The organism is Citrobacter portucalensis (genome assembly GCF_023374935.1).
Classification (GTDB): Bacteria; Pseudomonadota; Gammaproteobacteria; order Enterobacterales; family Enterobacteriaceae; genus Citrobacter; species Citrobacter portucalensis.
Genome location: NZ_CP092466.1, coordinates 2,303,968 through 2,765,340, shown reverse-complemented (window position 1 = coordinate 2,765,340; position 461,373 = coordinate 2,303,968). Strand labels below are relative to the sequence as shown.

General features: G+C 50.8%; 428 protein-coding genes, 2 tRNA genes, 1 other RNA gene, 7 pseudogenes and 1 other annotated feature (2 of these 439 cut by a window edge). Of the genes and pseudogenes, 205 read left to right on the top strand and 233 right to left on the bottom strand.

Going from position 1 to position 461,373, the window contains the following annotated elements; genetic code table 11:
• On the bottom strand, positions 1–820 hold the 5' portion of the coding sequence (gene nemA, locus LY264_RS13435; RefSeq protein ID WP_032943320.1) for an alkene reductase. 278 nt of this gene lie to the left of the window's left edge; the window shows 820 of its 1,098 coding nt (coding positions 1–820); the start codon lies at positions 818–820; the stop codon falls past the left edge of the window.
• A 54-nt stretch (positions 821–874) separates the two neighbouring features.
• A complete protein-coding gene (locus LY264_RS13430) occupies positions 875–1,474 on the bottom strand; it encodes a TetR/AcrR family transcriptional regulator (protein ID WP_048226611.1) in 600 nt (199 codons plus the stop codon).
• Between the two features lie 101 nt (positions 1,475–1,575).
• On the opposite strand from LY264_RS13430, the gene LY264_RS13425 reads away from it, so the two are divergent.
• From LY264_RS13425 to sodC, 3 genes are all read left to right on the top strand, one after another.
• Positions 1,576–1,815, top strand: coding sequence for a DUF1289 domain-containing protein (locus LY264_RS13425; RefSeq protein WP_003832768.1), 240 nt, complete (start codon positions 1,576–1,578; stop codon positions 1,813–1,815).
• A gap of 49 nt (positions 1,816–1,864) precedes the next feature.
• Positions 1,865–2,761: an aldo/keto reductase gene (locus LY264_RS13420; RefSeq protein ID WP_048214269.1), complete on the top strand. Its 897-nt coding sequence runs from the start codon at positions 1,865–1,867 to the stop codon at positions 2,759–2,761.
• A gap of 81 nt (positions 2,762–2,842) precedes the next feature.
• Entirely contained in the window at positions 2,843–3,367 is a 525-nt protein-coding gene (sodC, locus tag LY264_RS13415; RefSeq protein WP_048214268.1) for a superoxide dismutase [Cu-Zn] SodC, read from the top strand.
• On the opposite strand, the pseudogene LY264_RS13410 reads toward sodC, so the two are convergent.
• The 3 genes and pseudogenes from LY264_RS13410 to LY264_RS13400 all read right to left on the bottom strand — a co-directional run bounded on the left by LY264_RS13410 (position 3,343) and on the right by LY264_RS13400 (position 6,482).
• A pseudogene (locus tag LY264_RS13410) lies at positions 3,343–5,383 on the bottom strand (FUSC family protein). The gene sodC and the pseudogene LY264_RS13410 overlap by 25 nt on opposite strands.
• Complete coding sequence (locus LY264_RS13405; RefSeq protein WP_048214266.1) at positions 5,380–6,243, bottom strand: efflux RND transporter periplasmic adaptor subunit; 864 nt, start codon at positions 6,241–6,243, stop codon at positions 5,380–5,382. Before LY264_RS13405 ends, LY264_RS13410 begins: the two are co-directional and overlap by 4 nt.
• 2 nt (positions 6,244–6,245) lie before the next feature.
• Positions 6,246–6,482, bottom strand: a complete 237-nt coding sequence (locus tag LY264_RS13400; protein ID WP_003029180.1) for a DUF1656 domain-containing protein — start codon at positions 6,480–6,482, stop codon at positions 6,246–6,248.
• 192 nt (positions 6,483–6,674) lie between these two features.
• Here LY264_RS13400 and slyA point away from each other — a divergent pair, with 192 nt between their 5' ends.
• Positions 6,675–7,115, top strand: a complete 441-nt coding sequence (gene slyA / locus LY264_RS13395) for a transcriptional regulator SlyA (RefSeq protein ID WP_008784672.1) — start codon at positions 6,675–6,677, stop codon at positions 7,113–7,115.
• A 46-nt stretch (positions 7,116–7,161) separates the two neighbouring features.
• Here slyA and slyB read toward each other — a convergent pair whose 3' ends face one another.
• Positions 7,162–7,629: an outer membrane lipoprotein SlyB gene (gene slyB / locus LY264_RS13390; protein WP_003029175.1), complete on the bottom strand. Its 468-nt coding sequence runs from the start codon at positions 7,627–7,629 to the stop codon at positions 7,162–7,164.
• A 274-nt stretch (positions 7,630–7,903) separates the two neighbouring features.
• On the opposite strand from slyB, the gene anmK reads away from it, so the two are divergent.
• From anmK to pdxY, 5 genes are all read left to right on the top strand, one after another.
• The gene (gene anmK, locus LY264_RS13385) at positions 7,904–9,025 is read left to right on the top strand and encodes an anhydro-N-acetylmuramic acid kinase (protein WP_048226609.1); all 1,122 of its coding nucleotides are present in this window, start codon (positions 7,904–7,906) and stop codon (positions 9,023–9,025) included.
• An 87-nt stretch (positions 9,026–9,112) separates the two neighbouring features.
• Positions 9,113–9,442 carry a C-type lysozyme inhibitor gene (gene mliC, locus LY264_RS13380; protein ID WP_122984011.1) on the top strand — a complete coding sequence of 110 codons (330 nt, stop codon included), beginning with the start codon at positions 9,113–9,115 and terminating at the stop codon, positions 9,440–9,442.
• Between the two features lie 59 nt (positions 9,443–9,501).
• Positions 9,502–10,158, top strand: a complete 657-nt coding sequence (gene pdxH / locus LY264_RS13375) for a pyridoxamine 5'-phosphate oxidase (protein ID WP_003029169.1) — start codon at positions 9,502–9,504, stop codon at positions 10,156–10,158.
• 126 nt (positions 10,159–10,284) lie between these two features.
• Positions 10,285–11,559 (top strand): tyrosine--tRNA ligase, encoded by a 1,275-nt coding sequence (gene tyrS / locus LY264_RS13370; protein WP_048226605.1) that lies wholly within the window; start codon positions 10,285–10,287, stop codon positions 11,557–11,559.
• A gap of 64 nt (positions 11,560–11,623) precedes the next feature.
• Positions 11,624–12,484 carry a pyridoxal kinase PdxY gene (gene pdxY, locus LY264_RS13365; RefSeq protein WP_048226603.1) on the top strand — a complete coding sequence of 287 codons (861 nt, stop codon included), beginning with the start codon at positions 11,624–11,626 and terminating at the stop codon, positions 12,482–12,484.
• An 83-nt stretch (positions 12,485–12,567) separates the two neighbouring features.
• Here pdxY and gstA read toward each other — a convergent pair whose 3' ends face one another.
• The 12 genes from gstA to blr form a co-directional block, all read right to left on the bottom strand.
• Positions 12,568–13,173 carry a glutathione transferase GstA gene (gstA, locus tag LY264_RS13360; protein ID WP_003832787.1) on the bottom strand — a complete coding sequence of 202 codons (606 nt, stop codon included), beginning with the start codon at positions 13,171–13,173 and terminating at the stop codon, positions 12,568–12,570.
• A 104-nt stretch (positions 13,174–13,277) separates the two neighbouring features.
• On the bottom strand, positions 13,278–14,783 hold the full coding sequence (gene dtpA, locus LY264_RS13355; RefSeq protein ID WP_020996425.1) for a dipeptide/tripeptide permease DtpA: 1,506 nt from the start codon (positions 14,781–14,783) through the stop codon (positions 13,278–13,280).
• A 613-nt stretch (positions 14,784–15,396) separates the two neighbouring features.
• Positions 15,397–16,032 carry an endonuclease III gene (nth, locus tag LY264_RS13350; protein WP_048226601.1) on the bottom strand — a complete coding sequence of 212 codons (636 nt, stop codon included), beginning with the start codon at positions 16,030–16,032 and terminating at the stop codon, positions 15,397–15,399.
• Entirely contained in the window at positions 16,032–16,724 is a 693-nt protein-coding gene (locus tag LY264_RS13345) for an electron transport complex subunit E (RefSeq protein WP_008784678.1), read from the bottom strand. The genes nth and LY264_RS13345 overlap by 1 nt, the downstream gene beginning before the upstream one ends.
• Positions 16,725–16,726: 2 nt before the next feature.
• Complete coding sequence (gene rsxG / locus LY264_RS13340; RefSeq protein WP_048226599.1) at positions 16,727–17,347, bottom strand: electron transport complex subunit RsxG; 621 nt, start codon at positions 17,345–17,347, stop codon at positions 16,727–16,729.
• 9 nt (positions 17,348–17,356) lie between these two features.
• Positions 17,357–18,409, bottom strand: a complete 1,053-nt coding sequence (gene rsxD / locus LY264_RS13335; RefSeq protein WP_008784680.1) for an electron transport complex subunit RsxD — start codon at positions 18,407–18,409, stop codon at positions 17,357–17,359.
• Positions 18,410–20,527: an electron transport complex subunit RsxC gene (rsxC, locus tag LY264_RS13330; protein WP_048226597.1), complete on the bottom strand. Its 2,118-nt coding sequence runs from the start codon at positions 20,525–20,527 to the stop codon at positions 18,410–18,412. It lies immediately after the preceding gene.
• The gene (rsxB, locus tag LY264_RS13325) at positions 20,520–21,098 is read right to left on the bottom strand and encodes an electron transport complex subunit RsxB (protein ID WP_032943340.1); all 579 of its coding nucleotides are present in this window, start codon (positions 21,096–21,098) and stop codon (positions 20,520–20,522) included. Before rsxB ends, rsxC begins: the two co-directional genes overlap by 8 nt.
• On the bottom strand, positions 21,098–21,679 hold the full coding sequence (rsxA, locus tag LY264_RS13320; protein WP_003029144.1) for an electron transport complex subunit RsxA: 582 nt from the start codon (positions 21,677–21,679) through the stop codon (positions 21,098–21,100). Before rsxA ends, rsxB begins: the two co-directional genes overlap by 1 nt.
• A 75-nt stretch (positions 21,680–21,754) precedes the next feature.
• The gene (locus LY264_RS13315; RefSeq protein WP_020996422.1) at positions 21,755–22,195 is read right to left on the bottom strand and encodes a DUF2569 domain-containing protein; all 441 of its coding nucleotides are present in this window, start codon (positions 22,193–22,195) and stop codon (positions 21,755–21,757) included.
• A 91-nt stretch (positions 22,196–22,286) separates the two neighbouring features.
• On the bottom strand, positions 22,287–22,502 hold the full coding sequence (ydgT, locus tag LY264_RS13310; RefSeq protein WP_008784684.1) for a transcription modulator YdgT: 216 nt from the start codon (positions 22,500–22,502) through the stop codon (positions 22,287–22,289).
• Between the two features lie 291 nt (positions 22,503–22,793).
• The gene (blr, locus tag LY264_RS13305; RefSeq protein ID WP_003029134.1) at positions 22,794–22,919 is read right to left on the bottom strand and encodes a division septum protein Blr; all 126 of its coding nucleotides are present in this window, start codon (positions 22,917–22,919) and stop codon (positions 22,794–22,796) included.
• Positions 22,920–23,160: 241 nt separating this feature from the next.
• Here blr and LY264_RS13300 point away from each other — a divergent pair, with 241 nt between their 5' ends.
• A complete protein-coding gene (locus tag LY264_RS13300) occupies positions 23,161–24,201 on the top strand; it encodes an oxidoreductase (protein ID WP_048226595.1) in 1,041 nt (346 codons plus the stop codon).
• A gap of 104 nt (positions 24,202–24,305) precedes the next feature.
• On the opposite strand, the gene add is transcribed toward LY264_RS13300, so the two are convergent.
• Complete coding sequence (add, locus tag LY264_RS13295) at positions 24,306–25,307, bottom strand: adenosine deaminase (protein WP_048214260.1); 1,002 nt, start codon at positions 25,305–25,307, stop codon at positions 24,306–24,308.
• Between the two features lie 444 nt (positions 25,308–25,751).
• On the opposite strand from add, the gene LY264_RS13290 reads away from it, so the two are divergent.
• Positions 25,752–26,168, top strand: a complete 417-nt coding sequence (locus LY264_RS13290) for a hypothetical protein (protein ID WP_048214259.1) — start codon at positions 25,752–25,754, stop codon at positions 26,166–26,168.
• 44 nt (positions 26,169–26,212) lie between these two features.
• Here LY264_RS13290 and LY264_RS13285 read toward each other — a convergent pair whose 3' ends face one another.
• From LY264_RS13285 to malX, 3 genes are all read right to left on the bottom strand, one after another.
• Positions 26,213–27,127, bottom strand: a complete 915-nt coding sequence (locus LY264_RS13285; protein WP_240498920.1) for a GGDEF domain-containing protein — start codon at positions 27,125–27,127, stop codon at positions 26,213–26,215.
• A gap of 375 nt (positions 27,128–27,502) precedes the next feature.
• Complete coding sequence (locus LY264_RS13280; RefSeq protein ID WP_048226593.1) at positions 27,503–28,675, bottom strand: MalY/PatB family protein; 1,173 nt, start codon at positions 28,673–28,675, stop codon at positions 27,503–27,505.
• Between the two features lie 10 nt (positions 28,676–28,685).
• A complete protein-coding gene (gene malX, locus LY264_RS13275; RefSeq protein ID WP_048226592.1) occupies positions 28,686–30,278 on the bottom strand; it encodes a maltose/glucose-specific PTS transporter subunit IIBC in 1,593 nt (530 codons plus the stop codon).
• 169 nt (positions 30,279–30,447) lie between these two features.
• Here malX and LY264_RS13270 point away from each other — a divergent pair, with 169 nt between their 5' ends.
• Positions 30,448–31,476 carry a Mal regulon transcriptional regulator MalI gene (locus tag LY264_RS13270; RefSeq protein WP_048226587.1) on the top strand — a complete coding sequence of 343 codons (1,029 nt, stop codon included), beginning with the start codon at positions 30,448–30,450 and terminating at the stop codon, positions 31,474–31,476.
• Between the two features lie 47 nt (positions 31,477–31,523).
• Here the strand turns inward: LY264_RS13270 and LY264_RS13265 are convergent, their stop codons facing one another.
• On the bottom strand, positions 31,524–33,032 hold the full coding sequence (locus LY264_RS13265) for a YdgA family protein (protein WP_048227032.1): 1,509 nt from the start codon (positions 33,030–33,032) through the stop codon (positions 31,524–31,526).
• Positions 33,033–33,138: 106 nt separating this feature from the next.
• Positions 33,139–34,314: a mannose-6-phosphate isomerase gene (gene manA / locus LY264_RS13260; protein ID WP_008784694.1), complete on the bottom strand. Its 1,176-nt coding sequence runs from the start codon at positions 34,312–34,314 to the stop codon at positions 33,139–33,141.
• Between the two features lie 262 nt (positions 34,315–34,576).
• Here manA and fumB point away from each other — a divergent pair, with 262 nt between their 5' ends.
• Entirely contained in the window at positions 34,577–36,223 is a 1,647-nt protein-coding gene (gene fumB, locus LY264_RS13255) for a class I fumarate hydratase (RefSeq protein WP_048226585.1), read from the top strand.
• A 141-nt stretch (positions 36,224–36,364) separates the two neighbouring features.
• Entirely contained in the window at positions 36,365–37,768 is a 1,404-nt protein-coding gene (fumC, locus tag LY264_RS13250) for a class II fumarate hydratase (protein ID WP_048226583.1), read from the top strand.
• On the opposite strand, the gene tus is transcribed toward fumC, so the two are convergent.
• From tus to LY264_RS13235, 3 genes are all read right to left on the bottom strand, one after another.
• Positions 37,765–38,694, bottom strand: a complete 930-nt coding sequence (gene tus, locus LY264_RS13245; RefSeq protein ID WP_048226580.1) for a DNA replication terminus site-binding protein — start codon at positions 38,692–38,694, stop codon at positions 37,765–37,767. The two genes, fumC and tus, sit on opposite strands and share 4 nt — an antisense overlap.
• 73 nt (positions 38,695–38,767) lie before the next feature.
• Positions 38,768–40,069, bottom strand: coding sequence for a two-component system sensor histidine kinase RstB (gene rstB / locus LY264_RS13240; protein WP_032943359.1), 1,302 nt, complete (start codon positions 40,067–40,069; stop codon positions 38,768–38,770).
• 231 nt (positions 40,070–40,300) lie between these two features.
• Positions 40,301–40,819 (bottom strand): hypothetical protein, encoded by a 519-nt coding sequence (locus LY264_RS13235; protein WP_048214250.1) that lies wholly within the window; start codon positions 40,817–40,819, stop codon positions 40,301–40,303.
• A 234-nt stretch (positions 40,820–41,053) separates the two neighbouring features.
• Here LY264_RS13235 and LY264_RS13230 point away from each other — a divergent pair, with 234 nt between their 5' ends.
• Entirely contained in the window at positions 41,054–41,398 is a 345-nt protein-coding gene (locus tag LY264_RS13230; protein ID WP_008784700.1) for a DUF1294 domain-containing protein, read from the top strand.
• 26 nt (positions 41,399–41,424) lie between these two features.
• On the opposite strand, the gene LY264_RS13225 is transcribed toward LY264_RS13230, so the two are convergent.
• Positions 41,425–42,216 carry an MBL fold metallo-hydrolase gene (locus LY264_RS13225; protein ID WP_032943363.1) on the bottom strand — a complete coding sequence of 264 codons (792 nt, stop codon included), beginning with the start codon at positions 42,214–42,216 and terminating at the stop codon, positions 41,425–41,427.
• Between the two features lie 189 nt (positions 42,217–42,405).
• Here LY264_RS13225 and LY264_RS13220 point away from each other — a divergent pair, with 189 nt between their 5' ends.
• Both LY264_RS13220 and LY264_RS13215 read left to right on the top strand, forming a co-directional pair.
• Positions 42,406–43,248 carry an aminoglycoside phosphotransferase family protein gene (locus LY264_RS13220; RefSeq protein WP_071692389.1) on the top strand — a complete coding sequence of 281 codons (843 nt, stop codon included), beginning with the start codon at positions 42,406–42,408 and terminating at the stop codon, positions 43,246–43,248.
• Between the two features lie 120 nt (positions 43,249–43,368).
• Positions 43,369–44,397, top strand: a complete 1,029-nt coding sequence (locus tag LY264_RS13215; protein ID WP_048226577.1) for a HoxN/HupN/NixA family nickel/cobalt transporter — start codon at positions 43,369–43,371, stop codon at positions 44,395–44,397.
• 52 nt (positions 44,398–44,449) lie between these two features.
• Here the strand turns inward: LY264_RS13215 and LY264_RS13210 are convergent, their stop codons facing one another.
• Positions 44,450–45,790: an L-cystine transporter gene (locus LY264_RS13210; protein ID WP_048226575.1), complete on the bottom strand. Its 1,341-nt coding sequence runs from the start codon at positions 45,788–45,790 to the stop codon at positions 44,450–44,452.
• 246 nt (positions 45,791–46,036) lie between these two features.
• Positions 46,037–46,780, bottom strand: coding sequence for a two-component system response regulator RstA (gene rstA / locus LY264_RS13205; protein ID WP_048226573.1), 744 nt, complete (start codon positions 46,778–46,780; stop codon positions 46,037–46,039).
• Between the two features lie 117 nt (positions 46,781–46,897).
• Here rstA and LY264_RS13200 point away from each other — a divergent pair, with 117 nt between their 5' ends.
• Positions 46,898–47,233 (top strand): GlpM family protein, encoded by a 336-nt coding sequence (locus LY264_RS13200; protein ID WP_003832844.1) that lies wholly within the window; start codon positions 46,898–46,900, stop codon positions 47,231–47,233.
• Here LY264_RS13200 and folM read toward each other — a convergent pair.
• From folM to ydgH, 3 genes are all read right to left on the bottom strand, one after another.
• Entirely contained in the window at positions 47,230–47,952 is a 723-nt protein-coding gene (gene folM / locus LY264_RS13195) for a dihydromonapterin reductase (RefSeq protein WP_020996413.1), read from the bottom strand. The two genes, LY264_RS13200 and folM, sit on opposite strands and share 4 nt — an antisense overlap.
• 36 nt (positions 47,953–47,988) lie before the next feature.
• On the bottom strand, positions 47,989–49,371 hold the full coding sequence (locus LY264_RS13190) for an amino acid permease (RefSeq protein ID WP_048226570.1): 1,383 nt from the start codon (positions 49,369–49,371) through the stop codon (positions 47,989–47,991).
• A gap of 245 nt (positions 49,372–49,616) precedes the next feature.
• Positions 49,617–50,561 carry a DUF1471 family protein YdgH gene (gene ydgH, locus LY264_RS13185; RefSeq protein ID WP_071692390.1) on the bottom strand — a complete coding sequence of 315 codons (945 nt, stop codon included), beginning with the start codon at positions 50,559–50,561 and terminating at the stop codon, positions 49,617–49,619.
• Between the two features lie 525 nt (positions 50,562–51,086).
• On the opposite strand from ydgH, the gene pntA reads away from it, so the two are divergent.
• A complete protein-coding gene (gene pntA, locus LY264_RS13180; RefSeq protein WP_048226565.1) occupies positions 51,087–52,616 on the top strand; it encodes a Re/Si-specific NAD(P)(+) transhydrogenase subunit alpha in 1,530 nt (509 codons plus the stop codon).
• Between the two features lie 10 nt (positions 52,617–52,626).
• Positions 52,627–54,015, top strand: coding sequence for a Re/Si-specific NAD(P)(+) transhydrogenase subunit beta (pntB, locus tag LY264_RS13175; protein ID WP_003832859.1), 1,389 nt, complete (start codon positions 52,627–52,629; stop codon positions 54,013–54,015).
• Between the two features lie 41 nt (positions 54,016–54,056).
• Here pntB and LY264_RS13170 read toward each other — a convergent pair whose 3' ends face one another.
• Positions 54,057–54,908 (bottom strand): aldo/keto reductase, encoded by an 852-nt coding sequence (locus LY264_RS13170; protein WP_048226563.1) that lies wholly within the window; start codon positions 54,906–54,908, stop codon positions 54,057–54,059.
• 262 nt (positions 54,909–55,170) lie between these two features.
• Here LY264_RS13170 and LY264_RS13165 point away from each other — a divergent pair, with 262 nt between their 5' ends.
• On the top strand, positions 55,171–56,367 hold the full coding sequence (locus tag LY264_RS13165) for a multidrug effflux MFS transporter (RefSeq protein ID WP_048226561.1): 1,197 nt from the start codon (positions 55,171–55,173) through the stop codon (positions 56,365–56,367).
• Positions 56,368–56,398: 31 nt separating this feature from the next.
• Here LY264_RS13165 and LY264_RS13160 read toward each other — a convergent pair whose 3' ends face one another.
• Entirely contained in the window at positions 56,399–57,433 is a 1,035-nt protein-coding gene (locus LY264_RS13160) for an AI-2E family transporter (protein WP_048226559.1), read from the bottom strand.
• Positions 57,434–57,571: 138 nt separating this feature from the next.
• Here LY264_RS13160 and LY264_RS25995 point away from each other — a divergent pair, with 138 nt between their 5' ends.
• The 3 genes from LY264_RS25995 to mdtI all read left to right on the top strand — a co-directional run bounded on the left by LY264_RS25995 (position 57,572) and on the right by mdtI (position 58,531).
• A complete protein-coding gene (locus LY264_RS25995; protein ID WP_087050578.1) occupies positions 57,572–57,742 on the top strand; it encodes a protein YdgV in 171 nt (56 codons plus the stop codon).
• Between the two features lie 107 nt (positions 57,743–57,849).
• A complete protein-coding gene (mdtJ, locus tag LY264_RS13155; protein WP_165612493.1) occupies positions 57,850–58,215 on the top strand; it encodes a multidrug/spermidine efflux SMR transporter subunit MdtJ in 366 nt (121 codons plus the stop codon).
• Positions 58,202–58,531: a multidrug/spermidine efflux SMR transporter subunit MdtI gene (gene mdtI / locus LY264_RS13150; RefSeq protein ID WP_003832870.1), complete on the top strand. Its 330-nt coding sequence runs from the start codon at positions 58,202–58,204 to the stop codon at positions 58,529–58,531. Before mdtJ ends, mdtI begins: the two co-directional genes overlap by 14 nt.
• Before the next feature lie 34 nt (positions 58,532–58,565).
• Here the strand turns inward: mdtI and LY264_RS13145 are convergent, their stop codons facing one another.
• The 6 genes from LY264_RS13145 to msrP form a co-directional block, all read right to left on the bottom strand.
• Positions 58,566–59,387, bottom strand: coding sequence for a trypsin-like serine peptidase (locus LY264_RS13145; protein ID WP_048226556.1), 822 nt, complete (start codon positions 59,385–59,387; stop codon positions 58,566–58,568).
• A gap of 100 nt (positions 59,388–59,487) precedes the next feature.
• Positions 59,488–59,571 (bottom strand): small membrane protein YdgU, encoded by an 84-nt coding sequence (gene ydgU, locus LY264_RS26070; protein WP_049259791.1) that lies wholly within the window; start codon positions 59,569–59,571, stop codon positions 59,488–59,490.
• Between the two features lie 86 nt (positions 59,572–59,657).
• Positions 59,658–60,053 carry an acid resistance repetitive basic protein Asr gene (gene asr, locus LY264_RS13140; protein ID WP_048214236.1) on the bottom strand — a complete coding sequence of 132 codons (396 nt, stop codon included), beginning with the start codon at positions 60,051–60,053 and terminating at the stop codon, positions 59,658–59,660.
• 137 nt (positions 60,054–60,190) lie between these two features.
• On the bottom strand, positions 60,191–61,678 hold the full coding sequence (locus tag LY264_RS13135; protein WP_048226553.1) for a carboxypeptidase M32: 1,488 nt from the start codon (positions 61,676–61,678) through the stop codon (positions 60,191–60,193).
• Positions 61,679–61,725: 47 nt separating this feature from the next.
• Entirely contained in the window at positions 61,726–62,352 is a 627-nt protein-coding gene (gene msrQ / locus LY264_RS13130) for a protein-methionine-sulfoxide reductase heme-binding subunit MsrQ (protein ID WP_048226551.1), read from the bottom strand.
• Positions 62,353–63,357 (bottom strand): protein-methionine-sulfoxide reductase catalytic subunit MsrP, encoded by a 1,005-nt coding sequence (gene msrP, locus LY264_RS13125; RefSeq protein ID WP_032943379.1) that lies wholly within the window; start codon positions 63,355–63,357, stop codon positions 62,353–62,355.
• Between the two features lie 189 nt (positions 63,358–63,546).
• Here msrP and LY264_RS13120 point away from each other — a divergent pair, with 189 nt between their 5' ends.
• The 3 genes from LY264_RS13120 to LY264_RS13110 all read left to right on the top strand — a co-directional run bounded on the left by LY264_RS13120 (position 63,547) and on the right by LY264_RS13110 (position 66,586).
• A complete protein-coding gene (locus LY264_RS13120; protein WP_008784719.1) occupies positions 63,547–64,269 on the top strand; it encodes a response regulator transcription factor in 723 nt (240 codons plus the stop codon).
• Entirely contained in the window at positions 64,266–65,756 is a 1,491-nt protein-coding gene (locus tag LY264_RS13115; protein ID WP_048226549.1) for a sensor histidine kinase, read from the top strand. Before LY264_RS13120 ends, LY264_RS13115 begins: the two co-directional genes overlap by 4 nt.
• A gap of 143 nt (positions 65,757–65,899) precedes the next feature.
• Positions 65,900–66,586 (top strand): CPBP family intramembrane glutamic endopeptidase, encoded by a 687-nt coding sequence (locus LY264_RS13110; RefSeq protein ID WP_048226545.1) that lies wholly within the window; start codon positions 65,900–65,902, stop codon positions 66,584–66,586.
• A 33-nt stretch (positions 66,587–66,619) separates the two neighbouring features.
• Here LY264_RS13110 and LY264_RS13105 read toward each other — a convergent pair whose 3' ends face one another.
• Positions 66,620–67,873, bottom strand: coding sequence for an MFS transporter (locus LY264_RS13105; RefSeq protein ID WP_071692392.1), 1,254 nt, complete (start codon positions 67,871–67,873; stop codon positions 66,620–66,622).
• A gap of 107 nt (positions 67,874–67,980) precedes the next feature.
• Here LY264_RS13105 and LY264_RS13100 point away from each other — a divergent pair, with 107 nt between their 5' ends.
• The 3 genes from LY264_RS13100 to bioD all read left to right on the top strand — a co-directional run bounded on the left by LY264_RS13100 (position 67,981) and on the right by bioD (position 71,050).
• Positions 67,981–68,880, top strand: a complete 900-nt coding sequence (locus LY264_RS13100; RefSeq protein ID WP_048226544.1) for a LysR family transcriptional regulator — start codon at positions 67,981–67,983, stop codon at positions 68,878–68,880.
• Positions 68,881–69,008: 128 nt separating this feature from the next.
• The gene (gene mlc / locus LY264_RS13095; RefSeq protein WP_048226542.1) at positions 69,009–70,229 is read left to right on the top strand and encodes a sugar metabolism global transcriptional regulator Mlc; all 1,221 of its coding nucleotides are present in this window, start codon (positions 69,009–69,011) and stop codon (positions 70,227–70,229) included.
• Between the two features lie 125 nt (positions 70,230–70,354).
• The gene (gene bioD / locus LY264_RS13090; RefSeq protein ID WP_020996409.1) at positions 70,355–71,050 is read left to right on the top strand and encodes a dethiobiotin synthase; all 696 of its coding nucleotides are present in this window, start codon (positions 70,355–70,357) and stop codon (positions 71,048–71,050) included.
• On the opposite strand, the gene clcB is transcribed toward bioD, so the two are convergent.
• From clcB to LY264_RS13060, 6 genes are all read right to left on the bottom strand, one after another.
• A complete protein-coding gene (gene clcB / locus LY264_RS13085) occupies positions 71,006–72,295 on the bottom strand; it encodes a voltage-gated ClC-type chloride channel ClcB (RefSeq protein WP_048216317.1) in 1,290 nt (429 codons plus the stop codon). The genes bioD and clcB overlap by 45 nt on opposite strands.
• Positions 72,296–72,414: 119 nt before the next feature.
• Positions 72,415–73,029: a Tat proofreading chaperone DmsD gene (gene dmsD / locus LY264_RS13080; protein WP_048226540.1), complete on the bottom strand. Its 615-nt coding sequence runs from the start codon at positions 73,027–73,029 to the stop codon at positions 72,415–72,417.
• A 42-nt stretch (positions 73,030–73,071) separates the two neighbouring features.
• Positions 73,072–73,926, bottom strand: coding sequence for a dimethyl sulfoxide reductase anchor subunit family protein (locus LY264_RS13075; RefSeq protein WP_048226538.1), 855 nt, complete (start codon positions 73,924–73,926; stop codon positions 73,072–73,074).
• Position 73,927: 1 nt separating this feature from the next.
• Positions 73,928–74,545 carry a dimethylsulfoxide reductase iron-sulfur subunit DmsB gene (gene dmsB / locus LY264_RS13070; RefSeq protein ID WP_008784727.1) on the bottom strand — a complete coding sequence of 206 codons (618 nt, stop codon included), beginning with the start codon at positions 74,543–74,545 and terminating at the stop codon, positions 73,928–73,930.
• Positions 74,546–74,555: 10 nt separating this feature from the next.
• Complete coding sequence (ynfE, locus tag LY264_RS13065; RefSeq protein ID WP_071692393.1) at positions 74,556–76,994, bottom strand: selenate/tellurate reductase subunit YnfE; 2,439 nt, start codon at positions 76,992–76,994, stop codon at positions 74,556–74,558.
• Positions 76,995–77,142: 148 nt separating this feature from the next.
• Positions 77,143–77,451 carry a DUF1161 domain-containing protein gene (locus LY264_RS13060; RefSeq protein WP_008784729.1) on the bottom strand — a complete coding sequence of 103 codons (309 nt, stop codon included), beginning with the start codon at positions 77,449–77,451 and terminating at the stop codon, positions 77,143–77,145.
• 102 nt (positions 77,452–77,553) lie between these two features.
• Between LY264_RS13060 and LY264_RS13055 the strand changes: the two genes are divergently transcribed.
• On the top strand, positions 77,554–78,264 hold the full coding sequence (locus tag LY264_RS13055; protein ID WP_081365290.1) for a YnfC family lipoprotein: 711 nt from the start codon (positions 77,554–77,556) through the stop codon (positions 78,262–78,264).
• 6 nt (positions 78,265–78,270) lie between these two features.
• On the opposite strand, the gene speG is transcribed toward LY264_RS13055, so the two are convergent.
• Both speG and LY264_RS13045 read right to left on the bottom strand, forming a co-directional pair.
• Positions 78,271–78,831, bottom strand: a complete 561-nt coding sequence (gene speG / locus LY264_RS13050) for a spermidine N1-acetyltransferase (RefSeq protein WP_008784731.1) — start codon at positions 78,829–78,831, stop codon at positions 78,271–78,273.
• Positions 78,832–78,866: 35 nt separating this feature from the next.
• Positions 78,867–79,208, bottom strand: a complete 342-nt coding sequence (locus LY264_RS13045) for a DUF1283 family protein (protein ID WP_003032382.1) — start codon at positions 79,206–79,208, stop codon at positions 78,867–78,869.
• Between the two features lie 153 nt (positions 79,209–79,361).
• On the opposite strand from LY264_RS13045, the gene LY264_RS13040 reads away from it, so the two are divergent.
• From LY264_RS13040 to LY264_RS13025, 4 genes are all read left to right on the top strand, one after another.
• Positions 79,362–79,688 (top strand): YnfA family protein, encoded by a 327-nt coding sequence (locus LY264_RS13040; RefSeq protein ID WP_008784733.1) that lies wholly within the window; start codon positions 79,362–79,364, stop codon positions 79,686–79,688.
• Positions 79,689–79,795: 107 nt separating this feature from the next.
• Positions 79,796–81,010 (top strand): starvation-sensing protein RspA, encoded by a 1,215-nt coding sequence (gene rspA, locus LY264_RS13035; protein WP_003832907.1) that lies wholly within the window; start codon positions 79,796–79,798, stop codon positions 81,008–81,010.
• Positions 81,011–81,070: 60 nt separating this feature from the next.
• Positions 81,071–82,405: an MFS transporter gene (locus LY264_RS13030; protein WP_051642672.1), complete on the top strand. Its 1,335-nt coding sequence runs from the start codon at positions 81,071–81,073 to the stop codon at positions 82,403–82,405.
• Positions 82,406–82,566: 161 nt separating this feature from the next.
• Positions 82,567–84,033 (top strand): mannitol dehydrogenase family protein, encoded by a 1,467-nt coding sequence (locus LY264_RS13025; protein ID WP_048226531.1) that lies wholly within the window; start codon positions 82,567–82,569, stop codon positions 84,031–84,033.
• Positions 84,034–84,107: 74 nt separating this feature from the next.
• Here the strand turns inward: LY264_RS13025 and ydfZ are convergent, their stop codons facing one another.
• The 3 genes from ydfZ to ydfG form a co-directional block, all read right to left on the bottom strand.
• The gene (gene ydfZ, locus LY264_RS13020) at positions 84,108–84,311 is read right to left on the bottom strand and encodes a putative selenium delivery protein YdfZ (RefSeq protein WP_003032393.1); all 204 of its coding nucleotides are present in this window, start codon (positions 84,309–84,311) and stop codon (positions 84,108–84,110) included.
• 191 nt (positions 84,312–84,502) lie between these two features.
• Positions 84,503–85,189, bottom strand: coding sequence for a GntR family transcriptional regulator (locus LY264_RS13015; RefSeq protein WP_003032396.1), 687 nt, complete (start codon positions 85,187–85,189; stop codon positions 84,503–84,505).
• Positions 85,190–85,275: 86 nt separating this feature from the next.
• A complete protein-coding gene (gene ydfG / locus LY264_RS13010) occupies positions 85,276–86,022 on the bottom strand; it encodes a bifunctional NADP-dependent 3-hydroxy acid dehydrogenase/3-hydroxypropionate dehydrogenase YdfG (RefSeq protein ID WP_048214214.1) in 747 nt (248 codons plus the stop codon).
• A 137-nt stretch (positions 86,023–86,159) separates the two neighbouring features.
• Between ydfG and dcp the strand changes: the two genes are divergently transcribed.
• The 3 genes from dcp to LY264_RS12995 all read left to right on the top strand — a co-directional run bounded on the left by dcp (position 86,160) and on the right by LY264_RS12995 (position 89,766).
• Positions 86,160–88,205: a peptidyl-dipeptidase Dcp gene (dcp, locus tag LY264_RS13005; RefSeq protein WP_048226530.1), complete on the top strand. Its 2,046-nt coding sequence runs from the start codon at positions 86,160–86,162 to the stop codon at positions 88,203–88,205.
• A 218-nt stretch (positions 88,206–88,423) separates the two neighbouring features.
• On the top strand, positions 88,424–88,684 hold the full coding sequence (locus tag LY264_RS13000) for a hypothetical protein (RefSeq protein ID WP_020996405.1): 261 nt from the start codon (positions 88,424–88,426) through the stop codon (positions 88,682–88,684).
• Between the two features lie 155 nt (positions 88,685–88,839).
• On the top strand, positions 88,840–89,766 hold the full coding sequence (locus LY264_RS12995) for a diguanylate cyclase (RefSeq protein WP_071692394.1): 927 nt from the start codon (positions 88,840–88,842) through the stop codon (positions 89,764–89,766).
• A 285-nt stretch (positions 89,767–90,051) separates the two neighbouring features.
• Here the strand turns inward: LY264_RS12995 and mgtS are convergent, their stop codons facing one another.
• Positions 90,052–90,147 carry a protein MgtS gene (mgtS, locus tag LY264_RS12990; protein WP_003032406.1) on the bottom strand — a complete coding sequence of 32 codons (96 nt, stop codon included), beginning with the start codon at positions 90,145–90,147 and terminating at the stop codon, positions 90,052–90,054.
• 486 nt (positions 90,148–90,633) lie between these two features.
• On the opposite strand from mgtS, the gene urtA reads away from it, so the two are divergent.
• The 5 genes from urtA to urtE are packed head-to-tail and all read left to right on the top strand — an operon-like array spanning position 90,634 to position 96,101.
• Positions 90,634–91,905, top strand: coding sequence for an urea ABC transporter substrate-binding protein (gene urtA, locus LY264_RS12985; RefSeq protein ID WP_048226526.1), 1,272 nt, complete (start codon positions 90,634–90,636; stop codon positions 91,903–91,905).
• A 43-nt stretch (positions 91,906–91,948) separates the two neighbouring features.
• Complete coding sequence (gene urtB, locus LY264_RS12980; RefSeq protein ID WP_071692395.1) at positions 91,949–93,523, top strand: urea ABC transporter permease subunit UrtB; 1,575 nt, start codon at positions 91,949–91,951, stop codon at positions 93,521–93,523.
• Entirely contained in the window at positions 93,523–94,596 is a 1,074-nt protein-coding gene (gene urtC / locus LY264_RS12975; protein ID WP_048214208.1) for an urea ABC transporter permease subunit UrtC, read from the top strand. Before urtB ends, urtC begins: the two co-directional genes overlap by 1 nt.
• The gene (gene urtD / locus LY264_RS12970; RefSeq protein WP_008784743.1) at positions 94,596–95,393 is read left to right on the top strand and encodes an urea ABC transporter ATP-binding protein UrtD; all 798 of its coding nucleotides are present in this window, start codon (positions 94,596–94,598) and stop codon (positions 95,391–95,393) included. Before urtC ends, urtD begins: the two co-directional genes overlap by 1 nt.
• A gap of 9 nt (positions 95,394–95,402) precedes the next feature.
• Positions 95,403–96,101: an urea ABC transporter ATP-binding subunit UrtE gene (gene urtE, locus LY264_RS12965; protein WP_048226522.1), complete on the top strand. Its 699-nt coding sequence runs from the start codon at positions 95,403–95,405 to the stop codon at positions 96,099–96,101.
• 40 nt (positions 96,102–96,141) lie between these two features.
• Here urtE and ydeE read toward each other — a convergent pair whose 3' ends face one another.
• Positions 96,142–97,329 (bottom strand): efflux MFS transporter YdeE, encoded by a 1,188-nt coding sequence (ydeE, locus tag LY264_RS12960; RefSeq protein WP_008784745.1) that lies wholly within the window; start codon positions 97,327–97,329, stop codon positions 96,142–96,144.
• 198 nt (positions 97,330–97,527) lie between these two features.
• On the opposite strand from ydeE, the gene eamA reads away from it, so the two are divergent.
• Positions 97,528–98,427: an O-acetylserine/cysteine exporter gene (gene eamA / locus LY264_RS12955; RefSeq protein WP_008784746.1), complete on the top strand. Its 900-nt coding sequence runs from the start codon at positions 97,528–97,530 to the stop codon at positions 98,425–98,427.
• A 30-nt stretch (positions 98,428–98,457) separates the two neighbouring features.
• On the opposite strand, the gene marB is transcribed toward eamA, so the two are convergent.
• The 3 genes from marB to marR are packed head-to-tail and all read right to left on the bottom strand — an operon-like array spanning position 98,458 to position 99,543.
• Complete coding sequence (gene marB, locus LY264_RS12950; RefSeq protein WP_048226519.1) at positions 98,458–98,676, bottom strand: multiple antibiotic resistance protein MarB; 219 nt, start codon at positions 98,674–98,676, stop codon at positions 98,458–98,460.
• 30 nt (positions 98,677–98,706) lie between these two features.
• Entirely contained in the window at positions 98,707–99,090 is a 384-nt protein-coding gene (gene marA / locus LY264_RS12945; protein WP_003032424.1) for an MDR efflux pump AcrAB transcriptional activator MarA, read from the bottom strand.
• 18 nt (positions 99,091–99,108) lie between these two features.
• Positions 99,109–99,543 carry a multiple antibiotic resistance transcriptional regulator MarR gene (gene marR, locus LY264_RS12940; RefSeq protein WP_003832935.1) on the bottom strand — a complete coding sequence of 145 codons (435 nt, stop codon included), beginning with the start codon at positions 99,541–99,543 and terminating at the stop codon, positions 99,109–99,111.
• A 257-nt stretch (positions 99,544–99,800) separates the two neighbouring features.
• Here marR and LY264_RS12935 point away from each other — a divergent pair, with 257 nt between their 5' ends.
• Positions 99,801–100,466, top strand: a complete 666-nt coding sequence (locus LY264_RS12935) for a MarC family NAAT transporter (RefSeq protein WP_003832936.1) — start codon at positions 99,801–99,803, stop codon at positions 100,464–100,466.
• Positions 100,467–100,509: 43 nt separating this feature from the next.
• Here LY264_RS12935 and LY264_RS12930 read toward each other — a convergent pair whose 3' ends face one another.
• On the bottom strand, positions 100,510–101,706 hold the full coding sequence (locus tag LY264_RS12930; RefSeq protein WP_008784749.1) for a sugar transporter: 1,197 nt from the start codon (positions 101,704–101,706) through the stop codon (positions 100,510–100,512).
• 222 nt (positions 101,707–101,928) lie between these two features.
• The gene (gene ptrR, locus LY264_RS12925) at positions 101,929–102,804 is read right to left on the bottom strand and encodes a putrescine utilization regulator PtrR (protein ID WP_003032431.1); all 876 of its coding nucleotides are present in this window, start codon (positions 102,802–102,804) and stop codon (positions 101,929–101,931) included.
• Positions 102,805–102,906: 102 nt separating this feature from the next.
• On the opposite strand from ptrR, the gene sad reads away from it, so the two are divergent.
• The 7 genes from sad (at position 102,907) to LY264_RS12890 (ending at position 110,620) form a co-directional block, all read left to right on the top strand.
• Positions 102,907–104,295: a succinate-semialdehyde dehydrogenase gene (gene sad, locus LY264_RS12920; RefSeq protein ID WP_048226517.1), complete on the top strand. Its 1,389-nt coding sequence runs from the start codon at positions 102,907–102,909 to the stop codon at positions 104,293–104,295.
• A 103-nt stretch (positions 104,296–104,398) separates the two neighbouring features.
• Positions 104,399–105,976: a methyl-accepting chemotaxis protein gene (locus LY264_RS12915; protein ID WP_048226515.1), complete on the top strand. Its 1,578-nt coding sequence runs from the start codon at positions 104,399–104,401 to the stop codon at positions 105,974–105,976.
• 62 nt (positions 105,977–106,038) lie between these two features.
• Complete coding sequence (glsB, locus tag LY264_RS12910) at positions 106,039–106,965, top strand: glutaminase B (RefSeq protein WP_003832944.1); 927 nt, start codon at positions 106,039–106,041, stop codon at positions 106,963–106,965.
• Positions 106,965–107,324: a DUF4186 domain-containing protein gene (locus LY264_RS12905; protein ID WP_008784753.1), complete on the top strand. Its 360-nt coding sequence runs from the start codon at positions 106,965–106,967 to the stop codon at positions 107,322–107,324. The genes glsB and LY264_RS12905 overlap by 1 nt, the downstream gene beginning before the upstream one ends.
• Before the next feature lie 80 nt (positions 107,325–107,404).
• The gene (locus tag LY264_RS12900; protein ID WP_048226513.1) at positions 107,405–107,932 is read left to right on the top strand and encodes a GNAT family N-acetyltransferase; all 528 of its coding nucleotides are present in this window, start codon (positions 107,405–107,407) and stop codon (positions 107,930–107,932) included.
• A 106-nt stretch (positions 107,933–108,038) separates the two neighbouring features.
• Entirely contained in the window at positions 108,039–109,490 is a 1,452-nt protein-coding gene (locus tag LY264_RS12895; RefSeq protein ID WP_032943427.1) for a tagaturonate reductase, read from the top strand.
• A 215-nt stretch (positions 109,491–109,705) separates the two neighbouring features.
• Positions 109,706–110,620 (top strand): bestrophin family protein, encoded by a 915-nt coding sequence (locus LY264_RS12890; RefSeq protein ID WP_032943428.1) that lies wholly within the window; start codon positions 109,706–109,708, stop codon positions 110,618–110,620.
• Here the strand turns inward: LY264_RS12890 and LY264_RS12885 are convergent.
• Both LY264_RS12885 and tam read right to left on the bottom strand, forming a co-directional pair.
• Positions 110,617–110,994, bottom strand: a complete 378-nt coding sequence (locus LY264_RS12885; protein ID WP_048226511.1) for a GFA family protein — start codon at positions 110,992–110,994, stop codon at positions 110,617–110,619. The genes LY264_RS12890 and LY264_RS12885 overlap by 4 nt on opposite strands.
• Before the next feature lie 131 nt (positions 110,995–111,125).
• Positions 111,126–111,884: a trans-aconitate 2-methyltransferase gene (tam, locus tag LY264_RS12880; protein WP_048226509.1), complete on the bottom strand. Its 759-nt coding sequence runs from the start codon at positions 111,882–111,884 to the stop codon at positions 111,126–111,128.
• A gap of 110 nt (positions 111,885–111,994) precedes the next feature.
• On the opposite strand from tam, the gene LY264_RS12875 reads away from it, so the two are divergent.
• Complete coding sequence (locus tag LY264_RS12875) at positions 111,995–112,516, top strand: GNAT family N-acetyltransferase (RefSeq protein ID WP_048226507.1); 522 nt, start codon at positions 111,995–111,997, stop codon at positions 112,514–112,516.
• Positions 112,517–112,865: 349 nt separating this feature from the next.
• Here LY264_RS12875 and LY264_RS12870 read toward each other — a convergent pair whose 3' ends face one another.
• The 3 genes from LY264_RS12870 to LY264_RS12860 form a co-directional block, all read right to left on the bottom strand.
• A complete protein-coding gene (locus LY264_RS12870; RefSeq protein ID WP_048214201.1) occupies positions 112,866–113,348 on the bottom strand; it encodes a GNAT family N-acetyltransferase in 483 nt (160 codons plus the stop codon).
• Positions 113,336–113,602: a type II toxin-antitoxin system TacA family antitoxin gene (locus LY264_RS12865; RefSeq protein ID WP_008784769.1), complete on the bottom strand. Its 267-nt coding sequence runs from the start codon at positions 113,600–113,602 to the stop codon at positions 113,336–113,338. The genes LY264_RS12870 and LY264_RS12865 overlap by 13 nt, the downstream gene beginning before the upstream one ends.
• Before the next feature lie 153 nt (positions 113,603–113,755).
• Positions 113,756–115,738, bottom strand: a complete 1,983-nt coding sequence (locus LY264_RS12860; protein WP_071692396.1) for an alkyl/aryl-sulfatase — start codon at positions 115,736–115,738, stop codon at positions 113,756–113,758.
• 243 nt (positions 115,739–115,981) lie between these two features.
• Here LY264_RS12860 and LY264_RS12855 point away from each other — a divergent pair, with 243 nt between their 5' ends.
• A complete protein-coding gene (locus tag LY264_RS12855) occupies positions 115,982–116,368 on the top strand; it encodes a hypothetical protein (protein WP_048226505.1) in 387 nt (128 codons plus the stop codon).
• 116 nt (positions 116,369–116,484) lie between these two features.
• Here LY264_RS12855 and LY264_RS12850 read toward each other — a convergent pair whose 3' ends face one another.
• Complete coding sequence (locus LY264_RS12850) at positions 116,485–117,114, bottom strand: winged helix-turn-helix transcriptional regulator (protein WP_071692397.1); 630 nt, start codon at positions 117,112–117,114, stop codon at positions 116,485–116,487.
• A gap of 237 nt (positions 117,115–117,351) precedes the next feature.
• Positions 117,352–118,528, bottom strand: a pseudogene (locus LY264_RS12845) (OmpP1/FadL family transporter).
• 632 nt (positions 118,529–119,160) lie between these two features.
• On the opposite strand from LY264_RS12845, the gene LY264_RS12840 reads away from it, so the two are divergent.
• The 5 genes from LY264_RS12840 to LY264_RS12820 all read left to right on the top strand — a co-directional run bounded on the left by LY264_RS12840 (position 119,161) and on the right by LY264_RS12820 (position 129,374).
• A complete protein-coding gene (locus tag LY264_RS12840) occupies positions 119,161–124,494 on the top strand; it encodes a peroxidase family protein (RefSeq protein WP_071692398.1) in 5,334 nt (1,777 codons plus the stop codon).
• 10 nt (positions 124,495–124,504) lie between these two features.
• Entirely contained in the window at positions 124,505–126,244 is a 1,740-nt protein-coding gene (locus LY264_RS12835) for a type I secretion system permease/ATPase (protein WP_048226501.1), read from the top strand.
• On the top strand, positions 126,244–127,572 hold the full coding sequence (locus LY264_RS12830; protein ID WP_171845945.1) for an HlyD family type I secretion periplasmic adaptor subunit: 1,329 nt from the start codon (positions 126,244–126,246) through the stop codon (positions 127,570–127,572). The genes LY264_RS12835 and LY264_RS12830 overlap by 1 nt, the downstream gene beginning before the upstream one ends.
• Positions 127,573–127,706: 134 nt before the next feature.
• Positions 127,707–127,994 carry a VF530 family protein gene (locus LY264_RS12825; protein ID WP_048214196.1) on the top strand — a complete coding sequence of 96 codons (288 nt, stop codon included), beginning with the start codon at positions 127,707–127,709 and terminating at the stop codon, positions 127,992–127,994.
• Positions 127,995–128,006: 12 nt separating this feature from the next.
• Positions 128,007–129,374, top strand: a complete 1,368-nt coding sequence (locus LY264_RS12820; RefSeq protein ID WP_032943455.1) for a glycoside hydrolase family 10-like protein — start codon at positions 128,007–128,009, stop codon at positions 129,372–129,374.
• A gap of 96 nt (positions 129,375–129,470) precedes the next feature.
• Here the strand turns inward: LY264_RS12820 and LY264_RS12815 are convergent, their stop codons facing one another.
• From LY264_RS12815 to hdeB, 4 genes are all read right to left on the bottom strand, one after another.
• Complete coding sequence (locus LY264_RS12815; RefSeq protein WP_048226499.1) at positions 129,471–130,742, bottom strand: type II toxin-antitoxin system HipA family toxin; 1,272 nt, start codon at positions 130,740–130,742, stop codon at positions 129,471–129,473.
• Positions 130,735–131,049, bottom strand: coding sequence for a helix-turn-helix domain-containing protein (locus LY264_RS12810; RefSeq protein ID WP_048226497.1), 315 nt, complete (start codon positions 131,047–131,049; stop codon positions 130,735–130,737). The genes LY264_RS12815 and LY264_RS12810 overlap by 8 nt, the downstream gene beginning before the upstream one ends.
• Positions 131,050–131,225: 176 nt before the next feature.
• Positions 131,226–133,172, bottom strand: coding sequence for a methyl-accepting chemotaxis protein (locus LY264_RS12805; RefSeq protein ID WP_048226495.1), 1,947 nt, complete (start codon positions 133,170–133,172; stop codon positions 131,226–131,228).
• Positions 133,173–133,327: 155 nt separating this feature from the next.
• Positions 133,328–133,657 carry an acid-activated periplasmic chaperone HdeB gene (gene hdeB, locus LY264_RS12800; protein ID WP_003019999.1) on the bottom strand — a complete coding sequence of 110 codons (330 nt, stop codon included), beginning with the start codon at positions 133,655–133,657 and terminating at the stop codon, positions 133,328–133,330.
• 401 nt (positions 133,658–134,058) lie between these two features.
• Between hdeB and LY264_RS12795 the strand changes: the two genes are divergently transcribed.
• From LY264_RS12795 to LY264_RS12765, 7 genes are read left to right on the top strand one after another with little or no spacing between them, the layout of a single operon-like run.
• Positions 134,059–134,925: a MurR/RpiR family transcriptional regulator gene (locus LY264_RS12795; RefSeq protein WP_048226494.1), complete on the top strand. Its 867-nt coding sequence runs from the start codon at positions 134,059–134,061 to the stop codon at positions 134,923–134,925.
• A gap of 14 nt (positions 134,926–134,939) precedes the next feature.
• Positions 134,940–135,527: a D-alanyl-D-alanine dipeptidase gene (ddpX, locus tag LY264_RS12790; RefSeq protein ID WP_003832991.1), complete on the top strand. Its 588-nt coding sequence runs from the start codon at positions 134,940–134,942 to the stop codon at positions 135,525–135,527.
• A gap of 15 nt (positions 135,528–135,542) precedes the next feature.
• A complete protein-coding gene (locus LY264_RS12785) occupies positions 135,543–137,105 on the top strand; it encodes an ABC transporter substrate-binding protein (protein WP_048226492.1) in 1,563 nt (520 codons plus the stop codon).
• A 44-nt stretch (positions 137,106–137,149) separates the two neighbouring features.
• A complete protein-coding gene (locus tag LY264_RS12780; protein ID WP_008784784.1) occupies positions 137,150–138,172 on the top strand; it encodes an ABC transporter permease in 1,023 nt (340 codons plus the stop codon).
• Complete coding sequence (gene ddpC / locus LY264_RS12775) at positions 138,169–139,065, top strand: D,D-dipeptide ABC transporter permease (RefSeq protein WP_048226490.1); 897 nt, start codon at positions 138,169–138,171, stop codon at positions 139,063–139,065. The genes LY264_RS12780 and ddpC overlap by 4 nt, the downstream gene beginning before the upstream one ends.
• Entirely contained in the window at positions 139,062–140,048 is a 987-nt protein-coding gene (locus LY264_RS12770) for an ABC transporter ATP-binding protein (protein WP_048226489.1), read from the top strand. Before ddpC ends, LY264_RS12770 begins: the two co-directional genes overlap by 4 nt.
• The gene (locus tag LY264_RS12765) at positions 140,041–140,976 is read left to right on the top strand and encodes an ABC transporter ATP-binding protein (RefSeq protein ID WP_048226487.1); all 936 of its coding nucleotides are present in this window, start codon (positions 140,041–140,043) and stop codon (positions 140,974–140,976) included. Before LY264_RS12770 ends, LY264_RS12765 begins: the two co-directional genes overlap by 8 nt.
• Positions 140,977–140,995: 19 nt before the next feature.
• Here the strand turns inward: LY264_RS12765 and LY264_RS12760 are convergent, their stop codons facing one another.
• Positions 140,996–141,886 carry a LysR family transcriptional regulator gene (locus LY264_RS12760; protein WP_003020016.1) on the bottom strand — a complete coding sequence of 297 codons (891 nt, stop codon included), beginning with the start codon at positions 141,884–141,886 and terminating at the stop codon, positions 140,996–140,998.
• Positions 141,887–142,028: 142 nt separating this feature from the next.
• Here LY264_RS12760 and LY264_RS12755 point away from each other — a divergent pair, with 142 nt between their 5' ends.
• From LY264_RS12755 to LY264_RS12730, 6 genes are read left to right on the top strand one after another with little or no spacing between them, the layout of a single operon-like run.
• Positions 142,029–142,736 (top strand): CoA transferase subunit A, encoded by a 708-nt coding sequence (locus LY264_RS12755; RefSeq protein ID WP_003020020.1) that lies wholly within the window; start codon positions 142,029–142,031, stop codon positions 142,734–142,736.
• Between the two features lies 1 nt (position 142,737).
• On the top strand, positions 142,738–143,394 hold the full coding sequence (locus LY264_RS12750; protein ID WP_032943469.1) for a CoA transferase subunit B: 657 nt from the start codon (positions 142,738–142,740) through the stop codon (positions 143,392–143,394).
• A 10-nt stretch (positions 143,395–143,404) separates the two neighbouring features.
• Positions 143,405–144,610: an acetyl-CoA C-acetyltransferase gene (locus LY264_RS12745; protein WP_008784790.1), complete on the top strand. Its 1,206-nt coding sequence runs from the start codon at positions 143,405–143,407 to the stop codon at positions 144,608–144,610.
• Positions 144,600–145,523: a 3-hydroxyacyl-CoA dehydrogenase family protein gene (locus LY264_RS12740; protein WP_048214185.1), complete on the top strand. Its 924-nt coding sequence runs from the start codon at positions 144,600–144,602 to the stop codon at positions 145,521–145,523. The genes LY264_RS12745 and LY264_RS12740 overlap by 11 nt, the downstream gene beginning before the upstream one ends.
• 43 nt (positions 145,524–145,566) lie before the next feature.
• Positions 145,567–146,961, top strand: a complete 1,395-nt coding sequence (locus LY264_RS12735) for a GntP family permease (protein ID WP_196776256.1) — start codon at positions 145,567–145,569, stop codon at positions 146,959–146,961.
• A gap of 11 nt (positions 146,962–146,972) precedes the next feature.
• Positions 146,973–147,743 (top strand): 3-hydroxybutyrate dehydrogenase, encoded by a 771-nt coding sequence (locus LY264_RS12730; RefSeq protein WP_048226485.1) that lies wholly within the window; start codon positions 146,973–146,975, stop codon positions 147,741–147,743.
• A gap of 84 nt (positions 147,744–147,827) precedes the next feature.
• Here LY264_RS12730 and osmC read toward each other — a convergent pair whose 3' ends face one another.
• Positions 147,828–148,259, bottom strand: a complete 432-nt coding sequence (osmC, locus tag LY264_RS12725) for a peroxiredoxin OsmC (RefSeq protein WP_003833007.1) — start codon at positions 148,257–148,259, stop codon at positions 147,828–147,830.
• Positions 148,260–148,486: 227 nt separating this feature from the next.
• On the opposite strand from osmC, the gene sra reads away from it, so the two are divergent.
• Positions 148,487–148,627 carry a stationary-phase-induced ribosome-associated protein gene (gene sra / locus LY264_RS12720; RefSeq protein WP_003833009.1) on the top strand — a complete coding sequence of 47 codons (141 nt, stop codon included), beginning with the start codon at positions 148,487–148,489 and terminating at the stop codon, positions 148,625–148,627.
• Between the two features lie 179 nt (positions 148,628–148,806).
• On the top strand, positions 148,807–150,504 hold the full coding sequence (gene maeA / locus LY264_RS12715; RefSeq protein WP_003833011.1) for a malate dehydrogenase: 1,698 nt from the start codon (positions 148,807–148,809) through the stop codon (positions 150,502–150,504).
• A 69-nt stretch (positions 150,505–150,573) separates the two neighbouring features.
• Here maeA and LY264_RS12710 read toward each other — a convergent pair whose 3' ends face one another.
• Positions 150,574–151,476 carry an endonuclease/exonuclease/phosphatase family protein gene (locus LY264_RS12710; RefSeq protein ID WP_071692399.1) on the bottom strand — a complete coding sequence of 301 codons (903 nt, stop codon included), beginning with the start codon at positions 151,474–151,476 and terminating at the stop codon, positions 150,574–150,576.
• A 466-nt stretch (positions 151,477–151,942) separates the two neighbouring features.
• On the opposite strand from LY264_RS12710, the gene LY264_RS12705 reads away from it, so the two are divergent.
• The 3 genes from LY264_RS12705 to LY264_RS12695 all read left to right on the top strand — a co-directional run bounded on the left by LY264_RS12705 (position 151,943) and on the right by LY264_RS12695 (position 154,441).
• Positions 151,943–153,658, top strand: coding sequence for an ABC-F family ATP-binding cassette domain-containing protein (locus LY264_RS12705; protein ID WP_008784796.1), 1,716 nt, complete (start codon positions 151,943–151,945; stop codon positions 153,656–153,658).
• Positions 153,659–153,878: 220 nt separating this feature from the next.
• Positions 153,879–154,157, top strand: coding sequence for a type II toxin-antitoxin system RelE/ParE family toxin (locus LY264_RS12700; protein ID WP_003833016.1), 279 nt, complete (start codon positions 153,879–153,881; stop codon positions 154,155–154,157).
• Positions 154,157–154,441 (top strand): HigA family addiction module antitoxin, encoded by a 285-nt coding sequence (locus tag LY264_RS12695; protein ID WP_003833018.1) that lies wholly within the window; start codon positions 154,157–154,159, stop codon positions 154,439–154,441. Before LY264_RS12700 ends, LY264_RS12695 begins: the two co-directional genes overlap by 1 nt.
• A gap of 41 nt (positions 154,442–154,482) precedes the next feature.
• Here LY264_RS12695 and LY264_RS12690 read toward each other — a convergent pair.
• From LY264_RS12690 to fdnG, 4 genes and pseudogenes are all read right to left on the bottom strand, one after another.
• Positions 154,483–155,083, bottom strand: a pseudogene (locus LY264_RS12690) (inorganic diphosphatase); the annotation flags it as partial.
• A gap of 129 nt (positions 155,084–155,212) precedes the next feature.
• Positions 155,213–155,869, bottom strand: coding sequence for a formate dehydrogenase-N subunit gamma (fdnI, locus tag LY264_RS12685; RefSeq protein ID WP_003020054.1), 657 nt, complete (start codon positions 155,867–155,869; stop codon positions 155,213–155,215).
• On the bottom strand, positions 155,862–156,746 hold the full coding sequence (gene fdnH, locus LY264_RS12680) for a formate dehydrogenase N subunit beta (protein WP_003833024.1): 885 nt from the start codon (positions 156,744–156,746) through the stop codon (positions 155,862–155,864). The genes fdnI and fdnH overlap by 8 nt, the downstream gene beginning before the upstream one ends.
• A 13-nt stretch (positions 156,747–156,759) precedes the next feature.
• Positions 156,760–159,807, bottom strand: a complete 3,048-nt coding sequence (fdnG, locus tag LY264_RS12675) for a formate dehydrogenase-N subunit alpha (RefSeq protein WP_122984012.1) — start codon at positions 159,805–159,807, stop codon at positions 156,760–156,762.
• A gap of 288 nt (positions 159,808–160,095) precedes the next feature.
• Here fdnG and yddG point away from each other — a divergent pair, with 288 nt between their 5' ends.
• The 3 genes from yddG to LY264_RS12660 all read left to right on the top strand — a co-directional run bounded on the left by yddG (position 160,096) and on the right by LY264_RS12660 (position 163,047).
• Positions 160,096–160,977, top strand: a complete 882-nt coding sequence (gene yddG, locus LY264_RS12670; RefSeq protein ID WP_071692401.1) for an aromatic amino acid efflux DMT transporter YddG — start codon at positions 160,096–160,098, stop codon at positions 160,975–160,977.
• Between the two features lie 460 nt (positions 160,978–161,437).
• Entirely contained in the window at positions 161,438–162,523 is a 1,086-nt protein-coding gene (ompD, locus tag LY264_RS12665) for a porin OmpD (RefSeq protein WP_048214180.1), read from the top strand.
• Positions 162,524–162,666: 143 nt separating this feature from the next.
• Entirely contained in the window at positions 162,667–163,047 is a 381-nt protein-coding gene (locus tag LY264_RS12660) for a GFA family protein (protein ID WP_088732456.1), read from the top strand.
• Positions 163,048–163,050: 3 nt separating this feature from the next.
• On the opposite strand, the gene LY264_RS12655 is transcribed toward LY264_RS12660, so the two are convergent.
• The gene (locus LY264_RS12655) at positions 163,051–164,535 is read right to left on the bottom strand and encodes an MFS transporter (RefSeq protein WP_048227613.1); all 1,485 of its coding nucleotides are present in this window, start codon (positions 164,533–164,535) and stop codon (positions 163,051–163,053) included.
• 117 nt (positions 164,536–164,652) lie between these two features.
• On the opposite strand from LY264_RS12655, the gene LY264_RS12650 reads away from it, so the two are divergent.
• From LY264_RS12650 to LY264_RS12620, 7 genes are all read left to right on the top strand, one after another.
• Positions 164,653–165,231 carry a TetR family transcriptional regulator gene (locus LY264_RS12650; protein WP_048227612.1) on the top strand — a complete coding sequence of 193 codons (579 nt, stop codon included), beginning with the start codon at positions 164,653–164,655 and terminating at the stop codon, positions 165,229–165,231.
• Positions 165,232–165,443: 212 nt separating this feature from the next.
• The gene (locus LY264_RS12645) at positions 165,444–166,829 is read left to right on the top strand and encodes a NarK family nitrate/nitrite MFS transporter (RefSeq protein ID WP_048227611.1); all 1,386 of its coding nucleotides are present in this window, start codon (positions 165,444–165,446) and stop codon (positions 166,827–166,829) included.
• Positions 166,830–166,925: 96 nt separating this feature from the next.
• Positions 166,926–170,666 (top strand): nitrate reductase subunit alpha, encoded by a 3,741-nt coding sequence (locus tag LY264_RS12640; RefSeq protein ID WP_048227610.1) that lies wholly within the window; start codon positions 166,926–166,928, stop codon positions 170,664–170,666.
• Positions 170,663–172,207, top strand: a complete 1,545-nt coding sequence (gene narH / locus LY264_RS12635; RefSeq protein WP_008784807.1) for a nitrate reductase subunit beta — start codon at positions 170,663–170,665, stop codon at positions 172,205–172,207. Before LY264_RS12640 ends, narH (LY264_RS12635) begins: the two co-directional genes overlap by 4 nt.
• Positions 172,207–172,902 (top strand): nitrate reductase molybdenum cofactor assembly chaperone, encoded by a 696-nt coding sequence (gene narW, locus LY264_RS12630; RefSeq protein WP_048227609.1) that lies wholly within the window; start codon positions 172,207–172,209, stop codon positions 172,900–172,902. The genes narH (LY264_RS12635) and narW overlap by 1 nt, the downstream gene beginning before the upstream one ends.
• A complete protein-coding gene (gene narI / locus LY264_RS12625) occupies positions 172,899–173,579 on the top strand; it encodes a respiratory nitrate reductase subunit gamma (RefSeq protein ID WP_003833047.1) in 681 nt (226 codons plus the stop codon). The genes narW and narI (LY264_RS12625) overlap by 4 nt, the downstream gene beginning before the upstream one ends.
• A 99-nt stretch (positions 173,580–173,678) precedes the next feature.
• The gene (locus LY264_RS12620; protein ID WP_048227608.1) at positions 173,679–174,572 is read left to right on the top strand and encodes a PhzF family isomerase; all 894 of its coding nucleotides are present in this window, start codon (positions 173,679–173,681) and stop codon (positions 174,570–174,572) included.
• A gap of 58 nt (positions 174,573–174,630) precedes the next feature.
• Here LY264_RS12620 and nhoA read toward each other — a convergent pair whose 3' ends face one another.
• Complete coding sequence (gene nhoA, locus LY264_RS12615) at positions 174,631–175,476, bottom strand: N-hydroxyarylamine O-acetyltransferase (protein ID WP_048227607.1); 846 nt, start codon at positions 175,474–175,476, stop codon at positions 174,631–174,633.
• A 157-nt stretch (positions 175,477–175,633) separates the two neighbouring features.
• Between nhoA and LY264_RS12610 the strand changes: the two genes are divergently transcribed.
• Together LY264_RS12610 and LY264_RS12605 are read left to right on the top strand one after the other, a co-directional pair.
• Entirely contained in the window at positions 175,634–176,206 is a 573-nt protein-coding gene (locus tag LY264_RS12610) for a flavin reductase family protein (protein ID WP_048227606.1), read from the top strand.
• 214 nt (positions 176,207–176,420) lie between these two features.
• The gene (locus LY264_RS12605; RefSeq protein WP_071692402.1) at positions 176,421–178,397 is read left to right on the top strand and encodes an alkyl/aryl-sulfatase; all 1,977 of its coding nucleotides are present in this window, start codon (positions 176,421–176,423) and stop codon (positions 178,395–178,397) included.
• Positions 178,398–178,434: 37 nt separating this feature from the next.
• Here the strand turns inward: LY264_RS12605 and pptA are convergent, their stop codons facing one another.
• Together pptA and LY264_RS12595 are read right to left on the bottom strand one after the other, a co-directional pair.
• Positions 178,435–178,662, bottom strand: a complete 228-nt coding sequence (gene pptA, locus LY264_RS12600) for a tautomerase PptA (RefSeq protein ID WP_048227604.1) — start codon at positions 178,660–178,662, stop codon at positions 178,435–178,437.
• 39 nt (positions 178,663–178,701) lie between these two features.
• Positions 178,702–179,319: a glutathione S-transferase family protein gene (locus tag LY264_RS12595; protein WP_048227603.1), complete on the bottom strand. Its 618-nt coding sequence runs from the start codon at positions 179,317–179,319 to the stop codon at positions 178,702–178,704.
• A 112-nt stretch (positions 179,320–179,431) separates the two neighbouring features.
• Between LY264_RS12595 and LY264_RS12590 the strand changes: the two genes are divergently transcribed.
• Both LY264_RS12590 and LY264_RS12585 read left to right on the top strand, forming a co-directional pair.
• A complete protein-coding gene (locus tag LY264_RS12590) occupies positions 179,432–180,361 on the top strand; it encodes a LysR family transcriptional regulator (RefSeq protein WP_048227602.1) in 930 nt (309 codons plus the stop codon).
• Positions 180,362–180,450: 89 nt separating this feature from the next.
• Positions 180,451–181,440, top strand: a complete 990-nt coding sequence (locus tag LY264_RS12585; RefSeq protein WP_048227601.1) for a zinc-dependent alcohol dehydrogenase family protein — start codon at positions 180,451–180,453, stop codon at positions 181,438–181,440.
• A gap of 35 nt (positions 181,441–181,475) precedes the next feature.
• On the opposite strand, the gene LY264_RS12580 is transcribed toward LY264_RS12585, so the two are convergent.
• From LY264_RS12580 to LY264_RS12555, 6 genes and pseudogenes are all read right to left on the bottom strand, one after another.
• Positions 181,476–182,249, bottom strand: a complete 774-nt coding sequence (locus tag LY264_RS12580) for an amino acid ABC transporter ATP-binding protein (RefSeq protein WP_048227600.1) — start codon at positions 182,247–182,249, stop codon at positions 181,476–181,478.
• Positions 182,233–183,159, bottom strand: a complete 927-nt coding sequence (locus LY264_RS12575; protein WP_249457338.1) for an amino acid ABC transporter permease — start codon at positions 183,157–183,159, stop codon at positions 182,233–182,235. The genes LY264_RS12580 and LY264_RS12575 overlap by 17 nt, the downstream gene beginning before the upstream one ends.
• Before the next feature lie 9 nt (positions 183,160–183,168).
• A complete protein-coding gene (locus LY264_RS12570; protein WP_003833076.1) occupies positions 183,169–183,678 on the bottom strand; it encodes a GNAT family N-acetyltransferase in 510 nt (169 codons plus the stop codon).
• A gap of 10 nt (positions 183,679–183,688) precedes the next feature.
• A pseudogene (locus LY264_RS12565) lies at positions 183,689–185,947 on the bottom strand (NtaA/DmoA family FMN-dependent monooxygenase).
• 25 nt (positions 185,948–185,972) lie between these two features.
• Entirely contained in the window at positions 185,973–187,094 is a 1,122-nt protein-coding gene (locus tag LY264_RS12560) for an amidohydrolase (protein WP_048227597.1), read from the bottom strand.
• Complete coding sequence (locus LY264_RS12555; protein ID WP_048227596.1) at positions 187,094–188,092, bottom strand: LLM class flavin-dependent oxidoreductase; 999 nt, start codon at positions 188,090–188,092, stop codon at positions 187,094–187,096. The genes LY264_RS12560 and LY264_RS12555 overlap by 1 nt, the downstream gene beginning before the upstream one ends.
• A gap of 515 nt (positions 188,093–188,607) precedes the next feature.
• Between LY264_RS12555 and LY264_RS12550 the strand changes: the two genes are divergently transcribed.
• Positions 188,608–190,149, top strand: coding sequence for a methyl-accepting chemotaxis protein (locus tag LY264_RS12550; protein WP_048227595.1), 1,542 nt, complete (start codon positions 188,608–188,610; stop codon positions 190,147–190,149).
• A 281-nt stretch (positions 190,150–190,430) separates the two neighbouring features.
• Positions 190,431–191,873, top strand: coding sequence for an L-asparagine permease (ansP, locus tag LY264_RS12545; RefSeq protein WP_003833088.1), 1,443 nt, complete (start codon positions 190,431–190,433; stop codon positions 191,871–191,873).
• A 41-nt stretch (positions 191,874–191,914) separates the two neighbouring features.
• Here ansP and LY264_RS12540 read toward each other — a convergent pair whose 3' ends face one another.
• From LY264_RS12540 to LY264_RS12525, 4 genes are all read right to left on the bottom strand, one after another.
• On the bottom strand, positions 191,915–192,136 hold the full coding sequence (locus tag LY264_RS12540) for a YgdI/YgdR family lipoprotein (protein WP_003020157.1): 222 nt from the start codon (positions 192,134–192,136) through the stop codon (positions 191,915–191,917).
• Positions 192,137–192,272: 136 nt separating this feature from the next.
• Positions 192,273–193,334, bottom strand: coding sequence for a 7-bladed beta-propeller protein YncE (gene yncE / locus LY264_RS12535; RefSeq protein ID WP_048227594.1), 1,062 nt, complete (start codon positions 193,332–193,334; stop codon positions 192,273–192,275).
• A gap of 252 nt (positions 193,335–193,586) precedes the next feature.
• Positions 193,587–194,621 carry an NADP-dependent oxidoreductase gene (locus tag LY264_RS12530; RefSeq protein WP_048227593.1) on the bottom strand — a complete coding sequence of 345 codons (1,035 nt, stop codon included), beginning with the start codon at positions 194,619–194,621 and terminating at the stop codon, positions 193,587–193,589.
• 58 nt (positions 194,622–194,679) lie between these two features.
• Positions 194,680–195,255, bottom strand: coding sequence for a helix-turn-helix domain-containing protein (locus LY264_RS12525; protein ID WP_048214159.1), 576 nt, complete (start codon positions 195,253–195,255; stop codon positions 194,680–194,682).
• 37 nt (positions 195,256–195,292) lie between these two features.
• Between LY264_RS12525 and LY264_RS12520 the strand changes: the two genes are divergently transcribed.
• Both LY264_RS12520 and LY264_RS12515 read left to right on the top strand, forming a co-directional pair.
• Positions 195,293–195,811: a GNAT family N-acetyltransferase gene (locus tag LY264_RS12520; RefSeq protein WP_048214158.1), complete on the top strand. Its 519-nt coding sequence runs from the start codon at positions 195,293–195,295 to the stop codon at positions 195,809–195,811.
• Positions 195,808–196,257, top strand: a complete 450-nt coding sequence (locus LY264_RS12515) for a DMT family transporter (protein ID WP_048227592.1) — start codon at positions 195,808–195,810, stop codon at positions 196,255–196,257. Before LY264_RS12520 ends, LY264_RS12515 begins: the two co-directional genes overlap by 4 nt.
• A gap of 64 nt (positions 196,258–196,321) precedes the next feature.
• Here LY264_RS12515 and LY264_RS12510 read toward each other — a convergent pair whose 3' ends face one another.
• The gene (locus LY264_RS12510; RefSeq protein WP_003020183.1) at positions 196,322–196,555 is read right to left on the bottom strand and encodes a YdcY family protein; all 234 of its coding nucleotides are present in this window, start codon (positions 196,553–196,555) and stop codon (positions 196,322–196,324) included.
• 17 nt (positions 196,556–196,572) lie between these two features.
• The gene (locus LY264_RS12505; protein ID WP_048227591.1) at positions 196,573–198,171 is read right to left on the bottom strand and encodes an ABC transporter substrate-binding protein; all 1,599 of its coding nucleotides are present in this window, start codon (positions 198,169–198,171) and stop codon (positions 196,573–196,575) included.
• Between the two features lie 282 nt (positions 198,172–198,453).
• Here LY264_RS12505 and LY264_RS12500 point away from each other — a divergent pair, with 282 nt between their 5' ends.
• From LY264_RS12500 to LY264_RS12490, 3 genes are read left to right on the top strand one after another with little or no spacing between them, the layout of a single operon-like run.
• The gene (locus LY264_RS12500) at positions 198,454–199,761 is read left to right on the top strand and encodes an SrfA family protein (RefSeq protein WP_048227590.1); all 1,308 of its coding nucleotides are present in this window, start codon (positions 198,454–198,456) and stop codon (positions 199,759–199,761) included.
• Between the two features lie 4 nt (positions 199,762–199,765).
• Positions 199,766–202,747 carry a virulence factor SrfB gene (locus LY264_RS12495; protein ID WP_048227589.1) on the top strand — a complete coding sequence of 994 codons (2,982 nt, stop codon included), beginning with the start codon at positions 199,766–199,768 and terminating at the stop codon, positions 202,745–202,747.
• Positions 202,744–204,906 carry a virulence factor SrfC family protein gene (locus LY264_RS12490; protein WP_048227588.1) on the top strand — a complete coding sequence of 721 codons (2,163 nt, stop codon included), beginning with the start codon at positions 202,744–202,746 and terminating at the stop codon, positions 204,904–204,906. The genes LY264_RS12495 and LY264_RS12490 overlap by 4 nt, the downstream gene beginning before the upstream one ends.
• 19 nt (positions 204,907–204,925) lie before the next feature.
• Here the strand turns inward: LY264_RS12490 and LY264_RS12485 are convergent, their stop codons facing one another.
• Complete coding sequence (locus LY264_RS12485) at positions 204,926–205,099, bottom strand: GhoT/OrtT family toxin (protein WP_003020198.1); 174 nt, start codon at positions 205,097–205,099, stop codon at positions 204,926–204,928.
• Positions 205,100–205,291: 192 nt separating this feature from the next.
• On the opposite strand from LY264_RS12485, the gene yncL reads away from it, so the two are divergent.
• Positions 205,292–205,387 carry a stress response membrane protein YncL gene (gene yncL / locus LY264_RS12480; RefSeq protein ID WP_071524268.1) on the top strand — a complete coding sequence of 32 codons (96 nt, stop codon included), beginning with the start codon at positions 205,292–205,294 and terminating at the stop codon, positions 205,385–205,387.
• Positions 205,388–205,506: 119 nt separating this feature from the next.
• Here the strand turns inward: yncL and LY264_RS12475 are convergent, their stop codons facing one another.
• Positions 205,507–206,286 (bottom strand): AraC family transcriptional regulator, encoded by a 780-nt coding sequence (locus tag LY264_RS12475; protein WP_048227587.1) that lies wholly within the window; start codon positions 206,284–206,286, stop codon positions 205,507–205,509.
• 101 nt (positions 206,287–206,387) lie between these two features.
• Between LY264_RS12475 and LY264_RS12470 the strand changes: the two genes are divergently transcribed.
• Positions 206,388–207,515, top strand: a complete 1,128-nt coding sequence (locus tag LY264_RS12470) for a multidrug effflux MFS transporter (RefSeq protein WP_048227586.1) — start codon at positions 206,388–206,390, stop codon at positions 207,513–207,515.
• Between the two features lie 193 nt (positions 207,516–207,708).
• Here LY264_RS12470 and patD read toward each other — a convergent pair whose 3' ends face one another.
• The 7 genes and pseudogenes from patD to LY264_RS12435 form a co-directional block, all read right to left on the bottom strand.
• The gene (patD, locus tag LY264_RS12465) at positions 207,709–209,136 is read right to left on the bottom strand and encodes an aminobutyraldehyde dehydrogenase (RefSeq protein ID WP_048227585.1); all 1,428 of its coding nucleotides are present in this window, start codon (positions 209,134–209,136) and stop codon (positions 207,709–207,711) included.
• A 21-nt stretch (positions 209,137–209,157) separates the two neighbouring features.
• The gene (locus LY264_RS12460; protein ID WP_003020204.1) at positions 209,158–209,964 is read right to left on the bottom strand and encodes an ABC transporter permease; all 807 of its coding nucleotides are present in this window, start codon (positions 209,962–209,964) and stop codon (positions 209,158–209,160) included.
• Positions 209,954–210,898, bottom strand: coding sequence for an ABC transporter permease (locus LY264_RS12455; RefSeq protein ID WP_008784840.1), 945 nt, complete (start codon positions 210,896–210,898; stop codon positions 209,954–209,956). The genes LY264_RS12460 and LY264_RS12455 overlap by 11 nt, the downstream gene beginning before the upstream one ends.
• On the bottom strand, positions 210,899–211,915 hold the full coding sequence (locus LY264_RS12450; RefSeq protein WP_048227584.1) for an ABC transporter ATP-binding protein: 1,017 nt from the start codon (positions 211,913–211,915) through the stop codon (positions 210,899–210,901). It lies immediately after the preceding gene.
• 16 nt (positions 211,916–211,931) lie between these two features.
• Positions 211,932–213,077: a putative ABC transporter substrate-binding protein YdcS gene (gene ydcS, locus LY264_RS12445; RefSeq protein ID WP_048227583.1), complete on the bottom strand. Its 1,146-nt coding sequence runs from the start codon at positions 213,075–213,077 to the stop codon at positions 211,932–211,934.
• A gap of 327 nt (positions 213,078–213,404) precedes the next feature.
• Positions 213,405–214,814, bottom strand: coding sequence for an aminotransferase-like domain-containing protein (locus LY264_RS12440; protein ID WP_048227582.1), 1,410 nt, complete (start codon positions 214,812–214,814; stop codon positions 213,405–213,407).
• Positions 214,815–214,906: 92 nt separating this feature from the next.
• Positions 214,907–215,176: pseudogene (locus LY264_RS12435) on the bottom strand (type II toxin-antitoxin system HicB family antitoxin); the annotation flags it as partial.
• Between the two features lie 346 nt (positions 215,177–215,522).
• Between LY264_RS12435 and LY264_RS12430 the strand changes: the two are divergent.
• A complete protein-coding gene (locus LY264_RS12430; protein ID WP_128316890.1) occupies positions 215,523–215,738 on the top strand; it encodes a hypothetical protein in 216 nt (71 codons plus the stop codon).
• A 4-nt stretch (positions 215,739–215,742) separates the two neighbouring features.
• Here LY264_RS12430 and LY264_RS12425 read toward each other — a convergent pair whose 3' ends face one another.
• Positions 215,743–216,393, bottom strand: coding sequence for a hypothetical protein (locus LY264_RS12425; protein ID WP_053069304.1), 651 nt, complete (start codon positions 216,391–216,393; stop codon positions 215,743–215,745).
• A gap of 558 nt (positions 216,394–216,951) precedes the next feature.
• Between LY264_RS12425 and LY264_RS12420 the strand changes: the two genes are divergently transcribed.
• The 4 genes from LY264_RS12420 to LY264_RS12405 all read left to right on the top strand — a co-directional run bounded on the left by LY264_RS12420 (position 216,952) and on the right by LY264_RS12405 (position 219,910).
• Positions 216,952–218,355: a cytochrome ubiquinol oxidase subunit I gene (locus tag LY264_RS12420; protein ID WP_048227580.1), complete on the top strand. Its 1,404-nt coding sequence runs from the start codon at positions 216,952–216,954 to the stop codon at positions 218,353–218,355.
• The gene (cydB, locus tag LY264_RS12415) at positions 218,355–219,365 is read left to right on the top strand and encodes a cytochrome d ubiquinol oxidase subunit II (protein WP_048214147.1); all 1,011 of its coding nucleotides are present in this window, start codon (positions 218,355–218,357) and stop codon (positions 219,363–219,365) included. The genes LY264_RS12420 and cydB overlap by 1 nt, the downstream gene beginning before the upstream one ends.
• Complete coding sequence (locus LY264_RS12410; protein ID WP_003020230.1) at positions 219,365–219,490, top strand: DUF2474 domain-containing protein; 126 nt, start codon at positions 219,365–219,367, stop codon at positions 219,488–219,490. Before cydB ends, LY264_RS12410 begins: the two co-directional genes overlap by 1 nt.
• Positions 219,491–219,679: 189 nt before the next feature.
• On the top strand, positions 219,680–219,910 hold the full coding sequence (locus tag LY264_RS12405) for a DUF2554 family protein (RefSeq protein ID WP_003020233.1): 231 nt from the start codon (positions 219,680–219,682) through the stop codon (positions 219,908–219,910).
• A gap of 3 nt (positions 219,911–219,913) precedes the next feature.
• On the opposite strand, the gene rlhA is transcribed toward LY264_RS12405, so the two are convergent.
• Together rlhA and LY264_RS12395 are read right to left on the bottom strand one after the other, a co-directional pair.
• Positions 219,914–221,875: a 23S rRNA 5-hydroxycytidine C2501 synthase gene (gene rlhA, locus LY264_RS12400; RefSeq protein WP_048227579.1), complete on the bottom strand. Its 1,962-nt coding sequence runs from the start codon at positions 221,873–221,875 to the stop codon at positions 219,914–219,916.
• Between the two features lie 79 nt (positions 221,876–221,954).
• The gene (locus tag LY264_RS12395) at positions 221,955–222,491 is read right to left on the bottom strand and encodes a helix-turn-helix domain-containing protein (protein ID WP_048227578.1); all 537 of its coding nucleotides are present in this window, start codon (positions 222,489–222,491) and stop codon (positions 221,955–221,957) included.
• A 105-nt stretch (positions 222,492–222,596) separates the two neighbouring features.
• On the opposite strand from LY264_RS12395, the gene LY264_RS12390 reads away from it, so the two are divergent.
• Positions 222,597–223,763, top strand: coding sequence for a benzoate/H(+) symporter BenE family transporter (locus LY264_RS12390; protein ID WP_071692404.1), 1,167 nt, complete (start codon positions 222,597–222,599; stop codon positions 223,761–223,763).
• Here LY264_RS12390 and LY264_RS12385 read toward each other — a convergent pair.
• On the bottom strand, positions 223,746–224,615 hold the full coding sequence (locus LY264_RS12385; RefSeq protein ID WP_048214144.1) for an AraC family transcriptional regulator: 870 nt from the start codon (positions 224,613–224,615) through the stop codon (positions 223,746–223,748). The two genes, LY264_RS12390 and LY264_RS12385, sit on opposite strands and share 18 nt — an antisense overlap.
• Positions 224,616–224,799: 184 nt before the next feature.
• On the opposite strand from LY264_RS12385, the gene LY264_RS12380 reads away from it, so the two are divergent.
• Positions 224,800–225,708: a DMT family transporter gene (locus LY264_RS12380; protein ID WP_048227576.1), complete on the top strand. Its 909-nt coding sequence runs from the start codon at positions 224,800–224,802 to the stop codon at positions 225,706–225,708.
• A 37-nt stretch (positions 225,709–225,745) separates the two neighbouring features.
• Here LY264_RS12380 and LY264_RS12375 read toward each other — a convergent pair whose 3' ends face one another.
• From LY264_RS12375 to tehA, 3 genes are all read right to left on the bottom strand, one after another.
• Positions 225,746–226,420, bottom strand: coding sequence for a DUF3313 domain-containing protein (locus tag LY264_RS12375; RefSeq protein ID WP_048227575.1), 675 nt, complete (start codon positions 226,418–226,420; stop codon positions 225,746–225,748).
• Positions 226,421–226,575: 155 nt separating this feature from the next.
• Positions 226,576–227,172 (bottom strand): tellurite resistance methyltransferase TehB, encoded by a 597-nt coding sequence (gene tehB, locus LY264_RS12370; RefSeq protein WP_048227574.1) that lies wholly within the window; start codon positions 227,170–227,172, stop codon positions 226,576–226,578.
• Positions 227,172–228,173 (bottom strand): dicarboxylate transporter/tellurite-resistance protein TehA, encoded by a 1,002-nt coding sequence (gene tehA, locus LY264_RS12365; protein ID WP_008784854.1) that lies wholly within the window; start codon positions 228,171–228,173, stop codon positions 227,172–227,174. Before tehA ends, tehB begins: the two co-directional genes overlap by 1 nt.
• A gap of 113 nt (positions 228,174–228,286) precedes the next feature.
• On the opposite strand from tehA, the gene ydcK reads away from it, so the two are divergent.
• Positions 228,287–229,267: a YdcK family protein gene (gene ydcK, locus LY264_RS12360; RefSeq protein WP_032943537.1), complete on the top strand. Its 981-nt coding sequence runs from the start codon at positions 228,287–228,289 to the stop codon at positions 229,265–229,267.
• Here the strand turns inward: ydcK and rimL are convergent.
• Entirely contained in the window at positions 229,259–229,804 is a 546-nt protein-coding gene (gene rimL, locus LY264_RS12355; protein ID WP_048227573.1) for a 50S ribosomal protein L7/L12-serine acetyltransferase, read from the bottom strand. The genes ydcK and rimL overlap by 9 nt on opposite strands.
• 218 nt (positions 229,805–230,022) lie before the next feature.
• Between rimL and alr the strand changes: the two genes are divergently transcribed.
• Positions 230,023–231,249, top strand: a complete 1,227-nt coding sequence (gene alr / locus LY264_RS12350; protein ID WP_003833167.1) for an alanine racemase — start codon at positions 230,023–230,025, stop codon at positions 231,247–231,249.
• A gap of 66 nt (positions 231,250–231,315) precedes the next feature.
• Here the strand turns inward: alr and LY264_RS12345 are convergent, their stop codons facing one another.
• The 4 genes from LY264_RS12345 to LY264_RS12330 form a co-directional block, all read right to left on the bottom strand.
• Positions 231,316–231,540, bottom strand: a complete 225-nt coding sequence (locus LY264_RS12345; RefSeq protein ID WP_003833168.1) for an HP1242/YdcH family protein — start codon at positions 231,538–231,540, stop codon at positions 231,316–231,318.
• A 167-nt stretch (positions 231,541–231,707) separates the two neighbouring features.
• The gene (locus LY264_RS12340) at positions 231,708–233,363 is read right to left on the bottom strand and encodes a glucan biosynthesis protein D (RefSeq protein ID WP_048227572.1); all 1,656 of its coding nucleotides are present in this window, start codon (positions 233,361–233,363) and stop codon (positions 231,708–231,710) included.
• A 193-nt stretch (positions 233,364–233,556) separates the two neighbouring features.
• Positions 233,557–234,900, bottom strand: coding sequence for a 2-oxoadipate dioxygenase/decarboxylase HglS (hglS, locus tag LY264_RS12335; protein WP_071692405.1), 1,344 nt, complete (start codon positions 234,898–234,900; stop codon positions 233,557–233,559).
• A gap of 120 nt (positions 234,901–235,020) precedes the next feature.
• Complete coding sequence (locus LY264_RS12330) at positions 235,021–235,923, bottom strand: manganese-dependent inorganic pyrophosphatase (RefSeq protein ID WP_048227571.1); 903 nt, start codon at positions 235,921–235,923, stop codon at positions 235,021–235,023.
• 231 nt (positions 235,924–236,154) lie between these two features.
• On the opposite strand from LY264_RS12330, the gene pcaQ reads away from it, so the two are divergent.
• Complete coding sequence (pcaQ, locus tag LY264_RS12325; protein WP_003020288.1) at positions 236,155–237,078, top strand: pca operon transcription factor PcaQ; 924 nt, start codon at positions 236,155–236,157, stop codon at positions 237,076–237,078.
• 39 nt (positions 237,079–237,117) lie between these two features.
• On the opposite strand, the gene LY264_RS12320 is transcribed toward pcaQ, so the two are convergent.
• From LY264_RS12320 to LY264_RS12310, 3 genes are all read right to left on the bottom strand, one after another.
• Positions 237,118–238,806, bottom strand: a complete 1,689-nt coding sequence (locus LY264_RS12320; RefSeq protein WP_048214135.1) for a methyl-accepting chemotaxis protein — start codon at positions 238,804–238,806, stop codon at positions 237,118–237,120.
• A gap of 169 nt (positions 238,807–238,975) precedes the next feature.
• On the bottom strand, positions 238,976–240,094 hold the full coding sequence (locus LY264_RS12315; protein WP_048227570.1) for an S-(hydroxymethyl)glutathione dehydrogenase/class III alcohol dehydrogenase: 1,119 nt from the start codon (positions 240,092–240,094) through the stop codon (positions 238,976–238,978).
• 32 nt (positions 240,095–240,126) lie between these two features.
• Positions 240,127–240,402, bottom strand: a complete 276-nt coding sequence (locus LY264_RS12310) for a metal/formaldehyde-sensitive transcriptional repressor (RefSeq protein WP_003833178.1) — start codon at positions 240,400–240,402, stop codon at positions 240,127–240,129.
• Between the two features lie 336 nt (positions 240,403–240,738).
• On the opposite strand from LY264_RS12310, the gene LY264_RS12305 reads away from it, so the two are divergent.
• Complete coding sequence (locus tag LY264_RS12305; protein ID WP_081365287.1) at positions 240,739–241,236, top strand: DUF3828 domain-containing protein; 498 nt, start codon at positions 240,739–240,741, stop codon at positions 241,234–241,236.
• 490 nt (positions 241,237–241,726) lie between these two features.
• Here the strand turns inward: LY264_RS12305 and LY264_RS12300 are convergent, their stop codons facing one another.
• From LY264_RS12300 to LY264_RS12285, 4 genes are all read right to left on the bottom strand, one after another.
• Positions 241,727–242,515, bottom strand: a complete 789-nt coding sequence (locus LY264_RS12300; RefSeq protein WP_053069303.1) for a hypothetical protein — start codon at positions 242,513–242,515, stop codon at positions 241,727–241,729.
• Between the two features lie 185 nt (positions 242,516–242,700).
• Positions 242,701–243,747, bottom strand: coding sequence for a porin OmpA (gene ompA / locus LY264_RS12295; RefSeq protein ID WP_048227567.1), 1,047 nt, complete (start codon positions 243,745–243,747; stop codon positions 242,701–242,703).
• 149 nt (positions 243,748–243,896) lie between these two features.
• Positions 243,897–245,165, bottom strand: coding sequence for a Y-family DNA polymerase (locus tag LY264_RS12290; RefSeq protein ID WP_048227566.1), 1,269 nt, complete (start codon positions 245,163–245,165; stop codon positions 243,897–243,899).
• Between the two features lie 2 nt (positions 245,166–245,167).
• Entirely contained in the window at positions 245,168–245,587 is a 420-nt protein-coding gene (locus LY264_RS12285; RefSeq protein ID WP_003833182.1) for a translesion error-prone DNA polymerase V autoproteolytic subunit, read from the bottom strand.
• A gap of 260 nt (positions 245,588–245,847) precedes the next feature.
• Here LY264_RS12285 and LY264_RS12280 point away from each other — a divergent pair, with 260 nt between their 5' ends.
• Positions 245,848–246,774, top strand: coding sequence for a DMT family transporter (locus tag LY264_RS12280; protein WP_048227565.1), 927 nt, complete (start codon positions 245,848–245,850; stop codon positions 246,772–246,774).
• A 38-nt stretch (positions 246,775–246,812) separates the two neighbouring features.
• Here the strand turns inward: LY264_RS12280 and cybB are convergent, their stop codons facing one another.
• Positions 246,813–247,343: a cytochrome b561 gene (gene cybB / locus LY264_RS12275; RefSeq protein WP_008784870.1), complete on the bottom strand. Its 531-nt coding sequence runs from the start codon at positions 247,341–247,343 to the stop codon at positions 246,813–246,815.
• 189 nt (positions 247,344–247,532) lie between these two features.
• On the opposite strand from cybB, the gene gap reads away from it, so the two are divergent.
• Positions 247,533–248,534 carry a type I glyceraldehyde-3-phosphate dehydrogenase gene (gene gap / locus LY264_RS12270; protein ID WP_071692406.1) on the top strand — a complete coding sequence of 334 codons (1,002 nt, stop codon included), beginning with the start codon at positions 247,533–247,535 and terminating at the stop codon, positions 248,532–248,534.
• 126 nt (positions 248,535–248,660) lie between these two features.
• A complete protein-coding gene (locus LY264_RS12265) occupies positions 248,661–249,587 on the top strand; it encodes an alpha/beta hydrolase (RefSeq protein WP_048214132.1) in 927 nt (308 codons plus the stop codon).
• A gap of 41 nt (positions 249,588–249,628) precedes the next feature.
• Here the strand turns inward: LY264_RS12265 and aldA are convergent, their stop codons facing one another.
• The 3 genes from aldA to hrpA form a co-directional block, all read right to left on the bottom strand.
• Complete coding sequence (gene aldA / locus LY264_RS12260) at positions 249,629–251,068, bottom strand: aldehyde dehydrogenase (protein WP_048227564.1); 1,440 nt, start codon at positions 251,066–251,068, stop codon at positions 249,629–249,631.
• A gap of 199 nt (positions 251,069–251,267) precedes the next feature.
• Complete coding sequence (locus LY264_RS12255) at positions 251,268–252,065, bottom strand: YdcF family protein (RefSeq protein ID WP_171846022.1); 798 nt, start codon at positions 252,063–252,065, stop codon at positions 251,268–251,270.
• Positions 252,066–252,144: 79 nt separating this feature from the next.
• Positions 252,145–256,047, bottom strand: a complete 3,903-nt coding sequence (hrpA, locus tag LY264_RS12250; RefSeq protein WP_048227562.1) for an ATP-dependent RNA helicase HrpA — start codon at positions 256,045–256,047, stop codon at positions 252,145–252,147.
• Positions 256,048–256,248: 201 nt separating this feature from the next.
• Here hrpA and azoR point away from each other — a divergent pair, with 201 nt between their 5' ends.
• Positions 256,249–256,854 (top strand): FMN-dependent NADH-azoreductase, encoded by a 606-nt coding sequence (gene azoR / locus LY264_RS12245; RefSeq protein WP_003020341.1) that lies wholly within the window; start codon positions 256,249–256,251, stop codon positions 256,852–256,854.
• Positions 256,855–256,897: 43 nt separating this feature from the next.
• Here azoR and LY264_RS12240 read toward each other — a convergent pair whose 3' ends face one another.
• The 4 genes from LY264_RS12240 to LY264_RS12225 all read right to left on the bottom strand — a co-directional run bounded on the left by LY264_RS12240 (position 256,898) and on the right by LY264_RS12225 (position 260,375).
• Positions 256,898–257,089 carry a hypothetical protein gene (locus LY264_RS12240; RefSeq protein ID WP_048216308.1) on the bottom strand — a complete coding sequence of 64 codons (192 nt, stop codon included), beginning with the start codon at positions 257,087–257,089 and terminating at the stop codon, positions 256,898–256,900.
• 124 nt (positions 257,090–257,213) lie between these two features.
• Positions 257,214–257,540 carry a YdbL family probable chaperone protein gene (locus LY264_RS12235; RefSeq protein WP_048227561.1) on the bottom strand — a complete coding sequence of 109 codons (327 nt, stop codon included), beginning with the start codon at positions 257,538–257,540 and terminating at the stop codon, positions 257,214–257,216.
• A 7-nt stretch (positions 257,541–257,547) separates the two neighbouring features.
• The gene (locus LY264_RS12230; RefSeq protein ID WP_008784882.1) at positions 257,548–257,739 is read right to left on the bottom strand and encodes a YnbE family lipoprotein; all 192 of its coding nucleotides are present in this window, start codon (positions 257,737–257,739) and stop codon (positions 257,548–257,550) included.
• The gene (locus LY264_RS12225) at positions 257,736–260,375 is read right to left on the bottom strand and encodes a YdbH family protein (protein WP_048227560.1); all 2,640 of its coding nucleotides are present in this window, start codon (positions 260,373–260,375) and stop codon (positions 257,736–257,738) included. Before LY264_RS12225 ends, LY264_RS12230 begins: the two co-directional genes overlap by 4 nt.
• A gap of 616 nt (positions 260,376–260,991) precedes the next feature.
• Here LY264_RS12225 and LY264_RS12220 point away from each other — a divergent pair.
• Complete coding sequence (locus LY264_RS12220; RefSeq protein ID WP_003833196.1) at positions 260,992–261,981, top strand: 2-hydroxyacid dehydrogenase; 990 nt, start codon at positions 260,992–260,994, stop codon at positions 261,979–261,981.
• Positions 261,982–262,093: 112 nt separating this feature from the next.
• On the top strand, positions 262,094–262,513 hold the full coding sequence (hslJ, locus tag LY264_RS12215) for a heat shock protein HslJ (protein ID WP_048216300.1): 420 nt from the start codon (positions 262,094–262,096) through the stop codon (positions 262,511–262,513).
• 13 nt (positions 262,514–262,526) lie between these two features.
• On the opposite strand, the gene LY264_RS12210 is transcribed toward hslJ, so the two are convergent.
• Positions 262,527–262,793, bottom strand: a complete 267-nt coding sequence (locus LY264_RS12210; RefSeq protein ID WP_003833199.1) for a putative hemolysin — start codon at positions 262,791–262,793, stop codon at positions 262,527–262,529.
• Positions 262,794–263,067: 274 nt separating this feature from the next.
• Between LY264_RS12210 and nifJ the strand changes: the two genes are divergently transcribed.
• The 5 genes from nifJ to LY264_RS12185 all read left to right on the top strand — a co-directional run bounded on the left by nifJ (position 263,068) and on the right by LY264_RS12185 (position 269,375).
• Positions 263,068–266,592 (top strand): pyruvate:ferredoxin (flavodoxin) oxidoreductase, encoded by a 3,525-nt coding sequence (nifJ, locus tag LY264_RS12205; RefSeq protein ID WP_071692407.1) that lies wholly within the window; start codon positions 263,068–263,070, stop codon positions 266,590–266,592.
• Positions 266,593–266,959: 367 nt separating this feature from the next.
• The gene (ompC, locus tag LY264_RS12200) at positions 266,960–268,114 is read left to right on the top strand and encodes a porin OmpC (RefSeq protein ID WP_016150305.1); all 1,155 of its coding nucleotides are present in this window, start codon (positions 266,960–266,962) and stop codon (positions 268,112–268,114) included.
• A gap of 147 nt (positions 268,115–268,261) precedes the next feature.
• On the top strand, positions 268,262–268,474 hold the full coding sequence (locus LY264_RS12195) for a KTSC domain-containing protein (protein WP_003833205.1): 213 nt from the start codon (positions 268,262–268,264) through the stop codon (positions 268,472–268,474).
• A gap of 81 nt (positions 268,475–268,555) precedes the next feature.
• Positions 268,556–268,990, top strand: coding sequence for a universal stress protein UspF (gene uspF, locus LY264_RS12190; protein ID WP_003833207.1), 435 nt, complete (start codon positions 268,556–268,558; stop codon positions 268,988–268,990).
• A 163-nt stretch (positions 268,991–269,153) separates the two neighbouring features.
• Complete coding sequence (locus LY264_RS12185; RefSeq protein WP_128317125.1) at positions 269,154–269,375, top strand: hypothetical protein; 222 nt, start codon at positions 269,154–269,156, stop codon at positions 269,373–269,375.
• 104 nt (positions 269,376–269,479) lie between these two features.
• Here the strand turns inward: LY264_RS12185 and LY264_RS12180 are convergent, their stop codons facing one another.
• The gene (locus tag LY264_RS12180; RefSeq protein WP_165612486.1) at positions 269,480–269,641 is read right to left on the bottom strand and encodes a hypothetical protein; all 162 of its coding nucleotides are present in this window, start codon (positions 269,639–269,641) and stop codon (positions 269,480–269,482) included.
• A gap of 407 nt (positions 269,642–270,048) precedes the next feature.
• Here LY264_RS12180 and LY264_RS12175 point away from each other — a divergent pair, with 407 nt between their 5' ends.
• The 3 genes and pseudogenes from LY264_RS12175 (at position 270,049) to ttcA (ending at position 271,861) form a co-directional block, all read left to right on the top strand.
• Positions 270,049–270,291, top strand: a complete 243-nt coding sequence (locus LY264_RS12175) for a DinI family protein (RefSeq protein WP_048223925.1) — start codon at positions 270,049–270,051, stop codon at positions 270,289–270,291.
• Positions 270,292–270,612: 321 nt separating this feature from the next.
• Positions 270,613–270,876, top strand: a pseudogene (locus LY264_RS12170) (tyrosine-type recombinase/integrase); the annotation flags it as partial.
• A 49-nt stretch (positions 270,877–270,925) separates the two neighbouring features.
• Positions 270,926–271,861, top strand: coding sequence for a tRNA 2-thiocytidine(32) synthetase TtcA (ttcA, locus tag LY264_RS12165; protein WP_048223931.1), 936 nt, complete (start codon positions 270,926–270,928; stop codon positions 271,859–271,861).
• A gap of 78 nt (positions 271,862–271,939) precedes the next feature.
• Here ttcA and dbpA read toward each other — a convergent pair whose 3' ends face one another.
• The 4 genes from dbpA to LY264_RS12150 all read right to left on the bottom strand — a co-directional run bounded on the left by dbpA (position 271,940) and on the right by LY264_RS12150 (position 276,032).
• Positions 271,940–273,313 (bottom strand): ATP-dependent RNA helicase DbpA, encoded by a 1,374-nt coding sequence (gene dbpA / locus LY264_RS12160; RefSeq protein WP_048223933.1) that lies wholly within the window; start codon positions 273,311–273,313, stop codon positions 271,940–271,942.
• 28 nt (positions 273,314–273,341) lie between these two features.
• The gene (gene ynaL, locus LY264_RS25920; RefSeq protein ID WP_095533097.1) at positions 273,342–273,509 is read right to left on the bottom strand and encodes a proline-rich small protein YnaL; all 168 of its coding nucleotides are present in this window, start codon (positions 273,507–273,509) and stop codon (positions 273,342–273,344) included.
• A 275-nt stretch (positions 273,510–273,784) separates the two neighbouring features.
• Complete coding sequence (zntB, locus tag LY264_RS12155) at positions 273,785–274,768, bottom strand: zinc transporter ZntB (RefSeq protein ID WP_032943570.1); 984 nt, start codon at positions 274,766–274,768, stop codon at positions 273,785–273,787.
• A gap of 154 nt (positions 274,769–274,922) precedes the next feature.
• Positions 274,923–276,032, bottom strand: coding sequence for a methyl-accepting chemotaxis protein (locus LY264_RS12150; protein WP_071692408.1), 1,110 nt, complete (start codon positions 276,030–276,032; stop codon positions 274,923–274,925).
• Between the two features lie 411 nt (positions 276,033–276,443).
• Here LY264_RS12150 and LY264_RS12145 point away from each other — a divergent pair, with 411 nt between their 5' ends.
• Together LY264_RS12145 and LY264_RS12140 are read left to right on the top strand one after the other, a co-directional pair.
• Complete coding sequence (locus LY264_RS12145) at positions 276,444–278,558, top strand: putative bifunctional diguanylate cyclase/phosphodiesterase (RefSeq protein WP_048223936.1); 2,115 nt, start codon at positions 276,444–276,446, stop codon at positions 278,556–278,558.
• A gap of 67 nt (positions 278,559–278,625) precedes the next feature.
• Entirely contained in the window at positions 278,626–279,858 is a 1,233-nt protein-coding gene (locus LY264_RS12140; RefSeq protein ID WP_008784893.1) for a GGDEF domain-containing protein, read from the top strand.
• A 12-nt stretch (positions 279,859–279,870) separates the two neighbouring features.
• Here the strand turns inward: LY264_RS12140 and smrA are convergent, their stop codons facing one another.
• Positions 279,871–280,434 (bottom strand): DNA endonuclease SmrA, encoded by a 564-nt coding sequence (gene smrA, locus LY264_RS12135; RefSeq protein WP_048216290.1) that lies wholly within the window; start codon positions 280,432–280,434, stop codon positions 279,871–279,873.
• Positions 280,435–280,659: 225 nt separating this feature from the next.
• Between smrA and ogt the strand changes: the two genes are divergently transcribed.
• From ogt to uspE, 4 genes are all read left to right on the top strand, one after another.
• Positions 280,660–281,175 (top strand): methylated-DNA--[protein]-cysteine S-methyltransferase, encoded by a 516-nt coding sequence (gene ogt, locus LY264_RS12130; protein WP_008784895.1) that lies wholly within the window; start codon positions 280,660–280,662, stop codon positions 281,173–281,175.
• 194 nt (positions 281,176–281,369) lie between these two features.
• Positions 281,370–282,122 carry a fumarate/nitrate reduction transcriptional regulator Fnr gene (gene fnr, locus LY264_RS12125; RefSeq protein WP_003020397.1) on the top strand — a complete coding sequence of 251 codons (753 nt, stop codon included), beginning with the start codon at positions 281,370–281,372 and terminating at the stop codon, positions 282,120–282,122.
• Positions 282,123–282,268: 146 nt separating this feature from the next.
• A complete protein-coding gene (locus tag LY264_RS12120) occupies positions 282,269–283,084 on the top strand; it encodes an APH(3')-I family aminoglycoside O-phosphotransferase (protein WP_048223939.1) in 816 nt (271 codons plus the stop codon).
• 206 nt (positions 283,085–283,290) lie between these two features.
• The gene (gene uspE / locus LY264_RS12115) at positions 283,291–284,241 is read left to right on the top strand and encodes a universal stress protein UspE (protein WP_003833229.1); all 951 of its coding nucleotides are present in this window, start codon (positions 283,291–283,293) and stop codon (positions 284,239–284,241) included.
• Positions 284,242–284,289: 48 nt separating this feature from the next.
• On the opposite strand, the gene LY264_RS12110 is transcribed toward uspE, so the two are convergent.
• Positions 284,290–284,550: a DUF2534 family protein gene (locus tag LY264_RS12110; protein WP_003020403.1), complete on the bottom strand. Its 261-nt coding sequence runs from the start codon at positions 284,548–284,550 to the stop codon at positions 284,290–284,292.
• A 244-nt stretch (positions 284,551–284,794) separates the two neighbouring features.
• Here LY264_RS12110 and LY264_RS12105 point away from each other — a divergent pair, with 244 nt between their 5' ends.
• Positions 284,795–285,826, top strand: coding sequence for a mechanosensitive ion channel family protein (locus LY264_RS12105; protein ID WP_003843943.1), 1,032 nt, complete (start codon positions 284,795–284,797; stop codon positions 285,824–285,826).
• Positions 285,827–285,864: 38 nt separating this feature from the next.
• Here the strand turns inward: LY264_RS12105 and LY264_RS12100 are convergent, their stop codons facing one another.
• The 4 genes from LY264_RS12100 to LY264_RS12085 form a co-directional block, all read right to left on the bottom strand.
• On the bottom strand, positions 285,865–286,917 hold the full coding sequence (locus LY264_RS12100; RefSeq protein WP_048223942.1) for an NAD(P)-dependent alcohol dehydrogenase: 1,053 nt from the start codon (positions 286,915–286,917) through the stop codon (positions 285,865–285,867).
• Between the two features lie 43 nt (positions 286,918–286,960).
• On the bottom strand, positions 286,961–287,368 hold the full coding sequence (locus tag LY264_RS12095; RefSeq protein WP_048223945.1) for a cupin domain-containing protein: 408 nt from the start codon (positions 287,366–287,368) through the stop codon (positions 286,961–286,963).
• 32 nt (positions 287,369–287,400) lie between these two features.
• Complete coding sequence (locus LY264_RS12090) at positions 287,401–288,030, bottom strand: carboxymuconolactone decarboxylase family protein (protein WP_048223947.1); 630 nt, start codon at positions 288,028–288,030, stop codon at positions 287,401–287,403.
• Between the two features lie 172 nt (positions 288,031–288,202).
• Positions 288,203–288,586 carry a VOC family protein gene (locus LY264_RS12085; protein ID WP_048223950.1) on the bottom strand — a complete coding sequence of 128 codons (384 nt, stop codon included), beginning with the start codon at positions 288,584–288,586 and terminating at the stop codon, positions 288,203–288,205.
• A 120-nt stretch (positions 288,587–288,706) separates the two neighbouring features.
• On the opposite strand from LY264_RS12085, the gene LY264_RS12080 reads away from it, so the two are divergent.
• Positions 288,707–289,477, top strand: a complete 771-nt coding sequence (locus LY264_RS12080) for a DeoR/GlpR family DNA-binding transcription regulator (protein ID WP_008784903.1) — start codon at positions 288,707–288,709, stop codon at positions 289,475–289,477.
• On the opposite strand, the gene LY264_RS12075 is transcribed toward LY264_RS12080, so the two are convergent.
• Both LY264_RS12075 and LY264_RS12070 read right to left on the bottom strand, forming a co-directional pair.
• Complete coding sequence (locus tag LY264_RS12075) at positions 289,474–289,758, bottom strand: Rho-binding antiterminator (protein WP_048223955.1); 285 nt, start codon at positions 289,756–289,758, stop codon at positions 289,474–289,476. The genes LY264_RS12080 and LY264_RS12075 overlap by 4 nt on opposite strands.
• Before the next feature lie 66 nt (positions 289,759–289,824).
• Positions 289,825–290,055 carry a glutaredoxin family protein gene (locus LY264_RS12070; protein WP_008784905.1) on the bottom strand — a complete coding sequence of 77 codons (231 nt, stop codon included), beginning with the start codon at positions 290,053–290,055 and terminating at the stop codon, positions 289,825–289,827.
• A 114-nt stretch (positions 290,056–290,169) separates the two neighbouring features.
• Between LY264_RS12070 and LY264_RS12065 the strand changes: the two genes are divergently transcribed.
• Entirely contained in the window at positions 290,170–290,733 is a 564-nt protein-coding gene (locus LY264_RS12065) for a MarR family winged helix-turn-helix transcriptional regulator (protein ID WP_048223957.1), read from the top strand.
• Between the two features lie 37 nt (positions 290,734–290,770).
• Here the strand turns inward: LY264_RS12065 and mppA are convergent, their stop codons facing one another.
• Positions 290,771–292,384 (bottom strand): murein tripeptide ABC transporter substrate-binding protein MppA, encoded by a 1,614-nt coding sequence (gene mppA / locus LY264_RS12060; RefSeq protein WP_008784907.1) that lies wholly within the window; start codon positions 292,382–292,384, stop codon positions 290,771–290,773.
• Positions 292,385–292,568: 184 nt separating this feature from the next.
• Between mppA and mpaA the strand changes: the two genes are divergently transcribed.
• Positions 292,569–293,297, top strand: a complete 729-nt coding sequence (gene mpaA / locus LY264_RS12055; RefSeq protein ID WP_048223961.1) for a murein tripeptide amidase MpaA — start codon at positions 292,569–292,571, stop codon at positions 293,295–293,297.
• On the opposite strand, the gene ycjG is transcribed toward mpaA, so the two are convergent.
• Positions 293,272–294,237 (bottom strand): L-Ala-D/L-Glu epimerase, encoded by a 966-nt coding sequence (ycjG, locus tag LY264_RS12050; protein WP_048223963.1) that lies wholly within the window; start codon positions 294,235–294,237, stop codon positions 293,272–293,274. The two genes, mpaA and ycjG, sit on opposite strands and share 26 nt — an antisense overlap.
• Before the next feature lie 115 nt (positions 294,238–294,352).
• Here ycjG and tpx point away from each other — a divergent pair, with 115 nt between their 5' ends.
• Complete coding sequence (gene tpx, locus LY264_RS12045; RefSeq protein WP_003020437.1) at positions 294,353–294,859, top strand: thiol peroxidase; 507 nt, start codon at positions 294,353–294,355, stop codon at positions 294,857–294,859.
• A gap of 53 nt (positions 294,860–294,912) precedes the next feature.
• Here tpx and tyrR read toward each other — a convergent pair whose 3' ends face one another.
• The 4 genes from tyrR to pspE form a co-directional block, all read right to left on the bottom strand.
• Positions 294,913–296,457 (bottom strand): transcriptional regulator TyrR, encoded by a 1,545-nt coding sequence (gene tyrR / locus LY264_RS12040; protein WP_008784910.1) that lies wholly within the window; start codon positions 296,455–296,457, stop codon positions 294,913–294,915.
• A gap of 147 nt (positions 296,458–296,604) precedes the next feature.
• Positions 296,605–297,666, bottom strand: a complete 1,062-nt coding sequence (locus tag LY264_RS12035) for a YcjF family protein (RefSeq protein WP_048223965.1) — start codon at positions 297,664–297,666, stop codon at positions 296,605–296,607.
• On the bottom strand, positions 297,663–299,060 hold the full coding sequence (locus LY264_RS12030) for a YcjX family GTP-binding protein (RefSeq protein ID WP_032944430.1): 1,398 nt from the start codon (positions 299,058–299,060) through the stop codon (positions 297,663–297,665). The genes LY264_RS12035 and LY264_RS12030 overlap by 4 nt, the downstream gene beginning before the upstream one ends.
• Before the next feature lie 142 nt (positions 299,061–299,202).
• Positions 299,203–299,520: a thiosulfate sulfurtransferase PspE gene (gene pspE, locus LY264_RS12025; RefSeq protein WP_048216281.1), complete on the bottom strand. Its 318-nt coding sequence runs from the start codon at positions 299,518–299,520 to the stop codon at positions 299,203–299,205.
• A 228-nt stretch (positions 299,521–299,748) separates the two neighbouring features.
• Here pspE and LY264_RS12020 point away from each other — a divergent pair, with 228 nt between their 5' ends.
• Positions 299,749–300,759 carry a LacI family DNA-binding transcriptional regulator gene (locus LY264_RS12020; protein WP_048216280.1) on the top strand — a complete coding sequence of 337 codons (1,011 nt, stop codon included), beginning with the start codon at positions 299,749–299,751 and terminating at the stop codon, positions 300,757–300,759.
• Positions 300,760–300,791: 32 nt separating this feature from the next.
• Here the strand turns inward: LY264_RS12020 and LY264_RS12015 are convergent, their stop codons facing one another.
• The 15 genes from LY264_RS12015 to pspA all read right to left on the bottom strand — a co-directional run bounded on the left by LY264_RS12015 (position 300,792) and on the right by pspA (position 315,202).
• Positions 300,792–301,697 carry an OmpG family monomeric porin gene (locus LY264_RS12015; protein ID WP_048216279.1) on the bottom strand — a complete coding sequence of 302 codons (906 nt, stop codon included), beginning with the start codon at positions 301,695–301,697 and terminating at the stop codon, positions 300,792–300,794.
• A gap of 68 nt (positions 301,698–301,765) precedes the next feature.
• Positions 301,766–302,848, bottom strand: a complete 1,083-nt coding sequence (locus LY264_RS12010) for an ABC transporter ATP-binding protein (protein WP_048223967.1) — start codon at positions 302,846–302,848, stop codon at positions 301,766–301,768.
• Positions 302,849–302,858: 10 nt separating this feature from the next.
• Positions 302,859–303,527, bottom strand: coding sequence for a beta-phosphoglucomutase (gene pgmB / locus LY264_RS12005; RefSeq protein ID WP_048223972.1), 669 nt, complete (start codon positions 303,525–303,527; stop codon positions 302,859–302,861).
• Positions 303,524–305,800, bottom strand: coding sequence for a glycoside hydrolase family 65 protein (locus LY264_RS12000; RefSeq protein WP_131820867.1), 2,277 nt, complete (start codon positions 305,798–305,800; stop codon positions 303,524–303,526). Before LY264_RS12000 ends, pgmB begins: the two co-directional genes overlap by 4 nt.
• The gene (locus LY264_RS11995) at positions 305,797–306,852 is read right to left on the bottom strand and encodes a D-glucoside 3-dehydrogenase (protein ID WP_048216276.1); all 1,056 of its coding nucleotides are present in this window, start codon (positions 306,850–306,852) and stop codon (positions 305,797–305,799) included. The genes LY264_RS12000 and LY264_RS11995 overlap by 4 nt, the downstream gene beginning before the upstream one ends.
• 10 nt (positions 306,853–306,862) lie before the next feature.
• Positions 306,863–307,651, bottom strand: a complete 789-nt coding sequence (locus tag LY264_RS11990) for a 3-dehydro-D-guloside 4-epimerase (protein ID WP_048216275.1) — start codon at positions 307,649–307,651, stop codon at positions 306,863–306,865.
• 16 nt (positions 307,652–307,667) lie between these two features.
• Positions 307,668–308,720, bottom strand: a complete 1,053-nt coding sequence (locus tag LY264_RS11985; protein WP_048223975.1) for a D-guloside 3-dehydrogenase — start codon at positions 308,718–308,720, stop codon at positions 307,668–307,670.
• A 27-nt stretch (positions 308,721–308,747) separates the two neighbouring features.
• Complete coding sequence (locus tag LY264_RS11980) at positions 308,748–309,590, bottom strand: carbohydrate ABC transporter permease (protein ID WP_003020474.1); 843 nt, start codon at positions 309,588–309,590, stop codon at positions 308,748–308,750.
• Complete coding sequence (locus tag LY264_RS11975; RefSeq protein ID WP_003840754.1) at positions 309,577–310,458, bottom strand: carbohydrate ABC transporter permease; 882 nt, start codon at positions 310,456–310,458, stop codon at positions 309,577–309,579. The genes LY264_RS11980 and LY264_RS11975 overlap by 14 nt, the downstream gene beginning before the upstream one ends.
• A gap of 20 nt (positions 310,459–310,478) precedes the next feature.
• Positions 310,479–311,771, bottom strand: a complete 1,293-nt coding sequence (locus tag LY264_RS11970) for an ABC transporter substrate-binding protein (protein WP_048223977.1) — start codon at positions 311,769–311,771, stop codon at positions 310,479–310,481.
• 16 nt (positions 311,772–311,787) lie between these two features.
• Positions 311,788–313,494, bottom strand: a complete 1,707-nt coding sequence (locus tag LY264_RS11965) for a sugar phosphorylase (RefSeq protein ID WP_071692410.1) — start codon at positions 313,492–313,494, stop codon at positions 311,788–311,790.
• Positions 313,495–313,657: 163 nt separating this feature from the next.
• Positions 313,658–313,888: a phage shock protein PspD gene (gene pspD / locus LY264_RS11960; RefSeq protein WP_003833267.1), complete on the bottom strand. Its 231-nt coding sequence runs from the start codon at positions 313,886–313,888 to the stop codon at positions 313,658–313,660.
• Positions 313,889–313,896: 8 nt separating this feature from the next.
• Positions 313,897–314,256 carry an envelope stress response membrane protein PspC gene (gene pspC / locus LY264_RS11955; RefSeq protein WP_040093158.1) on the bottom strand — a complete coding sequence of 120 codons (360 nt, stop codon included), beginning with the start codon at positions 314,254–314,256 and terminating at the stop codon, positions 313,897–313,899.
• Positions 314,256–314,480: an envelope stress response membrane protein PspB gene (pspB, locus tag LY264_RS11950; protein ID WP_003020509.1), complete on the bottom strand. Its 225-nt coding sequence runs from the start codon at positions 314,478–314,480 to the stop codon at positions 314,256–314,258. Before pspB ends, pspC begins: the two co-directional genes overlap by 1 nt.
• A 53-nt stretch (positions 314,481–314,533) precedes the next feature.
• Complete coding sequence (pspA, locus tag LY264_RS11945) at positions 314,534–315,202, bottom strand: phage shock protein PspA (protein WP_003020532.1); 669 nt, start codon at positions 315,200–315,202, stop codon at positions 314,534–314,536.
• Positions 315,203–315,357: 155 nt separating this feature from the next.
• On the opposite strand from pspA, the gene pspF reads away from it, so the two are divergent.
• Both pspF and LY264_RS11935 read left to right on the top strand, forming a co-directional pair.
• Positions 315,358–316,347, top strand: a complete 990-nt coding sequence (gene pspF, locus LY264_RS11940) for a phage shock protein operon transcriptional activator (protein WP_165612488.1) — start codon at positions 315,358–315,360, stop codon at positions 316,345–316,347.
• Positions 316,348–316,441: 94 nt separating this feature from the next.
• On the top strand, positions 316,442–317,086 hold the full coding sequence (locus LY264_RS11935) for a quinolone resistance pentapeptide repeat protein QnrB6 (RefSeq protein ID WP_001749994.1): 645 nt from the start codon (positions 316,442–316,444) through the stop codon (positions 317,084–317,086).
• A gap of 91 nt (positions 317,087–317,177) precedes the next feature.
• Here the strand turns inward: LY264_RS11935 and LY264_RS11930 are convergent, their stop codons facing one another.
• Entirely contained in the window at positions 317,178–318,086 is a 909-nt protein-coding gene (locus LY264_RS11930; RefSeq protein ID WP_071692411.1) for an SDR family oxidoreductase, read from the bottom strand.
• 248 nt (positions 318,087–318,334) lie between these two features.
• Here LY264_RS11930 and LY264_RS11925 point away from each other — a divergent pair, with 248 nt between their 5' ends.
• The 6 genes from LY264_RS11925 (at position 318,335) to sapF (ending at position 324,348) form a co-directional block, all read left to right on the top strand.
• The gene (locus tag LY264_RS11925; RefSeq protein ID WP_008784920.1) at positions 318,335–318,727 is read left to right on the top strand and encodes a YdeI family stress tolerance OB fold protein; all 393 of its coding nucleotides are present in this window, start codon (positions 318,335–318,337) and stop codon (positions 318,725–318,727) included.
• A 338-nt stretch (positions 318,728–319,065) separates the two neighbouring features.
• Entirely contained in the window at positions 319,066–320,709 is a 1,644-nt protein-coding gene (gene sapA, locus LY264_RS11920; RefSeq protein WP_048223989.1) for an ABC transporter substrate-binding protein SapA, read from the top strand.
• Positions 320,706–321,671, top strand: a complete 966-nt coding sequence (gene sapB / locus LY264_RS11915; RefSeq protein WP_003020545.1) for a peptide ABC transporter permease SapB — start codon at positions 320,706–320,708, stop codon at positions 321,669–321,671. The genes sapA and sapB overlap by 4 nt, the downstream gene beginning before the upstream one ends.
• Positions 321,658–322,548 (top strand): peptide ABC transporter permease SapC, encoded by an 891-nt coding sequence (gene sapC, locus LY264_RS11910; protein WP_048223991.1) that lies wholly within the window; start codon positions 321,658–321,660, stop codon positions 322,546–322,548. Before sapB ends, sapC begins: the two co-directional genes overlap by 14 nt.
• The gene (gene sapD, locus LY264_RS11905) at positions 322,548–323,540 is read left to right on the top strand and encodes a peptide ABC transporter ATP-binding protein SapD (protein WP_003020556.1); all 993 of its coding nucleotides are present in this window, start codon (positions 322,548–322,550) and stop codon (positions 323,538–323,540) included. Before sapC ends, sapD begins: the two co-directional genes overlap by 1 nt.
• Position 323,541: 1 nt before the next feature.
• Complete coding sequence (sapF, locus tag LY264_RS11900; RefSeq protein ID WP_003020558.1) at positions 323,542–324,348, top strand: peptide ABC transporter ATP-binding protein SapF; 807 nt, start codon at positions 323,542–323,544, stop codon at positions 324,346–324,348.
• A gap of 38 nt (positions 324,349–324,386) precedes the next feature.
• On the opposite strand, the gene LY264_RS11895 is transcribed toward sapF, so the two are convergent.
• Complete coding sequence (locus LY264_RS11895; protein ID WP_032943595.1) at positions 324,387–325,079, bottom strand: EAL domain-containing protein; 693 nt, start codon at positions 325,077–325,079, stop codon at positions 324,387–324,389.
• A 442-nt stretch (positions 325,080–325,521) separates the two neighbouring features.
• On the opposite strand from LY264_RS11895, the gene fabI reads away from it, so the two are divergent.
• From fabI to osmB, 7 genes are all read left to right on the top strand, one after another.
• Positions 325,522–326,310 carry an enoyl-ACP reductase FabI gene (gene fabI / locus LY264_RS11890; protein WP_171846020.1) on the top strand — a complete coding sequence of 263 codons (789 nt, stop codon included), beginning with the start codon at positions 325,522–325,524 and terminating at the stop codon, positions 326,308–326,310.
• Positions 326,311–326,523: 213 nt separating this feature from the next.
• Positions 326,524–327,669, top strand: a complete 1,146-nt coding sequence (locus LY264_RS11885; protein ID WP_048223993.1) for a carboxymuconolactone decarboxylase family protein — start codon at positions 326,524–326,526, stop codon at positions 327,667–327,669.
• Positions 327,670–327,758: 89 nt separating this feature from the next.
• A complete protein-coding gene (locus LY264_RS11880) occupies positions 327,759–329,693 on the top strand; it encodes an exoribonuclease II (protein ID WP_048223996.1) in 1,935 nt (644 codons plus the stop codon).
• A 265-nt stretch (positions 329,694–329,958) separates the two neighbouring features.
• Positions 329,959–331,950: a cyclic di-GMP phosphodiesterase gene (pdeR, locus tag LY264_RS11875; RefSeq protein WP_048216266.1), complete on the top strand. Its 1,992-nt coding sequence runs from the start codon at positions 329,959–329,961 to the stop codon at positions 331,948–331,950.
• Between the two features lie 183 nt (positions 331,951–332,133).
• Entirely contained in the window at positions 332,134–332,316 is a 183-nt protein-coding gene (locus tag LY264_RS11870) for a YciZ family protein (RefSeq protein WP_048223997.1), read from the top strand.
• A 95-nt stretch (positions 332,317–332,411) separates the two neighbouring features.
• A complete protein-coding gene (gene yciT, locus LY264_RS11865) occupies positions 332,412–333,164 on the top strand; it encodes a DNA-binding transcriptional regulator YciT (protein WP_003020580.1) in 753 nt (250 codons plus the stop codon).
• 268 nt (positions 333,165–333,432) lie between these two features.
• Positions 333,433–333,651, top strand: coding sequence for an osmotically-inducible lipoprotein OsmB (osmB, locus tag LY264_RS11860; RefSeq protein ID WP_003020583.1), 219 nt, complete (start codon positions 333,433–333,435; stop codon positions 333,649–333,651).
• Positions 333,652–333,740: 89 nt separating this feature from the next.
• Here the strand turns inward: osmB and yciH are convergent, their stop codons facing one another.
• From yciH to pgpB, 5 genes are all read right to left on the bottom strand, one after another.
• Positions 333,741–334,067: a stress response translation initiation inhibitor YciH gene (yciH, locus tag LY264_RS11855; protein ID WP_048224000.1), complete on the bottom strand. Its 327-nt coding sequence runs from the start codon at positions 334,065–334,067 to the stop codon at positions 333,741–333,743.
• Positions 334,068–334,805 (bottom strand): orotidine-5'-phosphate decarboxylase, encoded by a 738-nt coding sequence (gene pyrF / locus LY264_RS11850; protein WP_122984017.1) that lies wholly within the window; start codon positions 334,803–334,805, stop codon positions 334,068–334,070.
• A 190-nt stretch (positions 334,806–334,995) separates the two neighbouring features.
• Positions 334,996–336,165 (bottom strand): lipopolysaccharide assembly protein LapB, encoded by a 1,170-nt coding sequence (gene lapB, locus LY264_RS11845; RefSeq protein WP_003833317.1) that lies wholly within the window; start codon positions 336,163–336,165, stop codon positions 334,996–334,998.
• Between the two features lie 6 nt (positions 336,166–336,171).
• Entirely contained in the window at positions 336,172–336,480 is a 309-nt protein-coding gene (locus tag LY264_RS11840; protein ID WP_003020595.1) for a LapA family protein, read from the bottom strand.
• A 149-nt stretch (positions 336,481–336,629) separates the two neighbouring features.
• Positions 336,630–337,394, bottom strand: a complete 765-nt coding sequence (gene pgpB, locus LY264_RS11835) for a phosphatidylglycerophosphatase B (protein WP_032943604.1) — start codon at positions 337,392–337,394, stop codon at positions 336,630–336,632.
• Between the two features lie 201 nt (positions 337,395–337,595).
• Between pgpB and ribA the strand changes: the two genes are divergently transcribed.
• Complete coding sequence (ribA, locus tag LY264_RS11830; RefSeq protein ID WP_003020601.1) at positions 337,596–338,186, top strand: GTP cyclohydrolase II; 591 nt, start codon at positions 337,596–337,598, stop codon at positions 338,184–338,186.
• A 49-nt stretch (positions 338,187–338,235) separates the two neighbouring features.
• On the opposite strand, the gene acnA is transcribed toward ribA, so the two are convergent.
• The 5 genes from acnA to topA form a co-directional block, all read right to left on the bottom strand.
• The gene (acnA, locus tag LY264_RS11825; RefSeq protein WP_048224006.1) at positions 338,236–340,911 is read right to left on the bottom strand and encodes an aconitate hydratase AcnA; all 2,676 of its coding nucleotides are present in this window, start codon (positions 340,909–340,911) and stop codon (positions 338,236–338,238) included.
• A gap of 308 nt (positions 340,912–341,219) precedes the next feature.
• Positions 341,220–341,390 (bottom strand): hypothetical protein, encoded by a 171-nt coding sequence (locus LY264_RS11820; protein WP_165612489.1) that lies wholly within the window; start codon positions 341,388–341,390, stop codon positions 341,220–341,222.
• A gap of 2 nt (positions 341,391–341,392) precedes the next feature.
• A complete protein-coding gene (locus LY264_RS11815) occupies positions 341,393–341,533 on the bottom strand; it encodes a YmiA family putative membrane protein (protein WP_213732144.1) in 141 nt (46 codons plus the stop codon).
• A 322-nt stretch (positions 341,534–341,855) separates the two neighbouring features.
• On the bottom strand, positions 341,856–342,830 hold the full coding sequence (cysB, locus tag LY264_RS11810; protein WP_003020610.1) for an HTH-type transcriptional regulator CysB: 975 nt from the start codon (positions 342,828–342,830) through the stop codon (positions 341,856–341,858).
• 208 nt (positions 342,831–343,038) lie between these two features.
• Positions 343,039–345,636 carry a type I DNA topoisomerase gene (gene topA / locus LY264_RS11805; RefSeq protein WP_048224009.1) on the bottom strand — a complete coding sequence of 866 codons (2,598 nt, stop codon included), beginning with the start codon at positions 345,634–345,636 and terminating at the stop codon, positions 343,039–343,041.
• A 398-nt stretch (positions 345,637–346,034) separates the two neighbouring features.
• Between topA and LY264_RS11800 the strand changes: the two genes are divergently transcribed.
• A complete protein-coding gene (locus LY264_RS11800) occupies positions 346,035–346,286 on the top strand; it encodes a YciN family protein (RefSeq protein ID WP_003020616.1) in 252 nt (83 codons plus the stop codon).
• Between the two features lie 108 nt (positions 346,287–346,394).
• Here the strand turns inward: LY264_RS11800 and sohB are convergent, their stop codons facing one another.
• Positions 346,395–347,441: a protease SohB gene (sohB, locus tag LY264_RS11795; protein WP_032934465.1), complete on the bottom strand. Its 1,047-nt coding sequence runs from the start codon at positions 347,439–347,441 to the stop codon at positions 346,395–346,397.
• Between the two features lie 221 nt (positions 347,442–347,662).
• Here sohB and LY264_RS11790 point away from each other — a divergent pair, with 221 nt between their 5' ends.
• Both LY264_RS11790 and cobO read left to right on the top strand, forming a co-directional pair.
• Entirely contained in the window at positions 347,663–348,424 is a 762-nt protein-coding gene (locus LY264_RS11790) for a YciK family oxidoreductase (protein WP_048216262.1), read from the top strand.
• A complete protein-coding gene (gene cobO, locus LY264_RS11785; protein ID WP_003833333.1) occupies positions 348,421–349,011 on the top strand; it encodes a cob(I)yrinic acid a,c-diamide adenosyltransferase in 591 nt (196 codons plus the stop codon). Before LY264_RS11790 ends, cobO begins: the two co-directional genes overlap by 4 nt.
• 83 nt (positions 349,012–349,094) lie before the next feature.
• Here cobO and rluB read toward each other — a convergent pair whose 3' ends face one another.
• The 3 genes from rluB to rnm all read right to left on the bottom strand — a co-directional run bounded on the left by rluB (position 349,095) and on the right by rnm (position 351,566).
• Positions 349,095–349,970: a 23S rRNA pseudouridine(2605) synthase RluB gene (rluB, locus tag LY264_RS11780; RefSeq protein WP_003020625.1), complete on the bottom strand. Its 876-nt coding sequence runs from the start codon at positions 349,968–349,970 to the stop codon at positions 349,095–349,097.
• Positions 349,971–350,070: 100 nt separating this feature from the next.
• Complete coding sequence (locus LY264_RS11775) at positions 350,071–350,691, bottom strand: L-threonylcarbamoyladenylate synthase (protein WP_003833336.1); 621 nt, start codon at positions 350,689–350,691, stop codon at positions 350,071–350,073.
• Complete coding sequence (gene rnm / locus LY264_RS11770) at positions 350,688–351,566, bottom strand: RNase RNM (RefSeq protein ID WP_048224013.1); 879 nt, start codon at positions 351,564–351,566, stop codon at positions 350,688–350,690. Before rnm ends, LY264_RS11775 begins: the two co-directional genes overlap by 4 nt.
• Before the next feature lie 135 nt (positions 351,567–351,701).
• On the opposite strand from rnm, the gene trpL reads away from it, so the two are divergent.
• The 6 genes from trpL (at position 351,702) to trpA (ending at position 358,370) form a co-directional block, all read left to right on the top strand.
• Positions 351,702–351,746 carry a trp operon leader peptide gene (gene trpL, locus LY264_RS11765; RefSeq protein ID WP_012905981.1) on the top strand — a complete coding sequence of 15 codons (45 nt, stop codon included), beginning with the start codon at positions 351,702–351,704 and terminating at the stop codon, positions 351,744–351,746.
• Positions 351,723–351,817 (top strand) — a sequence feature (Trp leader region). (Overlaps the previous gene by 24 nt.)
• Before the next feature lie 23 nt (positions 351,818–351,840).
• On the top strand, positions 351,841–353,403 hold the full coding sequence (gene trpE, locus LY264_RS11760) for an anthranilate synthase component I (protein WP_048224015.1): 1,563 nt from the start codon (positions 351,841–351,843) through the stop codon (positions 353,401–353,403).
• The gene (gene trpD / locus LY264_RS11755) at positions 353,403–354,998 is read left to right on the top strand and encodes a bifunctional anthranilate synthase glutamate amidotransferase component TrpG/anthranilate phosphoribosyltransferase TrpD (protein WP_003020639.1); all 1,596 of its coding nucleotides are present in this window, start codon (positions 353,403–353,405) and stop codon (positions 354,996–354,998) included. The genes trpE and trpD overlap by 1 nt, the downstream gene beginning before the upstream one ends.
• Before the next feature lie 3 nt (positions 354,999–355,001).
• Positions 355,002–356,360, top strand: coding sequence for a bifunctional indole-3-glycerol-phosphate synthase TrpC/phosphoribosylanthranilate isomerase TrpF (gene trpCF, locus LY264_RS11750; RefSeq protein WP_048225768.1), 1,359 nt, complete (start codon positions 355,002–355,004; stop codon positions 356,358–356,360).
• Between the two features lie 10 nt (positions 356,361–356,370).
• Positions 356,371–357,564: a tryptophan synthase subunit beta gene (gene trpB / locus LY264_RS11745; protein WP_003020645.1), complete on the top strand. Its 1,194-nt coding sequence runs from the start codon at positions 356,371–356,373 to the stop codon at positions 357,562–357,564.
• Positions 357,564–358,370 carry a tryptophan synthase subunit alpha gene (gene trpA / locus LY264_RS11740; RefSeq protein ID WP_048224017.1) on the top strand — a complete coding sequence of 269 codons (807 nt, stop codon included), beginning with the start codon at positions 357,564–357,566 and terminating at the stop codon, positions 358,368–358,370. The genes trpB and trpA overlap by 1 nt, the downstream gene beginning before the upstream one ends.
• 32 nt (positions 358,371–358,402) lie before the next feature.
• Here the strand turns inward: trpA and LY264_RS11735 are convergent, their stop codons facing one another.
• The 4 genes from LY264_RS11735 to ompW all read right to left on the bottom strand — a co-directional run bounded on the left by LY264_RS11735 (position 358,403) and on the right by ompW (position 362,728).
• The gene (locus LY264_RS11735; RefSeq protein WP_048224020.1) at positions 358,403–359,875 is read right to left on the bottom strand and encodes a GGDEF domain-containing protein; all 1,473 of its coding nucleotides are present in this window, start codon (positions 359,873–359,875) and stop codon (positions 358,403–358,405) included.
• Between the two features lie 186 nt (positions 359,876–360,061).
• A complete protein-coding gene (locus tag LY264_RS11730) occupies positions 360,062–360,337 on the bottom strand; it encodes a hypothetical protein (RefSeq protein ID WP_048224021.1) in 276 nt (91 codons plus the stop codon).
• A 602-nt stretch (positions 360,338–360,939) separates the two neighbouring features.
• Positions 360,940–361,656: a YebC/PmpR family DNA-binding transcriptional regulator gene (locus LY264_RS11725; RefSeq protein ID WP_003020658.1), complete on the bottom strand. Its 717-nt coding sequence runs from the start codon at positions 361,654–361,656 to the stop codon at positions 360,940–360,942.
• 433 nt (positions 361,657–362,089) lie between these two features.
• Positions 362,090–362,728 (bottom strand): outer membrane protein OmpW, encoded by a 639-nt coding sequence (gene ompW / locus LY264_RS11720; RefSeq protein WP_003833354.1) that lies wholly within the window; start codon positions 362,726–362,728, stop codon positions 362,090–362,092.
• Positions 362,729–363,020: 292 nt separating this feature from the next.
• Here ompW and LY264_RS11715 point away from each other — a divergent pair.
• The 4 genes and pseudogenes from LY264_RS11715 to yciA all read left to right on the top strand — a co-directional run.
• Positions 363,021–363,098 (top strand): annotated as a pseudogene (locus LY264_RS11715) (YkgJ family cysteine cluster protein); the annotation flags it as partial.
• Positions 363,099–363,126: 28 nt separating this feature from the next.
• Positions 363,127–363,870, top strand: a complete 744-nt coding sequence (locus tag LY264_RS11710) for a YciC family protein (RefSeq protein ID WP_003020663.1) — start codon at positions 363,127–363,129, stop codon at positions 363,868–363,870.
• A gap of 54 nt (positions 363,871–363,924) precedes the next feature.
• The gene (locus LY264_RS11705) at positions 363,925–364,464 is read left to right on the top strand and encodes a septation protein A (RefSeq protein ID WP_048224024.1); all 540 of its coding nucleotides are present in this window, start codon (positions 363,925–363,927) and stop codon (positions 364,462–364,464) included.
• Positions 364,465–364,629: 165 nt separating this feature from the next.
• Positions 364,630–365,031, top strand: coding sequence for an acyl-CoA thioester hydrolase YciA (gene yciA / locus LY264_RS11700; protein WP_008784945.1), 402 nt, complete (start codon positions 364,630–364,632; stop codon positions 365,029–365,031).
• Positions 365,032–365,095: 64 nt separating this feature from the next.
• Here the strand turns inward: yciA and tonB are convergent, their stop codons facing one another.
• Positions 365,096–365,824, bottom strand: coding sequence for a TonB system transport protein TonB (tonB, locus tag LY264_RS11695; RefSeq protein WP_171846019.1), 729 nt, complete (start codon positions 365,822–365,824; stop codon positions 365,096–365,098).
• 215 nt (positions 365,825–366,039) lie between these two features.
• Between tonB and LY264_RS11690 the strand changes: the two genes are divergently transcribed.
• Together LY264_RS11690 and LY264_RS11685 are read left to right on the top strand one after the other, a co-directional pair.
• The gene (locus tag LY264_RS11690) at positions 366,040–366,336 is read left to right on the top strand and encodes a YciI family protein (RefSeq protein WP_003020675.1); all 297 of its coding nucleotides are present in this window, start codon (positions 366,040–366,042) and stop codon (positions 366,334–366,336) included.
• 295 nt (positions 366,337–366,631) lie between these two features.
• On the top strand, positions 366,632–368,641 hold the full coding sequence (locus tag LY264_RS11685) for an acyltransferase family protein (protein ID WP_048224027.1): 2,010 nt from the start codon (positions 366,632–366,634) through the stop codon (positions 368,639–368,641).
• A 277-nt stretch (positions 368,642–368,918) separates the two neighbouring features.
• On the opposite strand, the gene LY264_RS11680 is transcribed toward LY264_RS11685, so the two are convergent.
• The gene (locus tag LY264_RS11680) at positions 368,919–369,533 is read right to left on the bottom strand and encodes a serine acetyltransferase (RefSeq protein ID WP_048216256.1); all 615 of its coding nucleotides are present in this window, start codon (positions 369,531–369,533) and stop codon (positions 368,919–368,921) included.
• Between the two features lie 236 nt (positions 369,534–369,769).
• Positions 369,770–369,943: a YciY family protein gene (locus LY264_RS11675; protein WP_122984013.1), complete on the bottom strand. Its 174-nt coding sequence runs from the start codon at positions 369,941–369,943 to the stop codon at positions 369,770–369,772.
• Between the two features lie 142 nt (positions 369,944–370,085).
• Between LY264_RS11675 and cls the strand changes: the two genes are divergently transcribed.
• Positions 370,086–371,546, top strand: a complete 1,461-nt coding sequence (gene cls, locus LY264_RS11670; RefSeq protein WP_003020687.1) for a cardiolipin synthase — start codon at positions 370,086–370,088, stop codon at positions 371,544–371,546.
• A gap of 34 nt (positions 371,547–371,580) precedes the next feature.
• Positions 371,581–371,910 (top strand): HI1450 family dsDNA-mimic protein, encoded by a 330-nt coding sequence (locus LY264_RS11665; protein ID WP_003020691.1) that lies wholly within the window; start codon positions 371,581–371,583, stop codon positions 371,908–371,910.
• A gap of 37 nt (positions 371,911–371,947) precedes the next feature.
• Here the strand turns inward: LY264_RS11665 and LY264_RS11660 are convergent, their stop codons facing one another.
• The 7 genes from LY264_RS11660 to ychE all read right to left on the bottom strand — a co-directional run bounded on the left by LY264_RS11660 (position 371,948) and on the right by ychE (position 379,982).
• A complete protein-coding gene (locus LY264_RS11660) occupies positions 371,948–372,784 on the bottom strand; it encodes an ion transporter (RefSeq protein ID WP_048224029.1) in 837 nt (278 codons plus the stop codon).
• Positions 372,785–372,829: 45 nt separating this feature from the next.
• Entirely contained in the window at positions 372,830–373,834 is a 1,005-nt protein-coding gene (gene oppF, locus LY264_RS11655) for a murein tripeptide/oligopeptide ABC transporter ATP-binding protein OppF (protein ID WP_008784949.1), read from the bottom strand.
• Positions 373,831–374,844: a murein tripeptide/oligopeptide ABC transporter ATP-binding protein OppD gene (oppD, locus tag LY264_RS11650; protein WP_003833364.1), complete on the bottom strand. Its 1,014-nt coding sequence runs from the start codon at positions 374,842–374,844 to the stop codon at positions 373,831–373,833. The genes oppF and oppD overlap by 4 nt, the downstream gene beginning before the upstream one ends.
• An 11-nt stretch (positions 374,845–374,855) precedes the next feature.
• The gene (gene oppC / locus LY264_RS11645; RefSeq protein ID WP_003020701.1) at positions 374,856–375,764 is read right to left on the bottom strand and encodes an oligopeptide ABC transporter permease OppC; all 909 of its coding nucleotides are present in this window, start codon (positions 375,762–375,764) and stop codon (positions 374,856–374,858) included.
• A gap of 14 nt (positions 375,765–375,778) precedes the next feature.
• Positions 375,779–376,699 carry an oligopeptide ABC transporter permease OppB gene (oppB, locus tag LY264_RS11640; RefSeq protein ID WP_003020708.1) on the bottom strand — a complete coding sequence of 307 codons (921 nt, stop codon included), beginning with the start codon at positions 376,697–376,699 and terminating at the stop codon, positions 375,779–375,781.
• A gap of 232 nt (positions 376,700–376,931) precedes the next feature.
• Positions 376,932–378,563, bottom strand: coding sequence for an oligopeptide ABC transporter substrate-binding protein OppA (oppA, locus tag LY264_RS11635; RefSeq protein WP_048216252.1), 1,632 nt, complete (start codon positions 378,561–378,563; stop codon positions 376,932–376,934).
• 771 nt (positions 378,564–379,334) lie between these two features.
• Positions 379,335–379,982: an NAAT family transporter YchE gene (ychE, locus tag LY264_RS11630; RefSeq protein WP_003020714.1), complete on the bottom strand. Its 648-nt coding sequence runs from the start codon at positions 379,980–379,982 to the stop codon at positions 379,335–379,337.
• Positions 379,983–380,469: 487 nt separating this feature from the next.
• On the opposite strand from ychE, the gene adhE reads away from it, so the two are divergent.
• Positions 380,470–383,148 carry a bifunctional acetaldehyde-CoA/alcohol dehydrogenase gene (gene adhE / locus LY264_RS11625; RefSeq protein WP_008784953.1) on the top strand — a complete coding sequence of 893 codons (2,679 nt, stop codon included), beginning with the start codon at positions 380,470–380,472 and terminating at the stop codon, positions 383,146–383,148.
• A 237-nt stretch (positions 383,149–383,385) separates the two neighbouring features.
• Here adhE and tdk read toward each other — a convergent pair whose 3' ends face one another.
• Positions 383,386–384,003: a thymidine kinase gene (tdk, locus tag LY264_RS11620; protein ID WP_008784954.1), complete on the bottom strand. Its 618-nt coding sequence runs from the start codon at positions 384,001–384,003 to the stop codon at positions 383,386–383,388.
• 610 nt (positions 384,004–384,613) lie between these two features.
• Here tdk and hns point away from each other — a divergent pair.
• The gene (hns, locus tag LY264_RS11615; RefSeq protein ID WP_003020723.1) at positions 384,614–385,027 is read left to right on the top strand and encodes a histone-like nucleoid-structuring protein H-NS; all 414 of its coding nucleotides are present in this window, start codon (positions 384,614–384,616) and stop codon (positions 385,025–385,027) included.
• 136 nt (positions 385,028–385,163) lie between these two features.
• Here hns and galU read toward each other — a convergent pair whose 3' ends face one another.
• From galU to rssA, 3 genes are all read right to left on the bottom strand, one after another.
• Positions 385,164–386,072: a UTP--glucose-1-phosphate uridylyltransferase GalU gene (gene galU, locus LY264_RS11610; RefSeq protein WP_003020727.1), complete on the bottom strand. Its 909-nt coding sequence runs from the start codon at positions 386,070–386,072 to the stop codon at positions 385,164–385,166.
• Between the two features lie 204 nt (positions 386,073–386,276).
• Positions 386,277–387,290, bottom strand: coding sequence for a two-component system response regulator RssB (rssB, locus tag LY264_RS11605; RefSeq protein WP_032943688.1), 1,014 nt, complete (start codon positions 387,288–387,290; stop codon positions 386,277–386,279).
• Positions 387,291–387,380: 90 nt separating this feature from the next.
• Positions 387,381–388,292 carry a patatin-like phospholipase RssA gene (rssA, locus tag LY264_RS11600; protein ID WP_008784956.1) on the bottom strand — a complete coding sequence of 304 codons (912 nt, stop codon included), beginning with the start codon at positions 388,290–388,292 and terminating at the stop codon, positions 387,381–387,383.
• Positions 388,293–388,403: 111 nt separating this feature from the next.
• On the opposite strand from rssA, the gene LY264_RS11595 reads away from it, so the two are divergent.
• The 5 genes from LY264_RS11595 (at position 388,404) to LY264_RS11575 (ending at position 390,294) form a co-directional block, all read left to right on the top strand.
• Positions 388,404–388,859 carry a YchJ family protein gene (locus LY264_RS11595; RefSeq protein ID WP_008784957.1) on the top strand — a complete coding sequence of 152 codons (456 nt, stop codon included), beginning with the start codon at positions 388,404–388,406 and terminating at the stop codon, positions 388,857–388,859.
• A 55-nt stretch (positions 388,860–388,914) separates the two neighbouring features.
• The gene (purU, locus tag LY264_RS11590; RefSeq protein ID WP_048224038.1) at positions 388,915–389,757 is read left to right on the top strand and encodes a formyltetrahydrofolate deformylase; all 843 of its coding nucleotides are present in this window, start codon (positions 388,915–388,917) and stop codon (positions 389,755–389,757) included.
• A 156-nt stretch (positions 389,758–389,913) separates the two neighbouring features.
• Positions 389,914–389,998 (top strand) — tRNA-Tyr (locus tag LY264_RS11585).
• A gap of 36 nt (positions 389,999–390,034) precedes the next feature.
• A tRNA-Tyr gene (locus LY264_RS11580) sits at positions 390,035–390,119 on the top strand.
• 44 nt (positions 390,120–390,163) lie between these two features.
• Positions 390,164–390,294, top strand: a non-coding RNA gene (locus tag LY264_RS11575) — RtT sRNA.
• Positions 390,295–390,533: 239 nt separating this feature from the next.
• On the opposite strand, the gene narI (LY264_RS11570) is transcribed toward LY264_RS11575, so the two are convergent.
• From narI (LY264_RS11570) to LY264_RS11550, 5 genes are all read right to left on the bottom strand, one after another.
• Positions 390,534–391,211, bottom strand: a complete 678-nt coding sequence (narI, locus tag LY264_RS11570) for a respiratory nitrate reductase subunit gamma (RefSeq protein WP_003833386.1) — start codon at positions 391,209–391,211, stop codon at positions 390,534–390,536.
• Positions 391,211–391,921, bottom strand: a complete 711-nt coding sequence (narJ, locus tag LY264_RS11565) for a nitrate reductase molybdenum cofactor assembly chaperone (protein WP_003833387.1) — start codon at positions 391,919–391,921, stop codon at positions 391,211–391,213. The genes narI (LY264_RS11570) and narJ overlap by 1 nt, the downstream gene beginning before the upstream one ends.
• The gene (gene narH, locus LY264_RS11560; RefSeq protein WP_003833388.1) at positions 391,918–393,456 is read right to left on the bottom strand and encodes a nitrate reductase subunit beta; all 1,539 of its coding nucleotides are present in this window, start codon (positions 393,454–393,456) and stop codon (positions 391,918–391,920) included. The genes narJ and narH (LY264_RS11560) overlap by 4 nt, the downstream gene beginning before the upstream one ends.
• A complete protein-coding gene (locus tag LY264_RS11555; protein ID WP_048224041.1) occupies positions 393,453–397,196 on the bottom strand; it encodes a nitrate reductase subunit alpha in 3,744 nt (1,247 codons plus the stop codon). Before LY264_RS11555 ends, narH (LY264_RS11560) begins: the two co-directional genes overlap by 4 nt.
• 395 nt (positions 397,197–397,591) lie before the next feature.
• Positions 397,592–398,983, bottom strand: coding sequence for a NarK family nitrate/nitrite MFS transporter (locus LY264_RS11550; protein ID WP_003833390.1), 1,392 nt, complete (start codon positions 398,981–398,983; stop codon positions 397,592–397,594).
• 340 nt (positions 398,984–399,323) lie between these two features.
• Here LY264_RS11550 and narX point away from each other — a divergent pair, with 340 nt between their 5' ends.
• Both narX and narL read left to right on the top strand, forming a co-directional pair.
• Positions 399,324–401,120: a nitrate/nitrite two-component system sensor histidine kinase NarX gene (gene narX, locus LY264_RS11545; RefSeq protein ID WP_003833391.1), complete on the top strand. Its 1,797-nt coding sequence runs from the start codon at positions 399,324–399,326 to the stop codon at positions 401,118–401,120.
• Positions 401,113–401,763, top strand: a complete 651-nt coding sequence (narL, locus tag LY264_RS11540) for a two-component system response regulator NarL (protein WP_003833392.1) — start codon at positions 401,113–401,115, stop codon at positions 401,761–401,763. The genes narX and narL overlap by 8 nt, the downstream gene beginning before the upstream one ends.
• 21 nt (positions 401,764–401,784) lie before the next feature.
• Here narL and LY264_RS11535 read toward each other — a convergent pair whose 3' ends face one another.
• Complete coding sequence (locus LY264_RS11535) at positions 401,785–403,170, bottom strand: YchO/YchP family invasin (RefSeq protein WP_071692413.1); 1,386 nt, start codon at positions 403,168–403,170, stop codon at positions 401,785–401,787.
• Between the two features lie 218 nt (positions 403,171–403,388).
• Here LY264_RS11535 and LY264_RS11530 point away from each other — a divergent pair, with 218 nt between their 5' ends.
• Complete coding sequence (locus LY264_RS11530) at positions 403,389–403,742, top strand: DsrE/DsrF/TusD sulfur relay family protein (protein ID WP_048224044.1); 354 nt, start codon at positions 403,389–403,391, stop codon at positions 403,740–403,742.
• A gap of 261 nt (positions 403,743–404,003) precedes the next feature.
• Positions 404,004–404,249 (top strand): DUF1883 domain-containing protein, encoded by a 246-nt coding sequence (locus LY264_RS11525; protein ID WP_038641131.1) that lies wholly within the window; start codon positions 404,004–404,006, stop codon positions 404,247–404,249.
• A gap of 54 nt (positions 404,250–404,303) precedes the next feature.
• Here the strand turns inward: LY264_RS11525 and LY264_RS11520 are convergent, their stop codons facing one another.
• Together LY264_RS11520 and chaB are read right to left on the bottom strand one after the other, a co-directional pair.
• Positions 404,304–404,999: a gamma-glutamylcyclotransferase gene (locus LY264_RS11520; RefSeq protein WP_016156738.1), complete on the bottom strand. Its 696-nt coding sequence runs from the start codon at positions 404,997–404,999 to the stop codon at positions 404,304–404,306.
• Positions 405,000–405,195: 196 nt separating this feature from the next.
• Positions 405,196–405,426, bottom strand: coding sequence for a putative cation transport regulator ChaB (gene chaB, locus LY264_RS11515; RefSeq protein ID WP_008784971.1), 231 nt, complete (start codon positions 405,424–405,426; stop codon positions 405,196–405,198).
• A gap of 400 nt (positions 405,427–405,826) precedes the next feature.
• Between chaB and chaA the strand changes: the two genes are divergently transcribed.
• Positions 405,827–406,927, top strand: coding sequence for a sodium-potassium/proton antiporter ChaA (gene chaA, locus LY264_RS11510; RefSeq protein ID WP_048216245.1), 1,101 nt, complete (start codon positions 405,827–405,829; stop codon positions 406,925–406,927).
• 54 nt (positions 406,928–406,981) lie between these two features.
• Here chaA and LY264_RS11505 read toward each other — a convergent pair whose 3' ends face one another.
• Together LY264_RS11505 and LY264_RS11500 are read right to left on the bottom strand one after the other, a co-directional pair.
• On the bottom strand, positions 406,982–408,673 hold the full coding sequence (locus tag LY264_RS11505) for an amidohydrolase (protein WP_053069273.1): 1,692 nt from the start codon (positions 408,671–408,673) through the stop codon (positions 406,982–406,984).
• A 28-nt stretch (positions 408,674–408,701) separates the two neighbouring features.
• Positions 408,702–409,292 carry a TetR/AcrR family transcriptional regulator gene (locus LY264_RS11500; protein ID WP_048224046.1) on the bottom strand — a complete coding sequence of 197 codons (591 nt, stop codon included), beginning with the start codon at positions 409,290–409,292 and terminating at the stop codon, positions 408,702–408,704.
• A gap of 72 nt (positions 409,293–409,364) precedes the next feature.
• Between LY264_RS11500 and bdcA the strand changes: the two genes are divergently transcribed.
• On the top strand, positions 409,365–410,078 hold the full coding sequence (gene bdcA, locus LY264_RS11495; RefSeq protein WP_048216243.1) for an SDR family oxidoreductase: 714 nt from the start codon (positions 409,365–409,367) through the stop codon (positions 410,076–410,078).
• Positions 410,079–410,145: 67 nt separating this feature from the next.
• Here bdcA and kdsA read toward each other — a convergent pair whose 3' ends face one another.
• Genes kdsA through hemA form a run of 6 tightly spaced genes read right to left on the bottom strand, consistent with a single transcriptional unit; the run spans position 410,146 to position 415,450 of the window.
• Positions 410,146–411,000 carry a 3-deoxy-8-phosphooctulonate synthase gene (gene kdsA, locus LY264_RS11490; protein WP_003020772.1) on the bottom strand — a complete coding sequence of 285 codons (855 nt, stop codon included), beginning with the start codon at positions 410,998–411,000 and terminating at the stop codon, positions 410,146–410,148.
• A 35-nt stretch (positions 411,001–411,035) separates the two neighbouring features.
• Positions 411,036–411,845, bottom strand: a complete 810-nt coding sequence (gene sirB1, locus LY264_RS11485; RefSeq protein ID WP_008784975.1) for an invasion regulator SirB1 — start codon at positions 411,843–411,845, stop codon at positions 411,036–411,038.
• Positions 411,846–411,847: 2 nt separating this feature from the next.
• Entirely contained in the window at positions 411,848–412,240 is a 393-nt protein-coding gene (gene sirB2 / locus LY264_RS11480) for an invasion regulator SirB2 (RefSeq protein ID WP_048224049.1), read from the bottom strand.
• Positions 412,237–413,070: a peptide chain release factor N(5)-glutamine methyltransferase gene (gene prmC, locus LY264_RS11475; protein WP_048224052.1), complete on the bottom strand. Its 834-nt coding sequence runs from the start codon at positions 413,068–413,070 to the stop codon at positions 412,237–412,239. The genes sirB2 and prmC overlap by 4 nt, the downstream gene beginning before the upstream one ends.
• The gene (gene prfA / locus LY264_RS11470; protein ID WP_003020786.1) at positions 413,070–414,152 is read right to left on the bottom strand and encodes a peptide chain release factor 1; all 1,083 of its coding nucleotides are present in this window, start codon (positions 414,150–414,152) and stop codon (positions 413,070–413,072) included. Before prfA ends, prmC begins: the two co-directional genes overlap by 1 nt.
• Positions 414,153–414,193: 41 nt before the next feature.
• Positions 414,194–415,450 (bottom strand): glutamyl-tRNA reductase, encoded by a 1,257-nt coding sequence (hemA, locus tag LY264_RS11465; RefSeq protein WP_003833420.1) that lies wholly within the window; start codon positions 415,448–415,450, stop codon positions 414,194–414,196.
• A 211-nt stretch (positions 415,451–415,661) separates the two neighbouring features.
• Between hemA and lolB the strand changes: the two genes are divergently transcribed.
• The 4 genes from lolB to dauA all read left to right on the top strand — a co-directional run bounded on the left by lolB (position 415,662) and on the right by dauA (position 420,157).
• Positions 415,662–416,285, top strand: a complete 624-nt coding sequence (lolB, locus tag LY264_RS11460) for a lipoprotein insertase outer membrane protein LolB (protein WP_003833422.1) — start codon at positions 415,662–415,664, stop codon at positions 416,283–416,285.
• Positions 416,282–417,133, top strand: coding sequence for a 4-(cytidine 5'-diphospho)-2-C-methyl-D-erythritol kinase (gene ispE / locus LY264_RS11455; RefSeq protein ID WP_008784980.1), 852 nt, complete (start codon positions 416,282–416,284; stop codon positions 417,131–417,133). Before lolB ends, ispE begins: the two co-directional genes overlap by 4 nt.
• Positions 417,134–417,402: 269 nt before the next feature.
• Positions 417,403–418,350, top strand: a complete 948-nt coding sequence (gene prs, locus LY264_RS11450) for a ribose-phosphate diphosphokinase (RefSeq protein ID WP_001518537.1) — start codon at positions 417,403–417,405, stop codon at positions 418,348–418,350.
• Between the two features lie 151 nt (positions 418,351–418,501).
• Positions 418,502–420,157, top strand: a complete 1,656-nt coding sequence (dauA, locus tag LY264_RS11445; RefSeq protein ID WP_003833472.1) for a C4-dicarboxylic acid transporter DauA — start codon at positions 418,502–418,504, stop codon at positions 420,155–420,157.
• Between the two features lie 97 nt (positions 420,158–420,254).
• Here the strand turns inward: dauA and LY264_RS11440 are convergent, their stop codons facing one another.
• The gene (locus LY264_RS11440; protein ID WP_048224054.1) at positions 420,255–421,718 is read right to left on the bottom strand and encodes a pyridoxal phosphate-dependent decarboxylase family protein; all 1,464 of its coding nucleotides are present in this window, start codon (positions 421,716–421,718) and stop codon (positions 420,255–420,257) included.
• A 15-nt stretch (positions 421,719–421,733) separates the two neighbouring features.
• Complete coding sequence (locus LY264_RS11435) at positions 421,734–423,119, bottom strand: diaminobutyrate--2-oxoglutarate transaminase (RefSeq protein WP_008784983.1); 1,386 nt, start codon at positions 423,117–423,119, stop codon at positions 421,734–421,736.
• A 608-nt stretch (positions 423,120–423,727) separates the two neighbouring features.
• Here LY264_RS11435 and lysC point away from each other — a divergent pair.
• Entirely contained in the window at positions 423,728–425,089 is a 1,362-nt protein-coding gene (gene lysC, locus LY264_RS11430; RefSeq protein ID WP_048224056.1) for a lysine-sensitive aspartokinase 3, read from the top strand.
• Between the two features lie 126 nt (positions 425,090–425,215).
• On the opposite strand, the gene ychH is transcribed toward lysC, so the two are convergent.
• Positions 425,216–425,497 carry a stress-induced protein YchH gene (gene ychH, locus LY264_RS11425; RefSeq protein WP_003833480.1) on the bottom strand — a complete coding sequence of 94 codons (282 nt, stop codon included), beginning with the start codon at positions 425,495–425,497 and terminating at the stop codon, positions 425,216–425,218.
• 274 nt (positions 425,498–425,771) lie between these two features.
• On the opposite strand from ychH, the gene pth reads away from it, so the two are divergent.
• Positions 425,772–426,356, top strand: a complete 585-nt coding sequence (pth, locus tag LY264_RS11420) for an aminoacyl-tRNA hydrolase (protein WP_003020814.1) — start codon at positions 425,772–425,774, stop codon at positions 426,354–426,356.
• A gap of 115 nt (positions 426,357–426,471) precedes the next feature.
• The gene (gene ychF, locus LY264_RS11415; RefSeq protein WP_003020818.1) at positions 426,472–427,566 is read left to right on the top strand and encodes a redox-regulated ATPase YchF; all 1,095 of its coding nucleotides are present in this window, start codon (positions 426,472–426,474) and stop codon (positions 427,564–427,566) included.
• Between the two features lie 172 nt (positions 427,567–427,738).
• Here ychF and LY264_RS11410 read toward each other — a convergent pair whose 3' ends face one another.
• The 4 genes from LY264_RS11410 to LY264_RS11395 are packed head-to-tail and all read right to left on the bottom strand — an operon-like array spanning position 427,739 to position 431,676.
• Positions 427,739–428,005 (bottom strand): YkgJ family cysteine cluster protein, encoded by a 267-nt coding sequence (locus LY264_RS11410; RefSeq protein WP_048224059.1) that lies wholly within the window; start codon positions 428,003–428,005, stop codon positions 427,739–427,741.
• Positions 428,002–429,573, bottom strand: a complete 1,572-nt coding sequence (locus tag LY264_RS11405) for an ATP--cob(I)alamin adenosyltransferase (protein WP_048224062.1) — start codon at positions 429,571–429,573, stop codon at positions 428,002–428,004. The genes LY264_RS11410 and LY264_RS11405 overlap by 4 nt, the downstream gene beginning before the upstream one ends.
• A 46-nt stretch (positions 429,574–429,619) precedes the next feature.
• Positions 429,620–430,717, bottom strand: coding sequence for a hypothetical protein (locus tag LY264_RS11400; RefSeq protein ID WP_048216231.1), 1,098 nt, complete (start codon positions 430,715–430,717; stop codon positions 429,620–429,622).
• Positions 430,718–430,755: 38 nt separating this feature from the next.
• Positions 430,756–431,676, bottom strand: coding sequence for a helix-turn-helix transcriptional regulator (locus LY264_RS11395; RefSeq protein WP_048216230.1), 921 nt, complete (start codon positions 431,674–431,676; stop codon positions 430,756–430,758).
• 529 nt (positions 431,677–432,205) lie between these two features.
• On the opposite strand from LY264_RS11395, the gene LY264_RS11390 reads away from it, so the two are divergent.
• On the top strand, positions 432,206–432,817 hold the full coding sequence (locus LY264_RS11390; RefSeq protein WP_048216229.1) for a GntR family transcriptional regulator: 612 nt from the start codon (positions 432,206–432,208) through the stop codon (positions 432,815–432,817).
• 53 nt (positions 432,818–432,870) lie between these two features.
• Here the strand turns inward: LY264_RS11390 and fucO are convergent, their stop codons facing one another.
• The 7 genes from fucO to LY264_RS11355 form a co-directional block, all read right to left on the bottom strand.
• Entirely contained in the window at positions 432,871–434,022 is a 1,152-nt protein-coding gene (gene fucO, locus LY264_RS11385; RefSeq protein ID WP_048224064.1) for a lactaldehyde reductase, read from the bottom strand.
• Positions 434,023–434,101: 79 nt separating this feature from the next.
• On the bottom strand, positions 434,102–434,998 hold the full coding sequence (locus LY264_RS11380) for a dihydrodipicolinate synthase family protein (protein ID WP_048224068.1): 897 nt from the start codon (positions 434,996–434,998) through the stop codon (positions 434,102–434,104).
• A 29-nt stretch (positions 434,999–435,027) separates the two neighbouring features.
• Positions 435,028–436,128: a mandelate racemase/muconate lactonizing enzyme family protein gene (locus LY264_RS11375; protein ID WP_048224071.1), complete on the bottom strand. Its 1,101-nt coding sequence runs from the start codon at positions 436,126–436,128 to the stop codon at positions 435,028–435,030.
• Positions 436,129–436,175: 47 nt separating this feature from the next.
• Positions 436,176–437,171 carry an aldo/keto reductase gene (locus LY264_RS11370; RefSeq protein ID WP_048224073.1) on the bottom strand — a complete coding sequence of 332 codons (996 nt, stop codon included), beginning with the start codon at positions 437,169–437,171 and terminating at the stop codon, positions 436,176–436,178.
• Between the two features lie 28 nt (positions 437,172–437,199).
• Positions 437,200–438,579 carry a PTS transporter subunit IIC gene (locus LY264_RS11365; protein ID WP_171846015.1) on the bottom strand — a complete coding sequence of 460 codons (1,380 nt, stop codon included), beginning with the start codon at positions 438,577–438,579 and terminating at the stop codon, positions 437,200–437,202.
• A gap of 13 nt (positions 438,580–438,592) precedes the next feature.
• Positions 438,593–439,447 (bottom strand): amidohydrolase family protein, encoded by an 855-nt coding sequence (locus LY264_RS11360; RefSeq protein ID WP_053069275.1) that lies wholly within the window; start codon positions 439,445–439,447, stop codon positions 438,593–438,595.
• Between the two features lie 523 nt (positions 439,448–439,970).
• On the bottom strand, positions 439,971–440,966 hold the full coding sequence (locus LY264_RS11355; protein WP_048216224.1) for a LacI family DNA-binding transcriptional regulator: 996 nt from the start codon (positions 440,964–440,966) through the stop codon (positions 439,971–439,973).
• Between the two features lie 174 nt (positions 440,967–441,140).
• Between LY264_RS11355 and LY264_RS11350 the strand changes: the two genes are divergently transcribed.
• From LY264_RS11350 to LY264_RS11340, 3 genes are all read left to right on the top strand, one after another.
• Positions 441,141–442,577, top strand: a complete 1,437-nt coding sequence (locus LY264_RS11350) for a glycoside hydrolase family 32 protein (protein ID WP_048224076.1) — start codon at positions 441,141–441,143, stop codon at positions 442,575–442,577.
• A gap of 30 nt (positions 442,578–442,607) precedes the next feature.
• Complete coding sequence (locus LY264_RS11345) at positions 442,608–443,555, top strand: aminoimidazole riboside kinase (protein WP_048224079.1); 948 nt, start codon at positions 442,608–442,610, stop codon at positions 443,553–443,555.
• 65 nt (positions 443,556–443,620) lie between these two features.
• A complete protein-coding gene (locus LY264_RS11340; RefSeq protein WP_048224082.1) occupies positions 443,621–444,880 on the top strand; it encodes an MFS transporter in 1,260 nt (419 codons plus the stop codon).
• Between the two features lie 76 nt (positions 444,881–444,956).
• Here LY264_RS11340 and LY264_RS11335 read toward each other — a convergent pair whose 3' ends face one another.
• The 4 genes from LY264_RS11335 to ycgZ all read right to left on the bottom strand — a co-directional run bounded on the left by LY264_RS11335 (position 444,957) and on the right by ycgZ (position 446,492).
• Complete coding sequence (locus LY264_RS11335; RefSeq protein WP_048224085.1) at positions 444,957–445,508, bottom strand: LuxR C-terminal-related transcriptional regulator; 552 nt, start codon at positions 445,506–445,508, stop codon at positions 444,957–444,959.
• Positions 445,509–445,641: 133 nt separating this feature from the next.
• A complete protein-coding gene (locus LY264_RS11330; RefSeq protein ID WP_008784990.1) occupies positions 445,642–445,908 on the bottom strand; it encodes a biofilm development regulator YmgB/AriR family protein in 267 nt (88 codons plus the stop codon).
• Positions 445,909–445,942: 34 nt separating this feature from the next.
• Positions 445,943–446,215: a hypothetical protein gene (locus LY264_RS11325; RefSeq protein ID WP_008784991.1), complete on the bottom strand. Its 273-nt coding sequence runs from the start codon at positions 446,213–446,215 to the stop codon at positions 445,943–445,945.
• Between the two features lie 40 nt (positions 446,216–446,255).
• Positions 446,256–446,492, bottom strand: a complete 237-nt coding sequence (ycgZ, locus tag LY264_RS11320; RefSeq protein WP_071692416.1) for a regulatory protein YcgZ — start codon at positions 446,490–446,492, stop codon at positions 446,256–446,258.
• A gap of 318 nt (positions 446,493–446,810) precedes the next feature.
• Here ycgZ and LY264_RS11315 point away from each other — a divergent pair, with 318 nt between their 5' ends.
• The 11 genes from LY264_RS11315 to dhaL form a co-directional block, all read left to right on the top strand.
• A complete protein-coding gene (locus tag LY264_RS11315) occupies positions 446,811–448,040 on the top strand; it encodes a diguanylate phosphodiesterase (RefSeq protein ID WP_048224091.1) in 1,230 nt (409 codons plus the stop codon).
• A 203-nt stretch (positions 448,041–448,243) separates the two neighbouring features.
• Entirely contained in the window at positions 448,244–448,975 is a 732-nt protein-coding gene (locus LY264_RS11310; protein WP_008784993.1) for a MerR family transcriptional regulator, read from the top strand.
• Between the two features lie 309 nt (positions 448,976–449,284).
• Positions 449,285–449,815 carry a Csu type fimbrial protein gene (locus tag LY264_RS11305; RefSeq protein WP_003833507.1) on the top strand — a complete coding sequence of 177 codons (531 nt, stop codon included), beginning with the start codon at positions 449,285–449,287 and terminating at the stop codon, positions 449,813–449,815.
• 14 nt (positions 449,816–449,829) lie between these two features.
• Positions 449,830–450,552 (top strand): fimbrial biogenesis chaperone, encoded by a 723-nt coding sequence (locus LY264_RS11300; protein ID WP_048224094.1) that lies wholly within the window; start codon positions 449,830–449,832, stop codon positions 450,550–450,552.
• Positions 450,553–450,607: 55 nt separating this feature from the next.
• Entirely contained in the window at positions 450,608–452,893 is a 2,286-nt protein-coding gene (locus LY264_RS11295) for a fimbria/pilus outer membrane usher protein (RefSeq protein ID WP_048224096.1), read from the top strand.
• A 13-nt stretch (positions 452,894–452,906) separates the two neighbouring features.
• A complete protein-coding gene (locus tag LY264_RS11290; RefSeq protein ID WP_048224098.1) occupies positions 452,907–453,875 on the top strand; it encodes a Csu type fimbrial protein in 969 nt (322 codons plus the stop codon).
• Between the two features lie 322 nt (positions 453,876–454,197).
• On the top strand, positions 454,198–455,472 hold the full coding sequence (locus LY264_RS11285; RefSeq protein ID WP_020996616.1) for a Glu/Leu/Phe/Val family dehydrogenase: 1,275 nt from the start codon (positions 454,198–454,200) through the stop codon (positions 455,470–455,472).
• Positions 455,473–455,868: 396 nt separating this feature from the next.
• A complete protein-coding gene (locus LY264_RS11280; protein ID WP_131820868.1) occupies positions 455,869–457,728 on the top strand; it encodes an STY4199 family HEPN domain-containing protein in 1,860 nt (619 codons plus the stop codon).
• A 38-nt stretch (positions 457,729–457,766) separates the two neighbouring features.
• Entirely contained in the window at positions 457,767–459,878 is a 2,112-nt protein-coding gene (locus tag LY264_RS11275) for a hypothetical protein (protein ID WP_048224104.1), read from the top strand.
• A 275-nt stretch (positions 459,879–460,153) separates the two neighbouring features.
• A complete protein-coding gene (gene dhaK / locus LY264_RS11270; RefSeq protein ID WP_008784998.1) occupies positions 460,154–461,224 on the top strand; it encodes a dihydroxyacetone kinase subunit DhaK in 1,071 nt (356 codons plus the stop codon).
• Positions 461,225–461,235: 11 nt separating this feature from the next.
• Positions 461,236–461,373, top strand: the start of a protein-coding gene (dhaL, locus tag LY264_RS11265) for a dihydroxyacetone kinase subunit DhaL (protein ID WP_020996617.1). Its footprint extends 495 nt past the window's final position; 138 of the gene's 633 nt are visible here — the first part of the coding sequence; its start codon is at positions 461,236–461,238; the stop codon falls past the right edge of the window.

The window sequence follows — 461,373 nt, the reverse complement described above, 5'->3', positions numbered from 1 at the left end:
GCTCAGACATGTGCAGGTAAGCGATTCCACGCTTGCCCAATTGTTCAATCAGATACAGCGCATCGGCTTCTTCGTTCGGACCATTGTCTACGTTCTGGAAAGTGCCAATCGGGGAGACGCGAATACCAATGCGATCGGCACCCCATTCTTTAATACCGGCATCAACCACTTCCAGCACCAGACGCGCACGATTTTCGACGCTGCCACCGTATTGATCGGTACGCTGGTTAGACGTTGGCGACAGGAACTGGTGCAGCAGGTAGCCGTGGGCAGAGTGCAGTTCAACCATATCGAAACCCGCTTCGCGCGCATTTGCTATCGCCTGACGGAAGTCATTAACGATGCCCGGAATCTCTTCAGTTTCCAGCGCGCGTGGCATTGAGGTATCGGCACGCGTTGCCAGGCCGTTTTCATCGCGCAGCGAGGTGCGGGTTCCAGCGCTAATCGCAGAAGGTGCAACTGGAGCTTGACCGTTTGGCTGCAGACTGGCGTGAGAGATGCGTCCAGTGTGCCACAACTGGACAGCAATATGACCTTGCTCAGCGTGTACGGCAGCAGTGATTTTCTTCCATGCGGCAATTTGCGCTTCGCTATGTAAGCCGGGTGCTCCGGCATAGCCTTTCGCCTGTGCGGAAATCTGCGTCGCTTCGCTGATGATAAGCCCCGCGCTGGCGCGTTGACGGTAATACTCGGCCATCAGCGGAGTAGGGATGTCGCCAGGCTCAATACTGCGCAGACGCGTCAGTGGCGCCATAAATACGCGGTTTGCTGCCGTAATAGCACCCACTTTCAGTGGGGAAAACAGTTTTTCAGATGACATGTGGCACTCCTGAATAGACCGGTCGTCTAGTAATAAAGAAAATAAAAACGCCTGTTAAACGGCAGGCGTTGTGATGATGTTTTTAACGTGCGCCAGCGCGTTTTCCAGCGGAGTGGCGCTACGAGAAATCTTGGCCTGCAGGTTTGCGCCAAGCCACAGCGCATACAGTACCTGCGCCTGCTGTAACGACTCGCCAACAAAGGACAGACAATGGCTGGCCTGACCTTTCTCCAGCGCCTGCGCTAACAGCACAATAATGTGCCGCGCGCCTTTATCCATCGCAGTGCGCATATCTTCTGACAGATCGCACACTTCGGCAGACAGTTTTACTGTTAAACAGCCGCTAATAATGCCGTGCTGACTAAACTGATTCAGGGTTTCCTGATAGTAGGCCAGAATGCGGTCGCGATAGTTTCCCGCTCCCGTATCAAAGTGCGTAGCCAGTCGCCGATGATAGGCCGCATAGTGGCGTTCCAGCATCGCGACACCGAACGCTTCTTTAGAGCGAAAATAATGATAAAACGAACCTTTGGGTACTTCAGCGGTTTTCAGTAGTTCGCTTAAACCCATGCCGGTGAAGCCGCGCTGCATACACAGCAGTTCGCCAGTCGCCAGCAGATGTTCGCGTGTATCGTGTTCAGTGATTTTGTTCATGAAAAGGAGTGTAATAGACCAGTCGGTCTAATGCAATAGCGCTTGCGAGAAATTCAGTTAACGTCTTCAATAAGTATATCAATCTTATTAAAGGAGGGGATGTGGCCGAACAGCTGGAGTTTTTCCCCGTCCAGAGCCCATGCCGTGGAATATGTCAGTCTGACGAACGCGGCTTTTGTCGTGGCTGTTTTCGCAGTCGGGATGAGCGTTTTAACTGGCAAAAGATGAGCGATACCCAAAAGCAGGAAGTGCTGCGGCTTTGTCGTCAGCGCCTGATGCGTAAATTACGTGCAAATAAAGCCAATCCTTCGGAAGAACCGCAACAACCTTCACTCTTTTAAAAGCGTAATTGCGTATACTCGAGGCACATTCACTTAAAAGGAAGCTGCTATGGTTCAGCGTATTACTATTGCGCCGCAAGGCCCGGAATTTTCTCGCTTTGTGATGGGGTACTGGCGCCTGATGGACTGGAATATGTCCGCGCGCCAGCTAGTCAGCTTTATTGAAGAGCATCTGGATCTTGGCGTGACCACCGTCGATCACGCCGATATTTACGGTGGATACCAGTGTGAAGCGGCGTTTGGTGAGGCAATGAAACTGGCTCCGCATTTGCGTGAAAAAATGCAGATTGTGACTAAATGCGGGATCGCGACGACGGCGCGCGCGGAAAATGCGCTGGGCCACTACATCACCGACAGTGCACATATTATTGCCAGTGCGGAAGAGTCGCTGAAGCTGCTGGCGACCGATCATATTGATCTGCTGCTGATCCACCGTCCCGATCCGCTTATGGATGCTGACGATGTCGCCGACGCTTTTAAAAAATTGCACCATAGTGGCAAAGTGCGTCACTTTGGCGTCTCCAACTTCACCCCGGCACAGTTCTCATTGCTGCAATCGCGTCTGCCGTTTACTCTGGCGACCAACCAGGTAGAAATTTCACCAGTACATCAGCCGCTCCTGTTGGATGGTACTTTAGATCAACTGCAACAGCTGCGCATTCGCCCGATGGCCTGGTCCTGTCTCGGCGGTGGTCGCCTGTTTAATGATGATGCTTTCCAGCCTTTACGTAATGAGCTTGCTGTGATCGCTGAAGAGTTGAATGCGCAATCTATTGAGCAGGTGGTATACGCCTGGATTTTACGTCTGCCGTCTCAGCCGCTGCCGATTATTGGCTCAGGAAAAATAGAGCGCGTACGTGCTGCCATTGAGTCTGAGTCGCTGAACATGTCTCGCCAGCAATGGTTCCGCATTCGTAAAGCGGCGCTGGGTTACGACGTACCCTAATCGCGTTTTTGGCGCATCTCCGTTCAAAATTGTGTCACTGGTTTACACTTAACAATCAGACACCTTTTGGACGGAGGTCTTATGAAGCGTTTGAGTTTGGCCATCATCACTCTACTCGCCTGTGCAGGTGCGCAGGCTGCCAGTGAAGAAAAAGTGACGATGAATCTGGTCACGTCGCAAGGCGTCGGCCAGGCGATTGGTACGGTCACTATTGCTGAAACCGCAAAGGGGCTGGAGTTTACGCCCGATCTGAAAGCGTTGCCGCCAGGTGAACATGGCTTCCATGTGCATATGAACGGCAGCTGCCAACCCGCGATTAAAGAAGGGAAAGCCTCAGCCGCAGAATCGGCTGGTGGCCATTATGATCCGCATCAAACCGGCAAACATGAAGGCCCGGAAGGTGCAGGTCATATGGGCGACCTGCCGCTATTGGTGGTGAATAACGACGGTAACGCCACAACGCCGGTCGTTGCGCCGCGGCTTAAAACGCTCGATGAGGTTAAAGGTAAGGCGCTGATGATCCATGTGGGCGGCGATAATATGTCCGATCAACCGAAACCGCTTGGCGGTGGCGGAGCGCGCTACGCCTGTGGTGTTATCAAATAATCAACGACTGAGAGTGCCCGGCGGCGGCGCCTGTTCGAGTTGTGAAAGCGAGCAGTGTAGCCGCCAGACCAGTGCCGACAGTTCCTGCGCAGCGGGTTGATGATGGTGGGCAAGCGTATCGCAGATGCGCTGTAGCTCATTCAGCGTGGCATTAAGTGGTCGTTGCTGGACGCCACGTTCGCTCATGACATCGCGCAGCAGCGAGATACACACGTCCCTGACGCGAGCCAGCGGATCGGAACGCGCCTCCCAGGTGCGCAGTTGCCACACCACGTGCGAGCAGTTCAGCAATACGACCCCCCAACGTAGTAACCAGCGTCGCGCCAGCGCATCCTGACTGTTGCTGAGCTGGCTGACGTGATGATAGGTCAGCGATTCAAATTCGTTTTCACTCAGTGATGGATGTCGGCTGAGCTGATCGACAAAATCCCGGCGCAGGGCGCGAATATGGCGGCGACTTTTCCGTGCATCCGATCCGGGCCGCAGAATGGCGAAGGCCAGCCATGACAGCGCCACGCCGGTGATTTTCGCCATATTGTCATTCAGGAAATCAGCAAAATCATATACCGGCGGATTGGTCACCGCGATAAACGAACCCATAAATACAATCAGCTGCCCCCAAAGACCTGCCAGGGCAGGCATTTGTAGCTTCAACAGTTGCATGGTGGTGAGTAGTGGGAAGAGAAAGAGAATAAACTGCCAGAGGTCGGAAATTTGCACCATCAGGCCAAACTTAACCACAAAGCTAAATAGCGACAGTAGAACCAGCGTACGCATCAGCAAAGAAAGCGACTTGAACGGTGTGGCAACGGCGGAATACAGCACACTGCTGATCGCGGCGAGCGTGAGTGCGCCAGAGCCTGATTCCCATTGTGCACCAATGCTCCATGCGCCGATAAGCATCAAAGTGCAGAACGTACGCAACCCGCTCCAGATAGCTTCCGCATTATCGGTATGACGGGCAAGTCCCGGCGTGCGGGCGATATTAATACGCTCGGCGGTAACACCATTTTCCAGTAAATGCAGATAATGACTGCTGCGCAGGTAGAGCCGACAAAAATAACGCAGTCGTTGCCAGAAGGCGACGTGTCGATAGTCGCGGGCATCGACGGGCCGCAGCGGGGCAATAATACATGCGACGGTGTAGCTATTCGCATTGGATTTTATTAGTTCGCTGAGCAACTGCTCGATGATTTCCCGGGTGTTGGACGGGGGATTAGGCCAGTTCAGCAGCATCCTGCGCAGACTGGAAATCACGCTGGTCATCCGTAACTGCTGGTGCAACAGCGAATTGAGCAAAGCATTCTGGCGACGAAAGCGGTAATGACTCCAGAATGCCTGAATACGCAGCAGGTTCATGGTCAGAATCTGCCCGATAACACCTTCATGGGCTGTGCGAATGGCATCCGTGGTTTCTGGTTGCCAGAGTAGACTGGCATGTTCCAGTAAACGTGAATGCATGTTTTTCAATGCAGTCAGTAACGTGGTGCCATCGGAGGTGCTGGGCAGGATCATCATCATCACGCCGCCACACAGGATACCGACGATGACTTCACACACGCGTGCCTGCGCGATATCCCATAACTGCGTAATTTCCACGGTATTGACCATGGGAAACGCAATGATCGCCGCCGTATAACCCGCCAGTTGAAAGGCGTAGGCAACGTTATTGGTGAAGTGCGCGCATGCCCAGGTACAAAAACCGATCCACACTGACATGCTCAGCAAAAACAGCCACGGCTCATTGAGAGTATGACCGGCAATAATCAATGCGGCGGTGGCTCCCAGTAGGCTACCCGCCACGCGACCCAGACTTTTGCTGATAACCCCGCCAACGGTGGGAAAACTAACCACCGCCGCCGAGGTCATCGCCCAGTAGGGCTCGTCCAGATTCAGATAATAAGCAAAAGTTAACGCCAGACACATCGCAATGGTGTTACGCAGCGCATAACGCCACTGTGCCGCTGTGGCTTTAAACCACGGCAAATTGCCTGGTGTCAGGCGGGGCAGTTTCATTTACGCTGGCCGATGGATACGCTGCAGGTTGTACCTGACACAAGCGTGACCTCCCGCGGCAAGGCGTCGAATTCGATGCGTACCGGGACACGCTGCGCCAGACGCACCCACGGCACGTTGGGTTTGATGTCGGGAATCAGGCCGGAATCACTTTCCACACTTTGATCGTAGATGGCACGGCCAATACTGGAAACGTGACCCTGTAACTTTATATTGCCGCTGTAGAGCGTAATCGTCGCCGGTGCGCCTTCTCGAATATGGCGCAATTTGGTTTCTTCAAAATACCCCATCACATAAAAAGAGTGACTGTCGACAAGGGCAAACAGGGGCTTACCGGTTGAGGCGTAATCACCGGTACGGGTAGACAGGTTTGTGACCCAGCCCGCCACGGGGGATTTGACCACCGTTTGCGTCAGTTGCCACTGGGCCTGACGCAGACTGGCTTCTGCTGCTTCAACGCTTGCCTGCATGGCTTTCACGTTGAGATTTGCGGTATCCAGATCCTCGGCTGAGATGTAATTTTGCGATAAATGACGGCGGCGGTTGGCTTCGTTATTGGCTTTCGCCAGGTCAGACTGCGCTTTTGCCAGTTGCGCTTGCGCATTCAGTTCAGCAATGTGAAATGGCGTCTTGTCGATAATAAAAAGGACATCGCCTTTATTCACAAACTGGTTATCTTTTACATAGAGTTCGCTAATGCTGCCTGACACCTGCGGCGTGATGCTGACCTGCTCAGCGCGTACTTTGCCATCACGTGTCCAGGGCGACTGCATATAGTAATTCCACATCCACCATCCGGCGAAAACTGCGATTGCAGCGACTATAATAGTGGAGAAGTATTTAACGGTTTTAAGCGACATAATCACCACGCTATCAGCATAACAAAGGCCAGACATACGCAAAGCGTAAAGAGTGACAGATCCATTAGCAGGGGATGCCAGATTTCGCCGGAGTAAATCCAGTCGCGCAGCAGGCGATGAACAACCAGCCAGAGAATAAATCCTGCTACAATCGCCTTGAAAACAGGAGGAAAGTAGACAGATGCGCCGATCATTAAATCTTGTAGGGGCAATCCTGTTGCATTAAACATAAACTTCACGGGCAAAATCCTTGGCGGAAGAGAGCATTGCTATAGGTTTAGCAAAAAAGGGACAATGAGTCTCCGTAACGCATAATGTCTGAAAAAATGTCAGCCGGTAAGCAAATTTGGCAATACATTTGTTTTGGGAATACAAATGCTGCACACTATTCTAAAATCAGCACAATAACTTAGCAAGCTAATTATAAGGAGATGAAATTGGAATCGCCATTAGGTTCTGATCTGGCACGGTTGGTGCGCATTTGGCGTGCTCTGATTGACCATCGCCTGAAACCTCTGGAGTTGACGCAGACGCATTGGGTTACGCTGCACAACATTCATCAGTTGCCGCCGGATCAATCGCAGATTCAGTTGGCTAAAGCGATTGGCATCGAGCAGCCTTCGTTGGTACGTACGCTTGACCAGTTGGAAGAAAAGGGACTCATTTCACGACAGACTTGCGCCAGCGATCGTCGAGCTAAGAGAATTAAACTGACAGAGAAGGCTGAGCCGCTGATCGCTGATATGGAAGCGGTGATCAACAAAACACGTGGAGAAATTCTGGAAGGGATTTCAGCTGAGGAAATTGATCTGCTGATTAAGCTGGTTGCTAAACTCGAACACAATATTATTGAACTGCAGTCACAAGGTTGAAACGATAAGTTACGTGTGGCCAGAGCCTGACCACACGTGAATTCGATTAGCGTGGAGACACGGTAACCTGGCTGCCGTTGTTAGCCATAACAACGCGCTGGCCGGCTGAAAACTTGGTCGCACCCTGTTTCTGAACCACCATGATGGTATTACCATCATCCTTACGGATTTCCAGTTCCACACCCTGGGTTTTATTCATCGCACCTTGTACGCCCTGACCCGCTACGCCACCGGCAACTGCGCCTGCAGCCGTCGCTAATGAACGACCCGTACCGCCGCCGACGGTGTTACCAAGGAACCCGCCGAGTACCGCACCACCAATAGCACCAATCACGTTTGCGTCATCGCCACCCTGGATTTGCACCGGACGAACATGAACAATCGTACCGTAGGTAACGTTCTGAACTTGTTTCGCTTCGGATGCGGTATATACGTCGCCTGAAAGGCTGTCATTGTTAACGCAACCCGCTAAAGATACGCCCATTAATGAAACAATCAGCACACGTTTAATCATTTACAAATCTCCTTTGTCACCACGAAACGCTAATAAAGCACCCTTCATGGCTAAATTATATGGCATTTGTGAGCCTGAGGTCACATGTTCTACTGGAACAATATGAAAATCTTAACCGAAATCGGATCAACCGAGTATAAACGAATCATTCATGTAATTGATGTAATTAAACGATCATTGTAATGATTAGCCACCAAAAATCATTAAGGAAGCATGGCATTAGTCGACACTTTATGGTTGAGTGTCAAGGCTAATTTGCTTAAAAGGATGACCTATGAAATCGGGCCGTTTTATCGGTGTAATGTCTGGAACCAGCCTTGATGGCGTCGATGTTGTGCTGGCGACAATAGATGAAACGATGGTTGCGCAGCAGGCGAGTCTGACCTGGCCCATCCCCATTCATGTTAAACAAGCGATTCTGGATATCTGCCAGGGGCAGCAGCTTACACTTTCTCAGTTTGGTCAGTTAGATGCACAGCTCGGTTATCTATTTGCTGAGGCGGTGAATGCGCTGTTGGCGCAAGAAAAATTGAAACCGCAGGATATCGTTGCGATTGGTTGCCACGGGCAAACTGTGTGGCATGAACCGAACGGTGCTGCGCCGCACACGCTGCAAATTGGTGATAACAACCAGATTGTCGCGCGTACCGGGATAACCGTAGTCGGCGATTTTCGTCGACGTGATATCGCCCTTGGCGGGCAGGGTGCACCGCTCGTTCCCGCGTTTCATCAGGCACTGCTGGCACATCCAACGGAACGGCGAATGGTGTTAAACATCGGCGGGATTGCCAATCTGTCTCTGCTTATTCCGCAACAACCCGTTCGCGGATACGACACTGGGCCGGGCAATATGCTGATGGATGCATGGATCTGGCGGCAATGTGGCCAGCCCTACGACAAAGATGCGCAGTGGGCTATTTCAGGAACGGTGATCCTGCCGTTGCTACAAAATATGCTTAACGATCCTTATTTTTCCGCGTCTGCGCCGAAAAGCACCGGCCGTGAGTATTTTAATTACGGCTGGATAGAGCGTCATCTGGCGCAGTTTCCGGGAATTAGCCCACGAGATGTGCAGGCGACGCTTGCCGAACTGACGGCAGTAACCATTTCAGAGCAGGTCTTATTAAGCGGCGGCTGTGATCGACTCATGGTATGTGGTGGTGGCAGTCGTAATCCGCTGCTGATGATGCGTCTGGCGGCATTATTACCGGGTACAGAGGTTACCTCTACCGATGAAGCCGGGATCAGCGGTGATGATATGGAAGCATTAGCCTTTGCCTGGCTGGCGTGGCGAACGCTGGCCGGATTACCGGGAAATTTACCTTCTGTGACGGGGGCGTCAGAGCCGAGTGTTTTAGGGGCAATTTATCCTGCCAATCCACGAACTCAGAGTTAACTGAAATTATTCAGCGCGGTATGCCGGTAAACTAAGGATATTAGGGAGGGTGCCATTACCCTCCAGGACCAGGAAAGTCTTCAGGATATGGCTATGAAAAAACTGTTGTTAGTGTGTCTGTCCGTACTGCTTAGCGGTTGTAGTGTGTACAACCAGTTTGTCGAGCGTATGCAAACGGATACGCTTGAATACCGCTGCGACGAAAAACCGCTGACGGTGAAGCTGAACAATACCCGCCAGACGGCAAGCTTTGTTTATGATAATCAGCTATTGAACCTCAAACAGGGCGTGTCGGCATCAGGTGCACGTTATACCGATGGTATCTACGTATTTTGGTCTAAAGGCGACGAGGCAACGGTCTATAAACGAGACAGAATAGTGCTAAATAACTGTCAGTTACAGAACCCGAAGCGTTGAGATTTTCACCTGGGCGGCGCACAATAGCGTCACCCACTGACAATCCGTAGCCCAACATCATGTCTGATAACGACGAATTGCAGCAAATCGCGCATCTGCGCCGTGAATACACGAAAGGCGGTCTTCGCCGCCGCGATCTTCCCGCCGAACCCCTTGCGCTGTTTGAGCGCTGGCTGGGGCAAGCCTGTGATGCCAAACTGGCCGATCCCACCGCAATGGTCGTTGCGACCGTCGATGAAAATGGTCAGCCGTATCAGCGTATCGTGTTACTCAAGCATTATGATGACAAAGGGCTGGTGTTCTATACCAACCTTGGTAGCCGTAAGGCGCATCAGATCGAGAAAAATCCACGCATCAGCCTTTTATTTCCCTGGCATACGCTGGAACGGCAGGTGATGGTGATCGGCAAGGCAGAGCGTCTTTCCACACTCGAAGTGGTGAAATACTTCCACAGTCGCCCACGCGATAGTCAGATTGGCGCCTGGGTCTCAAAACAATCCAGTCGGATCTCCGCGCGCGGTATTCTCGAAAGCAAATTCCTCGAACTGAAGCAGAAGTTTCAGCAAGGGGAAGTTCCTCTGCCCAGTTTCTGGGGCGGCTTTCGCGTGAGTATTGAACAAATGGAGTTCTGGCAGGGCGGTGAAAACCGTCTGCACGATCGTTTTTTATACCAACGCGAAGATAACGCGTGGAAAATTGATCGCCTGGCCCCCTAAAGATGCAAATTTCTTGTTTTAAGCGCTGGTGCTGATCAATCCGGCGCTTTATTCTATGTTTCTTTCGCATCAGGCGAAAAGTCGTGTACCGGCAAAGGTGCAGTCGTTTTATACATGGAGATTTTGATGGCAAGCAGTAACTTGATTAAACAATTGCAAGAGCGGGGGCTGGTGGCCCAGGTGACGGACGAGGAAGCGTTAGCAGAGCGACTGGCGCAAGGCCCGATCGCGCTCTATTGCGGCTTCGATCCTACCGCTGACAGCTTGCATTTGGGGCATCTGGTTCCATTGTTATGCCTGAAACGCTTCCAGCAGGCAGGCCATAAGCCTGTTGCACTGGTAGGTGGCGCAACCGGTCTGATTGGTGACCCGAGCTTTAAAGCCGCCGAGCGTAAACTGAATACCGAAGACACCGTGCAGGAGTGGGTGGATAAAATCCGCAAACAGGTTGCACCGTTCCTCGATTTCGACTGTGGCGACAACTCGGCGATTGCTGCGAACAACTACGACTGGTTTGGCGGTATGAATGTACTGACTTTCCTGCGTGATATCGGCAAACACTTCTCCGTTAACCAGATGATCAACAAAGAAGCGGTTAAGCAGCGTCTGAACCGTGACGATCAGGGGATCTCCTTTACCGAGTTTTCTTACAACCTGCTGCAGGGTTATGACTTTGCCTGCCTGAACAAACTGCACGGCGTGGCACTGCAGATTGGTGGTTCTGACCAGTGGGGTAACATTACTTCGGGTATCGATTTAACCCGTCGTTTGCACCAGAATCAGGTGTTTGGTCTGACCGTTCCGCTGATCACTAAAGCTGATGGCACCAAATTCGGTAAGACGGAAGGCGGCGCAGTGTGGCTGGATCCGAAGAAAACCAGTCCGTACAAATTCTACCAGTTCTGGATCAACACCGCCGATGCGGACGTTTATCGCTTCCTGAAATTCTTCACTTTCATGGACATTGAAGAAATCAATGCGCTGGAAGAAGAAGATAAAAACAGCGGTAAAGCGCCGCGTGCCCAGTATGTTCTGGCCGAACAGGTTACGCGTCTGGTTCACGGTGAAGAAGGTCTGATCGCGGCAAAACGCATTACCGAAAGCTTGTTCAACGGCAATCTCAGCGATTTGAGTGAAGCAGATTTCGAACAGCTGGCGCAGGATGGCGTGCCGATGATCGAGATGGACAAAGGTGCCGATTTGATGCAGGCGCTGGTGGACTCCGAGCTGCAACCTTCTCGCGGTCAGGCACGTAAGACCATTGCGTCAAACGCGGTAACCATCAACGGTGAGAAGCAGTCTGATCCGGAATATTTCTTCCAGGATAGTGATATCCTGTTCGGGCGCTATACCTTACTGCGTCGTGGCAAGAAGAACTATTGTCTGATTTGCTGGAAGTAAGATTGAGTTAGCAGGGGCGTGGGAAACTACGCCCCTTTATTTTTTCAGGGTTGTGGTAAGTAAAATGAAGAATATCCTCGCCATCCAGTCCCACGTTGTTTTTGGTCATGCGGGCAACAGTGCAGCAGAATTTCCGATGCGTCGTCTTGGCGCAAATGTCTGGCCGCTGAATACCGTTCAGTTTTCAAACCACACGCAGTATGGCAAATGGACCGGTTGCGTTATGCCGCCGAGCCACCTGACTGAAATTGTTCAGGGCATTGCTGATATTGATAAACTCCAGACCTGTGACGCAGTACTGAGCGGCTATCTTGGCTCAGCAGAACAGGGCGAGCATATTTTGAGTATTGTTTGCAAAGTAAAAGCGGCAAACCCGCAGGCAAAATACTTTTGTGATCCGGTGATGGGACACCCTGAAAAGGGGTGTATTGTCGCACCCGGAGTGGCGGAATTTCATGTACGCCATGCGCTCCCGGCTAGTGACATTATTGCCCCGAATCTGGTTGAGCTCGAAATTCTGTGCGAGCATGCGGTGAACAATGTCGACGAGGCTGTTGCAGCAGCGCGTGAACTGATCGCTCAGGGACCTGACATTGTACTGGTGAAGCATCTGGCACGCGCAGGTATCAGCACCGACCGTTTCGAGATGCTGCTGGTCACCGCTGAACAGGCGTGGCATATCAGTCGTCCGTTAGTCGATTTTGGCGCACGTCAACCGGTTGGTGTGGGTGATGTGACGAGTGGCTTGTTGCTGGTAAAACTGCTGCAGGGCGCATCTTTACAGCAGGCGCTTGAGCATGTGACTGCGGCGGTGTACGAAGTGATGATTGCCACTAAAAATATGCACGAGTATGAGCTGCAGGTTGTGGCCGCGCAGGACCGTATCGCCAAGCCTGAACACTACTTTAGCGCAACGCAGCTGTAATCGATGCCCGATGGCGCTCACGCTTATCGGGCATATTTTTAGCTGTAGGCCGGGTATGTGCAAGTGCCACCCGGCAACAACAATTAATTTAACCCTTCTGCTTTCAGCGCTGCGGCAACCGCCGGGCGTTCAGCCATTCGCGCCATATAGGCGTCAATATTACTTAATCCTGCCATATTCAGCTTAACCGCATAGGCCCAACGCAGTACGGTAAACAGATATGCATCGGCGATGCTGAAGCGCGGGCCGCAGATCCATTGGTTATCTTTCAGCGAGTCGTTCACATACTGCATTTTTTTCTCCAGCAGCGCGCGAACGGTTGGCTTGAAGTCTTCCGGCGTATCGGGACGGAACAGTGGCGTAAAGCCTTTATGCAGTTCAGTCGCAATGTAGTTAAGCCATTCGATGGTTTTGTAACGGGAGAGGCTGCTGGTAGGGGCAAGGAGCTGGCGGTCTGGCACACTGTCCGCCAGGTATTGCATGATGGCAACACCTTCGGTAAGTAGCGTACCGTCATCCAGCAGCAGTGCGGGAACTTGCCCTTTTGGGTTTACCGCGAAAAAATCATCGCCATTTTCCAGACGTTTCTTCATCAGATCAACACCATCCAGCGTGAAATCTTTACCGCTCTCACGAAGTGTGATGTGGGAAGCGAGAGAACAAGCGCCCGGTTTGTAGAACAGTTTCATCGGTAACTCCTTTTGGCTGAGGTATATCGTATGGTAGTGCTACCTCAGGCAAAAAAAAAGCCGCTAACAACAGTTAGCGGCCTGAAAATGAGTTTCCCTGAGAATTACGCTGTCGCGGCCTTAGAGGCTTTCTCATTGACGTCATCGTCCTGAGTCATACGGTTCAGTTTCGGAGCCGTCAGCAGCATCAGAACAGCGATAACAGCCGTTGCAACACCAATCTGCAGGAACACACGACCGTAGACTTCAAGGGACATCAGCGGGTCAGTCACGTTCTCTGGTACAGCCATCATGTTAGCGACGTAGCCACCGATGATGTTTGCACCGGCAGTGGTCAGGAACCAGCTACCCATGATGAAGCCCATCAGGCGCTGCGGAACCAACTGTGCCACCATTGCCAGACCCAGACCGGAGATCATCAGCTCACCGATACTTTGCAGACCGTAGCAGATAATCAACCAGTTAACGGAAACGATGCCCGCATCGGTAGCGAATTTCGCGCCCAGCGGCAGGATCAGGAATGCACCGGAACACAGCACCATACCAATCGCAAACTTGGTCGGCATCGGCAGGGTATCGCCCATTTTGTTATAGATAGCGGCGAGGATTGGGCTACCAATGATGATCCAGAACGGGTTCAGTGCCTGGTACTGTTCAGGTTCGAAAGCAATGCCAAGAATAGAGTGCTCAACGTTACGAATCGCAAAGAAGTTCAGTGAGGTCGGCATCTGGCTGTACAGCACGAAGAAGATAATCGCTTCCAGCATCAGGATGAAGGCGACGATCATTTTACGACGCGCAGCACCGTGCATGGTGAAGGCTTCTTTACCGAAGATGAACACGATACCCAGCGCAATGACGCCCAGAACCATACGAGCGATCTGCTGGTTGTGCAGCAACCAGGTTGCAATCGCGATCAGTACCACAACACCAGCAATGGTCAGCAGCAGGTTACGGAAGTTGATCGGTTCAAAGTCCGGTTTAGAACCGTACTGTTTAACCCAACGCTGGCAGAATGCGAAGTTAACAACGGTAATCAGCATACCCACGACGCTCAGAGCGAACGCGGTGCTCCAGCCGTAACGCGCAGCTAACCATGGCGTTGCCAGCATAGAGAAGAATGAACCGATGTTGACGGACATGTAGTACATGGTAAATGCACCATCAAGACGCGGGTCATCTTTGGCATAGCAGGTAGAGAGCAGGGAGGATGGGTTTGCTTTAAACAGGCCGTTACCGACCGCGATGGCCGCCATGCCCATATAAACGATACCCGCATCGTGGCCTGACCATGCTACCAGCGCATAACCGATGGCCAGCACAACGGCACCCAGCATAATGACACGTTTTGTTCCCAGAACTTTATCACCTAACCAGCCGCCAATGGCAACCAGACCGTACACCAGAGCGCTAAAGGACGAGAAAAGGGTGATGGAATCCGCTTCTGACATACCCAGCTGTTTAACCAGGTAGACGGCCATAATCCCTTGCAGGCCGTAATAACCAAAACGTTCCCACAGCTCAATAGAGAAAATGAGATAGAACGCTTTTGGTTGTTTGAAGGCGTTTAAACTTACGCTTTCTGTTGGTTTATTGTTTGCAGTAGACACTTTTACCTCTTTTTTTACATCCCATATCAACGGGGGTGTTCAGGTACGTGATGAGTCAAGTTCATCCGTCCGATTGTTATAGTGGGAGGGGAAACGGCAAGTAATGTTCACTATCTTGACCCTTCAGACAAGTGGTTTGTAATAATCTGTTACATATATCATGACTGGTGAAATCGTCGGTGCTGTGAAATGTTATCTAGCGTTAAATTTCTTCATTTCTAAAATGGCAGATTTTTACACTGTTTAATCACCGCCAGAACCGCAATGTGGCGATATGTTCTGCTATTTAAGGTTGAATCCAGTGATATAGGCCATTATCTGAAAAATAGGCAGTGTAATGTTTTGTTTAGAAACTGTGCAGTTGGGTCATCTAATTGTCACCTTAACTAAAAAATAAAAATTTATTAACATTGTGTTGGCTGGATGATCTGGATCACGTATAGATAGAAATTTCTTTTGCTAAAAAAACGATTAACCTGCTCAGGTGTTAATTAACAAGAATATTGCATTAGATATGAGCAATTGGATGGCATCATTGTCGGGAAAATAAACGCTGGGGAGTGCATAACTAATCGTTATGTATGTAAGGGGCGAGGAGGATGCCCCGGCAGCATTAGATATCGACTTTCTCTTTGAATTCGCAGAGATCTTCAATAATACAGGAACCACAGCGCGGCTTTCTGGCGATGCAGGTGTAGCGGCCATGAAGAATTAACCAGTGATGGCAATCGACTTTAAATTCACTGGGTACGACTTTCAGCAGCTTCTCTTCAACCTGCTCGACGTTTTTACCCGGGGCGAATTGCGTGCGATTACAGACGCGAAAAATGTGGGTATCTACGGCGATAGTGGGCCAGCCAAAGGCGGTATTTAACACTACATTAGCCGTCTTTCGCCCAACTCCAGGGAGAGCTTCTAACGCAGCACGGTCTTCAGGCACTTCACCATTATGTTGCTCCAGCAGAATGCGGCAGGTTTTAATTACGTTTTCCGCTTTGCTGTTAAACAAACCGATTGTCTTGATGTAGGACTTAACACCTTCAACACCGAGCTCCAGCATCGCAGCAGGCGTATTGGCGACGGGGTATAGCTTAGCCGTCGCTTTATTGACGCTGACATCGGTCGCTTGTGCGGAGAGCAAGACCGAAATCAACAGTTCAAACGGCGATGCAAAATTAAGCTCGGTTGTCGGATGCGGGTTGTTATCCCGCAGGCGCGTCAGTATTTCCAGACGTTTTGCTTTGTTCATTACGCATTCCCTGTTTCACCCGCGGGACTGTCCACGACAGCCGCCTCGGCACGACGTTTCTTCATTTTCTCATCAATCAGATACTTCACCGCCAGCATCAGACCCAGGCCAATAAACGCGCCCGGTGGCAGCATGGCCAGCAGAAACGGCGTATCAGTATGGAAGATCTCAACGCGCAAGACTTTGGCCCAGCTACCCAATAAACCGTCTGCACCATCAAACAGTGTACCGTTACCAATTATTTCACGCAGCGAGCCCAGAACAAACATGGCACCTGTTGCGCCCATGCCGATGGAGAAACCATCAAGTGCGGATAGCGCAGGGCCCTTTTTGGCGGCGAATGCCTCTGCACGACCAACAACAATACAGTTGGTCACAATCAGCGGGATGAAGATGCCCAGAGACTGATACAGGCCGAAGGCGTAGGCATTGATCAACATCTGTACCGCACTCACCACGGAGGCGATAATCATGACATAAATCGGAATACGAATTTCTGGCGGTGTCCAGCGGCGAAGGGCTGAAATTGTCAGGTTGGTCAGCGTCAGGACGAGCGTAGTCGCAAGTCCAAGCCCCAGCGCGTTCGTGGCGGTAGAGGTGACGGCCAACAGCGGACACATCCCGAGTAGTTGCACAAGCGCGGAGTTATTTTTCCATAACCCCTGGACAATCACGTCTTTAATTTCGCTCATGGTTATTCTCCACAGGCGCTAAGTTGAGGGAGTTGCGTAGGCAGCGTCTGCGCATACAGGCCGGCACGTTTAACCGCGTTAACCACCGCACGAGGTGTAATGGTTGCGCCAGTAAACTGGTCAAAGTCGCCGCCATCTTTTTTCACTGCCCAGTGAGAGGTGTTATCCGCAGAAATTGTTTTACCGCTAAAATGGGTGATCCAGTCGGACAGTCGCAGTTCGATTTTATCGCCCAGCCCAGGCGTTTCATGGTGTTCGGTAACACGCGTACCCAACACGGTACCCGTGAAATCGACACCCACCAGCAGTTGAATCGCCCCGGAATAACCATCTGGCGCCGTAGCTTCAAGAATCGCAGCAACAGGACGATCGTCCTGGCGGGCAATATATACACGGTGCGTACCTTTGCCTAACGCCGGCGCATTGACCAGATAACAACTTTCAGACAAGTTATTATTGTAGCGATCGCCAGGCAGAACCTGATCGAACAGCGTTTTTTGCTGTATCGCGGCCTGTTCATCAATGGTTGACTTGGTTAATTGATTGATTGCTGCGGTTAACCCCGTTGAGCCCGCAGCAAACAGCGCCAGTGTAATACCGTGTTTACGAATCGTTTTCAGCATATCTAGTCCTTAGCGATGTCCGTACACGCGAGGGCGGGTGTAATAATCAATCAGGGGAACCGTGATATTTGCCAGCAACACGGCAAAAGCCACGCCATCAGGATAACCACCAAAACTGCGTATCAACCACACCAACAGGCCCGCAAGCGCGCCAAAAATCAGACGACCACGGTTGGTTGTTGATGCTGTAACGGGATCGGTAAGAATAAAGAACGCACCTAACATCGTCGCACCGGAAAGCAAGTGCAACTGAGGTGATGCCAGTGAATCTGGCGAAAAAATCCAACCTAAAGTGGCGCAAACAGCGAGCGACAGCAGGAAGCTAACCGGGATATGCCAGCGAATCGCTTTTTGCCATAACAGCACGATACCACCAACCAGCCAGGCAAGGTTCACCCACTGCCAGCCAGCGCCTGCCAGCATGCCGCTGTAGATCGGGTATTGCATCACCTGCTCAACGGTACGTCCGGCATGCAAGGATGTCTTAAAGGTATCAAGAGGTGTTGCCTGACTGATACCATCGATACCCATACGCAGCGAATTCATATCCCCTCCGCTGGCGGTATGCCCGTTAAAGATAACGTTCAGGGCGTCAAAGAAACCAGGCACCGTGGCCGCAATTTCATGCGGCGGCAACCAACTGGTCATCTGTACCGGAAATGAGATGAGCAGCACGACATAGCCAATCATGGCAGGGTTAAACGGGTTCTGCCCGAGCCCGCCATACAGCTGTTTCGCAATGATAACCGCAAATACCGTGCCTAATACCACCATCCACCATGGCGCGAGGGGCGGAATACTGACGGCCAAAAGCAACCCAGTGAGTAACGCAGAGTTGTCTTTTAAAATTGCCACAATGGGTTGTTTACGCAGTTTAAGCACACCCGCTTCGGCAGCAATAGCGCTGATGGCAGCGAGAACGATCTGGAACAACGTGCCCCAGCCGAAGAACCACAGCTGAGCGGCAATCCCCGGCAATGCAGCAAGTAACACCAGCATCATGATACGCGACGTCTGGCGCTGGTTATGGGTATAAGGGGAGCTTGCTATTCTGAATACCATTTATTCCTCGTTTACAACCTGCTGCTGTGCGGCTTTCTTTGCCTGAGCGCGTGCGATGGCGGCCGCGACGGCGGCTTTACGTGGATCAACCGGCTCGGCTGTTTCGGCTACCGCCTGCTGCTCTAGCTTGCGGGCTTTGGCGCGGGCGATTGCCGCTTCGACGGCAGCTTTACGCGGATCAATCGGTTCGACTGTTTCTGTTACCGCTTCTTGTTTAAGTTTGCGGGCTTTGGCGCGAGCGATTGCCGCTTCCACGGCAGCTTTACGCGGATCAACGGGCTCGGTTGTTTCTGTTACCGCCTGCTGCTCGAGCTTGCGAGTTTTGGCGCGGGCGATTGCCGCTTCCACGGCAGCCTTACGCGGATCAACCGGTTCGGCCGTTTCTGTTACCGCTTCTTGCTCAAGCTTGCGGGCTTTGGCGCGGGCAATTGCCGCTTCCACGGCAGCTTTACGCGGGTCTGTACCCGTGCTGCTGCCTTCACTTTGCGGCGGGTTTTCCTTACGGGAAGCACGAGCTTGCGCCTTACGCGCCTCGCGTGCGGCAATCACGGCGCTATTGTCAGGTTTTTTACCTGCCTGAATGACCACCGGTTGCAGCGCCTGAGCCTGCTTTTCTTTTACGCGAGCCAGCGCGGCGGCAATGGCATCATGATCTTTGGCCGCCGGCTGAGCAGCGGCGCTCTTATGGCGTTCAAGACGTGCTGCTTTTTCACGTTCAAGGCGCGCCTGTCGGGCTTCAAACCGAGCTTTTGCTTCTGCGGCGCGCTTTTCTTCCTGACTAATGGCGTAAATCTCGGCTTTTTCCTGACGGAAATACTGTACCAGTGGAATATTGCTTGGGCATACCCAGGCGCAGGCACCGCATTCAATACAGTCGGCGATATTGTGGGCCGTCGCTTTGTCGTGCTGTTGCCCTTTACTGAACCAGTAAAGCTGTTGTGGCAGGAGATCGGCCGGACAGGCATCGGCGCATGCGCTACAGCGAATGCAGCCTTTCTCTTCTGGCGTTTCACCCATTTCACTGGCAGAGGGGGCCAGAAGACAGTTGGTTATCTTCACCACCGGGACATCCAGCCACGGCAGCGTAAAGCCCATCAGCGGCCCGCCCATAATCACCATCTGGTCGGCGGAAGGGCAGAAGCCCGCATCGTTGAGCAGATGACGAACCGGCGTACCTAAACGCGCCCAGACGTTGCCCGGACGACTGACTGCTTCACCGGTTAGCGTCACGACACGTTCGGTGATCGGCTCTCCGTCGATTACTGCACGTTTAATTGCATAGGCGGTTCCGACGTTTTGCATCAATACGCCGATATCAGAGGAGCGTCCGCCGTGGGGAACCTGCTTGCCGGTCAGGATTTGTGTTAACTGCTTGGCCCCGCCGGACGGGTACTTGGTGGGGATCACGCGTAGGCTAATGTCGTGTGAATCAGCCAGCACCGCGCGCAGCATAGATATTGCCTGCGGTTTGTTATCTTCGATACCCAGGAGGATCTCGCGTGGCTGAAGAATGTGCGCCAGGATGCGGATACCTTCGACGACCTGAGCGGCACAGTCCTGCATCAGGCGGTCATCTGCCGTAATGTACGGCTCGCATTCGGCGGCGTTAATGATCAGCGTTTCAATTTTATCTCCGCCGCCCTGCAGTTTAACGCCGGTGGGAAAACCTGCGCCACCCAGCCCGGCGACGCCGTACTGATGAATACGCGCAATCAGCTCTTCCCGGCTGTGGGAGCGATAATCGGTCCAGCCGTCTCGCTCAATCCAGCGATCTTCGCCATCGGCGTCTATGATGACGCTCAACTCAGCCAGTGCCGAAGGATGCGCGGTGGAGTGCGGGGCAATGGCAACAACGGTGCCTGATGTTGGCGCATGGACTGGAAGCATTTTGCCTCGTCCGCGGGTTAAGGGCTGACCACGCAGCACGGTGTCACCCACGTTTACGCACAGTTCACCCTCCGCACCAATATGTTGTTTCAGCGGAATAACGAAACGCGGCGCCAGCGGAACCTGTCGCAACGGCGTTCCGTTTGACTGGGTTTTCATTTCTGGTGGATGAATGCCGCCATCAAAGTCCCAGATTTTATTTTTTCTGAATGCAGAGAATAACTTAAACATGTTGTTCCACGGGAATGATGCGCACAGGGATGGTGTTTAAATCCCATTTCCAGCTATCGGGTGTCTCGGCTACCGGGCGTAATTCAATACATTGCGTCGGGCACGGGTCAACGCACAGGTTGCATCCAGTGCAGAGATCGCTCATTACCGTGTGCATGGCGCGGGTCGCGCCCACGATGGCATCGACCGGGCAGGCCTGAATACACTTAGTGCACCCAATACAGTTGTTTTCATCAATGACCGCCAGCATTCGCACCGGCGTAACGTCTTGTTCATCGCCATCAATAGGCTGCGGATCGACATTCAGCAGGGCGGCAATTTTTAACATCACCGCTTCGCCGCCGGGGGCGCAACGGTTAATTTTTTCACCCTGAGAGCCGATCGCCTCAGCATAAGGATGACAGCCCGGATAGCCGCACTGGCCACACTGGCTTTGCGGGAGAATTTCATCAATTTTCTCCACGACCGGATCATCTTCAACGGCAAAACGTCGTGAGGCGTACCCCAAAATAGCGCCGAACGCCAGACCCAGTAGACTCACTGCGGCAACGGCAATCCAGATAGCATTCATTACAACTTCACCAAACCACTAAAGCCCATAAAGGCCAATGACATTAAACCAGCGGTAATCAGCGCAATCGCATTGCCGCGAAACGGCGCTGGGACGTCCGCCACGGCGAGGCGTTCGCGGATCGCGGCGAACAGTACCATCACCAGCGAGAAGCCGACGGCGGCGGAAAAACCGTATAGCGCCGACTGTAAAAAGTTATGGCCGAGGTTGATGTTCAGTAGCGCCACACCTAACACTGCGCAGTTAGTGGTGATCAGCGGTAGGAAGATCCCCAGCAGGCGGTACAGCGCAGGGCTGGTTTTGCGCACAACCATTTCGGTAAACTGCACGACGACGGCGATAACCAGAATAAAAGCCAGCGTGCGCAGATAGATGAGATTGAGCGGAATTAGGATCCAGGTATCAATCAGCCAAGCGCAGATGGATGCCAGTGTCATGACAAACGTCGTGGCAAGGCCCATACCCATTGCGGTTTCCAGTTTTTTGGAAACGCCCATAAACGGGCAAAGGCCCAGAAACTTCACCAGTACAAAGTTATTGACCAGTACAGTTCCGACAAACAGCAGCAGGTAATCAGTCATTTTTCGGCCTGAAATAAAAAGCCGCCTATTATCTGACAATCTTCAACAGGCGACAACAGGTTAACTGTAGGGTTATTACGGGTTCACAAACGTCGATTTAACGCGCTGCGATCGTTTGAAGTAGGGCACCAACAGTGCTGCAGCCAGTAATGGGAACAGCAGTTGGCGCACGGCAAAAGCGTCTGGGACGGGTGAAAACGCAAACGCTTTAATCGCCAGCAACACGGAGATCAGCAGCCACAGAATGTAATGCTTAGGCACACAGGCTCTGCGTTTGAAAAACGCAATCGTCAGCCACAGTGTGTAATACCACATGGCGATCGCGGTAATAAAGGAGACGCCCCATAACAGCAAATTGGCCGTACTTTGCTCACCCAGCGTTTTGAAGGTTTGCGGTGTAGCCAGCGCAGTGACATAAAGTAATAACGCCAGCGAAGCGCTCAACAACGCGACTAACAGCCAGGCCAGTGGCCCAAGTAGCCAGCCTCCGATACGTTGTGCCGGTGTTGTAGTCATCTCTTCTCCAGGTTTACGCGCGCAATCAATCATGCCATTCATTTTGGGGCAATTATTATAAAGCTTTTAACGTTGAGCGCTACTTTCTTCTTTATTGCACGTAATGCCAGACTGATTTAGGTACCTGACCAACATCAAACAGACGACCTCCGGAGATAAGCTCCGCACGGCGATGGTCTGCGGCCCGGTACATATTGATAATGTCGTTATCGTCGGTGAGCGTGTAGTTAAGATGGTCGAACAGTTTTTCCAGACTTTCGAGCGAACTGATTTTGCGGAATTTTAATAAGTAATCCTGAACGGTCATAAATGCAGATCCATATTAATAAAATAATACCAACGGAGTAGAAAATATAAAAATAAACAACGAGCACAGGTAAAAGCGCATTTACGTGCAAATGTAAGAAGAGTGTTCATACCTGTGAAAAATCAGGCGCTATGCGCGTCTTGAGCAAGGGTAACGCGCTTAGCGATCGCTGGCAATATGCAGCGGAGCGGGACGCGGCGTAATTCGCTTTTTTTGACAGAAAGCGATCTTTTACCGGCAGACCCTGCAACTACCAATGTTAATTGCCGGGCAATAAAAGGCTGCTGATGCTTATTTCTTCTGCACTGCCGCAACGGGCTCTGGTGGCTGGTAATTGTCAATATGATTGGCAACACCCAGCAGGATCACGGAGACGGCGAGAACAATCCAACCTGTTAATTCAATAAGACGATTCATTACTGATGACATTTGCTTTGATTTATCCATAAACACAGGCTGCAAATGTTACTAATCTCTCATTAATACAGCAAGATGATTGGGAACGTTTTCTACCTCTTTTTCGCTGCAAGTTAAGCATAAGTGGCATATGTTTGACTTAAGTTAAAAAACAACCTTTGTAGCGCAAAGGTTATTAAACTATTGAGACGTTGCAAGGTATGGTGTGAAATAGGTCAGTCCTGAATTGAGAGGCAATAACATGAGTGACAACATCCGCGTTGGGCTAATTGGCTACGGTTATGCCAGCAAAACCTTCCATGCCCCACTGATTGTGGGCACGCCGGGTCTGGAACTGGCTGCAGTGTCCAGTAGTGATGAAGCAAAAGTGAAAGCAGACTGGCCTACGGTGGCGGTTGTTGCTGAGCCTAAGCATCTTTTTAACGATCCAAATATCGACCTGATTGTGATCCCCACGCCAAACGACACGCACTTTCCGTTAGCGAAAGCAGCGTTGGAAGCGGGCAAACATGTGGTTGTTGATAAGCCCTTTACCGTGACACTGTCACAAGCACGTGAGTTGGATGCGCTGGCACGTAGCCTGGGGCGTGTGTTGTCTGTATTCCATAACCGTCGCTGGGACAGTGATTTTCTGACGCTGAAAGCTCTGCTGGCGGATGGTGTTTTGGGTGAGGTAGCGTATTTCGAATCCCATTTCGATCGTTTCCGCCCACAGGTTCGTGACCGTTGGCGTGAACAGGGCGGTCCGGGAAGCGGTATCTGGTACGATTTAGCACCGCATCTTTTGGATCAGGCGATTAATCTGTTTGGTTTGCCCGTCAGCCTGACGGTAGACCTGGCCCAGTTGCGTCCGGGCGCGCAGGCGACGGATTACTTCCATGCCATCCTGACGTATCCGCAGCGTCGTGTGATCCTGCATGGCACCATGCTTGCTGCTGCAGAATCGGCCCGTTATATTGTGCACGGATCGCGTGGCAGCTATGTGAAGTATGGCCTTGACCCACAGGAAGAGCGTCTGAAAAATGGCGAGCGCCTGCCTCAGGAAGACTGGGGATATGATATGCGCGATGGCATATTGACCCGATTAGAAGGCGAAGAGCAGGTTGAAGAAACCTGGCTAACCGTACCGGGCAACTATCCGGCGTATTATGCTGGCATTCGTGATGCGCTAAACGGCAACGGTGAAAACCCGGTACCGGCGAGACAGGCTATCCAAATTATGGAGCTGATTGAGCTGGGTATAGAATCTGCGAAACATCGTTCGACGCTGTGCCTTGCCTGATTAGGTAAATGGCGCAAGGCGATACCTTCCTGGCATCGTATCCGGCCTACAATGAAAACCAACGTAGGCCGGATAAGCGTTAGCGCCATCCGGCACTTTACCTGTTACGCTGCGGAGACTTTCTCGCGCAAGGCTCGTTTTTCTTCGTTACTCAGGAATGCCATTTCCAGACCGTTGATTTGGGCCTGACGGATCTGTTCGCGCGTTAGGCCTGCAGCTGGTGCGGCAATGGTGTACTCGTGAATAATATCCACACCCTGAACAGCCGGGTCGTCCGTATTCAAACTGGCGATAACGCCATGCTCAAGGAACGTTTTCAGCGGATGGTTCGCTAGTGAGGCAACGGTGCTGGTCTGAATGTTTGATGTCAGGCAGGATTCGATGCCGATACGATGCTCGGCGAGGTAATCCATCAACGCACGATCTTCAACGGCTTTAACGCCGTGACCAATACGCTCAGCGCCTAGCTCTTTAATGGCCTGCCAGATGCTTTCTGGTCCCGCGGCTTCGCCCGCATGCACGGTAATACGCCAGCCGGCGTCGCGTGCCTGGTTGAAGTGAGACAGGAACAGGCTGCCCGGGAACCCCAGTTCGTCACCGGCCAGATCCAGTGCCGTAATATGGTCTCGGTGGGCTAACAGCGCATCCAGTTCCTGCAGACAGGCGGCTTCGCCGAAAGTACGACTCATAATGCCAATTAAGCGAGCTTCGACGCCAAAGGTCTTGCAACCCTCGCGTACGCCTGCGATGACGGCTTCAACCACACCTGCAACCGGGAGCTGATGCGCCATCGCCATGTAGCCAGGGGAAAAACGCAGTTCAACATAGTGCAGACCGTTACGTGCTGCATCCTCAATATTCTCAAACGCTACGCGACGACACGCATCCAGCGAGGCCAGTACCTTTACGCCCCAGTCGAGCTTGGATAAAAAGCTCACTAAATCTGGCTCAGTTGATGTGACTTGCACATGAGGGATCAGCGTTTCCAACGTTTGTGCCGGAAGCGTTAAGTTGAACTGACGACCCAGATCCAGGATCGTTTGTGCACGGATGTTACCATCAAGGTGGCGATGGACGTCGGTCAGGGGGAGGGAAGTATCAATCATGGTCGCACTCGTGTATTTAGGTAAAGTGCAGGCCATTATACAACAGAAAAATGTTCCTCTAAAAACTTTAAAAAAAGCAGTGCAGAGTTCGGGGTTATGGGGAAGCAAGTATCGCCAAATTGTTGACCATGCTGTTAGCGCACCAACAGAGTAGTGTTCCGACTCCCTGATCCTTGAGACCGTATCACGATGCTTATGCCTTGCGGTGGTAAGACGGGCGTAAAATAAGCAATAACGCATTTCCTGCAGCATGTGTGTAATAAGAGGATTTCATTTTTTAAGATTATTTACCTCGTTTTTATTTAATTACTACCTGTCAGTGTTATTTTATTCAGATATTTATTGAGTAACATTGCTAATAGCGAAAAATGGACACTTTCCAGTTTATGAATGTGCTGCGAAGTATGTTATAAAAACACAATAACGACTGAGGGTATTAATAAAGTGAAAAGTGTAAAGCTAATTGTCAGTACAATGTTCTGTGGAAGTTTGCTGCTGGCAACTGCGCCTGCGCATGCGGCGTATAAAGCGGATGAAACGCATGTAATCCAGTTTAAGAAAGGTACAAGTGGTGCAGATATCAAGGGGACAATTACGGGTGATAAAACAAAAGATTATACGTTTGTCGCCAAAAAAGGGCAGACCATGCAAGCAGTTCTGAAAAGCGCCTGGCCTCATCCTTTCATGAGTATTATTGCACCGGGCGAACAATTCATTTTTGATGGCATGATGAGTGGTGATACTTATAAAAATACGCTGCCTGCCAGCGGTAAATATACCATCAGAATATATCAAAAAGGCGCGGCGAAGGATGAGGGGAAAACCAACGCATTCCAGCTGCACATGAAAATTACCAACTGATCATGAGGAAAAGATCGCCCAGGTGGTGATCTTTTCCTTTGCTATTAAACTTCTCCGCCAATACGCGCCACGATGTCGTTACGCCGACTCAGTCGCTGCATAATTTCTGACAGTTTAATTATCACTCTGTCACCCTGCAAATGTCCCCAGGTGTCATTGACCGACTTAAAGAAATCAATGTCGCAAAAGACAATGCTCAGGGGTTTATGGGTCGCTGTCATTTTAATCTCATTGCTGAGTGCGTTATAAAAATAGCCACGGTTGAAAAGTCGGGTCATCGGGTCGCGGACTGAATTTTCATAGGATAATTCATAGGCCTGACGTGAGGCTTTGTAGCGCTTGAAAATATCAGACATGAGCACGATCATCACGGCCATTGCGCTAAGGCACTCCAGGCCTCTGGCGAGATACCATCCAGCGGAGTCTATATGCGTATACTTCAGCATAATGATGACACTTAACAGATTGCTCAGGGCAACCAGTGACATACTTACCCAAAACTGTGTTTTTAGCCGGGTTAATTTTGCCCCTAACAACATAATGCTGGTCCACAATATGATCAGGATATAAATAAAACTCCCACGCCAGGGGCGCAACCATTCGAATGTATCTGTATCAACTAACTGAAAGGCGATTGGCGTAACGCGAATGGAATAGAGGGTAGCCATTACCAGGTGCACTACGCTCCACACGTAAGTTGCATAAATTATTGTTTTGCTGCATTTTCCTTTTTTATGCTTGAATCTGTACAGATAATATGTAGCAAAAAACAACCCCGTAATTAACATATTTCTCATAAAATATAAAACAGCAATGTCGTTGTAGATAACACCGGGGAGGCCGTTTTTATAAAAATAAATATAGAGGGCAAGAAATAAAAAAAGACCCGAGCAATAGAATGCGCAGGCCAGGGGTAAAAGATATTTTTTGCGCCGATAACTCATGTAATTCATCGTCATAAAGCACCCCGTCTGAATGTGCAATACACCAGCAAAGGTTGCAATAACCGGGTAAAAAGAGAGGCTATAACGCTGATTACTAAAAGGGATATACCAAAGAAAAATGGATGTCGTTAGGGACAGGAGTAAAAATAAAGTTAAATTTTTTTTGTGAATGTTTATTTGTGTTGTATTCATGATTTTTATGTATATAAAACAGCGCTATATTTCGGCTATCTTCTCAGCTTTGTATTTTGTCTTTTTGATTTTTATTGCTGTTGATTTTGACTGGCAGGAAAAGTCAGGGAGGAATTGGTATTAAAAAAAACGATAAAAAACAGATTTGTTTTTTTATATAAGGAGTTGCGCAATGAGTTCTTCATTGCGCAAGACTATTTAACGTATTGTGCGGATGGCGTTAATCAACCCCTTAACGCCTTTTTCAAGTTTGGAACGTGGACATCCGGCATTGAGGCGCACAAAACCGCGTCCTTCTTCTCCGTATGTGTATCCTGGCATGATGGCGACTTTCTGCTGATGGATGAGTGCTTCCTGCAGTGCGTGGTCATCAAGGTTGAGTGGACGCAAGTCAATCCATGCCAGATAGGTAGATTGCGGAACCTGCCAGTTCAGTTCGGGGAATGCGTCATTCAGTTCGTGCGCGATGTAATGCAGGTTACTGGCAAGATAATCCCGCAGCGCATCAAGCCAGCTAGCGCCCTGTTGGTAGGCTGCGATATGTGCGCTAAGCGCGAGCACTGCAGGTGAGGAAAGACCATCCCGACCCTTTAACGCACTGAGGTAATCGTTGCGACTCTGCTCATCCTCAATAATCCCGTAAGCCCCGGTTAATGCCGGAATATTAAAGCTCTTTGAACCGGAGGTGAACAGCGCCCAACTGTCGCGCGCGACGTTACTCCACGGGATGTGCGGCTGGTCTGCCCATACCATATCCATATGGATCTCATCAGAAATGACTTTTACACCGTGGCGCTGACACAGTTCCGCCATGGTTTCCAGTTCATCGCGCGTCCATACCTTACCGGTTGGGTTGTGCGGGCTGCAAAGCAGGAGAATTTTGCTTTCAGGCCGGGACAGCGCTTTTTCTAGTGCAACCATGTCGCAAAACCAACCGTCAGCGCGTTTTTCAAGTCCGACAGCGCATACCTGACGCTGATTACCTTCAATCGCTTTGTAAAACGCGTCGTAAGCCGGCGTATGAATAACCACCGCATCACCCGCAGAAGACCATTGGCGGATCAGCTCCGATACCATATAGATGACCGAGGGGCCATAAACCAGCGACTGAGGATTGATTTGGGTATTATGACGCGATAGAAACCAGTGGCTAATCGCCGCCAGAAATTCATCATTTTTCCAGCGACTGTAACCCAACACGCCATGTGACAGGCGCTGAGCCAGCGCCTCCAGAATGCAGGGGGCGGTGGCAAAATCCATATCGGAGATGGTGAACGGCAGCAGGTCGGCTGAACCAAAACGGTCGGCAACGTAATCCCACTGGGTACACCAGGTACCATGCCTGTCCACAACTTTTGAAAAATCAAACATATTGTTGTCCTTAAGCCTGTACGGTGTTCATCAGAACTGCGATCTCGTCTTTCACTGACTGGACCTGCGGACCAATAACAACCTGAAGATTATGCTGATTGAGTTGCACTACGCCAATGGCGCGATTGTCCTTCAGTGCCTGTACGTTCACAAGCGACATATCCTTCACTGACAAGCGCAGACGGGTAATGCAGTTATCAAGGCTGACAATGTTTTCCGCACCGCCCAGCGCCGCCAGAATGGCAGGGACGTTGTAACCGGATTTACCCGGTGCTCCCGCCATGACTTTTTCGATATTGCTGGCAATTTCGACGTCCCGACCCGGGGTCTTGAGATTGAAGCGTGTGATGGCGAAACGGAAGATCACGTAGTACACCGCGAACCAGATTGCAGCCACGACAGGGACCAGATACCACTTGGTAGAGAGCCCGTGCAGAATGCCGAATACCACAAAGTCAATCAGGTTACCGTCCGTGTTACCGATGGTGACGCCTAACACAGCCATCACGGTGAAACCAAGACCGGTCAGCAGGGCGTGGATTACATACAAAACAGGGGCAACGAACAGGAATAAGAACTCGAGTGGTTCGGTTGTACCGCCGATCACGCAGGCAATGAGACCAGAAATTAACAGCCCTTTAATTTTATGACGATTTTCAGGGCGAGCACAGTGGTACATAGCGAGCGCTGCCCCCGGCAAACCGCCGAGGAACGCCGGCATTTTACCCTGCGACAGGAAGCGGGTTGCGCTTTCAGAGAAACCTTGTGTTGTCGGGCAGCTCAGTTGAGCCTGGAAAATAGTCAGTGCGCCGCTCACGCTGTGACCGCAGACTTCCTGCGTGCCGCCAGCTTCGGTGAAGCGAATGAGCGCCACCAGAATATGATGCAGACCAAACGGCAGCAGCAGACGTTCACCGGTACCAAACAGCATTGGACCAAATTCGCCCGCGCTGTTGATGATGTGGCCGAGCCCGTTAATGCCCATGGCGAAAACCGGCCAAACCAGGGGAATGACCAGGCCGACCAGTCCCATCACCACCGAAGAGATAATTGGTACAAAGCGGGTACCGCCGAAGAACGCCAGTGCATCCGGCAGGCGAATGTTGTGGAAACGTTCATGCAGCATCCAGACGATGATCCCGGCAATAACAGCGCCGAGGATCCCGGTGTCGATCGACTGGATCCCCAGGATATTCTGCACGTTGTTGGCCTTCAGGATCGCGGCATCGGTGGTAGGCAAGATACCTTTCGCGGTTAACCAGAAGTTGACGGCAAGGTTCATCACCGCATAACCAACAAAACCGGCAAATGCCGCTACGCCTTTGTTCTCGCGGGCCAGGCCGAGAGGTATGGCAATACAGAACATCACCGGTAAGAAGCTAAACGCAAATGAGCCTACTTTGCTCATCCAGGTAAAAATAGCCTGCAGTACCGGATTACCCAATGCCGGAATCAGCGTTAAGACATCATGACTACTTAACGAGCTGCCGATCCCTAACATGATCCCGCAGAATGAGAGCAGAGCCACGGGCAGCATAAAGGTTTTGCCCAACTGCTGGAAAAATTCCCATAACGTAATTTTTGGTGTGGTTCTCGTCGTCATCAAACGACTCCTCGTAAAAGCTAGCTGACTAATGATGGCGAGAAGATAAAACGTTTTACCTAATTTTAGTGCGGTATAAATCACATTATCGAACGATAATAGGGCGTATAAATATAAGTGATTGATAAAACGTTTTATCCGTCACGTTATCAGGGAGTTTTCCGTTTTTATGGCTATAGCCAAAAAAATAACCATCCATGATGTTGCGCTGGCCGCGGGCGTTTCGGTTAGTACCGTCTCATTGGTGCTCAGTGGAAAAGGCCGTATTTCATCCGCGACCGGCGAACGGGTGAATGCCGCTATTGAGCAACTGGGGTTTGTGCGTAATCGCCAGGCATCAGCGCTGCGTGGCGGCCAGAGCGGGGTAATTGGTTTGATCGTGCGCGACCTTTCCACCCCGTTTTACGCCGAGTTGACAGCGGGTCTGACGGAAGCATTAGAAGCGCAGGGGCGCATGGTTTTTTTATTACATGGTGGCAGAGATGGCGAACAGCTGGCGCAGCGTTTCGCTATGCTGCTTAATCAAGGGGTTGATGGTGTGGTGATCGCCGGGGCTGCCGGCAGTAGCGACGACCTTCAACAACTGGCCGCCGATAAGGGGATTCCGGTAGTGTTTGCGTCTCGGGCCAGCTACCTGGATGACGTTGACACCGTCAGGCCTGACAACATGCAGGCAGCGCAATTGCTGGTTGAACATCTGATACGCCATGGGCATCAGCGCATCGCGTGGTTGGGGGGGCAGAGTTCTTCATTGACCCGTGCAGAGCGTGTCGGCGGCTATTGTACGACATTGCTAAAGTATGGTTTACCGTTTCATAGCGACTGGGTGCTGGAGTGCTCATCCAGCCAAAAGCAGGCCGCAGAGGAGGTGACTGCGCTGTTACGTCGTAACCCAACGATCAGCGCAGTGGTGTGCTACAACGAAACCATAGCCGTTGGCGCCTGGTTTGGCCTGATGAGAGCAGGGCGTCAGAGTGGTGAAATTGGCGTAGATCGCTACTTCGAACAGCAGATCTCGTTAGCCGGGTTTGCCGATGTAGCGGAAAATGCACTGGACGATATCCCCATTATTTGGGCCTGCACGCCCGCGCGTGAAATGGGTTATACCCTTGCTGAGCGCATGCTACAGCGCATTGGGCACGATGATGGTCATTCACGTAACTTAACGCTTTCCGCCCGGCTGGTGGTGGCAAAATAAAAAAGGCCCGATAAACACACGGTTATCGGGCCTGTTGTCACGCGTATTTACTGTTGCGGAATAGCCGGGACATCCGGCTCGCCGAGAGAAGGCATACCGAACATACCAACAAACTCATCCAGCGACATTTTTTGTCCGTTTAACGTAACCTGGCCGTTTGCATATTGCAGGCTGGAGCCGATGACGTTGTCCTGCATCGTTGTAATACGGAACATCTGACCCATTGCCGCCAGGCCATTCACCTGTTGCTTCGCCAGATCGGCCGCTTGCTCCTGCTGATAGCCTTCAATTTTGGCAATCTGCGTCATGAACTCAGTCGCCATATCAACCGGAATCGTCAGCTTAGCATCCAGTGATTTGACCGAACGATCCACTTCCTGAGCCAGCGTTTGTGGTTCCTCAGTATTTGCTGTCGGATCTTTTAGCAGCAGTGACAGATTAAATGCGGTTTCACCTTTTGCATTTTTCCAGCTCAGCGGGGCAATGGTGATAGCCGGCTCGCCTTTCATCAGAATCGGCAGCGCATTGAAGAAGGCTTCAGTGACTTTTTGCTGATAAAGCTCAGGATTTTGTACCACATCAATCTGCGCCATCAGTGCCTTGGTTTGGGCACTATATTGCTGACTGAACTGGTGTAGTGCTTCACCGTCAATCTGGCCAACTTTCAGCGTCAGTTTACCGCTACCCATATCCTGACCCTGCAATTTCAGACTGTTCAGCGTGTAATCCAACTGGCTGTTGACAGTTTTACCGTCGTTGATCAGATCGGATTTACCATCAATACCCATGCCTTCCAGAACCGCCAACTCTTTACCTTCGACGGAAATCGACAGTTTATCGAGTGACAATTTCTGGTCGCCGATGCGCTCACCAAAGCTGGCAATACTGCTGGAACCCTCAGTTTTCAGGTTATTGAAAGTCATTTGTACTTTCTGGTCATACTCGTTGACCGCATTGACCACACCGCTTTGCGCATTGCCTGTCAGCGAGACAGCATTACCTTCTTTGTCTGCTGTAAACTGGAATTCCCCGCCGCTGAAGGCTACTTTTTCGTCGCCTTTCTCATAGTTCAGTGGTTTGAGGGAGAGATCGGAACGGGTATCGCCGCTGTAGCTGATACGGGAGTTAATGACAAATGGCGACTCACCTTTGGCAATATCAAACAGCGGTTTGGTAACGTCGTTATTGACCAGTGTCGTTTTCACGGAGGCCATAGCCGGGACCAGATTCAGTGATTTCAGTTGCGCCAGCGGGAATGGACCGTGATCGACGGTTTCATTCAGGACGATACTTTGCCCCGGTTTTAGCCAGGAATCTGCCTGCCCGGCGATTGGTTTCACCACCAATTGCAGTTGGCTATTGAACACCCCGCGCTGGTAGTTTTGATAATTCAGTTCAATGCCCGCCTCAGGGGAGAAACGTTTTAACTGATCGTTTGCCTGTGTCACCATCTCGGCGAGATGCGTTTCAAGTTTCTTACCTGTGTACCAGGCGCCGCCCGTCCAGACGATACCCAGCGCAACCACCACACCCGCAGCTACCAGCGATTTTTTCATTTCGATATCCATAAAATAAAACCAGGCGTTTGAAGACGCCTGGAGGAGTGACATGTCTTTAACTCACTACAGCTTAGCAAGAGTTGTTAAAAATATCAGTATCTTGCTATAGCTTGTTATAAACCCGGGCTAAACGACCTGCGCCACTGATGTTAACCGGCGATTCATTCGCGCCAATAAAGGCCGATTCACCCGGTCGCAGAACCAGACGTTGCTCGCCTTTGCTCAGCACGGCTTCACCCTCGATGCAGAACAAAATGGCCGCACTTTGCTGGCTGATATCTGCGCCACTGGTAGTAAGCTCATGCAGGGAGAACGCAAAATCGTCAACCGGGATCGGGAAGTCCAGTTCGCCATCAGATTCAACCGGCGTGGTCAGTAACTGGTTTGCTGGCTTGGCGACAAACTTCACGTTGGCGACCAGTTCCGGGATATCAATATATTTTGGCGTCAGTCCGGCGCGCAGCACGTTGTCCGAGTTAGCCATCACCTCAAGCGCCACACCTTGCAGGTAAGCGTGCGGGGTTTCGGCAAATAAGAACATAGCCTCGCCTGGATTGAGTTTCACCACATTGAGCAGCAGCGGGGAGAAAAGCCCACTGTCGTTCGGGTAGACGTCAGCGATCAGACGGATGGTTTGCCAGGGTTCACCCTGCTGGCTGTTCAGCGCCGATTTCAGGATCGCTAACGCATGGGATTTCTCCTCATCCTGCATATTCAACAAGCTGGCGAAAAGATAGCTCAGACGTTCCGCACTCGGTTCTTCCAGGAAATGTGCAATAGCTGGATGTGCGGCGGAAACGGGTTGTAACAATGCAACAATGTCAGAGAACTCGCGGAATGCGTTCATCGCCAGGAAAGGCGTCAAAGCAAATACCAGTTCTGGTTTGTGGTTAGGATCTTTGTAGTTGCGCTCGGCGGCATCCATCGGGATCCCCGCGGCGTTTTCTTTGGCAAATCCAATTTCAGAATTGTGTTTGTTAGGATGAACCTGGATCGAAAGCGGTTGAGCAGCGCAGAGTACTTTAAACAGGAAGGGCAGTTCACCAAAACGTTGCGCTACGGCTTCGCCTAGCAGTGCGGATTTATCGTGCTCGATAACGTCGCGCAGAGCAACCGTCTGACCGTCAGCGCCCAGAACCTGCGAACTGCTTTTCGGATGCGCGCCCATCCACAACTCAGCCATCGGTTGCTGAGTGGGGTTGGCAATGCCATAGAGTTCCGTTAACGCCGTTTTACTTCCCCAGGCGTAGTTCTGCACTGAGTTGATGAGTTTTTGCATTATCAAGCCCTGTTTCAATGTTGAATTTTCTACGGCTATTAAACCAAGAAACCCTGAGGGAAGTAACCTGCACATGTAAAAAGTCGTACTTGTCTCAGTTTTTGTTAAAAAAATGTGTAGGATATGGTGACTCGCTTTTAATACCCTGAGTAATTCCGGTTGCAGAAAGCTCTTCCTTCTACAACCGGATCTGCGGCAGGGAAGCAGGGCAATGGAACATCTGCCCAGAGAATAACCAGACCGAGCAGTAAGTGAGAGCACAATGTCAAACAAACCCTTTCATTATCAGCATCCTTTCCCCCTCAAAAAGGATGATACCGAATACTATCTGCTGACCAGCGACTATGTCTCTGTTGCCGAATTTGAAGGGCAAGAGATTGTTAAAGTTGCACCGCAAGCCTTAACCCTGCTGGCTCGTCAGGCCTTTCATGATGCGTCGTTTATGCTTCGTCCCGCACATCAACAGCAGGTAGCTGATATTCTGCGCGACCCGGAGGCCAGCGAAAACGACAAATATGTGGCCCTGCAATTCCTGCGTAACTCTGACATCGCGGCAAAAGGCATTTTGCCGACCTGTCAGGACACCGGAACTGCGATTATCGTGGGTAAAAAAGGTCAGCGTGTCTGGACCGGTGGGGGCGATGAGGAGGCGCTGGCACGAGGCGTCTATAACACCTACATCGAAGACAACCTGCGCTATTCACAAAACGCAGCGCTGGATATGTATAAAGAGGTGAACACCGGTACCAACCTGCCAGCACAAATCGATTTGTATACCGTCGACGGAGATGAATACAAATTCCTGTGTATTGCCAAAGGTGGTGGTTCGGCGAACAAAACCTATCTGTACCAGGAAACCAAAGCGCTGCTAACACCGGGCAAATTAAAAAATTACCTGGTTGAGAAAATGCGTACGTTGGGCACTGCGGCTTGTCCGCCGTATCATATCGCGTTCGTAATCGGTGGAACATCGGCAGAAGCCACGCTGAAAACGGTCAAACTGGCTTCTGCAAAATACTACGACGAACTGCCGACAGAAGGTAACGAACATGGTCAGGCATTCCGCGATGTAGAGCTGGAAAAAGAGCTGCTGATTGAGGCGCAGAATTTGGGGCTTGGCGCGCAGTTTGGTGGGAAATACTTCGCGCATGATATCCGCGTGATCCGCCTGCCGCGTCACGGCGCGTCGTGTCCGGTTGGTATGGGTGTTTCTTGCTCAGCCGATCGAAATATTAAAGCCAAGATCAACCGTGAAGGTATCTGGATCGAAAAACTGGAACATAATCCTGGCAAATTTATACCGGAAGAGCTGCGCCAGGCGGGAGAGGGCGAAGCGGTACGCGTTGACCTCAATCGTCCGATGAAAGAGATTCTGGCTCAGCTTTCCCAGTATCCGGTTTCCACGCGTCTGTCGCTCAACGGTACAATTATCGTTGGCCGTGATATTGCGCATGCGAAACTGAAAGAACGTCTGGATAACGGTGAAAGTTTGCCGCAGTATGTTAAAGATCACCCGATCTATTACGCAGGTCCGGCAAAAACGCCGGAAGGTTATGCCTCTGGTTCGCTGGGTCCAACCACTGCCGGACGTATGGACTCGTATGTTGACCAGCTTCAGGCCGCTGGTGGGAGCATGATTATGCTGGCGAAAGGCAATCGCAGCCAGCAGGTGACCGATGCTTGCCATAAACATGGCGGCTTCTATTTGGGCAGTATTGGCGGCCCCGCCGCGGTGCTGGCTCAGGGCAGTATCAGGAGCCTGGAGTGCGTGGAATACCCGGAACTCGGGATGGAAGCCATCTGGAAAATTGAAGTAGAAGATTTCCCGGCATTTATCCTGGTAGATGACAAAGGCAACGATTTCTTCAAGCAAATTCAGACGTCGCAGTGCGCACGCTGCGTTAAGTAACGTCAGCCGCCCTTCGGGGCGGTTTTTTTTACCGCACGAACCACCAAACGACAGTTTTATCCTCGTTAATACTCATAAGACCAATGCAAATGGGCAATGTCGAAACATAACCTAATCAACTGTTAATGTAAGGAGCAGGTAATGGTAACGGTACGCCGCGAGAATGATTCAATGGGGGCGATTGATGTTCCTGCCGATAAGCTTTGGGGCGCGCAAACCCAACGTTCGCTGGAGCATTTTCGTATCTCTACGGAGAAAATGCCGGTCTCGCTGATCCATGCGCTGGCGCTGACGAAACGCGCCGCGGCAAAGGTTAACCAGGATCTGGGGCTGCTGGCGGAGGATAAAGCCAGGGCTATTATGCAGGCTGCAGATGAGGTGTTGGCAGATAAACACCGCGATGAGTTTCCGCTGGCCATCTGGCAAACCGGCTCAGGCACGCAAAGCAATATGAACATGAACGAGGTGCTTGCAAACCGGGCCAGCGAATTGCTGGGCGGCGTGCGGGGGATGGAGCGAAAAGTACACCCCAACGATGATGTCAATAAAAGCCAAAGCTCGAACGATGTCTTCCCGACCGCAATGCACGTTGCCGCACTGCTGGCGCTGCGTAAATCTTTGATCCCAAAATTAAATGTGTTGACTAAAACGCTCAGTGATAAGTCCCACGCTTTCGCCGATATCGTTAAAATTGGTCGTACACATCTGCAAGATGCAACTCCACTTACGCTTGGCCAGGAGATTTCCGGCTGGGTAGCAATGCTTGAACATAACCTCAGACACATTGAAAACAGTTTACCGCATGTAGCAGAACTGGCGTTGGGGGGAACCGCGGTAGGTACCGGACTGAACACTCATCCCGAATACGCCCGCCGGGTCGCGGATGAACTGCGGGTCATTACCTGCGCGCCGTTCGTTACCGCTCCGAATAAATTTGAAGCGCTGGCCACCTGCGATGCCCTGGTTCATGCCCACGGAGCGCTAAAAGGGCTGGCAGCGTCGCTGATGAAAATCGCCAACGATGTACGCTGGCTGGCATCTGGCCCGCGCTGTGGTATTGGCGAAATTTCAATTCCGGAAAATGAACCGGGCAGCTCGATCATGCCGGGTAAAGTCAATCCTACCCAGTGTGAAGCGCTGACCATGTTGTGCTGCCAGGTGATGGGTAACGATGTCGCCATCAATATGGGCGGGGCGTCAGGTAACTTTGAGCTCAACGTCTATCGACCGATGGTCATCCACAACTTCCTGCAGTCGGTACGCCTGCTGGCGGACGGTATGGAAAGCTTCAATGAACATTGCGCGACGGGAATCGAGCCCAACCGTGAACGAATAGGTCAACTGCTCAATGAGTCGCTGATGCTGGTGACCGCGCTCAACACCCATATCGGTTACGATAAAGCGGCTGAAATTGCCAAAAAAGCGCATAAAGAAGGGCTGACGCTAAAAGCCTCCGCTCTGGCGCTGGGATATCTAACCGAAGCGGAGTTCGACAGCTGGGTACGTCCGGGGCTGATGGTTGGCAGCATGCGGCCAGGCAGTTAATCCGCAACGTACAGGTGCAGCCGGGGAATAATCAATCTCAACGGCTGCGCCTGAGGTTTAAAGCGATGCTGAACGTTATCGGCATCGTAATTCAGTAACTCGCCGATTTCCGGTACGGTCATACCGTTGTCGTTATTAAGCAAAGCAATCAGTGGCGTCGGGCAGGCATATTGCACCTGTTTTTGCTCTCCTTTGTACCAGACGCGGGCAATAGGCTGCACTTTTACCGGCCTTTTAATTTTCAGGCGGGCCTGCTGCGGTAAGGCGGCGATATCCTGATATTCGCGTTCAAGCTTCGCCTGCCATTCTTCACGTGTCCAGGGATGTACGCTGCGCGGTGAGGTCAGGCTTTTTTCCAGTTGCTGCAGTACTTCATCGCGTTTCAGGTTTTTAATAATGTGCTTGTTAGCCCAGCCGAATCGCAGGGTGGCAGGATCTCTGACAACGGTGAGCGTGCGATAGGCATTCAGTGTAATCAGCCCCGGCAGGTGGCGATGCACCCATTCGAAACGTGCTGCCGGCGCCAGCCCTGATTCTACTGTAACAATGCGCTCGAAGGTGGTTTTTAACTGGTTTATACGCTGGATTTGTTCTTCCAGAGCACATTGCCCCGCATTATCAACCTGGTAGCACAATACACCCGGTAGGCGGACGGCCGCTTTGCTGCTGCGGTTTTCGGACTGCTGCTGAATAAACAGGTGACGGTAATGGCGCAGTGCCAGCGCTTCAGCCTCTTTGCCTAAATGCTGCTTAACATCAATGCTCTGCATAGGGGCATGCTCTGCCTCTTTGACCACTTCCGGTAACGAGAATACGCGGGCAATAAGCAGCGTCTGCTGCAACAGGTTTTCGTTCAGAAGCGCCAGTTCTTGTTCCATCTGGCGAAAGGTGCCGTTCAGGCGGTCAACGAGATCGTAACGGGCCATAGATTTACCATTTTAGTTACAACATACTTTTTTATAGCACAACATCCACCACCTGGCCACCGAGCAGAATAGGTCAGGCAGCCGAAATTTCAGGAATGTTATGCCAGACGGGCCAACGGAAAGTAAACCGGGCGCCGCCAAGTTCACTTTTATCACAGACGACCGTCCCTCCCATAGCCAACGCTATTGAGTGGACGATGGCTAACCCAAGCCCACAACCCCCGGTCGCCCGATCACGGCTGGGATCAAGGCGTACAAACGGTTCAAAAATCTGTTCGCGAGCGTCTGGTGCAATGCCGGGGCCGTCGTCTTCCACTACCAGCGTGGCTTGATTGCCGTTCAGCAGCAGACTGGCTTGCACTGTAGACTGGCAATAGCGCAGGGCATTGTTCAGCAAATTATCCAGGACCCGCTCCATCAGGCGCATATCCAACGCGCCGTAGTCGCCAGTTTCGAGATGACGTAAGTGCACCTCACGGTCAGGATTCACGCTTTGCACATCCTCCAGATGGGTGGTTAACCAAGCAGGCAAGTCCGGTACACTGAGCTTCAGTTCATTTTGCGGGCGATCCAGGCGGGCGTAGGTCAGTAACTCTTCGATCAACGCTTCCAGTTGGCCAATATCACGATTCAGAGCCTGAGATTCCTGCTCGGTGAGGTTATCACTCATTTCCAGCCGGTAACGTAAACGTACCAGCGGGGTACGAAGCTCATGGGCAATACCATCGATGAGCTGTTTTTTACTGGCGATCAGCGCATTGATATTGTCGGCCATTTGGTTAAACGCTACGCCCAGGCGCTCAAAGCTGGAACCGCTGTCAAAATGAAGGCGTTCACTCAGATGACCTTCACCAAAACGTTGTGCGGCGGATTCGAGTCTGAGCATTTCCTGCCAGTGCGGGCGCATCCAGATCAGTACCGGGAAGGCCAGTGAGATAGCAATAAACGCCATCAGCGCGATGTCCAGCAAGCGCATTTGATGAAGAAAGTAGAGGTAGGGAACCGGGCCGACAGCCAGCACGTAATGGCTGCGAGGAATGCGTTGAATAAAGGTATATTGATCGTCAAGTGCCACAATATCGCCTTCGCGCAAACGCTGCATGGTTGGGGCATCCAGTGTGTATTTATTCAGCGGTTCAACGCGCAGGTCAAATGAGAGGTTTAAATCCATCTCCTTCAGCGTCTTACCCCAGTCGCGTGGCGGGATTTCACGTAGTTCACTGCGCATCAGGTACAACGAGCTTTTCATCAAATCGTCGAGCGACTGTCTGCCTGCGCGTTCTGCGGTGAATTTGTATACCAGACCGACCAACAGGGTCATCACCAAAAAGCAGACAAACAGCAGGAGGTAAAACTGCACAAACAGTTTCTTCATAAAAAATCACCGAACGCTCAATAAGTTAGCGAGTGCACGTGTCCCTCAGGGAAAAAAGTGGGCACAGCGGTATCCGCCGATGCGTGGGTTCAGAAAGGTTCTCCGATCACCATCCGGCGTGCTTGTCCACGCAGAGTACACTGTATATCTCTTTTCTGCATTCTTATGGCTCCTACGGGCGCGGAATGACCTTTCGCTGGATCACGCATTGCTTTCTACGCTGTAAGTTAATCAAAATCGGGATGGGGTTGTTCTGGCGTATGTCACGACCGCACCTAAAAGGTTACTTCGTTTCTCAACGTAGATGGTGTTGTTATATTCGTAGTTCCCTTCGGGATAGCAAATTCTGATGTTAGTCCCGAGATCCGGATCGTCAACATCAGCCCCCGAACAGCTTTTAGAACTTCCTGTAGCATAGACGTATGTGGCGGTATAGGACGAGGGGACACCCGGAATGAACCAGGTTATCGCCATAACCATGATCACTGAAAACAGCACCATGGCAATGCTGATGCCACCAAATAATTTCAGATAGGTTTGGAAGGGACTTTTTTTCATTATCCCATTACCTACCAAAAATAAGGTAATTAACAATGACACTGCCAGAGAAATAAGCATGAGGTATTTGGATGTGAGCGGGTAGAGAAATGTCACTCTGTATATCGTTACCTTCCACCAATAAAAGAGAAAAATTGCGCCGAGAGATGAGACGGTAACAAAAAACAAATATGGATATGAGTATTTTCTCATCCTTGTGGCTCCAGAACAATTTCTCCATTTGGGTTTAATAAATTACCATTTGTTTTGAATAATGAAAACGGTTCTCTTGTTTGAATTGTTAGGTACGCCGCAGACCAGAGAATTTGCGCTATCTTTGGGGATATAGGCATAATAAAAAAATGGATATTCTCACCCGTGGCAGGGATGACTGACCTTGCGTATAATGCGTGCCTATACTTCCTGAAAAGTGCTGTGGCTGAAAATATGAATCTCAATCGCTGCTGTTATTCGCTACTCATTTTCGCAGCGGTCGGCTGCATTTTCACCGCTTATCCTCTTGTTATATGGTTTCTACTCGCCAACGTTTTGACGTTGCTGTTATACGGCGTGGACAAAATGGCGGCACGCAAGGACTGGCGCAGAGTGCCGGAATCCACATTGCTGGTGTTTGGCGTTGTGGGCGGGTGGGGCGGCGCGATAGCGGGTCAACAAATCTTTCGCCATAAAACACAAAAGCAGCCTTTCAAAACCTACTTCATTATCAGTGTGATAGTCAGTATTTCTGTGATGGGCGTGATTTATAAGCTATATCCATTTTTACTTTCCTGAGCATGGTTGGTGAATAAACTGCCGGTTTATTTGAGGCAGGAAATATATTTTTCACCTGAACGGCGCACAATTTCATCGGCATTTTGCGTAATATCTTTACCTTCAAATGCGCCGTAAAGTTGCTTAAATTTCACTGTTCTCAGGCGTTGGATGATGTCGCTGACGGTGGCGGCTGGCAACGGTAGCATATTGGGGTAGCTCCACATAAATGAGACTGCATGGGCACCTGGTGTAACTTGAACGATGTCGCCAGAAAGCACGACGCCTTCGTCACGCGCCCAGTGCAGGACGCAGCCGCCAGCAAAGTGCCCGCCGAGACGTATCATCGTGACGTCACGGGTTAACTCAATGGTGTCGCCATCCCAGAATCTAATCCACGGGCTGTCGCGCATTACCCACCTTCTGTCGCTGGCATGAAGGTAAATCGGCGCGTTAAATTCCGCAGCCCAGTCCTGCATGGTGGTGTAGTAATGAGGATGCGAAATCGCGATAGCCTTAAGGCCGCCAAGGGACGTTATTAGCGTTTTTGTGGCATCGTCGAGCGTGGCAATGCAGTCCCACAGAATATTTCCTTCTGGGGTACGCACAAGAAACGCGCGCTGATCAATTGCAAAATCAGGAACGGTGCGGATGCTGAGGAGAGTACTGTCGTGTTGCTTCCACTTATTTGTATGCGATGCACACAGGGTGTCAAAATCGATCCATTTCTGCCCGCTTGTGGGGACATATTGACGTTCATCCAGGCAGATATCGCAATGTTCCGGATGGGCGCCAGTTACCTCATAGGATGTTCCACAGGTTTTGCATAACGTGATCATCGTGTCCTCCTCATATACCGAACACAGTCAGCATGGCACACAGATACACAAGGATGTGCCTGTTAGTGCTCTACCCGATAAGTCAGTGATGATGGAAGTGGGGGTTGTGGCTCAACCAAAAGAAAACAGGAATAATGCCGACACGGATCCTTTTGATTACCATCTTCCAGAGAAAAATGAGGATATTGTTTGGAAAATCGTCTGTTCAACACCTGGCTCAACCGTTGGGGGCTCACTCCAGATGGTGAACCGTTTGAAACTCACACATCGCAGCTTTTACCTGTGGTGGTGGTCAAGAACGGTCAGAAAGCCATACTTAAGATCACCGACGATGATAGCGAACGGATCGGCTGTGAACTCATGGTCTGGTGGAACGGAAATGGCGCAGCGAAAGTACTTGCTCATGCAGCAGGGGCGATTCTGCTGGAACATGCGACAGGGACAGGTTCTTTAGCGGACATGTCCTGGACTGGCAACGATGCGCAGGCCTGTCGCATTATTTGCCATGCTGCCAGTAGACTCCATCTCTCCCGAAATGCGTCTACGCCTGCGTTAACACCTCTGCACCATTGGTTTCGCGATCTGGCGCCTGCCGCGAAAAAGCATGGCGGTATCCTGACGCGTTGTGATTCGGTGGCAAACGTACTGCTATCTTCACCCCATGATGAAGTCGTATTACATGGCGATCTACACCACGGCAATATTCTTGATTTCGGAACGAGAGGATGGCTGGCTATCGATCCCAAAGGGCTGGTGGGCGAGCGTGGCTTTGATTATGCCAATATCTTTACTAACCCCGATCTTGCCGAACCTACCAGATCTGTCGCCATTCTGCCGGAAAGATTCACGCAACGAGTCAACATTGTGTCTGAAATCGCCCGCATTGAACGGCAGCGTTTGCTGATGTGGATTGTTGCCTGGTGTGGGTTGTCGTCCGTCTGGTTTCTGCAAGAGGGTGACAGCGCAACGGTACCTCTGCGTATTGCGGAGCTAGCGATAGCGGAACTTGCTTCAGGTGGTTATCAACTTTGATCTACGACACTGGGTTAGTAATTCTTAAGAGTTATCATTAGCCTGGTAAACGTTGTATTAATCAATCAATGAACGGCGGTATGGTGTGTTGTTTAGCTCAAATTTAGCTGGCGGGAAACAATGAACGCATTGTTTTCATTATTAAAAAAACGCCCGAATATTCTTTTGTTGATGGTCTTACTCATCGGGGCAAACATCGTGGCGTGGCTGTGGGCTTTCACCGCGTTTAGCAACAACACGTCATTACTGGCGCTGAGTCTAATCGCGTGGTGCTATGGTTTGCGCCATGCCGTAGATGCCGATCATATCGCCGCGATAGACAGCGTTACGCGTAAACTCATGCAGCAGAAAAAACGTGCCCTGACGACGGGGGCCTGGTTTTCTCTGGGACACTCCACCATTGTGGTGCTGGCGAGCATTGGCATTGCGCTGACTACCAGCGTGTTTAAGCAACATATGGCATGGCTTCAGAATGTCGGCGGTCTGATAGGAACGACGGTCTCTGCCGTATTTTTGCTGATTCTGGCTACCATTAATCTCATTATTTTCTGCCAGGTCTGGAAGGCATTCCGATATCTTAAACGCACCGGTACTTACGATGGCACCACGGAAGACATTACAGTTTCAGGTCCTCTGAACTGGCTTTTCCGTTCAGCGTTTCGGCTGGTAGGTAAAGACTGGCATATGTATTTTGTCGGCTTTCTGTTTGGTCTGGGTTTTGATACCGCTACTGAAATTTCTCTGCTGGGAATTTCTGCTTCAAGCGCGTCCAGCGGCATGTCGGTTTGGTCAATTCTCGTGTTCCCGGCGCTGTTTACCTGCGGTATGGCGTTAATTGATTGTCTCGACAGTATTCTGATGGTTGAGGCCTACGGATGGGCGTTCAATAAGCCGCAACGCAAGCTCTATTACAATATGACCATTACCGGGACTTCCGTGATTGTTGCGCTCTTTATCGGCGGACTGGAGGCGCTGGGGCTTCTCTCTGACGCGTTTTCGCTACAGGGCGGTTTGTGGGATACCGTCAGCGATTTGAGTGACCATATGGGGAATGTCGGATTTGCGATTATTGGCGTCTTTATCGGCTGCTGGATTATCTCCGCCGTAAACTACCGTTGGAAAAAATACGACGGACTGACGTTTAGTTGACACAAAAGAAAGCCTTCCAGGAACAGGAAGGCTTTGATCTTTTTAGGACTGACTAACTCGCGTTCACGGGGTGTGGTTTTTCAGCACTCTTTTTCAGGAGCCTGTTAGCCAGCACGCCAGACATCATCGAACCGTTCACGTTTAATGCCGTTCTGGCCATATCGACGACAGGCTCGATAGCAATGAAAATCCCCACCAGCGCGACCGGGAAGTTCAGCGTTGAAAGGACGATCAGCGCAGCAAATGTTCCGCCACCGCCTACACCCGCTACCCCAATAGAACCCAGCGCAATCGCAGGTAGCATGGCGAGCAAAAAATGTACTGATAGCGGATCAATCCCAATTGTTGGAGCAATCATCGCCACCATAATAGCCGGATAGATCCCGGCACAGCCGTTTTGACCCATGCTGGAGCCGAATGAAGCTGCAATATTAGCAATGGTGTTTTGCACGCCAAATTTTTCTTGTGCGGAAATAGCCAGTGGAATAGATGCTGCACTGCTGCGTGAAACAAATGCAAAGGTTAAAACTGGCCAGACAGTTTTAAAATAGTGAACGGGATTATTACCGCTCAGAACCAGTATCAGTGCGTGGACGATAAACATCATCAGAATCGCAAGGTAACAGGCAGCAATAAAGCCTAACAGACTGGCAAATTGTTCAAATCGATACGCGGAAAATACGCCTGCCATTAATGCCATCACACCATAAGGGGTGAGGGCAATAACGATACGCACCATTTTCATCACCCAAATCTGGATAGCGTTAATGCCAGCACTTAATTTTTCACCTTCTTGCGGGGCGTCTTGTTTGACCTTTAATAATGCCACGCCGGCAAGCAGGGTGAAGATAACAATGCCAATGACAGAAACGCTTCTGGCTCCTGTTAGATCGAGGAAGATATTCGTTGGGATCAGAGATGTAACTAGTTTAGGTAGTGAAATGGCGGCAGTTTTACTCACATCGTCTGCCGTCAGTGTGGACTGCATATGAACAAATGCACTGGCGTCCAGACCTAATACATGCGCAGTCAACAGCCCAATAAAACCGGCAATCATTACCAGACAGAGCATGCATCCGACGATGGTTAACGACATTTTCCCAATGCCAGCGCTGTTTTCGAGCTTATTAATGGCTGAGAGAATAGAGATGAAAATCAGCGGAACCGCAACCAGCTTCAGTAAATTAACATAACCGTTGCCGATAACATTATACCAGTCGATAACTGTTTTACTTTCGTCAGCAGCAATGAGATGCAGGGATAAGCCGATAATGGCACCCATAAAAATAGCGATGAAGACGCTTTTTGAAAGAGAGTGACTTTTTTGGTTGATTCTAAAAATTGCCCATGAACAAACCAAAAAGAACGCGATATACGCGAGCGTTACGAACATATTGTAGCCTCTTGCCTCATTCAGCACCTGAAATGCCGGAAAGAGTTTTGTTAGTGCGAAAAAAACCTATGAACCATAAGGGTTCAGGACCGCGACGGATTATAGGGAGGGGGGAGGGCTACAGCCACACAAAAAGTGTGGAACGGCGTCGGATGGTGTTTGTATGCCTGTTCTGTAGACGATTTTACGTGACGGTGTAACGTATTGTGAACAATCCAGCCGACCAATGAGATCGGCCCGGTAACATTACTTCTGTGGCGCGTCGTCCCAGGCGTGCGGTGCGAACAGATAACCTTTGTTGCGTACCGTTTTGATTCGATAGGGTTCAGTCGCGTTATCAAGCAGTTTTTTGCGTAACCGGGAAATCGCGACATCGACGCTGCGGTCCATGCCGTCATAACTTACGCCACGCAGGTTCTTTAGCAATGCATCACGGTCCATAATCTGCCCGGCATGGGTTGCCAGCTCCCACAGTAATTCAAAATCAGCGGTGGAAAGAGAGATTTGCTCGCCGCCGAGCAGCACGGAGCGGTTGGTGGGATCGATAGTGAGTGTGCCAAAACGCAGCGTTGTGTGCGGTGTGATGGTTGCCGCCTGAATGCCTTTAGACTGGACTGAGTGTTCATTCTGGCGCAGGTGCAGGCGCAGGCGAGCCAGCAGCACAGCGGGCGGTGTTGTCTTCAGGATATAATCACAGGCACCCATTTCCAGCGCCAGGATATGGTTCATGTCGCTGTCCAGCGAGGTGAGCAGGACAATCGGGCCTTGCCATCGCCCGCGTAAATCGCGGCAGATAGTCATCCCGTCTTTTCCCGGCAGCATGATATCTAATAACACCAGATCGGGTTGAACTTGCAGAATTTTCTCCTCGGCCAAATCACCACGAGGTTCAAGGATAACCTCAATATCATGCCGGGCCAGATAGGCTGCAATCAGTGAACCAACTTCGGGATCATCTTCAACAAATACGATGGTGTTCATATCATTCATTTTGAATATAAAACGCCAACATACACCGCCCAGGTTTTTCCTTCCATTAATCTTTTCTAAACAAGAACGCTTCCGTTATGCTAGGGGCTGATGTTATTGGTGTGTTAAGGCAGAGTGATGGGACTCGTTATAAAAGCGGCGCTCGGTGCGCTGGTGGTGGTGTTGATTGGTTTGCTGGCGAAAACAAAGAATTACTATATTGCTGGATTAATTCCACTGTTCCCGACGTTTGCGTTGATTGCCCACTATATCGTGGCCAGTGAACGAGGGATCGAGGCGTTACGTACAACCATTGTATTCAGCATGTGGTCGATTATTCCCTATTTTGTCTACCTTGTTTCACTGTGGTATTTCACCGGGTTTATGCGCTTACCCGTCGCGCTCGGCGGTGCAGTAGTGTGCTGGAGCCTGAGCGCGTGGTTGCTGATCTTTTGTTGGATCAAACTGCACTAACGCAGATGACGCCCGCCATCAAGGGCGAAACTACGTCCGGTGACAAAACAACTGGTTAGGAGATAGTCAATTAAATCAATGACCTCTTTTTCACCTGGCGCGGTTTTCATCAGTGATTTGTTCAGTGCCTGCTGGCGATACTCTGCATCGTCACCCTCGTTAAACAGGATAAGCGAGGGGGCAATCGCGTTCACTTTCACCTCCGGTGCCAGTTTGCGCGCGAACGAGCGGGTCATATTATCCAGCGCCGCTTTGCTGGCAGCATAAGCAATGTGCTTGTCGCTGCCACGCTCAACAACATAGTCCGTGAAATGGATAATGTCGCTGGCTGCGTGCCCATGACCGCGTAGCAATCCTTCCAGCGCGTGGTTGAGCAGGTAGGGCGTATTGACGTGGATCTGCATCATGCGTGACAGTACTTCGCTAAGCGGTGTGCCCGGTTTTTCGGCGACCCAGGCGCTGGCATTATGCACAATGGCGCGCAAGCCATCCGTCTGTGCTTTGACCTCATCAGCAAAGGCCAGCACACCTTCATCCGTGGAAAAGTCAGCCGGGATACAAATCGCCCCCGCTTCTCGCAGGCCGTCAATGGCAGGATAGTGAGTACGGTAGCTGACAATAACTGGCTGTTTTTGGTTCAGAAAGTGCCATGCGACGGCGAGGCCGATACGACGACCACCTCCGGTGATAAGAATTGGCAAAGGGTTTTTTTTACCCATCGTAATCTCCATATGTCGCGAACGATGGGTATAACGTTACCCCATCAGCATCCAGGTAGCCGGCACAGCAGCAACAAGCAGCAGGCCGATCAGCGCCATTTCCTGGCGTTTTAATACGTTTTCATGCGTGTGCGTTTTACGGGCATAAAGGAAGACCAACAGTCCTGGCGCATACAACACCACAGACAGCAGTAGGTGCATCGGACCTGACGCATACAATAACCATATGCCATAAAGACTCGCGCCGATACCGACAGCCTTATGAATCGGACGGGTGGCAATTTTTAACAGAAATGCGCCGACCAGCAAATAGGGCACCAGAATCATCTCTGAGGCGATAGTCAGTAACGTATTGTAGTCGGAACCTGTGAGCCAGATCAGCACAAGGCAGATTTGTACACAGATGTTGGTTAGCCACAGCGATGCCGATGGCGCTCCCTGTGCATTCTGTCGTGCAAAAATACGCGGAAATGCTTTGTGCGTGGAGGCGAGGAACGGCACTTCCGCCGCCATAATCGTCCAGCTTAAATAGGCACCGCATACGGAAACAATCAGACCCGCGGCAATAATAATTTCGCCCCATGGCCCCATCATTTTAACCATCAGACCGGCCATTGATGGATTGCGGATCTCCGCCAGTTCTGGCCGCGCGACAACGCCGAGAGATAGCAGGGTGACTAACAGGTAAACGCCCAGTGCGGCGAGTACAGCCAGCAACGTGGCGCGACCTACATCGCGTTTATTTCTGGCGCGGGCAGATACCACCACCGCGCCTTCCACACCGATGAAAACCCACAGGGTGATGAGCATGGTGTTTTTGACCTGCTCCCAGACAGGCACGCCTAATGCGACGCCGGTGAAATCGAGAGTAAAGGTGTCGAGCTTAAACAGCATGAACGCCAGCACGATAAACAGGCCCAGCGGCAGTAGTTTTGCCAGAGTAGCGACCAGGTTAATGCTGGCCGCGGTTTGTACTCCCCGCAGCACCAGAAAATGGACTACCCATAACAGTACCGATGCGCCGACAATCGACTGCCAGGTATTACCGTCGCCAAACAGACGTAATTCTGGTGTGTCGGTAAAGAAACTGAGCGCAGAGAAGACGATGACCAGATACGAAACGTTAGCGATAACAGCGCACAGCCAGTATCCCCACGCAGAGCAGAAGCCAATCAACTCGCCGAAACCTTCACGTGCATAGGTGAAGATACCGCCGTCCAGTTCAGGACGGATACGCGTCAGGATCAGCATGGCAAAGGCGAGCAAAAGAATACCCGCACCGGTAATCGCCCAACCAATCAGTAATGCAGCCGGGCTGGCTACTGCCGCCATATTTTGTGGCAGGCTGAAAACGCCAGCGCCGAGCATTGAGCTTAAAACCAGCGCGGTCAGTGCGCTCAGACCCAATTTCTTTTCCATTTGTATCCAGTTACAAAAACGAGAGTGAGAGAATAATTATTTTGGCAAACCGCATAAAAATGGTGAAAGCCACTAAGGCGCGGGATTTTACGGAGAGAAGAGAACGCATGCAATGGGGATAGAGAGATTTGTGACTAATAGTGTGAAAAGTTGTCTTAATAGTGCTGTTTTTGTTTTGTCTGGAAACAGAACTGCGCGAAATTATCAGGTCTACAAGGACTGTAGACCTGATAAGGCATTGGGTATTACTTATACAGATCGGCGCTGATTGTCACGTTGTTACCACGTTCTGACCACTGGCGGGTAATGTGATAGTACTTCGCGCCTTTCTTCGCTGCGCGTTTTGCTACCTGATAAGAGACTTCCGTCATGTTGCCGTAGTTACCGGTGAACTTGATGCTTTCGAACGGTACCATCATGGCGGCGGTCGCTTTGTTCAGCTCTTCAACCTTGGTTCCGTCCGGCAGCGTGACAGTGTAACGTCCGCCTTTGGTGGATTGCGTTTCGAAGAAGCGGCCAACTTCAGCACTCGGAGAAGCGGTAGTTGCTACGCCCGGGATCTCAACTTTCTTCGCGGCTTCGCCACCTGCTGCTAATGCGGCACGACCAGCATCTGAATCTGCTGGGATCGCATCAGGGCTTTGTACAATGCGTTTTTTAGCATCAGCTTTATAGATGAATGCAGTAATACGCTGGTTGCCGCCCTGGTTGGCATCGACCTGACGCACGATATAGAAGGAGTAAGCACCTTTCTCTTTCGCTGCTTTGGTGATGGCATCGTTTACTTCAGGCTGGCTACGGTAGAAACCTTGCACTGTAACGGTGTCGTAAGGTTCTATCAGAACGGCCTGATCTTTTGGCAATTCCATAACGCCGTTAATGACACGGTTTTTTGACGCTTCCGCTTTTTCAGCGTCGGCTTTATAGACGTCGGCAACAACGCGCCAGTTACCGCCGCTGCCAAAATCTGAGGTATCAACAACATAAAAGGAGGCTGCACCGTCTTTATCTGCACGGCGCGAAACGGCAGCAACCGCATCACCGATAGCATTAAAACGACCGGTGACCACAATGCGGTCATAGGGTTTCAGGGCAGCCGCTTGCTCCGGCGTCAATTCTGTCGCTGCATTTACAGAAAAAGCAGTCGCAGAAATTAGTGCGGACGCCAGGAGAGTGTTCTTAAGCTTCATAAAAATAATCCTTCGCCTTGCGCAAACCAGGTACTGGTATTGTTATTGACTAGAAACGTCGCTGATTATTGCATTTAAATTGTGTCAGTGTCTGCGTCATTTTTCACTCATCGTGTCACGTTAGGTAACAACAGCGATAACATTTTGTGATATGCCGAAAATTTCGGCGTTTGGTGACCAAAACTGATAAAGCAGTTGAATTCCATAAGTTAATTTAATGTTAATTAATTGTTTTTAGCAGGTGGGTAATCATGTTTTGCCGCTTCGCTTGAGCGAATTATCAGCCTTTGTGGGCTATTTTTAGGGCATTTTATCTGTCTGAGGTTCGATTCATCTCTATTTCGCGAATTTCATAATAAATACTGTTTTTTGGCGCTAGATCACAGGCGTCATTTTCAGTAGGTTATACAGAGTTTGTTACTGTTTTATTTTATTGAGGTAACACTGACCTCTCTCGAGAGTGCGCGCATGCCTCGTGCGAACATTGATAAACCATCATCATAATTACAGATGGAAGGGAACATTATGCGAATTGGCATACCAAGAGAACGGTTAACCAATGAAACCCGCGTAGCAGCCACGCCGAAGACCGTTGAGCAGCTGTTTAAACTGGGTTTCAGCGTCGCGGTTGAAAGCGGTGCAGGTCAACTGGCGAGTTTTGACGATAAAGCGTTTGTACAAGCAGGCGCAGAGATTGTTGATGGAAATGCAGTCTGGCAGTCAGAGATCATCCTGAAGGTCAATGCGCCGGAGGAGGCGGAAATTCCGTTACTCAATCCGGGCACGACGCTGGTGAGTTTTCTTTGGCCCGCGCAAAACCCTGAACTGTTGCAAAAGCTTGCAGAGCGCAACGTGACAGTTATGGCGATGGACTCTGTGCCGCGTATTTCGCGTGCGCAGTCGCTGGATGCCTTAAGCTCGATGGCGAACATCGCCGGGTATCGCGCTATTGTTGAAGCTGCACATGAATTCGGTCGCTTCTTCACCGGCCAGATCACCGCCGCAGGCAAGGTTCCACCTGCCAAGGTCATGGTGATTGGTGCGGGTGTGGCAGGTCTTGCGGCGATCGGTGCGGCAAACAGCCTGGGTGCTATTGTGCGCGCTTTTGATACCCGTCCGGAAGTGAAGGAACAAGTGCAGAGTATGGGCGCAGAGTTCCTTGAACTGGACTTTAAAGAAGAAGCGGGCAGCGGCGATGGCTATGCCAAAGTGATGTCCGAAGCGTTCATCAAAGCCGAAATGGAACTCTTCGCTGCGCAGGCGAAAGACGTCGACATTATCGTTACCACTGCGCTGATCCCGGGCAAACCGGCCCCGAAACTGATCACCCGTGAAATGGTCGATTCGATGAAAGCGGGCAGCGTGATTGTCGATCTTGCCGCGCAAAACGGTGGTAACTGCGAATATACCGTGCCTAATCAGGTGACCACCACCGAGAACGGTGTGAAGGTTATCGGTTATACCGATCTGCCTGGCCGTCTGCCAACGCAATCTTCCCAATTGTACGGCACGAACCTCGTCAACCTGCTCAAACTGTTGTGCAAAGAGAAAGACGGCAATATCACTGTCGATTTTGACGACGTGGTTGTGCGTGGTGTCACGGTAGTTCGAGATGGTGAAATAACCTGGCCTGCGCCGCCTATCCAGGTTTCTGCTCAGCCGCAGGCTGCGCCAAAAGCCGCACCTGCGCCGAAAGAAGAGAAAAAACCTGTCTCTCCGTGGCGCAAATATGCGCTGATGGCGCTGGTAGTGATTTTGTTTGGCTGGCTCGCCGACGTCGCACCGAAAGAGTTCCTTGGTCACTTTACGGTGTTCGCGCTTTCCTGCGTGGTGGGTTACTACGTGGTCTGGAATGTGTCACATGCGTTGCATACTCCGCTGATGTCTGTAACTAACGCCATCTCGGGGATTATCGTGGTTGGGGCGTTATTGCAAATTGGCCAGGGTGGCTGGGTGAGTTTCCTGAGCTTTATCGCGGTGCTTATTGCCAGCATTAATATTTTCGGTGGCTTCACCGTGACTCAGCGCATGCTGAAAATGTTCCGGAAAAACTAAGGGGTAACATATGTCTGGAGGATTAGTTACAGCTGCATACATTGTTGCCGCGATCCTGTTTATTTTTAGTCTGGCGGGGCTTTCGAAACACGAAACCTCTCAGCAGGGTAACAACTACGGTATCGCCGGGATGGCGATTGCGCTGATTGCTACGATTTTTGGTCCGGATACCGGCAACGTTGCGTGGATCCTGGTAGCGATGATCATCGGCGGCGCGATTGGTATTCGTCTGGCGAAGAAAGTCGAAATGACCGAGATGCCGGAGCTGGTGGCGATTCTGCACAGCTTCGTCGGTCTGGCTGCGGTACTGGTGGGTTTCAACAGCTACCTGTATCACGATACGGGCCTGGAGCCGATTCTGGTGAACATTCACCTGACGGAAGTGTTCCTGGGTATCTTCATCGGTGCGGTGACCTTTACCGGTTCTGTGGTGGCTTTTGGCAAACTGCGCGGCAAGATCTCCTCTAAACCGCTGATGCTGCCGAATCGTCACAAGATGAATCTCGCGGCGCTGGTCGTTTCTTTCCTGCTGCTGGTGGTGTTTGTTCGTACCGAAAGCGTGGGCCTGCAGGTTCTGGCGCTGCTGGTGATGACCATTATTGCACTGGCTTTTGGCTGGCATCTGGTGGCGTCCATCGGCGGTGCGGATATGCCGGTTGTCGTTTCAATGCTTAACTCCTATTCAGGTTGGGCGGCGGCAGCGGCGGGCTTTATGCTCAGCAACGATCTGCTGATCGTTACCGGTGCGCTGGTCGGTTCTTCTGGTGCGATCCTGTCTTACATTATGTGTAAGGCGATGAACCGTTCATTTTTCAGCGTTATTGCGGGTGGCTTTGGTTCTGACGGTTCTTCTACCGGGTCTGATGAAGAAGTGGGTGAACATCGTGAGATTACTGCGGAAGACACAGCAGAAATGCTGAAGAACTCGCACTCCGTGATCATCACCCCGGGCTACGGCATGGCAGTGGCTCAGGCACAGTATCCGGTCGCGGAAATTACTGAGAAACTGCGCGCGCGCGGCATCAAAGTGCGTTTTGGTATTCACCCGGTAGCAGGGCGCTTGCCAGGTCATATGAACGTGCTGCTGGCGGAAGCCAAAGTCCCTTATGACATCGTGCTGGAAATGGATGAGATCAACGATGATTTCGCCGATACCGATACCGTGCTGGTCATTGGTGCCAACGACACGGTAAACCCGGCAGCGCAGGATGACCCGCGCAGCCCGATCGCCGGCATGCCGGTGTTGGAAGTGTGGAAAGCGCAGAACGTAATTGTGTTCAAACGTTCAATGAACACCGGCTATGCAGGTGTGCAGAACCCGCTGTTCTTTAAAGATAACACCCATATGCTGTTTGGCGATGCCAAAGCCAGCGTGGATGCGATCCTGAAAGCGCTGTAATTGCCAGTAAAAGTAAGACGGCCTCTGCGGAGGCCGTTTTTTTAAACATCCAGTTTACGCTGGGTGATCCATTCCACACGAGCCGGATCGCGATGCGAGAAGAACGCACTGGTTCCGCTGTCCATCGCGGCAATTTGCGTCATCTCTTCCGCCGTTAGGGCAAAGTCCAGCACCTGAATATTCTCGGCCATCCGCGTTTTACGCACGGTTTTCGCCAGCGAAATAATCCCACGTTGATAAATCCAACGCAGCACGACTTGACCAACGCTTTTGCCATATTTTTCACCAATAGCCGCTAAGACTGGGTTCTGAAACAGGTCATTGCGTCCTTCAGCGAACGGTGCCCAGGCTTGCGGTTGAATATTCCGGCTCTGCATCCAGGCCACGGCATGCGGCTGCTGATGAAAAGGATTCACCTCAATCTGGTTAACGGCTGGAATAATGCGATTGAAAGCGATTAAATCCGCCAGACGATCCGGATGAAAGTTACTCACGCCAATCGCGCGGATTTTCCCTTCTTCATATAATTCTTCCATCGCGCGCCAGGCACCGTGTACATCGCCATAGGGCTGATGAATCAAATAAAGGTCAATATAATCCAGTTGAAGCCGTTGCAGAGAACGTGCGAATTGCGCCTTTGCGCCTGCATAGTTGGTATCCTGTAACCACAGTTTGGTAGTCACAAAAAGCGCCTCGCGGGGGACTCCGCTTTGCTTAAGAGCATTGCCGACCTGAGTTTCATTCTGGTAGGAGGCAGCGGTATCAATCAGGCGATATCCTGTATCAATGGCATCCCGTACGGCTTGCTCACATTCGCAGGCATCAGTCATTTGATAAACGCCAAATCCGAGCAGGGGCATCTCAACACCGTTATTCAGAACTGTTGTATTCATTGGGTTCTCCTGAGCATCATCGTTGCATTGGCTGCAGATTAGCAAATCTGTGTTGATACGATTAGTCTGTGAAATTCGCATGGACCTATGAGTAGAATTCATTTCTGAATGGTAATTGTTGGAACTCAGTCACAAAATATGACGCATATGATTTCACCATTCATGATCTCAGTTCATAAACTCATGCGGTTTAAACCGTCTAATCACGGCAATACGTTGTCTATATACTGCGACCTGACTTTTTAGAACATGACAGGGCACTATGCGTACACGTGAACATGCCTCACCGGTAACTACCGCAAGCCAGACCGGTCTTACTTTTATTCTGATCCTCAGTGGCCTGATGGCCTTTACATCGCTTTCTACCGATATTTATCTTCCAGCAATGCCGACGATGGCCAAGGATTTACATGGCAATGTTGAGCTGACGATTACTGGTTTCTTAATTGGTTTTACTATCGCACAGTTGATTTGGGGGCCGATTAGCGATCATATGGGGCGGCGTAAGCCGCTGTTTATCGGCATGGTGCTATTTATCATTGGTTCCGCAGGGTGTGCGCTGTCTACAAGTATCACGCAAATTGTTTTCTGGCGGGTGTTTCAGGCGCTTGGAGCCTGTACCGGGCCTATGCTGGCGCGAGCGATGATCCGCGATCTCTTTGCACGTACTCGTGCGGCGCAAATGCTCTCGACCCTGGTGTTGGTGATGGCGATTGCGCCAATCGCCGGGCCATTGATTGGCGGGCAAATTATTCGCCTGAGCACCTGGCACTCTATTTTTTGGCTGCTGGTGGTGATTGGTGCGCTGATGTTTATCTCCTTAAACTGGCTGCCCGAAACATTGCCGGAAGAGAAGCGGGTGAAAGCCTCTTTAGCTGGTGCATTTCGTAACTACCGTTCGTTGTTAACCAATGGGCGTTTTATGCGCTATACCCTGAGCCTGACGTTTTATTACGTCGGTGCGTACGCGTTTATTACCGGGTCACCGTTTGTTTATATTAGCTATTACCATGTTGATCCACAGCATTACGGCTGGTTGTTTGCGCTAAACATTGTCGGCGTTATGGCGATGAGCGTGGTAAATCGTCGTCTGGTGCAGCGCCACTCTCTGGAACAACTACTGAAGTATGCGACGATGCTGGCGGCGCTGGCCGCAGTGGCGCTCGCACTGCTGGTTAAGCTGGAGTCAGGCGGAATTGTTGCCATTATCGTTTCCATTTTTCTGCTGTTCTCGATGAATGGCATTATTGCCGCGACGTCGACTGCCGCGGCGTTGGACGCGGTACCGAACATTGCGGGTTCAGCTTCGGCGCTGATTGGCGCGTTGCAATACGGCAGCGGTATTATCTCATCGTTGCTGCTGGCCGCCTTCAGTGATGGTACGCCCTGGACCATGGCGTGGATAATAGCGCTATTTACGCTGTTAAGCGCCGTTTTGGCTTTCCGCGTGAAACGATAAAGGAAATGCTCCGTAATGGCGGGGCGAAAACTCATTCTTTATTCAGATCGCTAAGCAGTACGGCAATGCTTTGACCGCCGTTGGTTTGTTCAAGCGCGATTTTCACGATGATGGTTAGCGGCACAGAAAGCAGCATCCCAACGGGACCGAGCAACCAGCCCCAGAAGATCAATGACAGAAATACCACCAGCGTAGACAGCCCCAGCCCGCGGCCCATGATCCGAGGTTCGAGGATATTCCCGAATACCAGGTTGATGACCAGATAGCCTGCCAAAACCACCAGCGCATCGTAAAGGCCGCTGAATGCCAGCACCTGAGCAATAGGGGGAATGGCTGCCAATACCGAACCAATATTAGGGATGTAGTTCAGGGCGAAGGCCAGTAATCCCCAGACAAAGGCGAAGCGCACATCCAATGCAGCAAGCATGCCCCAGGCGACCAACCCGGTCACAATGCTGATTGCCGTTTTAAGCACCAGATAGTGGGAGACGCTGTCGATGGCGCGTTGAATCGCCGCCATACCTTCAATGGGGCGACTCATCATTTGTTTGAGTTTGTTGGGCAGTTGCGGTACTTCCAGTAGCATAAAAACTACAGTCAGTAGCAGTAAAAATATCGATGACATAGCATTTGAAAGCTGCGCCAGTAAATTGGTCACCAGCGTCATTGCCGCGTTCGGATCGATATATTTGACGAGCTCGTCCACGGAAACGCCGATCCCTGCGCGTTGTAGCCATGGTTCAAGATTTTTTAGTGGGATAACCAGTGAAGAGCGATATTGCGGTAGCGTTCGCGCAAGTTCATTTAAGGATGTACCTAAATACGCCAACAGCAGCACCATTAACATTACAATAATAACGATAAGCAATGACACCGCAATTACGCGCGGTATGCGAAGCTTGGCCATCCGCTGCACCACGGGATTGAGCACAACGGCTATAAATAACGCCAGAATAAAGGGGACGATGATATCTGCGGCAAAGCGAATACCGCTCAGGATGATAACCAGCATGCCCAGCATAATGACTATTTTTAGACCGTTAAGCGTGATGATCGGTTTCGCCATGTGTATTCCCGCATTTTTCATTTTTGAATCTGCATAATAATGTGATTTGCGTCGAGCCGTTATAACAAAAATCAAACGGGGCAGGTAAAGAAGTGAAAAGACTTTGAGTTCGTCTTGAAGCTATGATACAAATCATCTGTGTTTAACTACCGAGGACAATTATCATCCGCGATGATGAGAAGCAACACTGCGGATAATTGTAATATTATGGACAATATGTTCAGGATGTTTTTGCGTTTACCTACACTTCTTCGTACCTCCTCCACTTTCTTGCTTGCGGGTGAGCAACACTGGCGCAACGCGCTTTAGTCCCTTCTTCTGCCTGAGCTGGCGCTGTGCGCTGAGCTAACTAATTTTATTTTTTGGTTTACTGCATGCAGTAGGCCTAAAGGACTATATTCTCAAGCAGGAGAAGCATCATGTTTTACTGGATATTATTAGGTCTGGCCATCACGGCTGAAATTACTGGTACGCTGTCAATGAAATGGGCAAGCGTTGGCCATGGTAATTCAGGCTTTATTTTAATGCTGGTAATGATCGCCTTATCATATATTTTCCTTAGTTTTGCTGTTAAAAAAATTGCCCTTGGTGTGGCCTATGCCTTGTGGGAAGGTATCGGTATTTTATTTATTACGCTGTTTAGTGTGTTGTTATTTGATGAAACCTTGTCCACGATGAAAGTGGCTGGACTGGTCTCGCTGGTATTAGGCATTGTGCTGATCAAGTCTGGTACTCGAAAACCTGCCAAAACGAGCAAAGAGGTGACCCATGCAGCAGTTTGAGTGGGTTCATGGTGCCTGGCTTGGCATGGCCATCGTGCTGGAAATAGTCGCTAACGTCTTTTTGAAGTTTTCTGATGGATTTCGCCGCAAGATTTATGGCGTGCTGTCGCTGGCTGCCGTGTTAGCGGCCTTTAGCGCGCTGTCGCAGGCGGTAAAGGGTATTGACCTTTCTGTTGCCTACGCTTTGTGGGGCGGGTTTGGGATTGCCGCGACGTTAGCGGCTGGTTGGGTGTTGTTTGGTCAGCGCCTGAATAATAAAGGCTGGATTGGCGTGGCGCTGCTGCTGGCCGGAATGGTGATGATTAAACTTGCCTGATATCCGTGCTGCCCGTTAATGCGGGCAGCATATGTTACTCCTGCGCCAACTCTTCCAGCTTATCGCGAAAACCGGTCACGGATATGGCGCGATTATCGGCTCGCCAGCGATCTTTTGCCGCCGGAGCGGAGCTTTGTACGCCAATCAACTGCCAGCCTGAATCTGTCTTAAGCATCAATGGTGAACCGCTGTCGCCCGGTAGCGTGTCGCACTGGTGCGACAAGACGGTATTCTGCGCCCAGCCGGTCACCACACAATCCTGATGGGTGTACAAATCGTCCAGATGATCTTCCGGATAGCCCGACTGTGTGACTTTGCGATCGGCGCTTTTCAGCGCCGCGGTTAACGCCGCTTTATCACCTTCAAATAATGGTAGGGGCGTGATTCCGGAAGGCGGGTAACGCAGCACCACCAGACCAAAATCCCACGGGGCTGCTGATGGCGGCACAATCCAGCCATCGCCATCGGCTTTCAAACGCTTACCGAGTGAGGGATCAACCCGTCCTTCGATTCCATGGATTTCATAGCGCCAGACACCCTTTTTCGACACAAAGCGTAACGCGACGGCTTTATCCGGTTTGCCTTTCGGTGGAGCGAGCAAGCAGTGTCCGGCAGTCAGGGCCAGATGCGGTGAAATGAGCGTGGCGGTACACAGATTACCACTGGCGGTTTCCAGTTGTCCGATAGCGTCCCACGGTGATTGCGTTGGGTCCGTTACTTTCGTGCGATCGTCATGACCAAAAAACAGCGTTTTTATGTTTTCTGCTTCAGCGGTGGTCGTTGCTGGCTGATCCGCATGCGCAACAACAGGAAAAAAACAAATTGAGCCCAGTAATACAGCAATGGTTTTATGCATATCACACTCTGGTGGGGAATTATGATTATAAACAGCAAACCCTCAGTTAATACTATAGACGGGACGGCGAGAAAGTGGGAGTAAAATCAGATAACTACACTCAGGAAAGATAAAAATGCATGGCAATGAGGGCGCAAATTATCAGAGTAATAAGAATGAACTCAAAGCGGTAATGTGACACCATTTTACCCTCCGAATGGCGGCGCTACATCAGGTCGATCTAGCGCCGTATGCTATGGCGTGGGGGACGCCATAGTAACTACAAATGCGTTATGCTGCAGGTTGAGCTGCTGGTTTAGCGGTGTCGTGTTTTACGGCTTTTTTGGTGTGTTTTTTAGCGGCCTGAGCTTTCTGCTCTGGTGCTTTTTGTTCTGCTGCTGGCTTGGTTGCTGCTTTTTTGGTGTGTTTTTTAGCAGCCTGAGCTTTCTGCTCTGGCGCTTTTTGTTCTACAGCCGGTTTAGTGGTGGATTTTTTAGCGTGTTTCTTGGCAGCCTGCGCTTTCTGCGGCGCTGCTTTGTGCTGTTTTTTATGATGCGTGGTTTTTGCCGGCGCTGCTTTGGTGGTTGCAGCAGCAGTCGGAGCGGTAGTAGCAGTTGTTTCAGCAGCAAAAGCAGCAGAAGACAGACCCATAGCAGCGGCAACAACCAGAGCTAATACTTTTTTCATTCTCATACCCTCGATTTGGTTTTTCATTCAACCCCACTGCGGGGCCGTTGAAATAACTATATCGCTGTAAACACAGGGCTTCCGTGAGTCATTGGTTTCGGCGTGTAACGATATGTACAATGACTCACGGTATGAGATTACAAATAGCGGGATTCCAGATGAGAACGGAAATAACGGCTGCTGAGCGGCTCCCCGGTCGCCTGGGTAATAAGCTGTTCAGTAGTAAAGCGGCTGCCATGCTGCCAGATGTTCTGACGTAACCACTCAAACAGAGCACCGAACTCACCTTGGGCAATAGACTGATTCAAATCAGGCAATGCGCGGTTAGCGGCACTGAACAACTGCGCTGCATACATGGCGCCTAATGTATAGGAAGGGAAGTAGCCAAAGCCGCCGTCAGTCCAGTGAATATCCTGCATACAACCGTTACGGTAGTTTCCGATCGTTGACAGCCCCAACCAGGCCTGCATTTTCTCGTTCCACAATGCAGGGATATCATCCACTTCAATATCGCCATTAATAAGCGCACGTTCGATTTCATAACGCAGGATCACGTGAGCGGGATAGCTTACCTCGTCAGCATCAACACGGATAAACCCGGGTTTAACCTGCTGGTTCCAGGCGATGAAATTGCTTTCTTCAAACGCTGCCTGATTGCCAAAGTGGCGCGTTACAGCCGGAATTAACCGCATCAGAAAGGCTTTACTGCGTCCCAGCTGCATCTCAAAGAACAGACTCTGGGACTCATGAATGGCGGTTGAGCGTGCCAGAGCAATAGGTTGCCCAGACCAGCTGCGTGGCAGGTTTTGCTCATAGCGCGCATGACCGGTTTCATGGATCACGCCAAACAGTGCGCTGAGTAATTCGTTTTCATCATAGCGGGTGGTAATGCGAACATCTTCTGGTACGCCGCCACAGAAAGGATGTGCACTGATATCCAGCCGACCAGCGGTAAAGTCGAAACCTAGCTGTGCCATTGTTTCAAGACCCAGCTCTCGCTGTACAGCTGATGGGAAGGGACCTACCGGGGCGATGAGCGACTGCTGAGACTGCTTTGCCACCACCTTGTTTAGCAGATCGGGCAGCCAACTTTTAACGTCTGCGAAAAGGACATCCAACTGAGCGCTGGTCATTCCTGGTTCAAAGATGTCCAGTAGCGCGTCATACGGCGAACAACCTTTTGCTTCTGCGCGCAGTCGGGCTTCTTCGCGGCTATACTTCACAACCTCTTTCAGGTTTTCGGAAAATCCTTCCCAGTCATTAGCTGGTCGCTGGCTACGCCAGGCATGCTCACAGCGGCTTCCCGCAAGTGATTTTGCTTCTACCAACGATTCGGGCAACAAGGATGCCTGGTGATGCAATCGAGACATTTCGCGCAGGTTCGCCTGTTCTACATCGTTGAGAGCTTCCTGTTGCGCTGCGGCAATCCACGTTGCCACTTTCGGGTCAGTTAACAGTTGGTGCTCAAGCACGCTCAGCTCGGCCAACGCTTCGGCTCGGGCTTTACTGCCTCCTGGCGGCATCATGGTAAACATGTCCCAACTGGCGATTGCCGAGAGGTGGGAGAAGCGAGAGAGCCGCTGGAACGTGCGGGTGAGCTGATGGTAATTATCATTGTTACTCATTTTTTGTTCTCGTTCTGTTTAGGTGTGGTTAAGAAGTTTACCGTGATTCACTCACTTTTCATAAACACACCTTTGTACCCGGTTTTCCGTAACAGTTTTTTATAGCGAAAAGCCAGCAGAACCACAAAACAGATGGCGTAGATAATAGGGAGCGGTGATAACACTTTTACCGACCACAGATAATGCAGCGGTAGCAAAATGGCGGCCAGGTAGACGTAGTTGTGCAATGTTTGCCAGCGTTTGTCCATTTTACGCTGAGCGGCTTGTGTCGAGGTCAACGTCAACAGGAATAAGATAATCCAACCGGCCATACCCAGCATTAGCCATGGGCGTGAAACCAGTTCACGACCCAACAATCCCAGGTTTTGTATACCCAGTTCCAGCAGAGCATAGCTGGTTATATGCAGTGTGGCCCATGCAAAGCACCATAAACCTAACAACCGCCGGGTACGAAACAACAAAGGCTGCTTTGCATAGCGCGCAAGCGGCGATACCAGCAGGGTAACCAGCAAAAACTTCAGCGCGGTAATGCCCGTAAAGTGCTGGATATCTTTTCCCGGGTCGGCACCCAATCCGCCATGCTGCGCGGCCCAGAAGAGCCATAGCAGGGGTAAAAAACCGGCGAGATGCAGCAGCACTTTCAGGCCGGTTATCTGTTTTGTAGTCAACCTCACTTAAAAATACTCCCGAAGATCCATGCCCTGATATAACGATGCCACCTCATCGGCATAACCATTAAAAGGTAACGTGGGCTGTCGCTGTACATCGAGAATGCCACCCGAACCGATAAAACGCTCAGTAGCCTGAGACCAGCGAGGGTGATCAACCTGCGGATTTACGTTGGCGTAAAATCCGTATTCATTCGGTGCTGACATATTCCAGGTCGTCGGTGGCTGCTCACGCGTCAGCTTGATACTGACTATCGATTTAATGCCCTTGAAGCCGTATTTCCAGGGTACGGTCAGGCGTATCGGCGCCCCGTTTTGCGGCGGCAATGCTTTGCCATATACGCCTACGGTGAGAAGTGTGAGCGGGTGCATAGCCTCATCCAAACGAAGACCTTCGACATAGGGATATTTCAACCCACCGCCAATAAAGCGGTCTTTCTGACCCGGCATTTCATCAGGGGCGTAGCGTGTTTCAAAAGCGACGTATCTGGCGTGACTAGTTGGCTCAACCAGCGCCAGTAATTTATGCAACGGAAAACCCACCCACGGCACAACCATCGACCAGGCCTCAACGCAACGCATCCGATAAATACGCTCTTCTAATGGAAAGCGTGTGGTCAGCGCATCATGATCCAAGGTTAAAGGTTTGTTGACCTCACCGCTGATGGTTAACGTCCAGGGATCGGTTTTCAGGCTACCGGCATTGGCGGCAGGATCGGCTTTATCCAGACCAAATTCGTAGAAATTGTTGTAGCCCGTCACCTTGTCTTCTGGCGTCAGTGACAGGCTGTTTTGCCAGCGTTCGGGCTTTGTGAACTCAAGCGCTTTGCCTGCGGGTGCGGGTGGACGATCGTTGCCTTTAAACCAATCCAGCAAATTAGCCTGTGTAGGGGAGGACAGCGTGGCCGCAGCCGCACCTATCCCTAGAGCTTTGAGGATCTGTCGTCGTTGCATAAAAAATACTGACTCGGCTGTAACATCTGCTTCCCGAAGTGGACGTTTTTTTAGCATGACTTTTCCTTCTTATTTTCATGTTAAGGAAAACAAAGCGACGTTTCCCTGTTGATGTCTGACGTGTCTGTAACGACATACTGCTCGCATGCGTATCCCTGGATCCTCACGAAAAGTTAAAAATTTTGTGATAACTTCCGCCCCTTGCCTGAGGTAAGCTTTCAGCACGACGAGAGGGGGATGACACTGATGGCAGGCGCGAAAAAGATATTTTTGGTTGAAGATGACAGCGATATTGCCTCACTTTTGCAGCTTAGCCTAAAGGATGAGGGTTACGAGATTGTTCATGAGGCAGACGGAGCTCGTGCGCTTGAACAACTGGAGAAACACGTCTGGGATGCCGTTATCCTCGATCTGATGCTGCCGGGTGTCGACGGGCTGGAGATTTGTCGTCGCATTCGCCAAATGAGTTTTTATTTGCCCGTCATTATCATCAGCGCCCGCACCAGCGAAACGCACCGTGTATTGGGGCTGGAAATGGGTGCCGATGATTATCTGGCCAAACCTTTCTCGGTGCTGGAGTTGATGGCCCGGGTAAAGGCATTGTTTCGTCGTCAGGAAGCGATGAGTCAGAACCTACGTATGGAGGCGGGGATTATCACCGTTCATGGCGTAGAGATTGACCCATTAGCCCGGGAAGTCCGGCTGCATGGTAAATCCCTCGATTTAACGCCGCGCGAATTCGATCTGCTCTATTTTTTCGCCCGTCATCCAGGCGAGGTCTTTTCGCGTCAGGCGCTGTTAGATCAGGTGTGGGGCTACCAGCATGAAGGGTATGAGCATACGGTGAACAGTCATATTAATCGCCTGCGGACCAAAATTGAAAAGGATGCTGCGGAGCCGGAAATTATTCTCACGGTTTGGGGACGAGGCTATAAGCTTGCTGCGGTTAACGCGGAGCATCAGCCATGATTTATCGCCTGTCGCTGAGCCAGCGTCTGACCCTCGTCTTTACCGCCATTATGCTGATTTGTGCGGTTACCGTCAGTGTTGTCCAGATCCGCAGCAGTAAACAGTATGGCGACGCCATGGTGCAAAGGCTCTCGCTGGAGCTGGCGAGCAAGATTGTCAAAAGTGAGTCGCTTATTGATACCAGCGGGCAGATTAATCGCCAGGCGTTAAAAGGATTGTTTAATCACCTGATGACGCTCAACCCCAGCGTGGAGCTGTATCTGATTTCACCGTCAGGTGAAATACTTGCTGATGCCGCACCGCCGGGGCATATCCAGCGGCAGAAAATTAGCGTACAGCCGATACAGGATTTCCTTAACTCAGCTGCGTTGCCCGTCTATGGCAACGATCCGCGTAGCAGCCAGCAAAAGGTATTCAGCGCCGCGCCAGTTTTATATAACGGTGAGCTACATGGCTATTTGTACATTATTCTGCAGGGCGAAGATCTGAATATGCTGGCGAATACCGCCTGGCAAAAAACGCTCTGGAATACCGTTGCCTGGACGTTAATACTGGTTTTATTAGCCGGTGGAATTGCAGGTTTTCTGGTGTGGCGATGGGTGACTAATCCAGTAAAAAGGCTAACCGGACAGGTGGTAAAACTGGAGAAGGACAGCATTGCCGTCATCAAACAATTGGCACAAAAAAATCCCGAACCGGTACCGGAGAATGAAATAGCGCTGCTGAACAATGCGTTTATCGAGTTAGCGCAGAAAATTGCCCAGCAGTGGGATTTATTAGCAGACAGCGATCGTCAGCGCAGAGAGTTTATTGCCAATATTTCGCACGATTTACGCACGCCGTTGACTTCGCTGTTGGGGTATCTGGAAATGCTGTCGCTGAAAGCCGATACGATGACGCCTGAGGAAAACCGGCATTATCTTAGCATCGCGCTGCGCCAGGGGCATAAAGTTCGCCATCTGTCACAACAGCTGTTTGAGCTGGCAAGGCTGGAGCATGGCGGTATAAAACCGCAGCGTGAACGTTTTGCTATTGGTGAATTGATCCAGGACGTGGCACAGAAATTTGATCTCCCTGTTGCCACGCGTCATTTGCAGTTGCACCTTGACGTAACGGGGCCGTTACCGCTGGTGAATGCCGATTTATCGATGATAGAAAGAGTCGTGACGAATTTGCTGGATAACGCTATCCGTCATACGCCTGACGGAGGCGAAGTGCGGCTAAAAGTCTGGCGTGATGAAGACCGTTTGTTAGCCGAAGTGCAGGACAGCGGGCCAGGGGTAGAAGAAGCTGTGCGAGAAGTATTGTTTCAGCGCCCGACCGCGTTAATTCCCCATGAGCAGCGGGCCGAGCGCGGCGGCCTGGGCTTACTGATCGTGCGTAGAATGCTCGAACTGCATGGAGGAGATATACATCTGGTTAGCTCAACGGCAGGGGCCTGCTTCCGTTTCTCGTTGCCGCTGGCGGATTCTCCTCTGAGTAGTTGACGGTGAAGTTCCGGAGTAAAGAGGGTTTTGGTATTGTACTCATGGGCATTGCGTAAAAGTTGGTAGGTTGTCAGTGATAATGAGAATTTTTATCATGCATAGGTAATTCATCAACTTATCTTCGATGAGCGCAAGGAGATCGTATGTCACAGGATGCCGACAACCTGTATATCGCCAGGACTAAAGCAGTTGCTGGCTGCTTTTCAATGTTTTTACTGATGTTTGGCCTCACGTTTACCCCGTTGTTTTTCCCCGCGAGTCAGGACCTGCTTGCCAAAGGGTTACTTTTTCCGCTGCTGTTTGCGCTGGAATTTATTGTGCTGGTTCCGCTGTATTATTTCTTCTTTAGAAAAAGAGAGGGACTGGGCAAAGGCATTTTCAACGCCAGGTGGTTTGCCATTTTGTTCGCGGGGCTGCTGTTTATTCAGCTTATCCTGCCATTGATTTTGGGTCTCAGACAAACCGAAGCGTGGGTGACCAGCCAAATATCCTTAAGTAGTTATGCGTTGTGGTTATCTACGTTGACCCTGATATTTATCGCGCCAGTTTATGAAGAAATTGTTTTCAGAGGCTGTTTATTCAACGCGTTACAGTACTGGTTCAATAATAAAACCTGGCTGTCGTCAGTGGTGGTATCGGTCATTTTTGCCATCATGCATACGCAGTATGTGGATCTACGCACGTTGCTGATGTTGTTTCTTGTGTCGCAGGTGTTGATCCTGGCCAGACTGAAAAGCAATGGTCTGTTGATGCCAATTTTGCTGCATATAGTGATGAACGGGACAGTTGTTGCTCTGCAGATGGCGGCTCAGACGTTACAGCCAGGGTGATGAAGGTGATGCCCGGAACCCGGGCATCGCGGATTATACGTGCAGACGATGGTGCAAACGCGCACCGACCAGCAACGCCAGCACCAGCATCAGGGCGATAAATCCGCCCACGCCGTTCCAGCCATAGCTGTGCCAGAACACACCGCCCAGCGTACCGGCAATACTGGATCCCAGATAATAGCTGAACAGATACAGGGAAGAAGCCTGGCCTTTAGCGCGTTTTGCTCGTGGTCCAATCCAACTGCTTGCTACGGAGTGCGCGGCAAAGAACCCGGCTGAAAAGAGCAGCATCCCGGCGAAGATCAGCCATAGCGATGTGAACAGAGTCATCAAAAGTCCAACCAACATCACGCCTGTTGAAAAGAGCATTACCGGGCCACGGCCATAACGAGTGGTCATAGAACCCGCCTTTGGCGAACTCCAGGTCCCGGTCAGATACGCCACAGATAACAAACCTACAACCGCCTGGCTGAGCTCCCACGGGGAGAGCATCAGGCGGTAGCCGATGTAATTAAACAGCGTGACAAACGATCCCATCAGTAAAAAACCTTCCGCAAACAGCAGCGGCAAACCTTTGTCGCGCCAGTGCAAGCGGAAGTTGATAAACAACGTTTTCGGGCGCAGCGACGTAGGTCTGAAATGACGGGATTCCGGTAAGATTTTCCAGAACATCAGTGCAGAGGCAAGGGCAAAACAGCCGATCGCCGCCAGCGCGATACGCCAGTTAAAAAAGTCGGTAAACACACCGCTGATCAAGCGACCACTCATACCGCCAATCGAGTTACCGCTGATATACAAGCCCATTGAGAAGGCGACGAAACTGGGATGAATTTCTTCACTCAGATAGGTCATCCCTACCGCCGCGACGCCGCTCAGTGAAAGTCCTATCAGAGCACGCATGATTAAAATACCGTGCCAGCTGGTCATCATCGTTGAAAGCAGCGTACAACAAGAGGCGAGCAGCAGCGCGGTAACCATCACCGGCTTGCGGCCAAAAGCATCTGAAAGTGGGCCGGTAAACAGTAACCCTATCGCCAGCATCGCCGTCGAGATGGAAAGCGAGATACTGCTGCTAGCGGGAGAGACCCCAAACTCGTGCGAGAGCACTGGTAGTATGGGTTGTACGCAATAGAGGAGGGCAAAAGTCGCCAGTCCGGCGGAAAACAGCGCCAGCGTGACGCGCATAAATGGGGATGTTCCGCGTTTGATAAATCCATCCGGCGGGGTAACTATCTGTTCATCAACATCGCTTGTTGGCGCGGTATCGACAGTTGTTGTACGGCTCACTTGAAATCCTTGCTCATTCAATTACGTCTACAGGACCAGCCTTAAGAGTATGAAAATCACAATATTCTGTCTAATATATTAATAATCTCAAATAATATTTTAAAAATATGAATATCGAACTGCGTCATTTACGTTACTTTGTGGCCGTTGCCGAAGAGTTGCATTTTGGTCGGGCGGCGGCGCGGTTAAACATTTCGCAACCGCCGCTAAGTCAGCAGATCCAGATCCTTGAACAGCAGGTTGGTGCCCGGTTACTTGCCCGAACTAACCGTAGCGTGGCACTGACCTCTGCCGGAAAGCAGTTTCTGGCGGACAGTCGGCAGATCCTCGGGCTGGTTAATGAAGCCGCCGCCAGGGCTGAGCGTTTGCATCTGGGAGAAGCAGGGGAATTGCGTATCGGCTTTACGTCGTCCGCGCCGTTTATCAAAGCGGTTTCAGATACGTTATCTATGTTTCGCCAAAGCTACCCGGCAGTGCATATGCAAACCCGCGAAATGAACACGCGTGAGCAAATTGCTCCGCTCAATGAAGGAACGCTGGATTTGGGGCTTCTGCGCAATACGCAGCTTCCGGAAACGCTGGAGCGTGAAATCATTCTGCATGAACCACTGATGGCAATGATCCCACGTGCGCATCCGTTGGCCCAAAAACCCGTGGTCACGTTGGCCGAACTGGCGAATGAGCCATTTGTCTTTTTTGACCCCCATGTGGGGACAGGGTTGTATGACGATATTCTGGGCCTGATGCGTCGCTATGGACTGAAGCCGACGATTGCACAGGAGGTTGGCGAGGCGATGACTATCATTGGGCTGGTGGCCGCAGGATTAGGGGTTTCTATACTTCCTGCTTCTTTTAAACGGGTACAACTGTATGAAATGTGTTGGATCCCGATAGCGGAAGAAGATGCTGTCTCGGAAATGTGGTTAGTGTGGCCAAAGCATCATGAGCAAAGTCACGCCGCGCAACGCTTTCGCGAGCAGCTTCTGGTGGCCGTTCAGAGCGGTTAATTTAGTTTAAAAATGGGTGAAAATGTGCAGTAAATCACAAGGCTAAGTAAAAAGTTGACGGAAGCCATTGAAGTGCTTCACCATAGCCCGCAGATTATTTCGGAGCGCGAAAATAAAGGGAGTAAGTGGTGGTTGCTGATAGTCAGCCTGGGCATATCGATCAAATTAAGCAGACCAATGCGGGTGCGGTTTATCGCCTGATTGATCAGCTGGGTCCGGTATCGCGTATTGATCTCTCCCGCCTGGCACAATTGGCGCCTGCCAGTATTACCAAAATTGTCCGCGAAATGCTCGAAGCGCATTTGGTGCAAGAGCTGGAAATCAAGGAAGCGGGTAGCCGTGGTCGTCCGGCCGTTGGGCTGGTTGTCGAAACGGAGGCCTGGCACTACTTATCCATTCGTATCAGTCGTGGCGAGATTTTTCTGGCGCTACGCGATCTGAGCAGCAAGCTGGTGGTTGAAGATTGCCTTGAAATGGCGCTGGTCAGCGAAATACCGTTGCTGGATCGCGTGATAACCCAGGTCGATCAGTTTTTCATCCGCCACCAGCAAAAGCTGGAGCGCTTAACCTCCATCGCCATCACCTTACCCGGTATTATTGATACTGAAAACGGTATCGTTCATCGCATGCCATTTTACGAAGATGTCAAAGAGATGCCGTTGGGCGAAGCGCTTGAGAACCATACCGGCGTGCCGGTGTATATTCAGCACGATATTAGCGCCTGGACGATGGCCGAGGCGCTTTTTGGCGCATCGCGCGGTGCGCGCGACGTCATTCAGGTGGTGATCGATCATAACGTGGGTGCAGGGGTGATCACTGACGGGCATTTGCTGCATGCAGGCAGCAGTAGCCTGGTGGAGATTGGCCATACGCAGGTCGATCCCTACGGTAAACGCTGCTATTGCGGCAACCATGGTTGTCTGGAAACAATCGCCAGCGTCGACAGCGTGCTCGAATTGGCGCAGGTGCGCCTGAAGCAGTCAATGAGTTCTTCTCTACATGGGCAACCGTTAACGGTAGACGCGCTGTGTCTGGCGGCCATGCAGGGTGATTTATTGGCGAAAGATATCATTAGCGGCGTTGGGACCCACGTCGGTCGAATTCTTGCCATCATGGTGAATTTGTTCAACCCGCAAAAGATATTGATTGGCTCTCCGCTCAGCAAAGCGGCAGATATCTTGTTCCCTACCATTGCGGACAGCATTCGTCAGCAGGCGCTTCCGGCTTACAGTCAGCATATAGTCGTTGAAAGCACCCAGTTTACCAATCAGGGGACGATGGCGGGGGCGGCGCTCGTGAAGGACGCGATGTATAACGGTTCTTTGTTGATTCGTCTATTACAGGGTTAACATTTTTTAACTGTTGTACGAAAAATTGCGCTATCTCAAGCTGATCCTGGTCGTCATACCTTAGACTTTCTCCACTGTTTTATTTTCCTGACTTATATTTTCAAAGCATAACGGTGGAGTTAGTGATGCTGAAGCGTTTCTTTATTACAGGTACAGACACTTCTGTTGGGAAGACCGTGGTTTCCCGCGCATTACTACAAGCGTTAGCGTCAGGGGGTAAAAGCGTTGCGGGTTACAAACCTGTAGCCAAAGGCAGCAAAGAGACGCCCGAAGGTCTGCGCAACAAAGATGCACTGGTACTGCAAAGTGTGTCATCTATCGAGCTGCCTTATGAGGCGATTAACCCAATTGCGTTGAGCGAAGATGAAAGTAGCGTGGCGCATAGTGGTCCGGTCAATTACACCCTGTTATCCAACGGTCTCGCAAGCCTCAGCGAAAAAGTCGATCACGTTGTCGTGGAAGGCACCGGAGGCTGGCGGAGCTTGATGAACGATCTGCGTCCGTTATCGGAGTGGGTGGTGCAGGAACAACTGCCGGTGCTGATGGTAGTGGGTATCCAGGAAGGCTGTATTAATCATGCGATCCTCACCGCGCAGGCGATAGCCAGCGACGGACTGCCGTTGATTGGCTGGGTTGCGAATCGCATTAACCCTGGGCTGGCGCATTATGCGGAAATCATTGATGTGCTGGGTAAAAAATTACCTGCACCGCTGATCGGTGAACTGCCTTATCTGCCTCGTGCAGAGCAGCGTGAGTTGTCGCAGTACATCCGCCTTTCAATGCTCGGCAGCGTGCTGTCGGTAGATAGAGTCGTGGCGTAACGTACGCGACAGTACCGATGCCAGGACACAGGCGATCAGTAATCCGGGGAGCAGGCGATACTCCCCGGTCATTTCACAAACCATCAACGTCGACATTATTGGTGCATGCGTGGTAGCCGCCAGCAGCGTGGCCATCCCCGTTAATCCCAGCAAAATGGCAATTTCATCCGAGCCCGGAAGCCATAATCCCCATACCTGACCCAGCAACATGCCCACCGACAAGCCGACAAACAGCGTTGGCGTAAACACGCCACCCGGAGCACCGGATCCACTGCTGGCAAGCACCGCCAGTAATTTGCAGATAAAAATCCCGCCAACCACGGCCAGCAGCGGTGGTGAAAGTAAATATGACTGCACCACGCTGTAGCCATTACCCCAGACCGTAGGCGTGAGCAATGAAAGCAGGCCAACGATCAACCCGCCAAGCGCCAGTTGCCACGGTGGCGAGAGTTTTAAGCGCAAAAATACATTATGGCTGGCGGTCATCAACCACATGAAGAGCGGTCCGCAGATGCCAGCAGCCAGACCGGTGCTGACAATCATAACGTATTCCAGAGCATGTAATTCCCGCGACAGGTGCACGGTATACAGCAGCGCATTGCTGCCGCTAAGCAGATTGGTGGTGAGTAATGCGACTACGGCGGACACCACTACCGGCCCCAGTGAGGCGAGGATCAGTGTGCCAAACAATACTTCGGCAATAAATAAACTGCCCGCCAGCGGGGCATGATAGGCTCCAGCCATACCTGCAGCGGCGCCGCAGGCAATCCATAACTTCCATTCTGTACGCGGGGTAAAGCGTTGAGCAAAGCAGGAGGCTGCCAGGGCCGCCAGTAAAATCATGGCACCTTCACGTCCGATGGCGCTCCCGCTGGCAACGACCAGTAACGATGCCAGCGATTTCACCAGGCTTGCACTGACGTCAAATTGTCCGTCGGTTTGCAGGGCTTCCATATAATCAGTGGGAGCCTGCGGACGTAAACGGTTAAATTTTTGCCAGCCCCACAGTAGTAATCCAGCCGCCAGACCGCCGAGTGCAGGTGTCAGCATACGCCTTAAGGGCGAAAGGTTTGTCGCTGCGTTGACCAGACTCCCTGTGTTGTTGCTCAGAAACAACCATTCGAGAAGTAGCATGGCATGACGAAATCCTGCGACGGCCAGCGCAGCAAGGACGCCAATCAACGCGGCGATCAGCAGGCGGCGGAACATGGCACGCAGGTCAGGGTAAGCATGTAAATGATGCATGAGTGGCCAGACTGGAAAATTCAGACGCTCTATTTTGCGGCTATTAGGTAACAGAAGCAAAAGCTCAGCGTGCGCAACAGGATGCACCACAGGCAGGACGCATCCTACCTGTGACGAAACTAACGGAACAAAGGCTTATCGGCTACCGGGATCAGTAACTGTGATTGCCACTGTGCCAGCGTCAGACGCGCCAGTTCACCCAGCGCCTGGTAGAACGGATGGTCGGCTTTTTCGATAAACACATTAAGGAAGCGCGATGACCATGGGAACAGATGCCAGGCCAGCAGTTGCTCGCACTCGGTGTGGCGTTCGTTCTCGGCAAGCCAGGCCGTCAGCAACAGCAGCGAACCAAAGTGATCTTCTGGCTCATTTTGCTGCATGGCAAACTGGATGCCGTTGTCCCGCATCCACTGGCGTAATGCCAGCGTGGAGTCGCCAAACAACACGTTTTCACGATCCAGCCAGACGGATCCCCATGGCGGAGAAGGGAGCGCATAAGGCCCAACAAACAGACGTTGCCAGGCCTGCGGGAGAGACTCATCGGCATCAGCCTGAAACTGATCGACTAACGGCGAAAGCGTTGTCTTTTCAAGCGGCCACTGCGACTGCCAGCCATCGGTTCTTAATGCACTGACCAGTGCCGAAGCTTCCGCACTGTCTGGGGCATAATAAAACAGCGCGCCGAGCACACGCGCTGCAGTAGAAAAGTTGTCTCGTTGTGAAAAATGGGTCATGCAAACAATCCTGAACAGTGCGGGTTGCCCCGCACCCGAAAGTTAACCTGCAACAGCCATTCCGACTGTCATATGTAAACCGTAAAACAATCCGCGGCCAATGATTTCACCGACAAGCACCAGAATTAACCCGAGCGCCAACCCGCCAACGGACGGTCGTTTGCGACGGATCAACGGACATATCCAGCAACCCAGACCCGCAGCCAACAGCAGCACACGCCAGACCTGTAAACTGCCGTAGTCGGGAACCAGCGCGCTGGCGGATTGTACCGAACTGTGGATCTCGCCGAGTGACAGTCCCTGCAGCACAATAACGGCCACCGTAACCAGCAGAGCCAATACGCTGATACCGGCGAATCTGACGACGTTAAAAGAAACACCTGCAGCACGCAGCAGCAGAGCGGCAAATAGCGGTCCACTGAGCAGCATCGTCATGAAAAACGCCAGTGTAGTATAGCCGTTATACCAGGTTGGGACGGTGTCTATCTGGTAGACGTTGGTCATCGCAAAGACAAATACCAGGCCCAGCAACATGCTCAATAGCATCCAGATTTTACCTAACGCTGCGGGCATTTTACCGAGAAACGCCACCAGCCACCACAGGCCACCGACGGCGAAAAACAGCGAACCGCTGGCGATTTCGTTACTTAGCGCCGATGCGCCAATTTTGTTCAGCGAGTTAAACGCGCGCAGCGGCGAACCTAAATGCATAACCGAGGCGAGAAAGGCGATGCCCATTACCAGCCAGAGAAAAAACATACTGCGAACGATACGTTGTTTTGCCAGCTCGTCTTTAGCTGTCAGCCAGCCGCAACCACTGACGATCAGCGCCCCGGCTACGCACTGGCCCAGCACCGTAAACAGTACCAGCGGCCATTCATGCCATCCATTTCCCATATTACACCTCCTTTGGATTAGCCAGAAAACCCGTGGTATCCCCGGTCGGGCGGCAATTGGCGTTTGGTTTGATCACAATATTTGGTTTGGTGAAGTGCGCACCCGGCAGCGGGGCGACGGCAGCCAGTTCACCATGTTTTTTGCGCAGTTCGTCGATGGGGCCAAAATCCAGCGCACGCAGCGGACAGGACTCGACGCAGATGGGCTTTTTGCCGTCTGCCACGCGATCATGGCAGCCATCACACTTGGTCATATGTCCTTTCGCAGCATTGTACTGTGGCGCACCGTACGGGCAGGCCATATGACAGTAGCGACAGCCAATGCATACGTCTTCATCGACCACCACAAAACCATCCTCACGCTTATGCATCGCACCACTTGGACAAACCTTGGTGCAGGCCGGATCCTCGCAGTGGTTACAGGAGATGGAGAGATAGTAGGCAAAAACGTTCTGGTGCCAGACGCCGTTGTCTTCCTGCCAGTCACCACCTGCATATTCGTAAATCCGCCGGAAACTGACGTCAGGAGTGAGGTCTTTGTAGTCTTTGCAGGCCAGTTCGCAGGTTTTGCACCCGGTGCAACGACTGGAATCAATAAAAAATCCATACTGAGTTGTCATGGGTTAGTCCTTAAACCTTCTCGATCTCGACCAGATTAGTGTGCTGTGGGTTGCCTTTTGCCAGCGGTGAAGGGCGCTGTGTTGTCAGCGTATTGACGCAGGCGCCATGGTCAATTTTGTCGCCGGCCATATCGGCATCGTGCCATGCACCCTGGCCCATTGCGCTGACGCCAGGCAGGATCCGTGGCGTCACTTTGGCCGGAATACGAACTTCCCCGCGGTCGTTAAAGACCCGCACCATATCGCCATTTGCAATACCACGCTTTTGGGCATCGACGGGGTTGATCCACACTTCCTGACGACAGGACGCCTGCAGAACATCGATATTGCCGTAGCTGGAGTGCGTACGGGATTTGTAATGAAAGCCAAACAACTGCAGCGGAAATGCGCTGCGTTTAGGATCGTCCCACCCTTCAAACGTGGAGGCGTAGACGGGAAGTGGACTAATTACTTCATCATTCTGCAACTCCCAGGTGTTGGCAATTTTCGCCAGCCGGCTGGAGTAAATTTCAATCTTTCCAGACGGTGTTTTGAGTGGATTGGCCTGCGGATCGTCGCGGAATTTTTTATAAGCGACAAAATGCCCGTTAGGATCTTTGCGTTTATAGATCCCCATTTTTTTCAGCTCGTCATAAGAAGGGAGCGCGGGGTCCTTGGCCAGCATTTTTGCATACAGATACTGGAGCCACTGTTCCTGAGTACGGCCTTCCGTAAACCGTTGATAGATATCATTGCCAAGGCGTTTGGCGACTTCGCTCATTATCCAGTAGATCGGTTTGCGTTCGAACTTCGGTGACGTCGCGGGTTGAATAAAAATGAGGTATCCCATGTTGCCCGCATAGTCGTTAGGAATGATGTCTTCCTGTTCGACGGTCATTAGGTCCGGCAGCAGGATATCGGCATATTTCGCCGAGGAGGTCATGAAGTTTTCGATGACCACTATCATTTCGCATTTCGTATCATCCTGAAGGATCTCATGCGTTTTATTGATATCTGAGTGCTGATTAGTAATGGTGTTGCCCGCGTAGTTCCAGATAAATTTAATCGGTACATCGAGCTTATCTTTACCGCGCACTCCATCGCGGGTTGCGGTCATTTCCGGACCCCGGGCGATGGCGTCGGTCCAGCTAAAGCAGGATATCTGGGTCTTGATGGGATTATCCGGCAGCGGCATGCGTTCAATCGTGATGGTGTAGGTTGATTCTCGTGCACCGCTATTGCCGCCGTTGATGCCAACGTTGCCGGTCAGGATTGGCAGCATCGCGATCGCGCGCGAAGTCAGTTCGCCGTTAGCTTGACGTTGTGGATCCCAACCCTGACAAATATACGCCGGTTTTGTACTACCGATTTCCCGTGCCAGTTTAATGATGCGCTCGGCCGGGATCCCTGTGACATGCGAGGCCCATTGGGGCGTTTTAGCGACACTGTCATCGCCATTGCCAAGTATATAGGCCTTGTAATGTCCGTTAGCGGGGGCGTCAGCGGGTAGGGTTTTCTCGTCATAACCGACGCAATATGTGTCGAGGAATGCCTGGTCGACCAGATCTTCGTTAATCAGGACCCAGGCGATTCCCGCCACCAGTGCGGCATCGGTTCCCGGACGAATAGGGATCCACTCATCTTCACGACCCGCAGCGGTATCGGTATAACGCGGGTCGATGACGATCATGCGGGCGTTAGAACGCTCCCGGGCCTGCTCAAGGAAGTATGTTATGCCACCGCCGCTCATGCGCGTTTCGGCAGGGTTATTGCCGAACATCACCACCAGCTTCGTGTTTTCAATGTCAGAGGTACTGTTGCCGTCATTTGAGCCGTAGGTGTAAGGCATTGCCGCCGCGATTTGTGCGGTACTGTATGTGCCGTAATGGCTCAGGAATCCGCCATAGCAGTTCATCAATCGAGCGACCAGCGAGGCATAAGGGGAGGATCGAGTAATATTGCCGCCGACAATGCCAGAGGTGTAGTTGATATACACGGCCTCATTACCGTATTTCTGTACGGTATTTTTTAAACTGGTGCTGATGGTATCCAGCGCTTCCTGCCAGGTTATGCGTTCGAATTTGCCCTCACCGCGTTTGCCCACGCGCTTCATAGGATAATTGAGGCGGTCCGGATGATTGATCCGTCGACGGATTGAGCGTCCACGCAAACAGGCACGCACCTGGTGCTGACCATAAATATCGTCTCCGGTCGTATCAGACTCCACCCATACGACCTCGTCATCTTTGACGTGGAGTTGCAGGGCACAACGACTGCCGCAGTTCACGGAACAAGCGCCCCAAACCACTTTCTCTTCAGCCGGTTGCATTGCCTGTTGTACCGCAGCAGCTGCGGTGCGCATCCCAAAAGGTAACGATAACCCGCCAGCGGCAAACGCCAACGAACCTATAGCCGAGGATTTCACTAACATCCTGCGGCTAATGCCTCCATATTGCTCAGTATCAGACATAACTCACTCCATTATAGTTATCGCTATATATTAATCTCTACAGCGAAATTAATAGCATGCTAATAATAGAGTAAGTTTACCCATTTATGAGTATGGCATCTTAATGCATATCAAACTGGAGTAACCCTCCGCGTACGGAGGGTATGATTTATTGCGGTTCGGCGACGTGCCCGTCCTGTGCAGGCGAGCTGTTGGCAGGGGCGTTTCCACTGTTAGTCCGGGTGTAGAGAATTTTGTGCGTATCGTTTGCACAATGTCCTACCACCAGTGAATCAGGTTGATCGGCCTGATCGTTGGGGACAATGTTCAGCGTAAAGCTGGACTCTGCGACGCCATTATTGATGATGCGCTGCTCGATATCGCTTTTCACGCGTTCACATGACGCAGGTGCCGCCAGAACCTGTGGGGATGCAACTGCCAGTAAGATCGCGGCAATTCCTGTTACGTATTTCATCATCAGCTCCTTTATGATCGACATAGACTAAGATTAGCATTTCTGGTGTAAATAACTGTATTTGCTAATATGATTGAGAATTATCTTCTTATCCCGGTGAAAAATGTGAAGAAACAGACCCTGTTAGGTTTCCTGTGTGTCGTGCTGGTTGGGTGTGATAACGCCAAAGGGCTGGTTTCCTTTACGCCGGAAATGGCCAGTTTTTCCAATGAATTTGATTTCGATCCGCTGCGCGGGCCGGTGAAAGATTTCAGTCAGACGCTGCTCAACGACAAAGGTGAGGTCACTAAGCGCGTTGCTGGTACCCTGTCACAGGAAGGGTGTTTCGATACACTTGAACTGCACGATATCGAAAACAATACCGGTATGGCGCTGGTCCTGGATGCTAACTACTATCGGGATGCCGAAACGCTGGAAAAAAAGATCCGCTTACAAGGTAAATGCCAGCTAGCGGAACTGCCTGCTGCCGGTGTGGTGTGGGATACCGACGATAACGGCTTTGTCGTTTCCGCCACGGGGAAAGAGATGAAGGTGCAGTATCGATATGATGCCGAAGGCTACCCGCTGGGCAAAACAACCGTCAGTAAGGACAGCACTTTGCAGGTTGATGCTAAACCGTCGGTTGACCCATTGAAGAAGTTAGATTACACCGCGGTGAGCATGCTCAACAATCATCCGTTAGGCAATGTCAAACAAACGTGCAAATACGATGAATACGCAAATCCGATCAACTGCCAGCTTGTTATCGTTGATGAGAGCGTGAAGCCGGCAGTTGAACATCATTACTCGATTGAAAACACGATCGACTACTACTAGTCGTGTTTACTGAGCGGTCGGCGGCAGCAGATTAGGGCCTGCCGTTTTGTGCTCTGCCAGATACTGCTGCTGGAAGATACACATACGAATCGTGTTGCGGTATTGGCCGTTGATAAAGAACTCATGGATCAGCTCGCCTTCCACCATAAAACCGAGTTTACGGTAGATGTGGATAGCCTTTTCGTTCTCTTTATCGACGATCAGATACAGCTTATAGAGGTTGAGCACGGTAAAGCCATAGTCCATTGCCAGCTTTGCTGCCCGTGAGGCCAGACCCTTCCCCTGATATTCCGGCGAAATAATAATCTGGAATTCGGCCCGGCGGTGTACATGGTTAATTTCAACCAATTCCACCAGCCCGGCTTTTTCACCGTCGCACTCCACCACGAAGCGGCGTTCGCTTTGGTCGTGGATGTGTTTGTCATACAGGTCTGACAGCTCAACAAACGCTTCGTAAGGCTCTTCGAACCAGTAGCGCATTACGCTGGCATTATTATCAAGCTGATGGACGAATCGTAAATCTTCACGCTCCAGCGGGCGCAACTTAACACTGAGGGCGCTAGTCATATCGTATCCTTTCAATATCCTTCAAAGTGCAATGATTATGGGGCAACGGTGCGGCCAGTACGGCGGTCGAGGCAGCGCAGGGTGTTAGGTTCCCAGTACGCATTAATATTAGCGCTCTGCTCGCACTTATCACGGCTATCAAAGGCCGTATCGGCTTTGTCCCACTCTTTCTCTGCACGTTTATTGACTTTCTGGCGAAGCTGACGCGTATCGTTCCATTGTTCCTTTTCCATTGCGGCTTGTTGACGACTTTGCGCACTATCTCCGGATTCAATGACCAGTTTACTGGTTTCAGCAAATGCGGAAGAGGTGTACACAGCCGCAGCCAGCGTCAGCATAGCCGTCAGGCACAGGCGTTTGGTCAGTGTAATTTTCATGGTGAATTCCTTTTATGGGAAAGGGTAAAAACGATAAAACAGGGTTAAATTCTACACTATTCCAGTTTGCGGGCATACCCACCCGGTGGATATGGATACGCTAACGAGATTCTGTCGTATCATGGTTAAACCGAAGGTAACTGAATAACATCAATGCTTAAGACCACATTTCTTTTTTTCATCACCGCGTTATGCGAAATTATTGGCTGCTTTTTACCCTGGCTTTGGCTTAAGCGAGGAGCTACAGCCTGGTTGCTGATACCCGCCGGGGTGTCACTGGCTTTATTCGTCTGGTTGCTGACACTGCATCCGGCAGCCAGCGGGCGTGTATACGCAGCCTATGGCGGTGTTTACGTGGTGACCGCGCTGCTATGGCTACGTATTGTCGATGGTGTAAAACTCAGTTTATATGACTGGTCTGGCGCGCTGGTGGCGTTGTGCGGCATGCTGATCATTGTGGCTGGATGGGGGCGCGCATAGCGCCTTTTTTGTGATCAAACAGCGTTTTTTTGATTTTTATACTTGTATGGTAGTAGCTCAGTTGAGTAAATTTCCTGCATCACAAGAACAGATGTAGGGAATAAGAAATGAAGATTGTTGGGGCTGAAGTGTTTGTCACCTGTCCTGGGCGTAATTTTGTAACGTTGAAAATTACGACAGAAGATGGGATCACCGGGCTGGGAGATGCCACGTTAAATGGACGCGAGCTGTCCGTGGCGTCCTATCTGAAAGATCACGTGTGTCCGCAGCTTATTGGTCGCGATGCGCATCGTATTGAGGACATCTGGCAGTTTTTCTACAAAGGTGCGTACTGGCGTCGTGGTCCGGTCACCATGTCGGCGATTTCCGCCGTGGATATGGCTCTCTGGGATATCAAAGCGAAAGCGGCGAATATGCCGTTGTACCAGTTGCTCGGCGGTGCTTCTCGTGAAGGGGTTATGGTCTACTGCCACACCACAGGCCATACCGTTGATGACGTACTCGAAGATTATGCACGTCATAAAGAAATGGGCTTTAAAGCCATTCGTGTGCAATGCGGCGTACCGGGTATGAAAACCACTTACGGTATGTCTAAGGGCAAAGGACTGGCCTATGAACCCGCCACCAAAGGGCAATGGCCGGAAGAACAGTTGTGGTCAACGGAGAAATACCTGGATTTCACGCCAAAACTGTTTGCCGCCGTGCGTGACAAGTTTGGTTTCAACGAACATCTTTTACACGATATGCACCACCGTCTGACGCCAATTGAAGCAGCCCGTTTTGGCAAAAGCATTGAACAGTACCGTTTGTTCTGGATGGAAGATCCAACACCAGCTGAAAACCAGGAGTGCTTCCGCCTGATCCGCCAGCATACCGTCACGCCGATTGCGGTAGGGGAAGTGTTCAACAGCATCTGGGACTGTAAACAGCTTATTGAAGAACAACTGATCGACTATATCCGCACCACCATCACCCATGCGGGTGGTATCACCGGTATGCGCCGGATTGCTGATTTCGCGTCGCTGTATCAGGTTCGTACCGGTTCACATGGACCTTCCGATCTGTCGCCTGTGTGCATGGCCGCCGCGCTGCATTTTGATCTGTGGGTGCCGAACTTCGGCGTACAGGAATATATGGGCTATTCCGAGCAAATGCTGGAAGTGTTCCCACATAACTGGACCTTTGATAACGGCTATATGCATCCAGGAGACAAACCTGGTCTTGGGATCGAGTTTGACGAAAAACTGGCGGCGAAATATCCGTATGACCCTGCATATCTGCCCGTTGCTCGCCTGGAAGATGGCACGCTGTGGAACTGGTAAATATAAATTTTACGTACGAAAGATGTTGATTAACCCAATACCCTACAGAAGGTTAAACTTATGGTTAGTTCAGTCGATATTAAAAATAACGTAGATAATAAGCCTATTATTCGTCGAGTGGCTTCAGCATCCGCAATTGGTACTGCTGCTGAGTATTATGATTTTTTTGCATACGGGACAGCAGCTGTACTCTTTTTTGGTCATCTATTTTTCCCGAGTGACGATCCGTTAATAAGTACTCTCGCTGCTTTTGCAACCTATGCTGTTGGTTTCCTCGCAAGACCATTAGGAGGAATCGTCTTTGGGCATATTGGCGATAAGGTTGGGCGTAAAAAAGCACTGGTTATTACTATATTAATTGTTGGTTTGGGGACGTTCTGTATAGGGTTATTACCTACTTATGAGAAAATAGGTGTCTGGGCTCCAGCTTTACTTATTTTTATTCGTGTATTACAGGGATTTGGTGTTGGAGGTGAGCAAGCCGGTGCAGTACTGATGACGGCTGAATATTCTGAACCCAAACATCGTGGATTTTTTTCCAGTTGGGTTCAAATCGGTGCGCCGGTTGGTTTCCTCCTGCCGTTAGCGCTCTTTGCGCTATTAAATGCTACACTTTCTCCAGAGGCAATGATGGATTACGGGTGGCGTATACCGTTTCTGTTGAGTCTGTTACTGGTTATTGTTGGACTGTTTATCCGCTTAAAAATTGATGAATCACCTGTCTTTGCTCAGATTAGGGAGACAAAAGCAGAAGAATCACGTCCATTAGTTGAAGTTATCCGCGATTTTCCAGGCATTGTTGTCAAGGGGGTCTGCGCGAAACTGATTGAAGCTTGCACATTTGCAATGTTCACAGTGATTGTTTTGGCTTACGGTAAGGCAAACAATCTTGATGCTAATATTTTGATGGAGACAATGATCGTTGCGGTCATAATAGAAATAATTGCAATACCGTTGATGGGGTCGCTATGCGATAAAATTGGACGTAAACCAGTCTATATTATCGGTGCGCTGCTGCAGGTCGTGATGATTATTCCTTTCTTCCTTGCGATTAATCAGGATAGTTTTTGGCTTACACAAATAGTAATGATCCTGGTGCTGAGTGTTGGGCATAGTATGTGTTATGCACCTCAGGCTTCTTATTTTCCGGAGCTTTTCCCAACTCATATTCGCTGTAGCGGAATAGCTTTAATTTGGCAACTGGGGTCGCTAATAGGCAGTGGCATTCTTGGCTTGGTAGCAGTAAAAATTCTGCAAGTAACAGGTGGACATTACTATGGACTTGCAACCTATGTGATTGTACTTGGAGTTATCTCAATTATTGGTTTGTTGATGATGCCGGAAACCGCTCCGCAAAGACTTAAGCGTGAATACCAGCAGTGGCAGAAACATTAATATCCTTTGGCGGCAGTATGCCGCCAAATTCACTGACTTTGGTATATAACTCAACAAATGATGTCATACCAATCATAAAAAGCTTAATGCAAATCAAAACATACAACCATACAGGCGTTACTCTGGAACAGTCCTGATTTCATTTATAAGTAGGCCATACCATGCAAAACAAGCTTTTAGCGGCAAAGGCTGCACTTCCTGACTACGATCGTACAAAACTGGTTTCGCGTATTGTTCATCTGGGGTTTGGCGCGTTTCACCGCGCACATCAGGGTGTTTACGCTGACATTCTGGCCGCCGATCACGGCAGTGACTGGGGCTACTGCGAAGTGAACCTGATTGGCGGCGAGCAGCAGATTTTCGATCTGAAACAGCAAGATAATCTGTATACCGTTGCAGAGATGTCTGCTGATGCCTGGACTGCGAGAGTCGTGGGCGTGGTGAAAAATGCATTGCATGCGCAGGTTGATGGTCTGGAAAGCGTACTGGCAGCGATGTGTGAACCGCAGGTTGCGATCGTTTCCCTGACCATCACCGAGAAAGGATACTGCCATTCTCCGGCGACCGGCCAACTGATGTTAGACAACCCAATGATTGCAGCCGATCTGCAAAACCCCAAACAGCCTAAAACTGCGCCGGGCGTGGTGGTTGAAGCTCTGGCGCGTCGCAAAGCTGCGGGTTTAGCCGCCTTTACCGTGATGTCCTGCGATAACATGCCAGAAAACGGTCATGTGATGCGCAATGTTGTCACTGCATATGCCCGAGCGGTGGATATGGAACTGGCCGCGTGGATCGAACAACATGTGACCTTCCCATCAACAATGGTTGACCGCATTGTCCCAGCGGTTACGCAGGAGACACTAGACAAAATTGAACATATCACCGGTGTACGCGACCCGGCAGGCGTGGCATGCGAACCGTTCCGCCAGTGGGTAATTGAAGATAACTTTGTTGCCGGCCGTCCTGAATGGGAAAAGGCCGGGGCGGAACTGGTGGCTGATGTCATTCCGTTTGAAGAGATGAAACTGCGTATGCTCAACGGCAGCCACTCTTTCCTTGCGTATCTTGGGTATCTGGCGGGATATCAACACATTAACGATTGCATGGGCGATGAAAACTATCGTCTTGCTGCACGTGCGCTGATGTTGCAGGAACAAGCACCTACGCTGAAAGTAAAAGGTGTTGACCTACAGCGTTACGCCGATCTGTTAATTGAACGCTACAGCAATCCGGCGCTGCGTCATCGTACCTGGCAGATCGCCATGGACGGTAGCCAAAAACTGCCGCAGCGTATGCTTGATTCCATTCGTTGGCACATTGTGCACGGTAGTGACTTTGCGCTGCTGGCACTGGGTGTCGCTGGTTGGATGCGTTACGTCGGTGGTGTGGATGAACAGGGCCAGGCGATTGAAATTAGCGATCCACTGTTGCCGGTGATCCAGAATGCAGTGCGTAGCAGTAACGAGGGCGAAGAGCGCGTTCAGGCGCTGCTGGCAATCGATGCTATTTTTGGTCACGAACTGCCACAGGTTGAACTGTTCAACCGTCAGGTCACACAAGCGTATCTTACTTTACTGGCTGAAGGGGCGAAGGCGACGGTTGCGAAGTATGCAGCAAAACTGAAATAACGAAGATTATGCTCTATGTCGCCATCTGGCTTGCAACGGCCAGATGGCGCTGTGTTTTCTGGCATTCACACCAATTAGTTCATGCCTAAACGAATCAGCTCGAGGGGGGCGTATTTGCCTTCACATCCTTCGATTTCCACTGTTTTCCCGCGGCGAATCTGCTCAGCGGTCAGGCCATCGGTATCTATCGCTGTAATGCGGCCTGTGAGTCCGGTGTCGCTGATCATGACGCGGCTGCCAGTGGTGATTGCGTTACGGTTACGATCGTATGTTTTCATGGTGTTTTCTCCTTTCCAACTTACCGTCAAAGCCCGTGGGCTTTTAGTCCCACGTAACGGGCGCAATATAAATACGCTTCTCGTTAATGATTTTTTTTGTTTTCGATCAAAATCACAGCTTTTTTTATGCAGTTATGCAGGAGAGGGGAAAACGCAGGAGAAACTCACCCCGGAGTGAGGTGAGCGTAGTATTAATCTTCGCTGAACCAGTCGCTATTTTCCTGACGAATAAGCTGAACGGACTCACCAATTTCCTGAAGATGGAGCATCATTGCGCGCTCGACCGCATCGCCATCATGCTTCTCAAGGGCGGCAAAGATATCGTGATGCTGGCGTAGCAGCATTTCAGGAGGGGAAATATGATCCAGGCTCATATAACGAACGCGGTCAATTGTAGCCTTTATATTCTCAACGGTATCCCAGGCGAGTTGGCACTCGGCGATTAAAGCCAGTTTCTGATGAAACTCATCATCAAGCTGGAAGAAATCATTAATCTGTTTTCGGTCAATTGCGATGCGCTGCTGATGCAAATTCTGTTCAAGCTGATAGCACTGTTGATCGTTGATCAGCGATGCGGCACGGCGTACCACGGCACATTCAATTGCCTGGCGAACAAAACAGCCGTTTTGCACCTGCGACAGCGAAATTTTATTCACGTAGCTGCCACGCTGTGGGCGGATCTGAATCAGACCGTTCTCGGCCAGTTTGATGAATGCTTCTCGTACCGGCTGGCGTGACACATTAAAACGTACGGAAACCTCTTTCTCCGACAGCGGTGTACCGGGTGCAATCAGACAATGCACGATATCACGGCGAAGAATACGGTAAATCTGTTGATTTACTGGCTGTGTAGGGTTGAGCTGCGTTTCTACGGTCATTCATTCTTACTTTTTAGAGAGTTAACCCGGATATTTTATCACTTCTTTCAGGCTATCTATACCCGGCGCAAGGCCGGGCAGAGAAATTAGCTCCGGTGGATACTCAGCCCGGCAAAAGACTGTGTGACAGGCATCATTTCAAGGGTGTTGATATTGACATGAGCCGGTAAAGAAGCCACCCACCATACCGCTTCTGTAACATCTTGCGGAGTCAGCGCCGTGGTATTTTCGTAGGCTTTTTCAGCTTTGGCGTCATCACCTTTAAAACGGACATTTGAGAACTCCGTACCGCCAACCAGACCCGGCTCGATGTCGGTAACGCGAATTGCAGTGCCGTGTAAATCAGTACGTAAATTCAAGCTAAACTGGCGAACAAACGCTTTGGTCGCACCGTAGACGTTACCGCCAGCGTATGGCCAACTGCCCGCGGTAGAACCGATATTGATAATATGACCGCGGTTGCGTTCAACCATGCCTGGCAGAACGGCACGGGTCATATAAACCAGCCCTTTGTTGTTGGTGTCGATCATATTCTCCCAGTCTTCAATGCTGGCCTTGTGAGCAGGTTCAAGGCCCAGCGCCAGACCCGCGTTGTTGACCAGAACATCAATACTGCGCCATTCAGCAGGAAGGGCGTCCAGCATCTCTTCAATCGATGCACGATTACGTACGTCCAGCTGCGCGGTATAGAGGCGGTCACCCAATTCCTCTTTCAGTTCCTGCAGGCGCTCCTGGCGGCGTCCGGTGGCAATAACTTTATGCCCATTCTCAATAAAACGACGCGTAATACACTCACCAAAACCTGCGGTTGCTCCGGTTACTAAAACGATCATCTCACTGTTCCTCAACGCTTTTTATGTAGTACTACCATAGCACGTCATTTCCGTTCAGAGCTATTCCTGCGTAACGCGATTGCGGTTGATTCCTGGGAAGTCTACTCTGGTAAACAAATCGTTTTCAGGAGTGAAAGATGTCGTTAACGAATCCTTTTTTACGTCACAGCACGTTGCCGTACCAGGCACCGCAGTTTGATCAGATAGAGGTGCAGCACTATCGCCCAGCGTTCGATGAAGGCGTGCGGCAAAAACGTGCAGAGATCGAGGCGATTGTGCAAAACCCGCAGGCCCCTGATTTTGCCAATACGTTGCTGGCGCTTGAACAAAGCGGCACGCTGCTCACACGTGTAACCAGCATTTTCTTCGCGATGACGGCGGCACACACCAACGATGAACTACAGCGCCTTGACGAAGAGTTTTCCGCAGAACTGGCGAGCCTTGCCAATGATATTTATCTCAATGGCGCGCTTTTTTCGCGCGTTGAAGCGGTCTGGCAACAGCGAGGTTCGCTGGGGCTGGATAACGAATCATTACGCTTGCTGGAAGTCATCCACCAGCGTTTTGTATTAGCCGGCGCGCGTCTGAATGAGGTCGATAAAGCGAACCTTAAAGCGCTCAATACAGAGTCCGCCACGTTGACCAGCCAGTTTAATCAACGGCTGCTGGCGGCGAACAAGTCCGGTGCTCTGGTGGTGGATGATGCACGTTACCTGGACGGACTTAGCGCAGAGGAAATTGCTGTTGCCGCCGAAGCTGCAAAGGAGAAAGGGCTTGCAGCGCGTTGGGTTATCCCGCTATTGAACACGACTCAGCAACCGGCGCTTGCGGCGTTACGCGATCGCCAGACCCGTGAGAATCTGTTCAACCGCGCATGGACGAGAGCAGAAAACAATGACGCTAACGATACTCGGGCGATTATTCAGCGACTGGTCGAGATCCGGATGCAGCAGGCGAAACTACTCGGTTTTGCCAATTACGCTGCATGGAAAATTGCCGATCAGATGGCAAAAACACCAGAAGTGGCACTGAATTTCATGCGGGCTATTGTTCCCGCTGCGCGAGCCAGGGCATTGGATGAACAGGCCGAAATCCAGAATGTTATCAATCACGAACAGGGGAAATTTAACGTCGAGGCCTGGGACTGGGCATTTTATGCCGAGCAGGTTCGTCGTGAGAAATATGCTCTTGATGAGGCGCAGCTCAAACCTTACTTTGCCCTTGATACGGTGCTGAACGAGGGCGTTTTCTGGACAGCTAATCAACTCTTTGGCATAAAATTTATAGAACGGTTCGACATTCCTGTTTATCACCCGGATGTTCGGGTATGGGAAATATTCGATCACGATGGCGTAGGGCTGGCGTTATTTTACGGCGATTTCTTTGCCCGGGAATCGAAAAGCGGTGGTGCCTGGATGGGCAATTTTGTTGAGCAATCGCAACTCAATGAAACCCGGCCGGTTATTTACAACGTGTGTAATTATCAAAAACCGGCAAAGGGTCAGCCTGCATTGTTATTGTGGGATGATGTTATTACGTTATTTCATGAGTTTGGGCACACGTTGCACGGCCTGTTCGCCACTCAGCGTTATGCCACGCTTTCAGGGACCAACACTCCGCGTGATTTTGTTGAGTTTCCTTCGCAGATCAACGAACACTGGGCGAGTCATCCGCAGGTCTTTGCTCATTTTGCTCGTCATGTTGATACCGGGGAGCAAATGCCGCAGGCGTTGCGGGATAAGATGCAGCGGGCCAGCCTGTTCAACAAAGGTTACGACATGACCGAACTGCTCAGTGCCGCATTGCTGGATATGCGTTGGCACAGTCTGGAAAAGAGCGCGTTATCTCTTTCGGTCGATCAATTTGAACAGCAGGCGCTGGCGGCTGAAGGTTTGGATCTCAAGGCCGTGCCGCCTCGTTATCGCAGCAGCTATTTTGCCCATATCTTCGGCGGCGGCTATGCCGCAGGGTATTATGCCTATTTGTGGACGCAAATGCTGGCCGATGACGGCTATCAGTGGTTTGTAGAGCAGGGCGGATTAACTCGTGAAAACGGGCAAAAGTTCCGTGAAGATATTTTGTCCCGCGGTAACAGTACTGATTTAACTGAACTTTACCGCCAGTGGAGTGGGCGCGATCCCCGAATGGAGCCGATGCTGGAGCATCGAGGTTTGAGCGTCTAAGAGATTATTAGCCAGAATATTGAGCCGGGCGTGATGCCCGGTTTTTTATTATTTTAAAAGATGGCAATTTTTATGGTTTTATATGAAAGCTGACAATAATAGTTATCAACAAATGATGATGAAATATATTCAGGAATGCTGGTTTAATAATGATGATGCCTTTGAATGTTTGATAAGATTAGCGTTCATGTACGGGCAGGTTTCTCAGGTAATTGTTAATGAAAATAGGGGTTCTAATAGCTGTGCTTGTTATGTCCGGATGTGCAGATAGTACAATTGTGCAATCCAGTGTCACTCCGTTTACGCCACATGTTTCACGCTCAAATGCTGAAATTATCGCACGGTATAAAGAAGCGCGTGAATCCGGGTTTTCCCATGGTTCTGCGTATCAATATGCCAGAGGCGACAAAACCTACACATCCGATCAATTAGAGGTGATTGGGCTTAATGAAATGCTGAATGAACCGTTATTGGTTTGACCGCTTTAGTGACAACGCTATGCCACAACAGATGGTATAGCGTAATATCCTGTTAATTATGATTTATTAATTACTATTAAAAAATTTACATAAATTTTCTTTTTTATCGTTAAGATAATTCCATCAGAAACGCTCGAACAGGGAGGGAGAACGTGATGATGAGAAATACGAAGGAAATAGATGCAATTTTGATTGAGTTGAACAAGTCCATTGATGCCCACTACAAATGGTTAGTGACAATGTTCCGCTGCGTGGTGTCTTCAGATGTTACACAGCCGGATATTATGGGTGAAAACTCGCATTTTGTTTGTCGATTTGGACAGTGGCTTAATAATCAATCACGGTACAATGAGGATGATTGTAGTTACGTAAGCAAGATAATCGCCACCCACGAAAAGATGCATTTATCAGGCAAGAAATTGCTAATGGCTATCGTGGAGAATCGTAGCCATTCATGGCATTTCGACAGCTTCCAGGATGCGCTGCTGGCATTTACCTCATCTGTAATGGACTACAAAATATATTTATTGAGTATCCGCAGTAATATCGACGCATTAACAGGTTTACCTGGCAGAAGAATGCTCGATGAGTCTTTTGATCGGCAGTTGCTCGACGCCGAACCGCTTAATCTTTATATATTTTTGTTAGATATCGATCGTTTTAAATACGTTAACGATACCTACGGCCATTTGGTGGGTGACGTGGTATTGCGGGCTCTGGCATCAAATTTATTGTCATGGACGCGATATGATGAGGCGGCGTACCGTTACGGTGGAGAAGAGTTCATTATCATCATCAGAACAAAAACGGACGAGCAGGCATGCCAGGCGGGTTTGCGACTTTGTCGTCTGATTGGTCAGAAAAAAATTCCCTACGCTGAGGGAGAGATCGGTATCACGGTGACGGCAGGCATAACCCGGGTTCAACAGGGTGAAACGCTGGATACCGTGCTTGGTCGGGCCGACAGGGCGATGTATCAGGGGAAACAGACCGGCAGGAATCGCTGCATGTTTATGGATGAAAATGAGCAAATTGCGTTGGTGGGCACCAATGACGGAACCTCGTATCCCCTCAGTGCGTGAGTTTTCGAAAAACGCTTTGAGGTAGTTGCGTTTCGTTTAACTTTCATTGGGGTTGTCGATGATAGGTTAGCTGACTATCCGTTATCTTCGCAGGGAATTGCCAGATAGCGTATAAAAGCAAAACACAAATCTATCCATGCAAGCATTTACCGCTGGTTTATCCGGCGGTTTTTTTTATCTGTAAATCAGGAAAAAGGCACAGCGAGTGCGATTCAGGTAAAAAAAATGGCCCCTTGTGCAGCTACGCAACAAGGGGCCGGGTCGGTGCAGGACTATCTCCGTTCATCAATCATCCCATCTGTGGCTAAAATACGCGGCCAGGAAACCGGAAAATAAAATAATTCCCAGAACAGCCATAAAAATATTCATATTACCCAGCATAGTAAATGCTCCTTTATCTGTGAGTTTCCTCTCTTACCTTAAGTTCACCTCGCTTATGACTATAGTAGCAATTCAATCTTAAACAAAGGCTGAACTGTGTGATTATTTCGACTGAAAAGTAAATTTTTGACATGATCACGTCGAATAAAATAAATAATAGTGACGAGACACATTTATCTGCGCACAAACAACCCTGTTTTTAAACCCTGAGACGCTGTTATGACGGTGTGCTGCTGATACAGATTGTTGCACGTTTATAATGCAGAGTTGTCTCATGGTGGTTCAATTTTTCGTTTGATTAATCCTTTGGGCGGGGAAATGTAATACTGATTTATGTGCGTCAGATGCTAATTTATTGATTTTATATGAGGTTTTAATATCTGGCATCGTTTTTGCCTTATCACTTCTGAACACCCTTAATTTGCACCGTTTTGTCTGCCCGGCTGCACCGGAGCTTTCAGCAAGTCTAATTTCAGGAGTGAAACTATGCAGCGTCGTACATTTTTAAAAGCTTTTGCACTTTCTGCCTCTGTTGTCGCAATGGGCGTGAGTTTTAGCGTTCAGGCAGCCGACACCATTAAGGTTGGCATCATGCATTCGTTATCCGGCACGATGGCCATATCCGAAACGCCGCTAAAAGATGTGGCCTTGATGACCATCGATGAAATAAATGCTCAGGGCGGTGTGTTGGGTAAAAAGCTGGAACCGGTGGTGGTTGACCCGGCCTCGAACTGGCCGTTATTTGCTGAAAAAGCAAGACAACTGCTGAGTCAGGACAAGGTGGCGGCAGTTTTCGGCTGCTGGACATCGGTGTCGCGTAAATCGGTTCTACCGGTATTTGAAGAGTTAAACGGTCTGCTGTTTTACCCGGTGCAATATGAAGGTGAGGAGATGTCGCCTAACGTCTTCTATACCGGCGCAGCTCCCAATCAGCAGGCGATCCCTGCGGTTGAGTATCTGATGAGTGAGGACGGCGGTAGCGCGAAACGCTTCTTCCTGCTGGGCACGGATTATGTTTATCCGCGCACGACCAACAAAATTTTACGCGCCTTTTTGCACTCAAAAGGGGTCGCCGATAAAGACATCGAAGAGGTGTACACTCCATTCGGACACAGCGATTACCAGACCATTGTCGCCAGTATTAAAAAATTCGCCGCAGGGGGAAAAACGGCGGTGGTATCAACCATCAATGGGGATTCTAACGTACCGTTCTATAAAGAGTTAGCGAATCAGGGGCTGAAAGCCACCGATGTACCGGTGGTGGCTTTTTCCGTGGGTGAGGAGGAGCTACGCGGTATTGATACCAAACCGCTGGTGGGCAACCTTGCCGCCTGGAACTACTTTGAGTCCGTCGATAATGCGGCCAACAAAAAGTTTGTCGCTGATTACCGGGCGTATGCCAAAGCGCACAAATTACCGAATGCTGATTCGGTGGTGACGAACGACCCAATGGAAGCCACATATGTTGGCCTGCATATGTGGGCGCAGGCGGTAGAAAAAGCCGGAACTACCGATGTGGATAAAGTTCGTGCTGCTATGGCCGGGCAATCCTTCGCTGCGCCATCAGGTTTTGCCCTGACCATGGATGCGACCAACCATCACCTGCATAAACCCGTCATGATTGGCGAGATTGAAGGCAACGGGCAGTTTAACGTGGTGTGGCAAACCGACGAGCCAGTCCGCGCCCAGCCGTGGAGTCCGTACATCGCTGGTAATGATAAAAAATCTGAACAGCCTGTGAAAACCGCCAGCAACTGATCTAACGCCCTCCTGCGGGAGGGTAATGCTTTGGAGAACGCTCATGAAAGCTATGCGCTTTATTCGTGGTGTGTTGTTGCTGATGTGGTTTTTGCCGTGGATAGCCCAGGCCGCAGATGCTGATACCTTTACCGCCGCCAACCGTGCTCAGCAGGCCGCCTTGCTTGAACAATGGGCGGTGAATCCCGACGTTCAGCGCATCCCGCTGCTCAGTGCGCTACGAGATGAGAACCTGCTGACCGATAACACGAAAAATGCCTTCATCATGAACGGCTCGCACGTACAGCCGTTAGGAACAGCGACAGCCCCAAACGGCGAGCTAAAAAAAATTCGCCTGACTAACCGCCTGCGTAATCTGGTAGCCGGAGCGTTGGCTGTCCATCAGCTTTTGAGTGACAGTGTCACGGTAAGGGTAAAGGCAGCTCGTACATTACAGCGTGAGGCGCAGCCGGGCATGCTGCCGTTTTTACAGCAACGACTGGCTCAGGAGTCAGATGGTGATGTGAAATCCGCACTCGCTATTGCACTGGCAAATCTGCAACTGAGCAGCACCTCGCCGGAGGTCAGGCTTCAGGCAATCGAACTATTAGGGGCGTCAAATGATCCTGAAACTCAGGCGCGCCTGCAGCCATTCACCCGGGCTGAACATGAACCCGATGCCCGAGTGCGTGCTGCCGCTGACGAAAGTCTGAATTCCATCTCGCATCGCATGAAGGTTGGGGATCTTCTAGGGCAAGCTTTCATGGGACTGTCACTGGGTTCTATTTTGCTGCTGGCAGCATTAGGGCTGGCCATCACCTATGGATTACTCGGCGTCATCAATATGGCGCATGGCGAGATGTTAATGCTCGGGGCGTACTGTACCTGGATGGTGCAACAGCTGATGGGGCAGTTTTTCCCGCACGGGTTAGCCTGGTATCCGGTTATTGCACTTCCGGTCGCCTTTTTGCTGACTGCGGCAGTAGGAATGCTGCTCGAGCGTGGGGTGATACGCCATTTATATGGCCGTCCGCTTGAAACGCTACTGGCGACCTGGGGTATCAGCCTGATGCTCATCCAGTTGGTGCGTATGACTTTCGGTGCGCAAAACCTGGAAGTCGCCAATCCCGCATGGCTTTCCGGCGGCATTCAGGTTTATGCCAATCTGATATTGCCGTGGAACCGAATAGTGGTGCTTGGCTTTGCCATGCTGGTGCTGTTCTTCACTTGGCTGCTGTTGAACAAAACGCGCCTCGGGCTGCGCGTGCGTGCCGTGACGCAAAATCGCAATATGGCGGCCTGCTGCGGCGTACCTACCGGACGAGTCGATATGCTGGCCTTTGGCCTTGGTTCAGGAATTGCCGGACTGGGAGGCGTGGCGCTCTCGCAACTAGGTAACGTAGGACCGGAGCTGGGGCAAAGCTACATTATCGATTCGTTTTTGGTGGTGGTACTGGGCGGCGTTGGACAGCTTGCCGGGAGCGTGGCTGCGGCATTTGGGCTGGGGATCTTCAATAAAATTCTGGAGCCTCAGGTGGGGGCGGTTCTCGGCAAAATCATGATCCTGGTGTTGATCATTCTGTTTATTCAGAAACGACCTCAGGGACTGTTCGCGCTGAAAGGGAGGGTTATTGACTGATGACGATGCCAATGACAATAACGCTGGCGCGTAAAGCGCCGCGTACAACACGCGTGCTGGGTCTGGGCTTACTGCTGGCGTTGATTATTCTGCCGTTTCTTGCGCTGTTACCTGCGGAGCATCCGCTGGCCATATCGGTGTGGACGTTGACGCTGGCCGGGAAAATTCTCTGCTATGCCATTGTGGCCGTTGCGCTGGATCTGGTGTGGGGTTATGCCGGAATGCTCTCGCTGGGACACGGTATTTTCTTCGCGCTGGGGGGCTATGCGATGGGAATGTACCTGATGCGCCAGGCTTCCGGCGAAGGATTACCGGCCTTTATGTCGTTCCTGTCGTGGAGCGAGCTGCCCTGGTTTTGGTGGGGGACGCAACATTTTCTCTGGGCGATGCTGCTGGTTGTTCTGGTGCCGGGCTTGCTGGCGCTGGTATTTGGTTGGTTTGCCTTCCGTTCAAAAATCAAAGGTGTCTATTTCTCCATCATGACCCAGGCCCTGACTTTCGCCGGAATGCTGCTGTTTTTCCGCAATGAAACCGGCTTTGGTGGAAATAACGGTTTTACCGGTTTTACCACCATTCTGGGGTTTCCGGTGACCGCGACGTCCACCAGGATCGCGCTGTTTCTGGCGACAGTTATGCTGCTGGTGCTGGCAATATGGCTGGGACTTGCGCTGGGCCGCAGTAAGTTTGGTCGTATTCTGACAGCCGTGCGCGATGCCGAGAACCGTTTGATGTTCTGTGGTTACGATCCGAAAGGTTTCAAGTTACTGGTGTGGACGCTTTCCGCTGTACTGTGCGGCCTGGCCGGGGCGCTTTATGTCCCGCAGGTAGGGATTATCAACCCCAGCGAAATGTCGCCGACCAACTCGATTGAAGCGGCGATTTGGGTTGCTCTCGGCGGACGTGGAACCCTGATCGGCCCGGTATTTGGCGCTGTACTGGTGAACGGTGCTAAAAGCCTGTTTACCGTCATTATGCCGGAATACTGGCAGCTGTTTCTTGGCCTGATCTTTATTGGCGTTACGCTTTTTTTACCTCGTGGTGTGATTGGCCTGTTTCGCAAAGGAGACAAATAATGCAGCCGGATGAAGGACTTTTTACTCGCCAGATGCCGGGCGATCGGTTTCGCGAACAAACGGACCCGGTACTCCAACTGGAAAAAATTAACGTTAATTTCGACGGATTCCAGGCGTTAACGGATCTCTCGCTCAATATTGGCGTCGGGGAGCTGCGCTGTATTATTGGCCCCAACGGCGCCGGGAAGACGACGTTAATGGATGTCATAACTGGTAAAACCAGACCGCAAAGTGGTCGTGCGATATACGATCAGTCGACCGATTTAACAACGCTGGATCCCATTGCCATCGCGCGTCAGGGGATTGGACGGAAATTTCAAAAGCCCACGGTATTTGAAGCATTAACGGTGGAAGAGAACCTGGAGCTGGCGCTGAAAAATGATAAATCTGTCTGGGGGGCTCTACGGGCACGACTCTCAGGCGAACAACGGGATCGTATTGATGAAGTACTGGCGCTGTTGCGGCTGGGTAATGAGCGGGCCCGCCGCGCCGGTCTGCTTTCGCATGGGCAAAAACAGTTTCTCGAAATTGGCATGCTGCTGGTGCAGGAGCCGCATTTACTGCTACTGGATGAGCCCGCGGCGGGGATGACGGATGCGGAAACGGAATACACGGCGGAGCTGTTTCGCCAGCTTGCCGGAAAGCACTCTCTGATGGTTGTTGAGCACGATATGGGATTTGTTGAAACCATTGCCGATCGCGTCACAGTATTACATCAGGGACGTGTCCTCGCTCAGGGGAGTCTTCGCGATGTGCAGGCCAACGAGCAGGTTATTGAAGTCTATCTCGGGCGTTAAGGAGTTCATATGCTGCAGGTGAAAGAACTGAATCAATATTATGGTGGCAGCCATATTCTGCGCGGGGTGAGCTTTGAAGCGCGTATCGGTGAGGTGACATGCCTGCTGGGGCGTAACGGCGTGGGGAAAACAACACTACTAAAGTGTCTGATGGGACTTATTCCGGCCCGTAGCGGAAGCGTGCTCTGGCAGGATAAAAATGTCACTCACTGGAAACCGCATCAGCGGGTCAGGGCCGGTGTGGCGTATGTCCCACAGGGACGTGATATTTTTCCGCGTTTGACGGTCGAAGAGAATCTGCTGCTCGGTCTTTCCCGTTTTTCAGCACCGGAGGCCCGACAAGTGCCGGATGATATTTACGCGCTCTTTCCGGTTTTACAGGAGATGAAGCATCGGCGTGGCGGAGATTTGTCCGGCGGGCAACAGCAGCAACTGGCCATTGGACGAGCGCTGGCAAGTCGCCCACAGTTGTTGATTCTTGATGAGCCAACGGAAGGGATCCAGCCGTCGGTGATTAAAGAGATTGGTCAGGTGATTTCTCAACTGGCGCACCGGGGGGATATGGCTATTTTGCTGGTGGAGCAGTTCTACGATTTTGCGCAGCAGCTGGCCGACAAATACCTGCTCATGTCGCGGGGCAGCATTATTCAAAGCGGCGATGGTAAAAATATGGAGGCCGAGGGCGTTCGGGGACTGGTTGCAATCTGAGGTATGCGACAGAGCGGCTTCGGCTCTGTCGCTATACTCATCAGCAGACCACCGTTTGCCCCCAGGGCCTGGCGCGCATGCCTTTTATCATGAGCGCCCAGGCAAGAACGATCGCCACTATCAGCGCGACAAACAGCGACCATGGCGGCAATGTGGTTAAAATGACGCCGCTGACTAATGGGTTAACCGCTGCGCCAAGCCAGCCCAACGACTGGGCGGAAAAATAGCTGGCTTTCATGCCTGCTGGCGCGATGTTGTCGATAAGCATGTATTCACCCGGCGCGTAAATGACTTCGCCGATAGTGAAAAAGGCAGCAGAAATTCCCCATAACAACAGGCTGTTGCCGGAGAAAGCGAAACCGACCAGGCCAACGACAAAGAAGACTGTACCCACTGTCATCAGCGGGCGGATATTCGTGGCGGTGAGCCTGCGGCCAAGCGCGTATTGCAGTGATACTACGATGGCGGCGTTAACGGGCAGGACGACTGCTACCACTTTCTCGGCAAAATCGCCATCGGCGACCACCATAACGTATTGCGAAATACAGGACGCAAAAGCACCGCCAACAAACGATGCCAGAAAGGCCGATAACGTAAACCAAAATAATGCCCGGTCGCGCAGGAGTACCGAAGGGGACCATACCGCGGCGTTTAAACCTTCTGATGGTGCAGTCGAACGTTTTACCCAGGTCTGGATAAACACCAATGGTAATGCTGAACAGGCGGCAGCCAGCCAGAAAGGCAGGTTAATGCTTTGCATCACCAGCAGCGTGCCCAGCGGTGGACCAACGGTCCAGCCAATATTCAGCACGGTATAGTTGAGCGAGAAAATTTTAGTCTTGTTGGTGGCAGACAGATTATCGGCAAACCAGGCCTTCAGCACCGTGGCGAAGACGGAGTAGGCACAGTTGATCAGGGCAAAAAGCAAAACCACTACCACCACGTTATGCACCAGTGGGATTGCAATAAAGCCGGAAGCAAAGCCACAAATTGCCAGCAGCATATAGCGTTTTTTATCGAACTTGTCGGCCAGAATACCAAAGCCAAGGCTGAACACCACGCCAATGGTCAGCGCGACCGTCATCGCATAGCCGATCAGGTCAACGCTCAGATGATACTGCCGACTGAGGTAAATCGTCATAAATGGCAGAGTGGCGCCACGGCCAATTGTTAATAACAAAGATGACGCGAGTAACGCGAGAGTGGACCTTCTCAAGGAGATATTCATTTGCCTGCCCGACAATGCATGTTGTTATGTTTTTTTTAGATATAAGAAACAAATAGCATGTCAAAACTGTGATGTACACTCAATAAGTTGTCCGAAAATGCCTTGCGTGGCCTACCTGAAATAATGATCTGTTACGGCACAACTATTTCCGTTACTTTAACTTGTTTACAAAAATTTAATATTTGCAGGGGCGGTGGTATGTCGCGTAAAGACGGGTTGTTAGCGTTACTGGTTGTCGTGGTTTGGGGACTGAACTTTGTCGTTATTAAAGTGGGTCTGCACAATATGCCACCGCTAATGTTGGCGGGATTACGTTTTTTACTGGTTGCGTTTCCGGCAATACTCTTTGTTGCCAGGCCGAAAATCCCACTTTCGCTGTTGCTCGGCTATGGCCTGACCATCAGTTTTGGGCAGTTCGCATTTCTCTTTAGCGCTATCAAATTCGGTATGCCTGCAGGGTTAGCTTCTCTGGTATTGCAGGCTCAGGCGTTTTTTACCATTGTTCTGGGCGCATTTGCTTTCGGTGAGCGCCTGCAGGGTAAACAATTGGTAGGGATTGCGCTGGCGGTATTTGGCGTGCTGGTACTGATTGAGGCCAGTCTGAACGGTCAGCATGTTGGCATGCTCGGTTTTATGCTGACGCTGGCGGCGGCGCTAAGCTGGGCCTGCGGTAATATCTTTAACAAAAAAATCATGCAGCATACCTCGCGCCCAGCCGTTATGTCGTTGGTGGTATGGAGCGCCTTAATTCCCATTGTTCCGTTCTTCCTGGCATCATTGCTTCTGGATGGTCCAACGCAAATGACCCACAGTCTGGTGGAGATAGATATGACCACCATTCTTTCACTGGTTTATCTGGCGTTTGTGGCGACCATTGTGGGTTACGGTATCTGGGGTTCGTTACTCGGACGCTATGAAACCTGGCGTGTCGCGCCGTTGTCGCTGTTGGTGCCGGTCGTTGGACTGGCAAGCGCCGCCGTGCTGCTGGATGAAACGCTGACCGGATTGCAACTGCTCGGTGCGCTACTGATCATGGCAGGGTTGTATATCAATGTGTTTGGCTTTCGGTTGCGTAAGGTTGCGTCGGTGAGGGGCTAAAAAAAGCCCCGCAGTGGCGGGGCTATATAATTACAGGTTGCGCATATTGTAATAAGGCACACCTAATTCGTCGGACTTGTCGCTGCCTGCACCCATATGATTAAAATCGAACGGGGACTGATCGTGCGCAGGGGGCATAATCATCGCGTCGCGACTGTTCTGGGTGGCAGGTTGCGCGGTCTGTTCCGCCATGCTCTGGCCCGAAACAACAAACATCAGGGCCAGCATTGCATAAGACAGAAGTTTCATGATTTCCTCGGTTACGTCGTTAACTGGCGATTAGCAATTACATTGATTGAGTGGAAGCAAATAGCGTGATTCGCCGTGCATATTCGTCATACGGTACTTATGCGGCGGAACATCAAAATAGTTTTTGAATGTCCGGGTCAGCGTCTGCTGAGACTCAAAACCGTAACGCTCTGCCAGATAAAGAATGGGCTCGTTACTCTCTTTTAATTTTTGCGCTATTTCAGTCATTTTACGGCTGCGAATGTATTGACCCAGTGAATGACCGGTTTCTTTTTTAAACATCCGTTGCAGGTGCCATTTGGAGTAACCTGAACGCTCAGACACTTTTTCCAGCGAGAGCGGCGATTCAAGGTTATTTTCGATCCAGTCCAAAATGCTATGAATAGTGATTGTGTCAGTATTGCGTCTGGACATCGTCATACCTCTTTCTGTTTACGGCAGGATTCTCTTAAGCAAGTGCTCAAGTGTGGCTACTTCATCCGCCGTTAAGTTTTTTGTTAGTTCCTGGTGCAGGTCTTGCCCTACTAATTGATGACACTGCTCGCAAATTGCTGCGCCATGCTCAGTGAGTTTCACCAGCACGCCACGCTTGTCATGTGGATTCGGAAGCCTTTCGATCCAGCCTTTACAGGCCAGTCTGTCCAGCATCCGCGTCAGGGCGCCAAGGTCGACAGACAGCACTTTTTTCAATTCGACAGGGGTGATGCACACCGCGCAACGGATGGAGCAGAGCACCTTGAACTGCGATGCCGTGATATCCAGCGGTGACAGATAGTCGTTTAACAAACGATCTTTTTTCTGATTAACCATATAGATCAAACGACCCAGTGGGATGATTTCGTTAAACAGATCACTGGTGTTTTTCACAATGGTTGCCCTGGCAAGTAGTTAGTCACGGCTGATATTATTGCTTAGGCAAATATAAGTCAAACGAATGGATCGGCAAATGCCACGTTTTGCTAAATCATCAGACTCAACATCCGATGAGTGAAATTTTAACGATCTGATAATTATGGTTTATACGCGTGGATGAAAAATGAATCCTTACACCACGAAAATGGCTTATCTCGCGGATTTCACCGTATACTTGCCGTTGACGATTAACGCACAGGAAAGATGACATTATGATGGACTTGTTTAAAGCGATAGGACTGGGGCTAGTAGTCCTGTTACCGTTGGCAAACCCGTTAACCACCGTAGCGTTGTTCCTTGGCCTTGCCGGCAATATGAACAGCGCAGAGCGTAACCGTCAGTCACTCATGGCGTCCGTTTACGTGTTTGCCATCATGATGGTGGCGTACTATGCCGGGCAACTGGTGATGAATACCTTCGGGATTTCGATTCCCGGACTACGTATTGCGGGTGGGTTAATCGTTGCGTTTATCGGCTTCCGGATGCTGTTTCCGCAGCAGAAGGCGCATGATTCTCCGGAAGCGAGAAGCAAGTCAGAAGAGCTGGAAGACGAGCCGACTGCCAATATCGCCTTTGTACCGCTGGCTATGCCAAGCACTGCCGGTCCGGGGACGATTGCGATGATCATCAGTTCCGCGTCAACCGTGCGTCATGGTTCCGAATTTCCGGACTGGGTGATCATGGTCGCACCGCCGATTATTTTTGCGGTTGTTGGGATTATCCTGTGGGGCTGTTTGCGCAGTTCCGGGGGGATCATGCGCCTGGTCGGCAAAGGTGGTATCGAAGCGATTTCTCGTTTGATGGGCTTCTTACTGGTGTGTATGGGCGTGCAGTTTATTATTAACGGCGTGCTGGAAATTATTAAAACCTACGCTTAGAACACTGTGCCCGGTAATCGTTAATGTCTACCGGGCACATTTTTCACGAATGCTGAGGCTGTTCTTCCAGCGATACCGGCCATTTACGAAAGATAATCACCGACCATATCAACGCCACCACGGCAGGCACTGCGCCGACGTAACCAATCGTAGACATCGACCAGTGCAAACTCACCTGATTGCCTACCAGCGCACCAGCGCCAATACCGATATTAAAGATACCTGAGAACAGCGCCATTGCGACGTCAGTGGCATCCGGAGCAAGCGCCAGCACTTTCACCTGCATACCCAGACCTATCAGCATGATGGCGACGCCCCAGAAAATACTCAGGACAGCAAGGTGCATTTCGCTGTCAGCAGCCGGAAGTAACAGCACCAGGCATACCGTCAACAGGGCAATGGCACTGCTAATCAGCACGGATGCATGCAGATTCCCCAGCTTACCGAAAATGACGCTACCGACAATTCCCGCGCCACCCAGAACCAGCAATAGCACGGTAGCAAAGTTTGCGCTCAGGCCCGCGACGGTCTGCACAAACGGCTCGATATAGCTGTAGGCCGTGTAATGTGCGGTGACCACAATCACCGTCAGTAGATACAGACTCATCAATGCCGGACGATGAAATAACACCGGCAGGCTTTTTAAAGAGCCGGAGTGCTCACTGGGTAGTTTGGGCAGGAGCTTAATCAGGCAAAGCAGGGTAACTAACGCCCCCATACCGATGGCGAAGAAGGTCGTGCGCCAGCCAAAATACTGACCGACGATACGCCCGATTGGCAGGCCAAGCACCATCGCCAGCGCGGTGCCGGTGGCAATCAGGCTGAGAGCCTGTGCACGTTTACCGGCAGGGGCCAGGCGGATCGCCAGCGATGCGGTAATCGACCAGAAAATAGCGTGCGCAAAAGCAATACCAATACGGCTAATTACCAGCACGGTAAAATTCCATGCCAGGAAAGAGAGCACATGGCTGGCGATAAACACAACAAACAGACAGATCAGCAGTTTTCGGCGCTCCACCTGACTGGTAAGTAACATAAAAGGGAGCGACATCAGGGCGACAACCCAGGCGTAGATCGTCAGCATGATCCCGACCTGAGCGGTCTGCATATTGAAGCTTTGTGCGATGTCGGACAGCAAGCCGACAGGGACAAACTCGGTGGTATTGAAAATAAAACCGGCAATGGCAAGCGTAACTACCCGTAGCCACGCGACCTTGCGGGAAACAGTGTCTGTTGTCATATCAAATAAGAGGATTAGCTGCGAAAAGGTAAGGCCACGATCTTAAAACGTTTGCTGGCGAAAATACAATCATTTTGTGATGTGGATCTCATTTCATTGGCAGGGCGTCACAATGTGCTGCCGAACATTCCTCGGATTTTTAAGTATTTCAATAATAATGAAATTCCGGGCGTATGACTTCACCCGGATTAACAGGTATTCATGTTCTGTGAGGAGCGCCAGTTATTCCGGGCTCTGTGATAACTGAGGGTTCAACACCTCAATAAACGCTTCCAGCTGACGTGTCATTGCACCTCTGCGCCAGACCAACCATGTATTCAGCCAGCGCCAGTTCTCGCTTAGCGGCCAGGCGTTGACCTGATGATGCCCTGGCATACTCTCCAGCATCGAACGCGGGATCAGTGCGATACCCGCGCCGGCAATGACGCAGGCCAGCATGCCATGATATGACTCCATTTCATGAATGGTGCCGGGCATGGCGCGATCGGCATGAAACCAGCTTTCAAAATGGCGGCGATAGGAACAGTTGGCGCGAAAGGCGTAAATACTGCAACCGTTGACGTCGCTGGCCCGCTGAATGGGGGGATGACCGTTAGGCGTGACAATCATCATCTCTTCGCGGTAGACCGGCATTCCTTCAAGTCCCGGATGGGTAATTGGGCCATCGACAAAGGCAGCGTTCAATGTACCGTCGAGCACGCCGTCCAGCATTGTGCCTGAAGGACCTGTCGCCAACGCGAACTGAATTTTGGGGTAACGCTGGTTATATTCAGCCAGCGTGGCGGGGATGCGTACTGCTGCTGTACTTTCAAGCGAGCCGAGAGAGAAGAGTCCTTGTGGCTCATCCCCGGCGACGACCATCCTGGCTTCCTCAACCAGTGCCAGGATCCGCTGGCTGTAGCGCAAAAAGTTGTGCCCGGATGGGGAAAGCCGCAGGCGCTGGTTTTCACGAATAAACAGATCAACGCCCAGGTCGGCTTCAAGCTGACGTATACGGGTGGTGAGATTGGATGGCACGCGATGCACCTTCGCGGCGGCCTGCGTAATACTGCCAGTCTCCGCGACGGCATTGAACATTTCCAGCTGCGTCAGATCCATAATCTTCTCTATTCGTGAATGGTATGGTTAATATTATTCATTTTTCAGAAAGAGTAAATATGCTCATGATATAACCATACCCTGCGATAAAGAGAGGCACTTATGACTATCACAGCAGCAACACATGCGATTTCCATTGACCCTGCCAGCGGTGAAAGGCTGACGGCGACGCCGTGGGCCAGCGCGGAAGAGATTGATCATGCGCTGAACCTTGCCGCGAATGGCTATAGCGAATGGAAACATACTTCCGTTGAGCACCGTGCGCAAACGCTGCGCCAGATCGGGCAAGCTCTGCGCCATCGTGCGGAAGAGATGGCGGAGTGTATCTCACGTGAAATGGGTAAACCCATTAAGCAGGCGCGTGCTGAAGTCGCCAAGTCAGCTGCATTGTGTGACTGGTACGCCGAGCATGGACCGGCGATGCTCAATCCGGAACCTACGCTGGTGGAGAATAATCAGGCGGTGATTGAATATCGTCCGGTAGGAACCATTCTGGCGATCATGCCGTGGAACTTCCCGCTCTGGCAGGTAATGCGAGGTGCCGTCCCGATACTGTTGGCCGGAAATGGCTACTTGTTAAAGCATGCGCCTAACGTAACCGGCTGTGCTGCAATTATTGCGCAGGTTTTCGCTGATGCTGGTGTACCCGCGGGGGTTTACGGTTGGGTTAATGCCGATAACGCTGGGGTCAGTCAGATGATCAATGACCCGCGTATTACGGCGGTAACGGTGACAGGCAGTGTACGTGCTGGGGCGGCGATTGGCGCCCAGGCGGGTGCCGCGCTGAAAAAATGTGTGCTTGAACTGGGCGGCTCCGATCCGTTTATTGTCCTCAATGATGCTGACCTTGATCTTGCCGTTAAGGCGGCGGTCGCTGGGCGTTATCAGAATACCGGGCAGGTTTGTGCGGCAGCCAAGCGCTTTATTATCGAAGAAGGGATTGCGGCAGAATTTACTTCACGCTTTGTGGCCGCTGCGAGCGCGCTCAAAATGGGCGATCCGCTGAACGAAGAAAACGATCTGGGGCCGATGGCGCGATTTGATCTGCGTGATGAGCTGCACCAGCAGGTAGAAGCTACCCTTGCCGAAGGGGCACGGTTACTTCTCGGCGGGGAAAAAATTGCTGGTCAGGGCAATTACTATGCCGTGACGGTACTGGGCGATGTCACTCCAGAGATGACGGCGTTCCGCCAGGAGCTGTTTGGCCCGGTTGCGGCAATTACCGTGGCGAAGAATGCTGAACATGCCTTAGCGCTGGCGAATGACAGTGATTTCGGCTTATCCGCCACGGTGTTCACTGCGGATGAAGCGCTGGCGCAGAAGATGGCGTCACGCCTGGAGTGTGGTGGCGTATTTATCAATGGTTACAGTGCCAGCGATGCCCGCGTTGCGTTTGGTGGTGTGAAGAAAAGTGGCTTTGGCCGCGAACTTTCGCACTTTGGCCTGCATGAGTTTTGTAACGTGCAGACCGTCTGGAAAAACCGCCTTTGATGGTGTGGGTGCCTCCGCTGGGGGCACCTGTCTTATTTCTGCAATTTTTCTGTCATTTACTCTCCGTACACTCGCGGCTAACGCTTTGATACAGAAGAGTAATATGAACATAACGCAAATTTTCCATCGTATAATACCCCGTCAGTTCGGTCTGTTAACCGGCATTTTTTGCATTATTGCGCTGTTCTCTGTTTTGCAGGTCGTGTCCTCCTTGATGCTCTCGGCCTCAGTCAGCGACGCACAGCATAATGAAAGGCGTAATCAACTCGCGCTTTTGCAGCAGGCAAAGGTCGATGAAGCGCGGGTGGCGTTATTATCTGCCAGCGATTTACTTAACCGTGCGGGGATTTATTTTATGCAGGATGCCGCCACCGGTTCGGACGGGAGTTGGCGGCCGTTAATGGAAGAGGCGTACCGGGCACTGGCGCAGTCAAAAAGTGCATGGGATGCCTGGCGGGATATGAAGCCGCAGTCGGATCAGGAACTAACTGAGAGCTATCAGCGTTTTTATAGCGGTATTCAGGAGCAGGCGGATGGGCTGATGCAGTCAGGTTCCATTGATGCGTTTTTTGCCGTACCCGTGCAGGCCTTTCAGACAGACTTTAACGCTAATTACGCGCGCTTTCAGCAGGACAGTGGGCGACATGCGGAAGCTGGGCGTCAGCAGCTGTTGACCAGTCTTGAGCGTTTACAGAATCTATTTTTGTTTATTCCTCTGGTGCTGGTGGGTATCGCCTTTCTGGTCTGGCGTAGTATGTTCCGTTGGGTGATTATGCCGCTGCGACGGCTGATCGATCATATCGATATTTTAGCGGCGGGGGATCTTTCTCGGCCAGCCCCGCAGGTGAGTCAGTTTAATCGGGAAGTGACGCAATTAAATTCGCGTATTGCTGCAATGCAGCAGGGGCTCTGCGCGCTGGTGCGGCAGGTGAATGATGCCACCACCGCAATGGTAGGAAATATCAACGAACTTGCGCAGAACAATAAACAGCTATACCAGCAGTCGGCAAAACAAAGTGAAGAGTTGAGCACTGTGACATCGCATATTTCGGTTCTGGAAACGCATGTTGAGGATAACAGTGGCTTTGCTGAACTGGCGAATCAACGCGCAGTGCAGGCGCGTGATATTGCGGCAGGTGGAGACCGAATGATGGCGACGGTAAATGCGTCAATGCAGGCGATTGTGACTCGCTCGTCTGAAATGCGAGGGATTACAACGCTTATCGACAACATTGCATTTCAGACAAATATCCTGGCTCTCAACGCCGCAATCGAGGCAGCACATGCCGGGGAGCAAGGGCGCGGGTTTGCCGTGGTTGCGAAAGAAGTTGGGCTGCTGGCGCGAAAAAGCGGTCAGTCTACGCAAAACATTCAGACACTGATTAAACACTCGTTACAGGGGATTGAAGAGGGCTTTCACGCGGTTAACGGACTGGATAAGAATTTGCAGCAGGTTATCGCACTGGTGGAAAACCTCGGCGCGTTACTGAACGATATTTCGACTGCAACGTTAAATCAGGGGAACAGTATTCACCAGTTAACCCGTCAGCTTCATGTCCTGAACGGCGAAGCCCGACAAACCAGTGATCTGGTGAATGCTGCATCTGATTCTTCCTTACAGCTTCACCATGAATCTAACCAGCTTATGCAGGCCGTGGCCAGATTCCGCCTTCCGGCCTGACGTTGCGTATTCAGCTCTGTTATACTCGCAGGCCTTTCATACCTGCGAGCAAGGAGCATGTTGTGGCCAGGGCCATGGACAATTCAATTTTAGAGACCATTGTGCAGCAGGTTCGTCCGCTGATTGGTCAGGGTAAAGTCGCTGATTACATTCCGGCATTAGCCTCCGTCGACGGTTCAAAACTGGGTATTGCTATCTGTACCGTTGATGGACAGCACTATCAGGCGGGAGATGCGCAAGAACGTTTTTCTATTCAGTCGATTTCAAAGGTGCTCAGTCTGGTCGTGGCGATGCGTCACTATCAGGAAGAGGAGATCTGGCAGCGTGTCGGCAAAGATCCTTCCGGTCATCCTTTTAACTCCCTGGTGCAGCTGGAAATGGAGCAGGGTATCCCTCGCAATCCCTTTATTAATGCCGGGGCGCTGGTGGTTTGCGATATGCTGCAAGGGCGTCTAAGCGCACCGCGTCAACGGATGCTGGAAGTGGTGCGGGCATTAAGCGGCGTGTCGGATATCGCCTATGATGCGACGGTCGCGCGATCGGAGTTTGAGCACTCGGCGCGTAACGCCGCTATTGCATGGTTGATGAAATCCTTCGGCAATTTTCACCATGACGTGCCCACCGTTTTGCAGAACTATTTTCACTACTGCGCGCTGAAAATGAGCTGTGTGGAACTGGCGCGGACTTTTGTCTTTTTGGCAAATCAAGGGCATGCCTTTCATCTTGCGGAGCCTGTGGTCACTCCGATGCAGGCCCGGCAGATCAATGCGCTGATGGCGACCAGTGGCATGTATCAGAACGCAGGGGAATTTGCCTGGCGGGTCGGGCTTCCGGCGAAATCTGGTGTGGGTGGCGGCATCGTGGCGATCGTGCCACACGAGATGGCGATTGCTGTCTGGAGTCCGGAACTGGATCCGGCGGGAAATTCACTGGCCGGTATCGCCGTGCTGGAGCAATTAACACAACAGCTGGGGCGCTCGGTTTACTGATGAAAACGCTCGATCCTCTTTTTGCCCGGCTGGCGAAATCAACGTTTCGCTCGCGGTTTCGTCTTGGTCAGAAAGAAAGGCAGTATTGTCTGGATAAAGGGGCGCCAGTTATCGAACAACATGCTGCGGATTTTATAGCTAAACGACTGGCACCTGCGTTTCCCGCCAATGATGGAAAACAGACTCCTATGCGTGGTCACCCGGTATTTATTGCTCAACATGCTACGGCGACGTGCTGTCGAGGGTGTCTGGCGAAATGGCATGATATACCTCAGGGTGTAGCGCTAAACGATGAACAGCAACGTTACGTTGTCACGGTTATTTACCACTGGTTAGTGCTCCAAATGAACAAGCCATAGATAACATTATCCTATGATATCCCCCCTTGTGTTGTGTAATTGTTAAAAGCAGTATGAAGGGGTCAATCTAAGGAGAAACCATGGCTTCCGGCAAACCCTGCTTTGTGCTGAGCGCGGCACAGATTCTGTCGCTAATCGACGAGCTCAGCGATGTTCTTGAACAGTGCGTCAATGACGGCGCCTCCATCAGTTTTATGCTGCCCTTTAATCGCGAAAAATCAGAGCCTTTCTGGATGAAGGTCGCGCAAAGTGTTTCTCGCGGTGAACGGATCGTTCTTGGTACGCAGAATGCGCAGGGGGTGCTTGTCGGTACCGTCCAACTCATTATCGATCAACCCGAAAATCAACCTCATCGTGCTGATGTCGCCAAACTGCTGGTTCACCCCTCAGCGCGACGCGATGGCCTGGCCCGTGAATTGATGAACGAACTGGAAAGTTGCGCGCGTCAACAAGGTAAAACGCTGCTGGTGCTTGATACGGCGACGGGCAGTGGTGCGGAGTTGTTCTACCACAATTGTGGGTGGAAAAAGGTAGGGGTGATACCTGACTATGCCCAAATGCCCGATGGGATGCTGACCGGAACCACACTTTTCTATAAAACGCTCTAATTTGTCGCCGGGGATTGATCAAAACAGGGTTTCAATGTATTAAAGTTTGCTAACCTATTGGACCAATTCAATCAGGTTGTATGACTAATCATAAAGGGAACCCATTGTGCAAACACTAAATCGTCGCGATTTCCCCGGTGCTCAGTATCCTGAACGCATTATTCAGTTTGGTGAAGGAAACTTCCTGCGCGCCTTTGTAGACTGGCAGGTAGATCTGCTGAACGAACATACCGATCTGAACGCTGGTGTGGTCATTGTTCGTCCTATCGAAAGTTCCTTCCCGCCATCGCTGAGTACGCAGGATGGCCTCTATACCACTATCATTCGTGGTTTGAATGAGAAGGGCGAGGCCGTCAGTGATGCCCGTCTAATTCGTTCAGTTAACCGTGAAATCAGCGTCTATAGCGAATACGATGAGTTCCTGAAGCTGGCGCATAATCCTGATATGCGTTTTGTGTTCTCTAACACCACGGAAGCAGGTATCAGTTACCACGCGGGCGATAAGTTTGACGACGCGCCAGCAGTTAGTTATCCGGCTAAACTGACGCGTCTGCTGTTCGAACGATTCAGCTATTTTAACGGCGCATTGGATAAAGGCTGGATTATCATCCCTTGCGAACTGATTGATTATAACGGTGATGCGCTGCGTGAACTGGTTCTGCGCTACGCTCAGGAATGGGCGCTGCCGGAAGCGTTTATTCAGTGGTTGGATCAAGCCAACGCATTTTGTTCCACGCTGGTGGACCGCATTGTTACCGGTTATCCGCGTGACGAAGTAGCGCAACTTGAAGCTGAGCTTGGCTATCATGATGCATTCCTGGATACGGCTGAACACTTCTATCTGTTTGTCATTCAGGGGCCAAAGTCATTAGCCGCCGAACTACGTCTGGATAAGTATCCGCTGAATGTCCTGATCGTGGATGACATCAAACCGTACAAAGAGCGCAAAGTGGCGATTCTCAACGGTGCTCACACCGCGCTGGTCCCTGTTGCCTGGCAGGCAGGGTTGGACACCGTGGGCGAGGCGATGAATGACGCTGAGATTTGTGCTTTCGTGGAGAAAGCGATCTATGAAGAGATCATTCCGGTACTGGATTTACCACGTGATGAGTTAGCTTCTTTCGCCAGCGCGGTAACCGGTCGATTCTGCAACCCGTATATAAAACATCAGCTGCTGTCTATTGCCCTGAATGGCATGACCAAGTTCCGCACCCGTATATTGCCGCAACTGCTGGCAGGGCAACAGGCCAGCGGTAAGCTGCCGGCGCGTTTGACGTTTGCACTTGCCGCGTTAATTGCTTTTTATCGTGGAGAGCGCAACGGTGAGTCTTATCCGGTTCAGGATGATGCGCACTGGATAGAACGTTTTCAACAGCTGTGGTCCCAGCATCGCGATCGCCAGATAAGTACCGAAGCGTTGGTCAAATCTGTACTGGGTGTCAAAGAACACTGGGAACAAGATCTGACGCAGGTTTCTGGACTGGTGGAACAGGTCTCTGCCGATCTGGATACCATTCTGGCAAAAGGTATGCGTGAAGCCGTTAAGCCACTGTGCTAAGACGACTACCGATAACCCGGCTCAGGCCGGGTTTTTTCTGGATATACATTAGTTACAACATACTATGTGGTTTATATCATAAACCCGGTCTGTGACTTAGGTGCGGCTTCATTTTAAGCAGGGCCAAAGTTGTTGGGATAATGTTGCGATTAACTTGCAACATTGATCGCTATCGCGTCTAATGTGACGGATTTCACATTTTCCCGAAGATAACCATGATCGTTCGTCCCCAACAACACTGGCTGCGCCTGATATTCGTCTGGCATGGTTCCGTATTATCTAAAATATTTTCACGACTGCTGCTGAACTTCCTGCTCTCCATCGCCGTTATCATCATGTTGCCCTGGTATACGATGTTGGGTATCAAATTTACCCTGGCACCGTTCAGTATTCTGGGCGTGGCGATTGCTATCTTTTTAGGTTTTCGCAATAACGCCTGCTATTCACGTTATGTCGAAGCCCGACACCTGTGGGGGCAGTTGATGATTGCTTCCCGGTCACTACTTCGCGAGGTGAAAACCACCTTACCGGATGACGCCGAACTGGGGCAGTTTGTTCGTCTGCAAATCGCATTTGCCCACTGTTTACGCATGACATTACGTCGAAACCCACAGGCAGAGCCGTTGGCGAAATATCTCAGCGAGAAAGATCTGCAGACGGTATTTGCCGCACAATCGCCAGCAAACCGCATTTTGTTGCTGATGGGGGAGTGGTTGGCCGTGCGCAGACGTGATGGGCAGCTGTCCGATATATTATTTCATAGTTTAAACAACAGATTAAATGATATGTCGGCAGTACTGGCAGGTTGTGAGCGAATCGCGAATACACCCGTTCCGTTTGCTTATACTTTGATCCTTCATCGCACTGTTTATCTGTTTTGTATCATGCTGCCATTCGCGTTGGTGGTGGATCTTCACTACATGACGCCGTTTATTTCAGTGCTGATTTCCTATACTTTTATCTCGCTTGATGCGCTTGCGGAAGAGCTTGAAGATCCGTTTGGTACTGAGAACAATGACCTGCCGCTGGATGCGATTTGCAATGCAATCGAAATCGATTTACTGCAAATGAACGATGAAACCAATGTGCCAGCAAAACATATGCCGGATAAACATTACCAACTAACTTAGTTTTGTTCTGTTTCCCACCATGCTGGCCGCATATCAGAAAACGAATGAAACTCCGGCGCCAGATCTTCATCATTAGGATCGTCAAAAGCGCCGGCTAAAAGCGCAATGACCGGAGCGTCATCGATGGCGCCCACGGAACTACCGCACTGAGGGCAAAAAGCCCGACTGGTGGTTTCAGATGAGCGCCAGGTTGTCGGTTTTCCGGCTTTTCCCGTCCATTCTACATTTTCTGCATCAAACTCAATCCAGACGACGGTCGGGGCCCCCGTATGTTTCCGGCATATATCGCATGAGCAGGTATGGGAATTATTAGGACTGCTGGCAGTGAAGCGGATCGAGCCACACAGGCACCCACCAATGTAGACTTTAGACATAACAACTCCCGTCAGAAACATGTGGCAAAACACTAGCAGATGCCAGACATAGCCACTAGATCCTTATGATAAAAAGGCGAGGGCGCGCATACTCGGTAGCCCAGTCCTGTGATCTGTCTGATGATAAACGCTTAACTATTGCGTCTGGCAACAATAAACAACCGCGGAAATGCCAGCAAAATATTGCCGTTTTCCTGCAACGGATATTGATCCTGAAGCAGTTCATGGTAGCGAGCCAGGTAATGACGCTGCTCGCTTTCGCTCAAATCCTGCAACCAGGGGCGTAGTCCCGTTGAGCTTACCCAGTCGATAATCGCCTGATGCGAATCCATAATGTGATAATACGTTGTACGCCAGATATCCACATCACAACCCGCTTCGGTCAAAATATCATAGTAGGCGTGAACGCCAGGAAGCGGAGCACGCCCCCGGTCGGGGTAATCTTGTTCATAAGCCACTTCGCGCATCAGTACATGCGTGGGCTCCAGCCAGTTATCCGGCATTTGCACGGCCAGAACACCGTTGTGACTCAGTTGTGAGACCAAATGTGGGAATAATTCATAGTGATCGGGCACCCACTGTAACGACGCATTTGCATAAAGCAGATCCACGGGATGCTCGGGCTGAAACTGGCTAATATCCGCTTCGATAAAATAGCAGTCAGGTAATGCGTTGCGCGCTTCATTCAGCATAGCAGGTGAAGAATCGACACCTGTTGTCTTTGCCGTGGGCCAGCGCTGATGCAGCAATGCCGTACTGTTTCCCGGACCACAACCAAGATCAACAACTGAGCGGACATTTTCTAACGCCACACGGCTGAGTAATTCTGCTGCGGGTCTTGAACGTTCAGTTGCATATTGCAGATAAAGCGAAGGGTTCCAGTCGGCCATGTATAAATCTCCAGTATGAGAGGAAAAGTCGGAAAAGGACGTTATAAGACCTTGCCGATGAGCCACTTATTTTAGAAGATTATATGAAAATGAATGATAAGGGCAGGAATATGCTGGAAACATCAAGGTTGATATTACGACAGTGGGAGGCTAAAGACCGAGCCCCTTTTGCTGCACTCAATGCCGATTCTGACGTGATGCGTTTTTTCCCCGCGCCGCTACAGAAAGCTGAAAGCGATAACCTGGCCGATAGATTTAGTGAAGGTATTGCAGAACGCGGCTGGGGATTTTGGGCCGTAGAGCTAAAAGAAACACACCAGTTTGTGGGCTGTGTGGGGTTGCATCCACAACCTGATAAATTTCATTTTTCACCCTGTACCGAAATTGGCTGGCGGCTTGCTAAAGCATACTGGCACCAGGGGCTGGCGTTAGAAGCCGCGCAAGCGAGTCTTGCATTTGCTTTTGACGTACTGGCGCTAAATGAAGTCGTTTCATTTACTTCTGTGCTGAATAAACCGTCAGAGAATCTGATGATACGACTTGGTATGAATAAAACAGAAGAGTTTACGCATCCCGCGTTGCCGCCAGATCATCGATTGGCACAACATGTTCTGTATCGTCTTTGCCGATAATTAATCAGTCTATTTGTGGTTTGCCAGTGTGAACTACAGTTATCAGTTCTAATGTTCAGTGAAGTGAGAGTCGCGGTGGAATTGTAGAAGACATAAAACAGCTATTTGCATAACCAGCTGCAGTCGAGAGCCATCATCCAGAACTGTTAGCGCTGTTGAGGTAACTGCGCTTGAAAGGGTTTTGAGGCGTCATTATTGAGCAGCACAATGATGACCATAAAACATCAGATTCAGCCTCTATCTACCTTAGTTCGCATAATGTATATTATGTTAAATACAATTTGATACGTACTCAGTTGAGTCCCCATGTGGCCCGCGTTTGGCCATTGACCTCCTCTGCTCATTACAATCATGAAAGCCCAAGGAACAGAGTTCGCTCCTGCAGTTGAGATGCTTTGAATCCGTGGTGAAGATAAAAACGTTTAGCTTCGTCTGTGAGCACATGCACCATAACGGCACGCACGCCAATATTTTCTGCCACTTTGTAACACCGCAGTACCGCATCGTGAAGCAGATCGGCCCCTAACCCTTTTCCACGAACAGAAAGATCTACGGCCAATCTGGCAAGGATAATTACGGGGATTGGATCTGGCATGTTACGCCGAAGATTGCCTGTTGCTTCTGTGTGGTTGACGCTACCAGTGGCCAGTGAATAAAAGCCAGCGACTTGTCGCGTGTCTGTTTTGCAGACAACAAACGTCCTGGTTGCACCGAGAGCCTGATTTTTCAACCCTTTTTGCTTTAACCAATCATCTAGAACAATTTCTCCGCTGACAAATTCCGCCAATTGATGAATGTGAGTTAGTGGCTCAGGTGCGGTTACAAATCCCACTGTGGTTTCCTTGCCAGTAGCTTCCTGATAGCGGGATCTTCGGCAACCGGAGCATCAAGCATCTCGATAAACTCAGCGTATTGTTCATCATTAAAATTAAACACTCGGCGATCGAGAATGACGTTCTCTGCCGCCTGGCAGGCCATTTCCAGAATAAAGTCTGTACGCGATTTATGTAGAATCTCTGCGGCCGCATCAATAAGTGCGCGTTGGGATTCTTTAGCTCTAAGGTTGAGCTGGACATCTGATTTCATTATTAAGCCTCTTGTATAGCAATTGCTTTACAAGCATACCATAAGGCTTATGTATAGCAACTGCTATACAGTCTCGTACAACTCAATACTCTGATAAGCAACAATAAAAAACCCGCCAGTGCTGGCGGGTTATGGCATAGTTTGTCTCTACAATTAAGGCGTTACCATGTTAAACCAGAAATCAAAGCTATCTAAATACCCGAGGAACTCATCAAGCTTGGCATGATTGCCGGAAATTTGTACATCACCCTTCTCTTCTGCCTGTTTCAGCGATTCTTCCTTGAGAATGATTTTGTTCAACGTTGCACGGTTAAGTGTAATGGAGGCATCAGCGTTGCTGGCCTGTGCATCAGCGCTATGGTTAAGAACACCGTTTTCCAGTTCCAGTTTGTATTTACCGCCGTCAGCACCTAAATCGACGTTGAAGACTGCCTGCGCATTTGCCGCTTTTTCTCCGTTAATATGTACCGCGAGATAATCAAAGAACATCTCCGGCGACATGGCCTTAACGGTATCCGGGCTGGCGGTATTTGGCGTCGCGCCTTTTACCACACCGTTGCGTAATTCTTGTGCACCTGTCAGATAAAAATTACGCCATGGACCGGACTCAGCCTGGTAACCCATTTGTTCAAGGGCATCGGCTTCCAGATTACGGGCTTCTTTATTGCTCGGATCAGCAAAGACGATATTGTTAGTGACTTGCGCCACCCAACGGTAATTGCCCTGGGCGTAATCCGTTTTCGCTTTTTGCATGATTGCATCAGCGCCGCCCATATAATCGACATATTTCTTCGCGGCATCAACGGGCGGTAATTCATTCAGTGTTGCCGGATTACCGTTGAACCAGCCGAGGTAAAAGACATACGTTGCTTTCACATCATGGCTGACAGAACCATAGTATCCACGGCTGGCCCATGATTTTTCCAGACCAGACGGCAGTTTGAAGTTAGCGGCGATTTCGTCACGGGTCAGCCCCTGGTTAGCCATACGCAGCGTCTGATCGTTGATGTAACGGTACATATCACGCTGACTTTTCATTAACTTCACCACATTTTCATTACCCCAGGTCGGCCAGTGATGCTGAGCAATAATAATGTTTGCCTTTCCACCCCAGCGGCCAATAACGTCATTGATATATTTTGACCATGCCAGCGGATCGCGGATCTTCGCGCCACGTAATGAATAAGTGTTATGTAGCGTATGGGTGACATCCTCTGCAGCTTCGATCATTCCCTTCTCTTCTACATACCACAGCATTTCAGAAGGTGCTTCCGATCCCGGTGCCATCATGAAGTCATAGGTTAGACCGTCGATAACTTCTTTCTGCCCGGTGTGGGTAATATAGTTAGTGGGTTCAATCAGCGTCACCGTACCGGCGGAGGTTGTCGTCCCCAGACCCGCACCGACCTGACCTTTTGCATCCGGTTTCAGCAGATTGCCGTACATGTAACTGGCTCGGCGACTCATGGCGTTACCTGCCATAATATTTTCAGATACAGCTTCCTTCATAAAACCAGCCGGTGCATATACCTTCACTTTTCCGGATTTCACATCAGCGTCATCAATCACGCCGCGGACGCCACCGTAGTGATCAACATGGCTGTGTGTATAAATGACGGCAACAACGGGTCTTTTACCGCGATTCTTATAATAAAGGTCCATTCCTACTTTCGCGGTTTCTGCCGAGACAAGCGGATCAATGACCGTAATGCCCTCTTTCCCTTCCATAATTGTCATATTCGAGAGATCAAGATTACGGATTTGATACACGCCATCAGTGACCTGGAACAAGCCGCCAATATTGATCAACTGCGACTGACGCCACAGGCTTGGATTAACCGTGTCGGGGGCTTTTTCGCCCTCTTTGATAAAGGCATATTGCTGAGGGTCCCAAACAACATTTCCCTGCTTACCTTTAATCAATTCACTGGGAAGCGGAGCAATAAAACCTTTATGAGCGTTCATAAAATCGGTTTTATCAGTGAATGGCAATTGACCATATAAGGCGTCATTCGCACTTTTGGTCTGAGCAGTCGCATCTTTTGCCCCTTCCTGTGCCAATACAGGTAGTGATATTAATGATGTTGAACACACGCCAGCTAATGCCAGATAACTCACTAGTTTATTAAGTTTCATAAATCCTCACTAATAATATATTAGAAACCCTGCTGCTCCGATTGTTGAGAAGCTTCCGTAATACTGTGTTTATCAGGTTTCTATGATCTAATGCTCGTAGGCTAACATGATCTTATGAAACAATATAATGCAATGACATTTAATTTTAAATTTCATTTTGTTTTTATTTAAACAAAATAGCTGTAGACACCTGACTGTATAAAAAGATAATGGCTGGCATCCATTGTCTTTAGAACACTATATATGCGCACTCTCTATCTACTTCTCATCACTGGGATACTTTCTGGCTGTAATACTTCTCCCCCAGAGAAAGTTGTTAAAATAAATAAAATGGTGATCCCTGTTGTTCAGGCACAACCCGAGTCAAAATCAAGTAGTGACTCGGCATCCCTGTCCTTATACCAGGATAATAAACAGCAAATTGAAAACGTCGTGAGTTCGTTAAAAAATGAATATCTTCATGAGGTTAAGCCAAGAGAGATGTTTGACGTTCATAGCCAGGCATACCAGGTTTATGCTTCTTTAACCAAGCTCGAACAAATGCAGCAAATGAACAATTTTTATTATAAGGAGCATAATCAAACAGGACTGTTAGGCATTAATCAGTCCGTGAACTCTCTTATTGAATAACAAGAAATCCTCCTCAGAGAATGATGAGGAGGATTTCTTGCGATTGATATATAGCATGCCACTACAATAGAATATTAAATTTAGAAAATCGATTTGTAACTTGTTTGTGGGTTTATTTAAAAGCGCTCAGGTAATTTATTGATGGAAGTAAGATACCCTCCGCGTTCAAAATCAATATACCCTCCTTTTTTTAACGCAGATACAACATTTAAAACACTGCTGCGCGATAAGTGGGTCCGATCCTGAATATAATCCAAAATAGAAACTCGCTCGCGCGTCTCTTCCGGCAACAAAATCATCTCTTCGAGGTGGTTACGTATCACTGAATAAGTACGCTGCTGTACGACTAAATCATCACGATAAAAGAGATAACCCGTATGATATGAAAGCACTGCCGCCGCATCTTCCCACAAGCCTTGTTGATGAAAGAGTTCTCGTGCTTTATCGGCATCAACGCGTAATAAGGTTGATTCAGCTTCAGCGCGCAATAAATGGCCGTGTACCGGTTGGATCATTTCGGCAATACCGAACAGATGGGGTTCATAGACGGTCACGATTAACAGACCATCAGAAGAACGTAAAATGGACAGCTCCCCTTGCAAAAAAAGGTAGAGTTGAGGCTTATTCTTGTATTTCCACATGATACGCCGCCGCGGCACAACCTTCATCTTTTCTGCAATCGGTTCAAGTGCTTGCATTAAACGTTGTATGCTTTGTTCTGGGCGTACCGGAGGTGAAATTTGCATAATCAAACCTGTATTATTTAGATTGAAAACAATATGCTTTTACCTATATTCCATGAAGGTAGTACAGATTCATATTAAAACCATAAATTGCTCAATAATAAAAGTACAAATTTATTTTTATTTAAACAAGCATGAGTGATAAGACCACCAGCAGATGGTCACCAGACACCGCCGGATAGATAATCTGCTATGGTGACTATTAACAATTCGTGAGATATTTAATCGGGAATAACGGCGCTAGAATTGATAGCTGTAGTTGACGCTGGCAAACCATAACCACGGGTTCTTATATTGGCCTGCAAAGATATCAGATTTGACGTTGGACGACTGCATGTGCAAATACTCAACGGCAACGCCAATATTGCTGGCTGGCGTAATCTGGTACTGTGCACCGGTGGCAAGTCGCCATTCATCGCCGGTTGGCATCGAAAGCGCTACATCACTTTGCGATTTGTACGGTGAACTGTCATATGCAATACCGGCATTAATGCGCCACTGCTCATCGGGATGATATTGCACGCCCAGCGCTGTATGCCATGTATCTTTCAGACGATTATCACGATCGCTTTGCTGACCATTTATTGTAATCTGCGGGCTGCCAAACTGACTCCAGTCCTGCCAGCCAAGATCGCCCATCACTGACCACTGCCTGTTGATATCGTGAACCAGACTAAACATCACCTGCTGCGGAGCACGGACCTGTGTGGAGATCGGCAGATCATATCCAATATTAGGTATATTGGGAAAACGCGCTGTCCCGTCTATATTAAAATGATAATCAGTCTTGCTGGTCCAGGTTACACCCGCCCGAGTATTGTCAGTTATGTCCATTAATAACCCAAGGTGGTAATTCATCGCCCAGTCATGATCGCTTTGTTTCTCATCGTGGCCATTGACATCTCTGCTTAGCGACAGAAAACCATAGTTTAGCCCTGCAGCTGCGCCAACCGACACCTTATCATTTAGTTTCCATGCAACGGCGGGACTCAGCGTCATCGCAACCATGGTACTTTGTTTAATTAACTGATCCCCTGCCCAGTTGCCGAAGTCGATACCTAACCCATAGTTGCCGTACAAACCCAAACCGGCAGAAACGGTATCACTCAGCCGTTGTGTATAAAACATGCTGGCATTGGGGAAAAGCGTCATTACATTACCGGGGCTTTGTCTGCCATCTGTCGTATTATTCAGCGTATAGGGAATATCTCCGCCCATCGCCTGTAATCCTCCGGTGACCATATGGTCAGGTAAACGAGTCATCCCCGCAGGGCGTAGAGGCATCCTGAGCACGAGCGGCCTGCCCTGCACCAGCCAGTGCGGTATCCTCCGTTCCGATTTCATAGAAATAGAGCGCACTGGCGTGACCGACCGATGAAAAGATCATCCCGGAGAGAAAAATTATATTTTTTTTCATTGTATTACCTGTTTGGAGAGGTCGTTCTTTACTAAACGTAGGGTCAGCTATCACACGGTATTGATTTATGCTAATAGCATAATCAGGCATCAGGAATGATGTCGTGTTAAATTTTATCCAATATTAAATTTTATAATTCAACACAACGACATCTTAAAATTCGACTTAATGAGAACTCTTCTTAATAAGTGATTTGACATAAATTCTAATGTAAAGAAATGAAAATTTAATCTTTTCATAAAAAAGTATGAGTGAAGTCGCCAACGGAAAAACCATAGTTATGATCATCACATAACTGTAATATGCGGTTTAAAAAGTAAAACCTTTACAGCCTTGAGGAGACCTTGTCTTCTCAAAACTTCGTGTCTCAAATATGTCTTTGATTTCAATGGGACACGATGATCATTAACCTCTAAAACCTAATGTATAAGTGAGGTGAATATCTTATTGTGCTAACTAATCCTCAGGAGAATAACGCTAATCTGGTCATGGATACATCATTTTTAAAATATGGACTTTTAATCATGCAATAACAATCAGGTATCTGATACGACTCATTCTTCTGTCATTTTTTGTAAGCGGAAGAAAAGAGTGATGATAGCTAATACAGGTAAAGATAGGGGTAATGACTTATGGCCTCACAATATGACTTTACTGTCACCCTGCACGATCTTGCTTTTATTCTTAAGCAGATCAAAATATCCGAAGCGGCAACTAACCCAGATGGTAGCGTTAATGCTGAATTGCTTAGAGAATTAGTTTCCAGCCCGCTATTACCTTATGGACTTCGCACGGTAGATGGTTCATGGAATAATCTTCTACCGGGTCAGGAGTTATATGGCTCTGCCGACCAGACAATGCCGAGATTAACCGCGTTAAACTGGCAAGATGCGGACCAAATGACCAGTTATATCCAAATTGGTGGCACCGTTATTGATGCCGACCCACGTATTATTAGTAACTTAATTTCCGATCAAACGGCATCTAACCCAGCCGCACTGGAGGTATTTAACGCGTTAAAAGATGCTCCCGGCGGGGGGACTATTACAGGAGACGGAGAAACGTTATCCATTCCTAACCAGTCTCCCGATATCGGTCTCTCCCCTGCTTTCAACGGCTGGATGACCTTCTTTGGCCAGTTTTTTGACCACGGTCTGGATTTGATTCCCAAAGGAGGCAACGGTATCGTTTTCATTCCGCTACAGCCGGATGACCCTTTATATGTTGAAGGGTCGTCGACAAACTTTATGCTATTAACCCGGGCAACGGTGGATGAAAACCGAGAGACAGTAAACCTGACTACCCCCTTCATCGACCAAAACCAAACCTACACCTCCCATCCTTCACATCAGATTTTCATCCGCGAATACGTCATTATTGATGGGAAACCTGAGCCTACCGGGAATTTATTAGGCGGTGCGAACGGTGGACTGGCGACCTGGGCCGACGTTAAAAACCAGGCTGAAACTCTGCTTGGCATTAAACTCACCGATCAGGATGTGTTTAATGTTCCCCTGCTGGCTACGGATCGCTATGGTAATTTGATTTTAAGTGAAAATGGAAAGGTACAGATTGTTACCACCGGGGGACTGGTTGAAGCCAACGGCGGTCTGTTGCCTGAGGGAACATTCCGCACCGGCCATGCGTTTCTTGATGATATTGCGCATACTGCCGCGCCAAAAGCGGGTCTGCTGGCAGATGATGACACTGCTATTGGGGGCGAAGGAGCGCAACCGGCAGGAACCTATGATAACGAACTGCTCGATCGTCACTTTATTACCGGTGACGGGCGTGGGAACGAAAATATAGGTTTAACCGCGGTGCACGCCGTTTTTCACAGCGAGCATAACCGTCTGGTTGAGCAATATAAAACAACACTGCTGGAAACCGGTGATATCGACCTCATTAATCAGTGGTTGATGCCCAATCATCAAATCACGGAATTACCTGCCGATACCAGTACGCTGGTATGGAACGGTGAGTACCTATTCCAGGCAGGTCGTTTCTCCACGGAAATGCAATATCAGCACCTCGTATTCGAGGAGTTTGCCCGTACCGTACAACCCGCCGTCGATCCGTTTGTTTTCTCCAACACGGCGGATATAAACCCGATGATCTTTGCCGAGTTTGCGCATGTGGTTTACCGTTTCGGGCATTCAATGCTGACAGAAACCGTGGCGCGCACCGACATTGATATGCAAAGCGGCGATATTGACCTGATTTCAGCATTCCTGAATCCGGTAGCATTTAATCAAATCAACGGGGCCACCGTCACGGACGATCAGGCTATTGGCGCAATTGTGCGTGGTATGACGCGTCAGGTGGGTAACGAAATTGATGAATTTATTACCGATGCTCTGCGTAATAATCTCATCGGCCTGCCCCTCGATTTAGGCGCGCTTAATATAGCCCGTGGCCGTGACACCGCAATGCCGACGCTGAACCAGGCCCGCGAGCAGTTTTTTGCATTAAGCGGTGACAGTCAACTGAAGCCTTATACCAGTTGGGCTGACTTCACTACCTACCTGAAAAATCCCTCTTCAATCATTAACTTTATGGCCGCCTATGGTCAGCATGAGCTGATCCTCAATGCCACCAGCCTTGAAGGTAAGCGTGCAGCGGTAAACTTCCTGTTGTTTGGTGATGCTAACAATGCCCCGCCTGCGGATGCGATGGATTTCTTTAACAGTACCGGAGCGTGGGCAACCAAAGAGACCGGCCTGAATATGGTCGATTTCTGGATTGGCGGGCTGGCAGAGCGCAAAAATGAATTTGGCGGCATGCTCGGCTCAACCTTCAACTTCGTCTTTGAAACACAAATGGAAATGCTTCAGGACGGCGATCGTTTCTACTATCTGAGCCGCGTTCAGGGGCTGAACTTACTCAATGAACTGGAGGCCAACTCGTTTTCCGCGCTGGTAATGCGTAACAGCGATCTTGGCGATGAGGGATCCTCCCACCTGCCCGCAAATCTGTTCCAGACACCGGACCATATTTTTGAAGTGAACCGCGTGCTGCAAACGGAAATCGACCCGAAATGGGGAAATCCACTGAAGGATCTGCTCTCGCCGTTGTTGGTGCGTCGTGACCCAGGTGCGGATGTTGACGGCGATAGTTTTGCCGATGGTGGGTATCTGAAATATACCGGCGATGGGCATGTGGTGCTTGGAGGGACGGCAGGCAATGATACGTTAATCGGCGGTAAAGGGATCGACAGTCTGTGGGGTGATGGCGGAGATGACCGACTGGACGGCGGCGACGAAGCAGACGTGGTCCATGGTGGTGACGGTGATGACATTATTACCGATACCGGTACGCCTGTAGGTGATGCGGACTTCCTGCACGGTGATGCCGGACATGACGTTATCTTCTCCGGTAACGGAAACGATCTGGTCTTTGGTGGCAGCGGTAGCGACTTCGTGGTGGTCGGCGAAGATGCACAGGAGGTCTTCTCGGGTCAGGATAACGACTTTGCGCTTGGCGGCTCGGGTGGTGATTTCCTGATGGGCAACGAAGGCGATGACTGGCTGGAAGGTGGCGACGGGTTTGACACGCTGGCGGGTGACAACTCTGAGTTGTTCTTCAACAGTACCATTATCGGTCACGATGTTCTTAACGGTCAGGGTAACGACACCGACTACGATGGCGAAGCCGGTGACGACATCATGGTTCAGGGCGCGGGGATCCAGCGCAATAATGGCATGGCCGGTTTCGACTGGGCTATCCATAAAGGCGACCCAAATGGCGCTAACTCTGACCTTGGGATCCCTATTTTTGTCAACCAGCAGGAGTTTATTCTACGCGACCGTTTTGATCTTGTTGAAGGGCTGTCGGGCTGGAAATACGACGATATCCTGACCGGGACAGAACAGCCGATAGGTACTGCGCCTGTTCAGGGCGTTCCCCTCTCTAACAACCTGACCCAGGAAGGTGCGGACCGGATCACCGGTTTACAGGCTATTCTCGGCGTAGAGCGTTCTACAAATCCGGACGCGGTGCTCCTGAACCCTGATGATGGTAGCGATATTTTACTCGGCGGTGGCGGTAGCGACCGCATTATGGGTAAAGCCGGTAACGATATCATTGATGGTGATGCGTGGCTCAACGTGCGTATTGCCGTTACGGGTATGGCGGGACTCACCAGCGCCGAAGGAATGGCCGAACTGAAATCGTACATGCTGGCCGGCACGCTGAAACCGAATCAGCTGTCGATTGTGCGAGAAATCCTGCATGAAGGTAACGGCACGGAAACTGACGTCGCGGTGTACCGTGATGTTAGCAGCAACTATGTCTTTACCCGTATGGCGGACGGTAGCCTGCGCGTCGATCACGCCACGCCGGATGCCGCGCTGAACCTGAATGATGGCATCGATCGTCTGTTGAACATCGAAAAACTGGAGTTTGGCGATGGGAAGCAGCTGTGGGTGACGGCGCAGCAAGCGACGGGCGATCTTACCATCAGCAATCCTAACCCTTCGGTGGGCGACCTGCTGCGCGTCAACGTGGCGAACTTGCTGGATGGTAACGGCCTGGCGGCGGATGTGGCCATTACCATGACCTGGCAGGCATTCGTCAACGGCCAATGGCGAGATCAGGCAACCGGCGTTGAGTTCAGAGTGCCAGGCGCTATTCAGGGCGCACCGCTGCGTGTGGTAGCCAGTTTTAACGACCGCATGGGTGACGCTGAAACCCTGGTGTCGGCACAAACTCAGGCGATCCTACCGCGAAATCAGGCCACGACTGGTGTGCCGGTAATTAACGACCTCACCCCAACTGAAAGCCTGACGCTGACCGCGGTGGTTTCAGGCATTGCTGACGCCGATGGTCTGAGCGGCGGTAATTTCACTTATCAATGGAGAATGAGTTCGCCAACCGGATTCGTCAACATTAACGGTGCGACTTCCGCCACCTATACGCCGGGTCAGGCTATGGTTGGCAGAACGTTGCAGGTGGTCGTTACCGTCGTCGACGATGAAGGCAACCCCCCTGTTGTCCTGACGTCGACCACCACCCAGCCCGTGGGCGATCTGATTGTGGGTACCAACGGGGCTAACACCCTCGTCGGTACTGCCTGGAGCGATATCCTACGCGGTGAAGGCGGTAATGACACCTTACTCGGCGGAGCAGGTGACGATCTGCTCATTGGCGGTGCGGGAAACGACAACCTCTCTGGTCAGGCGGGGCAAGATATTCTGCAAGGTGATGCCGGTAATGACACGCTTGATGGCGGGCTTGGTGCCGACAGTATGACCGGCGGCACGGGCGATGATACCTACATTGTTGATGATTTCGGTGATGTAGTTATCGAAGGTGTGAATGGCGGCACGGACGTTGTCCGAACCAACCTCAGCAGCTACGACCTCACCGATAACGTGGAAGAACTGGTATTTACCGGCAGCGGTAGTTTTATCGGTACCGGTAATGCCATTGCGAACACCATTACGGGAGGGACCGGTAACGACTATCTGTTCGGCATGGGCGGTAACGACCAGTTGTTTGGTGGTATCGGGAATGACTTCCTCGATGGCGGAGATGGCGCTGATAACCTGCAAGGCGGAGTTGGTAACGACGTCATGATTGGCGGTGCGGGCGCGGATACCCTCTCCGGCGGTAGCGGGGACGATATTCTCAATGGTCAGGAAGGTAACGACATTCTGGACGGTGGTGCCGGGAGCGATATCTTCGCTTTTGGCGCCAACTTTGGGCAGGACCGAATTACCGGTTTTGACAGTAACCCCAACGGCGGGCAGGACTTCCTTGATCTCGTCTTGTTAGGTATCAACGCGGGTAATTTTGCCAGCAGCGTGTCTATCAACGGAAACAATGGCAACACCATTGTGACTATCGGTACAGATACCATCACATTGGTGGGCGTCAATTCGACCACCGTGAATATTGGTGACTTTTATCTGGAAATGCCCACCACCCTTGCCAGCAACAATGGCAATAGTTCATTGATCGTATAAGGAGAAGACTATGTCGCGCCAGCATACGCCAACAGAACTGAATGATGCATTAAAAGGAACGAAACCCACTTTTCTGATGCTGCTGTTTTTTAGTTGTGTGATTAATATGCTTATGCTGGCGCCGGCAATTTATATGCTACAAGTATACGACCGCGTGCTGGTGAGTAAAAATACCACCACGCTGTTAATGTTGACCTTATTGATTGTCGGCTTGTACATCGTTATTGCCATGATTGAATCTGCCCGCGCGCAGGTTATGGTCAGGCTTGGCAACAGGCTTGATATAAAGCTAAGCCAGTTGGTCTTTAACGCAGCCTTTAAAAGAAAGATGGTTACCGGCGATAACAACCCGGCGCAATCTTTAGCCGAACTGGATCAGGTTCGTCAGTTTCTTTCCGGGAATAGTCTATTCGCCTTACTGGATATTCCCTGGACGCCAATATATCTGTTCATCGCCTTTTTGGTCCATCCCCTGCTGGGATACCTTTCTCTCGGCGGAATAACGTTATTATTTATTCTGACGCTGGTATCTGAAATCTCTACCAAACGCCCGATTCAGCAAGCGCACGCCTTAACCATTAACAATGCCAGCAAACTGAATAAACAGCTGCAAAACGCTGATGCCATTGAGGCGATGGGTATGCTCTCGACCCTGAAGTCCAACTGGCAGGAGCAACATAACAAAGTGCTGGCGCTACAAACGCAGATTGCTGACAAAACGGCCGGGTTGAGCAGCCTCAGCCGCTTTGTGCGGGTGTTGCTGCAATCTATTGCGCTGGGTGCCGGGGCTTTACTGGTGATCGGCGGCCATATTACTCCGGGCTTGATGATCGCCGCCTCGATCATTCTTGGCCGCGTCCTCAACCCGGTAGAACAAGTTATTGGCAGCTGGAAGCAGTTCGTGCAGTTTCGTAGCGCGTGGCATCAGCTCTCAACCTTGCTGAAGGAGTATCCGGCACCGAAAGAGGTACTGACCCTGCCGCGTCCGAACGGCAACATCAGCGTTGAAGGCGTTTTTGCTGCGGCTCCCGGTCAGTCTTCCCCACTATTGCGTAATATCTCATTCCAGTTGGAGCAAGGCGAAGTCCTGGGGATTATCGGTCCCTCTGCCTCAGGGAAGACATCGCTGGCCAAGGTTTTGGTTGGCGTCTGGAAGCCGTTATCAGGAAAGGTCAGATTAGACGGGGCGGATATTTGTCAGTGGGATAAAGCACTGCTGGGTCCGTCCATTGGCTATCTGCCGCAGGATGTGGAACTGTTTGACGGTACCATCGCGCAAAACATTGCCCGCTTCTCGCAGAATGACAGTGAGCTTATCGTCGCCGCCGCATTACTGGCAGGCGTTCATGAGATGATCCTGCGCTTGCCGCAAGGTTATGACACGCTGTTGGGCGCAGGCGGATACCAGCTCTCCGGCGGGCAGCGGCAGCGCATTGGACTGGCACGCGCCGTGTATAACAATCCTGCGTTCATCGTGCTTGATGAACCGAATGCTAATCTTGACGACGCGGGCGAATTTGCACTCGTTAAAGCCATCAATACCCTTCGTACACAGGGACAAACTACCGTCATTATCTCACACCGCCCGACGCTGCTCGGCGTGGTCAATAAGGTTTTGCTGCTTAACGATGGCGCCATACAGGAGTTTGGTACCCGCGATCAGGTTTTTGCCCATTTGCGTCAGGCCAACGTACTGAAACCGGTGGCTACGCCTTCTCCATCCACTACTGAACAGCAACGTGAGGCCTGATGATGAAAAAGAATCCCCACAATACGGCATCTGCTGGCGTAGATACCAATATCTGGTCGCCGATTATCCGGGGCGTGATCGTCATTGTGCTTGGTGTCGGTAGTTTTATCCTCTGGGCGGTGCAAGCTCCGTTAGATGCGGGCGTGGTCGCTGATGGTACTGTAACCGTATCGAGTAACCGCAAAACCATTCAGCATCTGAGCGGCGGTCGGGTAACGGATATCTTTATCAAAGAAGGCGACTTCGTGAAGAAAAATCAGGTTCTCGTCCGGTTGGATAAAATGCAGCTCGAAATGCGTTTTAGCGCGTTAAATGCCCAGTATATTTCTGCAAAAAGTATCGAAGATCGTCTGTTGGCAGAACGCGATGGCCTGGAAGCGATCCGCTTTAATACGACGCTGACGCAGCAATTCTCTGGCAATAAACGGCTGACAGAAGTCAGAAATCTGCAGGCCAAGCTTTTCGATACGCGTCGCAAAACGATTCAGGACGAACTGTCGATGATTGAGGAGACGCTCGATGGTCTGGTTGGGCAAACGGATAATCTCAATAAAATAAAAGGCTATCGCGACCACCAGTTTTCTCTGATTAACCGGGAGTTGGGGGCTATTCGCGCGTTGAGCGAAAAGAATTATTACCCCAAAGCGCAATTACTGGTGCTGGAGCGCGAGGCGGCTGAAATATCTGGCAGCGTTTCAGAAGATATTCTTAACATTGCCAAACTGAAATCGCAGCAAAACGAATTAAAAATTAAAGCCTACCAGGTGCGTCATCAATATTTACGTGAAGTTGAGTCTGAACTGACGGAAAACCAAAAAGAAGTGGCAATGCTGGAGGATGAACTGGTGTCCACCCGTCACGAGCTGGATAACACCGAGATCCGCTCACCGATTAACGGTATCGTGCTGGATGTTAAAGTCAGTACCGTGGGCGGTGTCATTCAACCCGGCGAACATCTTATGGATATTGTCGCCGCCGGACAACCGATGCAAATTGATGCCAAAATACCCGTGCATGCCATTGATAAACTGGTCCCCGGCTTAACCGTTGATGTGCTTTTCCCTGCCCTTAACCATGCCCTGTTGCCGTCGGTTCCGGCCAGGGTTCTGACTATCTCGGCGGACCGCTTAATTGATGAAGCCACTCAGCAGCCTTACTACCTTGCGGAAGTACAGGTTTCAGCAGAGGGCGCGCGTTTGCTGGGCGATTACAAAATTAAAGCGGGAATGCCTGCCAGCGTGACGATCAAGACCGGTGAGCGAACCCTGATGAGTTACCTGTTTAAACCGTTGATTGCCCGTCTGGAACTGGCTTTTAAAGAGTATTGAGCCATCCATTGCCGGTATGGCGTACGGCTTGTCGCGCCATACCGCTTTCTGCCGTTGCTGGCAGCTTTGCTTTCTTGTAACCTTCTTCCCGTCTCACTACTGACAAAATCTGGAACCACTGAACTGGACTTCATATGAATGCTCATATTTCTAAAGACCCTTTACATGGCGTAACGCTTGAAATGCAGGTCAATGCCCTGGTTGAACGTTATGGTTGGGGTGAACTGGCGCAACGCATTAATATCAACTGCTTTAAAAATGAACCGAGCGTTAAATCCAGTCTGAAGTTTCTGCGCCGTACGCCGTGGGCGCGGGCAGAAGTTGAAGCGCTGTACCTTGATTCGCTGCATGACCTGGCCTCAAACAACACCCCCGAACCGGCCTTCGATCCCTGGGCTAACAGCCGCAATAAAAAGAAATAAGAGCAAAATCAGATGGCAGCATCCGGTTTCTTTTCAGGAAATTATCAGAAAAAACTGGCGAAGATTCTCGCCCGTTCTCGTGCCAGACTACCGCTGACCAACATGAAATGGTTTGCTGTACTCGTAGGCAGTATGTTGTTACTGGGCAGCTGTTCTTCACAACCGCCCGGTCCCAAAACCACTCCGCTACCTCCGGTGAGCAAACCACAGCAGAGCAAGGAGCCAGTGCGCGGGATCTGGCTGGCGACAGTTTCACGTCTAGACTGGCCACCTATCTCATCCGTGAACATCAGTTCGCCTGCCGTACGCATCAGCCTGCAGCAAAAAGCGCTGACGGATAAGCTGGACAACCTGAAACGGCTTGGTATTAACACCGTTTTTTTCCAGGTTAAGCCCGATGGGACCGCATTGTGGAAGTCAAAGATTCTACCGTGGTCAGATACCCTGACCGGTACGATTGGCCAGGATCCGGGTTACGATCCGCTGCAGTTTATGCTCGATGAAGCGCATAAACGCGGAATGAAAGTTCATGCCTGGCTTAACCCCTACCGTGTTTCCGTGAACACCAAACCTTCGACGGTCACTGAATTAAACAGCACGCTGTCACAGACGCCGTCCAGCGTATACGTCCTGCATCGGGACTGGATCCGCACTGCGGGCGAGCGTTTTGTGTTAGACCCCGGTATTCCCGACGTGCGCGACTGGATCACCAGCATCGTGGCGGAAGTGGTTGAGAATTACCCGGTTGATGGCGTGCAGTTTGATGATTACTTCTATACCGAATCTCCCGGCTCTGCGCTCAACGACAGCCAGACCTTCAGAAGATACGGCCAGGGATTCGCTTCCAAGGCTGACTGGCGTCGCGATAACACGCAACGGCTGATTGCCCAGGTATCGCGGACCATCAAGAAACTCAAGCCTGAGGTTGAATTCGGCGTCAGTCCTGCGGGCGTGTGGCGCAACCGTTCGCACGATCCAGCGGGCTCCGACACGCGCGGCGCGGCAGCGTATGATGAGTCGTATGCAGACACCCGCCGTTGGGTGCAACTAGGTTTGCTGGATTACATTGCACCGCAACTCTACTGGCCTTTTGCCCGCGACGCAGCGCGTTACGATGTACTGGCAAAATGGTGGGCAGATGTCGTGAAATCAACCAACACCCGCCTCTACATTGGTGTAGCGCTGTATAAAGTTGGTGAACCATCGAGAAAAGAGCCAGACTGGACGGTAAAAGGCGGTGTGCCGGAACTGAAAAAGCAGCTCGATTTAAACGAATCCGAACCGTACATCAACGGCACGATCCTGTTTCGCGAAGATTATCTTAATCAACCTCAAACGCAGGAAGCCGTGACCTATATTCGTAATCGTTGGGGACGTTAATAGTTGTCCTCTGGTCAGTTTAGCGAGGAAATGTAGCGGGGAAACATTGCCCCGCTCAGCTTTAATTTTCCGGGAAGTGTTGCGGCCGTATCTGCGTCACCGGGACATTAGCCGGCGGACATTATCATTAATTTGTTTCTGTATCGTATTCAGCGTAGATAGCGTTATCTGATCGGGGTATTTGTCCCTGGCGATAGCGCTCAATGCCGTGGCAAAGTGACAGACTTTTTCGATTATGCCGTTCACATGGTCAGCAGATAACTCAGCTTCCTGAACGCCAAGCGACTGAAGGTGCTTTCTTTCGATATCCAGCGCCTCTCCCAGCACGTCCATTTGGTGATACCCGCCAGGCCCTTCGCACCAGGTGACATCGTAAGCCGGAGCCAGAGCCCAGTTTCCATCGGCTGACATTAAATAGGCAAAATTCTTCGGATGATCGTCGCGATTGTTAAAAGCCACGTTGAAAACCACACGTTCAAACGCTTTTGCCTTTTCTCTGACATCATTGGTACAAATCTGCGTGGCGCGCAGAAAATCCCGGTAGTCTAAAGCGCCGGGTATCTGGTAATTTGCCCCGGTAAGTGCAGCCAGGCTCTGCATAGGAATTCGTGTCGACTGGTCACGGTCGAAACGGCGAGTGGCAAATGCCGCCTGTCCGCCGGGCAGATTGAAATACGCCGTATCAGGCGTGGTTATCCCACATTGGCGCAAGCATTCAGCATAAACCGCTTCGATGGCACATACCTCAGCATGCTCATGCCTGGCGGGAAATTTAATCAGCCAACTTTCGCTCCCGGGTAGCGGCACCGTGGTGAATTTTGACGTGACAGTGTCACGATAAAGTAGCGCCTTAGGCCTTGCTCCCTGTGGCGAACCGCCCATCTGGAGCAGTTTTTGCAAAAATTCCCCGCCTTCGCCGCTCAGGACTTCCTGAACCTCAGCGGCCAGTTGTTCGAGAGGAACATCCTCTTTTGACAGCATCTCGACATCTGACTGAACGGGCTGGAATGTCATGGCGCCCATCGCGTTGTTGCCGACCCAGGTTAAACGCTCTAATGGACCTATGCGTGCTGCGTTGAGTCCGCGGCGTTTAAATAGTCGGTCCATCAACAGCATGCCCCAGCCGTCAGGTAGCGAATCATAAACCGGTCCGGGTAATCCCAACTGATGAGCCGGGAAATCCCTGCGCAAACGGGGACCGTTCAGCGGTAACCTCAGACGGGACAGCTCCAGGCCCCTACGTAAGGCGTCTTCACTGTATTCAAAGGCGATCAACGGACGTCCGGTCAGGGCTGTGGAAGACACCAGTTTGCCCCACAGCCATTTCTCACCCCAGCCTTCATAGAAGACATCAACTTGCTCAGGCATCAGAATTTTTCCTTTTGATCCGCTGACGTGCCGCGCTCTTTTCGTAACGCAAAATATCATCGAGACTATCAATCCTGGGTTTGAATAACCCCTCCAGTGCATCGCCATAGCCTAACACCATTGCGACTTTGACCAGATTCTCAAATCCTACATTCTTACCTGTTTCCAGATTTGAAACGGTATTCACACCGACACCTGAACGCGCGGCAACATCAGCTTGCGTCATTTGCCGCGCGAGTCGTTCTTTACGCAATCTGTCGCAAAGCAGTTTGACGATATCAGCTGCAGTATTTAGCGTTAAATCCATAATATTGGCTCTTATTGGGATAAAAACGACTTTACACACAATATTATAGAGTTAAGTGGGGAATGATTCAAAGTCTTATAAGACACAATAAAAAGGAGTTAAACCGGAAAATCTTGCTTAAGGACCATTATACTGGAGTTATCCGGGCACATTGTATGTACCCGGATATGGTGTGGTTATCCGGCAACAGAAGGCTCAGGTAATCTGAAGGAAGAGACCAGCAACGCCAGTTGTTCCGCCTCCTCTTTCAGCGCCTGCGTCCGTGCTGCGGCATCATCAATTAATGAGGCGTTTTGCTGAACGGTGCTGTCCATTTCGGTAACGGCCAGCGTAACTTCGGAAACGCCCTTACGTTGTTCTTCACCCGCAACGCGTATTTCCCCCATCAACTGGCGCACCTGACGCACATTGTTGACCAGTTCTCCCAGACGCTCACCGGCATTGTGAATTTGCTGACTTCCGCTACCAACATGAGAAACGGATTCATCAATCAACGTTTTAATTTCCTGGGCGGCGGTGGCACTGCGCTGAGCCAGCGTGCGCACTTCGGAGGCCACGACGGCAAACCCTCTGCCTGCATCGCCCGCTCTGGCGGCTTCAACCGCGGCATTCAGGGCGAGAATATTGGTCTGGAACGCAATGCTGTCGATGACCGCGACAATTTCCACCATTCTGCCGGATGAGGCGCTGACGTTATCCATTGTTGAGATCACGCCCTGCATCACATCGCCGCAGCGGTTGGCCGTTTGCGCGGTGCTATCGGATAGCTCATCCGCCAGTTGTGTATTACTGGCGTTTTGATGAACGGTCGCATTTAACTGTTCCATAGCCGCCGAACTCTCTTCCAGCGCAGCGGCCTGCTGCGTTACGCGAGATGAAAGCTCCATATTACTGTCAGCCAGGCTAACGGCGTTATTCGCTACCACTGTGCTACTGCTTCTGACGGTGATCAGGATGGCCGAGATTTTATCGACGAACAGATTAAACGCCTCGGCGATAGCCGAAATCTCGTCTTTGCCACGAACATCCAGACGACGGGTAAGATCGCCTTCTCCCTGCGCGATGTCATCAAGTGCCTGACGGGTATCATCAAGACGTGAAATCAGTCGACGAACCACCAGCCATGATCCCACCAGCAACAGCGTCATGATAGGGATCAATACTTCCAGAACGTCCTGCATCATCACTTTGGCAAGACCGACAATACGAGATTCCGGGGTTGCAAGTCCTACGACCCAGCCGGTATCTGGCATCGGGAACAGCATTACCTGTGACGCTGTATTCAGGATGTTGTCGTTTGCCAGCGTGATAGTCTTCACCCCATCTGTCGGGCGCAAAGATTTCAGACCGTTTTGCACCGGGATAAGCCACTGCGCGCTTTGCGCCAGATCGTTAATAGTTTTATGTTTGGCCAGGTCGGCCTGCGGGAAATAGAGAATTTGTCCCTGCTTGTCTACCACAAACGCGTAACCGCCGGTGCTGTTGCCCTGCTGCTGCATGAAAGTGGCGACGTTATCCAGACGGATATCGGTGGTAGCGACACCGGCAAACTTGCCCGCCTGTTGATAAGGCACGCTGCATGTCACCATGTTGACGCCTGAACTGGCATCCTGGTAAACGTCAGACCATAAACAGCTGTTTTGTGAATGGCCTTTGGCCAGTTGATACCAGCTTTCATTGTGGTATCCACTCGATCCTTCGACGTTATAATCATTGGAATACACCAGCTTTCCTTCAGCATTACGCGCCCAGAAAAAGCTTCTTTTCTCCACACCTGCGGTGAAGGCGTCTGGTTCTGGCCAGATGCCGCCGCCGGTAATAATCGAGTCTTTACCCTCACCAATCAGATGCGGAACAACGCTTTGGTACAGAGATTCATCGTTAGGCAACACTTCAGCCAGTCGCGACAGGCTGACGGTCTCACCTTCAATTCGGGACAATACGGTACTCAACTGACGGGTTAAACCTTGCCCTGTTTCTTCGATCAGGGCGGTGTTGATTTCAACGACGCGCGGCTGACCGCGCCAGAGCATAATCACCACGATAACAAGGGTCGTTACTGCAAGCAGCAGAATGCCGCCGATGGTTAAACGCGTTGAAATACGAGTAGGATACCAGGCCATACAAACTCCTTCTGCAAAAGGCTAACTTTTATCCAGTATCGGCACAGGCGTTTATATCTTTATAAAGTTTTCTTAAGTATTGCAAAACAAATAAGTGACAGCGTCACAAATAACAAAACCCAGCACTTTGGCTGGGTTTTAATAACGTCTTAATCTTATTTAGATAATTCTTTTTTGATTTCGTCTTTTATTTTACTTAATTCACTCTGCGGATGCTTCTTACAAAGTTCGACGGTCAGAGGAACTGCGGTCGTAACGGTTTCGTTATAGTCGACGTAGTCACCACCTTTGAAGTCTTCGTCTTCATTGAGCACCCAGAAGGCCACCGGAGCCATAGTTTGTGGGTTCAAATCAATAAACTCCTGGCAGTTCATGCCTTTTGGAGTCACTTCAGTTTTAGCGTTATCTGTTGCTGCATTGACGCTGACACTGGTTAACAGCGCTGCGACCAGAATACCTGCTGTAGAAAGGGAGAATTTATTCATTGTAGTACTCCATTTATAATATAAATAATATCTACACTTGCGCTTAACACCGTTAATGTAGCTCGCGAAAAATAATACCCCTACCATCATAAGAATAAAGATTGGGGTTATTGATATGGCTGAAATTTATATTTCCCATTACTGATTCTTATGTCTGAGGGATAAATGTTGCCCACAATGTGATCGTTCCGACGAAATCAGCAGATTCATACCCTGCTTCCTCTGCCGTTGCACCAAAACTGAACTACGCTGCACAAATGTTGATCATTGGTTAATGAGTATCGGTTTATTTTTAACAAAAACAGCCGACGTGCCGCTGTTACGCACATGGCACGCGTCCTGCATTGTTAATTCGCTAACAGAAATACGGTATCTGACAGGCAACTAACAGCGAGAAGGTAATGACAGCCAAACCAGAGTTATTTACCCGCATAGAGCAAACCTTTAGCCAGCTGACGCCCAGCGAAAAGCGCGTGGCCGGGTGGCTGTTAGCCCATGCTGTGCAGATCCCATTTGAAACCGCGGATGGCATCGCCAAAGCAACCGGAACCAGTGGCATTACCGTCGGACGTTATCTGCGTAAACTGGGCTTTCGTAACCTGGAGGATGCCAAAGCCAGTCTGCGTGAGCTTCCCGTTGTTCCGTATCAGCCCTGGGGAATGAATGAACGACTGGACTCCTGGCACCAGCAACAAAGCCTGCCGGATCGGGCACAGCAGTCGCTGTTGCTGGAGATCGACGCTATTACCCACGTCTACCAGCTCGCACAAGGCGAAACGTTTTTACGCATTGCACAGCAGTTGGCGCATGCGGAAGCCGTATACATCCTCGGGATCCAGTCCACCCGCGGGATCGCCAACGCCTTTTTTAGTCACCTGGAATACCTGCGACCTAAAGTCAGCTACTCCGAAGGCCTGTCCGGCAGTTGGGTTGAGTCGCTGAACTCGGGATTCAGCCAGCCTTACGTGGTTATTACCGATATGCGCGCCTACTCCGCTATTTCGCGACAATATTGCCGTGTCGCCACAGAGCGCTGCATTCCGCTGGCGCTCATTACCGATGTGTGGTGCCCATGGGCCAGGGATTATTCCATTGATTTACTTCAGGTAAAAACTGACACCGGGCATTTCTGGGACTCACTGGCACCGGTGAGCTGTCTGTTCAACTTATTACTTTCTGCGGTGGTGGCGCAACTGGGTGACACCCTCGCAGGACGCCTGCAAACCAATCGCCAGTTACAACAACAATTTGGTCAATTCGAACAATAAACAGGAAACGTGCTATGTCAGAACTCCCAGAACTGGTCGATCTGTCGGTGATATTTCCGTCGCTGCATATCGATCTTAAATACGCTACTGCCGACAACATTACCGGCGCACCAATCTACCGGGAAGCGCGTTGTCTGTTGCACACTGAGGCGGTTACCGCGCTGGCTAAAAGCATCAGTATTGCGCAACTGGCCGGCCTGCAGCTTGTGGTGTACGACGCGTATCGCCCCCAGCAGGCGCAGGCGATACTGTGGAATGCCTGTCCCGACCCACAGTATGTTGTCGATGTCGCGATTGGTTCCAATCACAGTCGGGGTACGGCCATTGACGTCACGTTGATGGACGATCGCGGCCATCTCCTTGATATGGGGGCCGGTTTTGATGAAATGCACGACCGTTCCCATGCATGGCATCCGTCTGTTCCTCCGGCAGCGCAGCGTAACCGCCTGCTGCTCAATGCCATTATGTTTGGCGGTGGTTTTGTCGGTATCAACAGCGAGTGGTGGCATTTTGAATTACCTGATGCCGCCCGTTACCCGCTGCTTGACGATCAAATAGATTGTTACACTGTCACGCCAATAACAACACAACATCCCCTTTAATTCTGGAGCCTGGTTATGAAGACTACACCTGCGTTAAACGCGTTTTTCCGCCCCGCTCTGATAGCCGTTGCGTTAGCATTTGCCCTGCCCGCCTCACAGGCTGCCGTTCCCAAAGATATGTTGGTGATTGGTAAAGCCGCCGATCCGCAGACGCTCGACCCCGCCGTGACCATCGATAACAATGACTGGACGGTCACCTATCCTTCCTACCAGCGGTTGGTTCAATACAAAACCGACGGAGGTAAAGGCTCCACGGAAGTTGAAGGTGATTTAGCCAGCGGCTGGAAAGCCTCTGACGATCAGAAAGAGTGGACGTTTACCCTGAAAAACGATGCCAAATTCGCCGACGGAACGCCGGTAACGGCAGATGCGGTAAAGCAATCCTTTGAACGTTTGCTCAAGATTGGTCAGGGACCTGCGGAGGCTTTCCCAAAAGATCTGAAGGTCGACGTCATTGATAACAACACGGTGAAATTTACCCTCAGCCAGCCGTTTGCCCCGTTTCTGTATACGCTGGCAAATGACGGTGCCTCAATCATTAACCCGGCCATCTTAAAAGAGCATGCCGCAGACGATGCCCGCGGATTCCTGGCGCAGAACACGGCTGGCTCTGGTCCCTTCATGCTGAAGAGCTGGCAAAAGGGACAACAACTGGTGCTGGTGCCTAACCCGCATTATCCCGGTACAAAACCGACATTTAAGCGTGTCTCAGTCAAAATCATTGGTGAAAGCGCCTCCCGTCGCCTGCAATTGTCGCGTGGCGATATCGACATTGCCGATGCGCTGCCTGTTGACCAGCTTGCCGCTTTGAAACAGGAAGGCAAAGTGAACGTGGCGGATTATCCCTCGCTGCGCGTGACCTATCTGTATCTCAACAACAGTAAAGCCCCGCTCAATCAGGTGGATTTACGCCGTGCCATCTCGTGGGCCACTGATTATAAAGGCATGGTTAACGGGATCCTGAGCGGCAATGGAAAGCAAATGCGTGGCCCGATCCCTGAAGGCATGTGGGGTTTTGACGATAAGGCCATGCAGTACAGCTTCGATGAAGCCAAAGCCAAAGCCGCGTGGGACAAAGTTGCTAGCAAACCTGAAAGCCTGAGCTTCCTGTACTCTGATAATGACCCTAACTGGGAACCTATCGCGCTCGCCACCCAGGCAAGCCTTGGCAAACTGGGTATTAAGGTGAAACTGGAAAAACTGGCAAACGCCACCATGCGCGACCGCGTGGGCAAAGGCGATTACGACATTGCCATTGGCAACTGGAGTCCGGATTTTGCCGACCCGTACATGTTTATGAACTACTGGTTTGAGTCAGATAAGAAGGGTTTGCCCGGTAACCGTTCGTTCTATGAAAACGGTGAGGTCGATAAGCTGCTGCGCAGCGCGCTGGCCACAACCGATCAGGTGGCCAGAACCAATGACTACCAGCAGGCTCAAACCATCGTGATTGATGAAGCAGCCTACGTCTATTTATTCCAGAAAAACTATCAGCTGGCGATGAATAAAGACGTCAAAGGATTTGTATTCAACCCCATGCTGGAACAGGTCTTCAATATCTCCACCATGAGTAAATAAGCCACGTTTATGCGGAGCCGCTCTGGCTCCGCAAGGGGAAGCTAATGACGTTCTGGAGTATTTTACGCCAGCGATGCTGGGGACTTATTCTGGTGGTTATCGGTGTTTGCGTAATCACCTTTATTATTTCACACCTGATACCTGGCGACCCCGCGCGGCTGCTGGCGGGTGACCGTGCCAGCGATGAAATTGTCGAAAATATTCGCCAACAGCTGGGGCTGAATCAACCGCTGTATGTCCAGTTTTTTCGCTATGTCAGCGATATTTTTCACGGCGATTTAGGCATATCCATTCGCACCGGACGTCCGGTACTGGATGAGCTGCGCATTTTCTTCCCCGCGACCCTTGAATTGGCTTTCTGCTCTTTGTTGCTGGCGCTGGTGATAGGTATCCCGCTGGGTATTTTGTCTGCGGTCTGGCGTAACCGCTGGCTTGATCACCTTGTTCGTCTAATGGCAATTACCGGTATCTCCACGCCTGCATTCTGGCTGGGGCTGGGGGTTATCGTGCTGTTTTACGGTCATCTGCAAATTTTACCCGGCGGTGGGCGTTTAGACGACTGGCTGGATCCACCAGCTCACGTCACCGGTTTCTACCTGATTGATGCTCTGCTGGAAGGCAACGGCGAAGTCTTTTTCAATGCGCTTCAGCACCTGATTTTGCCATCGCTGACATTGGCTTTTGTACATCTTGGGATCGTTGCCCGTCAGATTCGTTCCGCCATGCTGGAGCAACTGAGTGAAGATTACATACGTACCGCCCGCGCCAGCGGGCTCCCGGGCTGGTACATCGTGCTGTGCTATGCATTGCCTAACGCACTTATCCCATCAATCACCGTCCTGGGCCTGGCGCTGGGCGATCTGCTATACGGTGCGGTATTGACCGAAACGGTCTTTGCCTGGCCTGGCATGGGCGCCTGGGTGGTGACCTCAATTCAGGCACTCGACTTCCCAGCGGTAATGGGATTTGCGGTGGTGGTCTCGTTCGCCTATGTGCTGGTCAACCTGGTGGTGGATTTACTTTATCTGTGGGTAGACCCTCGAATTGGACGTGGAGGTGCTGAATGATGCTCACACAAGAAACACCGACCACCCCTCAGACAGCACGTCGCCGCACGGACTGGGCCAAACTGTTCTGGATGATGAAAAGTAGCCCGCTGACTCTGGTTGGCGGGGTCATCATCGTATTGATACTGCTGCTGATGGTGCTGTCGCCGTGGATAACACCCCACGATCCGAATGCCATCAATTTGAGTGCGCGCCTGCTGCCCCCGTCAGCCGCTCACTGGTTTGGAACCGATGAAGTCGGTCGCGATCTGTTCAGCCGCGTTCTGGTAGGAAGTCAGCAATCTGTCGTTGCGGGTCTGGTGGTAGTGGGTATCGCCGGGGGATTGGGCTCACTGCTGGGTTGCTTGTCGGGTGTCATGGGTGGGCGTGCCGACGCGATAATTATGCGGATGATGGACATTATGCTGTCCATTCCTTCGCTGGTGTTGACGATGGCGTTAGCCGCCGCGCTGGGCCCCAGCCTGTTTAACGCCATGCTGGCGATTGCAATCGTCCGTATCCCTTTCTATGTACGCCTCGCCCGTGGTCAGACGTTAGTGGTACGCCAGTTTACTTTTGTACAGGCTGCCCGGACCTACGGCGCTTCACGCTGGCATCTGATTAGCTGGCACATTTTACGCAATTCTCTGCCGCCGCTCATTGTGCAGGCATCACTGGATATCGGCAGCGCGATCCTGATGGCCGCCACGCTCGGGTTTATCGGTCTGGGCGCCCAGCAGCCCAGCGCTGAATGGGGGGCGATGGTCGCAATTGGCCGCAATTACGTGCTTGATCAGTGGTGGTATTGTGCTTTTCCCGGCGCCGCCATTCTGATTACCGCCGTGGGCTTTAATCTCTTTGGCGATGGTATTCGCGATCTGCTGGATCCGAAAGCCGGAGGAAAACAGTCATGACACAACCCGTACTGGAAATCGAAGATTTGCATCTGAGTTTCCCCGGCTATCAAGCTGACGTGCATGCGCTGAACCATGTATCGCTGCATATCAACCGCGGAGAAATCGTTGGCGTGGTGGGTGAATCCGGTTCCGGTAAGTCCGTGACCGCCATGCTCACCATGCGTCTGCTACCGGAGGGAAGCTATCGTATTCACCAGGGACGCGTTTCGCTGCTGGGTGAAGATGTGCTCAACGCCAGTGAGAAACAAATGCGCCAATGGCGCGGCGCACGCGTCGCGATGATCTTTCAGGAGCCCATGACGGCACTTAATCCGACCCGGCGTATTGGCCAGCAAATGGTGGAGGTAATCCGCCATCATCAGGCGTTAAGCCGCACGGATGCCCGCCAGAAAGCCGTCGCTCTACTCGAAGAGATGCAAATCCCGGATGCGCCGGAGGTCATGAAACGTTTTCCGTTTGAGCTTTCGGGCGGGATGCGCCAACGCGTGATGATTGCGCTGGCCTTTTCGTGCGAGCCGGAGCTTATCATTGCCGATGAACCGACCACCGCACTGGACGTCACGGTGCAACTGCAGGTGCTGCGTTTGCTGAAGTTAAAAGCGCGCGCCAGTGGAACAGCCGTGTTATTTATCAGCCATGATATGGCGGTGGTTTCACAGTTATGCGACCGGTTGTATGTCATGTATGCCGGGAGTGTGATTGAGAGTGGCCCGACGCAAACCGTTATTCAACGCCCGACTCACCCCTATTCCATCGGCTTGCTGAAATGTGCACCGGAACACGGCGAACCGCGCGCATTGCTGCCCGCCATTCCCGGCACCGTGCCGAACCTAACCTGCTTACCTGCCGGATGCGCGTTTCGCGACCGCTGCTTTGCCGCTGGTCCTCGTTGTGAAGAAACGCCGGCGTTAAGTAGTCAGGGAGGTGCAGATCAACAATCTGCCTGCTGGTATCCGCAACTGGAGACAACACATGTCTGATTTTTTACTGGCGCTGCAGGATGTTCATGTCAACTTTCCTGCGCGTAAAAACTGGCTTGGCAAGGTTACGGAACGGGTGCATGCGCTCAACGGTCTGGATTTACAGATTCGCCAGGGTGAAACGCTGGGGATTGTTGGCGAATCCGGCTGTGGAAAAAGTACGCTGGCGCAACTGTTGATGGGCATGTTGAAACCCAGTCAGGGAAGCTATTCTCGCCGTGGTGATAAGCAGCATAACGGTATGCAAATGGTCTTTCAGGACCCTCTTTCATCACTGGATCCGCGCTTACCGGTGTGGCGGATAATTACCGAACCGGTGTGGATCCAAAAACGGAGCCCGGAGCGTGAACGACGCATTCTTGCCGAGGATTTGGCACGACAGGTGGGGATTCGTCCTGAATATCTCGACCGCTTGCCGCACGCGTTTTCCGGTGGACAGCGCCAACGTATTGCTATTGCCCGGGCGCTATCGTCAGAGCCGGATGTTATCGTCCTCGATGAGCCCACTTCAGCGCTGGATATCTCCGTGCAGGCGCAAATCCTCAACCTGCTGGTGTCGCTACAGGCGCGCAGAAACCTGACCTACGTATTGATATCGCATAACGTGTCGGTGGTCCGCCATATGAGCGACCGTGTGGCGGTGATGTACCTCGGGCAAATTGTTGAGCTGGGTGATGCCCAACAGGTTCTCACTCATCCCGCCCATCCGTACACACGATTATTACTGGACTCGGTCCCTAAAACGGGCGCACCGCTGGCGGAAGATTTGGTGTTACGTAAAACCGAGCTACCGGGAAACCGAACGTTGCCCCAGGGCTGCTTTTTCCGTGACAGATGTCCATTGGCAACCCAAGGTTGTGAGAAGAAACAGGCATTGCTGAAGAGTGATACCGGATGTGACGTTCGCTGCTGGCGGGCGGTTACATGACCTGAGCCGTTGAGAAAAGTCAGGTGCGATACGCCTTTTTCAGTGAATCCACCAGCACCTCGGAAGCGGTAGATAATTTATGATGCGCCGAACGCAAAACCCCGATCCGACGCTGGATCACCGGCGTATCCAGATCGATACAGGTTGCGCCTAACTCTGTCATTTGCGTGCGGCATAGTGCAGGTACGGCGCTACCGCCCAGACCGTTAGCCACCAGACGGCCAACGGTCACCAGTTGATGGCTCTCCAGTGCTACTTCCAGCGTATGTCCGCTTTGCACCAGTTGTTCTTCCAGCATCAGCCGCACGGCGGACGGGCGTTGCAGGGTGATAAAATCCAGCGTCAGCAGTTCGCGCCACGCAATACGATCCCTGTCTGCCAGCCGACAGGTTGGCGGCACAATTGCGATAAAACGATCCACGCCGAGCGGCGTGAAATGCAGATGTCCCGAATAGTCCGGCTCGAAGGCTATGCCCATCTCGACCCGGCCTTCACTGACCATTTCAATCACGTGTTCATTGATCACATCGTGAACCGTTACGTTGATACCGGAATAAGAATCACGAAATGTTTTCAGTACCGATGGCAGGACGTTAGCGGCAAATGAGGGCATGGCGGCGATCGATATTTTACCGCGCTGCAGCGTAAAGCGCTGGCGCATGGCTTCTTCCGTATTCTCCCAGTCCGCCAGCAGCTGTCGCCCCATATTCAGCAGCGTTTCTCCCTCCTGCGTCAGGGTCACTTTGCGAGTTGTTCTTAACAGTAACGCCCCGCCCAGCGAATCTTCCAGTCCTTTAATCGCCAGGCTTAACGCGGGTTGCGACATATTCAGTCTTTCGCTGGCATGAGCAAAATTCAGAGTGTGAGCTACCGCTAAAAACGCGCGTAACTGTTTGATGCTCATTCCCATTTCGCATTCCTTTAACTTGTTGAATACCTTTAATTAACATTAAATTGATAAAAAAACCCAATGAGTGAGTCACAAATTTAAAATTAACAAATCATTTTTCACCCCCAATGATGTCGGCAAGGACAACTGGGGAGGCAAGTGTATGGCTGGACTGGATAAACGTGTTGCCACTTATCAAGAGGCGCTGGAAGGACTGACCGACAACATGACGCTGCTGGCGGGCGGTTTTGGTTTATGTGGGATCCCTGAAAACCTGATTACCGAAGTACGCCGTCGTGAGGTTCAGGGACTTACCGTTGTATCAAACAACTGTGGCGTGGATGGCTTTGGCCTTGGCGTGCTGCTGGAAACGCGTCAGGTGCGCAAAGTGGTCGCGTCCTATGTGGGGGAAAACGCCCTGTTTGAGAAACAGGTGCTTAGCGGCGAACTGGAAGCCATCCTGACGCCACAGGGTACGCTGGCAGAGCAGTTGCGCGCGGGCGGCGCGGGGATCCCGGCATTTTTTACCGCGACCGGATATGGAACCCCCGTGGCGGAAGGGAAAGAGGTTCGCGAGTTTGCCGGACGCCCTTACATCCTTGAGCAGGCGATAACCGGTGATTTTGCGTTGGTTAAAGGCTGGAAAGCCGACTGGTACGGCAACGTCATCTATCGCCACACCGCACAGAATTTTAATCCGCTGATGGCCGCCGCCGGGCGCATTACCGTCGTGGAAGTCGAAGAAATTGTCCCTCCCGGAGAACTGGACCCTGCTGCGATTCACACTCCCGGAATTTTCGTTAACCGCATTATTCAGGGGCAGTTTGAAAAACGTATTGAACAACGCACCCTGCGCCAGAAAGGAGCCTGACATGTTAACGCGTGAACAAATGGCGATGCGCGTCGCCCGCGAGCTGCGCGACGGATATTACGTCAACCTTGGGATCGGCATTCCCACGCTGGTGGCAAATTACATCCCTGATGGCATGGATGTGATGCTGCAATCAGAAAACGGTTTGCTGGGTATGGGCCCGTTTCCCACAGAAGACGAAATTGATGCCGACATGATCAACGCCGGGAAACAGACTGTGACGGCGCGTAAAGGCGCGGCGATTTTCGACTCGGCGCAATCCTTCGCCATGATCCGCGGCGGCCACGTTGATCTGACGGTGCTCGGTGCGTTTGAAGTCGATGTTAACGGCAATATCGCCTCATGGATGATCCCCGGAAAAATGGTGAAAGGCATGGGCGGCGCGATGGATCTGGTTGCCGGAGCCGACAATATCATTGTGGTAATGACCCATGCTTCCAAAAGCGGTGAGTCCAAACTGCTTCCCGCCTGCACCCTGCCGCTGACCGGCGTGGCCTGCATCAAACGTGTGCTTACCGACCTGGCTCTGCTGGAAATTGCCGACGGTGCGTTCATTCTGCGTGAACGCGCACCGGGCATTAGCGTGGATGAGATTGTCGCCAGAACCGCAGGCAAGCTGATCGTTCCCGAAACTGTCCCCGAAATGCACTTTAGCTGAGGAGCTGACCATGCAGGATGTTGTCATTGTCGCGGCGACGCGCACCCCGATTGGCAGTTTTCATGGCGCGCTGGCACCACTTTCCGCGGTTGAGCTTGGTTCAGTGGTGATCCGTTCGCTGCTGGAAAAAACGGCTGTGGCGCCTGAGCAAATTGATGAGGTGATTTTAGGTCAGGTTCTGACTGCGGGCTGCGGTCAGAATCCGGCCAGACAAACGGCGTTACGGGCAGGACTGCCGGTCACCACGCCCGCGTTAACCATCAACTTGGTGTGTGGTTCGGGTCTGAAGGCGGTGCATCAGGCGGTACAGGCGATTCGCTGTGGCGATGCGCAAATCGTGATTGCCGGGGGCCAGGAGAGCATGAGCAATGCGCCCTATTATCTCGACGGCGCGCGGGCCGGTCTGCGGTTGGGTCATGCCAGTATGAAAGACAGCGTGGTACATGACGGCCTGTGGGATGCGTTCAACGACTATCACATGGGTATTACTGCCGAAAATCTGGCGGATAAGTTCGTAATCAGTCGTGAGCAGCAGGACGCTTTTGCCCTGCACTCCCAGCAAAAAGCTGCCGCCGCCATTGAAGCGGGTCGTTTTAACGCGGAAATCACGCCGGTCAGCGTCCCACAGGGCAAAAAGCCGCCACGTGTGGTGGACCGTGACGAACAACCTCGCCCGGATACTCAGGCCGACAAGCTGGCGCAACTTAAACCGGCGTTTCGTCCGGGTAACGGCACGGTGACCGCCGGAAATGCATCATCCATCAATGATGGTGCCGCCGCGGTGATGTTGATGAGCGCCGCCAAAGCGGCGGAACTCAATCTGCCAGTGCTTGCCCAGGTGGCGGGCTACGCGGTTTCTGGCGTCGATCCCGCCATTATGGGCATTGGGCCGGTAGAAGCGTCACTCCAGTGCCTGAAGCGTGCTGGCTGGACGCTAAATGACGTGGATCTTATCGAAGCCAACGAAGCCTTTGCTGCGCAAGCGCTGGCGGTTGGCGAATCCCTGAACTGGGACAGCAACCGGGTAAACGTGAACGGCGGTGCGATTGCGCTGGGGCACCCGATTGGCGCATCAGGTTGCCGAATTTTGGTAACACTGCTGCACGAAATGGCTCGCAGCAATGCAGCTAAAGGGCTGGCTACGCTGTGCGTAGGTGGCGGTCAAGGTGTGGCGCTGGCGGTAGAACGTCCGCAGGGGGTAGCTCATGCAAAGTAAGCCTATCTGCATTCTGGGCGCGGGGTTAATGGGTGTCGGCATTGCTACCCACTTCGCCCGTTTTGGTTACGATGTCTGGTTATACGATACCGATAGCAGCCGAATTGCAGAAATAAGCGGAGTTGCTGGCGGTATCCTGGATGAGCTGATTGTCACTGATCAATTTGCAATTGGTGAAAAAGCGACGGTCGTGGCTCGCCTGCACGGCACAACCTCGCTACAGGATATTGCCGCATGCCGGTTACTGATTGAAGCGATCCCGGAGCGGCTCGAACTCAAACACGCACTGTATGCGCAACTGGAAGAGCTGATCGCGCCGGAGGCCGTTATTGCCAGTAATACCAGCGGCCTGCCGCCGGATGCGCTGGCAGAAAAACTCGCCCATCCCGAACGGTTGCTGATCGCCCATTTCTGGCACCCGCCACATTTTATTCCGCTGGTCGAAATTGTACCTGGCACCGCAACGAAGCCGGAGTATCTCCATGAATTGCAACAACAACTGATCGCGATGCAACTTGAGGCGGTGGTGCTCGACCGCGCCGCCCCAGGGTTTGTTGGCAATCGACTGCAGTTTGCTCTGCTGCGCGAAGCGCTACATATCGTTAAAAGCGGCATCGCCAGCGCAGAAGTGGTTGATCAGGTGATGCGCGCCTCGCTCGGACGTCGCTATGCAATGGTCGGTCCGCTGGAGGCTGCTGATATGACCGGACTTTCTACGGTGCAGGACATTTGTCGGCATCTGCTTCCGGAACTGGCAACCGGCAGCGACATGATGTCGCTGGTCGCTGACAAGGTTGCCAACGGTGATACCGGGTTGCGCAGCGGCCAGGGATTTTATCGCTGGGATGATTCGCGCAAGGAATACATCCAGCAACGCAGGGAGCATCAACTGCGCTTTGCCCTGAAACCGTAACTTCTCTTTCTGTACCCCACTATAACAATGATATTGAGGAGTCATGATGAGTGTATTAATCGCCCTGGCAGCGTTGGGCCTGCTGATGCTGGCAGCCTATCGCGGATATAGCGTTATCCTGTTTGCCCCCATCGCGGCATTAGGTGCTGTATTACTCACTGAACCCAGCGCCGTCGGCCCTGCTTTCACCGGCCTGTTTATGGAAAAAATGGTCGGTTTTGTGAAGCTTTACTTCCCGGTGTTCTTGCTGGGGGCAGTGTTTGGCAAGTTAATCGAGTTATCTGGGTTTTCACGTTCCATTGTTGCCGCCGCTATCAACATTCTCGGCCGTCGCCATGCCATTCCGGTTATTGTGCTGGTATGTGCGCTGTTGACCTACGGCGGCGTATCGCTGTTCGTCGTGGCGTTTGCGGTGTATCCGTTCGCGGCCGAACTGTTCCGTCAGAGCAATATCCCGAAGCGGCTGATCCCGGCAACCGTTGCGCTGGGCGCGTTCTCCTTCACCATGGATGCCCTGCCAGGCACACCGCAGATCCAGAACATTATTCCGACCAGTTTCTTCGGTACCAACGCCTGGGCCGCGCCGTGGCTGGGTCTGATAGGTTCCGTGTTTATCATCGTTGTTGGTCTGGTTTATCTCGAACGTCAGCGTCGTAAAGCGCAGGCAAAGAATGAAGGCTATGGGACTGAACTGTTAAACGAGCCGGAAACGCCGGATAACATTAATCTGCCGAACCCGATCATCGCGATCTCTCCGCTGATCCTGGTTGGGGTATTTAACCTGCTGTTTACCCGCTGGATCCCGCAATGGTATGGCGCCACGCATCAACTGGAGCTTCCGGGTCTCGCCAAGCCGATTACCACCGAAGTCGGTAAAATCACCGCTATCTGGGCAGTGGAAGCGGCGCTGATTTCTGGGATCCTGCTGGTGGTGCTCTTCGGCTACCGCAACATTAAAGGTCGCCTGGCGGAAGGCAGCAGAACGGCGGTTGGCGGCGCGATCCTCGCGGCGATGAACACCGCGTCAGAGTACGGTTTTGGCGCAGTGATCGCCGCCCTGCCAGGTTTCCTTGTACTGTCAAAAGCACTGGCGGCTATTCCTGACCCGCTGCTCAATGAAGCTATCAGTATCACTACGCTCGCCGGGATCACCGGTTCGGCGTCTGGCGGGATGAGTATTGCCCTTGCCGCCATGTCTGACACCTTTATCGCGGCCGCTCACGCTGCCAATATCCCACTTGAAGTCTTTCACCGCGTGGCGTCTATGGCCAGCGGCGGTATGGACACCCTGCCGCATAACGGCGCAGTCATTACCTTATTAGCTATCACCGGTCTCAGCCACCGTCAGGCGTATGGCGGAATTTTTGCTATTACCGTCATTAAAAGTCTGGCCGTACTGTTTGTCATCGGCGTCTTCTACACCACCGGAATTGTTTAAGGAGAATCATCATGAACTTAACGGGAAAAACCGCCCTGGTTACCGGCTCGACCAGCGGTATCGGATTAGGTATCGCACAGGTGCTGGCGCAATCGGGCGCCACCCTGATCCTCAACGGGTTTGGTGATGTGGATGCCGCCAAAGACGCTGTTGCGCAATATGGCAAAACGCCAGGTTATCATGGTGCGGATCTGAGCAATGAAGCGCAAATTGCCGACATGATGCGCTATGCCGAGAGCGAATTCGGCGGTGTTGATATTCTGGTCAACAACGCGGGGATCCAGCATGTATCCCCGGTGGAAACCTTCCCGGTTGATAAATGGAACGCAATTATCGCCATTAATCTCTCTTCCGTTTTTCACACCACGCGTCTGGCGCTTCCTGGTATGCGCGCGCGAAACTGGGGGCGCATCATTAATATCGCTTCTGTTCACGGCCTGGTGGCCTCAAAAGAGAAATCTGCCTACGTAGCGGCGAAGCACGGCGTGGTGGGATTCACCAAGACCATCGCACTGGAAACCGCGCAGACGGGTGTAACCTGCAATGCGCTGTGTCCCGGCTGGGTGCTCACGCCGCTGGTCCAGCAGCAGATCGATAAGCGTATTGCCGAAGGCGCAGAGCCTGAGGCTGCGCGTGACGCCCTGCTGGCGGAAAAGCAGCCGTCGCGCGAATTCGTCACGCCGGAACAGTTAGGTGAGCTGGCACTATTTCTGTGTTCAAACGGTGCGGCGCAGGTGCGCGGCGTGGCGTGGAATATGGATGGCGGTTGGGTAGCGCAATAACATCATCAGGTGCCGGATAAGACTGACTTACATCCGGCGCAATCGTAGGCCGGATAAGACGCAGTCGCATCCGGCACGCCACGATTAAGACTTCAGCTGATAATCCAGCGTAATTTCCGCGTTCAGTACCTGCGATACCGGGCATCCGGCTTTTGCTTTCTGGATGATGCCGTCAAACGTGGCGGCGTCTATCCCCGGCACGCTCACCTGGCTATGCAACGCGACTTTAGTGATCGCAAACCCGGCATCTACTTTATCCAGAGAAACATCGGCAGTGGTATCAATGGCATCTGGGGTAAACCCCGCTTCACCCAGCATCAGCGAAAGTGCCATCGAGAAGCAGGCTGCATGGGCCGCGCCAATCAACTCTTCAGGATTGGTGCCTTTCTCACCTTCAAATCGTGTATTAAACCCATACGGTTGCTGATTCAACACGCCACTTTCGGTCGACACAGTGCCTTTGCCGCGCTTAATGTCGCCTTCCCAGTGTGCCTGACCTTTCTTATGGATAGTCATTACCGCTCTCCTGTGTTGTCGTCGGAGTTACTAGTATAGGACGGCTGAGAAAAAGCATGTTACATACGGGATAGTTCTCATTTGCCGCTTAAGCATTGACCTTTCAGATAAAATGACCGACCATCCAGAAAGCCGTTATGTTGAACATCGGCTTTATATCAGGTTGTATTTCGTCCGTTCTCATACGGGCTCGCCCTTGAAACCAGTAACAGGATTAAGGAGTTAGAATGAAATCGAACCGTCAGGCCCGTCATATTCTCGGACTGGACCACAAAATCTCAAATCAACGTAAAATCGTGACCGAAGGTGACAAAACCAACGTGGTCAATAATCCTACTGGAAGAAAGCGCCGCACTGACGGCAAGTAGCCTTTCGCACGTCTGACTGAGTAACGAGATAAACACCATTGCAACCGCAGTGGTGTTTTTGCTTATAAAACCCCTTAACCCATTCACAATGCTTTATACTTCGCCCGTTTCCCTGGCGGACAGGCTACATACGATCATAAAGAGCGCCAGGGACGGTTATTCAAAAAAGAGTGAGTGACATGGAAAACGAAACCAAAAAATTGCGTTCCCTTTACATCCCCTACGCTGGCCCGGTACTGCTGGAATTCCCTTTACTGAATAAAGGGAGCGCCTTCAGTGTGGAAGAACGCCGTAACTTCAACCTGCTGGGGTTACTGCCGGAAGTGGTCGAGACGATTGAGGAACAGGCTGAACGCGCCTGGATCCAATATCAGGGATTCAAAACCGAAATCGACAAACATATTTACCTGCGCAACATCCAGGACACCAACGAAACCCTGTTTTACCGGCTGGTGCATAATCACCTGGATGAGATGATGCCAGTTATCTATACCCCAACGGTCGGCGCGGCCTGTGAGCGTTTCTCTGAGATTTATCGTCGTGCGCGCGGCGTGTTTATCTCATATCAGAACCGCCACAATATGGACGATATCCTGCAAAACGTCCCTAACCACAATATCAAGGTCATCGTTGTCACCGATGGCGAACGTATTTTAGGTCTTGGCGATCAGGGGATCGGCGGGATGGGTATTCCAATCGGTAAACTGTCGCTGTATACCGCATGTGGCGGAATTAGCCCGGCCTACACTCTTCCGGTGGTACTGGACGTGGGGACCAACAACCAGCAACTGCTGAACGATCCGCTGTATATGGGCTGGCGCAATCCACGTATCACTGATGATGAATACTACGAATTCGTTGATGAATTCATCCAGGCCGTGAAGCATCGCTGGCCGGACGTGCTGTTGCAGTTTGAAGATTTCGCACAGAAAAACGCTATGCCACTGCTGACCCGTTATCGCGATGAAATTTGCTCGTTTAACGACGATATTCAGGGCACCGCGGCGGTTACCGTCGGTACGCTGATTGCGGCTAGCCGCGCGGCCGGTAGCCAGTTGAGCGAACAGAACATCGTCTTCCTCGGTGCTGGTTCAGCCGGTTGCGGGATCGCCGAGCAGATCATTGCGCAGATCCAGCGTGAAGGTTTAAGCGAAGAAGCGGCGCGTCAACGTGTATTCATGGTCGATCGCTTCGGCCTGTTAACAGACAAAATGCCGAACCTGCTCTCCTTCCAGACCAAACTGGTGCAAAAACGCGAAAATCTCCAGCACTGGGATACCCAAGAAGATGTCCTGTCGTTGCTCGATGTGGTGCGCAACGTTAAGCCGGATATCCTGATTGGCGTTTCCGGACAAACCGGCCTGTTTACCGAAGAGATCATCCGCGAAATGCACAAGCATTGTCCGCGTCCGATCGTCATGCCGTTGTCTAACCCCACTTCCCGTGTTGAAGCTACGCCACAGGATATTATCGCCTGGACCGAAGGTAACGCGCTGGTTGCGACCGGTAGTCCGTTCGCACCGGTACTGTGGAAAGATAAAATTTACCCAATCGCCCAGTGTAACAACGCCTATATCTTCCCGGGTATCGGCCTGGGTGTGATTGCGTCTGGCGCGTCGCGCATCACTGATGAAATGCTGATGTCGGCGAGTGAAACGCTGGCACAGTATTCACCGCTGGTGCTCAACGGTGAAGGACTGGTGCTACCGGAACTGAAAGATATTCAGACCGTTTCTCGCGCCATTGCCTTTGCCGTAGGTAAAATGGCTCAGCAGCAAGGCGTGGCGGTGAAAACCTCCGCCGAAGCGCTGCAACAGGCGATTGACGATAATTTCTGGCAGGCGGAATATCGCGACTACCGTCGTACTTCTATCTGACGCTTTGCCCGGCGGCAAACTGCTGCCGGGCAATTTTAAGCGTTCGATGAACAATAGGCTGTATGCGGATTACTGCTCTGAAAGTTCAAGCTCTGCAATTACCGGCAGGTGGTCGCTCGCCGTAGACCACGTAAATTCGGGTGAATTATGTGGGATCTGCAGATTTTTGACGTTCCACTTTTGCCCTTTAAATGTGAAAATATGGTCTATATCAATCGCAGGGTTAACGGCTGGCCAACTGCGCGTGTCAATTCCCTCTTTCGTCACTTCATTGAAAAAGTAACGTATTTCTTTAAGGGGTTGTTCATCCCGGGTTGAATTGAAATCTCCCGCCAGGATTTTAATTGAAGATGCGATATCCGGGAAATCTGTTGTTGCGTCACCAATGCTAATATCTAACAGGTAACGCGCCTGCTCAGTTCGCATGGTCGGATCTTTTTGCCAGTCTAGGTGAGTTACCATGATGATCGGTGCGGAATCAAAGCCGGGAACATCAATCTGCGCCAGTAATGCCACACGTTGTTCTGCATCACCCGACGGTAATTTCACGACCTGCGAATGCAGTATTTTATATTTGGAAAGAAGACCTAAGCCGTATTCACCGCCGTCAAAGTCGATAGCTTTTCCAAAGACATAATGCAGTTTATTGGCATCAGCGATTTTTTTGAGTTGATCAATCTTCTGGCTACGTCCTGTTTTATTATCAACCTCAGGAACCGCAATAATATCGGCATTTATTCTTTCAATCGCCGAATTAAGTGCAGTAAAATCCGTTACATCAGCAGAGGCTTCATTTTTACCAATGTTATAGGTGGCTATCTTTAAATGAGGTTTTTGTTGCGTGTAAATTTTGTCGGGAACCCCACCTTTTTGAACTTTAAGTATCTCATTACCCGCAAGTTTTTCACTTGCCTGTGCATTTGAAAATAAACATCCCAGCGCAATCATCGTTAATGTAATTGTTTTTTTCATGTTATCTATTCTCCAAATAATAAAATAGTGTGCAGAGGATACTGGAGAATGTAGATCGTTGTTGTGATCCTTAACCCATACTTTTGACGCGAAGAAAATTAACTTTCGCATGAATAATCTACGTTCATTTCTTCTGAATCAAGGTAACTGTTCCCGTATCAGTGCTTACGGTTCCAATGCTGCCGGGCGTGCAAAGCTTGCGCGACTGCGTAACTTGCGATTACACTTTCGCTACCGATCAACATTCTGAAAAACAAAAGGAGGATACTTATGCTGTACTGTGAACGTTTTATCGTTTCACATGCTTTTGGCGATCGCCAGTGCTCAAGCGTTATCGGTATCGTGCTGCGATAACTTCTGCTTGAGCGAAGCTAACTTCTAAATCCCCTTCTCTCGGGCTTACCGGGTTATCGTCAGCGATGTTTGACGAGGCGTTTTCACGCCTGTAACTCTTGAGTAAGCAACAATGAGCACATTACTAACCGCACAATCCTTACACGTTGATACGGCATTCGGCACGCTATTCGACGATCTTTCCTTTACCCTGAAAAAAGGCGACCGCATCGGGCTTATCGGTTACAACGGCTGTGGCAAAAGCACGCTGTTAAAACTGCTCGACGGCACGATCTCGCCCACCAGTGGGGCAATCGCGCAGGCGAATCACTGCCATCTCGCTCGTGTGGAACAACATCTACCTGACGATATACTGCCGCTTACGCTACAGGAAGCCGTTCTCGCTCAACTTCCCGAGCATGAACGCGCAGCTCAGCAGTGGCGAGTTGAAGCACTGCTTGCCGAAATGGGTTTTACGCCAGAGAATTTATCTCTGACTGCGCAAACGTTGAGCGGTGGCCAGCACACGCGCTTGCTATTAGCGCGGGCGCTGATGCGTAATCCTGACCTGCTGCTGCTGGATGAACCGGGTAACCACCTGGATTTGCCAACATTACTGTGGCTGGAGCAGTTCTTACAGAACTGGTCTGGCAGTTTTGTGGTGGTTTCCCACGACCCGCAGCTGCTGGACGCGGTGACTCACGGAACCTGGATCTTGCGCGATCGCACCCTGCATGCCTTCGATCTACCCTGTAGCGCGGCGCGTCAGGCTCTGGCAGAAAGAGATGTCAGCGATGCTCTGCGCCACAAGGCTGAGCAAAAAGAGATAGACCGGGTGACTGCCAGCGCCAAACGGCTGGCAACCTGGGGGCGGGTCTACGACAACGAAGATCTCTCTCGCAAGGCCAAGCAGATGGAAAAACAGGTACAGCGCCTGAAAGAGGTGCAAACAGAAGTGACGTCAGGAAGTCAGTGGACACTAACATTGCAGGGTGATGCCCTGCGTGCAGATCGTTTGCTGGAGATGACCAATCTGTCTGTAGCCCCTGCTCCCGGTGCAGATACACTGTTTTCCATTGCCGGTATCCGGTTAAAAAGCGGCGATCGCGTGGCGATTGTTGGGCGTAACGGTTGCGGGAAATCATCGCTATTAAGGCTTATCTGGCAACAGTTTCAGTCACAGCTGGCATCGCCTTCACTGGTGTTACACCCGCGCGTTACCCTGGGTTATTACGACCAGACGCTGCATCAGCTTGCCGATAACGATTCATTGTTTGACGCGCTGGAAGCGTTTGCCCCGCAGCCAGAGATTCGCAAGATGGCGTTGATTAGCGCGGGATTTCCGTGGGTTCGTCATGCGCAGCGAGTCAGCACGTTAAGCGGCGGTGAGCGCTCCCGGTTACTGTTTGTTGGGTTGACGCTTGCGCGCTACAGTCTGCTGATGCTCGATGAACCGACCAACCATCTGGATATGGAAGGCAAAGAGGCGCTGGCAGAAACGCTACAAAGCTATAACGGCGGCGTGTTGCTGGTCAGTCACGACCGGCAGCTTATCAGCCAAAGCTGCAACCGGTTCTGGTTAATCGACAATGGCGAACTCAGTGAATGGCACGATCTGGAGGCGGTCAATGCGCGTATTCGGGAAACGTCCGCGGAGATAACCGTTCCCAAAACGGTGGCCGAAGAGAAAACTGAAATAAGCGGTGACAGCGATAGATTGCTGGAACAACTTCTCGATCTTGAGCAGCGTCTGGCCGACGATCTCGCCCGCAAGCCGAAACATCAAAAACCGTTGTTACAGGCGCAATGGCGCAAGGAGATTGAACGTCTGAACGCACAACTTGAGTAATCTTTATTGCCGGATGGCGCAAGCTTATCCGGCCTACATCAGCAAAATGCGCGTGTAGGCCAGGCATCCGGCAATTCTTGCGTGACGCTTTCCAGTTATTCCCCTTCTCCCTTTTTCTTTTTGCACATTCGCCGCACAATTTTAAATATCGCAATCTTGGTGTTGCGTTGAACGGAACATTGATGGTAGTGTTCCTCTTGAAGGAACAAGGATGATACGGATGATCATGAACTTCAGGCACAAGGGATTGCGCGATTTGTTTCTTCATGGACGAACATCAGGCGTTATGGCGAAACATGTCCGACGATTACGACACAGACTTGCCGTTATTGATGCGGCAAGCAAGGTTACAGATATCAATATGCCCGGTTATAAGCTACATCCTCTGGTGGGGGAACGCGACGGCATATGGGCAATTTCTGTTTCAGGTAACTGGCGTATTACGTTTGAATTCGTCAATGGCGACGCGTACATACTGGATTACGAGGACTATCATTGATGAAGATGGCAAATCATCCCCGTCCTGGGGATATCATTCAGGAAGCGCTGGAAGAACTCAATGTCAGCCTGCGCGAGTTTGCCAGAGCTATGGAGATTGCACCGTCAACGGCAAGTCGACTATTAACCGGGAAAGCGGCTCTGACGCCTGAGATGGCGATTAAACTCTCCGTAGTGATTGGCAGTTCACCCGAAATGTGGTTAAACCTGCAAAATACCTGGAGTCTGGCAGAGGCCCAAAAAAGCGTGGATATTTCACGTCTGCGTAAGCTGGCGGTACAGTGATATAAATGCCGGATAAACTTTTGTCATCCGGCATACCATTTATTGCTGCGGTTTTTTCTCTTTCCAGGCATCCCAGGCCTGTTTGATCTCTTGCTTTGCCGTAGCGGCGTCATTGAAACCGTTTAATTCGACCTTCTTGCGCCCTTCCGGCAGATCTTTGTACACGCGGAAGAAAGATTCCAGACGTTGAACTTCAATCTTGGGCAGATCGCTTAACTCTTTGATGTCGTCATAAGTGGGGTCAATTTTACTGGCCGGAACGGCGACAATTTTGTCGTCCTTTTCACCGCCGTCGATCATCTTCAGTACGCCAATAGCGCGCAGCTTAATCAACGTTCCCGGAGCAAGCGGCGCACGGGTATAAAAAATGACGTCCAGCGGGTCACCGTCACCGGCTAAAGACTGGGTGAGTGAACCGTAGTTGGCGGGATAGGCAACCGGCATTGACTGGAAGCGATCGGCAACGATAAAACCGGTTTTGGCGTCGGTTTCATATTTAATCATTCCACCTGCCGGAATTTCGGTTACGGCATAAAACTCTTCCGGGTTGTTCTCCGGCTGAGGAAATTCGAGGATGTTCTGCGCCTGAGCTGAAGCACAAAGAAACACGCTGACTGCGAGTAATTTTTTCACCAGATGCATTGTCTTTTAACTCTTCTATTATTGGAAAGACAACACCTTACGTTCAACAGATGACAGAAACATGACGTTTTTTTGGCAAAAAAATGGCGCTACCGATGTAGCGCCATTGCGTAGAGGGAACATCAGGGATTAGTTAACCCCCTCCTCGCTCTCTTTTTTCGCTTCTTGCCTTTCAACTTCGCGATACCAACGTGGGTGATGTTTCTTCGCCCAGCGACGGCTCACTTTCCCTTCAACCATGCCTTTAATCGATCCTTTCACCCAGAATGCCATATACATATGGATGAGGATGGCGTGCATCAGAATAATCCCCGCCGCCGCATGGATCAGCAGGCTATAGCGCACGACCTGCATCGGGAAGAACTGCGCAAAGTACGGACGCCAGATAATGATACCGGTAATCAGCAGCACGAAAATCATGCTCATAATCGACCAGAACATCATTTTCTGCCCGGCGTTGTATTTGCCCACATCTGCCACTTTGTGTTCATTGCCTTTCAGTACTTCCACAATGTTTTTCAGCCACGGAATATCTTTCTTATCCGGGATGTTGTGGTGCACAAAGCGTACAAACATGAACATCAGCGCCACGAAGATCAGTATGCCGAAGAACGGGTGCAAAATGCGTCCCATCTGCGGCGTACCGAAGGTTTGCGTCAGCCATTGCAGAGTCGGGAAGAAAAATGAAATCCCCGACAGCGCTACCAGGAAGAAGCAGATCACCACCGTCCAGTGACAGGCGCGGTCGATAAACTTCGTGCGCACAATCATTTTCGACTTACTCATGATGATCCTCCTCGTCGTCGTCCACTTCCTTATTCGGACCAATACCAATGTAGTGGTAAATCAGTCCGGCGAAGGTGGCGATAAATCCGGCAGCGGCCAGCGGCTTCAGCGCCCCTTTCCACAGATTGATAGAGGTATCTATCTGCGGGTCTTTTGGCAGACCGTGATACAGTTCAGGCTGGTTGGCATGATGCAGAACGTACATGACGTGCGTGCCGCCCACACCTTCAGGGTTGTAGAGACCGGCATGTTCAAAACCGCGAGCTTTTAGTTTTGCCACACGCTGTTCGCCCATTTCCAGCATTTCCTGCTTGGTGCCGAAATGTATTGCCCCGGTCGGACACGTTTTCACGCAGGCAGGTTCCTGCCCGACGCTGACGCGGTCCACACACAGCGTACATTTATACACCCGGTTATCCTCTTTATTGAGGCGCGGAATATTAAATGGACACCCGGCAATACAGTAGCCGCAGCCAATGCAGTGCTCTGACTGGAAATCGACAATCCCGTTGGCGTACTGGATGATGGCCCCGGCAGACGGGCACGCCTTCAGGCAGCCCGGATCTTCACAGTGCATACAGCCGTCTTTACGAATCAACCACTCCAGCTTGCCGTTCTGTTCGGTTTCGGTAAATCTCATCACCGTCCAGGACTTGGCGCTGAGATCGGCGGGGTTGTCATAAACCCCGACGCAGTGGCCAACTTCATCGCGGATATCGTTCCACTCTGAGCATGCCACCTGACAGGCCTTACAGCCTATACAGGTGGAAACGTCGATCAGCTTCGCGACTTCTGCTTTGTAATCACGGGCCTGAGGCGGCGGCGTGATGGAGTTTGTTGCGGACCGTTTGATGATGTCCTGCGTTTCCATAGACATATGTTCGCCTCCCTTACGCCTTCTCGATGTTAACTAAAAACGCTTTGTATTCCGGCGTTTGCGAGTTTGCATCACCGACATTCGGCGTCAGGGTGTTGGCGATAAAGCCTTTACGCGCGACTCCTTCAAAGCCCCAGTGGATTGGGATCCCAACCGTTTCTACCTGCTGACCGTTGACGTTCAGGGTACGCAGACGACGAGTGACCACGGCAACTGCGCGAATAAATCCACGTTTGCTGCTGACTTTCACGTGATCGCCGTTGTTGATCCCCTTCGCTGCCGCCAGCGTTTCGCTGATTTCCACAAACTGCTCTGGCTGGGCAATCGCATTCAACAATGCGTGCTTGGTCCAGGTATGGAAATGTTCGGTCAGACGATAGGTCGTCCCGACGTACGGGAAGTCCTGTTTCGTGCCCATACGGAGTTTATCCGCTTCGTACAGACGCGCTGCCGGGTTGGAGATCACATTCGGGTGCAGCGGGTTAGTGCCCAGCGGCGTTTCCATCGGCTCGTAGTGTTCCGGGAACGGACCTTCCGCCATCTTATCGATAGCAAACAGACGCCCCAGCCCTTCCGGCTGCATGATAAACGGATTGGTGCCACTGCCCGGTGCTGCGGTATTGAAGTCAGGGATATCGTTACCCGTCCACTTCGTACCGTTCCACTGGATAAGCATGCGTTTTGGATCCCACGGTTTACCCTGCGGATCCGCCGAAGCGCGGTTATACAGCACGCGACGGTTCAGCGGCCATGCCCAGGCCCAGCCCAACGTATTACCGAGGCCTGACGGGTCGGCGTTATCGCGATTGGCCATCTGGTTGCCCTGCTCGGTCCAGCTGCCGGTATAAATCCAGCAGGATGATGACGTAGAACCATCATCGCGCAGCAGCGCAAAGCTGTTGAGCAACTGACCTTTCTTCGCAACCAGCACGCCGTTGGCATCATAGAGATCTTCCAGCGCATAGCCGTTGTTCTCTTTCGCCACTTCTTCGGAGTGCGGTTCGTCCGGCTGTTTATAGTTCCAGCTCATTTTCAGAACGGGTTCTACAGCTTTACCGCCTTCAGTGCGATACATGTCGCGCAGACGGTGGTAAATACCGGCAAGGATTTCGCCGTCGTTGCGGGCTTCGCCAGGGGCATCCTGACCTTTCCAGTGCCACTGCAGCCAGCGGCCGGAGTTGGCGATGGAACCGTCTTCTTCTGCAAAGCAGGTAGAAGGCAAACGGAAGACTTCGGTCTGAATCGACGCCGGGTCAACGTCGTTTGATTCACCGTGGTTCTGCCAGAACGTTGAGGTTTCGGTCACCAGCGGATCGATAACCACCAGATACTTTAGTTTGCTGAGGCTCTGCACCACTTTGTTTTTGTCCGGGAAGGACGCAACAGGGTTAAAGCCCTGACAGATGTAGCCGGTGACTTTCCCGCTATCCATCATGTTGAAGTATTTAATGACGTCGTAGGACTGATCCCACTTCGGCAGCCACTCAAAGCCCCAGTCATTTTCTTTCTGCGCTGCATTGCCGTAGAAAGATTTCATCAGGCTGACGAAGAACTTCGGATAGTTGCCCCAGTAGTTAACCTGATCGGCCAATGTCGCTTTTGGCGTGTTTGCGGCCAGATAGGTTTGCAGGTCTGTCTGTTTCTCTGACGGCAGCGTCAGGTAGCCCGGCAGGCTGGTAGAGAGCAGACCTAAGTCGGTTAGCCCTTGAATGTTGGAGTGACCGCGCAAGGCGTTGACACCGCCACCTGCCATCCCCATGTTGCCGAGCAGCAACTGGATCATCGCCATGGTGCGGATGTTCTGTGCCCCGACGGTATGCTGAGTCCAACCCAGCGCGTACAGGAACGTGGTGGTGCGATCGGCTGCACTGGTGGAAGCCAGCACTTCGCAGACTTTCAGGAAGTCTTCTTTCGGCGTACCACAAATGTTTTCCACCACATCCGGCGTGTAGCGGCAAACGTGCTGTTTTAGCAGGTTCCAGACACAGCGAGGATGGCTTAACGTTTCATCGCGTTTCGCGTAGCCGTTTTCATCGAACTGGTAGTTCCAGGACGATTTATCGTATTGGCGTTTTTTCGCGTCATACCCGCTGAACAGACCGTCTTCAAAAGCATAGTCATCCCGCACCAGCAGGCTGGCATTGGTGTAATGCTTAACGTATTCAGCGTTAATTTTGTAGTTTTCAATCAGGTACAGCAAGACGCCGGACAGGAACGTAATGTCCGTGCCGGAACGAATTGGCGCATAGATATCCGCCACCGAAGCTGTACGTGTAAAACGAGGGTCAACAACAATCAGCGTGGCATCATTGTTGTTTTTGGCTTCCATCGCCCAGCGGAATCCCACTGGATGTGCTTCAGCGGCGTTACCGCCCATCACCATCACGACGTTAGCGTTTTTAATATCAACCCAGTGGTTGGTCATCGCACCGCGACCAAATGTTGGAGCAAGACTTGCTACCGTTGGTCCGTGTCAGACGCGCGCCTGGTTGTCTACTGCCAGCATGCCGAGTGAGCGCACAAATTTTTGCGTCAGCATACCGGTTTCATTACTTGCCGCAGATGCACACAGCATCCCGGTTGAAAGCCAGCGGTTTACCGTTACGCCCTGCTCATTCTTCTCAATAAAGTTGGCGTCACGGTCAGTTTTCATCAGCTTCGCGATACGGGTGAATGCTTCATCCCAGCTGATACGCTGCCATTTGTCGGAACCTGGTGCACGGTATTCCGGGTAACGCAGACGGTTTTCACTGTGCACGTAATCCAGTAATCCTGCGCCCTTAGGGCATAATGCCCCACGGCTCACCGGATGATCCGGATCCCCTTCAATATGGTAAATCGACTCTTTGGCGTTTTTTGCTCCATCTCCCAGGCTATACATTAATAGCCCGCAACCTACGGAACAGTATGTGCAGGTGTTTCGGATCTCTTTGGCGCGTAACAGCTTATAGTTTCGCGCCTGAGCCAGTGCCATTTTGGGTGCAAAACCCAAAGCGGCTACTGTTGTTCCCGCCATACCGCCCGCGCAGATTTTAAAAAATTGTCTGCGGCTGACGTCCATTGCTTTCCTCTTTTTTGCAGGGGTTCGTACAGGACATCTCTCAAATCGCGCCAGCGCGGCATAATTGAAAGATGACATGTACAACTTCGCGACGAAACTATCAGCTATATCCATATTTTTTTTGCGTCAAATCAATAACGAAACGGTTCCGCTACTAAATAGTGCACTTTGTTTAACCTTTGTACCCATAAGGGGGTAGGTGAAAGGTAATTAGTTAGCGCGCTACGGTGTAAAAGTGCTATAAATTTCAGCTTGAATTTTTGCCAGCACCATGGACAGACAATCAGAATGACAAAACAAAAAGCGACGTTAATTGGGCTCATTGCCATCGTGCTGTGGAGCACGATGGTCGGGCTAATGCGTGGGGTAAGTGAAGGACTGGGTCCTGCGGGTGGCGCAGCAATGATTTTTTCGTTAAGTGGCCTGTTGCTGATTTTTACCGTTGGCTTTCCGAATATCAGAAAAATTCCTGTGCGTTATTTAATCGCGGGTAGCGTGCTTTTTGTTACCTATGAAATATGTTTAGCGCTGGCTCTCGGTTATGCGGCTACTCGTCACCAGGCTATTGAAGTCGGTATGGTCAATTATCTCTGGCCGAGTCTGACGATATTGTTTGCTATTTTATTTAATGGTCAAAAAACAACCTGGCTGGTAATCCCTGGATTAATTATCGCATTGACCGGGGTTTGTTGGGTATTGGGTGGTGAAAATGGCCTTAATCCTGGTGAAATTATAAACAACGTTGCCAGCAGCCCGCTTAGCTATTTCCTCGCCTTTCTTGGCGCATTTATCTGGGCAACGTATTGCACGGTGACCAATAAATACGCAAAAGGCTTTAACGGCATCACCGTGTTCGTTTTACTAACAGCCGCTAGTTTGTGGATTTACTATTTTATGACTCCGCAACCAGAAATGATTTTCAGCACTTCGGTAACTATTAAAATGTTCTCAGCGGCATTAACGTTAGGATTTGCCTATGCAGCGTGGAATATTGGCATTTTGCATGGCAACGTGACCATCATGGCCGTAGGTTCCTATTTTACCCCCGTGCTCTCTTCCGCACTGGCTGCTGTGTTACTCAGTGCACCGCTTTCGCTATCTTTCTGGCAGGGCGCACTAATGGTCTGCGCGGGATCGCTACTTTGCTGGCTGGCAACTCGCCGCGCCTGAAAAAAAACCGGGTTTTGTCGCGCAAATCTAAAACCCGGCTACACTGTAATTAAATTAATGAATAATAAATGTTCATTCCACTTGCGGGTTGTGTTTATATTTGTTTAATTAAATGTTAAATAATTGGTAATTGATTAACTCCCGAAAATATTTCATATTTACCTATAATCCTCAGCATGCATATATTACACATGCGTGACTAACGCCATTTAAACCATAGTTGCCATAATAGTCCCCTGCGTAAATATACCCATTCAGATTTGTCACATATAAAGATTAATACAATCAGCTATATTATGTAGATCTGGATCACACAACTTCAAATATTTCGCAATATTATGAAACTTATTATTGAACTTATACCACTGCGTCATTTAAAAATAGTTTGCCATTGACGAACCCCTTCGTTTAGCAATGGTTTAGGAAACACACCAAGAAAAAATTATAAGGATTATTTAGAATGAAACTTAAATTAGTTGCAGTGGCAGTGACTAGCCTGTTGGCGGCAGGTGCGGTAAACGCAGCTGAGGTATATAACAAAGACGCAAACAAACTGGATATCTACGGTAAAGTTCACGCTCAGCATTACTTCTCTGACGACAACGGCAGCGATGGCGACAAAACCTACGCGCGTCTGGGCTTCAAAGGCGAAACTCAGATCAATGACCAGCTGGTTGGTTTTGGTCAGTGGGAATATGAATTCAAAGGTAACCGTACTGAATCCACCGGTGGTTCCAACAGCGACAAAACTCGTCTGGCATTCGCTGGTCTGAAATTCGCTGAATACGGTTCTTTCGACTACGGTCGTAACTACGGCGTAGCATACGACATCGGCGCATGGACCGACGTCCTGCCTGAGTTCGGTGGTGATACCTGGACCCAGACTGACGTATTCATGACTGGCCGTACTACTGGCGTTGCAACCTACCGTAACACCGACTTCTTCGGTCTGGTTGAAGGTCTGAACTTTGCTGCTCAGTACCAGGGCAAAAATGACCGTGACAACCTGAAAGAAGCTAACGGTGACGGCTTCGGTCTGTCTACTACTTATGAGTACGAAGGCTTCGGCGTAGGTGCTACCTATGCGAAATCTGACCGTACCGACAAACAGTCTGTAGGTAACGGCGGTTTCATGGCTTCCGGTAAAAACGCTGAAGTATGGGCTGCTGGTCTGAAATATGATGCGAACAACATCTACCTGGCAACCACCTACTCCGAAACCCGCAACATGACCACCTATGGTGGCTCCGGTGTTACTGGTATTGCAGATAAAGCACAGAACTTTGAAGCTGTTGCTCAGTACCAGTTCGACTTCGGTCTGCGTCCGTCCATCGCTTACCTGAAATCCAAAGGTAAAGACATCAACGGTTACGGCGACCAGGATCTGGTTGAATACGTAGACCTGGGTGCTACTTACTACTTCAACAAAAATATGTCCACCTTCGTTGATTACAAAATCAACCTGCTGGATGACAACAACTTCACCAATGCAGCGAAAGTGTCAACTGACAACATCGTGGCTGTTGGTCTGAACTACCAGTTCTAATTTTGTTGTAGTCTGAATACAAAGCCAGTCCTTCAAGGGCTGGCTTTTTCTCTTAATGTAGACTCGGTCATAAGGAGTATGCCGTGCAGACATTCACTGGTCGTTGTCTTTGCGGACAGAGTCATTTTACCGTTGACGTCGAAATGCTGGATGTCTATGCCTGCCACTGTACGCTGTGTCAGAAATGGTCAGGCGGCATCGCCATGTATCTGGAAGCCAGCGCTCACCCGCTGATGTCGCCAGAATCGGCAGAACCTTCGCACTTTCCTTCTTCAAACCGTGGTGAACGGTTCTTCTGTTCCGGCTGCGGATGCCCACTGTGGTTTACGTTGACGGACAGCGATCGCTACTTTATTCCGTGGACACTTCTGGAACTTAATGAGGTAGATCGCCGCCGCCTGATATTAGCGGCAGAGATCTATACGGAAACACAGCCTGCGTTCTGGAGATTGACGGGGCAATACGCTCGACTGAGTGGGAAAGAAGTCGAAGAGATGGATTACCCCTGTCATTTAGCTCACTAGTTATTAACGTTGTACCTTTGCCAGACTGAACCACATTCCTATCGCTAATATGATAAGCATGCTGCCGGCGCTGCTTAAGGCCACGCTATGTGACCAGGTAAACGCTTCTCTGGCAGCCGTCAGCAATGCCTCACTCAGTGACGACGGGAGCGAGTGCGCCAGTTGTACCGCCTCCCCCATTGACGATGAGGCACGTTCTACTTCCTGCGGATTCAGTCCGGCTGGCGGCAGAATCGATGCAGAAAAGCTGCGGCTCAGCAGTAAGCCAAAGATAGCGATCCCAAGTCCTGCCCCCAGTTCATAAGCCATTGTCTCGATGGCGCCAGCGGCCGCGGCTTTTTCCGCCGGCGCTGCTGCCATGATGGCCGCCGTTGAAGCCAGGAGCGCACTGGCGGCGCTGAAGCCAAGCAAAGCCATCAACATCCAGGCTTGTACCTGTTGGCTACTGAAATCCGTCATCGCCAGGCCGTAAAAACTTACGGCGCTCAGTGCCATGCCCGCTGTTGCGACACAACGTAATCCAAGGCGTGAAACCAACATACCGGCAATAGGTCCGCTGAAACCACTTGCCAGCATCACCGGCAGCATGAACAATCCAGCCTGATACGGTGTTAAACCGTGAACAAACTGTAGTTCCTGAGCCATCAGCAACTCAAAACCCACCAGCGTAATCATCGCGGTCATCGCCATCACTACACCGCTCAAGATAATGCGATGCGTGAACAGACGCATATCAATCATCGGGCGAGCTGCCGCAAGCTGGATACGGACAAACTGCCACAACAGTAAAGCGCCGGTTAACAGCGTCAGGGCGATGGCAACGGTCGCCGTATGCCCTTTCAGCGCGGTTTTAGCGCTGTAAACCAACAGCAGAATGGCAACAATCAGCATTATCGCATGACCAAAATTTAACGATTGATCGCGACGTCCAGCCTGGCGCGGCACTAAGCGTGCGGTTAAAGCCATTACCACCAGGACAATCGGCACATTAATTAAGAATACGGACCCCCAGTAGAAGTGCTCCAGCAGCATCCCGCCAACCAGTGGGCCAAACGCCGCACCGCCGGAACCGACCGCCGCCCAGACGCCGAGCGCCATATTTCGATGCCGTTGCTCAGAGAACGTGGCGCGAATACCCGCCAGCGTTGCCGGAACAATCATCGCCGCGCCAATCGCCAATACCGCCCGGGTGGCAATCAGCCAGCTTGCGCTATGAGCAAAAGCGGCCGCCAGCGATGCGAGACCAAATAATCCACCGCCTAACAGCAGCAGACGTTTAAAGCCGATGCGATCGCCCAGCGCACCCATTGGCAATACCATTCCGGCCATTACCAGGGAATAAATATCAATGATCCACAGCAGCTCGTTACCACTGGCACCCAGCGTCATACTCAGCGTGGGCGCGGCAACGTGCAGCACCGTTGCATCAATCGCAACAGGGATGTAGACCAGCACAATAATGACTAACGTTAACCACTGACGAAACATAAAACTCCCTAACGAAACCAAAACTGGACACATGTCCAGCTTTAGCGATCCTACGGAAAATTGAACATATGTCCAACTTTTTGTTAGACTGCGATCTATACGGGTACAGGAGGAATGATGAGCTATCTAAATCGGGATGAACGTCGGGAAGTGATTCTGCAAGCAGCAATGCATGTCGCACTTGAAGAAGGATTTTCCGCCATGACGGTTCGACGCATTGCTGCAGAAGCTCACGTCGCGACGGGCCAGCTACATCACCATTTCGCCTCTGCCGGCGAACTCAAATCCCAGGCATTTGTGCGCCTTATCCGCACTCTACTTGATGCCGAACTGGTCAGCGAAGACGCCAGTTTCCGTGAGCGACTGCATGCGATGCTAGGCAGTGAAGATGGTGGTCTGGAACCCTATATTAAGCTATGGCGTGAAGCACAGGTTGTTGCGGGTAAAGATCCGGAAATTAAAAGCGCCTACCTGTTGACCATGCGAATGTGGCACGAAGAAACCGCCAACATCATTACACAAGGACAGAAAGCCGGTGAGTTCTCATCCGCGCCTGATGCCGCCGACGTCGCATGGCGCTTAATCGCATTAGTCTGCGGCCTGGATGGTATGTACATATTAGGTATTGAGGAAATGGCCGATCCTGCATTCGATCGTCATCTTGATCGTATGATAACGCAGGAGTTATTTATTTGATGTAATAGATGGATTAACAATACATCTTTTATGTTTACAATTAGTAACACTTAAGCAACGTGTAATTCTCCCATCACGCCGCGTTATTGCGCTTTTTTATCTATTCTTTCAGTCAATATTCCTAAAACTTTTCAATAGTTTCTAAAAAGAAGCCGCGCGGCGCTGCATGCGTTTATTTCTTTTTCATGAACGGCATGTGCATGGAGAATAATATGTCATCATCAAATGAGAAAAATAATCGTTATCTTTTAACTGACTGGAAACCAGAGAACCCCGGCTTTTGGGAAAATAAAGGCAAGCACATTGCGCGCAGAAACCTCTGGATATCAGTGAGTTGCCTGCTTCTTGCGTTTTGCGTTTGGATGCTGTTCAGTGCCGTAGCCGTCAATCTGAATAAAATTGGTTTTAATTTCACCACCGACCAACTGTTTTTATTAACGGCATTGCCATCTCTTTCTGGTGCAATATTACGCGTACCCTACTCCTTTATGGTACCTATATTTGGTGGTCGTCGCTGGACCATTTTTAGCACGATTATTCTGGTTATTCCCTGCGTCTGGCTCGGATTTGCCGTGCAAAATACCGCTACTCCGTTTGGAGTATTTATAATCATTGCGCTGATGTGCGGATTTGCAGGCGCTAACTTTGCCTCCAGCATGGGCAATATCAGCTTTTTCTTCCCCAAAGCGAAGCAAGGCAGCGCGTTAGGCGTTAACGGTGGTCTCGGCAACCTCGGCGTCAGCGTGATGCAGTTGATTGCGCCACTGGTGATCTTTCTGCCCATATTTACCTTTTTGGGCGTACAGGGCGTACCGCAAGCTGACGGCTCGTTATTGTCGCTGGCCAATGCAGCATGGATATGGGTGCCGTTACTGCTGATAGCCACCGTGGCAGCAGGCATGGGAATGAACGACATTGCCAGCTCGAAGGCTTCAATTGCTTCCCAGTTACCAGTACTTAAACGTTTTCACCTGTGGTTATTAAGTCTGCTTTATCTCGCCACCTTCGGTTCATTTATCGGTTTTTCGGCAGGCTTTGCCATGCTGGCGAAAACCCAGTTCCCCGACGTGAATATCCTGCAACTGGCGTTCTTCGGCCCCTTCATCGGCGCGCTTGCACGATCGGCGGGCGGCGTTATCTCTGACAAGTTTGGTGGTGTGCGTGTCACCTTAATTAACTTCATCTTTATGGCACTGTTCAGCGCCCTGCTGTTTCTTACTCTGCCGGGTTCAGGTGAAGGAAACTTTGTCGCCTTCTATCTGGTGTTTATGGGGCTGTTCCTGACCGCGGGGCTGGGAAGCGGATCGACCTTCCAGATGATTGCGGTGATCTTTCGCAAAATCACAATTTATCGGGTGAAGCTGCATGGTGGTACCGAAGAACAGGCTCAGCGGGAAGCGGTAACCGATACCGCAGCCGCCCTGGGATTTATTTCCGCTATTGGCGCAGTGGGGGGCTTCTTCATTCCTAAAGCGTTTGGCTCATCGCTGGCGTTGACCGGCTCGCCGGTGGGTGCCATGAAAATATTCCTCGTGTTTTACATCGTCTGCGTGCTGGTGACCTGGTTGGTCTATGGCCGTAAATCACAAAAAAAATAACAAAATGGATACCGCAGGATCGGACATTTAGGTAGGTCGGATCAGGCCTGGAGTTCGATTCACCGTCGGCAATATTATCGAAGCAGGAGTTATGTCATGAGTAAACTGTTAGACCGCTTTCGCTACTTTAAACAAAAGGGCGATACGTTTGCCGAGGGGCATGGGCAAGTGATGCACACCAACCGGGACTGGGAAGACAGCTATCGTCAGCGCTGGCAGTTCGACAAAATTGTGCGTTCTACCCACGGCGTTAACTGTACCGGCTCATGCAGCTGGAAGATCTACGTTAAAAACGGGCTGGTGACCTGGGAAACGCAGCAAACCGACTACCCGCGTACCCGTCCTGACCTGCCAAATCATGAGCCCCGTGGCTGCCCACGCGGCGCCAGTTACTCGTGGTATCTCTATAGCGCTAACCGCCTGAAATATCCGCTGGTGCGTAAACGCTTAATCGAATTGTGGCGCGACGCCCTCTCCCGCCAGCCCGATCCGGTGCTGGCCTGGGAATCCATTATGAACGACCCGCAAAAATGCCAGAGCTACAAGCAGGTACGCGGGCGCGGTGGATTTATCCGTTCGAACTGGAAAGAGCTTAATCAGCTGATTGCTGCCGCCAACGTCTGGACGGTGAAAACCTACGGCCCGGATCGCGTGGTCGGTTTCTCCCCGATCCCTGCGATGTCGATGGTTTCCTATGCCGCCGGCACACGCTATCTTTCGCTAATCGGCGGAACCTGTCTGAGTTTCTATGACTGGTACTGCGACTTACCGCCCGCGTCACCGATGACCTGGGGCGAGCAGACCGACGTTCCTGAATCCGCCGACTGGTATAACTCCAGCTATATCATCGCCTGGGGCTCTAACGTGCCGCAGACCCGTACCCCGGATGCGCACTTTTTCACAGAAGTACGCTACAAAGGCACCAAGACGATTGCCATTACGCCGGATTACTCGGAAGTCGCCAAACTGTGCGATCAGTGGCTGGCCCCTAAACAAGGGACCGACAGCGCGCTGGCAATGGCGATGGGCCACGTCATTCTGAAAGAGTTCCACCTCGACAATCCCAGCGATTATTTCCTCAATTACTGTCGCCGCTATACCGACATGCCGATGCTGGTTTTACTGGATGCCCGCGAAGATGGCAGCTACGTGCCTGGACGTATGATGCGCGCCTCAGACCTTGTCGATGGTCTCGGCGAAAGCAACAATCCAGAGTGGAAAACCGTGGCCTTTAACAGTGAAGGTGAGCTGGTCGTGCCGAACGGCTCCATCGGCTTTCGCTGGGGTGAAACAGGCAAATGGAACCTCGAGTCGTTGGCCGCTGGGGCAGAAACAGAACTTTCCCTCTCGTTGCTGGGTCAGCATGATGAAGTGGCTGGGGTAGCATTCCCCTACTTTGGCGGCAACGAAAACCCACATTTTCGCAGTGTAAAACAAGAACCAGTGCTGATCCGTCAACTGCCGGTAAAACATCTTACCCTCGCTGACGGTAGCCGTTGCCCGGTAGTGAGCGTCTATGATCTGGTGCTGGCGAATTATGGCCTGGACCGTGGTCTGGATGACGTTCATAGCGCGCAAGATTACAGCGAAGTGAAAGCCTACACCCCGGCCTGGGGCGAGCAAATTACCGGTGTGCCACGCCGTCATATCGAACAAATCGCCCGTGAGTTTGCTGATACGGCGCACAAAACGCATGGCCGTTCGATGATCATTCTCGGGGCTGGCGTCAACCACTGGTATCACATGGATATGAACTACCGAGGCATGATTAACATCCTGGTGTTCTGTGGCTGCGTGGGACAAAGCGGCGGCGGCTGGGCGCACTATGTGGGTCAGGAGAAACTGCGACCGCAAACCGGTTGGTTGCCGCTGGCCTTTGCGCTGGACTGGAACCGACCACCGCGTCAGATGAACAGCACTTCGTTTTTCTATAACCACTCCAGCCAGTGGCGTTATGAAAAACTCACCGCGCAGGAACTCCTCTCTCCGCTGGCCGACGCGTCGAAGTTTAGCGGACATTTGATTGACTTTAACGTGCGGGCTGAAAGGATGGGCTGGCTGCCGTCTGCGCCGCAGCTTAACCTCAACCCTTTGACTGTTAAAGCAAAAGCCGAACAAGCAGGGCTATCTCCTGCGCAATACACCGCACAGGCGCTGAAGTCAGGTGATATTCGTTTTGCCTGCGAACAGCCAGATAACGGCAAAAACCATCCGCGCAACCTCTTCGTCTGGCGCTCTAACCTGCTCGGCTCCTCCGGTAAAGGGCATGAATACATGCTCAAATATTTGCTGGGTACCGAAAGCGGGATCCAGGGGGAAGCGCTCGGTTCAAGCGAGGGTATTAAACCTGAAGAGGTTGAATGGCAGTCGGCGGCGATAGAGGGCAAGCTCGATCTGCTGGTCACGCTCGATTTCCGTATGTCCAGTACCTGTTTGTTCTCCGATATCGTTCTGCCAACCGCTACCTGGTATGAAAAAGACGATATGAATACCTCGGATATGCATCCGTTTATTCACCCGTTGTCTGCGGCGGTTGACCCGGCATGGGAATCGAAGAGCGACTGGGAAATTTATAAAGGCATCGCCAAAGTATTTTCTGAGGTTTGCGTCGGACACCTTGGACAAGAAACGGATGTGGTATTGCAACCGCTGCAACACGACTCTCCGGCAGAGCTGGCGCAGCCGTTTGACATTCAGGACTGGCGCAAAGGCGAATGCGATCTCCTCCCGGGCAAAACGGCACCGAATATCGCCGTTGTGGAGCGTGACTACCCCGCCACCTACGAACGCTTTACTTCACTTGGCCCGCTCATGGACAAACTCGGTAACGGCGGGAAAGGCATTGCGTGGAATACCCAGGCGGAAGTCGATTTCCTCGGCAAGCTGAACTACACCAAGCGCGAAGGCCCGGCAAAAGGCCGACCGCTGATTGACACCGCGCTGGATGCCTCTGAGGTGATCCTCGCCCTGGCACCGGAAACAAACGGTCAGGTGGCGGTGAAAGCCTGGGAAGCGCTGGGGGCGATGACCGGACGCGACCATACGCATCTGGCGTTGAACAAAGAAGACGAGAAGATCCGTTTTCGCGATATCCAGGCGCAGCCGCGCAAAATCATCTCCAGCCCCACCTGGTCCGGGTTGGAAAGTGAACATGTTTCCTATAACGCAGGCTATACCAACGTCCACGAGCTGATCCCATGGCGTACCCTGTCCGGTCGCCAGCAGCTGTATCAGGATCATGCGTGGATGCGAGCGTTTGGTGAAAGTCTGGTGGCGTATCGTCCACCTATCGATACCCGCAGCGTCAGTGAAATGCGCGAGGTTCCGCCTAACGGCTTCCCGGAAAAAGCGCTCAACTTCCTGACGCCGCACCAGAAATGGGGGATCCATTCCACCTATAGCGAAAACCTGTTGATGCTGACGCTGTCGCGCGGCGGACCGATTGTCTGGATCAGTGAAACCGATGCCAAAGAGCTGGGCATTGAGGATAACGACTGGATCGAAGCCTTCAACGCCAACGGTGCGCTCACCGCGCGTGCAGTGGTGAGTCAACGCGTGCCACCGGGAATGACCATGATGTATCACGCTCAGGAGCGAATCATGAATATCCCTGGCTCAGAAGTGACCGGGATGCGCGGCGGGATCCATAACTCGGTGACCCGCGTCTGCCCGAAACCCACGCACATGATAGGTGGCTATGCGCAGCTGGCATACAGCTTCAACTATTACGGTACGGTCGGCTCTAACCGCGATGAGTTCATCATGATTAGAAAAATGAAAAATATTAACTGGCTGGATGATGAAGGTCGCGATCAGGTACAGGAGGCGAAAAAATGAAAATACGCTCACAGGTAGGCATGGTTCTTAATCTGGATAAGTGCATCGGCTGCCACACCTGCTCCGTCACCTGTAAAAACGTCTGGACCGGGCGTGAAGGGATGGAATATGCGTGGTTTAACAACGTCGAGACTAAACCGGGGATTGGCTATCCAAAGAACTGGGAAGATCAGGAAGAATGGCAAGGCGGCTGGGTTCGCGATGTTAACGGCAAAATAAGACCGCGTCTGGGCGGTAAGATGGGCGTGATCACCAAAATTTTCGCCAACCCGGTGATCCCGCAAATCGATGATTACTATGAACCGTTTACCTACGATTATCAGCATCTGCATAGCGCGCCGGAAAGCAAGAATCAGCCCACCGCGCGTCCGCGTTCGCTGATCGATGGTAAACGGATGGACAAGATTATCTGGGGTCCAAACTGGGAAGAGTTGCTTGGCGGCGAATTTTCAAAGCGTGCCCGCGATCGTAACTTCGAGAAGATGCAAAAGGAGATGTACGGCCAGTTCGAAAACACCTTCATGATGTATTTACCGCGCCTGTGCGAGCACTGTCTGAACCCAAGCTGTGTCGCCACCTGCCCGAGCGGTGCCATCTATAAGCGTGAAGAAGACGGCATTGTGCTGATCGACCAGGACAAATGTCGCGGCTGGCGCTTGTGTATCAGCGGCTGTCCGTACAAGAAAATCTATTTTAACTGGAAGAGCGGTAAGTCAGAGAAGTGCATTTTCTGTTACCCGCGTATTGAGTCCGGCCAGCCGACGGTATGTTCGGAAACCTGCGTTGGACGTATCCGTTATCTCGGCGTATTGCTGTACGACGCCGACCGCATCGAAGAAGCGGCCAGCACCGAGCATGAGACCGATCTCTATGAGCGTCAGTGCGATGTATTCCTCAATCCGCACGATCCGGCGGTTATTGAAGAGGCGTTAAAACAAGGTATTCCGCACAACGTCATCGAAGCGGCCCAACGTTCGCCAGTCTACAAAATGGCGATGGACTGGAAGCTGGCGCTGCCGCTGCACCCGGAATATCGCACCCTGCCGATGGTCTGGTATGTACCGCCATTGTCACCGATTCAGTCGGTCGCCGACGCGGGCGGACTGCCGCACAATGGCAACATTTTGCCGGCGGTTGAGTCGCTGCGAATTCCGGTTCAGTACCTCGCCAACATGCTCAGTGCGGGTGATACCGGTCCGGTGCTGCGCGCGCTGAAACGTATGATGGCCATGCGCCACTATATGCGTGCGCAAACAGTGGAAGGCGTGACGGACACCCGCGCGATAGAGGAAGTAGGTTTGACCGTTGAGCAGGTTGAAGAGATGTATCGCTATCTGGCCATCGCCAACTATGAGGACCGCTTTGTGATCCCGACCAGCCACCGTGAAATGGCGCGCGATGCCTTCCCGGAGAAAAACGGCTGCGGATTTACTTTCGGTGACGGCTGCCATGGCTCAGATACCAAATTCAACCTGTTTAACAGTAGCCGTATTGATGCCATCGACATCACCGAAGTGCGCGATAAAGCGGAGGGTGAATAATGCAAATCCTGAAGGTTATCGGCCTGCTGATGGAATATCCCGACGAGCTGCTGTGGGAGTGTAAAGACGACGCGCTGGCGCTTGTGGCCAGCGATGCCCCCATGCTTACCGAATTTAGCCAGGGATTGCTCAATGCGCCACTGCTGGATAAACAAGCGGAATGGTGCGAAATCTTTGACCGGGGCCGGGCCACCTCTCTGCTGCTGTTTGAGCACGTGCACGCCGAGTCCCGTGACCGGGGTCAGGCGATGGTTGATCTGCTGGCGCAGTATGAAAAGGTCGGGCTACAGCTCGACTGCCGCGAACTACCGGATCACCTGCCGTTGTATCTGGAGTATTTGAGCGTGTTGCCGGAGGACCAGGCCAAAGAAGGACTGCAGAACGTTGCCCCGATTCTGGCTCTGTTGGGCGGGCGCTTAAAACAGCGCGATACGCCGTGGTATCAACTGTTTGACGCCCTGCTGCTGCTTGCCGGAAGCCCTCTTTCAAGTGACAGTGTCACTAAGCAGGTTGGTGCTGAAACCCGCGATGATACTTGTCAGGCGCTGGATGCGGTGTGGGAAGAGGAACAGGTGAAGTTTATCGAGGATAACGCCACCGCCTGCGACAGTTCACCGTTACAAAACTATCAACGACGCTTTAGCCAGGACGTTGCGCCGCAGTATGTCGACGTCAGCGCGGGAGGCCCGAAATGATACAGTACCTGAACGTCTTTTTTTACGATATCTACCCGTACCTGTGCGGTACGGTATTTATCCTCGGCAGTTGGCTACGCTATGACTACGGGCAATACACCTGGCGCGCCTCTTCCAGCCAGATGCTGGACAAACGCGGCATGGTGCTGTGGTCAAACCTGTTCCACATCGGCATTCTGGGGATCTTTTTCGGTCACCTGTTCGGCATGCTAACGCCGCACTGGATGTATGCCTGGTTCCTGCCGATTGCGGTGAAACAACAGATGGCGATGATTGCCGGTGGGCTTTGTGGCGTACTGACGCTGGTTGGTGGCGCAGGTTTGCTGGTGCGGCGTCTGACCAACCCGCGCATTCGTGCAACGTCTTCCACCGCTGATATTCTGATCCTTTGCGTTCTGCTGATTCAGTGTATCCTCGGCTTAACCACCATCCCGTTCTCCGCACAGCATCCTGACGGCAGTGAAATGCTGAAACTGGTTGGTTGGGCGCAGTCAGTGGTGACCTTCCAGGGCGGCGCATCTGCACATCTGGATGGCGTGGCGTTGATTTTCCGTGTGCACCTGGTTCTGGGGATGACTATCTTTCTGCTATTCCCGTTCACCCGTCTGGTCCACGTATGGAGTGCGCCGTTTGAGTACTTCACTCGCCGCTATCAGATAGTGCGTTCCCGCCGATAATTGAACTCTGATGCCCGGTAGCGCTTGCGCTTACCGGGCCTGCATCGCTATCCCGCTTTTTGTACGTTATGATGCTTCTCCATTTCAGGGAGAACACTAATGAAACCACAGGTTTACCACGTCGATGCCTTTACCCCGGTCCCTTTTCGCGGCAACTCAGCAGGTGTGGTTTTACATGCTGATGGACTGAGTGACGCGCAGATGCAGCTCATCGCTCGCGAGCTGCGTCATTCAGAAACCGCATTTCTGCTGACCAGTGACGACAGCGATGTTCGCATCCGCTATTTCACCCCGACGGTCGAAGTTCCTATCTGTGGGCATGCTACCGTCGCAGCGCATTATGTGCGGGCCAAGGTGCTGGGTCTGGGCAACTGCACGGTCTGGCAAACCTCGCTGGCCGGACGTCATCGGGTGGATATTGACGCTACCGGGAACGACTATCGCATTAGCCTTGAGCAAGGTGAACCGGGTTTTGAACCTCCGCTGGAGGGTGCTGTTCGTACTGCGATTCTCGATGCGCTGCACCTGAGCGAAGACGATATGCTGGCAGGCTTACCCATTCAGGTTGCCACGACCGGACATTCGAAAGTGATGATTCCACTGAAACCCGAGGTGGACCTTGACGCCCTTTCCCCTGATTTACCGGCTTTGACCGCCATCAGCCAGCAAATTGGCTGTAACGGCTTTTTCCCTTTTCAAATCCGCGAGGGCGAAAACGCCACTGATGGCCGCATGTTTTCACCTGCTATTGGTATTGTGGAAGACCCGGTTACCGGCAATGCCAACGGTCCAATGGGCGCGTGGCTGGTCCACCATGGGCTGATGGCGCATGATGGGAAAACGTTACGTGTTCAGGGGCATCAGGGCCGTGCGCTCGGGCGCGACGGGATTGTTGATGTGACGGTAACTATCCGTGAAAACCAGCCGGAAAAAGTCACCATTACCGGTTCGGCGGTGATCCTGTTTCACGCAGAATGGGCGATAGATTTTTAATTGTTCCCGTAGGCCGGATAAGGCGATGACGCCGCATCCGGCATTAATTCCGATGCCCCTATTTCCCCGCCTCCGGATGCGTATCAAACGCCGCCATTACCGTCGCTAACTCATCTTCGGTAAACCCATGCTTCACGTCATCCACACCCAGTCCAAATCGTTCTTGCAACAACGCATACAAACTGGCGACGTCAGGCAAATTAATCTGCTCTACCGCATGTCCATCCTGATAATGGGTAAAGTGAAAATTGGTTAACGTTAATTTCCCGCCGTCGGGCAGATGACGGCACATCAGCAGATGATGGCGAAAATGTGATTGCGGCCAGTGTGCGGACCAGAAGTTGCCCATCAGATAATCGCTCTGATGCTGCACGACCAGATCGAAACGATACATTGACTGCCAGTGTTCGTGATGACGGAACTGGAGGATCCAATCTTCACCTTCCTGAATCAGCCGATATTCGCCGTGTGGCGTCTTCTGCTCAGTGTTGGCCTGCAGACGAATTGGTGCTGTCAGCGTTTGCCCGCCGAAGCCAACGTCGGCGATCCACAACTCTCCCTGCAACTCAACCAGCAACAAGCGATGCGTGCGCGGCGGCAGGCTTGACGGGTTTGCCAGCACCACACGACCGAGCAGACTGCGTACGTTAAAACCGATTTCGCGTAACGCGCGCTCAAACACGCCGTTCTGTTCAAAGCAATAACCGCCACGACGCGCCGTTACCAGCTTCTCTTCCAGCGACAAATCGTCAAGCTGCATCTCTCTTGGTAGTAATACATCCAGGTTTTCAAATGGAATCGCGCTGTTGTGCAGTAGATGTAGCGCTTGCAAGGTTTCAATGTTGACGTTGGCCGAACCTGACCAGCCAATACGGGCAAAATATGCGGTTAAAAAAGGCGTCATAGGGAGTTCCTGTTCGATTAATGCAGTACTTATAACGTATTTTTCGTTTTACGCTGTCGATTTTGTGCGTTGTTCATTCCTGTGAGGCGACAAAATCGCTAATACCGTTAATATCTATGTTTATTGTGGTGTGTTATCTCTCAGCCAAGGAGCATCCATGAGCCATTTTCGTCCGATCGAATTAAAACATGCCAGTCGGCTACTCAATCACGGCCCAACGATTTTGATAACCAGCCGGGATGAGCATACCGAGCGGCGAAATGTGATGGCTGCGGCATGGTCAATGCCCGTGGAATTTGAGCCGCCGCGGATAGCAATTGTTGTTGATAAGACCGCCTGGTCGCGCGAACTCATTGAACGTAGCGGTAAATTCGGCATCGTTATTCCGGGCGTTGCCGCCGTCAACTGGACCTGGGCAGTCGGCAGCGTTTCCGGTCGCGTGGAAGATAAATTCAACTGTTATGGCATTCCCGTGGTACACGGGCCGGTACTGGGTTTACCGCTGATAGAAGCGAAATGCCTGGCATGGATGGAGTGTCGCCTGTTGCCAGCCACGGCGGCACAGGAAAAGTATGACACCCTGTTTGGGGAAGTGGTCTCCGCTGCCGCTGATGAGCGAGCCTTCGTGGAGGGACGCTGGCAGTTTGATGATGGCAAGCTCAATACTATGCATCACCTTGGGGCCGGAACGTTTGTCTCCAGCGGGAAACGCATTATCGCAGGTGAATGATAGTATGCTAACGGATGGCAGTTCTGCTCTGTCATCCGCAATTTTTTCTTAAAACTTCTGAAAAACCAGTTAGATAAATTACTCACCCTTCCTTGCTGAATCATTCATGTGAATTATAGTTAATGTTGCACTAACTCAAATACCTAATCAAAACGCTATCCTTCAAAGCAGCATCCCCCCAACTGTACTTTTGAAGTGTCAGAGAGGTTTTACGATGCAACTTAATAGAATCGCACAAAGTTTTATACTTGCTGGGTTACTCACATCGTTTTCTGTTCCCCTTATGGCGGCTGAAGCCCCCAAAAACGCTACAGCCGCCACGCAACAAGCCAACAACGCGCTTTACAATCAACTGCCCTTCTCCGATAACACCGACTTTACCGACGCCCACAAAGGCTTTATCGCTCCACTCCCGCAGGAAGTGATCAAAGGCGAACAGGGAAATGTTATCTGGAATCCGCAGCAATACGCGTTTATCAAAGAAGGCGATAAAGCCCCGGATACTGTAAACCCGAGCCTGTGGCGTCAATCTCAGTTGATCAACATCAGCGGGCTGTTTGAAGTAACGGATGGTGTTTACCAGATTCGTAACCTCGATCTTTCGAACATGACCATCATTGAAGGGAAAGAAGGCATCACCGTTGTTGACCCGCTGGTCTCGGCAGAAACGGCCAAAGTCGGAATGGATCTTTACTTTAAAAACCGCGGTCAAAAACCGGTTGTCGCGGTAATTTATACCCACAGCCACGTTGACCATTACGGCGGCGTACGCGGTGTTGTCGATGAAGCCGACGTTAAAGCAGGCAAAGTGAAAGTTTATGCGCCAGCTGGCTTTATGGAGGCCGCGGTCGCTGAGAATATCATGGCCGGTAACGTCATGAGCCGCCGCGCGAGCTACATGTACGGCAACCTACTCAAACCTGATGCCAAAGGCCAGGTCGGCGCGGGACTGGGAACCACGACCTCCGCGGGAACCGTTACCCTGATTGCGCCAACAAATATCATAGAGAAAGATGGACAAAAAGAGGTCATCGACGGCCTGACCTATGACTTCATGCTGGCCCCGGGTTCCGAAGCACCGTCGGAGATGCTGTGGTACATCGAAGAGAAGAAACTGATTGAATCCGCTGAAGATGTTACCCACACCCTGCACAACACCTACTCCCTGCGCGGGGCCAAAATTCGTGAGCCGCTGCCGTGGTCCAAATACATCAACGAAGCGATTGTGCGCTGGGGTGATAAAGCCGAAGTGCTGATGGCGCAGCACCACTGGCCAACCTGGGGTAATGACAAAGTGGTCAGCCTGCTGAAAAGCCAGCGCGACCTGTATCGTTACATCAACGACCAGACGCTACGCATGGCTAACGAAGGCCTGACCCGCGATGAAATCGCTGCCAACTTTAAGCTGCCGGACTCACTGGCACATACCTGGGCTAACCGCGGTTACTATGGTTCCGTGAGCCATGACGTAAAAGCGACCTATGTGCTGTATCTCGGCTGGTTTGACGGCAACCCGGCAACGCTGGATGAGCTGCCGCCGGAAGAGTCTGCGAAGAAATTTGTCGACTACATGGGCGGTGCGGACGCCATTTTGCAGAAAGCAAAAGCCGACTATGACCAGGGTAACTACCGCTGGGTGGCACAGGTGGTAAGCAAAGTGGTGTTTGCCGATCCGAATAACCAGGCCGCACGTAATCTGGAAGCAGATGCGCTTGAGCAACTGGGTTATCAGGCTGAGTCCGGCCCGTGGCGTAACTTCTACCTGACCGGCGCGCAAGAGCTGCGTAACGGCGTGGTCAAAGGCCCAACCCCGAATACCGCCAGCCCGGATACCGTTCGTGCTATGACGCCGGAAATGTTCTTCGATTATCTGGCGGTGCATATTAACGGACAAAAAGCGGGCGATGCGAAGTCGGTGTTTAACATCGATCTTGGTAGCGACGGCGGTAAATACAAGCTTGAGCTGGAGAATGGCGTACTGAACCATACCGCCAATACCGAAGCGAAAGATGCCGACGCCACTGTCACGCTAAATCGCGACACGCTGAACAAAATCATCCTCAAGGAAGTGACGCTGAAACAGGCACAAGACAGCGGTGATGTGAAGATAACCGGTGACGGCGCCAAGCTTGATGCCATGCTCGGTTATATGGATAAGTTCGAATTCTGGTTCAACATCGTTACACCATAAACACAACGAAAACGGGCGGAAATCCGCCCGTTTTTTCTTACATGCTGTAGCCAGGTTTTTTAATCAACCTTGCCATCTGCGGCGCAATTTCCGCATCCCACACACCCTGCCACGCCTCTGGCTCAACTTCATTGAGCGCCACGCTGACTGAACTGTCTTTGCTTTGCAAATGACGAATAATAACCTCGGTAATATCCGCCGCCAGGGCGGTTTTTTGTTCGTCAGTAAGAGCGCGAGGAAAACATTTAATATCAACGTGCGGCATAGCAGATTCCTTATTGTTTTGGTCAGAAAGTGTGTTTTCTCAAATAATCTTATTGCTTTTCAGTACGGTACGCAGCCTCGGATGCTGACAAACCGCATCGGCGATGGCGCTAATATTCGGCGTGTTGTCCTGAAACCAGTCATGCCCTGGTCCCCAGGTGCGCATAACGGCAATGTAAATGTCCAGCAGTGTTAGCTGATCCCCCAATGCGTACGGCTCGGCGCTTAGCTGGTTGTTCAGCCACATATAGAGGGATTTACGGTACTCAATACAGTTCTTTTTCAACTGCGCCGGGGCGTCCGGTACCCATCGGTCAGGATAATCGGCATAGGTAAACGTGGGATAGACATTTGCCATCAACCATATCAGCAGACGCTGAAACTGCTGGCGTTCGGCGTGTCCAACGGGTGGTGAAAGTTCAGGGCGACGATCGAGGATCATCAGCGCGATCGCCGCCGTTTCCGTCATCACGCTGCCATTTTCCAGTACCAGCGTGGGCACCTGGCATAGCGGATTCATTGTTTTAAGCAACTCCCGCGAAGGACCATCGCTGTCAAAACCTTCCACATCAATAAAGCTGTAAGGGATCCCCGCCAGTGTGAGCATCACTTCACTGATGGCCGATCCCCAGCCCGGTACCCCATAGACCTTAATCATGCTGCAACCCCCAACGTTAAAACACTAAGTGTAGAGCAGCATTCAACAACCTATGCAGGCATGATTATTACTATCATAATAACAATGGTCGAATACCGGGGGAGAATAAGCAATGCGTTCCAGTATGTTTGAATATATGACCATTTTTATACAGGTTGTTGAGCAAGGTGGATTTGCCAGAGCCGCAGATGTGTTACACCTGCACCGCCCTGCGGTCACCAAAGCTATCCAACATCTTGAAGACGATCTGGGGGCAAAGTTGCTTAACCGCACGACTCGTAAAGTGAGTCTGACAGAAGAAGGTGATGCTTTTTACCAACGCACAAAAATACTGCTCAGTGACGTTGATGACATTATGGCTTCTTTCTCGCCAACTCGCCCGCCACGCGGAAAACTCAGGGTTAATGCACCTCTGTCGCTGGCGCACTCCGTGTTAGTTCCTGCGCTGAAAGATTTCCAGTCGCGGTATCCTGACATCGAGATGGTGCTCACCTCCACCGACCGTAGAATCGATATGCTTGCCGAAGGTATCGACTGCATGATCCGTATCGGCGAGTTACAAGACTCTTCCCTGATATCCAGGCGACTCGGTGAAGTAAAGATGGTGACCTGTGCGTCACCGGATTATTTGCAACAACATGGCGTACCGCAGACGCCAGAGGATTTATCCCGACACCAGGCACTTAACTTTTTCAGCGAGCGTCACCGCGAAGCGCTGGAGTGGACCTTCGTCAATAAAGGTAAAACCGAATCGTTCACCCCCGCAGGGCGGATAAGCGTTGATAACTCCGATATTCTGTTGACCGGCTGCTTATCTGGACTCGGCATTATACGTGGCGTTCATGCTGTCCTTGCCCCCTATCTTCAGTCAGGCCAGCTTGTTGAGGTGCTGGCCGATTATACCGGAGAATCAAAACCAGTTTCGGTGCTTTACCCGGACAGACGTCATCTCGCCCCTCGGGTTCGGGTATTCATTGACTGGTTATGCGAACTTTTTAGCCAACAAAAACCACGGATTCAGGGATTATTACAAAATAAGTAATAGTGAAGTTCCGCAACAGTGGTTTTTCACTCTCATCTGAGTCGTTAAATTGTGCAGACCCAATACAGAACAATTTACTGAGGTCTGCTATGTCTAAGGTCGTAGTTTTTAATCAAATTGGTGGCGCTGAAGTCCTGAAGATTCAGGAGGTGCAGGTTTGCGCGCCTGATGCAAATGAGGTTCAGATCCGCGTGCGGGCTATTGGTATCAACCGTGCGGAAGTTATGTACCGCACCGGACAGTATATTTACCAACCTAATTTCCCGGCGCGACTGGGTTATGAAGCTGCCGGAATCATTGAATCAGTGGGAGACAACGTACGTGAGTTTGCACCTGGCGATTACGTTAGCGTCATCCCGGCATTCAGCTTTCATCAATATGGAATGTATGGTGAAGTCGTTAATGCCCCCGCTCACGCGGTCGTAAAGCATCCACAAAACCTAAGCTTTACCGAGGCTGCTGCCAGCTGGATGATGTATGTGACAGCTTTCGGTGCGCTGGTTGAATATGCGGATATTAAGCCCGGTGATAACGTGCTGATCAATGCTGCTTCCAGCAGCGTCGGACTGGCGGCAATTCAGATTGCTAACATGCGGGGAGCAAAACCGATTGCGATGACACGGACCAGTGAGAAACGTGATCAGCTGCTGCAACTGGGCGCGGCAGAGGTTATTGCAAGCCAGGAGCAGGATCTGGTGACCGAGATTCAGCGGATTACTGAGGGTAAAGGAACCCGCGTGGTGTTCGATCCGGTCGGTGGCCCAGCGGTGGCAAGAATTGCCCAAGTGATGCCAGCCGGTGGGATCTTTTTCCAGTATGGTTCGCTTGATTCACGTGACCTTTCTATCCCGGTCATTGAGATACTCGGTCGCCATCTGACCTTCCGCGGCTATGAGATTTTCGAAATCACCACGGACGCAGAAAAACTTGCGCGGGCGAAACGGTTTATCTTTGAAGGATTGCAGTCTGGCCAGCTCAAGCCGCTGATTGATAAAACCTTTGCCTTTGATGATATCGTCGAGGCACATCAATACATGGAAGCCAACGGCCAGGTAGGCAAAATCGTCGTCACTGTATAACCCCTGTGCGGCACAGCCTTGTGCCGCAATATGTCTCAAAGCACTTTCGACAAAAACTGCTGAGTGCGCGTGTGGCGTGGATGATTCAGCACCTGCTCGCTGCTGCCCTGCTCGACGATTTTGCCATCGACCATGAACACCACCTGATCCGCCACTTCCCGGGCGAAGCCAATCTCGTGTGTTACCACAACCAGCGTGGTTCCTGACTTCGCCAGCGCTTTAATGACATCCAGTACTTCACCGACCAGTTCAGGATCCAGTGCAGATGTAGGCTCATCAAACAGCATGACGCGTGGATTTAGCGCCAGCGCACGGGCAATAGCGATACGCTGCTGCTGACCTCCGGATAAGTGACGCGACCAGGCATCGGCTTTATTCCGTAACCCTACCGCATCAAGCAGAGTTAATGCCCGCTCGGTGGCGGCTTTACGCGTTGCCAGTCCATGCGCAATGGGCGCTTCAATCAGATTCTCCAGAACCGTTAAGTGCGGGAACAGATTAAAGTTCTGGAACACATAGCCGACGTTAACGCGCTGGTGCAAAATTTCCGCCTCTTTCAGCTCATACAGCTTGTCTCCCTGCCGACGATAGCCAATGTAATCGCCATCGATTTGAATAAACCCCTCATCGACGCGTTCCAGATGGTTGATGGTCCGCAGGAGTGTGGATTTCCCTGAACCGGACGGGCCAAGAATAACCGTTACCGTACCGGGAGGGATCTCCAGCGACACATTATCCAGCGCTTTGTGGCGACCAAAGTATTTGCTGACGCCGGTAATAGAAATATGACCTTCAGGCGAGTGGGACATGGACGGCCTCCTGCTGTGGACGTTGACGACTGCGTTTTTCTGCACGCGTCACCCGGGTTGTGTTGATCGCTGAACGTCGTTCGCTGCGTGCCAACGCACGTTCAACCAGGTGCTGAATTAACGACAGGACGCTGGTGATCACCAGATACCACACCGCACCCACCATCAGCAGCGGGATCACTTCCTGCGTGCGGTTATATATCATCTGGATGGTGTAGAACAGCTCCGGCATTGCCAGCACATATACCATCGCCGTCCCTTTCGCCAGGCTGATGATTTCATTGAATCCAGCAGGCAAAATGGTGCGCAGCGCCTGCGGCAGAATAATCCGCAGCGTACGTCGCCCTGCCGGTAAGCCCAGTGCTGCCGCTGCCTCGTACTGACCGTGATCGACCCCTAAAAATCCACCCCGAATAATTTCAGCGGTATAGGCGCTTTGCACCAGCGTCAGGCCAACCACCGCAGTGGAAAACTGACCGAGTACATTGATGGTCTCAAAACCTCCCCACTGAATGGGAGTAAACGGAATACCAATCGTCAACGTGTCGTACAGATAGGAGAAGTTGTACAAAACGATCAGCACCACAATCAGCGGTAACGAACGAAACAGCCAGATGTATCCCCATGCCAGACCGTTCAACAGCCAGGAAGATGAAAGCCGCGCCAACGCCAGCAGACCGCCGATGACAATACTCAACAGCGTCCCGATCAGCGTCAGTAACAGCGTTTGCCCGAGGCCGGACAAGATAACCGGATCAAAGAACCAGCGGACAAACACGCTCCATTCCCAGCGCGGATTAAACGCCACGGACTGGAGAATTACCGCAAGGGCAAATAAGGCAATGACCGCGCCTACGGTACGCATGGGATAACGTGCCGGTACGACTCTAATGCTATCTGTCGTTTTCATTTTCTCTCCTCAGGCGATTCTGGCCTGACCGGCAATAGTCAGCAGTTTGGTAAAGCGCAGCCGTCCATCAAACGGCGGCAGACTGTACTCTTCGGGATCGCGCGTCGTATCAAATTGCGGATCGTAGCCCTGGCTTAAATAAAGTCTGACGGCCTCCGGCTGGCGAAATCCCGTGGTCAGATAAATCCGGCTGTAGCCTGCGAGCAGCGCTCTACGTTCCAGTTCCTGCACCACGCGCGCCGCCAGCCCCTGCTGACGCAGGCTGCTTTTTGTCCAGATACGCTTAATCTCGGCGGTGTCCTTGTCGTAAGGTTTGTAAGCCCCGGTGGCGATAATTTCGCCGCGGCGCTCCAGTACCACAAAAAGTCCCTGCGGTGCCAGATACCATTCGGTCAGTTCCACTTCAGCGTCGCGAGAAAAGTAATCGCCATAGCGGGCGGCATATTCACCGAACAGACCGTTCAAAATGGGCTGCAGCTCGCTGGCTTCCGGTGAGAGCACGCGAAATTGATCGCTCACGATGACCTCCTTAGTCGCCTAAACCGGCCGGGTTGATTTCAGATTGTGGAATGCGTTCCACCCCTTCTCCCCAGCGATTCAGCACCTTGTCATAGTCGCCGTTGCCAATCACGCCGTTGAGGGCGGTTTGTACCGGCAGAACCAGGCCGCTGTCTTTTTTCAGCGTCACAGCGATATGTGCCGCTTTTGGCCAACCGCCATCAACGCTACCCACTAATTGCGTTTTACCGTTGAGTGCAGCTTTCCACGCGCCGATTACATTAGGACCGAAGTAGGCATCGGCGCGGCCCGACTGTAGGGCCAGGGTTTGCGCGGCATCATCTTTGGTATACACCGGCGTAAACGGCTGTAACCCTTTCTTCACGTTCTCATCGTTCCAGGCCAACAGAATGGCTTCCTGGTTAGTCCCCGAACCGACGATAATGCGTAGTCCTGCGATATCTTCCGCCTGCTCGATTTTCTTCAGCTTGCTACCGGTTTTGACATAAAAGCCAAGAGAGTCCTTCCGATACGTCGCGAAATCGAATTTTTCTTTGCGTGCTTTGGTGACGGTAATATTGCTGATCGCGGCATCGTATTTGCCGGAAGTGACGCCCAGCGGCCAGTCTTCCCATGACGTAGGTACAACGTTGAGTTCCAGTCCCAGACTGTCAGCCACCAGACGCGCGATGTCCGCCTCGCTGCCGATCAACGTCTTATTGTCATCGGCAAAAACGGTCAGCGGCGGCTGGCTGAGCCCGGCAATCGCCACGGTGAATTTGCCCGGTACGGCCAGGTGCAGGTTTGCGGGCAACTGCGCGATCGCCTGCGGGTTTTTTGCTGTATTGATTGGCGCTTTATTGGCTTCCAGGCTTACGCCGGTGCCGTTAATCGTCACCTCATTTGCCCAAACGGTCGCGCTGAAAGCCAGTGACAGCGCGAGAAATACTGATTTTTTCTGCATAGCGTTTTTCTCTTATTGTGTGAATTGATTTGCAGGTGTCGCTAATCCCAGGCTTGCGCGCAGGGTCGTACCGGGATATTCATGGCGGAACAGGCCGCGCGCCTGAAGCACAGGGACAACCTGTTCGACAAAACGCGGGAAGGTATCCGGCGTGCCACCTTGGATGATAAAACCGTCTGCGGCTTTTTCGTCGAACCACTGCTGCAGGCCGTCGGCAACCTGTTGTGGCGTGCCGCTGAAACGCGGACGTGGACTGGCCGCTTCCAGAGCAACCTGACGAAGTGTTAAACCACGCTCGCGTGCGTTGCGCTTGATCTCATCAGTCGTACTGCGAAAGCTGTTTTGTCCGAGAGAGCCCAGATCCGGGAACGGTGCGTCCAGCGGATATTGGGCAAAATCATGATGTTCAAAGTAGCGGCCAAGATAGTTCAGCGCGTCAGTAACGGAGACCAGCGCAGCGGTAGTCTGATACTGCTGCTCAACGTCCTCTGCGCTGTCGCCAACAATAACGCTGACGCCCTGGAATATATGCAGTTGATCGGGATGTCGTCCGGCGACTTCCAGCTGGCTTTTTACATCCTGATAGAACGCTTTAGCCTCTGCCAGCGACTCCTGATGGGTAAAAATGGCATCAGCGTGCTGCGCCGCTAATTTCTTGCCATCTGCTGAAGCTCCCGCCTGAAATATAATCGGACGGCCTTGTGGTGTACGCCCAATATTTAATGGCCCAGCGACCTGGAAATAATCTCCATGATGGTTAAGCGTATGCAGCTTTTGCGGATTAAAAAATTCTCCACTTGTTTTATTACGGGTGAAAGCATCTTCTTCCCAGGAATCCCACAGCCCTTTCACTACCTGTAAATATTCATCGGCAATACGATAACGCTGGGCATGCTCTGGATGCTGAGCGCGAGAATAGTTTTTTGCCGATCCTTCCAGAGGCGACGTCACCACGTTCCAACCCGCGCGTCCCTCGCTGAGATGGTCCAGGCTAGCGAACTGCCGTGCGGTCGTAAACGGCTCGCTGTATGATGTGGACACCGTGCCAACCAGCCCCAGATTCTGGGTGATACTGGCCAAAGCGGATAATACTGTCAGCGGCTCAAAACGATTTAAAAAGTGCGGGATTGATTTTTCATTAATATACAGACCATCGGCGACAAAAATAAAATCCAGCTTCCCTTTTTCCGCAATAAGCGCCGTCTCTTTGACAAAATCAAAATTAATACTGGCATCAGCCTGAGCCACCGGATGGCGCCATGCGGACATATTTCCCGATGCGCCATGTAGAATAGTGCCGAGCCGTAGTTGCCGATTTTCAGCCATAATAACCCCTACCCAACAGGTAAACTTAAAGGTGTGCGAATGCCGTTTTTGCTAACTGCGCAAAGTAGTGCGCGGCAGGTTCAATTAAACGCTCGTCCGGATTAAATCCCGGGTGATGTAATCCGTATTCACTGGCGCTGCCAATACTGACAAATGCGCCAGGTGTATTTTGCAGGTAGACGGCAAAATCCTCCCCGCCCATATGCAGGTCGGCATGGTGGGTGGTATAGCCTGACTGTTTCGCCACCGCGGTGGCAATATCGGCCCAACGATCATCATTTACCAACGCGGTTGGTCCCGCATGCCAGATTACGTCGATTTGTGCGCCAAAGGCGTGGGCAAATCCGGCGGCAATGTCATTAACCCGAGCCTTAACCTGCTGCTGTACCTGGGTTCGGTGCGTTCTGAGTGTCCCTTCCAGCTCAACGGACTCCGGCAGAACGTTCCATGTGTTTCCTCCCTGAATACGGGTCACGCTGAGCACCACCGAATCCAGCGTGTTAACGTCGCGACTGGCAACGCTTTGCAGCACCGTTACCAGTTGGCTGGCGAGCAGGATGGCATCCTTACCTTCATGCGGACGCGCCGCATGTGCGCCCTTGCCATTAATGCGCAGCACGAAGCGATCGACATTGGCATAAAATGCGCCGCCGCGTGTGGCAAATTCGCCCACCGGCAAACCGGGCTCATTGTGCATACCGAAAATAGCCGCTACGTTTTGCAGCGCACCGGCGCGGATCAACGTTTTTGCGCCGCCGAAACTCTCTTCAGCTGGCTGGAACAAAATACGTACTCGCCCCGGTAAGGTTATTTCCTGCTGTTTTAGCAGCAGTGCTGCACCAAGCATGACGCTGGTATGGACGTCATGCCCGCAGGCATGCATCACGCCCGGCGTGAGGGAGCGAAACGGAACGTCGGCGCTTTCTTCTATCGGTAGAGCGTCGATATCCGCCCGCAGCGCGATGACATCTTCTCCCTGACCAATTTCCGCGACCAGACCGGTTTTCAGCTCGAACGGCAGAATGTCGACGTCCGCAGCGTGCAACCAGGCGTGAATGCGCGCCGTGGTTGCTTCCTCCTGCAGGGAAAGCTCCGGATGCTGATGTAGTTCACGACGCCAGTCGATAAGCGTTGAGCCGAGAGTCATCAGAGCACCTCCACGGCGTTATGGGCTTGCGCCAACAAACGCAGCGATGTCAGACGCGCATGCCCTTGCGCCACTGGCGTGTCGATAATGAACTCGTCAATGCCAAATTGCGTATGCAGAGAATTAAGCTTTGCCATCACCTCCTGAGCGGTGCCATGTAGCAACGCCTGCTCACGACGCGCGATTTTGCGTGGTGGGCTGCCAGACTGAGCGGCAAACGCCAGCGCCTGTTCTTCGCTGGCTACCGTGACACGTTGACCATCTTCCAGCTCCACGCCCCAGATTTGTACGTTTTCCGCCAGTTGCGCAGCGGTGTCGTAACTGTCAGCCACAATTACCTGCACGGCGACTATCGTCGGGCGTGCACTGTTTCTCTGCCAGAAGGACAAAACGTCATGCAATAACGCTTTGTCACCATTGAGGTGCGCTGCGAAGATGAAATCCCAGTCGGATTGCGCTGCTAACTGCGCGCTTTGCACACTGGCTCCCAGTACAAACTTTTCCGGTGAAATCGGTGGAATTGGCGTCGGGAATACCGTTTCCCCGCTTTCCGTTCCGCTCAGCGCCAGCCAATCGTTAAGCAAAGAAAGCTGGTCGGCAAAACTGCCTTTTTCTGCCTGATGCAGCCCATGCTGTAACGCCTGGGTCGACAGCGGTAAGCCGCCAGGGGCTTTCCCTACGCCGAGATCGACACGTCCAGGAGCCAGCGATGCCAGAAGATTGAAGTTTTCCGCCACTTTGTACGGGCTGTAATGTTGCAGCATTACGCCGCCGGAACCTACGCGGATATGCTGGGTTTGCCCGAGGATCCAGGCGATCACCAGCTCCGGCGATGGGCTGGCCAGCTGTGCCGTATTATGGTGTTCCGCGATCCAGAAACGATGGTACCCCCACTCTTCTGCCAGTTGCGCCAGGCGCAACGTACGGGAAAGCGCGGTCGCGGCAGTTTCACCTTCCCCGATGGGGCTTTTATCCAGAATACTCAGGCGATATGACATGTTACGAGCCTATGTTTGTTAACATGTCTTTATTATTAATTTATCAAATAGCCATACTGAAACATTTAATTCACATTTGCTCAGCTAAAAAGTAGATAACAACCCCTGTCGCTGCCAGGGTTAAAATTTGGATCGCCCAGTACAGGTCGTAACGCTTAACTGAAAAATACCCGCAATTAATAGCCTACAAAATATAATAGGGTCGTTGGCATCACGGTAATAACATCAAAATCATTTGATGCCAGTTTTCTTTTTACGAAAAGGTTTTTTAACGTGATTTACGTTAAGTCAGTTTAAACGACTTGTGACGTTATACGCTTGTATTAATTGTTTCACTTTTATGACGCAGGATGAATGATTTACATAGAAATTTTTATTTTAACTACTTCCACAGAATTGATGATTAGTAGAGAATGCAACGTTTCTTATTAAAACGGTTTAAAACAGATTTTAATATCCCCCGATTTTATTGCGGGGATTTTTGTATGGATTATACATAGCACCATGGGACCTCTATGAAAAGTAACATGCCCGTTACACAAATTGAGCACGCACTTAACGATAAAGCGACGCTGCTTTCTACGACGGATAAAGAAAGTCATATTACCTACGCCAACTCCGCGTTTATTGATGCCAGCGGATTTAACGAACAGCAGTTAATGGGCGAACCACATAATATTATTCGCCATCCCGATATGCCTCCCGCGGCGTTCGCCGATATGTGGTACACGCTACAGCAGGGAGACAGCTGGACGGGGATGGTGAAAAACCGTCGACAAAATGGCGACCATTACTGGGTTCGCGCCAACGTTACGCCGGTCTGGCACAATGAAAAACTCACCGGCTACATCTCGGTGCGTACCGTTCCTTCGCGCGATGAAATAACTCAAAGCGAAAGCTTATATCAAAAAATTAATAATCAGCAGCTTAAAGGGTTTCGTCTTTTTAAAGGTATTTTCATTCGTCGCGGAATATTGTCATGGGCATCAATGTTTAAATGGCTGAGCATTAGCCAGCGCGTCAATTATTCTTTAGGGGTAATCGCCCTGCTCTCTGTGCTATTTCTCTTCACTCCTGTTAATCCATTTATTCAGGCGGGAGGGTTATTGTTCTTATTTCTGATGCTTGCTATTTACCTTAAGTATCAAATTTGTCAGCCAGTTAATACGCTACTGACGCAAATGAAGAAAGTGGTATCCGGGAGAAAACCTGATAACTGTCATTTAAATCGGGTGGATGAGATCGGAATGCTGATGCGTCTGGTTAATCAGTCCGGGCTTAATCTGAGTTCCCTGGTCGATGATGTCAGTACGCAAATATCCGGTATTCGCGCCATCAGTCAACGGGTATCAAAAGAAGGTACGGCGCTGCACAAGCGTTCAGAAGAAACCTCCGCCGACCTGCAACAAACCGCTGCCGCCATTGAAGAAATTGGTAGCGCGGTACAGCAAACTGCTGAGACTGCGGCTCATACTATGACCATGGCCGATAAAACCAGCGCCAATGCGGCAGAAGGCGGCGATATTATGAAACAAACTATCGCCATGATGCAGGCGATATCGCGTGACAACGGGCAGATAGTCGACATCATCGGCGTTATCGACAGCATTGCTTTTCAGACTAATATTCTGGCGCTCAATGCCGCGGTTGAAGCCGCGCGAGCCGGGGAGTCCGGGCGTGGTTTTGCCGTTGTGGCGGCAGAGGTCCGTAATCTGGCGCAGCACTCAGCGTCCGCGGCAAAAGAGATCAAACAGCTGATTGAGAAGAATGTCGCTAACGTTAACAGCGGCGTCAAAATGGTGGAGCAAACGGAAACGCATCTCACTGGGATGATTGGCGATGTCTTACAGATGTCGATGATGATCAAAGATATTAGTCTGGCGACGCGTGAGCAAACCCAGGCGCTGGATCTGATTAACGATTCGATTTCACGCGTTGGCACCATGACAAACAATAACGCTGAGATGGTGGAGCGTGTCACCGATGCTACCGCCGATCTGACTCAACGTTCATCGCGCTTACAGCAGGCCGTTCAGGTCTTTGGCGTATCAGCATAACCTTACGGCGCTTATCGGGTGAATGTCTCGATAAGCGCACACCTCTCCACGTATTTACGCCCTTCTCTTTTATTGGCTGAATCGAGGCCACACCGCGCCAGTGCTGGCTGTACAAAAATGCTGAATTCTTGTTATCGGGGCTTTGCGGAACCGAACAATTGAATGTAGGATGCTCGGCCGGCAGTTTTCCCCCGTAACACAATGAAGGGTAAGGCTGTTTTTCGCCGCAGCAGGTGCGGCAAAAAGGATTTTGTATTTTTGTCAGGTCAACAGGAAAAGTAATGAACACAAACAACACGCAAGCCGCGGAACAACATGCGGCGAAACGACGCTGGTTGAATGCCCACGAAGAGGGGTATCACAAAGCGATGGGGAATCGACAGGTACAAATGATCGCCATTGGCGGCGCAATTGGTACCGGGTTGTTTTTAGGGGCTGGCGCACGCTTGCAAATGGCGGGTCCTGCTTTGGCGCTGGTCTATCTGGTGTGCGGTATTTTTTCGTTCTTTATACTGCGCGCGCTTGGTGAACTGGTTTTACATCGCCCTTCCAGCGGCAGCTTTGTCTCCTACGCCCGTGAATTTTTAGGTGAGAAAGCCGCCTATGTGGCTGGCTGGATGTACTTCATCAACTGGGCGATGACCGGTATTGTCGATATCACCGCGGTGGCGTTGTATATGCATTACTGGGGCGCATTTGGTGATGTACCGCAGTGGGTGTTCGCCCTCGGCGCGCTGGCCATTGTTGGCACCATGAACATGATCGGCGTGAAGTGGTTCGCGGAGATGGAGTTTTGGTTTGCGCTGGTCAAAGTGCTGGCGATTGTGATTTTCCTGGTGGTGGGTACCGTCTTTTTAGGTACTGGAAAGCCGCTGGATGGTAACGCCACCGGTTTTCACCTGATCACCGACAACGGTGGATTCTTCCCACATGGTCTGCTTCCAGCGCTGGTACTGGTTCAGGGGGTAGTTTTTGCGTTTGCCTCCATTGAACTGGTGGGCACCGCTGCTGGAGAATGCAAAGATCCGCAAACCATGGTGCCGAAAGCGATCAATAGCGTTATCTGGCGTATTGGACTGTTCTATGTGGGTTCGGTTGTGCTGCTGGTTCTGTTACTGCCGTGGAACGCCTATCAGGCGGGGCAAAGCCCGTTTGTTACCTTCTTCTCCAAACTGGGCGTGCCGTATATCGGCAGTATCATGAATATTGTGGTGCTCACCGCGGCGCTTTCCAGCCTTAACTCTGGGCTGTACTGCACCGGGCGTATTTTACGTTCCATGTCGATGGGCGGATCGGCGCCTAAATTCATGGCTAAAATGAGCCGTCAGCAGGTACCCTGGGCGGGGATCCTCGCCACGCTGGTCGTGTATGTTGTTGGGGTATTTCTGAACTATCTGGTACCGTCGCAGGTGTTTGAGATCGTGTTGAACTTCGCGTCGTTGGGCATTATTGCATCGTGGGGATTTATCATGGTCTGTCAGATGCGTCTGCGCCGGGCCATAAAAGAAGGTAAAACGGCTGACGTCAGTTTTAAGCTGCCGGGCGCACCGTTTACCTCGTGGCTCACGCTGCTGTTCTTGCTGAGCGTGCTGGTGCTGATGGCGTTTGACTATCCAAACGGTACCTATACCATCGCCTCATTACCGCTGATTGCCATCCTGCTGGTTGCAGGCTGGTTCGGCGTGCGTAAACGCGTCGCGGAAATCCACCGCACCGCGCCATAACGGCAAAAGGCCTGACAGGTTACCCCTTCAGGCCTTCTTTTTTAGTTCGCTTCAATCAACTGCGCTACGTCGTTACTGTTAATTTCCCGCGCATTCCCATCCTGATCGGTATAGCTGGTCATTCCCGTGTCTTTATCCAGTTTTGGTTTACCCTGGGTGGTGATGGTTTGTCCACTTTTGGTCGTCATGACGTAATCGGTGGTACACCCTGCCAGGGTAAACAGCATTACGCCTGCACACAGACAGATAAATGGCTTTTTCATGGTATTCCCGTGTTATTCAGTTAGCCGTTGAGGGCGTAGTGTAAGTCCCTGAAGTGGGTCGGGCTACTGGCGGGGTGTAACGAGGCGTATCGTGGGGTTTAGAGAAATGACAGGAGGGGTTTCCCCCTCCCGTTATTTACAGCGCAATACGAATAACATCGTCCGGCTGGGTGGCTTCCTGCTCGCGGGTAGACTTCTGTTTCACGCTGACATACAGGGTCTTACCATCGGCAGAGAGCGCCAGGCTGTTCGGGAATGTTGGGGTCTCGAACGTTTTAACGACTTTATAGCTTTTCGCGTCGATCACGCTCACTTTTCCGGCCTGACGATGGGTCACGTAGGCTTCGTTACGCACTGGGTTAAACAGCACGGCCAGGGATTCCGGCGCAGCGACTTTTGCCAGTACGTTACCATTACGGGTGTCGATGACCAGCACTTCCGCCGCTTTAGAGTCGGTGACAAAGGCGCGGTTGCCCGCTGTGTCCAGGCTCAGGTTGATAAAGAAATGCTCTTTCCCGTCATCCAGCAGTTTTTTGCGGCTGAGAATTTTGTTAGTGGCGGCGTCAATGGTAATGAATTCACCGTCGGCATTGGCGGTGTACAGGCGTTTAGCCTTGCTGTCGACAGCCAGAGCGGTGCTCATTTTGCCGGTATTCTGGATGGTGTCCTTCAGCTTGATCGTCTCACCGTCCACCACCCAAATCACGCTCTCTTTACCAATACCGCTAATGTATACCGTGTTGGTGGCATCATCGGCGACCAGCTCACGCGGCTGCAGCGGGCGAACGTCTTCAGAACGTTTACGCGCATCCAGCACCAGACGTCCTTTCACCGCACCGGTTTTGGCATCCATCGCCGTAACCGCGCTGTTTACCGTGTTGCCGAACCACAGCGTTTGCGTGGCGTTATTGATGGTGGCACCAAATGGTTTGAGATCGTTATGAATCACCTGGGTCACTTCGAGGGTGACCGGGTCAAGACGATAAACCACCCCGCCGGTATCCAGTTTGCGGCTCTGTGAGGTCGCCAGCCACAGCGCGTTCTCTTGCTGGCTGTACGCCATTTCATAGGCGCCTTTGCCGACGGCTTTGCGCAGCAGTTCTTCTGCAGCCTGCGTAGTAAAAGATGATGCAACGAGCAGTGAACCTAACAGTAAAGAACCACGCAGACGCGGCGAAAACAGATGACGTAAAGACATGACGACTCCCTTTGATAAATTCGTTTGTTACTGCTTCACATAGCTTCAATGAGCAAAATCATGGTTCTGCCTTTTTAAGAATGAGAATAGTAATCATTATTTATCTCAATGTGGAGTGTTTATTCGCTTTCGGGTAGTAACCTTCTTATTTTCTCCATGAATACCAGATAACGACATTGGCATTTTACCAGGCCTACATTTTGTACGAAGCAGGCCTGGTTACAGGCATTCACCGTCTTCCACCTTTACGCATCAATCCTCAGCAAGACGAATCACTACCTTGCCGAAGTTTTTGCCGGTCAGCAGACCGATAAAGGTTTGTGGCGCATTTTCCAGACCGTCGGTCACCTGCTCGCGGTAGTGGATTTTGCCCTCTTTAACCCAGCGCCCCATCTCCCGCTGAAACTCATGAATACGGTGTCCATAATCCTGACCAATGATAAAACCCTGCATGCGGATACGCTTTTTCAGCAGCGTTGCCATTAACAGCGGTAATCTGTCAGGTCCGGCCGGAAGCGACGTTGCGTTATAACCGCTGACCAGGCCACAAAGCGGAATCCGCGCTGAGGTATTGAGCAATGGCAGAACGGCATCAAATACTTTTCCACCGACGTTTTCGTAATAAATATCAATACCCTGCGGGCAGGCTTTTGCCAGTTGTTGCGCAAAATCTTGTGCGTGGTGATCGAGACAGACATCAAAACCCAAGACCTCGGTGGCATGTCGGCATTTCTCTGCCCCACCCGCCACACCGATCACCCGACAACCCTTAAGCTTACCGATCTGCCCGACCGTTGCGCCAACCGGCCCGGTTGCGGCAGCTACCACCAGCGTTTCCCCGGCTTTTGGCTGACCGATATCCAGCAGGCCCATATAAGCGGTAAACCCCGGCATACCCATAACTCCCAGCGCCCAGGAGGGATGCTCGGGATGATCGCCAAGCTTCACCAGCCCGTTACCGTCGGAGATGTCATAGTCCTGCCAACCGCTGTAGCTCAATACCCATTCGCCTGGCTGGTAGTCCGGATGGTGGGATGACACCACGCGACTTACGGTACCCCCCACCATAACACCACCAATCTCTACTGGTGGTGAGTAAGATGGCTCATCGCTCATGCGGCCACGCATGTAGGGATCAAGGGAAAGATAAACGGTGCGCAACAACACCTGGCCTTCGCCCGGTGTTGCGACTTCATCTTCTTCAAGACGGAAGTTCTCTGGGACTGGCGCGCCATGTGGGCGGGAAGCCAGTACCCAACGACGGTTACGATTAGTCTGTTGACCCATGATGTGCTCCTCTGCTTTTGGCATGAATCCATCAATAGTAGCAGCCCGTTCCTGCTATTTAGCTGACGACGTGATTTAACCGCACAACCAGGTAAACGCAGGGTTGCGCGGCTTCATTGATAAACCGACAGTCATTCGGCGGGCCAAGTTCCAGGCAATCACCTGCCTGCATTTCATGGCGTACGTCCCCTTCGACAAAGACTAATTCTCCCTGCTGTAACCAGATAAGTTGTCTGGCCTGCACATAGGAAGAGGCTGGCATCGGGATATCACTTCCGGCGGGTAATTCGATCTGCACCAGATCGATAGGCAGATCGCTGCGCGGTGAAACATGGCGGCGCAGATAGTGGCTTTGCGGGTCGTGCCAGACAGGCTGATCGACGAAGCGCAGCAGCTTGCCCTCTTGCATTTCAGCCCGCGCAATCAGGGTAGACATGCTAATGCCAAACGCGCCGGAAAGCCTGCCCAGCAGCGTAGCCGTTGGACTACTCTCGCCGCGTTCTATTTTATGGATCATGGCCCGCGACACACCCGCGCGCTCGGCAAGTTCCGTGAGTGACCAACCGCGAGATTCCCGCTCGATGCGAATTCTTGCACTGATCCGTTGATTTATGCTGTCTTCAATAGTATTCATATTGTAATACTATAGTGAACAAGCCCTGAGGTTCAACATGTCAATTCGATTTGCCAGCAAAGAAGACTGCGCCGCCATTGCAGAAATCTACAACCATGCGGTACTGCATACGGCGGCTATCTGGAACGATCAAACGGTCGATGCCGAAAACCGTATTTCCTGGTATGAAGCCCGCCAATTGATGGGGTATCCGGTGCTGGTGAGTGAAGAGAATGGCGTTGTTACAGGATACGCCTCCTTTGGCGACTGGCGTAACTTTGATGGCTTCCGTCATACCGTTGAACATTCGGTGTATGTTCATCCTGAACATCAGGGAAAAGGGCTAGGACGGGCACTGCTCAGCAGACTGATAGACGAAGCCCGCGCATGCGGCAAGCATGTGATGGTGGCAGGTATTGAGTCTCAGAATCAGGCATCACTGCATCTGCACAGCTTGCTGGGTTTTAAAACCACCGCGCAAATGCCGCAGGTTGGCACCAAGTTTGGCCGTTGGCTGGATCTGACCTTCATGCAGTTACAGCTAGACGATCGCCGCGATCCGGATGCCTGTAGATGAACCAGACGCTGACCCTCTCCTTTCTGATTGCCGCAGGTATTGGTCTGGTGGTGCAAAATACCTTGATGGTACGCATCACCCAGACGTCCTCGACGATCCTTATCGCCATGTTGCTTAACTCGCTGGTCGGGATCGTGCTGTTTGTCAGCATACTGTGGTTTAAGCAAGGAGCTGCGGGATTTGGAGAACTGGTTTCCAGCGTGCGCTGGTGGACGCTCATCCCCGGATTGCTTGGATCGTTCTTTGTTTTTGCCAGTATCAGTGGGTACCAAAATGTGGGGGCCGCTACCACTATCGCGGTGCTGGTGGCTAGCCAGTTAATCGGCGGACTGGTGCTGGATATTCTACGTAGTCACGGCGTGCCGCTGCGGGCGTTGGTAGGTCCGGTCTGTGGCGCGGTGCTGTTGGTCATCGGGGCGTGGCTGGTGGCGAGACGTTCATTTTAATTGCCTGATGGCGCTTCGCTTATCAGACCTACAGAACGTGCCTGTAGGTCGGATAAGGGAAATATCAGAGGATTGTGCCGCCTTTGGTCAACTGTTCGCGACGGGCTTCCATATCTTCTTTATGCTGACGGCCATGATGTGCGATAGCCGTACGCAAACGCTGTTGCTGGGTATAGCGGTCTTCCCGGCTCAACGCGACATCATCGCTGAGCTCAATCAGCAATTCATTCATATGCGTAATGACGCTCTCTTCAATGGCGGCATCAACACGTGCGCTGACCTCATCCAGATGCGACATAACCTCTCCTTAACTCATTAATTTAATTTTGCTTTTGAAAAATCACTGCCCATCAGGCTGACGCTGTATCCGCTGACGTTGCTGCGCGTAGCGTAGAACGTTTTACCGTTTGCCAGAGCTATCCACGGAGCCTGCTGGTAGAAAATCTCTTGCGATTGCTGGTAAAGCGCGGCGCGCTCTTCCGGTTTACTCACCAGCTTCGCCTTTTGAACCAACGAATTATACTCTTTATCGCACCAGCGCGCGGCGTTAGATCCGGTTTTTATGCTGTCGCAGCCCAGCAGCACATCGGCGAAGTTATCCGGATCGCCGTTGTCTGACATCCAGCCAAACAACGCGGTGTCATGCTCACCTTTACGCATTCCGGAGAGATATTCCCCCCACTCGTACGACACAATTTTCGCCTTCACGCCCACCTTTGCCCAGTCGCTCTGGATCATCTCAGCAATCCGTCGGGAGTTCGGGTTGTAAGGGCGCTGAACCGGCATTGACCACAGCGTCGCTTCAAAGCCGTTTTCCAGCCCCGCCTGCTTCAGCAGATCTTTTGCCTTTTGCGGGTCGTAAGCGTAATCCTGCAGATCTTTATTGAAGCCCATCATATTCGGCGGAATCGGCGATTTTGCCACCGTACCGGAACCTAAAAAGACGGCGTTAATAATGGCCTTTTTATCGGTCGCGTAGTTTAGCGCCTGACGCACCAGTACGTTATCAAACGGTTTTTTCTCGGTATTAAACGCCAGATATCCGACGTTCAGCGCTTCAACCGAATGCAGCGTCAAATCTTTATTCTTTTTAATCTCGTCAAACTGTACGGGGGCTGGCGCCGGGATTATCTGGCACTCATTGGTTTGCAGTTTTGCCAGCCGCGTCTGGACGTTTGGCGTGATTGAGAAGATCAGGTGCTTCGTTGGAACGGCGCCATCCCAGTAGTTAGGGTTGGCAAGATAGCGGATTTGCGAGTCCTGCTTGTACTGTTGCAACACGTAAGGACCGGTGCCAATCGGCCAGTTATCGACGTTTTCCGGGGTGCCTTTTTTCAGCATCGCGTCGGCATATTCCGCAGAAAGGATGGAGGCAAAATCCATACCCCAGTCGGCAAGAAACGCGGCATTAGGTTCATTGAGGACAAACTGAACGTGATAATCATCGACCTTCTTCACTTCTTTAATCAGTTTATCCAGACCAACATCGTTAAAGTATTCGTAGCTTCCCTGAGAAACCTTGTGATACGGATGATCGGCATCTTTCTGCCGTAATACCGAGAAAATCACGTCATCTGCGTTGAAGTCGCGAGTCGGTTTAAAGAATTTATTACTGTTGAATTTCACGCCCTGACGCAGGGTAAACGTATAAGTCTTACCGTCCGGGGAAATCGTCCAGTCCGTTGCCAGAGACGGTATCGGGGTATTCTTTACCGGATCAAAGTTGATGAGTCGGTTGTAGAGCACCTGTGAACTGGCCACAAATGAAGGACCTGAACTGGCGATTTGCGGGTTAAATGACTCCGGAGATGCTTCAGAGCAATAGATGATGGTGTCAGTATTGGCCGCGAACGCAGCGCCTGACGGTAAGACAGCGCTGAGAGCCAGCGCGAGTAACGTTTTCCTTGCAATCATGGTTATAAGCCTTCTTATTTTATTATTAACAGGGATATCAGAGCATAGCTGACAAAAACTGACCAATAACAAATCACTATCAGGTTATTCTAATCCGGTGTATTTCGCTGAATAATTCATCACTCCAAGCGAATTAATTTCCCTTAAGTCTTTTTCAAAACGTCAAGATTTTTCCCGGCACTCTATGCCATGAAAATTAACCCCTTTTTGCCTCTCTTTCGCCGTTTGCTCGTTTTTATAAAACGTAAAGTAGATACGTGAAGAAGTCTAAGGGGTAACAACGTGGCAAAAACTCTCTTGCGCAGCGGCAATTTGGATGACTATCAGGCCGTGGGCGGCGGTGGTCAGGCCGTGTTTGATTCAGCATTGCAAATTCGTGAAACGCTTCGTCTGCGTAAACAGCAGGCGATGGTGGATTGTCTGGCGATCCCACAAATTAACGACAACGGCGATCGGGTTGACTGGTATTCCCCGATAGAAGGGAAAGCCGTGGCGTGGAAAGCCGCTGATGAAGAAGCACGTTTTCGTGCGCTGCGCTATCTGGGTAGCATGCTGGAAAATGCGGCGACCCTGAGCCGTAAAAGCCTGCAATCGGGGAAAACCTCCCTACAGCTGTTTGGCTCACTGCTCGAAAAAGCCATCCAGTTTCCCGGTGAAAATCACGTGTTTCTGGTTGATGGTAAACCCGTTATTACATTCTGGGGCTTCGTCAATCTGAATGAAAATCCCCGCGACGATGTGCTCGACTGCCTGCGCATTGCCGATGTTCCTCCTGTGGTTACCGTAGCAGAGCCAGAACAGGAAGAAGAAATCGCACCGGAAATTACCTTTGCCGAGGCCGATGTCCCCTTACTGACGCCGGTCGTTGATCAGCCAAAACCGGCTGAACCTGAACCTCAATCCCCGGTTATTGTTAACGAACCTGAAGTCACTGCGTCGCCGGTACAGGAGAAGCCCATACGCCGCCTGCCGCTGTGGAGCCTCCCCGTTGCCGCAGTGATTATTGCAGCCATCGTTGGGCCGCTGCTGTGGAAGCAACAGACCACCCAGCCCGTACCCGCAGTAGCCGCTATTGAAGTCGCTAAGGTTGATATGGCATCGCTGCCAGCACTGACATCTGTACTGCCCCTGCATCGTGCTGAAGTGACTCCAGCTGCGAAGAAAGAGAAACCTGTCGAAGGACCGGTGGTGATTGCCGCAATTCCAAAAGATGCGCTGGTGATGGATGCCAACCAGATGAAGGCAGGAACGACGCGTTTTCTCAACGGTAACTGGCGCGTCATGGTCGATGTTAAAGATCCGGTGAGCGGCAAAGCGCCGTCGCTGCGCTATCAGATCCAGGCCAATAAAGGCACTGCGCGCGTGGTGCATGGTGACAATATTGTTTGTCGTGCCGAGATTTTCTCTGGTTTGCACCAGTCGGGTGAATTAATGATTAAGAGTCGCGGCAATGCCCGTTGTACCGACGGTTCACGTTATCCGATGCCTGAAATTACCTGTAAAGCGGGAACCAATGACGTCGCCGCCTGTACCGCGCGTTATGACGATCACGCGGAAATCCCTCTGACGATCAAAAAGATAGGTGCCTGATTTTATGTTGGTGAATTTGTGTGATTACAAACAGAGCGTGACGCTCATCGCCAATAGCGGTGTGCAATTCCTGGATTTCGGCCTCACGCCTCAGGAATCTGCGCACCACGGACGCTTTGTGCGCAAAACGGCAAACGGTCCGCTACTGAGACTAGACTTCGATCTGACATCAGGACGCTATACCCTACCGGGCAGCACCGGCGCGCAACCCGAAGTGGTGAAGCCGGAAAGCACTCAGACGCTGCACTATTCGCTGGACGTGCTCGACAGCGTCTGGCTGCCGCTGCCGTTTTTGCGCTTTAACCCGCCGCGTACGTTTGTTGAAGGTCCGGATAACTGGGCACGCGTGCAGGTGCGAAAGCTGCCGCAGCCGGACAGCGCGGGCAACACCCACCGTGTTACCGTAGCGCTGGACAGCCAGCTTACTGAAAATGGCCCTGCGGCGTTAACCCCCAACGAAAATGATCTGCTTAACGGTACACGGTTTGCGCTGGCCTGGCATGACAACGAAATTGCTGATTTCCTTGACCAGACCTGGATTGACGGCTGGTTGCGCGAATCTTTTATGCACCATGTCACCCAACATGAGAACCGCTCAGAACAAGAGATCCAGCAGGCGCTGCGTAACTTTGAATACCAGGCGCACTGGCTGAATGTGCTGACCCTGTTAGGTGAGCAGCTTTCCGTCCCGGAAGTGAAACTGGTTACGCACACCCTTAGCACCCCCGCCATTCCCGTCGATCTTATTTTGGATATCGGTAATACCCATACCTGTGGTGTCCTGATTGAAGATCACGGGGATGCCAATGACGGGCTGCGTCAGACCGCTGAATTGCAGGTCCGTTCGTTAAGCGAGCCGCAGTTCCTCAACGATCCGCTATTCACCAGTCGGCTGGAGTTTTCCGAAGCGCGCTTTGGTAAGCAGCACTTTTCCGTTGAGAGCGGACGTGATGACGCCTTTATCTGGCCGTCGATTGTGCGTGTGGGTGATGAAGCCCGTAAGCTGGCGATGCAGCGTATGGGCACCGAGGGCAACAGTGGGATCTCAAGCCCGCGCCGCTATCTGTGGGATGAAACGCCGGTGTTACATGACTGGCGCTTTAGCCAGATGAATGGCAAAACCCAGCGCGAACCGCTGGCTACCGCCTTCCCGCTGATGAACCTGATGAACGATGACGGGCAACCGCTGTTCAGCCTGCCGCAGGACGATCGTCTGCCAGTGTTCTCACCACAATACAGCCGCAGCACGCTGATGACACATATGCTGTGCGAAATACTGGCCCAGGCGCTGGGGCAAATTAACAGCGTAGCGACGCGTTTGCGCCTCGGATTCCCGGCGTCTCCTCGTCAGTTGCGGACGCTGATCCTGACCCTGCCGTCGGCGATGCCCAAACAGGAGCGCGAGATTTTCCGCCTGCGCATGTTTGAAGCTATTGCCCTGGTCTGGAAAGCGATGGGCTGGCACCCGCAGGATGAAGACTTCACCACCCGTAAGCAGCAGGAAAAGAGTGTGGTTCCCGTACCTGAAATTCAGATGGAATGGGATGAAGCCAGTTGCGGGCAACTGGTGTGGCTGTATAACGAGGCTATCTCACACTACGATGGCCACACCGAATCGTTCTTTAACGCCCTTGCCCGCCCGGACCGTTTGCCGGAGCCTGGTGAGACTAGAGGTCGAGCACTGCGCGTGGCATCGATCGATATTGGCGGCGGGACAACGGATATGGCTGTCGTTCATTACCAGCTTGATGACGGCGTTGGCGCGAATGTCAAAATTACCCCGCATCTGCTGTTCCGTGAAGGTTTTAAAGTTGCGGGCGATGACATGCTGCTGGACGTGATTCAGCGCTGCGTGTTGCCTGCGCTGCAAACCCGCTTACAACTGGCTGGCGTGACCGACGCCGCCGCATTGCTGGCCACGCTGTTTGGCGATTCCGGGCGCATTGACACCCAGGCGATTTTGCGTCAACAAACGGCGTTGCAGCTCTTTATGCCGCTTGGTCATGCGGTCCTCTCTGCCTGGGAACAAAGCGATATTAACGATCCGGTCGCCGGGCTACATGCCACCTTTGGCGAACTCCTGAGTCAACAACCCACGCGCAACGTGATGAACTACATCCAACAGGCTATCGACCATGCGTTGCCAGCAGGGTCGCCAGCGTTTGATGTTCTGAGCGTGCCGTTACAGGTACAGTTCAGGCAGTTACAAGAAGCACTGTTAGCAGGTCAATTTACCCTGACTTCCCCGCTGCACGCGGTTTGTGAGGCCATTTCACACTATCGCTGCGATATTTTATTAGTGACCGGCAGGCCCGCCTGTTTACCGGGTGTACAGGCGTTGATCCGCCATCTGCAACCTGTTCCGGTTAATCGTATGATCTGGATGGATAACTACCGCGTGCATGAGTGGTATCCGTTCAGCCAGCAAGGGCGAATTGGTAATCCTAAATCCACCGCTGCTGTAGGCGCTATGCTGTGCAGCCTGGCGCTGGATTTGCGTTTGCCACGATTTAACTTTAAAGCTGCCGATATCGGCGCTTACTCGACCGTACGCTTTCTCGGTGTGCTGGATAATACGGTCAATACCCTGCGCGATGAGAACATCTGGTATCACGATATTGATCTGGATAAACCTGGGGCGAAGCTGGATGCCCGGTTGCATTTCCCGTTACGTGGCAACGTGACGTTAGGATTCCGGCAACTGGCAAACAGCCGCTGGCCTGCCACGCCGCTGTATACGCTCAGCATAAACTCTGCCGAACTGGCAAAAACTATCGCCGGAGATGGCGTGTTGAATGTTCGGCTGCAGCTACGCGGCGGCAGCAAAGAAAGTGGCCCGGAATTCTTCATCCTGAGTGATGCCTGGTTACAGGATGGCACCCCCGTTGCCGCCAATGCCTTAACGTTAAAACTGAATACGCTGGCAGACCGTCGCCATAGCGGAAGCCATTACTGGATTGATAGCGGGAGCGTGTACCTGAAATGAGTAAGATGTTAAATACCGCGCAGGCCGCCATCGAGTGGGTGGTAGATACCCGTCAACGTGCGGCGCGTCTTGATGATGAAGCGGATGCCCTGCTGGCACAGCTTACGCTAGCCGCAGTGAGTGAATCTGCGCTGAAGACGACCTTTTCATCGCAAGGATGTATAGGGTTATACGGACACTCACAATCGGCAAAAGCACATCTGCTGGCGGCATTGTGCTGCAATGCCACTGGCAAAGTGAATATTGTTACCCCGGATCGCAGCTTTGATTATTTCTCGCATATTAATCCGGGCCATGCACCAACCAATATGGCGATCCGTTTTACGCGCGATGAAAATCCGCATGATAACGAATGGCCGTTGCGTCTGCGATTACTCAGTGAAGCCGAACTGGTACAGCTATTTATCGCCCAGTTCAGCGCGCTCCCGGACAACCGACAGGTCGAGAAATCGATTATTGAGGCGCGCCTGGAAAAATGGCAAACGCTGCGTCAGCGTCACCCGGTGCCGGGCATTACCGCACATGATGTTGCGGCAATTGGTCGTTTCTGGCGCTCCTGCGTACCGGCAAACCAGCAGCAAATTGACGATGCACTATGGTATCAGTTTGCCACGTTGCTGCCCGCACTGGACCTGACTACCCGGGCAAACGCCTGGGCGTTACTGTGGGGAGAACAACCAGAGCTGACGCAGCAGTGGCTGGCGCTGGCGCACACGTTGCAACAAACCGGACACGCGCAAGAATTAGCGGCCCCGCTGAGCCTGCTGGTTGATCATTTTGGTTTACCTGCCGAAAGTTTCCTGACCCAGGTGGCATTGTCCAGCAATAATGAGGCGCAAAGCGATGTGGTGGTTCATCCGATTGAAAATCATCAGTTGCTCAATGCGGTCAGTCTTTCTTTGTCGTCACTGGCGCTGCTCACGCGCGAGCTGGTCCTGACGGTTGAAGACGCGGTGCTGGAGAATGTCGATCTGCTCGATATCCCCCTCGCCCCGGATGCTCATCCTCATCCACTGTGGCAGGCAAAATTAGGCTGGATGCTGGAACATTATCGCCAGCACCTGCAACCAGATGTGCTCTTAATCTGCAACGCGGTCTCTGCCCGCGCCCAGACGCCCGCCATCACCCGCAAGCTGTTGGGCTGGGTCAACGATACCCAACCTGTTCATGATGCCGCATTACCGGGCGTGGTTTGGGCCATTACCCCGCAGGATGCGCGTTTTAGTACCCAGCAAAACCTTGATGAATCCGTGCAGCAATTAATGGGCAAGCCCGGGCTGCATTGGGGTACGTTGCAGGCGCTGGATAAACATAGCTTACAACGTCTTGTCGAATGGCTGACTCAGGCAACCTCACCACAGCAGCGCCAGGCCAGGTTGACTTCTCTACGCGAGCAGCATCAACAGCGCATCCGCGAAACTCTGAAAAGCTGGATTAATCCCGCTCAAGCTGAATCGGATAGCCACGAGTCGGTGATCCGCCAGTTACAGGCGCAAGCGGCAAAACATGGCGAACTGCTGGATGGTTTACTCCCGCCGATGCACATTTTTGAGTCGCTGCTGCGTATTCAGCAACCGCGCGAGGAGCAGGTAAGCGGTTTATTTAATGAAGAGATTGACCTGTTTGCCGAGGTGCGTGACACACTACACTCGCCGGAAAGTCAGGAGACCGGATATCAGGCACACAAAATGTGGATTAACCACGTGCGCCAGTGGTGTCGCGATGAAAATAATGCCCGCCGTTTACGACTCGATCCCCGTACGTTAAGGCAGGTTGCCGACATTCTCGTCACCACCAGCTATCGCCTGGAGATGCCACAACGCTTACAGCGCATTATGCAGCGCGAAAATGTCTGTGCCGCGCAGTTACACGCCGATATTGGTGATTTTATTACCTGGCTTGGATTTGCCGACGTTGCTGAGGAACAGCGCCCTGCCAGCAGGATCCAAAAAGGATCGGCTATTTTTAGCGCGCCGAAGCAATCGCCGATGCTACGCCTGACGAAGCTGGATGAACAACCCTCGCATGGTGCAAGCCGTTACGTTTACGACTGGCTGGTTGCCTTGTACACCCGTGCGAATGAGAATGCGGGATATCAGCACCCACAGGATGTCTCTGAAACCGACAAAAAACGATTAGATGCCCTGCTTTTCTCCTGAAACGGCGAATACGCCGTCATCAGAAAAGAGAAAACATCAGCGCAACGGGAAAACTCATCGGCCAGGTCGCCCCGACTAATACCGCGCTAAGAAAGCGGATCCGCTTTTTATCGCGGGAAAGAAACCAGGTGATGATTGCCGTGATGACGGCCATCACCGCATAAAAAACCAACATTTTTTGGTATAGGGACATTTAAGGCATCCTGGCCAGAAGGGAAAATCGCGCGCAATATGCTCTTTTTCATGACTCACATCAAGTTTTATTAATTAATTTAAGAAAAACGGCTGTAAAACAACCCATTTTCATTATGTTCAGAATTCGTACTATTGCGGATAGTTATAAGCCGTACTATACCCATAAGGGTTAAAACGAAAGGTGGCAAAAATGAATGTTTCCAGTAAAACTGTGGTGCTGATAAATATATTTGCTGCTGTAGGACTTTTCAGTCTGATATCCGCAAGGTTCGGCTGGTTTGCTTGATGTAACTCTTCTTGATTAATTGCAGCGTCCGCTGGCAGAGAGGATCTTCTCTCTGCCATCAGTAAACGATCTTCCCACTCTGCTATCACCAGGTAAATTATCCTTAATATGTAATACCCCTAATCCTTCTGCGGCATTATATTGCCCGAATATCGGCCTGGTGTTGTACCAGTATGCTGATGAAAGAACGCAATAAAAGCACTGTCGCTGACAAACTCCAGATATTGCGCGACCTGGCTGATATGGCCTCCGTCAGCCAACATCTCCATGGCTTTTAACAGCCTAAATTGCTGCCGCCAGTCCTGATAATTCATCCCGGTATCCCTGATAAATATTCGACTGATCGTCCTCTCGCATGCCCCAACCTGTCGGGACAATTGATTCAGTCGTGGTGGCAATTCCCCCATGCGTAATCCCTTGAGCCACACGTTAAGCCGCGGATCTGAGGGATACTGCAATGTCCAGTTTTCACTGCGGGCGGCACGCATTTCCTCACAAAAAACGGTAATGAGGCTGGACTGCTGTGTGGCAGGCATTTCCCATGGCCAGAAGGCCATACGTTCTATCACTTCAAAAAAAAGCGGATTAACTTCGACTATCTGCAGCGGTAACTCAGATAACGGCAATGCGGTAGAAAAGTACAAAGAGCGATAAGCCATCACACCACGCATTATGGCGCGATGTACCGTGCCTGCCGGGATCCAAACCGCACGGCGTGGCGGTAGCAGACACAGGGCCTGCTCCAGTTCAATCGTAATACTTCCCGCTGCCGAAAAAAGTAGCTGATGACGAAGATGACTGTGCCGCCCGGAATCATGTACGCCCATATCGGCAGCAATACCGATTACCGGTTTATCAAAGCTATCCGCATCAAAAGCATCATCAGGGGCAATTTTCATTATCTGTCTGATATTTGATATTTAAAGTCCTGGTAATGGTAATACGACATACTCCTTTCAACAATAATGCCCGCCTGTTTTCTGTCTCTCTGGATATTGCTATGAACACACTTCGTCGCCCATCGCTGTGGCTTCTTACGCTACTGATTATGTTTCCACAACTGGTGGAAACCATTTACAGCCCGGCATTGCCGGGTATCGCTACCTCTTTTCACGTAAGCAGTGAGCGCGCGGCTCAAACACTCTCCGTTTATTTTGTTGCCTTTGCCGTCGGCGTAGCGATGTGGGGTTGGCTAAGTGACTGCATCGGACGACGTTGGGCGATGCTGGCAGGGCTAATCTGCTATGGAACAGGTTGCGCATTGGCCGTTGTTGCCACCGACTTCAGCGTTTTGCTGCTGGCGCGGATGATCTCCGCCGTCGGTGCGGCTGCGGGGTCGGTCGTGGTACAGACCATGCTAAGGGACAGTTATGAATCAACTGCGCTATCCCGCGTCTTTTCCGTGATGGGGGCCGCGCTGGCATTGAGTCCGGTTTTTGGCCTGCTAAGCGGAGGTTGGTTAGTGAGTCTGTACGGCCATACCGGTGTCTTTGTTGCCCTTGTGCTGTTGGCGTTGCTACTGCTAATACTGACAGCGACCATGCTGCCAGAAACCCGGCCCGAACATACGCTCAGCCCGAAGCTTGCCGCGCTATTTTCCCGCATGATGCGGGACAGTGAGTTGCGGAAAAACGCCATGCTGGTTGCCCTGCTGAACACCATGCTGTTTAGCTATTACAGCCTGGCACCGTTTCTTTTTGGGCAATTAGGATGGAGCTCCAGAGCCTTTGGCTGGACGGGGTTGCTACTTGCGTTTGCTTCTCTGTCAGGTAGCCTGCTGAACCGAAGACTGTTAACGACAGGTCTGACGCCGGAGCGACTGGTACGTTATGCCTGTGTGCTGGCAGCGTTGTCAGGTCTCGTCGCGTGGTGTTTACAGCACTCCGCGTGGATCCTGATTCCGGTGTTCGGCGTGGTGATTGCCTATGGTATCGCCATTCCCAATGTGCTGAGTCAGGCGCTGCGTCACTACCGTGAACAGGCCGGAGCCGCCGGTGCTTTGTTCGGATTAAGCTATTACCTATTACTTGGGATGATGCTGGGTTTAGCAGGCATGGTGCAGCAACTGGGGCTGGTTCTGAGCGTCTGTGCCCTACTCGCCTGGCTTTGCAGCCTGGGCCGCAGATAAACCCGATGGCGATCCTGAAAGCACAAAGCCCCGGCTATATGCTGGGGCTTTGTTGTATCAATTAGCCTGACCTCGCGGATATTTCCAACTTACCGCCGTCCGATGGCGACGAGGCCAGTGGCGCGAATAGTATAGACACACGTATGCCAATATTTAGCTATCCGTGCCCCATTCGCCGATCGCGCTTAAGATATTACTCATGCTTGATCATAACATGGCGAATAACCGTGTAATCCTCCAGCCCATAAACCGACATATCCTTTCCATAGCCGGACTGTTTTTGCCCACCGTGCGGCATCTCGCTAACCAGCGTGAAATGGGTATTGACCCAGGTGCAACCATATTGCAGGCGAGCGCTAAAGCGATGCGCTCGCCCAACATCCCGGGTCCAGACGGAGGATGCCAGGCCGTATTTCGAATCGTTGGCCCATGCCAGCACCTGATCTTCATCATCAAATACGGTCACGCTGACCACCGGACCGAAAACTTCCCGCTGTACGATGGCATCGTCCTGCTTCGCCCCAGCAAGCAGCGTCGGGGCAAAATAGTAGCCTGAACCATCCACTTTTTTACCGCCGGTGATGACCTTAATATGGCCCAACGCTTTAGCCTCATCGACCGCTTTAGTCACGCGATCGAGATGAGCCTGCGAGCTCACTGGTCCCAGCTCGGTCGATTCATCATTCGGCGGACCGATTTTCAGGCTGGCAACGGCGGCGCCAAGTTTTTCGACCAGTGCATCATAAATGCCTTTCTGGGCATAGATTCGGCAAGCGGCGGTGCAGTCCTGCCCGGCGTTGTAATAACCAAAAGTCCGCACGCCGCTCACCACTGCATCCAGATCGGCATCATCAAAAATGATCACCGGAGCTTTTCCGCCCAGTTCCATATGCGTACGCTTAATTGACGGCGCGGTGTGCTGAATAATGTGTTCGCCGGTTGCAATGGAGCCGGTCAGCGAAACCATACGCACTTTTTCATGACCGGTCAGCGGATCGCCCACCGTTTTACCGCGACCAAACAGCACGTTAATCACACCAGCCGGATAAATGTCTTTGGCGAATTCGGCTAATTTAAGCGCTGTCAGCGGAGTAATTTCTGACGGTTTAATCACCACGCAGTTCCCCGCCGCCAACGCTGGAGCCAGCTTCCACGCCGCCATCATCAGCGGATAGTTCCACGGCGCAATAGAAGCCACCACACCCAGCGGATCACGGCGAATCATCGAGGTATGCCCTTCCAGATATTCACCGGCCGCCTGTCCTTGCAGGGTACGCGCCGCACCGGCAAAGAAGCGGAAAACATCGACAATAGCGGGAATTTCATCGTTGAGAACACAGTGCAGCGGTTTACCGCAGTTAAGTGATTCCAGCTCAGCGAAGGTTTGCGCGTTATCAGCAATAGCATCCGCCAGTTTCAGCAGCAGTTCAGAGCGGACTTTCGGCGTGGTTTGCCCCCAGGTGGCAAACGCGGCGTCTGCCGCACGTACAGCGGCATCAACCTGCATGGCTGACGCCTCAGCAATCTCCAGAATGAGTTCACCAGTGGCAGGGTTATAGACTGGCTGCTTTTCACCTTCACCGTTGACCAGCCCGCCATTAATCAGTAATTGATGTTGCATAGCAATTTCCCATATCGTCGTTTATTTACCGTTTCCGGCGAGAGTGTCGCCTTCACGCGTTAGCCACCAGGCCCCTAAAATTGGCAGTGTTGTCACCAGCATTACCAGCAATGCCACAACGTTGGTGACAGGCACATCCCGTGGACGGCCCAATTGATTGAGCAACCACAGAGGAAGTGTTCTTTCATGTCCGGCGGTGAACGTTGTCACGATGATTTCATCAAACGACAAGGCAAACGCCAGCATCCCCCCCGCCAGAAGTGCCGATGCCAGATTTGGCAGCACGACATAACGAAAGGTTTGCCAGCCATTGGCGCCAAGATCCATAGACGCTTCGACCAGACTCCATGAGGTACGGCGAAAACGCGCCACAACGTTGTTAAACACCACCACCACACAAAACGTCGCATGGCCCACTACGATCGTGAGAAAACCCGGTTCCAGGTTGATGGTTTTAAACGCCGTCAACAGCGCAAGGCCGGTAATAATGCCCGGCAGCGCGATCGGCAACAGTAGCAACAGCGATATTGCACTTTTGCCAAAAAAGTCCCTACGCCACAGCGCGGCCGCGGCCAGCGTCCCCAGAACAAGGGCAATAGCTGTCGACAACGCTGCGATCTTAAGTGACAACGTCACAGATTCCAGGATATCGCTACGCTGCGCAGCAACGCTAAACCACTTCAGCGTTAATCCCTGGGGTGGAAAACTAAAAGCAGCCTCCTCAGTATTAAAAGCATAGGTGGCGATGATGAGGATGGGAAAGTGCAGGAAAATAACCCCGCCCCATGCCGCCAGTTTGAGTAGCCAGGGTGCGCGTTCAGAGTGCATCGAAAGCTCCCAGACGCTTCACGAACGCCAGATACAGTGCGATTAACACAATCGGCACCAGAGTAAATGCCGCCGCCATCGGCATATTGCCGATCGCCCCTTGTTGCGAATACACCATGTTGCCGATGAAATAACCCGGCGGTCCCACCAGTTGCGGCACAATAAAGTCACCCAACGTCAGAGAGAAGGTAAAGATCGAACCCGCTGCAATACCCGGTATCGCCAATGGAAGCACCACATAGCGGAAGGTTTGACGCGGACGCGCGCCCAAATCAGCAGAAGCCTGTAACAGCGACGGCGGAAGTCTCTCCAGCGCGGCCTGTACCGGCAGGATCATAAACGGCAGCCAGATATAGACGAACACCAGGAAACGCCCTAACCCTGAAGTCGACAGCGTATTGCCGCCTACCGCAGGCAATGTCAGGAACGAAAGCAGCAACGGCTCCAGCCCAAGGTGGGTTAAAAACCACTGCGCCACGCCGTCTTTGGCCAACAGCAGCGTCCACGCATAGGCTTTAACGATGTAGCTGGCCCACATTGGCAACATTACGGCAATGTAAAAAAAAGCCTTCATTTTGCCGCTGGTATAGCGAGCCATATACCACGCCATCGGAAACGCCAGAATCGCGCTGGCGATGGTGACCGCTACCGCCATCGTCAGAGTGCGCAAAATGATGTCGTAGTTAGCGGGATTAAACAGCGCCTGCAAATTCGCCAGCGTCAGGTCTGGTGTGACCGACATGGTGAAATCGTCGAAGGTATAAAAACCTTGCCACAACAGCGTCAGTAATGAGCCAAAGTAGACGATGCCAAACCACATCAGCGGTCCGAGGAGCAGCAAAAACAACCCCAGCCCCGGATTACGCCAGAAGTAACCGGAGATCCGGTTCAGGCTTGTCGACTGTGGAGGCGAATGTAAGACGTTCATAGCCATTCACCTCTCCTCAACCAGCGGAACCATCACGTCGCGGGACCACGATGCCATCACTTGCTGACCCGGCGACAACGTTGACGGTAGCATTTCTCCCGTCAGGTTAGCCTGGATAACCAGCAGTTTTTCCCCTCCGGCGAGTTTCAGCTCAAACCGTGTCGCCGCGCCCTGGTATTGCACCGCCTGGATTATCCCCGGAGCCTGGACTTCTCCTCCCGCATCATTTAAGCGAATGTGTTCCGGACGCAGAGAGAACATCCCCTGTAGCCCGCAAACGTTCGCCGACATCGTCGCATCGAAGACATTTGACGTCCCGACGAAACTTGCCACAAACGGCGTACGTGGACGCATATACAGTTCACGCGGAGAATCTACCTGTTCAATGCGACCGTTATTAAACACCGCCACACGATCGGACATCGACAGGGCTTCACCCTGATCGTGAGTAACAAAAATGAACGTGATGCCAAGAGATTGCTGTAATTTTTTCAGTTCCAGCTGCATCTGTTCACGCAATTTAAGATCCAATGCCCCGAGCGGCTCATCCAACAGCAGGACGCGCGGCTCATTGACCAGTGCCCGGGCAATCGCCACGCGCTGACGTTGCCCACCGGAAAGCTGCGACGGTTTACGCTCATGCACAAAGCCGAGTGCGACCTTATCCAGCGCTTCACGTGCTTTCGCGTGGCGCTGTTTTTTATCGATGCCTTTGACCATCAGCCCGTAGGCGACGTTGTCGAGAATCGACATGTGCGGGAACAACGCATAATCCTGAAATACCGTATTGACGTCCCGTTCCCAGGGCGGTAATTCGCTGGCCTGCTTACCAAAAATGGTAATTGCGCCGCCTGACAGTTGCTCAAACCCGGCAATCAGGCGCAGACAGGTGGTCTTGCCGGAGCCGGATGGCCCCAGCATAGAGAAAAACTCACCGTCGTTAATCGCAATACTCACCCCATCTACTGCACGAACATCCCCATACAAACGCGAGACGTTATGAAACTCCACTGCGTACGTCATAAAACCCCCAGCGGAATTAACGACCGCCCATAATGGCGATGTAATCCTGCGTCCAGCGACTGTAAGGAACGAATTTTCCACCTTCGGCAATCGGCGTTTTCCAGAAGGCAATTTTGTCAAAGTAGCTATAGCCGTTGGTTTCACAACCCTTTTCACCCAGTAACGTGCTGGCTTTACAACCTTCAGGCACCACTGGCAGAGAACCAAACCAGGCCGCTACATCGCCCTGTACTTTCGGGGTTAATGACCAGTTCATCCATTTGTAAGCACAAACCGGGTGCTTCGCTTCACTGTGCAGCATGGTGGTATCAGCCCATCCGGTAACCCCTTCTTTTGGGAAGACCGTTGCAATTGGCTGACCTTCGCCTTTCAAGGCGTTAGCCTGATAAGGCCAGGCGCTTGACGCTACCACGCCTTCGTTTTTGAAATCGCTCATTTGCACGGTGGTATCGTGCCAATAGCGATGGATCAGCGCGTGCTGATCGCTCAGGACTTTGATCACCGCCTGATACTGTTTTTCAGTGAGCTGATAGGGATCGGTAATACCCAACTGCGGCTGAGTGGCTTTAACGAATAACGCGGCATCGGCAATATAGATCGGGCCATCGTAGGCCTGAACGCGCCCTTTATTGCTTTTCCCATCCTCAAGTTTTTGCTCAACAAACACCACGCTCCAGCTATCCGGCGGCGTTGGGAAAATTTTAGTGTTATACATCAGCAGGTTTGGTCCCCACTGGTACGGTGTGCCGTAAACTTTTCCGCCAACGTTAAACCATTCGCCTTTTACCACGCGTGGATCGATGGTTTTCCAGTTAGGGATCAGCGCGGTATTAATTGGCTGAACGCGTTTTCCCATAATCAGGCGCAGTGAGGCATCACCAGAAGCGGTAACCAGGTCGTAGCCGCCTTTTGCCATCAGGCTGACCATTTCATCAGATGTGGCTGCCGTTTTTACATTAACCGCGCAGCCAGTATCTTTCTCAAACTGTGAGACCCAGTCATATTGTTTATCGGTTTGCCCACGTTCGATATAACCCGGCCAGGCAATAATATCCAGGCGGCCTTCCGGTTTATCTAATGATGTGGGGGGTTCGGCTGCCTGCGCAGTCATCAGCGTCATACTGAGTGCGCACAGGCTACTGAGGGCAAACTGCTTGCTCATAACGTCTTACTCCTGTCTAAAAAATATTGAGCGGCAGCCTTGCCGTAAATATATGTCCTTTTCTAAAAATAGTCGGGGTGTTGTAAGCGTTCCTGCTGGCGCAAGGAAATTTAATCAGGTTGTGAGCTAACGCTCATTACGCTACAGACTCTGACCTGGGGGTAATCTTCTGGAGTATAGACAAGGAGTTAGACGCAGAGGTGGCAATAGTATTAACTATTGATATTTTGTATGGACGCACCCGATATTAATAATACCGTGGTTCAGCATTCACTATTTCGAAAATAAGAACACGCTATTCATTTATATTGAATAGCGCGTTATGGTTTATTTCATCATTTCACGAATTAATTTACCAAGCTGTTTTACGGCCTGCTCTTCGCGATCTCCCCAGTGCCATGCAGTATTAAAACGAAAAAAACGTGTCCAGCTTCCCGAGGTCGAGAACATTTTCCCCGGCGCAATACTGATGTGATGTGCCAGCGCATGGGTACTGAGCACACCGGCATCAAGCGGTTCCGGCAGCTCCAGCCACAGAAAATAACCGCTGTCGTTGTGGTGAATTTTGACTTCCGCCGGAAGATGACGCAGCAGCGTTTGCCAGGCCTGTTGTTTGCGTTCCGCCAGTTGCCGACGCAAGCGCCGTAAATGCGCGTCATAGCGCCGGGTTGAAAGATAATCAACAAGGGCAAGCTGCATAGGCGAACTGGTAGATAAGGTGCTCATTAGCTGGAGTCGCTGAATACGCCGGGCATGTTTCCCTGCTGCTACCCAGCCAATACGAAATCCTGGCACCAGGCACTTGGAAAAAGACGAACAATGCAGAACGCTGTCGGCGCGATCCCAGGCTTTGGCAGGCAACGGTTTTTCGCGGCCAAAGTACAACTCGCTGTAAACATCATCTTCAATCAGCATTACGTGGTATTTTTCCAGCAAGACGACCAGACGCGCCTTTTTTTCTGCGCTGAGCGTAAACCCCAGTGGATTTTGGCTGTTGGTCATTAGCCAGCAGGCTTTTACCGGGTACTCCTGCAATGCCTGCTCCAACGCAGCAAGATCGATCCCCTCGTTAACGTCGGTGGCTACCGACAGCGCTTTCAGACGTAATCGCTCCAGGGCCTGCAACGCCCCGTAAAAACAGGGGTTTTCGACAATCACCCAGTCACCCGGCTCGGTGACCGCCTGTAGGCTCAGATTAAGGGCTTCCAGCGCGCCGGTGGTGATGACGATTTCGTCAGGTGAAATGGTCATCCCCTGTTGAGCATAGCGACGGGCAATGGCATGACGCAGGTCAGCATTCCCCGGCGGCAGGTTTTCAATCACGCTCATGGCGGTGGCGGTTTTACTCACCTGCGCCAACGAGCGGTTCAACTGCTGAAGTGGAAACAGACGCGGGTCGGGGAATGCGGAGGCAAAGGGCATCACTGACGCATCCCGGCTGGCCTGCAACATATCAAAAATGTAGGTATTGATATCCACTGCTTCATCGCGCATGACCTGCACCTGTGGCGCAGCAAGTTCACGTTCGGGGCGCGCGGCGACATAATAACCAGACTGCGGTCGGGCAATAATCCGCCCCTGGCTTTCCAGCAACTGATATGCGTGTCCGACGGTCATAAAACTCATTCCGCTGCTGACCACCTGCTCACGCAAGGATGGCAAGCGATCGCCTGGCTGCCATACGCCAGACGCAATTTGATCGCGAATTTGCTCTGCCAGTCGCTGGTACTTTTTCATTTTTCGTCCTGATTACCGGTGTCGGTGACAACCACTGTGTATATCAGTTTACATAATCAGGGTATTTTATTTAACTGTTATAGTTAACAGTTTTACAACATCGTTAATGACAGTTCTTTGCCTACGGCGCGCACAGCTATCTGCACTGCATCAATTTTTGTCGCGAGATTTAAATCGAATAAGCGAGTAATTTCCTGCTTAGACCTGCCGATCCTGTTTGCCAACTCCTGCTGGATGATATTGGATTCAAGAAAGGCATTTAACAACAGAACCTTAGACGCAACGCTCAGTGGTATTTCCACATAGTCAGTTTCAGTACCTACTGCAGAAGGTAAAGGAATCGGTTCGTTATCGTCGAAGTGACCAATGCGGCTTGCGCAGCCTGCGCCATTTGACACCATAGGGATTCCTACCGGAGTTTTTGCTTTCTATAACGTAACCTGCTTTCGCTTTTGTGGTTTTCGCAGTAACCGGAACAAAGCAACTGCAATTTCTTCAAATCCCACAGGGAGTATTTAACGACACACCGAAAGTGAGAGGTTGCCGATGGAGTTTGCGGAAAAATATCCACAGATAACCAGAGAGTTACCAGCATGAAAATTCAATTAATTGGCTAAATGAATTTGTTACATCTAATTATTTACTCATTAGTTTCGATTCAGTACACTGTCAGATGAAAATGTCTGGCAACCGATAAGAGATTAGTAAATGAAACAAGTATTATCTTTCTTAATCTGGGTTGGGATCGCTTTAGCAGCATTCTTAGCAATAACATCAACATTATCAAATTTAATACTAATGTTTAGTGTTTATCCAGACTCCATTGCGGACAAATATGCTTACATGTTTATATTTGGACGTTGGACATTTACGGCAACAATGATTCTTACTAGCTGGTTGCTTTACCGCTTAACAAAAAATTGATGAGCTACATCCCCTTGAAAAAATACTCTACCGCCTGTTTGAATAAAGCAGGATTTTCTTTTGATAATCTGGTTGCTTTCTCAAATGGCTCAACCCGCTCCTGAATAGCAAAATAGAGAAGATCTAAATCTCCCAAGTCCTTAAGCTTCCGGTAAACTTCATAGTTTGATATTTTTAGGTATCTCGAAGCATGTATAGCACTTGATACTCCACCACCAATCATTAACAATGTGCTGACCGACATACTAAAAGCAATAGACACGGTGATCCGTGAAGAGATTAAGGCTCCAATTTTTAAACCAGAAAGTTCACCGAAAGTATAACTACCCAATGTAGAAGCTACAGTGTCTTTTGCTACATTTGTTACGATATCAGATAAATTAACGTGCTGCATGAAACCATCAATGAATACATTGACCGCTTTTTCCACAATGTTAATATTTTTCGTTGATGTTGCCCGCTTCACTAGTCCCGCAATCCTCATATTATCATCCATATTTTGCCGCCTGTCATCGGTATGGATAAAATCGGATGCGAGAGAATACAAGTCTACAGGAAAGTGAATCAAGCCTTTAATGTATGCAACCAGCATCCCTTCATTTTCTAAATTCAGAGCTGAGAGCATTTCCTTTGCCAAATCTTTTGCGTATCCCATCCCTTAAGGTCCATGGGGTATTATTTTAAACACAATCATAGAGATCATCTTATGTACATTCCATAATTAGACAGCTCGTGACTGTCCATTTTAAGAATAATGCTCACCAGCGATAAAAATTCCAGGCAGGTACCGGCGGTTCCGCTGTTGGTCGCGGATCACCATGTTCATTTCAGTCTGATTGACACGATAACCGGATGTCACCCGAAGCTCAGTGATGCCATTCGCCCTCTTTCCCTCACTACACCGTCATGAGAACTCAACCGTATGAATGCCGTCGTCGCTATGCCAGCTAGCTGGCGGTAATGCAAGGACAACGCGGCACGCAGGACTGCTGGGTCATAAATCGGCCAAAATGACCGAGAAATATCACGATGAAAGGAATGACAGTTGGGTGATTCTGGCAATTTAATTTTAGCCATTATTGGGGAGGAGTTTTGGGGAAGGCCCATAACAGTCGGGTAACTGTTATGGTTAAAAAGAACTGTTCTGTTTCTGCCTTCCATTGCTCCTCAGACTTAGAATTGCGCTAAATCAATTTTGCCTGCGGAGTTAAGCATGTTCGGTCTTGACGCGTTTCACCTGGCAAGGATCCAGTTCGCGTTTACGGTATCCTTTCACATCATCTTTCCGGCTATTACTATCGGGCTCGCCAGTTATCTGGCTGTGCTGGAAGGGCTATGGCTAAAAACGAAAAATCCCACCTGGCGATCGCTTTACCATTTCTGGTCGAAAATATTCGCCGTAAACTTTGGTATGGGTGTAGTTTCCGGGCTGGTGATGGCTTATCAGTTCGGCACCAACTGGAGTGGTTTTTCCGAGTTCGCCGGGAGTATCACTGGGCCGTTACTGACCTATGAAGTATTAACCGCCTTCTTCCTCGAAGCTGGTTTCCTTGGGGTGATGTTGTTTGGCTGGAATCGGGTTGGTCCAGGACTTCATTTCTTTGCCACCTGCATGGTCGCACTGGGTACCATTATTTCAACCTTCTGGATCCTCGCCTCCAACAGCTGGATGCAGACACCGCAAGGCTATGAAATAGTTAACGGCCAGGTCGTTCCCGTCGACTGGTTCGCCGTTATTTTCAATCCTTCGTTCCCCTATCGTCTGCTGCATATGTCGGTTGCCGCCTTCCTGAGCAGCGCGTTGTTTGTTGCCGCCTCTGGGGCATGGCATTTGCTGCGCGGGAATAACACACCAGCAATTCGAGCGATGTTTTCGATGGCGCTGTGGATGACATTAATCGTCGCTCCATTGCAGGCCTTGATTGGCGATATGCACGGTTTGAATACGCTGAAGCATCAGCCGGCAAAAATTGCTGCGATTGAAGGACACTGGGAAAATCGCCCCGGTGAACCGACTCCGCTGCTGCTGTTCGGCTGGCCGGATATGGAGCAGGAACGCACCCGCTATGGGCTGGAAATCCCGGCGCTGGGCAGTCTGATCCTGACCCATAGCCTAGACAAACAGGTTCCGGCCCTAAAAGAGTTTCCTAAAGAAGACAGGCCCAACTCCACCATGGTGTTCTGGTCGTTTCGCATAATGGCCGGGCTAGGCATGCTGATGATCCTGTTGGGCGCGTTTGCCCTGTGGTTGCGCTATAAGCAGCGTTTATACGCCTCGCGCCCTTTTCTGCGCTTTGCCTTATGGATGGGCCCCTCCGGTCTGATTGCCATCCTTGCCGGTTGGGTGACCACTGAAGTTGGCCGTCAGCCTTGGGTGGTTTACGGTCTGCAACGTACGGCGGATGCGGTTTCTGCACATGGCGATTTACATATGAGCATCAGCCTGCTGTCCTTCTTTGTGGTGTACAGCTCAGTGTTTGGCGTGGGTTACAGCTACATGATCCGCCTGATCCGTAAAGGGCCACAGGAAGATGACCCGACCATTCCGCCAACAGGCACGCCTGCCCGGCCGCTTTCAGCCGCCGTCCTCGATTCTCAACTGGAGGCACATCGCTAATGGGTATCGATTTATCAGTTATCTGGTTTGTGATTATCGTCTTCGCCACGCTGATGTATATCGTGATGGACGGTTTTGATCTCGGGATTGGCATTTTATTCCCAGCGATTCAGGACGCTGACGACCGCGACGTTATGGTCAACAGCGTCGCCCCGGTATGGGACGGCAATGAAACCTGGCTGGTGTTGGGCGGAGCCGGATTATTCGGCGCTTTCCCCCTGGCCTATGCGGTGATTGTCGATGCGCTGACGATCCCGTTGACCCTGATGCTAATCGGCCTGATTTTTCGCGGCGTCGCGTTCGAGTTTCGCTTCAAAGCCACACCGGCTCACCGACCATTCTGGGATAAAGCCTTTCTCGGCGGTTCAATCCTCGCGACATTCACGCAAGGTGTCGTGGTGGGTGCCGTACTCAACGGATTTTCCGTTACCGGACGCAGCTACAGCGGCGGTCCTTTCGACTGGTTGACCCCGTTCACGTTGTTCTGCGGTGTTGGTCTGGTCGTGGCTTACGCCCTGCTGGGGGCGACATGGCTGGTGATGAAAAGCGAAAATCCGTTGCAGGATAAAATGCGCAGTGTGGCCAAACAACTGCTGCTGGCAATGTTGGTTGTGATTGCCATTATCAGCCTGTGGACACCACTGGCACATAGCGCGATTGCCGAGCGTTGGTTTAGCCTGCCCAACCTGTGGTTCCTGATGCCGGTTCCGCTGCTGGTTGCGCTTATCAGTCTCTGGCTGTGGCGTTCGCTGGGGCAACATAACTGCCATACACTGCCTTTTGTATTAACGCTGGGGCTGATTTTTCTCGGGTTTAGCGGGCTGGGGATCAGTATCTGGCCACATATCATTCCACCGTCTATTACGCTATGGCAGGCGGCGGCTCCGGCACAAAGTCAGGGCTTTATGTTGGTTGGCGCACTGCTGATTATCCCGATAATCCTGGTGTACACCTTCTGGAGCTACTACGTTTTCCGCGGGAAAGTTCAACATGGTGAGGGGTATCATTGATGCAACAAACAATCTGGAAACGCCTGATGTGGCTGGTGATCCTCTGGGGCGGCAGCGTGCTGGCCCTGGCCGCCGTTGGTATGTTCTTTCGTCTCCTGATGACAGCCGCCGGATTCAAGTCCTGATACTCTCCTTGCAAACAACCGGGCAGCACTGTATTGCCCGGTTGTGACAAATCCCAACACTGGCTAAACAAATATGTAAAAAACATCGAAATGGCAAAACAGAGATTGTCATTAACCCGATTAAAATATTGAATAGTCACCAGGCGAAATTATCGCCAATTCCGCAGCTAACGTACCAGAGGGTGCATGATGTTTAAGAAAGGGTTAACGGTGTTATTGCTGGCCAGCGCGCTTTTTTCCGGTCAACTTTTCGCTACTAATCAGGGACATGAATATCTTCAGGTGCAGGATGCCGATCACTTACTACGACACACGGCCGACAGCGATGAGCTGCGAGTGACGGCGGAAGAATCCGCCGCCGATCTTCGTGAACACCATCACTGGCAAAAATCACGCAAACCCGATACACATCTGAGCTAACGATTAACCTTTGCGCTTCGGCAGTGTCTTCATCAGTTCTTCTGGACTGACCGAAGCCACGACGCTGCCCGGCAACGGCATCTTCAGAATGTGGTGCTTCATCTTGCCGATTACGTGCATTTCGCACGGTCGGCAATCAAATTTCAGCGTCAGGACTTCATCGCCGTTAACCAGTTGCATCGGTGTTGCTTTCCAGCTTTTGATGTTACCTTTCGCCTGTTTCGGACACAGGTTAAAGGCGAAACGCAGGCAATGTTTGGTGATCATCACCGGCACTTCGCCCTTTTCTTCATGTGCTTCATAGGCTGCATCAATCAACTGAACGCCATAACGGTGATAAAACTCACGCGCTTTTTGGTTGTAGACGTTAGCCAGGAAACTCAAGTGCGTTTGTGGATAAACCGGTGCTGGCTGAGATACCGGTTTGCGGCTACCGCGCTGATAGCTTTGCAGGCGCGCTGCATCCAGCATATCAACGGCTTCACGCCGGAACTGATTTAGTTGACCGTTTGGCACAAACAGTGCGCCCGGCAGATTCACCTGAATATTACGGGCGTAGTACATCGTCTGACCAAGTTTTGCCAGTCCGTCCTGTAGGTTACTCAACGCTTTTTCCGCATTGTTCGCTTCCTCAAACTGGCCGTCCAACGTATGGGTGATACTCACGCCCTCTTCACTGGTGAGCGTCAGAATCAACTGCTCCTGCCAGCCGCCGAGCTCAATATCGATCGCAACACGGCGTTCGCTGGAAGTTTTTGTTAACGCTTGCTGCCAGTTATGATCGAGGTTGCGATTCAGCGGATGATGCGGACGCACTTTGTGCAGGTCGGCGGGCATTTCATTCGGCCATACCCGATAACGATTGTTCCCCGTTTTTTCCACGGTGTTGGCGCGAAATCCAACAACCTCACGTTTGATTAACACGTTCAGGCCATCCCCGTTTGCCAGCGGTTCAGTCACCTCAACATCGAGATGATCTTTCGCCACCTTCAGGACTTCGCCGACCGGCAAACCGATAAATTTTGGTGAGTCGAATGCGCCAATATCCCCTTTACGGGCATTCACAAAATAATCGGTACTGCCGCGATGGAAGGTTTTCTCTGTGGATGGGGTAAAGAAATGTTCGGTACGTCCCGCTGATGAACGGGCCAGATCGCCGCGTTCTTCAATGATGGCGTCGAGCATCTGGCGATAATGCGCGGTAATATTCTTCACATAACTCATGTCCTTATAGCGCCCTTCAATTTTGAAGGAACGCACACCTGCGTCAATCAACGCGCCCAGGTTGGCGGTCTGATCGTTATCTTTCATCGACAACAGATGTTTTTCATAGGACACCACGCGTCCCTGATCGTCTTTCAGGGTATACGGCAGACGGCAAGCCTGGGAACAGTCGCCGCGGTTAGCGCTGCGTCCGGTTTGCGCATGTGAAATATAACACTGCCCTGAATAGGCAACGCACAGCGCACCGTGAATGAAAAACTCAATGGTCGCATCAGTAGCCTGATGGATAGCGCTAATCTGCTCAAGGCTCAGTTCGCGCGCCAGCACAATCTGGGTGAATCCCACATCGGATAGAAATTTCGCCTTCTCAACGCTGCGAATATCGCACTGGGTGCTGGCGTGCAGTTCAATCGGGGGAATATCCAGTTCAAGAATCCCCATATCCTGCACGATCAGGGCATCAACGCCGGTCTGATACAGATCGGTAATTAACCGTTGTGCGGGCTCCAGCTCATCATCATGCAAGATCGTGTTTAGCGTCACAAAGATTTTTGCCCCGTAACGATGGGCAAAAGGCACTAATTCGGCAATATCTTTCAGGCTATTACTGGCGTTATGACGCGCGCCAAAACCTGGTCCACCAATGTAAACGGCGTCTGCGCCGTGCAAAATGGCTTCGCGCGCAATGGCGGTATCCCGAGCCGGGCTTAACAATTCAAGGTGATGAGGCTGCTGGCGCATACAGTTGTTACCATCCACAAGCGGTAAAAATGGCGGTTATTGTAGTCACAAGCGCGGCGTTTCGAAATAGTTTTCCCGATTAACCACGTGGGTAATGGATCAGCGAGTGAAAATGAACCGTTTGCTCGCTACTGTTACGGTAGCTATGTGCCGTATCTCCGGCGAAACGGACACCCTCACCGGATTTTAAGGTGCGCCACTGCCCCTCAATACACATATCCAGCAGACCACTAATCACCACTACATGCTCAATTACGCCGGTTTCATGCGGAGTAGATTCACTGAGCGCGCCGGGTGCCAGCAGTATCGAAAAATGATCGAAGCACAGTTGCGGATCCCACGGGAACAACGGTGTGACAACCATCGCCTGCTGCTGGGGATCGAATGTTAGCGTGCCGTCTGACTCTGGTGGTGAAATAAACGTTGAAAACGGGACGTTCAGTCCAGTGGCAATTTTCCACAATGTCGCCACCGTTGGACTGGATTCGTTGCGCTCAATCTGCCCCAGCATCGCTTTTGAGACGCCAGTTTCCTCCGCCAGACGCGAAAGGCTCCATTCACGCTGGTGACGTAGCGTCTTGAGCGTTGTGGCCAGATAGTGGGTTAAGTTGTCCATTTTTCTCCTTCGTCGCTCTCCTTTCTCGGGGCTACAGCTTAGCACTTGTACGCTATAACGCACAGTGCTACAGTGACTGACCGTTATAACGCACGCGGAGTTGCTATGCGCACATTTTCCATCTCCTTGCCTACAGTTTTGTCGGGTTTTGTGGCTGTCCTGGTCGGCTACGCCAGTTCAGCGGCCATTATCTGGCAAGCGGCGCTCGCCGCAGGTGCGACGACCGGACAAATCGCAGGCTGGATGACCGCACTGGGGCTAGCAATGGGGGTCAGTACGCTGGCGCTGACATTGTGGTATCGCGCCCCTGTACTCACCGCATGGTCAACGCCCGGTGCCGCGCTGCTGGTGACGGGCCTGCACGGTGTATCGATTCAGGATGCTATCGGTGTTTTTATCGTAGCTAATGCATTGATTGTGCTGTGCGGTATAACCGGGCTGTTTGCCCGCCTGATGAAAATTATTCCCCACTCGCTGGCATCGGCCATGCTGGCCGGGATCTTGCTGCGTTTTGGTTTGCAGGCGTTCAATAGCCTGAACAGTGAGCTTATCTTGTGCGGCAGCATGCTGCTGGCGTGGTTAGTACTAAAAGTGATTGCCCCAAGGTATACCGTAATCGCCGCAATGTTGGTAGGTATAGCCATCGCCCTGGTTAAAGGTGACATTGTCACCGATAGTGTTAATCTGTCACCGGTATTGCCAGCGTTTATTGCCCCACACTTTTCATTAGCCCACAGTATCAGTATTGCGCTACCGCTGTTTCTGGTCACTATGGCTTCGCAAAATGCCCCCGGTATTGCGACCATGAAAGCATCTGGATATTCGTTACCCGTTTCACCCCTGATTGTTTTTACGGGTCTGCTGGCACTGCTATTTTCGCCGTTTGGCGTCTATTCCATCTGCATCGCCGCCATAACCGCAGCAATTTGCCAAAGCCCCGAAGCCCATCCAGATGCAAATCGACGCTGGCTCGCCGCAGCGGCAGCGGGTGTCTTTTACATTCTGGCTGGGGTGTTTGGCGGTTCGGTCACAGGACTGATGGCAGCCCTGCCCGTAAGCTGGATCCAGATGCTTGCTGGTCTGGCATTACTCGGCACGATTAGCGGTAGTTTATTTCAAGCCTTACATAATGAAGCAGAACGCGATGCGGCCATCGTCACTTTTCTGGTTACGGCCAGTGGTCTGACGGTATTTGGTGTTGGGTCTGCATTCTGGGGGCTGGTCGTCGGCGGTATCTGCTACTCAGTGTTGACGTTATTTCGCCGCGCGTAGCTGCGTTGGCGTTTTACCCGTCACTTGTTTAAACCGGTTACTGAAATGGCTCGCCGAACTGAACCCACAGGCCATTGCAATATCCGACAAGCTGCGTGATGAACAACAGACCAGTTGCTGCGCCAGCGCCATACGGCGTTGCATGACGTACTGATGAGGCGCCATATTCATCGACTGGCGAAACATTCTGGCAAAATGGAATTCACTTAGCGCTGCTTCACCTGCCAGATCGCTCAACGTTATGGGATACGCCAGATGTGCTTCAATATAGGCCAGCACGTTGCGCAATGTGGCAGGCGCAAGCCCTCCGGTGACAACGGGAAGTCGCCATTGCACATTGCTGTAATGCTGGATCAGATGCGTTAACAGTAGTGAAGATGCCGCGCTAAGCGTGAGGTGATTGGCCGGTTGCTGCCAGTCGTTACCAAGCAAAAACTGACGGTAAACCGCCGTGATCCCCGGGTCACTGCCAAACGTATGCTCGTCCAGCGTGAAGCTATAGGGGCTTTTGTCCCAGACTTTTTCACCCACTTCGCGCAAATGGGCGTCTGTACAATAGAGATGAACAAAGGAAAGATCGTCACGAATATCCCAACTGGACTCACTCTCCTTCGGCATCAGGCAAAAACGGTCTGGTCCCCCGCCATTCTTCCAGCCTCCCGCCGTCTTGTGGTAACTCTCGTAACCATCTGCGATGTATAAACTGAGCGTATGATGATCGCAATACTGGGTGATGGTATCGCGTTTGTTCGACCAGGCCGCCAGTTGGATCCCTGAATGTAACGCAACCGATTCATGCAGCACGGCATTATGTTTGCGCAAGTTTTCAAAGGCACCGTAGGGCTGAGACATACCATCACATTCAAAATAAGTTAGCAGGCTTTCAGTCTATATCAGCTACATATCGTTAACAGCTGCCTTTTCACTATTACGCTAAAAAAAGCGCAAGATTTTGCAAGTCCACCGCAAGTCGATGAAAGTCTCCTGCATTCCGTCGTGACACAGTGTAAGTCTGAATGAATAAAGAGAGAGTCGTATGAACGCACTGTTGTACTGCCTGGTGGTGGTTATTTGGGGAACGACATGGATTGCGATTTATTTGCAGCAAGGTCCGGTTTCTGCACCGGTTTCTATCTTTTGGCGCTTCGCCGTTGCCAGCTCGGTGATGATAGTGATCCTGTTGCTAAGCGGTAAATTACGCAAACTGTCTGGTCGCGATCATCTGTTTTGTCTGTTACAGGGCGGATGCGTTTTTTGCTTTAACTTCTGGTGTTTTTATACGGCTGCGGCGTGGATTAATACCGGCCTGGAGTCGGTGATTTTCTCAATGGCCGTCCTGTTCAATGCAGTCAATAGCTTCATCTTTTTTGGTCAAAAACCACCGCTGCGCTTCTATATTGCAGCGGGTCTGGGACTGACGGGCATCGTGACTCTGTTCTGGCAGGATTTGCTCAACAGCGGGATTAATCATTCACTGTTACTGGGCATCGGTTTGAGTGCTCTGGGAACCTTCGGCTTCTCACTGGGTAATATGATCAGTCTGCGTCACCAGAAAAAAGGGTTGGAAGTACTGACAACCAACAGTTGGGCCATGCTGTACGGCACATTGCTGATCGCGGCCATTGCTCTGGTGCGCGGCGACAACTTCACGCCACAGTGGACATTCAGCTATCTTAGCGCGCTGTTATATCTTGCTATTTTCGGCTCAGTGATTGCCTTTGGCGCTTATTTCACGCTGGTAGGTCGCATTGGTCCCAGTAAGGCGGCATACAGCACGCTGCTGTTCCCGCTGGTGGCGCTGACGCTGTCAACATTGTATGAAGGATACATCTGGCAAGTTAATGCAATTGCCGGATTGGTGTTGATCTTACTGGGAAATCTGGTGATGTTTGCCCGACCGGAAGCGCTGATGGGTAAACTACTCTATCGTCGTCGTGTGGCATAAAATAACGCACCATCCTGAGATGGTGCGTTCATCATTTTTATTGTGGTTTTTGGTTCACATCAAACATGGAGGCATCGGTTGCCATGTCATCAACAACTTTCTTCAACGTTTCGAACGCCATCGGCGTGCTTTCGTTGTTCAGGTCTTTACCTTCACCCTTACGTACAACTTTAATCACCGGTTTATTGGTCGCTGCATCAATCAACTCACCCTCGAAATAGAGGTTGGTATCCATGGTACGGTGACCCGTCGCCATTTGCGTTCCCGCAACGAGCAGTGCAACCGGGACCACTTCATAGAACTGCAGTCCTTCTTTGCTGGTCGCTACACCGGTAATCGCCCCGCGGAAAATCAGGCTACGCGGTCCAGGGGTCGTAACCAGAGGCTTACGTTTGCTGATGGCGGATTTCAACTGTGTATTGGTATAGGTCAGTAATTGATCAAGAACCTGCTGCCCTACCTGCGTAGTAGGTTTCGGAACCGGATAATACGTTACCGGGTTATACACGATGTTGTCATATTTGGATTCGTTGTAGCTCGGGTCAACCCAACGGAGTACCGTTTGTCCCGAGGCTGATTTTGTTTCCTTCAGATCAGAGTAATTTTTTAAAAACCCAGAATATTTATCCGGCTCGGTCACTTTTGACGCACAGCCGGATAATGCCAACAAGCCAGTAAGCGCTGCAACTTTAAATAAAGTTTGAGTACGCATGAAACGATCCCTTTAGTTTTCGCAATGATGCCTAAAAAGGATAGCAAAACAGTTTCATTTTGGATGTACTAAAAATGGTAAGCACCGCACAATTTTATCTCTGCGCTCAGCACAAAAAATGCTGAACGCAGAAAGAGTTAACCCAGACGCGAGGTTCAGGCAGTTTTGCGTGCCAGCATGGTGGCAAAGCGCAGTTTAATTCGATTACCGTTTTCATCTGTACGATGAAGTTCACCTACGTCTTCGTTATATTTCAGCAGATCCCACCCACTGTAATAGTTGCGTAATTCTCCGGTTTTAAACGCGAACGGAAAACCAACTGTGCACGGAAAATCATCAGTATCCATCGCTGCGACGATTAAGTTATATCCACCCGGTTTAGTACAACGTTGCATATTCTCAATAAGGCCAGGGATCGTTTTGGCTTCAAGGAACATCAGTACAACGGTAGAAAGAATAAAATCGTATTCACCCTCAAAACGCAACGCATTAAGGTCAGCGACCTTCGCGTTCAGGTTGGTCAGCCCCTCAGCCGCTTTGATGCGCTCAAGGTTAGCGATGCTCATGGGGTTTTTATCCCATGCGGTAACGTCATAGCCGTTTGCCGCCAGGTACAGGCTGTTTCGGCCGTTACCGCAGCCCAGATCTAACGTTTTACCTGGTGCAACCACTTTTGCCGCTTCAACGACATCGGAATGCGTACGGGTTAAATCATATTTTTCAGTAAAGTAGTTTTCGTCGCAAAGGGTCATTATTTATCCTCAGATTTCAGTAATGCAGCACGCTCCGTGCGGATGAGCAGTTTCCCCTGCATCAGCAATGCAAACGTACGTATCAGTAATAATGCAATGATAAAATTGGTAAAAATAAACAGTGGGATAGACAGAGTATGAAAAAATCCTGATTCACTGCCGTGTCCAAGATGCAATCCCGTTGTCGCCAGGGCCGACACGCCAAACGAGAAGCTCCAGAAAGACGCATTAAACGGCTGTGACAAATACCACGGCATAAGGCGTAGCATGAACAGAAGTTGCAGCAAACCATAGCCGAACAACATTTTGGCTAACGTATCCCCCTCGCCACCGTTGACGCTAAGCCAGGCGCTACAGGCGACCAGCGCGGGTGCCAACTGAATACCAAGTGAAGTCCGTAAAACCGTCGGCAGCTCGCCGCAGCTTCGTAAACGTTGCAGAATCACTGGCTCCAGGCTGAGCCATGAAAATACCCCGGCGCCCAAAAACACCAATCCGGCATCGTTGAACCCAAGTGCACCACAGGCCATGGCGCTGATAAAGTTATTGGCAACGGTTGGCAGATACAGACCCGGCGTGGTGGCCTCTTCCGGATGCTCCCCACGCCACAGCCCTGCCGTTTGCCAGGCTGCGTATGCCAGCTGTATGACCACGCCAATACTGAATAACCCAATCGCCAGCGGTCGATACCACGGAACAAATCCAATCGCGACCAGCATCGTGGTGGCCGGAAACAGACTGACAAAGCTACTCATCACCGGATGACGAATTTCCGCCAGTACGCTATGCGGAAAACGCAGTAAACGGCTCAGAAAGGCCAGCGTCAGCAATCCCCAGATGACCATTGCAAGGATGACTAAGCCATCACCAATCCAGTGGCTCACCGGCCACACCTGGCTGGCGTAACGCCACGCAAATCCCATCCCAATTGTACCCAGTACCATGCCAAAATAACCGGCCGGAAGATTGAGGACCCGTTCACTCTGTTTGTTCTTACTCATTTTGTTTATTTTTTAAAGTATATTTGAAATGCATTTTATGGAATATCTGCCGGTTTAGCCAGTACAGAAAACTTTGCTACGTTTAACTAAGGTGCGCAACATGGAAATGAGCTATGACCAAATACCGTCTAAGCGATGAATCTCGCTCCTTTAGTTACCTGGATAATGGCAATAAAAAAAGTGTATTACTACGCCAAATCATCGCACTCATTGATTTTAATGATGTTAGATCCGGTACGCTCGGTGGCTGGATTGATGATGAAAGCGTTCTGTCGCAAAGCGGTAATTGCTGGATATACGATGAGAATGCGCTCGCGTTTTGCGGCGCGACGATAACCGGAGACGCCCGTATTACACAGGCAAGCGTGGTCAGAGATGGAGCGCAGATTGGTGATGCCGTCTGGATTGACCGAGCAGAAATCAGCCATAACGCGCAAATACGTGACAACGTCACCATTCAGGATTCTGTTGTTCGCGGTGAGTGCCTCATCTGCGGTGATGCACGCATTGTGTGTGACTCTGAAATCATTGCAGCCAGAGGGTTAACCCGTGAAAGCGACCAGCTCCTGCAAATTTACGAGCGGGCGGCAGTCAGCAATTCACGCGTGGTGCATCAGGCGCAAATCTATGGCGATGCGATGATCAATTATGCCTTTATAGAACATAGGGCTGAAGTTTTTGATTTTGCACGGATAGAAGGCAACGAAGAGAATAATGTCTGGATCTGCGATTGCGCCAAAGTCTATGGGCATGCACGCGTCATCGCCGGAACGGATGAAGACGCCATTCCTACCCTGCGCTACAGCTCGCAGGTGGCGGAACACGCGGTGGTTGAAGGTAACTGCGTGCTGAAACACCACGTGCTGGTTGGGGGGCATGCGCAATTACGTGGCGGACCGCTCCAGCTTGACGGTCACATCCTGATTGAAGGCTATGCCTGTATTCTGGGTGAAGTGCTGATCGAGCATCATATTGAGATAACCGATCAGGCCCAAGTTGAAGCCTTTGATGGCGATGCGATCCATCTGCGCGGGCCAAAAGTGATCAACGGCGAACAACGTATCACGCGCACCCCTATCGCCGGTTTATTCTGAAGAGCCATCAATGATGCGGGCGTAGAGATTCACGTCATGGTAATCGCCATTAAGGAACTCCGCCTGTTGCATACATCCTTCCAGTCGGAAGCCATTGCGCAGTGCAACCTGGTTGCTCTTGACGTTATCTACACGACAATTAATCACGAAGCGGCGAATCTCCTGGCGCTGCGCATAATGATGAATCATTGCCTGTAGCGCCTGAGACAGAATGCCTTTGCCCTGGTGCTCTTCACCCAGCCAATAACCAATATAAGCGGCTTTGTTCAGCGGCTCTATCTGGTTAAACGAGATAACGCCAGCCACCTCCCCTTGTTCGAAAATAAGGAACATTTTGGCGTAGCCGCGCTGGTGCAACATCATATTCCCCTGCACGTTCTTACGCGTGTCGTCCTCAGATTCGACAAACTGCGGCCAGTTCAGTGACTGTTGGAGCCAGGTTTTATTTTTAAGCACCAACTGATGCAGAAGGGTGACGTGGTGTTCTTCTACCGCCCGCAGTTCCAGCGCGTCACTAACGATAATTATTTCTGACATGTTTATCTCCTTTGCGATCGTAAACGGGGCATTTCTGACTGGCAGTAGCCGATATTACTCTGTTTAGAGCCGGGGATGTCTTATTTTTATGCTGTAACAGCAATCACTTAGAAAGAATCTCTGGCGTGGAACCCGTTACTCTGGTGATCCGGGTATCCCCTCATGGATAGACCGTAATGATGACAATAACACTTTCATTCTATTGCTAAGGAGCAAGCATGGCAGCACCTTTGGGTCGTTTAGCACTTATTCCGCTTTTACTGATTACCGCCTGTCACCAACCTGTTTCTACCACGCAAGCGGGCCCCGTTCCCTTTGCCGTCAATAAGCAACAGGTCGTGGATAATACCACGCTGGAAATTTCCCGTAGCGCGCTGGAATATAACATTCATAAAGTTCAGCAACTGCTGGGAGATAAAACCCGGATGTGCGCCATTCTTAAAGGCGACGCGTATGGCCACGATCTCTCACTGGTAACACCGGTGATGATGCAAAACGGCGTACAATGTATTGGCATCGCCAGCAACGAGGAGATTAGTACCGTTCGCCAGTCAGGCTATACATCGCAGCTCATGCGCGTGCGTAACGCGACGGAAAAAGAGATGCGCCAGGCGGCGGATTTCGATACCGAAGAGCTTATCGGTAATCTGGATATGGCTAAGCGTCTAAGTGCAATCGCTCAAGAGAAAGGTAAAACTATTCGTATCCATCTTGCGCTGAACTCTGGCGGTATGTCGCGTAACGGTCTGGAAGTCAGTACCGCTGCAGGTCTGGAAGAAGCACGCGCTATTTCCGCATTACCCGGCCTGAAAATTGTCGGCATCATGTCGCATTTCCCGGAAGAAGATGCGGCAGTGGTAAAACGCGATCTGGCCCGTTTCAATACGCAATCAGCCCAGGTACTGAAAATTACCGGGCTTAAGCGCGAAGATGTCACCCTGCATGTCGCGAATACGTTCGCTACCCTGACCGTTCCAGAATCCTGGCTCGACATGGTGCGTGTTGGCGGTATTTTCTATGGCGATACCATCGCCAGCACCGAATACAAACGCGTCATGACGTTTAAATCTGCCATCGCGTCGGTAAACCATTACCCCAAAGGAAACACCGTCGGATATGACAGAACCTATACCCTTAAACGTGATTCCGTTCTGGCCAATATCCCGACAGGTTATGCCGATGGTTATCGCCGTGTGTTCAGTAATGCGGGACACGTGCTGATCCGCGGCCAGCGGGTTCCGGTACTGGGTAAAACATCCATGAATACCGTGATCGTCGATGTAACCGATTTGCCGCAGGTTGCATCCGGTGATGAAGTGGTGCTGTTCGGTAAACAGGGAAATGCGCAGGTTAGTGCAGAAGAAGTCGAAGAAATTAGCGGCGCGTTGTTCACTGAAATGTCGATCCTCTGGGGGGCGACGAACAAACGCGTGATGGTCGATTAACACCTAAAACAGGAAGGGCTTCCGTTTCTCGCAGGAAGCCCTTTTACACAGCAAGCGCCGTTCTACTTAGCTCTCACTGACACTCTCTTTTTGCAATATTTTGAGCAGATCTTCCTTCAGGTGGAGTTTCTGTTTCTTAAGACGAACAATGTCCAAACTATACCCCCGACCATCCGAACCTTCCAGTCTGGAGATCTCATGATCAAGGCTGTTGTGTTTTTCGAATAAGGACAGAAAGCGAGGGTTCTCGGATTTCAGTCGGGAAATAAGGTCTCTGTATTCTGGAAACATACTTTCTCCCTGTTAGTGGACAAGAACGTGTATAAGAAATACACACCCACAGAGTACCCATTTGCCATACAGAAAAATGCGAACAGGATCGAGTAAATAGTGTACAGAGTCGTTATGAGGATGAATGCAGATATGGCTCCCCATCAGGAGAGCCGTAAAGGGCGTGATTAACGCATCTCGCGGTCGTCAACGTACTGACGTTTATCCGGCGCTGGCGGGAAGTACTGATACAGCCAGGTTTCGCTGATGGCGTCACCCTGACAACGCAGGAACATACGCATATCTACCGGTTCGGTTGAGTCAGAGGTCGGATACCAGTCAAACTGAATGCGATAACCATCGATAGGCTCCACGTAGAGGATCTCAATCTGTTTCGCTTCACCGCTGGAGAGCGTAATCACCGGTTCAATGCCTTTCGGCGCAGCCGCTTTTAGATCGCCACCAACGAAGTCAACGGCAAAACGACGCGCCCATTTTTCTGGGTAATGCTCGCCCGGTGCCCATCCTTCCGGGAAACCGCCCATGCCTGTCCGGGTCGCCATCACGCGAGCCAGCGGTGAACGCACCGGCGGTTGAGCGCTCCAGTACAGGCGATATTTGAATTCCAGCTCATCGCCGGCTTTGATCTTCTTGTCCGGCTGCCAGAAGCAGACAACGTTATCCAGCGTTTCGCCGGTCGTCGGGATCTCCATCAGACCGATGGTCCCCTTGCCCCACTGGTTGCGCGGTTCGACCCACAGGCTTGGGCGCTTGTTATACCAGCCCATGATGTCCTGATAATGGGAGAAGTCGCGATCGAGTTGCAGCAAGCCAAACCCTTTCGGGTTGTTATCGGTATAGGCGTTGAACTGCAGCTTTTGCGGGTTATTCAGCGGACGGCAGATCCACTCACCATTGCCCCGCCACATCGCCAGACGATCGGAGTCATGGATTTGCGGGTGAATAGTGTCGCACATCCGACGCTCATTGTTGCCGCAGCTGAACATGCTGGTCATCGGCGCAATGCCGAGCTGCTTGATGTCTTTGCGCGCATAGATGTGGTTTTGTACATCTATAATCACCTGCGTTTTCTCGCAGTGGATCACGAACTTGAATGCGCCGGTTACGCTTGAGCTGTCGAGAAGCGCATACACGGTAAAGGAGGTTGCGCCCGGTTTAACCGTTTCAAACCAGAAAGAGGTGAAATCAGGAAACTCTTCTTTGCTGTCGGTGTAGGTATCTACCGCCAGACCACGGGCCGATAAACCGTACTGATAGGTGTCATCCACGGCGCGGAAATAGCTGGCGCCCAGGAAAGAAACGACATCGCGGCGGGCCAGTTCTGGCGCTTTAAACACGCGGAATCCAGCGAATCCGAGGTCAGTCTGCCCTTCCAATTGTTTGGTATCCACACCCGCGTCGTTGTATTTAAACAGTTCCGGACGGAAGTGAATTTCACGCGCCATATGCGTACTACCATCAACCGAGAACATGCGTACACGGCGACGGAAGCCCATTCCCACGTGGAAGAACTGCGCATCAAGCTGACGATTTTCAACATTGTTCCACAGAGACTGCTCTGCGTCATATTGAATGCTGTTGTAGGCCTGCGGCGTCAGTTTCGCCAGCGTTTCCGGTAACGCGCGCGGTGCGCCGCCCCAGGGCTTCTGTGCTAAGTCATGGGCCATCGATTGCAGAACGGAAAAATCAAAACGTACGGTTTTTCCGTCTGCAATGTCAGACTCTGCCGCAAAGGCGGCGCGGGAAAAGAGTGATGCAATACCACTGGTTCCGCACACGGCGGCCATTGCCATTGAACCTTTAATAAATCGTCTGCGATTCATGCCTGAAAGTGAGTCCTTCTGGTCGTGTAAATGGTCCCGCGCCGGTCAAAATCAGCGGCAAGAGAGTGCACATTTCTGACCGCTCACTCTAGACAAAATTCATTAATAATCCAATTGTTGGTCGCCGATTATCTGTACAAAATCGAAAATATTTTATGTCGATGGGAACAGACCGAATCCCATGTAAATTCCGTTAAAGTAAACCACACCGACGTTTACTTCGCTCTTGAGCCTCCTGATACAGCGCAAACTCATCATAAACCGCGCAACCCAGCGCCTGTTCAAACGCGTCGCGGCTGGAATTTCCGTGGCTGCGAGCCTGTGTTTCATTACCCAAATTGGACTGGAAAATTCCTGCGGCGCTCACCGGTAAAAAATCTTCGTAGGTGATGGGTTGCGCAACCAGCCAGCCCCGTTCAATAAGCGGCTGTGGATCGTCATCCGGGCGAATCGCCTGCCGATGCGCTTCACCCGATGGCGTCAGACGATAGCGGAACCAGGCTAGCCCCTGCTGGCGCAGCAGGAATTCGCTGTCCGGGAAGGCCTTGAATACTTCCTGAAGGTGTAGCTGGTGCGTCAGATTGTCTTTCCCCGTTCCCGCTTTATTCAGCAATTCGTCGTACAACGCTCTGCCTTTCGGCGTCAGGGCCACGCCGCGCTGTTCGATTTCACCAAAACGTGCCGTGTGAGTGCCGCGCATTTCACCGGCAAACAACACCGGTTCTTCCAGCGCTTTGAAACTGGTCTGACGCAATAAAATGGGCACCTCGCGGCGCGGCGGTCCTTCAATCAGTATTTTCGGTTCAATGCCGCATTCCGGCATCATCGACTGCACCCGGTCAATATCCAGCGTTCGCGGTGTCAGATGGTTGATATGACAACCGGGGAAGCACACTACATCAGCAATCAGCCGGTGTTCGTTATGTAATGCGTGATAGGTCTCTTCATCGACCGTGGCGTGCTGATGCCAGCGGAATGTTTCCAGCGCTTCATGCACAAATTCTTGCGCCTGTTCAGATGTAAAACTGCCCTGCGCATCAAATTCATCCAGTAGTTCGTGGCAACGGCGAGTGAAAATATCGCGTTTCGCGAGGATCTCAGCGGCTTTTTGCCGCAGCGCGGCGTTTTCGATTAGTTCGAGCCGTAATAACGAGGTGAATACCCGAAACGGGTTGCGCGATAGCGAGGCATCGTCGATGGGACGAAAGGCTGTAGAATGTACGGGGACGCCCGCCTGGGAGAGATCGTAATAACTCACCGGATACATGCCCATAACGGCAAACATCCGGCGCAGCGTAGAAAGCTCCTGCGCGGTACCCACTCGAATGGCGCCATGACGCTCAACGTTTAGCCGGGCCAGTTCATCCGCATTCGCCAGTTTTTCATGCAGCGTCGGATTATTTTCCAGTACCGCCAGATTCACATCAGCGACAAGTTCCAGCAACGTGCCGTACTGCGGGACTTCCTGCTGGTACATTGCTGACATTGCCTGCGAAAATTGTTCCCGAATATCATCTGCCGTGATGGTGTTCGCCATAATGTCATGCCTCCAGTGAATATTACCTGGAGTGTAGAAAACGCCGCTGACTCCGGTGGGAAGAATTTACAAAGTGTGACCCCGCGTAAACTTCCCACCCATACAAACGATGAACAGTACCTACTGGCGTGGTTTCAAATGACTTTCCAGCCAGGGCAGCATCTGTTTTTTACGGCTAAGCATACCTTCTACCTTGCAAGGCTGCGGGATGTCTGAAAGTTCTGCTCCAGCAAACCATAAGCTGGTATCACCCAGATTGATGTCAGTGAGCATCAGCACGACTAACGCAGCGTTCTTTTCTTCTGCATAGCGCGCCATTTCCTGACGGAGATCGTCCAGCACCGCATCCACCTGTTGCAGCGCATACAGTTCAAGCTGCGCTACACAAACTGAATGCCCATGGATGGTGAAGGTTTTAATGTCTTTCTGCAGAAGCTCGCGGGCGCTCATCCCTTCCACGCTTGTTTTGGCTGACAGCAGGTCGCGACTGAAAGCGTCAAGATCCACTCCGGTTTTTTGGGCCAGCGCATCAACCGCCTGGCGATCGTCAGTGGTCGTCGTTGGTGAACGAAGCGTGACAGTGTCACTCAATACGGCGCCGAGCAGTAAAACAGCCTCAGCGGAAGATAACTGGTTGCGTTCATCCTCCATCATCAGTTGCCACAGCAGGGTTGCGCTACTGCCGACGGGCTTCACCCACACTTCCGGTGGCAGACGGGTGACTAACCCACCAAGTCGGTGATGATCGATAATTCCCACCACGTTACTTTCTGTTAACGATTCCGGTCCCTGGGCCGGCTCGGTGAAATCGACCAGCCAGACATCACGATCGGTCAGTTCAAACGTCAACCGTTCAGGCATCGTCAGCCCCGCATGCTCAAAGATAAACTGCGTTTCGCGGTTAGGCTCGCCCAAACGCCATGCCGTCGCCTGCTGGCCACGTAAACTAAGCCAACGCGCCGTCATTGCGGCGGTGCAGATGGCATCGCTATCGGGATTAAGGTGCCCTATTACATGTATCATTCATCAGTGCCTTGTGAAGTGAAATCGTTCAAAAGTAAACAATCACCAAAGTATAACGACTGAACATACTCCCTTCCATGATCCCACCACCCAGCAATGCTGTACAAAACATAAGCAAAATAAATCAGTTGTAAGTAAAACATGATAAATGTTAATAATATTTTGCTATCAGGTTATCAAAAACAAACAACTTTACTTGTCACCGATACGGCTCTGTTTTTAACATCGCTTATGGAAAAAAATGTTCTGTTCAATCAGCGCATTCGCTTGCGCCACCTTCATACTTTTGTCGCCGTTGCACAGCAGGGAACGTTGGGGCGCGCGGCTGAGACCCTTAACCTGAGCCAACCGGCTCTCTCCAAAACGCTAAATGAACTGGAGCAACTGACCGGTACCCGTCTCTTTGAGCGTGGCCGCCTTGGCGCGCAGTTAACGCTGCCCGGAGAACAGTTTCTTACCCACGCGGTAAGAGTGCTGGATGCGCTCAACACCGCCGGACAAGCGTTAAATCAGCGCGAAGAATCGCAGACTGATGTCGTACGGATCGGGGCCTTACCCACCGCGGCACTGGGCATTCTGCCTGCGGTAATTGGTCCTTTCCACAAGCAGCAAATGGAGACCACGCTACAGGTCGCCACCATGAGCAATCCGATGATTCTGGCAGGTTTAAAATCCGGGGAAATCGATCTTGGCATTGGTCGCATGGCCGATCCGGAATTAATGGTCGGTCTGAACTATGAATTGTTGTTTCTGGAATCACTTAAACTGGTCGTGCGCCCTAACCATCCGCTGTTGCAGGAAACCATCACGTTAAGTCGGGTAATGGAGTGGCCGGTGGTGGTTTCGCCAAAAGGAACCGCACCTCGCCAGCACGCAGAAGCATTGTTGCAAAGTCAGGGTTGTAAAATGCCGCCAGGCTGCATTGAAACGCTGTCAGCATCGCTTTCCCGCCAGCTGACAGTTGATTACGACTATGTGTGGTTTGTCCCTTCAGGTGCGGTTAGAGAGGATTTACGCCAGGCGACGCTGGTGTCGTTGCCGATACCTACCCATGGTGCGGGTGAACCCATCGGTATTCTTACCCGTGTCGATGTGCAACTCTCTCAGGCCGCGCAGATCCTCATCGCCGCAATACGCAAAACCGTACCGTTTTGATGCCAAATATAAGGGACCATCAGGTCCCTTAATTTATTGTTAAAACGTTTCCCAGTTATCGCCACTGGCCGTTGCCGTCTGCGGACGCGAATGGTCAGGCGTAGTGGTTACGGGAGGGCGTTTAATTGCACTCGTTCCCGTTAAGCGAAATGTACCTACGGCTTCCGTTAAGCGCGCCGCCTGCTCTTCGAGAGAGGCCGCCGCAGCCGATGCTTCTTCAACCAGCGAGGCATTTTGCTGCGTCACCTTATCCATTTCTGATATCGCCTGGCTCACCTGTACGATACCTCGGCTCTGCTCATCAGAAGCCGCCGCGATTTCCAGCATGATATCGGTCACGCGTTTTACCGCATCGACAATATCCGTCATCGTATTGCCCGCCGCGACGACTTCTCCGGAGCCCTGGTCAATCAGTCGGACCGATTCGCTGATCAATCCTTCAATCTCTTTTGCCGCCTGAGCGCTGCGGCTTGCCAGCGTACGGACCTCACTAGCGACCACGGCAAATCCACGCCCCTGCTCTCCTGCCCGCGCCGCCTCAACCGCCGCGTTCAGCGCCAGGATATTGGTCTGGAAAGCAATGCTATTAATCACGGCTGTGATTTCGGAGATTTTCTTCGAACTCGTTGAGATATTGCCCATGGTTTTCACCACGCCAGAAACCATCTGACCGCCCCGACTGGCCTTACCGGACGCATCTTCTGCCAGCTTGCTTGCGTGATGCGCGTTGTCGGCGTTTTGCTTCACCGTGGCGGTCAGCTCTTCCATGCTGGCTGCCGTTTGTTCAATCGCTGCGGCCTGTTGTTCAGTACGTGAAGACAAATCGGTATTACCCGCCGAAATCTCACTGGTACCGCGGTATATTTCTTCCGCACCCTGACGTACCGTACCCACCGTTTTCCCCAACGATCGTTGCATTGTCTGCAGATGGCGGCTCAGGCGACCAATTTCGCTGCGCCCGGTCGGTTCATCTTGCATGGTCAGATCGCCCGCGGAAATTTGCTCAATACGCTTGGCCGCGCGTAACAGAGGATGAATGACCGTGCGGCGCAGAACAATGAACGTCATTACGGTCAGCGCCAGCGCAAGAACGAATGCACCCAGCATAAAAGCCATGCCGAGCTGTGTACGCTGGTGCGCCTGTTCGCTTAACTGGTTCGCCCTTGCGGTACGAATGTCGATCGCTTTTAACAACACCTTGTTGTAAGCAGAGTCCAGCGGTCTGGCCTGTTCATTTTCATGGTTGATGATCGCTTCAAACATGCCGTTTTTAGCGTACTTCAACATAGGCTGTAAGCCGTCGATATAGGCTTTGAAGCTGGCGCTCAGTTCAGCATCTAACGCTTCATCGGCAGACGTTTTTACCGCGCGTGACATATAAGCATTGAAACCGTCCTGCGACTGCTTGATCCGTTTTTCGGCCTCGGCAATATTGGCCTTCATGTCATCCATTTCGGCAATACGGCTCGCCGCGCCGGCGTGGATCATGTTGATACGTGCGGTACGTAAATGGTTAGAGCTGTTAGATAACCCCATCCTGACCTGAATCTCATCGGTCACGTCGCGCTGATCGCGATCGGCCTGCATAAGAAAATAGCTTGCCAGTCCGGAACTTAAGGCGAACAGCAGAAGGATGCCACCGAGAATGGAGGAAAACAGCGGAACCAGCCGGATTTGATGCAGAAAGCCCAGTTTATGCTGGGCCTGCATCGATGTAGTGTTGTCCATGACCGTCGACTCTCTTGTAGGGTTTATGCGTGAAAACACGCCCGTTAGATAGTCATCGGCAATCCGGGAAGTTTACTTACCGTGAAAAGCGCCGGATTCGTCACACTTTCACAACATAATTCTAAAAAATTCAGGAAAGTGCCAGCGGTTAAATCCGCTGGCCAATGAATCAGTTATCGCCAAAGTGGATAACGGTACGGATGGACTTACCCTGATGCATTAAATCGAACGCTTCGTTAATCTGCTCCAGCGGTAAACGGTGGGTAATAAAGGGATCCAACTGAATTTTCCCACTCATTGCTTCTTCAACCATGCCAGGAAGTTGAGTACGCCCTTTCACGCCGCCAAACGCGGAACCGCGCCAGACGCGCCCGGTAACCAGTTGGAACGGACGCGTTTTGATCTCTTGCCCTGCTCCCGCCACGCCAATGATGATGCTTTCGCCCCATCCTTTATGGCAACATTCCAGTGCCGCGCGCATCACGTTAACGTTGCCGATACATTCAAAGCTAAAATCCACGCCACCATCGGTCAGCTCAACGATCACATCCTGAATCGGTTTGTCGTAATCCTTCGGGTTGATGAAATCAGTCGCGCCCATTTCACCTGCCAGCTTAAATTTTTCCGGATTGGTATCAACGGCCAGAATACGCCCGGCTTTCGCCTGCACCGCGCCCTGAATTACCGCCAGACCAATACCGCCCAGACCAAATACGGCGACGGTGTCGCCTTCTTTCACTTTTGCGGTGTTATGGACTGCTCCGATACCGGTGGTCACGCCACAACCCAGCAGACACACTTTGTCCAGCGGGGCCTGCGGGTTAACCTTCGCCAGAGAGATCTCCGCGCAAACGGTGTATTCGCTGAAGGTGCTGGTGCCCATATAGTGATAAATCGCCTCACCGTTATACGAGAAGCGCGTTGTGCCATCCGGCATCAGACCTTTGCCCTGGGTCGCACGTACGGCCTGGCACAAGTTGGTTTTACCCGATTTACAGAACTTACACTCGCCGCACTCTGCGGTGTACAGCGGGATCACATGATCGCCCGGTTTCAGACTGGTGACGCCTTCGCCTACTTCAACCACAATGCCGCCACCTTCATGGCCAAGTACCGCCGGGAATACGCCTTCCGGATCGTCGCCAGAGAGCGTAAAGGCGTCGGTGTGGCACACGCCGGTATGGGTAATTTTAACCAGCACTTCACCTTTCTTTGGCGGTGCGACGTCGATTTCGACAATTTTTAACGGTTGGCCGGGGCCGAATGCAACTGCTGCACGTGATTTCATTTGTCTCTTCCCATTATTGCGAGGTGATGATGTTATTTTAGATAAGCACGCAGAAGATGGCCGATTTCAGCCATACGCACGGCACGCTGGTCTGGCGTAGTTTCCCCACTGACCAGCTCGTCTTTCAGATGGATCTCAACCATTTCGCCCATCAGGCCATTTGATGCACCGCGCACAGCGGCTATTTGCTGCAGTATAGCCAGGCATGGTTCGCCGGACTCCAGTGCGCGCTCAAGCGCATCAACCTGACCGCGAATACGGCGTACACGGGTAAGAATGCGTTTTTTATCTTCGGGTGAATGCGGCATACGCCCTCCAAATACTATAGGGGGGTATACTATCAGATTTGTTATTTGATTGTAAAATATATGATTTATTTAATATCAGTAGCTTAGATTAAGCTGTTATCGGATATATGCGGACACCCGTTTACTATCGCCTGTGCAGGCAAACGGACCCCCGGTTTATATCCATAGCGCTATGTGGGTATGAATGACTGTCGCCAGTTCCCGCTGGCGGCGGTCAACCACCTTCTAATAGTCACTACGCTGCGATGGAGCTGGGTGCTGATTACTGGCAATAAAAAAATGCCCGAGGGCGGCTGATTTTGATGTATAACTGTTTAGCTAATTGGTTGATGATTAGTGTCTAATATCATTTCCCAAATATTGAAATTCGGCACAATTGATATGAAATTATTAATATTTACCAGCCTATTAATCTGCACTTCCGCGTTCGCGACTGTTTCCCCTACTGGTCCAGAGGCAGCAGCATTGAAATTTAATCACTGGTATATTGCACAATTGTTAAAAGAGAAAAATCCTTTAACGGATTACGCTGGACTTAAACCTTATGTCACTACCAGCACGATTGCCGCATTGAAAAAATCTAATGCGGCTGACCCCAATACCGAAGACGTACCGGACTCTGATATGTTTATCAAAGCCCAGGATTATAGTGAAGACTGGCGGCAGATCGAGATTGTGTCGTCAGATTATGATCCCGTGTGTATGCAAGTTTATGTGTCGTTTGGAACGAATAAAGCACATACCGTTATCGACTGTATGGTGCAGGAAGGCGGGGCCTGGAAAGTTCAATCTGTAGCCAGACAGGATATCTTGCCGAACATCAGACTAAAGTAATCTATGTAAAGCCCGTTAATTCGTACGGGCTTCATTCCCCTTAATTATTTTTTCGTTGCGCTATAAGCTTGCGCAAATCGATACCAAACCGTTTTTTAATACCCCGAAGATAACTTCCTTCAGCCCCTTATAACCGAGCATACCCAACACAAACACGATCTCATTGTGTGTAAATGTGACCTCGCCAACTTGCGGGATAGTGAACGTTACGTTTGGGAGGTGAGCTGCTGCAAACATCATGATCACTGCCCCGATCAGGACGTCACCGCAACATTCACGGAACTTTCCACCCCAATGAAAAAACCGAACGATAACGCCCAGGGCAACCAGGATTACTAATTTATGGTTCACCGCAGCAGATTTATCAATACCTCATCACAGGCCATCGCGAGGGAACGGATATTATTCAGCATTTCAAGGAGTACGGCAGCAGAGAAACGCAGCATCACAAGTTTGTATTACTGCCAGGACTAAAAAAATTGTTTTTTTATCACATTAATTTGAACAACACCCTGATTGGCTTTAACTGTGTCAGATTCCCCCAAAGATTATGTAAATTAATAATGCCTGCCTGAGCCAGTATTGCCAGGGTGATCATCAATGTGGACGCGGTAATCACAAGCATCAAACGACTAATATTTTTCTGGATCCTGATCTGCTGCTTTTCCCGTTTATCTTCAGATTCCCATGAAACAATTGTTGAAATAGCCTTGCCTTGTATATAATATTTTTCATTACTAAATCTGACATCCTCTGTAATTACAAGTGACTGGAGCAGCAGAAAGACCTTCCTCCTGAAATCTTCATTCTTGATATGTTTATACCAAAGCGTCCCGTACAATAGATCAATAACCTCATCACATGTCACTCCAGTGTGAGTTTTCTCTGGCGATTGATGTACATATTCGTTCACCAGCATCTGTAGCAACATTATACGATCAAGTCCATTCAACGCCTTGTTACTGGCGAATGAAGAAAAGAGATTGCTTTTTGCTCTCGTCAGAGCATTTTTTGCATAAGCAATACGCGTAAAATAATTTATTGCAAAAAGAAAAATCGAATCAAACCTTAACGGACCTTGCTTTCTCCAATGAATAATCTCAACATTCATTTTTTCAATATCATTGAGTGGAAGGTTTATTTTCTCCATATAGGCGTGCTGCTCAGCATGCCATTTTTCAAGCACAACATTTTTGCCTCTTAGATTCACAAGCTGATATTTTTCTTGTTTTACATCCGAAAAATAAACACCATAGTAATTATATACTTGATCATCCACATGATTTTTCAGAGTAAACCGTGGCAGAAAATAACGCCATAATCTACCTTTAGCTCTCGAAACTAAGGATTCTATGAACATAATTACGCTCTAACATCTTTAATTTGTCACAGTTAATGATAGTTCACTGTGCGAATAAAAAAGCCCTCCCCATTCAATAATGAGGAGGGCTTTTGTACACCGATTTAGTGCTTATCAGTGATCTCAACAACGACATGGCGATCTGGAGCAAGACAATTGATCAGCTGCTGTCCGGTCTGCCCATCACAACTGGATCCCGTGACAGAATCACTCGAACCATATCCTTGTGCAGTAATGTTTGCAGCCGGCATACCTAATGCGACTAATTCATCGGCGACAGCCTGCGCGCGTTGGGCCGACAGTTGCTGGTTATAATCTGCGGCTCCGGTGCGATCGCTATAGCCAATAACAACGGTCGCTTTATCTTTTGCCGGTTGCAGACCGGGGTTTCGGTATAGCTGCGCAATCGCCGCTTTCCCTTCTGGGGTTAGTGCTGCTGAATCATAACCAAACATCACATCAGATTTTAAGTTAAAACGCTGAGGTTCAGGCGCAGGAGTGGCGGCAACTGCCGGAGCAGGCGTAACCTCCGCGTCGTCATGCTGGCCAAAGCGATATGACAACCCAGCGGTAACGGAACTAACATCGCTTGATACGCCAATCTGGTTTTCATTACCCACGTTGCTCACCCATTGGTATTCCACGCGACCAGCCCAGTTCTTGTTAAAGGCATATTCCGTACCGACAGCCACAACCGGACGCACACCGGTATCAAAGCGGTTATTGCCTTTAATATCTGACTCCGCGCGATATCCCATTGCCCCTGCACGACCGTAGAGATCCCAATTATCTGTCAGACCATAACTTGCCTTCAGAGATAATTGCAGGCCCTGACTTTTCATTTGAGAACCAGATGCGCCATTTTTACCGTTGAATTGCATGTTGCCTAAATAGTCATAACCGCCTTCAACTGCCAGCCATGGAGTAATCTGATAGCCTGTAAATACACCACCACCGACGTTATCGCTATCAAAACCAACATCACCATATTTATTACCATTAGCCCCCGTTTGCTGGCTTGCGCTGGTATCAAAGTAATGCGACCAACCAAATTTCCCACCAGCATACCAGGTTCCCGCATCCGCTGCGGCAAATGCCGTAGTCGCGGTCAGCGCATTTGCAATAATGAGTGTAATAAGCGTCTTTTTCATAAATTTCCTATTATAGACTTGCCGTTTGTCAGTTAGTTATCTGTTAGTCGGCGCTACAATAAAATTTTTAATGGCGGCTGATAATCGTTTTTTTATTTATTTCTGGACAGTTTTAGAATCGCTCTTAAGACTTATTTACGATAACCACCCTACCCAACCCGCAGTAAATCACTGTATCTCGTTGTATAACGCGGTGAGAGCATATCTCGCTTCATCGCCCACGGTTGTTGTATACCTTGTCCGGCAAAATAGAGCGTTCCTTTACCTTTATCAGCATTGAGCGTATCCAGAACGGCCATCAGCTTATCGCTGTTATGCCGTGGGGCGTTGTCATCAAACAAATTCAACTGCGCAACGCCAGAACTAAAAAAATCGCCCAGCATGACCCCTGCTTTTTGATAACGCAGCCCCTCCCGCCATATTGCGTCCAGGCTACGTGTGGCCGCCCTTATAATTTCCCGACTATCCTGGGTTGGTGTCAGCAGTTTTATCGATGCGCTGTTACCGTAATACGGTTCATTCAGGGAAAATGGGCTGGTTTTGATAAACGTAGAGATAAACCGGCAGAACTGGTGCTCTCTGCGTAATTTTTCCGCAGCACGTGCAGCATAGGTACAAATAGCCTCTCTCATCGCATTGTAATCCGTGAGTTTTTCACCAAACGATCTTGAACAAATGATCTCCTGCTTAACTGGCGCAAACTCTTCCAACGCCAGGCACGGTTCACCGCGCAATTCCCGCACAGTGCGCTCAAGCACAACGTTGAAATGTTTGCGGATAAAGCGAATATCGGTATCCGCCAGGTCGCAGACCGTTTTAATGCCCATAGCGTCCAGTTTTTTACTGATACGGCGTCCGACACCCCAGACTTCATCAACCGGGAGCGCAGCCATCAGCTTACGCTGACGCTCAATATTCGAGAGATCCACCACCCCGTCAGTCTGTTCCTGCCACTTTTTGGCAGCATGGTTCGCCAGCTTGGCCAGGGTTTTGGTCTGGGCGATACCGACCCCAACCGTGAGGCGCGTTTTCTGTAAAATGGTTTCTCTGATTTCACGACCAAAATCTGTAAGATCCCTGCAGTTTCGCACGCCAGTTAAATCACAAAAGGCTTCATCGATACTGTACATTTCCACGCGCGGAGACAGCTCCTCCAGAATCGACATTACCCTGCTGCTCATATCCGCATACAGCTCGTAGTTCGAACTAAAGCAGAACACGCCGCAGCGCCTGAACAGATCTTTCTGTTTGAAGTATGGTGCTCCCATATTGACGCCAAGCGCCTTCGCTTCCGCGCTGCTGGAAATGACGCAGCCATCATTATTTGAAAGAACAACAACGGGTTTACCTTTCAGGTCCGGTCGGAATGCCGATTCACAACTGGCATAAAACGAATTAACATCCACCAGCGCAAACATGATCAGCCCGCGGATTTAATGATAAATGTCACCACGCCAAATATATCCAGCGTGTCCTCGCTGCCGATCATGATCGGTGCGTAGGCGCTGTTCTCTGGCTTCAACATCACCACCGGATGCAATTGCAGGCGCTTAACGGTGAATTCGCCTTCAATAGCAGCAATCACAATGTCTCCGTGGGCCGCTTTTCTGGCACTGTCGACTACCAACAAGTCGCCAGCACCGATCCCTGCCCCCATCATGGAGTCGCCAGACGATTTTACAAAATAGGTTGCGCTGGGATGCTGCACCAACAGGTCGTTAAGATCGATACGTTTCTCAACGTAATCCTGCGCCGGAGAAGGAAAACCGCAGGGCACGAGATCGCTAAATAGCGGGAAGTGTTTGATTTCGGGATGTTCAACTGGCTGGAAAAACAACATAATAATCTGCCTCTCATATGACTGTATTTATATACAGTAGTTTTAATGAGGACAGTGATCAAGTGACAGACGTGGCGAACTGAGCGTTGTTTAACCATCTTGCCGGTAAGCGTTTATGCTATCTGGAAAAATAATTTTCGGTTTTATTCCACAGAAGAAAGTACAAATTTTCGCGACATGTACTCAGCCGGAATGATAACGACTACGGCGCCCTGAAAGCGCGTATAGTGGCGTACTAAAATCATTAAAACGGACACATTATGACCACCGCAGGGAAAAGTCATCCGCTGGCCATTGGCGGCCTCATCACCTTAACGCTCATCTGGAGCTACAGCTGGATCGCGATGAAACAGGTCACGCACTACATCGGCGCGTTCGACTTCACCGCACTACGCTGTTCTTTTGGCGCATTATTGTTATTCATCGTTCTGTTACTGCGTGGCCGAGGAATGCGCCCGACACCTTTCGGCTATACGTTAGCGATCGCCTTGCTACAAACATGCGGCATGGTTGGATTATCACAATGGGCGCTAGTCAGCGGCGGTGCAGGTAAAGTAGCCATACTGAGTTATACCATGCCATTCTGGGTGGTGATTATGGCCGCCATTTTCCTCGGTGAACGCATGCGGCGTTTACAGTATTTCGCCATTGCCGTGGCAGCAGCGGGATTATTGCTGGTTTTACAGCCATGGCAACTGAACTTTGCCTCAATGCAGAGCGCGCTACTGGCGATCCTTTCTGGGATCAGTTGGGGGGCCAGCGCGATTGTCACCAAGCGAATGTATACCCGCCATCCGAATATCGATCTGTTAGCGTTGACCGCATGGCAGATGCTGTATGCCGCGCTGGTGATGAGCCTGGTGGCCTGGCTGGTTCCACAGCGAGCTCCAGACTGGCAACCTGTCGTTTTCTGGGCATTGGCTTATAGCGCCGTGCTGGCGACGGCGCTGGCATGGAGTTTATGGCTGTTTGTGTTGCGTAACTTACCAGCCAGTATTGCCAGCTTAAGTACGCTGGCGGTACCTGTCTGTGGCGTTCTGTTTTCCTGGTGGTTGCTGGGTGAAGAGCCTGGCGTTGTTGAAGGCTGCGGTATTGTGCTGATTGTTGTTGCGCTGGCTATCGTCAGCCTGAAAAAACGCGTCTCCCAGGTTCAAAGCGTACGAAAAGCACCACCCTGCGAAAATTAATCGGCTAAAAAAATGCCCCGCATTTGCGGGGCATTACCTCAGGAGCGTTTACGCGGCATCATGCGCAACAGCGTATTATCCTTCCAGAAATAGTGATGCATCAGGGCGGCAACGGCATGCAGACCAATAACAAAATAACCCAGGTTTGCCAGCGTCACGTGCCAGGACTTCAGCATATCCACTAAATCAAAGTTAGCCTCTGCCGCATGCGGCATAACTATGCCGAATGCAATCCACGGATTACCCCGGTTGTACATCATCACCAGCCCAATAATAGGCAGCACAATAAACAACAGATAGATAACCAGATGCCCCAGATGCGCCATGCCGGTCATCATTGGCTTTGGTTTTGGCACAATCGGCGGTGCCGGATATTTCAGCCTGACCAGCAGACGCGCCACCATCAGCGTTAATATCGTGATACCACAGGATACGTGCACCATGTTGAATAAGGGACGATAGCTGCGCGGGAAAAATCCGCGAAACTCCATGGCGCTATAGGCCACAATAACTAACAAAAAGACCAGCCAGTGAATACCGATTTGCAGGCCAGAATACTTATTCCCCATAACACTTCCTGAATAAAAACAATAATGCGTCAACATAACGGGCTTTTGTTAAAAATTCATTAACTTTTGTTCACCCATTTTCAGTCGCTTACGCTTAACCGCAAGAACCGCTATTGCCGAGGATGCCTGTCTGGACTAAGCCTGGTAAGGAAAATATGTCGTACCGCCTCATCCTGACAGGAGAAAACCATGAGTAAAATTGGCATTAACGGTTTTGGTCGTATCGGCCGTCTGGTATTGCGTCGGCTACTGGAAGTCAAAAGCAACGTGGAGGTTGTGGCCATTAATGACCTCACCTCGCCCAAAATTCTCGCCTATCTGTTAAAGCACGATTCAAACTACGGCCCGTTTCCCTGGAGCATCGACTTTACCGAAGACGCGCTGATTGTCGACGGTAAAAAAATCACGGTTTACGCAGAAAAAGAGGCCAAAAATATCCCGTGGAAAACCACTGGCGCTGAGATAATCATCGAATGCACCGGTTTTTATACCTCGACAGAAAAAGCCAACGCGCACCTGGATGCAGGTGCCAAAAAAGTGCTGATATCCGCCCCGGCTGGCGACATGAAGACCATTGTCTTTAACGTCAACGACGACACAATGGATGCGAACGATCGGATTATCTCGGTCGCATCGTGCACCACCAACTGCCTGGCACCGATGGCGAAAGCGCTGCACGATAGCTTCGGTATTCAGCTTGGCACTATGACCACCATCCACGCCTACACGGGAACGCAGTCGCTGGTTGATGGTCCACGCGGGAAAGATCTGCGCGCCTCGCGGGCAGCAGCAGAGAACATCATTCCCCATACCACTGGTGCCGCCAAGGCCATTGGTCTGGTTATTCCGGCGTTGAGCGGAAAATTAAAAGGCCATGCCCAGCGTGTTCCGGTGAAAACAGGATCTGTCACGGAACTGGTATCGATATTGGGGAAAAAAGTCACTGCTGAAGAGGTCAACAACGCGCTGAAAAAAGCCACGCAAAATAATGAGTCGTTTGGTTATACCGACGAGGAAATCGTCTCGTCAGATGTCATTGGCTCGCATTTCGGTTCGGTATTTGATGCAACACAAACCGAGATTACCGAAGTGGGCGATCTGCAACTGGTAAAAACCGTCGCCTGGTACGATAACGAATACGGTTTTGTCACCCAGCTTATTCGTACGCTGGATAAATTTATCAAGCTCTAATGTTCTGGCGGAGGCCTGCCTCCGCCCTCTTTCATTTCCCGCGAATTCAATACGTTGTGAGTCTCTCCCCGTTTTCAATTCACTGACTGTGCTATAGCTAACCTTTGCCACTGAGGGAGCATAGTAATGGAAGCACTGAGTCGTGAAACGTTAGAAAACATGATGGAGCAAGCCGTTGCCCACGCAACCACCGTCTCATTCTGGCCGCAGAGTGAAGCCCCCGGAGCAAAAAACAGCGATGCGGTCTTTACGCCAGAACCCCGACATACAGGAACATCTCAGTATGATCGTGCTGTCACCGGTATTCGCGCCCCGGAAATTACCGTTTATGCCCCCGAAAAACCTAACGGCGTAGGGATCCTTGTTACACCGGGAGGTTCTTACCGTCGCGTGGTGATGGATAAAGAAGGCAGCGTACTGGCACCATTCTTTAACGCCCGCGGTTATACCCTGTTTGTGATGACCTACCGCATGCCGGGTGATGGCCATGAGGAAGGTGCAAACGCGCCGCTGGCCGATGCCCAGCGCGCCATGCGCTACATTCGCGCCAACGCCCATGAATGGAAAATTAACCCTGATCGTATCGGTGTGTTGGGCTTCTCTTCCGGTGGTCACGTAGCCGCCAGTCTGGGAACCCGGTTTGCCGAACCGGTTTATACACCGATTGATAGCATAGACGAGCAACCAACGCGTCCTGCGTTCATGGCGTTGGTCTACCCGGTGATTACTCTGCGTGAAGACATCGGCCACCCGGGCTCTCGTCTTGAGCTGGTTGGCGCTACGCCCGAAAAGGAAGATCTGCGCCACTATTCTCTGGAAGAGCGAGTGGATAACACGACACCGCCGACATTCCTGCTACACGCCATCGACGATCCGGCGGTGAAAGTAGAAAACAGCCTGGTTTTCTTTAATTCGCTACGTGGGCTGGGCGTTCCGGTCGAAATGCATCTGTTTGAACGCGGTAAGCACGGATTTGGTATTCGCGATGCGCAAGGGTTACCGCTGGCCATCTGGCCGGAAATGATGATGAACTGGATCGCCACCAAAGTGTGAGAATTGCGCCGGGTGGCGTACAGGCTCACCCGGCGAAAAACTTAAGACTGCAAATACACTACCTGTGTTTGCAGGTATTCATTCAGACCGTGTTTACCATCTGCCCCGCCAATCCCGGACTTGCGCCAGCCAGCGTGGAAGCCCTGCATCGCCTCGAAGTTTTCGCGATTAATATAGGTTTCGCCAAACTTCAGCCCCTTAATCGCCTTCATTGCCGTATTCAGATTCTGCGTATAGATCGATGAGGTCAGTCCGTAGTCGCTGTCATTGGCCATCGTCAACGCCTGTTCCAGCGTATCAAATGCCACCACCGGCAGCACCGGACCAAACGTCTCCTCGTGCATAATCGCCATATCCTGGCGCACGTCTAACAGTAATGTCGGCGGATAGTAATAACCTTTACCAGCAACGGCTTTACCACCCAGCACCACACGGGCGCCTTCCTGCACCGCTCGCTCGACTTTTTGCTCTACACGCGCCAGCGCAGCGGCATTAATCAGCGGCCCCATCGCAATGTCATTGCGTTCGGCCGGATTGCCAAACTGCACGGCTTTCATCGCCTCACCCAGACGATTAACGAACTGGTCATAGATACCTTTCTGAACGTATACGCGCTCGGCACAGTTGCATACCTGTCCGGTATTGATCACCCGCGAGTCAACAATAGCCTTCACCGCCAGCTCAAGGTCAGCATCGTCCATCACGATAGCCGGGGCCTTGCCACCCAACTCCAGACAAACTTTGGTGATGTTTTTGGCCGCTGCGGCCATAATTTTCTCACCCGCACCGACGCTACCGGTCATGCTCACCATGGCGACCTTCGGGTTTCCGGCCAGCTCCTGCCCGACCGTTTCACCGCGTCCCAGCACCAGGTTAAAGACTCCGCGCGGTAAACCAATGTCATCAACAATTTTGGCAAAGGCGATGGCGTTATTCGGTGTGAATTCACTCGGCTTAATGACGATGGTATTTCCCGTCAGCAAGGCGGGAGCCAGTTTGCGGGCAATCAGGAAAAACGGGAAGTTCCACGGCAGAATGCCCGTCGTCACGCCCAGTGCACGCTTAAACAGCAATATATTCTCACCTGGGCGATCGCTTTGCAGGATCTCGCCTTCATAGCGACGCGCCCACTCCGCCATGTAATCGATATAATCAGCGGTAAACGCGACTTCAACGTCAGCCAGTTGTTGAATTTTTCCACCTTCCGCCACAATCAATGCGCTGATTTCATCGGCTCGCTGGCGGATACCTGTAGAAATTTTGCGTAACCAGTTTGCCCGCTCAATGGCAGGCAACGCTTCCCATTGCGGCTGAGCGCGATCCGCGGCATCGATCGCTTTACGCGCATCTTCGGCACGCCCATCGGGAATACGCGAGATAATCTCTTCCGTGGCCGGATTGACGACATCAATCCAGGCGTCATCGTGCCAGGTCACAAACTGCCCATCGATATACATAGGATGTTGTACGGGTACTGACATGCGGCTCTCCTGTGATTGATTTGTTTTTAACAAGTAAAACTATTGTTAATTAATATCAATCATGCATGACGCATTATCGCTGGAGTGGCGGTTCTGTGAACTGCTTCATAAAAGCGTCTGGAAAAGTAAGAATAAAGAGAAAAACCAGGTGGGATTTCTGCCCGTTTGCCGTAAAACGCCGACAAACGGGCAGCAAGAATTACAGAGAACGGCTCTCCAGTAAGTCGGTCAGCGCGGTATCATTTTTTAGCTGCTGCCAGGCTTGCTCGACGTCCTGGGGTATATCAACATGTACGATAAAATCGTGTCCACAGGGCCCGTAGCCAGTTGCATCATCACGCAGACGCGGAAGTTCACCGGTAATGAGAGAAAGGTAGCGTTCTACCGACCACAGACCTTCTGCGGCAGGCACAAAATCCACGCCGTTGTGCTGCTGAGACAGTTCAGGGATGAAACCAGGGAAACTCAACCAGCGCGGCGCATGCGGCTCATCGCGGGTGACGCGCTGAAACGTGGCCATTGTGCGGCGTTGCATAGTGGGATCCTGCACCACTATGACGGTATGAATACTTTCTGCCGCCTGATTTAGTAATGCACAGCTAAACCGGGCATTCTCACCGCAGTTTGTCGACTGATCTTCCACCCAAATTTTCTCACCCGGAATTTGCCAGAACTGGTGAGCAATATCGGCAAGGATCGCCGCTTCCGCGCGTCCGGTAGTACGAATGATGTTATAACGCGGATGCTGGGCAATCGCATCATACAGAAAGCGCGTGGAATGACCGATACCACCGCTAATCAGCAAGGGAACCTGTTGCTCTTTCGCGATCCGACAGGCGGCGTCGATGGTAGGAATAACCGCGTTTCCTGCCAGAATCACGCAATCTGACTGAACGGTGATATTCCCCGTAAAATCATTCTGCGCCAGCCATCGCCCTACGGTATTGATAGCCGCAAGGGTGGTTGCGGAAAGTGTCGGAAACTGACTCATATTGATGACTCCTGGTGTTTATCTTTACCGGGTACAGATGCCGGGTGGCGGCTACACCTCATCCGGCCTACGGCCCTGCACCGATTTATCCCGAAATCTGCTCCATCGCCTGCAGAATACGTTTATCGGAGATCGGATACGGCGTACCAAGCTGCTGGGCAAAATAGCTGACGCGCAGCTCTTCTATCATCCAGCGGATCTCTTTGACATCGGCATCTTGACGGCGCGCGGGAGGCAGTTTATTGAACCACTGCTGCCAGGCCTGCTGCACACTGTCCACTTTCAGCATCTGTGCACGGTCACGGTGCGGATCGATAGCCAGTTTTTCCAGACGTTTTTCAATAGCCTGCAAATAACGCAACGTATCGCCCAAGCGTTTGAAACCATTGCCGGTAACAAACCCGCGATACACCAGTCCGCCCATTTGCGATTTGATATCCGCGAGACCCAGCGCCATGGTCATATCCACGCGCCCTTTCAGACGTTTATTGATATTAAACACTGCGGTCAGGATCTGTTCGACCTGCTTCGCAATCTCCACCACCGTATCGTTCAGTTCAGCCCGCACTTTCTCATGCAGCGCGGTAAAGCCTTCTTCAGTCCACACCGGGCCACCGTTGGCGTCAATTAACTGATCCACACCGCAGGAGATACAGTCGTCAATCAAATCCAGAACTTTACCGTATGGGTTAAAGTACAGCCCCAGCTTGGCTTTATTGGGCAGCTTCTCATGCAAATATTTGATTGGCGAAGGAATATTCAGCAGCAACAGGCGGCGTAAACCGCACCACATCGCCTGCTGTTGTTCCAACGGATTATCAAACAGTTTGATGGCAACGCTGTCACGCTCATCGACCAGCGCCGGCCACGCTTTCACCTTATAGTTACCGCGTTTTTGTTCGTAACTTTCCGGAAGTTGACCGAAGCTCCAGATGTGCAACCCACTCTGTTCGATGCCGTCATCAGCCACCGCAGACAATGTTTCCTGAACTTTACCCTTCAGCGCATCCTTCAAATCTTGCAGCGAACGTCCTTCCTGTAGCTTCTTATTTTTATCATCCACCACCCGGAAGGTGATTTTTAGGTGATCGGGCACCTGATCCCAGTGCCAGTCTTCACGGTCAACGGTAACGCCGGTCATGCGGCGCAGTTCACGCTCCAGCGAGTCCAGCAGCGGCAGTTCCAGCGGTGTGACGCGGCCTAAAAACGCTTCCGCATAGTTCGGCGCGGGCACAAAGTTGCGTCGTACCGGTTTTGGTAACGACTTAATCAGGGCGATCACCAGTTCGCGGCGCAGCCCCGGGATTTGCCATTCAAAACCGCTCTCTTCGATCTGATTAAGCAGCGGGAGTGGAATATGTACGGTCACACCGTCCGCATCGGCTCCAGGTTCGAACTGGTAGCTCAGGCGCAGCTTAAGGTTACCCTGATGCCAGAAGTTCGGATAATCCAGCTTACTGATTTTCTCCGCGCCCTCTTTGATGAGCATGCTCTTTTCAAAGTTGAGCAGATCCGGCGTTTCACGGCTGACCTTTTTCCACCAGCTATCAAAGTGACGAGCAGAAACCACGTCATGGCTGATGCGTTGGTCGTAAAACTCAAACAGCGTCTCATCATCGACCAGAATGTCGCGACGGCGTGATTTGTGCTCTAACTCTTCCACTTCAGCCCGTAACTTCAGATTGTCACGGAAAAACGCATGGCGCGTTTGCCAGTCACCTTCCACCAGCGCATGACGAATGAACAGTTCACGCGACAACGCGGGATCGATCTGGCTGTAATTTACCTTACGGGCCGCAACAATCGGTAAGCCGTAGACAGTGACTTTTTCTGTCGCCATCACAGCACCCTGCGCGCGTTCCCAGTGCGGTTCACTGTATGAACGTTTGATCAGATGCTGGGCTACCGGTTCCACCCATTCGGGATCGATACGCGCGGCAATACGTCCCCACAGGCGGCTGGTTTCCACCAGCTCCGCGACCATCGTCCACTTCGGCGGTTTTTTGAATAAACCTGAACCCGGGAAGATCGAGAAGCGAGCGTTACGCGCCCCGGTAAACTCCTGTTTATCGGTATCTTTCATCCCGATGTGCGACAGTAAACCGGTCAGCAACGCGACGTGGATCTCCCGATATTCAGCGGGTTCGCTGTTGACCGGAATACCCAACTCTTTCACCACCTGGCGCAGTTGCGTGTAGATATCCTGCCACTCGCGCACGCGCAGGTAGTTCAGAAAATCAAGTTTGCACTGGCGACGGAACTGGTTTGACGACAGCGCTTTTTGCTGCTCGCCGAGATAGTTCCACAGGTTCACAAATGCAAGAAAATCAGACTCTTTGTCGTGGAAACGGCGATGCTTCTCATCGGATACCTGCTGCTTGTCCATTGGACGCTCGCGCGGATCCTGAATGGACAGCGCTGAGGTAATGATCATCGCTTCGCGCACACAACCATGTTTTTGCGCTTCCAGCACCATTCGCGCCAGCCGTGGGTCTACCGGAAGTTGCGACAGCTGACGGCCCAACGGCGTTAACTTGTATGCGGTTGCCTGTTCGTCGGTGGTTATCGCCCCCAACTCTTCGAGCAGGCGCACACCGTCCTGAATATTGCGCTTATCCGGCGCTTCAACAAACGGGAACGCCGCGATATCGCCCAGCCCCAACGCGGTCATCTGCAAAATAACGGATGCCAGGTTGGTACGCAGGATCTCCGGGTCGGTAAACTCCGGGCGCGACAGGAAATCGTCTTCGGAATACAGACGAATACAGATCCCTTCCGAAACACGACCGCAGCGACCTTTACGCTGGTTAGCAGAGGCCTGCGACACCGGTTCAATCGGCAAGCGCTGAACTTTGGTGCGGTAACTGTAACGGCTGATACGCGCGGTGCCCGGGTCAATTACGTATTTGATTCCCGGAACGGTCAGCGACGTTTCCGCCACGTTGGTCGCCAGCACGATACGGCGACCGCTGTGCGACTGGAACACGCGGTTCTGTTCGCTGTTTGAAAGACGCGCATACAGCGGTAGCACTTCGGTATGGCGCAAATCCAGCTTATTCAGCGCATCGGCGGTATCGCGAATTTCACGTTCGCCGCTCATGAAGATCAGAATGTCGCCTGGCCCTTCACGCCCCAGTTCATCTACGGCATCAAAAATTGCCTGCAGCTGGTCACGCTCAGTGTCATCTGCATCTTCAACAATTGGACGATAGCGCACTTCCACCGGATACGTTCGGCCGGAGACTTCGATAATCGGCGCGTTATTGAAATGCTTTGAAAAACGTTCAGGATCGATGGTCGCCGAAGTGATGATAATTTTTAGATCCGGGCGACGCGGTAGAAGTTCTTTCAGATAGCCGAGCAGAAAATCGATATTCAGACTGCGTTCATGCGCTTCATCGATGATGATGGTGTCGTACTGCATTAGCAGCCGATCCTGTTGGATTTCTGCCAGCAGGATACCGTCCGTCATCAGCTTGACCATGGTGTTATCACTGACATGATCGCTGAAACGTACCTTATAACCGATACAGCCGCCCGGCTCGGTCTGCAGCTCTTCCGCAATACGGTTCGCCACGGTGCGCGCCGCCAGACGACGCGGCTGGGTATGGCCTATCAGCCCTTTTACCCCGCGCCCCAGTTCCATACATATTTTGGGTAACTGGGTGGTTTTCCCCGAACCGGTCTCACCGGCGACAATCACCACCTGATGGTCGCGAATAGCCTCCAGAATATCCTGTTTTTTCTGGCTGACGGGCAGGTTTTCCGGGTAGCGGATTTCCGGACGCGCAGCTTCACGCAGCACAACTTTACCGGCTGCCAGTTCAATCTCTTTCGCCATCTCCTGGTAAATGGCCTGTTGTGCATCAGGATTTTTAACCTTCTTCACACCGTGCAGGCGGCGGGCAAAACGCTGTCTGTCACGCAGCATCAGTGAGTCCAGCTGTTGCTGCAACATGTTGAAGGTTAATTTTTGTTGTTCTGTCATAGCGTTAAAAGGCAGTGCTCTGCCGGGTTAAATCTCTTTTAGATGATGGGTATAGAGTACCACATCGGCGCTTTTCATGTGTTGTTCAATAATTTCGAACATAGGATTCGATATATTGCGCTATCACTGCGACAGGATTGTGAATAAAGTGTCAACAAGCAACGGGGCACTACCCCTTCAAACACATAAAAGGAAACACCCATGAGCAAGGTATTAGTTCTTAAATCCAGTATTCTGGCAGGGTACTCTCAGTCTGGTCAGTTGTCTGATTATTTTGTTGAACAGTGGCGTGAAAAGCACTCTGCTGATGAAATCACTGTCCGCGACCTGGCTGCAAATCCAGTACCGGTACTGGATGGCGAACTGGTGGGTGCGATGCGCCCGAGCGATACACCGCTGACGCCGCGTCAGCAAGAAGCGCTGGCGCTGTCCGATGAGCTGATTGCTGAGCTGAAAGCGCATGATGTGATTGTTATCGCCGCGCCGATGTACAACTTCAACATCCCAACGCAGCTGAAAAACTACTTTGACCTGATTGCCCGTGCAGGTGTGACTTTCCGTTATACCGAGAAAGGCCCGGAAGGTCTGGTGACAGGTAAACGCGCGGTGGTGCTGACCAGCCGTGGTGGTATCCATAAAGACACACCAACCGACCTGATCACGCCGTACCTGAACGTATTCCTGGGCTTTATCGGCATCACCGACGTGAATGTCGTCTTTGCTGAAGGTATTGCTTACGGCCCGGAAGTGGCGTCTAAAGCACAGTCCGATGCGAAAGCCGCTATCGACAGCGTGGTAGCTGCCTGATAATTCCCCCTCTCACCATCCGGTGGGAGGGTTTCTCCGACACTTACTTCTTTCCCTGCATTTGTATCTGTTTGCCGTGAATGCGATTGATATCACGCCAGATGGTTGCATAATCCCTGCATTTCGCCAGATTCTCTTCCCAACAATGAAGCAAAAACTGTTCCGGTTCCGCGACATCCCGGCTTAACAGCTTGAATACCCAACGATTCCAGACATACCACTTGAAAAGCCACATGATTTCACCCTACGACGCGACCGGTGTTGGACTATACCAGCATCCATTTTATGCCGTGTGGCAACTATTGCGATGTCGATGAATAATCCAGCGTCGTGTCCCTCTGGCAGTGTGAAAAAGCGATTTACTCTTTTCTCAGCCACTTACCATTTATACCCTGCACATACTCCCCCGGTTTAGCGCGAGCAACCAGCTTTTGCCCGGCCATTTTTGCCACTTCATCTGGCGGAATATTATTGCTCTCAGCCAGTTGCTGATAGCTGGCGTTGCGCGCTTTATTAATCTCACTCACCAGCGCCTGCGTTTCGGCATCGGTTTTCAATGCAACCAGATAGCCATTGAGCGTTTCCCCTACTCGCCCCTGAGTTCTGGCTTCATTCAGGGTCAATGCCCACGCATTGCTGCTGAGTAAACTCAGGACGACCAGCGCCACTGCAAACTGTTTTCTCATCATGACCTCAGAACAAATCGCTGCGCGATTTCAATAAACTTTCGACGTCTTTATCAACTTTGATATGGATCTCATGCTCGATTTTGACGTTCATATTAATGGTGATGGGCTCTTTTGGCGCAGCCACTTCGATTCTGGGAGTACATCCTACCAGCAGAGATGAAGTCAGCAGACCTAGCATGGCAGCTATCGTTTTCATTGTTGTTCCTCACATTCCTTGCCTTCCGGGCAATGGGTTTCCGGCAGCGCTGCATTTTGTTCAAGCCATGCCTGTAAATTGTCGCCAAAACGCAAACTGCGCCATAGCGTAAAGACGTTTTCCTCGTGGGTATAATTCAAATTAACCGTACCTACTTTGCCATCTACCCGACTATTGCCAGTCACGGTTGACTGCATGGTTAAGACACCGAGGTTATCCAGATTTATTTTCGTCCACGAATGGCTTATTTCCATATAACGCAGCCAGTTAATGGCCGCCCCCGCCGCCATGTTATCTTTGACGACCGCATCCGCTGTGTCCTTATCAATACGCAACGTCATCGGCCCTGGATTAGTCAACCAGCCGTCTTTAATGATCCATTTTTCGTTGTCCAGCCATAATGGCAACGCACCACTGACCGGGCCAGACATGGCGAACTGTTTGGGGTTAACCGCACTGATAAGCTCGCTGGAAGAGATATTCTGCACCCGCAATAAGGCCGGGTCGTGCTGCGGCATCCGCAGTTGCTGCATGATGATTTTGCCACCCAGCAGGTCGGCACTGACATCGCTCAACAGTAACGGGTTGTTTTCACTCCAGGGGTACGCCCCCTGCAGATCGGCGGCGATATTCTTCACCGTCACCTGATTCACCACTTCCGCAATACGCAGTGAAATAGGTCCACGCGTACCCAGTTGCCATGCGCCTTCACTAAACCGGAAAGGCAATACAAAATCGACACCGTTGATTTGGTTATCGGGCATCCAGGCGCTACCGCCTTTTAACACCCCATGACCGCCTGCTTCAAAGCCCTGCTCCGGGGCTGCCGAAAATGCGACCTGCGCATACAGATCACCTTCACGTAGCTTCATTTTCCAGTCAGGTGGAACCAGAGGTTGGAATACGGTGAGCGATTGTTTTGGCCACCAGGCCTGTCCGCGCAGGCGGATACCGTCCCAACGACCATTCAGCTGTACGGGCCCAATCGCCCCAGCGTGAAGCTGGCCTTTGAACTGGAAAATTGTCGGATCGCTACCTTCCACACTGAACTTCAGCGTCGATGGTGGTAACACGCTTCCCCCGGTGAAGGTGGTGTTCCCTGCGTCCAGCGACAGCGCGCCGCTAAATGTCGGTTTGGTTGCATCCCGCACCCAAACTATCGGTTCGTCCATCACCAGACGCGGATTTTCCACCTTCATCGTGCCGTATTGCAGATGATCAAATCCGGTAGAAAGATCAAATAGCTTCAGGGTGTTGTCATGCCATTCTCCCTTACCCGCTACGTCCCAACGGGCATGCATCGGCGTAAAGCTGCCTTCCCCCCAATATCGCCACTGCCAACGACCGGCATCAGGAAGAAAATCATTTGCCAGGCCATCCAGATGCAGTTCAAAGCCCCCCATCTGGTTTTCATGCGCACGTAAAATAGCCTGCAGACGCCCATCCACACCACGTTGCGTGACTTTTACGCCTGCCAGCGGCCAGCGAATCTCGTCAATATCCAGCGAATCAATTACCCGCCCACGTGAGCGCAGCAGCGCTCCGGGCTCAAAAGCCAATTGTGGATCGTTCAGACTTCCGGTAAGTCTGGCGGGCAATTTCGCGTAGAAGATCAGATCGCCCTGTTTCGCTTCACCGGTCAACTGTAGCGGCATCTCGCTACTATCCATGCCAAGCTTACCCGGCCCCAGCGTTAATACGGCATTTCCTTTACCGGCGTCGCCATGCGTCAGAACGTTCAGACGCCCGCTCACCACCGCGTTTTCCAGTCCGGCCTGCCAGTTTTCAACTTTTATGCCCAACCGCCCGCTTAACGGGAATCCCTGATAAGGCCAGTTCCAGCGTCCGTCGCTGATGGTCAGTTGCTGGCGTGTTATTTCCCACGGAAGGTCCAGCAGCGGATCGGCATTATCACGCGCCATGACAATCAGTTGTCCGCTGTTTTCTTGCCACTCCAGTTCGGCGTCCACAAGCGTAGGCTCTTGCGGCAGACTTAACGTCGCAACCGCATGACCGCTTACCGGTAGCCCATCGGGAACCAGTGGCATAGTAAATTCACCGACCAATTTTACCGGCGGCTGGCCTTCAAATGCCGCAACATCCAGCTCAGTTACCGTGAGGTTTTGCCCGTGCAAACGCCCCTGGAATTTAACTTTTTCACCCTGGTAACGCAGCTGTTGAGTGGTGGGAGTGAGCGAGAGTGACAGTTTTCCCTGCCATTCCTGCCATGGAGAAAGAATAAGTTTGTCGATGTTAATCCAGGTATTGGGCAGCATTGACTGCCATTCAGCCAGCGTTTTAGGCGCTGCCGGCGATGGCTCTGCCTGCGGCAATTTGGCCAGGCAAGCTGAATCCAACTCAATGGTCCCGACATTGAGCAACCAGCGGCTGGGGTGAGACAGATCCGCCTGAGTGATGCGTGCTAGCGGGCAATCTTCAACCAGATAGCGGAGTTCAGGTATATGCAACCCATGCCGTGTCAGCCGCGGGCTTTCATCCAGCGCGATGCGTGTTCCAACGGGTAACCAGATACCCACCAACGTAGGCACCCACAGGCCAAGCGTCATCACTAGCGTCAGCGGCACGAGAATCAATAATAAGAGGAGTGCCAGAACGGCTTTATATTTACCCTTCATGGGTAGTTAATATCCTGATTTAGCAAAAATTTAAGCCGGTTTAGGCCTGTATTGTGGCATGTTTAACTGGATATGCCCACATTAAGGATAGATAACCGATTTCTAGGCACGCTGTTACACGTGCCGTCTGGGATATTAAGATTCAGACTCAATGAGGCCTAAGTTGTCCATCGCTATGTTTAGGTCCGATACGACCTGCTTCTATCAGAATTTCCTCAATGAGTTCTTCGAGGCACTCCCTACCATGATGATCGCAGACCAGATGTACCTGCCGGGAAATCTCATCAGGTTTCATACCATCGCATAATGCCGCCTTGAGCATTAGGGTGGCCCATCGTTTTGCTTCAGAGTGAGTCAGCATAACCCCTCCCGATAATTGCTACCTGTATAAGCGTAGCTGCCCGGATGTGATTCGGCTGGCTTTTTACCTGCCGCGATATTCGGGGGTTGAGTTGGATAGAAAAATATCCAGTTGTTGAAATTGTGTAACCTGCCCACACTAACAACAGATGCGCTGACATTATTCATTACGCCTATGACTATCAATAACTTTTTAGATTTTGTAAAATAATTTGAATTGGATTAATGTGACGTCAAAATCACTGGAGAAAGTCTTATGAAACTCGCCATCTATAGTACAAAACAGTACGACAAGAAGTATCTGCAGCAGGTTAACGAGGCTTTTGGTTTTGAACTTGAATTCTTTGACTTTCTGTTGACGGAAAAAACAGCGAAAACCGCCCATGGCTGTGAAGCTGTGTGCATTTTCGTCAACGACGATGGCAGCCGCCCCGTTCTGGAAGAACTGAAAAAGCATGGCGTGAAATACATTGCGCTGCGTTGTGCCGGGTTCAATAACGTCGATCTCGACGCAGCAAAAGAGCTGGGTCTGCAGGTGGTTCGTGTTCCAGCTTATTCACCAGAGGCCGTCGCTGAGCATGCGATTGGCATGATGATGACGCTGAATCGCCGTATTCACCGCGCTTATCAGCGTACCCGTGATGCCAACTTCTCTCTTGAGGGGCTGACCGGTTTTACTATGTATGGCAAAACCGCTGGGGTGATCGGTACCGGTAAAATCGGTATCGCTGCGCTGCGGATCCTGAAAGGTTTTGGTATGCGTCTGCTGGCGTTCGATCCTTATCCGAGCGCTGCTGCTCTGGAGTTAGGCGTTGAATATGTCGATCTTAAAACGCTGTTTGCAGAGTCAGATGTCATCTCTCTGCACTGCCCGTTAACACCGGAGAATTATCATTTGCTCAATCACGAAGCCTTTGAGCAAATGAAAAACGGCGTGATGGTCATTAATACCAGTCGTGGTGCATTGATCGACTCACAAGCCGCTATCGATGCGCTGAAAAACCAGAAAATTGGTTCTCTGGGTATGGACGTGTATGAGAACGAACGCGACCTGTTCTTTGAAGATAAATCTAATGATGTCATTCAGGATGATGTATTCCGTCGTCTGTCAGCCTGCCATAACGTGCTGTTTACCGGTCATCAGGCATTCCTGACCGCAGAAGCGTTAACCAGCATTTCTGAGACCACGCTGCAGAATCTGGCCCAAATCTCTAAAGGCGAGACCTGTCCAAACGCCCTCTTCTAATACCTGTGCTCCCCTGGCGTCAGGGGAGCATTTTCAGACAATCACCGATGATAAAACATTCAGTATCATTATTATATTGAATGTATTCCCGTCACAAACGTAGAGAAATTTAATGAAGAAAGTTGTCACGTTGATTGCGCTCAGCATGCTGATGGCTGGCTGTGTGAGCAATGGAAAAGTTTCCGTCAATCGCGAACAGTTGCAGCATCACCGCTTCGTTTTGCAAAGCGTGAATGGTAAAGCCGTCACCGCCACCAACAACCCACCTGAGTTAAGTTTTGGCGAAAACATGACGGTATCAGGAAAGATGTGTAATCAATTCCACGGCCAGGGCAAGCTGTCCGACGGTGAGTTGAAGGTAAAAGATATGGCGATGACGCGTATGATGTGCGCCGATCCACAGCTTAACGCGCTCGACGGGATCGTCAGCGAAATGTTTAAGCAAGGCGCACAGGTCGATCTGACTGCTGACCAGTTAACGCTGGCGACAGCAGAACAAACGCTGACGTATAAACTCGCGGATTTAATGTAGGAAACGTGGTGGCTTAATAGCTCCCACAACTTCCGGCGGCAAGCGACTGCTCACTACAGCGTTTGCCGTTGGGTAGCGCACACATCCCGATAGCAGAACCATCCAGTTGACGAGCAACAGAGAGCGAACCGCCAATCATGGCGCAATTAGCTTCTCCTGAACTGGACATTGCTGCCTTCATGCCCGGTGCGACATGCGCGGCGGTTGCCTGCTGAACAGGTTCGCTGCTACAAGCCGATAATAATAACGCGGCACATCCTACCCAAAACGCTGCGCGCATCTTACTCCCCTCTGAATATTAACCAAACGACACAGCCATAAATAATAGGCAGCGGAAACACCGCCGTCGAGAGGCAAAATACGCATTTATGCGTACTGTTTACATTTTCTGGCAATTTTTTGCCTGCTCCTTTGATCAAACCATTCATTCTGTTTATTCCAGGGACACAAAAGCGAAAATCTGTCTTTAGCGCTTTTGCTAAAATAGAAAGATAACTACAGGACTCGCCGCTGTTACGCGTGTCCCTCTTTTTGCGCAATGTAAGGGTGTCAGTATGATCACAATTGACGGTAATGGTGCGGTTGCTTCAGTCGCATTTCGTACCAGCGAGGTTATCGCCATCTACCCGATTACGCCCAGTTCGACGATGGCTGAACAGGCAGATGCCTGGGCCGGGAACGGGCTTAAGAACGTGTGGGGGGATACCCCTCGCGTCGTAGAAATGCAGTCAGAAGGCGGCGCGATCGCAACCGTTCATGGCGCGTTGCAGACCGGTGCGCTCTCTACGTCGTTTACCTCATCGCAGGGCCTGTTGCTGATGATCCCAACGCTGTACAAACTGGCCGGTCAGTTGACCCCGTTTGTACTGCACGTTGCGGCTCGTACAATTGCAACTCACGCATTATCGATCTTTGGCGATCATTCCGACGTGATGGCGGTGCGCCAGACAGGATGTGCGATGCTGTGTGCCAGCAGCGTTCAGGAGGCACAGGACTTTGCGCTGATTTCGCAAATTGCCACCCTGAAAAGCCGGGTTCCGTTTATTCATTTCTTTGATGGTTTCCGTACATCCCATGAAATCAATAAAATTGTGCCACTGGCCGACGACACGATCCTCGGATTGATGCCGCAGACGGAAATCGATGCTCATCGCGCTCGGGCGCTTAATCCTGAGCATCCGGTTATTCGCGGTACGTCTGCGAACCCGGACACCTATTTCCAGTCACGCGAGGCAACAAACCCGTGGTACAACGCGGTTTACGATCATGTAGAACAGGCGATGAACGATTTCGCCGCAGCGACAGGTCGCCAGTACCAGCCATTTGAATATTACGGCCATCCTCAGGCTGAGCGCGTCATTATCTTAATGGGCTCGGCGATTGGAACCTGCGAAGAAGTCGTTGAAGAACTGCTGGCGCATGGCGAGAAAGTCGGCGTTCTGAAAGTGCGTCTGTTCCGTCCATTCTCTGCCAGACATTTACTGCGCGCGCTGCCGGAAACCGTACGCAGCATCGCCGTTCTTGATCGCACCAAAGAACCAGGCGCACAGGCAGAACCGTTGTATCTGGACGTAATGACCGCGTTAGCAGAAGCCTTTAACTGTGGCGAGCGAGAAACGCTGCCGCGCGTGATTGGCGGACGTTATGGCCTTTCTTCCAAAGAGTTCGGTCCAGACTGCGTGATGGCAGTCTTTAATGAGCTGAGCAGCGCGAAGCCGAAACCTCGCTTTACGGTCGGTATCTATGATGATGTCACCAACTTGTCGCTACCGTTACCGGAAAACACCCTGCCCGGTACGGCTAAGCTCGAAGCGCTGTTTTACGGGCTGGGCAGCGACGGTAGCGTGTCAGCCACCAAAAACAATATCAAAATTATTGGTAACTCGACGCCATGGTATGCGCAAGGTTATTTCGTCTACGACTCGAAAAAAGCAGGCGGTCTGACAGTCTCCCACCTGCGCGTTAGCGAGCAGCCTATTCGATCAGCGTATCTGGTTTCACAAGCCGATTTTGTTGGCTGTCACCAGCTGCAATTTATCGATAAGTATCAGATGGCCGAGCGCCTGAAACCAGGCGGTATCTTCCTGCTTAATACGCCATACAGTGTGGATGAAGTCTGGGGTCGTCTGCCACAGGAAGTTCAGGCGGTACTGAATCAGAAGAAAGCCCGTTTCTACGTGATTAATGCGGCCAAAATCGCCCGCGAATGCGGTCTGGCAGCGCGTATTAACACCGTTATGCAAATGGCCTTCTTCCATTTGACGCAAATCTTACCCGGCGACAGCGCGTTGGCTGAATTGCAGGGGGCGATTGCGAAAAGTTACAGCAGTAAAGGACAGGACCTGGTTGAACGTAACTGGCAGGCTCTGGCCCTGGCGCGCGAATCCGTCGCCGAAGTAGCACTCCAGCCGGTTGATCCGCACAGCGCAAACCGCCCACCGGTGGTTTCTGATGCCGCACCTGATTTCGTGAAAACCGTCACCGCGGCAATGCTCGCCGGTCTGGGTGATGCCCTCCCCGTATCCGCGCTGCCGCCAGACGGTACCTGGCCAATGGGCACCACGCGTTGGGAAAAACGCAATATCGCCGAAGAGATCCCCATCTGGAAGGAAGAACTGTGTACCCAGTGTAACCACTGCGTTGCCGCTTGCCCGCACTCGGCAATCCGCGCCAAAGTGGTTTCACCTGAAGCGATGGAAAACGCCCCTGCCAGTCTGCATTCTTTGGATGTGAAATCACGCGATATGCGCGGTCAGAAGTATGTCCTGCAGGTTGCACCAGAGGATTGCACTGGCTGTAATCTGTGTGTCGAAGTTTGCCCGGCAAAAGATCGCCAAAACCCGGAAATCAAGGCCATCAATATGATGTCGCGCCTTGAGCATGTTGAAGAAGAAAAAGTTAACTATGACTTCTTCCTCAATCTGCCGGAGATCGACCGCAGCAAGCTTGAACGCATTGATATCCGTACCTCGCAGTTAATCACTCCGCTGTTTGAATATTCCGGCGCCTGTTCTGGTTGTGGTGAAACACCGTATATCAAACTGCTTACGCAGCTGTATGGCGACCGCATGCTGATCGCTAACGCGACCGGCTGTTCATCGATTTATGGCGGTAACCTCCCTTCAACGCCGTATACGACCGATGTCAATGGTCGTGGACCTGCGTGGGCAAACTCTCTGTTCGAAGATAACGCCGAGTTTGGTCTGGGCTTCCGCCTGACGGTGGATCAACACCGTGTGCGCGTCATGCGTTTGCTGGAGCAGTTTGCGGATAATATTCCGTCTGAACTGAATGACGCCCTGCATGCTGAAGCGACGCCAGAAGTACGCCGTGAGCAAGTTGCTGCGCTGCGCCAGCATCTGAAAGATGTCGAAGGTGCACAGCAACTGTTAACCGATGCCGACGCGCTGGTCGAGAAGTCCATCTGGCTGATTGGCGGCGACGGCTGGGCTTATGATATTGGTTTTGGCGGACTGGATCACGTCCTGAGTCTGACCGAGAACGTCAATATTCTGGTGCTGGATACCCAGTGTTACTCCAACACGGGTGGACAAGCGTCGAAAGCCACACCGCTTGGGGCGGTTACCAAGTTTGGTGAGCATGGCAAGCGCAAGGCTCGCAAAGATCTTGGCGTCAGCATGATGATGTACGGGCATGTTTATGTCGCACAGATTTCTCTGGGCGCCCAGTTGAATCAGACGGTCAAAGCTATCCAGGAAGCTGAATCCTACCCCGGCCCGTCGCTGATTATCGCGTATAGCCCATGTGAGGAGCATGGCTATGATCTCGCGCTAAGCCACGATCAGATGCGTCAACTCACGGCTACCGGATTCTGGCCGCTGTACCGCTTTGACCCACGCCGAGCAGACGAAGGTAAGCTGCCGCTGGCGCTCGACTCGCGCCCACCGTCAGATGCGCTGGCCGAAACATTGCTTAACGAGCAGCGTTTCCGCCGCCTGAACGCCCAACAGCCAGAAGTTGCAGAACAGCTGTGGAAGGATGCGACGGCTGATTTGCAAAAACGCTACGACTTCCTGGCCCAACTGGCAGGCAAAGCGGAAAAGAGCGGTACCGAATAATACGATTTTCTCAGTATTAGCCCGGAACCAAAAAAAAAGCCCGAACAGTTGTTCGGGCTTGTCAATTTATTCGCTGGCTAATTAATAAGTGTCATCAATATACCAACGAAAAATAAAACGTGACAACAAAGGCATATAACACGCGCAGAATAGCCCAACAAAATTCAATTGTATAATTTTTATTTTATATATATTTTCATTAACTCATTCATGTCAACTATCACTATTTCCGTAGAATTATTTGTTTAAGGTTTTACTTAAGACGTAACAATTCATATTTATCTCTTTACGGAACTTCTCCTTTAGCATGCTTTTACTCCCTACATGGGTAGTCACAGGTTAATAAAAAAACTAAAGGATTATTTCAATGAACAGAAAAGTACTGGCTCTCGTAATTCCTGCCCTGCTGGCTGCAGGCGCTGCTCACGCTGCTGAAGTTTATAATAAAGACGGTAACAAATTAGATCTCTACGGCAAAGTAGACGGCCTGCATTATTTCTCTGACGACGCTAACAGCGATGGCGATCAGACTTATATGCGTATGGGCTTCAAAGGCGAAACACAGGTTAATGATATGATCACCGGTTATGGCCAGTGGGAATATCAGGTTCAGGCCAACGGCACCGAAGGTGATAAAGGCGACTCCTGGACTCGTCTGGCATTCGCAGGTATTAAAGTCGGCGACTACGGTTCATTCGACTACGGCCGTAACTACGGCGTAATGTACGACGTTGAAGGCTGGACCGATATGCTGCCAGAATTCGGTGGCGACTCTTACACCAAAGCTGACAACTTCATGACCGGTCGTGCAAACGGTGTTGCAACCTACCGTAACACCGACTTCTTTGGTCTGGTTGACGGTCTGAACGTTGCACTGCAGTACCAGGGTGCGAACGAAAATCAGTCACCAGAGCAAGAAGGCACCAATAACGGTGGCGACGATCGTAACATGAAGAACTCTAACGGTGACGGCTTCGGTATCTCCTCTACCTACGATCTGGGTATGGGCGTAAGCTTCGGTGCGGCATACACCTCTTCTGACCGTACTAATGAGCAGGTAAACCACTCTACCGCAGGTGGTGATAAGGCTGACGCATGGACTGCTGGTCTGAAATACGACGCGAACAATATCTACCTGGCAACCATGTACTCTGAAACCCGCAATATGACCCCGTATGGTGGTTCTGACGGTAGTGATAATACTATTGCCAACAAAACTCAGAACTTTGAAGTAACTGCACAATACCAGTTCGACTTCGGTCTGCGTCCGGAAGTTTCTTTCCTGATGTCTAAAGGTAAGGATCTGACTATGCCAGGTACTGCTGCAAGCCCAGCAGGAACAAGCGGCGACAAAGATCTGGTTAAATATGCTTCCGTAGGCGCTACTTACTACTTCAACAAAAACTTCTCCACCTATGTTGATTACAAAATCAACCTGCTGGACGAAGACGACAGCTTCTACACTCGCAATGACATCTCTACCGATGACACTGTAGCACTGGGTATGGTTTACCAGTTCTAAGTTCGTCAGCCCGCTGGCAACGGCGGGCTATCCTTATTTTCTGTGTAACTCTGTTTTATCTCATTCAAAACATTATATCTGTTGCGTTAAAACACATCTCTGATAGATGATATCTTGCATTAAGGTCTGTAGTAGAGGATACCTGCAATGAATCATCATCCTGTAAAATCATCCCGTATTGCATCCGTCGGCTATGACGAATCCTCTTGCACGCTAGAAATTCGCTTTCACCAGTTGGCTACGCTGCAATATCAGCAGGTCCCTGCCCGTATTTTTCGTGATTTCCTGATCGTGGTCTCTAAAGGCCGATTTTACGATGGGGTAATAAAAGGCAAATTTCCTGAAATCAAAATAAAGTGATGCCAAAATGTGATCGTTGTCATTGTACATAAAGTGCCATTACGCGGTAAGCTTTAGGTGGATACTTAAACAGGAGGTTTTATGAACAGAACGATTCTTGTACCCATCGATATTTCAGACTCAGAATTAACTCAACGCGTTATTGCCCATGTTGAAGCAGAAGCAAAGATCGACGATGCACAGGTTCATTTTTTGACCGTCATTCCGTCATTGCCCTATTACGCTTCCCTGGGACTGGCCTACTCGGCAGAGTTACCGGCCATGGACGATCTGAAAGCCGAAGCGAAATCTCAACTGGAAGAGATTATCAAGAAGTTCAATATCCCAACGGACAGAGTGCACGTTCATGTCGCAGAAGGTGCGCCGAAAGACAAGATTCTGGAGATCGCTAAAAAATTACCGGCTGATATGGTCATTATTGCCTCACACAGACCTGACATCACCACCTACCTGCTGGGCTCTAACGCCGCGGCGGTAGTGCGTCACGCGGAGTGTTCGGTACTGGTAGTCCGCTAAGCTGTCTGGCCCGCACATCGTTGCGGGCTTTTTGTTTCTACGCCTTATCCCCCACGATTCCTGTCCTAAATGTGCTGACATTTTTCCCGCCAGAACATTCAGCACGTTGCCGCAAAAGGCAAACTTACTTGTTCCTTTATTAAGCGCCTGTAGTTTCAGTTTTATGAAATTTGATAATGATCCACTTGTGCAAGCAACCTACGCCCCTAATGCGACAAAATCTACAGTTTTTGCCGCAGGTGGAAAACCAGATAGTGAGATAAATATTCCGGAAATCAATGGGACTTGCATCAACTACACCTTAAGAAAAGATGCAGAGACAATGTCTTTTTATGTGGCATTCGATAAGAATGGGAATAAAAAACATTTTGGCTATATCTCCTGACAACAGGCGAGAGATAGGGGAATATTTAGCCAATAAGGAAGATTAGAATACCATTCCTCTTATATCAACTAAGATAATAGAGGAATAGATTAATTGCTTATAAATTAGTATCCTGCAGCCTTATTTGCTGCTTTTATGCGCTTATTTCTTGCGTCTTTTTCATTTTTGTCTTTAGCTTGCATTATCCCACTGGCGGCATCCAACCAATCATTTGTTGTGCATCCTGACAATGCCATGCTCAACATTAGTGCTAACACACACTTCATTTTAACTCCATCATTTATTTTTTGTACAAATAACGTCCGTGTAATACTTAATGTATTTAACGATTATGCAGACAATTTAACAAATAACCCCAATCCTGGCAAGGCGTCATTTAAACAACCCGTTAAGCGATGAGGGTATCATTACCATTTTTTAAATGAGGATAATCAAAAAGAATAAATCGGTCCGCAAAAAGATATATTACATAATGGACCCTATGTTTCTACGCATCTATCCTACATGACTATCCTAAATGACAGTTCGATGCACAGATAATATCGATGGTACGGCTCTCGCTTTCCTGCGTTGATGTATCGCTACGTCGCGACAACATTACGTCCTCTCTTGAAACCCAGGTAAAAACAGAGTATAAATACTGTATATAAACCCAGCAAATGAGCGATAAGCAATGTTCGTGGAACTCGTTTATGATAAAAGGAATTTTGATGGTCTGCCCGGCGCAAAAGATATTATTCTGGGCGAGTTGACCAAGAGGGTTCATCGGATCTTCCCCGATGCTGAAGTTCGGGTTAAACCGATGATGACACTTCCGGCGATCAACACTGACGCCAGCAAGCATGAAAAAGAACAGGTAAGCCGAACGGTTCAAGAAATGTTTGAAGAGGCTGATATGTGGCTGGTTTCAGATTAAGCACCTTGAACCGTCATATTGCTTAAGTACCATCCGCTGTGACTGGCAATCATTCTATACTCGCACTATCGGACGTTTGCCGGTCGGCCGCAGCCATGCTCTTGCATACGGCATGGTTGCGGCAGTTCGCCACACCCTGCGTTTTTCGCTCCCTGACATTGCTCGTTGATAGTTCAGAACTGAATTATCTGTCGGTAAGTTGCTCCACAATTTTCTTCAGCGCTTCAATATCTGCTTTCAGCTGATTAATTGCTTCCTGTCCGGGGCCATGTACCTTTATTCAATCATGCTGTTCGTAGTTTATTCTGGTCTGGTCACGAAGAGCAAAAATCTTACTACTCTATGAGTAACATCGGTGCCAGATAGAACTCAGCTGTAAAACGTGCTGGTATTCGTCGCCGTAATCCGTACCATACGCGGCATACTTTTGCCTGCTGGCAGTAATCGGCTGGAGCGAACCCATCATTTATAGCTAATCAGATGGGGCATGAAAACGCGCAAATAGTGTACGACGTCTACAGTACATGGATTGAAGAAATGAATGACGATCGGGTTGCAATGTTGAATAACCAACTAGCCCTGTGATTGAAGTTTGCCCATTATATGCCCCTTTTGGTTTTTGAGAACGGTAAGAATGCAAGATAATCAACAAGTTACAAAGAAAGAACAATACAACCTGAACAAACTGCAAAAACGTCTGCGTCGTAACGTGGGCGAAGCCATTGCCGATTTCAATATGATCGAAGACGGCGATCGCATTATGGTGTGCCTTTCCGGCGGGAAAGACAGCTATACCATGCTGGAGATCCTGCGTAATTTGCAGCAAAGCGCCCCGATCAGTTTTTCCTTAGTTGCGGTTAACCTCGATCAAAAACAACCCGGTTTCCCGGAGCACATTCTGCCAGAGTATCTTGAACAGCTGGGCGTTGAGTACAAGATTGTCGAAGAAAACACTTACGGGATCGTCAAAGACAAAATCCCAGAAGGCAAAACGACCTGCTCGCTCTGCTCTCGCCTGCGTCGCGGCATTCTGTACCGTACGGCAACCGAGTTAGGTGCCACCAAGATTGCGCTCGGCCACCATCGCGACGACATCCTGCAAACGCTGTTTTTAAACATGTTCTACGGCGGGAAAATGAAAGGCATGCCGCCGAAGCTGATGAGTGATGACGGTAAGCACATCGTGATCCGCCCGCTGGCTTACTGCCGTGAGAAAGATATCGAGCGTTTCTCCGAGGCGAAAGGTTTCCCGATTATTCCGTGCAATCTGTGCGGCTCACAGCCTAACCTGCAGCGTCAGGTCATTGCCGACATGCTTCGTGACTGGGACAAACGCTATCCAGGCCGCATTGAAACCATGTTCAGCGCAATGCAAAACGTTGTACCTTCACATCTGAGCGATATCAATCTGTTCGATTTTAAAGGCATTAAGCACGGCTCAGAGGTTGTGAACGGCGGTGATTTAGCGTTCGATCGTGAAGAGATCCCGCTGCAGCCTGCGGGCTGGCAGCCAGAAGAAGATGATGCTCAACTGGATGAATTACGCCTGAACGTGGTGGAAGTGAAGTAAGCGTCTGTCAGGCCTACAACGTGCATAAGCGCCTGTAGGCCTGATAAGCGGAGCGCCATCAGGCGCCCCAACGGGTAGTTATTTCAATAACCGGACCCGGCAAGTCTTGCCTTTAATCTTACCGTTTTGTAATTGCTTCCACGCCTTGTGCGCTATGTTCTGGCGGACGGCGACATAGACGTGTGCCGGATGAACAGTAATTTTGCCGATATCAGCGCCATCCAGGCCAATGTCACCGGTCAGAGCCCCCAGAACATCGCCAGGACGCATTTTCGCTTTTTTACCGCCATCAATGCATAACGTCGCCATCTCTGCTTCCAGCGGCAGGATTGAGCCGTTAACTGGCGCAGTTAGCCAATTCAGCTTCAGTTGCAGCATTTCAGAAAGGATGTTGGCACGCTGCGCTTCTTCCGGCGCACAGAAGCTAATCGCCAGACCGCTGTTGCCGGCACGCGCGGTACGTCCGATACGATGGACGTGGACTTCCGGATCCCACGCCAGTTCGAAGTTAACTACCAGCTCAAGTGATTTGATATCCAGGCCACGTGCGGCCACATCGGTTGCGACCAGGACGCGCGCGCTACCGTTGGCAAAACGAACCAGCGTCTGATCGCGATCGCGCTGTTCCAGGTCGCCATGTAATGACAGTGCGCTTTGCCCTGCCGCATTCAGTGCATCGCAAACGGCCTGACAATCTTTTTTGGTGTTACAAAAAACCACACACGATGCGGGTTGATGCTGGCTGAGTAGCTTTTGCAGCAGCGGAATTTTTCCGTGGCTGGAGGTTTCGAAAAACTGCTGTTCAATCGCCGGTAACGCATCGACCGTATCAATTTCAATCGTTAATGGATTTTGCTGTACCCGGCCACTGATAGCAGCAATGGCTTCCGGCCAGGTTGCGGAAAACAGCAAAGTCTGACGTGACGCAGGCGCAAAGCGAATGACATCATCAATCGCATCGCTAAAGCCCATATCCAGCATGCGGTCGGCTTCATCCATAACCAGCGTATTCAGGGCATCCAGAGAAACGGTGCCTTTTTGCAGGTGGTCAAGTAAACGACCCGGTGTGGCAACAATAATATGTGGTGCATGTTGCAGGGAGTCACGCTGTGCGCCAAAGGGTTGCCCACCGCACAACGTTAAGATCTTGGTGTTTGGCAGGAAGCGCGCTAAACGACGCAGTTCACCCGCCACCTGGTCGGCAAGCTCGCGCGTTGGGCACAGCACCAGAGACTGCGTCTGAAACAGCGCGGCATCAATATGCTGTAATAGCCCAAGACCAAAAGCAGCCGTTTTGCCACTGCCGGTTTTAGCCTGCACGCGAACATCTTTACCTGCCAGGATTGCCGGTAACGCAGCAGCCTGAACAGGCGTCATTTCAAGATAGCCCAGCTCGTTAAGATTCTCGAGTTGAGCAGCAGGTAAAACATTCAGGGTTGAAAAAGCGGTCACAATTTAATCTCGCGGTAAAAACTCACATTCAGCAGGCGCGTATCCTCGCAGATCTGTGCCCGTGATGCGACAATTTAATCGGTTCTTCATCCGGCGGCGGATCCGGCATGGGCTGCGGACGAGGTATGGGATCGGGAATGGGAACCGGATCGGTCGGTAGCGAATCAGTGTTCGACGTTGCAATCAGACAGGTCATATACCCCTCCAGTCATTCAGGTTGACTCTTTTAGGGTAGACGCTGATTTCCTGCGGGCAAAAAAAAGCCGACTAATCTAAGTCGGCGTCGTACGAATCAATTGTGCTATGCAGTAATTCAAAAAAGGAAGTAAGACAATATGGAGCGCAACGCCCATCGCTTGACGTTGCATTCACCTGCGAGAGAGATATTGCCCCGAATAGGTAGATGGTTTATTGACTTCGCTCAAAAATCAGGACGTTTTCATGCGCAAAAGCCACTAAAAAACGTTGTTGTTACAACCATTTACTACGGTGCAACCATAAAGTAACACCACCAATCAGGACCACTAACAGAATACAAAAAAGTGAGAAACCAAACTGCCAACCACCGCCGGGGATACCGCCGAGGTTAACGCCGAAAAGCCCAGTTAAAAATGTGCTGGGAAGAAAAACCATTGCCATCAATGACATTGTATACGTTCGGCGAGCCAGAGACTCCTGCATCACCTGCGCAATTTCATCCGCCATAATACCGGTCCGGGCAATACAGGCGTCTATTTCATCCAGCCCTCTCCCCAGCCTGTCAGCGATATCCTGCATCCGTCTCCGATGGTCGTCGGTCATCCAGGGTAAACGTTCACTCGCCAGACGGGCATAGACATCACGCTGTGGTGCCATATAACGGCGCATCACAATTAGCTGCTTACGCAGTAAAGCCAAAAAACCACGCGGTGGGATCTGCTGATCGAGCAGGTTATCTTCCAGATCAATAATCTTGTCGTGCAGCTGTTCGATAAATTCGCTGGCATGGTCGGTTAGCGCATCACACACATCCACCAGCCAACTGCCACAATCAGCCGGTCCTGTCCCTTCCTGGAGATCGCTGACCACATCATCCAGTGCCAGCACTTTGCGCTGGCGGGTTGAGACAATCAGACGTTCATCCATATATAAGCGCATCGCCACAAGTTGGTCAGGACGCTCGTCGGTGCTGCCGTTAATACAGCGCAGTGTAATCAGCGTACCTTCCCCGACTCTACTGACGCGTGGGCGTGTACTTTCGCCTGCCAGCGCATCACGCACATTGTTGGGAAGAAGAGGTGTTGTCGCCAACCATTGGGCGCTTTCAGGATGGGTATAATTAAGATGTAGCCAGCAGGGATGCTGACTATCGATAACATCGTTATCTTCCAAGGGTTTCACCCCACCCCGGCCATCCAACAGCCAGGCAAACACGGCATCCGGCACATTAACATCCGTTCCCTTAATGGCTTCCACAGCGCCTCCACAAACATTCAGCTTTTTTCGTTAGTCTAGCTGTCAGAATATGTTAAGCAATATCTCATTGTCCCATTGTGCTGAAATGATTCATAAAAATATCTGATAATACAAAAAGCGCCGACGATTGCGACGCTTGCATCGAGATGTCCGGTTAAGCCCGCTGCCATCTCGCTGACTCAAGAGCGTTACTTAAGCGAAATTTATGTGTTCGCGACTGGAGATCAATCACCTGGTTTTTCAGGATACCTGAGGAATCAGAAAGCTCATCAACCATAATGGCATTACTTTGGGTTACATTCTCCAGTTCGGCCAGTGCATGAGTAATTCTGATAATTCCTTTCTCCTGCTCCTGTGTAGTGGTTAATATCTCGCCCATCAGTTGGTTTAATTGACCGGCACCACCGACAATATCATGCATATTTTTTTCTGCTTCACGCACAATAGCTGCACCTTGCTGAACATTTTGATGGGTTTGCGCAATCAGCTGCTTAATATTCTTAGCAGCATCCGCACTTCGGTGTGCAAGCATTCTGACCTCACCGGCCACCACGGAAAAACCTTTGCCATGTTCACCGGCCCTCGCCGCTTCCACGGCAGCATTCAATGCCAGAATATTTGTCTGGAATGCGATACCATCAATTAGCGTAATAATTTCCGTCATCTGCTGTGCACATTCGGTGATTGAACGCATATTTGTCGCAACCTGCACCATTAATTCGCCACCCTGAATGGCGCATTGCGTGGCAACTGTTGCCTGGACGCTGGCGATTTGCGTGTTGTCAGCATTATTTCGCGTATTAACGGCTATCTCATCCATATTAGCAGCCGTCTGCATCAATGCTCCGGATTGTTGTTCCGTTTTCACTGAAAGCTCGGCGCTGCGTTCCGCAAGCTGTTCAGAGAGCGCCATCGCCGTTTGCGAGGATGTTCTGATCTCATTAACGAGTGTTGAAATATTACTCGATAAACTATTGATGCCCGGTATTAGTCTACCTGCACAATTATTACCAAACTCTGGAATACTGATCGCCAGATTCCCAGACGTCACTTCCTCAATGCTCCTTTTTACCGTATTGATCGGCATGACCAGGTATTTCGTCATATACCACCATAAGCATAATATAGAAATAAGGCTTACCACATTCGTACCAATTATAATTTCCGACGTGGCCGAGAAAATCATCTCAACAATATTGAGAGCAACCGCCGAAATGAGCAGAAATAAAATAATGAAGGTTCTGACGCTAATATCATTTAACATTTTAGTCCTGTGCACAAAGAAATCATGTAGATATTATTTTTTATAGCACCTGCAATGCAGAATGCCATTGCTCTGCGACGAAAGCTGAATTTTCAATGAGAGCCTGCAATCCTTTTACTTAAGGCAAGAAATTGCACCTTTTATTTCTGTTAGTTCAGTGTTTTATTCCATCAAATGGCTGTAATGGCGCCAGGCATCAGGTTATTGTGATGACAAGCACATGGAGAGCATAAAACGCACAGAACTATAAATTTGGTGAATGTTTATATAAGTAATGACTCGCTATTTTCACTATTTTCCTGTTTCCTCTAATACCAGTGTAAAAACATAAGAACATTCCCGGTGTTATCATGTTAACTGGACAAAACCTGCTAGATTTATTACCACGGCTTTTTTTCGATAGGTAGTATGATGTTGAACGTGTCGTGGGACCCTGTATTGATTGGGATTTCCTTTGTTGTCGCGTTTATTGCCTCTTTTATTGCTCTCGATAGTGCGGGCAAGGTGGCAATCTCCAACCGACGACAATCTACCTTCTGGCGGCTGTCTGGCGGGGCTACGCTAGGGATGGGTATTTGGTCAATGCATTTTATCGGTATGCTGGCCATGAAGATGAGTATGCCGATCAATTACCATTTTTCGCTCACGGCATTTTCTTTCTTTATTGCGCTCATTTCTGCAACTCTCGCCATTAATATCGCCATTTCCGGTAATACGCTTTCAACAAAACGATTAGTCGTAGCCACAGGAATATTAAGCGCCGGTGTCGTCACCATGCACTACGTTGGCATGTATGCCATCATTGAGCATGTTGCCATCCTATGGAGTCATTCGCTGATACTGCTCTCAGTGATGATTGCCATCGTTGCATCTGGTGTGGGTTTGTGGCTGGCGTTTCATTTACGCCAAAATACCCGTCGAGCCCTGATCAATCGGCTTGTCGCCGCCTTTATTATGGCGCTGGCGATTGCCTCTATGCATTACACCGGGATGGGAGCGGCAACATTCACCCATTTTGGACACTCTGTACACAATGGGCTCAGCACGCTGGAACTCTCTGTCTGGGTCTGCGCCGTCACGCTGGTTATTTTGGGTATCATGCTGGTGGTGTCGATGGTGGATTCGCAACTGCGTACCTCCCGGCTGGCAGACAACTTACATCAACTTAATTGCCAGCTTGAGCATCAGGTCCACTTCGACGCACTGACCGGACTTGCCAATCGCACACAGATAGATGCCTGCTTACAGGCCTGTCTGCAGCATTCCAAACTGGATCAGCATCAATTTGCTCTGGTATTCATCGACCTCGATCGCTTCAAAGTCGTTAACGATACCTGGGGACATCACATCGGCGATCAGTTGCTGATCGCCAGTACGCAGCGAATCTACAGCTGCCTTGATGACACCATGACGCTGGCGAGGCTGGGGGGAGATGAGTTTATTCTTCTGGTTCCTGACTGCAATAAAGAGGATATCACCGCTCTGCTGACCCGGATTGCCGCTGCGATTGGCGATCCTTTCACGCTTTTTGGGTACACCATTCGGGTTTCGTTAAGTGCGGGAAGCAGTATTTATCCTGAGCATGGTTCCACGTTGCATGAGTTAAAAGTAAAGGCTGATATGGCGATGTATCATGTCAAACAGGCTGGCAGAAACGGTTGGGCTATTTATAGCCCAGAAATGGAAGCTATCGCCGATACACCGCCGACATTTTTACAGGAACTGTCACAAGCTCTGGAACACGATCAATTTGAGCTTTGGTACCAACCCAAATACACCGCCGGAGATCATTCCCTGACCGGTTTTGAAGCGTTATTACGCTGGCATCACCCGGAACGCGGCATGCTGTTACCCGCAGAGTTTCTGCCTGCGCTGGAAGAAACAGGGCTTATCATTCCGGTCGGGAAATGGGTTATCCAGCAGGCATGCCAGCAGTTACATCAATGGAAGTTACAGGGCCATGCGGAATGGACCCTCGCCGTTAATCTTTCCCCTTCCCAGTTTGAACAACATGACATCGTTGATGTGGTTTGCAGCGCCCTTGCACAATATCAACTGTCACCTGCATATCTCACGCTGGAATTGACTGAAAGTACAGCACTTAAAAATTTAAAACGTAGCGCTGAAGTCTTAAATGCATTTTCAGCTTTAGGGATCACCGTTTCTATTGATGATTTCGGTACCGGTTATTCAAATATATTGATGTTGAAGTCTCTTCCGGCACGGGAATTAAAAATTGACAGAGTATTTGTTAAAGATATCAGCGAGAACAGCAAAAATACAAAGATTGTGTCTACTATTATTGACATAGCCCACTCCATGAATATGCAAGTGGTGGCTGAAGGAATAGAGACCCAGGAGCAGGAAATACTCCTGACCCAGATGGGATGTGGTGTGCTGCAAGGTTTCTTGTTTGCAAAACCGTTGCCTGCGCATCAGATCCATGAATTGATTCCAACGGAAAGCAACATTAAGCAGCAGCGAATCGTACAGTCTTTGTCTCCTCAACAATCAATAACATTATGAGACTGTAATATAAAAAACAGATGCCATTAAACGGGCAACACAGCAGATAAAGATAACGGGATTATCGATGAGCACAACCGAGCTGCATTCACTGGATTTATTAACCCTGCCGGTGTGGATTGTTTCGCCGCATACCGAAGAACTGGTGTTCGCTAATACCGTTGCACGGGAACTGATGCAGGCCCCCTGCTTTTCTCTACTCCGCAAGGGCATATTTTCAACTCATGCCCAGAATGATTTAACCATGTATCTCAGCGATTTGAGAAATCATCACGACATTGTAGAAATCCTTACGGTTTGCCGCGAAGGTGAAGACGTCGCGATGGCCAGCCGCCTGTCCATCCGCTCTCTGCCGGAATCAGGTGACGTCATTCTTTTCGAAGGCATTGAAACACCGACTTCGCAAGGTCTGAAAGCGAGTCGTTCAGCGAATTATCAGCGAAAAAAACAGGGATTTTACGCGCGTTTTTTCCAGACCAACTCGGCCCCAATGTTGCTTATCGATCCGTCCCGTGATGGGCTGATCGTTGATGCAAATCTCAGTGCGCTAAATTTTTATGGCTATAGCCATGATACGATGTGCCAGAAACATACATGGGAAATCAATACGCTGGGCCGTCATATACTCCCGGTGATGCATGAAATCGCCCATCTTCCCGGTGGCCATAAGCCTTTGCATTTTGTGCATAAACTGGCAGACGGCACATCCCGGCACGTACAAACCTACGCCGGGCCAATCGAAATCTACGGTAATAAGCTCATGTTGTGCATTATTCATGATATTACCGAGCAAAAACGGCTGGAACAGGAGCTTGAGCGTGCGGCCCTGCGTGACGCCTTAACGGGATTGCTTAACCGCCGTCATTTTTATCAGGTAACCGAGCCGGAACAGACCCACGCGATGTCATTGACACAGGATTACAGCCTGCTGTTGATCGACACCGATCGCTTTAAAAGCATTAACGATCTTTTTGGTCATTTAAAAGGTGATGAGGTACTTTGCGCTCTGGCCCGCACACTTGAATCCTGTGCAAGAAAGGACGATCTGATTTTTCGCTGGGGAGGTGAAGAATTTGTGCTGCTGCTGCCGCGAACCTCGTTAGATATTGCCCTCAATCTCGCAGAAGTGATACGGGCGACAGTGGCCAAAGTGACTCTCCCTGGCCTTCCCCGCTTTACCGTCAGCATTGGCGTAGCTCGGCACGAAACAAATGAAAGCATCGATGAGTTATTCAAACGCGTTGACGACGCGTTGTACAAAGCCAAGAACGAAGGCAGGAACAGAGTGCTGGCCGCCTGATGTTTACGTCGTTCAGCGACTGCGTTTAGCGTGACGCTCCCAGTTGTCCTGTTTTGCCTGTGCGGTTTTACGCAATGCCACATAACATGCCCCGCTGCCGCCGTGATGCGGCAGTGCGGCGCAGTATGCTTGCACGTCGTCAAATTCCGTCAACCAGCGCGCCACGTAGCTGCGAACAATATTGGCATGGGAGTTATCGTCACGTCCCTTGCCGTGTATCACCAACACGTTACGCAACCCTTCCTGCTGCGCCTGCAGAATAAAGCTAAAGAGCATCTGGCGACATGTTTCAACAGGTTGGCGAATAAGATTAAGGCTCGCCTGCTGCGGGTATTTTCCGTTTCGCAGCTTGTCAGTCACGCCGTTCTGTAAACCTTCGCGACGAAACTCGAGCGGCACATTCAACGGGACAATATCGAGAAATCCCGTCGAGAGAAAATTATCCAGTTGAAGCGTATCAATACGCGCCGGAGTGCGAAGATTGCGCATGGGCTGCCAGTGCACATCGGCATGTTTTTTCAGCGGTTGAACATCCCCCATAGCGTCAAGAAACAGCGATGCATCATCAAGGTTCATGTTTCATCCTCCAGCGTATTGCGACGAGCATTATCATAACCGCGCACTATTATACCGACAACTATACCGGTAACGGTTTACGGTTATTTCCAATAATTAACCGGACCCTCCGCGCTGAACCGACCTACTCACGACAAATTGATATCCGTTTTTAGGGGTATAGCTGCGACGGTCACTGGCGTGATAATGTTTAGCCTCGCCTGAATGCTGTAATGAGAGAAACGGATGCTTAACTTACTGGAAGACACCATCGACACGCCGCTGGGCCCGCTGTGGGTTATTTGTGATGAGCAATTTCGCCTGCGCGCAGTGGAATGGGATCAGCACAGCGATCGCATGGAACAATTGCTTGATATTCATTACCGTACAGAAGGTTATCAGCGCATTACCGCCAAAAATCCTGGTGGATTAAGCGACAAACTCTCTGAGTATTTTGCCGGAAACCTCAGCATAATTGACACGCTGGAAACGGCAACCGCTGGGACGCCTTTCCAGCGTGAAGTCTGGCAAGCATTACGCACTATCCCCTGCGGGCAGGTCATGCATTATGGTCAGTTGGCCGAACAGTTGGGGCGCCCCGGCGCTGCAAGAGCCGTCGGCGCAGCTAATGGCTCCAATCCAGTAAGCATTGTGGTCCCCTGTCATCGCGTCATTGGACGTAACGGCACCATGACCGGATATGCCGGCGGTGTACAACGAAAAGAGTGGTTATTGCGCCACGAAGGTTATTTGCTACTCTAGATTCCAGGCAATTAATGCCTTATTCATCACACTTCCGCATAATGCGACCCCAGATTAAGTGTGGCTAATCAAGCAGATACAAACATTCGCTCCAGTTATGCCTGAATTATTCTCTATTGGGAGTAGCTCAGGCTTACGTGCTCACCAAAAAGATGTTAAAATTGACAAATATCAATTACGGCTTGAGCAGACCTATGATCCCGGAAAAGCGAATTATACGGCGCATTCAGTCTGGCGGTTGTGCTATCCATTGCCAGGATTGCAGCATCAGCCAGCTTTGCATCCCGTTCACACTTAACGAGCATGAGCTTGACCAGCTCGATAACATCATCGAGCGCAAAAAGCCTATCCAAAAAGGGCAGACGCTCTTTAAAGCAGGTGATGAGCTTAAATCACTCTACGCTATCCGCTCCGGAACGATAAAAAGCTATACCATTACCGAACAAGGCGATGAGCAAATTACCGGTTTCCATCTGGCGGGTGACCTGGTAGGTTTTGACGCCATTGGCAGCGGCCATCACCCGAGCTTTGCTCAGGCGCTGGAAACCTCGATGGTATGCGAAATTCCTTTCGAAACCCTTGATGACCTGTCCGGTAAGATGCCGAACCTGCGTCAGCAGATGATGCGTCTGATGAGTGGCGAAATCAAAGGCGACCAGGATATGATCCTGTTGCTGTCGAAGAAAAACGCTGAAGAGCGCCTGGCGGCCTTTATCTACAATCTGTCTCGTCGCTTCGCCCAGCGTGGATTCTCGCCTCGTGAATTCCGCCTGACCATGACCCGTGGCGACATCGGTAACTACCTCGGTCTGACGGTTGAAACCATCAGCCGCCTGCTGGGTCGTTTCCAGAAAAGTGGCATGCTGGCGGTGAAAGGCAAATACATCACTATTGAGAACAGCGACGCGCTGGCGGTTCTTGCCGGCCACACGCGTAACGTTGCGTAATCTTTCCGCAAGCCTCTCTGTTATCCTTCTGTCAAATCGCTAAATTTTCCCGATTTATTGATCTGGCAGGAGGTTATTCCCTGTTTTAATAATCAACTTGTAATGTGTGCACCCGCCGTTTATCCATACTCAGACAAAGGAATGTTATGAATCATATTCACAGGGAAAGCACCTGCGCGCGTTTGCAATTAAACTCAAGCCTGGACCATGAGCTTGATGGCTATAAATGGGCACGTGACCATGTCGGTCAATCTGGTGCTGCCATCTACCGACTTTACGACAAAGTGGATGCCCCTGAATTATATCTGAAGCAAGGTAACGGTAGCGTTGCCAATGATATTACGGATGAAATGGTCAGGCTCATCTGGTTGAAAGATTACATCCCTCTGCCAAACGTTAAGCATTTTTCCCGAACGCCTGACGTAGCATTGCTACTCACCACGGCAATACCAGGGAAAACTGCCTTCCAGATGTTAGAAGAGCACCCTGATATGAGTAATGATATTGTTGATGCTTTGGCGACATTTTTGCGTCGGTTACATGCCATTCCAGTAAATAGCTGCCCCTTTAACAGCAATCACCAATTTCGTCTCACACTGGCACAAAACCGGATGAAAAATAATCTTGTTGATGCCGAAGATTTTGATGATGAACGCAATGGCTGGTCTGTTGAACAGGTCTGGGAAAAGATGCACACCCTTTTGCCCTTCTCATCTGTTCCTGTTGTTACTCACGGTGACTTTTCACTGGATAACATTATTTTTTGTAATGATGAAATAGTGGGGTGTCTTGATGTGGGACGAGTTGGCATCGCCGATCAATACCAGGATCTCGCTATTCTCTGGAACTGCCTCGGTGAATTTTCACATTCACTGCAAAACAGGCTTTTTCAACAATATGGCATTCCTCAACCCGACGAGAAAAAATTGCAGTTTCACTTGATGCTTGATGAGTTTTTTTAAATTTACAGCGCATTACTGCCAAAGCGAGCGGAAGAGTCGGTGCACTACAGGCTGAGAAAAATTGTTTAAATTGAGCGGGATGTAGATAAAAGCTGGAGATTTCCCCAATTTATTGATCTGGCTAGAGGTTCTCCCCTGTTTCAAACCACATTATTGGGTTACTCTTTTAGTTACAAACTGCGATGACAGTTGTAAGGAGACCCTGTATGGCTATGTATAAAAATATGCTGGTCGTCATCGACCCTAACCAGGACGATCAACCAGCATTACGGCGAGCTGTTTATTTGCATCAACGGATTGGTGGCAAAATTAAAGCCTTTTTGCCGATCTATGACTTTTCCTATGAAATGACTACCCTGCTGTCGCCTGATGAGCGTACGGCAATGCGTCAGGGGGTCATCAGCCAGCGAACTGCATGGATACGTGAACAAGCGAAATACTACATCGAAGCAGGGATCCCTCTGGAGATTAAAGTGGTCTGGCATAACCGACCCTTTGAAGCCATCATCCAGGAAGTCATCAGTGCCAGGCATGATCTGGTCCTCAAGATGGCGCACCAACACGACCGCCTCGAAGCCGTAATATTTACGCCAACCGACTGGCATTTATTGCGTAAATGTCCAAGTCCGGTATGGATGGTGAAAGACCAGCCATGGCCTGAAGGGGGTAAAGCACTGGTTGCCGTAAACCTCGCCAGTGAAGAGGCTTATCACAACGCGCTCAATGAAAAACTGGTCAAGGAGACGCTACAGCTTGCAGAACAGGTTAACCATACCGAAGTGCATCTGGTAGGCGCCTACCCTGTCACTCCAATCAACATCGCGATTGAACTGCCTGAATTTGATCCCAGCGTTTATAACGACGCAATCCGTGGACAGCATCTGCTGGCCATGAAGGCGCTACGCCAGAAATTCAGTATTGATGAGAAAGTGACGCACGTTGAAAAAGGCTTACCTGAAGAGGTCATTCCTGATTTAGCCGAGCACTTGCAGGCGGGTATTGTGGTATTGGGGACCGTCGGACGTACCGGTATTTCTGCTGCGTTTCTTGGTAATACCGCGGAACAGGTTATCGATCATCTACGCTGTGACCTGCTGGTCATCAAGCCGGATGAATATCAGACGCCAGTTGAACTGGACGACGAAGAAGACGATTAACCACACAATAAAATGCCGGATGGCGATATCATCCGGCATTTTAAACGCCTAGTGTTGCTCCTCACCACCGAGGAAATAGATACCAAGCGGGATAGCCAACAGAATCGTAAACACCATGCTGTAGACACAAATCATTGCAGATTGAATGGCATACATTGAAGCGGTCCAGTCGGATAGCGGAATGTCATACTGTTCAATAACGCCACCGATCGTCGCTCGCGTCACGACCGACGCTGCGATAATAAACACTCCAAGCAGGCACAACAGAAACTTCCGTCCCTTCGCTGTTTTCAGCTTAGCCATGATCATAGTACTGTCCTTTTGCAGATGAAAACCTTGTTACTTTGCGCTAACAATACCATGACATCAACTGACTGTCTGCTACATAAACCGCATACAGGGTTGACGTCAGCGTTATTTCGCTGAGAATAGCGCTGATTGCATTATTTATCTCTCCTTTTGATTAATGATCTGACCGCCTTAACTGAGTAAAATATCTGGGGATTAGGATGTCAGATGATATTTAGCTAACACGGAGTTGCCAGGAAGAATCATGATCGCTGAACTGTTTATGAATAATGCGTTTAATTTGACGGTAATTCTTAGCTGCTGTGCCGCGCTGGTCCTGATGAGCGTCTGGTATCATCGTGGGGAGCGTCGCTGCAAAGGATTCATATTTCATGCCGCACAATTTTTTGTCTATGCCATTATCATTGGGACGTTTGGCAGCATTGCTAATAACGTTATCGAAAGTTACAGCCTGAAATTTATCTCCCCCAGTGTGGTCGACTTTATCTGCACCTCGTTGATTGCGTTGATCCTGACCATCAAACTTTTTCTGGTGATTAATCAGTTTGAAAAGACGCAGATTAATAAAGGCAGAGATATCACCAGCGCGAGGATCCTGTCGCGTATCATCAAGATTACCATCGTGGTTGCCATCATTTTACTGTATGGCGAACACTTCGGTATGAGCTTATCCGGCCTGTTAACCTTTGGCGGTATTGGCGGTATAGCAGTGGGTATGGCGGGGAAAGATATTCTGAGCAACTTTTTCTCAGGCATTATGCTCTATTTCGACAGACCGTTTAGCATAGGCGATTGGATCCGCTCCCCGGACCGCAATATTGAAGGCACGGTGGCAGAAATTGGCTGGCGAATGACTAAAATAAACACCTTCGACCATCGTCCATTGTATGTGCCAAACTCGATTTTCTCCTCCATCAGCGTAGAAAACCCAGGGCGCATGACCAACCGGCGAATTAAAACGGTGATCGGGTTACGATATGAGGATGCCGATAAAGTCGGTGCCGTTGTCGAGTCGGTCAGAGAAATGCTGCAAAACCATCCTGGAATAGACCAGAAACAAACTCTGTTGGTCTATTTTAATGAATTTGCCGATTCATCGTTGAATATCATGGTGTATTGCTTCACGAAAACCACCGTCTGGAAGGAATGGCTCGCGGTACAGCAAGACGTTTATTTAAAGATTATCACGATAGTCCAGGCAAACGGTGCCGACTTTGCATTCCCCAGCCAGACGCTGTATATGGATAATCCTGAAGCATCGCCATCGACACACTAACAAAAGAAAAGACGCGGAAATCCGCGTCTTTTTCGTACTTATTTCAATGAGGCAATATCAATTACAAAGCGGTATTTCACATCGCTTTTCAACATCCGCTGCCAGGCACGATTAATATCCTGAATATCGATCACTTCAACATCGGCGGTAATACCATGCTGACCGCAAAAATCCATCATCTCCTGCGTTTCGGCAATACCGCCGATAACTGAACCCGCCACGGATCTACGCCCAAGGATCAGGGGAACCGTATTCAGCAACGGATCCAACGCACCAAGATAACCAACCAGCACCAGCGTACCGCTTAGCGCCAGGGTTGGGATATAAGGGTTCAGGTCATGAACGTAGGGCACAGTATCGATAATCAGATCAAACTGATTCGCTGTCGCTTTCATCTGTTCACTGTCAGTGGAAAGCACAACGTGACTGGCACCCAAACGTCTGGCATCAGCTTCTTTGCCCGGTGAACGCGTAAACAGCGTAACTTCCGCGCCCAGCGCATTTGCAAATTTGATTGCCATATGCCCGAGTCCACCCAGACCGACAACCGCGACTTTACTGCCCTCACCTACCTGCCAGTGGCGCAGTGGCGACCATGTTGTGATCCCGGCGCAAAGCAGCGGCGCCGCACCGCGTAAATCGATCCCTTCAGGGACCTTCACCACAAACTTTTCGGTAACGACAATTTTGTCAGAATAGCCGCCGAAAGTAGGCAGGCCGTCATGACGGTCGATATCGTTATACGTTAGCGTGTTACCTTCTTCGCAATACTGCTCTAGCCCCTGCTCGCAGGCGCTACAGTGTTGACACGAATCAACCATGCAGCCGACCCCTGCGAGATCGCCCACTTTGAATTTTGTTACCGACTTACCAACATGCACCACGCGGCCAATGATCTCATGCCCTGGTACCATCGGATATTTAGCGCCGCCCCAATCGTTGTAGGCGTTGTGAATATCCGAGTGGCATACACCGCTGTATAAAATATCGATAACCACATCATCTTCACGCGGATCGCGACGAACAAAATTATGGGGGACTAAATCTTCTTTCACCGCCAGAGCAGCATAACCCTTCACATTCATGACCATTGAGATCTCCTCAGGGATTAGGAGTTACCAGAACCAGCATAGTTCAGGGCAGCAGGTTGTACTCAGCGTCGCTAACCGGTTCCAGCCATTCGTTCGACGCGCCAGGAGCCGGGATTTCCACGGCGATATGAACAAACCAACTATCACGCGCAGCACCGTGCCAGTGTTTCATTCCCGCCGGAATGTGCACGACATCGCCGGTTTTCAGCTCACGTGCCGGTTTATTCCACTCCTGATACCAGCCTCTGCCACCGGTCACCAGCAATATTTGTCCACCCTCATGATGAACATGCCAGAAGTTACGACAACCCGGTTCAAATGCGACATTGCCAATTACCACGCCTTCCATGGAGAGCATGGTCAGATAGCTGTCGCCAGTGAAATACTTCGCATACGCTTCATTTTTCTCTCCACGTGGAAAGACGCTGTTACCATCAAATTGTTCGTTCATAGTGACTCCAGTATGGATAATGTCCGCGGTGTTCATGCCAGACATTCATCAAGAACCGTACAGGCATTTTCCCCAATCCCGGCTCCACAGTGCTGTTCGAGTATCGTAATAAACTCACTGAGTTGCTCAGGGATGATCCCGATGTTAAGGCATATCGAAAAATGGCTTTTCAACTGGCTGTTAACGCCGCCCAGAACGGCCAGCGCCGAAACGGTCGCCCATTCACGGTCCTGCCAGTCAAGTACATCTCGCTGAAAAATATCGCCAAACAGATGTGCTTTAAGCCAGACATCAATAGCGGGTGCAAAGTCAAACAGCGGACCGCTTACAGGCTGTCCAACCAGTTGCGTCTGAGTTAGGCTCCCAGCCTGAACACTGTTCCAGTCTGCAGGTGGCGGCGTGGCCGTTCTACCTTCGTCGTCTGAAAGCCCTTTCTCGCTTCGACTTTTCACCACCGACATAAAGCAGGACAGACCGTTCAGGCTGCGAGGGAAACCGCAGTATGCGTAGAGCTGTAGCAGGATCTCTTTTACTTCACTGAGCGTGAGTCCCGCATCCAGTCCGGCGTTGAGCGCGACATCCAGCTTTTCCATCTGTCCTGTGGCAGTGAATGCCGCAATGGGGATGATTGCCTGTTGTCTGGCATCCAGTTGGTATTGCATATTCGACTCTCCAAAACGGTGGCAACATTGCACCACCGGGGGCTGAAAACAGTAAAATTATAGAGACTCGACATGTCGGTGATTAGAGAGGAAAAGAAGGACAAACTTATGAGCTGTGCTCATCAATAATAAGCAGCAGGTACTCTTTATTTGCAGGTAACTGAATGAAGAGTTACGCCACAATCTCGATTAAATTGCCGTCAGGATCTTTTATCACCGCTTCGTAATAACCATCGCCAGTAGTGCGCGGACCTGAGACTAATATCCCCTGTTCCTGCGCTTGCAATGCAATGGCATCAACATTTTCATTGCCGCCAACAGAAATGGCGAGGTGTACCCATCCGCAACGATTATTGTCAGATTGCTGCCCGATAAGACCCGGTTTGGTCATTAACTCAATCGCAATTTCCTCGCCAATTTTGACAAAATAAGATTCAAAACCAGGATTGGTTTTACTGCGGTATTTCTCGTTGATCTTGCCGTCAAAAAACGAGACCCAGAAGCGAGCTTGCTGCTCGAGATCCTGTGTCCATAACGCCATATGCGCAATCTTCATAGCGAACCTCTTCCCGTTGTATCCAGAATAGTACGGCCCCTGTAAGGGATGTTGACATCGTTAATCATAATGCACGATCATGCACTCTATTGCTCGATGTTTATTTCACCTGGAGTATCTATGCTCGATTACGCCGCATTCCCGGAACAGCGCCAGGCGCTTATCTTTCAGATCCTGCAAGAAAACGGCAGGGTCATTTGTTCTGAACTCGCTAACCGATTAGGCGTTTCTGAACATACAATTCGTCGTGATTTGCATGAATTGAGCAAAGATGGCGTGTGTAAAAAAGTTTATGGTGGCGCGGTCATTACACTCCCTGAATCCGAAGACATCGACGTACGCAAGAGTATTAATGTAGCCAAAAAGAGCAACATCGCGCAGAGATGTGCCCGACTGGTCAAATCTGGAAGCTGTATTTTTATCGACACGGGTAGCACCAATCTGGCAATGGCAGAAGCTCTGCCCGCCGAACTGGCATTAACCGTGGTGACAAATTCACCGGAGATTGCCGCCGTTTTGCTAAAAAAACCGCTGTTTGAAGTCATTATGCTGGGTGGCGTGGTGCAGAGATCTTCAGGTGGGTGCGTGGGAGCTTCCGCCATCGCGCAAGTGCAGGACATTTTATTCGATCAGGGATTTATTGGCGGCTGCGCGATGTCGCCTGAATCCGGCTTAACGGGATTTGATTATGCGGATTGTGAGTTCAAAAAAGCGGTGATTAAACAATGTAATGAAACTATCGTCGCGCTAACGGCTGAAAAAATCCCAGCCGTCGCCCGATATGTCGTTACCGAAAGCAGCAATATCGATGTGATTGTTGTAGAGGACAACATCAGCAAAGAGTACGCCACAGCGTTCCAGGCGCACGACATTCGAATTTATACAGTCTAACCGCGGTAGGCTCGCTGAAAACTAACTGTGCTAAACGTCGCTCCGGGCGTCAGCGCGGTGATCGCTGACAGACAATCCAGACGGATTTTTTGCTGGTTTTCAGATTGCTCCACTACCAGAAATTCTTCTTTTTCCACGGTGGTACACGTCGTCAGCGCTTTAGCATCAAAACATGTGCCATCCGTTAGTTCAATGTGCAACCAATAGTGGTACATGCAGGCGATTTCCAGATAATCATGAAGATCGCAATCTATCGGGTGATACTCTTCGGCCGTTTTCATCACACTACCTTCCCCAACGTCTTGTATATTCGGGAAATCGCCAACGCAACTTCCCGAACTTTCCAGCTATTTCAACGCTTCAATGGGAGCGCCGAAATTAATATGCAGCACATTGCCGTCAATCACCAGCGCCGGAACAGATTTCACGCCAGCCACTTCAGCCTCAGCAACCCGATCAGGTTGCTCTCCCAGATGAACCACATCGATTTCAACATCCGCAGACAAATGCTGCAGAAGTGTCTGTTCTGCGGAAACACAAACCGGGCAACCTGCATGATAGAAACGAGCTTTAGTCATGATACATCTCCTTTAAATTATAGTATCGATTCGATACTATAATTCATGCTACGCTGCTTTTACCCTTTGTCAATATAGTTTTTAATCGATACTATATACCGAGGAGGATTTGTTATGCCCGACATGTCACTTTTCGACGTACTTGACCGGCTTTCCAGCCTGACAAGGATGTGGTTTCGCCAGCATCCTTTACTGGCGGATCTCCAGCCAGTGCAACTTAGCGCGTTAATGTATCTGGCCCGTTGCAACCGTTATTCCAATACGCCGCTTGGCGTAACGGACTACCTTGGGCTCACCAAAGGTACCGTGTCACAATCGCTGAAGCTTTTGGAAAACAAAGGGTTGATTGTTCGTAAGCCGGATCACCGTGATAAACGTAGCGTCCATCTACACTTAAGTGAGTCGGCCAATACCTTACTGGAAGCCCTGCTGCCCCCCACGTTTTTAGTGGAGGGTGAATCGGCAATGGGTGAACGGGCGATCGTGCTCAGAGAGCTGCTGTTAGAACTGTTACGTGGGATCCAGAGGACCAACAATGTACCTGGCTTTGGTCTTTGCCATAGCTGTCGGTTCCACCAAAAAATTGATGGTCAGGGATTTTGTAATCTGACGAAAGAGAGATTGAGTGAAGAAGATTCATTGCTGATTTGCCGGGAGCATCAGCCGCCGGAAACATAAAATGGCTGGTGCAAAATCACACCAGCCATTATCTCTGTTAGTGTTTAACGATATACATTGTGCGGCTATAGGCCACATCTTCAGGGTTAGTAATCGGATACCCTTTCAGCCACGGTTTAATTAAACGCCCGTTGGTATACTGATAAATCGGTGCAATAGGTGCCTGTTCCATCAGAATTTTCTCCGCGGCGTTATAATCTGCATTGCGCGCTTTCTCTGTATTCTCCAGAGTTGCCTGGGTCAACACTTTGTCGTACGCCGGATCATTAAAGCGGGAGATATTGCCCGTATGGGTCGATGTTAATAGCGACAAGAACGTAGATGGCTCATTGTAGTCACCCACCCATGAGGCGCGGATCACATCAAAATTACCGGTATTACGGCTGTCGATATACGTTTTCCATTCCTGATTCTGCAGTTTTACGTCAACACCGAGGTTCTTCTTCCACATAGAAGCCACTGCGATAGCAATCTTCTGATGATTTTCTGAGGTGTTGTACAGCAGCGTCAGTTTAAGCGGTTTCTGTGGGCCATAGCCCGCCGCACGCAGCAGCGTTTTTGCCTGCGCGTTCAGTTCTTCCTGACTCATTTGCTCAAACGGTGAAGGTTCCGGCACAAATCCTGCCGTTACATCCGGCGTAAAATGCCATGCCGGCTTCTCACCTGTACCCAATACCTTCTCCGCCATCAGACGACGATCGATAGTCATGCTGAGTGCCAGCCGCACACGTGAATCGGCGGTCGGTCCCTTCTGGGTATTGAAAGCATAATAATAAGTACCAAGCTGCGGCGGGGTGTAAACCTGACCCGGGATATCCTTCAACAGTTTCTGGTACATATTTTTCGGGAAGGATTCCGTGATATCAATATCACCAGCAAGATAGCGCTTGGTGGCAGCTGATTCCTGGTTGATCGGCAGGAAGGTGACTTTTTGCAACACTGTTTTGGCGTTATCCCAATAATGCGTGTTCGGCACCACTTCCAGTTTTTCGTTCACGACGCGATCTTTGAGCACATAGGCGCCGTTACCAATAAGATTGCCTGGTTTGGTCCACTCTTTGCCGCTCTCAACGTTAGCTTTTTGTACCGGATAGAATGCAAAACTCGCTGTCAGATTGGCAAACCAGGGCAGCGGTTTATCCAGTTGAACTTTCAATGTTCGTGCATCGACAGCACTAACGCCAAGTTTATCAGGCGTGGCTTTGCCATCGATAATAGCCTGAGCATTATTAATACCCGCCAGCGCAGCAAACCAGGCAAACGGCGACAGCGTTTTTGGGTCAACCAGACGCTGCCAGCTATAGACAAAATCCTGCGCCGTTACCGGCGTACCATCGGCCCATTGCGCATTGTCACGCAGCGTAAACGTCCAGATGCGGTTATCGTTACTCTTCCACTGGGTAGCGACGCCAGGCACGATCTCACCCTTCTCATTCTGGTTGACCAGCCCTTCAAATAGATCACGAATAACCTGTATTTCAGGCAGCCCGACGGCTTTTGCCGGATCAAGCGACGCCGGTTCGTCTTTTATATGACGCACCAGTTCTTGTTTCTCTGCCAGTACCGTTCCGCTGGGAACATCAGCAGCCCAGGATAAAGAAATGCTGCTAACCAACAACGCACAACAGGTTACTGAAACAGAATGCTGCATAAGATACCCTCAATTCCGGCTACTAAGTGAATGTGTAATTATTTGTATCGCCAGCAGGAAATGCAATTAACTTCCGACAAGAAAGTGATATTACACCTGAAAAGATAAGTGTGTGAAAACGATTTGATTATCCATACATTTTGCACAACACTGCGAGTAACAATCCAAGCATTCAGAGATGACTATGACCGTTACCCGTCCCCGTGCCGAGCGCGGCGCATTCCCACCTGGAACCGAACATTACGGACGTTCCTTGTTAGGCGCACCGCTAATCTGGTTTCCTGCACTGGCGGCCGATCGTGAAAGCGGCCTGATACTGGCGGGAACGCACGGCGACGAAAACTCCTCTATCGTTACCCTTTCCTGCGCATTGCGTACGCTTACCCCTTCCCTGCGTCGCCACCATGTGGTGCTGGCCGTAAACCCTGACGGTTGCCAGCTTGGACTGCGCGCAAATGCGAACGGCGTCGATCTGAACCGTAACTTTCCCGCCGCAAACTGGAAAGCGGGCGAAACGGTGTACCGCTGGAACAGTAGCGCAGAAGAGCGTGATGTGGTGTTGTTGACCGGCGAAAGTCCGGGTTCGGAACCAGAAACCCAGGCGTTGTGTCAGCTTATTCACCGAATTCATCCCGCCTGGGTAGTCTCTTTTCACGATCCACTGGCCTGTATTGAAGATCCCAGAAGCAGCGAGCTGGGTTCGTGGCTGGCACAGTCGTTTGAATTGCCTCTGGTCACCAGCGTAGGTTATGAAACGCCCGGCTCTTTTGGGAGCTGGTGCGCAGACCTGAATTTACACTGCATAACCGCCGAATTTCCGCCCATTTCATCGGATGAAGCGAGCGAAAAATACCTGCTGGCCATGTCCAATCTGCTGCGCTGGCACCCTAGGGATGGAGCTGCCCGGTCGTAAAATGTAGGGCTGGCTCCGCATCGCTGGCCAGCCACGTAGGGCCATCAAGATCGGCAAAGTTAACCTGCGGCGTAAGCGGTAACGCCGCACCAATAGCCCGGGAGGTACACAGCATGCAGCCCAGCATCAGCGCAAATCCCTGCTCGCGGGCTTCCGTTGCCAGCGCCAGTGCTTCCGTCAGACCGCCTGTTTTGTCCAGTTTGATATTGACCATTTCATAGCGTCCGTGCAGCGCTTTCAGGCTACTGCGAGTGTGGCAACTTTCATCTGCGCAGATGGGCAGCGGATGCACAAAATTCTCCAGCGCGGCATCATCCTGGGCCGGCAGCGGCTGCTCCAGCATCGCCACCCCTAAATCAGCCAGAAGCTGACAGCGTGCCGCAAGGCCTTCTGCCCGCCAGGATTCGTTGGCGTCGACAATAATCGTGGCGTCAGGAACAGCCGCACGAATGGCAACCATCCGCTCACTAATTAAGCGAGCATCCAGTTTAACTTTCAGCAGTTTTGCGCCATTTCCCCACAGCGCAGCCGCGCTCGCAGCCATTTGTTCCGGCGAGCCAATCACTACGGTTTGCGCCGTCGTCACCACTTCCGCCAGTTCACTTCCCACCAATTCCGCCAACGACTTCTGCTGTTGACGCGCACTCAGATCCCACAACGCACAATCTACGGCATTTCGCGCAGCTCCTGCTGGCAGCAGTTTTTGCAGCTCTTCGCGCGTCAGTCCGTTTTCCAGTTGTGGCGCAATGCTCATTATTTGCGCCAGGACAGAGGCATCGCTTTCACCGTAGCGTGGGTACGGTGTGCACTCGCCAATACCTGTGACGCCATTTTCTGTCAATTCGACGACAACCACATGCGCTTCGGTCCTGCTCCCACGGGCGATGACAAAGGGAGTGTGCAGCGGCCAGGCTTCCTCATATACCTTAACTGTTCTCATTTGTTTTCCTTAATGCAGTCCCTGAAGCGGATATCCGCAAATAGCGTTTGCCGTGTTAACTGTTGATGGCATAAACTAGCCTCGACGTTAACTATATGTAAACAGGAAGATAACCATGTCACAAACCGTTCATTTCCAGGGCAACCCGGTTGCAGTTGCCGGCTCCATTCCTCAGGCTGGAAGCAAAGCTCAGGCTTTTACCCTTGTGGCTAAAGACCTGTCTGACGTTACGCTGGGCCAGTTTGCAGGCAAGCGCAAAGTGCTGAATATTTTCCCAAGCATCGATACCGGCGTTTGCGCGGCATCGGTACGTAAGTTTAACCAACTGGCGACAGAAATCGACAATACCGTCGTACTGTGTATTTCGGCCGACCTGCCATTCGCCCACTCTCGTTTTTGCGGCGCGGAAGGTCTGAGCAACGTTATCACGCTGTCCACCCTGCGCAACGCAGAATTCCTGAAAAACTACGGTGTTGAAATCGCTGAAGGCCCGCTGAAAGGTCTGGCCGCACGTGCCGTAGTTGTTATCGATGAAAATGACAACGTCGTCTTCAGCCAACTGGTCAATGAAATCACCAACGAACCAGACTACACAGCGGCGCTGGACGTACTGAAAGCGTAAGCTGCGTTTGCATACAAAAATGCCTCCGCATGGAGGCATTTTCATTTACGACATTACTCTTCGCTTTTTTTCTGTTGGCTCAGGCCGTATTCGCGCAATTTATTGGCAATCGCGGTATGCGAAACGCCGAGGCGCTTGGCCAGCTTGCGCGTGCTGGGATAATTCATATACAGCTGCGTCAGCACTGAGCGTTCAAAGCGGCTGGTAATTTCATCCAGCGACCCTTCCATTACCTCTTCTCCGACCGCAACCGTTGCCGCGTCGTAATCCGGCAGCAAAATATCCTGTGGCCGCAGCTCATAGCCTTCAAGCTGGGTCAGCGCCCGGTAGATAGCGTTTTTAAGCTGACGCACGTTACCCGGCCAACCGTAACGGGTTAACACCGTGCTGAGATCGGCGGACAGCTTCGGACGCGGCACGCCCTGTTCATCGGCAAAACGCGCCACAAACAGTTCGGTAAGCGGCATAATATCTTGTGGGCAATCGCGCAGCGGCGGCAGGTTTAGCGTCAGTACATTCAGACGATAATAGAGATCCTCACGGAAAAGTCCTTTCTGCACCAGCTCCACAAGGTTCTTTTGCGTCGCGCAAATCACACGGACATCAACATGAACTTCGTGATCTTCTCCCACGCGACGGAACGTGCCGTCATTGAGAAAACGCAGCAATTTGGTCTGCATACGCGGCGACATTTCGCCAATTTCATCTAACAGAACCGAACCGCCATTCGCCTGCTCAAAGAACCCTTTTTTGCCTTCCGGCGCATGGCCAAACAGCTCGCTTTCAACCGCATCTTCAGGGATTGACGCACAGTTCAGCGCCAGATACGGTTTCGACGCACGCGGGCTTGCCAGATGACAGGCATGGGCAAAAAGATCTTTGCCGGTGCCGGTATTACCAGTAATCAGCAGCGGTGCGCTCAGCGTCGCCAGCTTGCGCGCTTGTTCTACGACGTGTTTCATTTTGGCGCTGACGGCAATAATCTGGCTAAACGCGCTGAGATCCTGCGTTGTCATATTTTGCAGCTGACGTCCCATTCGGATGGTGGAGCGCAACATCACCACCGCGCCGGTCAGCATCTGCTCCTGATTTTCGCCCTGCAAATGGACAGGCGTAATTTCCATCAGGAAATTCTGCCCGTTAATCACGACATGTTCGCTATGGGAATCCTGCGGATTGCTTTCCAGCCAGCGCTGGAAGTTAAACCCATTGATTAACTGGGCTGCGGTATGGTTGCGCATCCGCTCCTGGGTGTGCGCAAAAAGTTGACAGCTCGCAGGGTTCGCCATCTCAACTTTGCTTTTCATATCAAGAGAAAGGACCGGTTCTGGCAACGCTTCAAGCAGAGCACTCAGCGCCAGATGTTCACGTTCGGAAGGCATCCAGGGTACGGTACGCACATCCGTAACCCCTGAAATACGGCGGATTTCAGCCATCAGACTGCTGAAGTTGGTGAACTCCAGCTCCGCAAAATTAAGGTAAATTCGCCCGATGGGGTCAATCTCAATACCGCGTAAATCAATGCTTCTCAGCACCAGTAAATCGAGCAATTCGCGGGTCAGACCAAGACGGTCTTCACAAAAGACTTCCAAACGCATAGGAACCTTCACCTGGACAAGGGATTATGTGTTAAATGATAAGACAGTATTTGGTTTGCAGGAAGAACTCTGTCAACAAATATTGACAGCGCGCTGGAAAATTAGGCGCCGGGGCGTAAAGTTATACGATCGGCGCCTGTTTTATAGCTAACTTTCGCGCGGAGATTTGTTCTTTTGTAAGGTCTCTTTCACCTGACCAATCAGTTGACGGCGAAAATCGCCCAGTCGTGGCTTATCATCATCGATCCACGGCAGCGGTCGGCAAAGCTCCATAGCTTTAATGCCCAGACGCGCCGTTAATAACCCCGCGCCAATGCCCTGTGCGGCACGCGTTGATAAGCGGGCGGCTAAATCCTGCGACATCCAGTCCATCCCTACTTCCCGCACCAGCTCACTGGCCCCGGCAAAAGCGATATTCAACAACACCAGGCGGAACAGGCGCAGACGGCTGTAATAACCAAGTTCAATGCCATACAGCGATGCAATGCGATTAATCAGGCGCAGATTGCGCCAGGCGATAAACGCCATATCCACCAGTGCCAGCGGGCTGACGGCAATCATCAGCGTGGACTCTGCCGCTGAACGACTGATCTCACGCCGGGCTTGCGCATCCAGCACCGGCTGCACCAGATGGGCATACAGGCTGACCACTTCGCGATCGTTCTGCGTTTCATGAATTGAGGCATACCAACGCTGTAGAGCCGGATGCGACTGATCGATACCCGCCTGCAGCGCCAGTTTTTCACAAAATGCACGACCTTTTCCGGTTCCATGGCTGTGGAGCAAGTCTCGCGCTTCATCACGTTCGTGCGCGCGCTGACGCAATCGCCACAATCTGCGCCACTCGGTCGCCACCGATCCGACACCTGCGCCGATAATCAATGCGCCTGCGGCACATCCTCCCAGCGCGACCCAGTCCTGAGTCTGCCAGGCGTTCATGGTCCACTGCACACCCTGAGCAACAACGCTCACGCCAAACAGCGCCAGCCCGCCCATCACCATCTTGCGCCACAGACTGCGTTTGGGGCGTAAGGCCGCATCAATGACGGCCTCCGCCTGACCTTCGTCTTCCAGGGGTTCATCCACTTTCGCCGGAGAAAAAGTCTGCGCCTCCGTTTCGTTGAACATTTGCTGCGCTTTAAACGCCGTGTTTTGTTCCACGTCCAGCGGACCTGAGAAGTCGATACGCGGTTTTAACGGCTCGCTCATCGCAATTTATCTCCTATTAAAAACTCCAGCGCGGCATCGAGGCGGATATGTGGTAAGGGTTTATCGACATCCATAACCTGCGGGCGAAATGCTTCAAACTGAAATCCCTGGCGGTCCCAGAACGCCTGTCCTGGCAGTCGCGCGGGCACTTCACCAGGATAAACGGTCAGCGGTTCGCCATCGCTCAGACGATTACCACGCAGCGCCGGGATCTTTTCACCTTTCACATCGATCAAGCCGCTGGTGGTTGCCTGCACCGATGCCAGCCCCAGACAATCCATGCTGATACCTTCGAACGCCGCGTTTTGCCATGCGTCCTGGATCAGCTGCTGCAATAACGACACCATATTGGCGTGCTGATCGACTGTGACGTGGTCGGCTTTGGTGGCGGCAAACAGCAGCTTGTCGATCACTGGAGAAAATAACCGACGAAACAGCGTACGCTGCCCGTAATGGAAGCTTTGCATCAACTGGGTAAGCGCCAGGCGCATGTCGTTGAACGCCTGTGGCCCGCTGTTGAGCGGCTGCAGGCAATCGACCAGCACAATCTGGCGGTCAAAGCGCAGGAAGTGATTCTTATAAAACCCTTTGACGACCTTTTCGCAGTAATAATTGAATCTTTCGCGCAACATGCCCGCGTTGGTGTGTTTGTCAGCCTGCGCCAGCTTTGATTCACCCCAGGCATCGACATCCGGCCACGGGAAGAATTGCAGCGCAGGCGCGCCCGCCATATCTCCGGGCAGGACAAAACGGCCCGGTTGAATAAAATGTAGGCCCTGCTGTTTACACTGATGCAGATACTCCGTCCAGGCGGCAGCAATTTCCGCCAGACGGTTTTCATCAGCAGGCGCCAACGGATCCAGCCCCTGGCATAACTGCCGCCATTTTGCCGACCATTCGCCCCGCTGCCCCTGCAATAATCCGGTCATTTGCCGCGACCAGCTCAGATAATCCTGGGCAAGCATCGGTAAATCGAGCAGCCACTCCCCCGGATAATCGACGATCTCCAGGTACAGCGTGGAGGTGTCTTTAAAGTGGCGCAGTAAAGAGTCATTGGATTTATAGCGCAGCGCCAGACGTATTTCACTCACGCCACGCGTAGGGGTCGGCCAGGTCGGCGGAGAACCGTACAGCTGTGCCAGTCCCTCATCATAGGTAAAGCGCGGAATGCCAAAATCGCGTTGAGGAACCCGTTTCACGCCAAGCAGACGCTCTTCGCGCACGCAACTGAGCAACGGCAAGCGCGCACCGGCATGAATATTGAGTAACTGGTTTACCATCGCGGTGATAAACGCCGTCTTACCGCTGCGGCTAAGTCCAGTAACAGCCAGGCGTAAATGCCGGTCTACCCCGCGATTAACCAGCGAATTGAGTTCATTTTTAAGTCGCTTCATCGCCATCCCGTTTTGCTGAAGGAACCGAAGAAATTATAACAAACAGGAAGTAAAGATAGGGGCCAATTCTTACTTATCAACTACCTGTGCTGTTTCAGGCGGCATTATTCTTACCGCCTGTAGCAGAATGAATGCGGGCGGTTTATTTATTCTCTACTTTAGGAAGCGCTATCTGATTGATGCCACCTTCATTCGTCACCTGCGTATAGCCCATTTCAGTTAACATATCCTTCGCCTGCCCCGATTGACGCCCGGAGTTGCAGTACAGCTTCACGGTGTCGTTCTTATCAGGCACTTCAGCTGCGATACGCGTCTTCATCTCTTTCAACGGAATGTTGACGGCCCCCTGAATATGCTGCTGTTGGTACTGTTCAGGAATGCGAACATCAATCCAGTGTTCAACTGCATAAACCGGCATGCCGATGACCAGTGCCAACGCTAATACGCCTTTTTTCAACATAATATCTTCCCGACTGATTGTTGGATTTAACCACCACACTATACGCCTGTTCTTAAGAAAATATTGCGACCGCATTATCACCGCCTGCAGGCGCGGACGATTGTTCCTCAGGTTACCCATGTTGCAGTTAGCCTTTTGATTTTTCTAACCGCATTCCGAGATTGTTGTCATTCGTCAATTAACTCCATAATATGTCCGCCATTGACTCTCGGACGGAGCTTGGGATCTATGTCTCCTACCATTTATGATATTGCACGAGCCGCTGGCGTATCAAAATCCACGGTATCGCGCGTGCTTAATAAGCAAACCAACATCTCGCCGGAAGCGCTTGAAAAGGTGCTGCGCGCAATTGATGAGTTACAGTATCAACCTAATAAACTTGCTCGCGCGCTGACCTCTTCCGGGTTTGATGCAATAATGGTGATATCTACCCGTTCTGCAAAAACAACTGCCGGTAATCCGTTTTTCTCTGAAGTGTTGCATGCAATTACTGCCAAGGCTGAAGAAGTCGGTTTTGATGTCATATTGCAGACGTCGCGAAGCACCGAAGATGATTTACAAAAATGTGAGAGCAAAATTAAGCAGAAGTTGATCAAAGGGATCATTATGCTGAGCTCTCCTGCCGATGAATCATTTTTTGCTAGTCTGGATAAATACAACGTACCGGTTGTGGTTATTGGGAAAGTTGAAGGTGACTACGCCAATGTCTATTCTGTAGACACCGATAATTATCGCGACAGTATTACGCTGACAAATGCGCTGATTGAGAGTGGCCACCGTAATATAGCCTGTTTGCATGCACCGCTTGACGTCCATGTTTCTATCGACCGCGTTAACGGTTATAAAGCCAGCCTTCAGGCACATAACATTAAAATGCGCGATGAGTGGGTTATTGACGGCGGGTATACTCATGAAACCGCCCTGCTTGCTTCTCGAAAATTACTGAGCCAGCAGCCGCTACCCGATGCCGTATTTGCGACAGACAGCTTAAAGTTAATGAGCTTATATCGCGTGGCGGCCGAGAAAAACATTGACATCCCACAACAACTTGCCGTTGTAGGCTATAGTAATGAGCTACTTTCTTTTATGCTCACACCAGTTCCTGGTGGAATTGATGTACCTACTCAGCAGTTGGGTGAACAAAGTTGTAATTTATTATTTAATCTGATTGCAGGTGAGAAAGGATTACAGAATATAACTGTAAGCACGCAAATATCTTTGGCCGACTCACTGGTGTAAAAACAGGGGCATAATAATGCCCCTGTTCTTTTTTAGAATGCGTAGTTCACGCCTATACCAGCATAATGGAACCTGTCGCTTTCGCCTTCGTCATGATCTTCCCATTCATAAGCATACTCCAGAGACATTGATAAACCGTTCTGGAAATCATACGCATACAGTAAACCGAGACGATTGAAATCATGGCCTTCGCGTTCAGGATCATCCTGCCAGTCCCAGTTTGACCAGCGATCAAGCCCCAGGCGGGTATACGGCGTCAGGGTTGTATTGCCGAAGGACAGAGGCAAATAAGCACGAATTTCCTGGGTTGAGAACTCACCATTATTACGCGAATCTGCCAGATTAAAGCCGCGTTCAAGGTAATAGTTCACAGTTAACCCTACTGTTTCGTTAAACGTATAATTCAACCCGCTCTCACTTTCGACGCGGCTATCAGAGTAGCCGGTGGTGCTCAAATCATTAACGAATTGATACATCGCAAACCAGCCGCTAAAGCGCAGGTCATCGGTAAGTTTAACATCCCAATCTGGCTGCACTTTCCAGCGCTGCATATTAGCTGTGTCTTTTCCGGGTTCATTCACATAGTGATAACCGTAATTACGGAAGCCACCTGTCAAGCCGAAATTAACATTCTCGCTTTCGAGGAATTGATAGCGGACTTCCAGTTCAGGTCGGTCAAACCACGTACCGCGCTTACCCTCGCTGTAATCAACCGGCCCTTCCTGGTAATAGGCCAGCGATATTTTCCACGGCCCATTGGACGCATTAAAATAGACGGACGGCTCAGCCAGTCCATCCATATCTTCGCCCTGACCTTCAACGTTTTCTATTTCGTACATAGCACCTATATTAAAGTGCCAGTCATTCTTTTCAGCAGCCTGCGCGCAGGCCATTCCTGCGCTCATAATAAGCGCAGTAGCGGACAGTAGGGTTTTCATTATTATTCCTTGTTAAAATACTCGCAAAAATGCCCCAAGGCGTGGGGGACTATTATCCCCCCGGAGTTTTATTGAATAGCTACTTCAGTTTCAGCATCAAAGAAATGGCATTTCGCCATATCAAAATGAATAGTGATATTTTCTCCTGCGTGATAATCATTCACTGCCCCAGCACGGACCACTAACTCATGCCCCCCAACAATGGTATAAAGCATAAATTCAGCGCCAGTTAATTCTGCAACGCTAATTTTTGCCGACACACTATTTTTATTATTAACCTGCGGATGTATATCTTCAGGACGAATTCCCAGCGTGACCGCCTGATGTTCATAACCCTGTAGTTTTAATTGTGCTAATTTATTTTCTGGAATCGTTAATTTCAGTGTTTCAGTAACAAACTTATCACCGTCAATCGCGCCACGAATAAAGTTCATGGCCGGTGAGCCAATAAATCCTGCGACAAACATATTTGCTGGGTGGTTATAAACTGTTTTCGGCGCACCAACCTGCTGAACAATGCCATCCTTCATAATCACAATACGCGTCGCCATGGTCATGGCTTCGGTTTGATCATGGGTAACATATATCATGGTTGTATTGAGTTTCTGATGCAGCTTGCTGATTTCTGCCCGCATCTGTACGCGAAGTTTGGCATCGAGGTTCGATAAGGGTTCATCCATCAGGAAGACCCCTGCCTCACGAACAATCGCACGCCCCAGTGCCACACGTTGACGCTGACCACCGGATAACGCACCCGGTTTACGTTGCAGATAATCGCGCAGGCCAAGGATTTGCGCCGCCCAGTTGACACGCTCCTCAATCACGGCAGGGGGAATTTTCTGCATTTTCAGGCCAAACGCCATGTTGTCATAGACTGTCATGTGTGGGTACAACGCGTAGTTCTGAAAAACCATCGCAATGTTGCGCGATTTCGCCGGCACATCGTTCATCCGTTTACCGTCAATCAGCAGATCGCCGCCGCTGATCTCTTCCAGGCCGGCGATCATGCGCAACGTCGTTGACTTCCCGCAACCGGAAGGCCCAACAAAAACAATAAACTCTTTGTCTTCGATTTCCAGATTGAAGTCTTTAACGACGTGTACCTGGTTGTCGTAAATTTTTTGAATGTGTTGCAACGAAAGCTGTGCCATGTTGAATCCTTTACTTGTCGTGTTGCCAGAGAGCCGATAAGCACGGCCACGTCAGAAATTCGGTTGAAGGAAATTGCAGGCTTGCCCCGTTCAGCCCCGTACCGATGCCGACAGAAAGCATGCCGCAGGCGTTGATTGCATCAATTCCTGCTTGTGCATCTTCTATGCCAATGCACTGTTGCGGGTCAACGCCAAGCCCCGCACAGGCCGCCAGAAAAATCTCCGGATCCGGTTTTGAATGGGTAATCAGCGCCGCATCCGCACAAAAGTCAAAACAAGCGCTAAGATCAAGCGCCTGTAAAATAGTGGGCGCATTGAGCGACACGGAGGCCAGCCCCACTGGAATCCGCTCTTCCCGCAGCGTCATCAGCAGCTCACGTATTCCCGGCAGTACCGAGTTCACCGTCAACTGGCGCAAAGAATGGACATACAGCCTGTTTTTTCTCTCGGCCAATTGTGCGCAAACTTCAGGTGTAAATTCCCCCGCTTTCCCGCCATATTGCAAAATACGCTGTAGCGATTCGCCGCGACTAATCCCTTTCAGGCTGTCATTAAATGTTTCGTCAATCGCAATTCCTATTTCACCGGCTACCTGCCGCCAGGCGAGAAAATGCAGATGAGCAGTGTCGGTAATCACGCCATCTAAATCAAAAATGATGGCCTGTGGTTTGAGGATCATTCATCGCCCCTTCTAGTGGTAGCGGTCCCATAGGTGGGCGAAATAATGGCGTCATAGCAGATTACGGCCTCCCCCTGCACGGAGATTTTTTCGCCATTAATCCAAAGGATAATTTGCTCAGCACTGCGAATACGGATTTCGGCAGCGTTGATAGTTATCTGCATAGTGGAACCCTGCCAGCGCAGTGGGAAAGACAGTGTTTGCCAATGTTCCGGTAATGCAGGGGCAAGATGTAACTCCCCATGGCGAATATTCACTCCGGCAAATCCCTGGATAGCGCCCAGCCAGATTGCGCCCGTTGCCGCCGCATGAATACCATCATCGCAGCTGTGCGGGTCATCCCCGAGATCGATAAGCGAACCTTCGCGCCAGAACCGATACCCCTGAGCCGAATCACCGCAACGCGCAGCTACAATCCCATGAATCGCCTTACTCAAAGAGGAGTCGTGAATCGTGCGTGGCTCGTAATAACGCAGGTTAGCCAGACATATTTGCGGGCTAAATTGCTCCGGCAGCATGTAAGTCAGCATCACGACATCGGCCTGTTTGAGAATTTGCATCTCGTTGACTTCTGCACGGGAGTAATCGAGCAAAATCGTCTGCTTGCCCGCTTTCGCTTTGTAACTGGACAGATCGATAACCGGTTTGCTCAGGAAGGTGTCATCCTGAGGTAACACACCATCGGACAACGCTTCCGGACGCCAGAGATGGCGTAAAAAATGCTCAGCACGATGAATAAAGATCTCATCGTTACAGCCCAGGCGACGCGCAAAACCGAGCGCCTGCTCTACGTTGTACCAGGCCATGTAGTTGGTGAACGCATTGTTGTTCACATGCTCAGTGTATTCATCCGGACCAATCACATCGTGGATCTCTAAACGATCGTTGACCATGACAGCCCTGCTTATCCAGAACTTCGCTGTTTCCAGAAGCAGCGTTATACCTTCACGAGACATAAAGTTCATATCCCCGGAGGCATGCCAGTAATTGATCACCGCCCAGGCAATATCCGCCACGAGATGATGCTCAGCCTGGGCGGAGGCCACTTTCTGCCGCAGTCCGGTACGGATGTTGATCGCCGCGAATTCAGGCGTCTCCTCCTCACCGCTGCGCGCGCTCTCCCAGGGAAACAGCGCCCCCTGCCAACCGTTGCGGCGGGCTTTCTCACGCGCGCCCGACAAATTATGCCAGCGGTAACGCAATAAACCTCTTGCGGTTTTCGGCTCGGTGAAGAGATGGAACGGTAACAGAAAGACCTCGGTATCCCAGAAAACGTGGCCTTTATACCCTTCTCCCGTCAGACCTTTCGCCGCAATACTGCTGCGCTCATCGTGATCTGGCGTCATTACACGCAAATGATAGAGCGCATAATCCAGCGCTCGCTGATCGCTCATATCATTACTGGTGACCTGAACACGATGGCTTTGCCACCAGGCATGCCAGTTAGCGGTCGATTCCGCCAGCAGTGCGTCATATCCCTGCTGGGCGCACGCTTCCAGATTACGCAGCGACTGGCGTCCCCAGGTTTCCAGCGACAGGCTGCGCTCGCTCGCCCAGTCGATCCAGCTAATTTTCGTCAGCGTAACGCGTTGTCCAGTTTTCGCCTGCACGCTATTGTGTTGTAACAACCGACGTTCTTTCGCGGTGAAGCAGCGCTGCGCCGTACCGTCTACGTCGCAAAACGTCGTGATCGCGATATCGTTGCGATTGTCCTGGGTGGTGTAAATGCCTTGCAGCAGATGCTGACCAAATACCCGGACCTGCGTTTCATCCAGATGCTGACGTCCATGATTGGTGATCGTGGCATCAATCCCGGTTGAGATGCCAATGCTCGCATCACCATCCAGCGGGGTAACGGCAACTTCCATAGCAAACAGCGGCAGTTTTTGCGCCGAGACAAACCGCCGACTCTCAATAGCGAAACGTGCGCCGCCGGGCGCTCGCCAGACCAGGGTACGGCGTAATTCTCCGCTGGCAAAATCCAGTTCACGATACCAGCGCTCAATCACGCCGCTGGTTAGTGAGAAAATCTCGCCATTAAGCGCGATCTCCACGCCCACCACATCAGGCAGATTAACCAGTTCATTAATTTCACCTTTCCCCGCCCGGTGATACAGTCCCGCCAGATACATGCCGCGAGTTTGTAAGGTGTAGGCTTCTTCGTGGCTGGCGCGAATCCCCATATAGCCGTTGCCAAGCGTCATCAGCGACGCATATTTGTTGAGGCTGTGTGGGCAAAAAGCCGGTTCGGTTAGCATTACTGGCTTCGTCATAAGTCTACATATGTTCCTGTTTCAGCCGATTCATACAGTGCGGCAACCAGTTGTTGAATAACGACGCCCTGCTCTGCGTCTGCAATAGCGACAGGCTCGCCCTGAACGTGATTCACGAAGGCCTCCATGCTGCGAAAATGACGATTGTCATCGGCTATTTCGCGCTGGAACAGCACATCCAGCGTCCCGTCACGATCGGTATAGACCTGCGCCGGAAATAAGGTCGCCCCGGCAAGATCGCCACAGAAATTGACGTTCATAATCGATTGTTCAGGAATATTCAGCGCGAAAGAGGTCTCAAGGCGCAGGATCCCGCCGTTATGAAATTCGATCGTGCCGAACAGAGAATCCTCAACGGTGTACGTCGCGGGATCCCATTCCCCAAACTGGCCGCTGTTCTTACGCGTACCAATACGTTGATAGCTATGCGCGTTAACGCGCTTTACCGCCGGGAAGCCCAACACATACATCGCGGCATCAAGCATATGGATACCGATATCAATCAGCGGCCCGCCGCCCTGCAGTTCCTTGTTGGTAAAAACACCCCAGCCGGGTACGCCGCAGCGGCGCAAGGCGCGGACATTAGTGACATAGATTTCACCCAACACGCCGCTCATTACCTGTTCGCGAAGCAGTTGTGTATCCAGTGCGAAACGATGATGAAAATCATAAGCCAGTACCTTCCCCATACGCCGCGCCGTTTGACACATCTCCAGCGCCTCGTCTGGCGTCATTGCCGGAGGCTTCTCGCACATCACATGACAGCCGGCGTTCAGCGCCAACATGGTGTGTTCGTAATGAAAACGATTGGGCGAACAGATGCTGACGATATCTGGCTTAGCCTCGCGTAACATCGTCTGAGGATCGTCCCAAACCTGCGGATTACCGTATTTCTCTGCCAGCACCTGCGCCTGTGACAGGCGGCTGTCACAGACAGCCACCAGTTCCAGATCGTTGCGGGTGCAGTAGTACGAAGCATGAACTTTATCCGCTACCTGCCCGGCGCCGATAATGGCGACACGTAGCGGAGCGCTTGTCAGTGCACTTTTCACGGAAATCCTCTTAGCAGGTACGCAGCCAGGCCAGCGACTGACGGTATGCTTCCGGCAGGTTCTCCGCCCGTACGCGCCCTTCATACACTACATAGCCCTGATAATTATCTTCACGCAGTTGGTCAAAAAGCGCAGAGAAATCCAGCGTACCGCTCCCCGGCTGATAACGATGGTTATCCGCAATATGCACGTGTCCCAACAGATCGCGATTGTCATGCAGCGCCTGTGCCATATCATCTTCTTCGATATTCATATGGTAAAAATCACCAATGATTTGCACATGCTTCAGGTTGTTTTCCACGATATAGCGGCGAGCATCCGCCAGGGTGTTGATCATATGATCCTGATAGCGGTTGAGCGGCTCGAGATACACCACCGTCCCCGTACGCTCGGCAACTTTATCGAGATAAATCAATGAATCACTGACGGCTTTGCGATCGCCTTCCAGACTACGCGGAGAGGTCATCGGCGGTAGGCGGAAGGTAAACATGCCCCAGGCGGCAGGGACAATAATGCCTTGCCCGCCTACTTCGGACAGCGCTTCGAGAATGCGGGTAATCTGCTGTAAACCATTCAAACGACGTTCTTCGATAAAATCACCGATCCAACCGTCATACCCCCCGCAGGCGGTGGTAACAGGCAGACCCGTTTCTTTGATCGCCGCTTTCACTTCCTCAAGATTGTTGACCAGCAATTTGCCGTCAATTTCAAAACCATCAAAACCCATCTCTTTGATGTAACGGAATTTCTCGAGAATATTTTCCGGGAAAAAAGCCTGATTCTGTGTTCCGATTTTCATTTTCTGTATTCCTTAATTAAAACGTCACGCCCATTTTGATGCTCTGTTCCGGATGGCGATCGACATACTGCATATAGCTTTCCGGGCTGCTGGCGAAGGTGACTACCGGGTCGATAAGCTCTTCACAGTTCAGATAACCGTTCATCAACAGTTCCCAGCAGGTCTCCTCAATGCGCTTGCGGCTCCAGCGCGGATAATCTGGATTTGGTTCACTGCAGGCCCGGGAGAAGACTATTTTGGCGTTGTTGAAGTGCGCTTCACGGCCCAGGTTAAACCCTTCAGCAAAAGGTTTTGCGAAGGCGACATAGGAGATGGTTCCGCCATAAGCCAGACCGCGTAGCGCCGATTGCAGCGCATCCGCATAGCCGCTGGTTTCGATAATCACATCCGCGCCCTGTTTGCCGGTCAGCTTTTTAATTTCCATGCCCACATCGGTGCCAATCGGATCCAGACAGAAATCAGCCCCATGGCGACGCGCGATATCACAACGATGGGCAATCGGATCCACGCCTATAACCACTGATGCACCCGCTTTCTTAGCCAGTTGTACGGCGATCTGGCCAATTGCCCCTAACCCGATGATGACAACAAAGTCGCCGACGCGCACATTGGCATCGCGCACACCGCTCATGGCGAACTGTGCTGGGTCATAGCACACGGCATTTTTCCACGAACTACCTTCTGGCATTTTGCGCAGTTTGTAGTTGTTTACGGCGTTAAAGATTACCGTTTCTGCCAGTGGGCCGTAGCCGCACACAGAATCGCCGACGGCGTAATCGGTCACATCGCTACCACACTCAATGACATCGCCCACCACCATGTTGCCAAGCTGGAACTTACCGAACTCAATTCCGCGCGGTGCCCCTTCCGGACGCGGCATAAACATTTGCCATTCGCCGTTAAAATCTTCATCAATAAACGGACTGGCAGCGCGAAAATCGACCACTTCGGTGCCATGTTTCGGTGCGCCAAAACGTACGCGGACTTTCACTTCATTGGCGGATACCGCTCTGTCTTCATATTCCACCAGCGCTGCAACACGCGGTTCGGTGGCAACTAACTTCTTCATTTACAACTCCTTAATTAAACTGGCCGCTTAGCCTTTCACGCCGCCTGCGGTCAAACCACTTTTAATAAAACGTTCGGAAAGCGCATACATAATGACAACCGGCAATGCGGTGACTAACGACGCGGCCATCATGCGTCCCCAGATATAGTCAGGCGTACTGAACAGCGCGTTCAGACCGACCGGTAAGGTAAAATTGCTGGCGCTGGAGAGGAAAATCGAGGCGAACAGATAGTCATTCCACGCAACCATAAAGCAGTACACAAAGACTGAAACCAGACCGGACATGGCCAACGGCACGGTGATGCGAAAGATAATTTGCAGACGATTTAAACCATCCATCATCGCGGCCTCTTCTATCTCATCCGGAATGGTGTCGAAGTAGCTTTTCAGCATAAACACGGCTGTCGGCAGCGTTTGTGTCACCATGGTGATAATCAACGCCATTTCGGTGTCATAAATGCCGAGGGCCGTAATGATTTTGAAAAGCGGCACCACCAGCAAAATCCCCGAAAACATGTACACCGTGTAAAAACTGGCATTGATGGTCATCCGTCCCTTAAAACGCAGACGGGAAAGCGCATACGCCCCGAGCACGCCGAGAAACACCGCCACCACCGATGACGTGACCGATACCACCAGGCTATTACGGAAGTAGTCAACAAACGGGAAGATCATCGGGTTAAAAATGTCGATGTAATGTTCCAGCGTCCATTGCTGAGGTAACAGCGTGGGATGCAGCGAGATCGCCTCTTTTGCGCTTTTGAATGAGGTCATCAGCATCACAAAAAACGGAAATAACGTGATGCCCAGGAAGACAATTAATCCACAGTAAAAGCCGATGCGGCCAAGCGTGCGTTTATTTGTTGCCATTGAGGTTCACCCGTTTTCTGGTCAGCAGGATAACAGCGAAAATGATGACGAAGAGGACGACAGAAATAGCGGCCGCTTTGCCTAAGTCATTAAATGCAAACGCTGTTTTATAGAGATAGACCCCGAGAATATCGACTTTAGTGGTCAGCAGATAAACATCGGCGAACATATAGAACATCCAGATCGTACGCAGCGTGACTACGGTCGCCAGCACCGGCATGATCGCTGGCAGCGTGACGATACGAAACCGTTGCCAGGCGTTTGCGCCGTCCATTTCTGCCGCCTCATACAACGATTTATCAATGGTCTGTAAAATCGCCAGAAACGAGATAAAGGCATACGGGAAGTAGCGCCAGATGGCGAACAACACGACCAGCGCGAAGCTGCTACCGGGATTGTCGAACCACAGCGGCGCCTGATCGTAGAGATGCAACAGATCCACGCCGAGGTAGTTCACAATGCCGTAGCCATTGTTGAACATGTATTTCCAGGCAAACACCAGCGAAATTGATGGCGTTACGTAAGAGAGGATCACCAGTGAGCGCGCCGTTTTCCGCAGACGAAACTCACGGTTAAAAAACATCGCCACTCCCAGCCCCAGTACCGTGCTCCCTGCTACAACCAGCGCGGTATACCAGACCGTCATCCACAGCGAATGCCAGAATCCGGGATCGGATAAGATACGGATATAGTTGCTCAGCCCGACAAACGTAGACTCAATTTGCGGATTAAGCGGCAAACGCATAAAGCTGATTTCGATGTTAGATATCATCGGCCACGCCACTAAACCGCCCAATAACAGCAAGCTGGGCGCCAGCAGCAGCATGGCAAATGGCATATCCGATCGACCTGAAAAGAACTTATTCATCACGGCTTTCCATTTCCCCATTAGCGCTGTTCAACAAGGTCATCCAGTTTGGTCTGGCTGGCCTTCATCGTCGTTGAAAGATCAGCTTTTCCTACCGTGACGTTGTGCACCATGGTACTCACGATGCCGGAGCCGGTTACGTCGCCCATGCGGGTAAAGTTCTTATCACCGACGGCGCCAAAGACCTGAATATTTGGCAGTTCGGCAATCAGTTGATTGGGTAATTCACCCAGCGCTTTGATAACGGCGTTATCTTTCCACGTCGAAGTATTCACCACCGCTTTGTTGACCGGCAGCGCCGCCCCTGGCGACATCATGACCCAGTCCGCAATGTTGTCTGCCTGCTCCATAAAGGTGACAAATTTCTGTGCCGCTTCTGTTTCTTCGGTTTTTTGACCTGCGGTAATGGTTAGCGACGTCAGCATGCCGTAAACAGCGGAATCTTTTTCCGTCGGCACCATAAAGCCAACATTTTTAGGATCGCCCTCTTTGATCACCGCCGGGAGGATATAGGTGGAATAAATCGCCATTGGCGCCGTGCCGTTCATGAAAGCATCTTTGACTTCCATGATGTCGTTCGAGCCAGGCATGGTGTTCATGGCAAGTTGGCGGTAATACTGCAACGCCTGCGCCATTTCAGGTGTGTCGAGCGTAATCTTTCCCTGCGCATCAAAAACGTTGGCCTGGTTAGAGAGCGCGAACTGGGAGAATGACTGTTCGGTCAGAACGCTTTCTGCCGTAGGTAGCGCAATGCCGTATTTCTTACTGCCAGGATTGTTGAGCTTCTGCGCCACGTTCAGCAATTGCTGCCAGTCTTTTGGCTCTTCCAGTCCCGCTTTTGCCAGCACATCTTTGCGGTACCAGATCCCGCCAATCCAGGCGCTGACCGGAACTCCGGTCCATGCACTACCGTCTTCAGTGCGTACAATACGCAGGATGCCATCATAAAAAGTACCCTCACCTACGCCGTTGATGACCTGCGCTACCGCTTTACGGTCGATGAGGGACTCTTTGTCCATAACTTTCGCGTAGTCATGGCTGGTTTCAATGATTTCAGGCAGAGAACCACTGCGCGCCAGGGTGATGACCTTGGTGTTGTAAGCATCTTCTTCCACAGGGACCTGTTTGACGCTGATGCCCGGGTTTTCTTTTTCAAAACGCTCAATCAGTTTTGCGATAACCGCTTGCCGCTCCTGCTCAACAGAAGAGTGCATAAATTCAATCGCGACAGAGGACTTTTTATCATCCTTACACCCGGAAACCAGAGCGCAGGAAACCAGTGCTGAAATCAGCACAATTTTAGCTTTAAGCATGAAATGTTCCTTTTTATTACTTAACCCACATGACCTGCCAGGCGTACAACGTTAATTCCTTACCTGAAATAGTTTTACCGCTAATCAAATCAACTCCATTTTCAATGTCAATACGAATGGTTTGAGTATGACCGCTGACATTAAATAATCCGATAACTTGCTCACCTGTTTCCGCCATACGTTTAATTTGCATTACGGCCGGTGTAATACTGCTAATTTGAAAATCACTATCAGGATGAAATGCTTTATTATTGCGACGTATTACAATTAGTCGGGATAACTCATGATAAATAGCGTGACGCAAACTGGTTTCATCTTTCAGCTCCGTTTCTATTTGTCTTACCTGATATTTTTTGCGGTTAATCGCACGGTTATAACCGAACGTCTCAACACCTTTATAATCATTGCGTGACCCAAGGATGCTTTGAATGTAAACCGCCGGCACGCCTGGAAAACTCAGCAAAATGGCATGAGCGAGAATAAAGCGAGAAAACCGTTCGGCATCGCTACAATTACCAGGCGTTAGCGCATCCATATATGTCACGTTAATTTCATACGGACTGCGACTGCCATCAGGGTTATTTTTCCAGTTAACCAGCGCGCCTTCCTGTTGTAGTTCCGTCACCAGCCGCATGATCTCGTCTTCAGGCAACAAACCGCGTAATGGGTTGAGACCAATGCCGTCATGCGATGCGAGAAAATTAAACCAGGTCGTCTCACCAGACGGCAGCTGCAGTGATTGCGCCCACTGGCACAATATCGACGTATCCTGGCGTTGTACCGCATGCAGCACCAGCGGCGGCAGCGAGAACTGGTACACCATATGCGCTTCATCATGGCCATTACCGTAGTAGGACACGTTATCCTTATGCGGGACGTTGGTTTCGGTAATAATCGCCGTACCAGGCGCCGCGCAGTCAGCAATAGCGCGTAATAGTTTGATAAGCTGATGCGTTTTTTCCAGGTGAATACAGGTTGTCCCTGGCTCTTTCCACATAAAACCAACCGCATCCAGGCGGACATAATCAGCGCCCTGCTCCAGGTAACTCAGTAGTACATCGATCATCGCCAGTAATACTAATGGATTGGCATAGTTGAGATCGATCTGGTCGTCGCTGAACGTCGTCCAGAGATGACGTACTGTATTATCTTTCAACGTAAAAGGTGTCAGTAACGGTAATGCGCGTGGACGTGTGACGTTGCTCAGGTCCGTATCAGGATCCATTGCAATAAAGAAATTTTCATAACCGTCAAGCTGTTGCAAATAATTATTAAACCACTCGCTTTTAGCTGACATATGGTTACAAACAAAATCAAACATCAGTCGACTGGATTCACCTAATTCCTTAATATCATTCCAGTCACCGGTTTCTTTGGCAACCTGATGGTAATTAATCACGGAAAAACCATCATCCGATGACCACGGATAAAATGGCAGCAGATGCACATGAGAAAATGTCGACTTAAGCCATTCATTATAAAACTGATTAAACGTCGGTAGCGGTTTTTTACCAGCCCCGTGGAATTGATCGGCGTAGGTAATAAGCACCACATCGCCCTCGTCCCAATGCGCTTTACGGATTTTTTTAATTAACCCCTGTGATTTCTCTAAACGTGCAAACAGCGCTTCATAGTGGCATGAAGTAAATGTATGACCATAAACTTCTGTCAGGCATTTTTGGATTTTTTGGTTCACCTTCGATTCTCGTGGTAGCGGTCCCATGAATCAAGAGACTACTCTGCGGGAAATAAGCTGTCAATCAGCCAAGGTGGTCTTGAGGGGGGTAAAAAAAGAATTTTGGCAGCCAAAAATCGTATTTGTGAGCTGCCGCAAATTAACTGAGGGAATGTTGATTAATTGTTGCTTGCTTTTGCTGATTCAAATATCAGGGTTGATTACCTGAATAACGTTTCGACAATTTTGCCGCAGCCCGACTCAACACCGGTTCCAGAACCAACGCCAGCAGCATTTTTAGCGGGCGTCGGGCGACGGACTTCACCGCCCACCCTGCTACACCCGCCGGGCCGTAGCGCAGCGCGGTCAGAAGCACCAGCTTACCTGCTATTTTAAAGCCCGGCTTAACCCTTTGCCCGGCACGTTGCCAGCGATTGTTCATTTCTGTCCTCACAATTGACGGAAGCGACTACGTAAGGAAAAAGTATCGGACGTCACATAACGTTCCATTTCACGTAAACGCTTTTCACTTGCCGCCAGCTCGCGATCGACGGCATCCAACAGCTCACCGCTTGATGGCTGCTGTTCGCCGGAAACCACGTTGTCCGGCATCGGATCCAACACAAACGTCAGCACGATGTAGGCGACAAAGGTGAAAAAGGCCAGACCAAAAAAGATGGACAGTACCACCAGGATCCGCACCAGTTTCACAGGCACATCGAGATAATGCGCAATACCCGCGCAAACCCCTTTCACCATGCCCTGCTGCGGTATACGCCACAGTTTTTTATTCAGATTAACGCCTCCCATTAGCGGTCCCTCCAGTTTGGATGTTCAGCATCAAGAATGTCTTCCAGCGCCTGAATGCGCTCGCGCATCCGCTGTGCGTCATCGTTGAGTTCGACCAGACGTTGCTGTTCACTTTGCGACAGTTCACCACGACTGGAACGGTTGCTGTAATGCAGCCAGAGCCAAATCGGTAAAACGAACAACACAAAGATGGTTAACGGGATGGCCAGAAATAGCGCGCTCATGAGTACTCCTTACAGGTGATGAGCGGCGGCGCGTTCGGCGCCGCCAGATGTTATTATTGCTTGTCTTGCTGCATTTTGGCTTTAAGTTGCGCCAGCTGCTCGCTGATTTCATCATCTGCTTTCAGGTCAGCAAATTGCTGATCCAGAGACTTCTGTTTACCGAAGTTATGGCTTTCAGCCTCGGCTTCCATCTGATCGATACGACGCTCGAAAGATTCAAAACGCGCCATCGCTTCATCAAGTTTACCGCTGTCCAGTTGACGACGAACATCACGCGAAGAACTCGCTGCCTGATGACGCAGCATCAGCGCCTGCTGACGAGCACGGGTTTCACTGAGTTTATTTTCCAGCTCACCGATCTCTTTTTTCATACGCGCCAGCGTATCGTCAACCAGTGTCACCTCATGCTCCAGAGAGGCAATTAAATCGGTCAGTTTCTGCTTTTCAATTAACGCAGAACGCGCCAAATCTTCTTTCTCTTTACGCAGCGCAAGTTCTGCTTTTTCCTGCCACTCTGCCTGTTGCGCGCTGGCCTGTTCAATACGGCGAGATAATTGTTTCTTTTCTGCCAGCGCACGCGCTGAGTTGGAACGTACCTCAACCAGCGTGTCTTCCATTTCCTGGATCATCAACCGCACCAGCTTCTGCGGATCTTCAGCCTTTTCCAGCAACGCGTTAATGTTGGCGTTCACGATGTCGGCAAAACGAGAAAAAATACCCATAATGTAATCCTCACTTACTGTTCTGATATCGGGCAATGCCCTGCTGTTTTCGTAATGCACGGGGCGTGCCAACTTTTTATCTAATTGATTCTAATAATTATATCTAATTTTACCTGTTGCGAAAATTAGGGTAAATTGGTGAATAACACTAACAAATGGTGAATTTCATCATGGCAGGATACAAAGATAATCTTCTGGGCGAAGCGAACAGCTTTATTGAAGTGCTGGAGCAGGTTTCTCATCTCGCGCCGCTGGATAAACCAGTACTGGTTATAGGTGAGCGCGGGACCGGGAAAGAACTTATCGCCAACCGCCTGCACTACCTCTCCACCCGCTGGCAAGGCCCGTTTATTTCGCTTAACTGCGCGGCGCTAAACGAAAATTTGCTTGATTCCGAACTGTTTGGTCACGAAGCGGGTGCCTTTACCGGCGCGCAAAAACGCCATCCAGGACGTTTCGAACGCGCCGACGGCGGTACGCTGTTTCTCGATGAACTGGCAACTGCCCCGATGTTGGTACAGGAAAAATTGCTGCGCGTTATTGAATATGGCGAGCTGGAGCGCGTAGGTGGTAGCCAACCATTACAGGTTAACGTACGACTTGTTTGTGCGACCAATGCCGACTTACCTCGCATGGTTAGCGAAGGCACTTTCCGCGCGGACCTGCTGGATCGCCTGGCCTTTGACGTGGTGCAACTCCCACCGTTACGCGAGCGTCAAAGTGACATTATGTTAATGGCCGAACATTTTGCCATTCAGATGTGCCGCGAGATCGGATTACCTCTGTTTCCGGGTTTTAGTGCCGAGGCCAGAGAAACGCTCCTCCACCACCGTTGGCCGGGCAATATTCGTGAACTGAAAAACGTCGTGGAGCGATCCGTTTACCGGCATGGAACCAGTGATTACCCGCTGGATGAGATAATCATTGACCCCTTCCGCCGCCACACTACGCAGCCGCAGGCGCCGGAAACTAAACCGATGTCTGTAGGGTTACCGCTGGATCTGCGTGAATTCCAGCAGCAGCAAGAGAAAGACTTTCTACAAACCAGCTTACAGCAGGCAAAATTTAACCAGAAAAAAGCCGCTGAATTACTGGGGCTGACTTACCATCAGCTTCGCGCTTTGCTGAAAAAACACCAGATTTAACGCACATTTGCAGATGTCATATTGGCGGATTTGACGCATAACCCCATCAGGGTTTACCATGACGCCATTACTGTATAAAAAAACAGGTACAAATATGGCTCTGGCACTCGTTGGCGAAAAAATTGACAGAAACCGTTTCACCGGTGAGAAAATTGAAAATAGTACATTTTTTAACTGTGATTTTTCAGGTGCCGACCTGAGCGGCACTGAATTTATCGGCTGTCAGTTCTATGATCGTGAAAGCCAGAAAGGGTGCAATTTTAGTCGTGCGATGCTGAAAGATGCCATTTTTAAAAGCTGTGATTTATCCATGGCGGATTTTCGCAATGCCAGTGCGCTGGGCATTGAAATTCGCCACTGCCGCGCACAAGGCGCAGATTTCCGCGGCGCAAGCTTTATGAATATGATCACCACGCGCACCTGGTTTTGTAGCGCATATATCACGAATACCAATCTAAGCTACGCCAATTTTTCGAAAGTCGTGTTGGAAAAGTGTGAGCTGTGGGAAAACCGTTGGATGGGTGCCCAGGTACTGGGCGCGACGTTCAGTGGTTCAGATCTCTCCGGCGGCGAGTTTTCGACTTTCGACTGGCGAGCAGCGAACTTCACACATTGCGATCTGACCAATTCGGAGTTGGGTGACTTAGATATTCGGGGCGTTGATTTACAAGGCGTTAAGCTGGACAACTACCAGGCGTCGTTGCTCATGGAGCGGCTTGGCATCGCGGTGATTGGTTAGCATTCACGGAGCGGTAAGTACCGCTCCCGCCCTTATACAATAGTGTCCGCCCTTGCCTTAAAAGTCACTTTCGACGCACAGAGCGTAAACGTTAGAGGGTTCCGGTCCCCCCATCAGAACACCAGACCTGACCAGACGTATAGCTGTTCTCCCGAGCGGCCAGGGTGACATAAAGCGACGCGATTTCCACCGGTTGACCAGGGCGTCCCAGCGGCGCATTTGCCCCAAATTTCTCCACCTTTTCCTGCGGTTGACCACCACAGCACTGCAGTACAGTCCAGTATGGACCCGGCGCGACGGCATTGACACGGATCCCTTTCGGGGCCAGCTGTTTCGCCAGCGATTTAGTAAATGCCACGATAGCTGCTTTAGTCTGAGCATAATCAAGCAAGATTTCACTTGGCTCATAAGCCTGTACGGAGGAGGTATTAATTATCACGCTGTCTGGTGAAAGATGGGGTATGGCCGCTTTGGTGATCCAAAACATAGCGTAAACATTGGTTTTGAATGTTGCGTCGAAGTCTTCTGTGGTGAGTTCCTCAATTGACTCACAAAATTGCTGACGACCCGCATTATTGACGAGGATATCCAACCCTCCCAGTCCTTTTACCGCCTGTGTAACCAGATGACCGCAAAAAGCCTCATCACGGATATCTCCGGGGATGGCCAAAACATTTCTGCCTGCTTTTTTTATCAGATCGACCACTTCACGCGCATCGTCTTCTTCTTCAGGTAAATAGTTAATCGCAACATCAGCGCCTTCACGAGCATAGGCAATAGCAACAGCACGACCAATCCCTGAATCCCCACCGGTAATTAATACCTTGCGCCCATTCAGGCGACCGCTTCCCTGATAGCTGTCTTCTCCATGATCGGGGCGCGGTTGCATTTTCCCCGCCAGCCCGGGAAAGGGCTGCTGCTGCTGTTGAAAAGGCGGCGCCGGAAAACGCGCAGAATTGGTTTTATTGATGGTCTTTTTTTCCTTGTTTAAGCCAGCCATTCAATTACCTCTCATTATTTATCACAAAGACTAATAAGCGTAGACCAAAATGAATGGCATGACCTATATTATCCAGCTGCACTTAATTTTCTCGGAATATTACCCTCCCTACTTTCCTCTACCGTTGCGCTTATATCCCCACTAACGTTAGATTTAATTTAAACAATATTATTTGAGACTTATCCAGTTCGCAGTGTTAATAAATAGCAACCACACTTAACATCTCAATCTGGGCAAAAGGAGAACGTATGAAATTATCCATAACGCCATTATTATGTTGTTTTTTATTGTCGCCAGCGCTTGCTGATGATAACGGCGGGTTGAAAAATGATACAGCTCCACCGCCAGCCCACGCTCTGGATGAAGGTTATCGTGGGACTGAAGATGCAAGAATCATGACTGTCGAACAGGCCAAAACGATGCATGACGGTGCGACCATTTCTCTGCGAGGTAATCTCATCGAGGATCAAGACGGAGACAAATTTGTCTTTCGTGATAAAACCGGCAGTATCCTGACTTTAATTCCACACGCGGTTTTCGATGGTCGAACGGTTAAACCCGATCAAATGATCAGTATTAACGGTAGCCTCGACGCTAAAATGCAACCACCAGTAGTACGCGTAAATAAGATCCAGAAGTAACGCAATAACCGGGAAGAAAGCCGCTCTTCCCGGTCGATTTTCTTTATTCCCACGATTTTGCGAATGCTCTCTTCTGCCCGTCATGGTCATTTCCTCCCTCTTTCCCCTCACATTTTTCTTTCTACCCGCGAATCACGCGTTTATAGCAAGTCAGATGGGCCATGAAAATGCTAAGATAGTTAACAGAGTAGATTCAAAGTGGATAGCGGGTATAAATTTTGACCATGTCGCGGTGTTGAACTCGCGCTTATCGAGCCTGTTACTCCCAAAAACAAACGGTAATGGCAAATGTCATTAAGTATTAGTAAGATAGCCTCTTTATATAATCCATTAAAATTATGCGCCTGGTTTTATCATCTCTGATCGTGATGGCTGGATTTCTGAGTGGTCAGGCTGCTGCTGCGCCTGAGCAACCTCCGCACGCTGATATTCGTGACAGTGGGTTTGTCTATTGCGTCAGCGGGCAGGTCAATACGTTCAACCCACAAAAAACGAGCAGCGGTCTCATCGTCGACACGTTAGCGGCCCAATTGTATGACCGACTGCTTGATGTAGATCCCTACACCTATCGGCTGGTGCCTGAGCTGGCTGAAAGCTGGGAGGTGCTGGATAACGGCGCAACCTACCGCTTCCATCTGCGTCGTGACGTTCAGTTTCAGAAGACTGCCTGGTTCACCCCCACCCGCAAACTAAATGCAGACGATGTGGTGTTTACCTTCCAGCGCATCTTTGATCGCCACCATCCGTGGCACAATGTGAACGGCAGCAGTTTCCCCTACTTCGACAGCCTGCAGTTTGCCGATAACGTCCAAAGTGTGCGCAAACTGGACAACAACACCGTTGAATTCCGCTTAACGCAACCGGATGCCTCCTTTATGTGGCACCTTGCCACACACTATGCCTCCGTAATGTCGGCCGAATATGCCGCTAACCTGGCAAAACAGGATCGCCAGGAGTTGCTCGACAGACAACCCGTCGGCACAGGCCCGTACCAGCTTTCGGAGAATCGTGCTGGCCAATATATTCGGTTGCAGCGACATGAAAAATTCTGGCGTGGTACCCCCCTGATGCCGCAGGTCGTAGTGGATCTCGGCTCTGGTGGAACCGGACGATTATCTAAATTACTCACTGGCGAGTGCGACGTCCTGGCCTGGCCTGCCGCCAGCCAGCTCAGCATATTGCGTGATGACCCTCGCCTGCGTCTGACGCTGCGCCCGGGGATGAACATTGCCTATCTGGCGTTCAACACCAATAAACCGCCGTTGAATAACCCTGCCGTGCGGCATGCGCTGGCGCTAGCGATCAACAACCAGCGCTTAATGCAGTCTATCTACTACGGGACGGCAGAAACCGCGGCATCTATTTTGCCTCGCGCCTCGTGGGCTTATGATAACGAAGCTAAAATTACAGAATACAACCCGGCAAAATCGCGCGAGCAGCTAAAAGCGCTGGGTTTGGAGAATCTGACGTTACAACTTTGGGTCCCTACCAGCTCTCAAGCCTGGAACCCCAGTCCGCTGAAAACTGCCGAGCTGATTCAGGCAGATATGGCTCAGGTGGGTGTGAAAGTGAAGATCATCCCGGTAGAAGGTCGTTTTCAGGAGGCGAGATTAATGGATATGAACCATGATCTGACGTTATCCGGCTGGGCGACGGACAGTAACGATCCTGACAGTTTTTTCCGGCCGTTGCTCAGCTGTGCCGCCATCAATTCGCAGACCAACTTTGCCCACTGGTGTAATCCGCAGTTTGACAGCATTCTTCGCAAGGCCCTCTCTTCGCAGCAGCTTTCATCGCGAATTGATGCCTATGACGAAGCGCAAAATATTCTTGCACAAGAGTTACCGATTCTGCCGTTGGCCTCTTCACTACGTCTGCAGGCTTATCGTTACGACATCAAAGGGTTGGTGCTCAGTCCATTCGGTAATGCCTCTTTTGCCGGCGTTTCCAGGGAAAAGAAAGATGAGGTGAAAAAACCATGATTATCTTCACCTTGCGTCGATTTTTATTGCTATTGGTAACCCTGTTCTTCCTGACCTTTATTGGCTTCAGCCTGAGCTACTTCACGCCTCATGCGCCGTTACAGGGTGCATCGCTTTGGAACGCCTGGGTATTCTGGTTCAATGGTCTCATTCACTGGGATTTCGGCGTATCCAGTATCAACGGTCAGTTAATCTCAGAGCAGTTGAAAGAGGTGTTCCCGGCCACAATGGAACTGTGCATTCTTGCCTTTGGTTTTGCACTAATGGTTGGGATCCCCGTTGGTATGCTGGCCGGTATCACGCGGAACAAATGGCAGGACCGCTGCATCAGCGCATTGGCTCTGATGGGATTTTCTATCCCCGTTTTTTGGCTGGCGCTGCTGCTGACATTGCTCTTCTCGCTGACCCTCGGCTGGTTACCCGTTTCCGGGCGTTTTGATCTTCTCTACGAGGTGAAACCCGTTACCGGTTTTGCCATTATTGATGCGTGGATCTCCGACTCGCCGTGGCGCGATGAAATGCTGGTCAGCGCTATCCGTCATATGGTGCTCCCGGTGCTGACACTCTCCGTTGCGCCCACCACCGAAGTCATCCGCCTGATGCGTATCAGCACCATTGAGGTCTTTGATCAGAACTACGTCAAAGCGGCGGCCACGCGCGGTTTGTCACGATTAACGATTCTGCGTCGTCACGTCCTGCACAATGCCCTTCCGCCGGTGATCCCGCGTCTGGGCTTACAGTTTTCCACCATGCTGACATTGGCGATGATCACCGAGATGGTCTTTAGCTGGCCAGGTCTTGGTCGTTGGCTGATTAACGCGATTCGCCAGCAGGATTACGCGGCGATTTCAGCGGGCGTGATGGTGATTGGTTCACTGGTTATCATCGTTAACGTCATCTCTGATATTCTGGGTGCTATGGCTAACCCTCTGAAACATAAGGAATGGTATGCCTTACGATAGCGTCTATAGCGAAAAACGCCCGCCAGGTACGTTGCGCACCGCATGGCGCAATTTCTATGGTGATGCGACTGCGATGATTGGCCTGTACGGCTGTGCGGGACTGGCTATTCTGTGTATTTTTGGTGGTTGGTTTGCCCCTTACGGCATCGATCAGCAATTTCTCGGCTATCAGCTTTTACCGCCGTCATGGTCGCGCTATGGCGAAGTCTCATTCTTCCTCGGGACTGACGATCTGGGACGTGACGTTTTAAGTCGTCTGCTCAGCGGCGCGGCCCCGACCGTTGGCGGCGCGTTTGTCGTTACTCTTGCCGCCACGCTGTGTGGCCTGGTATTGGGCGTAGTTGCCGGTGCGACGCACGGCTTGCGCTCTGCGGTGCTGAACCACATTCTGGACACCCTGCTGTCGATCCCTTCTCTGCTGCTGGCGATTATTGTGGTGGCCTTTGCCGGGCCGCATCTGACACACGCCATGTTTGCCGTCTGGCTGGCGCTGCTGCCGCGCATGGTGCGCTCCGTTTACAGCATGGTGCATGACGAGCTGGAGAAAGAGTACGTCATTGCCGCTCGCCTGGACGGTGCAACCACACTGAATATTCTGTGGTTCGCCGTTCTGCCCAATATTACCGCTGGCCTTATTACTGAAATCACCCGCGCACTGTCGATGGCGATTCTGGATATCGCCGCGCTGGGTTTTCTCGACCTTGGCGCACAGCTGCCGTCCCCGGAATGGGGTGCCATGCTCGGCGACGCGCTGGAGCTGATTTATGTCGCACCGTGGACGGTGATGCTGCCAGGCGCGTCAATTATGATAAGCGTGTTGCTGGTTAACCTACTGGGTGACGGCGTGCGCCGCGCAATTATTGCGGGGGTGGAGTAATGCCATTACTGGATATCCGCAACCTGACCATTGAATTCAGAACCGGTGACGACTGGGTTAAGGCTGTTGATCGTGTCAGCATGACCTTGAATGAGGGTGAAATCCGCGGGCTGGTCGGTGAATCTGGATCAGGCAAAAGTCTGATCGCTAAGGCCATTTGCGGGGTTGCTAAAGATAACTGGCGCGTAACCGCAGACCGTATGCGTTTTGATGATATCGATCTGCTACGCCTTTCGGCGCGTGAACGACGCAAATTGGTCGGTCATAACGTCTCCATGATCTTTCAGGAGCCGCAGTCATGTCTCGATCCGTCCGAGCGTATCGGACGTCAACTGATGCAAAATATTCCGGCATGGACCTACAAAGGTCGCTGGTGGCAGCGCATCGGTTGGCGCAAACGCCGTGCGATTGAACTCTTGCACCGCGTCGGGATAAAAGACCATAAAGACGCCATGCGCAGCTTTCCATATGAGCTGACCGATGGCGAATGTCAGAAGGTCATGATCGCTATCGCATTAGCGAATCAGCCGCGTTTGCTGATTGCCGATGAACCAACGAACGCGATGGAGCCAACCACCCAGGCGCAAATTTTCCGTCTGCTAACCCGTCTGAATCAAAACAGCAATACTACCATTTTGTTGATAAGCCATGACCTGCAAATGCTCAGCCAGTGGGCTGACAAAATCAACGTGATGTACTGCGGACAAACGGTCGAAACCGCGCCAAGTAAAGATTTGGTGACAATTCCGCATCATCCTTATACTCAAGCGTTGATTCGCGCTATTCCGGATTTTGGTAGCGCGATGCCGCACAAAAGCCGCCTGAATACCATGCCAGGAGCTATTCCATTGCTGGAACAATTACCCATCGGCTGCCGTCTGGGGCCACGCTGTCCTTATGCACAACGCGAATGTATTGAAACTCCAAGACTGACCGGAGCAAAAAATCATCTCTACGCCTGTCATTTCCCGCTGAACATGGAGAGAGAGTGAGATGGTAGAAACCCTGCTCGAAGTTCGTAATCTGAGCAAAACCTTTCGCTACCGGACAGGTTTATTTCGCCGCCAGACCGTTGAGGCCGTTAAGCCCCTGAGTTTCACCCTGCGTGAACGTCAGACGCTCGCCGTCATTGGTGAAAACGGTTCGGGGAAATCTACGCTGGCTAAAATGTTGGCGGGTATGATTGAACCCACCAGCGGTGAGCTGCTGATTGACGATCATCCGTTAAAATATGGCGATTATTCATTTCGTAGTCAGCGGATCCGTATGATTTTCCAGGATCCGTCAACATCGCTTAATCCGCGGCAACGTATCTCGCAAATCCTCGATTTTCCGCTACGTCTGAATACCGACCTCGAGCCTGAGCAGCGTCGTAAACAGATCGTGGAGACCATGCGCATGGTCGGGCTGCTGCCCGATCACGTAAGCTATTACCCACATATGTTGGCCCCAGGGCAAAAACAGCGTCTGGGCCTTGCCCGTGCGCTCATTTTACGCCCCAAAGTCATTATCGCCGACGAAGCCCTGGCCTCTCTGGACATGTCGATGCGTTCGCAGCTCATCAATCTGATGCTGGAATTGCAGGAAAAACAGGGGATTTCGTATATCTATGTGACCCAACATATTGGCATGATGAAGCACATCAGCGATCAGGTATTAGTCATGCACCAGGGCGAAGTGGTAGAACGCGGCAGTACAGCGGATGTTCTGGCGTCCCCGCTTCATGAGCTTACCCGCCGCCTGATTGCAGGTCATTTCGGCGAAGCGCTTACCGCTGATGCCTGGCGAAAAGATCGTTAGCAAACGGCTGCCCTCCTCAACCGGGGGGCAATCTGCCATCAGTGACACAACGTAGGTAAGAGCAGCGTATCAACTTCAGTAAACGCGACTGACGGGTAAAGGGCACCACCCTGCATTGCCCAGACACCTGCGGTACTGGCCTCGTCGATAAGTCGTACTGTTTCTACTCCCTTCACCACAACACGGTCGCAATATTCCCTGATATTTTTGATAAGCACCGGGAACATCGGTTTTTCTACCTGTTCCAGGAAGAAACCGCGATCCAGTTTCACAACGTCAAAATGACCGCAAACCAGCGGACTGGCCCCTACGCTGCCAGAGCCAAGATCGCCCAACCACAATGCGTTTGGGCCGTCGCGAAGTGAATTAATCAGCAGATTATTCAGGCACACGGTATTCGACAGAAAACGTTCTGAAAGTTCCAGTGCAATAAATGGTAGAGCATGTAAGGCCGACTTGATGGCTGGATCACCAATCGCCAGCAGCGCCATTTCGTCAATGAGGTTCAGGGTGCAAATAAGGCTGTTGCGCTCAAACCAGTCACGCTTTTCGGCAATTAGTCGAATTTGCTCGAGCATGAAATTACGCTTTTGTTCGCTATCCCACGCTGAAATGATGAAATCTGGATGCAACGGGTGAACCGTATCTGAAGTAAACCGGGCATTAATCTCTACACCCAGTAATTTATCTGTTGTGTCTCTCATCGGTTCCGCGATGAAATGATAGTGCATAAGACCACTCCAATTGATCATAACATCCTGATAATGCACTTCTAATCACAATCAATCAATAATATCGATCAATGAATCGATATTGATCGATAAAAACAATATATCATAACAAGCTGAATATTGTCATATTTTTTGTTTTAAGAAAGTTCCTACCTTGCTATGTTTATTAACATCAGCTAGCAATGAAATAATACCATTTCAATGCCTTTGAAACCTCGTATTTTCTCTGATTCACCGACGTTAGATGCCTGAACGAAGCATAAGCGGAGGGGGATGATATACTCCTCACATGTAATGAAGTGACAGGTCACGTGAGGCGGATAACCATTCTCCAGGGAAAAAGCGTGGGATATAATTTCAGGCCAATTTCGAGTGTGTTTAATGTGTCAATCATAACTCATTGATTGATAAAAGATAAGTGTTAACCAAAAGGATTAAAGCCATGGGTTTTTTATCAGGTAAGCGCATTCTGGTGACAGGCCTTGCCAGTAAATTGTCTATCGCATGGGGAATCGCTCAGGCGATGCATCGCGAAGGTGCCGAACTGGCGTTCACCTACCAGAACGACAAGCTGAAAGGTCGTGTGGAAGAATTTGCAGCGCAGTTAGGCTCCAACATTGTTTTGCAGTGTGATGTAGCTGAAGATGCCAGCATTGACGCCATGTTTGCTGAACTGAGCAAAGCCTGGCCGAAATTCGACGGTTTCGTACACTCCATCGGCTTCGCACCTGCTGACCAACTGGATGGCGATTATGTGAACGCAGTTACCCGCGAAGGATTTAAAATTGCGCATGACATTAGTGCTTATAGCTTTGTTGCGATGGCAAAAGCACTTCGTTCCATGCTAAACCCTGGTTCTGCGCTACTGACGTTGTCCTATCTGGGCGCAGAGCGTGCAATCCCTAACTATAACGTGATGGGCCTGGCGAAAGCCTCATTGGAAGCAAACGTTCGTTATATGGCTAACGCAATGGGGCCTGAAGGCGTACGCGTAAACGCAATTTCCGCAGGTCCAATCCGCACCCTCGCCGCTTCCGGTATCAAAGATTTCCGTAAAATGCTGGCCCATTGCGAAGCTGTTACGCCGATTCGCCGCACTGTTACCATTGAAGATGTGGGCAACTCTGCGGCATTCCTGTGTTCCGATCTTTCTGCCGGTATCTCTGGTGAAGTCGTACACGTTGACGGTGGTTTCAGCATCGCTGCAATGAATGAACTAGAACTGAAATAATCTTCCACTCTTTCTGGGCGGCCCACTGTCGCCCATGATGCTCGTTTTTAATTCCCCTCTACCCTGTCCCATATATGCTTTTCTGATATTTATTATCACGTAACAATCTTTCATCCCCTCTTCTGCTTACGTCAGGATATTGCAGCGCAAACGATCCGGCGTAGTGGTATGACGACGTGTCCGGGTCGCCACTTTTTAGACCAAGGACCGCCCATGGAACAACGCCGAATTGAAGGCAAAAGCCACTGGTATCATGAGACGCAATCCAGCATGTATCCACAAGATGTTCTGCCGCTGGTGCCGGAAGCCGCTCATGTCGACGACTGCTTTTTACTGGATCTGGCGATATCTGATGACGCCCTTTTACCTTTTCAATCTTGGTTAATCCCTGCCCGTAAACTTGCACAGATCCTCTTCCCGACCCACGTAAATCTGAGTCAGATGCACACATTCAGTGCCTATGAACGGATGAGTACGGCGTTAACCGTCGCTCAGGTATATGGCGTCCAGCGATTATGTAATCACTATGCCGCGCGTCTAACACCGCTTCCTGGGCCGGACTCCTCGCGGGAAAGTAACCATCGACTGGCGCAAATCACCCAATATGCTCGTCAACTTGCCAGCTCTCCAGCCGTGATAGGCGCGCGCGATCGCCAGCATCTGGATGCAGTCGGGCTAACCACCAGCGATAGCATTCTGATGAATCAAATTATCGGATTCGTCGGTTTTCAGGCCCGTATCGTGGCCCTGTTTCAGGCCTGGTGTGGACATCCGGTGCGCCGAATTCCGGGTCTCGATATACAACAATTCGCTCACGCTGCGCCATTTAATGCAACAAACACAACCTGGCACGCTGCGCCATTCCCGATAGAAAAACATCTTAATCATGATGAGTTGATAGACAGACGTTATCCCGAGGAACTGCAAGCGTTACTGCCATTACTGATACATTCCCCCGTCATTTTGGATTTACTCGGGTCACTCATTTCCAGCACGCAACATAGCGGAATACCAGTGCAGGCATTTTCATTGGCGACGCTGATGACTTCACGGATTAATGGCAGCGTGGCCTGTTTTAATGAACATGCGTATTCAGCTCATGAATTAACCGAGGCCATTACCTTTCTTCGTCAGGATGAACGTGAATTACAACGTTGGGAACAACGACATCCGGTTGAGCGCGTCACCCTACAGGCGGTACAATGGCTGACCCGGGCGCCCGACCGCTTTAGCACCGCACTGTTAACGCCTTTGTTCGATCAGGGAATCTCTTCAGAGCAGGCCATTAACCTGCTAGCCTGGAGTGGATTGTGCGGATGGTTGAATCGCTTGAAAATCGCGCTGGGCGACACTGATTAACCGATCCACTTACTGAAAGAGCGCTTGCTGCCACTGGCAGAATCGCGTAAAACTGTCAGCCGCTCTTTTAGCCACGAAAATAGACAATTATGCTTCAGGACAACCCGCTGCTAGCGCAGCTTAAACAGCAACTACATTCCCAGACGCCACGTGCTGAAGGGGTGGTAAAAGCCACGGAAAAAGGCTTTGGCTTCCTGGAAGTCGATGCACAAAAAAGCTATTTCATTCCACCGCCGCAGATGAAAAAAGTGATGCATGGCGACCGTATTGTTGCGGTTATCCATACAGAAAAAGATCGTGAGTCTGCTGAGCCGGAAGAACTGATCGAACCCTTCCTGACGCGCTTCGTGGGTAAAGTTCAGGGCAAAAATGACCGTCTGTCCATTGTGCCGGATCATCCGTTACTGAAAGATGCTATTCCTTGTCGTGCAGCCCGCGGCGTTGAACATGAATTTAAAGAAGGCAACTGGGCTGTTGCAGAAATGCGCCGCCATCCGCTGAAAGGCGATCGCACCTTCTACGCCGAGTTAACCCAATTTATCACTTTTGCTGATGACCACTTTGTCCCGTGGTGGGTCACACTGGCACGCCATAATCTGGAAAAAGAAGCCCCAGACGGTGTAGCAACCGAAATGCTGGACGAAGGCCTGGTTCGTGAAGATTTAACCGCCCTCAATTTCGTCACCATCGACAGCGCCAGCACCGAAGATATGGACGATGCGCTGTATGCTGAAGAACAAGCTGACGGCACGCTACAATTAACCGTCGCCATTGCCGACCCAACAGCCTGGATTGCAGAAGGCAGCAAGCTGGATAAAACGGCAAAAATTCGCGCGTTCACCAATTATTTACCGGGGTTCAATATCCCGATGTTACCACGTGAATTGTCTGACGATCTCTGCTCTCTGCGCGCGAACGAAGTGCGCCCGGTTTTAGCTTGTCGTATGAGCATTACCGCCGATGGCACGATTGAAGACAACATCACCTTCTTCGCCGCAACCATCGAGTCAAAAGCGAAGCTGGCCTATGACAATGTTTCCGACTGGCTGGAAGGTACTGGCGAGTGGCAACCAGAAAACGACGCGATTGCGGAACAAATCCGTCTGCTACACCGTATTTGCCTGAGCCGAGGAGAGTGGCGTCATAACCACGCGCTGGTCTTTAAAGATCGCCCGGATTACCGTTTCGTTCTCGGTGAAAAAGGTGAAGTACTGGACATCGTCGCTGAGCCACGCCGCATCGCAAACCGTATCGTGGAAGAATCCATGATTGCGGCAAATATTTGCGCCGCCCGTGTGCTTCGCGACAAGCTGGGCTTCGGTATTTATAACGTCCATATGGGATTCGACCCGGCCAACGCCGACGCTCTGGCCTCGCTGCTGAAAACCCACGGTATGCACGTCGATGCCGAAGAAGTACTAACACTGGAAGGTTTCTGCAAACTGCGCCGCGAACTAGATGCTCAGCCATCCGGTTTCCTCGACAGCCGAATTCGCCGCTTCCAGTCTTACGCTGAAATTAGTATTGAGCCAGGTCCACACTTTGGGCTGGGTCTGGAGGCATATGCCACCTGGACTTCCCCAATCCGTAAGTACGGCGATATGATCAACCACCGTCTGCTTAAGGCTGTCATCAAAGGCGAAACCGTCGCTCGACCTCAGGATGATACCACTGTGCAAATGGCGGAACGTCGTCGCCTGAACCGGATGGCTGAGCGTGACGTGGGTGACTGGCTATACGCCCGTTTTCTGAGTGATAAAGCCGGAACCGACACCCGCTTTGCGGCCGAGATCATCGACGTCAGCCGCGGCGGCATGCGCGTACGTTTGGTTGATAATGGCGCTGTTGCCTTTATTCCTGCGCCCTTCCTGCACGCCGTGCGTGACGAACTGGTCTGCAGCCAGGAAAGTGGTACCGTACAAATCAAAGGTGAAGTGGTTTACAAAGTCACAGATGTGATTGACGTAACTATCGCCGAAGTTCGCATGGAAACCCGCAGCGTTATCGCACGTCCCGCTATGTAAAATGTCGTAATCCAGCGACCTTTCTCATTTTGTGAAAGGTCGTTTTCTTTTTTCCGCCCAAATTCCCACCAGGCACTACACTTCTTTCAATCGGTCAAAATTATTTTTTTACTATTTTCAGTTCCGTTTGCTTTGCTTTTTACGGATTCTGGATTACACATAAATATATAAAAAAAACAATACGTTCAGCCATAATCACCCTGAATGAATCATGGCTACCCTTACTTTTGAGGCTCTATGCGCTTTAAACGGGATAGTACACATCATGAAAGACGTCCGGGAGCTGGTTACGTTGTATAGCTATGTGGGCACTCATAACCCCTACTGGCGTTTGTCAGAGGATTGCAACATCCTGCATTTCTCTATTGATGAAACAGCAGAAGCTGAGCAGACCATCGAATTATCACCCGAGCAGGCCGACCGCATTCGCGAGATGACGGTGATTACGTCAAGTCTGTTAATGACGTTACCCATTGAAGATGACGACATATCTGTGCATCTGGTCGGTCGAAAAATCAATAAACGCGAATGGGCCGGTAGCGCATCCGCCTGGGATGACACCCCTTCCGTCGCCCGCGACCTGGCTCACGGGCTCTCTTTTGCCGAACAGGTCGTTTCTGAAGCCAATTCCGTTATTGTCATTCTTGACCGCATGGGCAACATTCAGCGTTTTAATCGCCTGTGTGAAGAGTACACCGGCCTCAAAGAACGTGAAGTTATTGGCCAAAGTGTATTCACATTATTTATGAGTCGACGTGAAGCCGCAGCCTCCAGACGCAACATCGAGGTCTTTTTTCGCGAAGGTAACTCATATGAGGTCGAACGATGGGTGAAGACCTGCAAAGGTCAGCGCCTGTTTCTTTTTCGCAATAAGTTTGTACATAACGGTAGCGGCAAGAACGAAATATTTCTGATCTGTTCCGGCACCGATATCACTGAAGAACGTCGCGCGCAGGAACGCCTGCGGATGTTGGCTAATACCGACTCCATCACCGGATTACCGAACCGCAACGCCATTCATGAGCTGATAAGCGATGCGATTGAGAACGCAGGTGATACTCAGGTTGGGATTGTATATCTCGATCTGGATAACTTCAAAAAGGTGAACGATGCCTACGGGCACATGTTTGGCGATCAGCTGTTGCAGAGCGTGTCGCTGGCAATTCTCAGTTGTCTTGACGACAACCAGCTATTGGCTCGGTTTGGCGGTGATGAATTTATCGTCCTTGCCACCGAAACGTCCCAGAGCACTCTGGAAGCTACCGCATCGCGCATTCTGACACGCCTGCGTCAACCCTTTCGCATTGGCCTGATTGAAGTCTATACCGGCTGCTCTATTGGTATTTCCCTCGCTCCACAGCATGGTCAGGACTGCGAGAGCGTCATTCGTAACGCCGATACGGCCATGTACACCGCGAAAGAAGGCGGCCGCGGACAGTTTTGTGTTTTCTCTCCGGAAATGAATCAGCGGGTATTTGAATACCTGTGGCTGGATACTAACCTGCGCAAGGCGCTGGAAAACGATCAACTGGTTATCCATTATCAGCCAAAGATAACCTGGCGAGGCGAAGTGCGCAGCCTGGAGGCGCTGGTACGCTGGCAGTCTCCGGAACGCGGCCTCATTCCACCACTGGAATTTATCTCCTACGCCGAAGAATCAGGGCTTATTGTTCCGCTGGGTCGCTGGGTTATTCTGGACGTTGTGCGTCAGGTCGCAAAATGGCGCGCCAAGGGAATCAATCTGCGCGTGGCGGTAAACGTTTCTGCCCGCCAGCTCGCCGATCAGACGCTATTTACCGATCTCAAACAGGTGCTTCATGAACTCGACTTTGAATATTGCCCCATTGATGTCGAGTTAACGGAAAGCAGTTTGATTGAAAATGAGCAGTTGGCACTGTCCGTCATTCAGCAGTTTAGCCAGTTGGGGGCGCAAATCCATTTGGATGATTTTGGTACCGGATATTCGTCACTGTCTCAACTGGCCCGCTTCCCGCTTGATGCAATTAAATTGGATCAAACCTTTGTCAGGGATGTACACAAACAACCTATTTCGCAGTCGCTGGTACGTGCCATTGTTGCGGTCGCACAAGCACTCAATCTGCAGGTCATCGCCGAAGGTGTTGAAAGCGCGAAAGAGGATGCCTTTTTAACCAAAAATGGCGTCAACGAACGTCAGGGTTTTTTGTTTGCCAAACCAATGCCAGCGGCTGCATTTGAACGTTGGTATCGACGACATCTGAATAAAAAAACGCGCTAACGCAGTGGGATCAAACGTTGTTAATAGCCATAAATGGACATAACGTAACGATCCTATCTGCATGTAATCACGGAATATATAATATTCTTCTATCATTGATAGTTAATACTATTTTTCCCTTCTCTTTTGCCATGAAATTCTGCATCATGAAATTCAAACTCGATTGCCATTAGGATGATAACCATGTCTGATATCGACGCTCAGCGTCTGGCCGAACGCATTGATACCGTGCTGGATATCCTCGTTGCAGGTGATTACCACTCAGCCATCCACAATCTCGAAATTCTGAAGGCTGAGCTGCTAGACACGGCCAAAGAAGATGCCGAGTCTTTGCCCAAAAATCACAAGGCTCCCTGGGAGATCTGATGACATTAACCCTTTAATGTCGCTGCTATCAGCAAACTGCATATGAGGCAGTTTCCGTTTAATTTCCGATACGATATCGCAATAAAATTAATATTATGAATTCCCGACAACAATCTATTTTGCAGATGGTGACTGATAAAGGTCAGATGAGCGTTGCCGAACTGGCAAAAATCACCGGTGTCTCAGAAGTGACGATTCGACAGGATCTGAACACACTGGAGAAACAGAGCTATTTACGCCGTGCGCACGGTTTTGCTGTTTCATTGAACAGTGATGATGTGGAAACGCGCATGATGACTAATTTTACGCTGAAGCGTGAGCTGGCCGAATTTGCCGCATCTTTGGTAAGCCCTGGCGAGTCCGTATTCATTGAAAACGGCAGCAGCAATGCGCTCTTGGCCAGAACGCTGGCGGAGCAAAAAGATGTCACCATCATTACCGTCAGCAGCTATATAGCCCATCTGCTGAAAGAAACCCCCTGCGAAGTGATTCTCCTTGGCGGCATCTATCAGAAAAAAAGCGAAAGCATGGTGGGGCCCTTAACTCGCCAGTTCATCCAGCAGGTACACTTCAGCAAGGCCTTTATCGGCATTGATGGCTGGCAGGCTGACACCGGCTTCACCGGACGCGACATGATGCGTTCTGATGTGGTTAACGCGGTGCTGGAAAAAGGTGCAGAAGTTATTGTACTTACTGACAGCTCAAAATTCGAAGCCATTCACCCTTACACGCTGGGTCCATTAGAGCGATTCAGCCGCGTAGTCACGGATTCCAGACTCAGCGCCAGCGTACAAATGCAGCTCGAGCATTCAGGATTAACCGTCAATATCATTGATGCGCACGCATAAAATCTTCAGCAGATGATTTGTCAGTCGGCAAATCATCTCCTCTCTGAGAGTTATCTGACAGTCCAATTAAGACTTTTTACCTGTCGTTAACAGGATTAAGTCGTAAAATTAATGTTAGCGATATAACAGGAACGAACCTCCAATCTCAGGATAGTGTTTGTCATGCCTTCGCTAAACGGTTTCACGGAAATATCTTCGTTAGCCTAAATTTAGCGCTATTCTTAAAGAAAACTGGATTCCGTGAATCAATAATTCAGGAGAAAGTATTATGTTAGTAACGAGCAAAAAAATGACCGCTGCCATTTTGGCGATTACTCTGGCAATGTCGCTGAGTGCCTGCTCTAACTGGTCCAAACGTGACCGTAACACCGCAATTGGTGCTGGTGCTGGTGCAATCGGTGGTGCAGTCCTGACTGACGGCAGCACGCTGGGCACGCTGGGTGGTGCTGCAGTAGGTGGTATTATTGGCCACCAGGTGGGTAAATAATTTACGGTTAAACGGCTCGATATAATAATACGTTTACTTTTTCAGGTCTGTATTATTAAAAGCCACGGAAAATTCCGTGGCTTTTTTTATTAACCGCCAGCCAACTTAACTTTCATTCCTTTGGCTTCCAGCAGCGATTTAATCAGATCGCGTTTATCACCCTGTATCTCAATCACGCCATCCTTCACTGCCCCGCCGCAACCACATTTTTTCTTCAGTTCCGCAGCTAATTTGGTCAGTTCAGCATCGTCCTGATCTATTCCAGTAATCAGGCACACGCCCTTACCTTTGCGGCCACTGGTCTGTCGCTGGATACGGACAATGCCGTCGCCTTTGGGACGCTCTGGGACGGCTTTCGGTTCATCAATACGCCCGGAGTCAGTTGAGTAGACCAGACGAGAATTTGAGTCGTTCATTTACGCACCTCGTTTCAGGGAGGCATTGATCATCTTCAGCGTCTGCGCCGGATCTGCCGACTGCGTAACTGGACGACCAATAACCATATAATCCACACCAGCTGACTGTGCTTGTTCCGGCGTCATAATGCGACGCTGGTCGCCTGCCTCGCTACCTTCAGGGCGAATACCCGGCGTTACCAGTTTAAATGCCTGGCCAAATGCCTGCTTGAATCGCACCGCTTCCTGCGCGGAGCATACGACGCCATCCAAACCACAATGTTGGGTTAAGCGCGCCAGCCTTTCCGCATGCTCCGCAGGTGACAACGTCACGCCAAGGTCGGTAAGATCGCTGGCTTCCATACTGGTCAGAACTGTTACTGCAATCAGCAGCGGCGCATCCTTACCAAAAGGCACCAGGGCTTCACGTGCAGCGGTCATCATACGCGCCCCACCTGAAGCATGAACGTTAACCATCCACACGCCAAGCTCGGCAGCTGCCGCAACGGCATGCGCGGTAGTGTTGGGAATATCATGAAATTTCAAATCAAGAAAGACGTCAAAGCCACGCTGTTGTAGATCGCGAACCAACTGAGGTCCAAAAAGCGTGAACATCTCTTTGCCCACTTTCAAACGGCAATCACGAGGATCAATTCTGTCGACAAAAGCTAATGCTTTATCACGATTGGAATAATCGAGAGCGACAACGACAGGAGAATCAGTAACAGCACGAGAAGAAGATGAAGCAGTAAACGTCATGACCAGACCTTCCTGAGGATGGGCGCCATCAGCGGCGCAAAATGGGTAAACGGCGTGCATTCTACCTGCGGCAATAGAAAATTAACAGGCGCGATTACATTTCTGCCAGGCGAATTTGGCAACGGAGGTTGAGGATGGATTGGTTACACATCATTAGTATGTTGTAACTAAAGTGAAGCTTTTTTAAAAATTACAGCCCATCAAGTCCGCGAATAGGCTTAATGGTTGACCATGAGCGACAGGATGGGCAGTGCCAGTACAGTGTATATGCGGTAAATCCGCACTTCTGGCAACGGTAGCGCGGCTTGCTGCGCACCTGCTCCCCAACCATATCGCGCAGAACCATCAGGCTCTCTTTCGCGCGCCCTTCTTCTGCTTCGTTAAGATGGTAATCCATCAACTTGTGGAACACGCGCATCGTAGGATGGCGTTGTAGCTGGCGGGTAATATAAACCTGAGCGGTATCAGTCCCCTCACGCGCTTCAAGAATATCGGCCAGCATCAGCTCGGCGGCGGCGCCAGTATTCTCCTCAACAGCCCGACGTAAAAACTCGGCCCACTCATCGTTTTTCCCAAGATGCTGGTAACAGCTTTGCAGCATTTCCAGCGTTTCGCTGACCAGTTCTTTATCCTGAGAAATCACGCGTTGTAGACATTCAACGGCCTTCGCATAATCGCCTTTCACCATGTACACCCGGCCCATCATGATGGAAACCCGTGCACTATTTTTGTCTGCCGCAGCCCCTTTTTTCAACAGCGTCATGGCGCGATCCATATCGTCGCTGCCCATCTGCTGTAAGGCCAGTTCGCAGTAGAAGTGGGCGATCTCAATACGCTGTTTATCTTTACCGAGCTTCACCAGGCGTTCTGCGACATCAATCGCTTTCTGCCATTCGCTGGTCGCCTGATAAATTTGCAGCAGTTGCTGTAATGCACCGACGCGAAAATCTGTTTCATCGGTAAGCTGATTAAACATGTCTTCCGCGCGGTCGTACAGACCTGCGGCCATGTAGTCGCGCCCCAGCTGTTGTACGGCCAACAAACGCTGCTCGTAGGTCAGCGAAGCACTTTCCATTAACGTTTGATGGATGCGGATTGCGCGGTCGACTTCACCGCGCGAGCGAAACAGGTTTCCGAGGGTGAGATGAGCCTCAACGGTGCCCGTATCCTCTTTTAGCATATCGAGGAACAGATCCACCGCTTTGTCTTGTTGGTTGCTCAGGAGGAAGTTAACCCCGGCGACATAGTCACGGGAAAGACGGTTAGCTTCATCCTGCTTGGTTTGTTGCGCACTTCTGCGACCCATATACCACCCATAGGCAGCGGCTACAGGCAAAAGCAGAAACAACAACTCCAACATAAATAATTATTCCTTCACAACCGACGAATCGGCAGAAACCGCAACGTCGGTCGCAGGCGTAAGCTGGTTTTCCAGTCGTTTGATTTTACGTTCGGCACGCGCAAGAGACACACGAACCTTCAGCCAGAAAAGGCCGCAAATTAACCAACCAATCGCAAAACCTGCGGCAAACAATACAGCAAGCAGCGTAGAGATACGATACTCACCCTGAGCCAGCAGGTAATTAAACGTAACCTGTTGATCGTTTTGCGCACCTAATGTCACCGAAATAACAAAAATCGCCAACACCAGTAAGAAAATGAGTAAATATTTCACATTACTTCCCGTTATGTGGTTTGAGCGAATAAATCGTGTACAACTTACCGCGTTGAGCCCTTTAAATTACCATTTTCACAACGAGTGCGAAACGGAAAAGCGCTTTCCCCTTTCTGATTTAAGGGCAAAATTCGAAAAATCAATCATGGCTAACTTTCTTGTTCACGCTGAGCGATTTCTTTTTCCTCCTGCACTGGCGGCGTTAAGGGTCCGCATACCCGCTGCGCAAGCCATGTCGCCAGCGTTACCAGCAACCATGAAATCAGCGTTGCAACAACCAAATCACGGGGCCAGTGCATGCCTAATAGCAAGCGACTGCCCATAACGCCCGTAGCCCAGATAAGTAAAAACACAATTGTCAGCGTACGTCGGCGTGGCCATAACAGCCCTACTGCCAGTAAAGCCCAACTGGCGGCAAACATCGTATGCCCTGACGGAAAGGCAAACCCTGTTTCTTTTTGCCAGTGCTTACGTAGAAACGTCGGAATATCCTGTTGTTCGGCCAATTGCTCTTTAACTAAGTGACCACGTTCTTTACGTTTTAAAGTGTAGAACTCATCAACCGGAATATGGTGCGTTTTTTCCAGCCACACGACAAAGGGCCGAGGTTCCTGCACCCTGTCTTTAACCCAGGACTTCACGCCCTGACCGACTAAAATGGCCGCAGCCAGGATCGCAAACAGCATTACCGCAGCTTTCAGCCGAAAACGCAGACACCACAGAAACCATGCACAGAGAACAACGTGAGTGATAATGCCCCACGGCTGCGTCACCGTTTCCGTTATCCAGTACAGAGATTTTAGCCACCAAACGTTATGTCCCGGCTGCCAGCTCCAGCCCGATACCCATACGGCAACCGGCATAATAAGTAGCAGCCCGGCCCCGACCGCAGTGCGCTTTGCAATTGACAGCATTGCCTCTCCTTTCGTCGATAAGTCTCACAATCATAACTGAAAAAAGCGCATGCCGGGGAAATTGACAATTTTGTGCCATTCCAAAAGCGAATCCGTTGTCGCGATTAGGTGAACATCGTTGCCTTATGGCAAAATAGTGCAATATAGAACAGAAGCCAACAGGCGACGGCACGACAGTGCCAGCATAATCTGGAGAATTACATGCAGCTTAAACGTGTGGCAGAAGCCAAACTGCCAACCCCCTGGGGTGATTTCCTGATGGTGGGATTTGAAGAACTGGCAACCGGACACGATCACGTCGCACTGGTTTTTGGCGATATCACAGGCCAAACGCCTGTCCTGGCCCGTGTCCACTCCGAATGTCTGACTGGCGATGCATTGTTTAGCCTGCGTTGCGATTGCGGTTTCCAGCTCGAAGCGGCTCTCACCCATATTGCTGAAGAAGGGCGCGGTATCCTGCTTTATCATCGTCAGGAAGGACGCAATATCGGCCTGCTCAATAAAATCCGCGCCTACGCGTTGCAGGACCAGGGTTATGATACCGTTGAAGCTAACCATCAGTTGGGCTTTGCGGCAGATGAGCGTGATTTCACGCTGTGTGCGGATATGTTCAAGCTGCTTGGTGTGGACGAAGTTCGTTTGCTGACCAATAACCCGAAAAAAGTGGAAATTCTGACCGAAGCGGGAATCAATATTGTTGAACGCGTGCCGCTGATTGTGGGTCGTAACCCGAACAATGAACATTACCTGGACACCAAAGCCGCCAAGATGGGACATTTGCTGGGCAAGTAATAGTTGTTACCGCCGATAATAAAGCCTGCTCTCGCAGGCTTTTTACATTCTAGCTCAACATATTACGAATCACGTAGTGCAGAATGCCATCATTTTGGTAGTACGTTAGCTCCGTCGCGGTATCGATACGGCAGCGGCATAAAACAACTTCTTTACGTCCATCCGAGCGAACCATACTCACCGGCACTATTGCACCCGGTTTGATGTTTTGCAGATCCGTAATATCGATCGCTTCCTCACCGGTTAGTCCCAGCGTTTTACGCGTGACGCCCTGTGGGAATTCCAGCGGCAAAATCCCCATACCAATCAGGTTAGAACGGTGAATTCGCTCAAAGGATTCAGCGATAACCACGCGAACCCCCAGCAAGCGCGGGCCTTTTGCCGCCCAGTCGCGACTGGAGCCAGAGCCATACTCTTTCCCGGCAATAACCGCCAAGGGAATATTCTCCTGTTGATATTGCATAGCCGCATCATAGATAGCCACTACCTCAGTTCCCGGCAAATGACGCGTCATCCCACCTTCCACGCCGGGCACCATCTCATTGCGAATACGAATATTGGCAAAGGTACCGCGCATCATTACTTCATGATTCCCGCGCCGCGAACCGTAGGAGTTAAAATCTTTACGCTCTACGCCGTGGCTTTGCAGATAACGCCCCGCCGGGCTGTCCGGCTTAATACTACCTGCAGGAGAAATATGGTCGGTGGTGACGGAATCTCCAAGCATTGCAAGGATACGCGCACCATGAATGTCCTGGACCGGATCCGGCGTCGCCTGCATACCATCGAAGAACGGCGACAAGCGGATATAGGTTGAGTCAGACTGCCAGCCATAGGTATCAGCACGATCGACCTGGATTGCTTTCCATTCCGGCGTGCCTTCAAAGACTTCAGCGTATTCTTTATGGAACATGGCGGTAGAAACCTGCTCCACGGCACGTGCAATTTCCTGAGCCGTCGGCCAGATATCTTTCAGATATACGGGATCGCCCTTTCTGTCATGCCCTAACGGATCTTTCGTCAGATTGATATTCATATTCCCCGCCAGCGCATAGGCCACCACCAGCGGCGGAGACGCCAACCAGTTGGTCTTCACGAGCGGATGGATACGCCCCTCAAAGTTTCGGTTGCCGGAAAGCACAGCACCAACGGTGAGGTCGCCTTTTTTGATTGCTGTCTCGATAGGATCGGGTAACGGGCCCGAGTTACCAATACAGGTGGTACACCCATAACCTACAAGGTTAAATCCCAGCTCATCAAGGTACGGCGTGAATCCTGCCTGCGCCAGATAATCAGACACCACCTTCGATCCTGGCGCCAGCGAGGCTTTCACCCATGGCTGACGTTTCAGACCAAGCGTCACTGCTTTTTTCGCCAGCAGCCCCGCCGCCATCAATACGCTTGGGTTAGAGGTGTTGGTACAGGAAGTTATCGCCGCAATAACCACAGCACCATCCGGCAGCTGGTACTGGTGACCGTTCATTGTATAGTCCACTGGCTGGCGATCTTTCAGCGAACTATTCACTTCGAGTTCATTACTCGCCGAAAACGCTTTCGGGACATCAGCCAGTGCTACCCGATCCTGCGGACGCTTCGGTCCGGCAAGACTAGCTTCTACACTGCCCATATCCAGCTCCAGTGAACTGGTAAATATGGGTTCATCCCCAGGATTACGCCACATTCCCTGCGCTTTGGCATAGGCGCTGACCAGCTCAACCTGCTCCTCACTGCGCCCACTCAGACGCATATATTCAAGAGTGATGCTATCGATCGGGAAGAAACCGCAGGTTGCGCCGTATTCCGGTGACATGTTCGCAATGGTTGCCCGATCGGCCAGCGGTAAGGTGTCCAGCCCATCGCCGTAGAATTCAACGAATTTACCGACCACGCCGTGCTTACGCAGCATCTGGGTGACGGTTAAAACCAGGTCGGTAGCGGTGATACCTTCCCGCAGTTTGCCCACCAGTTTGAAGCCCACAACATCCGGGATAAGCATAGAAACCGGTTGACCCAGCATTGCTGCTTCAGCTTCAATGCCTCCAACGCCCCATCCCAGCACACCGAGACCATTAATCATTGTCGTATGGGAATCGGTTCCGACCAACGTGTCAGGGTAAGCCACCCACTCACCGTCCTGTAACTCGCTCCAGACGGCTTTGCCCAAGTATTCAAGGTTAACCTGGTGGCAAATCCCCGTTCCTGGTGGTACAACGCTGAAGCGACTAAATGCCTGCTGTCCCCATTTCAGGAACACATAACGCTCATGGTTACGTTCCATTTCCAGGCGTACGTTTTCTTCGAAAGCATCATCATCACCAAAACGGTCCACCGTTACCGAGTGGTCAATGACAAGGTCCACTGGCGAAAGCGGATTCACCTTTGCTGTATCTCCGCCCAAACGTTTCACCGCTTCGCGCATGGCGGCCAGATCGACCACCGCCGGCACGCCGGTAAAATCCTGCATCAGAACACGAGCGGGTCGATAGGCAATTTCACGATCGGCATGGGCAGTCTTCAGCCAATGCGCGAGCGCATGAATATCATCTTCGGTTACGGAATTACCATCCTGCCAACGAAGCAGGTTTTCCAGTAACACTTTCAGCGATTTGGGTAGTCGGGTGATATCACCCAGTGATTTAGCGGCCAGAGGTAAACTGTAGTAGCGGTAGGTTTTATCTTTAACCTGCAATGTGTCCTTACTGGCTTCTCGTAGGGTCGACGACATAGCTCCTCCTTAAATGACAGGGTTGGATCCCCTGATTTCCTCAGGGTTAGTATTAAAGATAACACAAACAAAATGTAACGCTTTGATAACAACTCAAATTGATAAAAGTAGCGCGCGATACAAAAGCGCGAAGTGAGGTCAATGGTAGGGAGTAAGGTCTAGCCGTGTAGATGAATAGGATGAATATTCAGCAGGCAATAGCGCAATCGATAATACGTTGATTAGGTGGCTGATGGTGAATACATGGGATAAACGATTCGATATTTAAGGCCACGAGGTAATCGTTATTATTATAAAATACGTACGAATTATTGTTTCTGTTTATCATCATCGGTTAACAGATCAATAAACGCCCGTTGTTCAGGAGAAAGATTCCAGGATTCGGGTATCTTTGGATCTTTCTCGGCTACGGTTTTGCTCTCTTGCTCATGGTCATGAGACGCTGGCGTCACGGTAGAGTGCTGCTCCGGTGCGGACATACTTACCCCCACACGTTCCAGGCCACGAGTGCGACAATAATCCAGAATATCGCAGAGCCAAGAAACACGGCGAACCAGGCTTTACGTTTCATCGCGGGATCCCGGCGTGCAGGCTGGTTTCCTGAAGGCATCGCTAACCTCATACTATCGAAATCACTTATCATTTAGGCACCAAACAATTGGTACAATTAATCATCAGATAGGAGGAATCCTAATAAAAAAGGCGAAAAAAAGCCAGTTAATTTTCGGACTCGATCTGATAAATAAATCAATTGTTTGATCAATTATGAATATTTGAGAGTGATTTTTGGCAAGCTGACTAATTTGAAACTACTTTAGAGAACTTTTTCCATAAATAATATATGGTTAATATATAGGAGGAGAAATAATGAATAAATTAAGACTCTCCCGTCGGTATCACTTTATGCTTACGGCTTACGGATACCGACAAGGTAACAACCGTTATTATTTCTCAGGCAATTTAATATCTTTAAACATGGCTTCAATATCATCGTTGGAACGTAGAGCCACCGCCGTGTCCACCACATCACGCGTCAGATGCGGCGCGAAACGTTGAATGAAATCATACATGTAACTGCGTAAGAAGGTGCTGCGACGAAAACCAATTTTGGTGGTGCTATGGCTGAAGATATCGTGCGCATCCACACGTACCAGGTCAGGATCGGAAACAGGATCAACCGCCATACTGGCAATTACACCCACGCCGAGCCCCAGACGGACATAGGTTTTAATAACATCGGCATCGGTCGCGGTAAAAACAATACGCGGCTCCAGACCCGCACGGTTAAACGCGGTGTCCAGCTCCGAACGCCCGGTAAATCCAAAGGTGTAGGTTACCAGTGGATACTGTGCCAGTTCCTCAATAGAAACCGAGGATTTTCCCGCCAGCGGATGATCCGGCGTGACGACAATCGAACGGTTCCAGTGGTAGCAAGGTAACATCACCAGATCGTCATACAGATGCAGGGCTTCCGTCGCGATGGCAAAATCCGCATTCCCTTTCGAGACGGCTTCGGCAATTTGCGTCGGCGATCCCTGATGCATATGCAATGAAACACGAGGATATCGCTCAATAAAACCTTTAATCACGTTCGGCAAAGCGTAACGTGCCTGGGTGTGCGTGGTGGCGATATACAGCGAGCCTTTATCCGGCCAGGTATGTTCGCCAGCAACGGACTTAATAGCATCTACCTTAGACAGTACTTCGCGCGCAATACGGATAACTTCCTGCCCCGCAGGCGTAACCTGGGTCAGATGCTTACCGCTACGGGCGAAAATCTGGATGCCAAGTTCATCTTCCAGCATACGAACTTGCTTACTGATACCGGGCTGAGAGGTATAAAGCCCTTCCGCCGTTGAGGAGACATTAAGGTTGTGGTTCACCACCTCAACAATGTAGCGAAGCTGCTGTAATTTCATGTTATGCCATCCCGATTCGCGCCATCAAGTCATCGTTTCAGTGCAGGCTCGTGGGCGCTGCTAATACGATTTAATAATAAAAAGTCTGTTAACTATAACCACTATATCATTTATATGTACGCTGTATAGGTATGACAAAAAATAATATGCCAGAAACAAAAAGGGCCGCTTACGCGACCCTTTGAGGAGAAATTCAGCCGAAACGCTGTTATTTCTTCCCTTCTACCCATTTACCGTCAACGAAGAACGCGGACCAGCCAGTCGCCTTACCGTCTTTCTCAGCGGTAACGTATTGCTGCTTGGTTTTACGGCTGAAACGAACCATAGACTTGTTACCATCCGGGTCAGTTTGCGGCGCATCTGCCAGATAACGCAGTTTTTCCGGCAGGCGATCGCGGAAGCGGTACAACTCTTCCACCAACGGCGCACGAGTCTCACGTGATTTCGGGAACGTATTGGCCGCCAGGAAGATACCTGCAGCACCATCACGTAACACGAAATACGCGTCAGATTTTTCACACGGCAGTTCCGGTAGCGGAACCGGATCTTCTTTCGGCGGAGCAACTTCACCGTTACGCAGGATCTTACGGGTATTTTTACACTCGTCGTTGGTACACGCCATGTATTTGCCGAAACGTCCCATTTTCAGGTGCATTTCAGAACCACATTTTTCGCACTCTACGATAGGACCGTCATAACCCTTGATACGGAATTCACCCTCTTCGATCTCGTAGCCGTCGCAGGTTGGGTTATTACCACACACATGCAATTTACGCTTAGGATCGATGAGATAACTGTCCATTGCCGTACCGCACTTCTGGCAGCGGCGTTTGGCGCGCAATGCGTTCGTTTCCGCGTCATCGCCTTCCAGCACGTTCAATACTTCGTTTTCCGGCACCAGGTTAATGGTGGTTTTGCAACGCTCTTTCGGGGAAAGTGCGTAGCCGGAGCAACCAAGGAAAACGCCGGTACTGGCGGTACGAATACCCATCTTGCGTCCGCAGGTCGGGCAATCAATGCTGGTCAGCACCATCTGGTTCGGACGCATACCGCCTTCTTCAGGATCTTTCTCGGCTTTATCTAACTGCTGAGTAAAATCAGTGAAGAAGTTGTCGAGTACGCCCTTCCATTCGGCTTCGTGATTCGCCACCTGGTCGAGGCTGTCTTCCATCTGCGCGGTAAAATCGTAGTTCATCAGCTCGCGGAAGTTTTCTTCCAGACGATCGGTGACGATTTCACCCATTTTTTCAGCGTAGAAGCGACGGTTTTCAACGCGAACATAACCGCGATCCTGAATCGTAGAGATGATCGACGCATAGGTGGATGGACGACCAATGCCACGCTTTTCAAGCTCTTTAACCAGCGAAGCTTCACTGAAGCGTGCAGGCGGCTTGGTGAAGTGCTGCGCAGGTGTCAGCTCGATAAGCGTCAAGGTATCGCCTTTGTCCACCGCCGGTAAGATGCGATCTTCATCGCCCTTACGCAGTGCTGGCATCACTTTGGTCCAACCATCGAAGCGCAGAATACGACCACGCGCTTTCAGACGGAAATCACCCGCACCCACGGTCAGGGTGGTAGAGTCATATTTCGCTGGCGTCATCTGACAAGCTACAAACTGGCGCCAGATCAGCTGATACAGTTTTTGCGCATCGGCTTCCATATCTTTCAGCGACTCCGCCAGTACGGCGACATCGGAAGGACGGATAGCTTCGTGTGCTTCCTGCGAGTTCTCTTTGCTGGCGTACTGGTTCGCGCTCTCCGGCAAATATTTTTTGCCAAAATTATCACTGATGTAATCGCGAACCATGGTGACAGCATCCTGGCTCAGGTTGGTTGAGTCAGTACGCATGTAAGTGATGTAACCCGCTTCATACAAGCGCTGCGCCATCATCATGGTTTTCTTCACACCAAAGCCCAGACGCGTGCTCGCAGCCTGCTGTAGCGTGGAGGTAATGAACGGTGCGCTCGGCTTGCTGCTTGTCGGTTTATCTTCACGTTCCAGGACGCTATAGCGCGCTTTTTCCAACAGGCTAACGGCGGCAAGCGTTTGTTCCCGATTTACAGGACGGAACGGTTTGTCATTTTGATGCGTCACCTCAAGCGGCAACGCGTCGCCGCCCGGCGTGGTCGTGTTAGCATCAATTTCCCAGAACTCTTCTGGAACAAATGCTTTGATTTCGCGTTCACGCTCAACCACCAGACGCACAGCCACAGACTGTACGCGACCGGCAGACAGACCACGCGCAATTTTTTTCCACAGCAGTGGCGACACCATATAGCCCACAACACGGTCCATAAAGCGGCGCGCCTGTTGCGCATTAACACGATCGATGTTCAACTCGCCCGGTTTTTCAAACGCCTGGCGAATAGCATTTTTGGTAATTTCGTTAAACACCACGCGGCTGTAGCGGGTGTCGTCGCCACCGATGACTTCCCGCAGGTGCCATGCAATGGCTTCCCCTTCGCGGTCAAGGTCGGTTGCGAGATAGATGTGGTCGGCTTTTTCAGCCAGTTGCTTCAGTTCAGAAACAACTTTCTCTTTACCAGGCAGCACTTCATAGCGCGCATCCCAGTTGTGCCACGGGTCAACACCCATACGGTTGACGAGAGCGCCACGTTCATCCTTTTTGGGCTTTTTAGCCGTTTTGGTGGAGGTTGAGTCGGCGCTCTTTTTAGTTGCTGAGCCACTGGTCGGCAAATCACGGATATGACCGACGCTGGATTTCACCACGTAGTCATTACCCAGATACTTGTTGATCGTTTTGGCTTTTGCCGGGGACTCAACGATGACAAGAGCTTTACCCATATTCACCTTTACCTAATTTGATTCTTCCAGAATGCGTCGCACGTTGATTCACCTTCCACTGGCGACGAGACATCGATATGGTCTCTGCGTCGGCGGATATCAACCCCTTAAACTGTTTCGCGCTTGTAATGTAACTCTCATGTGACTGAGTTAACAGGCTTTTTTTCTCACAAACGCTCTAGCACGACGAAGTATTGGTCGAATGTCAAGCAAATCTGTTGCCAGATTGACGAAAGCGTCACACTGTACCTGATAAAATGCGTTACGCAACTTTATTAGCATGCAAAAACAAATCTCGCCAGTTGTAACACTGTCGTAAAACCTTCATTTATGTCAGGGAATATTTGCCCATAAGGCGGGCTCAGCGTAGACTAATGTCCTTGTTTAAGGAGTAAATCATGCATAAAGACACTCAACCCATCGATCGCGAAACACTGCTGATTGAAGCCAACAAAATCATTCGTGAGCATGAGGACACGCTGGCGGGGATTGTCGCCACCGGCGTTACGCAGCGAAACGGCGTGCTGGTTTTCAGCGGAGATTACTTTTTAGACGAGCAAGGGCTACCAACGCCCAAAAGTACGGCTGTGTTTAATATGTTTAAACACCTGGCGCACGTACTTTCTGAAAAGTATCACTTGATCGATTAACTCGAGAAATAATTTGCCGGATGGCGGCAACGCCTTATCCAGCCTACATTGATGCCTATTTGTAGGCCGGATAGGATATGTGAGCATCGCTATCCGGCAATGACAATTTTACATCAGTGGCTTCTGCCCCCGCTGCCACCAGCGCATCAGCAAACGATCGGCGCTCTCCGCCGCACTACCGGTAAAACGATCCATCAGCTTTTTACGCTGCAGATAGCGAACGTTCAACACTTCACGACCTTCCATCAGCCCGAGGATCACCTCATCGCTGGTATTGATCTCATCCACCAGCCCATTTGCCAGCGCCTGTTGACCAAACCAGTGTTCACCCGTGGCAACCTGCTCAATGTCCAGAGTCGGGCGCATACGATGGACAAAATCTTTAAACAAATGATGTGTTTCGTTCAGATCTTCACGGAATTTCTGCCGCCCTTCTTCCGTGTTCTCGCCAAGCAACGTCAGCGTACGCTTGTACTGTCCGGCGGTGTGCAGTTCGATATCAATATCTTTCCCTTTCAGGAAGCGGTTAAAGTTCGGGATCTGCGCCACCACGCCAATTGAGCCGACGATAGCAAACGGCGCCGAAACAATTTTATCTGCCACGCAGGCCATCATATATCCGCCGCTCGCAGCGACTTTATCTACCGTGACGGTCAGTGGGATCTGCTTATCGCGCAGGCGTTGTAACTGGGACGCAGCCAGGCCATAACCATGTACCACACCGCCCGGGCTTTCCAGACGAACCACCACCTGATCCTGAGGTTTAACAACCGCCAGCACCGCCGTCACCTCTTCACGTAATGCGCTGACCTCATGGGCATCCATACTGCCTTTAAAATCAAGCACCCATACACGAGGTTTATCTGATGACGTACTGTCACCCAGTTTCGCTTTTGCCTTGGCGGCCTTCGCCTCCAGCTTCTGTTTCTTTTTCTGCGCCTTATGCCAGAATTTTTGCTGATGCCCATCCAATAAGGCCAGCGACAGATCTTCCTTCATCTCTTTATATTGATCGCTGAGGTTAATAACCCGCAATTCCCCACGCTGACGTTTGCGTTGTGTCGCGTTTACGATCAGCATCACCACCACTGCAATAGCCACCACGACAGTGACAATTTTTGCCAAAAACAGCCCATATTCAGACAACAATTCCACAAGACCCACCTTGGTTAAACAACGCGACTTCCGCTCAGTGTACAACAGGTGTGTCACCTCGTCTTGCTTCATACATCCAGTGCTGAATCAGTAAAAAGCATGACAAAGCGTTCATTTTGCGGTGTTATTGCCTTTGGCTGATTGAAAAAGAACAGGGTTTAAGGCATAAAGCCCAAAAGTTATTGCGAACGAGATGGCCAGGGCGTCGCCGAGGAGTAGCCGTGCATTACCAACCTAAACAAGACCTTTTACAGGGCCGCATTATTCTTGTCACCGGTGCCAGCGATGGTATCGGACGCGAAGCCGCGCAGACCTATGCACGCTATGGCGCGACCGTTATCCTGCTTGGGCGTAACGAAGAAAAACTGCGTCAGGTTGCCCGCACTATCGCCGATGAAAACGGAACACAACCACAGTGGTTTACACTGGATTTACTGACCTGTACCTCTGAAGAATGTCACCAGCTTGCGCAACGCATTGCCGCACATTTCCCGCGTCTGGATGGCGTACTGCATAACGCCGGATTACTCGGCGATATTTGCCCAATGAGTGAACAAAACCCGCTGGTCTGGCAGGATGTGATGCAGGTAAATGTGAATGCCACTTTTATGCTGACTCAGGCATTGCTGCCGTTGTTACTCAAATCCGATGCCGGATCGCTGGTCTTTACCTCTTCCAGCGTTGGCCGCCAGGGACGCGCCAATTGGGGTGCATATGCCACCTCAAAATTTGCAACCGAAGGGATGATGCAGGTTCTGGCTGATGAGTATCAAAACCGTCATCTGCGCGTAAACTGTATCAATCCTGGTGGAACACGAACAGGTATGCGAGCCAGTGCATTCCCCACGGAAGATCCACAAAAATTGAAAACTCCCGCCGATATTATGCCGCTCTACCTGTGGCTGATGGGCGATGACAGCCGCCGTAAAACCGGTATGACTTTTGACGCCCAGCCGGGCCGTAAACCAGGAATTGCCCAATGAGTGAAGAACGCTATCAGCAACGTCAACAGCGCGTAAAAGATCGGGTTGACGCACGCGTTGCCGCCGCTACGGACGAGCGCGGGATCATCATCGTATTCACCGGAAATGGTAAGGGTAAAACCACCGCCGCATTCGGTACCGCCACGCGCGCGGTGGGCCACGGTAAAAAAGTCGGCGTCGTGCAATTTATTAAAGGTACGTGGCCAAACGGAGAACGTAACTTGCTTGAACCCCACGGCGTAGAGTTTCAAGTTATGGCAACAGGATTTACCTGGGAAACGCAAAACCGTGAGTCCGACACCGCGGCCTGTATGGCCGTGTGGGAACACGGCAAGCGGATGTTAGCCGACGATGAACTGGATATGGTGGTGCTGGACGAGCTGACCTATATGGTGGCATACGACTATCTGCCGCTTGAAGAGGTCATCACTGCCCTAAACGCGCGCCCTGCTCATCAAACGGTGATTATCACCGGCCGTGGATGTCATCGCGATATTCTGGAGTTAGCGGATACAGTCAGCGAGCTGCGCCCGGTCAAGCATGCGTTTGAAGCGGGCGTGAAGGCCCAGATAGGGATTGATTACTGACAGTAGGCCGGATAAGGCGCTTGCGCCGCATCCGGCTCCACGCTAACGCCTGATGGCGCTTTGCTTATCAGGCCTACTCATAATTAACCGTTGTTGCTACGACCACCCGGACGACGGCTGCTACCGACCTGTGAGTGGCGCTTCACCGCACGACGGATCTGATTTGCCTTCATGCGACGACGATCTTTCTCGACGGCAACTTTAGAGGTCGTTTCCGGCTTCAGTTCCACCAGTTCACGCAGATAGTTGGTCTGCGCGAGGTCAAGCTCGGTCCAGCCACCACGCGGCAGGCCTTTCGGCAGCGGGATATCACCGTAACGAACACGAATAAGACGGCTTACCTGTACACCTACAGCTTCCCACAGGCGACGGACTTCACGGTTACGCCCTTCGGTCAGCGTGACGTTATACCACTGGTTGATCCCTTCACCACCGCTGAACTTGATCGTTTTAAATGCCGCCGGACCATCTTCCAGCTGTACACCACGACTCAGATCGCGCAGTTTTGCATCATCAACCTGACCAAACACACGTACCGCATATTCACGTTCAACTTCACGGCTTGGGTGCATCAGACGGTTAGCCAGTTCACCATCGGTGGTAAACAGCAGTAAACCGCAGGTATTCACGTCCAGACGCCCTACGGCAATCCAGCGCGCATCACGCAGTTTTGGCAAACGATCGAACACGGTCGGACGACCTTCCGGGTCGTTGCGGGTACACAGTTCACCCTCTGGTTTGTAATAGGCCAGAACGCGGCAGATTTGCTCTGCAGACTCTTTAACCGAAATCAGATGACCGTCGATACGGATTTTCAGACCCGGAGTGACTTCAACGCGATCGCCGAGCGTGGCAATTTTGCCATCAACGCTCACGCGACCCGCGGCAATAATAGATTCGATTTCACGGCGAGAACCGTGGCCAGCGCGTGCCAGCACTTTTTGTAACTTTTCGCTCATAGAGCTTCCTTTAGATGTCGCCTTCACAGGCGTCGAACAGGAGAATCAACGGCGCCAGTCAGCGCCATTTTAAGGCCGCGTAGTATAGCGGTTCGCGCCCTTATAAGAAAGGTTTAACGTCGCCGACGCCTTCACGCAACACCACCGGGGAATCGTCGGTTAAATCGATGACTGTGGTCGGCTGCTGACCGAGATAGCCACCGTGAATAATCAAATCCACCAGTTTTTCCAGACGGTCTTTAATCTCTTCCGGGTCTGACTCAGTAAATTCACTGCCCGGCAGCATCAGCGATGTAGAGAGCATCGGCTCGCCCAGTGCTTCCAGCAGCGCCAGCGCAATCGGATTCGATGGCACACGCAGGCCGATGGTCTTACGTTTTTCCTGCAACAAACGGCGCGGAACTTCTTTCGTCCCTTTCAGGATGAAGGTGTAGTTACCCGGCGTGTTGTTTTTAATTAAACGGAATGCCACGTTGTCGACAAACGAATAGGTCGACAGTTCGGACAGGTCACGACACATCAGCGTAAAGTTGTGCCCGTCCGGCAGATGACGGATGCGGCAAATGCGCTCCATGGCGCCTTTATCTTCAATTTTGCAGCCCAACGCATAGCCGGAATCGGTTGGATAGACGATCACCCCACCTTTACGCACGATTTCAACGGCCTGATTGATCAGTCGCTGCTGCGGGTTTTCGGGATGAATATAAAAAAACTGACTCATACTTTCCTCTCTGTGATCTCGGGCTGCTCCCAAAGTTGCCAGACGCCTTCTACGCCTGCGGGCAACCAAAGTTTACGACCCAACTCAATCCATGGGCAGGGTAGATGAAAATCAGACCCTTGCGATGCCCACAGTTGATGCGAACGCGCAAGCGTCGCCAGATGGGTGCGTTCATTGGGCGACTGCTGGCACTGTGCTACTTCCATCGCGTCGCCGCGATGTTCAGCAAAATGCGAAACCAGTCTTTTCAGCCACTTAGCGCTAAGATCGTACCGCCCAGGATGAGCCAGAACAGCCTTACCGCCAGAATGATGAATGACATCAATAGCTTGTTCTATTGTACACCACTGTGGCGGAACGTAACCGGTTTTCCCACGGGCAAGATATTTTTTAAAGACATCCGCCATGGTTGTGGCTTTTCCGCATTCCATCAGGAAACGCGCAAAATGGCCCCGCGTAACCGCCCCGCCATCAGCCAGGCGTAACGCCCCTTCCCACGCGCCGGGGATATGCGCTTTGTCGAGTCGTTCGGCAATCAGGCGCGCACGCTGCTGACGACGTTCCGTTTGTTGCGCCAGAAACTCACACATCATGGGATGGGCGATATCAATGTTCAGACCCACTATATGGATCTCATGGTTTTCCCAGACCGTTGATATCTCTACGCCAGGGATCAAATTTAAGGCTAAACCTGAACGTGAAATTTCTTCTCTTGCCGCCGCAATGCCGGCCGTGGTGTCATGATCGGTGATCGCCAGTGTACCGACTCGCATCTCTACCGCACGGTGTACTAAGGCTTCTGGCGTTAACCGCCCATCGGAGGCTGTAGTATGACTGTGCAGGTCATAAATCACTGCGTAATTCGTGTCGCTCAAGGCGGCTCCCGTTTCAATAAATGTCGTATCACGCCCATCATAGCGGTTTCGACAAATATACTGAAATCAGGTGTTGACTTTATTCCATCGAACTAGTTAACTAGTACGCAAGTTCACATGAAGAAGGTATCTGAGATGAAAGCAACATTTGTTCTGCACGGTTGGTGGCGCACTTCCTGATTTCGGGCAGTGTCTTACGTCTGCAATATGCAACCAGATACCCGGCCCGCCAAATGAGCGGGCTTTTTTTTGAACAAAATTAATGAGAATAACGATGCAAACTCAAAAACCGACACTCGAACTGCTTGCCTGCGATGCCGCCTACCGTGAGAATCCGACGGCGTTGTTTCATCAGGTGTGTGGCGCACGTCCAGCAACACTGCTGCTGGAATCTGCAGACATCGACAGCAAAGACGATCTGAAGAGCCTGCTGCTGGTTGACAGCGCATTACGCATTACCGCTCTCGGTGACACTGTCACTATTCAGGCATTGTCCGCAAACGGCGCATCGCTGCTGCCCCTGCTGGATGCTGCCCTGCCCGCTGGCGTTGAGAACGAACAACAGCCGAATGGTCGTCATCTGCGATTCCCTGTCGTCAGCCCACTGCTCGATGAAGACGCCCGCTTATGCTCCCTGTCCGTATTTGATGCATTCCGTTTATTGCAGGAGCTGGTGAATGTTCCTGTGCAAGAACGTGAAGCGATGTTCTTTGGCGGTCTTTTTTCCTACGACCTGGTTGCCGGTTTTGAAGATTTACCTCAGCTTGAAGCGGGCAACCGTTGCCCTGACTACTGCTTCTATCTGGCAGAAACGCTGATGGTTATCGACCACCAGAAAAAAAGCACCCGTATTCAGTCCAGTATTTTTACCCCCAATGATGCGGAAAAACAGCGTCTTAACGCTCGGCTGGCGCAGTTGAGCCAGCAGCTTACCGAGCCTGCGCCACCGTTGCCGGTCACTGAAGTCCCGCAGATGCGCTGCGAGTGCAATCAGAGCGATGAAGAGTTTGGCGCCGTAGTTCGTGGCATGCAAAAAGCGATTCGCGCGGGCGAAATTTTCCAGGTGGTGCCATCCCGCCGTTTCTCGCTGCCCTGCCCATCTCCGCTGGCGGCCTACTATGTGCTGAAGAAAAGTAACCCCAGCCCATACATGTTTTTCATGCAGGACAACGATTTCACGCTGTTTGGCGCCTCCCCGGAAAGCTCGCTGAAATATGATGCCACCAGCCGCCAGATAGAGATCTACCCGATTGCTGGTACTCGCCCGCGCGGTCGTCGTGCGGACGGTTCGCTTGATCGCGATCTCGACAGCCGTATCGAGCTGGAGATGCGTACCGACCATAAAGAGCTTTCTGAGCACCTGATGCTGGTTGACCTTGCGCGTAACGACCTGGCGCGCATCTGTACGCCTGGCAGCCGCTATGTTGCTGACCTCACAAAAGTCGATCGTTACTCCTTCGTTATGCACCTGGTTTCGCGCGTGGTCGGCGAATTGCGTAGCGATCTGGATGTTCTGCATGCTTACCGCGCCTGTATGAATATGGGCACGTTAAGCGGAGCGCCAAAAGTTCGCGCCATGCAGCTTATCGCCGAGGCAGAGGGTCGTCGCCGTGGCAGCTACGGCGGTGCGGTAGGTTACTTCACGGCGCATGGCGATCTGGATACCTGTATTGTCATTCGCTCCGCCCTCGTGGAAGACGGTATTGCCACCGTACAAGCCGGTGCCGGGATTGTTCTGGATTCGGTACCGCAGTCTGAAGCCGATGAAACCCGTAATAAAGCGCGCGCGGTTCTGCGTGCTATCGCTACCGCGCACCACGCACAGGAGACCTTCTAATGGCTGACATTCTGCTGCTTGATAACATCGATTCTTTTACCTACAACCTGGCGGATCAGCTGCGTACTAATGGTCACAACGTGGTGATTTACCGCAACCATATTCCGGCCCAGACGTTGATTGATCGCTTAGCAACCATGAAAAATCCGGTGCTGATGCTTTCTCCAGGACCAGGTGCGCCAAGCGAGGCAGGTTGCATGCCGGAGCTGTTAACCCGTTTGCGCGGCAAGCTGCCAATCATCGGTATTTGTCTGGGACACCAGGCCATTGTTGAAGCCTATGGTGGATATGTGGGCCAGGCAGGAGAGATCCTGCACGGCAAAGCGTCCAGCATTGAACACGACGGTCAGGCGATGTTTGCTGGTCTGGCGAATCCGCTGCCGGTGGCACGCTATCATTCGCTGGTTGGCAGCAACGTACCTGCTGGATTGACCATTAACGCCCACTTTAACGGCATGGTGATGGCGGTGCGTCACGATACCGATCGTGTCTGCGGCTTCCAGTTCCATCCGGAATCAATTCTGACCACCCAAGGCGCGCGTTTGCTGGAACAAACGCTGGCCTGGGCGCAACAGAAGCTTGAACAAACTAATACGCTGCAACCCATTCTGGAGAAACTGTATCAGGCCCAGACGCTGTCCCAGCAGGAAAGCCACCAGCTGTTTTCCGCAGTCGTTCGCGGTGAACTGAAGCCGGAACAACTGGCTGCGGCGCTGGTGAGCATGAAAATTCGTGGCGAACACCCGAATGAAATTGCCGGTGCGGCAACCGCGCTGCTGGAAAACGCCGCCCCGTTCCCGCGCCCTGATTATCTGTTTGCCGATATTGTCGGTACCGGCGGCGACGGCAGCAACAGCATCAATATTTCTACCGCCAGCGCCTTTGTTGCAGCGGCTTGCGGACTGAAAGTTGCCAAACACGGCAACCGCAGCGTCTCCAGCAAGTCTGGCTCTTCGGATCTGTTAGCGGCATTTGGCATCAATCTGGATATGAACGCTGATAAATCCCGTCAGGCTCTAGATGACCTCGGGGTGTGCTTCCTGTTTGCGCCGAAATATCACACCGGTTTTCGCCATGCCATGCCGGTACGCCAGCAGTTGAAAACCCGCACGCTGTTTAACGTGCTCGGCCCGTTGATTAACCCGGCACATCCGCCGCTGGCGCTGATCGGCGTTTACAGCCCGGAACTGGTGCTACCGATTGCTGAAACGCTGCGTGTGCTGGGATATCAACGAGCAGCCGTGGTGCACAGTGGTGGCATGGACGAAGTTTCGCTGCATGCGCCGACCATTGTGGCAGAGCTGCACGATGGGGAAATCAAGAGTTATCAACTGACGGCAGAAGACTTTGGTTTGACGCCTTACCACCAGGAACAGCTGGCTGGCGGCACGCCGGAAGAAAACCGTGACATTCTTAGTCGCTTGTTACAAGGTAAAGGTGAAGCCGCTCATGAAGCTGCTGTTGCCGCGAATGTCGCCATGTTAATGCGCCTGCACGGTGAAGAAGATTTAAAAGCCAATGCGCAAACCGTGATTAATGTACTGCGTAGCGGTGCGGCCTATGACCGCGTCACTGCACTGGCAGCAAGAGGGTAAATGATGCAAACCGTTTTAGCGAAAATTGTCGCAGACAAGGCGATTTGGGTAGAAGCCCGCAAACAGCAACAACCGCTGGCCAGCTTTCAAAATGATGTTCAGCCTGGCTCACGTGATTTCTACGATGCGCTGCAAGGTGCACGCACCGCCTTTATTCTGGAATGCAAAAAAGCATCTCCATCAAAAGGCGTGATCCGTGATGACTTCGATCCGGCACAGATTGCGAGCATCTATAAACATTATGCTTCCGCGATCTCCGTACTGACCGATGAGAAGTATTTCCAGGGGAGCTTTGATTTCCTGCCTATCGTCAGCCGCATCGCACCGCAGCCGATTCTGTGCAAGGACTTTATTATCGATCCTTACCAGATTTACCTGGCGCGTTTCTACCAGGCGGACGCCTGTTTGCTGATGCTGTCGGTGCTCGATGATGAGCAATATCGTCAACTCGCCGCCGTCGCCCACAGCCTGAAAATGGGCGTACTGACCGAAGTCAGTAACGAAGAAGAGCTGGAGCGTGCTATCGCACTGGGCGCCAAAGTCGTTGGTATCAACAACCGTGATTTACGCGACCTGTCGATTGATCTGAATCGCACTCGTCAACTGGCACCGCGACTGGGTCACGGTGTGACCGTCATCAGCGAGTCCGGCATCAATACTTACGGTCAGGTGCGCGAGCTCAGCCACTTCGCCAACGGTTTTCTGATTGGCTCTGCGCTGATGTCGCATGACGATCTGCACACCGCCGTGCGTCGCGTACTGCTCGGCGAGAATAAAGTCTGCGGTTTAACCCGGGCTCAGGATGCAAATGCGGCATACGAAGCGGGCGCCATTTACGGCGGCTTGATTTTTGTCCCCACATCACCGCGCGCGGTCAACGTTGCACAGGCGCGAGAGGCCATGACCGGCGCGCCGCTGCAATACGTCGGGGTGTTTCGCAACTCAGATATTGCCGACGTGAGCGCAACAGCGGCGGAGCTGGGACTAACTGCCGTGCAACTGCACGGTAACGAAGACCAGTCCTATGTTGACGCCCTGCGCGACTTACTGCCCGCACAGGTGCAAATCTGGAAGGCACTCAGCGTCAGCGAGACGTTGCCAGCCCGTGATTATCAGCATGTCGATAAATACGTCTTCGACAACGGCCAGGGCGGCAGCGGTCAACGCTTCGACTGGTCACTTTTAGGCGGACAATCGCTGGATAACGTTTTACTGGCTGGCGGACTCGGCGCAGATAACTGCGTTGACGCGGCAAAAACCGGCTGTGCCGGTCTCGATTTCAATTCTGGCGTAGAGTCACAGCCGGGCATCAAAGATGCACGTCTTCTGGCTTCGGTCTTTCAGACGCTGCGCGCATATTAAGGAAAAGGACATGACAACATTACTCAATCCGTACTTTGGTGAATTTGGCGGTATGTATGTGCCACAGATTCTGATGCCTGCCCTGCGCCAGCTGGAAGAAGCTTTTGTCAGCGCACAAAAGGATCCTGAATTTCAGGCGCAGTTTACAGATCTGCTGAAAAACTATGCGGGTCGCCCAACCGCACTGACCAAGTGCCAGAACATTACTCAAGGCACCAACACAACGCTGTATCTCAAGCGTGAAGACTTACTGCACGGCGGCGCGCACAAAACCAACCAGGTGCTGGGTCAGGCGTTGCTGGCGAAGCGCATGGGTAAAACGGAAATCATCGCCGAAACAGGCGCGGGTCAGCACGGTGTTGCATCTGCTCTCGCCAGCGCACTGCTGGGGTTGAAATGCCGTATTTATATGGGCGCGAAAGATGTTGAACGTCAGTCGCCTAACGTTTTCCGTATGCGTTTGATGGGCGCTGAAGTTATCCCCGTTCACAGCGGTTCCGCAACGCTGAAAGATGCCTGTAACGAAGCGCTTCGCGACTGGTCTGGCAGCTACGATACCGCGCACTACATGCTCGGTACGGCGGCTGGTCCGCACCCCTTCCCGACCATTGTGCGTGAGTTCCAGCGCATGATCGGTGAAGAAACCAAGGCGCAGATTCTGGAAAAAGAAGGTCGTCTGCCGGACGCCGTTATCGCCTGCGTGGGTGGCGGTTCTAACGCCATCGGTATGTTCGCCGACTTTATTAATGAAACCAGCGTCGGTCTGATTGGCGTAGAGCCAGGCGGTCATGGGATTGAGTCTGGAGAACACGGCGCGCCGTTGAAGCATGGTCGTGTCGGGATTTACTTCGGCATGAAGTCCCCGATGATGCAGACCGAAGAAGGACAGATTGAAGAGTCTTACTCTATTTCTGCAGGACTGGACTTCCCGTCAGTTGGGCCACAGCATGCGTACCTGAACAGCATTGGTCGCGCTGATTATGTTTCAATCACCGATGATGAAGCACTGGAAGCCTTCAAAACGCTGTGTCTGCACGAGGGAATTATTCCGGCACTGGAGTCCTCCCATGCCCTGGCGCACGCGTTGAAAATGATGCGTGAGAATCCGGAAAAAGAGCAGTTACTGGTGGTTAATCTCTCCGGTCGCGGAGACAAAGACATTTTCACCGTACACGATATTCTGAAAGCGCGAGGGGAAATCTGATGGAACGTTACGAAAACCTGTTTGCACAGCTGAAGGACCGCAAAGAAGGCGCTTTTGTCCCCTTCGTAACCCTGGGCGATCCGTCTGTTGAGCAGTCACTGAAAATCATTGATACGCTGATTGAAGCCGGTGCCGACGCGCTTGAGCTCGGCATTCCGTTCTCCGATCCGCTGGCAGACGGTCCGACCATACAGGAAGCCACCCTGCGAGCGTTTGCCGCCGGCGTTACACCGTCGCAATGCTTTGAAATGCTGGCGCTGATTCGCCAGAAGCATCCGACGATTCCCATTGGGTTGCTGATGTATGCCAACCTGGTCTTTAGTAAGGGCATTGATGAATTTTACGCCCATTGTGAGAAAGTCGGTGTGGATTCTGTGTTGGTAGCCGATGTGCCGGTTGAGGAGTCAGCTCCGTTCAGAACTGCAGCGCTGCGCCACAACATCGCGCCGATTTTCATCTGCCCGCCGAACGCTGATGAAGAACTGCTACGCCAGATTGCCTCTTATGGTCGTGGCTACACTTATCTGCTTTCACGTGCAGGTGTGACCGGTGCCGAAAATCGTGCGGCATTACCGCTGCATCATCTGGTCGAAAAGCTGAAAGAATATGGTGCGCCACCTTCTTTACAGGGCTTTGGTATTTCTGCGCCTGAACAGGTCGCTGGTGCTATTGAAGCCGGTGCCGCCGGTGCAATTTCCGGCTCGGCAATTGTGAAAATCATTGAGAAAAATGTTGCGGCACCGGAACAGATGCTGGCTGAGCTGAAAGCGTTTGTCAGCGCGATGAAAGCCGCCACCCAGCAGTAAGTTAAATCAACCGCCAGAGACAGCTGGCGGTTTCACCCTTCTTTCGTGTGCTTCATTCTATACATAGCGCTATCCGCATTCTGAATGGCCACATCCAGTTCATCGTTCACCTCTGCAATTCCCCACGATACTGACAATGGCACGGTATGGCCATCCACCACAAACACATGGCTGGTCACCTGCCCACTAATACGTTGCGCGATTGCTATAGCGTCAGTTGCCTGCGATCGAAACAGCAGAATCATAAATTCATCCCCGCCGGTACGAATCACAATATCGTGACTGGTGCGGGTGTTTGACAGCATTCTGTTGGCGATAATTTGCAGCGCACGATCGCCTGCCGCGTGGCCCCAGGTGTCATTGACGGCCTTGAACTTATTACAGTCAAGTAGCACCACCGAGCAGTGTGATAAATCCCGACGCTTGATGATGTCGAGAATTCGGCGGTTAAAACAGCCGGTCAGAGTATCGATATAAACTTTTAGGTCGCTTTCGTTTAGCCATGACTTTAACGAGAAGCTAATGATGATGAAAAAGAACGGCGCCAGCAGGATAACAATCCCGGCATGTGCGTCGCGCGCCATAAAACGGCCTAATGAAAGCGAATAGTGCAGCGCATATTTCTCCGAAAAATTACGCACCATAAAGCGGGATTGACCGGTACATTTACCGGATAAACAGAGACTCTCATGGTTTGTTAAATTCACCAACTCCACATTCAGCTCCGGTGGAATTTGGTTGTCAAATGCCTGGGCTAACGCTTCCTGCAATTCGGGCTTTGAATGGTCATAGACCAGATAGGCTACGATTTGGTCTGATATCTCTTTGCCAGACAGATCGTAGATATAACTCACCACGCTGTAAGCTTTTTCACCGGTAATTTTATCGGTATAAAAATTCGTCGAACTAAGGGCTTTGTTTTTGACGTTTTTTTGCAGTAATCGGGTATAGAAATCGACGGGCGGGTAGAAAAATTGAGTGATATCCCGTGCCATTTCAGAATTAGAGAAACTGAAATTGCGCGAATCGGAAGCCATAAACCAGTAAAAATAATCTGAATTTTTGGCGATGATATAACGATGTGCATCGAAGCTGCCGGGGTTTAGCTCATTGACCATACCACGAATAAATTCAGCCGCTGTATACATACACAGCGCTTCGTGGCTGGTTTGCTGGGCAACCATTGTCCCCGTTGCCGAATGCAGCCGCTTTGGGTCGGCGTTAATTCCCCATTCATCCTCATCCCGGAGAGCAAATTTTGAAATATCGCCGCATTGTTCCCCCGTTTTGATATGGTGATAGCGCTCGCCAATCGCATCGGCGATCAGCTCGTTATCGTTAAAAATGTCCATCATGCGCGCTTGCAGGCGGTTGACACCTTCGCTGGCAGCGGCCATTCGCTGTTCATAAATAATAAACAGAAACAACGACGTAAATACCAACGTAATGAGCCCTGATACCAGCAGTGCCTGCCTGTTTCTGAGCTTATCCTGCACAATCTTCACGAGTCCACCCTGATAGTTAACAGTATTGCCAAATCGGTTACCCGTTTATGTTGTTGCATAACAGCGTTGTACGTTGATAGAGAATGTTCGCCACCCCGAAGCAGGTAAGTTGATGTAGCCCACAGCCGCGCGCTTAGGTTACAGTTTTATACAATAAAAGCACATATTTGTTAACATAATCGCAAACTAATCATCACCTACAATAGGATACCCTGCCCGTCGAATGGCCTCGCGGCAGTCGTTTACGCCTGCGGCATAGCCCGCCTCAATCTCACAAACCGGACTGGCGCTGCAATAAGGTAGTGTAACCGGAGTCGCAATAAGTTTCTCCAGCGCCTCAATTTTATCCATGTAAAGCAATAACTCACGTGCAGCACTCACGGCAAACGCTGCCGTTTGATCTTCGGAGAACGGTTCCAGAAGTGTGATTTTTTGCTGTAGCAGATGGCGGGTCAACATCATCAGCAATACCCTCAATGTTGTTTTGCTTAAAGAGTAGCACTACATCAAAGGGAGAAAGGTAGGATGGGATTGTTTAAACGATGGGTCGAGGTAAGGATATTGTCTGAAAACGGTAACAGACAGCTCCGTGCTAATCTCTGGCGAAGATCAGATAATTTAGTTGATGACGATGGAAAATATCCGAGTTTGTAATACTAGTACACTCATTGTTTCCATACTGCCTGAGCCTGTCAATCATTGGACTATTCTGAGCAAGAAGCGGACCACATTATCTAATGAAAAGCTTCACTGATAATGTCGGGACAGTGATGAGTGAGAAACTCACGTTGTGCTTACACCAGGATTATCTGGAATGATGGAGTTAACATCTCAATTGTTCATAGCGGCGCTGAGTAGATGCAGGATATCGCGGGGCATATTGGACGTATAACGTTTATCGCGTACCTAAGAAGTTAAGACCATAGGTTTTAATTATTACATTTTTTAAGATAGTGGTTTTTATCTGTTTTTTAGAATTGCCATACCTGGCTAGATATTCTTATTCATAACAACTTTATGAGTTAAAAAAATCTGCCATAATGACAGATTCTTTTAATCTATCATTAGAGATTAGCAACGTTATGATATACTTTTTGAACATCATCGTCATCTTCAAGGGCATCAACAAGCCCTGCAAAGACTTCTAAATCTTCTGGTGAAAGTTCAATTTCTGATTGAGCAATCATCTCTAATTCTGTGGTAGAGAATTCAGTAATCCCTGCGGCTTTTAAAGCTGCAATGCCTTTGTGAAGATCTGTAGATTCTGTATAAATAACGATGTTTCCTTCTTCTTCGGTTACATCACGAACATCTACTTCAGCATTAAGCAAAATTTCAAAGATGTGGTCAGGATCTGTCCCTTCAAATACAATCACTCCGGTATTATCAAACATATAGCTGACAGAACCAGCCGCTCCGATATTCCCGCCTTTTTTATTAAAAATTGAGCGGACATTAGCAATCGTACGGTTAACATTTGAAGTCAATGTTTCAGCGATAATCAGTGAGCCACTGGGACCAAAACCTTCATAACGCCCTTGCACGAACGTTTCATCGCTGCCGCCTTTGGCTTTATCAATGGCTTTATCAATAACGTGTTTTGGAACCTGCGCTTGTTTAGCACGTTCAATAACGAATTTTAAAGATGTATTTAATTCTGGGTCTGGTTCGCCTTGTTTAGCAGCAGCATAAATTTCGACACCAAATTTTGCATATACATTAGACGTTGCACCGTCTTTAGCTGTTTTTTTAGCAACAATATTTGCCCACTTACGTCCCACTGGAATGATCTCCTCAAAAATTCATTTACATAGCCGACAGGTAAATAACCTAGCATTACATTATATCATGACGTATAAATCCTCGTCTATTAAAAATGAAAATATTAGAATTTTACGATATGTTACTTTAATTTTATCAATAGTTAACATTGTTGATAAATTATCCTCTGGTTCTTTTTTGTTCTTAATAAATGGTCCGCAGCAATAATGCATAAGAGAAGAGAAACAAAAGTAATATTCCAGACAAACACTTCTACTATTAAAGTTGCTGCTGCACTGCTTATAGCGAGGTATCGACACACAAATTTTGTCAGGCCAGAGGCGCAAAATAATGGCCGATCAAGACAACGACACGCGCGGAAAAGAATGAAAAAAACTGGTCATTTGATGACCAGTTTTGCAGAAAGGTTTTGCAGGGGTTTTGCAGAAGAACTTAAAAACGATAACCCGCAGAGAACATAAACACCCACGGGTCAAGGCGTACGCTGTCTCGCTGCTGTACACCGCCCATTTTATAACTTGCGGTGGTGTCGATATCCATGTACCAGACCGACATGTTAATCAGCCAGTCGCGGTTAATCAGATAGTCCATACCGACTTGCCCTGCTGCACCCCAGGAATCTTTCAGGCTCAGATCCGATAACCCCGTTTCTTTACCGTTATCGTTAAAGCCTTCATCGAAGAAGGTCGTGTAGTTCACCCCAACACCTACGTACGGACGCAGTTTACTGCTGGAGTCACCGAAGTACCACTGCGCCATTAACGTCGGCGGTAGATGATGTACGGTGGCAATATCACCCGTTGCAGCAGTGCCGATTTTATGGCGGAACGGCGTAGCTGCCAGTAATTCAACACCGATATTGTCGGTTGCCATGTAGGTAAATGTCAGACCTAACTGCGTGTTATTGCTGACATCAAAGCCACCTAAGCTGCCCAGCGTACCACCTGCACCTTCCGTCGGCCTGACGGTGGCTGAACCTGCACGAATAAAGAATTCTCCAGCTTCATGCGCAAATGCGTTACCAGAGAGAAGAGTTGTTAAAGCCAATGCTGCAACTGTTAATTTTTTCATGTCCGCTCCATCGTTATGGTTATAAAAGCGGAACGAATATACCCACATTGGAGTAATAAGTGATCTAACATGGATCACATTGACTTTGATAATTTAACATTTATTGATCCAGATTAAGTTAGAACTTGCATTCAAAATCCAGGTTAAATTAATTCAGATCAATTTTGATATATTTTCAATGTGCAAGTACCTCCAGCTCATTGCTGATGGGTGATGGATATCTGCGCGTGATGCGCAGATAACAAACAGCGTTCATGCACGACGCTGAAGTCGTAGCCAAAAATTACTGCAGCTTTACAAAGATATGCTTTTCCATACATCGCGCGATGCTGCCACTGTAGAGTTATCCAGGGTACAATTGCCCGCAAATGAACACCTGCAAAACTCAAGGAGAGTGCATGTCTATCACGGCGAAATCCGTTTACCGTGACACGGGAAACTTTTTCCGTAATCAATTCATTACCATCTTGCTGGTATCGTTGTTGTGCGCGTTTATCACAGTGGTGTTAGGGCATGCCTTTTCCCCCACTGACGCACAAATTGCGCAACTCAGTGAAGGCGATCAGTTAACCAGCAGCGTGGGGCTGTTCGATCTGGTGCAAAACATGACCCCGGAGCAACAGCAAATTTTGCTACGCGCTTCCGCGGCGTCGACGTTTTCCGGTCTGATTGGTAATGCCATCCTCGCCGGGGGCGTCATCCTGATGATTCAGCTGATTTCAGCAGGTCATCGCGTCAGCGCATTACGTGCTATCGGCGCCAGTGCGCCAGTGTTACCGAAGCTGTTTATTCTGATTTTTTTGACTACTCTGCTAGTGCAAATCGGTATTATGCTGGTTGTTGTTCCCGGTATTCTGCTGGCGATCCTGCTGGCACTCGCACCGGTGATGTTGGTACAGGACAAAATGGGTGTCTTTGCCGCGATGCGCAACAGTATGCGTCTGGCGTGGTCGAATATGCGACTGGTTGCGCCGGCAGTGATCGGTTGGTTGCTGGCAAAAACGTTGCTGTTGCTTTTTGCGCCAAGTTTTGCAGTACTTACGCCGAATGTAGGCGCGGTATTGGCGAATACGCTGAGCAATATGATCTCCGCCGTGTTGCTGATCTATTTGTTCCGCCTGTACATGCTGATTCGCCAATAAACCCTGAACGCATTCCGGGCTTGTACCCGGTGCTTTTGATTACGGAATCGAAGAATGAAGCAGTTTCTTGATTTTTTACCGCTGGTTGTCTTTTTTGCTTTTTATAAGCTTTACGACATCTATGCGGCGACCTCGGCGCTGATTATCGCGACGGCTGTGGTGTTGATTTACAGCTGGGTTCGCTATCGCAAGGTCGAGAAGATGGCGTTAATCACCTTTGTCCTGGTGGCCGTATTTGGTGGTTTGACTATTTTTTTCCACAACGATGAATTCATTAAGTGGAAAGTAACGGTGATTTACGGGCTGTTTGCTGGTGCTCTGCTGGTTAGCCAGTGGGTGATGAAAAAGCCGCTGATTCAACGCATGTTAGGTAAAGAGCTGACCCTGCCGCAGCCGGTGTGGTCGAAACTTAATCTAGCCTGGGCCGTCTTTTTCATCCTGTGTGGCCTGGCGAATATCTATATTGCATTTTGGCTACCGCAGAACATTTGGGTCAACTTCAAAGTGTTCGGTCTGACCGCCCTGACTTTATTCTTTACGCTGCTGAGTGGGGTCTATATTTACCGTCATCTGCCGCAAGAAGATAAATCGTAATACATGCTCGCCAGATCTGCGGATCTGGCGAATTTTTATCCCTTCGCGTTCCATAGAGCTGACAACCTGACTTACATCTGCTCTGCACGCCGCATCACCTCTGTTCTCAACGCACAAATTCTAGTAGCATCGCGCCTGTAATCTTTCTCTATAGTCGGTTCTACAATGACAACAACGAATAACACTCCCCAGGGTGAACTGGTTTTACGCACTCTGGCCATGCCTGCCGATACCAACGCGAACGGTGATATTTTTGGCGGCTGGCTGATGTCACAAATGGATATAGGTGGCGCGATTCAGGCCAAAGAGATCGCACATGGTCGTGTGGTAACGGTGCGAGTGGAAGGGATGAGCTTTTTGCGCCCGGTCGCCGTAGGTGATGTGGTGTGTTGCTATGCGCGCTGTGTGAAACGCGGGACAACCTCGATCAGCATCAATATTGAAGTTTGGGTGAAGAAGGTCGCTTCTGAACCTATTGGGCAGCGCTATAAGGCCACCGAAGCTCTGTTTATCTACGTTGCCGTTGATAAAGACGGGAAACCGCGTCCAATTCCCACGTTGGTCTGATAGCACACGTCAGTACTGCTATCCGGCAATCATCACTCTTGATCATTGCCGGACGGCCTGATGCTTACTCGATCTGCGTTGTGCCGTTTAATTTGAAAACAATATTCACCACAAGTCCGGAACCGGGTTTACCAGCTTCATAACGCCATCTACGCATCGCGTTTTTCACTTCACGTTCAAACATATTGGCAGGCTGTGCAGACAGGATTTCCACATTTTCAACCCGGCCATCCGGCGTTACGTTAAATTTGACCTTTACCCGGCCTTCAATGCGCAGCGCCTGAGCTCGCGCCGGATACTGAGGCTGATTACGGCTTAAAGCACGTGGACCCGATGGCGCACTGACCACCGGTTTGCTGGTAGTTGCCGGCGCGGTATTGGTCATTGTGCGCGTAGGTGCCGTATTTTCCAGTGGGGAGGCCGGGCGCGGTTCTGCTGGTTTAACATCGCGTTTCGGTTGCTCTTCCACCTTTTTCACCGGTTTTGGCTTCGGTTTAGGCTTGGGCTTCGGTTTTTCAATCACCACCGGCACCTCTTTTGGTGGCTCTGGAATCGGTTCAGGTTCCGGTTCAGGCTCGACAACGGGTTCCGGCGGCGGCTGAACGGCCTGAGGCGGTTCGAGATCGGCAGGCGCGACCATCGTGACAGAGATCGGCTGCGCTGGCGCAGGTAGTTCAATAACCTGATGTACCGAGGTATACAGCAAACCAGCCACTACGGCACCATGAATGCCGACAGACAGTAACGTTGGCCAGGGAAAGCGACGAGGTAAATCAAGGGTCATTGAAGTCATAATCGTTTCAGTAAAAAAACCAGGCCCTGATTTTAAATGCAAATAGCAATCATATTCAATAAGCCCGTGGTGCTAACTGACATTTAAAACGCGATTTTATGATAAAAAACCACTTTCAGAGTATGGCCTTAACATATCAGTTATCTTTCCGTTGCAGTTGTTAGGCCTTTCCAATAACGTTATTAACGACTTTTACCGTTCAAGGAGCCATACCCGTGCTGTATGTTATTTACGCTCAAGATATCGCAGACTCTCTCGAAAAACGTCTTTCCGTGCGCCCTGCTCATCTGGCTCGCCTGCAACTCCTTCATGACGAAGGTCGTTTGCTCACGGCGGGCCCTATGCCAGCGGTCGACAGTAACGATCCCGGTGCGGCGGGTTTTACCGGCTCGACGGTGATTGCCGAATTTGAATCTTTGGAGGCGGCACAGGCGTGGGCAGAAGCCGATCCGTATGTTGCGGCGGGCGTATATGCGCAGGTTTCAGTAAAACCTTACAAGAAAGTATTTTGACAAAACAAAAAGCCATTTTCATTTATAAAAATACTGAACAGTAAGCAAAATACATAGCCATTGAGGGCGCATTTAGGTGCACATTAGTCTAAACGCCCTCACTTCTCGTCTCTATGCATTAATTCAGCATATCAAAGCAATGATAAGTACCCTTATAAAAGGTAGCAACGACCGTTTATTAGCGTGTCATTGATTGTTTCTTACTCAACCTCAGTGTATTTTATTATCTGTCGAGATTAATTTGTCACAATGCAGACAGGCTGCGTTGTTACGCTATACGGGATTTTAGTCAATTATGGCTTTTGATTCGTTCCGTCCCGCCTCTCCCTCTCCTAAAGCATTCCGCCATGATATCAATGGCCTGCGAGCATGGGCTGTATTAGCGGTCGTATTTTATCACTTTGGCGTACCCGGATTTAGCGGTGGCTTTATCGGCGTTGATGTTTTTTTTGTTATATCAGGTTTCCTGATGACCGCCATCATCGTGAACGGCCTTGAACGTGGCAATTTTTCATTATGGAGTTTCTATCTGGCACGTGCCAGACGAATTATTCCTGCCTTAATTGTATTATGTAGCACATTACTTTTCTTGGGTTGGTTTTGGTTGCCCACCGCTGATTATCATGTGCTGGCACTCAATGCGATCACAGCGCTTACTTTTGTTTCCAATCTCAAGTTTTGGCGTGAAGCGGGTTATTTCGATATCACTTCCAGAGAAAACTGGTTGCTGCACACATGGTCTCTTTCGGTGGAGTGGCAATTTTACATTTTGTTGCCTGTTGGCTGCATTTTACTCTGGCGCTGGTTTGGCCTGCAGGGTGTTAAGTTTGCACTTATCGCCGCAGGCGTACTGTCATTAGCTCTATCAATTTACGTGAGCCCTCGACTCCCAGGTAGTGCGTTTTACCTACTCCCCACCCGCATTTGGGAATTATTAGCTGGAGGAGCTGTATGGTGGCTAACTCGTCGGCATTCTACGTCGCAACGCCCAGCCCGGATACTAGAGTTGGTGGGTTTTATTTTAATTGCCCTGTCAGTCACACTCCTGGATGCGACACGACCATGGCCGGGAAGTTATGCTGTGGTTCCTGTGTTGGGGACCGTGCTGGTTCTTGCGGCTAATCGCCAGCGATCATTTTTTACTTCTACGGCAATTTTTCGCCAGATAGGTACCAGTTCTTATTCAATTTATCTGTGGCACTGGCCGCTGGCGGTGCTGCTCAGTTATGCCGACAAACAGCACAATCCCTGGTGGATTGCTACTGGCATCGTAATGAGTTTGCTATTGGGAAAGACCTCTTTATTGCTCGTAGAGATTCCGACACGCAAACAGCTTGCGCTAACCCCTGCACGCAAACAGAGCTGGGTACTATTACTGTTAATTTTGAGCACTGGTGGATTGGCCGCAGGGGCTCGTTATCAGCAAGTCGACGGCAGAATTAACCCGGCAATTGAATTAGCGATGATCCCGAAACTTGATTACGCAGTCCGATTTGAAAAATGTCTGCTCGCGCCGGGTAAAGGAAGCGAGTCTCCTATGTGCAGATATGGCAAAGGAGAGTTAACGGCCATTGTCCTTGGAGACAGTCATGCAAGCATGCTGGTTTCAGCTGTCGCAGAGGCTGCACCCGGTGCGGTGGTTGAGATGACCTATGCGAGCTGTCCGACAGTGTTAGGCATGAAACGAAGAGAGGATATTAATGATGACTGTAAACTATTTAATGATCGAGCTATTAATTTACTAAATAATGAATATAAAAATAAACTCGTCTTTATCGCCAACAGAAGCAGCCTCGCTATCCTGGGACAAAATGAAAAGGACGATTTTTTTAATATTCCTATGGGATTTTTTGATACGCCGAATGAACACCCCAATCAGAATTTAACACAGCAGTTTAGCCAGCAACTCGTAAAAACTCTGTGTTCCATAGAGAATAGTCAGAGGGTATTTCTGGTCCGCCCTATTCCTGAAATGGCAGTCGATGTGCCTAATACAATGGCCAGGGCACTGATGTTTGGTAAGTCAGACAGTACAGTATCTATTTCTCTCGATAAATATTACCAGCGACAAACAGCCATTTGGGCAGCACAAGATGAGGCGGCCCTGCGCTGCGGCGTCAATATTCTCAATCCGTTACCCTATCTTTGCAAGGATGGGCGGTGTTGGGGAGATGCTGGTGGACGTCCACTTTACTCAGACAGTAACCACCTAAGTGCATTTGGCAGTAGGCTTTTACTCCCCATGTTTCAACGCGCATTTAAACAAGCAGAACATACCGAGGCAACTAACGCCCTGCAACTTTGACGCTTGACCAGAACTATGGGAATCATATCCATTCGGATACTAATATTCACTCAAGTAAAAAAGCCGCAGATAGCGGCTTTGGTTGTTACTTTTTCTCGTCAGTGTAGCGACGAGCGTTGTCAAAAAGATTTGTACACATAATGACTTCCCTCAAAAGACAATAAACTAACAGAATAGGATAACGGGTAATACCTGACCACACTATTATGAACCACTAGCCCCAGAATGTAGAATCATCGTATTGATAATAAAAATAAAAGTATAATCAGCGAGAAATTTACGCTGCCGTTTTTTCAACAGTTCTTTCTTGAAACAACGGTGCTTTATTCATTACGTCTGGGATGCACCCGGTTTTAACAATCACGCCAGGATTACCAACAACGACAGAAAAAGGCGGGATACTTTCGGTCACAAACGCCCCGGCAGCAATTTTACTCCCCTGCCCAATGATGACCCCGCCGACGATGACAGCATTTGGACCAATCCAAACTTCATCCTCAATAATGGGGTAACCCGTGATGCGGGTTCCTGCTCCCCGAATAGTATCTCGCTGACCGATGGTTACACCATGAAATAAGGTAACGTTCTTTCCAATTCTTGCACTCGGCGATATCACTATCCCCCAGCCATGAGTGATAGCCAACCCGGCACCAACCTGCGTGCTCGATGGAAAATCCATCGAGCCCATGTGAGCAGCACACCGATGCAAGATCTTAAATGGATAGAGCATGATACGCAGCGGTGTGCGCGAAACCGCACAGTATTGGCATAAACGCATCATCACAATGATACGGAATGTTCTGCTAATTACTGTACCAATTATTAGTTTACTCCATGAGAAATAACCAAATTCACGGTGGGTATCGGCTTTAATTTTGTCGAATGCCATCATACTGTCTCGTTGTTTAATCGTTAAAATGTATCAGTTCTCACTGAAATAAAAACATATTTTCTTGTCACCAGCATTCTTTTTTTCGAGTAGATACGGCACCTGAAAGATGACAATAATATAAATAATGAAATGGCTATCTCTTACCTGGACCAAAACAATAATGGCAGCCAGGAAAGTATTTAAGAATCAATACGGGAAAACAGACATTGGGCACCGCCAGCGGTGCCCTTTTGGGATCAGATGCTGTGGATCGCAAACAACAACGAGTTACGCTGGTGGTTGAGAACGCACTTCCTGATGGTATGGATACGCATATTACGACGCGATTGTCCTTCAAGCCAACGTGCTTTACGGCGGCTAGCCTGACGCAGCATCCGCCAGCGTCCCACTTCCGTTCTACTACGCTTCATGTTAACTACTCTTCCAGTCACTGAGCGGCCATTATAACGCCAGACCGAATGCAGACCAGTGGTTTTCCCGTGTTTTTATTTGCCAGATTAATCCTGATGCGTAAACTCTTAACAATACGCTTTCAAAAGGATTTTTAAATTTATGACAACCTTCTACACCGTGGTGAGTTGGCTGGTCATTCTGGGTTACTGGGTACTCATTGCTGGCGTAACGTTACGCATTCTGATGAAGCGACGCGCAGTGCCCTCCGCAATGGCCTGGCTGTTGATCATCTACATTCTGCCATTGGTAGGAATTATTGCTTATCTGTCTTTTGGTGAACTTCACTTGGGTAAGCGACGTGCCGAACGCGCCCGGGCGATGTGGCCTTCAACAGCCAAATGGCTGAACGACCTCAAGGCCTGCAAGCATATTTTTGCCCAGGAAAACAGCAGCGTCGCCTCTTCGTTGTTTAAACTGTGCGAGCGTCGTCAGGGAATAGCCGGCGTAAAGGGAAACCAGCTGCAGTTGCTCACCAGTTCAGATGACGTGATGCAGGCGCTGATCCGTGATATTCAACTGGCGCGCCACAACATCGAAATGGTGTTCTACATATGGCAGCCAGGCGGTATGGCCGATCAGGTAGCCGAGTCGTTAATGGCTGCCGCGAGGCGTGGCATTCACTGTCGCCTGATGTTGGACTCCGCCGGCAGCGTGGCGTTCTTCCGCAGCCCTTGGGCGGCGATGATGCGTAACGCAGGTATCGAGGTTGTAGAAGCGCTGAAGGTGAACCTGATGCGTGTATTTTTACGCCGTATGGACCTGCGTCAGCACCGCAAAATGATCATGATCGATAACTACATTGCTTATACCGGCAGCATGAACATGGTCGACCCGCGTTTCTTCAAACAAGATGCGGGCGTCGGGCAATGGGTTGATTTAATGGCGAGAATGGAAGGTCCTGTCGCCACTGCTATGGGCATTGTCTATTCCTGCGACTGGGAAATTGAGACCGGAAAGCGCATTTTGCCTCCGCCACCGGACGTCAATATCATGCCGTTTGAGCAGGCCAGCGGCCACACCATTCACACTATCGCCTCGGGTCCTGGTTTCCCTGAAGATTTGATTCATCAGGCGCTGCTAACCGCTGCTTATTCAGCGCGTGAATATTTAATTATGACCACCCCCTACTTCGTCCCCAGCGACGACCTGTTGCACGCGATTTGCACGGCGGCGCAGCGTGGGGTTGACGTCAGTATCATTCTTCCACGTAAAAATGACTCCCTGCTGGTTGGCTGGGCAAGCCGGGCCTTTTTCACCGAGCTGCTGGCGGCTGGCGTTAAAATTTATCAGTTCGAAGGTGGCTTGCTGCACACCAAGAGCGTACTGGTCGATGGCGAGCTGAGCCTGGTCGGTACGGTTAACCTGGATATGCGCAGTCTGTGGCTCAATTTTGAAATCACGCTGGTCATTGATGATGCCGGATTCGGTGGCGATCTCGCGGCAGTGCAGGATGATTATATTTCGCGTTCCCGCCTGCTTGATGCCCGTTTGTGGGTAAAACGACCACTCTGGCAGCGGATAGCAGAGCGACTGTTTTACTTCTTTAGTCCGTTGCTGTAAAACGTGCCCATCAGACAGTAAACAGGTAGTCATTATGGATATGGATTTGAACAATCGCCTGACCGAAGACGAAACGCTTGAGCAGGCTTACGACATTTTTCTCGAACTGGCTGCGGACAATCTGGATCCAGCCGACATCATTCTGTTCAATTTGCAGTTTGAAGAGCGTGGCGGTGCCGAGTTGTTCGATCCGGCAGAAGACTGGCAGGAGCATGTTGATTTTGACCTGAACCCTGACTTCTTTGCCGAGGTCGTGATTGGTCTGGCAGATACAGAAGACGGCGAGATTAACGATATTTTCGCGCGCGTTTTATTATGTCGCGAAAAAGATCATAAGCTCTGCCATATTCTCTGGCGCGAATAATCAAACAAAAAAGCTGCTCTCGCAGCTTTTTTCATTTTTAACCCGGCAGTTTACTTCCACAGCGGTTACAAAATTGCGCACTATGTTCGTGCTGCGTCTGCTGGCACTGCGGACATTTTCGTTGGTGCCCGCGCTGCTGGAACGCACTGCTCATGTGCGTGGTAATCAATCCCGTCGGTATCGCAATCACCGAGTAACCAATCAGGATAAGCACGGACGCCACCATGCGCCCCAACGGGGTGTGCGGCGTGATATCGCCATAGCCGACGGTGGTTACAGTAACAATCGCCCAATACACCGACGCATTCAGCGTAGTAAACCCATATTTTGGCCCCTCAATCAGATACATCATCGCGCCAAAAACCACCATCAGGATGGCAATAAAGGAATAGAACAGCATCAGCTGATGTCGGGCGCTTTTTAACGCATTCCAGAACACCCGCAGAGAAGGCATAAAGCGCAGCAGCTTGAGAATACGCAGGACGCGCAGGACACGCATCGCTCGCCAGGCGAAAACATAGCTCAGACTGATTTCCGGCCATAGCCACATCACATACAGCGGCAGAATGGTGGCAAGGTCAATTATCCCCCAGAAGCTGAACACATATTTAGCGGGGTTAGCCCAGCAACATAAGCGCAGAAGATATTCGAGGGTGAAGACCAGAGTAATGAAGATCTCCAGCCAGACAAAAACGCGCCATTCCTCAAAGGTTAAATGGTATTGCGTCCCTACTCCGGACTCAATGAAGATAACGATAACGCTGAGCAAGGCAAATAGCGCGCACATACCTTCAAAGCGACGCCCTGAACGGGTATTTAAATCAAATAATTTGCGATAGAGCGCACGGCGGACAAAAGAGACTAAACCTGGCACAGATACCTCACCAAAAAAAGGGCTGACCTTTGTCAGCCCTCAGGATTATAGCGGGTCTACTTTCAGGCAGGAAACTGCATGTCGGAAACTTCCTTCCAGAACCGGGCGCGTTTTTGCGCATTCCGGTCCAGCAATCGGACAGCGCGTACGGAACACGCAACCGGAAGGAGGATTAATCGGGGACGGTAACTCGCCTTCCAGCAACTGAATAACCTTATTCCTTTCCTGATCCGGATCGGGGATTGGCACCGCAGACATCAGCGCTTTGGTATAAGGATGCAGCGGGTTATGGTACACCTCGTCATAAGTCCCTAATTCCACCGCATGTCCGAGATACATAACCAGCACACGGTCGGAGATGTGTTTAACCACCGCGAGGTCGTGGGCAATGAAGATTAACGATAATCCCATTTCGCGCTGAAGCTGTTGCAGCAGGTTAACCACCTGGGCCTGGATTGATACATCCAGCGCTGAAACCGGTTCATCGCAGATAATCAACTTCGGTTCGAGGATCAGCGCGCGGGCAATACCAATACGCTGACACTGGCCACCGGAAAACTCATGTGGGTAGCGGTTAATCAGGTTAGGTAGTAGTCCAACCTTCATCATCATCGCCTTCACACGGTCGCGGACTTCCTGACCCGGAAGATTCGGATGATAAGTTCGCAGCGGTTCGGCAATGATTTCACCAATGGTCATGCGCGGGTTTAACGATGCCAGCGGATCCTGGAAAATCATCTGGATATCGCTGCGCACTTCCCGCCACTCATCGGGTTTCATACCCAGTAAATCTTTACCCAGCCAGGCAACCTTTCCATCGGTGGCCTTCACCAGGCCGATAATCGCACGGGCAAAGGTCGATTTCCCGCAGCCTGATTCACCGACCACGCCCAGGGTTTCGCCCTCATACAGTCGCAGGGTTACGCCATCAACCGCCTTCAGGGTTTTAGACGGTTGCCAGAACCACTGTTTGCCATCTTTAATATCGAAATGGACTTTAAGGTCGGCAATCTCAAGGAGCACTTTACGTTGTTCGGTCACCGTATTCATACCAGTTCCTCCACCGGCTTAAAGCAGGCACGCAGACGGCCTGGGCTAAATTCCTCCAGTGGCGGAGCACTGCTACAGATTTCCATCGCATGCGGGCAACGCGGCTGGAATGGACAACCTTTTGGTAGACGCAGTAGGTTCGGTGGGTTGCCAGGGATAGTGAGCATCTCTTCCCCTTCGGCATCCAGACGAGGTACGGCATTTAGCAAACCAATCGAATACGGATGAACGGGTTTATAAAAGACATCCCGTGCACTGCCGTATTCCATAGTACGTCCGGCATACATCACCAGGACTTTATCGCAAATACCGGCAACAACCCCCAGATCGTGGGTGATCATGATAATCGCGGTGTTGAATTCACTTTTCAGTTCATTCAGCAGCGTCATAATTTGCGCCTGTACCGTCACATCGAGCGCAGTGGTTGGTTCATCGGCAATCAGTAATTTGGGCCTGCACAGCAGCGCCATGGCGATCATTACGCGCTGACGCATACCACCGGAGAATTCATGCGGATACATTTTCATACGCTTACGCGCTTCCGGCATCTTCACCGCATCCAGCATTCTGACCGACTCTTCAAAAGCTTCCGCTTTGCTCATGCCTTTATGCAGCATCAGAACTTCCATCAACTGCTCCCCGACCCGCATGTACGGATTGAGAGACGTCATCGGGTCCTGGAAAATCATCGAGATTTGCTCGGCGCGCAGTTTGTTCAGTTCACGTTCCGGTAAATTCAGAATTTCACGCCCGTTGAACGTTGCGGAGCCCCCGATACGACCATTCGCCGCCAGCAGCCCCATCAGGGCAAAGGCCGTCTGCGATTTACCCGAACCGGATTCCCCGACAATACCCAACGTTTCTCCGGCTCGCAGAGAAAAGTTTAAATCGTTGACCGCAGTTACATCGCCGTCGGGGGTAGCAAACGTCACGCGCAGATCTTTTACGTTCAGCAGTGCGTTAGCCTGTTGTTGCGCGAGCGGCGCGGTTGAGGTTTCAATTACGCTCATGGCTGCACTCCTTAACGGTCTTTCGGGTCGAGGGCATCACGCAGGCCATCGCCAATAAAGTTAAAACAGAACAAAGTGACCACCAGGAAACCTGCCGGGAACAGCAGCAGCCATGGTGAGACTTCCATAGAGTTGGCACCGTCACTGAGCAGCGCGCCCCAGCTACTTAACGGTTCCTGCGTACCTAGTCCCAAAAAGCTCAGGAAGGATTCAAACAGGATCATGCTAGGCACCAGCAATGAAGCGTAAACCACCACCACACCCAACACGTTCGGCACAATATGGCGGATAACGATACGCACGGTAGACACCCCACCGACTTGCGCCGCTTCAATAAACTCTTTGCGCTTCAGGCTCAGCGTTTGTCCACGCACGATACGCGCCATATCCAGCCAGGAGACCATTCCGATAGCGACAAAAATCAGCAGGATATTTTGTCCAAAGAAGGTCACTAGCAGAATCACGAAGAACATGAACGGGAAGGAGTTGAGGATTTCCAGCAGACGCATCATCACCGAGTCGATTTTACCGCCGAGATAGCCCGACAGAGAGCCGTACAGCGTACCGACTACTACCGCGACCAGCGCCGCGGCAATGCCGACCATCAGCGAGATACGCCCGCCAATCGCCACGCGCACCAACAGGTCGCGTCCCGACGAGTCAGTACCGAAATAGTGGCCTGATTCTGTATCCGGCGCGCTGGACATCATGCCCCAGTCGGTATCAAAGTAGGTAAACTGCGACAGCATTGGCGCCAGCGTCACGAACAGCGCAATAATTACCAGCACCACCAGGCTTGCTACCGCCGCGCGGTTATGCATAAAGCGTCGACGCGCGTCCTGCCACAGGCTGCGGCCTTCGACCTCCAGCTTTTCACTGAAATTCTCCAGCGCCTCGCTGTTTTTCTTACTTAACATCATAGCGAGCTCCAGTATCAGTAACGAATTTTCGGGTCGATAACGGCATACAGCACATCGACAATCGCGTTAAACACGATGGTCAGCGTACCCACCAGTATGGTCAGGCTAAGAACCAGCGAATAGTCGCGGTTTAACGCCCCATTGACGAACAACTGGCCAATACCCGGCAAACCATAAATGGTTTCAATAACCATCGAACCGGTGATAATGCCGACAAATGCCGGTCCCATATAGGACAACACTGGCAACAGCGCAGGTTTCAACGCATGGCGGAAAATAATCCGCCGCATCGGCAGCCCTTTAGCGCGTGCGGTACGAATAAAGTTAGAGTGCAGTACTTCAATCATCGAACCGCGAGTAATACGGGCAATACTGGCGATGTAGGCCAGTGACAAGGCCACCATCGGCAGGATCATAAATTTCAGCGCCCCGCCGTTCCAGCCCCCGCCGGGTAGCCATTTCAAGGTTATGGCAAATATCATGACCAATAAGGGAGCGACCACGAAACTGGGGATAACCACCCCGGTCATTGCCACCCCCATCACCGTATAGTCCCAACGTGTATTTTGCTTCAGCGCGGCTATCACTCCGGCGCTAACACCGACGAGTACCGCCAGAATAAAGGCTGCCGCACCCAGCTTCGCAGAAACCGGGAAGCTCGAGGCAACGAGGTCGTTAACCGTGTAGTCTTTATATTTAAAGGATGGTCCAAAATCGCCGTGCGCCAGCTGTTTCAGATAGCTGAAGTACTGCGTCGAGATGGGATCGTTAAGATGATATTTCGCTTCAATATTCGCCAGCACCTCTGGCGGTAACGCGCGTTCCCCGGTGAATGGGCTTCCGGGCGCAAGGCGCATCATAAAGAATGAAATCGTAATAAGAATAAACAGCGTCGGAATCGCTTCCAGACAGCGACGTAATATAAATTTTAACATTGCCCGTACCTTCTGGCGTGTGCCTTTATACCCGTCATACTTCAAGCTGCAAGTGCGTTGGCTTTACTCGCTCACGCCAGTCACTTACTTAAGTAAGCTCCTGGCGATTCGCTGCGTTGCCGCCTTCCTGCAACGTGAATTATTTAGGGTATACCTCTCTTTGTCTAAAGAGGTATATATAGTTCGAAGAAAAAGACACTGTGGGGCAACATGATTGCCCCACGTCTTGCCATTAATGCTTGATAATATACAAGTCTTTAACGTGGATATTATCCATCGGGTCTTTACCGGAGTATCCGCCAACCCATGGTTTCACCAGGCGGGCGTTAACATAGTAATAAACCGGTACAATCGCAGAATCTTTATCCAGCTGCTGTTCCGCTTTCGAATACAGTTCGCTGCGCTGCGCTTCATCCGTCACTTTCAGCGTATCCGCAATCAGCTTATCAAATGCCGGGCTCTTATAGTGGACGGTATTATTGGAGCTGTCGGACAGCACCATATTCAGGAAGGACGTCGGTTCGTTATAGTCCGCACACCAGCCCGCACGTGAAACATCATAGTTGCCCTGATGGCGCGTATCGAGGAACGTTTTCCATTCCTGGTTTTCCAGCTTCACATTAGCACCCAGATTTTTCTTCCAGATAGATGCCGCGGCAATAGCCAGCTTCTTATGCAGGTCTGAGGTGTTATACAGCAGATCAAAGGTCAGCGGTTTCTCAGCGGTATATCCGGCCTCAGCCAGCAGTTTCTTCGCTTCTTCATTACGTTTTTCCTGAGACCACTTGAACCACTCTGGCTCAACCAGTTTCGCACCATCGGTGTATGGAGGAGTAAAGCTATATGCTGGCAGGTCACCCTGGTTTTTCACTTTATTGACGATAATGTCACGATCCAACGCCAGCTTCAGGGCGGTACGAACACGAACATCGTTGAACGGTGCTTTCTGGTTGTTGATTTCGTAATAATAGGTGCACAGATACGGGTCAACGTGGACTTCGTTCGGGATCTCTTTTTTCAGTTTCTGGAATAACTCAATCGGCATGTTGTTATAGGTCATGTCGATTTCACCGCTGCGATAGCGGTTAACGTCAGTCACTTCAGAAGAAATAGGCAGGTAGGTTACCTGGTTAATAACCGTTTTGGCGTTGTCCCAATAGTTGGTATTACGCTCAAGCACAATGCGCTCGTTCACAACCCAGTCTTTCAGTTTATACGCACCGTTAGTAACGATGTTAGCGGGCTGGGTCCACTTCTCGCCGAATTTTTCAACAGCCGCTCTGGGAACCGGTGAAACGGAAGAGTGCACTAGCAGTTTGTAGAAATAAGGAACTGGTTCGCTGAGGGTAACTTCAAAAGTATGATCGTCGAGAGCTTTTACGCCCAGATCGGTGACCGGCTTTTTACCGGCGATAATATCATCAATGTTGACAATATGACCGTACTGCAAATAACTGGCATACGGTGATGCAGTATTTGGATTAGCCAAACGTTGCCAGCTATACACGAAATCTTGCGCGGTAACAGGCGTGCCGTCAGACCACTTAGCATCTTTACGCAGATGGAATGTCCAGACTTTAAAATCTTTATTTTCCCATTTTTCAGCCACGCCAGGCGATGGTTTGCCATCGACATCACTGATTAATAAACCTTCAAACAGGTCACGGTTAATGTTGGATTCAGGTACACCTTCGATTTTGTGGGGATCGAGTGATTGCACTTCCGAACCGTTATTACGCACCAGAGTCTGCTTTTCAGCAAGCTGCACACCCGCTGGCACTACTGCCGCCGTGGCAACATTTCCAGCGACTAGCGCAGTTAAGATCCCCGCAGCTACTAAACTTTTTTTAGTGATGTTAGTCATTGTGTTGTACTCCCTCATTATTATGGCTGGTTTTTTAACCAGACTGTTAATCCTGTCAGGATCCCTGTACGGCACCGGAGATTTTCTGCCGTCAGGTGGTTTATTGTTTTACTGCTTGCTATCACCGACTTTATTTATTCTGGCGATTCGTATGACCGCCTTGCGTCGATTCTCTACGTGCCTCCCCTGCCGGAAACACGCTATTACCCTGTTGAGAGAAACTAACTGCAAATGATTCTCATCAACGTGAATTCTTCTGCATAATACTTGGCCGGAAAGTATCAAATGCGTTTCTTAACCGCCAATACATTTTACAAATTTGTTAACCAATTCTCTTTTATTGGAAATAAATCTCACTTAAAAAGTCTTACGAATGAAGATTTATTATGGAAAGTTCACAAAAATCAATGCATTATGTCGACTATGGTGTTAACCATCCTGTCCGAAGTTAATGCCATGTCAAAATGCACATAAATTTAACAATTGGTTATTAATTAGCACATTCATCTGAAATAAAGGCTGAAATAACTAATAACATTTCGATAATCCTTCAGCAAGCCCCAGAGTATGATGTTAATAAAATAACAGCAGTATCGGTCTTCGCCGGGCGTACTGGGACGTGTTATATCTTTAGAATCAATGGCTAACAGGAGAGTTAATCATCAGCATTTTTTATTATTGCTCTGCTGATTTTCAACTTTAGTGAGAAGTTTTACTGATAATGAAAGGAAACGGAGCCGGACACGACTCCGTTTGCACAGAAGAGAGGTTTCAGGCCAGCAAACCAGGGAAAATGGATTTGATGCCTGTAACGATAAATTCGATACCCAAAGCCATTAACAGCAGTCCCATAATACGCGTAATGACGTTGATACCGGTTTGGCCCAACAGACGCACTAACCATGGTGCCATGCGGAACAGCCCCCAGCAGCACAGGGCAAACAACGCAATCGCTACAAAAAAGCCAAACAGGTTAATCGCGCTATGATATCGCGTACCCCAAACAATAGTTGAGCTTATCGCCCCCGGCCCCGCCATCAACGGCAATGCCAACGGCACAACGCCGATACTTTCACGGATTGCGGTTTCTGATTTTTCCTGTTTGTTTTGTTTATCTTCCCCTAGTTTTCCGCTAATCATTGACATCGCGATAGTCACAACCAGAATGCCGCCAGCGATCCTGAACGAGTCAATTGAGATGCCGAAGAGTTGCAGAATACCATCACCAAGAAACAGCGAAGTCCACAGGATGATTGCGACCGATAGGTTTGCCGTGAGGTTGGTTTTGTTTCGTGCTGCGGCAGTTTGATAGCTGGTCATACTGATAAAGACGGGGATGATCCCTACCGGGTTGACCAACGCAAATAACCCAATGAAAAATTTAAAATAGACAGGAAAATCAAATAGCGTTTGGATCACGGTTAGCTCCGAAGCGTTAGCCGGATAAAATGAGTCATAAAAATTGATAAAATCCGCGCTGAAGATACGCCTTTTGTCAGCATACTTCACCTTCTATCTGCGTATATCAATGTAAATACGCTACCAATACTCAGTGTTATTAATATGTATTAAATATGCTAACGTTATTAGCATTCATTACGTCAATTTATTAACACTTAACGAGAAACGCTAAAAGGGTCTGCTGAAAGGTGTCAGCTTTGCGAATTTTTGATCCAGATCACGCAATTACTACTCAGAAGTGAGTAATCTTGCTTACGCCACCTGGAGGTAACGCGTTAGAGTTAACAGGCGCTAGCGTATAAGCTCTTTTAGTAAATCAAAGTAAAGTGGACGTTAATTAACCGTTTGATTTTCAAACCATTACACAAATTTTCGTCGGTCTGTCTATACTCTCGTATCGAGCAGATGATTTACTAAAAAAGTTTAACATTATCAGGAGAGCATCATGGCTGTTACTAATGTCGCTGAACTTAACGCACTTGTAGAGCGCGTAAAAAAAGCCCAGCGTGAATATGCCAGTTTCACTCAAGAACAGGTTGACAAAATCTTCCGTGCCGCCGCTCTGGCTGCCGCAGACGCTCGAATTCCTCTCGCGAAAATGGCCGTTGCCGAATCCGGCATGGGTATTGTCGAAGATAAAGTGATTAAAAACCACTTCGCTTCTGAATACATTTACAACGCTTACAAAGATGAAAAAACCTGTGGTGTGCTGTCTGAAGACGACACTTTTGGTACCATTACCATTGCTGAACCGATTGGTATCATCTGCGGTATCGTTCCAACCACTAACCCGACTTCTACTGCAATCTTCAAATCACTGATCAGCCTGAAGACCCGTAACGCCATCATCTTCTCTCCGCATCCGCGCGCAAAAGATGCAACTAACAAAGCAGCTGACATCGTTCTGCAAGCAGCAATCGCTGCTGGCGCACCGAAAGATCTGATCGGCTGGATCGATCAACCTTCCGTTGAACTGTCTAACGCGCTGATGCACCACCCGGACATCAACCTGATCCTTGCGACCGGTGGTCCTGGCATGGTTAAAGCGGCATACAGCTCCGGTAAACCGGCTATCGGCGTAGGCGCAGGTAACACCCCTGTGGTTATCGACGAAACTGCTGATATCAAACGTGCTGTTGCATCTGTTCTGATGTCTAAAACCTTCGATAACGGCGTAATCTGTGCTTCTGAGCAGTCTGTCGTCGTGGTTGACTCCGTATATGATGCAGTACGTGAGCGTTTTGCGACTCACGGCGGCTACATGCTGCAGGGCAAAGAGTTGAAAGCAGTTCAGGACGTTATCCTGAAAAATGGCGCGCTGAACGCAGCTATCGTTGGTCAGCCGGCATACAAGATTGCTGAACTGGCAGGCTTCTCCGTACCAGAAACCACCAAGATCCTGATCGGTGAAGTGAAGGTTGTTGACGAAAGCGAACCGTTTGCTCACGAGAAACTGTCTCCAACGCTGGCAATGTACCGTGCGAAGGACTTCGAAGACGCAGTTATCAAAGCTGAAAAACTGGTTGCGATGGGCGGTATCGGTCATACCTCTTGCCTGTACACTGACCAGGACAACCAGCCAGAGCGTGTTGCTTACTTCGGTCAGATGATGAAAACCGCACGAATCCTGATCAACACCCCTGCTTCTCAGGGTGGTATCGGTGACCTGTACAACTTCAAACTCGCACCTTCCCTGACACTGGGTTGTGGTTCCTGGGGTGGTAACTCCATCTCTGAAAACGTTGGTCCTAAGCACCTGATCAACAAGAAAACCGTTGCTAAGCGAGCTGAAAACATGTTGTGGCACAAACTTCCGAAATCTATCTACTTCCGTCGTGGCTCTCTGCCAATCGCACTGGATGAAGTGATTACCGATGGTCACAAACGTGCGCTGATCGTGACCGACCGCTTCCTGTTCAACAACGGTTATGCAGACCAGATCACCTCCGTTCTGAAAGCTGCTGGCGTTGAAACCGAAGTGTTCTTTGAAGTTGAAGCTGACCCGACTCTGACCGTTGTTCGCAAAGGTGCTGAGCTGGCTAACTCCTTCAAACCAGACGTAATCATCGCACTGGGTGGTGGTTCCCCGATGGACGCCGCGAAAATCATGTGGGTTATGTACGAGCACCCGGAAACTCACTTCGAAGAACTGGCACTGCGCTTTATGGACATCCGTAAACGTATCTACAAGTTCCCGAAAATGGGCGTAAAAGCGAAGATGGTTGCAGTTACCACCACTTCCGGTACCGGTTCTGAAGTGACTCCGTTTGCGGTCGTTACCGACGATGCAACTGGGCAGAAATACCCGCTGGCAGACTATGCGCTGACTCCGGATATGGCGATTGTTGACGCCAACCTGGTTATGGATATGCCGAAGTCACTGTGTGCGTTCGGTGGTCTGGATGCGGTCACTCACGCTCTGGAAGCTTACGTTTCAGTACTGGCGTCTGAGTTCTCTGACGGTCAGGCTCTGCAAGCGTTGAAATTGCTGAAAGAAAACCTGCCAGCGTCTTACCATGAAGGTTCTAAGAACCCGGTAGCGCGTGAGCGTGTACACAGTGCAGCAACTATCGCCGGTATCGCGTTTGCTAACGCCTTCCTGGGTGTATGTCACTCAATGGCGCACAAACTGGGTTCTCAGTTCCACATTCCTCACGGTCTGGCGAACGCCCTGCTGATCAGCAACGTTATTCGTTATAACGCGAACGACAACCCGACTAAACAGACTGCATTCAGCCAGTACGACCGTCCGCAGGCACGCCGTCGCTACGCTGAAATCGCAGACCATCTGGGTCTGAGCGCACCGGGTGACCGTACTGCCGCGAAAATCCAGAAACTGCTGGGCTGGCTGGAAGAAATCAAAGCTGAACTGGGTATTCCTAAGTCTATCCGTGAAGCTGGCGTTCAGGAAGCTGACTTCCTGGCACACGTGGACAAACTGTCTGAAGATGCGTTTGACGACCAGTGTACTGGTGCTAACCCACGTTACCCGCTGATTTCTGAACTGAAACAGATCCTGCTGGATACCTACTACGGTCGTGAGTATAGCGAAGGTCAGACCGCCGCTAAGACTGAAGCAGTAGCTGCACCGAAAGCAGAAAAGAAAGCAAAGAAATCCGCTTAATTTGCTCAGATAAGTTTTAGTTTCATCATAAACGGTCCCAATTGGGGCCGTTTTTTTTCGTCTTGTGTTATGAAAATCGGGGAATACACAATTTAACCATGTGAATAGAATGGCAGTGTAAGAGATGTAATCAGGAAGATGTGAGACTAGCCGTCAGAAGAGAGTCTGACAGGGTAGAGAACATTGACGAAGGTTCCGGCCTACCCTTTGTTTAAAAGCGCTCAGAAGCGTACAGGGTTAATCGTGGCTGTGTCGTTCTTGTATCGCCGTCAGAGAGCCCTCAGACTGCGCTTGTTTGTAGTGTTTACGACATACCGACACATAGCGTTCATTCCCGCCGATAACCACCTGCTCGCCCTCGTTATAAGGTCTTCCAGCCTGATCAAGGCGTAATACCATGCTGGCCTTACGGCCACAGAAACAAATGGTCTTTAATTCAACCAGTTTATCTGACCACGCAAGCAGGTATTCGCTGCCACCAAATAACTCACCACGAAAATCAGTGCGTAAGCCGTAACACAAAACAGGAATATCCAGTTGATCGACAACTTCAGATAATTCATAAACCTGTTGTCGGGTCAGAAACTGAGACTCATCGACCAGTACACAGTGAATTCTTTGCTGCGCATTCTCGGCGCGAATCTCTTCGAACAATGATGAATTTTGGTTAAACAATTTTGCAGGTGACGACAGACCTATACGCGAACTTACTTTTCCAGCACCAAAACGGTCATCAATTTCCGCTGTATATACAACGGCACGCATCCCACGTTCCTGATAATTGTACGAAGATTGCAACAATGCAGTCGACTTACCTGCGTTCATTGCAGAATAGTAAAAATATAGTTGTGCCATTGACCGAAGGCCCTCACCCGGGGAAATAAATATGGGCTGGATTGTATCATATTTCACGAACATGTCGGTGTAGCGTTGGTCGCAAAGGCGTATAAATGAGCGGGCAAGCTCGCACAGTGCCGCCTGAATTTAAGTAACGGATAGTGAGAGAGCATACAACCATCGACCAAACAGCCTGTGCTCGGACGCGTATATACACACTCTTTCACAAATAGTGCTCATGAAATTTATCAATGTCACTTATCATCATACGGCAATAAAGAAACCCTTCCCATATTGTTATTGAATCTACCCACTGTCGCCATGTATTAGCGAATTCACGTAAGCAAAACTAATACAAAAGGTTGAAATCACTGCAAAGAGATACTATTTGTACACCATAAAATGTGACCTGAATCTTGAATTTTTACTCTCAGCCGCTGAGAAGCCCCCTCGCCAATAAGCCTTTTTTATGCCCAACATCATGGGGAATTTAAGACAGGAGAATTAATTCTGATAGTAAATAAAGCGCAATTTTGAATTCCTTACATTCCTGGCTATTGCACAACTGAATTTATCGCTCTATTATTAGCTCAACAAACCACCCCAATATAAGTTTGAGATTACTACAATGAGCGAAGCACTTAAAATTCTGAACAACATCCGTACTCTTCGTGCGCAGGCAAGAGAATGCACTCTGGAAACGCTTGAAGAAATGCTGGAAAAATTAGAAGTTGTAGTTAGCGAGCGTCGCGAAGAAGAAAGCGCTGCTGCTGCTGAAGTTGAAGAACGTACTCGTAAACTGCAACAATATCGTGAAATGCTGATCGCTGACGGCATTGATCCGAACGAATTGCTGAATAGCATGGCTGCTGTTAAATCTGGCACCAAAGCTAAGCGCGCTGCACGTCCGGCTAAATATAGCTATGTTGACGAAAACGGTGAAACTAAAACCTGGACTGGCCAGGGTCGTACACCGGCAGTGATCAAAAAAGCGATGGAAGAACAAGGTAAACAACTGGACGACTTCCTGATCAAGGAATAATTCAGAAATAGTTTGCTTAAAATCCCGCCAGTGGCGGGATTTTTTTTACCGGTACTTCGCTCAACCCTACCCGGATTAGGTATAAAAAAACGGCGCTGTTAATACAGCGCCGTTCTGACCAGATAATACCAGAAGGTTACTTCTTAATACCCATCTCGTCTTCCAGCCAGGCTTTAAATTCGGCGCCGAGAGTATTATGGCGAATACCATATTCAACGAACGCCTGCATATAGCCCAGTTTATTACCACAGTCATGGCTTTTGCCCTTCATGTGATAAGCTTCAACCGTCTCTTTTTCAATCAGCATATCGATAGCATCTGTCAGCTGAATTTCATCACCCGCTCCCGGAGGGGTTTTAGCCAGCAGAGGCCAGATATCGGCACTAAGAACGTAACGACCCACAACGGCCAGATTAGAAGGCGCAACATCAGCTTTTGGTTTTTCAACCACGCCAACCATCGGGACGCTTTCGCCCGGTGATAATTCAACGCCTTTACAATCAACAACGCCATAAGCCGTAACATCTTCTACCGGTTCAACCATAATCTGGCTGCTACCTGTTTCATCAAAACGATGAATCATTTCGGCAAGGTTGTCGCGGGATAAATCAGATTCGTATTCGTCAAGAATTACGTCCGGCAGGATTACAGCTACCGGTTCATCGCCAACCACAGGGTGCGCGCACAATACCGCGTGGCCCAGACCTTTAGCCAGCCCCTGACGCACCTGCATAATAGTCACATGTGGCGGGCAAATAGATTGCACTTCTTCCAGAAGCTGGCGTTTTACACGTTTTTCCAGCATCGCTTCAAGTTCAAAGCTGGTATCAAAGTGGTTTTCAATGGAATTTTTAGACGAGTGAGTTACAAGTACAATTTCAGTGATGCCCGCAGCAATACATTCGTTTACGACGTACTGAATTAATGGCTTATCAACCAACGGTAGCATCTCTTTCGGGATTGCTTTCGTAGCCGGTAACATCCTGGTTCCTAATCCCGCAACCGGGATAACGGCTTTTTTGACTTTTGAATTAAGGGCAGCCATTTAAAACTCTCCTGGACTGTTCATGTATTGAACGTGTTCATCATTCTGTATCGCATCCGAGTATATCAGTACAGCGACAAGCTTCTGGTCTGAAAAGGACGCGCGTCGGTATAATTAAGATAAATACGAATAAAACTGGCGCTGATAGTAGCACTCACAGCATGGGGAGGGTGAACCAATTTCATTTACACGCCTCTCAATCGTTCATTCTGCGGACAACATCAAGCGCAGGCGACCTCCCGCCCCCCAAATTTGGCATTGCCATGACTCACAATGTTGGCTCAGCTGATTAAGATACGTATTACCTAAGGTACCCAGCGGAACGCCATTGCTGATTTGCACTTGGTGGGAACCTGTATTTAATGTCGCATTCAGCCCTGCCGATACCAGAATCAGATTTTTTAATCCGCTGTGGTAATACCCCACCAGCAAGGGAAACTGCCCTGGTAAATTGGCTTGTCGCAACAGATGATTTACCTGTTTCAATAACGTACCTAGCTCTGGCAGTCGCTGATTTTGTTGTGTCAGTTGCTCCTGCAGTAAACCATTAAATAGCGCCCTCAGTAATAATGCAGCCAGCACGCCATTATCCCCTGCCCGCGTCACATCAAGGCAATAGAATGCAAGGTCATGATCAGACAGCGGAGCAATATCCAACACCAGCCCCGGTTGGTCGGCTGCCACCAATTGTCGATAGTTAATGCGACAGTGCGAGATCACTTGCGACACTGGAGGCTGTAATTCTTTTAGCAACTTCGCAGCTGCAGCAGGATCGTCCACCATCGCATCCCAGTCGCGAAACAGCCGTTCTTCTTCTTCCACGCGTGAATTAAACATGTTGGGATAAAGACATGCAAAGACGGTTTCTCGCAAGCGATTAAGATCTTTCACCGGCTTCAACAGGACGTCATCCACACCGAGTCGTAGCGCTTTGGCTATGTCGGACATGTTTTCCGTCGCAGAAATCACCAGTATTGGGGTCTGATCTCCACGATTGCGTAAATACTCAACCAGTTTGAGACCGTTCATTCTTGGCATAGCCAGGTCGCAGATCATCAGGTCGGGTTTAAAATGCCCAAGCAAGTCCAGTGCTTCAAGTCCGTCACCAGCTACCGCCGTTGTCGCTCCCAAAGAGGAAAACCATGAGTCCATGAGTGAGCGAAATACCGGCTCATCCTCAACGATAAGAATCTGTTTTCCGACCAATGGCTGCGTCATATTCTCCCCCCTGACTGGCTTTAATAAATAGTGGCATGCTATTGCCACTCACGCCTGTCAGAATTAGCTTAAGTGTTGATAAAAAATGCGTTAGACGTTGGTTTTCACCAGGGGTAGAAGCTCATCCATTTTCTTCTCGACCGCTAACTGCCCGGCAGCAATTGCCGCACTGGCGCGGTGAAAATCCAGCGTGGATATTTGTGGACAAAACGGCTGAATCAGAATGTCTGGAGGGTCACCGGCCATGCGGTTACGTTTCAGTCGGTTTTCCAGAACCTGAATAGACGTCGTCATAATCTCCATCGCCGTGGGCGCAGTTACTGCACGCCTGGCAGTAATGTTGCTCAAGCGTTCTTTCAGACGGGCATGCCATGAGAGTTCGTCAGCATCATCACCCGATTCGGCATCGCTATTGACGTTGAAGGAGAGTAAATCTTGTTGCATGAGATGCGCATCGTGTTGCAGGTCGACCGCAATAACAATATCGGCCCCCAACGCGCGAGTCAGGGAGACAGGGACAGGATTCACCACCGCACCATCGACCAGCCAGTAACCATTGTGCGCCACAGGTGACATCAGGCCAGGAATACTGCAGGAGGCCCGGACAGCCAGATGTAAATCACCTTCGGTGAACCAAAGTTCCCGACCCGTACTCAGATTGGTGGCCACTGTTGCGAAACGGCGAGTACATTGCTCAATTGCTTCTACCGGCATCACATTACGGTACTGATTGAATACCCGTTCACCGCGCAGTAAACCTCCCCTGCGCCACGAGAGATCCATCAGCCGTAAAACATCCCAATAGCTGAAAGAACAGACCCACTTTTCGAGAGCAGGCAGCTTATTGCAGGCGTAGGCAGCGCCAACCAACGAACCGATGGAGCACCCTGCCACGATATCAACATCAATGCCCATATGCTTAAGGGCTTTAATAACGCCAATATGCGACCAACCTCGCGCTGCGCCGGAACCTAGCGCCAGCCCAATTTTTATTTTTCTCATTATACGTACAAACTTCCCCTGGCTTGCAGACGTAGCAACATCGCTACCGCTCAGTTAACATAGTGCCACTCTGGCGTTTTTACGCCGTTTTTATATTCCAGGGAGTACTTTGTGTCTCAGCTTTGTCCCTGTGGTAGCGCTGTCGAGTATAGCCTATGTTGCTACCGTTATGTGTCCGGCGCGCAAGTAGCACCTACGCCGTCACACCTCATGCGTTCTCGTTACTGTGCTTTTGTGATGAAAGACGCAGATTACCTTATCAGGACCTGGCATCCGGATTGTCATGCGGCCGAGTTTCGCGACGACATTATCGCAGGATTTACTCATACCGAATGGCTTGGACTGACCGTTTTTGAACAAGAGACGGCAGACACAGAAAATATCGGCTATGTCAGTTTTGTCGCACGGTTTTCTGAACAAGGTAAAACAGGTGCAATTATCGAGCGCTCTCGTTTTTTAAAAGAAAACGGTCAGTGGTACTATATAGACGGTACACGCCCTCAAATTGGACGAAACGATACCTGCCCTTGTGGCTCCGGTAAAAAATTTAAAAAGTGCTGCGGCTAATCAACGCCCGACAGTATCAATTTTGCAAACATTCTCAACAGGATCACCGCTGCAAATGCATTCATTACAACGAAAAGTGCTGCGTACTATTTGCCCGGACCAAAAAGGTCTGATCGCGCGCATTACAAATATCTGTTACAAGCATGAACTGAACATCGTGCAGAACAATGAGTTTGTGGACCACCGTACCGGACGCTTTTTTATGCGCACCGAACTGGAGGGCATTTTTAACGACGTCACGCTGCTTGCCGATCTGGACAGCGCCTTACCTGAAGGCTCGATTCGTGAATTAACCCCAGCAGGCCGCCGCCGCATCGTCATTTTGGTCACCAAGGAAGCGCATTGCCTGGGCGATTTATTAATGAAGGCCAACTATGGCGGGCTGGATGTTGAAATCGCTGCGGTGATCGGCAATCACGAGACCTTGCGTCCTCTGGTTGAACGGTTTGATATTCCGTTTGAGCTGGTGAGCCATGAAGGTTTAACACGTGACGAACATGATGAGAAAATGGCTGATGCTATCGACGCCCACCAGCCGGATTATGTCGTGCTGGCTAAATACATGCGCGTTCTGACCCCGACATTTGTTTCACGCTTTCCGAATAAAATTATCAATATTCACCATTCATTCCTGCCAGCATTCATTGGTGCTCGTCCGTACCATCAGGCTTATGAGCGTGGTGTGAAGATCATCGGCGCGACGGCCCACTACGTGAATGATAACCTCGATGAAGGCCCAATCATTATGCAGGACGTGATCCATGTTGATCACACCTACACTGCCGAAGATATGATGCGCGCGGGTCGCGACGTTGAAAAAAATGTATTAAGCCGTGCGCTATATCAGGTTCTGGCTCAACGCGTCTTTGTTTACGGTAACCGAACGATTATTCTGTAATCGATTGATAAGTTAATTGGTTACCTTTACATCTTTACGTGTAAAAATCAGGCAACCAGTTCTTTTTTATCAACGGAATGCTTTACAGGGGCGCATCATTTGATATGATGCGCCCCGCTTCCAACGGAAGCAGGCCAGTAATTAGCATTACCCCGTGGTGGGGTTCCCGAGCGGCCAAAGGGAGCAGACTGTAAATCTGCCGTCATCGACTTCGAAGGTTCGAATCCTTCCCCCACCACCATTCATTCCTGTAGATTCATAAAATTAGTATACCCCTGGTGGGGTTCCCGAGCGGCCAAAGGGAGCAGACTGTAAATCTGCCGTCATCGACTTCGAAGGTTCGAATCCTTCCCCCACCACCATCACTTCATAAAGCACCAACAGCAAATCAATCTCTAATGCCCCATATTCTGCCCATGCGGGAAGGATGAGAAGCTTCGACTAAGGTTCGATTCGAGCGTAGCGAGAAAGCGTTGCCGCAGGCAACGACCCGAAGGGCGAAGCGCGTAACGCTGAGTAATCCTTCCCCCACCACCATCACTTCATAAAGCAACACACTCAATTCCTCAGCAATGCCTTTTATTTGCCTGATGCGCTATGCTTATCAGGCCTACTAACTCGACACGTGTCCGTAATTTGTCTGCTGCGCTGCGCTTATCAGGCCTACAGCGCTCGCTGATACCTTCGTAGGCCGGATAAGGCGCTTGCGCCGCCATCCGGCAAACAGGCATAAAAAACCCCGCCGAAGCAGGGTTTTGTCATTCTCAAATATACGATTAGTGACGCGCGCGAACAATCTGGTATTTGCGTGTCAGATATTCGACCGGGACGCTCCAGATGTGTACCAGACGAGAGAATGGGAACAACAGGAACAGCGTCATACCCAGCACCAGGTGCATACGGAAAATGAACGCAACACCATCGAGATACTGAGACGCTCCGCCCTGGAAGGTCACCACTGTCTGCGCCCAGTTCACCAGCTTCATCATCTCGCTACCGTCCATATGCTGGGCGGAAAACGGAATGGTCAGCAGGCCCAGCGCACACTGGATCACCAGCAGTGAGAGGATCAGAATATCCGCTCCGGTGGTGGTGGCCCGCACGCGTGGGCTGAACAGACGACGTTTCAGCAGCAGTACGCCACCAATCAGACACATCAGACCACTGGCACCGCCCGCAAACATTGCCATCTTTTGTTTCACTTCAAGCGGTAGCCAGGCTTCATACATCCAGTGCGGCGTCAACATGCCAAGGAAGTGCCCAGCAAAGATACCCAGGATCCCGATGTGAAACAGGTTTGACGCCAGGTTCATCCCTTTGCGATCCAGCATCTGACTGGAAGCCGCACGCCATGTATATTGCCCATAGTCATAACGCAGCCAGCTGCCGATCAGAAAGACAGAACCCGCGATGTACGGATAGATGTCAAAGAAGAACGTATTCAGGAAGTGCATTATTGCTGTCCTCCGGTGGTGATATTCAGATACTGCGGCGCAACGGCCCCGGCAAAACGACGCTGGTGAGCGGAGATTTCCGACTCGCCACACCCCTGATCGGCGAAGAATTTCACCTGCTCTTCTTCCCAGACCGCATCCAGCGCTTGTGGAGTATCGTCACGGGCTTCATCCGCAATTTTTTCAGCCACTTTATCGCTGTCGATAACGGTATTCGCCAGTTTTAACAGCAGATCGAACAGCACCGCATAACGGCTTTCACGCTGTTGCAAACGAGCGCTGAGCAGCGCCAGAATCGGCGCAATATCCTGTAAGCCACCTAGCGCTTCGCTTTTCGGCAGTTGCGCAAGGTATTCCAGATACAGCGGCAGATGATCGGGAAGTTCGCGGCTGTCGAGCTGCAAACCGTGCTGCTCATACTGTGCCATCAGGTCAACCATAGCCTGACCGCGATCGCGGGATTCACCGTGAACATGTTCAAACAGCAGCAGCGATGTCGCGCGGCCACGGTCAAACAGTTCGCTGTAAGCGGCCTGCACATCCAGCATGTCCTGCGCGGTTAGATCGCGCAGGAAAACGCCCAGGGACTGGGCATCCTCTTTATCCAGGTTCTCAGATGACGCGAGTGCATCGAAAAGTTCCTGCTGATGCTGCCACAAGGCAGCATCCGGGTACTCGAGCAGACGCGAAACAATGACGAGTTCAATCATTGGTGCGGCTCCGTTTTGCTGGTCACATCGACAGCGTCGATGCGGCGGCTGTTGAACAGATTGAATTTAGTATCAGAACCGTGGCAACCGTCGCCGAAGGTAAAGCCACAACCGCTTTTCTCCGGGAACGCGTCACGCGCCAGTTCACGATGGCTGCTCGGTACCACGAAACGATCTTCGTAGTTCGCGATTGCCAGGTAACGATACATTTCCTGTGCCTGTGCTTCGCTTAAGCCCACCTCTTCCAGTGCACGGGTATCAACTTTGCCGTCAACAGTTTCCGCACGTTTGTAGTGACGCATGGCCAGCATACGTTTCAGCGCCAACAGTACAGGTTGGGTGTCACCTGCGGTCAGCAGGTTCGCCAGGTACTGAACCGGAATACGCAGGCTGTCAACATCCGGCAGAATACCGTTGCTGCCCAGTTCGCCCGCATCAGCAGCTGACTGAATCGGTGACAATGGCGGCACGTACCAGACCATCGGCAGTGTGCGGTATTCCGGATGCAGCGGCAGCGCCAGCTTCCAGTCCATCGCCATTTTGTAAACCGGAGACTGCTGTGCGGCATCAATGACGCTCAGCGGAATACCATCTTTCAGCGCCTGTTCAATAACAGCCGGATCGTTTGGATCGAGGAACACGTCCAGTTGACGCTGGTACAGATCTTTCTCGTGCTCGGTGCTTGCTGCACTTTCGATCGCATCTGCGTCATACAGCAGTACGCCGAGGTAACGGATACGACCTACACAGGTTTCGGAGCAAACGGTCGGCTGACCGGCTTCGATACGCGGGTAGCAGAAGATGCACTTCTCAGATTTCCCGCTCTTCCAGTTGAAGTAGATCTTCTTGTACGGGCAGCCGGTGATACACATACGCCAGCCGCGGCACTTGTCCTGGTCGATCAGCACGATGCCATCTTCTTCACGCTTGTAGATAGCGCCGCTCGGACAGGTCGCCACACACGCCGGATTAAGGCAGTGCTCACACAGACGCGGCAGGTACATCATGAAGGTGTTTTCGAACTGACCGTACATCGCCTTCTGCATGTTTTCGAAGTTCTGGTCTTTGGCGCGTTTTTCAAACTCACCGCCCAGAATTTCTTCCCAGTTCGGACCGCTGGTGATTTTATCCATTCGCTGACCGGTGATCAGCGAGCGTGGACGAGCAATTGGCTGTGCTTTGCTGTCTGCCGGGGCGTTATGCAACGTCTGGTAGTCAAAATCAAACGGCTCGTAGTAATCATCCATGCCCGGCAGATGCGGGTTAGCAAAGATTTTACCCAACAGCAGCGCTTTGTTACCCATGCGCGGCTGCAGTTTGCCGTTGATTTTACGGATCCAACCGCCCTTCCATTTTTCCTGGTTTTCCCAGTCGTTCGGGAAGCCAACGCCAGGCTTACTTTCGACGTTGTTGAACCAGGCGTACTCCATACCTTCACGGCTGGTCCAGACGTTTTTACAGGTCACTGAACAGGTGTGGCAGCCGATGCACTTATCGAGATTCAGCACCATGCCGACTTGTGAACGAATTTTCATTTTACGCTCTCCTGTACCTGGTCATTGCCTTCGCCATCCAACCAGTTAATGTTCTTCATCTTACGTACAACTACGAACTCATCACGGTTTGAACCGACGGTGCCGTAGTAGTTAAAGCCGTAGGCCAGCTGCGCATAGCCGCCGATCATATGGGTCGGTTTCGGCGTAATACGGGTCACCGAGTTGTGGATCCCACCGCGCTGCTGGGTGATTTCTGAACCCGGCAGGTTTACGATACGTTCCTGCGCGTGGTACATCATGGTCATCCCGGCCGGTACACGCTGGCTGACAACTGCACGTGCCGTCAGCGCACCGTTGCTGTTGAAGACTTCGATCCAGTCGTTATCTTCGATTCCCAGCTCCTTCGCATCGACTTCGCTCATCCACACAATCGGGCCACCGCGTGACAGCGTCAGCATCAGCAAGTTGTCGCTGTAAGTGGAGTGGATACCCCATTTCTGGTGCGGCGTCAGGAAGTTGAGCGCTTTTTCCGGGTTACCGTTAGATTTCTCGCCGATCACCGCTTTCACCGAACGGGTGTCGATTGGCGGACGGTAAACCAGCAGGCTTTCACCAAAGTCACGCATCCACTGATGATCCTGATACAACTGCTGGCGACCAGACAGCGTACGCCATGGGATCAGCTCGTGAACGTTGGTATAGCCGGCGTTATAAGACACGTGTTCATCCTCCAGTCCTGACCAGGTCGGGCTGGAGATAATTTTGCGCGGCTGCGCCTGAATATCGCGGAAGCGAATTTTTTCGTCTTCTTTATTCAGCGCAAGATGCGTATGGTCACGACCGGTAAATTCACTCAGCGCAGCCCAGGCTTTAACGGCTACCTGACCGTTAGTTTCCGGCGCCAGCGTCAGGATCATCTCGGCTGCATCAATTGCGGTATTAAGCCAAGGTTGGCCTTTTGCCGGACCTTCAGCCTTGGTGTAATTGAGCTTACGCAGCAGATCCATTTCGCTCTGGGTATTCCAGGCAATCCCTTTACCGCCGTTACCGATTTTTTCCATCAGCGGGCCGATGGAGGTGAAACGCTCGTAGGTTGCCGGATAATCACGCTCAACGGTCATGATGTGCGGTGCGGTAACACCAGGAATCAGGTCACATTCACCTTTTTTCCAGTCCTTCACGTCCAGCGGTTGTGCCAGTTCTGCGGCAGAGTCGTGCTGAATAGGCAGCGTAACGACGTCGGTTTCTTTACCGAGATGGCCCACGCAAACTTCAGAGAATTTCTTGGCGATGGCTTTGTAGATTTCCCAGTCGCTCTTCGATTCCCAGGCCGGGTCAACGGCCGCAGACAGAGGATGAATAAACGGATGCATGTCCGAGGTATTCATATCGTCTTTTTCATACCAGGTTGCGGTCGGCAGCACGATGTCGGAATACAGACAGGTGCTCGACAGACGGAAGTCCAGCGTGACAACCAGATCCAGTTTGCCGTCCAGGCCGTTATCCTGCCATTCCACTTCTTCAGGCTTCACGCCGCTCTGCTGGCCGAGATCTTTGCCCTGAATACCATGTTCAGTACCCAGCAGATACTTCAGCATGTACTCGTGGCCTTTACCGGAAGAACCGAGCAGGTTAGAACGCCAGATAAACAGGTTGCGCGGATGGTTTTTACCGTTTTCCGGCTGCTCTGCCGCAAAACGAATAGAACCTTCTTTCAGGGATTTAACGGTGTAATCCACCGGCGTCATACCTGCTTTCTGCGCTTCTTCGGCGATACGTAGTGGGTTAGTCCCTAACTGCGGCGCAGATGGCAACCAGCCCATACGTTCAGCGCGAACGTTAAAATCAATCAAATGACCGCTGTAGCGGGATTTGTCTGCCATCGGGGAAAGCAGTTCCTGCGCAGTAACCGTCTCATAGCGCCATTGGCTGGAGTGGTTATAGAAGTAGGAAGTGCTGTTCATATGACGAGGCGGACGCTGCCAGTCAAGAGCAAACGCCAGCGGCTGCCAGCCGGTTTGCGGACGCAGTTTTTCCTGGCCGACGTAGTGGGCCCAACCGCCGCCGCTCTGACCGATACAACCGCAGAACACCAGCATATTGATCAGGCCACGATAGTTCATATCGAGGTGGTACCAGTGGTTCAGGCCCGCACCGACGATGATCATCGAACGACCGTGTGTTTTATCGGCGTTATCCGCAAATTCACGGGCAATGCGCACGATCTGAGAACGTGATACGCCAGTGATTTTTTCTGCCCATGCCGGCGTGTACGCTTTCACGTCATCGTAGCTGGTCGCGCAGTTTTCGTCGTTCAGACCACGTTCCAGGCCATAGTTAGCCATGGTCAGGTCGTAAACGGTGGTCACCAGCGCGGTAGAGCCATCGGCCAACTGCAGGCGTTTAACCGGCAGTTTGTGCAGCAGAATATTTTCCAGCTCTACTTTACTGAAGTGCTCGGTACCTTCGCCGCCAAAGTACGGGAAGCCCACTTCAGCGATATCGTCCTGGCTACCCAGCAGGCTGAGCTGCAGTTCGGTTTCATCACCGGACGTACCGTCGCGTTGCTCAAGGTTCCATTTGCCCTTTTCGCCCCAACGGAAACCAATTGAACCGTTTGGCGCAACCATTTCGCCGTTGTTGTTGATAGCGACGGTTTTCCATTCCGGGTTATTTTCCTGGCCCAGAGAGTCGACCAGATCCGCCGCACGCAGCATACGACCAGCAGCATAGTAGCCGTCACGCTCTTCGAGCATCACCAGCATTGGCATGTCGGTATAACGACGAACGTAGTCGGTGAAGTACTGGCTCGGGTTATCGAGGTGGAACTCGCGCAACATGACATGGCCCATCGCCATTGCCATCGCCGCATCGGTTCCCTGCTTCGGTGCCAACCACAGGTCGCAAAGTTTGGCAATTTCTGCGTAGTCCGGAGTAATCGCTACCGTTTTGGTTCCTTTATAGCGAACTTCAGTAAAGAAGTGCGCATCCGGAGTACGGGTCTGCGGTACGTTAGAGCCCCATGCAAGAATGTAGCTGGAGTTATACCAGTCGGCAGATTCCGGTACGTCGGTTTGCTCGCCCCAGGTTTGCGGGGAAGCCGGCGGCAGGTCACAGTACCAGTCGTAGAAGCTCAGGCAGGTACCACCAATCAGCGACATATAGCGTGCGCCGGAAGCATAAGAAACCATCGACATCGCCGGAATCGGAGAGAAGCCTGCAACGCGGTCAGGGCCATAGGTTTTGATGGTGTAAACGTTAGATGCAGCAATCAGTTCATTCACTTCCTGCCAGGAAGAACGAACAAACCCACCACGACCACGCGCTTGTTTGAAGCTTTTTGCTTTGTCGGCGTCTTCGATGATGGATGCCCATGCGTCTACCGGATCGCTGTGCAGTCTTTTTGCTTCACGCCACATCTTCATCAGACGTTTGCGCATCAGCGGGTATTTCAGACGGTTAGCGCTGTAGAGATACCAAGAATAGCTTGCACCACGTGGGCAGCCGCGAGGCTCGTGGTTAGGCATATCTGGACGCGTGCGTGGGTAGTCAGTTTGCTGGGTCTCCCAGGTCACCAGACCATTTTTCACATAGATTTTCCAGCTGCATGAGCCCGTGCAGTTTACCCCGTGGGTTGAACGCACGATTTTGTCATGCTGCCAACGCTGGCGGTATCCGTCCTCCCAGTCCCTGTTGGTATTGAGAAGCTGACCATGCCCATCGGCAAAGGTTTCGCCCTTCTGCTTGAAGTAGCGAAACCGGTCCAGGAATTTACTCATCGGTTTTCTCCTGTAGGAGCCTGACGGCTCTCTGATAAATCGACATTGCTTGATTGAGAGCGAAGGTAACGCTCTGAAAGGGCGTGAGAATTGATAACGATCAAGGCATGCAGGGATGAAAACAGAGGGTCGATTTTCACATACCCCCTTAGTGGGATATCAATAAAACATTCAACATATTGAATTTAAATGATTTTATTAAAATCACTTATCATACAAATGTTAAATTCTTTATAAGTGGGTATTAAGGGGTATCCCCCCTGCCAGGCATATTACCAGCACCGTTTTCGCAGACTTTCGTCATGAGTTCACATATAAGTATGTTGTAACTAATTTAGAGCAAAAAAAAGCGCGGTCTAACACCGCGCAATGGATAATCAACTGCTACTACTTTTTTACTTTTTAGAATGACGTCCGTATACCGCCCAGGTGATAACCACACAAGCGACATAGAAGATCAGAAATACTTTCATCGCATCGACCGGCGAACCAGTTAACGCCAGAGACGTACCAAATGCTTTCGGGATAAAGAAGCCGCCAATCGCACCAATGGCTGAGATAAAGCCCAACGCTGCCGCAGTGTCGGTTGCTGCTTCGCGCATTGCTTTCTCTTCTGATCCGCCTTCAGCTTTCACTCTGTCCATCGTCAGCTTGCGGAAGATAACGGAGATCATCTGGAAGGTTGAACCACTCCCCAGACCAGCCGTCAGGAATAATGCCAGGAACACCGCGAAGAAGGCGATAAAGTTGCCGCCAACGCCGTTTGATGGCAGCGTCAGGAACAGTAAGGCACTGAAAATTGCCATCAGCACGAAGTTCACCAGCGTTACACGGGTTCCGCCCAGACGGTCAGAGATTGCGCCGCCCGCTGAACGAGCCAGCGCGCCAATCAACGGTCCAAAGAAGGCATAATGCAGGATCTGTACCTCAGGAAACTGCGTTTTTGACAACATGGCAAAACCGGCAGAGAAACCGATGAATGAACCGAAGGTTGCCAGATACAGCAGGCTCATAATCCACAGATGCCCACGTTTCAGCACCGGCAATTGCTCTTTCAGCGACGCTTTTGAGGTTGCCAGTTCATTCATACCAAACCATGCAGCCAGCGTTAACACCGCCAGAAACGGTACCCAAATCCATGCGGCGTTTGCCAGATACAGCTGCGTACCATCCGGTTGTTCAACCCCGTGGCTACCAAATGCGGCAAAGATTGACAGTGAAACCACCAGCGGCGCAACCAACTGCATCACGCTGACGCCCATGTTGCCCAGGCCACCGTTCAGACCCAGCGCACCACCCTGTTTCTGTTTTGGAAAGAAGAAACTGATGTTTGCCATGCTGGACGCAAAGTTCGCACCGGCGAAACCGCACAACAGAGAGATAATAATAAAGGTACTAAACGGCGTGGAGGTATCCTGCACCGCAAAACCTAACCATACGCAAGGAATGATCAGGATACCGGTGCTAAACGCTGTCCAGCGACGTCCACCAAACAGGGGAACCATAAAGGAGTACGGAACACGCAGCAGTGCGCCGGACACCGAAGGTAATGCCGTCAGCATGAACAGCTGTTCAGTGGTGAAATCAAAACCGACTTTCGGTAAGTTCACCGCCACGGCGCTAAATAACATCCACACGCAAAACGCCAGCAGCAAGCAAGGGACTGAAATCCACAGGTTACGGCTGGCGATTCGTTGACCACGCTGCTGCCAGAAGGCGGGATCTTCCGGCCGCCATTCGGTAATTACAGCTCCAGATGCCCTTTCCGGGGCAGATGAGTGACTCATAGACACCTCTGATACTTGTTTCGATGCCTGCAACATTAGGGTTTACAGCTGGAGGTAAGTTGATATAAATCAAAGGAAAAGGTGTCATTATTCATGCCTAAAATTTATCATTACCCTAAATGAGTACATAACTTCGGTAAAAAAGATGTGGTTTTTCACGCTTCTGTCGCCCCCTACTCCCCCTCGCCCAGGATCTCTCCCTCCGCTGGCAATTAAGAGGTAGCCCGTTTGAGGTATGGGTATACTCCAGTGTATCGCCGAGAATAACGCCACTGCCTGCAGCAGAATCGTCATTCAATAAGGTTTTCTGTTCGACGAAAACCCGAAGGAACAAGTCACCATGTTTAAACGTTGTCTCTCCCCGCTTACGCTGGTCAACCAGGTGGCGCTGATTGTTTTATTGTCCACAGCCATCGGCGTGGCGGGTATGGCTGTCTCCGGCTGGCTGGTTCAGGGCGTTCAGGGTAGCGCCCATGCAATCAACAAAGCGGGATCGCTGCGCATGCAGAGTTATCGCCTGCTGGCAGCCGTACCGCTGGACGCTAGCGATCAACCGCTTCTGGATGAAATGGAGAAAACGGCGTTTAGCCCGGAGTTGACGCGTGCCGCAAAGCGAGACGGACAACAGGCGCAGTTAAAAGCACTACAGGATTACTGGCACACTGAACTGGCGCCGGGGCTTGCGCATGCGCAAACGCCTGATGCGGTAGCGCAGGATGTGACGCGCTTTGTAGGCGGTCTGGATAAGCTGGTTACCGCCTTTGACCATACCACCGAATTACGCATTGAACGCGTCGTCCTGCTGCATCGCCTGATGGCCATATTTATGGCATTGCTGCTGGTTTTCACCATTATCTGGCTGCGCGTGCGCCTGTTAGAGCCGTGGAAACAGCTGCTGGCGATGGCGCGAGCCGTCAGCCAACGTGATTTTACCCAACGCGCGCGTATCAGCGGGCGTAATGAGATGGCCGCTCTGGGTTCGGCACTGAATAATATGTCCGAAGAGCTGGCTGAGAGTTATGCCGTGCTGGAACAGCGGGTGCAGGAAAAAACGGCGGGACTGGAGCACAAAAATCAGATCCTTTCTTTTCTGTGGCAAGCCAACCGCCGCCTGCACTCTCAGGTGCCGTTGTGCGAACGCCTCTCTCCGGTGCTGAACGGTCTGCAAAATTTGACCTTGCTACATGATATTGAACTCCGGGTTTACGACCTGGAAGATGAAGACAATCATCAGGAATTTACCTGTCAGTCCAATGCCAGCTGTGATGAAAAAGGTTGCCATCTGTGTCCTCGCGGCACGCTGCCCGCGATTGACGGCGGGATCACATTGAAATGGCGGCTGACCGATGCGCATACCCAATATGGTATTCTGCTCGCCACCTTGCCGAACGGACGCCATCTCAGCCACGATCAGCAACAGCTGGTTGATACCCTGGTTGAGCAACTGACCGCAACGCTCGCGCTCGACAGACATCAGGAGCGTCAACAGCAGTTGATCGTGATGGAAGAGCGTGCCACCATTGCACGCGAACTTCATGATTCTATTGCACAATCGCTCTCTTGTATGAAGATGCAGGTTAGCTGTTTGCAGATGCAGGGCGATGCGCTTTCAGATAACTGTCGCGAGTTGCTCAGCCAGATACGTAACGAGCTGAATGCTTCATGGGCACAACTGCGTGAGCTGTTAACCACCTTCCGTTTACAGCTCACGGAACCTGGATTACGACCGGCGCTGGAAGCCAGCTGTCAGGAGTACAGCGCCCGTTTTGGATTTACGGTTAAGCTGGATTATCAGCTACCGCCACGCCTGGTCCCTTCGCATCAGGCGATTCACCTGCTACAAATTGCGCGCGAAGCCCTGAGTAATGCACTTAAACACTCTCAGGCCAATGAAGTGGTCGTGACGGTGGTGCAAAATGGCAAGCAGGTCAAACTAACAGTGCAAGATAACGGCTGCGGCGTACCGGAAAACGCCGAACGCAGTAACCACTACGGCATGATTATAATGCGCGACCGTGCGCAGAGCTTGCGCGGCGATTGCCGCGTACGCCGTCGCGAGACGGGCGGTACTGAAGTTGCTGTCACTTTTATTCCCGAAACAAACTTCACAGAAGTCCAAGGAGATACCCATGAGTAATCTGGAACCGGCAACCATCCTGTTGATCGACGATCATCCGATGCTGCGAACCGGTGTAAAACAGCTTGTCAGCATGGCGCCCGATATTACCGTTGTCGGCGAAGCCAGCAATGGTGAGCAGGGTATCGAGCTGGCTGAATCCCTTGATCCCGATCTGATCCTGCTTGATCTCAACATGCCCGGCATGAACGGCCTGGAAACTCTCGATAAGCTGCGTGAAAAGTCACTGTCGGGCCGTATCGTTGTGTTTAGCGTATCCAATCATGAAGAAGACGTAGTTACCGCACTGAAACGCGGCGCTGACGGTTATCTGCTGAAAGATATGGAGCCTGAAGATTTACTCAAAGCCTTACAGCAGTCAGCGGCCGGTGAAATGGTGCTGAGTGAGGCCTTAACGCCGGTTCTGGCCGCCAGCCTGCGTGCTAATCGTGCAACGTCGGACCGTGATGTTACCCAACTGACACCGCGTGAGCGCGACATTCTCAAGCTCATTGCCCAGGGGCTGCCGAACAAGATGATCGCCCGTCGTCTGGACATCACTGAAAGTACGGTAAAAGTCCATGTGAAGCATATGTTGAAGAAAATGAAGCTCAAATCACGCGTCGAAGCCGCGGTATGGGTACATCAGGAACGCATTTTCTGATAACGCGTTGATGCTTCATTGCTAACGAGGATCATTTTCCGAAACGGTAATAAACGGTTCGGTCAGTGATAGCGTGATCTCATTGGAAGAGACACGCTGACCCTGCTCATCTTCTACCACCACAGACAACCGCCAGCGGTTTGTCGCGCCTTCGCTGCTGTCCCACTTAGGCATAATAATCGTCCAGCCTTGCGCGCTTCGGTTATTGCTACCCGCCGTTAAACTCAACGCCTGGGTATCACCCTGCCAGGTCAAATGGCGGATCCCATGCAAACTACGCACCTGCAGCTTCAGCGCCACCGTCTCACCAGACTTGAGATCCCAGGGCGGCGTGGCCAAAAATACCGACAATGTTTTACGCTGGCGATATTCCAGCGTCGGCAGATTGTTACGCTGCGGATCGTCATAACGACTGCCGCGCAGCGATCGGCTGTTTGCCACCTCGCTGACCATCAGCTGTTTTTTTAGCGGCACGCCAAAGCGGTAATTCAGCGTTAAGCCGAGGTTATTCTGGCTGACTCCGCTTTCGCCCTGCTTATGTTGTGCCGTCACGGTAATCAACGGCACCGGCGTATAGCTCAATCCCAGATTCACCGCCACAGGATTGTGGTACCCGGTTCCGGAATGAAACAGATCCACCCGGTCGCCAAAATACTGTTCCACGCTGACGCTGGTATTGAGGTGTTGATAGAACGGCATGCGCATTTGCGCAGTCAGGTCGTAGCCGCGGGCCATCCGTTGTTCCTGGGTTGCGGAACGCTCCTGCCAGGAGGACAGCGGTTGGTAATAGTTAGCGGATAAGCGCAAGTATTCACCCCACGCCTCGGCGCCAAGGCCTCCCCGGGGCAGATTTTCATCCAACAGGTTGTCATAAAAGGTGTTGTAACCCAGAAACCAGCCGTCGCGTACCCAGCGCTGCCCAATCCCCGCATTGCTGACTAAACCTTCGTCCTGTTGCGTCAGCCCCAACTGGCTCCAGGTTAAATATCGTTGATTGTCCTGCCATGGGATAAACCAGCTTCCCCGACTTCCGGTAAAGCTGCCTTCGTTATCCATCTGCAATCCAACGCTGGCGTTTCCCCAGGGAGAGAGCCAGGATTCCAGTTGCTGATTAACCTGTTCACTGACCGTGTCACGCACCTGACCAAACGCGAACTGCTTCGCCTGTTCACCCGTATCAAGCCCGTTATCGGTCATACTGGCTTCACCAAACGCTTTGACCATTTCAGCAAAGTGCTTTTCGCCTGCCCGCGACTCCGGCGCCATACCGAGATCGGGTAAGCCATCACTATTGTTATCGAAAGGGTTTTCAGCCTGGTGAATAAAAGATGTCCGTGCGTTGGCAATACCGCCTGCCAATGGCAAGAGTGAGAATACAGCGAGAGAAATATAAATATTACGGCTCAAATCGTCAGTTGTCTCTTACATCAATTAATTAGACACACTTAACCTAAACCATAACGTCTTCGGCTGTTAATTGCAGCCTTTATCCCCGTTTTCGGGATTTTCTGACATGGATAATTAGAGGTACCCACTCCTGCAACCATGCTTTCTTTCCCACATCAGGAACAGGGAGTAACATACACGCCAGGAATTATCCCTTCCATCTGACAACAGGAGTAATAATGCAAAAGATAGTGATCGTCGCGAACGGTGCAGCCTATGGAAGCGAATCGTTATTTAATAGCCTGCGTCTGGCCATCGCCCTGCGCGAACAGGAAGCGTATCTCGACCTGCGTCTGTTTTTAATGTCGGACGCGGTAACGGCGGGGCTTAGCGGTCAAAAACCTGCGGAAGGATACAATATTCAGCAAATGCTGGAGATCCTGACGGCGCAAAATGTGCCGGTCAAACTGTGCAAAACCTGCACCGATGGCCGTGGGATCACGACGCTACCGTTAATTGACGGAGTAGCCGTCGGCACGCTGGTTGAACTGGCTCAATGGACGCTGGCTGCAGATAAAGTGCTGACCTTCTGATACACCGCTTCAGGCAAGCTCACTGAAAGTGTCGATAATTTCCGGATTTAATCGTAGATGGGCGCGGTTTCGTTGAACGTTAGCACGCCTTTTCAACCCTTTTGAGGGATTTTGTCACTTTTGTTTAATCGTTATGCCATTTTTTGATCAAAATCAGCATCCTGTTGCCCCCCCTTTGGTGTTATGCAATGAGTGAAATGTGAACAACATCACGCAGCACTTTCGACAGAAAGTACGTTGTTTTCAAGAACGGGGTGAAAAATGGCATTAGTGAAGGCGAGTTTAAAGTTATTTGGTGGTGATACGGTAGTCGTGCGCTGTTCTGAGCGTTGCCACATCCACCTGATGAGCGAGAAAAATCACGTCAAAGACACGCAGTCCGACATCTTAAGCGTGCAGGATCGTGATAACGCATGGTTAACCGTACCGTATACCGGCGTCTGGAATGTGCTGATCGACAGCCATAGCCAGTCGCTTGAGCATTCGATAAGTTTTATTGCAGCCTAAGCGTTAAACGCCCGATAAGCACCTGGCTTATCGGGCATACAACATCGGGCGATATTAGGCAAATCCTGGACGCATAACACCTTCCGGCAGATTCTCTCCCAACAATCGTTTGACCGTGATCACCAGATCGTTAAGACAATCATCCTGCATCCCCAACTTGACCAGCTCCTGTTCCAGTGAGAACAGATACTGGGCGTTGGTGCCTAAAGGTCCGCTCGCCGCGGCGATAAGCGGCGCAATAACCTGCGCGCGCGTGTCTGACTCAAACAGCGGATGACGCGGATCCATAATAAAGACCAGTGCGTTCACCGTCCTGCCGTCATCAAGCGCCAACTGACACCAGGTCGGCAGATAACAGCCGGTGATCATTTCTCGCTTCCACAGCAGTGAAAGCTCTTGTTCCAGGGACGCGTCCGGCAAACGGTAGGCCACACCGGTGGTGCGTCCGCCCTCTTTCAGGGCCAGCATACGTCCTGGCTGACACGCCGTTCCTCGCCCCGCCGTCAGACGCAGGCAAAAGGCACGGTGCCAGCCGACTAACGTCCCGGTACAGGACTCTTCAAATTCTAAGGCCGGGTTCCACATCAATGATCCATAACCGAAGATCCACACCGGTCCATCATCTGGTCGGCATGCAAGCGTGGCGGCCAGTGAGGCTGCACGTTGTTCCGCTGACCAGAGTAGTGATTCTTCAATAGCACCAAATGCCGTCTTACAGTCGGCATTCAATAAAAAATCACGCGTTAACACCTTACACCTCCGCCACTGCTGCTTCCCTGCGACAACTTTTTTGACGCCTTCCGGGCTTTTTAACTGCTCATTTTGAAACCAATAGCTGGACAATAGGCAATTCACCGCTCGCTTGCAAGCCAGCAACGGCGCGGCGTAGCACGATTCGCTAACGCCTGATGCAAGCTAGTTCATAAAGGCATTATAATTGATACTGTTACGCCTTTTTATGCCATTTATCATCATCACCTTTTTGATAATCATTTTTGACCGCGGCCCACGCCACCTTGTGTGCTGTCTCTTCACGGGTAGCATCATCACGACGGTCAGATTTATCTTTATATTGTTCCCAAGCGCTGTTGAAAGCTTCTTTGTAGATGTCCTGAGCATGGGCTGGCAGAACATGCTGCACGCTTTCAGGCAGATCGCTTTTGGATTTATATGGCATTGTGAACTCCTCTTTTTAGGCTAAACCTTAAGTGTGGTTAACAATGCGGTGATGCGCCAATAATGGGCATTTATAGAAAATTTCTTCATCTAACCTTCTGTTAATTAAACAGTCTATAAACTAGAACTTTGTTTTTGACCGCTTTGAGAGGAAAAATAAGCGATGTAGTAAAATTTCGTAAAATGTCACCTACAAAACCAAGTTTTCTGTTATTTTTTACATTCTTTAATACTTTTTATAATTATATACCCTAAATAATTCGAGTTGCTTAAAGGCGGCAAGGGAGTGAATCCCCAGGAGCATAGATAACTATGTGACTGGGGTGAGCGAGCGTAGCCAACACATAAGCAACTTGAAGTATGACGGGTATAAATACCTGCAGAGACGGAGAATTAATTCAATGACACACGTACATGAGGCGGTAAAAACCCGCCACAAGGAGACCTCTCTCGTCTTCCCGATTTTGGCACTGGTAGTACTGTTCTTATGGGGGAGCAGTCAGTCACTACCAGTGGTCATCGGCATTAATGCGCTGGCCCTTATTGGTATATTAAGCAGTGCATTCAGTGTTGTCCGTCATGCGGATGTATTAGCACATCGACTTGGCGAACCCTACGGGTCGCTGATCCTCAGCCTGTCCGTTGTTATTCTTGAAGTCAGCTTAATCTCCGCATTAATGGCGACCGGCGATGCAGCGCCTACGCTCATGCGCGATACGCTATATTCAATCATTATGATCGTAACCGGCGGCCTGGTCGGTTTTTCATTACTGTTAGGTGGCCGTAAATTTGCCACTCAGTATATGAATCTGTTTGGTATTAAGCAGTATTTAATTGCTCTGTTCCCACTGGCCATTATTGTACTGGTGTTCCCGATGGCTTTACCGGGTGCGAATTTCACTACCGCACAAGCGCTGTTGGTGGCGTTAATTTCTGCGGCAATGTACGGTGTATTTTTGCTGATCCAAACTAAAACGCACCAGAGTCTGTTCATTTACGAGCATGAAGACGAGGGTGACGACGACGACCCGCATCACGGTAAACCGTCAGCACATAGCAATTTATGGCACGCTGCCTGGCTTATCATTCATCTGATCGCCGTTATTGCTGTGACCAAGATGAACGCCAGCCCGCTGGAGACATTGCTGACTGAACTGAATGCGCCGGTCGCCTTTACCGGTTTCCTGGTAGCGTTACTGATCCTCTCTCCTGAAGGGCTGGGTGCGCTGAAAGCGGTTCTGAGCAACCAGGTACAGCGGGCGATGAATTTGTTTTTCGGTTCAGTATTAGCCACCATTTCACTGACCGTTCCGGTAGTGACCCTGATCGCATGGGCAACCGGGAATGATTTGGTCTTTGCGCTGGGCGCGCCAGAGATGATTGTGATGGTTTCATCACTGGTACTGTGCCACATCTCTTTCTCCACCGGACGCACCAACGTGCTTAACGGTGCGGCGCATCTGGCGCTGTTTATCGCCTATCTGATGACGATATTTGCCTGATGAGTTTTTCTGGTAGAACCCACGGCCCTTCTCAGGGCCGTTTTCTTTTACCGCTCACAGCTCCGGATAAACCTGTTGACCATCGACAAACGTTAATAACGACTCCGTTTGGTGCAATTTGTCTGCCGGAATAGCCATAATATCCTGATTAAGCACCGCAAAATCGGCGAACTTACCTTCCCGCAAACTACCCCTCTGCTGTTCTGCAAAAGCCAGCCAGGCGGCATTTCGGGTATACATTTTTAACGCATCTTCCCGACTTAACTGGCGGGTGTCATGGCGTACTGAGCCGTCGAGTGCTTTACCTGTGACATGATACTCAATGGCATGCCACACTCCCGCAACGCCAATCCGCGTCGCATCTGTACCGCCGGCAACGATTACCCCCTGCTCTAACGCGGGTTGAACTGGTGATGAGAGTGCCGCCACCGTTTTACCATTTGCGCGTCCAATGGCGGGAGATTCAAAATATGGCCCCATCTGGACAGAATAGGCCAAGCCGAGTTTCTTCATGCGGGTAATTGTTTCTGGCGTACCGGTATTGAGATGCGCAATAGACCAGCGTAACGGAGCAATGTCATACGATTTAGCCACCTCGCTAATGAGATCTAAAATCGCATCCGCACTGTCATCGGTATAGGCATGTATTTCTACGGCGACCCCTTCCTGGGCGGCAAGCTGGAGCACCTTAAATTGTTCTTGTTGGGATTGTGCAGAAGACTTAAATCCAGATGACATCCGTACGCCGTCATTCATTGCCATCACCAGGCTTTCACCGAAGCCCAGAAAGGCTATTCTGCCGTCATCGTGTATTGCCGGGCGAAATGCCAGACGTTGTTTAAACCATTCCGTTTCATTACCAGGCGGTGCGGATAAACGATATCCAACACGTATCCTGAGAGGTTGCTGCTGCTGAAGTTTAAAGAAATCACGATAAGCTTGCTCATGCCCGGCAGAAGGATCGATAAACCCGACCACGCCGCGTTTATTTAAATAACGAACAAAGGCGTTAAGGTTCTTTTCAACATCGGAAGTCTGGCTAATCTGGGCGAAAAGCTGGTTAAAACTGCCAATGGTCCCGCGCAATTTCCCCGTTGCCAGCCCTTTGTCATCGCGTTCTATCACGATCCCTGCCGGAACATCCGGCTGTGGACTATTAAGTTTTAGGGTCTCGATAGCCTTTTGATTTAACAGGGCATAGTCATAAAGGCTTTGTATATACGCAGGATGCTGAGGCACCGCCTGATTCAGTTCCTGAACCGTCGGATCCCGTTTTTCAGCAAATTGTTCAGGTATCCATGAGCCAGCCACCGCCACCCATTGCGCAGTATTTTTCTGTGCCGCAGATTGCGACAATTTATTTAACGCATCGGGTAAATTTTTAGTATCAAACCAGTAGGTTTCAAATAAAAACGTCCTCCCACCCCGAATGCCATGCAGATGCGCATCAATTAATCCCGGAATAACGGTTTGCCCCGTAAGATTGATTTCCTTCGTGTTCGGTCCGGACCATTTTTTCACCGTTTCATTATTACCCACCGCAATAATATGCCGCCCTTTTACCGCCAGCGCCTGCGCGTTGGGTTGTTGTTCATCCATGGTAATCAGCTTGCCGTTATACAAAATAACATCGGCCTTGTCCTGAGAATGCGCCAGAAATGAAGTTCCGATCAGAATTGCGGCCAACGTTGCTTTGCGAATAGCCGGAGGGGGAGTATTAAAGCGAAGTCCCAGTTTACCCATCATATTTATCTACCTTTTCACGTGATGAAAATCAGGAAAGCTGATGCCGCACTGCTACGCTAGCGATTCGCGCGCTGGCTAGCAGACGTTCGAACGAATGCCCGCAACGCGCTTTTCCCGACAGGCCAAGCATTGTGGTACTGACGTAATCAGTCAGGCTGTCAGCCTCTTTAGGATGCCGCTGTGCGATAAAGTCGTGAATTTTATGTTCGGCAGCCGAGTAGAAATTCCGCGCGACCTTCCGCGCTTGCGGATCGTTACTGTGCGTGCCCTCCAGGACCAAACATCCCGGCGTATGCGGATCTGCGGCATAACGTCGCGCCGCCTCTTCAAGCAGATCGGTAAGACATTCAGAAACGGGTTTGTCGGGGCGCAAAATATCATCAAACGGAATCGCCTCAGTTTGTACGTAGCGGTCAAGAACACGTTCATAAAGACCGATTTTGTTCCCAAAAGCAGCATAGAAACTGGGGGGCTTGATCGACAACGCCGCGGTGACATCCGCCACGCTAACGGCGTCATAGCCATGTGCGTGAAACAAGGGTTGTACTTTGGCAACGGCCATTTCTGGATCAAAATTACGTGGGCGTCCAGGTGCTCGAGTGCATTTTGTAGTGTTCATTACAAATCCATTGACAGAAAACTGTGCACCTATTATATATCGATCACTACATAATTGTTCAAGGAGTACCTCATGTCTTCTTTTAATGGCAAGTCAGTTCTGGTTCTTGGCGGCAGTCGTGGGATTGGCGCGGCTATCGTGCGCCGTTTTGCCGCGGATGGCGCATCGGTTACCTTTACCTATTCAGGCTCCCCTGACGCTGCCAAAGCGCTTGCTGATGAGACGGGTACCCAGACAGCGCAAACCGATAGCGCCGATCGTAACGCCGTCATCAACCGGGTACGCGAAAGCGGCCCGCTGGACGTGCTGGTAGTTAATGCAGGCATTATTCTGTTTGGTGATGCGCTGGAGCAGGATCCGGATGACGTGGAGCGCCTGTTCCGGATTAACATTCACTCCCCATACTATGCGGCCGTGGAAGCGGCACGACAGATGCCTGACGGCGGACGCATTATCATTATTGGTTCTGTGAATGGCGACCGTATGCCTCTTGCTGGCCTGGCCTCTTATGCGGTGAGCAAATCAGCGCTGCAAGGGCTGGCCCGGGGGCTGGCACGTGATTTTGGACCGCGGGGCATTACGGTAAACGTGGTTCAACCAGGCCCTATTGATACCGATGCCAACCCGGAAGATGGCCCACTGAAAGAGGTGATGCACAGTTTTATGGCGCTAAAACGACATGGCCGTCCAGAGGAAGTTGCGGGAATGGTTGCCTGGCTTGCAGGCCCTGAGGCTGGATTTGTGACGGGGGCAATGCATACAATTGATGGTGCGTTTGGCGCCTGACGCCCACCCTTAACACTTTTCTCAAACAGCAGTCCGGAGAGATATCTCTCCGGACTGCAACACTTTCTTAGTTCTCAGTATCCAGCTCGTCGAAGCTTTTAACCAGGTCATCAATCGCTTTAATCTGGGTCAGGAACTGTTCCAGTTTCGCCAGCGGCAGCGCGGATGGACCGTCGCATTTCGCATTGGCTGGATCAGGATGCGCTTCAATAAACAGACCGGCCAGACCTACCGCCATACCTGCGCGCGCCAGTTCAGTAACCTGCGCACGACGACCGCCGCTTGCTGCGCCAAACGGGTCACGGCATTGCAGCGCATGGGTAACGTCAAAAATCACCGGCGAGTTGCCAGAAACTTTCTTCATCACGCTGAAGCCCAGCATATCCACAACCAGGTTGTCATAACCAAAGTTCGCGCCACGGTCGCACAGAATTACTTTGTCGTTGCCGCCTTCATGGAATTTATCCACGATATTGCCCATCTGGCCCGGGCTTACGAACTGCGGTTTTTTCACGTTGATAACAGCACCGGTTTTCGCCATCGCTTCCACCAGATCGGTCTGACGAGCGAGGAAGGCCGGCAGCTGAATCACATCCACCACGTCAGCAACAGGCTGAGCCTGGCTGGCTTCGTGAACGTCGGTGATCACTTTTACGCCAAAAGTCTGCTTCAGTTCCTGGAAGATTTTCATCCCTTCTTCAAGGCCCGGCCCACGGTAAGAGTGGATGGAAGAACGGTTGGCTTTATCAAAGGAGGCTTTGAACACGTAAGGGATACCCAGCTTTTGAGTAACGGTTACGTAGTGCTCACAAATGCGCATCGCCAGATCGCGGGATTCCAGCACGTTCATTCCGCCAAACAGCACGAACGGCAGGTCATTTGCCACGTTGATGTCGCCAATGCTAACCACTTTTTGTTTCATAGGATCGCCTTAAACGGTAGGTAAAGTGTCATTAATCAATGCAATACAATTTGCTTGTGCGAAATAGTATTAATCTGCGCACGAATCATTTCGCTGATCGGGTCTTCCGGACACTGTTCAACGAAATAACTTAAATCGGTCAGCGCAACATGTTCACACTCCAGCTGCGCGTAAATTAATCCACGATCGCGTATTTCATACGGATCTTCAGGATTAAACTGTAATAGTGCTTCGCTGGCACGCAGCGCCAGCTCCATTTGCCGCTCTTCCATCAGCGATGATTTCAGCGTGTCGAGCAGCTTACGAATTACTTCTGCATTATCCGCCTCATCCAGGTCTTCGTTAAACAGCTCCGCGACCGGGCTGATATTCCCCTTCAGCCACACTTCCAACGTGTGCTCATTTAACGTTTCGCCATTGAACGGATTGATTAGCCACATTTCGCCATCGAGCGATTCAATACGCAGGATGAGTTGTGTCGGGAAAATCACCGGCACCAGTGGCAGCTCCAGTCGGTTGGCAATCCACAATAAGATCGCACCCAGGGATACGGCACTGCCCTGACGACTTTTCAGTACCTGATCAAGCCATAGTGCATCAGAAAGACGATAGACGCCGTGGGTATCCGTAAAACCCCATTCGCCGTAAAAAAGTGCCAGCAGTTTTTCCAGTTGCTCATCCTGAGACAGGAGCTGGCTAATTTCTTCTTGCGCCAGACTGACCAGACGTTCCAGTTCGTCATAGACAGTTTGTGTTGGAAAATCCAGACGGATAGACTCCGACGCCAGGATCATCCCATCACACAATGGCGCTTTATTAAATTCGAAATCAGCTAACGACCTCATGCTTACCCCAGTAACGGTATTTTTGTGGTGGCGAGTTTAATGATGATGTACAGCACCACCAGCGCCAGCGGAAAAGCGATTAATCGCGCCTGCTGACTGCGCGCCCGACGATAATCGAGCGCAATAAAACCCAAAACGATGTAAATGATAACCCCAAACAGCTTTTCAGTCAGCCATGTCCCGTGCTCAGTGAATGGCAGGATGTGCGCTTTAACCATTAACGCTACGCCGCTGAGTAATAAAACGGTATCGACAACCGGCGGCACGATGCGCGTCCAGCGCGCGCAGGCAAGGCACGAGTCGGTGTAACGCCACCAAAATCGCAGCGTCAGCAAACCAACCGAAAGCGCAATGCTGATGAGATGGACGTTGAGTAACACACCGAAGGTACTCATGATGGGATGCGTCCAAGCGTAATTCGCTCGTTGCCGCCATAGTCACGACAGGTTTCAACCGCCAGGTAACCCGCACGAGTAAAGGCATCACGGACGGCCTCGCCCTGCTGCCAACCATGTTCCAGCAACAGATAGCCGCCGGGGGTTAACATGCGCTGAGACTGGTCGATGATATGCACGATATCCGCCAGCCCCTGATCGCCCGCCACCAGCGCCGACAGCGGTTCAAAGCGAACGTCGCCTTGCGCCAGGTGCGGATCCTGTTCGTCGATATACGGCGGATTGCTGACAATCATGTCAAACTGCTGTCCCTGCAATGCGCTGAACCAGTTACTTTGCAGCACGCAAACATTGTCGATGCCCAGTTGCTGCTTGTTGCGAATGGACAGTGCCACGGCATCAGGCATGCGGTCTACAGCTGTCACTGCACAATCCGGACGCTCGGTTGCCAGCGCCAGCGCAATGGCACCCGTGCCGGTTCCCAAATCGAGAATACGACACGCTGAGGCCGGCAGGCGAGCCAGCGCCTGCTCCACCAGACACTCGGTATCCGGACGCGGAATAAGCGTGGCTGGAGACACAAACAGCGGCAACGACCAGAACTCACGCACGCCGGTTAAGTGCGCCACCGGCTCTCCCCGCTGACGCCGCTCCAGTAGCGTATCAAGCTGTTGACGCTGCGCCTCGGTTAACTCCGTTTCGCCGAAAGCCAGAATAAAGGTGCGCCCTTTGCCAGTAACGAACTCGAGTAAAATCTCGGCGTCACGGCGCGGGCTTTCGCTTGCCTGTAATTGGCTTATCGCTTCACGCAGCCAGTGCTGATAATCCATTAATCCTGCTCGGACAATGCCGCCAGTTGATCGGCCTGGTATTCCTGGACAATCGGCTCAATGAGCATATCCAGTTTGCCTTCCATCGCTTCATCCAGACGGTAGAGCGTCAGGTTAATGCGGTGATCGGTCACACGACCCTGCGGGAAGTTATAGGTACGGTTACGATCGCTGCGATCGCCACTGCCCAACAGGTTGCGGCGTTCAGAGGCTTCCGCCTGTTGACGTCTTGCCACTTCTGCGGCACGAATTCGCGCCCCCAGCACCGACATCGCTTTAGCTTTGTTTTTATGCTGTGAACGTTCGTCCTGGCATTCCACTACGATACCGGTCGGTAAGTGGGTAATACGGATTGCGGAGTCGGTGGTGTTAACGTGCTGACCGCCCGCACCTGATGAACGGAAGGTGTCAATACGCAGATCGGCCGGGTTGATGTCCGGCAGTTCGGCATCCGGCAGTTCCGGCATAACCGCGACCGTACAGGCAGAGGTATGAATACGCCCCTGTGATTCAGTCGCAGGTACGCGCTGCACGCGATGGCCGCCAGACTCAAACTTCAGTCGCCCGTAAACGCCTTCGCCGCTAATCTTGGCAATGACTTCTTTAAACCCGCCATGCTCGCCTTCGCTGGCGCTCATGATCTCAACCCGCCAGCGACGCGATTCTGCGTAACGGCTGTACATGCGGAACAGATCGCCGGCAAACAGCGCCGCTTCATCACCACCGGTTCCCGCGCGCACTTCGAGGAAGGCGTTACGTTCGTCATCGGGATCTTTAGGTAATAGCAGGACCTGCAGATGCTGTTCCAGCTGCTCACATTTCTCTTTTGCTTCGCGCAGTTCATCCTGCGCCATTTCACGCATTTCAGGATCGTCGAGCATCATCTGAGCCGTCTCGATATCTTCCTGAACCTGTTGCCAGTCCGTAAAACAGCGAGATACATCGCTTAATTGCGCATATTCGCGCGACAGCGCACGAAAGCGATCCTGGTCTGCGATAGTACCCGCATCACCGAGCAGCGCCTGAACTTCTTCATGGCGTTCATGCAGGGCTTCCAGTTTGGCAACGATAGAAGGCTTCATAGGCGTAAATGCACCCTGTAAAAAATAAGATTGGTGTGCTGCTACTCCAGCCCGAGGCTGTCGCGCAGAATATTCAGGCGTTCACTATCCCCGTCACGGGCGGCCTGTTGAAGTGATTTGGTTGGTGCATGAATCAGGCGATTGGTCAGTTTCCAGGCCAGATCCTGCATAATGGCTTGCGCATCACCGCCCTGTTGAAGAGCGGCCAACGCTTTGGCGGTCAGTTCATCACGGATCTGTTCTGACTGACTGCGATACTCGCGGATAGTGTCGCTTGCGCCCTGGGCGCGTAGCCAGGCCATAAACTCGCTGGCTTCCTGCTCCACTATCGTTTCGGCTTCCACCGCCGCCGCTTTGCGCTGGGCCAGGTTATGCGAAATGATGCTTTGCAGGTCATCAACGCTGTACAGATAGGCGTTAGACAATTTACCCACTTCCGGCTCGACATCGCGCGGTACGGCGATATCCACCAGCAACATAGGCTGATTACGGCGGTTTTTAAGCGCACGTTCCACCATTCCTTTGCCGATAATCGGCAGCGGACTGGCGGTAGAACTGATAATGATATCGGCATCCTGTAAACGCGCGTCTATATCACTCAGTGAAATCACCTCGGCGCCGACTTCATCCGCCAGCACCTGCGCACGCTCGCGAGTGCGGTTGGCGATGATCATCTTCTTCACTTTGTGTTCGCGCAAATGACGCGCCACCAGCTCGATGGTCTCGCCTGCACCGACTAACAGCACGGTTACCGTGGAGAGCGATTCAAATATCTGCCGCGCCAGCGTACAGGCGGCAAAAGCCACGGAAACAGCGCTGGCGCCGATGTCAGTTTCTGTACGTACACGTTTTGCGACAGAGAATGATTTCTGGAACATGCGTTCCAGCGCACTGGCGTTCAGGTGACCTTTTTGCGAATCCGCAAACGCTTTTTTCACCTGCCCCAGAATTTGCGGTTCACCGAGCACCAGTGAATCCAGACCGCTGGCAACACGCATCAAATGACTGACCGCGTCGTTGTCCTGGTGCCAGTACAAGCTGTTGCGCAGATCTTCTTCATTGAGGTTATGGTATTCACACAGCCAGCGAACCAGCGCTTCTTGCAGGTTATCCTGCTCTTCAACGCTGAGATACAGCTCCGTGCGGTTACACGTCGACAGCACTACCCCGCCCTGCACCATTGGCTGCGCGAGCAGGCTGTCCAGCGCCTGATCGAGCGTATCCGGCGAAAACGTTACGCGTTCTCGCAGCGATACAGGTGCCGTTTTATGGTTAATACCAAGCGCTAAAAGGGTCATGTGTGCGGGAATAGTACCAGCGTTGATAAGGTTAGACTGGGTGCATCATACAGGATGCGTGCGGTCAATAAAAGAGACTGACCCCTTTTGGAGTAATAGCTTAGTGCACAAATTTAAGCGATTTAAGATAACTTGAACGTAGACGATGTCTGATGGCGGCGCTAGCATTAAGAGTTATAACTGCAACGTATCTCAAGGATTTGTCATCATTATGACCCTGCCTGATTTTCGCCTGATTCGCCTGCTGCCGCTGGCGGCCCTGGTTCTTACTGCCTGTACGCTCAACGCGCCTAAAGGTCCCGGTAAAAGCCCCGATTCTCCGCAGTGGCGCCAGCACCAACAGGAAGTTCGCGCCCTGAACCAGTATCAGACGCGTGGTGCGTTTGCCTATATTTCCGATCAACAGAAAGTGTATGCCCGCTTTTTCTGGCAGCAAACCGGTCAGGATCGCTATCGTCTCCTGCTGACCAACCCTCTGGGCAGCACTGAACTGGAACTTAATGCGCAGCCGGGCAACGTCGAACTGGTCGATAACAAAGGCAAGCATTACACCGCCGACGACGCTGAAGAGATGATCGGCAAACTGACCGGCATGCCTATCCCATTAAACAGCCTGCGCCAGTGGATCCTTGGACTGCCAGGTGACGCCACCGATTATAAGCTCGACGACCAATATCGTCTGAGTGAAGTGAACTACAGCAAAGACGGTAAAAACTGGAAAGTGGTCTATAGCGCCTACGACAGCAAAACCCAGCCAGCGATGCCAGCAAACATGGAGCTGTCCGACGGCTCCCAGCGTATTAAGCTGAAAATGGATAACTGGATTGTGAAATGATGACCCATTGGCCCTCTCCGGCAAAACTGAATTTGTTTTTATACATCACCGGACAGCGTGCGGACGGTTACCACACGCTGCAGACCTTATTTCAGTTTCTTGATTATGGCGACACGATAGATATTACGCCGCGTAGCGACGGCGAAATTCACCTGTTAACCCCAGTGGAAGGCGTTGCGCATGAAGACAATCTGATCGTCCGTGCGGCACGTTCGCTGATGAAAGCGGCATCTGAAAGCAATTGCCTTCCCAAAGGGAGCGGTGCGGACATCAGTATCGACAAACGCCTGCCGATGGGCGGCGGTCTTGGCGGAGGTTCGTCTAATGCGGCAACCGTTCTGGTGGCGTTGAACCATCTCTGGCAGTGCGGACTTTCGGTTGATGAACTGGCGGCACTCGGCTTAACGCTGGGGGCGGATGTTCCCGTATTCGTGCGCGGCCATGCGGCCTTTGCCGAAGGCGTTGGCGAAATTCTGACGCCGGTCGAGCCTGAGGAAAAGTGGTATCTGGTTGCTCATCCGGGAGTCAGTATTCCGACACCGGTGATTTTTAACGATCCCGACCTCCCGCGCAACACGCCAAAAAGGTCAATAAAAACGTTACTAAAATGTGAATTCGGCAATGATTGCGAGGTTATCGCAAGAAAACGTTTTCGCGAGGTTGATGCGGCGCTTTCCTGGCTGTTAGAATACGCGCCGTCGCGCCTGACTGGTACAGGGGCTTGTGTCTTTGCTGAATTTGACACTGAGTCTCGTGCTCGCCAGGTGCTTGAGCAAGCCCCGGAATGGCTCAAAGGCTTTGTGGCGAAAGGCGTCAACCTCTCCCCATTGCACAGAGCGTTACTCTAAATCCTTCGGATTTCAGGAAGATGGCGAAATGACGAATCGCCAGGTGCATACAACTTCAGTATGTAACTGGTGTGAGGAATTGATGCCAGCGCAAATGAAACGCGAAAGATAAAGAGTAAGCCGGGCAAGCTGAGTTGCGGTGACAACGTCACCCTGTTCCAGACGTTGCATCGCGCTCTTTAATACACCGCATGGAGAGGATACTGCCTGGCCCGCACAGTTTTCGGCAGATTCTTTCCACCAATGGACGCATGCCTGAGGTTCTTCTCGTGCCTGATATGAAGCTTTTTGCTGGTAACGCCACCCCGGAACTAGCACAACGTATTGCCAACCGCCTGTACACTTCACTCGGCGACGCCGCTGTAGGTCGCTTTAGCGACGGCGAAGTCAGCGTACAAATTAATGAAAATGTACGCGGTGGTGATATTTTCATCATCCAGTCCACTTGTGCCCCTACTAACGACAACCTGATGGAATTGGTCGTTATGGTTGATGCGCTGCGCCGTGCTTCCGCAGGCCGTATCACCGCCGTTATTCCTTACTTCGGCTATGCACGTCAGGATCGTCGCGTACGTTCCGCTCGTGTACCGATTACCGCTAAAGTCGTCGCTGATTTCCTGTCCAGCGTTGGCGTTGACCGCGTCCTCACCGTTGACCTGCATGCTGAACAGATCCAGGGCTTCTTTGACGTACCGGTTGATAACGTATTCGGTAGCCCGATCCTGTTAGAAGACATGCTGCAGCTGAACCTGGACAACCCGATTGTGGTTTCTCCGGATATCGGTGGCGTCGTGCGTGCCCGCGCTATCGCTAAACTGCTGAACGATACCGACATGGCTATCATCGACAAACGTCGCCCGCGTGCGAACGTTTCTCAGGTGATGCACATTATTGGTGACGTTGCAGGTCGTGACTGTGTTCTGGTTGATGACATGATCGATACCGGCGGTACGCTGTGCAAAGCAGCAGAAGCACTGAAAGAACGTGGTGCTAAACGCGTATTTGCGTACGCCACTCACCCGATCTTCTCAGGTAATGCGGCAAACAACCTGCGCAACTCAGTGATTGATGAAGTCGTTGTCTGTGACACTATTCCACTGACTGACGAAATCAAAGCGCTGCCAAACGTGCGTACATTGACCCTGTCGGGTATGCTGGCCGAAGCGATTCGTCGTATCAGCAACGAAGAATCCATCTCTGCTATGTTCGAGCATTAATCGAGCCCGGCTCAAAAACCCGCTGCGGCGGGTTTTTTTATCTGCAATACTTATTTGTATGACTTATGCCTCCTTCACCTGCCATTTAGTTGACAGATGATGCGCTCATGGATGAAACATTATTGTGAACAGATTATTTTCCTCACATGTGATGCCTTTCCGCGCCCTCATCGACGCTTGTTGGAAAGAAAAATATACTGCCTCTCGCTTTACCCGTGACCTGATCGCCGGGATAACCGTTGGGATCATCGCCATTCCGCTGGCAATGGCCCTGGCAATAGGCAGTGGCGTTGCGCCGCAGTACGGCCTGTATACCTCAGCCGTCGCTGGGATTGTTATCGCCCTTACCGGGGGATCGCGCTTTAGCGTATCTGGCCCAACCGCCGCCTTCGTGGTGATTCTGTATCCGGTGTCGCAACAGTTTGGGCTGGCAGGCCTGCTGGTTGCCACGCTCATGTCCGGGATATTCCTGATCCTTTTCGGCCTCGCTCGTTTTGGCCGCCTGATCGAATATATCCCCGTGTCGGTAACGTTAGGTTTTACATCGGGTATTGGTATCACCATCGGTACCATGCAGATTAAAGATTTTCTTGGCCTGCAGATGGCCCATGTCCCGGAGCACTATCTGCAGAAGGTTGGTGCGTTGTTTATGGCCTTGCCGACCATCAATTTCGGCGATGCCGCCATTGGCGTAGTGACGCTGGGGATCCTGATTTTCTGGCCGCGCCTGGGGATCCGACTGCCGGGTCACCTTCCCGCACTGCTGGCAGGCTGTGCGGTAATGGGTATCGTGAACCTGACCGGCGGCCATGTCGCCACTATTGGTTCTCAGTTCCACTACATTCTGGCTGACGGCTCACAGGGTAATGGTATCCCGCAGTTGCTGCCGCAGCTGGTCCTGCCGTGGAATATGCCGGAATCAAACTTTACCCTGAGCTGGAGCTCGTTACAGGCGCTGTTACCGGCAGCCTTCTCGATGGCGATGCTGGGGGCAATTGAATCTCTGCTGTGCGCCGTCGTACTCGATGGGATGACCGGCACCAAGCATAAAGCTAACAGCGAGTTGATTGGCCAGGGGCTGGGTAACATCGTGGCACCGTTCTTTGGCGGTATCACCGCCACAGCGGCAATTGCCCGCTCTGCGGCAAACGTCCGCGCCGGGGCGACCTCGCCAATCTCTGCGGTTATCCACGCGATTCTGGTGATCCTTGCCCTGCTGGTACTTGCACCGCTGCTTTCCTGGTTACCGCTTTCCGCCATGGCCGCCCTGCTGCTGATGGTGGCATGGAACATGAGTGAAGCGCATAAAGTGGTGGATTTGCTGCGCCATGCACCGAAAGACGACATCATTGTCATGCTGATGTGTATGTCGCTGACGGTACTGTTCGACATGGTTATTGCCATCAGCGTCGGTATCGTTCTCGCCTCTCTGCTGTTTATGCGTCGTATTGCGCGCATGACTCGCCTGGCGCCGGTCAACGTAGACGTACCGGACGATGTGCTGGTGCTGCGCGTTATTGGTCCGCTGTTCTTTGCCGCGGCGGAAGGATTATTTACCGATCTTGAGTCGCGTATTGAAGGTAAACGCATCGTAGTCTTGAAGTGGGACGCGGTCCCGGTACTGGATGCCGGTGGTCTGGACGCTTTCCAGCGCTTTGTAAAACGTCTGCCGGAAGGTTGTGAATTACGCATCAGTAATCTGGAATTCCAGCCGCTACGAACCATGGCGCGCGCGGGTATTCAGCCGATTGCCGGGCGCCTGACGTTCTTCCCGAATAAAGATGCTGCGCTAGCAGATATCCGCTAACGTGTAGCCCGGCCAGGCGAAACGCCGCCGGATTGCAAATGACAGACAAAAAAATGGCTCCCTTACCTGGGAGCCATTTTTATAACAAGCTTATTGCTTACGCGTTCAACAGTTGCTCAGCCGTTGCCTTCACGCTTGCCAGCAGGACTTTAACATCCTCCAGACATACCGTCGGATTGAGCAGCGTTAGCTTCAGGCAGGTGACACCATCTGCTTCGGTCACGCCGACGTTGGCGCTACCAGAAGCCAGCAGAACGTCACCAATACGCTGGTTCAGCAGCGCGACAAACGCCATGTCGTCACTTTGCGGGCGGAAGCGGAACAGCACGCTTGCCAGCTGCGGCTCCATCACCAGTTCAAGATGTGGCTGGGTTTTGACAAACTCAGCAACATCACGCGCCAGCGTCACACCGTTATCAATGATCTCGGCATACTGCTTTTTGCCCAGCGCTTCGAGGCCCATCCACAGCTTCAGCGCATCGAAACGGCGCGTGGTCTGCAGCGACTTCGATACCAGGTTTGGTACGCCAGCCTCTTCATCGAAATCAGAGTTCAGGTACGCCGCCTGGTAACGCATCAGCTCGTAGTGGCGCGCATCTTTTAACAGGAACGCACCGCAACTTATGGTCTGGAAGAACTGCTTGTGGAAATCCAGCGTCACGGAATCTGCCAGTTCAAGGCCGTTCAGGAAGTCACGGTACTTCTCAGAAAGCAGTAACGCCCCGCCCCATGCCGCATCCACGTGCATCCAGATCTGATGTTCTGCAGCCAGCGCTGCAATATCCGCTAACGGATCGATTGCGCCCGCATCGGTAGTACCGGCAGTGGCGACGATTGCCATCACCTGCTCACCGTTGGCTTTCGCCTGGGCCAGCTTGTCTTTCAGGTCAGCCAGATCCATGCGTGAAAACGCATCGGTCTTCACCTGGGTGACGGAACGGTAGCCCAGCCCCATCAGCGCCATGTTCTTCTGCACGGAGAAGTGCGCGCTTTCAGAGCAGAACACTTTGATTTTACTCAGATCACCGGTCAGACCATCCTGCTGAATGGAGTGCCCCTGGCGAGCGAAAAAAGCATCACGCGCCAGCATCAGGCCCATCAGGTTACTCTGCGTACCGCCGCTGGTGAATACGCCCGCATCGCCTGCCGGGTATCCAACCTGCTCACGCAACCACTCGATCAGCTTGATCTCAATGATGGTGGCCGACGGGCTCTGGTCCCAGGAGTCCATACTCTGGTTGGTGGCGTTGATCAGCACTTCCGCCGCCTGGCTAATCACCAGGCTCGGGCAGTGCAGATGCGCCACGCACTGCGCATGGTGAACCAACAAGCTGTCTTTGAGAAAGTATTCAACCGCACGCTCAATAGCGGCCTGGTTGCCCAGGCCCTGAGACGTAAAATTCAGGTTGATACGTTCACGCAGTTGCTCAACGGTTTTACCCTGATACATCTCAGGCTGCTTTAACCATTCAACGACCGCTTGCGTACTCTGCTCGATAGCGTCCTGATAAGCTGCAATGCTTTGCGCCGAGCCGGACAGAATCGGGTTTACGTCTGACATTCGATCCAACTCCGTTTAAACCGGCTTCACGCCAGCGCCCAGCAGGGCGTTTTCGAATTTATCGAGGAAGATTTCCAGCTCAGCGTTGGTGATCAGCAGTGACGGCAACAGGCGCAGCACGCAACCATTGCGGCCACCACGCTCCAGAATCAGCCCATTTTCGAAGCATTTTTTCTGCAGCAACGCGGACAGCTCGCCATCGGCCGGGTAGCAGCCCATGTGATCCTGCGCTTCGTTCGGCTTCACGATTTCCAGGCCGATCATCAGACCCAGACCGCGCACCTGGCCGATAACCGGGTAGCGTTTCTGCAGGTCAGCCAGTTTGCCTTTCAGCCACTCGCCCTGGGCAGCAACTTTATCGGCAATCTTGTCGTCTTTGAGGATCTTCAGCGTTGTCAGACCGGTCGCCATCGCCAACTGGTTGCCGCGGAAAGTACCAGTGTGGTGGCCCGGAGCCCACGCATCGAACTGCTTTTTAATGCCCAGCACCGCCAGTGGCAGACCGCCGCCAACCGCTTTGGACATCACGATGATATCTGGCTCAATACCGGCGTGTTCGAAGGCGAACAGTTTACCGGTACGTGCAAAGCCCGCCTGAACTTCATCGATGATCAGCAGAATGCCGTGTTCCTGCGTCACTTTACGAATGCGTTGCAGCCACTCGACCGGAGCCGGATTCACGCCACCTTCACCCTGCACCGCTTCGAGGATCACGGCAGCCGGTTTACGCACGCCGCTTTCAACGTCGTTGATCAGGTTTTCGAAGTAGTAGGTTAATGCTTTAACGCCAGCGTCGCCGCCGATACCCAGCGGACAACGGTATTGATGCGGATACGGCATAAACTGCACTTCCGCCATCATGTTGCTGACCGCTTCTTTCGGCGACAGGTTGCCGGTCACGGACAGCGCGCCGTGGGTCATCCCGTGGTAGCCACCGGAGAAACTGATGATGCTGGAACGGCCGGTGACTTTCTTCGCCAGCTTCAGCGCCGCTTCAACAGCATCTGCGCCGGACGGACCGGTGAACTGCAGGCAATATTCTTTGCCCTGACCCGGTAATAAAGAAAGTAAATAAGATGAGAATTCATCTTTTAACGGCGTGGTAAGGTCAAGCGTATGTAACGGTAAGCCGCTTGTGATGACACTTTGAATGCTCTGCAGCACTTCAGGATGGTTATGACCAAGCGCCAGGGTTCCGGCACCTGCCAGGCAATCAAGATATTGATTATTTTCTACATCAGTAATCCAGACGCCCTGCGCTTTAGCGATCGCTAATGGCAGTTTACGTGGATAGCTGCGGACATTAGATTCAAACTCAGCCTGTCTTGCTAAAAAGGTATCATTGCTCTGCGGTAATGAATTAGCACTTAAAGTATCAATACGGACTTTATCCGTCATCATATCACTCCTACAACCAGGTGTAGATTAACGCCTGATTGAATAAATGGTTATAAGGATTACCTGTAAAAAAGCGCGGCTAATATATGTTGTTTTAGCTTAGGACTCAATCATTTATTTTTCGGCATTAAAAATAACAACTTTCCCCTTTAAATTCAAAGTGTAACAACCACTTACCATTACTAAATCCTAAAGAAATATATCTATTTAATTAACAATGTTGTAGCTAATTGCAACGCAGACAATCTAATAAAAACCATGGAATTTTCGTGTTTTTATTATTTTTTTACACGTTTTTACCATTAATGATGCTCGCAATATCTTGTGATGACATGATTTTTCACTTATTTGTCGATAAATCGAATAAAAAAGTCGATCCCTCAATATAAATCACTTAGTATGGCGCGCTTATTTGCAGGCTATGTAGATAAAATTAATGCGCAGCACCCGATAACGCGTACAGGCGACACGCGTTATCGACAACAGGTATTCCCTGGGTTGTCAGCAGAAATGTTCGCGGGCGGACATTTCGTAAGGCGAACTTCGTTCCCTTATGCCGAGAATGAAAATTTTCTAGCCATACTTTTATGGCGCCCTGATATGAGATTGTTATGACTCGCATTTATCCACCATCCGTCGTTGCCAAATTTGGCGGCACCAGCGTCGCTGATTTTGATGCGATGAACCGCAGCGCCAGCATTGTCCTTGCTGATCAAGATGTCCGTTTAGTCGTTTTGTCTGCTTCAGCAGGCGTGACAAACTTACTGGTTGAGCTTTCTGAAGGTCTGGAAACACATCAACAATTAGATAAGATTGAGACTTTACGCGCCATCCAATACAACATTATTTCCCGCCTGAAGCAGCCGTCCGTTATCAGCACGGAAATCGATAATCTTCTAAACAATATCCGTCGTCTTGCACAAACGGCGATGGTTTCGCCGTCTGATGCGTTAAGCGATGAATTAGTCAGCCATGGCGAGCTGATGTCCTCGCTACTGTTTACTGAAGTCTTACGTGAACGGCATGCTGAGGCCGGGTGGTTTGACGCCCGTAGCGTGATGCGTACTAACTCGAACTTCGGCTGTGCCGAACCCGAGCTTGGCACACTGCACCACCAGGTGGAGACTCACCTGCGCCCTCGTCTTGAGCAAGCGATTATGGTGACTCAGGGATTTATCGGGCGTGATGCCGCAGGGCACACCACAACGCTTGGACGCGGCGGTAGTGATTACACGGCTACGCTTCTCGGTGAGGCGCTTCACGCCACACGCGTTGACATCTGGACCGACGTCGCAGGGATCTACACCACCGACCCACGCATTGCGCCGCGGGCCAAACGAATCGACCATATCTCATTTTCCGAGGCCAGCGATATGGCCGCCTACGGTGCGAAGGTCCTCCACCCGGCGACACTGCTCCCGGCAATGCGTAAAAGCATTCCGGTCTTTGTTGGCTCAAGTAAGGATACTGCCGCCGGAGGTACGCTGGTGCACAACACCACCGATAATCCACCTCGCTATCGCGCGCTCGCCGTGCGTCGTAAACAGACGCTTTTGCGGTTACACAGTCTGGAGAAACAACCTTCCTGTTCTTTCCTGGCGCAGTCCTTCGCCATTTTAGCTCGCCATGCGGTCACGGTGGATTTGGTTACAACCTCAGAGAATAGTATTGCGCTGGCGCTGGACGCCACTCATGCAACCTCAGGTGAAGACCATGTGTTGACCACCGCATTGTTTACCGCATTGTCCTCCCACTGTCGGGTGGAAGTGGAAACCGGGCTGGCGTTGGTCACTTTGGTGGGGAATCAACTCACACAGGCTGCGGGAGTTTGCAAAGACGTTTTTGCCTGGCTTGAAGAGCATACGGTACGAATGATTTGCCATGGGGCGTCAAACGACAACCTGAGCATCCTGTTGCCGGCTGACAATGCAGACAGCGCGATCAAAGCGTTACATTATCGGTTATTCGAATAACGCTTCTTTGTAGTATGCCACCAAGGGTAGAAGTCGTTTAATCCAGTACTGACCAACAAGCAGAGCCCTGGTTTTTAAACCAGGACTTTGTGTTCAAACAACTGCACTCCGAGTTGGGAGAGCTATTTAGTTATGCCGATGATTGGTATCACCGCGACGGCAGCGTTTGTCATAATGGCGCACCCACCAGTAACGATCGCTGATTTGTTCGTGCCCCCCCACTCTGGCACCCGCCAACCAGAGGACACCACCAACAAAAATACTGAGCACGGCACCATGTGCGAAAAACTGTGGCAGATTAAATTGCGGCAGTTGGTTTAAAATAGAGTAACCAACACCACCCACCATCACCACCAACCCTAAAGCCATGAGCACGTTACCGAGTAACGAAGCGTTTTTGCGTTTCATGTGTCACCTCCGGAACTTTGGGTTGTTACAGGGAATACCCCTAATCCTTATGTGTAAAGTATAGACAACACTGCCGTTCGCAAGTGCGGGAGCGATCACAATTACAAACACTCACGCAACAAAACTTTACAAATAAGCTACTGAACATACTCATTTTCTAATAGTCCATTTGTGCAATTATTCAGCTTTTGGCGATAAGCACGCAGTTTTTTGTCAACAGCAACGTCAGACAGTAAACTACACGTCGTTTATCGAAACACTCAGGACAAAACACGTGGCGATTAAATTGATTGTCGGCCTGGCGAACCCCGGCGCAGAGTATGCGGCAACGCGACATAATGCAGGCGCATGGTATGTCGATCTGCTGGCAGAAAGATTACGCGCTCCCCTGCGCGATGAGCCGAAATTCTTCGGCTACACCTCCAGAGTTACGCTTGAAGGTGAAGACGTCCGTCTGCTGGTACCAACCACATTTATGAATCTGAGCGGCAAGGCTGTCGGTGCGATGGCCAGTTTTTATCGTATTAACCCCGATGAAATTTTGGTCGCACACGATGAGTTAGACCTGCCGCCAGGCGTTGCCAAATTTAAGCTTGGCGGCGGCCATGGCGGACATAATGGCCTGAAAGACATCATTAGCAAGTTAGGTAATAACCCCAACTTTCATCGTTTACGCGTTGGAATTGGCCATCCGGGCGATAAAAACAAAGTTGTCGGATTTGTTTTAGGCAAACCGCCTGTTTCAGAACAGAAGTTAATTGATGAAGCGATTGACGAAGCGGCACGTTGTACCGAGATTTTGTTCAAAGATGGCCTGACCAAAGCGACGAGCCGGTTACACACCTTTAAAGCGCAATAAGCAGCGATGTGCGGCATTTTTCTCGCGTGCTGTGTATAATAGGCAAAGTTATTTACATTTCTACAATCTGTTTTCCATAACAGGTTGAATATCAAAAGATTAAGGTGATTTAAACATGGGATTCAAATGCGGTATCGTCGGTTTGCCAAACGTAGGCAAATCCACCCTGTTCAACGCGCTCACAAAAGCGGGTATTGAAGCGGCAAACTTCCCGTTCTGTACTATCGAGCCGAACACCGGTGTTGTCCCGATGCCCGATCCGCGTCTGGATCAGCTGGCCGAAATCGTCAAACCGCAGCGTATCCTGCCAACAACGATGGAATTCGTCGACATTGCCGGTCTGGTAAAAGGCGCGTCCAAAGGTGAAGGCCTGGGTAACCAGTTCCTGACCAACATCCGTGAAACCGAAGCTATCGGCCACGTGGTGCGTTGCTTTGAAAACGACAACATCATCCACGTTAATAATAAAGTGGATCCGGCTGACGACATTGAAGTTATCAATACCGAGCTGGCGTTGTCCGACCTCGACACCTGTGAGCGCGCTATCCATCGCGTGCAGAAAAAGGCCAAAGGCGGCGACAAAGACGCTAAAGCAGAACTGGCTGCGCTGGAAAAATGCCTGCCACAGCTGGAAAACGCTGGCATGCTGCGCGCGCTGAAAACGCTGACTGACGAAGACAAAGCGGCTATCAAATACCTGAGTTTCCTGACGCTGAAGCCAACAATGTACATCGCCAACGTCAACGAAGACGGTTTTGAAAATAACCCGTACCTCGATAAAGTGCGCGAAATCGCGGCTGCCGAAGGTTCTGTTGTGGTTGCCGTTTGCGCAGCCGTTGAAGCTGACATCGCAGAACTCGATGATGCTGACCGTGAAGAATTCATGGCTGAAATGGGTCTGGAAGAGCCGGGCCTGAACCGCGTTATCCGTGCTGGCTACGAATTGCTGAACCTGCAGACCTACTTCACCGCTGGCGTGAAAGAAGTCCGGGCATGGACCATTCCTGTCGGTGCCACGGCTCCGCAGGCAGCCGGTAAAATCCATACCGACTTCGAGAAAGGCTTTATCCGCGCACAAACCATCGCGTTTGAAGATTTCATCACCTATAAAGGTGAGCAAGGTGCGAAAGAAGCTGGGAAAATGCGTGCCGAAGGTAAGGACTATATCGTCAAAGATGGCGATATCATGAACTTCCTGTTCAACGTCTAAATAAAATTTGTTGTCTCATGAGGTTGCAACGAATCTCATGAAAATCGCAAAACCCTATAAAATCCACGCAATTGCGTGGATTTTTGTTTTCACAGCATCTCAACTCATCTCGTCACAGCACCGTCAAAAATGAGTACATATTGACGCTGACCCCTTCGTGAAGCACACCGCCCTACAGTTTCTCCAGAATTAAACACGCTTCACGATTAAGCGTAATGAACTCCTGCCAGCTATATTGCTGTTGGTAGTTAAGCTGATACTGCTTTTCTACCTGGCAAATAAGCGGACGTGTTTCATAAATCGCGCACAGCTTTGTCTCCATCTGATAGTGACGACAAATGCCGTCACCGCGATCAAGAAATTGCGTTTCACTGGCGCGATCGACGTGGCGACAACAAGCGCCACACTGGTTACAGGGAAACGCGGGCGTGAGCGTCATAGCTTACTTAACCAGCTACGTACAGAGCGGGTATTCCCTGCTTCAAACGGTAGCGCAATATTTCGGCGCTCAACCTCTGCACGCAGCAACAAACCACGCTCAATTTCATTGTTCACCGCGTTAAGATGCAGCGAGAAACGCGATAACGCTGACGTATCAATAGCAAACTCTAACGCCGAAAGCTCCAGTAGATAACGATCGAGTTCAGCATTCACCTGTTGATAATACTCTAGTGCTTTCTGATACTTATCTTTAAACGTATCCAGAAACGCCCAGACCTTTTTCATCAATGCGCTGTGTTCCAGGAAGTAGTTCATTACCAGCGTCAGAATACCTGTCGCCAGCGCACCGCAGAAAGCGGCCAGTTCCGGACCAAAAGGAAAGACGAGCATCTTGGCTAAAGCTTCGTTAACCACCACACCAGCAGCCACGGCCACACCCGCAGCCACCAGCTTGCTTACCGCTTTAGCGAGCTGCCCCGGCGCTAAGCCTTCAGGGTTAAAGACCATAACTTTAAAGGCCTGTACCAAATTGTTCCACATCTCACGAATCAGGCGCACCATCATCTTCTTAGTCGTAAAGAAGATATTGAAGAGCGTCGTCGTAATGCTGGAGAGCACGCCACCGATGGCACCGTCTTTAAAGGACGTCAGGAAAGTGCTGAATTTACCCTGCACTCGCTGCCAGACTGCGCGTAATGCCTCCGCCGCATCTTGCAGGAAGTCTCCGGCATCGAATGAATGACGATGCTTCTCAAACATCACGGGAATACGCTCGCGGAACTCAAACCAGGTCTCTGCCAGAATCAGTCCCAACATCTGCCGCGTTCCCATGCGAAACGCATTGTTCATTGTGGCGGTGGCGACATTCTTCGCAAACTTACTGCTGGTATAATATTCCTGATTGATTGTACTGTTGTATTTTGCCCGCGCCTTTTTGTCGGCCTCTTTCATCCGTTCAAAATCGGCGGCGGCTTTATTTTCCAGCTTATTCAGCTGTTTTTGCTCTTGCTCGGAAAGCGTTGGTTGGCTGCGTAAACGGGCAATTTCCTGCGTGGTCACAGCATGCTGTTCTTGTAGCGTTTGCACGAAGGCATCCATCGTTTTCGCCTTCTTCGCCTTATTCAGCGACTCATTCGTGAAGGTCAGATTTGATGAATCATTAGCCAGATCGGCACCATCGCATTCGGCAAGGATACGCCCAGGATCGTTGTGAATTTCATGGGCGGCAATAATATGGTCGAGGTTCTTTTTATCATTAGCCGCAAATTTCTCACCGGTGTAGGTATCGGTCAACTTACCGGCCTCGTGCGCCTTTTTTCCCGCCCGGTTGGTGGCAATGTAGTTTTCGTGGCTATGGTAATGATGAGAATCATACCCTTCACGTTGCTCGTACCGTTGACGCTCGGCATCGGTGGCATACACTCCCTCGCGAGCGTTATGAATGGTATTCACATCGCCGCCGTGTTTATCCTCCAGCAAGAGAAAATCCAACCCAAAAGAGGTGGTCAGACTCTTAACCACCGTCTGATGTAACTCTTCACCCCAGTCAAACCTGGCTGTGTTCATTGTGCTCGCCCATAGCAATGCCGGGCAGATTCGCCCGGCGCGTCGATTAAATACGAGAAGAAAATGCGTCAAACTCAGAAGCAGAAACCGCCAGTTTTTCGTCCAGAATCTCTTTGTTCAGCAGGTTCATACCGTTGCTGTCGGTCTGCAGTTGGATCACGCCATCTTCGATAACGGCTTCACCGTTTTCCTGCGTCACCGGCTTGAACAGCGGCGTGGTGATCACGTCGGTCATGATGGCGGCTAATTCATAACCATGGTCGATAATCGCCATGATCTCTTCCGACTCACTAATCTCGGTGGTTATATTCTTCTCATGACGTTCAACAATGATGGCATGCATCGCTTTCAGCGGTTCAAAGTAGTGTTGAACAAAGACGCTATGCATACGGGTTATTGATTCATAAATGCTATTTACATACTGCTGCACCTTCGTCAGCTGCGCTTCAGCCGCATTCATTTTTTCCACCGCAGCTGTCACTTCACGAGAGCTTTGATAAGCATTGTTAAGCGCCTTTTCGGCATGGCTATCGTAAGCCCAGCCTGCGATAGCAATCAACGGAGCCACTACCGCGCCGCCAAGTACCATCGCACCGCCCGCCATTCCCCAGCCGCCTGCGGCCAGAGAACCGCCGCCAATAGCCGCCATTGTGGCGTTATACGCCGCCGCACCAGACAGGGCGGCAATCGGCGTACCGGTAGACGCTGCGGCAAACGCCATCACGCCGCTGTACACGGCAAAACCAGCGGCAGCACCGGACACCCCGGCACCGACGACCGTCGTCAGGTATTCCGTGGCGGAAATCGCCAGACTCTGAATTTTATTGATGTTGTGCTGCGGTACCTTCAGACGAAGATCTTTATGTCCATCCTTAGCCATACGCGCCAACAGATCGTCGGCAATCGTTTTAAATTCATTGAAATCTTTACCGATCTTCAGTTCTTTTTCACCCAGCTCGGCCAGTTTTTTCGACGTTGTTTCATTCGCCAGATCAAAGCTCTCTTTATGCTTATCAAAGCGACGCTGCGCGCGATCTAAAACATCGTCGGCTTCAGATTTTTTCTGGTAGCCATCATAAGCTTTTTTGCCACCAAACGCCGTTGCCGCTGCCGCGACGCCCAGAATAATGAAAGGTAATGCCATAAATAAAAATCTCCTGTGCAATAAGTCGTTGTTACCCGCTACGCATCACATTCCAGAACAGGAACAGAGTCGCGATCGCCAGTGATGTAGTTATGCAGTATGTTGATGACCGTTGTTTTCAACCATTCAGGTTCCAGAATTTCTATATTCGGTAACCAGAATAGAATTAATGGAATAATTTGATTCTGATGTGCTGCCTTGCAAAGCAAAGTCACGCCATCATTCTCTTCACGCACTAATTCTTGCTGAGGCAGTAAATCTCGTCTTGCGAAGTAGCCAGCAATGCTGTGTTTAATACGCACCCGCACCTCAAACGTCTCTTCACTTACCCAAGGATCGCGATGCTCATCAATTAATGACAGTGTGGGTGTATCGACCGTAAAATGCTCTTTCCGGATATCCAACCACCGAATTTTACTTAACGAAAAAGACTTTAGCTTTCCGTCCTCGGTCGCCTGCAGATACCAAATATTTTTCTGGTTAACTAATTTATAAGGGTGAACGGTGCGCGTTTTGTCTTTATATAAAATATGACAGACACTGTTTTTCTGAATCGCTTTTTCTAATAAGTTAAAATACTTTCGCAAATCATTTCTGACTGAATGTTCAGGGCGACCAAACTGAACTCTAACATGCTGTTCTACCGCTCGTTTTTCTAAGCTAAGCCAAAAATCCTCATCTCTATCAGGAAAAACCGCGTCGGCGTCCAGCAGCTTTGCCAGTGGGTCATGAAGGGCATAGGCGCTATTATTCTGCGCGCGAATCGGTATCAATCGATACTCTCCTCCACCACACCCCTCAATAAAGGAGGAAAGCATATTAAGATCACGATAGACCGTTCGTTCAGTGATATTAAATTTCTTCATCAACTGATAGCGATTCACAACGCCACAAGTTTGCAGCTCTATTAGGATATCGACTAAACGTTCTGCTGAGCAACTCCTTGCTGAATCAGCCATAAGCACCTACTTTTCTGTTTTCCTGACATGAATTATATATAAAATGCTGACATATCCTGTCAGTGTATCGGCACGCTGATCATTTTTTTTAGAGAAATCGACAATTTATTTGACCATTAGTCGCATTGGACAATTTTTAGGGACAAAAAGCGCTCCTCATCAGGAGTAAATGCCAGAGACATGGCGGCCAAAAGACCACCTACATACATCCTCATCAAACTGGCTAACGGCTATCTCTTCCACTAAGCCAAATTCAACGTTGAGTTTGCAAAGGTGGATTGTCAGGAGAGTTTCTTAATGATGGCCAGTATCGTGGTATGAACGCCGGTATTTGGTTTCTTCACGCTGAGTAAAAAAACATCATCTGCAGAAGGATGTGGGCGAGCTGGCAGCTGTTAGTGCTGCTGACTGAGTCGTTGAAACACGAGCTAATTCGTTGTACAACCGGGCTTACCCATTGATTTCATAGTGACAAGGGGCTAATTTGTATCTCATTAAACATGATTATGACCCTCATTAAAGCCAGACTATGAACATCAGCGAAAAAACATATCATCAATTGAAGGCCAAAATCATCGCCAATGAGTTGGTGGGGGCTATCTCAGAAAATGAGCTATGTCAGGAACTTAATGTCAGCCGTACGCCGCTGCGCGAAGCTTTGTTTCGCCTGATGACTGAAGGCTGGATTGAGCCTTCCAAAAATAAAACGAAAACCATTAAACCCATTACGCTCAGTGAAATACGTGATATTTTCCAGATCCGAAAAGACATTGAAATTATGGTATTGAATTTGTCATGGGAGAACCAGGACCCGCAACGCTACCAGACAATTAAAGATAAAATTGAAGTCGGTTTTCATGATTCGAATGTGTCTTTATTACTCGAAGCTGATAACGAGCTACATGAACAAATGCTATCCGATTGCCACAACGCTATTGTGACTAAAACGCTGACCTTCATGTATGACCGGTTACGCATGCTGCGTTCAGACAAAATGAAAAATGATTCAATTATTGATTCATCCAAAGAACATTTGAAAATTTGCGCCGGTATTATTGCCCGCGATATAGAACAAACCCGTGAGGCCATTGCCCATCACGTCAACAACTCCTACAACCGCCTGTTCTCCAGCTTTAAATAGGCTATGCATATAACATGACCGGTATTTCTACCGGTCATGTGGAAAGTTAAAAATTAGTAGAGTTGTCGGTACAACGCCTTAATCTCTTCAATACAAGTATCTCGAGGGTTTCCACCTGTACAGACGTCCGCCATTGCCGCGGCTGCCAGAGCATCGATATCTTCATATTTCATGCCGATATCGCGCAGTCGGGCGGGAATATTTACGTCGCGGTTAAGCTGTGCCACGGCTTCAACGGCCGCCTGACGCGCCTCTTCGATCGGCATCACCATGGCCTGAGTATTGCCCAAAGCCTGTGCAATTTGGCGATATTTGTCTCCTGTAAACTCGGCGTTGTATGCCATGATATGCGGCAATAGCACTGCATTGGCGACGCCGTGTGGCGTACCATAGAATGCACCCAGAGGATGGGCCATCCCATGCACCAGGCCCAATCCGACATTAGAAAAGCCCATCCCGGCAATATACTGCCCCACCGCCATGCCTTCAGCGTCCTGGGCGATTCCCTGTATCGAACCGCGTAGCGAACGCCCTATCATCTCAATCGCCTTTAAATGAAGCGTATCGGTTAATTCCCATGCCCCTTTCGTAATATATCCTTCGATTGCATGAGTCAGTGCGTCAACACCGGTTGCCGCTTTTAAACTGGGCGGCATGCTGGCCATCATGTCAGCATCAATAATGGCAACGACCGGAATAGCATGAGGATCGTAGCAAACGAACTTACGTCGGTTCTCTACATCGGTAATCACATAGTTAATAGTCACCTCAGCTGCCGTACCCGCGGTCGTTGGAATGGCAATCATCGGTACAGCGGCATTTTTAGTGTCAGCCCCACCTTCGAGGCTGCGGACATCGGCAAACTCAGGGTTGTTAATGATTATCCCTACCGCTTTGCACGTATCCTGCGGTGAACCGCCACCAATAGCGACCAGGTAATCTGCCCCCGCCTGACGAAATGCCTCAACACCTTGCTGCACGACGTCAATCGTAGGGTTAGGTATGACCTTATCAAAAATTTGGTAAGGCAACCCTGCGCTATCAAGAATATCAAGTACCTTGGTCGCTACATTAAACTGGATAAGATCGTGGTCAGTAACTACCAGCGCTTTTTTAAAACCTCGCTTTTTAACTTCATCAACGATAGCGTTAATTGAACCCACGCCAAAATATGAGGTTTCATTTAATATCATTCTATAAGACATATTCTATACCTTATAACAGAGAGGTATAACAGCAATACAGCATTGCCGTGGCATAATGTGTGCTGTTATTGATTTTTGATTATTTGATACTGAACATTATGTCAATCTGTTGCGATTCCTGACGAGTTAGTTCCCCCGCAAAGCTTCTTGATTTCTCTCCAGAATACTGAAACTTATGAGCCACCGCGGTTTTAATTGTAGTAACAAAATCATTACCAATATTATAAATAGCAGAAAGTCGGCTTATCTCACGCTGTATGCCAGTAAGCTGGGTAAGATCATTTTCATCCCAGGCTTTAATTGCCTGCACAAAAAGTTCGGGACAAATATTATTTAATCCTGAAATAACTCCCGCGCCACCCGCGAGAAGATTTGGGATAAGATATTCATCATAACCGGACAGAACAACAAAATCGTCTCTAACGGACGCGACTTTCTGAATAATTTCGCGAGTATGAGAGAGACAATCAACAGTATCTTTAACACCCACAAAATTGGGAAATTCTGCCGCTAATTGCGCTACCAGTACCGCGTCCAGGTCGCATCCAGTTCGGGCAGGAAAGTTGTATGCGAACCATTTTCCATTCAGGCGCTGCCCCAGACCTCGGTAGTATGCCAATAGTTGGGCCGGCGTTTGTTGAAAATAGTAGTGAGGTAGAATCATCACTGCTTGATACCCGCAATGCCAGGCCTCTTCTGACAGACGTATTATATCCGCCATACAGGTAGCTGAGATATTTGCCACCAGCGGCAGCGATGACATTTTCCGTGCCTCACGGATAAACATCAGTCGTTCATCCAGCGTTAATGCGGTGAACTCCCCAATACTTCCCATTAGCAATACGACATGAGTCCCAGCCTCTTCCAAACGTCGCAAATGCTGCTGCAGTGCCGATAAATCAATATTTCCTTGTTGATCAAAAGGCGTAATTGATGGGCACCATGCACCGTGAAATTGAGCATGATTTTCAGACATAATATATTCCTGAGAAAATAAAAATTGTTTTATTTAATGACATGGTAAACAACAATATCAGCCTGTATTTTCTGCCAGTCCCACTGAATACCCAAACCAGGTTCTTCTGGTGGGAAAGCATATCCTTCGCGAATATTCACTTTATTCAGAGTAACACTATCGAGCTGTGGAATATATTCCAACCAACGGCTATTAGTAATGGCGCAACATAATGATATATGCAATTCCATCAAGAAATGCGGACAGACAATTTTATTAAAGCATTCCGCCATATGTGCAACTTTAAGCCATGGTGTAATACCACCAATACGAGCCACATCAACCTGAATAATATCTGCGGCATTATTCTGTAAATACTCTTTGAAGTGCTGGATAGAATAAATGGACTCACCCACCGCGACAGGAATGGTGGTTGACTCACACAATTTTTGATGAGAATCAACATCATGCGCCAGAAACGGCTCTTCAATCCATGAAAGATTAATATGCTCCAACAACGCTGCGCGCTGTTTGGCTTCCGAGAATTTAAACGCCTGGTTGCAATCAGTCATGATCACGTACTCATCACCCACCGCTTCACGTACAGCAGTCAAACGCTCGATATCACGCACCGGACTTTCAGAACCAATTTTGATTTTAGAACCGCAGAATCCCTGCGCCTTAACAGCCAGCGCATCATCAACTAATTCCTGAGTGCTTAAATGCAGCCAGCCCCCTTCGGTGGTGTATAACTTCATGCGCGACTTCGCACCTCCTGCGACTTTATACAGCGGCAAATTCATGCGCTTACACTTCAAATCCCATAATGCGGTATCAATGGCTGCCAGTGCCAGAGACGTAATGGCGCCAACCGAGGTCGCGTGAGTTGAGAACAGCAATGATTCCCAGATGCCCTCAATCATCGTCGCATCCTGACCAATCAATTTCGGTAACAGGTGATCTCGTAACAGCGCAACCACAGATGAGCCGCCGGTGCCAATTGTGTAGGTATAGCCCTCACCAATTTCTCCACTCGATGTTGTTAAACGAATAATCGGCGTCTCTTGGGAGACAAAAGACTGAATCGCATCGACACGTTTTACTTTAGGTTTCAAATCAACCATAAAGATTTCGGCTTTAACTATTTTCATTACATCCTCAATATCTGTTAATTTTTTCGCAAAGTTACAAATGATGCTTACTGAATACCAATGCTGGCCAGTTCATCCCACAATTCCTGCGGAATATCCCAGTTAGCCCAGGCAAAATTAGTCAACGCTTGTTCTACGGATTGAACGCCGCAGGTTACGGTGACCACATTTTGGTTTCTTAATGGGAATTGCAGCGCCGCAGCACCAATCGGTACGGCATGTTTTGCACATAGCGCTTCTATCGCATTTACTTTTTCAATAACCTGCGCTGGCGCGGAACCGTATTCATACAACGCCTTCGATTTATCTTTCGCGACTAAAACTCCGGTAGCGAAAGGTGCAGCAACAGCCACCGAAACATTGTTGCTTTCACATTTGGCAAAGAACGCCTGGCGGTCTGTTTCCAGCAGGTTGTAGCGGTTGGCGAGCATTAAGATATCCGGGGCAGCGTTATCCATCACCTCCATCAGGATTGCCTCTTCATTCGCGCCTGCGCCCCAGGCTTTGATATCGCCATTGCGCTTAAGCTCTTCTAGTGCTTTCTGCCCTGACTCACAGAAGGTTTTAAAATGTTGGCGTTCCAGTTCCGTATTGCCGTAGGTATAAGTGCCGAGATCGTGTACATAGAGAATGTCGATATAACGGATTCCCAGCCGCTGGATAGAGTTTTCGTATGAGCGCATGATGCCCTCATAGGAGTAATCAGCCTGTCGGTTAAAAGGGTTCTCATCATAAAAAAATTCTCCTGCTTCAAGGCCTGGCTCTTGTTTCCGGGATTGCAGCAGACGACCAACCTTGGTGGACAAAACATATTCGCTACGCTCCAGTCCACGTAATCCCAGACCTAAACGCAACTCAGAAAGTCCGCTGCCATAATGTGGTGCAGTATCAAAGTAGCGCCAGCCAACCTGAATGGCCTTATCAACAATGTCCATGGCTTCGTTATTGCTCAGCGTTCTGAATAAATTAGCCAGGCTGGCTGCGCCGAAGGTTAAAGAAGGTACACTAAGCCCTACACTTTTAATTGTATTCTGAGTGATCATAATATTCCCCTGATGTTTATCAGTATTCTTAGTCAACTTTGTTTGCAGTTAATGAGGTCGCTGCTGTTGATTTATTATTAATATTAAAAATCAACTTCAGCACATAAATAATAATCCCGGTCACTACGATAGAAAAAAGACACAAGAGCGCAGGATTCACTCCTTTTAACAGCTCGAACATTTTGTAGAAGATATAAGATATAGCGTGTGAGCCACCATCGATTGATGAGGCCATCATCTCTTTTGGCACATTCAGTTGTGCCTTTTCGGCCAAAGCCTGCGACACAACAGCGAGATCCGAACCAAACCACAGGATCCCGCACACGATGACAATGCCATTAATTAATCCACGGAACATGTTTCCGTTGCATGCAACCGTGCCAAAGACAACAAATATCGGCAGATAAGGAATATCGGCGAATGGCATCATGGTATTAAAAGGCAAAATAGTACTAATCAGGATCGTGAGTGGCACCATCAAAATACCTACAGACAATACCGCAGGGTTTTTAAAAGCAATTTCACCGCTGATACCAAAATAAAGTGACTTTGTTGGAAAACGTTTCTTTACCCATCCAGAAGCAATTTCAGTAATCGGTACCAGACCACTGACCAGCACTCCCGCCATCGTCGGTAATAACACCATGACCGCAGCAAAATTCATTCCACTCTTAATAATATCGCTGAACGGTAGCGCGCCAAGCATACCGATGATCACCCCCAGAATGGCCCCCATCGCTAACGGACTACCAAAAAACCCTAGTTTGGCTTCAATTTTGCTGAGATTAAGGTCAATTTTGTTAATCAACGGAATGCGATCAATTACACGGTCCATTAAAAATGCCAGCGGGGCCCATGCGACGATCTCCGCCTGAGTAATGGTCACGTTTGGCGTGTCACAGAATTTCTGCACATGTGGGGCAATGTAATCGGCGATTTTTAGCGTAATAATAAATGTGATCCAACTTGCAAAAATCCCCATCCAAAATGAACCCGTCACCTGTTCAACGATGATTCCGGCAAATACAAAGTGCCAGTAATTCCAAAAATCAACGTTAAGGGTCTTGGTGGTATTGGTTGAAATCATCAACAAATTAGTGGAAAAACATAACGCATAAACAATCGGTAGAGAAAGCGCAGCCAGACTGAAGGCGCTAATTAACGGCCAGCCCAGATCCAATACTTCATAATGAAGATTGAGGTTTTTTACCATCGCTTCTGTCGAACTGCTGAGTGATGTCACCATAAAACCGATCAGCAACGAAAGACCGAGAAACCCAATACCTACCGTCATTGCATTTTTTGCCGCATCGGCAAGTTTCGCGCCAAATAGCACGGCAAATAAAAACATAATCATTGGAATGACCACTGCCGGGCCAAATCCGAGGATATATTGAACGACTTCCATAAGTGCCCCCCTGTTACTTTAATGAGTAAACCTTCTCTGCCACGCGATAAAAAAAGTTATCGCTGGAAAGAGCCTGGTGAGATTGCAGGTAGTTCTGGTAAAGCCCTAAAGTGTCGGCGTACGGTAATGCCAGTAGAGAAACAGGCCAGTCGGAGCCATACATCACTCGCTCATCACCAAATGCGGCAAAAACCGAGCTAAAATAAGGTTCCAGCTCCTGGCTCGCCTGCTCAGGTCCCGTCCAGCGGGCATAATCTGCTTCCGTGACCAGGCCTGATAGTTTGCAAAAAACATTGCTGTAAGCCTCACCAATCAACATTAACTGTTCACGCCAGCGGGTAATTTCCCCATCGCGAACTGCGGGTTTTGCCGCATGCTCGATAACAAAGGTCACTTCCGGACAAGCAGAGATAAGCTGGCTTGCCGCCTCCAGCTGTTGGTGCGTAACCAGCAGTTCATACACCAGCCCCTGCTCTCCAACGCAACGTACCCCCTGGATAAATTGCGGGGTCACTAAATGGCTCTCAGGCAAGCCCTGAGACATATAGCGGATCCCTTTCAGATAGCGGGATTTTCTCTGCAGTCTCTGCAAATCCTCTGCGATCCCAGCCCCGCGGTTTATATCCACCCATCCCACAACACCTTTTACTTCATCGTGATGCTCAGCTATTTCCAGCAGCCATTCGGTCTCCTCAATTGAAGGGATGGCTTGTACTAAAATGGCGCCTTCGATGTGGTTTTCAGCCAATACGGCCTGCAAATCGTCAATAAGAAAATCACGGCGAATTGCCGCCAGATCGTCTGTGATCCAGGCAAAATGCTCTCCCTGGCAATGCCAAATATGGTTATGGGTATCAATCACTTTCACACTCACCTTTCTGTATTTTAATTGTATACAATGAGAATACAATAAAAGTCTGTGGTTAAAAGGCAACCACGGAATGCACTATCTGAGTACGGGATCACAATTTTCACGGTTTATCTGTAGGCTAAAAAAGGGCCGTAAAAGCCTATAACCGCCGTAGAATCCGATGTCACTGAGCTGAACTATTGCATGTGGTTAATGTGGTGGACGCTTGTGCGTCCCGCTGAAGTTAGAGAAGCAGAATGAGCAGAGAAGAGCGATAGATGGGTAAGTACGAACTAAAATCTAAACGTTTCGTAAGTTACGATGTATTGATACGTTAACATTAATAGATAACGGTTATTTTATTGAAACCCTAAATTACGACGAGAGTTTAATACACGCCCCAACTTTGAGCCTTGCGCGCTAAACCGTGACTTAGCAGTACCCCCACGTTTCAGTTTTGTAACATCCACCAGCAAATTAGCGATACCCCCCACATAATTCACACATCCCTCCGGTTGATGAAACGAAGCAGTTAGGTTAATCATATTGAGGCGCGCGGAAGCCAGGGGCTGTCTACCCGCACGGTATCCCGGTGATCGAGCCCCTGGATAAGATGCAGCGCGCTAAGACGCCCGATTTCATAGTGCGGCAGCTGTACCGTTGAGAGCGGCGGCAAAAATAGCTCGCCGGTGCCCACCATATTGTCATAACCCAGCACAGCGACGTCCTGCGGAATGCGCAGCCCTCGCCCCAGCAAGAGCTGGTAGATAACAAAAGCCACGCGGTCGTTACCGCACACCACCGCATCGAACATCGGGCGCGCGCCGCTCAGGTAATGCCCGGCAATCTCCGCCGCATCAATATGGTGGCGCTCGCCCGGCGGAAGATAGTGGTGGAACATTGCATCAGGGTCGACACCCGCTTCACGACAAGCCCTCTCCATTCCCGCCCGACGGCGATCGGTCGCCACAATTCCTTTCGGTAGGTGGATACACAGCAGTCGGCGATAGCCTGCGGCCAACAGCGCTTTCACACCAAGATATTGCCCTTGTTCATCATCGGGAATATAGGTGGGAAAAGGGCCGCTTGTGCTTTCACAGTTCGCCAGCACGCAGCGATACTTATGCAGCTTTTCCGGTACCGGTACCTGGCGCAGTCCCATCGCGGTGTAGATAATACCGTCCGGGCGATGCGCCAACAGCAGATCAACCATTTTCTCTGGCTTGTCATTGCTGAACATATTCACCACAAAGCTATTCCAACCGTGCGCCCGCGCGGTCTCTTCGATAGAGAGCGTTATCTCGACGGAAAATGGCGTAGTCATGGTGTCAAGCGCCAGCACCCCAATCGTGTTAGCCGTGGTTTTTGCACCACGAATTTTTTTAGCGGAGAGATCGGAGACATACCCCAGCGCATCTACCGCTTCCATCACCTTTTTATAGGTTTCAGGCCGTAGTCGTTCGGGCTCGTTAATCGCCCTCGATACGGTCATTAACGAGACGTTAGCCCGCTGCGCCACATCCTTTAAAGATGCCATACCCTCTCCTTCGCCGATGTTCACTTTGCCGGGGTCTGAAAATGCGATCTCGATAACGCCCACAAAATGTTAACGTTAACTTTTGTGATTAACATCGATATTACCATCAAATCTGCGAGAAAACTGAGAATGTTAACGTTATCTTTTGATCAATTCACTTACAGGGACAAGCAAATGACGTCACTACTTTCCAAAGCCAACGAAGCCTTAAGCCAGCAGAAAGACCTTGTAAACCCGCGCTGGTATCCACGCTATCACCTGGCGCCACCAGCGGGTTGGATGAACGATCCCAACGGTCTGTCCTGGTTCGATGGTTACTACCATGCGTTCTATCAGCACTATCCGTGGCAGCCGGTCTGGGGACCAATGCACTGGGGCCATGCGCGCAGCCGCGATATGGTGAACTGGGAGCACTTACCCATCGCACTCGCACCAGAAGGGGCGGAAGATAAAGACGGCTGTTTTTCCGGTTCAGCGGTAGTTGAAGACAATAAGCTGGCTCTGATCTACACCGGACATAAGTTTGACGGCGAGGCGAAAGAGGAAAACCTGTATCAGGTACAGTGCCTGGCCACCAGCACCGACGGGATTCACTTTGAACGCCAGGGCATGATTCTGGATACCCCGCGAGGTGTACACCATTTTCGCGATCCGAAAGTCTGGCAAGAGGGAGACAACTGGTACATGGTGGTGGGCGCCCGGGTCGATGACGTGGGCGAAGTGCAGCTCTATCGCTCGCAAGATCTACAGCACTGGCAGTTTGCCAGCACGCTCGGCAGGGCCGATGACGGCATGGGCTACATGTGGGAGTGCCCAGACCTCTTCCCACTCAACGATAAGCTCGTCTTCATGTTCTCGCCGCAGGGCATCGCCGCAGACGGATACGATTACCGTAACCTGTTCCAGAGCGGCTATATGGTCGGCGAATGGCAGGATAATCTCCATTTTCACGTCACCCACGCCTTCCAGGAGATGGATCACGGGCATGATTTTTACGCCCCCCAGTCATTTACCACCCCTGATGGGCGCCGCATCGTGATTGGCTGGCTGTCGATGTGGGAATCGCCAATGCCAGAACAAGCCGACGGCTGGGCGGGCATGCTTACCCTCCCCCGCGAGGTGACGCTCGATACCGATCAGCGGCTGCGTATGAACCCGGTGAAAGAGCTGGAATTATTACGCGGTGAGCTTCATGTCTGGCCGGTCAGCGAACTACACAATCGCACCCTGATGGTAGAGGAGCAGGCGCACGCTATTGAAGTCGAACTGAGTCTCGATATCGCCCGCAGCAGTGCTGAAGAATATGGTATCGCGCTGGGTGATGGACTACGGGTCTACGTCGATGCTCAGGCACAGCGTCTGGTGCTGGATCGCCGCTACCCGCAGCATAGTCTCTCTGGTTATCGCAGCGTGCCGCTGCCAGTTGGTGACCGGCTGGTTCTGCGCTTATTTATCGACAGCTCCTCGGTAGAGGTATTTGTCAATCACGGTGAATATACCCTTAGCAGTCGTATTTATCCTGAACCGGACGATCGCCAACTGACCTTATTCAGCCTGAACGGACACGCCATTTTTAATCAAGGGCATGCCTGGCCGCTCAGCGCCAAATAAACACCCGTCTTACTGCTTTGGGGAAAAATAATGACTATCTGGACGCTCGGAGACGCTGTGGTGGATTTATTGCCGCGCGACAATATGCAGTTTGAAGCCTGCTCGGGAGGCGCTCCCTTCAATGTGGCAATCGGCGTGGCTCGCCTTGGCCGCGCCAGCGGTTTTATCGGTCGTGTGGGCAATGACACTTTTGGTCGATTTCTGCATCAGACGCTGGAAACAGCGCAGGTGGATACAGGAAGTCTGGAGTTTGATGCACATCAGCACACCAGTACCGTACTGGTTTCACTGGCTCCCAACGGCGAGCGGCAGTTTGAGTTTTTGGTCAATCCGTCTGCCGATCAATTTCTCAGCCCGGCGAGACTACCCGACTTTGGCGCCGATATTCTGCACTTCTGTTCGCTGGCGCTGGTTGCCCCTGACTGCCGCGCCACCCTCGCCCAGGCTATGGCCGCATTGAGACAGAGCGGTGGTACTCTGAGCTTTGACATCAATCTGCGTCCGCAGATGTGGAGCAACGAGATGCAGATGTTTGACCTTGTCAACGAGTTTGCCCGGCGGAGCGACATTCTGAAGATGTCGGAAGAAGAGCTGCTGTGGCTAACACAGACCAACTGTCTCAGTAGCGCCTGCGAACGTCTGGTTGATTTTCCTGCACGCCTGAAAATCGTCACCCGCGGTGCCGATGGTGCTATCGCTTTCTGGCAAAACAGCAGGCTAACTTTAAGCGGCTATAACGTCGAAAGTATCGATACCACTGGCGCCGGTGATGCCTTTATGGCCGGGCTGCTGGCGGCACTCGCCGAGGAAGGCTGGCCCACATCGACGTCAACGCTACTTCCACTTATCGAGCAGGCCAGCGCTTGTGGTGCTCTGGCGACCACCCGGCGTGGCGCGCTAAGCGCGTTTCCCGACAGCCAACACCTGAGCAGCTTTATTCAGTCACAACCGTCGCTACGGAGAACGATTACCCCGTAATAAAGCGCACTCGTTACGTCGTATCAGAAAGACCTTACAATGACCTGATCTGGATTGGAAAAATCATGAAGATAAATATGCCGTTCAGTAATGACAAATATCGATACTCATCCGGGTATCTGCTCTTTTTCTTTGCCGCCTGGTCGTTGTGGTGGTCTTTTTATGCGATATGGCTAAAAAATAAACTTGGCCTGTCCGGAACGGAGCTGGGAATGCTGTATGCCGTAAACCAGTTCTTTAGCATGCTGTTTATGCTGATCTACGGTTTTCTGCAGGATAAGCTCGGCACCCGTAAACACCTTATCTGGCTGATGGGGATAGTCATCACGCTCAGCGGCCCGTTCCTGATTTATGTTTACGAACCGCTGCTGACCTCCAACTTCAAGCTTGGTATGGCGCTGGGAGCCATTTTCTTTGGCCTTGGCTACCTCGCGGGTTGTGGTCTGGTAGAAAGCTTCGTCGAAAAAGTGAGCCGCAAATTCAACTTTGAATTTGGCACCGCCCGCTTGTGGGGATCGCTTGGCTACGCCGCAGGGACTTTTGTTGGCGGTATCTTTTTCAGCATCAACCCACACATTAACTTCTGGTGCGTATCGGTAATGGGGGTGTTATTCCTGTTGATTAACGTGTTGTTCAAAACCAACTCACCCGCCCCATCTTCTGTAAAAACGCGCTCTCCTGAACCTGACGCGCTGACCCGAAATGATTTTCTCACTATCTTCAAAAATACGCAGTTCTGGTTTTTCGTTATCTTTGTCGTCGGCACCTGGTCGTTCTATAGCATCTACGATCAGCAGATGTTCCCTGTGTTTTACGCCAGCTTATTTGACGATCCCGAACTGGCACCACGCGTATACGGCTACCTCAACTCGGTACAGGTCTTTATGGAAGCCGTCGGTATGGCGCTGGTTCCATTCCTGATTAACCGCATCGGGCCTAAATCCGCATTGCTGCTGGGTGGCACAATCATGACCTGTCGAATCCTGGGTTCAGCACTGTTCACCGATATCTATATTATCTCCTTGATTAAAATGCTTCATGCGCTGGAAGTTCCACTGTTTGTTATTTCAGTGTTTAAATTCAGCGTAGCGAATTTTGACAAACGCCTGTCATCAACGATATATCTCATTGGCTTCAATATCGCCAGTTCCATTGGCATTATCGTGCTGTCACTGCCTGTCGGTAAGTTGTTTGATAAAGTGGGCTATCAGGAAATCTTCCTGATTATGGCCAGCATTGTGGTAATAACGCTAATATTTGGCTATTTCTCGTTGAGCAAAAAGCATCATCAGCAGAAGATGGGAAATGAACTGGTGACAGAGTAGCGAAGTTTAAAATATATCGGACAGGGCCATTGGCCCTGTCGTATCCCCCAACAGTAAGTACGAACTGTCGATTTACTCAGGCATGTTCCAGCCAGTTGCGGAATATTTTCGCTCGCAGTATTCCCTGAAAATCAATCAGCCCAGAACAACCAAGTTTCTTGATCAGATTCTGCCTAGCCTGGTAAATCGTTTTTAAATGTAGATTTAACAAAGCTGATATCTCAAAAATAGTTCGCCCCTCCCCTAACTGCGTTAAAATATATTTATCTCGCGCAGTCAGAGAAATATTTAGTTCCGACTGATTGTCGTGTATACCGCCAGAACGAGTAATATCAATAATAAATTGTTTGAATGTGGCAACGCTAACATCTATTGGCAGTCTGTAAAGTGATAAGTCATTGAGATATCTGTACAGATGACCATCAATCAGCAGTACCAGACGATGCGTTTTCAGATCGTAATTTTGCCTTTTTACCGCCTCAAAGTGATTGGCAGTGAAAAAAACCAGATGCGTCTTATCATCTTCGAAAACAATATCTGCAAGAATATTCTTTAGCCCTTGCCTGATAAAAATATCATCAATCCATAAATCTGCGTTTCCAGTGTGTTCCTGAACGATGTTCATCATTATGGCCTCAATGAAAAATCACAATTGTTCTAGAGAGGGTGCTATGTATAGTCTTAATCAAAAAAATGCTCAGCATGAGTGCTTTCAGCATATAACAAAGGTACTGTACATATTATATTAATATGAAGACTTTTTAGACGTCGTCAGCTGTGTAGCGCAGCACTATTTCTAGGGTTTTTCTGATAACATCTGCCTGGACAACGTCAACTGTTGATTCCAGAGAACTAATCAGGCTTAAAATGATGTTTTTATTATTAACATTATCACCTGCCAGAATTACATTGGTTACCGCCTGACCCAATACCACAGACTCATCTGCTAATAGCTCACCTGCATTATGGAAGTAACTTGATAAAGCTTTATCCGTCATTACACTGTGGACATTAATTTCATGAAGCATGGTAACCTCGCTTGTATAGTCTGGAAGATTATCTTTAATGTAATTTAGGGTTTTTGCTGGCACTGAAAGCACTCTCATCTCTGGTTTTATCCGGTTTTCTACTTATCTTCCCCGGATTAATGTTTGTAAAATCATTGATAACGCTGTCAATTAATTGCTTGCGTGTGCCATCTATTTCACTGGCCTGCATAAGTCGCAATTGCTTAATCACTGCAGCTAACGAAACGTCTGTATGCATTCGCAAAATTTCTAGCACAGCCAAACCTGTAATTTCATGTTTCAGGCGTTCACTATCAGTTTTCTTCATAACTCCTTCACTACTTACCCCTATAAGTAAGGGGTTTATTTTATTCAAAAAGCAGGCCAATTAACGCATTGTAATGTTTCTGTTCTTTCTCCCCGGATGTTTTTTCAAGACGACACAGAAGCTTGGTGCAAAGTGATTTGCGGTTCAGATTTCGTCCATCTTTGAGTATCTCAGTGACGATTTCTCCCAATGTTTCCTGTTGAGTTGCCAGATGCGCCTTCGCAAAGTAACGAGAAATCGCGCTTGCAGTATCAGTGCGAACGGTATGCTGCTGCATGTCATGCTCCTGTAACAAAATGCTGGTGAATATTAAGTTTTATAACAGTAGCAAAGTTGTACCAAAAATGTGTACAACACGAACCATCAATTTTTATCAAAAAGTGCTAAATCAATACAATCAGCAAGTTAGATGAATACCAAACTACATAAAATCAAATTCAGTTGTACAATCCACTTCGTTTAACGAATGAATTCGATCTGTTTGAGGGTCTTTGTTTGTAAAAATAAAGTTAGAATAATGTATTAAAATCAGGACATAAGCTGGTTTGTTTGATACTGTCCATATCTCTTCCCTTCCCTTGATCCCGGATTGTCCATGCTCACGACCATTATTTACCGTAGCCATCTACGTGATGACGCCCCCCTCAGAGCGCTTGAGGATATGGTGACAGCCGCAAATCTAAAAAACCGGCGATCCGATGTTACGGGGATTTTACTCTTTAATGGCCGCCACTTTTTCCAACTGCTTGAAGGACCTGAGGAGCAGGTAAAAGAGATTTATCGTTGTATATGTAACGATCCACGGCACCACAATATCGTTGAGCTGATGTGCGATTACGCGCCTGCGAGAAGATTCGGAAAGGTGGGAATGGAGTTATTTGATTTACAAAAACATGAACGCAATGACGTCCTGCAAGCGGTACTTAACAAGGGAACATCAAAATTTCAGCTCACCTATGATGACCGGGCATTACAGTTTTTCCGCACATTTGTCCTTGCGACGGAAAAATCGAGTTATTTTGAAATACCTGCGCCTGATTACTGGAGTTTTATTGCCGACAACTCTTGTACTCTCCTGGATGAAAGCACACTCCCGTCCAATATCGATTTCAGCTTTGCTTTTCAACCCATTATCGATCCTATGTCGCAGCGCGTCATTGCTCTGGAAGCACTTATTCGTGGTAGAGACGGTGAAACGCCCGCAACTTATTTTGGCAACTTAAATCCTGAAGAACTGTATACCGCGGATCTGCAGAGCAAAAAGACTGCTTTTGCAATGGCAAGCGCGCTGGGACTTAACGACAAAATGCTGTCAGTCAATCTGCTCCCCATGACCCTGGTAAACAAACCCGATGCAGTCAGCTTTCTGATAAACGAAATCGCGGCGCACGGACTGGTGCCTGAACAAATCATTGTAGAGTTTACCGAAAGCGAAGTTATATCGCGCTTTGATACGTTCGCGCAGGCCGTAAAGTCACTCAAGGCTGCGGGGATCTGTGTGGCGATAGATCATTTTGGGGCAGGTTTTGCCGGGCTTCAGCTTCTGTCTCGTTTTCAACCCGACCGAATTAAGATAAGCCGCGAGCTGATCACGGATGTGCATAAAAGTGGACCAAGACAGGCCATCATTCAGGCAATTATCAAATGTTGCACTTCACTGGAAATCATGATTTCCGCAGTCGGCGTTGAAAAACCTGAAGAGTGGATGTGGCTTGAGTCCGCAGGTATTGAAATCTTCCAGGGTAACCTTTTTGCACAAGCCTGCCTGAATGGTATTCCGTCTGTTGCATGGCCAGAGAAAAATGATTTCTCAGCGTCAAAATAACTAACGCATTGTTATAAATAAACAATCACCACAACCGCCCTCATGCTGAACATAAAAATTCAGCATTTAATCCCTGCGTGATAGTAAAGTAAATCTTAATTTTGCTAGAATCCTCTGTATGTTTTGTACAATTTGATGCATGTTGTACAAAGTAACAGGAACCGCATATCGGTGACGGAGAATCAGGGGTGCCCGGGGGAACTATGGCTTATTACAGCATTGGGGATGTCGCAGAACGTTGCGGGATAAATCCTGTCACCCTTCGGGCATGGCAACGACGTTACGGTTTACTCAAACCTCAACGCAGTGAAGGCGGCCACCGACTCTTTGATGAAGAAGATATTCAGCGTATTGAAGAAATAAAACGTTGGATTAGCAATGGCATACCTGTTGGGAAAGTTAAGGCATTGCTGGAAACCAGTACCCGTCAAGCTGACGACGACTGGAATCAATTACAAGAAGAGATGATGAGCATTCTTCGCATGGCGCATCCACCGAAGCTGCGAGCTAAAATTACCGCACTCGGTCGCGTTCACCCCGTAGATGCGCTGATCGATCACGTTTATCTTCCCGTACGTCAACGGCTGATACTTGACCATAATACATCCCGCATAATGAACAGCATGCTTGATGGCGCATTGATTGAATATGTTGCCACACTGCTGTCTGAAACGCGGCGCAAGTCAGGAAAGGATGCCCTCCTGATGGCCTGGGATGTTGAAGACAGAACCCGTCTGTGGCTCGAAGCCTGGCGCTTATCGCAATCTGGTTGGCATATTGCCGTTCTGGCTGAACCCATTGAATCGCCAAGACCTGAACTTTTCCCTGGGCAAACCCTTTTTGTCTGGACAGGTATTACGCCAACCCGCAGACAAAATGAACTGCTCCAACACTGGAATGAACAAGGTTATAAGGTCATTTTCCACAGCCCGTAACCTACACGTAATACGTGTAAGATAAATCATACAACTCTCATTTTTTGGGTGGTTATTTTGAGTACCATCCAAGGAATATGTTGCCCTCGATCCTCCTGACTTAACCCCGGCCATAGCATAAAAACAAAACAATATACTAACCCATTGGTATTATTTTTTTGCAGACGACATCACCTTTTTCCTAAGTAAAATTTATTAGAACAACTGGCGTACGTCTAATACTTATTCTAGGGTTAAATTATGTCTTCTTGTGCCACATTATTGTTTTTCTAAAGTAATAAATGTGGTTATTTGAAAAAGGTAAAGGATATGGCTCTAGTCTTAGACAAACGCTTAATTCTTTGTTGCTGCGCCTTTTCCATTATTTCTGTGGCAAATGCAGCAACCGTTAACGGAACATTTCAGGTGCTGATGACGATTCAAAAGGCCTGTACCGTGACTGCCGGTTCGGCTTCAAATATTACACTTGGTCCGGTGAATACCACGGCGACAAATACCAGTGCAAGCAACACTATTTCAATTAATTGCTCAAAAACCACGCCCTATTTTATCGGCCTGGCACCGTCGGCTGCCAATGGAGGGACGACAACGGGTTCTGGCGCCATGTCCTCCGTAGCTAACGCTGCCACCAATACCGATAAAGTGCCCTATCAGCTAAATCGTACGTCAGCAACAGGTCCGGTGTGGGGGAATACCGCCACCGACACCGCACCTGGAAATGGGGTAGCGGCGACGGGTACAGGTCTGGCGCAAACGTATACTGTTTATGCCACCGCACCGAGCGCCAACTTCACTCCTGACGACTATGCCGACACAGTAACGGTTAACGTTAACTACTAACTTCAGGAAGCCATATGAGAGTAAAACTGCCTGTAAAGCAGTGTGCCTGCGCATGCCTGCTAGGGATGGTTGCGAGCATCAATCTTGCCACCGCCAGCGGACTGCAAATAGCCCCGGTCACGTTAACGTTGCAAGCGACGCAAAATGCCGATGGTATCTGGCTGAGTAACGCGGGTGAAAATGTGCTCAATGCCCAGGTTCGGGTTTTTCGCTGGAGTCAAAGCGCTTATGACGACAAACTTTCTCCCTCTCAGGGGCTGGTGATTAGCCCGCCGATGTTAGCATTAGCCCCTGGAGAACGTCAGTTGATTCGTGTTATTCGCACAAACCCTCCCTCGGCACATGCCGAAGACGCTTATCGTTTATCGATAGATGAGTTACCGCCTGCAAAAGTAGAAAAAAACAAGCTTCAGTTTGTGCTGCATTATTCTGTTCCCGTTTTCATTCAACCAACATCAGCGGCACAAACGCAGGCAAAACTGCAATGGAAATTACAGCAACTGGATGGCAAAAAATTTATTGAAGTCAGTAATCAGGGAAATGGGCATGCTCAGTTATCTGCTGCAACATTTATAAGCCCTGACGGTACTAAAAAAGTCATTACACCCGGACTATTAGGCTACGTTTTACCCGGATCAACAATGCGCTGGATAGTCTCCCCGTCAGCCAGGAATAATCATTACGGCGGGAAAGTTGAAGTCACAATCAATGGCCAAAAAACAGTACAAGATCTGTAACAGATCCTGGCTTCTGGTGAAATATTGCTTTCTCAATGGAGTATTAATATCGGGAATGGTTTGCGCACAAACGCTGAATAATAACCAGAACGAAAATGGTGTTATTAATAGCGCCTCACAGATTACGGGAGTCGATTTGTATCTCGACGTCACCTTAAATGGGAATCCCGTTGGGCTGGTACATTTTGGCTACGATAATGGAAAGCTTTATGCAGGAGCAGATACTCTGCGTAAAATGGGCTTTCGCTTTGCTCCAGACGTCACTAACGCCGTCTGCCTGAACGATATCCCCCAGCTAACCATTGACTACAACGTTCAGTTGCAAACGCTCTCGCTTACTGCGCCACTCAGTTCACTCGATCTTGCAACCACGCAGCTTAACTCGCCCACCGAAACCGCGCCAACGGCAACAACATCACGCGGGGCGCTGCTCAATTATGATATCTATACGCAACAGGGGGATGAAAGCGCAATCAATACCTTCAGCGAAATTCGCGCCTTCAATGCGACCGGCGTGCTCAGCACCACTCAGTTGACGCAGTACTCTACCGAGGAATATGCCGATAACAGCGTTGAGCGCCTCGACACCAGCTGGCGTACGTCATTTCCTGATTCGATGTTGGCGTTAACCGTTGGCGATACCCTGACTAGTTCACTCATCTGGTCCCGACCGACGCGAATCGGCGGCATTCAGATAGGCACCGATTTTGGGTTACAGCCCTATATGTCAACCACCCCGCTTCCAGCATATCTGGGATCCGCGACGTTACCGTCAAACGTTGAGCTGTACGTCGACGGCGCCAGGTACTACAACGGAGAAGTCCCCGCAGGTAGCTTTCAGATCAACACAATGCCTAACATCAGCGGCGCGGGAACGGGTCAGGTGATGATGACAGATGCGTTGGGCAGAACGAGCGTACAAAATTTCTCGTTCTACAACGATCAGCAACTCCTGCGGGAAGGATTAACCGCCTGGTCGGCAGAATTAGGCACGGTACGCGAAAATTATGGTTACTCCTCTTTTGATTATGCCAGCGCACCGGTATTGAGCGCTACGTGGCGTCGCGGGTTTAGCAATACGTTCACCGCCGGGACTCACGCGGAAACCAGCGATGGACTGATTAACGCGGGCTTCAGTAACGACTGGATCCCAGGAACCCGCAGCGGCACGTTTTCGACCTCACTTGCCGCAAGTACCGACTCAGGAAAGAACGGGTTTTTGTACAGTTTTGGTTACCGTTGGTCCGGCGAACGGTTTAATTTCAGTACCAGTACCACGGCAACTTCCGGCGATTATCGCGATGTCGCCACCCATTACGGTGAGCCGCCCCCCACGCTTAACAGCAACACGGTTATTGGTTATTCGCTGGAAGCAGCTGGAAATGTCAGCCTGAGCTATTTGCAGTTTCGATATCCACACGAAAATGCGGTGCGCTACGCCAATGCCAGCTGGTTTAAATCTCTCACCGACAACATCTCACTGAATGCCGGATTCAACCAGAACATTGACGACAACCGCGATCGTAGCCTCTATCTGATGGTAACCATCACGACCGACAACAATCTGAGCGCCAGCAGCACCCTACAACGTACCAACGACGAAACCGGTTACCAGCTCAACGCCAGCCTGACGCCCCCTGCCGACGGCGGCTGGGGTTGGAATCTGGCTGCCAGTCAGCAGGCTTCCCGGCAAAGTGGCCAGGGCGAAGTGGGATATCTGGGACGTTATGGTAAAGCGTACGCGGGATTCAGCCGTTTACCGGATAACCATTACGGTTATGCAGGCGCAACCGGATCGCTGGTGACTATGGGAGGCGGCCTGTTTGCAGCAAGAGAAATCAATAATGGTTTTGCCGTCGTCTCAACTGACGGCGTGCCTGATGTTCCGGTCAAATTGCAAAATAACCTGATCGGTCGCAGCGATGACCAGGGACTACTGCTGGTCACACCGCTCAACAGTTATCAAAAAAACCTGATCAGTATTGACCCGATGGATCTCCCTGCCAATATGCGGATCGCACGCGTTGAGACGAATGCCACGCCAGCCGATCGTTCCGGTACTTTGGTTAGCTTTGGCATCACCCCCGTCCGCGCTGCGCAGATTATCCTCGTCGACAATCAGGGTAAGCCAATTCCTGAAGGTAGCATGGCTTACGCCATCAACGAAAAAGGACAATCGTCTGTCGTTGGCTTTGATGGAATGACATGGTTCGACACCCTTAAGCAGCACAACACGCTGCGCGTTGATACGGACACCGGTAGTTGTCGCGTGCAATTTGACTATCCCGCGTCAGCAAAGGGGATTGTGCAAATAGGCCCACTGGTTTGTCGCCCACACTAACAGGAGTGCGCTCATGAGGTTAAGACATCTGCTACTCATCGCTGCCGTACTTTTTTGTCCGGCAATTAGCCATGCGGTAACCTGTTCGGTGAGCAATGTGCAAGCCATAAATTTAGGTTCGGTCAATCCACTGTCTGCGACAGGCGCTACGTCATCAATGACGTTCAGTTACACTTGCGCCAAAGAGCTTGGTGACACGTTGGCTGGGATCAATCTCTGTTTTAATATTGGCGCCTCGGCCGTCAGTGGCCAGGTGACACCGCGAAATATGTCATTAAGCGGAAACCCCGCCAGAACGCTGGCATACCAGCTTTACCAGGATAGCGGGCGCACCAAAGTCTGGGGCAGCCAGTATCAGTCGGGAACCACTTTTCCCATGGTACAGCTTAACCTGCTGAATTTGACGCCAGTGACAGGTTCACTCACGGTATCGGCGCAGATCGTCACGCCACAAACTTCAGCCGTCCCCGGAAACTATCAGGATAGCTATACGACGGCAACAGCCCTTGTCACCCTCAATCCCGGATTACTTTTCCCGCCGACCACCTGTGGTGATACCGTTGCCGCCAGGTTTCCTTTCACCGTCACAGCTGCTGTCAGCAAACAGTGTAATATCACCTCCGCGACTAACATCAGCTTTGCTCCCACCAGCGGAACGGGTCGTAATCTCACGGCGTCAAATAACGTAGGCGTAGCCTGTTCCAATAACACGCCTTATACCATCGGACTTCAACCCTCCAACGGCAATACGGCAGGCAGCGGCGTGATGGCAGGCACGGGGTCAAATACGGATAAAGTCCCCTACCAGCTTAGTTCGACACCAGGTCCTTCCGGTATGGTGTGGGGCAATACATCGCTCAATACCGTTGCTGGCAGCGGCACGGGGACAACGACTACCTACCCGGTTTACGCCACCGTTCCCAGCGCGAACTACACGCCAGACAACTATGCCGATACTGTCACCATCGCCGTGACCTACTGACGCCCAGCTTAACAGCAATAAAGCAAACACATTTTATTATCATATTGTTTACTTTTAGAGGTGCGTCATAAATCTGACAAATTGCGATTTTTACAAGTTATGCATATTAAACTAAATAAACTGCAAAACAACTGCGATGACAGCAAGAATAAAGAATAACTATTCACCACCAAGCCAAAACCCACACTACTCATACCGATAATCCGTGTTAGCCAGGCAGGCTGTTCTATGAAAAAAATGTTAAATTTAGGTTTATATGGTGAGATTCACTGTATACCACGGCCAAATTAAGAACATATTACTTTTATAACTAAGGTTTATCATGGATAAGTTATCTTACGCTTCAGATAGCAGCACATCTGCCTGGAATACCTACCTGCAACAAATCGAGCGTGTGGCCCCTTACCTGGGCGAACTTTCCCATTGGGTGGACACCCTGCGCCACCCAAAACGCGCGCTGATTGTCGATATCCCGGTGCAGATGGATGACGGCACTATCCGTCATTTTGAAGGGTATCGCGTGCAACATAACCTTTCCCGCGGTCCGGGCAAAGGCGGTGTACGTTATCATCCTGATGTTGATCTTAATGAAGTGATGGCCCTGTCTGCATGGATGACCATCAAATGCGCAGCGTTGAATCTGCCTTACGGCGGAGCCAAAGGCGGTGTGCGCGTCGATCCGTTCTCACTTTCTGAAGGTGAACTGGAGCGTTTAACCCGCCGTTATACCAGCGAAATCGGCATTATCATTGGGCCGCAGAAAGACATTCCTGCGCCGGATGTAGGTACTAACGGAAAAGTCATGGCCTGGATGATGGATACCTACTCCATGAACCACGGCACCACCGTGACCAGTGTGGTCACCGGTAAACCTATTCACCTTGGCGGCTCGTTAGGCCGAGATAAAGCCACCGGTCGCGGCGTTTTCGTCAGCGGTCTGGAAGTCGCGCGTCGTGCGAACATTGAAGTTGAAGGCGCTCGCGTGGCGGTACAAGGTTTCGGTAACGTCGGCAGCGAAGCCGCCCGCCTGTTCGCCGCAGCGGGTGCGCGTGTCGTCGCTATTCAGGATCACACCGCAACGCTGTTTAACTCCACGGGTATCGACATGACCGCGCTGTCTGCCTGGCAGTTAGAGCACAAACAGATTGCCGGTTTCCCTGGCGCTGAAACCATCGCCAGCGAAGCCTTCTGGAGCGTGGAGATGGATATCCTGATCCCTGCCGCGCTGGAAGGACAGATTACCCGTCAGCGTGCAGAAATGCTGACCTGCAAACTGGTACTTGAGGGCGCTAACGGCCCGACTTACCCGGATGCCGATGATATGCTGGCAAGCCGCGGTATCATCGTGGTACCTGACGTCGTATGTAATGCAGGCGGCGTAACCGTCAGCTACTTCGAATGGGTCCAGGACATGGCAAGCTTCTTCTGGAGTGAAGAAGAGATCAACAATCGCATGGACAAAATCATGACTGATGCGATGGTGCACGTATGGGAAAAAGCAGCTGAGAAATCCTGCTCCCTGCGTACCGCAGCCTACATTGTTGCCTGCGAACGCATTCTGCTGGCACGTAAAGATCGCGGAATTTATCCGGGCTAATACGACGGCAGATACGCCAACGTTTTTGACCGACGATAAACGCCAGTCGTGAGTTACGCCAATAATGCTGCATTATTTGTGGCATTATTGGCGTGTAGTAGCCTGATTCATCTGCCCCGCTTTCTGCGTTTTACTTACCCAAGATCTGCGCATTTTGTTAGCCAATAAACATTAAATTCCATCGCTGCAACCATAATTTGCGTTAAGAACCCATAGCAACGCATTATTGGTTGCAATGTCTACTACCAATATTACGCCCCCCATATATATTGACGAACTGATTAAAAATCCCGAATAATTGTCGAATTATGGCATTCTGGCTGCAGGGAAAGTTGCCTGACACAGTGCGATTAGATCGGGCCGGGAAAACTCAGCGAATAACCACGTGAGAATATAATGGTCGATCATTCATCTGCTTCTGAGCACAACGATTTTACTCGTTGCCTGTCTCTTTTCGACAGCGCATTTCCACAAATCTTATCCCTGCTGGGTATGCCAGCCCCCACGCAACTTTCGCCTGATACGTTTTATTATTCACTTGATAAAGCCCGAGAGAGATTGGGCAACTGGAGCAGTGTAGCGGCCCGGTTTAACTATAATGAGCAGGAAATGGCGAGCTTTCTTGCGGCATTACGCACCTTGAACAAATGGCTCGGCAGAAATACAGATGGCCAGCCTGCCGACAGAAATCTGACCATTGCCGCGTTGCGTTTTTTGTGGCAGCTCGAATATTTGCGAGAAAAACAGCCTCAATTAACTTATTCAACGACGCTGCATAACGAAGGCGAAGAAAAGCAGTTACGTAGTTTGCAGCAGGTACGAGCATTAGAGCTGACCATTCGTAGTTTAATTAATGAAGCGTACAATAACCAACAAGCCCTACTTGAGCACCTAAACAAACTATTTGGTCAGGAACGTGTAAAAAAATGGCTCAACGTTGCCGATCGTGATGACGTATTGAGCGGTACCCTTTTCAGTGAACTCGCCTCACTATTTATTGATAAAGACGAATATCCCATCCACTACTCTCCACTTTATCAATATACCCCCTTGCTCAGCTTTGTTAACGATAAACGTAGAACACTGAATACCTTTCTTGACGATATTCGCGTAATTCGCAACCGTCTGGCGCATCATAAGCGGGTAACCTCCGTCCAAACAACATTGGTGAATTACTATTACCAAGAAATTACTGAGCCGGTACAGGAGGCCTTCGACGAAGGCCGGGTAAAAGTTAACCCTGATCGCTTTTTTGATGACAGCAATGCTGAGGTTGCTCACTATTTCGAACAGACAGCCCAAAAAATTGAAGATCTCGGCGGTGACGTTCAGGAAATAAAGGATGATCTGGTGGCTCAGGCTCAGGATATTGGAAAAATCAAAATTGATACGCGCATCATTCGCAATCGAGTAGCCTGGGTGCTGGGCGGTATCGTCGTCATTATTGTTGGCTCAGTACTGACTTTCGGAACCTCAACCAAGACGCTGGTGAATACGGAGTCCATCCGTAGCGATCTCGGGGAAGTGGGTAAAACGGTTGCTGGGGCGAAAAAAGAAACCAGTAACGATCCGCGTAAAGAACTGGCGAATATCGGCATTGCCTGGGATGAAAAAAATCTTCGCGCCGCTATCGATCGCGGTGATACCCAGGTTGTCAATCTGTTTCTTGCCGGAGGCATGCGCTGGAAACTGTATTATGCCGAAGCCGCATTACAGGAAGATCGCCAGGAAACGTTGAATGCCCTATTACAATCAGCGTCGTTGATGGATGAAAAAAACGGCTGCCTCAGAATGGCCGGTAAATTACGTCAGCAAGCGGACCACAATGGCACGCTGACCCCCATACAGATTCGTTATTTAAAAACATTCTGTTCTTCTGCCAAGGATGTTCAGGGTATTAAAGCGGAACTGGACAGAGCGCTTAATTTTGAGAAAGCCCAGAAGAAAGCTTACGATGAAGAAATGGCCAAAAATGAACCTGCAGGTCGCTGTGAGCGCCGTCTGATGGCCGATAATGCGCGTGAGTTACTGGCTGACGCGGCGCAATTTTCACTGCAAAGACCGACCACTTATTCACTCCATGATGTGTTATTGAAAGAACTGAATACGCGTCTGATGTTCGGCACACTCAACGAGGCAGAGTTAAAAAGCCTGGTTAAGAACTACTGCGTAAAACAAGAAAACCATGAACCCAATATTGCGATTGGCGATAACTGGAGTCGCTCACAACGGGTCATTTATAACGTAGTCAAATAATGAGCGATCCAACAACACATTCATCGAAAGAGAATTATATGTTCGCATTCAATAATGCATGGCCGCTGTTTACTTTCGAGTTCAATCCGTCGCAGCGTGATGCACCGGCAGGCAGCCTACTGATCGGATTGGGCGACGGCAATGATACGGAAAGCCAAAAGGGTGTCGCGCTCAATAACAAAGGATACCGTGCAGGTCACTACAATTCGGTGAGTGAACTGGTGGCAAATGCCGACGATCGTCAATGGTCTATATGGCGCAGTAAACTCTCAAGTGTCCAGGGAATACAACGAATCGTTATCGAAGATTTCTCTCTGGATACCTGTTTTACGCTGTTGCTGTTTTTGAACCATCTCGATGCCGCTGGTTCGCTGTCGCTATCAACACATCCGTGGCTGGAATACGTCACCGCATGGGAAAGCGGTATTTATCTGGACGGTGATGATACAACTCGTTCTGCCGCTTGCTTGTTATCCGCACTCGCGCATAGCAGCCTGTGCGAGCAATCCATGGATGATACTGTCGTTGTTCGCCACAACATGCTGGCCTGCCTTCGCCTGTTGAGCGATATGATGATAGCCAACCCAGACCCCACCGCAGGCATTATGCCCATGCACACGCAATGTTATGCAAGTGCGGTCGCAAGTCTGGCGTATGAGCAACAGATTTACCAACACGTTATCAAGCGTTCGGTTACCTGCCAACTCCTGCTGGATCTCGGCACAGGCCAGCGGCAAACGGTGGTTGATGCACTGTTTATTACCGAAACGCTCCCCTCTGGTATGTTGAAAATTCTCGCGCGGTGCGATAAAGAACGCAGTTGGACGCACAATGGATTTGGGTTGCTGGCCATTTATCGACCGCGAGAAGTGGGTACGGGAAATGATATCGTTATTTCGCTCAACCCGATTCAGGGGACACGCCTTGATGCCCTGTGGTCCGCTCTGGAACAACGTGAAGATGTGGCCTGGCAAGGACTACGCCCGCACGATACTCCGCGTTTTCTCGAAAGCTATCGCCTGGCCGGAAGCGATAAATTGATCCCAGGCGCACCGAACCAACCCTGGTACGACGATCAAGGCAGAATGACGCTAATTGCGGCACCGAAGCAGCTTGCACCCGGAGAGCCCGGCTCGAAACTGACCTGGCAAAAAGACGTTTTGCCCGCAATCTGGGAAAATTATTTTACCCGTTATCTTGATAACGCCATTGTGCCAATAGCTTTACCCGAACTTGATTGCCGCACAAAAGGTAAATGCATTCGTGTCTATCAGCATCGCATCCCGGAGGGTGGTGATATTACGATCGTCCCGCTGATGCGAATGATCGATACCCCCACCTTTCATGCCTGGCTGGCAGCACAGAGCGATAGCACGCGCGTCGTTAGGAGTCCTGCGGATCTCCCCCCCACCAGCGAGTACCACTGCCAATGGTACAGCAATATTCTGGTTGTCGCTCACCGTCATGGCGTCACAATCTTCTGTCGCGAAGAAGAGGATAAACATCTGGCGATACTGATTAAAGCTGCCATTTCTGTAGCGGATGTAAGCCATGAGTATGAAAATTTTCTGGCGAACTCTGCCCAACAGATTGAACAGTGGCTCAAGGATCTGCTCGAGTCGCAGCAAAAACACAACCGAAAGGGAAAAATTCGTCGTCTATCTGACTGGTCCGAAATGATGCTGGAAACCAAAGCCCAGGCGCTAAAAGCCATGAATAAAGGTGCTTTAGTCGGCAACGATGCCCTACATAACCAGCTGAGTGAAGATCTCTCTCGGCAGTGGGGATTGTCTGAGCAACGTCAGGAGCTCATGACGCAGATAGAGCAATTGGATCAGCTCATGCGCCAGGCTATTAGTCAGCGTCAGGAAAAACGCCAACGTATTTACGGCGCACTGTTTTCTGCTTTAGCACTCGGCGCGGCGGCTAACCATATTTGGGAACCGATTAAAGAGATAAAAACAACAAACCTTTATGAATGGCAACTCATGCTATTCAAAGAGCAGCCAGCCCCAGCAATGGACAAGTTACAGGCGATTGCTGCAGATGCCGCGCGATATGAAGTCTATACCCTGGCTATTCTGCTAATTTTTGGTTTTATTGGTTTTATCTTGTTCTGGTTTTTCGATTTTAATGGCAAAGAAGAGTAAGGAATAACGTTTTACTCATGATGCCGTCAGCATAAACTTTGCCGCATCTCTCACTTCCGCTGTTTTATGCACCACCGCGTTTCAATATGGAACATTAAAAGATGCTAATGTTCCGTATTGAAACACCAATCACATCAATTTTCTTTTGACTACCCGTGTGCAAAATTACCTTATCGGCAGCGAGCGGTCGCCGTGACGTTGAACCAACCGATACCCTACATCAGATGCCTGCCCGAATTTGGCAGCCATCCAGGACTGTCTGCGGAGCATAAATAATGAAAAAATTGATCAACCGTGTTGAAGACGTACTGAATGAACAACTCGCCGGACTGGCGAAAGCGTATCCTTCCCTGGCACTGCATCAGGATCCGGTATATGTCACCCGCGCAGATGCGCCGGTGATGGGCAAAGTGGCACTGCTTTCCGGTGGCGGCAGCGGACACGAACCTATGCACTGCGGCTACATTGGTCAGGGCATGCTCTCTGGCGCCTGTCCAGGTGAGATTTTTACCTCGCCCACACCCGATAAAATGTTCGAATGCGCCATGCAAATTGACGGTGGCGAAGGCGTGCTGCTGATAATCAAAAATTACACCGGCGACATTCTTAATTTCGAAACCGCCACCGAGTTGCTGCACGAAAGCGGTGTCAAAGTCACTACCATGGTGGTGGATGACGACGTGGCGGTGAAAGACAGTTTGTATACCGCCGGTCGACGTGGCGTGGCGAATACCGTATTGATCGAAAAACTGGTCGGCGCGGCCGCCGAACGCGGTGATTCGCTGGAAGCCTGTGCGGCGTTGGGCCGTAAGCTGAATAACCTGGGGCACTCCATTGGCATAGCCATTGGCGCCTGTACCGTTCCAGCCGCCGGACAACCGTCGTTCACGCTGCAGGATAACGAAATGGAGTTTGGCGTAGGTATCCACGGGGAACCGGGCATTGACCGTCGCCCCTTCACCTCTCTCGATCAGACCGTTGATGAAATGTTCGATACCCTGCTGGAAAACGGTAACTACAGCCGAACACTCCGCCACTGGGACAACGTCCAGGGCGCGTGGCAGGAAGGTAAAGAAAGCAAGCGTGCGTTACAAAGTGGCGATCGCGTTATTGCGCTGGTCAATAATCTCGGTGCGACGCCGTTGTCTGAACTCTTCGGCGTGTATAACCGCCTGGAAAGCCGTTGTCAGGATGCAGGCATCGTCATTGAGCGCAACCTGATCGGCTCTTACTGTACCTCTCTGGATATGACCGGTTTCTCGATCACCCTGTTACAGGTAGATGACGAAACGCTGAGCTTATGGGATGCACCGGTTCACACCCCTGCTCTCAACTGGGGTAAATAAGGAGATTCATGATGTCCCTCAACAGAACGCAAATTGTTAACTGGCTCTATCGCTGCGGCGAGATCTTCACCACAGAAAGTGATTTTCTCACCGGACTTGACCGGGAGATCGGCGATGCCGACCACGGTCTGAACATGCATCGTGGTTTC

Coding starts and splice junctions, on each gene's coding strand:
- mgtS (WP_003032406.1), bottom strand. CDS start 90,147: ATGCTGGGTAATATGAATATTTTTATGGCTGTTCTGGGAATTATTTTA.
- LY264_RS11380 (WP_048224068.1), bottom strand. CDS start 434,998: ATGTCTGAAAATCATGCTCAATTTCACGGTGCATGGTGCCCATCAATT.
- pntA (WP_048226565.1), top strand. CDS start 51,087: ATGCGAATTGGCATACCAAGAGAACGGTTAACCAATGAAACCCGCGTA.
- LY264_RS12185 (WP_128317125.1), top strand. CDS start 269,154: ATGAAATTTGATAATGATCCACTTGTGCAAGCAACCTACGCCCCTAAT.
- slyA (WP_008784672.1), top strand. CDS start 6,675: ATGAAATTGGAATCGCCATTAGGTTCTGATCTGGCACGGTTGGTGCGC.
- pspC (WP_040093158.1), bottom strand. CDS start 314,256: ATGGGAGGCGTTAATCTGAATAAAAAACTGTGGCGTATACCGCAGCAG.
- LY264_RS11550 (WP_003833390.1), bottom strand. CDS start 398,983: ATGAGTCACTCATCTGCCCCGGAAAGGGCATCTGGAGCTGTAATTACC.
- oppA (WP_048216252.1), bottom strand. CDS start 378,563: ATGACTAACATCACTAAAAAAAGTTTAGTAGCTGCGGGGATCTTAACT.
- pcaQ (WP_003020288.1), top strand. CDS start 236,155: ATGGAAAAAAATGTTCTGTTCAATCAGCGCATTCGCTTGCGCCACCTT.
- LY264_RS11365 (WP_171846015.1), bottom strand. CDS start 438,579: ATGGAAGTCGTTCAATATATCCTCGGATTTGGCCCGGCAGTGGTCATT.
- LY264_RS11500 (WP_048224046.1), bottom strand. CDS start 409,292: ATGAACACTACAAAATGCACTCGAGCACCTGGACGCCCACGTAATTTT.
- LY264_RS11680 (WP_048216256.1), bottom strand. CDS start 369,533: ATGATGGCATTCGACAAAATTAAAGCCGATACCCACCGTGAATTTGGT.
- LY264_RS12785 (WP_048226492.1), top strand. CDS start 135,543: ATGAAGACTACACCTGCGTTAAACGCGTTTTTCCGCCCCGCTCTGATA.
- rlhA (WP_048227579.1), bottom strand. CDS start 221,875: ATGCGCCAGCAGCCTCATCACCTTGAATTGTTAAGCCCGGCTCGGGAT.
- mpaA (WP_048223961.1), top strand. CDS start 292,569: ATGACCGTTACCCGTCCCCGTGCCGAGCGCGGCGCATTCCCACCTGGA.
- LY264_RS13420 (WP_048214269.1), top strand. CDS start 1,865: ATGGTTCAGCGTATTACTATTGCGCCGCAAGGCCCGGAATTTTCTCGC.
- LY264_RS12010 (WP_048223967.1), bottom strand. CDS start 302,848: ATGGCACAGCTTTCGTTGCAACACATTCAAAAAATTTACGACAACCAG.
- ydgH (WP_071692390.1), bottom strand. CDS start 50,561: ATGAAGCTTAAGAACACTCTCCTGGCGTCCGCACTAATTTCTGCGACT.
- LY264_RS11710 (WP_003020663.1), top strand. CDS start 363,127: ATGTCTATCACGGCGAAATCCGTTTACCGTGACACGGGAAACTTTTTC.
- pntB (WP_003832859.1), top strand. CDS start 52,627: ATGTCTGGAGGATTAGTTACAGCTGCATACATTGTTGCCGCGATCCTG.
- LY264_RS12290 (WP_048227566.1), bottom strand. CDS start 245,165: ATGTTTGCGCTGGTGGATGTTAATTCGTTTTATGCCAGTTGTGAATCG.
- sirB1 (WP_008784975.1), bottom strand. CDS start 411,845: ATGAGGTCGTTAGCTGATTTCGAATTTAATAAAGCGCCATTGTGTGAT.
- LY264_RS13315 (WP_020996422.1), bottom strand. CDS start 22,195: ATGACTACAACACCGGCACAACGTATCGGAGGCTGGCTACTTGGGCCA.
- LY264_RS13135 (WP_048226553.1), bottom strand. CDS start 61,678: ATGAGTAACAATGATAATTACCATCAGCTCACCCGCACGTTCCAGCGG.
- LY264_RS12860 (WP_071692396.1), bottom strand. CDS start 115,738: ATGAAACTTAATAAACTAGTGAGTTATCTGGCATTAGCTGGCGTGTGT.
- trpD (WP_003020639.1), top strand. CDS start 353,403: ATGGCTGACATTCTGCTGCTTGATAACATCGATTCTTTTACCTACAAC.
- LY264_RS12590 (WP_048227602.1), top strand. CDS start 179,432: ATGCGTTCCAGTATGTTTGAATATATGACCATTTTTATACAGGTTGTT.
- sapA (WP_048223989.1), top strand. CDS start 319,066: ATGCGCCTGGTTTTATCATCTCTGATCGTGATGGCTGGATTTCTGAGT.
- LY264_RS12705 (WP_008784796.1), top strand. CDS start 151,943: ATGAGCACATTACTAACCGCACAATCCTTACACGTTGATACGGCATTC.
- fabI (WP_171846020.1), top strand. CDS start 325,522: ATGGGTTTTTTATCAGGTAAGCGCATTCTGGTGACAGGCCTTGCCAGT.
- LY264_RS11555 (WP_048224041.1), bottom strand. CDS start 397,196: ATGAGTAAATTCCTGGACCGGTTTCGCTACTTCAAGCAGAAGGGCGAA.
- LY264_RS12750 (WP_032943469.1), top strand. CDS start 142,738: ATGTTAACGCGTGAACAAATGGCGATGCGCGTCGCCCGCGAGCTGCGC.
- LY264_RS12440 (WP_048227582.1), bottom strand. CDS start 214,814: ATGAAAAAGTACCAGCGACTGGCAGAGCAAATTCGCGATCAAATTGCG.
- LY264_RS12320 (WP_048214135.1), bottom strand. CDS start 238,806: ATGGACAACACTACATCGATGCAGGCCCAGCATAAACTGGGCTTTCTG.
- tam (WP_048226509.1), bottom strand. CDS start 111,884: ATGGCCGACTGGAACCCTTCGCTTTATCTGCAATATGCAACTGAACGT.
- LY264_RS13215 (WP_048226577.1), top strand. CDS start 43,369: ATGAACGCATTGTTTTCATTATTAAAAAAACGCCCGAATATTCTTTTG.
- LY264_RS12340 (WP_048227572.1), bottom strand. CDS start 233,363: ATGAATCGCAGACGATTTATTAAAGGTTCAATGGCAATGGCCGCCGTG.
- LY264_RS13225 (WP_032943363.1), bottom strand. CDS start 42,216: ATGATCACGTTATGCAAAACCTGTGGAACATCCTATGAGGTAACTGGC.
- yncE (WP_048227594.1), bottom strand. CDS start 193,334: ATGTCTTTACGTCATCTGTTTTCGCCGCGTCTGCGTGGTTCTTTACTG.
- bioD (WP_020996409.1), top strand. CDS start 70,355: ATGCTGAAGCGTTTCTTTATTACAGGTACAGACACTTCTGTTGGGAAG.
- urtE (WP_048226522.1), top strand. CDS start 95,403: ATGCTGCAGGTGAAAGAACTGAATCAATATTATGGTGGCAGCCATATT.
- LY264_RS12710 (WP_071692399.1), bottom strand. CDS start 151,476: ATGAAAAAAACAATTACATTAACGATGATTGCGCTGGGATGTTTATTT.
- LY264_RS11885 (WP_048223993.1), top strand. CDS start 326,524: ATGGAACAACGCCGAATTGAAGGCAAAAGCCACTGGTATCATGAGACG.
- patD (WP_048227585.1), bottom strand. CDS start 209,136: ATGCAACATCAATTACTGATTAATGGCGGGCTGGTCAACGGTGAAGGT.
- LY264_RS12410 (WP_003020230.1), top strand. CDS start 219,365: ATGCAACAAACAATCTGGAAACGCCTGATGTGGCTGGTGATCCTCTGG.
- LY264_RS11435 (WP_008784983.1), bottom strand. CDS start 423,119: ATGATGACGGATAAAGTCCGTATTGATACTTTAAGTGCTAATTCATTA.
- LY264_RS12420 (WP_048227580.1), top strand. CDS start 216,952: ATGTTCGGTCTTGACGCGTTTCACCTGGCAAGGATCCAGTTCGCGTTT.
- LY264_RS12035 (WP_048223965.1), bottom strand. CDS start 297,666: ATGAGCGAGCCGTTAAAACCGCGTATCGACTTCTCAGGTCCGCTGGAC.
- trpA (WP_048224017.1), top strand. CDS start 357,564: ATGGAACGTTACGAAAACCTGTTTGCACAGCTGAAGGACCGCAAAGAA.
- LY264_RS12810 (WP_048226497.1), bottom strand. CDS start 131,049: ATGGATTTAACGCTAAATACTGCAGCTGATATCGTCAAACTGCTTTGC.
- LY264_RS13165 (WP_048226561.1), top strand. CDS start 55,171: ATGCGTACACGTGAACATGCCTCACCGGTAACTACCGCAAGCCAGACC.
- LY264_RS11985 (WP_048223975.1), bottom strand. CDS start 308,720: ATGAAGAAGTTAGTTGCCACCGAACCGCGTGTTGCAGCGCTGGTGGAA.
- LY264_RS11880 (WP_048223996.1), top strand. CDS start 327,759: ATGCTTCAGGACAACCCGCTGCTAGCGCAGCTTAAACAGCAACTACAT.
- purU (WP_048224038.1), top strand. CDS start 388,915: ATGCATTCATTACAACGAAAAGTGCTGCGTACTATTTGCCCGGACCAA.
- pptA (WP_048227604.1), bottom strand. CDS start 178,662: ATGCCGCACGTTGATATTAAATGTTTTCCTCGCGCTCTTACTGACGAA.
- LY264_RS12280 (WP_048227565.1), top strand. CDS start 245,848: ATGACCACCGCAGGGAAAAGTCATCCGCTGGCCATTGGCGGCCTCATC.
- LY264_RS11895 (WP_032943595.1), bottom strand. CDS start 325,079: ATGCACTATCATTTCATCGCGGAACCGATGAGAGACACAACAGATAAA.
- LY264_RS12560 (WP_048227597.1), bottom strand. CDS start 187,094: ATGACTCTCGGCTCAACGCTTATCGACTGGCGTCGTGAACTACATCAG.
- LY264_RS13190 (WP_048226570.1), bottom strand. CDS start 49,371: ATGGAAAAGAAATTGGGTCTGAGCGCACTGACCGCGCTGGTTTTAAGC.
- LY264_RS12210 (WP_003833199.1), bottom strand. CDS start 262,793: ATGCGCGCAGCGTTTTGGGTAGGATGTGCCGCGTTATTATTATCGGCT.
- LY264_RS12015 (WP_048216279.1), bottom strand. CDS start 301,697: ATGAAAACCCTACTGTCCGCTACTGCGCTTATTATGAGCGCAGGAATG.
- LY264_RS12820 (WP_032943455.1), top strand. CDS start 128,007: ATGGCAGCATCCGGTTTCTTTTCAGGAAATTATCAGAAAAAACTGGCG.
- LY264_RS12520 (WP_048214158.1), top strand. CDS start 195,293: ATGTCAATTCGATTTGCCAGCAAAGAAGACTGCGCCGCCATTGCAGAA.
- smrA (WP_048216290.1), bottom strand. CDS start 280,434: ATGAACCTTGATGATGCATCGCTGTTTCTTGACGCTATGGGGGATGTT.
- ispE (WP_008784980.1), top strand. CDS start 416,282: ATGATGACCCATTGGCCCTCTCCGGCAAAACTGAATTTGTTTTTATAC.
- LY264_RS12100 (WP_048223942.1), bottom strand. CDS start 286,917: ATGGTCATGAATGTGAAGGGTTATGCTGCTCTGGCGGTGAAAGAAGAT.
- acnA (WP_048224006.1), bottom strand. CDS start 340,911: ATGTCGTCGACCCTACGAGAAGCCAGTAAGGACACATTGCAGGTTAAA.
- LY264_RS13015 (WP_003032396.1), bottom strand. CDS start 85,189: ATGACCGTAGAAACGCAGCTCAACCCTACACAGCCAGTAAATCAACAG.
- cybB (WP_008784870.1), bottom strand. CDS start 247,343: ATGGGGAATAAGTATTCTGGCCTGCAAATCGGTATTCACTGGCTGGTC.
- hemA (WP_003833420.1), bottom strand. CDS start 415,450: ATGACCCTTTTAGCGCTTGGTATTAACCATAAAACGGCACCTGTATCG.
- rsxC (WP_048226597.1), bottom strand. CDS start 20,527: ATGTTTAAGTTATTCTCTGCATTCAGAAAAAATAAAATCTGGGACTTT.
- LY264_RS13285 (WP_240498920.1), bottom strand. CDS start 27,127: ATGACGATGAATTACATGAGTTATCGGCGCAAAAAATATCTTTTACCC.
- LY264_RS12330 (WP_048227571.1), bottom strand. CDS start 235,923: ATGATACATGTAATAGGGCACCTTAATCCCGATAGCGATGCCATCTGC.
- oppF (WP_008784949.1), bottom strand. CDS start 373,834: ATGAATACGGTGACCGAACAACGTAAAGTGCTCCTTGAGATTGCCGAC.
- dcp (WP_048226530.1), top strand. CDS start 86,160: ATGTCGTTAACGAATCCTTTTTTACGTCACAGCACGTTGCCGTACCAG.
- rspA (WP_003832907.1), top strand. CDS start 79,796: ATGAAGATTGTTGGGGCTGAAGTGTTTGTCACCTGTCCTGGGCGTAAT.
- LY264_RS12265 (WP_048214132.1), top strand. CDS start 248,661: ATGGAAGCACTGAGTCGTGAAACGTTAGAAAACATGATGGAGCAAGCC.
- fumC (WP_048226583.1), top strand. CDS start 36,365: ATGGTAACGGTACGCCGCGAGAATGATTCAATGGGGGCGATTGATGTT.
- LY264_RS11440 (WP_048224054.1), bottom strand. CDS start 421,718: ATGTCAGACGTAAACCCGATTCTGTCCGGCTCGGCGCAAAGCATTGCA.
- LY264_RS12770 (WP_048226489.1), top strand. CDS start 139,062: ATGACACAACCCGTACTGGAAATCGAAGATTTGCATCTGAGTTTCCCC.
- LY264_RS13060 (WP_008784729.1), bottom strand. CDS start 77,451: ATGATGAAATACGTAACAGGAATTGCCGCGATCTTACTGGCAGTTGCA.
- ogt (WP_008784895.1), top strand. CDS start 280,660: ATGCTTAACTTACTGGAAGACACCATCGACACGCCGCTGGGCCCGCTG.
- LY264_RS12835 (WP_048226501.1), top strand. CDS start 124,505: ATGTCGCGCCAGCATACGCCAACAGAACTGAATGATGCATTAAAAGGA.
- ydcS (WP_048227583.1), bottom strand. CDS start 213,077: ATGAGCAAGCAGTTTGCCCTCAGTAGCCTGTGCGCACTCAGTATGACG.
- pgmB (WP_048223972.1), bottom strand. CDS start 303,527: ATGATCCTCAAACCACAGGCCATCATTTTTGATTTAGATGGCGTGATT.
- tehA (WP_008784854.1), bottom strand. CDS start 228,173: ATGAGTAAGAACAAACAGAGTGAACGGGTCCTCAATCTTCCGGCCGGT.
- LY264_RS12315 (WP_048227570.1), bottom strand. CDS start 240,094: ATGAAATCACGTGCAGCAGTTGCATTCGGCCCCGGCCAACCGTTAAAA.
- galU (WP_003020727.1), bottom strand. CDS start 386,072: ATGGCTGCCCTTAATTCAAAAGTCAAAAAAGCCGTTATCCCGGTTGCG.
- LY264_RS12235 (WP_048227561.1), bottom strand. CDS start 257,540: ATGAGAAAACAGTTTGCAGTGGCGCTGGTCGTCCTGAGTTTACTCAGC.
- ydfG (WP_048214214.1), bottom strand. CDS start 86,022: ATGATCGTTTTAGTAACCGGAGCAACCGCAGGTTTTGGTGAGTGTATT.
- maeA (WP_003833011.1), top strand. CDS start 148,807: ATGGAAAACGAAACCAAAAAATTGCGTTCCCTTTACATCCCCTACGCT.
- LY264_RS11330 (WP_008784990.1), bottom strand. CDS start 445,908: ATGCTTCATGAAATTAATGTCCACAGTGTAATGACGGATAAAGCTTTA.
- LY264_RS12085 (WP_048223950.1), bottom strand. CDS start 288,586: ATGAAGATTGCGCATATGGCGTTATGGACACAGGATCTCGAGCAGCAA.
- osmB (WP_003020583.1), top strand. CDS start 333,433: ATGTTAGTAACGAGCAAAAAAATGACCGCTGCCATTTTGGCGATTACT.
- narJ (WP_003833387.1), bottom strand. CDS start 391,921: ATGATTGAACTCGTCATTGTTTCGCGTCTGCTCGAGTACCCGGATGCT.
- fdnI (WP_003020054.1), bottom strand. CDS start 155,869: ATGAGTAAGTCGAAAATGATTGTGCGCACGAAGTTTATCGACCGCGCC.
- LY264_RS12855 (WP_048226505.1), top strand. CDS start 115,982: ATGCGCACTCTCTATCTACTTCTCATCACTGGGATACTTTCTGGCTGT.
- LY264_RS12755 (WP_003020020.1), top strand. CDS start 142,029: ATGGCTGGACTGGATAAACGTGTTGCCACTTATCAAGAGGCGCTGGAA.
- ydgU (WP_049259791.1), bottom strand. CDS start 59,571: ATGGTGTCACATTACCGCTTTGAGTTCATTCTTATTACTCTGATAATT.
- dmsB (WP_008784727.1), bottom strand. CDS start 74,545: ATGACAACTCAGTATGGATTTTTTATTGATTCCAGTCGTTGCACCGGG.
- oppC (WP_003020701.1), bottom strand. CDS start 375,764: ATGATGTTAAGTAAGAAAAACAGCGAGGCGCTGGAGAATTTCAGTGAA.
- yciA (WP_008784945.1), top strand. CDS start 364,630: ATGACAACAACGAATAACACTCCCCAGGGTGAACTGGTTTTACGCACT.
- sra (WP_003833009.1), top strand. CDS start 148,487: ATGAAATCGAACCGTCAGGCCCGTCATATTCTCGGACTGGACCACAAA.
- LY264_RS12875 (WP_048226507.1), top strand. CDS start 111,995: ATGCTGGAAACATCAAGGTTGATATTACGACAGTGGGAGGCTAAAGAC.
- mppA (WP_008784907.1), bottom strand. CDS start 292,384: ATGCAGCATTCTGTTTCAGTAACCTGTTGTGCGTTGTTGGTTAGCAGC.
- nifJ (WP_071692407.1), top strand. CDS start 263,068: ATGATCACAATTGACGGTAATGGTGCGGTTGCTTCAGTCGCATTTCGT.
- LY264_RS12650 (WP_048227612.1), top strand. CDS start 164,653: ATGAGCTATCTAAATCGGGATGAACGTCGGGAAGTGATTCTGCAAGCA.
- anmK (WP_048226609.1), top strand. CDS start 7,904: ATGAAATCGGGCCGTTTTATCGGTGTAATGTCTGGAACCAGCCTTGAT.
- LY264_RS12080 (WP_008784903.1), top strand. CDS start 288,707: ATGCTCGATTACGCCGCATTCCCGGAACAGCGCCAGGCGCTTATCTTT.
- sapD (WP_003020556.1), top strand. CDS start 322,548: ATGCCATTACTGGATATCCGCAACCTGACCATTGAATTCAGAACCGGT.
- LY264_RS12405 (WP_003020233.1), top strand. CDS start 219,680: ATGTTTAAGAAAGGGTTAACGGTGTTATTGCTGGCCAGCGCGCTTTTT.
- ydcK (WP_032943537.1), top strand. CDS start 228,287: ATGACCAAATACCGTCTAAGCGATGAATCTCGCTCCTTTAGTTACCTG.
- pdxH (WP_003029169.1), top strand. CDS start 9,502: ATGTCTGATAACGACGAATTGCAGCAAATCGCGCATCTGCGCCGTGAA.
- slyB (WP_003029175.1), bottom strand. CDS start 7,629: ATGATTAAACGTGTGCTGATTGTTTCATTAATGGGCGTATCTTTAGCG.
- LY264_RS11975 (WP_003840754.1), bottom strand. CDS start 310,458: ATGAATAAGTTCTTTTCAGGTCGATCGGATATGCCATTTGCCATGCTG.
- LY264_RS12540 (WP_003020157.1), bottom strand. CDS start 192,136: ATGAAAAAGCCATTTATCTGTCTGTGTGCAGGCGTAATGCTGTTTACC.
- LY264_RS11820 (WP_165612489.1), bottom strand. CDS start 341,390: ATGTCCGCACCGGAGCAGCACTCTACCGTGACGCCAGCGTCTCATGAC.
- manA (WP_008784694.1), bottom strand. CDS start 34,314: ATGCAAAAACTCATCAACTCAGTGCAGAACTACGCCTGGGGAAGTAAA.
- ychF (WP_003020818.1), top strand. CDS start 426,472: ATGGGATTCAAATGCGGTATCGTCGGTTTGCCAAACGTAGGCAAATCC.
- lapB (WP_003833317.1), bottom strand. CDS start 336,165: ATGTTGGAGTTGTTGTTTCTGCTTTTGCCTGTAGCCGCTGCCTATGGG.
- LY264_RS12505 (WP_048227591.1), bottom strand. CDS start 198,171: ATGATTGCAAGGAAAACGTTACTCGCGCTGGCTCTCAGCGCTGTCTTA.
- uspE (WP_003833229.1), top strand. CDS start 283,291: ATGGCTATGTATAAAAATATGCTGGTCGTCATCGACCCTAACCAGGAC.
- pspB (WP_003020509.1), bottom strand. CDS start 314,480: ATGAGCGCGCTATTTCTGGCCATCCCGTTAACCATCTTTGTGTTGTTC.
- hglS (WP_071692405.1), bottom strand. CDS start 234,900: ATGGCGAACACCATCACGGCAGATGATATTCGGGAACAATTTTCGCAG.
- sapF (WP_003020558.1), top strand. CDS start 323,542: ATGGTAGAAACCCTGCTCGAAGTTCGTAATCTGAGCAAAACCTTTCGC.
- LY264_RS12490 (WP_048227588.1), top strand. CDS start 202,744: ATGAGTAAGATGTTAAATACCGCGCAGGCCGCCATCGAGTGGGTGGTA.
- LY264_RS12530 (WP_048227593.1), bottom strand. CDS start 194,621: ATGGGTCAACAGACTAATCGTAACCGTCGTTGGGTACTGGCTTCCCGC.
- urtA (WP_048226526.1), top strand. CDS start 90,634: ATGCAGCGTCGTACATTTTTAAAAGCTTTTGCACTTTCTGCCTCTGTT.
- LY264_RS12110 (WP_003020403.1), bottom strand. CDS start 284,550: ATGATCATGGCTAAGCTGAAAACAGCGAAGGGACGGAAGTTTCTGTTG.
- msrP (WP_032943379.1), bottom strand. CDS start 63,357: ATGCTAAAAAAACGTCCACTTCGGGAAGCAGATGTTACAGCCGAGTCA.
- lysC (WP_048224056.1), top strand. CDS start 423,728: ATGACTCGCATTTATCCACCATCCGTCGTTGCCAAATTTGGCGGCACC.
- LY264_RS11300 (WP_048224094.1), top strand. CDS start 449,830: ATGAGAGTAAAACTGCCTGTAAAGCAGTGTGCCTGCGCATGCCTGCTA.
- LY264_RS12395 (WP_048227578.1), bottom strand. CDS start 222,491: ATGGACAACTTAACCCACTATCTGGCCACAACGCTCAAGACGCTACGT.
- sapB (WP_003020545.1), top strand. CDS start 320,706: ATGATTATCTTCACCTTGCGTCGATTTTTATTGCTATTGGTAACCCTG.
- ychH (WP_003833480.1), bottom strand. CDS start 425,497: ATGAAACGCAAAAACGCTTCGTTACTCGGTAACGTGCTCATGGCTTTA.
- pspA (WP_003020532.1), bottom strand. CDS start 315,202: ATGGGTATTTTTTCTCGTTTTGCCGACATCGTGAACGCCAACATTAAC.
- LY264_RS13045 (WP_003032382.1), bottom strand. CDS start 79,208: ATGAAAATTACACTGACCAAACGCCTGTGCCTGACGGCTATGCTGACG.
- dhaK (WP_008784998.1), top strand. CDS start 460,154: ATGAAAAAATTGATCAACCGTGTTGAAGACGTACTGAATGAACAACTC.
- LY264_RS11375 (WP_048224071.1), bottom strand. CDS start 436,128: ATGAAAATAGTTAAAGCCGAAATCTTTATGGTTGATTTGAAACCTAAA.
- rssA (WP_008784956.1), bottom strand. CDS start 388,292: ATGAGAAAAATAAAAATTGGGCTGGCGCTAGGTTCCGGCGCAGCGCGA.
- LY264_RS11295 (WP_048224096.1), top strand. CDS start 450,608: ATGGTTTGCGCACAAACGCTGAATAATAACCAGAACGAAAATGGTGTT.
- LY264_RS11965 (WP_071692410.1), bottom strand. CDS start 313,494: ATGGGACCGCTACCACGAGAATCGAAGGTGAACCAAAAAATCCAAAAA.
- LY264_RS12495 (WP_048227589.1), top strand. CDS start 199,766: ATGTTGGTGAATTTGTGTGATTACAAACAGAGCGTGACGCTCATCGCC.
- LY264_RS11730 (WP_048224021.1), bottom strand. CDS start 360,337: ATGATGTTGACCCGCCATCTGCTACAGCAAAAAATCACACTTCTGGAA.
- speG (WP_008784731.1), bottom strand. CDS start 78,831: ATGACTAGCGCCCTCAGTGTTAAGTTGCGCCCGCTGGAGCGTGAAGAT.
- LY264_RS12655 (WP_048227613.1), bottom strand. CDS start 164,535: ATGTTTCGTCAGTGGTTAACGTTAGTCATTATTGTGCTGGTCTACATC.
- dmsD (WP_048226540.1), bottom strand. CDS start 73,029: ATGACCCATTTTTCACAACGAGACAACTTTTCTACTGCAGCGCGTGTG.
- kdsA (WP_003020772.1), bottom strand. CDS start 411,000: ATGAAACAAAAAGTGGTTAGCATTGGCGACATCAACGTGGCAAATGAC.
- LY264_RS12140 (WP_008784893.1), top strand. CDS start 278,626: ATGAGCACAACCGAGCTGCATTCACTGGATTTATTAACCCTGCCGGTG.
- LY264_RS11525 (WP_038641131.1), top strand. CDS start 404,004: ATGGCATTAGTGAAGGCGAGTTTAAAGTTATTTGGTGGTGATACGGTA.
- LY264_RS12145 (WP_048223936.1), top strand. CDS start 276,444: ATGTTGAACGTGTCGTGGGACCCTGTATTGATTGGGATTTCCTTTGTT.
- LY264_RS12640 (WP_048227610.1), top strand. CDS start 166,926: ATGAGTAAACTGTTAGACCGCTTTCGCTACTTTAAACAAAAGGGCGAT.
- LY264_RS12700 (WP_003833016.1), top strand. CDS start 153,879: ATGATCATGAACTTCAGGCACAAGGGATTGCGCGATTTGTTTCTTCAT.
- LY264_RS12230 (WP_008784882.1), bottom strand. CDS start 257,739: ATGAAAACGATAGCTGCCATGCTAGGTCTGCTGACTTCATCTCTGCTG.
- blr (WP_003029134.1), bottom strand. CDS start 22,919: ATGAATCGTCTTATTGAATTAACAGGTTGGATTGTTCTCGCCGTCTCC.
- LY264_RS11935 (WP_001749994.1), top strand. CDS start 316,442: ATGGCTCTGGCACTCGTTGGCGAAAAAATTGACAGAAACCGTTTCACC.
- yncL (WP_071524268.1), top strand. CDS start 205,292: ATGAATGTTTCCAGTAAAACTGTGGTGCTGATAAATATATTTGCTGCT.
- rsxD (WP_008784680.1), bottom strand. CDS start 18,409: ATGGTATTCAGAATAGCAAGCTCCCCTTATACCCATAACCAGCGCCAG.
- clcB (WP_048216317.1), bottom strand. CDS start 72,295: ATGCATCATTTACATGCTTACCCTGACCTGCGTGCCATGTTCCGCCGC.
- pgpB (WP_032943604.1), bottom strand. CDS start 337,394: ATGCTGTCAATTGCAAAGCGCACTGCGGTCGGGGCCGGGCTGCTACTT.
- LY264_RS13100 (WP_048226544.1), top strand. CDS start 67,981: ATGAATATCGAACTGCGTCATTTACGTTACTTTGTGGCCGTTGCCGAA.
- LY264_RS12240 (WP_048216308.1), bottom strand. CDS start 257,089: ATGTGGCTTTTCAAGTGGTATGTCTGGAATCGTTGGGTATTCAAGCTG.
- rsxB (WP_032943340.1), bottom strand. CDS start 21,098: ATGAATGCTATCTGGATTGCCGTTGCCGCAGTGAGTCTACTGGGTCTG.
- LY264_RS12805 (WP_048226495.1), bottom strand. CDS start 133,172: ATGGCCTGGTATCCTACTCGTATTTCAACGCGTTTAACCATCGGCGGC.
- pdeR (WP_048216266.1), top strand. CDS start 329,959: ATGAAAGACGTCCGGGAGCTGGTTACGTTGTATAGCTATGTGGGCACT.
- rsxG (WP_048226599.1), bottom strand. CDS start 17,347: ATGCTGAAAACGATTCGTAAACACGGTATTACACTGGCGCTGTTTGCT.
- trpE (WP_048224015.1), top strand. CDS start 351,841: ATGCAAACTCAAAAACCGACACTCGAACTGCTTGCCTGCGATGCCGCC.
- LY264_RS12065 (WP_048223957.1), top strand. CDS start 290,170: ATGCCCGACATGTCACTTTTCGACGTACTTGACCGGCTTTCCAGCCTG.
- fnr (WP_003020397.1), top strand. CDS start 281,370: ATGATCCCGGAAAAGCGAATTATACGGCGCATTCAGTCTGGCGGTTGT.
- ydeE (WP_008784745.1), bottom strand. CDS start 97,329: ATGAATATCTCCTTGAGAAGGTCCACTCTCGCGTTACTCGCGTCATCT.
- narX (WP_003833391.1), top strand. CDS start 399,324: ATGTTTAAACGTTGTCTCTCCCCGCTTACGCTGGTCAACCAGGTGGCG.
- marA (WP_003032424.1), bottom strand. CDS start 99,090: ATGTCCAGACGCAATACTGACACAATCACTATTCATAGCATTTTGGAC.
- gap (WP_071692406.1), top strand. CDS start 247,533: ATGAGTAAAATTGGCATTAACGGTTTTGGTCGTATCGGCCGTCTGGTA.
- tdk (WP_008784954.1), bottom strand. CDS start 384,003: ATGGCACAACTATATTTTTACTATTCTGCAATGAACGCAGGTAAGTCG.
- lolB (WP_003833422.1), top strand. CDS start 415,662: ATGACCCTGCCTGATTTTCGCCTGATTCGCCTGCTGCCGCTGGCGGCC.
- LY264_RS12550 (WP_048227595.1), top strand. CDS start 188,608: ATGAAAAGTAACATGCCCGTTACACAAATTGAGCACGCACTTAACGAT.
- LY264_RS12375 (WP_048227575.1), bottom strand. CDS start 226,420: ATGCGTACTCAAACTTTATTTAAAGTTGCAGCGCTTACTGGCTTGTTG.
- alr (WP_003833167.1), top strand. CDS start 230,023: ATGGCAGCACCTTTGGGTCGTTTAGCACTTATTCCGCTTTTACTGATT.
- narL (WP_003833392.1), top strand. CDS start 401,113: ATGAGTAATCTGGAACCGGCAACCATCCTGTTGATCGACGATCATCCG.
- LY264_RS11275 (WP_048224104.1), top strand. CDS start 457,767: ATGTTCGCATTCAATAATGCATGGCCGCTGTTTACTTTCGAGTTCAAT.
- LY264_RS12225 (WP_048227560.1), bottom strand. CDS start 260,375: ATGAAGGGTAAATATAAAGCCGTTCTGGCACTCCTCTTATTATTGATT.
- mdtI (WP_003832870.1), top strand. CDS start 58,202: ATGCAGCAGTTTGAGTGGGTTCATGGTGCCTGGCTTGGCATGGCCATC.
- rsxA (WP_003029144.1), bottom strand. CDS start 21,679: ATGACTGATTACCTGCTGCTGTTTGTCGGAACTGTACTGGTCAATAAC.
- ycgZ (WP_071692416.1), bottom strand. CDS start 446,492: ATGCAGCAGCATACCGTTCGCACTGATACTGCAAGCGCGATTTCTCGT.
- LY264_RS12865 (WP_008784769.1), bottom strand. CDS start 113,602: ATGAAATCAGATGTCCAGCTCAACCTTAGAGCTAAAGAATCCCAACGC.
- narH (WP_003833388.1), bottom strand. CDS start 393,456: ATGAAAATTCGTTCACAAGTCGGCATGGTGCTGAATCTCGATAAGTGC.
- chaA (WP_048216245.1), top strand. CDS start 405,827: ATGACACACGTACATGAGGCGGTAAAAACCCGCCACAAGGAGACCTCT.
- LY264_RS13235 (WP_048214250.1), bottom strand. CDS start 40,819: ATGAGAAAATACTCATATCCATATTTGTTTTTTGTTACCGTCTCATCT.
- LY264_RS12075 (WP_048223955.1), bottom strand. CDS start 289,758: ATGAAAACGGCCGAAGAGTATCACCCGATAGATTGCGATCTTCATGAT.
- ttcA (WP_048223931.1), top strand. CDS start 270,926: ATGCAAGATAATCAACAAGTTACAAAGAAAGAACAATACAACCTGAAC.
- LY264_RS13200 (WP_003832844.1), top strand. CDS start 46,898: ATGGGACTCGTTATAAAAGCGGCGCTCGGTGCGCTGGTGGTGGTGTTG.
- LY264_RS12730 (WP_048226485.1), top strand. CDS start 146,973: ATGAACTTAACGGGAAAAACCGCCCTGGTTACCGGCTCGACCAGCGGT.
- LY264_RS12830 (WP_171845945.1), top strand. CDS start 126,244: ATGATGAAAAAGAATCCCCACAATACGGCATCTGCTGGCGTAGATACC.
- LY264_RS11775 (WP_003833336.1), bottom strand. CDS start 350,691: ATGAGTCAGTTTTTTTATATTCATCCCGAAAACCCGCAGCAGCGACTG.
- rstA (WP_048226573.1), bottom strand. CDS start 46,780: ATGAATGATATGAACACCATCGTATTTGTTGAAGATGATCCCGAAGTT.
- rssB (WP_032943688.1), bottom strand. CDS start 387,290: ATGACGCAGCCATTGGTCGGAAAACAGATTCTTATCGTTGAGGATGAG.
- add (WP_048214260.1), bottom strand. CDS start 25,307: ATGATTGATACTTCCCTCCCCCTGACCGACGTCCATCGCCACCTTGAT.
- LY264_RS11970 (WP_048223977.1), bottom strand. CDS start 311,771: ATGCTTAAAGCTAAAATTGTGCTGATTTCAGCACTGGTTTCCTGCGCT.
- LY264_RS12815 (WP_048226499.1), bottom strand. CDS start 130,742: ATGCCTGAGCAAGTTGATGTCTTCTATGAAGGCTGGGGTGAGAAATGG.
- LY264_RS12795 (WP_048226494.1), top strand. CDS start 134,059: ATGACAGCCAAACCAGAGTTATTTACCCGCATAGAGCAAACCTTTAGC.
- LY264_RS13120 (WP_008784719.1), top strand. CDS start 63,547: ATGGCAGGCGCGAAAAAGATATTTTTGGTTGAAGATGACAGCGATATT.
- LY264_RS11405 (WP_048224062.1), bottom strand. CDS start 429,573: ATGAACACAGCCAGGTTTGACTGGGGTGAAGAGTTACATCAGACGGTG.
- prfA (WP_003020786.1), bottom strand. CDS start 414,152: ATGAAGCCTTCTATCGTTGCCAAACTGGAAGCCCTGCATGAACGCCAT.
- LY264_RS12840 (WP_071692398.1), top strand. CDS start 119,161: ATGGCCTCACAATATGACTTTACTGTCACCCTGCACGATCTTGCTTTT.
- tyrS (WP_048226605.1), top strand. CDS start 10,285: ATGGCAAGCAGTAACTTGATTAAACAATTGCAAGAGCGGGGGCTGGTG.
- narI (WP_003833047.1), top strand. CDS start 172,899: ATGATACAGTACCTGAACGTCTTTTTTTACGATATCTACCCGTACCTG.
- LY264_RS11705 (WP_048224024.1), top strand. CDS start 363,925: ATGAAGCAGTTTCTTGATTTTTTACCGCTGGTTGTCTTTTTTGCTTTT.
- LY264_RS11310 (WP_008784993.1), top strand. CDS start 448,244: ATGGCTTATTACAGCATTGGGGATGTCGCAGAACGTTGCGGGATAAAT.
- cysB (WP_003020610.1), bottom strand. CDS start 342,830: ATGAAATTACAGCAGCTTCGCTACATTGTTGAGGTGGTGAACCACAAC.
- LY264_RS13270 (WP_048226587.1), top strand. CDS start 30,448: ATGGCTATAGCCAAAAAAATAACCATCCATGATGTTGCGCTGGCCGCG.
- LY264_RS12180 (WP_165612486.1), bottom strand. CDS start 269,641: ATGAAGTGTGTGTTAGCACTAATGTTGAGCATGGCATTGTCAGGATGC.
- LY264_RS12425 (WP_053069304.1), bottom strand. CDS start 216,393: ATGGGATACGCAAAAGATTTGGCAAAGGAAATGCTCTCAGCTCTGAAT.
- ompA (WP_048227567.1), bottom strand. CDS start 243,747: ATGAAAAAGACGCTTATTACACTCATTATTGCAAATGCGCTGACCGCG.
- LY264_RS12645 (WP_048227611.1), top strand. CDS start 165,444: ATGTCATCATCAAATGAGAAAAATAATCGTTATCTTTTAACTGACTGG.
- LY264_RS12515 (WP_048227592.1), top strand. CDS start 195,808: ATGAACCAGACGCTGACCCTCTCCTTTCTGATTGCCGCAGGTATTGGT.
- trpCF (WP_048225768.1), top strand. CDS start 355,002: ATGCAAACCGTTTTAGCGAAAATTGTCGCAGACAAGGCGATTTGGGTA.
- hslJ (WP_048216300.1), top strand. CDS start 262,094: ATGAAGAAAGTTGTCACGTTGATTGCGCTCAGCATGCTGATGGCTGGC.
- LY264_RS11870 (WP_048223997.1), top strand. CDS start 332,134: ATGTCTGATATCGACGCTCAGCGTCTGGCCGAACGCATTGATACCGTG.
- LY264_RS11355 (WP_048216224.1), bottom strand. CDS start 440,966: ATGGCATCTTTAAAGGATGTGGCGCAGCGGGCTAACGTCTCGTTAATG.
- oppD (WP_003833364.1), bottom strand. CDS start 374,844: ATGAGCGTAATTGAAACCTCAACCGCGCCGCTCGCGCAACAACAGGCT.
- fumB (WP_048226585.1), top strand. CDS start 34,577: ATGTCAAACAAACCCTTTCATTATCAGCATCCTTTCCCCCTCAAAAAG.
- LY264_RS12585 (WP_048227601.1), top strand. CDS start 180,451: ATGTCTAAGGTCGTAGTTTTTAATCAAATTGGTGGCGCTGAAGTCCTG.
- LY264_RS12430 (WP_128316890.1), top strand. CDS start 215,523: ATGAAACAAGTATTATCTTTCTTAATCTGGGTTGGGATCGCTTTAGCA.
- LY264_RS13030 (WP_051642672.1), top strand. CDS start 81,071: ATGGTTAGTTCAGTCGATATTAAAAATAACGTAGATAATAAGCCTATT.
- LY264_RS12090 (WP_048223947.1), bottom strand. CDS start 288,030: ATGCAATACCAACTGGATGCCAGACAACAGGCAATCATCCCCATTGCG.
- LY264_RS12930 (WP_008784749.1), bottom strand. CDS start 101,706: ATGACAACAGACACTGTTTCCCGCAAGGTCGCGTGGCTACGGGTAGTT.
- LY264_RS11410 (WP_048224059.1), bottom strand. CDS start 428,005: ATGACGCTCACGCCCGCGTTTCCCTGTAACCAGTGTGGCGCTTGTTGT.
- LY264_RS12095 (WP_048223945.1), bottom strand. CDS start 287,368: ATGAACGAACAATTTGATGGTAACAGCGTCTTTCCACGTGGAGAGAAA.
- LY264_RS12510 (WP_003020183.1), bottom strand. CDS start 196,555: ATGTCGCATCTGGATGAGGTCAGCGCACGTGTTGATGCCGCCATTGAA.
- LY264_RS12605 (WP_071692402.1), top strand. CDS start 176,421: ATGCAACTTAATAGAATCGCACAAAGTTTTATACTTGCTGGGTTACTC.
- LY264_RS12760 (WP_003020016.1), bottom strand. CDS start 141,886: ATGGGAATGAGCATCAAACAGTTACGCGCGTTTTTAGCGGTAGCTCAC.
- LY264_RS12195 (WP_003833205.1), top strand. CDS start 268,262: ATGAATCATCATCCTGTAAAATCATCCCGTATTGCATCCGTCGGCTAT.
- LY264_RS12120 (WP_048223939.1), top strand. CDS start 282,269: ATGAATCATATTCACAGGGAAAGCACCTGCGCGCGTTTGCAATTAAAC.
- hns (WP_003020723.1), top strand. CDS start 384,614: ATGAGCGAAGCACTTAAAATTCTGAACAACATCCGTACTCTTCGTGCG.
- yciT (WP_003020580.1), top strand. CDS start 332,412: ATGAATTCCCGACAACAATCTATTTTGCAGATGGTGACTGATAAAGGT.
- LY264_RS12220 (WP_003833196.1), top strand. CDS start 260,992: ATGAAACTCGCCATCTATAGTACAAAACAGTACGACAAGAAGTATCTG.
- ompC (WP_016150305.1), top strand. CDS start 266,960: ATGAACAGAAAAGTACTGGCTCTCGTAATTCCTGCCCTGCTGGCTGCA.
- aldA (WP_048227564.1), bottom strand. CDS start 251,068: ATGTCAGTACCCGTACAACATCCTATGTATATCGATGGGCAGTTTGTG.
- LY264_RS12935 (WP_003832936.1), top strand. CDS start 99,801: ATGATGGACTTGTTTAAAGCGATAGGACTGGGGCTAGTAGTCCTGTTA.
- LY264_RS11315 (WP_048224091.1), top strand. CDS start 446,811: ATGCTCACGACCATTATTTACCGTAGCCATCTACGTGATGACGCCCCC.
- LY264_RS12390 (WP_071692404.1), top strand. CDS start 222,597: ATGCGCACATTTTCCATCTCCTTGCCTACAGTTTTGTCGGGTTTTGTG.
- LY264_RS13230 (WP_008784700.1), top strand. CDS start 41,054: ATGAATCTCAATCGCTGCTGTTATTCGCTACTCATTTTCGCAGCGGTC.
- urtD (WP_008784743.1), top strand. CDS start 94,596: ATGCAGCCGGATGAAGGACTTTTTACTCGCCAGATGCCGGGCGATCGG.
- chaB (WP_008784971.1), bottom strand. CDS start 405,426: ATGCCATATAAATCCAAAAGCGATCTGCCTGAAAGCGTGCAGCATGTT.
- urtC (WP_048214208.1), top strand. CDS start 93,523: ATGACGATGCCAATGACAATAACGCTGGCGCGTAAAGCGCCGCGTACA.
- LY264_RS12900 (WP_048226513.1), top strand. CDS start 107,405: ATGGCTTCCGGCAAACCCTGCTTTGTGCTGAGCGCGGCACAGATTCTG.
- cydB (WP_048214147.1), top strand. CDS start 218,355: ATGGGTATCGATTTATCAGTTATCTGGTTTGTGATTATCGTCTTCGCC.
- LY264_RS12660 (WP_088732456.1), top strand. CDS start 162,667: ATGCTGGATGTCTATGCCTGCCACTGTACGCTGTGTCAGAAATGGTCA.
- LY264_RS12885 (WP_048226511.1), bottom strand. CDS start 110,994: ATGTCTAAAGTCTACATTGGTGGGTGCCTGTGTGGCTCGATCCGCTTC.
- ydgT (WP_008784684.1), bottom strand. CDS start 22,502: ATGACCGTTCAGGATTACTTATTAAAATTCCGCAAAATCAGTTCGCTC.
- nth (WP_048226601.1), bottom strand. CDS start 16,032: ATGAACAAAGCAAAACGTCTGGAAATACTGACGCGCCTGCGGGATAAC.
- LY264_RS12460 (WP_003020204.1), bottom strand. CDS start 209,964: ATGCACTCTGAACGCGCACCCTGGCTACTCAAACTGGCGGCATGGGGC.
- ddpX (WP_003832991.1), top strand. CDS start 134,940: ATGTCAGAACTCCCAGAACTGGTCGATCTGTCGGTGATATTTCCGTCG.
- pyrF (WP_122984017.1), bottom strand. CDS start 334,805: ATGACGTTTACTGCTTCATCTTCTTCTCGTGCTGTTACTGATTCTCCT.
- LY264_RS12620 (WP_048227608.1), top strand. CDS start 173,679: ATGAAACCACAGGTTTACCACGTCGATGCCTTTACCCCGGTCCCTTTT.
- LY264_RS11280 (WP_131820868.1), top strand. CDS start 455,869: ATGGTCGATCATTCATCTGCTTCTGAGCACAACGATTTTACTCGTTGC.
- osmC (WP_003833007.1), bottom strand. CDS start 148,259: ATGACTATCCATAAGAAAGGTCAGGCACACTGGGAAGGCGACATTAAG.
- ycjG (WP_048223963.1), bottom strand. CDS start 294,237: ATGAGAACAGTTAAGGTATATGAGGAAGCCTGGCCGCTGCACACTCCC.
- LY264_RS11665 (WP_003020691.1), top strand. CDS start 371,581: ATGGATATGGATTTGAACAATCGCCTGACCGAAGACGAAACGCTTGAG.
- LY264_RS12580 (WP_048227600.1), bottom strand. CDS start 182,249: ATGTCCCACTCGCCTGAAGGTCATATTTCTATTACCGGCGTCAGCAAA.
- LY264_RS12070 (WP_008784905.1), bottom strand. CDS start 290,055: ATGACTAAAGCTCGTTTCTATCATGCAGGTTGCCCGGTTTGTGTTTCC.
- prmC (WP_048224052.1), bottom strand. CDS start 413,070: ATGGATTATCAGCACTGGCTGCGTGAAGCGATAAGCCAATTACAGGCA.
- LY264_RS12475 (WP_048227587.1), bottom strand. CDS start 206,286: ATGAAAATTGCCCCTGATGATGCTTTTGATGCGGATAGCTTTGATAAA.
- LY264_RS12380 (WP_048227576.1), top strand. CDS start 224,800: ATGAACGCACTGTTGTACTGCCTGGTGGTGGTTATTTGGGGAACGACA.
- LY264_RS13040 (WP_008784733.1), top strand. CDS start 79,362: ATGCTTAAGACCACATTTCTTTTTTTCATCACCGCGTTATGCGAAATT.
- LY264_RS12905 (WP_008784753.1), top strand. CDS start 106,965: ATGAAAACGCTCGATCCTCTTTTTGCCCGGCTGGCGAAATCAACGTTT.
- ribA (WP_003020601.1), top strand. CDS start 337,596: ATGCAGCTTAAACGTGTGGCAGAAGCCAAACTGCCAACCCCCTGGGGT.
- LY264_RS12745 (WP_008784790.1), top strand. CDS start 143,405: ATGCAGGATGTTGTCATTGTCGCGGCGACGCGCACCCCGATTGGCAGT.
- LY264_RS11350 (WP_048224076.1), top strand. CDS start 441,141: ATGACGTCACTACTTTCCAAAGCCAACGAAGCCTTAAGCCAGCAGAAA.
- ydfZ (WP_003032393.1), bottom strand. CDS start 84,311: ATGAAAACATACGATCGTAACCGTAACGCAATCACCACTGGCAGCCGC.
- yddG (WP_071692401.1), top strand. CDS start 160,096: ATGACAAAACAAAAAGCGACGTTAATTGGGCTCATTGCCATCGTGCTG.
- tyrR (WP_008784910.1), bottom strand. CDS start 296,457: ATGCGTTTGGAAGTCTTTTGTGAAGACCGTCTTGGTCTGACCCGCGAA.
- urtB (WP_071692395.1), top strand. CDS start 91,949: ATGAAAGCTATGCGCTTTATTCGTGGTGTGTTGTTGCTGATGTGGTTT.
- narW (WP_048227609.1), top strand. CDS start 172,207: ATGCAAATCCTGAAGGTTATCGGCCTGCTGATGGAATATCCCGACGAG.
- LY264_RS13405 (WP_048214266.1), bottom strand. CDS start 6,243: ATGTCGCTTAAAACCGTTAAATACTTCTCCACTATTATAGTCGCTGCA.
- LY264_RS13170 (WP_048226563.1), bottom strand. CDS start 54,908: ATGAATACAACAGTTCTGAATAACGGTGTTGAGATGCCCCTGCTCGGA.
- pspE (WP_048216281.1), bottom strand. CDS start 299,520: ATGTTGAAAAAAGGCGTATTAGCGTTGGCACTGGTCATCGGCATGCCG.
- LY264_RS12345 (WP_003833168.1), bottom strand. CDS start 231,540: ATGTTTCCAGAATACAGAGACCTTATTTCCCGACTGAAATCCGAGAAC.
- LY264_RS13025 (WP_048226531.1), top strand. CDS start 82,567: ATGCAAAACAAGCTTTTAGCGGCAAAGGCTGCACTTCCTGACTACGAT.
- LY264_RS12595 (WP_048227603.1), bottom strand. CDS start 179,319: ATGATTAAGGTCTATGGGGTACCGGGCTGGGGATCGGCCATCAGTGAA.
- LY264_RS12000 (WP_131820867.1), bottom strand. CDS start 305,800: ATGACGAAGCCAGTAATGCTAACCGAACCGGCTTTTTGCCCACACAGC.
- LY264_RS12850 (WP_071692397.1), bottom strand. CDS start 117,114: ATGCAAATTTCACCTCCGGTACGCCCAGAACAAAGCATACAACGTTTA.
- rluB (WP_003020625.1), bottom strand. CDS start 349,970: ATGAGCGAAAAGTTACAAAAAGTGCTGGCACGCGCTGGCCACGGTTCT.
- LY264_RS13265 (WP_048227032.1), bottom strand. CDS start 33,032: ATGAAAAAATCGCTGGTAGCTGCGGGTGTGGTGGTTGCGCTGGGTATC.
- hrpA (WP_048227562.1), bottom strand. CDS start 256,047: ATGACAGAACAACAAAAATTAACCTTCAACATGTTGCAGCAACAGCTG.
- narI (WP_003833386.1), bottom strand. CDS start 391,211: ATGCACTTCCTGAATACGTTCTTCTTTGACATCTATCCGTACATCGCG.
- mliC (WP_122984011.1), top strand. CDS start 9,113: ATGGCTATGAAAAAACTGTTGTTAGTGTGTCTGTCCGTACTGCTTAGC.
- LY264_RS11370 (WP_048224073.1), bottom strand. CDS start 437,171: ATGATCACTCAGAATACAATTAAAAGTGTAGGGCTTAGTGTACCTTCT.
- LY264_RS11390 (WP_048216229.1), top strand. CDS start 432,206: ATGAACATCAGCGAAAAAACATATCATCAATTGAAGGCCAAAATCATC.
- sad (WP_048226517.1), top strand. CDS start 102,907: ATGACTATCACAGCAGCAACACATGCGATTTCCATTGACCCTGCCAGC.
- LY264_RS12485 (WP_003020198.1), bottom strand. CDS start 205,099: ATGTCCCTATACCAAAAAATGTTGGTTTTTTATGCGGTGATGGCCGTC.
- LY264_RS13345 (WP_008784678.1), bottom strand. CDS start 16,724: ATGAGCGAAATTAAAGACGTGATTGTCCAGGGGTTATGGAAAAATAAC.
- LY264_RS12695 (WP_003833018.1), top strand. CDS start 154,157: ATGAAGATGGCAAATCATCCCCGTCCTGGGGATATCATTCAGGAAGCG.
- pdxY (WP_048226603.1), top strand. CDS start 11,624: ATGAAGAATATCCTCGCCATCCAGTCCCACGTTGTTTTTGGTCATGCG.
- LY264_RS11345 (WP_048224079.1), top strand. CDS start 442,608: ATGACTATCTGGACGCTCGGAGACGCTGTGGTGGATTTATTGCCGCGC.
- LY264_RS13000 (WP_020996405.1), top strand. CDS start 88,424: ATGAAAATAGGGGTTCTAATAGCTGTGCTTGTTATGTCCGGATGTGCA.
- LY264_RS11305 (WP_003833507.1), top strand. CDS start 449,285: ATGGCTCTAGTCTTAGACAAACGCTTAATTCTTTGTTGCTGCGCCTTT.
- LY264_RS11400 (WP_048216231.1), bottom strand. CDS start 430,717: ATGGCATTACCTTTCATTATTCTGGGCGTCGCGGCAGCGGCAACGGCG.
- LY264_RS12995 (WP_071692394.1), top strand. CDS start 88,840: ATGATGAGAAATACGAAGGAAATAGATGCAATTTTGATTGAGTTGAAC.
- LY264_RS13110 (WP_048226545.1), top strand. CDS start 65,900: ATGTCACAGGATGCCGACAACCTGTATATCGCCAGGACTAAAGCAGTT.
- ynfE (WP_071692393.1), bottom strand. CDS start 76,994: ATGTCTGATACTGAGCAATATGGAGGCATTAGCCGCAGGATGTTAGTG.
- LY264_RS13160 (WP_048226559.1), bottom strand. CDS start 57,433: ATGGCGAAACCGATCATCACGCTTAACGGTCTAAAAATAGTCATTATG.
- LY264_RS12455 (WP_008784840.1), bottom strand. CDS start 210,898: ATGGCTATGAACGTCTTACATTCGCCTCCACAGTCGACAAGCCTGAAC.
- cobO (WP_003833333.1), top strand. CDS start 348,421: ATGAGTGAAGAACGCTATCAGCAACGTCAACAGCGCGTAAAAGATCGG.
- LY264_RS12735 (WP_196776256.1), top strand. CDS start 145,567: ATGATGAGTGTATTAATCGCCCTGGCAGCGTTGGGCCTGCTGATGCTG.
- gstA (WP_003832787.1), bottom strand. CDS start 13,173: ATGAAACTGTTCTACAAACCGGGCGCTTGTTCTCTCGCTTCCCACATC.
- LY264_RS12020 (WP_048216280.1), top strand. CDS start 299,749: ATGTCTCCTACCATTTATGATATTGCACGAGCCGCTGGCGTATCAAAA.
- asr (WP_048214236.1), bottom strand. CDS start 60,053: ATGAAAAAAGTATTAGCTCTGGTTGTTGCCGCTGCTATGGGTCTGTCT.
- LY264_RS12825 (WP_048214196.1), top strand. CDS start 127,707: ATGAATGCTCATATTTCTAAAGACCCTTTACATGGCGTAACGCTTGAA.
- sirB2 (WP_048224049.1), bottom strand. CDS start 412,240: ATGAGTACCTTCGGTGTGTTACTCAACGTCCATCTCATCAGCATTGCG.
- tonB (WP_171846019.1), bottom strand. CDS start 365,824: ATGACTTCAATGACCCTTGATTTACCTCGTCGCTTTCCCTGGCCAACG.
- marB (WP_048226519.1), bottom strand. CDS start 98,676: ATGAAACTTCTGTCTTATGCAATGCTGGCCCTGATGTTTGTTGTTTCG.
- LY264_RS12610 (WP_048227606.1), top strand. CDS start 175,634: ATGAGCCATTTTCGTCCGATCGAATTAAAACATGCCAGTCGGCTACTC.
- LY264_RS12310 (WP_003833178.1), bottom strand. CDS start 240,402: ATGCCGCATTCACCCGAAGATAAAAAACGCATTCTTACCCGTGTACGC.
- LY264_RS12175 (WP_048223925.1), top strand. CDS start 270,049: ATGTTCGTGGAACTCGTTTATGATAAAAGGAATTTTGATGGTCTGCCC.
- ddpC (WP_048226490.1), top strand. CDS start 138,169: ATGATGCTCACACAAGAAACACCGACCACCCCTCAGACAGCACGTCGC.
- narH (WP_008784807.1), top strand. CDS start 170,663: ATGAAAATACGCTCACAGGTAGGCATGGTTCTTAATCTGGATAAGTGC.
- LY264_RS12525 (WP_048214159.1), bottom strand. CDS start 195,255: ATGAATACTATTGAAGACAGCATAAATCAACGGATCAGTGCAAGAATT.
- LY264_RS11925 (WP_008784920.1), top strand. CDS start 318,335: ATGAAATTATCCATAACGCCATTATTATGTTGTTTTTTATTGTCGCCA.
- uspF (WP_003833207.1), top strand. CDS start 268,556: ATGAACAGAACGATTCTTGTACCCATCGATATTTCAGACTCAGAATTA.
- ynaL (WP_095533097.1), bottom strand. CDS start 273,509: ATGACCTGTCTGATTGCAACGTCGAACACTGATTCGCTACCGACCGAT.
- LY264_RS11800 (WP_003020616.1), top strand. CDS start 346,035: ATGCATAAAGACACTCAACCCATCGATCGCGAAACACTGCTGATTGAA.
- LY264_RS12150 (WP_071692408.1), bottom strand. CDS start 276,032: ATGTTAAATGATATTAGCGTCAGAACCTTCATTATTTTATTTCTGCTC.
- LY264_RS13280 (WP_048226593.1), bottom strand. CDS start 28,675: ATGTTTGATTTTTCAAAAGTTGTGGACAGGCATGGTACCTGGTGTACC.
- LY264_RS11325 (WP_008784991.1), bottom strand. CDS start 446,215: ATGAAGAAAACTGATAGTGAACGCCTGAAACATGAAATTACAGGTTTG.
- sodC (WP_048214268.1), top strand. CDS start 2,843: ATGAAGCGTTTGAGTTTGGCCATCATCACTCTACTCGCCTGTGCAGGT.
- LY264_RS12890 (WP_032943428.1), top strand. CDS start 109,706: ATGATCGTTCGTCCCCAACAACACTGGCTGCGCCTGATATTCGTCTGG.
- LY264_RS11290 (WP_048224098.1), top strand. CDS start 452,907: ATGAGGTTAAGACATCTGCTACTCATCGCTGCCGTACTTTTTTGTCCG.
- LY264_RS11980 (WP_003020474.1), bottom strand. CDS start 309,590: ATGGCAACAAATAAACGCACGCTTGGCCGCATCGGCTTTTACTGTGGA.
- LY264_RS13210 (WP_048226575.1), bottom strand. CDS start 45,790: ATGTTCGTAACGCTCGCGTATATCGCGTTCTTTTTGGTTTGTTCATGG.
- LY264_RS12105 (WP_003843943.1), top strand. CDS start 284,795: ATGATCGCTGAACTGTTTATGAATAATGCGTTTAATTTGACGGTAATT.
- malX (WP_048226592.1), bottom strand. CDS start 30,278: ATGACGACGAGAACCACACCAAAAATTACGTTATGGGAATTTTTCCAG.
- nhoA (WP_048227607.1), bottom strand. CDS start 175,476: ATGACGCCTTTTTTAACCGCATATTTTGCCCGTATTGGCTGGTCAGGT.
- ompW (WP_003833354.1), bottom strand. CDS start 362,728: ATGAAAAAATTAACAGTTGCAGCATTGGCTTTAACAACTCTTCTCTCT.
- LY264_RS12385 (WP_048214144.1), bottom strand. CDS start 224,615: ATGTCTCAGCCCTACGGTGCCTTTGAAAACTTGCGCAAACATAATGCC.
- LY264_RS11285 (WP_020996616.1), top strand. CDS start 454,198: ATGGATAAGTTATCTTACGCTTCAGATAGCAGCACATCTGCCTGGAAT.
- LY264_RS12575 (WP_249457338.1), bottom strand. CDS start 183,159: ATGAAAACGACAGATAGCATTAGAGTCGTACCGGCACGTTATCCCATG.
- eamA (WP_008784746.1), top strand. CDS start 97,528: ATGTCGCGTAAAGACGGGTTGTTAGCGTTACTGGTTGTCGTGGTTTGG.
- LY264_RS11530 (WP_048224044.1), top strand. CDS start 403,389: ATGCAAAAGATAGTGATCGTCGCGAACGGTGCAGCCTATGGAAGCGAA.
- LY264_RS12030 (WP_032944430.1), bottom strand. CDS start 299,060: ATGAAGCGACTTAAAAATGAACTCAATTCGCTGGTTAATCGCGGGGTA.
- LY264_RS13075 (WP_048226538.1), bottom strand. CDS start 73,926: ATGGGAAATGGATGGCATGAATGGCCGCTGGTACTGTTTACGGTGCTG.
- rstB (WP_032943359.1), bottom strand. CDS start 40,069: ATGAAGAAACTGTTTGTGCAGTTTTACCTCCTGCTGTTTGTCTGCTTT.
- ansP (WP_003833088.1), top strand. CDS start 190,431: ATGAACACAAACAACACGCAAGCCGCGGAACAACATGCGGCGAAACGA.
- LY264_RS13115 (WP_048226549.1), top strand. CDS start 64,266: ATGATTTATCGCCTGTCGCTGAGCCAGCGTCTGACCCTCGTCTTTACC.
- ompD (WP_048214180.1), top strand. CDS start 161,438: ATGAAACTTAAATTAGTTGCAGTGGCAGTGACTAGCCTGTTGGCGGCA.
- sapC (WP_048223991.1), top strand. CDS start 321,658: ATGCCTTACGATAGCGTCTATAGCGAAAAACGCCCGCCAGGTACGTTG.
- fucO (WP_048224064.1), bottom strand. CDS start 434,022: ATGTCTTATAGAATGATATTAAATGAAACCTCATATTTTGGCGTGGGT.
- LY264_RS12765 (WP_048226487.1), top strand. CDS start 140,041: ATGTCTGATTTTTTACTGGCGCTGCAGGATGTTCATGTCAACTTTCCT.
- ptrR (WP_003032431.1), bottom strand. CDS start 102,804: ATGGATCTGACGCAGCTGGAAATGTTCAATGCCGTCGCGGAGACTGGC.
- LY264_RS12450 (WP_048227584.1), bottom strand. CDS start 211,915: ATGACGTACGCAGTGGAGTTTCATAACGTCTCGCGTTTGTATGGGGAT.
- LY264_RS11675 (WP_122984013.1), bottom strand. CDS start 369,943: ATGAAGCGTAGTAGAACGGAAGTGGGACGCTGGCGGATGCTGCGTCAG.
- pspF (WP_165612488.1), top strand. CDS start 315,358: ATGGTGAATTTCATCATGGCAGGATACAAAGATAATCTTCTGGGCGAA.
- LY264_RS11395 (WP_048216230.1), bottom strand. CDS start 431,676: ATGGCTGATTCAGCAAGGAGTTGCTCAGCAGAACGTTTAGTCGATATC.
- pspD (WP_003833267.1), bottom strand. CDS start 313,888: ATGAACAATCGCTGGCAACGTGCCGGGCAAAGGGTTAAGCCGGGCTTT.
- tehB (WP_048227574.1), bottom strand. CDS start 227,172: ATGACCCTTTGCGACGAAAACTACTTTACTGAAAAATATGATTTAACC.
- LY264_RS11335 (WP_048224085.1), bottom strand. CDS start 445,508: ATGATGAACATCGTTCAGGAACACACTGGAAACGCAGATTTATGGATT.
- tus (WP_048226580.1), bottom strand. CDS start 38,694: ATGGCCCGTTACGATCTCGTTGACCGCCTGAACGGCACCTTTCGCCAG.
- LY264_RS12285 (WP_003833182.1), bottom strand. CDS start 245,587: ATGTTGTTTTTCCAGCCAGTTGAACATCCCGAAATCAAACACTTCCCG.
- LY264_RS11930 (WP_071692411.1), bottom strand. CDS start 318,086: ATGGCTGGCTTAAACAAGGAAAAAAAGACCATCAATAAAACCAATTCT.
- LY264_RS11340 (WP_048224082.1), top strand. CDS start 443,621: ATGAAGATAAATATGCCGTTCAGTAATGACAAATATCGATACTCATCC.
- cls (WP_003020687.1), top strand. CDS start 370,086: ATGACAACCTTCTACACCGTGGTGAGTTGGCTGGTCATTCTGGGTTAC.
- trpB (WP_003020645.1), top strand. CDS start 356,371: ATGACAACATTACTCAATCCGTACTTTGGTGAATTTGGCGGTATGTAT.
- LY264_RS12780 (WP_008784784.1), top strand. CDS start 137,150: ATGACGTTCTGGAGTATTTTACGCCAGCGATGCTGGGGACTTATTCTG.
- folM (WP_020996413.1), bottom strand. CDS start 47,952: ATGGGTAAAAAAAACCCTTTGCCAATTCTTATCACCGGAGGTGGTCGT.
- topA (WP_048224009.1), bottom strand. CDS start 345,636: ATGGGTAAAGCTCTTGTCATCGTTGAGTCCCCGGCAAAAGCCAAAACG.
- bdcA (WP_048216243.1), top strand. CDS start 409,365: ATGTCTTCTTTTAATGGCAAGTCAGTTCTGGTTCTTGGCGGCAGTCGT.
- LY264_RS12740 (WP_048214185.1), top strand. CDS start 144,600: ATGCAAAGTAAGCCTATCTGCATTCTGGGCGCGGGGTTAATGGGTGTC.
- LY264_RS11815 (WP_213732144.1), bottom strand. CDS start 341,533: ATGAGGTTAGCGATGCCTTCAGGAAACCAGCCTGCACGCCGGGATCCC.
- hdeB (WP_003019999.1), bottom strand. CDS start 133,657: ATGAATAAATTCTCCCTTTCTACAGCAGGTATTCTGGTCGCAGCGCTG.
- rimL (WP_048227573.1), bottom strand. CDS start 229,804: ATGTCAGAAATAATTATCGTTAGTGACGCGCTGGAACTGCGGGCGGTA.
- fdnH (WP_003833024.1), bottom strand. CDS start 156,746: ATGTCTATGGAAACGCAGGACATCATCAAACGGTCCGCAACAAACTCC.
- LY264_RS11685 (WP_048224027.1), top strand. CDS start 366,632: ATGGCTTTTGATTCGTTCCGTCCCGCCTCTCCCTCTCCTAAAGCATTC.
- LY264_RS11990 (WP_048216275.1), bottom strand. CDS start 307,651: ATGAAAATCGGAACACAGAATCAGGCTTTTTTCCCGGAAAATATTCTC.
- dauA (WP_003833472.1), top strand. CDS start 418,502: ATGCCTTTCCGCGCCCTCATCGACGCTTGTTGGAAAGAAAAATATACT.
- yciH (WP_048224000.1), bottom strand. CDS start 334,067: ATGAACGACTCAAATTCTCGTCTGGTCTACTCAACTGACTCCGGGCGT.
- tpx (WP_003020437.1), top strand. CDS start 294,353: ATGTCACAAACCGTTCATTTCCAGGGCAACCCGGTTGCAGTTGCCGGC.
- oppB (WP_003020708.1), bottom strand. CDS start 376,699: ATGTTAAAATTTATATTACGTCGCTGTCTGGAAGCGATTCCGACGCTG.
- LY264_RS13430 (WP_048226611.1), bottom strand. CDS start 1,474: ATGAACAAAATCACTGAACACGATACACGCGAACATCTGCTGGCGACT.
- LY264_RS11505 (WP_053069273.1), bottom strand. CDS start 408,673: ATGATGGGTAAACTGGGACTTCGCTTTAATACTCCCCCTCCGGCTATT.
- LY264_RS12555 (WP_048227596.1), bottom strand. CDS start 188,092: ATGTCATATCGCCTGAGTATTCTGGATAAAAGCCCCATCGGGGAAGGT.
- azoR (WP_003020341.1), top strand. CDS start 256,249: ATGAGCAAGGTATTAGTTCTTAAATCCAGTATTCTGGCAGGGTACTCT.
- LY264_RS13145 (WP_048226556.1), bottom strand. CDS start 59,387: ATGCATAAAACCATTGCTGTATTACTGGGCTCAATTTGTTTTTTTCCT.
- LY264_RS12915 (WP_048226515.1), top strand. CDS start 104,399: ATGAACATAACGCAAATTTTCCATCGTATAATACCCCGTCAGTTCGGT.
- LY264_RS12470 (WP_048227586.1), top strand. CDS start 206,388: ATGAACACACTTCGTCGCCCATCGCTGTGGCTTCTTACGCTACTGATT.
- adhE (WP_008784953.1), top strand. CDS start 380,470: ATGGCTGTTACTAATGTCGCTGAACTTAACGCACTTGTAGAGCGCGTA.
- LY264_RS13300 (WP_048226595.1), top strand. CDS start 23,161: ATGAGTGACAACATCCGCGTTGGGCTAATTGGCTACGGTTATGCCAGC.